The sequence below is a fragment of the Prevotella sp. E13-27 genome (assembly GCF_023217965.1).
Taxonomy (GTDB): domain Bacteria; phylum Bacteroidota; class Bacteroidia; order Bacteroidales; family Bacteroidaceae; genus Prevotella.
Genome location: NZ_JALPSC010000001.1, coordinates 1,903,162 through 2,228,937 on the forward strand (window position 1 = coordinate 1,903,162; position 325,776 = coordinate 2,228,937).

248 protein-coding genes, 1 tRNA gene and 2 pseudogenes (1 of these 251 only partly in view) are annotated in these 325,776 nt (G+C 46.0%); 162 read left to right on the forward strand and 89 right to left on the reverse strand.

Going from position 1 to position 325,776, the window contains the following annotated elements:
* The 4 genes in view from M1L52_RS07490 to M1L52_RS07505 are tightly spaced (at most 30 nt apart) and all read right to left on the reverse strand, a layout consistent with a single transcriptional unit that may run on beyond the window.
* On the reverse strand, positions 1-602 hold the beginning of the coding sequence (locus tag M1L52_RS07490; RefSeq protein WP_248614309.1) for a phosphoethanolamine transferase. The gene continues 1,114 nt to the left of window position 1, outside the view; the window shows 602 of its 1,716 coding nt (coding positions 1-602); the start codon lies at positions 600-602; its stop codon lies beyond the left edge, outside the window.
* 5 nt (positions 603-607) lie between these two features.
* Entirely contained in the window at positions 608-1,018 is a 411-nt protein-coding gene (locus M1L52_RS07495; protein WP_248614310.1) for a hypothetical protein, read from the reverse strand.
* Between the two features lie 25 nt (positions 1,019-1,043).
* Entirely contained in the window at positions 1,044-1,790 is a 747-nt protein-coding gene (locus M1L52_RS07500; RefSeq protein WP_248614311.1) for a porin family protein, read from the reverse strand.
* 30 nt (positions 1,791-1,820) lie between these two features.
* Positions 1,821-2,792 carry a hypothetical protein gene (locus tag M1L52_RS07505; RefSeq protein WP_248614312.1) on the reverse strand — a complete coding sequence of 324 codons (972 nt, stop codon included), beginning with the start codon at positions 2,790-2,792 and terminating at the stop codon, positions 1,821-1,823.
* Positions 2,793-3,513: 721 nt separating this feature from the next.
* On the opposite strand from M1L52_RS07505, the gene M1L52_RS07510 reads away from it, so the two are divergent.
* Positions 3,514-4,194: a four helix bundle suffix domain-containing protein gene (locus tag M1L52_RS07510; RefSeq protein ID WP_317231477.1), complete on the forward strand. Its 681-nt coding sequence runs from the start codon at positions 3,514-3,516 to the stop codon at positions 4,192-4,194.
* Between the two features lie 50 nt (positions 4,195-4,244).
* A complete protein-coding gene (locus M1L52_RS07515; RefSeq protein WP_248614313.1) occupies positions 4,245-6,464 on the forward strand; it encodes a S8 family serine peptidase in 2,220 nt (739 codons plus the stop codon).
* A gap of 63 nt (positions 6,465-6,527) precedes the next feature.
* Here M1L52_RS07515 and M1L52_RS07520 read toward each other — a convergent pair whose 3' ends face one another.
* Positions 6,528-7,565 carry a YqiA/YcfP family alpha/beta fold hydrolase gene (locus M1L52_RS07520; RefSeq protein ID WP_248614314.1) on the reverse strand — a complete coding sequence of 346 codons (1,038 nt, stop codon included), beginning with the start codon at positions 7,563-7,565 and terminating at the stop codon, positions 6,528-6,530.
* A 191-nt stretch (positions 7,566-7,756) separates the two neighbouring features.
* Here M1L52_RS07520 and M1L52_RS07525 point away from each other — a divergent pair, with 191 nt between their 5' ends.
* From M1L52_RS07525 to M1L52_RS07545, 5 genes are all read left to right on the forward strand, one after another.
* Entirely contained in the window at positions 7,757-8,611 is an 855-nt protein-coding gene (locus tag M1L52_RS07525) for a flagellar motor protein MotB (protein ID WP_248614315.1), read from the forward strand.
* 48 nt (positions 8,612-8,659) lie between these two features.
* Entirely contained in the window at positions 8,660-9,712 is a 1,053-nt protein-coding gene (locus M1L52_RS07530) for a glycoside hydrolase family 43 protein (RefSeq protein ID WP_248614316.1), read from the forward strand.
* A complete protein-coding gene (locus tag M1L52_RS07535; protein ID WP_248614317.1) occupies positions 9,693-11,612 on the forward strand; it encodes a DUF6057 family protein in 1,920 nt (639 codons plus the stop codon). The genes M1L52_RS07530 and M1L52_RS07535 overlap by 20 nt, the downstream gene beginning before the upstream one ends.
* An 88-nt stretch (positions 11,613-11,700) precedes the next feature.
* The gene (locus M1L52_RS07540) at positions 11,701-13,206 is read left to right on the forward strand and encodes a TolB family protein (RefSeq protein WP_248614318.1); all 1,506 of its coding nucleotides are present in this window, start codon (positions 11,701-11,703) and stop codon (positions 13,204-13,206) included.
* Positions 13,207-13,483: 277 nt separating this feature from the next.
* Positions 13,484-17,053 (forward strand): alpha-L-fucosidase, encoded by a 3,570-nt coding sequence (locus M1L52_RS07545; protein ID WP_248614319.1) that lies wholly within the window; start codon positions 13,484-13,486, stop codon positions 17,051-17,053.
* A gap of 40 nt (positions 17,054-17,093) precedes the next feature.
* Here the strand turns inward: M1L52_RS07545 and M1L52_RS07550 are convergent, their stop codons facing one another.
* Positions 17,094-18,755: a nucleoside kinase gene (locus M1L52_RS07550; protein ID WP_248614320.1), complete on the reverse strand. Its 1,662-nt coding sequence runs from the start codon at positions 18,753-18,755 to the stop codon at positions 17,094-17,096.
* Positions 18,756-18,923: 168 nt separating this feature from the next.
* Between M1L52_RS07550 and pyrH the strand changes: the two genes are divergently transcribed.
* Positions 18,924-19,631: a UMP kinase gene (pyrH, locus tag M1L52_RS07555; protein WP_248614321.1), complete on the forward strand. Its 708-nt coding sequence runs from the start codon at positions 18,924-18,926 to the stop codon at positions 19,629-19,631.
* Between the two features lie 120 nt (positions 19,632-19,751).
* Here the strand turns inward: pyrH and M1L52_RS07560 are convergent, their stop codons facing one another.
* Genes M1L52_RS07560 through M1L52_RS07575 form a run of 4 tightly spaced genes read right to left on the reverse strand, consistent with a single transcriptional unit; the run spans position 19,752 to position 23,184 of the window.
* The gene (locus tag M1L52_RS07560) at positions 19,752-21,338 is read right to left on the reverse strand and encodes a hypothetical protein (protein ID WP_248614322.1); all 1,587 of its coding nucleotides are present in this window, start codon (positions 21,336-21,338) and stop codon (positions 19,752-19,754) included.
* Between the two features lie 32 nt (positions 21,339-21,370).
* Complete coding sequence (locus M1L52_RS07565; RefSeq protein WP_248614323.1) at positions 21,371-21,793, reverse strand: DUF4834 family protein; 423 nt, start codon at positions 21,791-21,793, stop codon at positions 21,371-21,373.
* A gap of 21 nt (positions 21,794-21,814) precedes the next feature.
* Entirely contained in the window at positions 21,815-22,501 is a 687-nt protein-coding gene (gene pssA / locus M1L52_RS07570; RefSeq protein ID WP_248614324.1) for a CDP-diacylglycerol--serine O-phosphatidyltransferase, read from the reverse strand.
* On the reverse strand, positions 22,498-23,184 hold the full coding sequence (locus tag M1L52_RS07575; RefSeq protein WP_248614325.1) for a phosphatidylserine decarboxylase family protein: 687 nt from the start codon (positions 23,182-23,184) through the stop codon (positions 22,498-22,500). Before M1L52_RS07575 ends, pssA begins: the two co-directional genes overlap by 4 nt.
* A 355-nt stretch (positions 23,185-23,539) precedes the next feature.
* Between M1L52_RS07575 and M1L52_RS07580 the strand changes: the two genes are divergently transcribed.
* The gene (locus M1L52_RS07580) at positions 23,540-23,845 is read left to right on the forward strand and encodes a Dabb family protein (protein ID WP_248614326.1); all 306 of its coding nucleotides are present in this window, start codon (positions 23,540-23,542) and stop codon (positions 23,843-23,845) included.
* 199 nt (positions 23,846-24,044) lie between these two features.
* Here the strand turns inward: M1L52_RS07580 and M1L52_RS07585 are convergent, their stop codons facing one another.
* The 8 genes from M1L52_RS07585 to M1L52_RS07620 form a co-directional block, all read right to left on the reverse strand.
* Complete coding sequence (locus tag M1L52_RS07585) at positions 24,045-24,770, reverse strand: energy transducer TonB (RefSeq protein WP_248614327.1); 726 nt, start codon at positions 24,768-24,770, stop codon at positions 24,045-24,047.
* A gap of 136 nt (positions 24,771-24,906) precedes the next feature.
* Positions 24,907-26,307 carry a tetratricopeptide repeat protein gene (locus tag M1L52_RS07590; protein ID WP_248614328.1) on the reverse strand — a complete coding sequence of 467 codons (1,401 nt, stop codon included), beginning with the start codon at positions 26,305-26,307 and terminating at the stop codon, positions 24,907-24,909.
* Between the two features lie 16 nt (positions 26,308-26,323).
* Entirely contained in the window at positions 26,324-27,649 is a 1,326-nt protein-coding gene (locus M1L52_RS07595) for a dihydrolipoyl dehydrogenase family protein (RefSeq protein ID WP_248614329.1), read from the reverse strand.
* Positions 27,650-27,661: 12 nt separating this feature from the next.
* Positions 27,662-29,068 carry an aminomethyl-transferring glycine dehydrogenase subunit GcvPB gene (gene gcvPB / locus M1L52_RS07600; RefSeq protein ID WP_248614330.1) on the reverse strand — a complete coding sequence of 469 codons (1,407 nt, stop codon included), beginning with the start codon at positions 29,066-29,068 and terminating at the stop codon, positions 27,662-27,664.
* A 17-nt stretch (positions 29,069-29,085) separates the two neighbouring features.
* A complete protein-coding gene (gcvPA, locus tag M1L52_RS07605; RefSeq protein WP_248614331.1) occupies positions 29,086-30,420 on the reverse strand; it encodes an aminomethyl-transferring glycine dehydrogenase subunit GcvPA in 1,335 nt (444 codons plus the stop codon).
* A gap of 19 nt (positions 30,421-30,439) precedes the next feature.
* Positions 30,440-30,820 (reverse strand): glycine cleavage system protein GcvH, encoded by a 381-nt coding sequence (gene gcvH, locus M1L52_RS07610; protein ID WP_248614332.1) that lies wholly within the window; start codon positions 30,818-30,820, stop codon positions 30,440-30,442.
* Positions 30,821-30,880: 60 nt separating this feature from the next.
* Complete coding sequence (gene gcvT, locus M1L52_RS07615) at positions 30,881-31,996, reverse strand: glycine cleavage system aminomethyltransferase GcvT (RefSeq protein ID WP_248614333.1); 1,116 nt, start codon at positions 31,994-31,996, stop codon at positions 30,881-30,883.
* Between the two features lie 19 nt (positions 31,997-32,015).
* On the reverse strand, positions 32,016-32,726 hold the full coding sequence (locus M1L52_RS07620) for a biotin/lipoate A/B protein ligase family protein (protein ID WP_248614334.1): 711 nt from the start codon (positions 32,724-32,726) through the stop codon (positions 32,016-32,018).
* A 159-nt stretch (positions 32,727-32,885) separates the two neighbouring features.
* On the opposite strand from M1L52_RS07620, the gene M1L52_RS07625 reads away from it, so the two are divergent.
* Positions 32,886-33,509 (forward strand): outer membrane beta-barrel protein, encoded by a 624-nt coding sequence (locus tag M1L52_RS07625; RefSeq protein WP_248614335.1) that lies wholly within the window; start codon positions 32,886-32,888, stop codon positions 33,507-33,509.
* 153 nt (positions 33,510-33,662) lie between these two features.
* Here M1L52_RS07625 and nadB read toward each other — a convergent pair whose 3' ends face one another.
* The 5 genes from nadB to M1L52_RS07650 form a co-directional block, all read right to left on the reverse strand.
* Positions 33,663-35,246: an L-aspartate oxidase gene (nadB, locus tag M1L52_RS07630; protein ID WP_248614336.1), complete on the reverse strand. Its 1,584-nt coding sequence runs from the start codon at positions 35,244-35,246 to the stop codon at positions 33,663-33,665.
* 132 nt (positions 35,247-35,378) lie between these two features.
* Entirely contained in the window at positions 35,379-36,839 is a 1,461-nt protein-coding gene (locus tag M1L52_RS07635; protein ID WP_248614337.1) for a hypothetical protein, read from the reverse strand.
* A gap of 215 nt (positions 36,840-37,054) precedes the next feature.
* Complete coding sequence (locus tag M1L52_RS07640) at positions 37,055-38,047, reverse strand: beta-ketoacyl-ACP synthase III (protein ID WP_248614338.1); 993 nt, start codon at positions 38,045-38,047, stop codon at positions 37,055-37,057.
* Between the two features lie 11 nt (positions 38,048-38,058).
* Positions 38,059-38,250, reverse strand: coding sequence for a 50S ribosomal protein L32 (rpmF, locus tag M1L52_RS07645; protein WP_081778395.1), 192 nt, complete (start codon positions 38,248-38,250; stop codon positions 38,059-38,061).
* Positions 38,251-38,281: 31 nt separating this feature from the next.
* The gene (locus M1L52_RS07650) at positions 38,282-38,812 is read right to left on the reverse strand and encodes a YceD family protein (protein ID WP_248614339.1); all 531 of its coding nucleotides are present in this window, start codon (positions 38,810-38,812) and stop codon (positions 38,282-38,284) included.
* Positions 38,813-39,322: 510 nt separating this feature from the next.
* Here M1L52_RS07650 and M1L52_RS07655 point away from each other — a divergent pair.
* The 6 genes from M1L52_RS07655 to M1L52_RS07680 all read left to right on the forward strand — a co-directional run bounded on the left by M1L52_RS07655 (position 39,323) and on the right by M1L52_RS07680 (position 49,110).
* Entirely contained in the window at positions 39,323-40,972 is a 1,650-nt protein-coding gene (locus tag M1L52_RS07655) for a fumarate hydratase (protein ID WP_248614340.1), read from the forward strand.
* The gene (locus M1L52_RS07660; RefSeq protein WP_248614341.1) at positions 40,960-42,543 is read left to right on the forward strand and encodes a M6 family metalloprotease domain-containing protein; all 1,584 of its coding nucleotides are present in this window, start codon (positions 40,960-40,962) and stop codon (positions 42,541-42,543) included. Before M1L52_RS07655 ends, M1L52_RS07660 begins: the two co-directional genes overlap by 13 nt.
* Positions 42,544-42,593: 50 nt before the next feature.
* Positions 42,594-43,388 carry a glucosamine-6-phosphate deaminase gene (gene nagB, locus M1L52_RS07665; RefSeq protein WP_248614342.1) on the forward strand — a complete coding sequence of 265 codons (795 nt, stop codon included), beginning with the start codon at positions 42,594-42,596 and terminating at the stop codon, positions 43,386-43,388.
* Positions 43,389-43,546: 158 nt separating this feature from the next.
* Positions 43,547-44,857, forward strand: a complete 1,311-nt coding sequence (locus tag M1L52_RS07670; protein ID WP_248614343.1) for a phenylacetate--CoA ligase family protein — start codon at positions 43,547-43,549, stop codon at positions 44,855-44,857.
* A gap of 236 nt (positions 44,858-45,093) precedes the next feature.
* A complete protein-coding gene (locus M1L52_RS07675; protein ID WP_248614344.1) occupies positions 45,094-48,903 on the forward strand; it encodes an Ig domain-containing protein in 3,810 nt (1,269 codons plus the stop codon).
* Between the two features lie 33 nt (positions 48,904-48,936).
* On the forward strand, positions 48,937-49,110 hold the full coding sequence (locus tag M1L52_RS07680; RefSeq protein ID WP_248614345.1) for a hypothetical protein: 174 nt from the start codon (positions 48,937-48,939) through the stop codon (positions 49,108-49,110).
* A 232-nt stretch (positions 49,111-49,342) separates the two neighbouring features.
* Here M1L52_RS07680 and tnpC read toward each other — a convergent pair whose 3' ends face one another.
* The 3 genes from tnpC to tnpA all read right to left on the reverse strand — a co-directional run bounded on the left by tnpC (position 49,343) and on the right by tnpA (position 51,730).
* Positions 49,343-50,944, reverse strand: a complete 1,602-nt coding sequence (tnpC, locus tag M1L52_RS07685) for an IS66 family transposase (RefSeq protein ID WP_248614203.1) — start codon at positions 50,942-50,944, stop codon at positions 49,343-49,345.
* Between the two features lie 110 nt (positions 50,945-51,054).
* Positions 51,055-51,402 (reverse strand): IS66 family insertion sequence element accessory protein TnpB, encoded by a 348-nt coding sequence (gene tnpB / locus M1L52_RS07690; protein ID WP_248614202.1) that lies wholly within the window; start codon positions 51,400-51,402, stop codon positions 51,055-51,057.
* Positions 51,403-51,409: 7 nt separating this feature from the next.
* Entirely contained in the window at positions 51,410-51,730 is a 321-nt protein-coding gene (gene tnpA, locus M1L52_RS07695) for an IS66 family insertion sequence element accessory protein TnpA (RefSeq protein ID WP_248614201.1), read from the reverse strand.
* Positions 51,731-52,504: 774 nt separating this feature from the next.
* Here tnpA and M1L52_RS07700 point away from each other — a divergent pair.
* Positions 52,505-53,545: an IS110 family transposase gene (locus tag M1L52_RS07700; protein ID WP_248613034.1), complete on the forward strand. Its 1,041-nt coding sequence runs from the start codon at positions 52,505-52,507 to the stop codon at positions 53,543-53,545.
* 1,192 nt (positions 53,546-54,737) lie between these two features.
* Here the strand turns inward: M1L52_RS07700 and M1L52_RS07705 are convergent.
* From M1L52_RS07705 to M1L52_RS07735, 7 genes are all read right to left on the reverse strand, one after another.
* A complete protein-coding gene (locus tag M1L52_RS07705) occupies positions 54,738-54,923 on the reverse strand; it encodes a hypothetical protein (RefSeq protein WP_248614346.1) in 186 nt (61 codons plus the stop codon).
* A 31-nt stretch (positions 54,924-54,954) separates the two neighbouring features.
* Positions 54,955-59,241: a hypothetical protein gene (locus M1L52_RS07710; RefSeq protein WP_248614347.1), complete on the reverse strand. Its 4,287-nt coding sequence runs from the start codon at positions 59,239-59,241 to the stop codon at positions 54,955-54,957.
* Between the two features lie 303 nt (positions 59,242-59,544).
* Positions 59,545-60,159: a polysaccharide deacetylase family protein gene (locus M1L52_RS07715; RefSeq protein WP_248614348.1), complete on the reverse strand. Its 615-nt coding sequence runs from the start codon at positions 60,157-60,159 to the stop codon at positions 59,545-59,547.
* Positions 60,160-60,171: 12 nt separating this feature from the next.
* Positions 60,172-63,591: a DUF2723 domain-containing protein gene (locus tag M1L52_RS07720; RefSeq protein ID WP_248614349.1), complete on the reverse strand. Its 3,420-nt coding sequence runs from the start codon at positions 63,589-63,591 to the stop codon at positions 60,172-60,174.
* Between the two features lie 79 nt (positions 63,592-63,670).
* A complete protein-coding gene (locus tag M1L52_RS07725; protein WP_248614350.1) occupies positions 63,671-64,285 on the reverse strand; it encodes a DedA family protein in 615 nt (204 codons plus the stop codon).
* Positions 64,282-65,700 (reverse strand): tetratricopeptide repeat protein, encoded by a 1,419-nt coding sequence (locus tag M1L52_RS07730; protein ID WP_248614351.1) that lies wholly within the window; start codon positions 65,698-65,700, stop codon positions 64,282-64,284. The genes M1L52_RS07725 and M1L52_RS07730 overlap by 4 nt, the downstream gene beginning before the upstream one ends.
* A gap of 42 nt (positions 65,701-65,742) precedes the next feature.
* Complete coding sequence (locus M1L52_RS07735) at positions 65,743-67,533, reverse strand: glutamine--tRNA ligase/YqeY domain fusion protein (protein WP_248614352.1); 1,791 nt, start codon at positions 67,531-67,533, stop codon at positions 65,743-65,745.
* Between the two features lie 195 nt (positions 67,534-67,728).
* Between M1L52_RS07735 and M1L52_RS07740 the strand changes: the two genes are divergently transcribed.
* From M1L52_RS07740 to M1L52_RS07755, 4 genes are all read left to right on the forward strand, one after another.
* Positions 67,729-70,926 carry a glycoside hydrolase family 98 domain-containing protein gene (locus tag M1L52_RS07740; protein ID WP_248614353.1) on the forward strand — a complete coding sequence of 1,066 codons (3,198 nt, stop codon included), beginning with the start codon at positions 67,729-67,731 and terminating at the stop codon, positions 70,924-70,926.
* Positions 70,927-71,732: 806 nt separating this feature from the next.
* On the forward strand, positions 71,733-73,652 hold the full coding sequence (locus M1L52_RS07745) for a site-specific DNA-methyltransferase (protein ID WP_248614354.1): 1,920 nt from the start codon (positions 71,733-71,735) through the stop codon (positions 73,650-73,652).
* Positions 73,653-73,682: 30 nt separating this feature from the next.
* On the forward strand, positions 73,683-76,613 hold the full coding sequence (locus M1L52_RS07750; protein ID WP_248614355.1) for a DEAD/DEAH box helicase family protein: 2,931 nt from the start codon (positions 73,683-73,685) through the stop codon (positions 76,611-76,613).
* 340 nt (positions 76,614-76,953) lie between these two features.
* A complete protein-coding gene (locus M1L52_RS07755) occupies positions 76,954-77,697 on the forward strand; it encodes a four helix bundle suffix domain-containing protein (protein WP_248614356.1) in 744 nt (247 codons plus the stop codon).
* Between the two features lie 180 nt (positions 77,698-77,877).
* Here the strand turns inward: M1L52_RS07755 and M1L52_RS07760 are convergent, their stop codons facing one another.
* From M1L52_RS07760 to M1L52_RS07775, 4 genes are all read right to left on the reverse strand, one after another.
* On the reverse strand, positions 77,878-79,044 hold the full coding sequence (locus tag M1L52_RS07760) for an ABC transporter permease (RefSeq protein ID WP_248614591.1): 1,167 nt from the start codon (positions 79,042-79,044) through the stop codon (positions 77,878-77,880).
* Between the two features lie 156 nt (positions 79,045-79,200).
* Positions 79,201-79,950 (reverse strand): ABC transporter ATP-binding protein, encoded by a 750-nt coding sequence (locus M1L52_RS07765; RefSeq protein ID WP_248614357.1) that lies wholly within the window; start codon positions 79,948-79,950, stop codon positions 79,201-79,203.
* A 7-nt stretch (positions 79,951-79,957) separates the two neighbouring features.
* Positions 79,958-81,115 carry an efflux RND transporter periplasmic adaptor subunit gene (locus M1L52_RS07770; RefSeq protein WP_248614358.1) on the reverse strand — a complete coding sequence of 386 codons (1,158 nt, stop codon included), beginning with the start codon at positions 81,113-81,115 and terminating at the stop codon, positions 79,958-79,960.
* Positions 81,116-81,159: 44 nt separating this feature from the next.
* A complete protein-coding gene (locus M1L52_RS07775; RefSeq protein ID WP_248614359.1) occupies positions 81,160-82,503 on the reverse strand; it encodes a TolC family protein in 1,344 nt (447 codons plus the stop codon).
* 696 nt (positions 82,504-83,199) lie between these two features.
* Here M1L52_RS07775 and M1L52_RS07780 point away from each other — a divergent pair.
* The 12 genes from M1L52_RS07780 to M1L52_RS07840 all read left to right on the forward strand — a co-directional run bounded on the left by M1L52_RS07780 (position 83,200) and on the right by M1L52_RS07840 (position 93,689).
* Positions 83,200-84,480, forward strand: a complete 1,281-nt coding sequence (locus M1L52_RS07780) for a hypothetical protein (protein WP_248614360.1) — start codon at positions 83,200-83,202, stop codon at positions 84,478-84,480.
* Between the two features lie 12 nt (positions 84,481-84,492).
* Positions 84,493-84,675 carry a hypothetical protein gene (locus M1L52_RS07785; RefSeq protein ID WP_248614361.1) on the forward strand — a complete coding sequence of 61 codons (183 nt, stop codon included), beginning with the start codon at positions 84,493-84,495 and terminating at the stop codon, positions 84,673-84,675.
* 21 nt (positions 84,676-84,696) lie between these two features.
* Positions 84,697-84,969: a tetratricopeptide repeat protein gene (locus M1L52_RS07790; RefSeq protein ID WP_248614362.1), complete on the forward strand. Its 273-nt coding sequence runs from the start codon at positions 84,697-84,699 to the stop codon at positions 84,967-84,969.
* A gap of 262 nt (positions 84,970-85,231) precedes the next feature.
* Entirely contained in the window at positions 85,232-86,395 is a 1,164-nt protein-coding gene (locus M1L52_RS07795) for a pyridoxal phosphate-dependent aminotransferase (protein ID WP_248614363.1), read from the forward strand.
* A 22-nt stretch (positions 86,396-86,417) separates the two neighbouring features.
* Complete coding sequence (locus tag M1L52_RS07800; protein ID WP_248614364.1) at positions 86,418-87,482, forward strand: bifunctional 3-deoxy-7-phosphoheptulonate synthase/chorismate mutase type II; 1,065 nt, start codon at positions 86,418-86,420, stop codon at positions 87,480-87,482.
* 46 nt (positions 87,483-87,528) lie between these two features.
* Positions 87,529-88,323, forward strand: coding sequence for a prephenate dehydrogenase (locus M1L52_RS07805; protein ID WP_248614365.1), 795 nt, complete (start codon positions 87,529-87,531; stop codon positions 88,321-88,323).
* A 24-nt stretch (positions 88,324-88,347) separates the two neighbouring features.
* Complete coding sequence (locus M1L52_RS07810) at positions 88,348-89,271, forward strand: DMT family transporter (RefSeq protein WP_248614366.1); 924 nt, start codon at positions 88,348-88,350, stop codon at positions 89,269-89,271.
* Positions 89,272-89,330: 59 nt separating this feature from the next.
* On the forward strand, positions 89,331-90,098 hold the full coding sequence (locus M1L52_RS07815) for a DnaJ domain-containing protein (RefSeq protein ID WP_248614367.1): 768 nt from the start codon (positions 89,331-89,333) through the stop codon (positions 90,096-90,098).
* Positions 90,058-91,161 carry a 5-formyltetrahydrofolate cyclo-ligase gene (locus M1L52_RS16540; RefSeq protein ID WP_410896770.1) on the forward strand — a complete coding sequence of 368 codons (1,104 nt, stop codon included), beginning with the start codon at positions 90,058-90,060 and terminating at the stop codon, positions 91,159-91,161. The genes M1L52_RS07815 and M1L52_RS16540 overlap by 41 nt, the downstream gene beginning before the upstream one ends.
* Positions 91,162-91,247: 86 nt before the next feature.
* On the forward strand, positions 91,248-92,588 hold the full coding sequence (ffh, locus tag M1L52_RS07830; protein ID WP_248614368.1) for a signal recognition particle protein: 1,341 nt from the start codon (positions 91,248-91,250) through the stop codon (positions 92,586-92,588).
* Positions 92,589-92,596: 8 nt separating this feature from the next.
* The gene (folD, locus tag M1L52_RS07835) at positions 92,597-93,475 is read left to right on the forward strand and encodes a bifunctional methylenetetrahydrofolate dehydrogenase/methenyltetrahydrofolate cyclohydrolase FolD (protein ID WP_248614369.1); all 879 of its coding nucleotides are present in this window, start codon (positions 92,597-92,599) and stop codon (positions 93,473-93,475) included.
* Positions 93,476-93,509: 34 nt separating this feature from the next.
* Positions 93,510-93,689 carry a tetratricopeptide repeat protein gene (locus M1L52_RS07840; protein WP_248614370.1) on the forward strand — a complete coding sequence of 60 codons (180 nt, stop codon included), beginning with the start codon at positions 93,510-93,512 and terminating at the stop codon, positions 93,687-93,689.
* Positions 93,690-93,748: 59 nt separating this feature from the next.
* Here M1L52_RS07840 and M1L52_RS07845 read toward each other — a convergent pair whose 3' ends face one another.
* Entirely contained in the window at positions 93,749-95,470 is a 1,722-nt protein-coding gene (locus M1L52_RS07845; RefSeq protein WP_248614371.1) for an AMP-binding protein, read from the reverse strand.
* Between the two features lie 54 nt (positions 95,471-95,524).
* Positions 95,525-96,106, reverse strand: coding sequence for a helix-turn-helix domain-containing protein (locus M1L52_RS07850; RefSeq protein ID WP_248614372.1), 582 nt, complete (start codon positions 96,104-96,106; stop codon positions 95,525-95,527).
* 248 nt (positions 96,107-96,354) lie between these two features.
* Between M1L52_RS07850 and M1L52_RS07855 the strand changes: the two genes are divergently transcribed.
* The 11 genes from M1L52_RS07855 (at position 96,355) to M1L52_RS07905 (ending at position 112,810) form a co-directional block, all read left to right on the forward strand.
* Complete coding sequence (locus tag M1L52_RS07855; RefSeq protein ID WP_248614373.1) at positions 96,355-96,582, forward strand: ferredoxin family protein; 228 nt, start codon at positions 96,355-96,357, stop codon at positions 96,580-96,582.
* 1 nt (position 96,583) lies between these two features.
* Positions 96,584-97,699: a 3-methyl-2-oxobutanoate dehydrogenase subunit VorB gene (locus tag M1L52_RS07860; protein WP_248614374.1), complete on the forward strand. Its 1,116-nt coding sequence runs from the start codon at positions 96,584-96,586 to the stop codon at positions 97,697-97,699.
* A gap of 42 nt (positions 97,700-97,741) precedes the next feature.
* Complete coding sequence (locus M1L52_RS07865) at positions 97,742-98,512, forward strand: thiamine pyrophosphate-dependent enzyme (protein ID WP_248614375.1); 771 nt, start codon at positions 97,742-97,744, stop codon at positions 98,510-98,512.
* A gap of 32 nt (positions 98,513-98,544) precedes the next feature.
* Positions 98,545-99,090: a 2-oxoacid:acceptor oxidoreductase family protein gene (locus tag M1L52_RS07870; RefSeq protein WP_248614376.1), complete on the forward strand. Its 546-nt coding sequence runs from the start codon at positions 98,545-98,547 to the stop codon at positions 99,088-99,090.
* Positions 99,091-99,126: 36 nt separating this feature from the next.
* On the forward strand, positions 99,127-102,069 hold the full coding sequence (locus M1L52_RS07875; RefSeq protein ID WP_248614377.1) for a two-component regulator propeller domain-containing protein: 2,943 nt from the start codon (positions 99,127-99,129) through the stop codon (positions 102,067-102,069).
* A gap of 305 nt (positions 102,070-102,374) precedes the next feature.
* Positions 102,375-102,992, forward strand: coding sequence for a riboflavin synthase (locus M1L52_RS07880; protein ID WP_248614378.1), 618 nt, complete (start codon positions 102,375-102,377; stop codon positions 102,990-102,992).
* Positions 102,993-103,003: 11 nt separating this feature from the next.
* A complete protein-coding gene (gene mfd, locus M1L52_RS07885; RefSeq protein ID WP_248614379.1) occupies positions 103,004-106,483 on the forward strand; it encodes a transcription-repair coupling factor in 3,480 nt (1,159 codons plus the stop codon).
* A gap of 204 nt (positions 106,484-106,687) precedes the next feature.
* Positions 106,688-107,116 (forward strand): Hsp20/alpha crystallin family protein, encoded by a 429-nt coding sequence (locus M1L52_RS07890; RefSeq protein ID WP_248614593.1) that lies wholly within the window; start codon positions 106,688-106,690, stop codon positions 107,114-107,116.
* Between the two features lie 237 nt (positions 107,117-107,353).
* Positions 107,354-108,667: a UDP-glucose dehydrogenase family protein gene (locus M1L52_RS07895; RefSeq protein ID WP_248614381.1), complete on the forward strand. Its 1,314-nt coding sequence runs from the start codon at positions 107,354-107,356 to the stop codon at positions 108,665-108,667.
* A gap of 34 nt (positions 108,668-108,701) precedes the next feature.
* Positions 108,702-109,742, forward strand: a complete 1,041-nt coding sequence (locus M1L52_RS07900) for a type I phosphomannose isomerase catalytic subunit (RefSeq protein ID WP_248614383.1) — start codon at positions 108,702-108,704, stop codon at positions 109,740-109,742.
* A 119-nt stretch (positions 109,743-109,861) separates the two neighbouring features.
* Entirely contained in the window at positions 109,862-112,810 is a 2,949-nt protein-coding gene (locus M1L52_RS07905; protein ID WP_248614385.1) for a DNA methyltransferase, read from the forward strand.
* Between the two features lie 146 nt (positions 112,811-112,956).
* Here the strand turns inward: M1L52_RS07905 and M1L52_RS07910 are convergent, their stop codons facing one another.
* The 4 genes from M1L52_RS07910 to M1L52_RS07925 form a co-directional block, all read right to left on the reverse strand.
* Entirely contained in the window at positions 112,957-113,718 is a 762-nt protein-coding gene (locus M1L52_RS07910; RefSeq protein WP_248614386.1) for a hypothetical protein, read from the reverse strand.
* Positions 113,715-114,767, reverse strand: a complete 1,053-nt coding sequence (locus M1L52_RS07915) for an energy transducer TonB (RefSeq protein WP_248614387.1) — start codon at positions 114,765-114,767, stop codon at positions 113,715-113,717. The genes M1L52_RS07910 and M1L52_RS07915 overlap by 4 nt, the downstream gene beginning before the upstream one ends.
* Positions 114,768-115,021: 254 nt before the next feature.
* Entirely contained in the window at positions 115,022-116,101 is a 1,080-nt protein-coding gene (locus M1L52_RS07920; RefSeq protein ID WP_248614594.1) for a glycoside hydrolase family 43 protein, read from the reverse strand.
* 1,352 nt (positions 116,102-117,453) lie between these two features.
* Positions 117,454-122,595 carry a CotH kinase family protein gene (locus tag M1L52_RS07925; RefSeq protein WP_248614388.1) on the reverse strand — a complete coding sequence of 1,714 codons (5,142 nt, stop codon included), beginning with the start codon at positions 122,593-122,595 and terminating at the stop codon, positions 117,454-117,456.
* A gap of 792 nt (positions 122,596-123,387) precedes the next feature.
* Between M1L52_RS07925 and M1L52_RS07930 the strand changes: the two genes are divergently transcribed.
* The 18 genes from M1L52_RS07930 (at position 123,388) to M1L52_RS08010 (ending at position 141,014) form a co-directional block, all read left to right on the forward strand.
* Entirely contained in the window at positions 123,388-124,056 is a 669-nt protein-coding gene (locus M1L52_RS07930) for a hypothetical protein (protein ID WP_248614389.1), read from the forward strand.
* 47 nt (positions 124,057-124,103) lie between these two features.
* Positions 124,104-126,044 carry an McrB family protein gene (locus M1L52_RS07935; RefSeq protein WP_248614390.1) on the forward strand — a complete coding sequence of 647 codons (1,941 nt, stop codon included), beginning with the start codon at positions 124,104-124,106 and terminating at the stop codon, positions 126,042-126,044.
* Positions 126,037-127,341, forward strand: coding sequence for an McrC family protein (locus M1L52_RS07940; protein ID WP_248614391.1), 1,305 nt, complete (start codon positions 126,037-126,039; stop codon positions 127,339-127,341). The genes M1L52_RS07935 and M1L52_RS07940 overlap by 8 nt, the downstream gene beginning before the upstream one ends.
* A 180-nt stretch (positions 127,342-127,521) precedes the next feature.
* Positions 127,522-129,015 (forward strand): RNA-binding domain-containing protein, encoded by a 1,494-nt coding sequence (locus M1L52_RS07945; RefSeq protein WP_248614393.1) that lies wholly within the window; start codon positions 127,522-127,524, stop codon positions 129,013-129,015.
* Positions 129,012-129,257 carry a winged helix-turn-helix domain-containing protein gene (locus tag M1L52_RS16545; RefSeq protein WP_410896778.1) on the forward strand — a complete coding sequence of 82 codons (246 nt, stop codon included), beginning with the start codon at positions 129,012-129,014 and terminating at the stop codon, positions 129,255-129,257. Before M1L52_RS07945 ends, M1L52_RS16545 begins: the two co-directional genes overlap by 4 nt.
* 423 nt (positions 129,258-129,680) lie before the next feature.
* A complete protein-coding gene (locus M1L52_RS07950) occupies positions 129,681-130,745 on the forward strand; it encodes an IS110 family transposase (RefSeq protein WP_248613919.1) in 1,065 nt (354 codons plus the stop codon).
* A gap of 111 nt (positions 130,746-130,856) precedes the next feature.
* Positions 130,857-130,955 (forward strand): DUF4062 domain-containing protein, encoded by a 99-nt coding sequence (locus tag M1L52_RS07955; RefSeq protein ID WP_248614394.1) that lies wholly within the window; start codon positions 130,857-130,859, stop codon positions 130,953-130,955.
* A gap of 139 nt (positions 130,956-131,094) precedes the next feature.
* Positions 131,095-131,763 (forward strand): DUF1016 N-terminal domain-containing protein, encoded by a 669-nt coding sequence (locus M1L52_RS07960; protein WP_248614395.1) that lies wholly within the window; start codon positions 131,095-131,097, stop codon positions 131,761-131,763.
* A gap of 12 nt (positions 131,764-131,775) precedes the next feature.
* On the forward strand, positions 131,776-132,144 hold the full coding sequence (locus M1L52_RS07965; protein WP_262917985.1) for a DUF1016 domain-containing protein: 369 nt from the start codon (positions 131,776-131,778) through the stop codon (positions 132,142-132,144).
* A 517-nt stretch (positions 132,145-132,661) separates the two neighbouring features.
* Positions 132,662-133,954 (forward strand): DNA/RNA non-specific endonuclease, encoded by a 1,293-nt coding sequence (locus M1L52_RS07970; protein WP_248614397.1) that lies wholly within the window; start codon positions 132,662-132,664, stop codon positions 133,952-133,954.
* 122 nt (positions 133,955-134,076) lie between these two features.
* On the forward strand, positions 134,077-134,331 hold the full coding sequence (locus M1L52_RS07975) for a type B 50S ribosomal protein L31 (protein WP_248506248.1): 255 nt from the start codon (positions 134,077-134,079) through the stop codon (positions 134,329-134,331).
* Between the two features lie 98 nt (positions 134,332-134,429).
* Positions 134,430-135,350, forward strand: a complete 921-nt coding sequence (locus M1L52_RS07980; RefSeq protein ID WP_248614398.1) for a DNA/RNA non-specific endonuclease — start codon at positions 134,430-134,432, stop codon at positions 135,348-135,350.
* 110 nt (positions 135,351-135,460) lie between these two features.
* Positions 135,461-136,012 (forward strand): glutathione peroxidase, encoded by a 552-nt coding sequence (locus M1L52_RS07985; protein ID WP_248614400.1) that lies wholly within the window; start codon positions 135,461-135,463, stop codon positions 136,010-136,012.
* Positions 136,012-136,950 (forward strand): thioredoxin-disulfide reductase, encoded by a 939-nt coding sequence (gene trxB, locus M1L52_RS07990; RefSeq protein ID WP_248614401.1) that lies wholly within the window; start codon positions 136,012-136,014, stop codon positions 136,948-136,950. Before M1L52_RS07985 ends, trxB begins: the two co-directional genes overlap by 1 nt.
* A gap of 5 nt (positions 136,951-136,955) precedes the next feature.
* Positions 136,956-138,167, forward strand: a complete 1,212-nt coding sequence (locus tag M1L52_RS07995) for an MFS transporter (RefSeq protein WP_248614403.1) — start codon at positions 136,956-136,958, stop codon at positions 138,165-138,167.
* 18 nt (positions 138,168-138,185) lie between these two features.
* Positions 138,186-139,070 carry a GTPase Era gene (era, locus tag M1L52_RS08000; protein WP_248614404.1) on the forward strand — a complete coding sequence of 295 codons (885 nt, stop codon included), beginning with the start codon at positions 138,186-138,188 and terminating at the stop codon, positions 139,068-139,070.
* Positions 139,071-139,284: 214 nt separating this feature from the next.
* The gene (der, locus tag M1L52_RS08005; RefSeq protein WP_248614405.1) at positions 139,285-140,598 is read left to right on the forward strand and encodes a ribosome biogenesis GTPase Der; all 1,314 of its coding nucleotides are present in this window, start codon (positions 139,285-139,287) and stop codon (positions 140,596-140,598) included.
* The gene (locus tag M1L52_RS08010; RefSeq protein WP_248614406.1) at positions 140,595-141,014 is read left to right on the forward strand and encodes a hypothetical protein; all 420 of its coding nucleotides are present in this window, start codon (positions 140,595-140,597) and stop codon (positions 141,012-141,014) included. Before der ends, M1L52_RS08010 begins: the two co-directional genes overlap by 4 nt.
* A gap of 18 nt (positions 141,015-141,032) precedes the next feature.
* Here the strand turns inward: M1L52_RS08010 and M1L52_RS08015 are convergent, their stop codons facing one another.
* Complete coding sequence (locus tag M1L52_RS08015) at positions 141,033-141,797, reverse strand: ABC transporter ATP-binding protein (RefSeq protein WP_248614407.1); 765 nt, start codon at positions 141,795-141,797, stop codon at positions 141,033-141,035.
* Positions 141,794-142,540 carry an MlaE family ABC transporter permease gene (locus M1L52_RS08020; protein ID WP_248614408.1) on the reverse strand — a complete coding sequence of 249 codons (747 nt, stop codon included), beginning with the start codon at positions 142,538-142,540 and terminating at the stop codon, positions 141,794-141,796. The genes M1L52_RS08015 and M1L52_RS08020 overlap by 4 nt, the downstream gene beginning before the upstream one ends.
* Positions 142,541-142,683: 143 nt before the next feature.
* Between M1L52_RS08020 and lptB the strand changes: the two genes are divergently transcribed.
* The 52 genes and pseudogenes from lptB to M1L52_RS08285 all read left to right on the forward strand — a co-directional run bounded on the left by lptB (position 142,684) and on the right by M1L52_RS08285 (position 191,346).
* Positions 142,684-143,478, forward strand: coding sequence for an LPS export ABC transporter ATP-binding protein (gene lptB / locus M1L52_RS08025; protein WP_248614409.1), 795 nt, complete (start codon positions 142,684-142,686; stop codon positions 143,476-143,478).
* A 678-nt stretch (positions 143,479-144,156) separates the two neighbouring features.
* Positions 144,157-144,921, forward strand: coding sequence for a hypothetical protein (locus tag M1L52_RS08030; RefSeq protein WP_248614410.1), 765 nt, complete (start codon positions 144,157-144,159; stop codon positions 144,919-144,921).
* Positions 144,922-145,122: 201 nt separating this feature from the next.
* A complete protein-coding gene (locus M1L52_RS08035) occupies positions 145,123-145,617 on the forward strand; it encodes a hypothetical protein (protein ID WP_248614412.1) in 495 nt (164 codons plus the stop codon).
* Entirely contained in the window at positions 145,614-146,120 is a 507-nt protein-coding gene (locus tag M1L52_RS08040) for a hypothetical protein (RefSeq protein ID WP_248614413.1), read from the forward strand. The genes M1L52_RS08035 and M1L52_RS08040 overlap by 4 nt, the downstream gene beginning before the upstream one ends.
* Positions 146,121-146,863: 743 nt before the next feature.
* Positions 146,864-147,205 (forward strand): hypothetical protein, encoded by a 342-nt coding sequence (locus M1L52_RS08045; protein ID WP_248614415.1) that lies wholly within the window; start codon positions 146,864-146,866, stop codon positions 147,203-147,205.
* Positions 147,206-147,257: 52 nt separating this feature from the next.
* On the forward strand, positions 147,258-148,478 hold the full coding sequence (locus M1L52_RS08050; RefSeq protein ID WP_248614416.1) for a UDP-N-acetyl glucosamine 2-epimerase: 1,221 nt from the start codon (positions 147,258-147,260) through the stop codon (positions 148,476-148,478).
* Positions 148,463-149,668: an NAD-dependent epimerase/dehydratase family protein gene (locus M1L52_RS08055; protein ID WP_248614418.1), complete on the forward strand. Its 1,206-nt coding sequence runs from the start codon at positions 148,463-148,465 to the stop codon at positions 149,666-149,668. The genes M1L52_RS08050 and M1L52_RS08055 overlap by 16 nt, the downstream gene beginning before the upstream one ends.
* A gap of 104 nt (positions 149,669-149,772) precedes the next feature.
* The gene (locus tag M1L52_RS08060) at positions 149,773-150,870 is read left to right on the forward strand and encodes a polysaccharide biosynthesis protein (RefSeq protein WP_248614419.1); all 1,098 of its coding nucleotides are present in this window, start codon (positions 149,773-149,775) and stop codon (positions 150,868-150,870) included.
* 2 nt (positions 150,871-150,872) lie between these two features.
* Entirely contained in the window at positions 150,873-152,111 is a 1,239-nt protein-coding gene (locus tag M1L52_RS08065; protein ID WP_248614421.1) for a polysaccharide biosynthesis protein, read from the forward strand.
* Between the two features lie 20 nt (positions 152,112-152,131).
* Positions 152,132-153,271 (forward strand): DegT/DnrJ/EryC1/StrS family aminotransferase, encoded by a 1,140-nt coding sequence (locus tag M1L52_RS08070; protein ID WP_248614422.1) that lies wholly within the window; start codon positions 152,132-152,134, stop codon positions 153,269-153,271.
* A gap of 54 nt (positions 153,272-153,325) precedes the next feature.
* On the forward strand, positions 153,326-153,748 hold the full coding sequence (locus M1L52_RS08075) for a GxxExxY protein (protein WP_248614423.1): 423 nt from the start codon (positions 153,326-153,328) through the stop codon (positions 153,746-153,748).
* 112 nt (positions 153,749-153,860) lie between these two features.
* Entirely contained in the window at positions 153,861-155,048 is a 1,188-nt protein-coding gene (locus tag M1L52_RS08080; protein ID WP_248614424.1) for an ATP-grasp domain-containing protein, read from the forward strand.
* Positions 155,049-155,058: 10 nt separating this feature from the next.
* Positions 155,059-156,093 carry an acetyl-CoA carboxylase biotin carboxylase subunit family protein gene (locus M1L52_RS08085; protein WP_248614425.1) on the forward strand — a complete coding sequence of 345 codons (1,035 nt, stop codon included), beginning with the start codon at positions 155,059-155,061 and terminating at the stop codon, positions 156,091-156,093.
* Entirely contained in the window at positions 156,086-156,337 is a 252-nt protein-coding gene (locus tag M1L52_RS08090; protein ID WP_248614426.1) for a hypothetical protein, read from the forward strand. The genes M1L52_RS08085 and M1L52_RS08090 overlap by 8 nt, the downstream gene beginning before the upstream one ends.
* A 2-nt stretch (positions 156,338-156,339) precedes the next feature.
* Complete coding sequence (locus M1L52_RS08095; RefSeq protein ID WP_248614428.1) at positions 156,340-157,830, forward strand: BCCT family transporter; 1,491 nt, start codon at positions 156,340-156,342, stop codon at positions 157,828-157,830.
* Positions 157,831-157,862: 32 nt separating this feature from the next.
* On the forward strand, positions 157,863-158,513 hold the full coding sequence (locus M1L52_RS08100) for a hypothetical protein (protein ID WP_248614429.1): 651 nt from the start codon (positions 157,863-157,865) through the stop codon (positions 158,511-158,513).
* Between the two features lie 74 nt (positions 158,514-158,587).
* Positions 158,588-159,586: a nucleotidyltransferase family protein gene (locus M1L52_RS08105; protein ID WP_248614430.1), complete on the forward strand. Its 999-nt coding sequence runs from the start codon at positions 158,588-158,590 to the stop codon at positions 159,584-159,586.
* A gap of 39 nt (positions 159,587-159,625) precedes the next feature.
* The gene (locus M1L52_RS08110) at positions 159,626-160,390 is read left to right on the forward strand and encodes a hypothetical protein (RefSeq protein ID WP_248614431.1); all 765 of its coding nucleotides are present in this window, start codon (positions 159,626-159,628) and stop codon (positions 160,388-160,390) included.
* A 17-nt stretch (positions 160,391-160,407) separates the two neighbouring features.
* The gene (gene rfbA / locus M1L52_RS08115) at positions 160,408-161,343 is read left to right on the forward strand and encodes a glucose-1-phosphate thymidylyltransferase RfbA (protein ID WP_248614432.1); all 936 of its coding nucleotides are present in this window, start codon (positions 160,408-160,410) and stop codon (positions 161,341-161,343) included.
* A 111-nt stretch (positions 161,344-161,454) separates the two neighbouring features.
* Entirely contained in the window at positions 161,455-162,507 is a 1,053-nt protein-coding gene (locus M1L52_RS08120; protein WP_262917955.1) for an acyltransferase, read from the forward strand.
* Positions 162,508-162,513: 6 nt separating this feature from the next.
* Entirely contained in the window at positions 162,514-163,614 is a 1,101-nt protein-coding gene (locus tag M1L52_RS08125; protein WP_248614434.1) for a DegT/DnrJ/EryC1/StrS family aminotransferase, read from the forward strand.
* A gap of 15 nt (positions 163,615-163,629) precedes the next feature.
* Entirely contained in the window at positions 163,630-164,796 is a 1,167-nt protein-coding gene (locus tag M1L52_RS08130; RefSeq protein WP_248614435.1) for a hypothetical protein, read from the forward strand.
* A complete protein-coding gene (locus M1L52_RS08135; RefSeq protein WP_248614436.1) occupies positions 164,784-165,317 on the forward strand; it encodes a hypothetical protein in 534 nt (177 codons plus the stop codon). Before M1L52_RS08130 ends, M1L52_RS08135 begins: the two co-directional genes overlap by 13 nt.
* Positions 165,318-165,479: 162 nt before the next feature.
* Complete coding sequence (locus M1L52_RS08140; protein WP_248614437.1) at positions 165,480-166,499, forward strand: hypothetical protein; 1,020 nt, start codon at positions 165,480-165,482, stop codon at positions 166,497-166,499.
* A gap of 16 nt (positions 166,500-166,515) precedes the next feature.
* Positions 166,516-167,499 (forward strand): hypothetical protein, encoded by a 984-nt coding sequence (locus tag M1L52_RS08145; RefSeq protein ID WP_248614438.1) that lies wholly within the window; start codon positions 166,516-166,518, stop codon positions 167,497-167,499.
* Positions 167,500-167,506: 7 nt separating this feature from the next.
* Positions 167,507-169,021, forward strand: a complete 1,515-nt coding sequence (locus M1L52_RS08150; RefSeq protein ID WP_248614439.1) for an oligosaccharide flippase family protein — start codon at positions 167,507-167,509, stop codon at positions 169,019-169,021.
* 234 nt (positions 169,022-169,255) lie between these two features.
* Positions 169,256-169,579, forward strand: a complete 324-nt coding sequence (locus M1L52_RS08155; RefSeq protein ID WP_248614440.1) for a DapH/DapD/GlmU-related protein — start codon at positions 169,256-169,258, stop codon at positions 169,577-169,579.
* A gap of 1 nt (position 169,580) precedes the next feature.
* The gene (locus M1L52_RS08160; RefSeq protein ID WP_248614441.1) at positions 169,581-170,495 is read left to right on the forward strand and encodes a hypothetical protein; all 915 of its coding nucleotides are present in this window, start codon (positions 169,581-169,583) and stop codon (positions 170,493-170,495) included.
* A gap of 52 nt (positions 170,496-170,547) precedes the next feature.
* Complete coding sequence (locus M1L52_RS08165; protein ID WP_248614442.1) at positions 170,548-170,778, forward strand: acyl carrier protein; 231 nt, start codon at positions 170,548-170,550, stop codon at positions 170,776-170,778.
* Positions 170,775-171,521 carry an SDR family NAD(P)-dependent oxidoreductase gene (locus M1L52_RS08170; protein WP_248614443.1) on the forward strand — a complete coding sequence of 249 codons (747 nt, stop codon included), beginning with the start codon at positions 170,775-170,777 and terminating at the stop codon, positions 171,519-171,521. Before M1L52_RS08165 ends, M1L52_RS08170 begins: the two co-directional genes overlap by 4 nt.
* A 7-nt stretch (positions 171,522-171,528) precedes the next feature.
* Positions 171,529-172,530 carry a 3-oxoacyl-ACP synthase III family protein gene (locus M1L52_RS08175; RefSeq protein WP_248614444.1) on the forward strand — a complete coding sequence of 334 codons (1,002 nt, stop codon included), beginning with the start codon at positions 171,529-171,531 and terminating at the stop codon, positions 172,528-172,530.
* Positions 172,531-172,600: 70 nt separating this feature from the next.
* Positions 172,601-173,905, forward strand: coding sequence for a glycosyltransferase family 4 protein (locus M1L52_RS08180; protein WP_248614445.1), 1,305 nt, complete (start codon positions 172,601-172,603; stop codon positions 173,903-173,905).
* Between the two features lie 31 nt (positions 173,906-173,936).
* Positions 173,937-175,046 carry an EpsG family protein gene (locus tag M1L52_RS08185; RefSeq protein ID WP_248614446.1) on the forward strand — a complete coding sequence of 370 codons (1,110 nt, stop codon included), beginning with the start codon at positions 173,937-173,939 and terminating at the stop codon, positions 175,044-175,046.
* A complete protein-coding gene (locus M1L52_RS08190) occupies positions 175,043-176,323 on the forward strand; it encodes a hypothetical protein (protein WP_248614447.1) in 1,281 nt (426 codons plus the stop codon). The genes M1L52_RS08185 and M1L52_RS08190 overlap by 4 nt, the downstream gene beginning before the upstream one ends.
* Positions 176,320-177,390, forward strand: coding sequence for a glycosyltransferase (locus M1L52_RS08195; protein WP_248614448.1), 1,071 nt, complete (start codon positions 176,320-176,322; stop codon positions 177,388-177,390). The genes M1L52_RS08190 and M1L52_RS08195 overlap by 4 nt, the downstream gene beginning before the upstream one ends.
* 34 nt (positions 177,391-177,424) lie before the next feature.
* Positions 177,425-179,260: an acyltransferase family protein gene (locus tag M1L52_RS08200; RefSeq protein ID WP_248614449.1), complete on the forward strand. Its 1,836-nt coding sequence runs from the start codon at positions 177,425-177,427 to the stop codon at positions 179,258-179,260.
* Positions 179,261-179,286: 26 nt separating this feature from the next.
* The gene (locus M1L52_RS16470) at positions 179,287-179,856 is read left to right on the forward strand and encodes an acyltransferase (RefSeq protein ID WP_317231478.1); all 570 of its coding nucleotides are present in this window, start codon (positions 179,287-179,289) and stop codon (positions 179,854-179,856) included.
* A gap of 5 nt (positions 179,857-179,861) precedes the next feature.
* Positions 179,862-181,022, forward strand: coding sequence for a glycosyltransferase family 4 protein (locus M1L52_RS08215; RefSeq protein WP_248614450.1), 1,161 nt, complete (start codon positions 179,862-179,864; stop codon positions 181,020-181,022).
* A gap of 2 nt (positions 181,023-181,024) precedes the next feature.
* Complete coding sequence (locus M1L52_RS08220; RefSeq protein WP_248614451.1) at positions 181,025-181,609, forward strand: sugar transferase; 585 nt, start codon at positions 181,025-181,027, stop codon at positions 181,607-181,609.
* A gap of 4 nt (positions 181,610-181,613) precedes the next feature.
* Entirely contained in the window at positions 181,614-182,759 is a 1,146-nt protein-coding gene (locus M1L52_RS08225; RefSeq protein WP_248614452.1) for a biotin carboxylase, read from the forward strand.
* 1 nt (position 182,760) lies between these two features.
* Positions 182,761-183,660, forward strand: coding sequence for an NAD-dependent epimerase/dehydratase family protein (locus M1L52_RS08230; RefSeq protein WP_248614453.1), 900 nt, complete (start codon positions 182,761-182,763; stop codon positions 183,658-183,660).
* A 16-nt stretch (positions 183,661-183,676) separates the two neighbouring features.
* A complete protein-coding gene (locus M1L52_RS08235; RefSeq protein WP_248614454.1) occupies positions 183,677-184,813 on the forward strand; it encodes a nucleotidyltransferase family protein in 1,137 nt (378 codons plus the stop codon).
* A gap of 26 nt (positions 184,814-184,839) precedes the next feature.
* On the forward strand, positions 184,840-184,992 hold the full coding sequence (locus M1L52_RS08240; RefSeq protein WP_248614455.1) for a hypothetical protein: 153 nt from the start codon (positions 184,840-184,842) through the stop codon (positions 184,990-184,992).
* A gap of 338 nt (positions 184,993-185,330) precedes the next feature.
* Entirely contained in the window at positions 185,331-186,566 is a 1,236-nt protein-coding gene (locus M1L52_RS08245) for a pyridoxal phosphate-dependent aminotransferase (RefSeq protein ID WP_248614456.1), read from the forward strand.
* A 98-nt stretch (positions 186,567-186,664) separates the two neighbouring features.
* Positions 186,665-186,793 (forward strand): annotated as a pseudogene (locus tag M1L52_RS08250) (GDP-L-fucose synthase); the annotation flags it as partial.
* Positions 186,794-186,983: 190 nt separating this feature from the next.
* Positions 186,984-187,268: a hypothetical protein gene (locus M1L52_RS08255; protein WP_248614457.1), complete on the forward strand. Its 285-nt coding sequence runs from the start codon at positions 186,984-186,986 to the stop codon at positions 187,266-187,268.
* Position 187,269: 1 nt separating this feature from the next.
* A complete protein-coding gene (locus M1L52_RS08260; protein WP_248614458.1) occupies positions 187,270-187,509 on the forward strand; it encodes a PIN domain-containing protein in 240 nt (79 codons plus the stop codon).
* 227 nt (positions 187,510-187,736) lie between these two features.
* Positions 187,737-187,904, forward strand: a complete 168-nt coding sequence (locus M1L52_RS08265; RefSeq protein WP_248614459.1) for a hypothetical protein — start codon at positions 187,737-187,739, stop codon at positions 187,902-187,904.
* Positions 187,892-188,476: an N-acetyltransferase gene (locus M1L52_RS08270; RefSeq protein WP_248614460.1), complete on the forward strand. Its 585-nt coding sequence runs from the start codon at positions 187,892-187,894 to the stop codon at positions 188,474-188,476. Before M1L52_RS08265 ends, M1L52_RS08270 begins: the two co-directional genes overlap by 13 nt.
* A gap of 369 nt (positions 188,477-188,845) precedes the next feature.
* On the forward strand, positions 188,846-189,973 hold the full coding sequence (locus M1L52_RS08275) for an AAA family ATPase (RefSeq protein ID WP_248614461.1): 1,128 nt from the start codon (positions 188,846-188,848) through the stop codon (positions 189,971-189,973).
* A complete protein-coding gene (locus M1L52_RS08280) occupies positions 189,963-190,565 on the forward strand; it encodes a hypothetical protein (RefSeq protein WP_248614462.1) in 603 nt (200 codons plus the stop codon). Before M1L52_RS08275 ends, M1L52_RS08280 begins: the two co-directional genes overlap by 11 nt.
* A gap of 286 nt (positions 190,566-190,851) precedes the next feature.
* Complete coding sequence (locus M1L52_RS08285) at positions 190,852-191,346, forward strand: Panacea domain-containing protein (RefSeq protein WP_248614463.1); 495 nt, start codon at positions 190,852-190,854, stop codon at positions 191,344-191,346.
* 164 nt (positions 191,347-191,510) lie between these two features.
* On the opposite strand, the gene M1L52_RS08290 is transcribed toward M1L52_RS08285, so the two are convergent.
* The 6 genes from M1L52_RS08290 to M1L52_RS08315 all read right to left on the reverse strand — a co-directional run bounded on the left by M1L52_RS08290 (position 191,511) and on the right by M1L52_RS08315 (position 196,002).
* On the reverse strand, positions 191,511-191,951 hold the full coding sequence (locus tag M1L52_RS08290) for an N-acetylmuramoyl-L-alanine amidase (RefSeq protein ID WP_248614464.1): 441 nt from the start codon (positions 191,949-191,951) through the stop codon (positions 191,511-191,513).
* 159 nt (positions 191,952-192,110) lie between these two features.
* A complete protein-coding gene (locus M1L52_RS08295) occupies positions 192,111-192,224 on the reverse strand; it encodes a DUF6486 family protein (RefSeq protein WP_248614465.1) in 114 nt (37 codons plus the stop codon).
* A gap of 285 nt (positions 192,225-192,509) precedes the next feature.
* Positions 192,510-193,112: a hypothetical protein gene (locus M1L52_RS08300; protein WP_248614466.1), complete on the reverse strand. Its 603-nt coding sequence runs from the start codon at positions 193,110-193,112 to the stop codon at positions 192,510-192,512.
* 180 nt (positions 193,113-193,292) lie between these two features.
* On the reverse strand, positions 193,293-193,478 hold the full coding sequence (locus M1L52_RS08305; protein ID WP_248614467.1) for a hypothetical protein: 186 nt from the start codon (positions 193,476-193,478) through the stop codon (positions 193,293-193,295).
* 136 nt (positions 193,479-193,614) lie between these two features.
* On the reverse strand, positions 193,615-194,685 hold the full coding sequence (locus tag M1L52_RS08310; RefSeq protein ID WP_248614468.1) for a DUF6371 domain-containing protein: 1,071 nt from the start codon (positions 194,683-194,685) through the stop codon (positions 193,615-193,617).
* A gap of 105 nt (positions 194,686-194,790) precedes the next feature.
* Positions 194,791-196,002: an AAA family ATPase gene (locus M1L52_RS08315; protein ID WP_248614469.1), complete on the reverse strand. Its 1,212-nt coding sequence runs from the start codon at positions 196,000-196,002 to the stop codon at positions 194,791-194,793.
* Positions 196,003-196,670: 668 nt separating this feature from the next.
* Here M1L52_RS08315 and M1L52_RS08320 point away from each other — a divergent pair.
* From M1L52_RS08320 to M1L52_RS08330, 3 genes are all read left to right on the forward strand, one after another.
* Positions 196,671-197,348, forward strand: a complete 678-nt coding sequence (locus M1L52_RS08320; protein ID WP_248614470.1) for a PIG-L deacetylase family protein — start codon at positions 196,671-196,673, stop codon at positions 197,346-197,348.
* Positions 197,349-197,359: 11 nt separating this feature from the next.
* A complete protein-coding gene (locus M1L52_RS08325; RefSeq protein WP_262917956.1) occupies positions 197,360-197,755 on the forward strand; it encodes a WbuC family cupin fold metalloprotein in 396 nt (131 codons plus the stop codon).
* A gap of 223 nt (positions 197,756-197,978) precedes the next feature.
* A complete protein-coding gene (locus M1L52_RS08330; RefSeq protein WP_248614471.1) occupies positions 197,979-198,797 on the forward strand; it encodes a transposase in 819 nt (272 codons plus the stop codon).
* 110 nt (positions 198,798-198,907) lie between these two features.
* Here M1L52_RS08330 and M1L52_RS08335 read toward each other — a convergent pair whose 3' ends face one another.
* Positions 198,908-200,119, reverse strand: coding sequence for an ATP-binding protein (locus M1L52_RS08335; RefSeq protein WP_248614472.1), 1,212 nt, complete (start codon positions 200,117-200,119; stop codon positions 198,908-198,910).
* A 366-nt stretch (positions 200,120-200,485) separates the two neighbouring features.
* On the opposite strand from M1L52_RS08335, the gene M1L52_RS08340 reads away from it, so the two are divergent.
* The 5 genes from M1L52_RS08340 (at position 200,486) to M1L52_RS08360 (ending at position 212,947) form a co-directional block, all read left to right on the forward strand.
* Positions 200,486-201,346, forward strand: coding sequence for a Bro-N domain-containing protein (locus M1L52_RS08340; protein ID WP_248614473.1), 861 nt, complete (start codon positions 200,486-200,488; stop codon positions 201,344-201,346).
* A gap of 261 nt (positions 201,347-201,607) precedes the next feature.
* Positions 201,608-206,674: a pectinesterase family protein gene (locus tag M1L52_RS08345; protein WP_248614474.1), complete on the forward strand. Its 5,067-nt coding sequence runs from the start codon at positions 201,608-201,610 to the stop codon at positions 206,672-206,674.
* Positions 206,675-206,718: 44 nt separating this feature from the next.
* The gene (locus tag M1L52_RS08350) at positions 206,719-207,690 is read left to right on the forward strand and encodes a family 43 glycosylhydrolase (protein WP_248614596.1); all 972 of its coding nucleotides are present in this window, start codon (positions 206,719-206,721) and stop codon (positions 207,688-207,690) included.
* Positions 207,691-208,012: 322 nt separating this feature from the next.
* Positions 208,013-211,042: a leucine-rich repeat domain-containing protein gene (locus tag M1L52_RS08355; RefSeq protein ID WP_248614475.1), complete on the forward strand. Its 3,030-nt coding sequence runs from the start codon at positions 208,013-208,015 to the stop codon at positions 211,040-211,042.
* 15 nt (positions 211,043-211,057) lie between these two features.
* A complete protein-coding gene (locus tag M1L52_RS08360) occupies positions 211,058-212,947 on the forward strand; it encodes an InlB B-repeat-containing protein (protein WP_248614476.1) in 1,890 nt (629 codons plus the stop codon).
* 107 nt (positions 212,948-213,054) lie between these two features.
* On the opposite strand, the gene M1L52_RS08365 is transcribed toward M1L52_RS08360, so the two are convergent.
* The 6 genes from M1L52_RS08365 to M1L52_RS08390 form a co-directional block, all read right to left on the reverse strand.
* A complete protein-coding gene (locus M1L52_RS08365) occupies positions 213,055-213,894 on the reverse strand; it encodes an AAA family ATPase (protein ID WP_410896771.1) in 840 nt (279 codons plus the stop codon).
* 996 nt (positions 213,895-214,890) lie between these two features.
* Complete coding sequence (gene recA, locus M1L52_RS08370; protein WP_248614478.1) at positions 214,891-215,922, reverse strand: recombinase RecA; 1,032 nt, start codon at positions 215,920-215,922, stop codon at positions 214,891-214,893.
* A gap of 145 nt (positions 215,923-216,067) precedes the next feature.
* Positions 216,068-217,654: a L,D-transpeptidase family protein gene (locus M1L52_RS08375; protein WP_248614479.1), complete on the reverse strand. Its 1,587-nt coding sequence runs from the start codon at positions 217,652-217,654 to the stop codon at positions 216,068-216,070.
* Positions 217,655-217,697: 43 nt separating this feature from the next.
* Positions 217,698-218,951: a saccharopine dehydrogenase family protein gene (locus tag M1L52_RS08380; RefSeq protein ID WP_248614480.1), complete on the reverse strand. Its 1,254-nt coding sequence runs from the start codon at positions 218,949-218,951 to the stop codon at positions 217,698-217,700.
* A gap of 9 nt (positions 218,952-218,960) precedes the next feature.
* Entirely contained in the window at positions 218,961-221,081 is a 2,121-nt protein-coding gene (locus M1L52_RS08385) for a hypothetical protein (protein WP_248614481.1), read from the reverse strand.
* A 74-nt stretch (positions 221,082-221,155) separates the two neighbouring features.
* Positions 221,156-222,463 (reverse strand): histidine-type phosphatase, encoded by a 1,308-nt coding sequence (locus tag M1L52_RS08390; RefSeq protein ID WP_248614482.1) that lies wholly within the window; start codon positions 222,461-222,463, stop codon positions 221,156-221,158.
* Positions 222,464-222,607: 144 nt separating this feature from the next.
* Between M1L52_RS08390 and thrS the strand changes: the two genes are divergently transcribed.
* From thrS to rplT, 6 genes are all read left to right on the forward strand, one after another.
* The gene (gene thrS / locus M1L52_RS08395) at positions 222,608-224,551 is read left to right on the forward strand and encodes a threonine--tRNA ligase (RefSeq protein ID WP_248614483.1); all 1,944 of its coding nucleotides are present in this window, start codon (positions 222,608-222,610) and stop codon (positions 224,549-224,551) included.
* Positions 224,552-224,912: 361 nt separating this feature from the next.
* Positions 224,913-226,817: a sensor histidine kinase gene (locus tag M1L52_RS08400; protein ID WP_248614484.1), complete on the forward strand. Its 1,905-nt coding sequence runs from the start codon at positions 224,913-224,915 to the stop codon at positions 226,815-226,817.
* A 5-nt stretch (positions 226,818-226,822) separates the two neighbouring features.
* Positions 226,823-227,398 carry a manganese efflux pump MntP family protein gene (locus tag M1L52_RS08405; RefSeq protein WP_248614597.1) on the forward strand — a complete coding sequence of 192 codons (576 nt, stop codon included), beginning with the start codon at positions 226,823-226,825 and terminating at the stop codon, positions 227,396-227,398.
* A gap of 123 nt (positions 227,399-227,521) precedes the next feature.
* Positions 227,522-228,229 carry a translation initiation factor IF-3 gene (gene infC / locus M1L52_RS08410; protein WP_248614485.1) on the forward strand — a complete coding sequence of 236 codons (708 nt, stop codon included), beginning with the start codon at positions 227,522-227,524 and terminating at the stop codon, positions 228,227-228,229.
* A 113-nt stretch (positions 228,230-228,342) separates the two neighbouring features.
* Entirely contained in the window at positions 228,343-228,540 is a 198-nt protein-coding gene (gene rpmI / locus M1L52_RS08415; protein ID WP_248614486.1) for a 50S ribosomal protein L35, read from the forward strand.
* 35 nt (positions 228,541-228,575) lie between these two features.
* Entirely contained in the window at positions 228,576-228,920 is a 345-nt protein-coding gene (rplT, locus tag M1L52_RS08420; RefSeq protein WP_248614487.1) for a 50S ribosomal protein L20, read from the forward strand.
* A 57-nt stretch (positions 228,921-228,977) separates the two neighbouring features.
* Here rplT and M1L52_RS08425 read toward each other — a convergent pair whose 3' ends face one another.
* From M1L52_RS08425 to rfbA (M1L52_RS08435), 3 genes are all read right to left on the reverse strand, one after another.
* Positions 228,978-229,418: a BT0820 family HAD-type phosphatase gene (locus tag M1L52_RS08425; protein WP_248614488.1), complete on the reverse strand. Its 441-nt coding sequence runs from the start codon at positions 229,416-229,418 to the stop codon at positions 228,978-228,980.
* An 84-nt stretch (positions 229,419-229,502) separates the two neighbouring features.
* Positions 229,503-232,019, reverse strand: coding sequence for a GumC family protein (locus tag M1L52_RS08430; protein WP_248614489.1), 2,517 nt, complete (start codon positions 232,017-232,019; stop codon positions 229,503-229,505).
* Between the two features lie 36 nt (positions 232,020-232,055).
* The gene (gene rfbA / locus M1L52_RS08435) at positions 232,056-232,934 is read right to left on the reverse strand and encodes a glucose-1-phosphate thymidylyltransferase RfbA (protein ID WP_248614490.1); all 879 of its coding nucleotides are present in this window, start codon (positions 232,932-232,934) and stop codon (positions 232,056-232,058) included.
* Positions 232,935-233,061: 127 nt separating this feature from the next.
* Between rfbA (M1L52_RS08435) and M1L52_RS08440 the strand changes: the two genes are divergently transcribed.
* The 4 genes from M1L52_RS08440 (at position 233,062) to rny (ending at position 236,016) form a co-directional block, all read left to right on the forward strand.
* Complete coding sequence (locus M1L52_RS08440; RefSeq protein WP_248614491.1) at positions 233,062-233,691, forward strand: hypothetical protein; 630 nt, start codon at positions 233,062-233,064, stop codon at positions 233,689-233,691.
* Between the two features lie 145 nt (positions 233,692-233,836).
* A complete protein-coding gene (locus tag M1L52_RS08445; protein ID WP_248614492.1) occupies positions 233,837-234,133 on the forward strand; it encodes a hypothetical protein in 297 nt (98 codons plus the stop codon).
* A 10-nt stretch (positions 234,134-234,143) separates the two neighbouring features.
* Positions 234,144-234,449 (forward strand): cell division protein ZapA, encoded by a 306-nt coding sequence (locus tag M1L52_RS08450; RefSeq protein WP_248614493.1) that lies wholly within the window; start codon positions 234,144-234,146, stop codon positions 234,447-234,449.
* 25 nt (positions 234,450-234,474) lie between these two features.
* Complete coding sequence (gene rny / locus M1L52_RS08455) at positions 234,475-236,016, forward strand: ribonuclease Y (RefSeq protein ID WP_248614494.1); 1,542 nt, start codon at positions 234,475-234,477, stop codon at positions 236,014-236,016.
* A gap of 108 nt (positions 236,017-236,124) precedes the next feature.
* On the opposite strand, the gene M1L52_RS08460 is transcribed toward rny, so the two are convergent.
* Positions 236,125-238,458 (reverse strand): pectate lyase, encoded by a 2,334-nt coding sequence (locus M1L52_RS08460; protein WP_248614495.1) that lies wholly within the window; start codon positions 238,456-238,458, stop codon positions 236,125-236,127.
* A 45-nt stretch (positions 238,459-238,503) separates the two neighbouring features.
* Positions 238,504-243,393: a glycoside hydrolase family 88 protein gene (locus M1L52_RS16475; RefSeq protein ID WP_317231479.1), complete on the reverse strand. Its 4,890-nt coding sequence runs from the start codon at positions 243,391-243,393 to the stop codon at positions 238,504-238,506.
* Between the two features lie 600 nt (positions 243,394-243,993).
* Between M1L52_RS16475 and M1L52_RS08470 the strand changes: the two genes are divergently transcribed.
* The gene (locus M1L52_RS08470; protein ID WP_248614496.1) at positions 243,994-244,701 is read left to right on the forward strand and encodes a YjjG family noncanonical pyrimidine nucleotidase; all 708 of its coding nucleotides are present in this window, start codon (positions 243,994-243,996) and stop codon (positions 244,699-244,701) included.
* A gap of 12 nt (positions 244,702-244,713) precedes the next feature.
* Here the strand turns inward: M1L52_RS08470 and M1L52_RS08475 are convergent, their stop codons facing one another.
* Positions 244,714-245,085, reverse strand: coding sequence for a hypothetical protein (locus tag M1L52_RS08475; RefSeq protein WP_248614497.1), 372 nt, complete (start codon positions 245,083-245,085; stop codon positions 244,714-244,716).
* A gap of 176 nt (positions 245,086-245,261) precedes the next feature.
* Here M1L52_RS08475 and M1L52_RS08480 point away from each other — a divergent pair, with 176 nt between their 5' ends.
* On the forward strand, positions 245,262-247,988 hold the full coding sequence (locus M1L52_RS08480) for a LamG-like jellyroll fold domain-containing protein (protein ID WP_248614498.1): 2,727 nt from the start codon (positions 245,262-245,264) through the stop codon (positions 247,986-247,988).
* Here the strand turns inward: M1L52_RS08480 and M1L52_RS08485 are convergent.
* Positions 247,960-252,510 (reverse strand): autotransporter-associated beta strand repeat-containing protein, encoded by a 4,551-nt coding sequence (locus tag M1L52_RS08485; protein ID WP_248614499.1) that lies wholly within the window; start codon positions 252,508-252,510, stop codon positions 247,960-247,962. The two genes, M1L52_RS08480 and M1L52_RS08485, sit on opposite strands and share 29 nt — an antisense overlap.
* A 181-nt stretch (positions 252,511-252,691) precedes the next feature.
* Between M1L52_RS08485 and M1L52_RS08490 the strand changes: the two genes are divergently transcribed.
* Positions 252,692-253,567 carry a hypothetical protein gene (locus M1L52_RS08490; RefSeq protein WP_248614500.1) on the forward strand — a complete coding sequence of 292 codons (876 nt, stop codon included), beginning with the start codon at positions 252,692-252,694 and terminating at the stop codon, positions 253,565-253,567.
* A 9-nt stretch (positions 253,568-253,576) separates the two neighbouring features.
* Here M1L52_RS08490 and M1L52_RS08495 read toward each other — a convergent pair whose 3' ends face one another.
* From M1L52_RS08495 to M1L52_RS08515, 5 genes are read right to left on the reverse strand one after another with little or no spacing between them, the layout of a single operon-like run.
* A complete protein-coding gene (locus M1L52_RS08495) occupies positions 253,577-254,029 on the reverse strand; it encodes a YqaA family protein (protein WP_248614501.1) in 453 nt (150 codons plus the stop codon).
* Entirely contained in the window at positions 254,005-254,949 is a 945-nt protein-coding gene (locus tag M1L52_RS08500; RefSeq protein WP_248614502.1) for a hypothetical protein, read from the reverse strand. The genes M1L52_RS08495 and M1L52_RS08500 overlap by 25 nt, the downstream gene beginning before the upstream one ends.
* A gap of 32 nt (positions 254,950-254,981) precedes the next feature.
* Positions 254,982-256,250 (reverse strand): phosphoribosylamine--glycine ligase, encoded by a 1,269-nt coding sequence (purD, locus tag M1L52_RS08505; RefSeq protein WP_248614503.1) that lies wholly within the window; start codon positions 256,248-256,250, stop codon positions 254,982-254,984.
* A gap of 60 nt (positions 256,251-256,310) precedes the next feature.
* Positions 256,311-258,464: a S9 family peptidase gene (locus M1L52_RS08510; protein ID WP_248614598.1), complete on the reverse strand. Its 2,154-nt coding sequence runs from the start codon at positions 258,462-258,464 to the stop codon at positions 256,311-256,313.
* 19 nt (positions 258,465-258,483) lie between these two features.
* Positions 258,484-260,007, reverse strand: a complete 1,524-nt coding sequence (locus tag M1L52_RS08515; RefSeq protein ID WP_248614504.1) for a class I SAM-dependent RNA methyltransferase — start codon at positions 260,005-260,007, stop codon at positions 258,484-258,486.
* Between the two features lie 259 nt (positions 260,008-260,266).
* Here M1L52_RS08515 and M1L52_RS08520 point away from each other — a divergent pair, with 259 nt between their 5' ends.
* Positions 260,267-261,553 carry a sensor histidine kinase gene (locus M1L52_RS08520; RefSeq protein WP_248614505.1) on the forward strand — a complete coding sequence of 429 codons (1,287 nt, stop codon included), beginning with the start codon at positions 260,267-260,269 and terminating at the stop codon, positions 261,551-261,553.
* Between the two features lie 57 nt (positions 261,554-261,610).
* Positions 261,611-264,886 carry a choice-of-anchor J domain-containing protein gene (locus tag M1L52_RS08525; RefSeq protein ID WP_248614506.1) on the forward strand — a complete coding sequence of 1,092 codons (3,276 nt, stop codon included), beginning with the start codon at positions 261,611-261,613 and terminating at the stop codon, positions 264,884-264,886.
* A 155-nt stretch (positions 264,887-265,041) separates the two neighbouring features.
* On the opposite strand, the gene clpB is transcribed toward M1L52_RS08525, so the two are convergent.
* Positions 265,042-267,549, reverse strand: a complete 2,508-nt coding sequence (gene clpB / locus M1L52_RS08530; protein ID WP_248614507.1) for an ATP-dependent chaperone ClpB — start codon at positions 267,547-267,549, stop codon at positions 265,042-265,044.
* Positions 267,550-268,627: 1,078 nt separating this feature from the next.
* Here clpB and M1L52_RS08535 point away from each other — a divergent pair.
* Positions 268,628-269,503 carry an AraC family transcriptional regulator gene (locus tag M1L52_RS08535; RefSeq protein WP_248614508.1) on the forward strand — a complete coding sequence of 292 codons (876 nt, stop codon included), beginning with the start codon at positions 268,628-268,630 and terminating at the stop codon, positions 269,501-269,503.
* On the opposite strand, the gene M1L52_RS08540 is transcribed toward M1L52_RS08535, so the two are convergent.
* Positions 269,487-272,873: a DUF5107 domain-containing protein gene (locus M1L52_RS08540; RefSeq protein ID WP_248614509.1), complete on the reverse strand. Its 3,387-nt coding sequence runs from the start codon at positions 272,871-272,873 to the stop codon at positions 269,487-269,489. The two genes, M1L52_RS08535 and M1L52_RS08540, sit on opposite strands and share 17 nt — an antisense overlap.
* A gap of 58 nt (positions 272,874-272,931) precedes the next feature.
* Positions 272,932-274,254 (reverse strand): sugar porter family MFS transporter, encoded by a 1,323-nt coding sequence (locus M1L52_RS08545; RefSeq protein ID WP_248614510.1) that lies wholly within the window; start codon positions 274,252-274,254, stop codon positions 272,932-272,934.
* A 226-nt stretch (positions 274,255-274,480) separates the two neighbouring features.
* Here M1L52_RS08545 and M1L52_RS08550 point away from each other — a divergent pair, with 226 nt between their 5' ends.
* From M1L52_RS08550 to M1L52_RS08575, 6 genes are all read left to right on the forward strand, one after another.
* Positions 274,481-275,458 carry a D-2-hydroxyacid dehydrogenase gene (locus M1L52_RS08550; protein ID WP_248614511.1) on the forward strand — a complete coding sequence of 326 codons (978 nt, stop codon included), beginning with the start codon at positions 274,481-274,483 and terminating at the stop codon, positions 275,456-275,458.
* Positions 275,459-275,565: 107 nt separating this feature from the next.
* Positions 275,566-276,435 carry a hypothetical protein gene (locus M1L52_RS08555; RefSeq protein ID WP_248614512.1) on the forward strand — a complete coding sequence of 290 codons (870 nt, stop codon included), beginning with the start codon at positions 275,566-275,568 and terminating at the stop codon, positions 276,433-276,435.
* Between the two features lie 34 nt (positions 276,436-276,469).
* Complete coding sequence (locus M1L52_RS08560) at positions 276,470-277,993, forward strand: TolC family protein (RefSeq protein WP_248614513.1); 1,524 nt, start codon at positions 276,470-276,472, stop codon at positions 277,991-277,993.
* A gap of 67 nt (positions 277,994-278,060) precedes the next feature.
* Entirely contained in the window at positions 278,061-279,044 is a 984-nt protein-coding gene (locus M1L52_RS08565; RefSeq protein WP_248614514.1) for an HlyD family secretion protein, read from the forward strand.
* A gap of 16 nt (positions 279,045-279,060) precedes the next feature.
* Positions 279,061-280,230: an ABC transporter permease gene (locus M1L52_RS08570; protein WP_248614599.1), complete on the forward strand. Its 1,170-nt coding sequence runs from the start codon at positions 279,061-279,063 to the stop codon at positions 280,228-280,230.
* Between the two features lie 46 nt (positions 280,231-280,276).
* Entirely contained in the window at positions 280,277-281,437 is a 1,161-nt protein-coding gene (locus M1L52_RS08575; protein WP_248614515.1) for an ABC transporter permease, read from the forward strand.
* Positions 281,438-281,514: 77 nt separating this feature from the next.
* Here the strand turns inward: M1L52_RS08575 and M1L52_RS08580 are convergent, their stop codons facing one another.
* Together M1L52_RS08580 and M1L52_RS08585 are read right to left on the reverse strand one after the other, a co-directional pair.
* Positions 281,515-282,657: an Mrp/NBP35 family ATP-binding protein gene (locus tag M1L52_RS08580; protein WP_248614516.1), complete on the reverse strand. Its 1,143-nt coding sequence runs from the start codon at positions 282,655-282,657 to the stop codon at positions 281,515-281,517.
* A 16-nt stretch (positions 282,658-282,673) separates the two neighbouring features.
* Positions 282,674-283,030, reverse strand: coding sequence for a response regulator (locus tag M1L52_RS08585; RefSeq protein ID WP_248614517.1), 357 nt, complete (start codon positions 283,028-283,030; stop codon positions 282,674-282,676).
* 145 nt (positions 283,031-283,175) lie between these two features.
* Here M1L52_RS08585 and M1L52_RS08590 point away from each other — a divergent pair, with 145 nt between their 5' ends.
* From M1L52_RS08590 to M1L52_RS08610, 5 genes are all read left to right on the forward strand, one after another.
* The gene (locus tag M1L52_RS08590) at positions 283,176-285,218 is read left to right on the forward strand and encodes an alpha-L-arabinofuranosidase C-terminal domain-containing protein (RefSeq protein WP_248614518.1); all 2,043 of its coding nucleotides are present in this window, start codon (positions 283,176-283,178) and stop codon (positions 285,216-285,218) included.
* Positions 285,219-285,359: 141 nt separating this feature from the next.
* The gene (locus M1L52_RS08595; RefSeq protein WP_248614519.1) at positions 285,360-286,319 is read left to right on the forward strand and encodes a methylenetetrahydrofolate reductase; all 960 of its coding nucleotides are present in this window, start codon (positions 285,360-285,362) and stop codon (positions 286,317-286,319) included.
* Positions 286,319-287,470, forward strand: coding sequence for an ATP-binding protein (locus M1L52_RS08600; RefSeq protein WP_248614520.1), 1,152 nt, complete (start codon positions 286,319-286,321; stop codon positions 287,468-287,470). The genes M1L52_RS08595 and M1L52_RS08600 overlap by 1 nt, the downstream gene beginning before the upstream one ends.
* A gap of 27 nt (positions 287,471-287,497) precedes the next feature.
* Positions 287,498-288,754: a stage 0 sporulation family protein gene (locus M1L52_RS08605; RefSeq protein ID WP_248614521.1), complete on the forward strand. Its 1,257-nt coding sequence runs from the start codon at positions 287,498-287,500 to the stop codon at positions 288,752-288,754.
* A 37-nt stretch (positions 288,755-288,791) separates the two neighbouring features.
* On the forward strand, positions 288,792-289,232 hold the full coding sequence (locus tag M1L52_RS08610; protein ID WP_248614522.1) for a gliding motility lipoprotein GldH: 441 nt from the start codon (positions 288,792-288,794) through the stop codon (positions 289,230-289,232).
* Positions 289,233-289,260: 28 nt separating this feature from the next.
* Here M1L52_RS08610 and rodA read toward each other — a convergent pair whose 3' ends face one another.
* From rodA to M1L52_RS08640, 6 genes are read right to left on the reverse strand one after another with little or no spacing between them, the layout of a single operon-like run.
* Positions 289,261-290,727: a rod shape-determining protein RodA gene (gene rodA, locus M1L52_RS08615; RefSeq protein ID WP_248614523.1), complete on the reverse strand. Its 1,467-nt coding sequence runs from the start codon at positions 290,725-290,727 to the stop codon at positions 289,261-289,263.
* Positions 290,708-292,555, reverse strand: a complete 1,848-nt coding sequence (gene mrdA, locus M1L52_RS08620; protein WP_248614524.1) for a penicillin-binding protein 2 — start codon at positions 292,553-292,555, stop codon at positions 290,708-290,710. Before mrdA ends, rodA begins: the two co-directional genes overlap by 20 nt.
* Before the next feature lie 39 nt (positions 292,556-292,594).
* Positions 292,595-293,092: a rod shape-determining protein MreD gene (mreD, locus tag M1L52_RS08625; protein WP_248614525.1), complete on the reverse strand. Its 498-nt coding sequence runs from the start codon at positions 293,090-293,092 to the stop codon at positions 292,595-292,597.
* Positions 293,093-293,099: 7 nt separating this feature from the next.
* Positions 293,100-293,969: a rod shape-determining protein MreC gene (gene mreC / locus M1L52_RS08630; protein ID WP_248614526.1), complete on the reverse strand. Its 870-nt coding sequence runs from the start codon at positions 293,967-293,969 to the stop codon at positions 293,100-293,102.
* Between the two features lie 50 nt (positions 293,970-294,019).
* The gene (locus M1L52_RS08635) at positions 294,020-295,042 is read right to left on the reverse strand and encodes a rod shape-determining protein (RefSeq protein ID WP_248614527.1); all 1,023 of its coding nucleotides are present in this window, start codon (positions 295,040-295,042) and stop codon (positions 294,020-294,022) included.
* Between the two features lie 12 nt (positions 295,043-295,054).
* Positions 295,055-295,648, reverse strand: a complete 594-nt coding sequence (locus M1L52_RS08640; protein WP_248614528.1) for an IMP cyclohydrolase — start codon at positions 295,646-295,648, stop codon at positions 295,055-295,057.
* Between the two features lie 240 nt (positions 295,649-295,888).
* On the opposite strand from M1L52_RS08640, the gene mnmA reads away from it, so the two are divergent.
* Positions 295,889-296,980: a tRNA 2-thiouridine(34) synthase MnmA gene (mnmA, locus tag M1L52_RS08645; RefSeq protein WP_248614529.1), complete on the forward strand. Its 1,092-nt coding sequence runs from the start codon at positions 295,889-295,891 to the stop codon at positions 296,978-296,980.
* On the opposite strand, the gene M1L52_RS08650 is transcribed toward mnmA, so the two are convergent.
* A complete protein-coding gene (locus tag M1L52_RS08650; RefSeq protein WP_248614530.1) occupies positions 296,981-297,793 on the reverse strand; it encodes a glycoside hydrolase family 25 protein in 813 nt (270 codons plus the stop codon).
* Between the two features lie 228 nt (positions 297,794-298,021).
* Between M1L52_RS08650 and M1L52_RS08655 the strand changes: the two are divergent.
* From M1L52_RS08655 to gluQRS, 8 genes and pseudogenes are all read left to right on the forward strand, one after another.
* Positions 298,022-299,365 (forward strand): annotated as a pseudogene (locus tag M1L52_RS08655) (glycoside hydrolase family 43 protein); the annotation flags it as partial.
* Positions 299,366-299,395: 30 nt separating this feature from the next.
* Positions 299,396-300,763, forward strand: coding sequence for a family 43 glycosylhydrolase (locus tag M1L52_RS08660; protein ID WP_248614600.1), 1,368 nt, complete (start codon positions 299,396-299,398; stop codon positions 300,761-300,763).
* A gap of 44 nt (positions 300,764-300,807) precedes the next feature.
* A complete protein-coding gene (locus M1L52_RS16480; RefSeq protein ID WP_317231480.1) occupies positions 300,808-303,825 on the forward strand; it encodes an endo-1,4-beta-xylanase in 3,018 nt (1,005 codons plus the stop codon).
* Positions 303,826-303,880: 55 nt separating this feature from the next.
* A complete protein-coding gene (locus M1L52_RS08670) occupies positions 303,881-305,623 on the forward strand; it encodes an alpha/beta hydrolase (RefSeq protein ID WP_248614531.1) in 1,743 nt (580 codons plus the stop codon).
* A 27-nt stretch (positions 305,624-305,650) separates the two neighbouring features.
* On the forward strand, positions 305,651-307,999 hold the full coding sequence (locus tag M1L52_RS08675; RefSeq protein WP_248614532.1) for a TIM-barrel domain-containing protein: 2,349 nt from the start codon (positions 305,651-305,653) through the stop codon (positions 307,997-307,999).
* Positions 308,000-308,209: 210 nt separating this feature from the next.
* Positions 308,210-309,301 carry a porin gene (locus tag M1L52_RS08680; RefSeq protein ID WP_248614533.1) on the forward strand — a complete coding sequence of 364 codons (1,092 nt, stop codon included), beginning with the start codon at positions 308,210-308,212 and terminating at the stop codon, positions 309,299-309,301.
* A 34-nt stretch (positions 309,302-309,335) separates the two neighbouring features.
* Positions 309,336-310,859: a sodium:solute symporter family transporter gene (locus M1L52_RS08685; protein ID WP_248614534.1), complete on the forward strand. Its 1,524-nt coding sequence runs from the start codon at positions 309,336-309,338 to the stop codon at positions 310,857-310,859.
* Complete coding sequence (gene gluQRS, locus M1L52_RS08690; RefSeq protein WP_248614535.1) at positions 310,852-311,760, forward strand: tRNA glutamyl-Q(34) synthetase GluQRS; 909 nt, start codon at positions 310,852-310,854, stop codon at positions 311,758-311,760. Before M1L52_RS08685 ends, gluQRS begins: the two co-directional genes overlap by 8 nt.
* Positions 311,761-311,781: 21 nt before the next feature.
* Here gluQRS and M1L52_RS08695 read toward each other — a convergent pair whose 3' ends face one another.
* From M1L52_RS08695 to trmB, 5 genes are all read right to left on the reverse strand, one after another.
* Positions 311,782-312,351: a tetratricopeptide repeat protein gene (locus M1L52_RS08695; protein WP_248614536.1), complete on the reverse strand. Its 570-nt coding sequence runs from the start codon at positions 312,349-312,351 to the stop codon at positions 311,782-311,784.
* A 19-nt stretch (positions 312,352-312,370) separates the two neighbouring features.
* On the reverse strand, positions 312,371-313,519 hold the full coding sequence (locus M1L52_RS08700) for a cytochrome d ubiquinol oxidase subunit II (RefSeq protein WP_248614537.1): 1,149 nt from the start codon (positions 313,517-313,519) through the stop codon (positions 312,371-312,373).
* A 47-nt stretch (positions 313,520-313,566) separates the two neighbouring features.
* Positions 313,567-315,216 carry a cytochrome ubiquinol oxidase subunit I gene (locus tag M1L52_RS08705; RefSeq protein ID WP_248614538.1) on the reverse strand — a complete coding sequence of 550 codons (1,650 nt, stop codon included), beginning with the start codon at positions 315,214-315,216 and terminating at the stop codon, positions 313,567-313,569.
* Between the two features lie 52 nt (positions 315,217-315,268).
* The gene (locus M1L52_RS08710; protein ID WP_248614539.1) at positions 315,269-315,496 is read right to left on the reverse strand and encodes a DUF4492 domain-containing protein; all 228 of its coding nucleotides are present in this window, start codon (positions 315,494-315,496) and stop codon (positions 315,269-315,271) included.
* 152 nt (positions 315,497-315,648) lie between these two features.
* Positions 315,649-316,419, reverse strand: coding sequence for a tRNA (guanosine(46)-N7)-methyltransferase TrmB (trmB, locus tag M1L52_RS08715; RefSeq protein ID WP_248614540.1), 771 nt, complete (start codon positions 316,417-316,419; stop codon positions 315,649-315,651).
* A gap of 252 nt (positions 316,420-316,671) precedes the next feature.
* On the opposite strand from trmB, the gene M1L52_RS08720 reads away from it, so the two are divergent.
* Positions 316,672-316,756, forward strand: a tRNA-Ser gene (locus M1L52_RS08720).
* Positions 316,757-316,899: 143 nt separating this feature from the next.
* Here the strand turns inward: M1L52_RS08720 and M1L52_RS08725 are convergent.
* Positions 316,900-318,582, reverse strand: a complete 1,683-nt coding sequence (locus tag M1L52_RS08725; protein WP_248612794.1) for a hypothetical protein — start codon at positions 318,580-318,582, stop codon at positions 316,900-316,902.
* Between the two features lie 315 nt (positions 318,583-318,897).
* On the opposite strand from M1L52_RS08725, the gene M1L52_RS08730 reads away from it, so the two are divergent.
* The 3 genes from M1L52_RS08730 to M1L52_RS08740 are packed head-to-tail and all read left to right on the forward strand — an operon-like array spanning position 318,898 to position 324,711.
* Positions 318,898-321,711: a DEAD/DEAH box helicase family protein gene (locus tag M1L52_RS08730; RefSeq protein ID WP_248612793.1), complete on the forward strand. Its 2,814-nt coding sequence runs from the start codon at positions 318,898-318,900 to the stop codon at positions 321,709-321,711.
* 7 nt (positions 321,712-321,718) lie between these two features.
* The gene (locus M1L52_RS08735; protein ID WP_248612792.1) at positions 321,719-323,251 is read left to right on the forward strand and encodes a class I SAM-dependent DNA methyltransferase; all 1,533 of its coding nucleotides are present in this window, start codon (positions 321,719-321,721) and stop codon (positions 323,249-323,251) included.
* Positions 323,251-324,711, forward strand: coding sequence for a restriction endonuclease subunit S (locus M1L52_RS08740; RefSeq protein ID WP_248612791.1), 1,461 nt, complete (start codon positions 323,251-323,253; stop codon positions 324,709-324,711). The genes M1L52_RS08735 and M1L52_RS08740 overlap by 1 nt, the downstream gene beginning before the upstream one ends.
* 25 nt (positions 324,712-324,736) lie before the next feature.
* On the opposite strand, the gene M1L52_RS08745 is transcribed toward M1L52_RS08740, so the two are convergent.
* Entirely contained in the window at positions 324,737-325,540 is an 804-nt protein-coding gene (locus M1L52_RS08745) for a tyrosine-type recombinase/integrase (protein ID WP_248612790.1), read from the reverse strand.
* Between the last annotated feature and the right edge of the window lie 236 nt (positions 325,541-325,776).

The window sequence follows — 325,776 nt, forward strand, 5'->3', positions numbered from 1 at the left end:
GCAAATGCAAATCGGTGCAATGGTGTGGGTATCTTTTCATGGTAGTGGCGGAAAATAAGACCTTCCATGCTTTTCAAGTCGCCTCTTTGCCAGAAGAGTTGTAGGAACCTGTAGGAAGATGGAAGTTCGTAGATGAAGCATAAAGATGTTATTACAATTACCGCATATCTACTCATTCTACTCCATTTGACAGTTATTCTTCTGTTGATAAATGATAAATATGATAATGGCAGGAGAATAACCAATGATAGTTCAGCTGTAATACGCCAGCTTGATAACAAATGCGAGCCAATGAATGTAGAAAGAAATTCCCGTGTCTCACGTGAATCGCTCAGAAGAACATTAGAAAGAATCTGAGGCGTGACTTGGGTCATAAACATATCTTGACAATAGCAATCGACAAGACAGATTGTTACAATAACTTCACCAATAAAAAATCCTGTTACTTTCCTATAATTGCCAGTGAGAAAAGAAACAGCGTAGCTCAAAACAAAAGCAGTAAATGTAGGGGCTGTTAATAAATGAAACGACAGCCCGCTTGTTGTGTTAACACACAGCAAACAGGCTGCCAAAACTGTAAAAAAAAGATTTAATGAATTCAAAATAGTTATTCTTTGCTCAACACATATGCTAAAGCGTCCCCATAGCCTTTCTCGTATAAATACATATTTTTACCATTAATCTCGAAATATATGTGCTCAGTATCGTATCCAGAATAGCTGTCATACTCTTTAATGGTAATCACTCCTTTTGATTGTCCATCCATTTTATATGTGAAACTTCCTTTTTCAGTTTCCATTCCTGAATAAGAATCATAATAGCGACTAGACCAATTGCCAGAGCCATTGCTATTAAAAGTAAGGGTAATATACTCTCTCCCTTCTTGTCCCGACCAAGTACCGACTACTCCGTTACTAGAGTCATCATCATCGTCACTACTACAAGCAACAAATCCAATACTCAGCATTACTACCATAATAATGGCGAGCATGCTCCAAAGAATACCTTTCTGTTTCATAATAGTTATTGGTTATTAGATGCCATTAAAATGTATATCCGAGGGCAATGCTTATTGTCTGGAATTTTGCTTTTTTTGTAATCTCTGAGAAGTCGTTCCCATATGAAATACCAGCCATGTATTTTTGGCTAAAGCGAGCTTTTACGCCAATCTGCCAACCAAACTGGAGACGCTCCCAACAAACTTCACCCATATCTTTCTTGTCAAAAAGGTCTGCATCTTTATTACCAGCTTTAATTGTTCCGGAAACATTATAGCGTAGGGTGGCTCCGACAAACGGTGCAAGGCTGATGTTGCTGTTGGGAATTGCGTAATTGTAGAGAAGGTTTACAGGAACTTTGACTGACCACAAAGTAATGTCGCCGAATGAAGATCCATAACCGTCTTCATAATCTTCGTAATCGTCCTCGTCATAATCCCCATAACCTCTAGTCTCATAATAACCACTATCATCATCGTTATTTGAATTAGATTTTGAAGCAGAATATTTCGCATATTGTAAGCCAATTCCTGCTTCCAAGAAGACAGGCATACCTTGGGAAAGACTAAAAGCCTTACTAAATCCTGCTGAGAATCCTGTCATAGACTCATCCTTTGCACCAGATACGTCATACTTCATTTTAATTGGATTGTACTCAACCCAAACCGTGTTCCATCCATCAGAATTTGAACTTGATGATGAAGAGCTCATTGTGGTGTTGGTAAACTGTGCATAGGCACCAGAACTGATAGCCAATAAAGCGCCTAAAGCAAGAAATTTGATTCTTTTCATAAATAATAATGTTAAAAGTTAAACAAAAAATTAGTATACAAAATCCATACGCCAGACATTAGCTGTACCTGTAGAAGAACCTCTTTGAGAAACAAAATAGATAGACTTTCCATCCCTGCTCCAAACTGGGCTTAAATCATCGGCTGCATGATGGGTCAGCTGTACCATTTGTGTTCCATCCACATGACAAGCGAAGAGATCTGTGTTGAAATATTTTAGATTGCCGTTCGTTATTGCATTGCTGCCTACAAATAGAATCCATTCTCCGTTTGGTGAAATACTTGGTGTCGTAAAACTGCGTGAAGGGTCACTGACTATACATTCTTCTATGCCTGTTTGATAATTCACTCGCCATATTTCACCGCGCCCTTCGGTATTAATCCTACAGCATAATACACTGCTTTCCCCTTTGATAGGACATGGGTTCAATCCTTTCGTATAGCTTGAAAGAAAGTTGCTACCAATATCATGACTCCAAATACTTGAGCCATTCTTTTCTACTCGTGAGAAAAATATATTCTTCATATCTGGAGAATATACTGGTGAGTAATCTTTGTTTCCACTAGTTATTTGACGGCAAACATATCCACTTGTGGCACTCGTTTGATATATTTGGCTCATTTTGCCGTTTGCTTCAGAAAAACAAATATTCTTGCCGTCTGGCGAATAAGTGAAATCTATTACGGTTTGCCTATTAGTCCTTTGAACGGATGCTCCTTGTTTGCCAATCTCTTTGATGAAAATGTTTGTTGTATTGCTGCGAAACGACAGATATGCCAACTGAGTTCCATCAATAGAAATATCAAGAATGCGGTTGGAAAGCCAATTGATGTTTCTACCTGTGCGTTTCACTTCTGGCATACAGACGTAGTCATTGTCTGTTGTGATTTGAGTAAAGTTTATGCCAGATTCTTCGTTCACCTGAACTACGGAATAATCCACCTGTGCATATAATCCACCTGGGATTAATGCAAACAGAAGTAATAAGTACTTGCTCTTCATTTTGCTTACTATTATTTGTTATGTTATCAAATATCGTAATGCAAAGGTCAGGGCATAAAGAATGGCGTGGCCATTCTTATGCACTTGACCTGAGGGGCGAGCTTAGGAAATTGGAACCCCTACGTAACAAATAAGAATGCTACCACGCCAATGGCGTGTGCATAGCTATGCGTTACGTGGGGAGTGCCATTGTCGTGGCTTCTTCCCTCTGCTTTTTAAATCGAACTATTCCAAATTAGGTTCCTAAGCTTCTTCAGTCAAGTGCGAAATAATAAGCTAATGCATCATTGAAAACGGATTTCTCCCCGATTTCGCTGCAAATGTATGTGTTTTTTTTGAATTCGCCAAACAAAAATGAAAAAAAGTTTATATTTTATTGATTGTTGTTTGTAAATATGAGCTGAGCAATCTTTAACTTCTTTGAAAGAGAAGTTTAACTTTGCTCGAAGAGATGTTTAACTTATCTCTGAGAAAAGTGTAACTTTGTCTAGGCAGAACTAAACTAAAAGGCAGCTGACGAATTATGATGTGGATAATTGGGGTTGATGGGCATGATGGGTCTAATGGGTTTAACGGGGATGATGGGTTTAACGGGGTTGATGGGTTTAATGGGGGTGTTTAATGGGCATTTTATAGTGTGTTGATGCTTCAGTGGGGGTGGTACGTTCAAAAAAGTGCGAATAAGTTTGGAGTTTTGAGTGCTTAACCGTACCTTTGCGTCATGAAGAATGAAAATAAAGAGTTCCTGAGGCAAGATAATAACTACCGGACGTTGAAGGCATTCCAGAAAGCGGAATGTATCTACGACGTTACATTCTATTTTGCCAATACGTTCTTAAAGGTGGGTGACCGCACTATCGACCAGATAATACAGGCTGCACGTTCGGGTAAGCAGAACTTAGCTGAAGGTAATATCGATGGTATCACCTCACGAGAAATGGAACTGAAGTTGACGAACGTAAACAGGGCTTCTTTACATGAACTGTTGCTTGACTACGAGGATTATCTGCGGGTGAGGGGTCTGGAACAATGGAGGTATGATGATCCACGATGCGTGCAGACACGTACGTTCTGTAAGACTCATCTCGACTCTGCCATTTTCAGAGAGAAAATTAAGGATCGTTCCGACGAGACTATAGCTAACATCGCCATCACGCTGATTCATCAGTGCGACATTCTTATACGTGGACTCATTGAGTGGAAAAAACACGATTTCCTTGAAAAGGGTGGTATCAAGGAGGAATTATATCAGGCACGGAAGGATTGGCAGAAGAGGAATGGGGCCTATGGGAAGATTCCGTATGAAGGAAGTGGGTTTAATGGGTCTAATGGGTTTAATGGGTTTAATGGGTCTAATGGGGCTGATGGGCCTAATGGGCATTTTGTTAAGCGACCCAAGTAGCCTAATAAGCCTATAAAGCCCAGTTCTTCCGATAAAACAATAGAATGATAATGAAACAATTGCTGATGACAGGTGTAATCTTTCTGATGCTCCTTTCTGGCGCTCCTTTACAGGCGCAGCAGAGGGGGATGGGGAAGATGTCGCCTTGGCTTAGGCATATAGCAAGGCTGGAAACGAGCTGGGCAAGGCAGGATGCAAACCAAGCAAACAGGGTGTCTGCTTACGGAGAGACAACGGACAGAAGGCAGGTGTGCGCTTTAGCTGATGTTGCCACGGCGGAGGTGCTGCCGCTTTATGGCAGTAGGTCGCTGGCTGAAGTGGGAGGTGTGCATATTGTCAGCATACCCATTGGACAGCTCCGTTCCTTGGCTGCAGACCCAAGGGTGAGAAGAATAGAAGCACACCCTTTAGGAACAGCGCTCAATGATTCGATGGCAATACACCTGAATGCCTTGCCTGCATATGCTGGAACAGACCTTCCGCAACCTTTTACAGGAAAGGGCGTGGTAGTGGGAATCATGGATATAGGCTTTGACCTGACGCAACCCAATTTTTACAGCCGTGATACTACGCAATATCGCATAAAGCGCCTATGGGACATGTTGTCAACGGACACTCTGGGAAGTGAATTTTATGTGGGACGCGACTACACGACGCGCGACGAGCTGTTGAAGCTGCAACATTCGCGCGATGGACGCGATCTTACACATGGCACATATACACTGGGTATTGCTGCAGGCAGCGGATATACCTCAAACTATCGCGGCATGGCACCAGAGAGTGATATTTGCCTGGTGGCGAATGCCGTGTCAAATAACGCGGCTTATATCGATTCGGTCAATTACTATAAATATACTTATGCCACTGATGCCCTTGGATTCAAATATATCTATGACTATGCCGCGAGTGTCAACAAGCCGTGCGTGATATCACTGAGTGAGGGCAGCTCACAGGATTTCCGTGGTGATGACCTGCTCTATTACAAGATGATAAAAAGCCTGGTGGGACCTGGACGTATCCTTGTGTCGGCAGCCGGTAACAGGGGATGGATGAAGGACTGGATTCACAAGGGGAGATGTGAGCAGTCGAAGGGCGCTTTTCTTTATGCTGAAAACAAGACAATGATAGTAACCACGAAGTCGAGGGATGACTTCTCCTTGCGAGTGGTGGCATACAGGGAGAAGAATGATACGCTGACAATAAACACTAGAGAGGTGATGAGCGCACAGGACTCAACGCTGAATACCGTTTTAGACGCAGGCGGAGCAAAGCTGAGTGTTCAGGTTGAGGCTTATCCGTCGTGCTACGATGAGAGCGACATGTGCTACGACCTGACGATAAACGGAGAGTCGTATATAGGATTTAACTTTCCCATATCGTTTGAAGTGGTGGGTGCAGATTCCGATGTTGAGGTGTTTAGGGTAAACGGCGCTTTCGGCGGTTCAGACAAGAACCGTCAATTGGAAGCTGGAGAGCGCACACATAACATACTGTCTCCCAGCAGTAGTCCTGACGTGATCTGCGTAGGAGCAACGGCATATCGTTTGGGCGTTATTAATCATGAAGGGAAATATGTGGAATTCGATGATGGCAAGGACGGAGAACGTGCAGGCATGTCGTCGGTAGGCCCTACGTTCGACGGACGTATAAAGCCCGATGTTATGGCGCCTGGCATTAATGTCATATCGTCATACAACAGCTTCTACATAGAAGAGCATCCTAATGCCTCCGATGCTTCTGGAAATATGTTCTATTATGATTTCAACGGGAGAACCTACACGTGGAACTGTAATAGTGGCACTTCCGGCTCATCGCCAGCTGTGGCAGGCGTAATAGCGCTATGGCTGGAAGCATGTCCCACATTGTCGCCTGAGGACGTGATGGATGTCATAGCCCATACGAGCAGACATAACGACCCAACGCTGTCGTATCCAAATAACCTATACGGATGGGGCGAGATAGATGCCTATGGCGGACTGCTGTATCTGCTGGGTGCAGACAAGATAGACGGTGTTACGAGAGACCCCTCTAAGGTTCGGGTGAGCGTGACAGGTGAAGGCGCTGTAAGGCTGGTATTGCCGGAACCAGCGCAGTCGGCTGTGAAAGTAACTGTCTATGAGCTGTCTGGCAAAGTAAAATATCGCCAGCGGCTTGTGCCTGGCGAAAGCGAGTACCTTTTGCCATCGTTGCGACTGGCGAGAGGTCAGGTTTATGTAGTTCAGATTGATGGTGACGCAGCAGTGAAAGGCTCCCTGATAATAAAAGGATAGCTAACCTCTTACTTCTCACCTCTTACCTCTCACCTCTTACCTCTAACCTCTAACCTCTCACCTCTATTGTCCACCAAGGCGCGAGAAGTATTCGATGATGTCTTCCCAGGTTTTGAACGTGTCAGAGCCAAACTCTATGAGCGATGCCATGGCATCGGCCTCTTTCTCGCGACTAATGAGGTAGTCGCCATAGAGCAGGCTGCGTTGGTTGGTGAAGATGGTGTGACCCCATGCAGGCACGTTGATATATTCTTCCAGCCATGCTGTCACATCGGAGTAGAATGATGGCTGCGATGTGGGAGCTGGAGCCACGAAATAAACCTGATAGCGTTCTATCAGCTGACGCACAGCTTTCTGCGAAGATGATAGTGGCTTTGCCTCAAGTCCCAAAGAGGGTAGGGCGCTGAGAGAAGATTCGGATACTGGCGGAACGAGACTCTCAATACCGATATATATAATTGGGCGCTCGCGACCTTCCTGACGATCGTCAATCCAACGGATGACAGGCATCACGGAGTGCATGAACGAACGGTCATCCATACGGTGCTCGCCGTGGAAATGAGCAGCGTTAGGATAGTGCTCGATGAACATGCCGAAGGTATCGACAACGTCATCTCTATCGCCAAAGAGACCATAGACACGCTTCTGCTCCTCCCTTGAACAGCCGCTGAAACGCTGTTCTGAGACCTGACGATATTCCTTCACCAAGGCTTTGTCAACATAGAACTGTTGTACGCCGTCGAGGCGTGGGTTCTGGAATGTTTGTGTGCCTGTCATGCCATGGGCCTGCATGGTGTCGGCAAGGCAGAGGGCTGGGTTCAGACAGATACGGTCGAAGCCGTAGAGCTGTTCTGTGTACATGCCGCCCATTGACGTGCCTATTATGAGGTCGGGCTTCTCTGTGTCGCATATCTGCTTCAGCAGAGCCTGTGCCTCCTCTGGATGAACGGGCAGGTCGGGTGCGATGACTTTGGCATTGGGCATGACCACGCGGAGGCGTGACACTGTGCCAGACTGGCCGCTTGAACCGAAGCCATGAACGTATAGAACTGTCTTTCCTGACATTATCTCAGGAAACTGCTTTACATACTGATTTTCCATAATTGGCGCAAAATTAGCGTTTCGATTCTATAATAATGGGGCTTGTGAGGTTAAAATATTCTAATTCGCAGAAACTTTCGGCTGTTTTGACCGTCATATCAGTAATTTTGCATCTAAAATTTGCTTTTGGGCCAAAAGCCCAGGTAAAAAAGAATGTAGAATAATAAAAACTTAAAAATAGAAAAACGATTATGAAGAAGAACATTCTGTTTATTGCTCTTGCAGCCACAGTGCTGATGAGCAGCTGCGCCAGCAAGAAGGATCTTGTGGCATGTCAAACTGAGAATAAGTCGCTGACCGCTTCACTGCAGAGCGCGCGTGAGGATCTTGCAGCAAAGAATGCACGTGTGCAGAGCCTTGAGGAACAGCTCGCTGCACAGAAATATGCCATGGCTGAGCAGAAGAAGCTCGTGACAAACCTACAGAACTCGCTGGACAAGAGCCTTAACAACGCATCGCAGAACAACGTGTCAATAGAGAAGCTCGTTGACCAGATTAACGAGTCAAACCTCTATATCCGTCATCTGGTAGAGGTGAAGTCGAAGAGCGACTCACTTAACATGGTGCTGACAAACAACCTCACACGCTCACTTTCTAAGGAAGAGATGAAGGAGGTTGACGTACAGGTGCTGAAGGGCGTGGTATATATCTCGCTGGCAGATAACATGCTCTACAAGAGCGGCTCTTACGAGATTAACGAGCGCGGCGCACAGACACTGTCGAAGATTGCAAAGATTATCACAGACTATAGTAACTATGACGTGCTGATAGAGGGTAACACTGACGATGTGCCCATCTCGAAGACAAACATCCGCAACAACTGGGACCTCTCATGTCTGCGTGCCTCTTCTGTAGCACAGGTGCTCCAGACAAAGTATGGCGTTGATCCAAAGCGTCTTACTGCAGGTGGACGTGGCGAGTACAACCCAATTGAGAGCAATGATACAGAGGCTGGTAAGCAGCGCAACCGCCGTACACAGATTATCATCACTCCGAAACTCGACGAGTTCATGGATCTCATTGGCAAGGCTCCTGAGTCAAAGTAATCGGCTGAAACTGTCTTTTACCAATAACTAATTACTATTACTATGACTATGAACAAACTTATTCTTTCGGCTGCTTTTGCCATCAGTTCGCTGGCTGTCTCTGCACAGAACATTCAGAAAGGTGACTACGGCTATCTGTACTGCCACATGAGCGACCATGGAGAGTTCACAGCCTACGCCCTGAGCCGTGACGGATACAACTATGAGGATATCATAGGCGGACGTGCCGTCATAGATCCAAAAGAACATGCTCGCATAGAGGGTGGACAGCGCGATGCCTTCATCACGCGTTCATGGGACGGCAAGGGATTTGTCATGGTGACAACAGATATGTGTGTAGCAAAGTCACGTAAATGGGATAACTACGGCATAGACCTGCTGAAGAGCGATGACCTCATAAACTGGACAAGCGTCACCTTCGACTATCGCAAAGGCACGAGCATCTTCATGAACCCTGATGCAGAGAGCGTGTATAAGGACTGGTCAACCATCAACCGCGTGTGGGCACCACAGATATTCTGGGATCCTAACTACACATGGGAGAATGGAGAGAAGGGCGGATACATGATATACTACTCAATGCTCAATCGTCCTGAGGAGAAGTACGACCGCATGTACTATTCTTACGCTGACAAGTCGTTTACGAAGCTAACCCAGCCTAGACTGCTGTTTGACTGGGGCTATGCCACCATCGATGCCGACATCAACCTGCTTGACGACGGACTATATCACATGCTGATAAAGAAAGAGGGCGGCAAGCCTGGCATATACACCGCCACATCGAAGAACCTCACAAGCGGCTGGGGTGAACCCGTTGCCGATGACTATGTGAGCTTCGAGGGCAGAAAGAACTGCGAGGGTTCGAGCGCGTTCCAGCTCATTGGCGACAAGACATGGCGCGTGGCTTACATACAGTATCATGACAACCCGAAGCACTATCGCATATGTGAGGCCGACGAGCATCTGCGCAACTTCAAGAATCCTGTTGACATAAAGGGAGTGACAGCTCCTCAGCATGGTTCGTTCATGAGACTGACAAAGAAAGAGTATAAACGACTGAAGAAGTGGTCGGACAAGCAAAATGAAAAAACAGGTAAGTAAGAATACTGCAGACACAAAGACAGGGGAACCGAAAAACTCGGCTCCCCTGTATCTGCGCTATACGGGTATAGCAGTCAGCGTGCTGGTTCTCGTTGCAGCCTTTGGTGCCATCGTTGCTAACGAGGATGACTATCTCTATCGTGTACAGGAACTGAACTTGTTCCTCTATACACCGCTGTTCTTCAAGCAGCAGCTGGTAGTGGCAGGAGGCATGCTTACGTGGCTTGGCACTTATTTCACACAGTTTTTCTATCACACATGGTTGGGCACGCTGATGCTCATCGGCTGGCTGGCACTCTTCATGTGGCTCGTGAAGCAGACGTTCAAGTTGCCGGCATCGTGGATGCCGCTGCTTCTCATCCCTGCCGGTCTGATGCTGATAACCGACTTTAACCTCGGCTATTGGGTATATATCCTCAAGCTGCGCGGACATTTCTTCATTGGCGTCATGGGCATGTCAATGGCTGTGGCGTTGGTATGGCTATACAGGGTGGTGGCAGCGAAGGCTTTCGCAAAAGACAGCAGTCTCGCAACGGCACTTCTCGTAGTGTTCCAAATTGTCGTGGGATTCCTGGCATATATTGTGGGAGGCTTCTACGGACTGCTGGCGCTGCTGCTCATGGCCGTGGTGAGCGTTAAGCTAAAGTCTGTGCTGACAGCGAAGATAATAGCCATAGCAACATCACTGTTGCTGATTGTTGTCGTCCCGCTCATAAGCTATCGACTCATTTACTATCAGACGAACAGTGACTATGTGTGGTGGCAGATGTTGCCAGTCTATCATGATGAAAGCGGACTGGGCATCTACTATCCCTATATCATCACATCGCTCTTCCTCGTAGTGCTGGCAGCACTTTATGGCATCCGTTATTCAGCATGTGTGCTGCGTCGCAGTTGGCTCCATATTGCCATGCAGCTTGTATTTGCCGTGGCTACAGTCTTTGGCTGCTGGCAGCTGTGGTATAAGGACGTGAGCTTTTACGAAGAGCTCCACATGAGCAGAAACGTGGAGAGCGGCGACTGGGAGGAGGTACTGCGCACTGTGCGCAACCATCAGGGCGAGCCAACGCGAATGATGGTGACATACAAGAACCTTGCGCTCTTCAAGGTGGGACGTGCCGGCGACGAGATGTATAACTATCCTGATGGCTCGAAGGAGTTTAACTGTCCCTTCGCGATACGCATGGCGCAGTTTGGTGGTAAGAACCTGTACTTGCACTATGGACTTCCAAACTACTGCTATCGCTGGTGTCTGGAGGAAGGTGTGGAGAACGGCTTCCGTGCGGAATATCTGAAACTGCTCACACAGTGTGCACTTCTTAACGAAGAGTGGCAGGTGGCAAAGAAATACATAGAACTGCTGAAGCAGACACGTTATCATGGAGAGTGGGCAGAGCAATATGAGGCGCTTGCTACACCCGATGGCGTGAAGAAGTTGAGTGAGCACCCCACGCTGGGGCCAATAAGCCAGCTGATGAAAGGCATCGACGTTCTGGGCACAGACCAGTCGATAATAGAGTTGTTCCTGCTGAACATTCAGGCTTATCGCCGTACTACAGACCTGAAGACTGCTGAACTTGTGCTGCTGTCTGCCTTGCAGCTGAAGGATATCAACACCTTCTGGCGCGCATTCTTCCAGTATGCTACGCTGAAGAAAGACGGTCGCATACCTCGTCACTTCCAGGAGGCTGCCTACCTCTATGGCAATCTCGAACATACGGTTGACATCAGTCACATGCCGTTTGACAGCACCGTCGTTGAAAGTTGTAAGGCGTTCATGAACGCTGTGCGCCAGTATAAAGGTGCGAGTGAGGAGCAGCTGAAAAACTCGCTGTACTATAGTTTCGGCAACACGTTCTACTATAACTACTTCCTCATGCGAAACCTGAAGACGTATTGAGAGGTTAGAGGTTAGAAGTTAGAGGTTAGAAGTGAGAGGTTAGAAGTGAGAGGTTAGAGGTTAGACCGCTTAAAACATAAAAAAGAAGATGAAGAATATTTGCAGTTATTTCTTTTTGACAATAGTGCTGGCGCTTGCTGCATGCCAGCAGGCAAAGGTGCCTGCCGATTATGCGCTGCTTAATGAGAAACCAGCCATCTATCCGGACTATATCGATGTGACTGTGCCGGTAAACATTGCCCCGTTGCATTTCCTGTTGCAGAATAGCTATGATGAGGTGGTTACACGCTTCAAGGCTGGCGACACAGAGGTTGTGCTCGGCGGACAGAAAGTTATGATAGACCAGGATGACTGGCAGGAACTGAAGGAGAAGGCTTGCGCAGCAGGCTCACCCATAAGCGTGGAGATGTACACCCGCATGGGCGAGAAATGGCAGCGCTACCAGCCGTTTGACATCACAGTGTCAAAGGACAGCATAGACCCATGGCTCACATACCGACTCATATCGCCCAGCTATGTGGCCTACGAGGAGCTGACCATCAACCAGCGCTGTCTTGAGAACTATGACGAACAGGTTATCTATGACAACATGCTATGCTCAACAGAACAGAGCGGACAGTGCATAAACTGCCATTACAGTCAGGGAGGCAATCCACAGCGCACCGTCTTCCACGCTCGTCAGAATCTTGGCGGCACAATGCTTAACATTGACGGTAAGCTGAAGAAGATAAACTTGAAGACCGACAGCACCATCTCGGCTGGCGTTTATCCTGCATGGCATCCGAAGCAGAACGTGATAGCCTTCTCTACAAATAATACCATGCAGAGCTTCCATACGCGCGATATAGACAAGGTGGAGGTGCTCGACGATAAGAGTGACCTTATTCTATATAATGCTGCTACCGACGAGGTGAGCATCATCGAGAACGACTCCACGGAGTTTGAGACCTTCCCCTGCTGGAGTCCTGACGGACGCTGGCTCTACTACTGCTCTGCCCACTTCGAGTATGATGACTCGGCATCGACTACGGCTGCCGACTGCATTAAGCGTTACAAGGAGATAAAATATAATGTATATCGTAAGGCGTTTGACAGCGAGAAGCTTACCTTCGGACCTCGTGAGATGGTGTTCTGTGCCGACTCTATGGGGCTTAGCGCCACTTTGCCGCGTATCTCTCCCGATGGACGCTATCTGCTGATGACAGTAGGAGAGTGGGGTACGTTCCATATCTGGCATCGTGATGCCGACCTGTGGCTGATGGACTTGAATACGGGCGAGGCAGCACCTCTTGAGGGGGCAAACAGCAAGAGTGTGGAATCGTTCCACAACTGGAGCAGCAACGGCCGTTGGATAGTGGTGAGCAGTCGCCGCGATGATGGCAACTTCACACGTCCGTTCTTTGCTCATGTTGATGCCGATGGCCATGCGTCGAAAGCCTTCGAGCTGCCTACCGATGATCCAAACTTCCACCGTGAGTTCATGAAGTGCTACAATGTTCCTGAGTTCATGCGTGGGCGTGTAGAGATTTCTCCCCAGCAGTATGCTGACGCGTTGAAGAAACCTGCCGAAAAGGCAAAGTTCGTAAGGAGATAATTAACTAGAGTACTTGTCAAAACACAAGATTTATTTAAAAACAACGGATTTCGCGGATTTCACGGATTTAAGCCCTACTGATAATCAGTAACTTAGATAATTCGTTTAATCCGTGAAATCCGTTGTGGTTAATTATGACATGTCCTATAGTTTGTTATTATGGTTCGGAAAATGAAAAAGATTATTTTGTGCTATTGTCTGTCATTATTTTGAAGTGATAATACATCATTTTGTGCGTACCTTTGCAGCGGAATTAGAAACCATAAAAAATCAACTAATGAAAAAGATCTTCTTATTACTACTACTGACAGCCATCACTATGACGGTCAGCGCACAGAATGATGACGTGCCAGTGAAGACTGGCTCGTTTGAAGGTAACTGGGAATCGCTTAGCGCATGGGAGTGCCCAGAGTGGTTCAAGGATGCAAAGTTCGGAATATGGGCTCACTGGGGACCACAGTGTCAGGCTGAGGATGGTGACTGGTATGCTCGTTTTATGTACTATTCTAATAGCGGACAGTATAGCTATCATGTCAACAATTTCGGCAATCCAAGTGTTTTCGGACTGAAGGACCTCTGCAATGCATGGAAGGCAGACCAGTGGGATCCACAGGAGCTGGTGAGCCTCTACAAGAGCGTAGGTGCCCGCTATTTCATGGCATTGGGTAATCACCATGACAACTTCGATTTGTGGAACTCGCCTTATCAGGAGTGGAACTCTGTGAACGTGGGTCCGAAGAAAGACCTGCTAAAGGGATGGAGCGACGCCTGCAAAGCCGAGGGACTACCACTTGGCGTTTCTATCCACGCTTCACACGCATGGACATGGCTGGAGCCATCGCAGAATTATGACGGCAACCTGAAGAAGGCAGACGGCGTAGGCAAATGGTGGGAAGGAATGGATCCTCAGGAGCTGTACGCTCAGGACCATGCTCACTCTACTGGTTGGGAGAGTTCAGGCACTATTCACAGCCAGTGGGATTGGGGCAATGGCGCAAGCCTGCCTTCACAGGCATACAAGACGAAGTTCCAGAACCGTGTGCTGCAGGTCATCAACGACTATAACCCCGACATGGTCTATTTCGATGATACTGCCATGCCTTTCTATGGTTGTGATGACAATGTGGGCAAGAACATTCTTCAGCATTACTATAACCATAGTGCAGCACTGCATGAAGGCAAGCCAGAGGTGGTGGTGACAGGTAAGCAGCTCACCACTGAACAGAAAGACTACATGATGTGGGACGTGGAACGCGGAATTCCTGACCGTCCACAGGATGCCTACTGGCAGACTTGTACCTGCATTGGCGACTGGCACTATAATAAAGATGTATATAACGGCAATCGTTATAAGAGTGGTGCAACAGTCATACGCATGCTTATAGATGTGGTGTCTAAGAACGGTAACCTGCTGCTCAGCATCCCTGTCAAGGGCAATGGTACTATCGATGACAAAGAGCGCAAGGTTCTTGCTGACATAAAGGCATGGATGGACATAAACAGCGAAAGTATCTACGGCACACGTACGTGGAAGACCTTTGGCGAAGGCCCTCTTGCTGAAGCTGCCAACCCAATGACTGCTCAGGGCTTCAATGAGGGACAGGCATACTCGGCACAAGATGTGCGTTATGTAGAGAAGAACGGTGTTGTCTATGCCACTGTAATGGCATGGCCCACAGCAGGCGACTTCTGCTTCAAGGCATTCTCTGTCATTGAGCCTACCTATAGTGGCGAGGTGGAATCTGTGCAGCTCCTCGGAAGTGGCGATGTTGAGTTCGTTCAGGACATGAACGGTCTGACTGTTAAAGTACCAACAACAAAACCAAATGATATTGCACCCGTGTTCCGCATCACCTTCAAGGCTGATGACCGTTCAGCCTATGAGGTGCTGCAGTCACTGGTCTCTGACATGGAGTCAATGATGGAGACTCTGGCAGCACAGACACACCCTTATAACACAGGTAAGCTTAATGGTGCCAAGATGGCAACGCTCCAGGCAGCCATTGCTACTGCAAAGAGCATACCTTCGACCGTGTCTGACGATGAGGCTGTGACTGCACGTGAGGCACTGGCAGCAGCCTACCGCTCGTTCCTCAATGATGGTATGAACCGTGGTGGTGCTTTCAGCGGTGTTGTTGAGGATAACCTTACGACAAAGTATTTTGTTGAGGCATCGAGCTTCACTCGTTCAGCAGGTGGCACAGCACGTTTCGGAAAACCTAAAAACTGGACTGTCGAGAATTTCAATATCCCCAATGGAAACTCTGGCACTAAACAGGGACTTGACAACTATTCCGGCAACGAGGCTCTGATGCTGGGCGTGTGGAACGATGCTTCTGCCAACACTGGTGGTGACCTGAGCAACGCACGCATCTATCGTAAGGTGAAGATGGCTGCTGGCAAGTATTTCTTCGGCGCAGCCTATAACACAACCTATAGCATGAGTCAGCAGTCTTACATGTTCGTGAGTAAGACTCTCTGCAATACTGCCGATATTCCCACGCAGTCAATAGCATATTATAACATCAACAATTGTACTGGCGACATGAAGCTGCAGGGCCTGTACTTCCAGCTCGATGAAGAGACCGAAGTATATATTGGCTTCCAAGCAAACCTGCTCAATGGCTCTGCCACACAGGAGTTCCGTGCTGAGCGTGTAGCACTCTATAGTCCAAAAGAGGTGGGCGAGCGTCATGCAGAGGCTAACGGATGGCAGAAGATTGAGGCTCTGCCAAGCGACGCGAGCCAGTATTTCTATGCATTCTATGACCATGGCACTGACAATGCACTTGTCCTTGCCAAGGGCGACAAGCAGGGCACGTCATACATGACCATGTGGTATCAGGAGGATGTCTATCCCGAAGGAAACAAGGATGCCCTTTGGACTGTCGATGCTTTCAACTCTAACAACTACTCTGGGGCAAAGGATGAGGCTGTGAAGTGGCTCGTCATTACCAATGCAGGCAATCCAGACATCTGCATGCAGTCTAATGATAGCCCTAACAACTGGAACTATCGCACTGAGAACAACGGTGAGGGATGGACAGACCGTTGCTATGTAAGTGCAGCATATATGCCTGAGGCAGGCTGGACTCTGACAAACAACAAGGGTGGCAACATGGGTCGCTATGAGGACACCGACGAGATAAGTGGAAATGCTACTGATACCAATATTGGCCATTATGATATCTATACAATCCTGCGCGGTAACTATGTAGCTGCAGCAGAGAATGTTGACAAGGCATCAGAAGATAATCCTATCGACATCTCCTACGTCATCACTAATGCTGATGGTACACGCTATAACAACTTCCATGCTAAGCAGCCTGTAGGATGGACACTCTCTCAGGACGATGCCTTCGAAATAGAGTATTCAAGCTATTTGCCTACTAAGGTTGGCAACAGCTATTTCAACAAGTGGCAGGGTTCAGGCACACTGACAAACCGCGAAATCAGTCAGGAGATTACAGGTCTGCCAAATGGCACCTATCGCCTGTCAGTACGCACTGCAGCCAGCACCATTCATGCAGGAGCGTGGGCGTTTGCCAATAACGATAAGGTTGACATGACACAGCTGGTGGATAACAATGCTGTGGTTACTACAAAGGTTACAGACGGCAAGCTGACAATTGGTGTGAAGTTGGAGAACTATACCAGCAACAACTGTAAGTTCGACCACTTCGTGCTGGAATATCTTGGCGACGAGAACAATACCGTTCCTGTGAGTGGCACACACATGCAGACAACCGATGCACGCCAGCTGATCTACGACATCAGCGGACGACAGCGGGCAAAGATGCAGAAAGGTCTGAATATTGTTGGCAAGAAGAAAGTCGTTGTAAGATGATACACAAAAAAAATGAGTCCATCCGGACTCATTTTTTTGTTTAGTATGTGAACGATGATCCACCGAGGAACTCGCGTAGCAGCGATGTCGGTGGTATCTGCGTCTCTGGTATCGGACTAATATAACGCAGGAACTTGCGCAGGCGGTAAGCCTCGGCATGCTCAGGACAGTTCTCAGGCACCTGCTCAAGAAGCGGCTCTGCCTGACTCTTTATCACGGCAAGTTCGAAGAGCATGGCGGTATTAAACATTACATCGGCATTCTCCTGATAAGGGAATATCCACTTGTTCTCACCTTTGCGCACGGAAGCCCAGCGGCGTATGGTCTCGCGGGCATCTACACCACGGTATTTGTGGTCGCGAATGATGCGGCGTAGCAGACGGTTGTCTGTCGTCGGGATATAGTTGTGATTGTCAAGGAGCAGGGTGGTAAGTGCCGATGCATACACACGGAACTTCTTGTCGTTAGATATCTGGGCAGTAAGTTCAGGATTCAGTGCGTGAATGCCTTCCACGACGAGTATCTCGTCTTCCTTCAAACGCAGCTTCTTGCCGCTCCACTCGCTCCTGCCTTCCTGGAAATTGTAGCGTGGCAGCTCTATCTCCTCACCATTGAAGAGGGCTTCAAGCTGCTCATTAAGAAGAGGAATGTTTAGTGCATGTATGCTCTCGAAGTCATAGTCGCCTGTCTCGTCACGTGGCGTCTTGTCACGATCAAGGAAATAATCGTCCAGTGAGATGGGCACAGGCTTGATGCCGTTTACTGCCAGCTGTACTGAGAGACGCTTGCACGTGGTTGTCTTGCCACTTGACGACGGACCGGCAATGAGCACCATGCGTATGCCTCTCCTGTTGGCTATCTCGTCGGCAATCATTGAGATCTTCTTCTCCTGCAGGGCTTCGCTGATTTGTATGAGCTGTGAGCTGAACCCTTGGCTGATGGCCTCGTTAAGGTCTCCTATGGTGCGCAGACCGAGAATCTGCTGCCACTTGTGCTGCTCTTTGAAGATGCTGAACATCTTGTCCTGCATCACCATCTCGCCAAGTTCATCGGGGTTCTCGCGAGAGGGCAGGCGCAGCAGCAGGCCATCGTAGTATTTCTCCAGCCCAAAGAGGTAGAGCTGCTTGGTATTGGTAAGCAGCGAGCCGTAGTAATAGTCGTAGTAGTTGTCAATGTCGTAGAACGTGGTGAACAGCGAACCAGTGCTTTTGAGCAACTTTACCTTTGAGAATGTATGGAGAATGGTGAACATCTTGATAGCCTCCTCTGTTGTTGATTCGTGGCGGTGGATGGGGTAGGCTGCATCTATTATCTCCTGCATGCGCTTGCGAATCTTTCCCGCATCTTCGAGTGTCACAGGATGCCCAATGTCAAGGTCAACATAGTAACCGTTTGACACGGGTATATCTATAGTTACCTTGCATTTCTCATAAAGGTCGTGTACGGCCTTGCAGAGCACAAAGAACACTGTGCGCGTATAGGCACGCAGTCCCGATGGCGTCGTTATGCCAAGGAACTCAATGTTCTTTGCCTTATAGATGCGGTAGTGCATGCCTTCTACCTTGTTGTTCACATGGGCACTGATGGGGCCATGAGGAATGTCAAGTCCTGTCTGTTGATACAGCTCTTCGAGGGTGCTGCCTATTGCCACCTCATATTGTTTTGAGTCGTTAAGGCAGAATACTGTTGTTGTCTTTTCCATAGAGAATAGTTGTGTTGTTTCTTTCGTTTTAGGATACTATGCGACAAATTTACGTATTTTTTTTGTTTTTCCAAGCATAGGCAATAAAAAAATAGAAAAGATTGTTTATCTTTGTGGCAGTTTAATCGATTTATACATTTTTATAGTAATAAATAACAACGTGGTACTATGAGATTCAAGAGAATTCTTCTAAAGCTGTCGGGCGAGAGTCTGATGGGAAAGCAGGGCTTCGGCATAGACCCTGAGCGCTTGAGCGACTATGCTCAGCAGATTAAGGAGGTGAGTGAGATGGGCGTGCAGATTGGCATTGTCATTGGCGGTGGTAACATCTTCCGTGGACTGAGCGGAAGTCAGAAGGGCTTCGACCGCGTAAAGGGTGACCAGATGGGCATGTGTGCAACAGTCATCAACTCGCTGGCATTGTCATCGGCTCTTGGTGCCATTGGCGTGAAGAACAAGGTGCTCACTGCCATCCGCATGGAGCCTATTGGTGAGTTCTATACGAAGTGGAAGGCTATTGAGGCTATGGAGCAGGGACAGGTATGCATCTTCTCTGCAGGAACAGGCTCTCCTTATTTCACCACTGACACTGGTTCGTCACTGCGTGGCATAGAGATTGAGGCTGACGTAATGCTGAAGGGCACGCGTGTTGACGGCATCTACACTGCCGACCCAGAGAAAGACCCTACAGCAACAAAGTTCTCTGACATTACATATAAAGAGGTGCTGGCTCGTGGCTTGAAGGTCATGGATCTCACTGCTATCTGCATGTGTCAGGACAACAACCTGCCCATCTATGTGTTCAACATGGACATCGTTGGCAACCTGAAGAAAGTTATGGAGGGCGAGGACATCGGCACGCTTGTCCATAACTGATGACAAAGTAAATATCTTTTTAAACAACGGATTACACGGATTTTACGGATTTATGCCTGTTGATAGCAGGAACTTTGAGTGAAATCCGTGTAATCCGTTGTGGTTATTTTTATTTTATATTTAACTTTCCGTATGAACGGTTGTGGTTCCTGAACTCAAGTATTCGCGTTGTAGTTCTTCTTTCGTGAAGTCATGGACGGCTTCACGGTGTCCGCAGCTATGGCACTTGTAAACATCGTCATACGGATGATAACGATAGAGCACGTTGTAGTTGTGTACAGCGTATGTAGAATCAGTGGTGTGGATGGTGCGATGGTTGGTGTCATAGGATGAACCGTCGCTACGTGTCACGTGAGTCCACTCCCTGCGTGAGCCATGCTCCTCGTGAAGCAGATCGCCTGTTTCGCTCACAACTTCCCACTTCTCATATTCCTGTCCCCATACACGCTCGTCAAAATCCATGGTGTAGAGACGACGGCACTTCGGACAGCGGTTATGAGGAATAGTGTTCAGGTCGGCTGAAGCTATGGCATAAGCTGCGAATGCCGCCATAAACACCATCGGTATGGAAATAATCCAGAACGAGCCCCATGCCAGTGTGAGCACAAGCCACAGATAGGCGGAGACTATGGTGACTGCTGCAAAGAGAATTTGCAGTACGCTGTCGCCTAATGGATAGAATACGTAGCGGCAGTGGAGCAGAGCCTCGCAGATAAGCACCGGTATGGCAAGCGCTGCGAAAAGCCATACGAGGCCTAACAATATGTAGAAGGCCATGCCTACCCAGTGGTACCACTTGGCATCGCCGTCTATGCAAGATTTGTAGCTGCCGAAGGTGCTGGGTTGGTAGAACGACTCCTGGATATGTGTCATGAACAGGTCGCAGTCGATAATCTCGCTAACAAATGGCAATAGCTTCATCAGCCAATCGCTGCGGTCGCGTGGAAAGACGAGCTTGTAGTCAGTGGCAATGAGAGAGTCGTTGAACGTCACTATGGGACGATAGAAGCGACCATCACTCTTCTTGAACACCAAGATGGTGTTGAACATGGCTGTCAGCTGCTTGTCAACGGTATTTACTGAAATTGCCGGACGGAAGAGACTGTCACACTTTCCGAAAGTGTTGTCAAGATACAAGCGGCGGAACTTCTTCTCCGACATGGTGTAGTAGCCTTTGAAGTCTATCAAGTAGTCGTGCATGTCGTCGTTGAACTCTGGCACAACATCATCGAGCCGCAACTCTTCCTCGCGACCTTCCTCTGTCCTTACCAGAAAGTTGAACCTGTCCTTGCTTCTGCCAAGGATGGTTATCTTCTCACGCGTCTTATTATTAATAAGAGGTAGATTGAATTCGTCGATGTCAACGAAACCGCGACGGCCGTCTGCCGTCTGAACCCACAACTGCATAGGTTCGCGGTTGCTTACCTCTGCCTCGTCGAAACCCAGATAGAGTACGCTGTCGCCAATGGCGAGCTGCTGCTTCACCGTGTCTTTCTCAAAGATGCACTTCAGCGTTGCCTTCTTCTCAATGGGAATCATGATGGCCTTCTCAGGACGCTCATTGTTCATCGTGAAGTAGTTGAACGCCATGATTATCAGGAAGAAAATAAGCAGGAATGGGGTATGCTTCCAGAACAGTTCTGAGAAGTTTATGTCAGAATAGCCTGATCTGTTACTGTGGTTAAAAAAGTCTTTGATTTTGAACATAGTCTTAAGGTTTTAGTCTTTGTATTATGGTGTTATTTCTCTTCGGTGAAGTCAACATATTCGCCCTCGTCCTGAGTGAAGATCTTGCGACGCTCTTCAGTTGAACGCTCGTCTATGATTGTCACGCCTTCGCTGGTCTGTGTCGTGCGGCGCTGGCTCTGCTGGGCTTTCTGCTGCTCTCTCTGCTGCTTCCATTTGTGCTGGGCGCTACCATCGTTGCCTTGGGTGGTGCCGGCTCCTTTGAAATAGTCTCTTTCAAACTGCTGTCCAGGTCCGGTGTAGTCTCGGTAATGCTTGTCAGCCATCTTCTTGAAGGTCTCGTCGTCATAGTCACCTGTCAGATGCTGTCTTATGCGCAAGAAGAACTTACGCAGGAAAAGAAATCCTATCAGCAGTAGGATAAATGCAAAGACGAGAAGGAATATGATAACACCTCCAAAGAGTTTAGCAACCATAAGAAAGTATAGATTTAAGGATTATTTGTTAGTCAAGGCTGAGAGCAACACGTACCACGCTATCACGGCAGAGATGCCGATGACACCGTAGCCAAGTACAAGAGGGCATACGATGAGCAACACCGCGCTGATTACGAAGCCATATTTCACCTCATTGCCTTTCCAGCCCCAGTGCTTGAACTTCAGAGCGAAGAGTGGCAGCTCTGCTATAAGCAGATAGCTACTGAAAGGTATCATTGCCAGTACGATGTACATATACAGTGGCTCGTTCAGCTGATGCTCTGTCATCCATACTATGAGTGCTCCCCAGAAAAGGGCGTTGGCAGGCGTTGGCAGACCTATGAACGATGTTGTCTGACGCTCGTCAAGGTTAAACTTTGCCAGGCGCAATCCTGAGAAGGCTGCCACAATGAATGCCAGGAATGGCACAAACAGCAGATGCTGATGGAAGCCACAAAGGTAATTGAATATTATTGCTGATGGCGCTACACCGAATGTCACTACGTCGGCCAGTGAGTCAAGCTCCTTGCCAATAGGCGAACTTACGCCCAACAGACGTGCCGACATGCCGTCAAAGAAGTCGAACACAGCTCCCGTTATAATCCAAAGCAATGCCAGCGTTGGATTGCCATAGATGGCTTCCACCGTTGCTATGCAACCTGAAACGAGGTTGCAGCATGTTATGGTATTGGGGATATGTTTCTTCATAGCGTAGCGATAACGGTTAGGTCACCGGTTGTTGACTGTCCCATCTTGACTTGTGGCTTATAACCCAGTGGCAGGAACACGTCAACGCGCGAGCCAAGCTTGATGAAACCCAGATGCTCGTCAATATAGCATTCCTCTTGCTCCTTTGCGTAGGTCACGATGCGTCGTGCCAATGCACCGGCTATCTGGCGCACCAGCACCTGCTGGCCGCTAGGAGTCTCAATCATGGTGTCGGCATGCTCGTTCTCCTCGCTTGCCTTTGGCAACCATGCCTTGTGGTAGTTTCCGTTGAAATGCTTCACAAACAGCACCTTACCGTCAACGGGGAACCAGTTGGCGTGAACATTCAGTGGGCTCATGAAGATGCTTATCATTAGTCGCTTCTCATGGAAATAGGTGTTCTCCATCACTTCCTCGATTACAACAATCCTACCATCGGCAGGAGCCACAACGGTGTTCTCCGTGTCTCCTGGGAAATATCGCTTCGGACAACGGTAGAAGTTCAGCATCATCAGCCATGCTGAGCCAAAGATACATGTGAATATTGCAAAAGGTATTGGAGTGTCAAATGCTTTCCATAGAATCACGTCGATGGCAATGATTGTGAATAGAGTATAGAGCAATTCTTTTGTGCCCTCGTGATGGATTCTAGTATTTTTTAGTTTTCTGAGTCTTTCTCCCATGGTAAAGTTTTGTACAAAATCAATGCAAAGGTAATGTATTTTTGTTAAATAGCAAACTTTTCGGGACAATCTTTGCGTTTTTAGTCACTTTTAGCAGCTTTTTAAGTGGTTTCCTTGTTTTTACAATTGCAGTGTCATGTTTCTTTTGTACTTTTGCAACGAAAAGTCAGTAACTCAACTTCCGTAAGCCATGCTTACTTAGTTTAGAGGTAAGTGGTTAGAGGTTAGAGGTTAGAGAATAGTTGGATAAAAGCAGAAAAGTCTGTGCAATAAGAAAACGGTAGAGCTAATCTCTCACCTCTTACCACTCACCTCCAAAAAGTTGAAATTGTGAAACTTGTAAAATTTTTTCATTATGGTAAAGCACATTATTCTTTGGACTCTTAACCCTGAACTGTCAGAGGAAGAGAAGCAGCAGGTTAAACAAGGTATCAAGGCTGGTCTTGAAGGACTCGTTGGAAAGGTACCGGGACTTCTTGATGTAAAGGTAAACATTGACGGTCGTCTGTCGTCATCCAATGCTGACGTCATGCTTGACTCTACCCTTGAGTCAGAAGTGGCATTGCGTGGCTACGCACAGCATCCTGAGCATCTTGCTGTGGCAAACACAAAGGTTCGTCCTTTCACCGTAAGCCGTTCCTGCCTCGACTTTGAGATTTAGCAAATCGTTATTTTGAAAAATATTCTAAAGTGATATGTTTTATGCAAAAAGCGAGACGATTATAATGTTCTTCTTTTTGCTAATTAACTAAAGAGTCCACACTTGCCGATGCCAGTGTGGACTCTTTGTTGATCCCCCCTTGTGGATAGGATACTGTTTTTGATAACTAATAACTGTTTTGCAGATTTAGAAAAGCGTTTTAGCCTTGCAGCATGAAAGTGACGGGAAGTACATACTTCACTGCTGTTGGCTTGCCACCGTCCTCACCAGGAGTCCACTTAGGCATAGCCTTGACAAGACGAAGTGCTTCAGCATCGAGAAGAGGATGAGCTGACTTCAGAATGAAAGGATCTACGATGGCGCCCTTCTCGTCAACAGTAAACTTAACAAGTACACGGCCGCTGATGCCATTCTCCTCGCACTCAGCAGGGTATTTCATATTCTTTTTGAAGAACTCAGCGTAGCCAGGCAAACCACCAGGGAACTCAGGCTGCTTCTCAATGTCTTCGCGTGTACCGTCAAGAAGGAATACTACAGGTATGGTGAATTTTACGCGAACAGCTTCACCATTGTCGTTCTGACCTGCTTTCCATGTTGGCATAGAGCTTATAACACGTACTGCTTCAGTATCGAGAAGAGAGTCGGCAGACTCTGCTACTTCAACATTGCTTATGCTACCATCCTTTTCAATAATGAAATTAACGAGTACACGTCCTTCGAGACCAACTTCTTCGGCCTTCTCAGGATACTTGACATTATCTGCGATGTACTTAACGAGAGCTTCCTGACCGCCTTCAAACTCTGCCATTACTGCGCATGAATCGACTGGTTCGTCCTCAACTGCAGCGGTCTGCTTGTTCTGTGAACACATGCTCAGCCCCATCACTGTGATGGCTGCTAATACGATAATCTTAATCTTTTTCATTTTAATAAAATAATGTGTTGTTTTTAGGTTTGAAATAATTTGCTGCAAATATATCGCATTTGCGGTAATATGTTACAAAAAACGAGTGTGCAAAATAGTGTGCATTTTGCAACATCTTGATTATTAAGGAGTTCTGTTATAAGGTTTTTATTACTTCATCCCAGTCGGATGGGCTGCCATTACTTCCGAAAGCGCGTTGATAGAGACGGCGACGAGTGGATGATATGGCTTCGTCGCTGCGTATGGTGAGGCGTGCAATGTCACTTGGTTTCATGCCAGTCTTCAGAAGCAGACATATGTGATAGTCATGAGTGGACAGTCGGCAGAGGTCATATAGGCGCTGACGGAAATGTGGGTAGTCTTTAATTATGGACTGTTCAAGTGAATCCCAGTCGGAGTCTGTCATTGGTTTGTTGTCACCGCCATTGAGCTTTAGCTTCAGTAACTTGAAGATGTCGCTTTGCTGCGTGGCTTTGCTTTTATCGTTGTTTCTGTCATCACCTCTGGTAAGATATTCTTCACGCCACTGGCGCATTTTATCAATTCTGAACTTTAGGATGAGCTGGCGCTGGCGGTGTATGTGAAGCAGCAGAATTAGAAAGACAATGGTGAGTAGGGTAAGTGTCGTGACTATTACGATAATACGGATAAGATGTTCGTTATGTTGTGACAATTTGCTTATCTCTCGCTGGGCACGACGGTCCTGATAGTTGGCGTGATGCTGCAACAGCTGTTTGGTGATTTTCTCTCCCTTGCGAATCATGCCGTTGCTCTCCTCATATTCGTTGAGACTCTCACATGCCTCTTCCTTCTTACCGAGAGACATAAGAATACGGGCTGTATGGAGCTGACCGAAGGCACGGACATAATAAGAGTATTTCTTTGAGAGTTTTCTGTAACATCTAATGGCTCTTTCATAATCACCGTTTCGTTCAGCTATCCACCCTTCATAGATATACTCCAGCTCAGTGCTTTTAGGCGTGAGATGGTCTATATTCTCAATATGGGCATCGGCTATTTCGTCTGTCATGGTCTGCATCTCGTTGTAGCGAGTGTAGTAGTCACTGTATATGTGACCATAGTTGGGAGAGTAGTTGTCTGGCATCTCCTCTATTACTCTGCGTAGGGACTCGCGTGCAGAAGAGTATAGTCCCATACTCTCATAGGCAAGGGCTATGCTGCGCAATGTCTTTTGCCATGATATGGTGTCACATAGTACGGAGTCAAGGCGTGCTGCTTCTTTCAGTTCAACAATACTCTCGTCGGGCAGGGCATTACGGAAGAAGAGCAGTCCCATGCGGAAATGAGTCTCGCGGAGTAAGGTGGTGTCGGGACAATGACCAAGAATGTCGAGCGCTTCCTCATAGATGTCGAGCGCTGCAACAGCATCGCTGTCCTCAGTCGCTATGGCTGTGCTTAGCATGCGGTTTACGTGGTCAGCACAGCTGCCTTCTGGTTTGCAAGAAAAGACAGCGAAACAGGTAGCCATGTAGAAAACGGTGGCTACGAGCTTCGCTGTTATGTGTAAACGCATCATCTTTTGTCTTATTACGCTACTGCTCGGCAGCTGTAAGCAGAATCTCGCCGAGTGTTGGGTGAATATGTACTATGTCGCGGAGCTGCTCAACGGTGGCACCGAGACACATCAGGGCGCTGACCTCCTGAACAATGTCGGCAGAGTGGGCACCATAGGCATGACAGCCAAGGATGCGACCTCCACCTTGCCCCTCCGAAGGCGGGGTGCTGAAGAGCTTCAGCATTCCTTCCGTCTCGTTCATTGCCAGTGCCTTGCCATTGGCACGCCAGAATGCCTTGCGACATTCATAGGGGGTGCCATCAGTCTTCAACTGGTCTTCGCTCTTGCCAACGCACGCAGCTTCGGGAGTGGTGAAGATTGCTGCAGGCATGATGCCAAAACGAATGTTGTCTTGATGGCCGAGAATCTGATTTACTACGTGAATGCCTTGCATCTCAGCAGCGTGGGCCAGCATCTGACGACCATTGACATCGCCGATGGCGAAGAGAGACCCACCCCCAACCCCTCCCGAGGGGAGGGGAGTTGAGATGCGGAAGTCGTTGTCAACGGGGATGCAGCCATTAGGCGCGAGGGTAATGCCGGTAGCTTCGAGGTTTAGCCCTTCGGTGTGTGGTTTGCGTCCTGTTGCCATGAGGATGACATCGGCATCTATCGACTCCGTCTTTCCTTTTCGTTCGAACACAACTGCACCACCTTCAACAGCCTTCACGGCACACTGCATGTTGAACGTCACACCCATTTTCTCCATAGTCTTGCGCAGACGCTTGGCTATGTCGCTGTCGAGCGTAGGCAGACATTCCTTTAGATATTCAATGACGGTCACCTCCGTTCCGAATCTGTTGAATACGGAGGCAAACTCCATGCCTATGACACCGGCACCGATGATAGCTAAACGCTTGGGCTGCTGCTTCAACTGTAGCAGTCCTGTAGAGTCAACGAGATGCGGATCAGTAAGGTCGGGTAGCGGTAGCCACTTAGTCTGAGAGCCTGTAGCAATGATGATGTTCGGGGCGACGAAGCGGTCACCGCTCGTACATCCCTCCACGGTATGCTCATCAGCGAAGCGTCCCTTCTCACGTACAAGTGTGATGTTGGGGTGGGAGAGAAGTGTCTCCACACCGCTGCGTAACTGTTCTACTACTTGCGGCTGACGCTCTACAGCCTCTTCAAACGACGCTGCATGTACGTAGGTCTTTGTCGGTATGCAGCCCACGTTGAGACACGTGCCTCCCACATGCTCTCCTTCGAAGATTACTACCTTCAGACCATTCTTCGCGGCATATTCAGCGGTGCGGTAACCACCAGGGCCAGCACCAATGATTATCAGATCACAACTATTCATAATTCCATATTCTCAACTCTCAATTCTCAACTGACTCCACGTTACCACAGGATGCTTGGCTGCAAGGACATCATCAACACGCCCGATGGGAGTGTTGTGGGGTGCCGACTTTACTAGCTCTGGGTCTGTCTTTGCTTCCTCGGCAATCTTGCGCATCACAGCGATGAAACTGTCAATGGTCTCTTTCGACTCGTTCTCCGTTGGCTCAATCATGAGACTCTCATGGAACAGCAGAGGGAAGTAGATTGTAGGAGCGTGGTAGCCATAGTCGAGAAGACGCTTTGCCACATCCATTGTGGTAACGCCTGTGGACTTGTCCTTCAGACCGTCGAATACGAACTCGTGTTTGCACAACCCCTCTATAGGTAGTTCATAAACATCCTTCAACGACTCTTTTATATAGTTCGCGTTGAGCGTTGCCAATGGTCCCACTTCCTTTATGTGCTCGCGACCGAGCGAGAGGATATAGGCGTAGGCACGTATGACTACTGCGAAGTTTCCATGATAGGGCGATACGGTGGGGAAGAACTGCTCCAGTCCTTTGCGCACGCCAACAGGACCCGCACCAGGACCGCCACCACCATGAGGCGTGGAGAACGTCTTGTGGAGGTTGATGTGCATCACATCGAAGCCCATGTCACCAGGACGTGCTGCTCCGAGCATAGGGTTGAGGTTGGCACCATCGTAGTACATCAGACCGCCAGCCTCATGGACAAGTTTCTCTATCACAGGTATTTGGCGCTCGAAGAGTCCGAGAGTGTTAGGATTTGTCATCATCATAGCAGCAATCTCAGAGCTGTGTTGAGTCAACAGCTCTTTAAGTGCTTCTACATCGACGGTGCCATCGGCAAGCGACTTCACCTCGATAATGTCCATGCCACAGACGGCGGCAGAGGCAGGGTTAGTGCCATGGGCAGAGTCGGGCACGATGACCAGACGGCGAGCCATGTCGCCACGGCTCTCGTGATACTTTTTTATAACCATCAGTCCCGTAAGCTCACCATGAGCGCCTGCGAAGGGCTTGAGAGTGAATGCGTGGAGCCCCGTCAGCGCACAAAGCGATTTGGATAGCAGTGTGCATACAGCCTCAGCACCGCGAGTGGTGTCGGCAGGCTGAAGGGGGTGCAAGTTGACGAACTGTGGCAGAGAAGCCATCTCTTCGTTTATCTTCGGGTTGTATTTCATTGTGCAGCTGCCCAGAGGGTAGAAACCGTTGTCAACACCGAAGTTGTTTGCCGACAGGTTCGTATAGTGTCTAACGACAGTCATCTCGTCGCATTCAGGAAGAGCAGCGTCGCTCTTGCGTCTCATGGAATCAGGTACCTCGTAATCACCGAAGCGGTTCTTCGGCAGAGAGTAGCCGCGACGGCCAGGCTGTGACAATTCGAAAATAAGATTTCCGTATAATTTGTTATTCATGACGATTCCAGAATGAGTTAGTTTACACCTTGATAAAAGTTTGTCATCTCAACCATACGGTCTATCTCTTCTTTAGTACGCTTCTCTGTGACAGCAAACATTATCTGGTCCTCAGCCACCATGACACCTCCAAAGATGTCGTTCTTTAGAAGGAACTGACGCAGAATGTTTGCATCGCCGTCGAAACGAACCACGAACTCATTGAAGAACGGCTTGTCATAGACGAGCGTGAAATGACCAGTGGCAAGAAGCTTGTTGCATAGATAGTGTGCGCCTGAGTATGACAGCTCTGCCGCTTCGCGCAGTCCCTGCTTACCCATTAATGAACAGTAAACGGTTACCCACAGCGCCATGAGACTCTGATTGGAACAGATATTCGATGTGGCTTTTTGGCGACGGATGTGTTGCTCGCGAGCCTGAAGGGTGAGCACAAAAGCACGTTGTCCGCGGTTGTCAACGGTGCGTCCTACTATTCTGCCAGGCATCTTGCGGATGAGCTTCTCTGTGCAGCACATATAGCCTACATAAGGTCCGCCCCATTGCATGGGAATGCCAAGCGACTGCGCATCGCCTACAGCAATGTCTGCTCCCCATTCGGCAGGTGTCTTCAGCACTGCGAGGTCGGCAATGATGCTGTTCATAATGAAGAGCGCTTTCTTCTCGTGTATGGAGTCGGCAAAGCCTGTGTAGTCTTCAACAATGCCAAAATAGTTTGGCTGTTGCACTATGACACCTGCCACGTCGTCGATAGTCGAGAGCAGAGAGTTGAGCGTTGAGAGGTCGGTGACACCTTCCTTTTCAGGAATCATCTCGATGTTGATGCCCTGAAAGTGGGCGTAGGTCTTAACTACCTCAATCGTCTTAGGGTCAACTGTCTTAGAGATGAGCACTGTCTTCTGCTTCTTTCCTGCAGCAACAGCCATCATCATTGCCTCGGCAGTGGCTGTGGTGCCGTCGTACATAGAGGCATTGGAGATGTCCATGCCCGTCAGTTCTGTCATCATTGACTGATACTCGAAGATGTAGTGCAGTGTGCCTTGTGATATCTCTGCCTGATATGGGGTATAGCTTGTCAAGAACTCTGAACGCGACAGCAGGTTTGGAATGATGGAGGGCGTGTAGTGATCATAGACGCCGGCTCCGGCGAAACAGGTGAGCTGTTTGTTTTGTGAGCCAAGGCTCTCAAATAGCTGACGTACCTCTATCTCGCTCAACTCTGAAGGCAAGTCGTAATCCCCATGGAAACGGATATCCTCGGGAATCTCGGCATAGAGCTCATCGAGACTCTTAACACCCACCTTCTGTAGCATCTCCTGCAGGTCGGATGGGGTATGCGGAAAATATTTGTACATTTCAGAATTGCGTAATTATTTATTCTTTGCAGAACTCTGCGTAGCTGTTTGCATCCATGAGGCTGTCGAGCTCGGTCTTATCGGTAAGCTCTACCTTGATAATCCAGTTCTCCCATGGGTCCTGATTTATGAGCTCGGGCTGATCTTCCAGTGCCTCGTTTACCTCAATGACAGTGCCGCTGACAGGAGCAATAAGGTCGCTGGCAGCTTTCACACTTTCCACTGCGCCAAACTCTTCGCCTGCCTCAACTTCATCGTCAACCTCGGGCATGTCAACATATACCACATTGCCCAACGCGTGCTGTGCATAATCAGAAATGCCGATGTAGCCAAAATCGCCTTCTACTCTTACGTATTCGTGTGACTCACTGTAGTAGAGTCCTTCTTTTACTGTTGCCATATTTCTGTTAGTTTTAAATTGTTAGTTATTATTAAATGGTTATTGTTTACAGTCTTGCGTTTATTGTTTGTAATGTTTGTCGTAGAAACGCTTCTTCACTACGATGCCAGGGAATACCTTCTTGCGGATCTGTACTGCTACTTCTGTTCCAAGCTTCGCATACTCGCTGTCAATGAGTGCCATACAGACGCTCTTATCGCTGGATAGAGTATGGTAGCCAGTGGTGACCTCACCGATGATGTTGCCACTGCTGTTTAGTACGGCATATCCATGACGTGGTATGGCTTTGTCCTGCAACTCTATTCCTACAAGTTTCTTCGCTGTGCCCTCTGTCTTCTGTCTCAGAAGAGCTTCGCGCCCTATGAACTCAGGCTTGTCGAACTTGACAAACATTGTAAGTCCTGCCATGACAGGTGAGATGTCGGCTGACAGCTCGTCGCCATAGAGAGGCAGACCCACTTCGAAACGCAGGGTGTCGCGGCATCCCAGTCCGCATGCCTGTACACCGGCAGCAACAAGCTTGTCCCAGCATTCGTTGATGTACGCATGAGAAGCATAGATCTCAAACCCATCCTCACCGGTATAGCCGGTGCGTGAAATGATAATGTCCTGAGGTGCTACCATCTTGCAAGTGTAGAATGTCATTTCGCTGCATGGCAGTCCTAATACGCGTTCTACTATATCTTCGCTTTGTGGTCCCTGTATTGCCAGTTGTCCATAGTGCTCCGACATGTTACGCAGCTCAATGTCAAAGACCGTCTTCTCAGCTTGTTGCTGCATCCATGCCCAGTCTTTTTCGATGTTGGCTGCGTTGATGACGAGGAAGAAGTCGTTCTCTCCCATCTTATACACCAACAAGTCATCTACTGTGCCGCCGTTCTCATAGCACATCATTCCATAGAACACTTTGCCTACAGGCGCGCCTGCAACATCGTTGGTGAAGATGTGCTGTACATAAGCCTCGGCGTCCTTGCCGCGTACTGTTACCTCACCCATGTGAGAAACATCGAACATACCTACGCGCTCGCGAACAGCCTGATGCTCAGGGGCGATGCCTACATATTGTAACGGCATCTCGAAGCCACCGAACGATACCATCATCGCTTTTTGAGCTACGTGTTTTTCGTAGAGACACGTGCGTTTGTCCTTTCTTTCTGGTTCTGTTTGTACTCCCATTTTGTTTTCTGTATTATTTTTAAGGTATTAAGTTTATGAATTCTTCTTTCAGATAGGATTCTTCAAGTTTCTCGATAGCAGCCACATCATCGGCACTCAGTAGCAGCTCTCCATTGCAAAGGGTGCTTCTTATGTGTGACTGCAGTTCATCGAAACTCATCGAGGTGTGATCCTTCAAAAGAGTTATGCGCTGGCGCACGCTTTTTATTCCTTTCTGCTCCAGTTTCTCTTTGCTTGGCGTTATGGCGTTGAGCATGTGTTCCATGTTGGTGTCGTAGAGCATGGTGCTGTGAACAACGCTCTTCCCTGGCAGGTGATAGCATGCTGTGCCGCATACCTTCTTGTCAGCGATGAGCACGTCGTTATGACTTGTGCCTACAGCTTCAATGCCGATGCGGCGCAACACAAGGATAATCATCCCGATGAAGGTGTTGAAGGCAAAGTTTACATTCTCTTCAGAACTGACGTATGACAGCATCAGGTTGTCTTTATCAGCATAAACACAGCCGCCACCGCTTTTCCTACGGTAGATCTTGATGTCATGCTCGCGGCAATAGTCAACGTTAACCTCGGCTTCAAGTGCTTGGTTGCGACCGAAGATGACGCTTGGCTCTACATGCCACAGGAAGAAAAGGTCGGCTTCGTCAAACTGACGAGCCACATATTCCTCCATAGCGAGATAGAACGATAACCGCCGAATGCCACGCTCTGGTAAGACAACGTATTTCATACGTATTAAACAATCAAATCTTTGAAGGTTAGCAATTTATTTCTGCAAATGTATGAAGTTTTTATTGAAGTGCCAAATGATTCAATCACTATTTTTTGAAAAAAGAGTGCCGTCTTCACAAGAAATTATTATCTTTGCATCGTAAAAACCAAAATAGTAATGAAAAAGCTTCTAATTTCTCTTCTTGCAGTGCTTTTTGCGGCACCGTCTTTCGCACAGTATAACAGTGGCGAAGTGTCAATCAGTGAGAGTACATTGTACTATGGAATACGTCTTGGTGTTGACTTCGCAAATATTTCCGGTGATGGTACGGGAGGATTCAAGAGTAGGACTGGTATGACCCTTGGCTTTGCTCTCGGTTTGCATGTAAGTGAGCAGACACCTATCTGCCTTGAGTCAGGAATTTATTATACTGAGAGAGGCGCTAAGCAGAATATTGCTGGTGGTGAGGTGACTACAAGCCTCTGTTATCTTGAACTTCCTATCCTGATAAAGTATGGTTTCGAGGTAAGTGATGACTGGGCTGTGCTTCCGTTTGTGGGCCCTTATTTTGCACTCGGTGCAGGTGGTAGTATTATCAATAAGGTCAGTGATACCAGCGTGAGCTCATACAAGGACGTTTACAGTCGTCCCGACATGGGCTTTAAGATAGGTTGTGGTGCCGAGTATAACCATCTGTATATAGAGGCAGGCTATCAGTTCGGTGTTGCCAATATAGCAAAGGATGACGTTCATGCCCGTCATGGAAACGCCTTGTTTCTGAATGTAGGCGTTAATCTTTGATGAGACATATTTAAAAAACAATATTTCTTTTAAAAACAACGGATTACACGGATTTTGCGGATTTAAGCCCTACTGAAAACCAGTAACTTATGGAATCCGCGAAATCCGTGTAATCCGTTGTGATTAATTAAGATATACCTCTAACTTCTCACCTCATTTATCATATGCGTGAACAGGATAGTCAACGGTGTAGTGCAGTCCGCGGCTTTCCTTGCGCTCAAGGGCAAAGCGCGTGATGAGGTATCCCACATTAATCATGTTGCGGAGTTCGCAGATGTCGCGTGATGCCTTAACACGTTTGAAGAGATTCTCTGTTTCTTCATAGAGCATGTCAAGACGGTCCCATGCGCGGTGCAGGCGCAGGTCGCTGCGCACAATGCCTACATAGTTTGACATGATCTGATTGACTTCCTTTACTGACTGCGTTATCAGAATCTTCTCCTCGTTAGTCATCGTGCCCTCATCGTTCCATTCAGGCACCTTTTCGTTGAAGTCATAGAGGTCAATATGCTCCAGTGAGTGCTTTGCAGCTGCGTCGGCATATACAACAGCCTCGATGAGTGAGTTTGATGCAAGACGATTGCCACCGTGCAGTCCTGTGCATGAACATTCGCCGATGGCGTAGAGACGTTCAATGCTCGACTGACCGTTGAGGTCCACCTTTATGCCACCGCACATGTAGTGGGCGGCAGGTCGTACAGGTATATAGTCGGTGGTGATGTCTATGCCCATGGACAAGCACTTCTGGTAAATGTTGGGGAAGTGCTTCCTTGTCTCAGCAGGGTCTTTGTGGGTAACGTCAAGACACACATGGTCCAGACCGTGAATCTTCATTTCTTTGTCTATGGCACGGGCTACTATGTCGCGAGGTGCCAGTGACAGGCGCTCGTCATATTTCTCCATGAACGACTCTCCATTGGGTAGTCGCAGTATGCCGCCGTAGCCGCGCATTGCCTCGGTGATGAGGAACGCCGGATGAGTCTCGCCAGGAGAGTAGAGCGCTGTGGGGTGGAACTGTACAAACTCCATGTCCTGCACCGTTCCCTTTGCGCGATAAACCATTGCCTCGCCGTCGCCTGTCGCAATGACAGGATTTGTGGTGGCCTGATAAACAGCTCCGCAGCCACCGGTACACATAAGTGTTACCTTGGCTAGGTAGGTGTCAACAGTCTCTTGTGGATTAAGGACATAAGCGCCGTAGCAGTAGATATATGGCGTGCGACGCGTTACTTTAGCACCAAGATGGTGCTGTGTTATAATCTCTACGGCGAAATGGTTCTCCTTGATAGTAATGTTTGGACAAGCCCTTACAGCAGCCATCAGTCCGCGCTGTATTTCTGCACCTGTGTCGTCGGCATGATGTAGGATGCGGAACTCTGAATGACCGCCCTCACGGTGAAGGTCGAAGTTGCCGTCTTCCTTGCGGTCGAAGTTCACTCCCCATTCTACCAGCTCTTTTATCTGCTCAGGTGCATTCCTTACTACCTGCTCTACAGCCTTCGGGTCGGAGATGTAGTCACCCGCAATCATCGTATCCTCTATATGCTTCTCGAAATTATCGACAGCAAGGTTCGTTACGGAAGCGACACCTCCCTGTGCAAACGAAGTGTTTGCCTCGTCAAGCGATGTCTTACAGATGATACATACTGAACCTTTTTGTGCTCTTGCCACTTTAAGCGCATAGCTCATACCAGCTACGCCTGCTCCTATGATAAGAAAATCGTATTTATAAACCATTTGTATCGTTTTTCTTTTCTTCGTCAGGTTTTTCTCGGCAAAGGTACTACTATGCGCTTAAAATGCCAAATTTTTTATCTTACTTTTGTATTTGTTGCCTAATTATGGCACAAATCATATTGTGATACTCGGTTATTTGTATATCACGTAGTTTCGTAGCCAGTTAACCAGTGACCATACGAAGAGGAAGATGACAAGAATAACCATGACTATGATGGCTATCGCCCATGCTACGAGGTGCTGGGTGTGGTCATCGTCGGTTGTCGTTGTACCGTCACTCCACTTCGTTACGGTGCGAACAGTCTGTGCTCCCAATATCATGCCGAACACGCCGCCAAGCAGCCAGTTCAGTGCGCCGCGACCTGAGCTGCCCTTGAATGTGCGGTGGTCAATCATGAAGACAGGCTTCAAGCTTGCCATATAGTATAGACCAAGGCTGAAGAAGAAGAACAGTGATGACTGGAAACCTGAGGCATACCACATGATTCCTGCGAAGATGATAGTGATCCATACCATGACCTTCGAACCATCGAACAGTCGCTTGCTTGAAGACTCAACACAATCAACAAGCTCGTTGATTCTTGCTACTACATCAGGATCGGTGACGTGTGCATCAAGAGCTTCTCTGATGGCAGCTCTTGACTCGTCCATCTGTTTCTTTGTAGTGATAATCCATTGGTCGGTCTCTCCTGGCACAGGAGTCCATGTGTCGAATACTTGGTTAAGCTTGTCAACGTACATATTTGTCTCTGAATCAGGCATTGTCTCTGGCAGTCCTTCCTCACGGCGAAGAGCCATCTGCTCGTCAACAGTAGTCTTCCATATCACTGATGGATGCTTCTTCTTGTAGATCATCTCAAAGACGCGAGGCCAGAACAGCACATAGAGCATGTGGAAGAACATGAATAGTATTGCAAGCAACAGAAGTATGCCGAGAATGGTTTCCTCTAACGACTGGCTTGAACCGCTGCTTCTACTGCTTGAACTGCTTGAGCTGCTGCTCTCGCTTGAATAATTGTCGTTCTCGCTTGAATAGCTGCTGCTTTCACTTGTTAAATTGCCGCTCTCGTCGTTCTCCATAAAGCCATCAGCGCGCAAGTCATTCTCGCGTGCCTCCTTAACTGCATTCTGCAGCTCTTCTTCTGTCATCACGTCGAATGTTGGGTCGTATGCGCTGCCGTTGCCTACGATAAGTATCATCTCGTCGCCGATGCCTGGCATGTTCTTCAGACCGTCGCTTACCTCAGTCAACTGTACGTGTATTGTACCGTCTGTGCGGTATTTCTTCACCTGAATGGTCTCAGTAGCGCCATTTACCTTAACTTCGAAGATGTAATTGTTGTCGGCTGCTGATCCTTTGTACTTCAGTGGTGAGTTGATGTTGCCTTCGCCGCCTTCATAACTGAACGTACCGCAGTTGCCATCTGAATTGGCTGTGCGGCTGATCTCGAGCATAACGATGCCACTCTCGTAGTCTGTTGTCTGCCATGAACCAGCAGGGTAGGCTGCTTCTTTTGTCTGAGCCCATGTCGCGATTGCCATCATCAAGAATACGATGCTGGCAAAGATTCTCATAGAAACATTCTTTTTCATAGTTTGAATATTAGGTAAGTATTAAATAAATGATTTGAAGTTATTGTTGTTTTGCTATTAGATTTTGCAAAGATATGTTATTTTTTTATAAAGTCCAAGGAAATTCGACATTTATTTGATAATTCTGCGAAAAAACTGTTCATAATGGAAAAAAACAGCCTTGCTCGGCATTGTACCGGCAAGGCTGTCTTTGTATTGATTGATTATAAAATCCTTTAATATGCCCACTTCAGGTAGAGTGCTCCGTGAACGAAGCCTGCGCCAAAAGCAGTGAGGATGAGGTTGTCGCCCTTCTTCAGCTGCTTTTCATACTCCCAGATAGCGAGAGGTATCGTAGCTGCTGAGGTGTTTCCGTAGCGCTCAATGTTGACCATGACCTTATCCATGGGCAGTTCCAGACGCTTTGCAACAGCCTCAATGATTCGCAAGTTTGCCTGGTGAGGCACCACAAAGGCAATGTTGTCCTTGTTCAGACCGTTGCGCTCGGCTATCAGTGCACAGTCATCGCTCATGTTGGTAACAGCATAGCGGAACACGGTGCGTCCTTCCTGATAGATGTAGTGCAGACGGTGATCCACGGTGAAGTGGTTTGGAGGACAAACAGAACCGCCGGCCTTCATGTGAAGGAATGGAAGTCCCTTGCCGTCTGTACGCAGATATGAGTCTATGACTCCTATGCCTTCTTCTTCAGTAGCTTCAAGAAGCACTGCGCCTGCACCGTCGCCGAAGAGCGGACATGTGGAACGGTCTTTGTAGTCGGTCACCGACGACATCTTGTCGGCACCTATGACGATGATTTTCTTGTAGCGGCCCGACTCAATCATTGTCGCTGCCACGTCAAGCGTGTAGAGGAATCCGCAACATGCAGCCCAGAAGTCGAATGCCATAGCATTCTTCAGTCCGAGTTTGCCCAGAACGATTGAGGCCGTTGATGGGAACTTGTAGTCGGCTGTCGATGTAGTAACTATCAGTGCATCAATGGTATCTGGGTCAACGCCCGTCTTCTGAATCAGTTGCTTGGCAGCCTTACGTGCCATATAAGAAGTGCCGAGACCCTCTTCTGTGAGGATTCGGCGCTCCTTGATTCCGACACGCGTCATAATCCACTCGTCATTGGTGTCAACCATGCGCGACAGCTCCTCGTTGGTAAGGATGTAGTCGGGCACGTAGCCGCCTATGCCGGTGATGATCGCGTTAATCTTACCCATTTGCCTGATGTTTATTCAGCTACTTCTTCGTCCATCTTGATAGCAACCTTACCACGGTAGTATCCGCATGTTGGGCATACAGTGTGGTAAACATAGTAAGCACCACAGTTAGGGCAAACTGCCAGTGTAGGAGCTACTGCCTTGTCATGAGTACGACGCTTCGCTGTACGAGTGTTTGATTGTCTTCTTTTAGGATGTGCCATAATTTATTAATTTATTTTTTGAATGTTTGAATTAAAATTTTAAATCTTTCAGCGCGCTCCATCGCGGGTCTATCTCCTTGTTGTTGGCGTCCGCATCGCTGCTTCGGGCAGCCGAATGTTCAGTGAGCACTCGCATCATTGCATCGTTACAATCGCCAGGTTGATGAACGTGCTGGATGGGTACCGCCAGGGCTATAGCCTCGTAGATGAGCCACGATATGTCGAGAACGCCCTCGTTCTCGCTTACCATGATGATGTCATCCTGCTCGGAGCTGTCCTCGTTCTCTTTCAGCTTCGCAGTGAAGTGTGACTCTGTCTCAATGGGCTGTGCCATCATTTCGAGACAACGGTCGCAGGGAATCTGGACTGTGCCGCTGATACATAGTTGGAACTCGTAAAAGCCAGTTGTCTTGCGTATAGACCCTGACACATGCAATGAGCCTTCCTGTATCTCAGCGTCGTCTAAAGCTGCGAAAAACTGGTTGTCCAGCTCGTACTGAAATGGTGTCTCGCCATCAGTAACTGCCTTTAAATCAATCTTAAACTGCTCTAAACTACACATTTAATCGCTTTTTGGGATGCAAAGTTACAAACTTTTTTTTATAAACGATTCATTTTTTCGATGTTTTTTTTATTCTTGCACACATGTAAGTGCGGTGTGCATGATTATTGGCCCGTTTTGCTGTCCGGCCCTTTCCGTTTATTTGTTCTTACCTTTCTGCATTCTTGTTCTTACTAAATGGTAATAGCGTTCTTACTAAACGGTAATGGCGTTCTTACTAAACGGAAAACCAAACTCGTCGACTTTGGTGACCAAACTCGTCGACTTTGGTTACCAAACTCGACGAGTTTGTAATTTTGTTCTTACAAAACTGCATTGCGTTTTTGTCTGCCTAACATCACTATAGTGTCTAAATTGCATGCTAACTGCGCAAAAAACGGAAATGTTCTTTGTAGGTTTCGTTTTTTTGTTGTACTTTTGCTGCCGCTATATATATAAATATGGTGTAAGTTGAATCTGAAATTATAAACTAACAAATACTTTATAAAACGAAGAAAACGATTTAAGACTATGGCAACACCTGTAGAATTCAAGTATGCCCCTATGTTTCAGTTGGGCGAAGACAAGACCGAGTACAGACTCTTGACGAAGGAAGGCGTAAGCGTCAGCCAGTTTGAAGGTAAAGAAATAGTTAAGGTAACGAAAGAGGCACTCACCCTGTTGGCACAGCAGGCTTTCCACGATGTGGAGTTCATGCTCCGTCGTGAACACAACCTGCAGGTGGCAGCAATCCTCAATGACCCTGAGGCATCTGAGAACGACAAGTATGTCGCTCTGCAGTTCCTTCGTAATGCCGACGTAGCAGCTAAGGGCATTCTTCCTTTCTGTCAGGATACTGGTACAGCCATCATCCATGGTGAAAAGGGTCAGCAGGTGTGGACTGGCTTCGAGGACGAAGAGGCTCTGAGCCGTGGCGTCTATAATACCTTCACGCAGGATAACCTGCGCTACTCACAGAATGCTCCTCTTAACATGTATGACGAGGTGAACACCCGCTGCAACCTGCCTGCACAGATAGACATTGAGGCAACGGAGGGTGCGGAGTATCGCTTCGTCATGGTGGCAAAGGGCGGTGGCTCAGCCAACAAGACTTATTTCTACCCAATGACAAAGGCCACGATTCAGAATGAGGGCACGTTGCTGCCATTCCTCGTAGAGAAGATGAAGTCACTGGGCACTGCAGCTTGTCCTCCATACCACATCGCATTTGTCATCGGTGGTACATCGGCAGAGAAGAACCTGCTCACTGTGAAGCTCGCTTCTATCAAGTACTATGACTCGCTGCCAACGACTGGCGACGAGACTGGACGTGCTTTCCGCGATGTTGAATTGGAGAAGAAACTTCTGGAAGAGGCTCATAAGATTGGACTCGGCGCTCAGTTCGGTGGTAAGGCACTGGCTCACGACATCCGTGTCGTACGTCTGCCCCGCCATGGTGCATCTTGTCCTATCGGCATGGGTGTCAGCTGTTCGGCAGACCGTAATATCAAGGCGAAGATCAACCGCGATGGCATCTGGCTCGAGAAGATGGATTCTAACCCTTGCGAGCTGATTCCTGCTGAATATGCAAAGCCTGGCGAGGGTGCTAAGGGTATTGAAATCAACCTTAACGAAGGCATCGATGCTGTACGCAAGGAACTGTCTAAGTATCCAGTTTCAACACGTGTGAACCTGAAGGGTACCATCATCGTGGCTCGTGATATTGCTCATGCCAAGCTGAAGGCTCGTCTCGATGCTGGCGAGGGCATGCCTGAGTACTTCAAGAAGTATCCTGTGCTCTATGCAGGACCTGCCAAGACTCCAGAGGGCTATCCTTGTGGCTCTATGGGTCCAACCACGGCAAACCGCATGGATCCATATGTTGACGAGTTCCAGGACAATGGTGCTTCACTCGTGATGATTGCTAAGGGCAACCGTAGCGATGTGGTAACTGAGGCATGTAAGAAGCATGGCGGTTTCTATCTTGGAACGATAGGCGGTGTTGCTGCTGTACTTTCACAGTCGAGCATCAAGTCTATTGAGTGTGTGGAATATCCAGAGTTGGGCATGGAGGCCATCTGGAAGATTGACGTTGAAGACTTCCCTGCCTTCATACTTGTTGATGATAAGGGTAATGACTTCTTTAAGCAGCTGAAGCCATGGACACCATGCGCAAAATAAAACTCATATCATCTTTCCTGACTTTGTTGTCCTTGAGTCTGTCGGCTCAGGACTTCAAGGTCGTGAGAGATAACTGCATGCCTGCGCCTGAGGGCGGCGACGATGTTGTAGAGACACGTCTTACTGGTATGCGTAAGGCGCTGCCTCAGATTAATCGCGATTGGAATCCTGAAAAAACGTATCACCAGCTTGTGATACTCATGTCTTTCTCTGATACGGACTTTAACATCGAGAATCCTGTAGCCGAATATGACAAGATTCTTAATCAGTCGGGCTACAATAAACGTCAGGGCCCTGGATGTATGGCCGACTATTTCCGCGACCAGTCAGGCGGAATGCTTAATCTTGAGTTTGATGTCTATGGCCCTTACAAGGTGAGCGGAAAAGCTCAGCCTTACAGCAGTCCCAGCTCTGGCACTCGTAACTATGGCCGCACCGACATGATTGAGGCTACAAACCTTTTCTTAGCCGACCATCAGGAGATAGACTTCTCACAGTATGACTGGAACGGTGACGGAAACGTGGAACAGGTTATTTATGTCTATGCAGGTCTGCCTGGTAATATCAGCTCTGCCGACTGCTATGGACACATATGGCCAAACACGAGCACTTTCACTACTATTACAACTCATGATGGGAAGAAAATCTCCAACTATACATGTAGTGGCGAGCACTGGCCCATGACGAATAAGGCATCGTGCGGCTTTGGAACTATCAGTCATGAGTTTACCCACAGCCTCGGACTGCCTGACATCTACCCGACAGCAGGCGAAGGCTTCTCTGTTGTTGACGAATGGGACCTGATGGATGGCGGAAACTTTACAAACTACGGATGGTGCCCGCCTGAATATACTGCTATGGAAAAGTGGCTCATGGGATGGATCTCGTTCAAAGAACTTGACGAGCCAACTACCGTAGTGGGCTTGAAGCCTGTGTCTGAAGGTGGCGATGTCTATCGCATAAAGCACTCAGACTCAGAGTGGCTGCTCCTTGAGAACCGACAGCAGAGAGGATGGGATGCTGGCGCACCTGGCAGCGGACTTGTCATTTATCATGTTTTTTACGATGGTTCTGTATGGCAGGGTAATAAAGTCAATACTGACAAAAACAAACGCCGTTTCCATCTTTTCAATGCCGATAACAGGGACTATGATGCATGGGATGACTATCTGAACGAAAAAGGCTTGGGAACCTATGCTAATACGGGTCACATGAACAGCCGCTATCTGAGCACGTCGCCATATCCATGGACTAACGAAACAACGTTGGCTGTGAACAACGAACTGACAGACTCGTCTGTTCCTGCAGCCAAGATGAACTATCCTAATGCTAAGGAAGAGCTGATGCTGTCAAAGCCCATCACCAATATTAGTGTCGATGACGACGGACTGGTGTCGTTTGACTTCATGGGGGGTGGGGTAGTAGGCCTGGCAGAGTCCGTTAAGGAGAACGCCTCTCGTGGCATAACAGCTACTTACGACATAAACGGACGTATCGCACAGCCTAAGGCCAGTGGCTTCTACATAGTCAGACAGGCCGACGGCACAGTGAGAAAACTCTTTATCAGATAAACACCTATTTATATTTAAATAAACTTTATATTTATTTTAATCAAAGTATTATGAGACTTATTATTGAACCTAATTATGATTTGATGTCACAGTGGGCAGCAAATTATGTGGTAGAACGTATCAACGCAGCCAAGCCAACAAAGGAGAAGCCTTTTGTACTGGGCCTGCCTACCGGCTCATCTCCAATCGGCATGTACCGTGCGTTGGTGAAAGCTTATCAGGAAGGTAAGGTATCGTTTAAGAACGTGCTTACTTTTAACATGGACGAGTATGTAGGACTGCCTGAGGAGCATCCTGAGAGCTATCACTCATTCATGTTCTCAAACCTGTTTAACCACATTGACTGCCCCAAAGAGAATATACATATCCTCAATGGTAATGCTAAAGACCTCGCTGCAGAATGCGCTCACTATGAGCAGATGATTGCAGAGGCAGGTGGCATAGACCTGTTCCTTGGCGGTATTGGTCCTGACGGACACATCGCTTTCAACGAACCAGGCTCATCACTTAGCAGCCGTACACGTCAGAAGACTCTGACCACTGACACCATCATCGCTAACTCACGTTTCTTCGACAACGACATCAACAAGGTGCCAAAGACTGCTCTTACCGTTGGCGTAGGCACCGTAATGGCAGCCAAGGAAGTGATGATCCTCGTTAATGGTCATGCTAAGTGCCGTGCTCTGCAGGCAGCTGTTGAAGGAAGCGTTAACCACATGTGGACAATCTCTGCCCTCCAGATGCATCAGCATGGCATCATCGTTGCCGACGATGCTGCATGTGAAGAGCTTAAGGTTGGCACATACCGCTACTTCAAGGATATCGAGCGTAACAACCTTCTGTAATAAGTGGAAAGTTTAGAGTGTAGAGTTTAGAGTTTGCTACCGCCCTTGATAAAGTCCTGCAGCGTTATCATGCTCTATCTCCCCGGCAGTAGCAAACTCTACACTCTACACTTTAATCTCTCAACTCTAATCTCTCAACTCTAAACTCTAAACTAAACATGTATTCACCTTATTTCGAACCGGAACTAGAAACAATGTCGCGCGACCAGCTGGAAGCACTCCAACTGTCGCGCCTACAGTCCACCGTGCGCCACTGCATGAACTCAGAGTTCTATCGTGAGCGCTTTAAGGAACTGGGCATAACTCCTGAGGACATTCGCACACTCGACGATGTGAAGCGACTGCCGTTTACAACAAAAGATGATCTGCGTGAGCACTATCCCTTCGGACTGGCATCAGTGCCTTTGAAGGATTGCGTGCGTCTGCACTCGTCAAGTGGTACCACTGGCAACCCCACCGTGGTGTTGCACACTCAGCGCGATCTCGATGAGTGGGCAAAGGCTGTCGCCCGTTGTCTGTGGATGGTCGGTTCGCGTCCTGACGACGTGTTCCAGAACTCGGCAGGCTATGGCATGTTCACTGCAGGACTTGGTTTCCAGTATGGTGCCGAAAGGGTGGGTATGCTCACTGTGCCGGCAGCAGCAGGTAACACTCTGCGCCAGATAAAGTTCATCCGTGACTTCGGTACTACCGTTCTCCACGCCATCCCCTCATACGCTTCGCGTGTGTTTGAGGTGATGAGAGAGCAGGGCGTTGACCCACGTCGCGACACTAAGCTGCGTGTGCTGTGTATCGGTGCAGAACCTCACAGCGAGGAACAGCGTCAGCGTATAGAGCAGCAGCTGGGTGTGAAGGCATATAACTCCTATGGTATCTCAGAGATGATGGGCCCTGGCGTGGCCTTCGAGTGTCCTGAGCAGAACGGACTCCACATCTGGGAAGACTACTTCATCGTTGAGATTATAGACCCTGTCACCCTTGAGCCTGTGCCCGACGGACAGCTTGGTGAGTTGGTCCTCACCACTATTAATCGTGAGGGCATGCCACTGCTTCGCTATCGTACACGTGACCTCACGCGCATCCTTCCTGGTGAGTGTCCATGCGGACGCCATCACAAGCGTCTGGCCCGTCTGCAGGGACGCAGCGACGATATGATGATTCTCAAAGGTGTGAACATCTTCCCAATACAGATTGAGAAGATTCTCCTTGGCTTCAAAGAGCTTGGTACTGACTATCTCATCACCCTTGAGACCACTGAGGCCGGTGATATTATGACCATCGATGTAGAGCTCGCTCGTCTTGAAACTGACGACTATACCGAACTACAGGGTCTGACACGTGAGATAACACGTCAGCTGAAGGATGAGATTCTTATCACTCCTAAGGTACGCCTTGTTCAGAAAGGTTCTCTTGGCGCAAGCGACGAGAAGAAGGCTGTGCGTGTGAAAGACTTGAGAAAGCTGTTCTAATAGCTCTTTCTTACAGGAATATTTAGGCGGGGCTGCATAGATTATACAGCTCCGCTTTGGTTTTTAATATAATCAAACATATTAAGAAAATTGGCACGCATTCTATTTTGTATTAGATAGTTAGACAATTACTTGGTAATTCCGATTTTTTGTTTTATCTTTGCACCGTGTTATTCTTTTTCAGATAATAATGTGAATAATTGAACAATTTATTAATTTTTTAAATAATAGCTATTATGAAGAAAACACTGTTACTTAAAACAATGCTCCTGCTATGGGCCCTGATAGTGGGAAGTTTGAGCGTGTGGGCGGACGAGGTTACGCTTTGGTCAGAAGATTTTTCTTCTTATTCTGCCAATGCCATACCCTCTGGTGGTACATATAATTATAGCTGCGGAGGTGCTAATACAAAGATTTATGATGAATATTTGGCTGGTGGTGCTGCACCTGAATTGTTGCTTCAGAAAAGTTCTAATGGAACTTTTACTGCTACAATACCATTAGAAAATATTGAAGGTGACCTTACCCTTACATTCAAAACTAATAATCAGAAAATTAAGGTAGAGACTACAACTGAGGGATTAACTGGCAGTCTTGAAGAAAAGGCTAGCGGTACACATACTGCAACTTTCAAAGGTGTAACAACAAGCACCACTTCTATAACTATAAAGTTTACATGCTCAGGTTCATCAAACGTTCGTTTGGATGATATTGAATTAAAGGGAACTCAGGTTTCTAGCGGCGATACACCCACCCTTAAGGACTGTGACCTTGCTTTGACTGACGCTCCTATAGCTCTCAACTTTGATCTTTACAACAACTCTTCTGCTCAGGTCATTAACTATACGACTTCAAGCACAGGTGCTGTGGCGATTGCTGAAAGTGATTATGCTACCTTTAGCATTAACGAGAGCAGTAAGACTATCACCGTTACTCCGAAAGCTGTAACTCCCAGCGCTCAGACAATTACTGTCAACCAGGCTGCTGATGATAATTACGAAGCTGGCTCTACTACATTTACACTAAATATTACTGATAGTACTCCTATTCCCACGTATACAGCCACATTCTCTGTAAATGGTGATACCACCTCACAGAACTATGAAGAAGGTGCAGCTATCGCATTCCCTGATGATCCTGCTGACATTAATGGCAAGACTTTTGTGGGATGGACGACCACAGCTATCGATGGAACAACTAACGATGCTCCAGACTTTGTGACCTCAGCCAATATGGGTAACAGTGACATTACATTCTATGCCGTATTTGCTAGTGAAAGTGGTTCTTCAAGTGTTGTTGATGAGTTAGATTATGATTGGGCAGGTGTGTCTGGCACAAGCTATACGGATTGGTCTGGCAAGAATGCTACATCCTCTGCTGTCTATGCAGGTAATACCGCGGGAGGCAATAAATCTATTCAGTTAAGGAGCAGTGGTAGTAATAGCGGTATCGTATCCACCACTTCTGGTGGTAAGGTTGCCAAGGTTGTCGTGGAGTGGAACTCAAACACAGCAGCTGGTCGTAAGATTGATATCTATGGTAAGAACACGCCCTATTCCAAAGCAGATTCACTCTATAATGTGAAATATCAAGGCACAAAATTGGGAAGTATAACTACGTCACAAACCGAATTAATAGTCGAAGGTGACTATGCTTATGTTGGCATTCGTTCGTATAATAGTGCTCTCTATTTGGATAAGCTGTACATTACTTGGTCAACTTGTGGTGTAAGTTATAGCGACTACTGTACGACGGTTGCTGCCGCTGTTGCTGTGACTGGCGTTAGCGTGGATGCAACAGCATCTGTGAATGTTGGTGAGACCACGACACTCACGGCTACCGTATCTCCTGACGATGCTACGAACAAGAACGTTACTTGGACTTCAAGCGATGAGGCTATTGCCACCGTTGATGCAAATGGTGTGGTAACAGGCGTTGCCGCTGGTGAAGCCACCATTACTGTGACCTCTGTTGCTGACAACAATAAGAAAGCAACTTGCATAGTTACCGTTACAACCGTTGCTGTGACAGGGGTTAGCGTGGATGCAACAGCATCTGTAAATGTTGGTGAGACCACGATTCTCACAGCTACCGTATCTCCTGCAAATGCTACGAACAAGAATGTTACTTGGACTTCAAGCGATGAGGCAATTGCTACCGTTGATGCAAATGGTGTGGTAACAGGCGTTGCCGCTGGTGAAGTCACCATTACTGTGACTTCTGTTGAAGATAACACTAAGACAGCCACTTGCACAGTAACCGTTTCCGTTGCTCCTGGCACAGAGAACAATCCGTACACTGTAGCACAGGCTATCGAAGCAACGCCATCTAGTGGTACATCATCGAATGTTTATATTCACGGTTTTGTATCAGCTTTCTATGCTAAGGATATTATGAGCGATGGCAGCAACTATCGTTATTATATCTCTGACGATGGTACAACAGACAATCAGCTTTTGGTATATAGAGGCAAAGGTCTGAATAATGTTACCTTCAACAGTGCCGATGACCTGCAGATAGGTGACGAAGTGGTTATCATTGGCGGTTTGACCACTTATTATGGCACTGAGGAAGTCGCTTCTGGCAACTATATCGTCAGCCTTGATCGTCCTGTAAGCACTGAGCCTTCCGTTGATGTTAGCACAAACTCGATTGAGGCTACCGCTGCTGGTGCAAACGGCTCTATAGAAGTAACATATAATAACATCACAGATGTTGTATCAGAGGTGTTCTTCTGTGACGCAGAAGGTAATGCTGCTGACTACGACTGGGTTGTTGCAGAAATTAATAAAAGCCACAATCTTGATTACGTTATTTCAGAAAACACAACAGAATCTGCTCGTACAGCATACCTAAAGGTTCATGCCCTTGACGATGAGGCTAACGACGTATATTCAGAGCTTATCACTATTTCTCAGGCAAAGCCTGTTGTCATGAATACATATACGTTGGCAACGTCAGTTGTTCCTGGTAGGCATTACCTCATTGTAGGTAATTACCAAAGTTATAAAAAAGCCCTGGCTTCACAGAATACAAACAATCGCGGAACGGTTGATATAACGTTAAATGACGCAACTGCAAGTGTTGAGAGTGAAGCCGGTGCTCGTGAAATTCTTATTAGTGTAGATGAAAATACAGGCTACTTTACTCTTTATGACGAAGTGGAAGAAGGTTATCTGTATGCTGCATGTGGAACAGGAACTGGTAACTATCTCAAAACAGAGAAAAAACTTGACGATGTTGGCTATGGTTTGTGGACAATTAGCATTGATAATGATGGTATAGCAACAATAAAGGCTACTAATGGCGATAGGAACTGGTTGCGTTATAATAATGGAAGCGAAGTTTTCTCTTGCTATGCTTCGGGTCAAAAAGATGTTTACCTTTATGAACGTGATGGTGATACAGGTTCGCAGACTGTCGATGTAAATATAGCTTCTGCATGCACAGATAATGAAGGTTATTATTATGGAACTTTCAGCGCTCCGTATTCTTTCATTGCTCCAGCTGATATAACTGTATCAGAGATTGGTATTGATGAAGCAGGAAAACTGGATGTTCAAGCTTATGGTATTGAGGATGTCGTTCCTGCCAATACTGGTGTGATGATTTCCTCGACCACTTCTGGCAGTCATACACTGACAGTCGTTGCAGGTAATGGCACTTCTGTGATGCGTGACGGCAACCGTCTGCGCGCTACAGGCAACGAGGGCATTACAGCAACAGCAATGAATGAAGCAGATCCTGACTGTGTGTTCTATCGTCTGACAATGCATAACAAGACAGATCTCGGCTTCTACTGGGGAGCAGCTGAAGGCGCAGCTTTCGACGTTGTAGCAAATAAGGCATATCTGGCTGTTCCAAAGAGTGCAGGCGCACGTATTCAGGGCTTCAGCTTCGAAGATGGCGTAATCACTGGCATCAGAAACATCACCCCAGCCCTCTCCGAAGGCGAGGGAGCCATTTTCGATCTACAGGGACGTCGCGTTGCTAAACCAGTTAATGGCTTGTATATAGTCAACGGCAAAAAGATCGTGATTAAGTAGTAAATTTCTCAAATTCTCTAATTCTAGATAATTATGAAAAAGATATATATTGAACCCAAGATAGAACCAGCAGCTATTGACATGCTTCAGGCTATGCTTGTAAGTAGCGTGAAAACTGGCGATTCTGTACACGAGGAATATAATCAAGATGATGTAACATACTCTCGCGAAAGCTTATGGACTTCCGATGATGCAGAAGAGGAATAACAGATCATTCAAATAATATGCAAGAGGATGAGTTCAAAATGAAACGAGCTCATCCTCTTTTTTGTGATATATTAGATGGATGTTTAACTTTACTCGTAGAGAAGTTTAACTTTGCTAGCAGAGAAGTTTGTAAGCATTCGATAAACTACAGGTAGTAGTACCTATATATTACAGTAACAGCAGCTACATCATTTTCGATTTGTAACTGCTGTTGCTATTTGTTAGTGTCTGTTCATGCTTTCTTTGTCATAATGGCTTCTGGATGCTTCATTTTCCACTTATGCGGCAGTAATTCTATCAGTTCCTCTGGTTTTGCCTTCGCACAATATGGCATCTGGCTGATAATGTCATTGAGGTAATCCCTCGGATTGACATCATGGTTCCTGCATGTTGCCAGTAGTGAGCAGACGACAGCCATATTCTGTGCAGCCTCGTGATTTCCACAGAAGAGATAGTTCTTCCTGCCCAGCGTGATGGGACGTATCTCATTCTCCGCAAGATTGTTGTCAAGCAGGAGTCTTCCGTCCTCCAGATAGCGCATCATATTGTCCCAGCGGGTATAGGCATAGGTGATGGCCTTGCCTATCAGTGAACTCTCGCTGTACTTCACCCCCTCGGTCTCCATCCACAGTTTCATGGCTTCCATAATGGGACGGGCGAGTTCCTGACGCTTGGCCTTGCGCTCATCGGGTGACAGTCCTGCACCATCGCACATGTTTTCTATTTTGTAGAGATGTTGTATCTCCGTAAGGGCATGTTCTGCCATCGGGCGGTTCTCATCGAGTGCCTGCTCAAAATGGCGACGGATATGTACCATGCAGTTAACCAGCCACACGTCAGGATTTGTCTTGAAGGCCGTCTCATAGCCCACAAAACCGTCACATTGTAGATATCCCTTAAAATCGTATTTGTTTGCCAGTGCTTCTATCACTGCTCCTGCCCTGGAGCCCTGGTCGTAATGGAAGAGCACCAGCCGCTGGATTACAGCCCTCACCATCCAGAGATATTCCTTCGCTGCCCTGTGGGTATCCTTGTTCATCACTGGCGTGGTGGTCTCATCTGCCTGTACATAGTCGGCTTTCATCACCTCTGCCTTGAGCACTTCATAAAGTGGCCTGAGCAATTCCATCGTCTGCTTGAACCAACCGTCCATAGTACTTTCCGTAAGACCCTTCATGCCAAGATGACTGTACTGTTTAATCTGACGGTAGTAAGGCATGTGGTACTCATATTTCTGAAGCAGGATCTCTGCCAGCAGGCTGGCACCGGCTATGCCCTTGTAGATAGGCAGAAGGGGCATTGGGGCTATCAGCACTCCACTCATTCCTTTTGGCGCAGTAGCGGTATTATCCTTCAGACCCCACTTCTCGCGGATGATCTCCTTGATATACAGCTGGCCAGGTTTGTGCTCCACGATACGTGTCACCTCCTGGCCAATCTTCTTATAGAGATTCGTGTCGAGATTATCCGGTGTGAGTATTACCTGTTCCAGTACAGGAAGATCCTCCATCATGATACGGTTCTTCCTGTCCTGACGGCGCTCCTCCTTGGTCTTCGTGATCTTCTCCACAGCCTCGTCATGGGCATCTGCTATCTGCTGTGCATTTTCAGGCAGCATACTAGCAAAGAGGTCCGGGTAGTTGGGATCGATGATGGGGAGCTTTTCGGACTTGCGCCCGAAGAGCTGGCGGTTAAGCCATGCCACTTGGGCTGTCAGTTCCTTGATGCGCTCGTTAAGGGAATCCACCTCCTTCTTATGGTTCTCGGACAATGTGGCGATAGAGGCGTTGAGCGTCTCTATCGTTTTCATATACATCTCTTCTCTTTCTTCCATTGTCCGTACCTTTTAAATATAGTGCAAAGGTACAAAAAATATCTGAGAAAGAAGAATATTTTGTACTATAAATAACTAATAATCAGTAATATATGTGTAATAAATTTTGTCTATACCACATACTCCCTCCGTTGTGCGCGAAGGCGCCTGAGTCGCTGGTCAGGAGACTCCTGTATGCCCTCCACCATTACTACAAGATCGCGCCACTCCATCTGATAACTCCGAGTATTCTCATCATACTCAGGCAGCTTGAAGCGCCCTGCCTCCAAACGCTTGACGTACATTACCATACCGCCATCCTCTGCATGGAGCAACTTCATCAGCTTACGACTTGAGCCGATGAAGATGAATACGTCACCATTACGCACGTCACTTCTCATCTTCTCATGCACAACACCGCAGAGAGAGCTGATGCCTTTACGCATATCAGTTCTTCCCGGGCACAGATAGTAGCGCATTGTATCGTTAAGGCAGAACATGGTTCACAAGGCTTTTGTCCAACAGATCGCGTAGCACATCCTCCGTGCCACTGCCGAAGTGGGCACGAAGACCATTGGGAAACAAGAGAGTGGCACCAGTGGGCACAGAACCGGAAAATACAGGGTCGGCATGTTGGGAGAAACTGATAGGAGCTATTGGTAGCTGCGGCTTCTTCTCTGAATCAGCTTTCCTGCGCCAGTAGGTATAGGTAGAGTAATTGATACCAGACTCTTTCAAGTAACTCATCAGTGGCTTACCACTCTGCTGTAGGTCTAACTGCAGCACTTCAAATTCTTCCTTAGTCATAAAAATAACAGTTGTAGTTCGGTGCACTATTGCGACTGCAAAGGTACTATCAAACTACAACTGCTACAACGTGTATTTCAACGAATGCTTACAGAAGTTTAACTTTGCTCGTAAAGAAGTTTAACTTTGCTCGTAAAGAACTTTAATTCAAGTTTCGGATGTAAACAACTTGTTGTCTGTCAGTAATTTATTTCTATCAAGAATTAGAGAATTGGAGAATTTTTCTCAATATGCAATACGCTGTCTTATGAATTGATGAGAATAAATAGAATGTCTTTTGCTTTGCAAAAGCTAGAAAATTCTCTAATTCTCTAATTCTTGATCAATAAAAAACACATCCGAAAGTTCAGTCAGATAAGTTTTCCACTAATTCCGTTACCCTTTCAGGGATCTAATCTCTTTAATGGCAAAAACATAAAAAATAATCTTAACGATAACAGTTTCAGGTTTTTGTCAAACAATAAACACTGGGAGGGATTACTATCTGAGGACGTGTCATTATTAACCACAACGGATTTCACTCTAAGTTTGCAGCGTCTAAGAAAAATATTGTATAAATCTTGCTTAGTAAGGTCAGGTTCCCTACCTTTGTTGTAAGAAGGAGGAACCGGCCTGCTGGAGAGGGAAACTCTGGATTTCACAGGGACAAGCCCATGATCTGTATCAGTCCTCCCAGCCACGTTGCAAGCTCTGATAGAATGATAACGGCTTCGAGCCTATTTAGAGTGTAGAGTCAATGCAACTATGCCGATTCCTATAAAACGATACAAAGGTATGAAAAAAATCTTTATCGGCATCGATTTCTCCAAAGAAAAGTTTGATGCAACGGTCATAAAGGCCGAGGGAGTCGAGGAACGTGCAGAGAGACAGCACGAGGTGTTTGACAATAAGGTGAGTGGTTTCCGTCGCCTGCTTAGATGGGTGAAGTCCGTTGTGGACGAGCAGGACACTGGACTCTGGCTGTTCTGCGGAGAGAACACTGGCGGTTACAGCAGGGCACTATGCAACTATCTCTACGGAAGTGGTTATGACATGTGGTTGGAAAATGCCCTGAGCATCAAGCGCAGCTCTGCCCTGCAGCGTACGAAAAGCGACAAGGCCGATGCAGGCATTATTGCAGAGTATGCCATGCGCAACTACGACCAGATGCGCCTGTACAAGCCTCTGGACAAGAATCTGGAGCGTCTTCGTGAAGTATTTCTCTATAGGCATAATCTGGTCAAACTAAAGGCGAGTATGACAGTGCGCAAGGGTGAGAAGAAACAGACACAGGAGAAGTCCGACATCAGCCGTTTCATGGCTATGAGCAGCAAACATCTCATCAGTGAGTTTAACAAGAAAATAGCAGAATGCGATATGAGAATAGAAAAGATTATAAGTGAGGATGAGGAGCTGCGCAGGAACTTCGAGATCATCACTTCTGTTCCTGGAGTAGGCACACAGAACGCCGTTTGCCTGATGGTCTATACAGACAACTTCAGCCGCTTTGACTTCGATTCTCGAAAGATAGCCTGCTACTACGGAGTAGCACCCTTTGGCCGACAGTCTGGCACAAGTGTAAACACGCCGCCACATGTAAGCCCATTTGCAAACAAGCTCATCAAGGCACTGCTCACACAGGCTGCATTGGCATCCATCCACTTTTGTCCTCAGATGGCCATATACTACCATAGGCTTGTCGAAGTTGGCAAGAAGAAGCCCGTTGCCGTGAATAACGTAAAAAACAAACTATTACATGTCATTACGGCTATGGTAAGGAATGGAGAAAAATACAACCCAGATTATGACTATCATGCAGCGCTTGAGGCTGCATGAAGTCGGGAGTGTTAAAAATATAGTTAAAACAGAAAAAATATTAGGAATTTAACATAGAATGCGGATTAAACGGATTTTCTAAGTTACTGATTATCAGTAGGGCTTAAATCCGTAAAATCCGTGAAATCCGTTGTTTTTAATTAAATCTTGTGTTTTGACACACCCTCCTATTAGACTGAATTGTAACATAGTGGAAACAAAGTTGCGATGTGGTTTTGACTGTACTATCTTACAAAGTCGACGACTTTGGTGACCAAACTCGTCGACTTTGGTCACCAAACTCGACGAGTTTGGTTTTCAGCTTACTCAGAACTGGATTACAAAACTTCCAATAGCGGATTACAAGATAGGCAGAACTACTCAGCTTCGGAAGTTGAAATTATTAATTCAAGTTTCTCAAATTGTTTTTTAACCACGAATTACACGAAGGTTTAGCTCGACGGCCGAAGGGAAAGTCAATTGAACGAATTTATTGCTGCACACAATAACCGAATTTATAACAAATCACACGAATAGGAATCGCTGGCGATTCCTTGCTGAGCCAGCCAATTCGTTTAATTCGTTGCATCTACGATGCATAGTTTTCAAGTCGTTCTGCATAGAAATATTGGCTCACCTGTAAAACTCTGTGTTTAGTTTTTAACAAAAATCAGAAAAATCCTCACTTCAGTATGTGTCGGACTTTCAGTCCTTACAAGATGAGAGGCATATATTTTTTCCTTGTGTGCAAGCACCCAGATAAAAATATCTACCTCCCATCTTGGTCTCTTACAGAGACATCACATACTGAAGTGAGCAAAAACACCGATTGTTATCACAATCTAAAAAACAGAAATTAGTACATGTTCTAGTTTGAAATAAATGTTTAAGTCTATTAATGTGCAACGGTTTTTTAGGCTTGAAAAGCCGATGTTTTTTCTTTTTGATGTTTGTAATAACGAAGTTATGTGCTAAGTGCTATGACTTTGGCGTAAGAGCTTGCCTCTTAAAGAAAAAGTCATAGAACTTAGCACAGGAGCTCTGCAGGAGCCACAAACATCGAAAAGTGTTGTTTCAGTTTTTTTCATCAGTAAGCAAACACAGGATTTTACTTTTGAGCCGAAGAACTCTTTCAAAGAAGAAAAATCGGGCCCGGCATCATTGCGATGTCGGGCCCGGTCTATAGTGGACTTTTCAGTTCAGAGAATAACTGTTATTCCAACTCATCGTCACCCCAGATTCTTTCACTACGAGAATCGGCAGAGCCGCCTACGAATTCATCGTCTGAAACCGTAATGTCGACTCCATCAACAGTTTTTATTGAGCTTCTCAACAGAGATAACATGTCTACACCCATCTCTTCTATTGTTGGTTTGATGTATCTTTTCATATCTTTCATTTTTTTAATCATAAATATTAATACATCGCGATTATTTCAACACGACCTTCTTGCCGTTCGAGATGTACAGTCCTTTGTTAGCCTTCTCTACGCGCTGACCGTTCAGGTTGTAGATAACACCGTTAAGGCTCTTTTCTGCTTTCAAGCCTTCAATGTCAGTGGTCTGCTGACCATTGATGAAGAACTTGAGACGAGCCTCTTCACCAGGCTGATCTACCTGGAAGTAAGCACGATAAGGATTGATAGTAGCTGCATTATCGCCTACGCGATAAATTGTATTATCCTTCAGTACGAAATTCTTGACATTTTCGCCTCGGCCAACTTCGGTTTCTTTATATACACCTATAAATGAGAGCACGTCTTTGACATCGTTGTCGGCTACGGCTGCAGCCACAACTACATTCTTCAGTACAATCTCATCTATTGTATCGTGAGACCTCATAAGGAATGGCTTGTTATCCACACTGTTGTCGGCAGGCTCGAAGCGTACTTCATCATCGTCCACAAAATAATCATCGAGTACTACTATATCTACATCCTCATCGCTCAATGCAAACGGATAGATAGCTGTGGCCCACTTGTCGCCAGTCAGTGTGCGAGAAATCTTTACTGTAGGATATGTGCCAGGAGCATAGGTGGGAACTGAACCGTCGGCAAATTCAAGCACCTGAGAAGCTGCCTTCTTGATTTCGAAATCTGTCAGCACCATATTGTTTCCGCTCTGTACATGGAAGACATAGTTTCCTGCTGCACCTGTAACGAAGAGCACCTCATACGATGTCATACCTGCAGTATTCCATGTCTGAGCAGCCTTGATGTCACGGTCTGGAGTTCCAAGATTTTGAGCTGCCATACCGTCTTCAGTATTCAGAACAGAAACGGTAATGCCACTACGAGTCTCATCGTTCCAACCTGCAGCTTTAAATGTCAGTTTGTAAATGGTATTTGCTTTCAATGGCATGGTGTATCCAGTTGTCTCACCATAGGTGATGCCACCGCTCCATGACATCATTGCTGATTTTGCAGAAGCATCAACAAGTCCAGGATAGGTTTCAGTGTTCTTCAACATTACACGCATATTTCCACTTGGAGTCCAGCCTGCAGGAGTATAATCAAGAGGAGATGTGTTGTCTTCGGCACACTCGCTGAAGTCACCATCATAGAAGGCATTCAGCTCTTCTGTGTTGACTGTCCAAGTGGCATCGTTCAGTGCAGTTGTAGCTGCTTGTACATCTTTCTGAACATTTTCTACGTTTTGGTTAATGGCCTTTGCGGCAGCAAGCAGAGCAATTGCAGCGGTGTTGTTATAAGGAGCATATTCATTAACTTCAAAGCCCAATGTTTTACCTTCAGCATTGTTTATAGCTAAGTTCAGGGCAGCATAGTCTTCGTCAGTAGCTATAATTAATGCCTCCTCAGGAGTCAAGTCGCGAACTTTGGTGTACTTGATGTTCTTGATGCTGAGCCAGCTGATATTTGCATCGGAGATATTGAAGTTAAGTGTCAACTTACCACGATTTACAATACCTTGTGCGGTGAATGTTCCGATAGTGAACTGGGTCGTGCCAATCTGAGCGCCTTCTGTTACGTCAACGGCTGCATAATCACCTTCGCCACCACCATTTACATCCATGGTGATACCTGTTGCGTCGGTAGCTGCGGTTTCATTCTTAGCACGTACGCGCACCCAAGCAGAGATTGTGTATAGACCGTTAGGTATATCGTTGAGCGTACCAGTCCATGTATTGTTGCTAAGGCTGTTGGCATCAGAAGTCCAATATTCATAGAAAGGTACTACGAAATTTGAGCCATCGCCAGCACCTTCAATAGACCATGTGTTGATATAGAGGGCTTTGTCGAAATTGCCCAAAGAGAAGCCATCACGCATATATACTGCTGCGGGGCTGTCGTTACCAGCGTGCCATCCGGTAACAGTAAGACCGAGGGTGGCAAGTGCAGCAATGGCTTGATCGTTGGTAAGTGTACACTCGTCGTAGCCAGCCTGTATGGCAGCGATAGCCTCGGCGAATGTCGTTGTAGCAGCGGCAGACGCAAAATTGTGAGCTTCCTTCAAAGCATTAGCTGATTCAATGGCTGACAAAGCTCTTGTGTAGGCTTCAATAGAAGTCTGAGCGTTGGCGATAGCTGCTTGAGCAGCATTGTAGTTGGCGATGGTCTTGTTGTTGTTATAGGTGTTGATGGCTTCAGTCTGAGCAGAAGCTACATCAGCATTCATCTTTCCTTCAACTGCGACAACATCAGGCAGACCGGCACTAACAAGTGTCATATGGAAGTTGTCCACGCACAGCCAACTGTTACCAGCACCTGTACCCACACCTTCGAAACCTAATTCAACCTCAGCATTATTGTCACAGGCGAATTGCACGTTATAGGTGTTTTCAGTATCTGAAACAGTGATAGATGTCTCAATGCCGTTAGCAAAAATCTTTGCAGAGGTCACACCACGAGCCTTAGATTTTGCACTGATGGAATATACGCCAGCAGGTAGGGTAATGGTCTGCTTTACGCTCTTTGTCCCGTTGGGTTGCCATGCCTCACAATAATATGATCCATCCTTGCCAAAGGATGTGTTGTTCTGTAGCGCCATGCCGTTATTAGTCCAACCAGTGAAATTATTTTCAAAGCTGGGATTAATAATGAGTGCTGTCCAGTCACTTCCCTCAGTGGTCTGAGCCTTCACTGCAGCTGTAAAAGCGGCAGCGAGGTCGCTCTCGGCTTCAGAAAGCGTAGCGTATGTTCCATTGTTATATTTTGACTGAATGGCAGAAGCATCGTATGCTGCCTGACCAGAAGCGTCCAAAGCATTAGCCTTGGTTGCATAGTTGCTGATGGCAGAATTGATGGCAGAATAAACAGCAATTGAAGCCTCTGCGTTATCATTAGCTACATTCAAAGCATCTAATACTGTGTTAAGAGCTTCCTCTGACGAGTTTGATGTAACTCCATTAGCAGCGCTTATAGCTGCTTGCAAATTTGACAATACGGTTGCGTTCATTGGAGATGATACCATTCCCTCTGCTTCAGCTTTGGCAGCAACAACTTTCTTGTATAAAGCAACATTCAGTGCACCATTGTAAATGATTTCAAAGCCATAGAAGTTAAGCCACTGACTGCCATCAGTCATTGTCATGTTAATAGCGAGGCTATTACCCGTAACGCGCACATTATTCAAATATGCACGAGCTCCTTCGTATGTCAGAGCCTGGCTACATGTGAGCATATCGTTAGGAATGCCAGGTGAAACCCAACCACCATTAGAGCATCCCCAAGCAGAAGCCAAATCTTTCATATTAGGCACATTAGCAGAAACAGCCGATGCACCCGTTGCTGTCAATGTAGGTGCTGGTCCTGAACCATCCTGACGATATAATCCACGGAAAATAATGTCATAAAGTCCGTTGGGGACATCATCCTTTGACTGGTTCACACTATAGTTAGCAGAATGGAATTTTTCCAAATCGGCATCACGCTTTGTCGGTGCAGATGAAACATTCCATCCGTCCGTTGTCCAGTTGCCCACCATATTGGCATTTGTGAACAGCGAAGAAGCAGGAACCGGATTCTCAATGCCATCGGCCACGGCAATCAGAAGGGCACGTGTGGCGGCACGTAAATCGGCAACTGTTGCAGATGCATTGGCATAGACTGCGTTGGCTGTCTCAAGAGCAGATGCGTATGTAGAAGTCTTGCTTGTTGAAGCCAACTCCTGATAGATGGCGTACATGTCCTTTTTCTCTTTGTACTTGGCATAGCTGCCATCGGTTACTGAAGTTTCGGGAATGAAAGCCCATTCAGTATTTCCTGCACCATTGGCAAAAGTCAGATGACCGCCATATAAGTATGAGACGTCAAGTTTAAGACCCTCATGGGCAGAATTGTAAAGCTCATAGACATTTGTCGATGATGTTTCCGCAATAGTCCACAGGTTGTTATAAGTGTTGTCTGTCCAAACATCGTTAGTCTCGCCTCCTCCGCAGAAAATACTTTTGTCTGATTTATCTGACAAAACAAGCTTGTATTTACCATCAGCGGCAACCAAAGTTGCACGATGTCTGCTAGAGGCTGTCTGGTCACCTGATAACAGACCAGAAGCAATGGCGTTTGTTGCCCAGTTCATACCGTAGTTCACGAAAGCGTCTGCTTTCACATTGTAGATGTAGAGCACTGTAGAGTTCGATGCCAGTGTGGCAGGGTCTCCACCCGGCACTACAGGAGCTGTCCATGTGCCTTGTGCACTTGCACTTCCCACGCCCAACATGAGCGCGGCAGCTGCGAATAATAGTTTTAGTCTTCTCATAAAACCAAAAATTTAGTTAGTAAAGAATGTTATATATTGAATTTTAATAATTACTCCCAAATTGGGCTTTGATTGCATATTTTGTACACATGCGCACGTAACAGGTTGTAAAGATATGAAGAAAAGGGGAAAAAGTAATAAAAGCAAATAGGTGTTTTAGGTTAATTTTCTTAAATTAAATATTATTAACCTGTAATTAATGAGAATTTAACTGAAATATCATCTTGATATGCACATTATCAAAGGAAGAAGATTCTTAAAAAAACAGTTCAAAATCTTCAAGAAACAGACAAAAAACCGTTTCTACTTGAAGATTTTGAACTGGTAGCCTTGCTCCTTGAGCCACTTAATACTTTCGGGTAAGGCTGTCTTAAGTTTCTCGATGGACTTCAGCGAGTCGTGGAACGTTATGATTGAACCATTGCGGGCATAGCGCTTCACATTGTTGACCACATCCTCTGCGGTTATCCATTTTGAATAGTCGCGAGTGACGAGATCCCACATCACCATCTTGTATCTCTTACGTGTCAGCAGCGCATACTGCACAGGACGAATCCATCCGTGAGGCGGACGGAACAGGTGGCTGTGGATGTAGGCGTTGGCTTTCTCCACGTTGTAGCTGTACTCATGAAGCGAGTGGCGGAATCCGCTGATGTGGTTGTGAGTGTGGTTGCCCACCTGATGACCTTCCTTGACAATCCGCTCATACAACTCAGGATATTTCCTTACGTTGTCGCCCACCATGAAGAATGTTGCCTTGATGCCAAACTCTAGCAGCGTGTCAAGGATGAATGGTGTCGATTCGGGTATAGGCCCATCGTCGAATGTCAGATAGACCGAGTGGTCGTTTCTGTCCATTCGCCAATAGGCCTTCGGATATATCCATCTCAAGTAGATGGCGGGTTGTTCAATTATCATATGGGCTAAATACTATTGGAAATTACCGCCTCTTCCTCTGTATATGCTCTCAAACTCAAGGAGCTGCTTGTCGTAATCCTCACCAAGCTTCTTGTCTATAGCGGCAGCCTGCTCAGAGAGGGTGCTCATGAGGTACAGGTGATAGACGCAGTCGCGCTGTGAGGCAACGAACTGTGCCGGAGCCTGTGAACAGTAGTATTTGAAGTACTGTTCCGACTTCTTCCAAAGAATGCCAATCAGCTCTTTCGCTTTGTCGTTGTTGCCAACGGCTATGAGTGAACGGACGATATCCATTGAGCCGCTCTGGTAGTCGTGAGGAACGTTTGCCTGTGGGAACTCTTTTTCGACTCTCTCGAGCACGAGAGAAGCCTTCTTCATCTTCTCTGCAGCAATAGAGTCGTTGCCTATCATTCGCTCATATTGTGCCTCCTGTGTGAGGCGAAGCGCGAGCTGTGACATCAGGCGACGGTGAGTGTAACACATTCGCATCACTGTCTCGTCGAAGTAGATGCCAGGTGTATTGGCTCCACCGAACTTGAAACGGTTCATCACGTTGTCATAGGTCTTGTCGGTATCGAAGTTTGTCATACCTGGAACTATGCGTCCGTCGCGATTAGTGGTGAATGGCGTTATGCGGTTGGCAAGACCCTCCTGTACGAAGTTCTCGCCAAGGTTCATATAGTTCTCAGCGCCTACTGTTGTTGCCACATAGATAGGACGCTCCCAGTTTGCGTTAGCAATCATCTCAAGCATCATCAGGTCGCCCTTGTAGAGAGCGCTCTTGCCCTTGAGTGAGATGACCATGCGGTCGGGGATAGAGTCACCCTGCAGCTTCATGCCGCTACGGCGTACAGCTTCCTTGTCTATTGTAACATAAACTGTGTCTGTTGGGATGAAGTGGTTGTCTGAGTTGAATGGACGTACCCAGTACTTAAGGATGTTCTTCAGTTCAAACGGCTCGTCACCATAAAGCTTCTTTGCCTGCTCAGGATACTTGGCGTAGGCTTCAAGCAGTTGCTGTTTCATCTCTGGCTCAACGGGCACATACTCGTTGGTACCTGAGCAGTACTCCAGACGCTTCCATGTGATAGGCAACGAAGGAGAGTCGTAGGCAGGACGCACCATCTGGTCAATGTACCAGTCGGTCTGCAAGTAACTGAGGTTACAAACGCGTGCGTCAGTGCGTACTCCCTCTGTATCCTGGTTATACCACAATGGGAAGGTGTCGTTGTCACCATTTGTGAAGATGATTGGGTAGCTGGGCTTGCCATCAGGATTGGTCTGCTGTAGCGTCATCAGGTAGTTCTGTCCAAAGTCACGGCAGGTGTAACGGCCTGAACGATCGTGATCGTCCCATGTCTGTGATGCCATCTGAATAGGCACTATGAGACAGATAAGTGATACTATTGCAGCAGTGATTGCTGATGGTTTCTTGAAGAGCTTGTCGAACAGGGCAATGAGAGCCGCAACGCCCATGCCGCACCAGATGGCGAAGGCATAGAACGAACCTGCATAGGCATAGTCGCGCTCACGAGGCTGCATAGGAGTCTGGTTCAGGTAGATGACGATGGCCAGACCTGTCATGAAGAACAGGAAGAATACTACCCAGAACTGCTTTGCGCCTTTCTGTCCGCGACGTGTTGCCTGCCAGAACAGACCTATAAGGCCAAGGATAAGCGGCATGCAGTAGAACACGTTGTGTCCCTTGTTCTCCTTTAGCTCGTCGGGCAGCATATCCTGATTGCCCAGACGCATGTTGTCAAAGGCAGAAATACCTGTTATCCAGTTGCCGTGTTCGGCTTCACCATGTCCCTGGATGTCGTTCTGACGACCGGCAAAGTTCCAGAGGAAGTAGCGCCAGTACATCCAGTTGCACTGGTATGAGATGAAGAACTTCATGTTCTCTATCTGGTTTGGTACTTTCACCATTATGGTTTCGCCGCAACGGTCGTAAGGCTGTTCAGAACCATTGATGCTTCCGCCCATCCAGCTCTCATAGTACTGTTTGTGCGAAGAGCTCCAAATACGTGGGAAGAACATGTTCTGAGCATATACATACTCGTCCTTCGTGCGCAGCAGGAAGTATGAGTCCTTCTCGTTTTCTGACGCCTTCTCCTTGCGCTGCCATACTGGCTTGCCCTTTGACATTACCGGCTTGCAGTAGCCGCCTTCCTTTTCGAGGGCCACCTGTGATGTGTATGCCTGACCGTAGAGCAGCGGACGCTGACCATACTGGTCACGACCGAGATAGTCGCCAAGTGTGAAGATGTCCTCAGGTGAGTTCTGGTCCATTGGCGGGTTGGCCGATGAACGTATCACGATGACTGCATACGTGGAATAGCCAATCATCAGCATTAGCATGCAGAGCAGGGTGGTGTTCTTGAAACGTGTGCTCACCAGTGGAGCCTTCTGGTATATTCTTGTAAGTACGAACCACAGAAGTGCCAGTACAATAACTCCTATGATTACTGCAGACCATCCGTAGCCATAGAACGGAATGCCGAGCATACCTACTGAAAGCATGTATGCAATGTTCTGACGCAACCAGTTGGCGGGTATGCCATTGTCGTTTGTGGGCACATCTCTCTGAGTCTCATAGACAGCCCAGATAACAGCACTTACAAGCAGCAGTATGTAGATGTATTCGCCAGTGTTGAACGGCATGCCGAGAGTGTTTACGAAGAACAGCTCGAACCATCCGCCTACAGTGATGATGCCAGGCACAACACCGTAGAGCACGAGAGCCACGAGGGCGAACGAAATCAGCAGCGCGATGCATGAGCCCTTCCAGTTTGCGTTGGGGAAGCGCTTGTAATAATATACGAGCACTATGGCCGGCAGACAGAGCAGGTTAAGCAAGTGTACGCCTATGGACAGGCCTGTCATATACATGATGAGCACCAGCCAACGGTCGCTGTGGGGCTCGTCGGCGTGGTCTTCCCATTTCAGTATAAGCCAGAATACAACTGCTGTGAATGCTGATGAGTATGCATATACCTCACCCTCAACAGCCGAGAACCAGAAGGTGTCACTGAAGGTATAGATGAGCGCTCCCACGAGTCCGCTGGCTTCTATGGCAATGGTCTTCGCTATTGTTAGTTCTTCCCAACGGTCTATGAGCAGACGGCGTGTCAGGTGCGTGATAGTCCAGAACAGGAACAGAATACACGTAGCTGACAGCAGCGCACTCATTGTGTTTACCCAATAAGCCACCTGTGTAGCATCGCTTGCAAATTGTGAGAAGAGGTTTGCCGTAAGCATGAAGAATGGTGCGCCGGGTGGGTGACCAACTTCGAGTCTATAGCCTGTTGTGATAAACTCCGGACAGTCCCAGAATGATGCTGTCGGTTCGATGGTGGAACAATAGACGAAGGCTGCAACAAAGAATGTCAGCCATCCGACCACGTTGTCCACGAGACGATACTGTTTCATTTAAGAATTGAGCTTTTAACGTTAAAACAGATGCAAAAGTAAGAAAATATGCCGAAGTGACAAATTATTTTATGGTAGATTAACGCATTTTGTGCTTTACGACCACCCATGCAATGCCGATGGCGACTATTCCAAGTATTGCGCCGACTATGTAGTGGTTATATTGTGTAATGGTCTGCTCGAGCTGGTCTTCAGGCACTATTGAGTGCAGATACCATCCCATGGCAGCGAGAATGGCGTGCCAGCATCCGGCGCCTATTGTGGTATATAGCAGGAACTTCCAGTAGTTCATGCGTGCCAGTCCTGCAGGCAGTGAGATGAGGTGACGTATTCCTGGTATCAGTCGGCCTGTCAGCGTTGCCACGATACCGTGGTCGTCGAAGTAGCGTTCACTCTTCTCCACCTTCTCCTGGTTGAGCAGGCACATCTTTCCCCATCGGCTGTTAGCGAATTTGTAAATCACCGGTCGTCCAACGTAGAGTGCTACGAAATAGTTTATTGAAGCGCCGAGGTCTGCACCTATGGTGGCAAAGAGCACCACTAAGAATACGTTGAGGTTGCCGCTTGCTGCGTGATAGGCGGCAGGAGCAACGACGAGTTCTGAAGGAACAGGTATTACAGTGCTCTCCAATAGCATCAATAGGAGTATTGTTCCGTAGTTCAGGTTCCCTAAAAGGGTTGATATCCAGTTCATTTCTTCATTTCTGTTTTTAGATAATTATAATAATCTTCGGGCTTGACATCCTCTGGAAATAGGTGTGCTAGCACCATGCGGCATTCAGCAGTGTTCTTCTCACATGCCATCTTCAGATAACGCATGAATTCCTCGTCTCGTTTCAAGTCGTGACAGCATAATGCCATGTAGGCATAGCCTTCATTGTTTTTCTCATCGACTATTGAGAAAAACTTCTGCAGCATGTGATATGCTCCTTCAATGTATTTATTGTCGTAAAGTGAAACGATTATGCGCAGTAGGATAGGGGTGGAGCCGTTGCTTTCCAGAACAGCTTTACGAAACATCTTCTGTGCCTCTTCCAGACGGTCGCCAGCGAGCAGGACGTGCCCTTTGATAACCTTTATCTGGACATGGTCGCAGTCGAGCACGTCGGTCTTGTTCAGATAGTCGAGAGCCAGGTCGGTCTCTCCTCTGTCGCTATAGACAAATGCCAGTTCTTGGTATATGTCTGTAAGATAAGGTGAGTCTTCGCCAGCAGTCTCCAGTGCATGGAGAAGTGTTTCTATAGCCTTCTCGTCATTACTGAGACTCAGGTAGCAAGAACTTTTGTTTAACATGACATAAATGTCATCTGGAACTCGCTCGAGGTATCGGTCATAGTATTCAATAGCTTTCTCGTAGTTGTTCAGCCTGAACAGTCCGTGCGCTTTTGCTATGATTCCATCGGGATCTTCGGGGTCAATGGCAATGGCATATTCGCTGCTTTCTATTGCGCTGGAGTAGTCTTCGTTCATGAACTGTGCCGAAGCCAAAGCGTTCCAATAGCGTTTCTGAAATGGGTCGGTGTCTATGAGTTCGTTGAAAAGCTTCTCCGATGCCTTGTATTTGCCCAGTCCGAAGAGCGTGCGAGCCATCAGCTCCTTGAAGTCAGGACTTTCCTCTTGCTTTGCAAGCGTCATCCATTCCATGGCCTTGTCGCTGAAGTTGTAGTCTGAGTAGATGCTGGCAACGTCGATGACATAGTCCTGATACTCTTCCTGAGGAACATTTTTCAGCTCTTCGCGGAAGTAGCTGTCGGCCTCGTCTATGCGCCCTTCGACAATCATTATCTCCCCTCGGTCGTAGATGTAATCGGGTTCGTCGGTCTCAATAATCTGTCCGAGGTAGTCCCATGCAGCCTTGGTGTCACCGTTATATAATGCTTCGTGGATGCGGTAGGTGAGGGGAGCTATTGCTCCTGGAGCCAGACTGAGAGCCAGTTGGATAGTTTTCTCTGCTTCTTCCAGATGTCCCTGCATCTGGTAGTAGTCGGCAATCTCGGCCAATTCTTCAGCATCCATGAACACGGGTTGCCCCGCATTCACGGCTTTCTCGTAAGTCTCAAGCAGCTCTTGAAACTCCTTGCTGTCAAAATAGTCGTCGCCAGTCTTCATTCTAACCTCTTACCTCTCACTTCTTACCTCTCACCTCTTGAATTACTTCTTCCACGTATCCTTCAGTCCTACGGTCTTGTTGAATACAGGGCATTCAGCTGTTGAGTCAGGGTCAACGTTGAAGTATCCTATACGCTGGAACTGCAGGTATGACAGTGCTGGCATTGTTGCTGCGTATGGCTCTATGTAGCAGTTGCTCAGAATGTGCAGTGAGTCAGGGTTAATGATCTGCTTCATGGCAGTTACGGCATCGCAGTTCTGCTCTTCGCGTATAGCCGCCATGTCGTCGCGAGGATTCTCTACCTTCCACAGACGGTCGTAGAGGCGCACCTCAGCCTTTACAGCATGTGCGCAGCTCACCCAGTGAAGTGTCTTTCCCTTGATCTTACGGTCTGCTCCAGGCAGTCCGCTGCGTGTCTCTGGGTCGTATGTGCAGTAGATAGTCGTTACGTTGCCCTCTGCATCCTTGTCGCAGGGGTGCTCTTCGTCGCATTTAATAATGTATGCGTTCTTTAATCTTACTTCCTTTCCAGGAGCCAGACGCATGAACTTCTTCTCTGCCACCTCCATGAAGTCGTCGCGCTCAATCCATATCTCGCGTGAGAACTCAACTGTGTGTGTGCCGTCGGCCTCGTTCTCTGGGTTGTTAATGGCTGTGAGCTGCTCTACCTGTCCCTCAGGATAGTTGGTTATGACCACCTTCACAGGGTCAAGCACGGCCGATACTCTGATGGCGCGTGAGTTAAGATCGTCGCGTACAACGCTTTCCAGCAGAGCCATGTCGTTAAGCGCGTCGAGCTTGGTATAGCCAATCTTGTCTATGAACTTAACGATGCTTTCTGGTGAATAGCCGCGACGGCGGAAGCCGCAGATAGTCGGCATTCGTGGGTCGTCCCATCCGTTAACCAGTTTCTCGTTGACAAGTGCCAACAGGTTACGCTTCGACATAAGCGTATAGTTCAGGTTCAGCTTATTGAACTCTGTCTGTCGAGGACGATTGTCTTCAATATTGTCTGTTTCGCCCTTCCATTCCTTCATCCAGGTAACGAAGAGGTCGTACAGGGGACGGTGTTCTACGAATTCCAATGTGCACCAAGAGTGTGTTACCCCCTCCAGGTAGTCGCACTGTCCGTGGGTGAAGTCATACATGGGGTATGCATTCCATTTTGTGCCGGTCTTTACGTGTGGAATGTTCAGCACACGATAGATCAGCGGGTCGCGGAACAGCATGTTGGGGTGAGCCATGTCAATCTTTGCACGAAGCACCAGTGTGCCTGGCTCGCACTGTCCGCTGTTCATGAACTCGAACAGACGGAGGTTCTCCTCTACCGGACGGTCACGGAACGGCGAGTTAGTGCCTGGCGATGTGGTGGTACCCTTCTGCTGGGCAATAACCTCTGCGCTCTGCTCGTCAACATAGGCGCGTCCCTGCTTAATGAGCCATACGGCGAAGTCCCACAGCTGCTGGAAATAGTCGCTGGCATAATAGACGTGAGCCCACTCAAATCCGAGCCACTTGATGTCGTTCTCTATATTCTCTATGTATTCCGTGTCCTCCTTCACGGGGTTTGTATCATCGAAACGGAGGTTACACTCGCCGCCATACTTCTTGGCAAGGCCGAAGTCTATGGCTATGGCCTTTGCATGGCCAATGTGCAGATAGCCGTTGGGCTCTGGTGGAAAACGTGTCTGAAGCCTTCCGCCGTTCTTACCTGCAGCAAGATCGTCTATGACAATCTGCTCAACGAAACTCACCGATTTCTTTTCTTCGCTTTTTCCTCCTTCGAGCGCTCCGTTTGCGTTCAGGCGCTCTGCTGTTCCATTTTCTGCCATGTTGTGTTAGTTGTTTTGTTCTTTGGGGTGCAAAGGTATATAAAATAATTGTAAAATGGCGCAAAACTATTGCATATATTTGCGACAGAACCGGTTGTGACGTATTTTAAAACGTTTGAAACATGGAAAAAAGGTGTTTTTATAAATAATGTATTACCTTTGCACGCAGATTAAACTTAAAACATGAATATTTTTATGATTAGAAAGATTTACTTTAGTTTGCTCGCTGCCCTGCTCATGTTCTCTGTGCAGACAGCGTCAGCCCAGCAGCGTCGTCCCATTGACAGTCAGCATCCTTTGTGGATGATACACATCGACGTGTGGAACAGCGCAGACCCACAGAAGATCATTGACTTGATTCCTGCAAACGTAAGACCCTATGTCTGTATGAACCTGTCGCTGTCGTGCCAGTTTGATGCTTGGAAGGACGAGAAAGACCACTCCAAAGGCCCAGGCACTCAGATGTACAGAATGCCTCGTAATGCTGTGCGCACCTACAAGTCATGGGCAACAGTGTGTCAGCAGAACAATATGTGGTTCTCATGCCAGCCGGCTTCTGGCGGACATACCCATATTCAGGATACTGACATGGAGACCTTCGAGTATTTCTTCAAGACCTTCCCTAACTTCCTTGGTTGGAACTATGCCGAGCAGTTCTGGGCTTTCGGCGATGCCGGCGACATGAGCTCTATGACTGCAGCCAGCCGTTGGGCGCTATTCGCAAGGCTCGTTGAGATGTCTCACAAGTATGGTGGCTTCCTAACAGTAAGCTGGTGTGGTGGCGACTGGCACATGAGCACCAACCCCATGGGCGAGCTGAAGGCCGACAAGAACTTCCTTGAGGCATGTAAGAAATATCCTGAGGCAATACTGTTCCTCTACAAGTACACTCACGCCAGCAGCTTCTATAACAATGAGAGCATCTGCTGGGGACCATTCATCTCTGGCCTGACCACTAACTATGGTGTACGCTATGACAACTGCGGATGGAACGACACCACATCTAAGCTCGTTGGCGAGAACCAGTGCAAGTATCCTGGCAGCGCCGGCATTGGTACCGTAATGGAGCAGACCTGCGTAAACGGCGGTGCTGTTTGGGACGGTCCTGAGCTCATTTGGACAGAGGACTTCAAGAACATGAACAACTCTACTGTTGACGGCTATACACGCCGCAACTGGGGCTTATTTGATAACTTCAAAGGCATTTGGATTAACATGTGGCAGAGAATCATCAATGGTCAGATGTACATCCCTACTCGTGAAGAGGTGCTTGAGAAGACAAAGATTGTTGTTATCAACGACCTTAAGAGTGGCTATGAGTCCTATACCTCTTGGGACGACCTCTACAATGGTGTCTATCTGCAGACCGACCCCTTCAACCAGAAGAAAGAGTCTCGTCATAACTACGGACAGTGGTACAACAACCTCTGCTACTTCAAGTCAACAGGCCGCTATGGTGCTATCCCAGTGGTTATAGACCTTTATGACGATGCCGCCAAGGCAATTCCTGTACAGGTGAAGCGCTCAAACTATACCTCTCGTTGGGGCACACAGTCAAAGAAACAGGCTGACTTCAACGAGCAGTATCCTGAGGTTTCAACGGGTGACCTCTATGTCAACCGCTATCGCAACCAGCTTGTTACCTACACTCCTTATTCTTATTTGAACGTTAAGAAGTCGGCTGAGGCAACTATTCCCCTGAAATACAATACCTGCGAATCGCTGAAACTACACTATGCGAAGCTTTCAAGTGGTATTATCCGCGAGTATGATGATCACATCAACGTCTATCTGAACAACTATCGTAGCGACTCTACTGCTGCTCAGACCGATACCATCTTGATTACTGGCGTTACATCAACACCTAAGAACGAAGTGTCTAAATACTCAACAGGTGCCCAGGGACAGACTTCCACAGTCACAGCCAACTATGATGCTGATAATCAGACATACAAGCTCGCAGTAAAGCACATGGGTCCTGTCTATATCAAGATTACCTGTAGTGGTGCTGCCACTGACCGTCTGACCGACCTGTTGCCAGACAGCAAGCTTGAGACTCCCAAACAGCCAGAGCCCTATCGTGGTCCTATCATCATCGAGGCTGAGAACATGGACTATAAGAGCGTGGATGTAAAGCTTACGCACTCAGGCTGGTGGGCACAGGAGTATAAGGACTTCGCCGCTATGGGCTTTGTCGAGATGCCTGCTAACACTAACGCTGCCCTGCGCCATCAGCTGAAGTTGGAAGAGGCTGGTGACTACAACATCATCGTGCGCTACTGCAACAGCAGCAAGAAAGCAAACCTGAAGGCTATCGTCAATGGCACTTCTCAGGCCTTGCCTATTGAGAAGGTCAGCATCAACCAATGGAGCGATGCTGTGATACCTGTAACACTGAAGGCTGGAACTAACGATTTCGTTATCCAGAACCCCAATTCTATCAAGCTTACCATAGACCAGATCATCTATATGCCCGCTGATACTCCAAAGGAGAAGTTTAAGGTAACTGTGCGTGAGGCCGACTTCGGCAATGTTGTTGCCGACTGCGATTCAGCTATTGTAGGACAGACCGTACATCTCACCATCACTCCTGATCCTCTATATGACATCAAGGCGCTGCGTGTAGTCAACTCGGTATATTTCACCCAAGGTAAGTACATCCCTGTGACAGCAGGTTCAAAGGAAGTATCGTTTGTCATGCCCGATGAGAACGTGACCATCCAGCCAATATTCTATGACATCTCTGCTGTCTATGAGCTCGACTTCACTGAGGTTCAGGGCGGTGAGCTGCCTATAGGATGGCGTACCACCGATGGAAATGATGTGCGTAACTATCCTACGTCAAACGGTAGTGGTCCTCGCACCTTTGCTGATCTTACAGGTTACCAGGGCAAGGCACTCTATTGGCGTAATACCAGTGCCGAGTATGGCCGTCTGACAGATTATAAGCTCTATCTTGAGCCAGGCCAGTATCAGCTCACCTATGTCATGGCTGCATGGAAGGGAACGCCAACCTATCAGGTGAGAATTATTAACAGCAACAACAGTACTATCAAGGGTTCAGCATCAACGACAGCAACACCAAACATAAACGGTAACTTTGCAGGTAACATATCGTCGGCAGCGCGCAAGACGTTGGATTTCAACGTGACTGCAGCAGGCAACTACGTCATACAGTTCAAGACCATGAATAGTGGCAGTGGCGAGTTCCTCCTCGCTGAGTGTCGCCTGAGAAACATGACTATTGTCAACGGTATCACCACACACCATGCTGACAGCCCATTGCAGAAGGGCATCTATGCTCCTTCAGGCGTTCGTCGCGAGACACTGCAGCCTGGCTTGAACATCGTTGTTGGCGATGATGGAAAGACAAAGAAGGTATTTGTAAGATAGGATTTAGAGATATTTTTAGAGGAGAACAAAGTTACATTAATTAGCCTATGTAACGTGAGAGGATGTGCAGCGGCACATCCTCTTTTGTTGTCTATGTATATAATGCCGTGGCTCAAAAGACAAAATGGGGCGTCACACCAACCACATCGTGTAACGATTATTTAGCGACGTAAATACGAGTTATTTCAGTCAGACAAAATGAGTAATAATGACATATAAAGACAAAAGGACTAGCTGATATTCTTAAATCTGCGACACAGATTAATAAATCCATGACGTGGTTTTACTAATCTGTGACGCAAATTATTAAATCTGTGTCGCAGATTTAGTTATTCCCATCAGTTTAATCTCTTTTGCGCGACAGTTTAAAATTCTATATATGTAAGACTAATAACAGATTCTGTATTAAACGGGAAATCAGCAATAAATTTCGTATTTTCTTCGTTTTGTTCAAAATAATCACTATCTTTGCATTCAAGTATCGGCAAATTGCCTCAGCGGAGGTGCTGGTATGATTTTTGAGGGTAAACATTAGCGTTGGCTATTATTCAAAACGTTCAGAAACTTGCAGGTGAAAGAACACGTTTACAGATAATGGTTGCGCTCACTGGTATCAGTGGGCGTTTTCCTGTCTTGTGAGCGTAGGTTTCCTGCAAGTACCTTGAACGTTGGACAGTGAGAGCGTCCACGTTTTCGTGTCCAAGGTCGCGGACTAGAGTCCGCAACGTGAGTAAGCAATAGCTTGCTCGGGTACTTGTGGGAACATTTGTTTATTGGCTCGACGCATTATAAAACTATAATGCTACATGGCTAAATCGTTAATAGAGGAACTGCCCCGAATTGTGAGCGAGGGCAGACGTGAGGCTGCACAGATACTGGAGCGGCTAAGTAGTGGTACGCAGATTGGTTTGCAGACCAATGAACTGGTGTTACCAAGTAAGGATGTGAGCGGACTGTTCAAAGGCAGTACGCCACAGATTCCCAATGCCTTTAATATGGCTGGAGGCAATGGTGAATGGATGAACCGCCTCATCTATGGCGATAATCTTTTGGCTATGCAGGCGCTTCTTGCAGGTGATGCCCAGACAGGACTCCCCTCGCTTCGTGGTAAGGTTGACCTTATTTATATTGACCCACCTTTTGATTCCAAGGCAGATTATCGAACAAGTATAACTCTACCGAATGGGACAGTACAGCAAAAGCCAACTGTTTTAGAACAATTTGGATATGTAGATTTGTGGGAAGAGGGAACTATAAGTTATCTGAAATACATTTATCCCAGATTGTCATTAATGAAAGAATTGCTCTCAGATAGAGGCTCTATATACATCCATATTGATTGGCATGTTTCTCATTACGTTAAAATCTTATTAGATGACATATTTGGCAAAGAGAATTTCAGAAACGAAATAATCTGGTATTATTCTACGCTAGGTCGTCCAAAAGATCGTTTCGCATTAAAGCACGATAACATTTTTTATTATGGCAAGAGTGTCAATACTTTCTTCAATGAAAAGGATGCAAGGATTCCTTATTCTCAGCAATATATTGATTCCCACTTTAGGGATAGGGATGAGCAAGGGAAACAATGTCGTAGGCGTTTTGATGCGGGAAAGTGGCGAGTCTATTATCCTGATGAAGGAATGATACCTAATGACGTATGGGAAATCCCTTATGAAAACTCTATGTCTAAAGAGAGAGTTAACTATGCAACACAAAAACCTATTGCCTTACTGGAAAGGATTATAAAATCATCCTCAAAAGAGGGCGACCTGATTTGCGACTTCTTTGGTGGTAGCGGCACAACGGCTTCTGTTGCTGAACGACTTAATAGAAGATGGGTAACTGGTGACATTGGTAAGCCTGCTTCATTAGTGATGCGCAAGCGCTTTATTGATCAGGAAGTGAAGCCATTCTTATATCAGAGTATTGGTGACTATCAGAAGGAAGCATTCAAGAATAACAAACGCTATAAGCATGTGGGCGACTTGAGTCAAGTGGTGTTGGGACTATATGGCGCTCTTCCCTTTACTCCTGAGCAGACGAACGACAGGAACTTCGGATATATAAAAGGTACGCGAACATTAGTAATGGTAGATTCGCCTAATCGTTTGACGACAGCGGCAACTATCCGCAAAGCAGTAGAAGCGAAGGCAAGTCTGCTTGGTGGTGATTGGGAAAAGGTGGTAGTGCTTGGATGGAACTTCGCCTTTGATATTTCACAAGCTATTCAGAAGTATGAGAACTCGAAGGTGGAGGTATTGGTGATTCCACCAGACTTATTGGATAAGTTAGCAAAGAAAGGCTATAAGAAACTTGTTGACGATAGGTCTGTGCGCTTCTCGTCACTTCAATATTTGGTAGCAAAACCTGTAAATGTAACTTCGCAGGGAGAGAATGATGAACTTGATATAGAGTTGGAGAATTACGTGTTGCTTTCACCTGATAATATTCCATTGGATGATAAGGACAAGGAGAAGCTGCAACAGGTGTTGGAGCAAGATCCATTGTCGTTGATAGAATACTGGAGCATTGACCCAGACTATGATGGTGTGACATTCCGTTCTACATGGCAGGACTACAGGGAGAATATGGAGAATGACAACGACCCACTTCATTGTGTCTATAAGACTCGTCTGAGAGTTCCGCACAAGGATAGTAGACAAGTTTGTATCAAGGCAGTAGATGTATTTGGTTTTGAGAGTCAAGTGGTTGAAAGCGTATGACTACCACGAATTACACGAATTATACGAATTATGACTACTAATAATGTGAATAGTTCGCTTGAGTTGGCAAAGCGACTGAGCGAAACGGTAAATGATGCATGGGAGAGTGGCGAATTGTTAGAACAAGTAACGCCCACTACCCAGGAACTGCTGAAGTGGTGGTTTTCAGAGGAGTATTGCTCTCTTAGAAGCCGAAACTTTCATGCAGGACAGCGTCAGGCTATTCTGAATATCGTGTATCTGCACGAAGTGTTGAAAGCCAAGAACGTGCTTGACTTTTATGAGCAAATCATGCCAGATATGATGGCATTGTCTGACTTGGCAACGCTGAACCAACAGAAATACCAGATGCCTAAATATGCTGTTAAGATGGCAACTGGTACAGGTAAGACTTGGGTGATGCATGCCTTATTGATATGGCAGATGCTGAATGCTAGACACAGCCTCACCCCCAACCCCTCTCCAAAGGGCGAGGGGAGTAATTGCCCTGATAAACGGTTTACGAAGAACTTCTTGCTTGTAGCTCCTGGCCTTATCGTTTATGACCGACTGCTGGATGCTTTCTGTGGACGTTTGAAAGAAGGAACAGAAGAGCGCGATATAGAGTCCAATGATTTCTATATGAATCAGGAAGTCTTTATACCTGTACATTATCGTCAAGAAGTGTTCTCATTCATTCAGAACAATGTTGTTACCAAAGAAGACGGTATTGGACGCAAGACAACTGGCGATGGACTGATAGCCTTAACCAACTGGCATCTGTTTGAGAATCAGATGGAGGATGAGGAGGAAGATGAAGAGAATGATGTGCCAGCCATCATCAACAAGTTGCTACCTATACGTCCAGGTAAGGCGGCTGGTAACGATTTGGGAATGTTGGACAGAAGATACCTGAGAGGTTCTGAACTGGAGTATCTTGCCAGTCTTGATGATATCATGGTGATTAACGATGAGGCCCATCACATCCATGAATTGAAACGTAATGGTGAGATAGAAGAGGTGGAATGGCAGAAAGGCTTGAACGTTATCGCAGAGAACAAAGGAGAAAGATTCTTCCAAATAGACTTTTCTGCTACACCATACGATCAGCGAGGTTCTGGTAAGAAGGTGCAGAAAGCTTACTTTCCCCATATTGTTGTTGATTTCGACTTGGCCACAGCTATGCGTAAGGGTTTAGTGAAAACTCTATTGTTAGATCGACGTCAGGAATTGACAGAACTGGAGCACTTAGACTATAAGGCCATTCGTGACGAAAGGAACAAAGTGTGCGACCTTAGTGATGGTCAGCGATTGATGCTTAGAGCAGGATTGGCAAAATTGAAGAAACTGGAGGATGAGTTTACTGCTGTTGACGAAAAGAAGAATCCCAAAATGCTCGTTATTTGTGAGGATACTTCTGTTGCTCCCTTTGTAAATCAACTCATGTTGGAAGATGGATTGTCGCAAGACGAAGTCGTAACCATAGACAGTAATGCCAAGGGCGAAGTATCGGAAGAAGAATGGAAGCAGACCAAGGAAAAGCTGTTTAATATCGATAAGTACAAGAAGCCCAAGGTGATTATCTCCGTACTGATGCTGAGAGAGGGCTTTGATGTGAACAATATCTGTGTGATAGTACCTTTGCGTTCTTCAGAAGCCCCGATTCTATTAGAGCAGATTATTGGTCGTGGACTACGCTTGATGTGGAGAGAACCTGAATATGACAGTATTAAAGCAGAAGACCGTCAGCGAGTACTGAGATTGCATACTCCTCCTAAAACTTATATCGATATGCTTAGCATTATCGAGCACCCTGCCTTTATTCAATTCTATGAAGAACTGCTCAATGCAGGATTGGCCATTGAAGATACAGGAGAAACAGGTACAGGTGGTTCTACTGGTGACTTGATAAGAGTAGGACTACGTGATGGCTATGAACAGTTTGACTTCCAGTGGCCTATGATAGTAAGAGAGGCAGAGGAAGAATTAGAGGATGTAGAAATAGATATCAATAGCTTGCAGCCATTCACCGCATTCCCTTTGGGTAAACTGCGTCAGTTCTTAGCGCAAGACGGAGAGACGTTTATCTCGCAAGAAGCAATCTCAAAGACGCAGTTTGGCAGATATAAAGTTACTGCAAATCTATTTACAGCTACGAGCTACAATGAATATCTGCAGAAACTGCTAAGAACTATTACGTTGCGTTTTGATAGAGTAACCTCCCATCGTGAGATGCCTGTTCCTAATCTTCAAATTAATGAGGCCAATACTATAGCGGTTGTTGATAGGTATATTCGGACACGTTTGTTTGGTCAACCATTCAATCCCTTTAATGGCAGTGATTGGAAGATATTGTTGTCGAAAGATGCTATCGTCACAAAGCATATCATTGAGGAAATGGCTCGTGCAATCTTCAATATGCAACAGAACATCATGACTACAGACGCTCAAGTAGTTCACACGCTTTTTTCTTCTGTCACAGAGATTAAGATGCGTGAGTCGTATTCAATAGAGACACATAAAACTATTTATGAGCGTCAAGGCTATCCATCTTCTCGTGGAGGTTTAGAAAGAGCTTTTATTGACTTCCTTGATACTGATGGTGAGGTTGAGCGTTTCTTGAAGATTAGTGAGAATATGCATCCTTTTGCAGTAATTTATTACATGCGAAAGGATGGTCTAATGGCTACTTACCATCCCGACTTTATTGTTGCTACTCGGAAAAAGATATATCTTATTGAAACTAAAGGTAACGATAAACTATTTGACAAAAATGTGCGCCAAAAGCAGACTGCTGCTGTTGAGTGGACTCGGAAGATAAATGAACTTCCGATGGAAGATAGAATGAATAAGGAGTGGGAATATGTCTTAATAAGTGAAGACAATTTCTATGGTTTGTCACGAAATGGTGCAACTATCACAGACATTTGTGATAGATGCAAAGTGTCGCTTTCTGCCGCGATGGGAGAACTATTTGTATAATGTATTAGCGGAATCCTAAGACACAAGACTTCAGATTAAACTAAGATTAGCCAGATTATTGGTGCCAACTCAGGGTGATATGACAATAAAATGAGGGATTCGACGTTAAAAGAATAATCGGGTAAACGAGGAATCGAAAAATCGATTAAACGATTCGATTAAGCGGATAAACGATTAAACGGTTAAACGAAGAAACGATTAAACGGTTAAACGAAGAAACGATTAAGCGGATAAACGAGGAAACGGTTAAACGAGGAAACGATTAAACGGTTAAACGAAGAAACGATTAAACGGAAAACGCTTGAATGACAATAATTATTAACCCTCAAAAATCATACTTATGAAAATATCACGCTTTGGCTATTTCTGGCTCGACACATGGGTGATGGCTAACATCATACAGCTGGCTACACAGGATTTCTGTACTCGCTTCTTGAGTCACAGCAACGATCCGGGAGGCCGCCAGTACGACCAGATGACACAAGCTGCACGGTCGGCTCCCGCCAACATAGCCGAGGGCAACTCGCGTCACACCACATCAAGAGAGACTGAGATGAAACTTACCGATGTGGCTCGCGCAACCCTGGCCGAATTGACAAACGATTACTTCAACTGGCTATTACGACACGAGCAACTGCCGTGGTCTGTCCATTCAGCGGAGTATAAACAAGTCATATCCATTCAACTTGACAAGCCTACTTACGATGATGACCTACAGTATCAAAGCAGCATTCACATACTGCGACAGAAGCAGCGCTTCGATACCTGGCTCAAGGACAGCGACTCCTTCCAGATGGCCCGTTGTATGATCGTGCTCTGCAACCGTCTGGCAGCCATGCTCAGCAAGCAGATAGAGCAACAACTTGCCACGTTTAGCGAGGAAGGCGGATTCACAGAGGCTCTGACGGCAGAGCGGTTGGCCAGACGTACCCAACAGAACATTGAAACAGGTGCGCCGCTATGTCCGCTCTGTGGTAAACCCATGATACGGCGAATGGCAAAGAAAGGTGTCAACTCCGGTAATGAGTTCTGGAGCTGTTCGGCATATCCCGACTGTCATGGGACAAGGAAAATTGAGAAATGATGATGAGGCGTTAAATCGATTAAACGGAAAATCGATTAAACGGTTGAATCGATTAAACGGTTAAACGGTTAAACGAGGAAACGGTTAAACGAAGAAACGATTAAACGATTAAACGACACAAAAATCCGAGGGTAATCGCTGAATGCTTGTACCCTCGGATTGTGAAACTTTTCCAGTGGATTACTCGTGGCGGATGGCTTCTATCGGGTCCATGCGTGCTGCCTTGAGAGCAGGGATGTATCCGAAGGCTATGCCTATGACCACGCATACTAAGAATGAGACGAAGATAGACCATGCAGGAACGCTTGAGGGCATGCCGAGCATTGGGACGACGAACTCGCTCACTGTACAACCGAATAAGATGCCGATAAGTCCGCCAGTGATACTTATAAGCACGGACTCTATGAGGAACTGGAAGGAGATGATGGAGCCTGTGGCACCAACAGCCATTCGCAGACCTATCTCTTTTGTGCGCTCTGTTACGCTAACCAGCATGATGTTCATGATGCCTATGCCTGCTACGAGCAGTGAGAAGGCTGCGGCAACAACTAAGATGAGGGTTACGGTGTCCATGGTGCTTGACATCGTTTCCATGAACTCTGCCTGTGAGCGAATGGTGAAGTCGTCAGCGGCTTCTCCCTTGAGTTTGTGGTTGTCGCGCAGGATCTGCGTCAGTTCCTCGATGGCAGCGTCGGACAGCTCCTCTGTCACGGCTGAGCAGTTGATGGAAGAGAACCATGTCTGTGCTGCTATGCGCTTCATAACGGTGGTGTAGGGGGCTATGATGACATTGTCCTGGTCCATGCCCCAGTTGTTGTAGCCCTTCGATTTGAGCACTCCGACGATGGTCATCGGTATTGACTTGAAGCGTATGGTCTTGCCTATAGGATCGGTGTGTCCTCCGAAGAGCTCTTTGACTATTGTTGCTCCTACCACGACTTTCTTGGAAGCTTTCTTCACATCTTCCTCTGTGAAGCACATGCCTTCCTCAATGTCCCATAGCTTTATTTCGAGATATTCGGTACTCTCACCATAGACGGTAGTGTTGGTGTTATTGTTGCCATAGATGACCTGTCCGCTGGCTGTTACCTCCGGAGACACCTTCGTAACGAATTTCTTCTCTCTGAGTATTCGCTCATAGTCTGCCATCTTCAGCGTCTGCATGGATGAGGGATCTTGTCTGACACCACCTCTCATATCAGCACCTGGACGTATGGTGAGAAGGTTTGTTCCCATGGTTGACAGCTCCTGTCTGATGCTTTCTTTCGAGCCTTGGCCGATGGACATCATTATGATTACGGCAGAGACGCCTATAATGATGCCAAGCATTGACAGAAACGAGCGCATCTTATTGTTTGCAACAGCCTTTATGCTGACCTTGAACAGGTTGGCTGTGGTGTTGCTGCCCACTTTACGTAGCAGAGCGACCACAAGCAATATCAGTATGGCTAAGCAGATGATACCAATTATATTCATTGTATATTAACTTTTTTCGTTCTTCTATTAGTCGTCCTGAGGAATAGGTAGTGCTGCGAGGGCTTCTGCTGCAGACTTGATGTTGGTGTTGATGGTGTCTTCACGAATCTTTCCGTCGCGCAGGTTGATGTTGCGGCTGGAATATTCGGCTATCTCAGGATTGTGGGTCACGAAGATGATGGTATGTCCCTGACGGTGGAGCTCCTGGAACAGCACGAGCATCTCGAACGATGTGCGTGTGTCGAGGTTACCTGTTGCCTCGTCGGCAAGGAGTACGGCAGGGTCGTTGACGAGTGCACGAGCTATTGCCACACGCTGCATCTGTCCGCCGGACATCTGGTTGCTCTTGTGCTCCAGACGGTCGCCAAGTCCTACTGCCTGCAGCGCCTTGATGGCTGCTTCGCGGCGCTGTTTCGCGTTATACTTCGAGTTGTACATCAACGGAAGCTCCACGTTCTCAACAGCTGTCGTCTTTGCCAGCAGGTTGTAGTTCTGGAACACGAAGCCGATCTTCTGGTTGCGCAGGTGGGCACGCTGTGACCTTGACATAGTGCGTACGGATATGCCGTCGAGGAAATATTCGCCGCTTGTGGGCGTGTCGAGGCAGCCAAGCTGGTTCAGAAGTGTTGACTTGCCTGAACCTGATGTGCCCTGAATGGTCACGAACTCACCCTCGTATATCTTGAACGACACTCCGCGTAGTGCCTTCACAGTCTCGCTGCCTACCTGAAAGTAGCGCTTCACGTTCTGAAGTTCGATAACGACTTTCCTATCCATAGTCAACTTACTTCTTCTTATTGTTGTTTCTTGGCTTAGGCATGAATGGGTTGCTTGTCTGCTGTTCCTCAGCAGGCTCACCATTGCTTATGCGGAAGTCGGTAAGCACTTCTGTGCCTTCGCTAATGCCACTGACGATTTCTGTGCTGATGCCGTTGGTAACACCTGTCTCTACCTTGTGGGCCTTGAATGTGTTGCCTTCCAGCGTCCACACTTTCTGTGGGGCCTCTATATCCTCAATGGTCTGACCTTCTGAGATGAGAGCCTCGTTAGGAATGAAGCGCAATGCCTTTGACGGCGCTACGAGAACATCGTTTTTCTCCAAAGTATAGATGGTGACGTTGGCTGTCAGACCAGGCTTCAGCTTCAGATCGTTGTTAGGCGCTGAGATGACTACCTCGTAGGTAACAACGTTGCTCTCTGTAGTGGGCTGCTGACGCACCTGTGTAATCTTGCCCTCGAAATGGTCTTCTGGGTAGGCATCTACAGTGAAGCTTACTCGCTGTCCCTCTTTCACTCCACCAATGTCAGCCTCGTCGATGTCGGCAATCACGCGCATGTCGGTGAGGTCCTGTGCAATGGTGAAGAGCTCAGGAGTGTTGAACGATGCAGCCACAGTCTGTCCTTCCTCTACTGCCTTTGAGAGTACCACACCGTCGATGGGTGATGTGATGGTGGCATAACCGAGGTTGGTCTCTGCCTTCTGCAGGCTCTGCGTAGCTGTTACTACCTGATCTTTTGTCTTGAGGTAGGTGAGGCGTGCGCTCTCATATTCGTCGGCACTTACGAGTCCTTTGTCGTAGAGCGTCTTGTAGCGGTTGTAATTAGCCTGCTCGTAGGTCAATGAGCTTTGTGCACTGTTCAGGTTGGCTTTTGCTGAGTTAAGCTCGCTGATGAGGTTGGTCTTGTCGAGCTCTGCTATCACCTGGCCGCGCTTTACTACAGAGTTATAGTCCACGTAGAGCTTGCTTACTATGCCGCTCACCTGTGTACCAACGGTGACGCTTGTCACAGGCTCAATGGCTCCTGTGGCTGTGATGGTGGTCTGTATGTTGCCTTTTTCCACCTTTGCTGTTGTGAACTCGGTCTGCTGTTTGTCTGAGCAGCTCGCCATCAATGCTACTGCTGTAAGGGCTAAAAGTCCTGTTTTAATAAGTCCTCTCATATATCAGTATTTTTTGTTTTCGATTATTGATGTTTACTTTTTTCTTATAGCTCCCCTTTCCTCTGGTAGAACTTCAGCATCTTCAGTGCCATTATTGCAAGGTATTTGCTCTCCAGTCGGTCTTGCTGCGCTTTGAGCAAACGGTCTTTTCCTGTCATGAGTTCTACGATGTTCTTCAGTCCGAGTTGGAACTGCTCTTGCAACAGGTTGAAGCTCTCCTGTTCGCTGTCAACAGAGACCTGCGCAGCACGGAGCTTCTCCTGGTTAAGTGTAGCGTCGAGCCAGTAGCCTTCGATAGTGGCGTATAGCTGGTCTTCAGCGTCTTCCAGCTCTACTTGTGCCAGCTCCTGCTGTATGCGTGCCTTTCTGATGGCAGTCTTTGTCTGTCGGCGGTCATAGATGGGAATGCTAAGGGTTAGACCTGCTGACATGTCGAAGTCTGTCTTCATCTGTGAGCCCCAGGTATCGTCAGACCTTGAGTTTGTGCTTGTGCCGAAGCCTGCTGTCATACCCAGTGTTGGCAGATAGCCTGCTTTCGCCATTTTTACGCTGAGCTCGCTGCTCTCTATCTGAAGTTTAGCCTCTGCGAGCTCTGGTCTTACAGCCAGCGCGTTCTCATAGACAGCTTGCAGTGCAGGAACCTCTTCCATAGCCTGCTCGTCAGTAGTGGCGGGTACAACGATGTCAATCTCTGTGGGACCAACCATCTCCAGGAGTTCTTTCAGTTGCAGCTTGTATTTGCGGATGTTGGTCTGTGACTGAACGATGCTAAATTCGTCAGTGGCTCTTTGTGCAGTGAGCTGGGCAACGTCGGCCTTCGACATCTTGCCTACTTCCAGCATCTGCTTGCCACGCTCTTCGTTTTTCTTACTTGTCTCCAAGCTCTGCTGGCTTACCTTTACGGCTTCTTCGAGGTAGAGTATCTGTATATAAAGCTGTGTGATCTGTTCCTCTATAGAGTTAGCGGTCACCTCTACTTCAAGATCCTTCTGTTTTGCAGTCAGCTTGTTCTGCTTTATGGTGTTGCGGTTCTTGTTGCCGTCCCAAAGTGTCCAGTTGGCATTTATGCCGTATGTGCCGTTGTAGTACCATTTGACTTCTTTGTCATCGACAATGCCGTTTGTAACGGTGATGGTATTCTCCTGCCAAGGTCTATAACCTAAGCTTTGGTTTGTCGATGCCGATACCGATGGTAGTAGTGCAGCTTTTGCACCCTTTACGTCTTCCTCTGCCGACTGTGCGTTTAGCTTTGCTCTCTTCAGCGTCATGTTATGCTCTTTGGCATAGCTGATGCAATCTTCGAGGGAAAGTGTCACTTTCTCCTGAGCAGTAGCGTTTAGCATTATTGATAGGCAGACGGAAGCAATTAGAATAAATCTTTTATACATATTTGTTCCGTATTTGATTACATATTTATATTAAAACCAATGCAAAAGTAGTGATTTGTTCGAAAAAGAGGGGAAACGATATAAAATTATTTTGATTTTTTTTGTCTTATTGTTTTTTGTTGTAATTTTGCAATAAATATAGCATTGAAAAACAAAACACTAATGAAAACATGCACTTTTAAATTATTGCTTCTCTTGCTGCTGATGATGGTGGGAGGAACAGAAGTAAATGCTGAAAAGACATATAAGTTGATGAAGGTGAACACTGTGGAATATGGTCACTATTATGTCTTTGAACAGAGTGGAAGGGTGATGAACAATGAAGTTAGTTCTGGAGAACTAGCGACTACTAATTCATATAATAGTACAGGGTTGACAGGTAGTGAGAGCTACGTGTGGAAAGTTGTGAAGTTTGAAGGGTATAGCAATTTGTATTTGCGGAATGTGAGTGAAAATAAGTATTTGTGTAATACGAGTGGTTATAACTTGGGACTTAGAAGTGATGACATGTCTGCTGTTTCTTTTACTTTTACTAACGGAATTGCTAATATAAAATGTAACAGCAAATATTTGGCTTATACTTCACAGTCATCATATGTTTATAAATTATACGCTAGCCCCACTTCAAATTACCCCCATTCTATTAATGTGTATCGGCTTTATGCTTATCCAAATATTTCGTTTTCTTCTTCATCTGTGACAATAAACAGTGACGAGGAAGATGGATTGGTGCCTACATTCGTAAACCCTGAAGGTGTTGACGGTATAACGTTTAAGTCCAGCTACAACGAGGTGGCATCTATTAATAGTGAAGGCGTTATAACTCTTGGAGGCAGTTCAGGTACAGCTGTCATAACGGCTACATACCCTGGAAGTGCAGAGTATCTTGCTGATGAGGCTAAATGTGTTATTACCGTTAATAAGTTGGCACAGGAAAATGAACCTGAAGCAGGAGGTTATTATAGTCGAGTGACTTCTGTAGGCGATATTACAAATGGTCAGTATCTAATTGTCTGTGAAACTCAGAATACTGCATTTAATGGTGGACTTGGAACTCTTGATAAAAACAACAATAATATTGATGTTGTTATATCCGATAATAAGATTTCAAAGACATCAGCAACTGAGGCCGCTGAGTTTACTGTAACATCTGTGACAGGCGGATATACCATAAGAAGCAAATCAGGTAAGTATATTGGTCATAAAATCTATGATGATGGATTGTCGGAATCAGAAAGCATACCTTACGTAAACTCTATTAGTATGGAAAATAGTGTGATGTCTATACGTATGCTTAGTGGCTTTTCTTTAAGATATAACAGCTCTGATAAAAGATTCCGCTATTATAATAGCCAAACTCAGACTCGCTTATACAAATATATAGCTCCTGCAGGACTATCTACAGTAGATGTTGTGGTCAGTCAAGCAGGACTTGCTACTTATGCCAGCAATTTCGACCTTGATTTCAGTGACGTGGAAGGATTGAGCGCCTATAGGGCTGTGGAGTCTGAAGGGAGCGTGGAACTGCACAAGGTAGTTGTAGTACCTAATGGCGAAGGCGTGCTTCTGCGTTCCACAAATGGTGGAACAAACTTCTCTGTTCCTGTAACTGACAGTGCAACCCCTTGGGTGGATGGGTATAATGATTTCAAGCGTGGAACGGGCGCAGCTGTTGCTTCTGAAACAGACGGGAAGCATAACTATATACTGAATGTTGTGGACAATAAACTCGGATTCTACAAGGCAGCAGGCAACACCGTTGCCACAAATCGTGCCTATCTGCAAACCTCAGCCGCTCTGTCTCGCAACTCTATAGTCTTCGATGATGAGGAAGAAAACCAGACGACTACCGTGACTGATATAGTAAACTCTTCGACATGTGACGGATTCCTGTACAACCTGAATGGGCAGCGAGTGAAAAGCCCTTCGTCGGGATTATATATAAGTGGTGGAAAACTTGTGTTTAAAAAGAAATAGAATGATTGGAATATGAAAAAACGATATATCATACCTGCAACTTCTAAGGTTGTAATAAGAAACAGCCAGTTCTTGTGTCTCTCAAGAGGTGATCAGCAGTTTGATGAAAGTGGGGATCAAGGAAGTGTTGAAACACAAGACGATGATGCCATCCACTCGGCAATGGGGCGCTCTGGTAATTGGCTTGATGAATAAATATACAAATACGGATATAATATGAATAATGTTAATAATGTAGAGGCTTCACAAAGCTGTTATGAACAGGGTAGGGCTGCTTTAGAGCATGGTGATATTGTGAATGCTTTGGCTCAGCTTACTAAGGCTGTGGCAATAGATGAGGACAATGCAGAAGCACGCGTGCTTCGTGGTAACCTGTTGATGCGAATGGGCGACAAAAAGGGCGCGAGCGAAGATGCAAAATGGCTGTTGGAACACCACCCAGAGTTGATGTCTGATATGAATGGTGAGTTCAAAATGGGCAAAATGTAAGCAAAAAGGTGAAAAAACTTTCAATTTATTTGTTTGGTTCGCAGAAAAGTACTACTTTTGCTCCCGAAAACAATAATAGAGAGACAACCATGTTGAATATTAATGCATTTTATTACGGCTATTATTATTACTTTACAAGCAATTGTGAAGCGGTAGGTCGTGCATAATAATTCATATGTGGATTAGCTAAATGATAAAACCCCGCTTCACGAGATGAAGAGGGGTTTTTTAATGAAGTTATGACATCTAAGAATTAAAAGATATGATACAAGGAGCTGACAGATTAAACTTAGTAAGCGAATATTACTTCAGTAGGAAGCTGAAGGAGGTGGCACAGATGAATGCTGAGGGTAAGAATGTTATCAGTCTTGCCATTGGAAGTCCTGACATGCCGCCATCAGAGAGTACTATTGAGAAACTGTGTGAGGTTGCTCGTGACCCTTCGGCTCACGGATATCAGCCAACAATGGGTACGGCTGAACTGCGCGAGGCGATGACAGGCTTCTATAAGCGTTGGTATGATGTTGACCTTGATGCCAAGACTGAGGTGCTGCCTCTGATAGGTTCGAAGGAGGGTATCCTGCATATTACGCTTGCTTTTGTTAATCCTGGTGACGCGGTGTTGGTGCCAAACCCTGGCTATCCTACCTATACGTCGCTCTCGAAAATATTAGGTGCAAAGATTGTGAATTACAATCTGCGCGAGGACAACGGATGGCAGCCAGACTTTGACGAACTGGAGAATATGGACCTCACAGGAGTGAAGCTCATGTGGACAAACTATCCCAATATGCCGACGGGTGGGCGAGCACAGCGTGAGACCTACGAGCGTCTGGTGAAGTTCGCTATGGATCATGACATAGTTGTGGTCAACGATAACCCTTATAGTTTTATTCTTAGTGAAGAACATCTGAGTATCCTTCAAGTGCCTGGGGCAAAGGAGTGCTGTATTGAGCTGAACTCTATGTCTAAGAGCCATAACATGCCAGGCTGGAGAGTGGGACTGTGTGCCACTAACGCTCAGTTCATACAGTGGATTCTGAAAGTGCAGTCAAACATTGAGAGCGGCACATTCCGCGGCATCCAGCTTGCTGCTGCTGAGGCTTACAGAAATGATGAGGCATGGCATCGCGAGTTTAATATTAATACATATGCTCGTCGCCGTAAGTGGGCTGAGAAGATTATGGATGTGCTGGGATGCACGTACGACAAGAGCCAAGTTGGAATGTTCCTCTGGGGAAAGATACCCGAGAGCGTGGCTAACGTGGAAGATCTGACTGAGAATGTGCTTCACGAGGCTCGAGTATTTATCACACCTGGCTTCATCTTCGGCTCAAATGGTGAACGCTACATCCGCATTTCGCTCTGTGCAAAGGAGGAAAAAATAGAAGAAGCACTTCATAGAATTCAAAAATTAACGAAATAACGAACGAAAACACAATATTATTATGGAACTGGAACTTCAACCACTGAATCTACCAAGTGACAACGAACGTCCTTTCGTAATTGCAGGCCCTTGCTCTGCAGAGACTGAAGAACAGGTTATGAAAACTGCCCAGCAGCTTGCTATGCGCGGATGCCATAATTTCCGTGCTGGAGTGTGGAAGCCACGTACCAAGCCAGGCGGCTTTGAGGGTAATGGCGAGATGGCACTCCCATGGATGCAGCGCGTGAAGAAGGAGACTGGCATGCTCGTATCTACCGAAGTTGCTACTCCAGAACATGTGGAGCTGGCTCTGAAGTATGGTATTGATATTCTTTGGATTGGTGCACGTACCTCGGCAAACCCATTTGCTATGCAGGCTATTGCCGACTCGTTGAAGGGCGTTGACGTGCCAGTGTTCGTGAAGAACCCTGTTAATCCAGACCTTGAGCTGTGGATAGGCGCTTTGGAGCGCATCAATCAGGCTGGTGTAAAGCGACTGGGTGCCATTCATCGCGGCTTCTCTTCATATGATAAGAAGATATACCGTAACATGCCTATGTGGCAGATTCCCATTGAGCTCCGCCGTCGTATTCCTGAGCTTCCAATAATCTGTGACCCCTCACATATAGGAGGACGTCGTGAGCTTATAGCTCCTCTCTGTCAGCAGGCTATGGACCTTGGCTTCGACGGCTTGATAGTGGAGAGCCACTGCGACCCAGACAAGGCTTGGAGCGATGCTTCGCAGCAGGTTACACCCGATGTGCTTGACTACATACTGTCGCTGCTTGTTATACGTGACGAGCATACAACAACTGAGGGCATACAGACTCTGCGTAAGCAGATTGACGAGTTGGATAATCAGATTATGGACCTGTTGTCGAAGCGCATGCGTGTGTGCCGTGAGATAGGTCAATACAAGAAGGAACATAACATGACGGTGCTGCAGGCAAATCGCTACAACGAGATATTGTCGAAGCGTGGTGTTCAGGGTTCTCTTCTTGGCATGGGACAGGAGTTCGTGGCTCGTGTGTTTGAGAGCATCCACGAGGAGAGTGTGCGTCAGCAAATCGAAATTATTAATAAGTAAAAGAAATAACCCCACACTTACAGTGAGGTGATGGGGAAGATAGTATATGAGAATATTAGTTATGGGCGCAGGCAAGATGGGAAGCTTTTTCATCGACCTGCTTAGCTTTGACCATGAGGTTGCCGTGTTTGAGAAGGATGCGAAGCGTATGCGCTTCACATATAACTGTCAGCGTTTTACCAGTTACGAAGAAATAAAGGCTTTTGCACCCGATCTGCTCATCAATGCTGTGACGCTGAAGTACACGATAAGTGTGTTTAAGGAGGTGATTCCTTATCTGCCGAAAGATTGCATCATCAGCGATATTGCCAGTGTAAAGACTGACCTGAAGGAATTCTATGAGTCAACAGGAATGCGCTATGTTTCTACGCACCCTATGTTCGGCCCTACTTTCGCTAATCTCAACCAGCTGTCAGAGGAGAACGCAATCATTATCAGCGAGGGCGACTACATGGGACGTATCTTCTTCAAGGACCTATACCAGAAGCTTGGATTGAATATCTACGAGTATTCGTTTGAGGAACACGATAAGACTGTGGCATATTCTCTTAGTATCCCGTTCGTATCGACATTCGTGTTTGCTGCCGTGATGAAACATCAGGATGCTCCAGGTACGACCTTCAAGCGCCACATGAGAATAGCCAAGGGCGTTCTCAATGAGGATGACTACCTGCTTCAAGAGATACTCTTCAACCCTTATACGCATGATCAGGTGAGCCAGATACGTAGTGAGCTGAAAGAACTACTTGAGATTATCGACAAGAAAGATGCCGATGGCATGAAGGGCTATCTTACGAAAATACGCAATAATGTGCGTAGGGATATTGAGATTAAGAAGTAAGAAGTAAGAGGTAAGAGGTTAGAAGTGAGAGGCTTTTTTTATCATATAGTTGCATTCCTGACTGTTGCAGTGTGGGGTAGCACTTTTGTGTTTACTAAGCTGCTGTTGCTCAGCGGTTTGACGCCTGCGCAGATATTCACGCTACGCTTTTTTATAGCCTATTTGTTGCTGACGGCCTTTGAGATGGCTTTCCGTAGGAAGAAACGTCGCACAAAGCCTCGTTCGTGGACTGATGGACTGATTCTCTTGGGACTTGGCATTACAGGTGGCTCACTCTATTTCCTTTCTGAGAATGAAGCGCTGAAATATACCACTACGACAAACGTATCGTTGATAGTGTGTAGCTGTCCTTTGGCTGCGGCACTGCTCATAGGGCTGTTCTATAAGTCGCAGCGAATGAATCTTAGACAGGTGGCTGGCATGCTGATGGCTGTCTGTGGAGTGACGGCAGTCATACTAAATGGACATTTCGTGCTACATCTGTCGCCACTTGGTGATGCGTTGGCATTGGTGGCAAACCTGTGTTGGGCCGTGTATTCGCTGTTGCTTATACCTGCCAACAAACACTATGATGCATTGTTCGTAACACGTAAGGTGTTCTTCTATGGCCTCTTAACCATGTTGCCATATTTCTGGTGGAGGCCAGACGAACTGCCTACGTTCATGGGCGGCACTTTCGATATGAGTATTCTCATTCAGCCTAATGTGTTGACAAATCTGCTGTTCTTGGGTGTGGTAGCATCGTGCGTGTGCTATCTTGTGTGGACGTGGGTTATGGATAAGCTCGGAGCTGTTGTTGCGACTAACTATGTGTATGTTAATCCGCTCTCTACAATCGTCGTTGCATGGCTTGTACTGAGTGAGCAGATAACGCTTTATTTCATCCTCGGAGCCATACTTATTCTTGTAGGCATGTACCTGGCGGATAAAAAAATGAAGAAAAGATAGCAGTAAATGCCTAAAATGTTGTAACTTTGGCGCAGAATAACTGAAACAGCATTGGAAATATGAAATCTTCTACATGGATTGGTGGCTTCCTTGGTTGGATCCTTCTTGGTCCCTTTGGAGGGCTTATTGGAGCCTTGATTGGTTCGTCATTAGGCAGTGACGATGATGAGCGCAGCTCTTCGCGCCTGTTCTCTGGCGAGAGCGGACATACGGCTGAAGGTAATCGCAATAGTTTCCTTATGTCAATGTTGCTCCTCGCCTCCTATATAATAAAGGCCGACGGACGTATCATGCATTCTGAAATGGAACTGGTGCGTCAGTGGCTACGAGTGAATTTCGGTGATGTGGCAGCCCAACAAGGTGATAATATCCTGCGTCGCTTGTTTGAGACTTCGAGTCAGCGTGGTGAGGAACAGTATCGCAAGAATATTCAGGACGCTTGTCTGCAGATTGCTATGAACATGGAGTATAGCGAGCGTCTTCAACTGCTGAACTTCCTTGTTGCTATTGCTCAGGCCGACGGCTTCGTTGATCAGACGGAGGTCTATGCCTTAAAGGAAATGGCAGGATGGATGCAGCTTCAAGATTCTGAGGTTGACATGATGCTTAACCTTGAGAAAGACGACCTCGAGTCGGCATATAAGGTGCTCGGCCTTACTCCAGATGCTACTGACGACGAGCTACGTCGCGCCTATCGTCGTCTTGCGCTGGAACATCATCCTGACCGTGTGGCTGCCTTGGGAGATGACGTGCGTCGTGCAGCAGAAAAGAAATTCCAGGAAATAAATGCAGCAAAAGAACGTATTTGGAAAGCCAGAGGATTGTAATGAGGTGCTCCTCCACGCTTGCTGTGCACCTTGTTCCTCAGCCATCGTAGAGTGGCTGCTGGCTAACGGCGTGCGCCCAACTATCTTCTATTACAATCCAAATATCTTCCCTCGTGAGGAATACGATATCCGTAAGTACGAGAGTAAACGCTATGCCATGTCGTTGGGAATCCGCTGGATTGACGGTGACTATGACCATAAGCAGTGGCTTGATTGTGTCTGTGGATTGGAAGGCGAACCTGAGCGTGGACAGCGCTGTGAACAGTGCTTTACGTTACGACTTACTGAGGCAGCACGTAAAGCGAAAGAGTTGGGGATAAAATGGTTCGCAACCACACTTGCTTCGTCACGTTGGAAGAGCTTGGATCAGATAGAACGTGCAGGCCGTGTGGCTGAACGGGCCGTTCCTGACACATCGTTTTGGGCCCAGAACTGGAGAAAAGGAGGACTTCAGGAACGGCGCAATCAGTTGCTTCGCGAAAACAATTTCTATAATCAGCAATACTGCGGATGTGAGTTCTCTGCTCGTAATGCTGCTCCTACAAAACCACTTCTTCGTGAACAGATGCGACAGGCTAAGCGTCAGCATCAGACACAGTTGGCTGCATTCTCTGAAGATGTGGTAAACAAACTTCAACAGCATGTTAAGGACTGTCGTACAGTGATGGCATATTGGCCTCTTCCTGATGAAGTGGACATAAAGCCGCTTATCAATTATTTCATTGCTGAAGGTCGTACCGTTTTGTTGCCGAAAGTCATCGATAATGAAAACATGGAACTACGCCGTTACAGCTCACCGGCCGATTTGACTGAAGGCGCTTTCCATATTCAAGAGCCTGTAGGCGAGGCCTTTACGGATAATGATAAGATAGATGTTGCCCTTGTTCCTGGAATGGCTTTCGATGCAGCTGGTCACCGATTAGGAAGAGGTCGCGGATACTACGACCGTTTCCTTTCGGCACATCCAAGTATTCATAAAATTGGCGTTTGTTTCCCATTCCAGCGCGTTGCAGAGGTGCCTATTGAGGAACACGATGTGTGTATGGACGAAGTCATTGGTTGAAAACTCTATTATTTTATCAAATACTTTGCTTTTTCATAGTTTTTCATTACCTTTGCACCCAATTTATAAAAATATAAGAGGTAAATATGTTCGAAAATTTATCAGAAAGACTTGAACGGTCGTTCAAGATACTGAAAGGTGAGGGTAAAATTACCGAGATTAACGTTGCTGAAACACTGAAAGACGTTCGTCGTGCGCTGCTTGATGCCGACGTGAACTATAAGGTTGCCAAGAACTTTACTGACACTGTGAAGCAGAAGGCCATGGGTATGAACGTACTCACGGCAATCAAGCCAAGTCAGCTGATGGTGAAGATTGTTCACGATGAGTTGACAGAGCTTATGGGCGGCAAGGCTACCGAGCTTAAACTTGAGGAGCGCCCGTCAATAATTCTTATGTCTGGTCTGCAAGGTTCTGGTAAGACAACCTTCACTGGTAAGCTGGCAAAATTGCTTAAGGATCGTCAGCACAAGAATCCTTTGCTTGTGGCATGTGACGTTTATCGTCCTGCTGCTATAGAGCAGTTGAAAGTCGTTGCCCAGACCGTAGGCGTTGATGTATATACTGAGGAAGGCAACAAGAATGTTGTCGAGATAGCACAGAACGCTATACGCAAGGCAAAACAGGAAGGTTATAATGTGGTCATTGTCGATACTGCAGGTCGTTTGGCAGTTGATGAACAGATGATGCAGGAGATTGAGACGCTGAAGAAAGCTATCAATCCTGAGGAGACGCTCTTCGTTGTCGACTCGATGACTGGTCAGGATGCTGTTAACACGGCTAAGGAGTTCAATGACCGTTTGGACTTCGATGGCGTGGTACTTACCAAGCTCGATGGTGATACTCGTGGTGGTGCAGCCCTCTCAATACGTACTGTCGTTACGAAGCCAATCATGTTTGTCGGTACTGGCGAGAAGATGGAGGCAATTGACGTGTTCCATCCCGAACGTATGGCAGACCGAATTCTTGGCATGGGCGACGTTGTGTCTCTCGTAGAGCGCGCGCAGATGCAGTTCGATGAGGAAGAAGCTAAGCGCCTGGAGAAGAAAATCCGCAAGAATAAGTTCGACTTCGATGACTTTATGAACCAGATCCAGCAGATAAAGAAGATGGGCAACATCAAGGAATTGGCTGGTATGATTCCCGGTGTAGGCAAGGCTATCAAAGATATTGACATTGATGACAATGCCTTCAAGTCAATCGAGGCTATCATCCAGTCAATGACTCCAAAGGAGCGCGCCAATCCAGACATTATCAATCAGAGTCGTCGCGTGCGCATTGCAAAAGGCTCGGGCACGAAGCTTGATGATGTGAACCGCCTGATGAAGCAGTTCGATCAGACTCGTAAGATGATGAAGATGGTCACTGGCATGGATAAGGGCAAGATGATGCAGATGGCTGCCGCAATGAAGAACATGAGAAAATAGATAATAATATGCAACTGATTGACGGAAAAGCAACGGCAGCTGCTATAAAAGCAGAGATAGCCGAAGAGGTGAAAAAGATTGTGGCAGAAGGAGGAAAACAACCTCATCTGGCAGCAGTTCTCGTGGGACACGATGGCGGTAGCGAAACCTATGTGAAGAATAAAGTGCTCGCTTGTGAAGCATGCGGCTTCAAGTCAACACTGATTCGCTATGAAGACGATGTGACGGAAGAAGAACTCCTGTCCTGTGTGTCGCGATTGAATCGCGATGATGACGTTGACGGCTTTATAGTGCAGTTGCCACTTCCGAAGCATATCAACGAACAGAAGATAATTGAGGCTATTGACTATCACAAAGATGTAGATGGCTTCCATCCCATTAACGTAGGACGCATGGCTATAGGTTTGCCTTGTTTCATCTCTGCAACACCTCTTGGCATAGTAACGCTGCTGAAACGTTATGGCATTGAGACTTCCGGAAAGAAGTGTGTAGTACTTGGACGCTCAAATATCGTAGGTAAGCCCATGGCACAGCTCATGATGCAGAAGCAGTATGGCGATGCCACGGTAACCGTTTGCCACTCTCATTCAAAGACACTGAAAGAGGAATGCCGACAGGCAGACATCATAATAGCTGCAATCGGTAGTCCGGAATTTGTTACTGCCGACATGGTGAAGGATGGTGCAGTGTTAGTTGATGTTGGCACTACACGCGTTCCTGACTCTACTCGCAAGAGCGGTTTCCGCCTCTGTGGTGACGTGAAGTTCGATGAGGTTGCACCTAAGTGCTCGTTTATCACTCCTGTACCTGGTGGGGTAGGACCTATGACTATCTGCTCACTGATGCTCAATACTCTTGCTGCTGGTAAGAAAGAGTATTATAAGTAGTTTAAACTTTATATCTTTGGCTTTGTAAAACAAGATGACAGCTCAGGAGTGGTACCAGAAAGGAAATGAATACCGCAAACAGGGTAATTTCGCAGAGGCAATCAATTGCTATGCTGAAGCATCACGAATTGACCCCGATAGTCCAGCTGCAGAAGCCAAGAAAATGCTTGACGAAATAATGGCGTTCTATTGCAAGGATATGTATAACCCTTGAATAGAACGCCATTGTTCTTTTTATTGCTTTATTGTGGTGCTGCCACTTGGACAGCAGATTTATACCACTTCAATCCCCTGTTCTTCGCAAAGCTTCAGACTCATCTCCTTTAGCTTGAACTTCTGAATCTTTCCTGAGCCGGTCAGCGGGAATTCCTTTATGAAGAACACATACTTTGGAATCTTGTAGCGAGCAATCTTGCCGCGGCAGAAGAGCTGAACGTCTTCGGCTGTCATCGATGCTCCCTCTTCAAGTATGATGAAGGCACCAACGGCCTCGCCATATTTCTTCGATGGCACAGCTGCTACCTGTACGTCGCGTATGCCTGGCATGTGGTAAAGGAACTCCTCAATCTCACGAGGATAGATGTTCTCACCACCGCGGATAATCATATCCTTGATACGACCAGTAATCTTGTAGAAACCCTGCTCATCTTTCACACCTAAGTCGCCAGAGTGCAGATAGCCGTTCTTGTCAATGACTTCAGCTGTAGCCTGAGGATTCTTATAGTAGCCTTTCATAACGTTGAAGCCTTTGCAGCACATCTCACCCTGAACACCGACAGGACACTCCTCGCCTGTCTCTGGATCGAGCACTTTTACATCAACAAATGGGAAGTCGCGCCCTACTGTGGTGCAACGCTGCTCGAAAGTATCGTTAAGACATGTCTGTGTCATGCCAGGCGATGATTCGGTGAGTCCATAAACGCTGGTGATGGTCATGTACATCTTCTCTGACACCTGTCTCATCAGTTCAACAGGGCAGAGACTTCCTGCCATGATGCCTGTTCGCAGACAGCTGAGGTCGAACATGTCGAACATTGGGTGGTTGAGCTCGGCTATGAACATAGTTGGCACACCATATACTGCCGTACACCTTTCTTTATGTATGGAGGCTAGCACTACCAGTGGGTCGAACTTCTCAACCATCACCTCGGTACAGCCATGAGTAAGGCAGTTCATTGTTGCAAGCACCACACCGAAACAGTGGAACAATGGTACGCAGACACAGAGCTTGTCGTCGGCTGTGAAGCCCATGTTCTCTCCTGTAAAGTAACCATCGTTGGCAATGCCGTAATGGGTAAGCATGACGCCCTTGGGGAATCCTGTGGTGCCACTGGTGTACTGCATGTTACATACATCATGGCAGTTGACGTTACGCTTCATCTCGTTCAGAGTGTCATCTTCGATGTTCTGTCCTAAGAGTAGCAGTTCGGCTGTGTTATACATGCCGCGGTACTTCTCCATGCCGATATATACAACGTTCTTCAGGTATGGGAAACGCTCGCTGTTAAGATGGCCGCGTTCGCAGGTTTTCAGCTCTGGCAGCATGGTATAGGTCATGTCAACATAGTTGCAGTCCCATGTGCCATCGGTAATGCAGAGCACTTCCATGTCGGAGTCCTTGCAGAGATACTCCAACTCGTTCTGTTTGTAGTTGGTGTTTACTGTTACAAGTACTGCGCCGATCTTTGCGGTGGCATAGAGGAAAGTGAGCCAGTCTGGCACGTTGGTTGCCCAGATGCCTACATTTGAACCTTTCTTAACACCTATGGATATAAGTCCCTTTGCAAGGTTATCTACGCGCTCGTTGAACTTTGACCATGTAAAACGTAGGTCTCGGTCAGAATAAACTATATACTCTTTGTCGGGAGTAGTCTCAGCCCAATACTCCAGCCACTGACCAAGCGTGCGTTCTGAAAGTGTGTAGCCTGCACTGCCTGTTTCAGCGGGATATGTTCTGTCTGGCAGTGGTCTGCCTGCCATGTCAAGTCTTGCCATTCTTTCTTCTTTTTCGTGATAACGTTATAACGTGATGACGTAATAACAGTGGTGTTAAAATGGAATATAAACGACTGCAAGAATCTTTGCACTCTTGCCTGGTGCGCCATGAACGTGATGATTCACGATGGAATCGTAGAAGATGGAGTCGCCTTCTTTCAGATTGTAGGTGTCCTTGCCATATACAATCTCTACTTCGCCCTGCATGACATAGATGAACTCCTCGCCTTCGTGAGCAGACAGTTGAAACTCAGGACTATCTTCGGGGTTGATGTCAATAACAAATGGTTCCATATGTCTGCCTGCTTTCTGTTGTGCCAATGGGTGGTATTCCATGTGCTTGCGGGCATCGTTGGCTCCATTGCTGAAGCTTATGCTGCTGTCTTTTTCGCGGTCAGCAGCTCTGCACACCACGGGACCAAGTTCGTCGCTGTCGTCAAGGAAAGTGCCTAGCCGTACGCCTAAAGCTCTTGCAACTTTGATTAACGGTCCTAACGAAGGTAGGTTCTCGTCGTTCTCAATAGAGTTGATTTGTTCGACTGACAATCCGCTGCGCTCTGCAATTTCCTCAATTGAGAGACCCTTTGATTCTCTGAATCCCTTGATCTTGTGTCCTACGATTGTGTTGTTGTGCATACAAGTAAAATTTAATGAAAAGTTTCCTGATTAAAAAACGATGGCAAAAGTACTAAATTGTGAAGAATAAACGGTGAGTTTTTTGAAAATTAACAAAAAAAGAGTGTAAAAACTGACATATTGATAGTTTGTTGTTCTTACAAGTGTACTGAATAGAGCATTTTTTCCATTAATTCCTTTGGCGTTTCGAATTAAATTACTACTTTTGCCTTGCTTTTTTAAAAGACATTCCTTTAATTAAATATATTATGGCAAAATTAAAAGGCGCTATTGTTATTGATACCGCTCGCTGTAAAGGCTGTGTTCTTTGCGTCAAGGCATGTCCTCAGGACGTTATAGCTCTTTCAGGGAAGGTAAATGTTCATGGTTATCCTTATGTTGAGGCTGTGAATCAAGAGAGTTGTGTCGGTTGCGCGTCATGCGGCATTGTGTGCCCAGACGGGTGTATAACAGTTTATCGTAAGAAGATTGAGTAATATGGCAGAACAAAAGATTTCCGACAACAAGGAGAAACAAGAGGTTGTGTTAATGAAGGGTAACGAGGCAATAGCCCGAGCTGCTATTCGTTGTGGTGTGGATGGCTATTTCGGCTATCCCATTACCCCTCAGAGTGAAGTGATTGAGACGTTGGCTGAGTTGAAGCCCTGGGAGACGACTGGTATGCAGGTCGTTCAGGCTGAGAGTGAGCTGGCATCTATATATATGGTATATGGCGCTGCTGGTGCTGGCAAGAAGGCTATGACGTCTTCGTCAAGCCCTGGCGTGGCTCTGATGCAGGAGGGTATTACCTATATGGCAGGAGCTGAACTGCCTGGCGTGTTTGTTAATGTTCAGCGTGGCGGCCCTGGCTTGGGCACTATCCAGCCTTCACAGGGTGACTATTTCCAGGCAACACGTGGCGGTGGTAATGGTGACTATAATGTCATTGTGTTGGCACCAGCTTCTGTTCAGGAAATGGCCGATTTCGTTGACTTGGCTTTTGAGCTTGCATTCAAATATCGTAACCCGGCAATGATTCTTTCTGATGGCGTTATCGGCCAGATGATGGAGAAAGTCGTTCTTCCTCCGTTTAAGCCACGTCGTACCGACGAAGAAGTTATTGAGCAGTGCCCATGGGCTTCTACTGGTAAGAAGAAAGGCCAGACAAGACGTGTCATTACCTCTCTTGAACTGAAGCCAGAAGAGATGGAGAAACGTAACTTGGCATTGCAGGAGAAATATCGCAAGATTAAGGATAATGAAGTGCGCTTTGAAACACAGCAGTGTGACGATGCCGAATATCTGATTGTTGCTTTCGGCTCTGCTGCACGTATTGCTGAGAAAGCTATCGAGATTGCTCGTGAAGAAGGTCTGAAGGTAGGCCTCTTCCGTCCTATTACATTGTGGCCTTTCCCTGAAAAGGAGATAGCAGCTATGGCAAAAGGAAAGAAAGGCGTGCTCGTTGCAGAGATTAATGCAGGCCAGATGGTTCAGGATGTGCGCTTGGCAATCAACGGCGCTGTTCCTGTAGAACAGTTCGGACGTTTAGGCGGAATAGTCCCAGAGCCTGAGGAGATCGTTGGTGCACTGCGTTCAAAGTTAATGAATAAGTAATGTAATTATAATTACTAATTCCACATTATTAATTATAAGATTATGGAAGCAAAAGATATTATTTCACAGGAAAACTTGGTGTATAAAAAGCCAACGCTCCTTAACGATACAAATATGCACTATTGTCCTGGCTGCTCTCATGGCGTGGTGCATAAGCTTGTAGCTGAAGTTATAGAGGAAATGGGCATGGAGGAGAAGGCTATAGGCGTTAGTCCTGTAGGTTGCGCCGTCTTCGCGTACAATTATATAGATATAGACTGGCAGGAGGCTGCCCATGGTCGTGCTCCCGCTATTGCAACTGGCATTAAGCGCTGCTGGCCTGACCGTCTGGTGTTTACTTATCAGGGCGATGGCGACCTTGCTTGTATAGGTACTTGTGAGACTATTCATGCTCTGAACCGTGGTGAAAACATCGTTATCATCTTTGTTAACAATGCAATCTACGGCATGACTGGTGGACAGATGGCACCAACTACTCTGATTGGTCAGAAGACATCAACATGTCCTTATGGTCGCGACCCACAGATTCATGGTTATCCACTGAAGATGGCTGATATTGCAGCACAGCTTGAAGGTACATGCTTTGTTACACGTCAGTCGGTAGAGTCTGTTGCATCTATAAACAAGGCAAAGAAAGCACTGAAGAAAGCTTTTCAGGCTTCAATGGAGGGCAAAGGCTCTTCGTTGGTTGAGTTCGTTTCAACATGTAACAGCGGTTGGAAACTGACACCTGTACAGGCAAACGAGTGGATGAAAGAAAACATGTTCCCCTTCTATCCTAAAGGTGACCTTAAAGACACTACGGGACTTTAAAGAGAAATGTGAATAGCGAAAACTGAATAGTTATGAAAAAAGAAATAATCATCGCAGGATTTGGAGGTCAGGGCGTGCTCTCAATGGGTAAGATTCTCGCCTACTCAGGACTGATGGAAGATAAGGAAGTGACATGGATGCCTGCCTATGGACCTGAGCAGCGCGGAGGTACAGCCAATGTGACTGTCATTGTGAGTGACCAGCGCATTTCATCGCCTATACTCAGTAAATATGATATAGCCATTGTGCTTAATCAGCCATCATTGGAGAAATTCGAGCCGAAGCTGAAACCTGGTGGAATACTCATCTATGACAGCTATGGCATAATTAATCCACCCACGCGCAGTGACATTACAATCTATAAGATTGATGCCATGGACAAGGCAGCGGAGATGAAGAACGGAAAGGTCTTCAACATGATTGTGCTGGGCGGACTATTGAAGGTTGCTCCGGTGGTGGGATTTGGCGGCGTGGAAAAAGCATTGTATAAGACATTGCCTGAGCGTCACCATGCTATGATTCCTCTGAACATGCAGGCTTTGGAGGAAGGTGGAAAGATTATAGAACAAGTGAAGTAATATGATATGAAGGCTCTGATAGCCGTTATATTGTTAATGATTTTAAGCCCGAAAACTGCTGAAGCTCAGCAGTTTCAGGCTTCTTTGTCACATTACTCCACAGATGAGGGCCTGGCATCCAATGCTATATCAAAGATAAAGCAGGATGACTATGGTTTCATTTGGCTTTCAACATGGAATGGTCTTTCGCGATTCGATGGTTATAACTTCTATAACTATCAGACCGGTGCTGGAAGCAGAATACCCAAACTTCATAACCGTATTCTTGATATGGTCATTGACACTCAGCAGAACGTCTGGATGCGCATGTATGATGGGCGCGTTTTCGTCGTAAAGCGTTCTACTGACATGATTGTCAATGCTTTTGAGAATATAATGACCAGCGAGGAGGCTTTTACCAGTCATCCGCTGATGGTTACAAGTTCTGGTGATGTTTTGGTAAATGTTGATGGGGTGGGGCTGTATAAGTTGCGCATGGAGCAGAATGGAATACAGTCACAGCTTATCACTACGGGTAATCTTGTGGTGACATCGATGGCAGAAGGCTATCAGAACGATATATGGCTCGGAACCGACAAAGGTGTTCATCGAATGGACATGTCAAACCTTACCATTGAGCGTAAGGGCTTGTTCCTTGATGAAGAGATTTGTATTCTTTACTCAAACGGATATAACATATACGTTGGTACGGAATCGGGTAAGATAATGTCATTCTCCTATGGCCAGGATACCAAAGTCCTTCATATCGGAGACCAGCGTATAACAGGACTGTTCGTCGATAGTCACGGAGTCGTTTGGTATTCAGATAATCGTGAGGGCGTGCATCGTATTTTGCCGGATACGTCAGATGAGAAAACATTCACTCAGCGTGTGACAGTTCCAGACTATGATGGTCAGGGTGGCGAGTTCGATGAGGTTAATGGCGTGGTATGGATTCGCTTGAACAAAGGCGGATACGGCTATTACAATAGGGAAAAAGACGAAGTTGAATATTTTCATAACGACCCGAGTAACCCTTGGAATCTGTCGAACACCGTCAATGCACGGCTGGAACTTAGTGAGGGTGTCATATGGGAGTCTACTAGCCGTAGAGGATTGGAAAAACTCGAGATCCAGAAAAACACTATTGAGCGCTTGCAGATAAACCCCAATGAAGAAGCGTCTCTGACAAATGAGATACGAGCCATGGCTTTTGACTCACATCGTCAGAACCTTCTCATCGCAAACAAGGCAGGTGAGTTGTATATTAAGCGTGCCAATGGCGAGACAATCATGGTTAACAAAAATTCCGACGGTAGTCCACTCGGGCGTATCTATGGAATCTATGTTGACAGTAAAGACAATTACTGGCTTTGCTCTAAGGGTAACGGACTCTATAAGTTTACTCCAAATGCACAATGTGACCATTTCACTATTGAGAACTATAGACACGGAAGCAATGAGTATTCCATTGCTAATGATAATATATATAATTGTGTCGAGGATGGTGAAGGTAATATGTGGATTGCTTCATACGGTGGCGGTGTAAATATCATGACGCGTGGAAAGGATGGTAAAACACGTTTTATCCATAGCGGAAACGTTATGCACAGGTATCCTTTCAACTCTCACAAAAAGGTTCGTTGTGTGGCAAAGGGACCTGACGGCAATATTTGGGTAGGTACTACCGACGGCATACTTATAATGTCTTACAAGAACAATAAGATATCTATTGAACAGGTAAAGCCATCAGAAGAAGAGCCGTCTAAGATATTGATGTCAAACGACATTGTATGTCTTGCACTCGATCGCCAGGGTGATATGTGGGTAGGAACTAATGGTGGCGGTATAGCTCATACATTGGGAAAGGATAGTAAGGGCTACTGGCTTTTTGAAAACTTTGGCTCTGCTGATGGACTTCCTAATGAAGAGATACGTGGAATGACTTTTGATGACAGAGGTAACGTGTGGTTCTCAACAGATCATGTGCTCTGCTCTTTCGATACCAGCAAGCGCATATTTACAACTTTCTCCAGTCTTGATGGCGTTGATGAGACGGTCTGTTCTGAGGGTGCTGCCGTGTGCATGCCAAGTGGCAATGTGCTATTTGGTACTGTGAATGGCTACTATGTCGTTGACCGTTCAAAGCTGGTGGCAAGTACGGGAAACGTTCTGAAGCTGCGTATAACAGATTTCTACGTTAATGATGAGCTACAGAGTCCACGACTGACAGATTTGTTTGACTATTACGTGCCAGAAAGCAAGAAGGTTGTCTTGCCAAATCATAGTTCATTCTTTGCCTTCCGTTTTGCGTCGCTAAACTATCAACTTCAGCATCGCGTACACTACCAGTATATGCTTGACGGATATGACAAGGAATGGCAGAATGCCGACCGTAATCGTATAGCTTCTTATGGCGACCTGCCTACTGGATGCTATCGCTTTAAGGTGAAAGCATTCTTGTTGGAGTCACCCGATAAGTTTGACATGCGCGAGATAGAAGTGGAAGTGCCTCCTTACTTCCTCCTTTCAACCAGTGCTATATGGCTTTACATGGCAGCGTTCATGGCGTTTGGCATATGGTTACTATTCTGGCGTCAGAAGATTCTTGAAGAAGAAGAGAAAATGCGAGTACTACGTGAGGGACCACGTCGTCAGCGCCAGCTGGATGAGACAGACGATTTCCTTATTTTCCTTAACGACTATCTTAATCTGCACTTCTCTGATCCCATGCTGTCTGTGGATGATATGGTCGTTGCTGCAGATATGCCTGAAGATAAGTTCGTGCTGCAACTTCGTCGCAGTTCGGGCATGTCTCCTAAGGAATATGTGTCTGAGTACAGAATCAAAAAGGCGATGACTATGCTTGAGACAACAGCTGACGAGATTGCCATCGTCGCTTATGGCTGTGGCTATTTAGATGTGGCAGCTTTCAACCGTCAGTTTAAGGCACGCACAGGTGTTATGCCTTCAAGGTATAGAGACATGCATAAGGCATAATAGCCCGAAAAAAGAAACTACTCGCGTTCGAAAAAAAAAGAAAGAATTCTTGTTTTTGTGCTCACTAAATCGTACCTTTGCAGTCAAATTCATAGGGGACGTATCGGTTAGATTGGGATACTCATCAATTAACGCTTGAAAACCGGGCAGTCTTCTCTTGTCAATGGCGGGCCATGCGCCGAATAAGCGTAGCATTTTCATGCCGATGGATTACAAAGACGGAGAGCACCCACAACCTGTGATAAAGGAGTTTTCATCACATCACCTGTGCGTCCCCGTTTTTTTCTTTTCAAAATATTTTTGTTATGTTTTCTGGTATTATTGAAGAGTTCGCAACTGTCTTGGCTATTGATAAAGATAGGGAAAATATTGATTTCACTCTCACTTGTTCGTTTGTCGATGAACTTTCTATCGATCAGAGCGTGGCACATAATGGCGTATGCCTCACCGTGGTAAGCACTTCTCCTGCAACAGCTGAAAAGCCTGCTTCCTATGTTGTTACTGCCATGAAAGAGACACTCGACCGTTCGAATCTTGGACTTCTTAAAGTAGGCGACAAGGTCAATGTTGAGCGTTCTATGCTTATGAATGGCCGTCTTGACGGACACATCGTCCAGGGACATGTGGATCAGACAGCCACATGTGTTGACATGCAGGATGCTGATGGCTCAACTTATTTTACGTTTAAGTATGCTTTCGATGCTGAAATGGCCCGTCATGGCTATTTTACTGTTGATAAAGGTTCTGTCACAGTCAATGGCGTTTCACTCACTGTTTGCCGTCCTACGCGTGACACATTCCAGGTTGCAATCATTCCCTATACTTTTGAGCATACCAATTTCTGTGATATAAAGGTTGGCACAGTCGTTAATATTGAGTTCGATATTATCGGTAAGTATATTGCACGCATGCAACAATTGTAGTACCGCGGTTAATGGATATTAAGGAGTTATTGACGCTCTATGCCAGCAAGCCTCAGGCAAAGGCATTTCTAAAGCAGCTTCAAAAGAACCAGCAGCAACTGGCTCTTGATGGTTTGCATGCTTCTTCGAAGGCACTCTTCTTTGCAAGCATAGCCCAGCAGAACACTCGTACAATGGTGTTTGTGCTGAATGATGTGGAGGATGCCGGCTATTTCTATCATGACCTCACTCAGTTGATTGGCGATGAGAGAGCACTCTTCTTTCCCTCGTCCTATCGCCGTGCAATAAAATATGCCCAGAAGGATGCCCCAAGTGAGATTCTCCGTACTGAGGTTTTGACAAAACTCCGTTCCAAACAGCCGCTTTTCATTGTTACTCATCCTGAGGCTTTGGCTGAGATGGTCATCAATAAGAAGCAGCTTGATGACCGCATGCTCAATCTTCAGCAAGGTCAGACCGTTAGCGTGGATGCTCTTGTACGCCAGTTGCGTGAATTTGGATTCATAGAGGTTGACTATGTCTATGAGCCTGGCCAGTTCTCATTGCGTGGTAGCATACTCGACGTGTTCTCTTTCAGTCACGAATATCCATTCCGTATAGATTTCTTTGGCGATGATATAGATTCTATCCGCACCTTCGAGGTGGAAGACCAACTCTCACGTGAGCGTTGCCAGCAGGTGAGCATCGTTCCTGAGCTATCGACTGTCGAGGAGAAAGAGTCGCTCCTTCGCTTCTTGCCATCCGATGCAGTGATGGTATATAATAATTATATGTTCGCGCGCGATGTCATAGAGCGTACCTATCGTGAAGGCTTCTCTACGCAGGCATTAACAGAGCGTATGGAAGGTGCTACCGAGATGGAACGCAAGGAGATAGAGCGCGAGATGCAGCGTGACTCTCAGATTCTCACTGCTTCTCAGTTTGAGCGTGATGCCCAGCCGTTTACATCAGTTCATCTTTCTTCGGATGGTAATGTGCGACGTGCTGTCATAACGTTCCGCACACAGCCTCAGCCACTCTTCCACAAGAATTTCGAGCTGTTGGCAAAGACCATAGAAGACTATCATCTGCAAGGCTATAAGATATTTGTTTTGGCCGACAGTCAGAAGCAGATAGAACGCCTACACTCCATATTGGAAGAGGACAAGGAACTTAGAGTGTCTTCCTCTGTTATTGATGGCGTAAACAAAACTCTTCACGAAGGCTTTGTCGATGAAGACCTTCGAGTCTGTTGCTTCACCGACCATCAGATATTCGACCGCTTCCACAAGTATAATCTAAAGAGCGATAAAGCGCGTGGCGGTAAGGTTGCGCTGACGCTGAAAGAGATACAGCAGTTCGAGATTGGCGACTATGTGGTACATGTGGACCACGGCATAGGCAAGTTCATGGGTCTTGTCCGCATGCCAATTACTCAGAATAATCCTAGTGCTCAGAATAGTCAGAATGCTCCTGGCTTCCAGGAGATGATAAAGATTCAGTATCAGCATGGCGACTCTATCTACGTGTCCATCCATTCGCTTTATAAAGTGTCGAAGTATAAGGCTCAGGATACAGGACAGCCTCCACGAATGTCGTTCCTTGGTACAGGTCAGTGGGAGCGTCTTAAGGAGCGCACGAAGAAGCACATCAAAGATATTGCACGTGACCTCATACGCCTATACTCAAAGCGTCGCACACAGCGCGGCTTCGCATTCAGCCATGACACATATCTACAGCACGAGCTTGAGGCATCGTTCCTCTATGAAGACACTCCCGACCAGCTGAAGGCAACCCAGGAGGTTAAGGCCGATATGGAAATGGCGCGTCCCATGGATCGTCTGGTCTGTGGCGATGTGGGTTTTGGCAAGACTGAGGTAGCTGTTCGTGCGGCATTCAAGGCCGCTGTCGATGGCAAACAGGTGGCAGTCCTCGTTCCTACGACGGTGCTTGCTTACCAGCATTTCCGTACGTTCAGTAGCCGACTCAAGGACATGCCTGTGCGAGTGGATTATATCACTCGGGCTCGTACGGCTAAGCAGACCACGGCCTTGCTTAAGGAACTTGAAGAAGGAAAGATTGATATACTCATTGGAACTCAGAAACTTGTAGGCAAGAATGTTAAGTTCAAGGATTTAGGTTTGCTCATCATCGATGAAGAGCAGAAGTTCGGTGTCTCTGCCAAAGAGAAACTTCGTCATATGAAGACCAATGTTGACACACTCACGATGTCAGCAACGCCAATACCTCGAACACTCCAGTTCTCACTGATGGGTGCACGCGACATGAGCGTCATACAGACACCGCCCCCAAACCGTTATCCCATTCAGACGGAGATACACACATTCTCTCCAGAGATTATCGTCGATGCCATCAACTTCGAGATGTCACGCAATGGACAGGTCTATTTCGTTAACAATCGCATCAGCGACCTAACTAATCTTGCTGAGGTCATACATAAATATATACCCGACTGCCGTGTGGCGATAGGTCATGGACAGATGAAGCCCGATGAGCTTGAGCGTATAGTGCTCGACTTCTCCAACTATGACTATGATGTGCTGCTCTCCACAACAATCGTTGAGAACGGTATTGATATTCCAAATGCCAACACCATAATTATTAATGGTGCTCATAACTTCGGACTCTCTGACCTCCATCAGATGCGAGGTCGTGTGGGACGTGGCAACCGTAAGGCGTTCTGCTATCTTCTGGCTCCACCGTTGTCGGCCCTTCCTCAAGACTCGCGTTGTCGCCTTGAGGCGCTTGAGAGCTTCAGTGGCTTGGGCTCAGGAATAAACATTGCCATGCAGGATCTTGATATCCGTGGTGCAGGAAATCTTCTTGGCGCTGAACAAAGTGGCTTCATCTCCGACCTTGGTTACGAGACCTATCAGAAAATTCTCAATGAGGCTATGGCGGAGTTGAGAAATGAGACCTCTCCCGACCTCCCCGAAGGGAAGGAGGGGCTAGCGCACGCTGGTGTCTCAGGAGAAAAAACACAAACAGGTTCTGCATGGGACTCCTCCCCTTTGGGGAGGCTGGGAGAGGTCTTGTTTGTCTCCGACTGTACCCTTGAGTCTGACCTTGAGATGTATTTCCCTGACCAGTATGTGCCGAGCGACTCCGAACGAATGCTTCTATATCGCGAACTCGATAACATGCGCGACGACAAGGAACTCGATGCCTATCGCGAAAGACTGAAGGACCGTTTTGGCCCCATCCCTCATGTGGCAGAAGAACTATTGCAGGTGGTTCGTCTTCGTCGTATGGGCATGAAGCTTGGCTGCGAGAAGATCATGCTTAAGCAGGGACGCATGTTCATGTTCTTTGTTAGCAATGACCGCAGTCCGTTCTATCAGAGTGAGGCCTTCGGACGCGTGCTTGACTTTATCGGGCGCAATGTGCGTCGTTGTAACCTTCGCGACCAGCAGGGTAAGCGCTCTATGATAGTTACCGAAGTGCCAACTGTTGAAGAGGCTGTTAAGGTTCTTCAGGGCATTTTGGGATAAGTGTTTTGTTTGCCTTCCTTGTGGTCTGATAGTGCCTTTTTTATCGTCTTTCTGTCATTTTGTCTGTATTGTCTGTCAATTTGTCTGCCTTTTTTACATTGGCATCGATGTTGCATAATTGTTAGTGAGCGACGATAAGAAGCTCACAAACGAAACGACAAGTTAAACCAATAAAAAAATAAACATTAGGAGGACAAAATTATGATGACACCAATGATGAGACGTAACGCAGCTTGGCTGCCCAGTGTATTCAACGATTTGTTTGACACTGATTTCATGCCGAAGGCAAATGCCACAGCACCTGCTATTAACGTTAAGGAGACTGATAAGGCCTATACCGTAGAACTGGCAGCACCAGGAATGACGAAGGAAGACTTCAACGTTCATATCAACGACGAGGGTAACCTCATCATCAAGATGGAGAAGAAGCAGGAACAGAAAGAGGAAGACAAGAGCTCTCGCTACCTGCGCCGTGAATTCTCTTACACTAAGTTCGAACAGACGCTTATCTTGCCTGACGACGTAAAGAAGGAAGATATTGCTGCTCGTGTTGAGAATGGCGTGCTGACTGTAGAACTGCCTAAGATCGTAGAAGAGAAGGCGAAGGTGAGCCGTCAGATTGAGATTGGATAACCACAAATAGATGATGAAAGGAGACTCTGCCTTTCGTTGGCAGAGAGTAGAGATGCCGACCCGCAAACCGTGGGTTGGCATTTTTTTGTTCATTTTATTTTGCAGAGTTCGTTTTTCTTTTTACCTTTGCGCTTTACTAGTTTAGTAAGAACAACAAAAGTGTTTAGTAAGAACGCTCTGAGTGTTTGGTAAGAACGCTTCGAGCATTTAGTAAGAAAAGAAAAAAACTCTAATAATATGAATATCGCAATTGTAGGAACAGGTTATGTAGGATTGGTCAGCGGAACATGTTTCGCTGAGATGGGTGCTCATGTCACTTGTGTTGATGTCGATGCACAGAAGATTGAAAAGCTGAAAAACGGCATCATGCCAATCTATGAGCCGGGACTGGAAGAGCTTGTCAAGCGTAATGTTGAGTTCGAACGCCTCAGCTTCACTACCGACCTGACTGAAGTTCTTAATGATGTAGAGGTCGTCTTCTCAGCAGTAGGCACGCCTCCAGATGAGGATGGTAGCGCAGACCTCAAATATGTGCTGGCAGTAGCTCGCCAGTTTGGTCAGAACATAAATAAATATACCATACTTGTCACTAAGTCAACCGTTCCTGTGGGAACAGCCAAGAAGGTTAAGGCTGTCATTCAGGAAGAACTGAAGAAGCGTGGCGTAGATGTTCCTTTCGATGTTGCCAGCAACCCAGAGTTTCTCAAGGAAGGTGCTGCTATCAAGGACTTTATGTCGCCAGACCGTGTTGTCGTGGGTACAGAGTCTGAGAAGGCAAAAGAGGTGATGACCCGCCTCTACAAGCCGTTCCTTATCAATAATTTCCGTGTTATCTTCATGGACATTCCTTCAGCCGAGATGACTAAGTATGCTGCCAATGCTATGCTTGCCACTCGTATCTCGTTCATGAACGACATTGCCAACCTCTGTGAGCGCGTAGGTGCCAATGTTGACAGCGTGCGCAAAGGCATAGGCACGGATAGTCGCATTGGCTCTAAGTTCCTCTATGCAGGCTGTGGCTATGGTGGCAGCTGCTTCCCTAAGGATGTCAAGGCACTCATGCATACTGGCATCGATGCCGGCTATCACATGGAAGTCATCGAGGCTGTAGAGCGTGTCAACGAGAAACAGAAGTCTGTCGTCTATGACAAGATAATAAAGGTTGCTGGCTCTGTGAAAGGCAAGACTGTTGCCATAATCGGACTTAGCTTTAAGCCTGAGACTGACGATATGCGCGAGGCTCCGGCCCTTGTCGTTATTGACCGTCTGCTCAAGGATGGTGCAACAATCCGTGTCTTTGACCCAGTAGCTATGGACGAGTGTAAGCGTCGCATTGGCGATAGTGTCACCTATTGCAAGAATATGTATGATGCTGCAGATGGTGCCGATGTCTTTGCCCTTATGACAGAGTGGCGCCAGTTCCGCATGCCGTCATGGAACGTCATTCAGAAAGTCATGAACGGAAACATCGTTGTCGATGGACGTAACATCTACGATCGAGCCGAACTCGAAGATTACGGCTTCGTATATACTAGAATAGGCGAGAAATAGTTCATTTATCAATTCTCAATTCTCAACTCTCCACATGCCACTCTATCCGTTACTTTTCGAACCAAATCTCCACACCGTTGTGTGGGGCGGCAATCAGTTACGCCCCTATAAAGGATTAACTCCCACTGAAGAGCCCATTGGCGAAAGTTGGGAGGTTAGTGCCGTGCCATCGAGCACAAGCATCGTGAGCAATGGCTTCTGGAAGGGTAGGAATCTCGTTTCAGTCATCAGCGAGATGCCTGTTGAAATCCTTGGCGAAGCTGTGGCAAGACAGTATGACAACCAGCTGCCACTATTGGTGAAGTTCATCGATGCCAAGCGCGACCTCAGCATACAGGTCCATCCCAACGACGAGATGGCACACCGCGTTCATGGCAAGATGGGCAAGTCAGAGATGTGGTATGTCATCAAGGCCGAGCCAGGCAGCTATCTCTATGCCGGCTTCAAAGACCAGATAACTCCTGATGAGTATCAGCGCCGAGTGTCCGATGGCACCATTACTGATGTGCTCGCCCGTCATGAGGTGAAGTCTGGCGATGTCTTTTATATTCCAGCCGGACGTGTTCATGCCATCTGTGGCGGCATAATGCTTGCCGAGGTTCAGCAGTCGTCCGATGTCACCTATCGCATCTTCGACTATAACCGTCCTGGCATGGACGGCAAGCCTCGCGAGCTCCACACCGAGCTGGCTGCTCAGGCGTTAGACTATCATGTGGAGCGTGAATATCGCACAGTCTATCAGGATGAGGCCGACCGTGCCGTTCAGATTATTGATTCACCTTATTTCGACGTGCGTGTGACAGAGATGACAGCCCCGTTCCATCGTAACCTGAAGAAGTACGACAGCTTCATTATCATGATGTGTATCGAGGGCGACTGTAAACTCCGAATCCGTGAAACTGGCTGTGAGGTATTAATAAAAGCAGGTAACAGTTGCCTGATACCTGCTTCCATTGCCGACTACGACGTCTTTCCTCTGAACTCTCGTTCCATTGTCCTCGACGCATTCATCGACAACATGGATCGCTCTCTCTCCAGCCTTGTCACTCGCTTCCTGCACATCACTAATAAATAAAGGAGCAGTAGAATAATATAACCGTTCTCGTTTTTCCTAATAATGTGTAAAAGTTCAAGCAAGATGTTTGTTATTTACAAATCCTTCGTATCTTTGCAAATATATATTGATAATTGAAAATGGCTAAACCTAAGCAATCAGAGATAAAGAAGGCCGCACAGAAGTTTGTTGCGGAATGGAAGAACCGAGGCAAGGAAGACAAGGACTACACAGAGTTCTGGGAAGACCTACTTGAAGATGTATTTGGCGTACCCAAAGCGCGCAAGGAGATTGAACCCCAATCGAAAGTAAAATTTGAGGGTACCACAAAACGCATTGATATACGTGTTAAAACATCAAAGGTTGTCATTGAGCAGAAAAGTAATGACGTTAATCTTGATGCGAAACAGAAACAGAGTGGTAAGGATGCAAATGGTAATCCTTTGGAACTTACTCCGATGGATCAGGCAATTCGCTATTATAATAATTTGGACACGCCAGACCAAGGTCGTTACGTAATTGCCTGTAACTTTAAAGAGTTCCGCATTTGGGACAGCTATCATAAAAATGCACCTCAGCGTAGGATTCTTCTTGAGGAGTTGCCGTTACGCTGGCGCGAATTGAAATTCTTGATTGAACCATACCGTCCAGAAGGTTTTGTAGACGAAAAGCGTGAAGAGCGTGTTTCGAGTACTGCCAGTGAATTCATTCGTAATCTTTATGATACCATTTATGCAAGCAAGAAAGAGTGGACTAAGAACGAACTACAATCATTGAATATGTTCTGTGTCCGCATTGTATTCTGCTTGTTTGCAGAAGATGCTGGTATCTTCGATGACGGTCAGTTCCGTACATTCTTAGATAAGTTTAATGCCAAAGACCTTAGCAAGAAATTCGATGCGCTGTTCTTTTGGCTCGACATGACCGACCCTAAACGCCGTGAGTATTACAAACTTGCTGATGTGGAAGTTCAGCAGTTCCCATATGTGGATGGTGGCCTCTTCAACAATGCTGATCTATACGAAACACCTGCCATCAACAAAGCAGCTTTCGATATATTAAAAAGTGCTTGGGACTTGAAGTTGAAGGACACTGATGAGACTTTTGACTGGAGTGAGATTTCACCCACCAACTTCGGCTGCATCTTTGAAAGTACTGTAGACAGCGAGGTGCGTGAATCAGGCGGTATGCACTACACAACCCCTTCAAACATCCATCGGGTAATAGACCCGCTGTTTATGGATGACTTGAAGGAAGAACTTGAGCACATTATTGCCTTACCAATCGATACCAAAGGCCAGAAGGATGTAAAGTACGCTAAGCTTGAGGCTTTCCGAGACCGATTGTCTTCTATGCGATTCCTCGATCCTGCTTGCGGAAGTGGCAACTTCTTGACCGAAACCTACAAATCTCTGCACACTCTTGAATTGTTAGCCATAGAAAGTGAGCTTGAGTTCCGCCACGATGCCATTATGGAGAATCAAGACCCTTGCAAGGTTCGCATGGGTCAATTCTTCGGTATTGAGATTGACCATTTTGCAGCCTCAGTTGCTCGTGCTTCGCTGTGGATTGCCGAATGTCAATTGATACAGGAGACTAAAAAGGTGTTGCATTGCAACATAGACCCACTGCCATTGGAAAAGAATACCAATGTGATTCAGGCAGATGCGTTGATCGTAGATTGGAACGAAGTGCTGAAGCGCAAGTCAACTACAGAGACCTATATTATAGGTAATCCACCATTCCAAGGTGCAAAGAAGATGAACGATGAGCAGAAAGTAAGTCTTCGACATGCTATGCCAAGCCGTCTTCCTGATGGAAATAAACTATGGGATAAACAGGGCAAACTTGACTTCGTTTGTGCATGGTATGCAAAAGCTGCAGAATACATGGAAGGCAAGAAGAATACCACTGCGGCTTTCGTTTCTACTAATAGTATTGTTCAGGGAGATTTGGAAGCCCCCTTATGGTATCCGCTAATGTCTCATTATAATCTTCAAATACTATTTGCGTGGCGATCGTTCAAATGGTACAATGAAGCAGACAAAATGGCTCAGGTTTTCTGTGTCATTGTGGGATTCTACTTAAACAAACGCAAAAGGACGGTTTCTCACAGGATTTTTGAAGAAGGTAAAGATGTTATTGTTGCAGACAATATAAATGGCTATCTGCTCAATGCTGAGAATCTGTTTGTTTGGGATAGGACAAAAGCATTAAGCAATATTCCAGAGATGGTTTCAGGTAACAAACCAATCGATGATGGAAACTATCTATTTAGGGAGGATGATATGCGGGATTTCGTAAAGAACGAACCTGCCTCTGAAAAATACTTTCATCCTTGGTATGGCTCGGAGGAATTCATAAATCGTCGCCCTCGCTATTGTCTATGGCTTGGCGACTGTTCGCCCAATGAATTGGCAGATATGCCACTCTCCAGAAAACGCGTTGAAGCGGTACAGGAATATAGGAAGAAACAAGGTTATGATGAGACAACACAATTGTATCAGAAACCACGTCGCTTCCATGTAGAAGTCATGCCTAAAAGCGATTATATCGTTATACCTTCCGTTTCATCAAAGAATAGACAGTATGTACCAATGGGTTATCTTGCGCCCAATGATATGGCAAGCAATTTGGTTTTAGTGATACCTGATGGCTCACTTTTTACATTAGGGGTGCTAATGTCACGTATTCACATGGCATGGATGAGGATAGTTTGTGGAAGGATGAAAGAAGACTATCGATACACCAAAGGAATTGTATATAATAATTTCCCATGGCCGTCAGTCACTGAAGAACAGAAATATGTTATAACTCAGGCAACTCAGCGCATACTTGATGTCAGGAATAAGTATGCCAACTCAACCTTTGAGCAACTATATAACTCAAGTCTAATGCCTGACGACTTGATAGATGCTCATGAAGAGAATAATCGTGCCGTAGCAGCCATCTATGCTCAATATGGCATCAATCTTAATATGACGGACGAAGAGATTGCAATCATTCTTATGCGTGTTTGTACAAAACTTGCAGCTCCTAAGCCTAAGAAGAGAAAAAAGCTCGGGAGTAAGAAAATAGCGAAGAAATAACCTATGTGAAATAACCAATCAAGACAAAATCGTACTTACAAGAAAATCTCTTATACATACCCACTAATGATAGTGGTTTGATTGATATACTTCTAAATAATGTGGGCTCGATGATTATTTGTTATTCTCATCGAACCCACATTGTTCTATAGTTTGTTTGATGCGATTCTTGTGATAATTTTTTCTCCAGTATTGCTATTGGTAAGGACCCATACAAAGTCTTTGTTTAGAGCTTTCAACGCAATGTGTATCTCACTCATTGGTATATCACTAATTACGTAGTATGCGTTTTTGTTAGCTAAGTCCGTGTCATTTTTAATCATTTCAAAGATTTCATCATTATTGGTCTGCATCTCATGAATATAGCCGTCATCATTTAGTGACACACTTTTGAGCACAATCTCTGCATCTTCATTTTGTGCATTCTTTATGTCGATATTTATGAGGTCAATGCGTGTCTCAAGCAATAGCTTACTTTTGATGCTTGAGTCGTCTTTCAATAGTTCTGACAGCCTCTGCGCAGAAATGGTGTTTGTAACGTCACCATTGATATTCTCACCACGCATTACAACCTGCAGATTGATGCCTTCCTTGCTAAGCTCATCAAGAAGAGATTTCGGTAAGGAATAGCCTTGAATGACAAGAAGCTGAGCAACATTCGATGAATTGAACTTATTAGAGGACAATTTTTCCACGCTCTCTTCCACATTGTCTTTTAACATAAATGTGGCAGTAGCTTGTTTGTCTTTAATGTCGAAACCAGTTAGTATTGCCTTGTTGGGCAAGGTCTTTGGGATAGATGACTTGACAGAATCTATCAAAGCTTTGAGATTGTTTTGCGCATGAGCTGTACAGGCAATCGTAATTAGCACTGTGGCTAACAGGCTTTTTATAATAATGCTTTTCATCTTCTTATTATTTTTTTGGGGGTATTGTCTACAATTAATCGGAATGTTACAGGGACAGTGTATTTCACTCTGACAGGCGCACCGTTCTGCCTTCCAGGGCTCCATTTTGGCATTAGTTTAAGTACTCGGATAGCCTCTTTGTCAAGAGACGGATCTACTGAACGTGCAACCTGTATATCGGTAATAGATCCGTCACGTTCTACAACGAACGTGCATACCACGCGTCCCTGAATGCCATTTTCCTCAGCAATAGAAGGATATCTGATATTACGGCTCAACCAACTCATCATGGCTGCTGCACCTCCTGGGAACTCTGGCATCTGCTCTACAACATCGAAAACCTTAATTCCTGTTATTACTTGCCATTGATTAGTGTTATGGAATTTCTCACTTTGTTTAACTATGCGGTTTGCTCCAAGTACCTGTTGACTGATATACTGTTGCTGTTTGTTGCGCATAACCTTCTCCCATTCAACAAGCTGTTTGAACTCTGGAGTAAAAGCATTTACATGTGATACGTAGTCGAGTTCCATTTCATTCATCTTGCCATTCACTTTATATCCGATGACGATACTCTTGTCATCAATATTAATTTGTGGCCACTTGTCACCTATGATGGCTTTTATTTCATTGACCTTTGCGGGCACAAAGATATCTGTAAGCTCCAACACCTTTGCTCGCTTGATGTCATAGACAAAGTTTCGAGTCTTTGTGTTCCTAACAACTTTTTGCCCTACAGAAACCATTCTGTTCGAAATAGCGAAATAACAGAGATAGCGTCCTTCAACCCCATTCAAGAATGCTAATTCGTAGATGTTTGTCAATGATGTTTTGCTATTGGCAGGCTCAATAATCTTGTCAAAAGTATCCAGGTTTCTCTGCATCGCTTCTTCAAGGGTAGTACAATCAGAGTTGAAGAGCATCTTCACACATGCTTTCTCAAGTTCTGGATACTGGTTGTGGTAATTAAATTTATATATTACTTTGTAATAGTCTTTTCTTAACTTGGCATTTTTCTCAATGTAGATTGACTTTAGTTCCTTCTTCAATTGCTCTTGTGCTATGCATTTGTTACTGAAAACAATAGTACTAAAGAGCAGGAAGAAAACCATAATTAGTCTGTTTATTCTCTTGTTATTCATTTTCCTTAATATTATGTTATTATTTCCTATCGCAAAAGTATAAAACTTTTTTATTATATCCAAATTATGTTGTAAAATGTTTTGTTAAGACCTAGATTTGTCAAAAAATAGGCTACGGTCAAAATGCCGTAGCCCAAGCAGTCTTTGTGTTGACTGTTTTTTTAGAACGTAACTTCATCGCGCCAGCGGATAACAGGTTTGTTGTCTTCAAACTCTATGGGAATCCAAATATAACGGGCGTCACGTGGATGACGAGGACGCCAGATGTCGGCCATGAAGATATGACGGCCATCCTCAAGGGTGAGCACAAAGGTACTCTGACCATTGAAGGTCTTCTCGGCCTTTGGTCCGCGGCAGGGGTTGGGATGCTGTGTCCAAGGGCCCCATATGCTGGGCGCAGAGAACATGCGGGCCTCGTTTGGCTCCCAACCTGTGCAGCCAGAGGTAATCATCCAGTAGGTGCCGTCATGTTTGAAGATGGCTGGTGCCTCGTTCTGTCCGCCAGATGCCACACGAGTGTAGCGGCCTGTGTGATGCAGATAGTCGGCTGTCAGTTCCGCAATATGGAGCGTCACGTTGTCTTCCGAGGCGAATATATGATAGGCTTTGCCATCATCATCGATATAGAGGGTCATGTCACGCGACATCTGACCAGCAGCAAAATCACGCTTCACGAATAGCCCCTTGTCAATGGCCTTGCGCCATGACGGTGTCCACCATTTCTTGTAATTGTCCATGTTAAGCGTATCGGCTATAGCGCAGGCTTTCTTGTCAAACTCTATGGGCCATGTGCCGGCATTAGCCCTTGAGGAATACAGGAACTTATACGGTCCTTCCGGACGGTCGGCTACAGCCACACCATAGCGGGCTGCGTTGTATCCCCTTCCTTTCAGTTCGAGATGGAACCACATGCAGAACTTCCCTGTCACCTTATTATATATAACCTTCGGACGCTCCAGTATGCAGCCGCGCTCTATGTCGTGGCCACGCTCATCGGTGACGCTCAGCGCCACACCACAGTTGCGCCAGTTCATCAGGTCTTTCGAGGCATAGCACATCACGCCCACCATAGCATTGCTGGTATGGTCGTCCTTATGCTCGCCAAACCAATAGTAGGTGTCGCCATATTTCATGATGCCACCACCATGTGCGTTGATGTGCCGACCACTCTCGTCGCGCCACAATCCGCCATTGCGAAGAGTGTGCGGTTTTTGTTGTTGCTTGTTCCAATAGTTTTCCAATCGCTTGGCTTCAGCCTTTGTGATATGAATCACCGAACCATGTTTTGGTGATACCACGCCTTTTATCTTCATCACACCCTCATTGAATCTGCCAAGTGGTTTGAATGTCTTGAAGTCGGTGGTCTCCACGAAGCCGAAGTTATGAGGATGAACACTATAGACATCGTACATCACCACCCATTTCTTCTCTCCGATGCGTTTCCACACATTGGGAGCCTCGCAGTCACTTCGCTCATCGTCAATCTGCTCTGCATGATAGTCGTCAAAGTGGTTGATGCGGTCACTTATCATATACTTTATGCCGCCAGGGTTTTCTTGCGAAACATAGGTCATGAAGTAGCGGCCGTCGGGCATGGGACAAATATCAGCATCGAGCACTTGTATCTTGTTGTCGGGATACTCAAAGAGCAACTGTGGCTCGGTCTCCAGTGTGGTGAAGGCTTCATCGGCATAGCTGTAGTACATCTTCGTACGTTCTCCAGCCTTCTCACGGATGGTGAAATAGACCATGGGCTTTCCCACTGCAGGATCCCAGATGGTCTGGGGTGCCCATGCACAACCAATCTCTCCGAACTTCTCTGGGAAGAGCTTGTCAATGCGTGCCACGTGGTGGGTCCAGTGGATAAGGTCGTCGGAAGCCATCAGCACCAGTCCTCGGTTGTTGCCCCAACCGTATCTGTCGGGACGTTCCCACTGTGTGGTGCGTAGTCCTTTCTGCTTGCCAAAGACATGCAGGTCGGTCATGGCAATATAGAACTTCCCATTGGGTGCACGGTAGATGTGCGGATCGCGTATGCCGTTTTGCTCTGCTATGCTGTCACCGGCAATGATGGGCTCGCCATTATTCACTGGTGTGAAGTTGTAGCCGTCATAGCTGATGGCCATGAACAGCGAGTGGGTAGGGTCTGTGAAATAAGTGAAGAGATAGGCGCCCATGTCCTTCTCGGTGAGCGCACACTTCTGCTTAGCCATCGTCGGCATAGCGGACACAAGCACGATGCTACAAAGAAGTGATAGTAATAATCGTTTTAGTTTCATGCAACAAAGATAAGCATTATTTCCGATATTCGGATAGTGAATACTCTCCTTTCCTTTAACATTGGCAGAAAATGATAAAAACATTCGACAAAATAAACAGATGAGGTTGATGAATACTCAAAAAGAACCGTACATTTTGTGTAAAACTGACAGAAATAATTAAATCTGCGTCGCAGATTAAGTAATCCGTGACGCAGATTAATAAATCTATGACGCAGTTTATTAAATCTGTGTCGCAGATTTAGTTGTTCCAGTTTGTTTTATCGGCTTTTTGCGACAGTCTCTTTTTCTTTGTCTGTTGGAATGACCTCTTATTACTTCATGAACTTGCATCCTACACGGTTACCTTCAGCATCGGTGGCACGTGCCACGTAGAAGCCTTGAGGCAGATGAGCCACACTGACGAGGGCTGAACCGCCCTTGACCATTGTAGCGGTATGCTCTACTAGACGGCCGTCGGTGGTGTAGATGTCAATGGTGGCAATGCCGTCGTCCTCATTCTTAACAAGCAACTGCTGTGCTCCGTAGCGTATGCGGAAGCCGTTGGCAGCAGCGATGAAGGTGTGCTCAACAGAGGTAGCCTTCTTCAGCTCTTCCTGATTGGTGAGCTCTGCATAGCTGCTCATGATGTTTGGCTTGGCAATGGTTGTTACGTTCATTGAATAGATGTCGGCAGCACCGTCAGGATAGCGACCTACGGTGGTGTTTGCATCGTGTGCTCCATAATAGAGCACGTCGGTCCACTGTTTGTTGGCTGCCTTTAGTGCAAGTACGCCTCCGTCGCCAGAAATCTTAAACGATGCGTGGAGAGCCTGGTCGGTGGTAGGCTGCTTGTCACACCAGATGATGAGGTGACCGTGAGCAGGAATAATAGTTTTTGCGTTGGTGTTGCCTTTGCTTAGCTTGCACTTCTCCGGATTTGACAAGTCGTCGGTGAGGTACATGCCTTCTATGTCAACAGCCTCGTCGGTGGTGTTGTATAGCTCTACCCAGTCGCTCTTCTTCTGATATTCATTGATGTAACTGTCGTTAGAGCCGCTCACCTCGTTGATGCGTACCGCGTTGATGCCCTGCTTTGCACGCTCGCTCTTCGAGAGGTTGCGATAAGAAGCGGTTAGGACGATATTTTCCCCTTCGGGCAGTGCTATCTCGGCATCGGTAGAGTAGTAGTCTTGCGCCGAAGTGGCTGTCATGCGGATGGATGCTTCCCAAAGGATGTCTGACGAACGGAGTGACTCGTTGTGAACCTCCACGGCGATGGTGTTGCTGCCCTTATGGAAGAGGCTTGCGTCAAGAGATAATGTTCCCTCATCGGGATTGCCGTGAGCATAGTGGTTGGCGAAGGTGTCGTATGACGGTGTGCCGTCAGGCATGTTGTAGCGTCCTGCCTCTGTGCCGTTGACATAGACCACAAAGCCGTCGTCGGCATAGTAATCGAGTGAGAATGTTGCATCAGCAGCAGGGGCCTGAGTGAGGTTCACCTTAGTGCGGAAATAGAACACAGCCTTCTGAGTTTCGTAGTCCACCTGTGTAGCAGCTGTGATGTTCGGATTGTTGTAGCCTAATGGCGCATTGCCGCTCTTCCATCCGCTCTCGCCGTATGATGGTGACTGCCAGTTTACCCCGTCGAGTGAGCCCTTGTCATAGTAGCTCCACTGGCTGCCGTTGCTTAATATTGTCTGAGTGTTTAAAGATGGTGACAGCCATCCCTTGAACTCATAGCCGGCAGGAGCGATGGCTTTCAGCTTAGCAGGCGCAACAAGGTAGCCGTTGAAAGAGTTAGTCGGAATAATAGCATCGTTTACCTGTATAAAAGCACCTTCAACGTCACTGCTCATGTTAACGCGTCGCATGTCGTTATCGCTGAGTCCGAATGTCCAGTAGTTCTTCAGCGCATTTGTTGCTTTGGTGAGACGTGCCTTGAGGTTGTTGCGAATACCATCTGCGGTTGAGTTCAGCGCGCTGCCAACACCATCAGCGTTCATGGCAGACTGTACGCGCTCCTGCAACTGGTTGATAACACTTATTGCACGCTCTGCCTCAAACACACTACCACCCATGATGCTGTAAGCATCGATAAAGCGACGGCGGAAGTCGCTGTTCTGCAGTAGGTTCTTGAACAGGGTCACGAAGCGTATCTGAGCGCTGATGCGTCCGAGTGAGGTGGGGTAGAGCTTGTCAAATGTGTATTGCTCTTTACCCATGAAAAGATTGATAGGGTCGTCTGAGTTGAAAGAACCGTCGAGGTCGAACATCACGAAGCGGAACTTGCCGCCATCACGATGACGGAATGCCTTGACGTTGTTCTGTGGCCAGTCCCAGTTGCCGAGATAGAGCTGTGCAGCCATGTAGTTTGCATATTCGTCGATGTCAACCATGCTGCAGATCTCTTTATAGGTCTCGCTATTGGCAGCGTCGGGCGAGAGAATATCTACCAGCTGGTTGTAAACGTCGGGTGTGCCGCATTTCTGTACATAGCCAGAGTCGGGCGACATCTCGAACTGGTCTATCTCATCGTCACCCCAGCCGTAGTTCGCATAGACATAGTGCTTGTTGTTTGGCTCGCGCACATTCAGAACACCTATGTATCTGCCATTTATGAATTCATGTACTGGCTGGTAGCTCTGATAATCAATGTCTATGCCTGATGTGTGCACAATCTGCTGCAGGGCTGGGTCGCGGAAACGAGCCTGTGTGTCGTTACCTCCGTTACGAATCTGAAGTGTGCGGTTACGAATGTAAGGCTTCTCTTCAAAGAAAGAGTAAGGCAGGTTCTTGTTGCCACCCAGCTCCTTGCTGCCTTTCAGCTTGAATGCGTGAGGAGACCAAGCACGGCTCCATCCGCCACACATCTCAAGGTCAACATCCTGGTTGAGCACCATCTCGCCGTTAGCATCAATATAAGAGAAGTTCACAGGACGCTCCCAGTCCATGTTCCAGTTGCATGCCTGTGACTGTCCGTTGCCGGGACGGCCGTTGCCGCTACCCTGAACGAGCACGCCCATCTCCTGACCGTAGAGGTCTCTGTCTTGTCCTACTACCGACACGATTGGCAGGTAGTAGTCTTTGTCGCGGAAGATATAAGAGCGCGTGACCACTGGCGATGGTAGCTTGCCCTCGGCAAAAAGACGGAAACGGTAGACTGTAGTAGTACTACATCCAAACTGTCCCTTATTGACGACAGGACCTTCCATCGTTGGTACTGAGCCATCGGTAGTAAATGCTAGCCAGCAACCGTCGGGCACCGTGACGTTGATGCTCAGCGGCGATGTGAACAGCTGAGAAGGCTGGTCAACGACAGGTGCCGAAAGCTGTGTTGTGGCAAAGGTGCTTGTAGCGTTTGTCGCACCAGGCGTGGCCTTGAATGCGTTGCCCCATTCACCAGTGCCGTCTGTCTTGCGTGCATAGCTGATGCGCTCCATTGATGCAGGGTAGGTCTGACTGGCAAGAAGCGTTCCGTCGCTGTTGCTTATGTAGATGGTGCCTCCATCGGTGTCGAGCTTGAATGGAGCGTTCTTCACAGCTATGTTATTGCTGTCGAACCAGATGGTCTTAAAGCCATGGGCACTTACTGAACCGGCCTCTACTGGCATCTGCCACTTTCTGAGGTTCGTGGCATCATCGCTGACGAACAGACCTACAAGTGAGATGCTCTTTGCTGATGTGTTATATATCTCAATCCATCCGTCGTAGTTGTAGGCAGGACTAACGAACTCATCGATGTTTGACGCCATAATCTCGTTGATGGCGAGATCACCCACGGCAATGGTTGATGAGACGGCAGTAATGGTTATGCTCTTGGTGATATTTGAGCCGTCGGTGGTAGTGGCGCTGATGGTAGCTTTTCCTGCTCCGCAAGCTGTGACAAGCCCCGTCTGGTCAACTGTTGCCACCTGAGGATTGCTTGATGTCCAGTTGAGTACCTTGTTCTTCGCGTTGGTCGGGCGTATCGTTGCTGTAATCTGGGTTGTCTCGCCAACGGTGAGAGTTGTCTTGCTTGTATTGAGCGTGAGCTGTGTTACGGCTACATAGACGCTGTTGTAATAGTCTTTGGCATCTTTGCCGTTGCCGTAGTATGTGAGGCTGAAGTCATCGAAGATTGACCAGTCGCTGTCGTTGGTGTAGTCCTTGCGTACACCGATGATCAGCTCTCCGCTATCGTCAACAGGTATAAGTACTGTGTTGTCATAGAAACCTAAGCTGTGCATGTAATGCTCGGCTGCAATCATGTCGTTAGGACAGTAGAATGTCTTTTTGAGACTATTGTCATAGTACTGTGACTCACTGCCGACATAGGCTCTGTTTTCATTCTCTGGCGACCACGATGACATGATGGACTCTTCATTGTTGGTGTTGCCACTTGAGGCATATAGCTTTGCATAACGTGACTCGTTATTAGCAGCACGATAGTTAGTATATGCGTTGTTTGCGTCGCCTGCGCGGTAGAACGCCTTCACGCCTACAGCATAGATACCTGCGGGCAGGTCGCTTATAACCTGATAGGTGTCGTAGGTCTTGTTGTAGTGCTCGGCATTCTCCCTTGGTGATGCATAACCAAAAGCTGTACCCAGCCATCCTGTCAAGATGTTGTTGCCCTCGAAGTTCGGGTTCTCAATCTTGAAGGTCATGTCATAGGGGTTTGCAAGCGTGGCATTGGCCGACTGGTTGTTCTTCCAATCAATAATCTTCGCATTCACTGAGTCGGTAGCATAATAGATGTCATTATAGCTGGCGTTCTCGTTGAGATAGACGTTCTTTTCTGAAGATACGTCAAGCCCATAGCCCTCAGCCTCTTCTATCAATGCTCTCAGGTGCTCGGCAAAGTAGTATATTTCGAGTTTATTATTGAAGGCATCGTAGTCATCAGGATTTACCAATCCCCATTCAATATAGCTCTGGTTTGACGGGTCAAGGAAGGGATATACAACGGTGTTCTGTGCATTAGCGTCGATGCCTACATAATGTCCACCCTCCTGTACATAGTTTCCTCCTGTCTGCCAGTTTCTCCACCCGGGATTGCCGTTAGGCGATGCGAAGATGCGGAACGACTTGTTACCAGTCTTCTCTATGCCAAAGCGATAGTTCGCCTGATTGTTGTAGTCAACATACATGGTAGTGGTGTTTTCGATGAATGTCATTCTCCACCAGCCTTGGTAGTTGTCGTACCAACGATATGTGTCGCTGTAGTCGCCATCGGCAATGAAAATGACGCCAAGTCCGTAATTGCTGCTCACGCTTGACTGCGTGTTGTAATCATTGCCATTGCAATAGAATGCTTTTGCGTTGATGTTGTAAAGATAATAGAAATCATCAGTGTTATCGCTTACTGTGAATCCTTTCAAAGTAGTGGTATCAAACTCCGGCATCTGTCTTATTCCATTTACGATAATAGCATAGCTATTAGCAGTGCAGAGCAGAGTAAATATACCGATAAGGAGTAGCTTTAGATGTCTCATGTTGTGTTATGGTTTTTATATTGATAATATTAGTTAGCGCAAAATCGGGGCAAAGTTACAAAAAAATCGAGTGCAGAACAAAAGATTTTAATCTTTTTTATGCTGAGATGCAGTAAGTTCGCCATCTTAGATGGCAAAGTTACACAAAAACGAGAGAAGAGCGAAAGAAAAGTTTATTTTTCTTTCCTATTCCGAGTGCTAAGTAACTTCGACGGAGTCAAAGTCACACAAAAAGCTTGTAAAAGCGAAGCTATTTTGGAAGATTAACGCAATTCAGCCTGAAATAGAGTCAAGACGGGGATTTAGAACCCCTTGATAAGGGGCGGCTATAATGCAGGGATATGCAAATTGGGGAGGATTGGAGAAAGAGTTAGGTTGCCAAATCGTAACCCCAAATTAGGGTTCTGATGTAGGTTAATCGACTAAGCAAATCGGGGCAGAATGGCGTACCTTTCACCCTCCGTTCACTTCCAGTTTCTTATTCCGCAAACTGCTACATTTCGCATAGCGATGAATGCCAAAAGAAATAGTGGTTTTGCAGCCTGATTTGAAAAACAAGTAAATTTCTTCCTTTTTATTTGTATTTAAACTGATTTGTAAGAAAACATTTGTTCCCTTGCAATCAATTTATTATATTTGCACACGAAACGCCTAAAAAAATAGATTTCTACTAATAAGGAATAAACGCATCAATATATATGAAAAAAGAAGTGTTTCGTACTAATGTGAGGCAAGATAGGGGAACGTCCCTTGATTCGAGTATGTAGTTGATGCAGAAAAAAATAGTTAATTATGAAAATATTGTCATATAATATAAATCGTTCTACGCAGGAAAAGATAGACAAAATCATGCAGTTCAATGCAGATGTCTTTATTCTTCCAGAAGTGGCTTGTCCTTCTCAAGTAAAGGTTCCAGAAGGGTATAGAATGGAATGGATGGGTAATTATGACTTCAAAGGGCTTGGCGTTATTTGGAAATCGGGAATGAAAGCTGAAATCCCACAATGGTATAACCCCTGTCATCAGCATTTCCTTCCTATCATCATTGAGAATAAGTTAATCATGGCTGCATGGCCTACAAGAACTGATGATAATGCTCCGAAAGATTATCCACAGATTGCAATGGAAACATTGCAGGAATATGCTCCATACTTGAAAGAGTGCCCTACTGTTATCTCTGGCGACATGAACTGTTATAAAGGACAGGCTGGCGAGACAAAGCAATATAGCATTGAGACTATATTCAGCTTTCTGGAAGGTATGGGCTATGTTAGTGCTTATCACCAAAAAACAGGAGAGCTGTTAGGTAAGGAAAGCAAGACAACTTATTATCATAGGTTTAATGAGAATTCGCCTTTCTTTCTTGACTATACTTTCTCAAATTTGGCCTTCAAGTCGTATGCACTCTGCGAGTGGAACAAAGAAATAAGTGACCATGTTGCTCAAATGATGGAATTGTAATTTGGTTATCTAAAAAGTTTTGTTTGGAATCTGTAAATCGATAAAGTATGAATATGAGTTTATTGGAGATTTGTCAACAATTGCCTGATATAGATGTTAGTGAATTCCATAGGTTTACCTCAAAGTGGATAAACTATGTGAAATCCAATACAACCAGTGACAATATTCCAGAATCAGACTGGAACCAACTTTTCACCCGTTCTAATCCTGTTGCAGGCATAGATCGGGGTGAAATGCAAGACAGAATTAAGCAAAGAAACGGAGAGAGAGAAACTAATGAAAGGCGTTCTTTTGTCTCTAACTGGAATAAGATATTTCTTCCAATTCTAAAGGGTATTATTAATCCTGATTCTGGAAATAGGATTGAAAAGATAAAGGATGTAAGGGACACGATGAGAAATGTTATTATTCAAGGTGGTGGTAGAAACACAAAAGCTGCCATCAATAGAATGCTCATTACTTTTTGTCCTGATATTCTTATTCGAATTCCCAATGAGGATAACACGAAAGAGTTTATGGAATTACTTAGACCTTTCTCTAATCCAGATGAGCCTCTGACTGCAAATGAGGATTGGGTAGATAATAGTACTAATATCATGGAGTTTCTGAAAAGGCAACTTGGAGAGACCATACAGAAAAGAACAATCTGGGATGTTTATATTAGCTTGAAGAATTCTGACAAAAGATATAGCATGGCAACAAATAATGAAAGAGAAACAAGTATGTTAGACAAATACACTTCTTTGTTGAAGACGAATAAAAATCTGATCTTAACAGGAGCACCAGGAACGGGAAAAACTTTTTTAGCTAAGGATATAGCTGCACAGATGATTTTAAACAAATCGTATGAAGAAGTAATGGATGATGAGGAAGACAAGGATTTGTTTTCACATTATTCGGATTTCGTGCAGTTCCATCCATCATATGATTATACAGATTTTGTGGAAGGTTTACGTACCAAGAATGACACAAATGGAAATGTTGGTTTTGAACGTAAGGATGGGGTCTTCAAGAGATTTTGCAAGAGGCTTTTTACAAATGATTTGTTAATGAGACAAGAAGATGTCTTTGAACCAATTTATCAATCTGTGTATGATGCAATAGAGAAAGGCAGACTTAAACATCTTAAAACACCGTATGGATCATTTGAAGTCGGAGTAGAGAAAGGAAGAATTGTATATGGGAGTGATAGGCGAACTGAGAGTAAAGATAATCTAAAATTATTATACGACCATTTCTTTCTTAAAAACAAATTCGATTTGTCTGATTTGCATAAAGATGATTATTGGAATCTAATTGCAAAACTAACAGAAGGGAAAACCAAAACTTGCGACTATGTGTATTATAGTGGAATTTTGCAGAAGATGCTTGATATAGCAGACAAAAAATATGAAGAAGATAATACCCCATATATTTTCATTATCGACGAAATCAATCGTGGTGAAATCTCAAAGATATTCGGCGAACTATTCTTCTCTATCGATCCAGGTTACAGAGGTGAGAAAGGCAAGGTAAACACGCAGTATCAGAACATGGTTGCAGAGGGCGATGTGTTTAAAAATGGCTTCTATGTCCCAGAGAATGTCTATATCATCGGAACTATGAACGACATTGACCGCTCTGTGGAGAGTATGGACTTTGCTATGCGTCGCCGTTTTGCTTGGCAGGAAGTAACTGCGGAGGAGAGTTATACGAACATGATAGAGCAAGATCCTGAGTTTGCGCTCGCCAAAGATGAAATCAAGGCGAGAATGTTCAATTTGAATAAAGCTATCGTAGAGACAGAGGGATTGGATGAGGCTTATCAAATAGGTGCTGCTTACTTCAGAAAGTATCTTGACTATCAAGATAAAACCAATCCTTTCGATTGCCTATGGGAGAACCATCTGAAAGGCTTGCTCTTTGAGTATCTACGTGGCAATCGTAGGGCGAAAGAATTGTTAGAGAAGTTACACGACGCATATAACAAGAAGAGTCTAAATGAGTAGCCTGCCCATACAGACAAAGGACAACTCTGAATGGCGTTTGACAGAGAAGGAACTTTGCCATCTTGACACACTCAAGAAGTTGACAGAGCCAACCATTGCTGACCTATGCCGGAAGGAGCATCCCAATTTGTTGATATTCCCACAAGACTTGGATGTCTATGGGGATAAGATTGGCGATGCTCATATCTTTGAGGTGAAGGATGAAAAGATTGTTACTGGCAACATCATGGGCTTTATCGGCTGTGGCGATACAAAGGTTAGCATCAGTTCTCGCTTTGCTCAGGATAGCAATGACTACTTCCTGCACTACATGCTCAGAAAGGTATTTGCCATCAATCTGTTTGATTTGCAATTCAACTCTGACGAAGAGAGTATTTTTGACTTCCTTATTTACCTGTTCCCGACGTTCTTGAAACGGGCGATGCAACAAGGGATGTATAGGGAGTATCAGACGCGAAGGTATAATGATGCCAATGTAAAAGGAAGGATAGATATATCTCGTCATATCAGGCAGGACATTCCCTTTGCAGGCAAGATTGCCTATACCACTCGTGAATATGCTCAGGACAATCATCTGACACAGTTGATCCGGCATACTATCGAATACATTTCCCATCATCAGTATTCAGGGAACATCCTCCACAATGACGATAATATGTCAGATTGCGTAAAAGCTATTTGCCAGGCAACTGCATCTTATAATCGAAATGAACGGCAGAAAGTGATAAATCAGAATCTTCGTCCCATTAGCCACCCTTATTATGGTGAGTATCGGCCGTTGCAACAGCTTTGCTTGCAGATACTTCGTCAGGAAGAAATGAAATATGGGCGAGACGATGATGAAATCTACGGAGTTCTGTTTGATGGCGCTTGGCTATGGGAAGAATATCTAAACACATTCCTCGCAGACATAGGCTTTGAACATCCCAGAAACAAAGAGGCAAAAGGACGTAAGAGTCTGTTTACGGACGGCTCAGGCTGGTGCTATCCCGATTTCTTGAGTCCAGAAATGGTGCTTGACGCAAAATACAAATCGTACGACGATTGGAGCAAAGTACAAACGAAAGACCTGTATCAGGTGATTTCGTATATGCATGTTTTGAATAGGAAGAAGGGTGGGTATGTTGTTCCTGTAGATTGGACTTCATCAAAACTTCCATCCAAAACTCTAAAAGGACAGGGTGGCATTATGTCCATCTATGGTATGGATGTTGCTTTCAAAGCTGAATCGTTTGAAAATTATTATTCTAACATGGCCCTCTCTGAACAAGAGATAATAAACAACTTGGAAACCTAATGACACTAGGGATAGGTACCCTGTCATGCATAAAAATCCAAACCGTGTCTGTAAATCACGGGTAAATCACTGGGACGGTTCTGGTGATCTACAGCAATTCCTAGAGACAAGTACTTGGTTTCAAATATATGAAGTGTAGAATTCCAAAATAATTTGTAACTTAGCAAACGAAATATGAAGATGGACGAAAAAACAATAAGAGAGACATTGCTAAAAGGCGAACGAGTGACGCTGGAATGCAAGAAAGCGAAGGCTGAGGTGCCAAAGTCGGTTTGGCAGACGTATTCGGCTTTTGCCAATACTATTGGTGGACTGATTCTGCTTGGCGTGGATGAAGACTTGCAGGAGAAGGATGTTAGTAAGCGATTCCAGATAATTGGTGTGTATGAACCACGTAAGATTATCACAGATTTCTGGAATACTCTCAACAGCGACAAGGTTAATGAGAATATTCTCGTTGACAGCGATGTGGAGGTGGTGAATATGGATGGGGCACAGATTGTCTGCATCCATGTTCCTCAGGCAGACTGGAGAGCAAAGCCAATATATCTGAATGGCAATGTATATAAAGGTACGTATAGGCGTAACAACGAAGGGGACTATCATTGCACAGAGGCACAAGTGAAAGCAATGATACGTGACTCCAATGCAGATGGAAACGATAGTATCCTTATTGAATACTATGGTATGGACGACATTGATCCTGATTCTTTGCGCCAATATCGTACCGAGTTTAGGCAAGAAAATAGTACCCATGTCTGGAATAGGGTTGATGACAAGACTTTCCTGAGAAATCTTGGCGGATATACCGAGGACAGGCAGACTGGCAAGGAGGGACTGACATTGGCGGGTCTGATGATGTTTGGTAAGGGGCTTGCCATAAGAGACCGTTTTGCAAACTTCCGCATGGACTATTTAGACATGAGCCATCTGGTGGGTGATGAGCGGTATCATGACCGACTGACATACGATGGACTATGGGAAAACAACCTTTATCAGTTCTTCCGTATCGTGTCACCAAAGGTTCAGTTCGACCTTCCGAGACCGTTCAAATTGGAGAAAGGCGGCAAGAGAAATGACGACACACCTCAACATGAGGCTGTTCGTGAAGCCTTTACCAATGCTATTATCCACTGCGATCTGATGATGGATGCTGGCATTCTAAGAATAGAGAAGCATGATGACCGTCTTTGCTTCCGCAATCCAGGATTGTTGAAGTTGCCAGTAGAGACTATCTATCGTGGTGGTAACTCCAAGGCTCGTAATCCAAAGATTCAGAATATGCTGCGTATGATTGGCTTTGGTGAGAATGTCGGTTCCGGATTCCCAAAGATAATCGCTGCATGGAAAGAAACCAATTGGGGCGAACCACAACTGCTGAACAAACTGGATGTTGACGAAGTTGAACTGATACTACCTGTGCCTTCACCTAAGTCAAATAGTACTGGGGTGTCCGAAGGGGTGTCTAATAGGGTGCCTAATGGGGTGTCTGATACTGCGAAGGCTATATATTCTCATATTCAAGCAGATCCTAATATCAGCAGAAACGAGTTGGTTAACCTTACAGGAATTTCGCTCAAAAACGTTCAGAAGCATATAAATAGGCTCAAAGAGTTAGGGTTAATACGGCGAATCGGTTCAACAAGGTTTGGCTATTGGGAGATAATAGAGTGAACTGTAGGTTGCTTGAAGGGTTGTCTATAAGGTTATTTAAAGGGTTGTCTAAAGGGTTATCTGAAACTGCCGCTAATATATATAAGATATATGCAGATAATTATATCACAAGAAGTGATATTGCGAATAGAATCGGAATATCTTTAACAGCAGTCCAAAAGCATATCAATAAACTCAAATCATTGAGATTCATTGACCGTGACGGATCTACAGGCCACGGTAATTGGATAGTAATAGAGTGAGATAATCGACATGTCATTACGGTAGAAGGACGTAGCCTAATACGCACCTTCATGGCAAGTGCCACAAAAGATGCCACAATCAGTTCAAGAGCGTTGAGCAAGCTCTGATGAAAAAGATATGAATAGATTTTGTTTTTTCAGAAAAAAATCACGGGGACTCTAATTTTGCGCTCTGATAGAATATATCAGTGAAGAATTTGCTTTATCACGGCCAAATCCTTACCTTTGTTGTCAGAAGGAGGAAGAGGCCGACAGGAAAGGGAAACTATCCGTGGGACAACAGTCCTTTAGAGTCTATGAACCGTCTTAGTCCTTCCTGCTTAGTTGCGAAGTCCAGATAGAATGCCAGCGGCATAATAGCCTATTTAGAGTCCAAGACCAGACAACTATTGGCCAATTCCTTCATTTTAACGGTACAAAGGTATGAAAAAAATCTTTATTGGCATCGATTTCTCGAAAGAAAAGTTTGATGCGACCCTCATTCAGGCAGAGGGACTGAAGGAATGTGCCCCTAGCGTGCACGAAGTGTTTGACAACAAAACATCAGGCTATCGTCGTCTGGCGAAGTGGGTGAAGGCTCATGCAGAGGGCTTTGCGGCAGATTCCTGGCTCTTCTGTGGGGAGAATACCGGTGGGTATAGTATCGGGCTTAGCAACTATCTTTATGCCTCGGGCTATGACATGTGGCTGGAGTGTGCCTACAAGATCAAGCACTCTGCAGGTATCCAACGTGTAAAGAACGACAAGGCTGACTCACGGGCCATCGCAGAGTATGCTATGCGTAACTACGACAAGATGATACTGCACAAGCCTCAGAGTGCCTCGCTAACTTGTTTGAGAGAGATATTCCTTTATCGTCACAGCCTTGTCAGGCAGAAGGTAGCACTGACGGTCAGAAGAGACGAGAAACGTCTCACACAGGAGAAGTCGGATGCCAGAGCTTTTATGTCTTTTACCAGCAAACACCTTATTACAGAGGTAAACAAAGCCATCGCGAAATGTGACCAGAAGATTAAGGAAATCATTGCCTCTGATGACGAACTCAGGGAGATCTTTGGCATCATCACCTCCATGCCAGGCATTGGAGTGCAGAATGCGACGTGCCTGATGGTCTATACGGACAACTTCCAGAAATTTGACCTAGACTCAAGGAAGATAGCCTGCTATTATGGTATTGCTCCATTCGGACGACAATCGGGCACTAGCGTCAACAGCAGGCCTCAGGTCAGTCCTTTTGCCAACAGGAGGATTAAGTCCTTACTCTCGCAAGCGGCACTGGCGGCAATTAAGTTTGACATAAACGTACACAGCTATTATCAGCGGCTCATAGAACGAGGCAAGCATCCGTTGCTGATACATAATAACATCAAGAACAAGATGCTGCACATCCTCGTGGCAATGGTCAGAGATCGGGTAAAATACAATCCCGATAACGTGTATAGAACGAGTAACGAGGTAAGCCTAGCTCCTCAAGTGTTAAATATATAGTTAAATATCAATCAATGTTTGGAATTTAGCATAGAATGCGGTTCTCCTGATTCATTTACGTAAACAATAGAATAAGGAACTAAAACGTTTTAATTACAAAAGCCATAAGATATGTATCAAGAAAGGAACCATATAAAGGTGTTCGTATCATCAACGGTGTATGACTTTGAGTCACAGTTGGACATGGTGTACTCTACACTGGACGGCTAAGGGTACGACGTGATGATGTCGCACAAGGGAACGATTCCACTCGACAGTAAGTTGAGCAATCTGGAGAACTGCCTAAAGGGAGTTGAGGGCTGTAACGATATACGGAATAAAAGCATTAACTTTGCAAACGAAATGAGATATGGCAAACGAAATAGTAGAAACGAAAGCAATTGAGCAGGTAAGTGATAGCCTATATAAGGGAGTATCCGACATTATTGACAATGCACGGCAAGAGGTTGTTGTGTATGTGAACAAGCATTCTGACTTGATGTTCTGGCATATAGGCCATTATATTAATGAGGATATGGGCTACAAGCAGTATTCTGCCTATGGCAGCAAAATTCTTGCGACACTGTCGCAAAGATTGACTGCACGTTATGGCAAAGGATATACCTATACTGCTGTCACAAGGATGATGAAAGTCGCTCGATTTTATAGCGACGAAGAAATGTTTGCGACACTGTCGCAAACATTAACGTGGAGTCATTTTTTGGAACTCGTTACCATAGAAGATAATAACAAGCGATTGTTCTATCAACAGATGGGCATTGCTGAGCATTGGAGTGTCAGGCAGTTACGAGATAAACAGGATGAGATGGCGTACGAACGTTCTCTGATAGCTGTAAAACCTGAAGATGAGATAGTGAAGACTCTTGAGAAGGTGACTCCAACCCACATGGAGCCAGATGTAGTGCTACGCAATTCATACGTGCTGGATTTCCTGGGACTGAACGGCTACTATTCTGAAGAAGAACTGGAAGATGCTATCGCCAAACAGCTAGAAGCTTTTATCCTTGAGCTTGAATAAGGTTTCGCATTTCTGGAGCGTCAGAAACGTTTTACAATTGATGGCACAGACTATTATCTTGATTTGCTTTTCTATCATCGAAAGCTGAAGTGCCTGATAGCTATTGACCTCAAACTTGGAAAATTCAAGCCTCAATATAAAGGGCAGATGGAATTATATCTCAAATACCTGCAGAAATATGATATGCAACCAGATGAGAATCCACCTATCGGTCTTCTGCTATGCAGCGAAGGTAATACAGAACATATTGAGCTGATGATGCTGAACGAGGATCACATCAAAGTGGCTCAATACCTTACCTGCTTACCAGATAAACAGTGGTTTATTGACAAACTCAATCGTTCAATACTCATTGCTAAGGAATATAATGACAATCGCTAAGGAATATCCGCACTGTCGGTGAGTAAGAGGACGTAGCCTAATACGCACTTTTCAAGCAAGTGCCACACAAAATGCCGCAATATGCTTGGTGAGCGAAGAGCAAGCTCAGAACAAAAAGAAGTGAATAGATTTGGTTCATTCAAAAAGAATGATTACCTTTGCACCCGATGATGAGTCATAGTACGGTTGCTGGCTCAGCATCGGGTGTTCTTTGATGCAGTTTATAGCAGAATGTGGAATTGAGTACGGTTGCCAATTCGTAACCCAGATTTTCATCAATCCCCCAGACTGCCTTTATACAAAGAAAAGCTGAGAATTCTAACAAAGTTACGAAAAAACGAGAGAAGAGCGAAAGAAAAGTTTATTTTTCTTTCCTATTCCGAGTGCTAAGTAACTTCGACGGAGTCAAAGTTACACAAAAACGAGAGAAATACAAAAGGAAAGTGGCTTTTCTTTTGCATTTTTCTAGACTTTTCGTATCTTTGCCAACGAAAAACAATGATTAAATGCCGATATTATGTCAATGAAGTATGCTCTGCTGCCTGTTTTTGCTATGTTTGCAATGTATGCACAGGCACAATCGTTTATCAACATACAATATAAGAACGGAACTGTCACATCGATAAATGTCGATGACGTCCAGGAGATAACCTTCACAAAGGCTGAGAAGGGAACTGCCGACAATCCTTATACTGTGGCAGAACTGCTCGTTGCCTGTCAAGGGCTGGAGACTGACGCACTGTTGAAAGACGGTGCGGAAGTTTATGCTCGTGGCATCATCACCAAGGTGAAGGAGATGTCCACACAATATGGTAATGCCACGTATTATATCGCCGACAGTCAAGTGGGTTATGAACAGTTCACTGTGTATAGAGGGTCGCTTGTGAACAGGGCGCCAGTGACGGTGGGCGATGAGCTTGCCGTAGGTGATACTGTGGTGGTTTGTGGACAGGTGAAAAACTATCGTGGTACAACGCTCGAATTTATTCAGGGCAACTATCTGGTCAGCCTTAAGAAATATAATTCTGAGGAAACTCTGAGGTCTGTGTTGAAACGTCTTGAATTTCCTATGAGACAGGGAGGTGACAACAACCTCATTGTTGTTCACACAGCGAAACTCAATGATGAGACTGGTGAAGAGGGCGTGAACTATTCCGTAGAGTGGGATACCAACAAGCATGCTCAGCGCTGGAGCTGCTATCAGATGTACGAGAGCGTGATGGCCAGATTGGTATCTCGTTACCAGGGTGGCTATCCTAACGATGTATTCCTCCCATTGGCTTATCATCTCGATCCAGACCCATACGTCAGGTCTGGCTATGATCACGGACATATACTGCCTTCTGCAGACAGAATGGCATCGGCACAGTCTAACGAACAGACGTTCTATATGACAAACATGCATCCACAGGTTCATGCTTTCAACGCTGGATTATGGGAGAAGATGGAAGATCAGGTGCGTACATGGGCCGAACGTTTCGACACACTCTATGTATGTAAGGGCGGAACCATAGATAAGGAAGAAAATATCATAGGATATCTGGGCGCTGATGCGAACATGATTCCTGTGCCGAAATATTTCTTCATGGCACTTCTTGGCAAGAGCTCTACTGGTTACACAGCCGTAGGTCTGTGGGTGGAACATCGCGACGACTACCCATCTAACGCCTCTGTAAGCAACTATTTGGTAAATATCCGTGATTTGGAACAGAAGACTGGCCTTGACTTCTTCCATAATCTGCCAGATACAGTGGAAGAACAGGTGGAAACACTTCCTGTCTCTAATTTGAAGAATGTCTGGGGGATGTAGGGCAAAATAGAATGAAATTGGGATTATAATATAGTTTTTTTGCAAAAATATTTGTGGGGAAGGAAAAAAGTTAGTAACTTTGCAGCCCGAAATTAGTATAAACCCAATTTTAAGACAAAGAAATGAAAAAAGGTATTCATCCAGAAAACTATCGCCCCGTCGTGTTCAAGGACATGTCTAACGGCGATATGTTCCTTACGAAGTCTACTGCAAAGACAAACGATACTGTAGAGTTCGAAGGCGAAACTTACCCAGTGGTAAAAGTTGAAATCTCAAGTAGCTCACACCCATTCTACACAGGTAAGAGCAAGCTCGTTGACACCGCAGGTCGTGTTGATAAGTTCATGAGCCGTTACGGTAAGGCTTCGAAGAAATAAGAGATAGATACAGCGATTATAAAAATAAGGTGCGTTCAGGGTAGTTGCATATGCCTCGAATGCACCTTTTTTATTACAAACACTTTATTCTTAAGACGATGAAAATGAACCGTAACCTTTTCGTGAGTGTGTGCATGCTGCTAGCAGCAGCGCTGTGTGTGGTGTCATGCTCAAAGGATGATGATGAAGACGGCGGCTCTTCTGAGGCTAATGTGAACCGCAACGACGTAAGTCATGAGCCATTGCTCGGTAGACTGGAGTTCCCGAGTGTGAAAAAAGGTACGTCTATGGTTATTATCCATAAGACATCGGATGCTTATTCTAAAGGTGTGAACTATGCCGTAGAATGGGACTCGGAAAAGAAATCATCACGTTGGACCTGCTATCAGATGATATATAAGGACAATATGAAATTCACAGGTGGTGCAGGGCGTGCTAACGAATTCAAGGAAGATCCAGACCTGCCTCAGTCGCTGCGTCTGGCTGATACTAATGCGGCATATAAAGGCTCAGGTTTTACTCGTGGCCATATCTGTCCGTCTGCTGACCGTCAGTATTCTGTTGCTGCAAATGCACAGACATATTACTTCACTAACATTCAGCCACAGTATTATAATTTCAATGCTGGTGACAATTATACCAGTGCGTGGGTAAGACTCGAGAATAAGGTGCGTGACTGGGCTAAGGTTTCAACAACAGACACTCTCTATGTTGTTAAGGGTGGTACTATCGAGGACAGTCAGCTGTTGATGAAGGTGAAGGACGAACTGCGTGTGCCGAAATATTTCTTTGTCGCGCTGTTGGCGAAAAACAAGCAAGGGTATAAGGCAATAGGCTTCTGGATGGAACATAAGTCAACTGCATACACCGGTCAGGAGTCGCTTGGCGGCTATGCTGTTAATATTCATTCTCTTGAGGCACGCACAGGAATAGACTTCTTCTGTAATCTGCCTGATAAAACAGAGAAAGAAGTAGAGGAACTACCTGTAGAGAATTGCCGAAAGGCATGGGGAATTTGATGCGAAATGTTTAATTTTCTGTAATTAGTTTGGCAAAACAAAAGTTTATGTGTATTTTTGCAGAAACTAAAAACAGTTAGATTACATTTATTTTATCATATAAAAGACCGATGAGAACAATTTATGATTTCTCTGTCAAGGACAGAAAAGGTAAGGAGGTTTCGCTCCGTGAGTATGCTAATGAAGTAGTGCTTATCGTAAATACGGCTACAAAGTGCGGATTCACGCCACAGTATGAAGAGCTTGAGAAACTCTACGAGAAATATCGTTCACAGGATTTTGTCATTCTTGACTTCCCATGTAATCAGTTCGGTCAGCAGGCTCCTGGCACTGACGAGTCTATTCACGAGTTCTGTAAGCTGAACTTCGGCACAGAGTTCCCACGCTTCAAGAAGGTGAAGGTAAATGGTGACGATGCTGAGCCTCTGTTCAAGTATCTGCAGGAGATGAAGGGCTTCGCTGGTTGGGACATGGAGCATCCTATCGCCCATATCCTCGATGATATGCTCTCCAAGGAAGACCCCAACTACAAGGAGAAACCAGATATCAAGTGGAACTTCACAAAGTTCCTCATTGACAAGAATGGTATGGTAGTGGCACGTTTCGAGCCAACTGAGAAAATCGAGAATATTGCAGCAAAGATTGAAGAACTGCTGAAATAATGGAAAGAGTAAAGTGTCTAATCATAGGTAGCGGTCCTGCCGGATATACCGCTGCCATCTACGCTTCAAGAGCAAACCTCTCGCCAGTGGAGTATTGCGGTCTGCAACCAGGCGGTCAGCTCACCCAGACCACTGAGGTGGAGAACTTCCCTGGCTATCCTCAGGGTGTCGATGGCAATCAGATGATGATGGATTTGCGCGAGCAGGCAGCACGCTTCGGCACAGACATACGCGATGGTGAGATAGTACGAGTGGATTTCTCGGCTCGTCCTTATAAGGCATGGGATGACAATGACCGTGAGCTGTCATGTGACACGGTAATCATTGCCACAGGTGCCTCAGCAAAATATCTCGGACTCGACGATGAGCGTAAGTATAACGGCATGGGCGTGTCTGCATGTGCTACCTGCGACGGCTTCTTCTATCGTAAGAAAACTGTGGCAGTGGTAGGCGGCGGCGATACAGCATGCGAGGACGCACTCTACCTTAGCGGACTCTGCAAGAAGGTCTATCTCATTGTTCGCAAGCCTTTCCTGCGTGCATCTAAGGTGATGCAGCAGCGAGTGATGGAGCACGAGAACATTGAGATCCTCTTTGAGCACAACACCGTTGGACTGTTTGGAGAGGATGGCGTAGAGGGTGCTCATCTCGTGAAGCGTAAGGGCGAAGCCGACGAGCAGATGGTTGACATTGCTATCGACGGATTCTTCCTCGCCATAGGCCATAAGCCTAACACCGACATCTTCAAGGAGTGGCTCGATACCGATGAAGTGGGCTATCTGAAGAAGATTGACGGCACTCCACGCACAAAGCTGGCAGGCGTGTTCGTTGCAGGCGACTGTGCCGACCCTGTCTATCGTCAGGCTATCTCAGCTGCTGGCACAGGTTGCCAGGCAGCCATTGAGGCCGAGAGGTTCCTGTTGGAAACCGAGAAATAGAAGGAATGAATAGTGAAGAGCGGTTGTGGAACCGTAACTACTGTAAGGTGATGGCAGCGAATTTTTCGCTGTTCTTCGCCTTTTATGTTCTTACTCCGCTTCTGCCGCTCTATCTCAGTGAACATTTCGGCGCAACGAAGGATGTTATAGGACTGGTGCTCTCGGGCTATACCATAACAGCGCTGCTGCTGCGTCCGTTCAGCGGATATTTCGTTGACTCCTTCCCTCGAAAGACAGTGTTGATGGTGTGCTTCGGAGCTTTCGCAATATTCTTTGCAGGCTATCTGGCGGCATCAACCCTGCTGCTGTTCACCATTGTCAGAACACTTCATGGCGGACCTTTTGGGGCGCTGACAGTTGCCAACTCAACGGTAGCCATCGACGTGCTGCCGTCCAGCAGGAGAACAGAGGGTATAGGCTTCTATGGACTTAGCAACAACCTCGCTATGGCAATAGCCCCAACGATAGGCATCTTCATCTATAGCATCACCAACAGTTTCGACCTGCTGTTCTGGATAGCCCTTGCAGTGGCATGTATAGGGTGGGGGATAGACGCCACGGTGACACTTTCTGGCAAGGAGGTGGTGAAAAACAAGTCTAAGCTGTCACTCGACCGCTTCTTTCTCACTCGCGGATGGCTGTTAGGACTGAATATGGTGGCTTTTGGCTTCTGCTTCGGAGTGCTGAGCAACTATCTCGCCATCTATGGTAAGGAGACACTCGGCATATCCGGTGGCACGGGCACATACTTCATGCTCTGCTCGATAGGACTCATGCTCAGCCGGATACAGGGAGGCAAAGCATTGCGTGCCGGAAGGCTCACATATAATGCTGCCAGTGGTATGGTAATCTCCTTAGTGGGATACACCTTGTTTATATTATTGCCCACCTTGGACTCATCCTTAACTTTCGTAGGCTACTATGGTTCGGCAATACTAATAGGTTTGGGCAACGGTCACATGTGGCCCGCCTTCCAGAATATGACCATCTGTGTGGCACAAAACAACCAGCGTGGCACGGCAAATTCAACAATACTTATATCGTGGGACATAGGCATGGGACTGGGCATACTCCTCGGAGGTATCATCGCAGAGCTTCTTGGCTATGACATGGCATTCTGGACAGTAGCATTCGTCAATGCTGTAGGTGTGGCAACCTTCTTCATGGCGACCAGGACTTTCTTCTTGAGCAGAAACCTCAACCCAACAGTAAGATAAACAAATAAACATAAGAAAATGAAGCACAAAGCAGGATTCGTAAACATCGTAGGAAACCCCAACGTGGGAAAGTCAACACTCATGAACCAGTTGGTTGGTGAGCGTATCTCCATTGCAACATTCAAGGCACAGACAACGCGCCATCGTATCATGGGCATTGTAAATACCGATGACATGCAGATAGTCTTCAGCGATACTCCAGGAGTGCTGAAGCCTAACTATAAGTTGCAGGAGTCAATGCTTGCCTTCTCAGAGTCAGCCCTTGCTGATGCCGATGTGCTGCTTTATGTCACTGACGTGGTGGAGAATCCAGAGAAGAACATGGATTTCCTCGAGAAGGTTCAGAAGATGACCATACCTGTCCTGCTGCTCATTAACAAGATTGACGAGAGCGACCAGAAACAGCTTGGCGACATAGTGGAGAAATGGCACTCGCTGCTGCCTAATGCAGAGATACTCCCTATCTCGGCAAAGAATAAGTTCGGCGTTGACATTCTTATGAAACGCATAAAGGAGCTGCTCCCTGAGAGTCCTGCTTTCTTCGACAAGGACCAGCTCACCGACAAGCCTGCCCGCTTCTTCGTCTCTGAGATTATTCGCGAGAAGATTCTTCTTTATTATGACAAGGAGGTGCCCTATTCCGTTGAGGTTGTAGTGGAGCGTTTCAAGGAAGACGATCGCCAGATTCACATCAATGCTGTCATCTATGTTGAGCGCGATTCGCAGAAAGGCATCATCATTGGCCATCAGGGCACAGCTCTGAAGAAAGTCTCTACCGAAGCCCGTAGGACACTCGAGAAATTCTTCGACAAGCACATCTACCTCGAGATTTTCGTAAAGGTAGATAAAGACTGGCGCTCATCGAAGAAAGAACTCGATAACTTCGGCTATAATCCGGATTAAGCCTGATCAGCTGTTGATAGCGTCCCGCGTGCCGTCTGGGCTGATGCTGCAGTTAGTAGTGCAGTAAAGACGAGGCTCGAAAAAATCTCTTCAGCATGTCGTTTTATGGTTAAAGCGTTTTATGGTGCAAAAATACTTTTTTTTTATAAAAACGCACGATAAGGCAGATTTATCAGTAAAAAAGTCGTAACTTTGCACCCAAATAATACGTATTATGGGAAATTTAGTTGCTATTGTAGGCCGTCCTAACGTGGGTAAGTCTACATTATTTAATCGTTTGACAAACAGCCGCCAGGCTATCGTCAGTGACGAAGCCGGTACGACTCGCGACCGCCAGTACGGTAAGTGCGAATGGAGCGGACGTGAGTTCTCTGTCGTTGATACAGGCGGATGGGTTGTCAACAGTGATGACATCTTTGAAGAAGAAATACGCAAGCAGGTAATCATTGCCACTGAAGAGGCCGACTTGGTGCTCTTCGTTTGTGATATTAAGAATGGAGTTACTGACTGGGACATGGATGTAGCTCAGATTCTGCGTCGTGCAAAACTGCCAACAATCCTTGTGGCAAACAAGGCCGATGACGCAAAAGACCTCTATGGACAGTACGATTTCTTCAAGCTCGGACTTGGAGATCCATATCCTGTCAGTGCTGCCACTGGCAGTGGTACTGGCGACCTTCTTGACAAGGTTCTTGAGGTGCTGCCTGAGAAGTCTGGCGACAACCTTGAAGAGGGCATACCCCGTTTTGCTGTCGTAGGTCGTCCAAACGCAGGTAAGTCAAGTCTCATCAATGCATTCATTGGCGAAGACCGTCACATCGTGACTGATATTGCAGGCACCACGCGCGACTCCATCTATACTCGCTACGATAAGTTCGGTTTCGACTTCTATCTTGTTGATACTGCTGGTATCCGCCGTAAGAACAAGGTGACTGAGGATTTGGAGTTCTATTCTGTTATGCGTTCAATTCGTGCCATTGAAAACTCTGATGTGTGCATCCTGATGATTGATGCTACACGTGGCATAGAGGCTCAGGACATGAATATCTTCCAGCTCATACAGAAGAATAATAAGAGTCTTGTTGTAGTGGTAAACAAATGGGATCTCGTGGAGGAGAAGTCTCAGATTGTCATTGATACCTTCGAGAATGCTATCCGCAAGCGCATGGCTCCATTTGTTGACTTCCCCATCATCTTTGCTTCAGCGCTCACCAAACAGCGCATCTTCAAGGTGCTGGAGACTGCAAAGGAAGTCTATCTGAACCGCAAGGTGAAGATTGGCACATCCAAGCTTAACGAGGTGATGCTCCCCATCGTTGAGGCTACACCACCGCCATCAATCAAGGGCAAGTATATCAAGATAAAGTATGTGAGTCAGGTGCCTGACACGCAGATTCCTACTTTCATATTCTATGCAAACCTGCCACAGTATATAAAAGAGCCATACAAGCGTTTCCTTGAAAACAAGATTCGCGAGAACTGGAATCTCACAGGTTCGCCAATAAATGTATTTGTTCGTCAGAAATGAGAAACTTCAAAATCTTTCATAAAGGAGCGCTAAGTTGTCAGTTGGCGCTCCTCCTTTTGGCGCTTCTCGTGGCATGCTCAAAGGAACTGACACCAACAGAGCAGGCTATGGAGGCTGTAAAGGAGAACTATACCAATCTGTTTGATGGACGTTATGAGGCGTTCTTAAAGGGTAGGGTAGGCATTGATAGCATTCCTGATAGCTATAGGGAGGAACTGCTCACATCCTACAAGCAATTCGTCATCCAGCAGAAGCAGGCACATGGCGGCATAAACTCGTTTGTCGTGACAAATGCCAAGGCCGACTCTACATTGAACATCATGCAGGTGTTCCTCACCATAAACTATGCCGACTCCATGAAGGAAGAGATTGTTGTTCCAATGGTGGAACACAATGGTGAATGGAAGATGAAATAACCTCTTACCTCTTACCTCTCACCTCTTGACTCGTATCGCTTCTCTCATCTCTTTCAGCAGATCGCTGGCGAAGATGAAGTCAGTGAGACGTTTGTTTGTTGAGCCCATGATGTCGGCCGACACTCCCTGCCACTCCTTGTGTCCCTCGTAGATGAAGACAATGTTCTCACCAATGCCCATCACTGAGTTCATGTCGTGGGTGTTTATGATGGTCGTCATGTTGAACTCGTGAGTGATGCTGTGCAACAGCTCATCTATTACCAGCGATGTCTTAGGGTCAAGACCAGAGTTCGGTTCGTCGCAGAAGAGATACTTTGGGTTCAGGGCTATGGCACGTGCTATGGCAACGCGCTTCTGCATACCACCCGATATCTCACCAGGATATTTCTGCTCGGCTCCAACGAGGTTCACACGTGCCAGACAGTCCATTGCTCGCTTAGTACGGTCGCGTAGCGTCATGTCTGAGAACATGTCGAGTGGGAACATCACGTTTTCAAGTACGGTCATCGAGTCAAAGAGAGCAGCACTCTGGAATATCATGCCCATCTCGCGGCGCATGAGCACCTTCTCTTTCTTTGTCATCTGTACGAAGTCGCGTCCGTCGTAGAGTATCTGTCCGCTCGTTGGGTCAAACAGTCCCACGAGGTTCTTCATCAAAACAGTCTTTCCACTGCCGCTCTGTCCAATGATGAGGTTGGTCTTTCCGTCTTCAAAGACTGTGGAGATGCCTTTGAGAACCTCTTTCTCCTCAAACGATTTATGTAGGTCTTTTACTTCAATCATGATAGCAGTTGTGTTAAGAATACATCACTGAACAGGATGAGTGCGCTCGATGACACGACAGCATCTGTCGATGCCTTACCCACGTTTACTGAGCCACCTTCAACAGTATATCCGAAATATGATGGTACACTGGATATGATGAATGCAAAGAACAGGCTCTTTATTATTGACATCCACACAAACCATGCCTGGAAGTCGTGCTGCAGTCCTGCCGTGAGGTCGTCGGGCGGCATGATATGACCTATGTAGGCTGTGCCGTAAGCTCCTATGATGCCCATCACCGATGAGAAGATAACAAGGAACGGCATTATTGTCAGCATGCCCATTATCTTTGGCAGAATGAGATAGCAGGCTGAGTTCACACCCATGATGTCGAGCGCGTCAATCTGCTGTGTCACACGCATCGTGCCTATCTCAGAGGCAATGTTCGAGCCTACCTTTCCTGCCAGGATAAGACACATTATTGAACTTGAGAACTCAAGGAGCATAATCTCTCGAGTGGTGTAGCCTGCCACCCAGCGAGGCATCCAAGGACTCTCAATGTTCAGCTTCATCTGAATACAAATCACGGCACCTATGAAGAACGAGATGAGCAGCACTATGCCTATCGAGTTGACGCCAAGCTGTGCCATCTCCTTGATATATTGCTTCCAGAACATGCGGAAACGCTCAGGCACGGAAAATGTCCTGCCCATAAGAATCAGATAGCGTCCGAAGGCTGTAAGCCATTTGTAAATCATCATAATAATAACCTTTTGTCTTTTTTCTTATGCGTTGCAAAGGTAGTGCTTTTGAAGGCAAAACTATCGTCTTTAACTCCCTTTAACTCCTTAAACTCCGTTGACTATCTAAAAATATATTACCTTTGCATACAAAAATCTACGATATGGCAGAAGAATCAATAGTACTTCGTGCTGAAGGCTTGGTAAAACGATATGGCAAGCGCACAGTCGTCAACGATGTGAGCTTCACTGTTAAGCAGGGCGAGATTGTCGGACTGCTGGGACCTAACGGTGCAGGAAAGACCACATCTTTCTATATGACCACAGGCTTGGTCATTCCTAATGCAGGACATATCTATCTTGGCGACGAGGAGGTGACCAGCTATCCTGTCTATAAGCGTGCCCGTGCAGGCATTGGCTATCTTGCTCAGGAGGCCTCTGTGTTCCGTAAGATGAGTGTTGAGGACAACATCCTTTCCGTTCTTGAGATGACAGGCAAGCCCCGCGATTATCAGCTTGAGAAACTGGAGAGCCTGATAAAGGAGTTCCGACTGGGCAAGGTCCGCAAGAACAAGGGTGACCAGCTGTCGGGCGGTGAGCGTCGCCGCTGTGAGATAGCACGCTGTCTGGCCATTGAGCCAAAGTTCATCATGCTTGATGAGCCCTTTGCTGGCGTTGACCCTATCGCCGTTGAGGATATCCAGTTCATCGTCTGGAAACTGAAAGACCGAAATATCGGCATCCTCATCACTGACCATAACGTCGAGGACACGCTTTGTATCACCAACCGTGCTTATCTGCTGTTCGAGGGACGCATACTCTTTCATGGCACTCCCGAAGAGCTGGCTGCCAACGAGGTGGTGCGCAAGAACTATCTCACCGATTCGTTTGTCCTTCGACAAAAGGACTTCCAACTGCTCGAAGAGGAACGACGCAAAAAAGAAGAGGACTTGTTCTAAGTCCTCTTCTTTTTTGCTTATGTTTTAGAAAGGTTTTTATTGTTTTGCCATTAAAGAGATTGAATCCCCAAAGGGGTAACGGGATTAGTGGAAAACTTCTCTGAGAGCTTGCTCTTAAGGAAGTTTGGCGCTGATACCGTTAGTACTCTGACAAGAGTACAATCTCTTTAATGGCGTTTTTGGGGTTTTTGTTAAGATAATAATACAATGTGAACCTATTTTTTCTATTATATTATAATGTATATGTAAGAAAAAATATGTATCTTTGCACCCAATATCACGCCGTACTTGCCATTTTGGCAGTGAAGGTGTGGGCGTAATTCTTATTGGTACAGCGTCTTACAACGCGTGTTTTTCGGTTTCTTTGAACCTGAGAAATTCAAATAAATTGCTATCGAGAACATGGCTGAGTGGATGCTTAGGACGTGGTTATATAACGCCCCGTCAGTGCGTCGTGAGGCTCATTCGGGCCTCCGCGCACTCAACGGGTGTGAGCATATATAATCCAACGGCGTGAGCATGAATTCTGTCAGTTTATAGCAAGGGTTTTCTCAGGACCTAAAGAGACGGACGGGCAGAGTGAGGTTCACGCTCTTTTTGTATTCTTAGGTCATCTCCGACCAAGTTTCCATTTAGAGCTTCGCTGATTCCAAGACGCACTGGCGTAACAGCCTGATTATGAGTATGCAAGAAGACTCTAATGCGTTGGTCATTGGTAATGGGGCTCAAAGTGAAAACGGGGGGCCTGCGGCGGAGCCGTGCCAAAAGAGGAACAAAAATTATCGTCGGTTGCGCAGCCTGACCACCAACCGAATCCTCCATCAGGAGAAGGAAAAATCCGTTGTCAAGAAAGTTTTTGACCCTACAGCATGGTATATATATGGCGTGAAGAGAAACAAGGAGATTTATGTTTGCTCTTTTCTCAATGATTCCAAGAACATACCATTCCAGATAGAAGCATACGCTGCTGTCCAGCAAAAGATAGTCAGGTCATGTAAGAAAGGCCAGAAGTCAGACGGTTCCAAGAAACTTGTTGAAAAAGTTGTCATTCATGGCAAGGTCTTCATAAGAGTCGATGAGTCTCATCGTGTGGAAACCCTCAAACAATGTAACTTGCTGACTCATTGCATTATAGATCCTTCCCTTTCAAGAACCGAAGGCGGCTATCGTGACTTCGCCCGAGTTCCTGATTCTCAGATTAATGCTCTTAAAGCGGTGCTTGAACTGGCTGATGGTGCTGTCGAGTATTTTGATGAGCCTCTACAGGTCAATGAGACAGTCACTCTTAATGATGGCTTCTTATCAGAGTCCGAGGCTTTGAAAGGACTTAAGGGAAGCGTAGAGATGGTAAATGGAAAGAAAAGAGCTACTGTCATCCTCGACAACATCGGCTGTTTCAAGTTCACATTATCCGTCGAAGACTTAAAACGCTCCGTCAAATAACCCTCGCCATCTGTGATGGCCCATTATATTTTGAATAATTTTGGTTTAATTTGAGAGATTTCTCGCCTTTAGGCGACTCCAAAAAATACCCCTCACCATCTGTGAGAAATACTAATTTTCTCCTGCAAAACCGACCAACTTTTCAATAATCGTGAAAACGCTTGGCTAGTCCAAGAACTTTTCGTATCTTTGCCCCAAAATATGAAAATTATGGAGGACAATGTTTCAACAATGGCATCCGAGCCAGTAGCAGCATGTTCCACGACATCCTACATGGATGCCATGGCGATGATTCATACCATGCACCTGACCAGGGAGGACAAGGAGCGTGTTGGACGGCGTCTTGTTGTTGAGACTACAGAGGCAAACCTCTCTAAAGCATTTGAGCGTATAGACCATCTTGGTCAGCTAAAGGATGATTGGGACGGCTATGGAGCTAAGAAGATTTCGTATAATGTTCTCCGTAACCTGCGTGACGTATTGCTCATCTCTGACAATGACGATTGGGAGAACTGGATGATTTCCCCTGCTCCCGACGGCACCATAGGACTGCAGTCAAAGCTTCACACATCATCTATCAGCGTAGGTGACAGGGAGTTCTCCTATTACAGTGCGAAAGGCGATATGGAGGACTGGGCTGACAATGTGACCTTCACTCCCTATTCTTTCCTTGAAGTAATGCGCAAGATAGTATGATTACAACATCACCTATTGACAATAACGAGACAGTTGTCCGCATTCTCCATAAAGAGTGGGTCGTAGATGGCCAGCTTCAGATTACAGCCTTTGCTCTCCGTCAGGGCGAAAGCTATGTCTCTGTAAATAGACCCGCAGTAGACACCTTTTTAAGCGATGTCTCTGATTTCGTTTCCAAGCACGCAGACTATAAAATCAGCGATGAAGGTTCATTAGCATACCGCCAAGCAAGCCTTGGCGTATCTGCCGTACGGAATATCAAAGTTGAATTAGGTCAACTGTCTGCAGATGTTTCTGTTGAGGTAGAGCCGCGCGATGCACATTACAAATCCCATGCAGGCATCTTCACCAGATACGACGAGAAGAATATCAAGGGAGGGCAGGAAACCATCCAGGATCAGAACGATTGCCTAATGCCTGTTAGAGCAATTCTTCAGAAAGTACAACATCAACTTCTGGCCCTGTCCACCCTAGAAGAACATGAGATAAGTATCTCTAAATAACGCGCATTTAAAGAGAATCCCTCTTTGGTCACTCCTCACGGAGTTGACCCTTTTTTGTTTACCCACCATCCTACCATCTATGATGGTTGAATAATGTTTTTTAGCGAAGCGATGTTTTTGCTTTCATTATTTCCTTGGTTCCTTAATTCCTTAGACCAAAAAACTCTGCGGGACATAAATAAATCTGTGGGACCATTGATAAATTTTGAATTAAATTTTGTTCAATTTCTCGCCTTTAGGCGACCCATATAATACCCCTGCCATCTATGATGGCTCAATTTCTGTCATTTCTGCTCTTTCTGCGGGACAAAACATACTCTACCCATACTCTAGCCATACTCTATGCATACTCTACCCATACTCTAGCCATACTCTAAGCATACTCTAGGCATACTCCTTGAGTATAGGTAGAGTAAGCTTAAAGCGAAGCAAAGGTGAGGCAAACATGAGGCAAAACAGAAACATCTTACCTCTTACATCATACATCTAACATCTTTCGTATGGCACGAGTATAGCTGAAGCGAGAGTGGAGGCTTGGAAATGTGTTGTTGACAAAAGTGGTGCACCTGACAAGACGGCAGTGTTGCAACGTGTATCATGAAACACAACGGGATTTGGATGTTGCCATTGCCTCTTTTTTAAAGACTAAGACAGATTGAGTTAAAGATATATGGTCCAACTCAATCTACGGATACGAAGCGATATTTAATCCCGCCTACATTGACCTTTAATTATTAGACAATATGTTCATACCAAATATAACAGCGGAAGGCATTGCGCGAGAGATTGTCAGTAGGGCGATAGGGGAGAAAGCTGCAGCTGCTAATGACTTATATAATGCTATAAAGGATTTCCCTGCATTACAGCATCTAGTGGATTTGCTCCTAAAGCATACTCATAGGCAAACCATTACAGGTGATGAATTGAACACGGCCATGAGTGAGTTGCTAACCTTCTACAATAGGAATACTGACAACAAATCATACTTGACACCAGACCAGAAAAATGTTGAGAAGATGATGAACTATACTTTTGTAAGTATGGTAAATGATGTAATACGTTCTTACTTGGTAAGGATATATTGACTATGGAGAGGCTAGAGATAAGAACTACAAAGAAATAAAATTATACACTATAATGGCAAAATTTAAAGAGAATGGGAAGCTGAAGCTTCTGATAATTGTTGGAACACGCCCGGAGATTATCCGCTTGGCGGCAGTGATTAACAAGTGTCGTCAGTACTTTGACTGTCTGCTGGCACATACTGGGCAGAACTATGACTATAACCTCAATGGGGTATTCTTCAAGGATTTGAAGCTCGCAGATCCAGACATCTATATGGAAGCTGTAGGTGATGACCTCGGTTCTACGATGGGTAACATCATCGACAAATCATATAAGGTGATGGTTGAGACCAAGCCAGATGCAGTGCTAGTACTTGGTGATACAAATAGTTGCTTGTCAGTGATTGGTGCCAAGCGCCTGCACATTCCTATCTTCCATATGGAAGCAGGTAACCGCTGCAAGGATGAGTGCCTGCCAGAGGAAACCAACCGCCGCATTGTTGATATCATCAGCGATGTGAATATGGCTTACAGCGAGCATGCACGTCGTTATCTGGCTGATTGCGGCCTGCCCAAGGAGCGTACATACGTTACTGGTAGCCCAATGGCTGAGGTGCTGCACAACAACCTTGCAGAGATTGAAGCCAGCGATATCTTCGATAAATTGAACGCTAAACTTGACACTATTAACTTACCACTGTCTCTCAACTCTAAACTCTCAACTCTACACTTAGAGCCTAAGAAGTATATCCTGCTCTCTGCTCACCGTGAAGAGAATATCGATACTGAGAAGAACTTTATGAGTCTCTTCACTGCTATCAATAAGATGGCGGAGAAATACGATATGCCAATCCTTTATAGCTGTCATCCTCGTAGCCGTAAACGTTTGGAGCAGTCTGGCTTTAAACTGGACAGTCGTGTCATTCAGCATGAGCCTCTTGGCTTCCACGACTACAACTGTCTTCAGATGAATGCTTTTGCTGTTGTATCTGATAGCGGTACTCTGCCAGAAGAAAGCAGTTTCTTTACAAGTGTTGGTCATCCTTTCCCTGCTATCTGCATTCGTACCTCTACAGAGCGTCCTGAAGCAATCGATAAAGCTTGCTTCATCATCGCAGGAATTGACGAAAAATCATTGCTCCAAGCTGTAGATACGGCAGTGACATTGAACCAGAATGGTGACTACGGCATTCCTGTTCCTGACTACATCGAGGAGAATGTCTCTACCAAGGTCGTAAAGATTATCCAGAGCTATGTGGGTATTGTAAATAAGATGGTATGGCGAAAATTCTAGTGACAGGCGCAAAGGGGTTCGTTGGTAAGAATCTGTGCGCACAGCTGAATAACATTAAGGATGGTAAGGCACGTTGCTATGGCGACGTGACAGTTGAGGCCGTGTATGAATATGACTTGGACTCAACTCCCGAGCAGTTGGACGAATACTGCAAGAATGCAGACTTCGTGTTTAACCTCGCAGGTGTGAACCGTCCGCAGAATCAGGAAGAGTTTATGCAGGGCAACTTTGGTTTTGCATCGACTTTGCTTGAAACGTTGAAGAAGCACGGCAATACCTGCCCTGTGATGCTTTCAAGCTCACAGCAAGCCTCTCTTACTGGTCGCTTTGGTAACAGCGAGTATGGCCGCAGTAAGAAGGCAGGTGAAGATCTGTTCTTGGAGTACGGCAAAGAGACTGGCGCAAGAATGTTGATTTACCGCTTCCCGAACCTCTTTGGCAAGTGGTGCCGTCCTAACTATAATAGTGCTGTGGCAACATTCTGCAATGCTTTTGCTAACGACCTGCCATATACAGTGAATGACCCAAGCGTTGAACTGGAATTGTTGTATATTGATGACCTCGTTGATGAAATGATTGCTTGCCTGAAAGGTGAAGAGCATCATTGTGAATTTGACGGGCTTGATGTACTGCCGTCAGCAGAGGGACGTTACTGCTATTGCCCCATTACCCATCACGTAACGCTGGGCGAGATTGTAGAACTCTTGAAGGGTTTCGCTGAGCAGCCCAAGACATTGATGATACCAGAGATACCAGAGAATAGCTTTGCAAAGAAGTTGTATAGCACATATCTGAGCTACTTGCCCAAGGAAAAAGTTGCTTTCCCTTTGAAGATGAATGTGGATGATCGTGGCTCGTTTACAGAGTTGGTGCATACCCTCAATGCAGGTCAAGTGAGCATCAATATCTCAAAGCCAGGCATCACAAAGGGACAGCACTGGCATAATACCAAGTGGGAGTTCTTCATTGTTGTAGCCGGTCATGGTTTGATTCAGGAACGCAAATTGGGTACTGATGATATAATCGAGTTTGAGGTGAGTGGTGACAATATCCAGTGCATCCATATGTTGCCTGGTTATACCCATAACATCATCAACCTCAGTGACACAGAAAACCTCGTCACAGTAATGTACTGCAACGAGATATTCAATCCCAACAAACCGGACACCTACTTCGAACCGGTAAAATAATAGTGATTATAATTTAAACAAGATATAGCAATGAGCTTATTTAAGGACATTTAGAGTCCCTTGATAAGGGACGGCTATAATGCAGGGATAAAATTATTAATGTTATGAGTACATTTAAGGATAAAGTTTTATTAATAACCGGTGGAACCGGTTCTTTCGGTAACGCAGTACTTAACCGGTTCTTGAAGACAGACATTGGTGAGATTCGTATCTTCTCCCGCGACGAGAAGAAACAAGACGATATGCGCCATGATTTCCAGGCACGTATGCCGGAGGTGGCTAACAAGATTAAGTTCTATATTGGTGACGTGCGCAACAAGAGCACACTGAAGTATGCCATGAAGGGCGTAGATTACGTGTTCCATGCAGCAGCCCTGAAGCAGGTGCCCAGCTGTGAGTTCTTCCCCATGGAGGCCGTGAAGACCAACGTGATTGGTACAGACAATACCCTTGATGCCGCCATTGATGCAGGAGTAAAGTGTGTGATCTGCCTATCTACCGATAAGGCTGCTTATCCTATCAACGCGATGGGTATCACCAAGGCCATTGAGGAGAAGATTGCTGTGGCTAAGAGCCGCCTGAGTGGTGACACAAAGATCTGCTGCACACGTTATGGTAATGTGATGTGCAGCCGTGGTTCGGTTATTCCTTTGTGGATTGACCAGATTCGCAAAGGTAATCCCATCACTATTACCGAACCTTCTATGACGCGTTTCATTATGTCGCTGGAAGAGGCCGTTGACCTCGTGCTCTTCGCCTTCGAGAATGGTAAGAATGGTGACATCCTTGTTCAGAAAGCTCCAGCTTGCACAATTGAGACACAGGCAAAAGCTGTAGTGGAGCTCTTTAAGCACCAGTATGGTGAAGCCTTAAACTCCTTAAACTCTGAAACTCTTAAACCCTCAGGCTCGCCTGAGATTCGTGTGATTGGTATCCGTCATGGAGAGAAGATGTACGAGACATTGCTGACTAAGGAGGAGGCTGCCAAGGCTATTGATATGGGCAACTTCTATGCAGTACCTGCTGATAATCGCGACCTCAACTATGATAAGTATTTCAAGGAGGGGGATACCAAGCGCGCACTAATAGATGAGTTTAACTCGAACAACACGAGAATTTTGAATCTGGAGGAAACGAAAGAGAAGATTGCTTCTTTGCAGTATATCCAGAATGAACTCAATGGCATCCCTAATCTCGTATAAGTATGTTCAATTTAGACAAGTTTATTGCTGACAGCGTGACGTTCCGTCCCGTCAGCATGTTTGCCCCAGATATTGAGGCAAACAAGGAGAAACTGACGGCAGAGATAAAGGGTAAGAAAGTATGTGTGATTGGTGGTGCTGGCTCTATCGGTTCCAGCTTCATCAAGGCGGTGCTGCGCTTCGAACCTGCATCGGTGGTGGTGGTTGACCTGAACGAGAACGGGTTGGCAGAGCTGGTGCGCGATGTTCGCTCAACGAACGGGCTGTATGTGCCCGATGAGTTCCGCTGCTACACGCTGAACTTTGCAGACCCTATCTTTGAGCGTATCTTCCGTGAGGAGAAGGGTTTTGACATTGTAGCGAACTTCAGTGCGCACAAGCATGTGCGCTCGGAGAAAGACCGCTACAGCGTGCAGGCGCTGATAGAGAACAACGACATCAAGGCGAAGAAGTTGATGGATCTGCTGACGGTATATCCTCCGAAGCACTTCTTCTGTGTCTCTACGGATAAAGCTGCTAATCCTGTGAACATCATGGGCGCCTCGAAGCGCATCATGGAGGACTTGGTGATGGCGTATAATAAATATTTTAAGGTGACGACGGCCCGCTTTGCGAATGTGGCATTCAGCAACGGTTCGCTGCCTGATGGTTGGATTCACCGCTTGCAGAAGAAACAGCCGCTGGCTGCACCAAGCGATGTGAAGCGTTACTTTGTAAGTCCTGAAGAATCTGGTCAGATTTGTATGCTGGCTTGCATCCTTGGCAATGGTGGTGAAGTGTTCTTCCCTAAACTGGGCGAAGACCAGATGCTCACGTTCTCTGAAATCTGTGATGGCTTCGTGAAAGCCAACGGCTTCGAGAAAGACCCCTGCACTTCTGATAAAGAAGCAATACTCAAAGCTTCTCAACTTGATTTAACTGACACTCAACTCTCAACTCTCAACTCTCAACTCCCGAAGTACCCAACGGTGTACTTCAAGAGTGATACCACGGGCGAGAAGGCTTACGAAGAGTTCTATGTGCCAGGAGAGAAGATTGATATGCAGAGATTCCAAGCTCTTGGTGTAGTTGAACAGACCACTCGCCATGAAATGGCTGAGGTGAACGGTTTCTTTGAGAAGCTGGAAGATATTTTTGCCAAGGATGACTTCACCAAGGCTCAGGTGGTAGAGGCGATTAAAGAGTTCATACCGAACTTTGAGCATGAGGAGAAAGGAAAGAATTTGGATCAAAAGATGTAAGAAATAAATTATTGAATATTATGGCATACAAAATTCCTCTTTTTAATCTGAACTTCGACGAGCGCGAGGCTCAGGCTGCGTATGATACTATTAAGTCGGGTTGGATCTCTACAGGCCCGAAGAATGCTGAGTTAGAGCAGATGTTTATTGATATGTGGAAGGTGAAGTATGCAGTGAGCATGTCGAACTGCACCGATGCCCTTCATGTATGCTGCATGGTTTGTGGCTTTGGCCCTGGCGATGAGGTGATTTGTCCTTCATTGACCTTTGCGGCATCTTGCAACTGCATTCGCTATGTGGGTGCAACACCGGTCTTTGCAGATATTGTTGGTCCTGACCATATCAATATTGATCCTGCTGACATTGAGCGTAAGATTACTCCCAAGACTAAGGGTATTGTAGTGGTTCACATGGCTGGCTTCCCTGCAAAGATGGACGAAATTATGGCTATTGCCAAGAAGCATAACCTGAAAGTGGTTGAAGATGCTTGCCACGGTCCTCTTTCAGAGTACAAAGGTCATAAGTTGGGTACCATTGGTGACTGTGCTGCATTCAGCTTTTTCTCAAATAAGAACATCTCTACAGGTGAGGGCGGTATGTTCATCACCAACAATGAGGAGATGGAGAAGAAAGCCCGTCTTATCCGCTCTCACGGTATGAGTACCATGAGTTATCAGCGTGCCAGCGGTCATGCTACCGAGTATGACATCACCTGCCTTGGCTACAACTTCCGTATGGACGACATTCGTGCTGCCATCGCCATTGAGCAGCTGAAGAAACTTCCTGGCGATTTGGAAACTCGTTTGAAGGTACGCAAGCAGTATGTTGACCGCCTTAGCAAGATTGAAGGTGTTGTCGTACCTTTTGCAGACAATACTGAGTTTGTGAGCAACTATATCTTGCCAACAGTTTTGTTAAACTCAACAAAAGAACGTCGCAACAAGATTCGCGAGTATATTCACGAAGCAGGGGTTCAGACTTCTGTTCATTATCCTGCAGCACATCGGTTCTCTACATACAAAGAACTTGGTGCTGTATTGCCACAGACAGAGTATGTGACAGATAATGAGATTACTCTCCCGATGTATGCAGCATTGACAGAGGAGCAGGTCGATTTTATCTGCGATACTTTTGAGCGTGCGCTCAAAGAGGTTAAATAAAGGTCGCTTCGCTCAAAATCATTCTAAAATCAAGTAGAAAATCATTCAAACTGCATGAACCTCATAGAAGAGCATAATAAAAAATATCAGTTCTTCAGTGATATTACAGGTGTGGCGATGAAAGTACACAGTAAGTATCGTGCAGGTTTGTTGGAATCAGCATACGAAGCAGCCTTCAAATACCTTTTGGAACAGCAAGGTTACAAGGTAGAAAGACAGGTTGAACTGCCTATCTACTGGGAAGATGTAAAACTTGACCAGAAATACAGAATGGATCTCGTGGTCAATGACAACATCATCCTAGAGCTGAAAGCTGTCAACTTTGTGGATAAGGAACATCGAAGACAGCTTTTCAACTACTTGAACCTTACTCACATGACTTATGGTATGCTGATAAACTTTGGTCCGAAAGGACTTTTCTCTGAGTGGTATGAGCGGTATTCAGACGGTGAGATAGAGAAGATTAAACTGTTCTAACGGTTGCGATGCTCAAAATCTTAGAAAAATTGACTCAAAAATAATTGAATGATTTTAAAATTGATTTTCTTGAGATTTTGAGGAACGAAGTGACGACCAGAAAGAATATACAATGGAAGAAAAAAAGAAAGTATTAATATTTGGTGTAGGCGAGCTACAACGCTCAATCATTGACCGAGCCAAGAAGATGGGACTCTATACCGTGGGCATAGATCCTTGTGCAGATGCAACCTGCAAGGATTGTGTTGATGCTTTTGAGGTGGTGCCAGGTCAGGACTATGAGGCACATTGTGCTGTTGTGGAGAAGTATGGTATTGATGCCATTGTAACAGCGGCAACAGATAAACCTCTGGTCATGATGGCTCGCATTGCTGAGAAGTATGGATTCCCATTCTATTCTGTTGAAACTGCTCAATGGAGTACCGACAAGTTTCAGATGAAGGAACGTTTCATGGATGGCGGTGTTCCATGTGCTAAAGGACGTTTGGTGAAGTCTGTGAGTGAGGTTGAGGATTTTGAGTTCCCTGTCATTATCAAGCCAAGAGATAATTCTGGTAGTCGCGGCGTTAAACTCTGTCGCAGCAAAGAAGAACTAGAGGCATCCATGAGCGAAGCCCTTGAGGTATCTAAGTTGGATACGGTGCTTGTTGAGGAATTCATCGAAGGTCCCGAGTACAGCATTGAGGGACTTCATCACGACGGAAAGTCAGAGGTTATCCAATTCACGGAGAAGAAAACGACAGAGTTCCCTTACAATGTGGAGTTAGGCCATATCCAGCCTGCTAACATTTCTGATGAGAATAAGCAGAAGATTCGTGAGATAATAGCAAAGATCGGCAAAGCACTGAACTTCGAGAACTGCCCTTCACATACTGAGTTGAAGATAAACGAGCGTGGAATCTTTGTCATTGAAACAAGCCCCCGTTTAGGCGGTGACTATATCACATCTACATTGACTCCGCTCTCAACTGGAGTTAATCTTGAAGATGAACTGCTGAAAATTGCCTTGGATGGAACCATCAATCCTCAGCCGGAAGCCGTGCAGTATTCTGGCGTTCGCTTCTTTGATTTTGACGAAGGTAGCGTTATCAAGCACGTGCCTGACGAGAATTTTGTTAAGGCATGGCCGCATGTTGTGGACTTCTCGTTCAATCTTGCAGAGGGAGAAAAGGTGAATCGCATTACCTCCAGTTTGAATCGATACGGACATTTGACGCTGATTGCAGGTAACAGAGAGTCCATCGAAGATGCCTTTGAAAAATATGAGAAAGCAATAAAAGAACAAACATTTCAGAACTGAAAGGAATCACATGAAGAAGTTACTCATCCTTAATTCCAACATTTCAAGCAAAGAGATTATTGAATATGCCAAATCTCAGGGCGTATATACAATTGTTGCTGACCGTAAAGATATCAATGACTTCTCCGCCAAGCGCTATTCAGACGAGGCATGGAAGATAGATCTGCTAGATATGGATGCTCTTGAAAAGAAATGTCGTGAAGCATCTATTGATGGCATAATCTGCGGTGTGTCAGAATTTACATTGGATATTCTTTCTGAATTATGCCAACGTCTTAAAAAGCCATGTTATTTTACACCTGAAGCCATGCACTATTCCCGTGACAAGGCAGACTTTAAAAAGGCATGGAGAAAAATGGGCGTACCTTTGGCTGATGATTATTTCATCTCTCCCGAATTGAAGGATGAAGAACTTGAAAACATTAAGTACCCTGTTGTTGTTAAGCCTGTAGATTGTTGTGCCAACACCGGCATCTCTTTCTGTTATAATAAAGAAGAACTTAAAAAGGGATACAAGTATGCACTTTCGGTATCGAATAGCACCAAGATTGTTGTTGAGAGGATGCTCAAAGGTAAAGAGTGGTATGCTTTCTATGCTATGGCTGGTGGTGAGTGTACACTATTGGCTCTTAATGCCATGTATTCCCAACCTGGATATCCTACCAACTGCTATGTTATTACTACTACGGTTTCGAACAATGTGGATCGTTTTATAAAAGAGGCTAATCCTTCTATTATGGAAGCCCTGAAGAGCATTGGTTGCAGAGAAGGTATTGCGTGGGTGCAGTTGATGCTTGATGAAGACAATCATTTCTATGTGCTTGAGATGGGATATAGGGGTGATTCAGAAATGTTGTTCCTGCCATACAAAGAACTGCTTGGCTTCGATTCAGTAAAACTTTGGGTTGACTATGCACTTGGCATTCAGAGTGATCCCAAAATCTTGCCCCCCCCCACAAGCTCACGCCTTTACCAAGACAGCAACCAGCTACATGCTATGGGCTACGCAAGATGCTGTTATCAAGAAAATAGTCGGTATGGATGAGATAGCTTCTATGAAGAATGTCTATATAGGCCAATGGAAAGGCGTAGGCGATGAAGTCCATCAACACACCAGTATGGCAACCATCTGTTTCTCTAACGAAAACATTGAGGAAACGTGCGAAATGATAGAGAAAATCAATAGAACAGTCAAGTTCCTCAATGAAAATGGCGAAGATATAATCATTAAATATACTGAGTTTGATTATTTGAAGCAAATGTATCAAAACGGTATAGAAGGGAGATAACGATGATAAATTGGTACAAAGCGAATAGCGTCTTTTTCTGGACGCTGGTCATTGCAATTTGCGTGATAGTATTTGGCGCTGTATATAGCAGTACGCTTGGTGACATTGCCGGAAAATTTATGAGTTGGGTGAGCCATTATTTCGGATGGCTCTACATCCTTTCCATTGTGGCCTTCATTGGATTCTGTGTATGGATTGCAATGAGTAAATATGGTAAGATTAAGCTCGGTAAAAACGATGATAAGCCGGAGTTCAGTACCTTTAGCTGGTATGCCATGCTTTTCTGTGGCAGCACTGGCATTGGGCTAGTGTTCTGGAGTATTGCTGAGCCGCTTTCTCATTATGCTGCTCCACCTGTAGGCATAGAGCCTGGAACGATGGACGCAATAGATTTCTCTATCCGTACCTGCTATCTGCACTGGGGTATCACTCAGTGGGTTTGCTTTGCTGTGGTTGGATTGGGTATAGCATATTTTCAGTTCCGCAAAGGAAAGAATGCTCAACTGAGTAATCTGCTAACTCCTCTTGTTGGTGAAAAGAGAACCAACGGCTGGTTTGGAAGGTTCATTGACGGATTCTCTGTAGTTGTATCATTTGCTGGTGTTGCTACTTCACTAGGACTTGGCGTTAGCCAGATTTGTGGTGGTTTGGAGCATTTGTTTGGAATTCCCAAGACACAAGAGACAATACTCTGGATTATTATCTTTATCACTCTTGTGTTTATCATCAGTGCCATCACTGGTGTTTACAAAGGCATCAAGATTCTGTCCAATTTCAACACCTATTTAGCTTTAGCGCTTTTGGCTGTAGCATTTATAGTAGGTCCAAAAGTTACCATTCTGAATAACTTGACAAATAGTGTTGGTCAGCACATTCAGTATTTCTTCAAAGATCTGTTTATGACCAATGCCTTTGGTGATAATGAGTGGGTAATGAACTGGCGCGTTTTCTACTATGCCTGGTTTGTGGCATGGGTACCGTTTGTTGGTATGTTTGTGGCCAGAATCTCCAAAGGGCGCACCATCCGTGAGTTTATAATGGGTGTGGTGCTGGTCCCTTCATTATTTACTATCTTATGGTTATCGGTGTTCAGCGCCATAGCGCTCAGTACTGTGCAGGGATGGAGTTTGGAAAACGTACAACAGTTGATTGCTTCGCCTGAGACAGCAGTATTCATTGTGTTCCAGAACTATCCACTGAGCAAAATCATTTCTATGATGATAGTCGTGCTGCTTGGCGTGTTCTTTATTACTTCTGCAGATAGCGCAACCTATTCTCTTAGTGTAATGACATCTAACGGAAGTATTACACCGCCTACCTATAAAAAGGTTATTTGGGGTATAGTTGTAGCCGCCATTGCATATATTTTGCTCTCTGCCGGTAGTTTGAAACCGTTGCAGACCATTTCAATTGCTGCCACACTGCCGTTCTTGATAATTATGATAGCTATGATGCCTGCATTGGTGAAAGAGTTGAAAAAAGATAAAGAGTAACAATTGTTTTCTTAATACATCCTTGAAACAAAATGAAAAGAATTCTTTTGTCATTGGTGATAGTTGTTTCATCATTAGAGGCATTTGCACAGGTTCCTTATTTTGCAGGAACCGTGGGTGATGGAAAATTGTATGGATATACCTCTCTGAAGGTGCGTCCGGGTATAAATGCACAGGAAACCTATACTTGTTTTCAGTATGGAATAGGCGATCATTTTGCCGCAGGTACTGATATCTATACAGGAGTCAATTCTGCTTATTGGGGATTTCTGGTACGCTATGGTTTAAAGATTAACCCTTGGTTTGGTATAGGAGCACAAGTGACACCATCCTTTGATTTGAAAAACAGCTTTAAATATAGCTATACCACGGGAGCAATTTATATGAATGGCCAGATTACCAAGGATGGAAAGTTGTTCTGGTGTTCAAATACTTGGTTTGGCCTTAACAAGGATGCTGACAATACCTATACTAACTGGGAGTATTTGGGATATACTTTCAAGGTAGGAAAGAATAGTATAACGCCGATGATTGGAGCCATTCACTCTTGGAAGTTTGACCAAGATGTTGATTTGGCTGTTGGCGCATATTATAGTATTGGAAAGTTTAATATTTATCTGTGGGGGAATGACTTCTTTAAGAAAAATCCCCGTATGGTACTGGGTGTTGATTTCGCATTATAAGTTGTATTTGTCATATGAACAAAGAGTTGGTTAAAAGAAGAACAATTACACCCTCCACTACATTGCTGGATGCAATGAAAAAGATGGATGAGGTGAAGGTGAAGAATCTTTTTGTTTTTCTGGAGGAAAAATTCTGTGGGTTGGTGACCATTGGTGATATTCAACGCGCCATTATTAAGAGCATACCTCTTACCGAGCAAGTTGGAAAGATACTCAATACTACCAAAATCTATGCATCTGTAGATGATTCTATCAATGAAATCAAAGAAAAGATGCATCAGATTTGGGCAGATTGTATGCCTGTTCTTGATAAAAAAGGGAATCTGAAGGATATTGTATTCTGGAAAGACGTGTCGGGCAATGATGTGCAGTCTGAGCGCCAACCCATCCATCTTCCTGTTGTTATTATGGCAGGCGGTAAGGGTACGCGCCTAAAACCCATCACCAATGTTATTCCGAAGCCCTTGGTCCCCATTGGCGATAAGACTATTTTGGAAACGATTCTTAACCAGTTCGAAGGCATTGGCTGCCATAAGTTCTATATGTCGGTCAACTACAAGGCTGACATGATGAAATACTATCTCAGTCAGCTTGACCACAAATATGACATCGAATTCTTCCAGGAGGACAAACCACTGGGTACCATAGGTAGTGTTTCTCTTCTGAAAGGTAAAATAACCACTCCGTTCTTTGTGAGCAACTGTGATAGCATCAACGAGCAGGACTATCGTGATGTTTATGACTACCACGTAGAGAACCATAACGACCTTACCATTGTCACGATGGTAAAGACATTCAAGATTCCCTACGGTGTAATCGAGACAGGCGAGGACGGCCTGATGACCTCATTGAGTGAAAAACCTGAGTTGACTTACCAGGTAAATACTGGAGTTTATATACTCAATCCCAGCTGCATTGATGAGATACCAGAAGGCGAATTCTTCCATATTACTCATTTGATGGAGAAGATTAAAGCCCGTGGTGGTAGAGTTGGTTGTTTCCCAGTCAGCGAACACGCGTGGAAGGATATGGGTGAATGGCCGGAGTACCTTAAGATGATAAATGTACTTTAGCTTTTGGCCGTTGGCTATTGGCTGTAAATAAAAAATAATATGACAAACCGAGAAAAATACCATTTCGATGACTTTACGCTTGACAATTATAAGCGTCTTATTGAACTGGCGAAGGAGAAAGGCTATCAGTTCATTTTGCACAAGGATGAGTTTGTGCCAGAGCGGAAGGATATTATCTGGCGACACGATGTGGAGTTTGAACCGGATATCGCCTTAAAAATGGCTCAAATTGAGAATGATCTTGGCGTTCAAGCCACATATTTCTTCCAGTTGCATAGCGAATGTTATAACCTGTTTGATGACCACTATAGAGGAATTTTCCATCAAATCAAGGATTTGGGACATCATGTGGGTTTGCACTTCGATTGCTATTATTGGAGAATTAACGACGAGAAACAGCTCGATGAGTTCATCACGATTGATCGACAGTATTTCGAGAAGAACCTTGGTGTTGAAATAGACACCTTCTCTTTCCACAACACCACTCCTTTTACACAAAGTTGTCTGGAGTATCGCTATGGTAACCTCATCAATGTGTATTCTTCTTATTTCAAGGAACATTACAACTATTGTGGTGACAGCCTTGGCTACTGGCGTTTCGACCGTTTGGAAGAAGTGTTGAATGACGATACGGTACAACATCTTCAAGTTTTAACCCATGATGCAAATTGGGCTGACGAAGTGTTGTCTCCAAGAAAACGCTACATACGTGCCATGTATAATCGTGCTGACCGTTTGATAGAAGAGCAGATAGAGTCTGTGCATGTTCTTGGTATGTTCTGTCCTGATGATGATATAGATTGAAACAAGACTCATAAAATATGAAAGGAATAGTACTTGCTGGAGGTTCCGGCACCAGACTTTACCCTATTACAAAGGGTGTTAGCAAACAATTGCTACCTATTTATGATAAACCGATGGTTTATTATCCAATCAGTGCTTTGATGCTAGCAGGTATCAGGGATATTCTTATTATCTCCACGCCATACGACCTTCCTGGCTTTAAGCGTTTGCTGGGGGATGGCTCAGATTATGGAGTACATTTTGAATATGCAGAACAGCCCAGTCCCGATGGCCTCGCTCAGGCTTTCATCATTGGCGAAAAGTTCATTAGTGATGACAGTGCCTGCCTTGTTTTGGGTGATAATATCTTCTACGGCAGTGGCTTTACCGCTTTGCTCCGTAACGCAGTGAAAGATGCTGAGGAGAACAAGAAAGCCACCGTCTTCGGTTACTGGGTCAGCGATCCAGAGCGTTATGGTGTGGCAGAATTTGATAAGAACGGCAATTGCCTCAGCATTGAAGAGAAGCCTAAAGAGCCGAAGAGCAATTATGCTGTGGTGGGGCTTTACTTCTACCCCAACAAGGTGGTGAACGTTGCCAAGACCATCAAGCCCTCTGCACGTGGTGAATTGGAAATAACTACTGTTAATCAGGAGTTCTTAAAGGATGGAGAACTGAAAGTTCAGGTCTTTGGCCGTGGCTTCGCATGGTTAGATACAGGTACTCATGATAGCCTTGCAGAGGCATCCACCTTCGTAGAGGTCATTGAGAAACGCCAGGGTCTGAAGGTGGCCTGCTTGGAGGGTATTGCTTACCGCAATGGATGGATTTCTGAAGAAAAGATGCGTGAGTTGGCAAAGCCTATGCTCAAGAATCAATACGGTCAGTATCTTCTCAAAGTCATCGACGAAATGAAAGAAGAGATTAACTCGCTTAGTTTCACTCACCCTAATATGTTGGGACCAAAAGAATAACAAGAGAAACCCTCATTAAACAGCAACAAATTGTAGTAATGAAAAGCACCCCCCCCCACCTGTCAATTAGAAAAACAAGTATTTAAGAAACAACGTAGCAGTAATCTAGAGTTGTATCGAATTGTCTGTATGCTGATGATTGTTGCCCACCATTTTATCCTATCTGGTTTTGTTGCGGACAACGGTCCCTTAGTTAACAAACCTCTATCAGCAAATAGTGTTTTTCTTTGGATATTCGGGGCATGGGGTAAGACAGGTATCAATTGCTTTATGATGATTACTGGGTACTTTATGTGTACCAGTAAAATCACATTACGGAAGCTCTTAAAACTCTTGGCTCAGGTTTACTTTTACAGATTAATCTTTTTTGCGCTTTTTTTGAGCATAGGATATGAAACGTTGAGTACAATGAGGTTGGTGAAGATACTGATGCCTTTCTGGGGGGTGGAGTATGGTTTTACACCGTGTTTTATAGTGTTTTTCCTCACAATACCTTTTTGGACAATTCTTGTTCAGAACATGACAAAACGGCAACATGAATTGCTTTTGATACTTATGCTTGGTTGTTATACACTATTAGGGTCTGTACCAACTTTCACGGTTTCTTTTAATTATGTAACCTGGTTTGGTATTATATTCTTAATTGCTTCATATATTCGTCTATACCCAACAAGAATATTTGAGCGTAAAGCACTTTGGGGATGGTTGACACTGACTCTGATTATCGTGTCTATGCTGAGTGTTGTAATACTACAAAAGTATTTAGGGGCCAATTATTTCTTCATGTCGGACACCAATAAGGTTTTAGCTGTAGCAGTGGCTGTAAGCTCATTCCTGTGGTTCAAAAATATAGACATCAAGTATAGTAGAGTCATTAATGCCTTTGGCGCAGGAACATTTGGCGTGTTGTTAATCCACGCTAATTCTGATGCAATGAGAACTTGGCTATGGAAGGATACGATTAATGCGGTTGGTCATTATTCACTGGATTTTGGGCATTTAGTGCTATTCAGTGTTGGAGTAGTCTTGGCTGTTTTTATTATTTGCAATTTAATAGATCAATTACGTATTGCCACTGTAGAAAAATGGTTCTTTAACTGGTATGATAATAAGGTTTCAATGAAAGCTGAAGCCCTTGTTAATAAGATAATAATGAAACAATAGTATAGTATGGATAAAATTACCGTCACCTCGCCGTTGCTGCCCAGCCTCGACGAGTTTAATGAAATGCTTAAAGAAATCTGGGCAAGTAAGTGGGTAACAAACAACGGTCAGTTCCATAGACAGTTGGAACAGGAGCTCGCTGAATATCTGAAAGTACCATATATAAGCCTGTTCACGAACGGCACTTTGCCGCTATTGACGGCTTTACAGGCTCTTCGCATAACAGGTGAGGTGATAACCACTCCTTACAGTTTTGTAGCAACCACTCATAGCATTTGGTGGAATGGTTGTCGCCCTGTATTCGTGGATATTGAGGAAGAAACCTGTGGTATTGACCCCGATAAGATAGAAGCGGCCATAACGCCCAAGACCACGGCTATAATGCCCGTGCATTGCTATGGCAAGCCGGTAAACATGAAGGCAATTCAGGCAATTGCAGATAAATATGGTTTGAAGGTGATCTACGATGCCGCACACGCCTTTGGTGTTGAGGTAGATGGTGAGAGCGTACTTAATGCAGGTGATATGAGTACGCTTAGTTTCCATGCCACAAAGGTTTATAATACCCTTGAAGGTGGTGCTTTGGTAATGCACGACGAAGTGACAAAGAAGCGTATAGACTATCTAAAGAACTTTGGTTTTGCTGGAGAAACAGAGGTAGTTGCTCCCGGTATCAACAGCAAGGTTGATGAGGTAAGAGCGGCATACGGATTACTTAATCTAAAGCAAGTAGATGAAGCCATAGAGAAACGTCATCAGGTAGCCATCAAGTACCGTAAAGCATTACGCAATGTGCCAGGAATCCGTTTCTTTGACGATATGTCTGGAGTGCGTCATAATTACAGTTATTTTCCCATCTTTATCAATGCAAAGGAATATGGTAAGACTCGCGACCAACTCTACTTTGAGATGAAAGAGAAAAATGTGCTTGGACGCCGGTATTTCTATCCACTTATTAGTACATTCAGTACCTATCGTGGTCTTCCGAGTGCTGCACCTGCGAACCTACCAGTAGCGACACGTTTGGCAGAGGAGGTGATATGCCTGCCTATGCATCATGAACTAAGCGAAGAAGATATTACAAGAGTTTTGAATTTGATAATGTAATAAAATATAATTAACATGACTAAAACAATATTGTCAGTTGGGGCAGGCTATCCCCAGGAAGAATTTGCAGATGCAATTAAGGCCAGAGGCTATAACCTTATTTCGATTGGAAAAGGGAAAAACTCTGAGCATGTTATTTCTGTAAGCGATGTGTTTGCAGAAGTTGATACACACTCTTTCGAAGAGGTAGATAAATGGATAAGTGAAAACAATATTCATTTTGATGCGGCAGGTTCCTTTGCTGGAGGTGGCGCAATTATCACTCTTCAGAGGATAAATAAGAAGTATGGAATGCCAACACAAGTGCCTGATGACTTGATGGTAGGTATGGATAAGTTTTCTCAGGCGGACTTGTATGAGAAATACAACTTAACATCAATAAAATCATGGACTGTGTCAGAACTGAAGGAAGTGCCAGAAGATATTGACGAGTTTGTAGTTAAGCCTGCAGTGGGCCGAGGAAGCGTTGGTGTTGAGTTCGTAAGTAGAGATGAACTTATTACAAAACTATCTCAACACAGTATTCCTGATGATTACATCATTCAAGTATTCAGGAGGGGTGTTGAGTTCAGAATGTTGCTGATTGTTCAGCGTGGACAAATAAAGCTTTTGGCGCCCGTCAAAAGACGTTCTTTCAGAGATACTTCATTCCTCGGACGTTTGAGTTGTTCAACGGAAGAACTTCCTCGAATTGAAAAATACTGCGAGAAGATGATTAGTGATATGAATATCGAAAACGGTATTATTAAGTTTGATATTCTTGTCAGCAATCTTCATATAGACATGATTGAAATGGATATTTCCGTTGGAGGCGGAATCTATTTCAAACGATACATAGAGAAGCTCTTTGAATGGGATATTATCAATAAGTATATTGATTTGATTTTGGATGAACCATTGGATGAGGCTCATATAGCAAATCCGAACCTCGTGATGGATTATGTGTATAATGAGACGGGTAAGCCATTCGTGATGGATGCAAATAAGCTAGAGGCTACTCTTAAATCTTACATTAAAGGTGACATTAAAGTTGTTTATAATAAGTTTGAACCATGGAAGACAGGGAAAATGGGCTCAAATGCCGACTTTATTTGTACCATTATTCATGATGATGCAAATGTTACAAATGAGGCTCTTAATGATTTGTTGAACCAACAGTTGTTTGAGAAATGGGCAAAATAGTTAGTGTCTCGGAAACGGAAAGGAAGTACTTGGTAAAATCGTTTACCAAGGATTCTTTGTGGGATAGAGAGTTTATTATCTACCAATGGTATGATAAAAAAGAGAAAGAGAAGAAAACGAAGTTGATTATAGACATCCCAAATCTTACGACCAAGTGGGTAAGAGTTACTAAAAAAAGATTGTCAAATGCTGAATCACAAAAAACGGTTGAATACTTGAATTCAAAGGATATAGATTTGAAAAAATTGTTGGGTGAACCGTTTGTTTGTAAGAGGCGTTTCCTAAAAGGGAAGATTAGCATTGACTATTTTATTCGTTCAAATGGTGCTTGTGATTACCTTCTAGAAGACGAGGGGGATGAAGCAATGCTTAAGGCATTTGTCTCTTCCTGTAACGCATCTCTTACAGATGTTACTGATGATATCTCATATAGGAACACAAATATGACGACGCCATTTTCGGAAGAGGACAAAAAACAGTTGGAGTTTCTGCTTAATACGCTTTACTGCCAACAGAAATAGAGGAAAAACTAATCGTAATAATATTAATCAATAGAATTGTATAAAAAAATAATTAGGTATCACTAAATGAGGAATACTCCTATCATTTTTTCCGGCTGGAATGTCCGGGCTGTTCTTGCCTTTAGCCGTTTTTGTTCAAAGAGAAATATCCACCTTGGCATAGTGGCAAAAGGAGATGATGACCCGATATTATTGACTGACTACAAAAGTAATGTTATTCTTAAGAGAAGCAGATCTGCTATTGATTTAGAATTATTTACTGAACTATATAATATATGTCAGTCAAAGGGATATGACAACCCCGTAATAATCCCGTCAACAGAATATCTAAACAGACTTCTGTTAGAGAAAAGGGATGATATTGAGCATATTGGATTCCAAATACCTCTATGTGAGGAGTCTTTATACAGCAAACTTTCGGATAAAAAGTTGTTTGAAGACACTTGCCGGCAGTATGGCATTTCAGTACCTGAAGTTTATGATAGCATTACTCCGGATAGAATACCGTTTGTAATAAAGCCAAAATCATATTTTTCTCAGGGAAGGTTTATAACAGAAAAGCCTAAGCCCATACTTAGTATAGAAGATTACGAACGTGTTAAAGGTTTAGATTTTTCGAACAGCTATGTTCAAGAGTTCATAGGAGGTGATTCTTACTATTTGTTATGCTACTTCTCTAAAGATGGAAGTTATAGCGTTTATTCACAAGAAAACCTTATCCAGCAACACGATGGACTTTCTATAGTTGGTGCGAGGTCTTCTAATATACACTTGGATAAACGTGTAAATAAGTATATTGAAATGCTTAAAGACCTCCATTACCATGGTCTTATTATGATTGAAATACGCGATTACAAGGGAGAATTCTACATGATAGAGGCAAATCCAAGATTATGGGGGCCTTCTCAGTTGATTCTGGATTCCAATATGGATTTGTTTGACAGATTTGCGTGTGATAATGGCTTTCAAGATGACCATATGACTGATCCATATAAAGTTAATACAGAATATTTCTGGTTTGGCGGGATTGTTGAAACCCAGTGGAAACAACGCGACTTGGCCTTCCATAATGGATATACATACGAGCTCATGGGAAAAGACCTAGGTACGTGGCTTAAGAATGATATCTATAAAAGGAAAGATAGCTATTTGGCATTCATTGGAGAGATAACTAACGATTGATAAATACATACTAAATATGAGTGAAGTACAGAAGTATGCACCGGTATATATTCCAACACTCAACAGATTTGAGCACTTCAAACGCTGCTTGGAGTCGTTAGAACGTTGCACAGATGCGGATAAGACAGACGTATATGTCGGACTTGACTATCCTCCTTCAGAAAAGTATGTTGAAGGATGGAAAAAGATAGATAAGTATCTTTCTGAGAAGGAGAAGAAACATGGCTTCAAGAACCTATATGTCCGCAGAAGAGACCATAATTGTGGCGTAGGAACTGTCAACAGTAACAGCATGCTACTTCTTCAGGAGATACGGCAATCCTATGATCGTTATATTATAACAGAGGATGATAATGAGTTCTCCCCGAATTTCTTGTCATATTGCAATTGGGGCTTGGAGTATTCAAAAAATGATGATAGAATACTTGCTGTATGTGGTTTCAATATAGTTGAAACACCCAATATAAAGAATAATGTATATACATATAACAAGGCTTATTGTGCATGGGGGGCAGCTTTTTGGGTTGAGCGAAGGGATAGAATGCAAGAATTATATGATTTTGACAAGATAAAAAAGATAGTTGATTCTTATCCTCTTTCTACTGTTTTTAGTGAAAGCATAGTACTAGCCTCTTCATTACTTTATATGTTGAAAAAGAGGCACATTCTAGGAGATACTATTTTGCAAGCCATCCCAGAAGACAAAAGGTGGTGCGTTTTCCCAAAAGTTTCAATGGTTCGTAACTGGGGGCATGACGGCAGTGGCCAGCACGGTAAAAACTTGGATTCTTATCAGCGTCTTATAAATCTTCCTATTGACGAATCGTTGGTGTTTGAACCTCATATTGAAAACGATCTTTATACACAAGAGATAGAGTTAGCATATAAAGAAAAAAATGCTATTCCTCTAAAAGAAAGGGTTCGTTCGGTTTTAAGATTCCTTATATATAAGTTAACAGGTAAAATTGTAGTTTTAGAAAGACCCAAATACTTGAAATAACGAAAGTATGGCAAAAAGTAGTATCGCAAAAGGAGCTATAATTTCCTATATATCAATATTCCTCAATATCGTTATCTCCTTGGTATATACACCTTGGATGATAAACCAGGTTGGTGTGTCAGATTATGGTTTATATAGTTTGGTTACTGCATTTTTGTCATATTTTCTGCTGGATTTCGGTCTTTCTGGTACTATCACTCGTTTTATTGCCAAATATAGGGCCGAGGGTGATGAGGAAAAGGTTGCTAATATGCTTGGTATAACAGCAAAGGTATATCTGATATTTGATACCATCATATTTGTTGTCCTATTTGTACTGTTTTTCTTCCTTGCCAATATATTCGGAGGGTTAACGCCAGAAGAGATAGAAAGACTTAAAGTCTTGTACTGCATTGCTGGAACTTTTAGCGTACTTTCTTTCTTGTTCAAACCAGTTAGTGGTGCCATGATGGCATACGAGTTCTTTGTGGAGAACAAGTTGCTGGATTTGGTAGTCCGGGTAGGTACAGTAATATTGATAGTTATAGCGTTGCTTCTTGATGGGAACGTTTATCATATTGTATTCATTACAGGAGCGGTTGGATTCGGGACCGCTGTTCTTAGATACTTAATCTTCACAAAGAAGTCAAAAATCAGAATTAACTGGAAGTATTTTGAGAAAGCAGAACTTATTGCACTTTTCTCTTTCTCTGCATGGATATTACTTGTTCAGTTGGCTCAGATGTTCAGGCTAAGTTTAGTCCCAACCATTCTCGGGATATTCTCTGACACGACTGAAATATCAATTTTTTCAGTGGGGCGTAACCTTGAAGGAATGGTATATACTATTTCTGCCGCGTTAAATGGCCTTTTCCTGCCAGTAGTATCTAGATTGTCGCATTCTGGTGACAGGAAAAGTATTATGGATTTGATGATAAGAGTTGGGAGAATACAGTTATATGTCATTTTTCTGATATTTGCAGGTTTCTGTGCTTTTGGTGAGCGTTTTATTCATTTGTGGGTTGGAGAGACGTTCCATGCATCATACTTTGTGTTCATATTCTTAGTATTTGTGAATGTCATTTCATTAACAATGCAAATTGCAATGGACATGGTATATGCAGAGAATAAAATAAAACATACAGCAACTCGAGTTTTGATAAGTTCTGTGATTGGTATTATTCTCTCTATCATCGTCGCTCCAAAATATGGTGCTCTGGGTTGTGCTGCCGCTACGGGTGTGGCATTGATACTAACACAAATACTCTATGTGGATTTCTATCAAAGAAAAATGGGGCTGGATATGAAGCATTTTTTCAAAAACTGTCATCTGAGAATCCTGCCCCCACTGACGGTTTATACCGTTGCCGCTTATTTCATACAACGTTATTTACCCTTTGAAGGATGGATGGCTTTGATTATTTCCATGGGAATCTATGCTATAGGGTATTGTGTTATAATATGGTTGTTCTTGGCGAACAAATACGAGAAGAATCTCGTTTTAAGTTTCATGTCCAAGAAACGTATTAATGAATCAGAGTAATATATGGACAAGCTTTCATTCAAGGAATTCAAACGATTAGTAAAGACGGATTTGCGGTGTTATATGAAGCCTTTCTGGTACTGCGTTCTAATGGTGCCTGGGTTTAAATATACCTTCAATCACAGACTATGCTATTATCTCTCAAAGCATAAGCTATTATTCCCTCTGTATATTTTACAGTATTTTAGGTTGAGACATCTGACCTTCAAATTAGGAATAGAAGTGGTAAGAGACATGAGCCTTCCAGAGGCTTTCTGTATAGCCCATTTTGGCGGCATTACGTTTTATCCGAAGTCTTGCGGAAAAAATGTATTGCTGCGGCCAGGTGTCGTTGTCGGAACGGCTGGTAGTTTCGATTATAGTAAGAATCCAATTATTGGAAACAATGTGAAATTTGGAGCCCATTCCTGCGTTCTGGGGGGGGTGGAAATTGGTGATAACGTGGTTATAGCTGCAAATGCTGTGGTTGTTAAAGATGTGCCTTCTAACTGCGTAGTTGCAGGTGTTCCTGCAAGAATTGTTAGATATTTAACTGAAAACAATAATCAAAAAGAATAAAATGAAGAAGATAGTTAAACTTAGTGAGATCAAAGATACACTAGGCGATTTGTTGATAACCACTTATGGCCCGACCGAAGATGTGTATATTGATAACTTGGCTGATGTGCAGCATGTCAATGAAACCACTCTGGATTGGGTAGGCAATAATAAGAAAAACCAGCAGGTTATCGCTGAACAGTCCCCGGCCAAAGTAATCCTTGTCAGTGAGAAGGTGGCCTATACGGAAGAGTTGAAGGAACAAAAGAGGACCCTCTTGGTGGTTAGTAACCCCAGACAAGCTTTGGCAGTCATCGGGAATGCTTTCTTTCTGGAGATGGGAACACATGAAATCCATCCTACGGCAATCGTTGATCCTGAAGCAAAAATAGGTAAAGATGTATATATTGGACCATACGCTGTAATTGGTAAAGCTGAGGTAGGCGATAATTGCAGTATCAGTGCCTTTGTTAAAATTTACGACAATGTCAAGATAGGCCATCATTGCTTCTTCAAAGAGGGTGCTGTCATTGGAGGTGCCGGATTCGGATTCGAGAAGGATGCCGATGGTAACCGTTTCCGTTTTCCTCAGCTTGGAAAGGTGGTGATTGGAAATTATGTTGAGGTGGGTGCAAATTCCACCATAGACAGAGGCGCTCTTTCGGATACCGTTATTGGCGATTATACTAAAATGGATAATCTTTGTCACATAGCCCATAACAATGTGGTTGGTAAGAACTGTATCTTTACTGCTGGCAGTATTGTGTCTGGCTCGTGTGAGATTGGTGATAATACCTGGGTAGGCCCTAATTCGACCATCAACAACTGGATAAAAGTGGGGGCCGATTCATTGATTGGTATTGGTTCAACTGTAGTAATGAAAGTTAAGGACGGGACGAAAGTATTTGGAGTCCCGGCAGAAAAAGTGGAATTCTAAAGTTTATAAGTGATTATTTTAGAGATTATTAACAATTAAAATGAATACTATTATGGAATTAGACGAATTTGTAAAGAACTTTGCTGAGCAGTTTGAGGATACTGATACTTCTGAAATCACAGCCTCTACACAATATCACGATCTTGATGAGTGGAGTTCACTCATTGGTATGAGTGTGATTGCTATGGTCAAAGAGGTCTATGGTAAGAAGGTGACAGGAAAGCAGATTAAAGAGTGCAAGACAGTAGAAGCATTGTTTAACGTAATAGCTGCCGCAGAATGATAGACTACAATCCGTTCACACTTGAAGGTAAAACCATTTTGGTGACAGGCGCCTCCTCGGGCATTGGAAAAGGTATTGCTATTACTTGCTCCAGGATGGGGGCAACGGTCATCATCAACGGTAGAAATACTGAGAGGTTGCATGAAACACTCTCCCAGATGAGTGGAGAAGGACATACTGTGGCTGCGGTTGATTTAACAGATGCCGGTGCTTTGGCTTCTATGGTGAACCAATTGCCCAAGTTGGACGGGTTGGTACAGTGTGCTGGTTTGGGGCAAAGGGTGGCCTGTAAGGATTTGCATTCAGAAGATGTCAATCAGGTGATGGATGTGAACTTCAAGGCTCCCGTTATGCTCCAGGCTGAATTGCTGCGGCAAAAGAAGATAAACAAAGGGGCATCCATTGTGTTTGTAGCATCCATAGCATCGTGGTCTCCCAGTTTGGGCAATTCTATCTATAGTGCCTCCAAAGGTGCTATTATCTCTTACGCTAATTGCCTGTCGCTGGAGTTGGCTCCAAGGAAGATTCGCGTGAATTGCATCAGCCCCGCGATGGTATGGACTGATTTGATTCTCAATGAGAGTATTGATGTGGAATTGCTCAAGGAAGACGAAGCGACTTACCCTCTCAAGCGCTACGGTCAACCTGAGGATATAGCCAATCTTGCAGTCTATATGCTGTCCGACGCTTCCACATGGATGACAGGGAGTAATGTAAATATAACAGGAGGGGGCATTTTATAGTAAGATAATGAAAGCATTTATTAAAGCGTTATCGTATTACCTGCCTGAAAGGGTGGTTACGAATGAGGAACTAGTACAAGAGTTCCCTGAGTGGAGTGTGGACAAAGTAGCTCAGAAGGTTGGTGTTGATTCTCGCCATTTGGCAGCTGAAAATGAAACGGCAGGCGACATGGCTGAAAAAGCAGCCCGCAAACTGTTTGAAGAGTATAGCATCAGTCCGTCGGAGATTGACTTCGTGATGCTATGTACACAGAGTCCAGACTATTTCCTGCCATCAACCGCTTGTCTCCTTCAAGACCGGCTGGGAATTCCGACTTCCGCCGGAGCTTTTGACTATAATCTTGGATGCTCAGGCTGTATCTATGGTATGGCTATGGCCAAAGGGTTGATAGCTGCAGGAATTGCGAAGAGTGTATTGCTGCTTACGGCTGAAACCTACAATAAGTATCTTCATCTTTCTGACAAGAGTAATCGTAGTATCTTTGGTGATGGAGCTGCAGCCTGCTTGGTATCAACTGAAGGCTTTGCTGAAATAGGTGAGTTTGTGCTGGGTACCGACGGATCAGGTGCAAACAATCTGATAGTCAAGACAGGTGCTGCAAGGTGCAAACAGACGACAGGTGGAAGCTCAGAAGATGAAGAAGGTCATATATGGTATGATGACTACCTTTATATGAATGGTGGCGAAATATTCAACTTTACATTAGATGCAGTGCCGGCAATGATAAAAAGCGTTCTGATGAAAAATGGACTTGAAAAAGACCAGATTGACTACTTTGTCTTTCATCAAGCCAATAAGTTTATGCTGAGCACTATTCGTAAAGTTTGTGTGTTGCCCAAAGACAAGTTTTATATCAACCTCGCCACAACTGGTAATACAGTGTCATCCACTGTCCTAATAGGACTAAAGGATTGTTTGGAGAATAACGTAATTAAGAAAGGCGACAAGGTGATGATTACCGGTTTTGGAGTAGGTTTGAGTTGGGGTGGTACAATACTGCAGTTTTGATGCCAAAAACAGAGATTAAATAAGTTTGATTAATACACGTATATAAACGCAAGGTTAATAATAAGATAGTATGCCGACTTATAAACTGATACGAGTTGCCTTTGTGTGTCATTTTAGCAATGCCAAAGTACGTGAGCATTTGCCCCTTGATAGCCGAAAGGTATATTCTTTTATCCGAACATTATTCCGACTTCCAGCCAAAGATACTACATACGGTGATGTGGCTGCTTGGGATTCATATATGATTGAGTTGTTGCGTAAACAGGACAACATTGACTTATATGTTATCTCCGCTCATCCAGGTTTGAAGAAAAGGATGTGCTCTTTTGTAATGGAGGGGGTTCATTATTACTTCATGCCTTGTGATGTGGCTACTATGCTAAAACATGTCATACATAATCCTGCACTATGGCATAAGCTTAATCCTTTACGGCCCAAAGTTCGTCGTATTATTAATGAGATAAAGCCAGATATTATTGCTTTGATTGGCGCGGAGAACCCTCATATAGCGGGAACTGTCGTTGGTTTAGACGGCATTCCTCTAATTGTAAAGTGTCAAACAATTTACAATAGTTCTATCTATACGAGTAGAAGTAACTATGATAAGATTAATGCATATGTGGAAAGAAAAATTTTCGAAAAACTCCAATATGTTTCGGTAGATACAGACATGCATTTCCGTATGTTTAGAGAACTAAATAAGACAGCATACAATTTCAATTGGGAATTTGGCAACCTGTTGCCTGAAGTGAAGCTCCAAAACAAGGAATATGATTTCGTTAATTTTGCGATGGCTATGTGCGATGTAAAGGGTTATCCTGATGCCATAGAGGCTGTTGCTATAGTTAAGAAAAAGTATCCTGAGGTCAAACTCAATCTTATTGGAGGCGGTCTAGAAGATTATAAGAATATGCTAAAAGAAAAAGCCTCTTCTTTGGGCTTGGATGACAATGTCGTTTTTTCGTCATTCTTCGAGAAGCAGGAAGATCTCTTCCAGCATATTCAGAAATCCCGATTCGCGTTGTTGCCCTGTAAGTTGGATTATATTTCAAGTACGCAACGGCAAGCGATGCATTATCAGATACCTGTTGTATGTTACAAGACAGAAGGAACGGAGACTCTTAATGCTGAAAAAGAATGTGTTTTACTGGCAGAAAACAGTAATGTGAAAGATTTGGCAGCTCAAATGCTGTATATGTTAGATAATAAAGAAAAAGTGGAGGAACTGAGACGTAATGCTAAAGAATACTCTGCTCGCTGGAGTAACGATGATAAAAATGCGAAACAGATGGTAGAAAATTTCATGGCAGTTATTGATAACTTCCGAAATGGAACGCCCATCCCAGACCATTTGCTTTATCAGGTTACCGAGTAGTTATACTATTCCTTCCTTTTTTAGAAAAACTATGCATATTAATTTTTTTTTAATTCCTTTTGTTATTGTTTTGGGAATACTGTTCTCAAATAATGATACAAAAAAGAATAGGCTATGGTATATTATACTATGTAGCATTGTACTTGTTTTTGTGGCTGCTATGCGTAGCCCGGAATGGATGAGTACTACATATAATTTGGACACTGATGTCTATAAGGATCTATTCAAGGTGTCGATTGATATGAAATGGGGAGAACTTTGGTCAATGGTCCTCCTTAAGTATTCAGGCGTTTCTGATGAAGGTGATATAGGCTTTCTTGTATTAAACAAATTTCTTGGTTGGTTAACAAAGGATTTTTATATCTTTTCGATATTAATTGATTTGTTGTTCTTTGTTCCTTTCGGAATCCTTCTTTATCGGTATTCCACAAGAATTAGCCAACTTGTTTTTGCCTACATTTTTTATATTGCTCTTTTGCAGGTGTTTTTAATTGGCGGTGGCAGACAGATCAGTGCTATTGGTTTTGATATGATGGCTTTAATATCCTTAATGGATAAAAAGACGATTAGGGCTATAATTTTATTTTTGTTAGGTGTAACTATGCATCTTTCATCCTTCCTATTTGCCTTGCCATTGTTGATGATTTGGTATCAAACCAAACCTGCTACCCTAAAAAAAATGCACTTAGTAAGTTTCCTTTTATTCCCCATCGTATTGATGTTCCCTAACCAAATTATTGTGTTCATGGGAGAATCTGTTGGTATGGAGAGGTATGCAAGGTATGGGGAAGGTGGTATTCAGGGGGGTATAGGCACCTTTATAATTTTGATAGAATTACTCTCATTATTCTGTTTGATAGCTATTAAGAAAAAAGACTTGCAGAGTTCTTATATGGACTGTGTTTTTTATGTCATGGCACCTCTGCTTACTTTTTTTGCACCATTAATTCGGGCAAATGGTTCGATGATTAGAATATCATTATACTATCATATCTACCTTATATTCCTCGTGCCTTTTGCAATAGATTGTATGTTCAAAAAGGAGAATAGAAGTACGGTTTATGTTGTTGCTATAGCAACTTTATCATTATTAACTGTGATGGGTGGTGGTATGGTTTATTATTTTCACTGGCAATTATGAAAATCCTCGTTATATCCAAAGTTGCATGGCGCGACGACCTCAACGGCGGCAACGTCTTAACCAATGTGTTTAAGGACTTTGACGCAGAATTCGCCATGATTTCTTGCTCCAGTGCGGAGCCAAACAACCCGATCTGCAAGCACTACTACCAGCTAATGGATAAGATGATGGTATCGAATGTGCTACACCGTACTAAGGTGGGCCAAATACTGGACTATGACGAGCCGCCTACAGCTGTCAGCACAGATGAAGCATACGCAGGAGCAAAAGGATTTATCCCTGGTGAATGGTTACGACTATTTCGTGAGATAACATGGAAATTGGCGAAATGGGATAAAAGCGAATTGTTCAAGTTCGTGGATGACTTTAAACCTGATGTTATCTATGCGCCCTGCCAAGGGTATAACTATATGATTCGTCTGGTAAAGATGGTGGCAGATCATACTAAAGTGCCTGTCATCTCTTATATATCCGACGACTTCTATACCAACAACCAGTACTCGTTCTCCCCGTTGTTCTGGATCAATCACTTTGTGTTGCGCAAGCATGTACGTGAGATATTCAAAGTGTATTCCCTGTGCTATACGATGACCGACGAACAGAAGGAACAGTGCGAGAAGGACTTCGGAGCCAATATGAAAATACTCCGAAAGAGCGGCAATTTTGAGGCATCGAGGGAGAAACAATCAGTAGGGAAACCGATAAGAATGGTGTATGGTGGAAGCTTAAGCTATAACAGGTACAAAACGTTGGAGGCTCTGGTGGCAGCCATGAAACGAATCAATGGCGATGAGATTAAAATGACGCTGGACACCTACTCGGGTTCGACTCTGAAAGAAAAGGATATGCAGATGCTGAACGACGGTGTGGTGTCGAGATTCCATGGAACGATCTATCCGGACGAGTTACAGAAGGTATATGACCAAAGCGACATTGCCCTACATGTGGAGAGTTTTGACCGCAAGAACCGTCATGTGGTGAGAATGTCGTTCTCAACGAAGATTATAGACTGCATGGACAGCGGATGTGCTGTGATGGCAATATGCGATGAAAAACAGGCTGGTGGCGCTTATCTAAGACGCAATGATTGTGCAATCTGCATTAACCAGCCCAATGATATTTACCCCACTTTACAACGCATTATAGAGAACCCCCAGTTACTGATTGACTACCAGCATAAGGCATTTGAAGTGGGGAGAAGGAATCACTTGAATAACAATATCTCACAGGCTTTCTATCAGGATTTCTGTGACGTAATAAAAAATAAAATAAGATGACGAAACTGTTGGTTTCCTGCGGCAACTATGCTTCGGGAGGTGCGGAAAGGGTGCTTTCTGTACTTTCGAAGGGTTTTGCCGATAGTTTTTCTGAAGTGGTATACCTCTCATGGTTGGATACCCCCGACTTTTACCAATTTGACACACGCATTACAAGGGTTTGTGTTGAGCATGAGTGCAAAAGCCAAAACCCGCTGAAGATGGGATTGTGGTTTCGCAAATATGTCAAGCGGGAGGGATTTAACTTGATACTCTCTTTCCTGGAACCCTGGAATGTGCTTGTCTGCGGCAGCCTTAAAGGTTTTACCATGCCAATTGTGGTTGCTGACAGAAACGACCCACGGGCGGTATGGAATAAGGGTTTCCAGCTTCTATTGAGGAGATGGGCGTATAGCAAGGCTAAAGGCATCGTATGCCAGACAGAGAACAATAGGGGTTACTATACGGGAAAGTATTTAGAGAAAGCACATGTTATCTATAATCCAGTATTCCTTCCTCTGGAGTTGATAGGAAAAGCTCTGACTGTAGAAAAGAAGAACAGGATAGTGGCTGCTGCAAGGTTGGCACCCCAGAAGAATCTCGGAATGATGTTGAAAGCATTTGCGACATTCCAACAAAACCATCCGGACTATACCCTTACGATTTATGGTGAAGGGCCGTCACGTGGAGAAATAGAAAAACAGATTAAGGATATGGGTTTGGAAAACTGTGTGGAGTTGCCAGGAGCCGTAAAGAACCTTTGGGACTTGATAATGGATGCTCGTTGCTTTGCACTTTCCAGTTGGAATGAGGGTATGCCTAATGCGCTTATTGAGGCACTGTGCCTTGGTATTCCATGCGTTGCCACCAAGGTTTCCGGTGCTGTTGATTTAATCAAGTCAGGCGAAAACGGTTTGCTTATGGACCTTGATGATGACAAGGCAATGGCTGAATGCTTTGAGAAACTGGCTAATGACAGCGAATTAGCTGACTCCTTAGGAGTTAATGCAACAAAAATTTATGAGCTGTTGCGTCAGGATGTCATCGGAAAGCAATGGGTGGATTATCTGAAGTCGTTCCTTTTATAATAATAAACACCCACAATACACAGAAAGGTTAAAGATGGGAAAACAGTTTGTTTATAGAAAAGATATAGATTTTTTGAAAGCATTAGCCATTATAGCAGTGGTGCTATATCACATGGGGCTATGTGAAAGTGGCTATTTAGGGGTTGATGTTTTCTTTGTAATAAGTGGATTCTTGATAACCCCAGGAATTGTTAGATCCATTCAAGAAGGAGAATTCAAGTACTTCAACTATCTAGAAAAGAGGATATTCCGTTTACTGCCATTGCTGTTGTTAGTGATGCTTGTTTCAATGGTTGCAGGAATCATTATTATGCTTCCTGATGACTTGGAAAATCTGTCATCGTCAGTTATTGCATCAAGTCTTTTCTCAAACAATATTCTCTCCTCAATTACAACAAATAATTACTGGGCACTTTTCATGGAGTACAAGCCCCTGATGCATACATGGTATCTGGGTATATTGTTTGAGTTTTATTTACTTCTGCCTCTTATCTTATTGGTGTTTTTTAGACTCAAGAAGGAAAGGAATGATTTTAGGGTAACGGCTTTATGGACGCTATCTGGTTTTTCTCTCATTTCACTTATACTTTACTTCCTGCCAAGCATCAATGATGGTAGTCGTTTTTACATGTTACCCTGTCGGTTCTTTGAACTCGGGTTGGGGGGGGCATTTTCTTTGATTAGTGAGAGAGTAAATCTTAAAGGAATCGCTAATGGCAAATTCTATTTATTAGGAGTAATTCTATTGGGCATTATAGTTTTCTTTGGTTGTTTAGGAGGAAAAAGTGTTGGCGAACCAAATCTTGTTCATCTACCTAACCATACCAACGGCTTAATACCTAGGTGGCTATTATTGTTATCCACGGTCTTCCTTACAATTTTACTTTTAATAAACGCGCAAATTGGCAATAGTATTTTCAATAAGAAGCTTTGGAATCCATTGTGTGTGGTAGGGGCGATGAGTTATAGTATCTTCCTTTGGCATCAACCGATAATTGCTTTTTACCGATATGTGAATTATCCTGAAATACCGTGGACAAAATGGATGCTTATATTCCTTATTGTAATAGTAATATCGTATTTATCGTATAGAGTTGTTGAGAAGCGTTTGAAATTGAACAAAATGTCGCGTTGGGGAACCATAATTTGCTTTGTGTTGGTTAATGGATTTGCGGTTGTTGTCTATGCCAAAGGGGGCATCATTCGAGATGTGCCCGAACTCAATATTGCTTATGGTGATACTGAGCCAGATGCGTATACAAGATACAATGACAGGATAAGGACGATGGCTGTTGATTTCCCAGACAATGGACGTATTAACGTGATGGTTATTGGGAATAGTTTCGCACGAGACATGGCCAATGTTATTCTTGAATCCAAAATGAAGGAAAAGGTTAACATCTCTTATTCTGAAACCACGAACAGTGAAGCTGATATCATTAAGAGACTACATGAGAGTGATATTGTGTTTTTCTTCGGGTGGAAGCATAACGTACCTCAATCATTGTGGGATATTTTGCAAGAAAAGACGCAAGTTTGGGGAATTGGTACCAAAAATTACGGACTTCATAATGGTGTAATCTACAAAAACAGGAGGAAAAAGGATTATTATTCTCAAACTATGAAAATAGATGCGCGCTATTTTGAATGGAATGACATGTTGAAAGAGGAGTGGGGTGAACGCTATGTTGATTTCTTGAAAATGTCAGTTGTCGGAAGTTCTAACAATGTATTGGTATTCTCTGATAAGAAGACTTTTATAAGTCCAGATTGTCGTCATTTATCAAAAGATGGTGCACGTTACTATGCGGATAGAATTGATTGGAAGAAGATTTTTTGTACAGATGCATTAAAAGACAGAATCAAATAGTGTTTTTTTAGACCTGATAAGCAAATATGAAACTAAAAGAAATACTTAACATTTTTATGTATGGTGATATTCCTACTTCATACTTCACTAAGCGAGGTATGAAGATTGGAAAGAACTTCAACCGCCAGTCGGGAACAAGAATGGATCCGTCACACTGTTGGCTTATCACCATCGGAGATGACGTGACGCTTGCAAACAAGGTGCAGATTCTTGCTCACGACGACAGCCCCCGTATCTATACCGGCTATGGCAGGATAGGGCGCGTGGTTATTGGCAACCGAGTGTTCGTGGGGGCCAATAGTACCATACTGATGAATACCAAGATAGGCGATGACGTTATCATTGCAGCTGGCAGTGTGGTGACAAGGGACATTCCCGACGGGTGCATTGCCGCCGGAGTTCCCGCCAAGGTAATAGGGAAGACAAAAGATTACATAGAACGCGAAAAATCACAAATAGGTGTGGCACCTACATTCGATTCTTCGTATTCGTATGACCATGCCAAAGTGAGCAAGCAACAAAAAGAGGAGTTAAGAAAAACCTTCGAGAAAAACCCGCAAGTGGGGTATCTCGAACTGAGCTATTACGAAGACTGAACAAAATGAAGAAAATACTATCCGTTATCACATCAGATGTAACCGCTGAATCTTATATTGGCGACCAACTCCAGTATTTTCAGGAGAGGGGCGGTTATGAGTGTCATTTAATTAGTTCTCCGGGGCCGTATTTGGAGGCGTATGCCAAGAAACAAGGCATCAAATATACGGAGATACAGATAGACCGGCAGCTGAGGCCTCGTTCCATCAAGACATTCTGGGCTATTTACAAATATATGCGTAAACAGAAGTTCGATGTGGTGATTGCGCACAGCGGCCCGTCTGCCTGCCTAATTTCAATGACAGCAGCAAAACTGGCCGGAATACCTCATCGCATTGAGTTGGCACATGGGGCACTGCAAGAGGGTTTGAAAGGTATCTTGAGGCGTTTTGTGATTATGAGCGAGAGCTTCAATTCGCATAATGCCGAGAAAGTGGTGATTGTTAGTCCTTCGGTGGCAAAGATTCGCCAGAATGATGGGATTGACAAGCCGGAAAAACAGGTGCTGCTATCGAAGGGCACTTGTAATGGTGTAGATACTATAGAACGGTTTAATCCCGATAAGGTTTCAGATGAAGTGGTGGCTGGCCTGAAACAACAATATGGGATTGAGGAAGGCGATTTTGTTGTTGGCTATATTGGCCGCTTGGTACGTGACAAAGGCATCGTGGAACTGGTGGAGGGATTTAAACGGTTGCGCGAGTTGCATCCAGAGAAGGTGGTAAAGCTCTTGATTGTGGGTTCGCCTGAGAAGCGGGATGCCCTTCCGCAAGAAACACTGGATTTCCTATCTTCCGACAAAAGTATTATCTATACAGGTTTTGTGCCCTACAACGAGATAGCCCGTTACTATTCCCTGATGGATACCTTTATCCTGCCTTCTTATAGAGAAGGTTTCCCCACTGTGGTTTTAGAGGCGTCATCAATGGGATTACCCGTGGTGACAACGAGAAAAACAGGATGTATCGATTCCATTGTGGAAAACGAGACGGGCTTGTTTGCTGACCTGAATGGTGAATCGATTGCAAAGGCTCTTGAGGCGATGATGGATAAGGACTTTGCCCGCAGGTTAGGAAAGAATGGACGAAAGTGGGTTACTGAAAACTACGAGCATTCGATAGTAAGGGAAGCCATGCTTCAATTGATAGACAGTTTAACAAGGTAACTATGTATAGACATTTCTTCAAGGCATTTATAGACATTACGCTATCAGTGTTGGGGCTGATTATTCTTGCTATCCCGATGCTGATCATCGCGCTTGTCATCAAGTGTGACAGTAAAGGACCTGCGCTCTTCAAGCAGAAGCGTTTGGGCAAGGGTCAGAAAGAGTTCACTGTGTATAAGTTCAGGACTATGTGCGATCATGCCTTTGAGAAAGGTGGGGTAGCCTCTTCTGAACATGATATGCGAATCACTAAAGTGGGAAAGATACTGCGGAAAACCAGTCTTGACGAACTGCCCCAGATGCTGAATATCATCAAAGGCGAAATGGCTATTATCGGGCCTCGACCCATTCTTGCATTTGAGTTTGACGAGTATAAGGACAACGCACGTTATGCCCATCGCTATGATGCAAAACCAGGGATGTTCTGTACCGTGGATATTGACCTGCGTGCAACAGCTACGAGGGAACAGCAGTTTGAGATGGATGCGGAGTATGTAGATAAGATGAGCTTCGGGCTGGATTTCAAAGTGTTCTTTGGAATCATCAAGACCGTGGTGTTAGGAAAGAATGTATATAAAGAGCAATAACAATATGAACAACAGTTATAACGGGCACCTCTGTATAGTCTTTGCCCTCGAACATTACAATCCGTTGAATATGATTCGTGCCTTTGGCGAGAATGGTATCAACCCTGTGTATATATCCGTGAAGCGTCGCTATGAGGTGGCTACACGCAGTAAGTATATCTCCAAGCTCCACCGAGTGGACTCTGTGGAAGATGGCTACCAGTTGCTGATGAACGAGTATGGCAACATTGCCGCTGAAACAGGCAAGAAGCCATACATTGTGTTCTCGGATGACAAGTCAGTAGGCTTCTTTGACCTGCACTATGAGGAATGGAAGGACAAGTTCATTACCTACAATGCCGGTCGCAACGGACGCATCAACGAGTTTATGGACAAGTACCAGATACAGCAGCTGGCCAAGAAACACGGCTTTAACGTACTTGACAGCTATGTGATTGGTAAGAACGACCCGCTGCCTGAAAACCTGTGGTACCCCATCATTACCAAGGACATTTCTCCCAACTCGGGTAGTTGGAAGTTTGACGTGTATATTTGCCAGAACGAACAGGAACTGAAAGAGGCCATTGAGAAGATAGAGAGTCCGCTGATTATGATTCAGCACTTTGTGGACAAGAAGAACGAGATGGCTCTGGAAGGTTACACCATCAATCACGGCAAAGAGATGCAGATTATCACCCAGATGACGTGGAAGTACCTCATTCAAGGTTACTACAGCCCGTATCACGATGTCTGTATGTTTACCGACAAAGAGATGGAGAAGAAACTCCAGGCTATGTTTGAGGAGATTGGCTTTGAGGGCGTGTTTGAAGTAGAGTTCCTGATTGACAAAGACGGTACGTTCTACTTTATGGAAACCAACTTCCGAGCTTCCGCTTGGAACCCCACCTGCAAGTTTGCCGGAATGCCGCTGGATTACCTTTGGGTAAAGGGGATGGAGAACGGATATATCGATCCTGCTGACCGCAAAGAGTTTGAACCGTTCACTTCGATGAGTGAGGTGATTGACTATGGCAAGCGTGTTGAGGGCGGTATGGTATCCATTGCAGAATGGCTCCGTGACTTCAAGGATGCCAAGTGCGTTTATATCTATGATAAAGAAGACCGTGGCCCTTGGGATGCGGTGATAGAAAACTGGGATAGCTTTAAGTAATATGGAAAAACTATTGTTTACCGGTGGTACGGGTTTTCTTGGTGCCAATGTGAAACCTTTACTGGATAAGGATTATGAAGTAACCACCATAGGCATTACCGACAGGGATATGATTCCTGCGAATCTAGCCAAAGAAGTGCCAGAGCTACCTTGCAAGTATGACATCGTACTTCATGCAGCGGGTAAAGCCCATGTCTATCCAAAGACACCTAAAGAGCGTCAGGCGTTTTATGACATCAACCTGATGGGAACCATCAACCTTTGCAAAGCCTTGGATAAGGTTGGCGTTCCGCACTCTTTTATTTTTATTTCCACGATGAGTGTCTATGGGTCGGAACCAGGGAAGAACGATACTGAGGAAACCAGAACACTGATTGGTGACACACCTTACGCTGATAGCAAAATTAAGGCTGAGGAGTTCCTGTTGGATTGGAGCAAGAAGAATGGCGTGATTCTGACTATTCTGCGTCCTGCGTTGTTGGCAGGCAAGGGAGCGCCAGGGAATCTGGGCGCGATGGTAAATGGTATCAAAACAGGCAAGTATCTCAGCATAGCTGGCGGGAAGGCACAAAAAAGTATGCTGATGGCAGAAGACATTGCCCGACTGGTGCCGCTGGTGGCTGATAAGGGCGGTATTTACAATGTGTGTGATAAGCATCATCCCACCTTTGGAGAATTAGAGGCTTCAATTGCTAAACAGTTAGGCAAGAAGGCTCCTATCTCAATTCCGTATTGGCTGGCCAAGTGTGCGGCACTAGTTGGTGATGTGGTAGGGGACAGATTCCCGCTCAACTCTGCAAGACTGAAGAAGATGACAGCCTCCAGCACCTTTAGCAGTGAGAAAGCCAGAAAAGAACTTAGGTGGGAGCCGTTGGATGTACTGGCATCGTTCAAGATTTAATAGCGATTACGATTTCGTGAGCAAAGAGAATAAGAACCAAGCAGCGTTCATTGCGCTGGTAAGAGCTGGATTGTGGGAGAACTCTCAAAAGCTTAGAGTTGAGAGTTTAGAGTTTAGAGATTCTGTTGATTGGGAAGAGGTGTATCGTCTGGCAAGCGAACTGGCGGTATTAGGACTTGTGCTAACAGGAATAGAGAATTTGCCTCTTGACCAAAGACCACCAAAGGAAATGTTGTTACAGTGGATCGGAGAAATCCAGATGTTGGAGCAGCAGAACCAGTCAATGAACCACTTCATCGGTGAGCTGGTGGATAAGATGCGCAAGGAAGGAATCTACGCACTGTTGGTCAAGGGGCAAGGTGTGGCGCAATGCTACGAGAAACCTTTCTGGCGGTCGTGTGGTGATGTGGATTTCCTGTTGAGTGCTGACAATTACGATAAGGCAAAAGAGTTTCTGGCACCCTTGGCAGCACATGTAGATAAAGAGGATACATTCAGAAAGCATCTGGGAATGACTATTGATCCATGGATTGTGGAACTGCACGGAACGATGAATACCGAATTATCCAAGCGAGTTAATCGTGGGATAGAAGAGGTGCAAAACGATTTGTTCTATGGCGGGAACGTCAGGTCGTGGATGAATGAAGGTACGCAGGTATTCCTTCCCAGTGCGGATAACGATATCATCATTATCTTTACGCACTTTATCCAGCACTTCTATGTTGGGGGCGTTGGCTTACGGCAGGTGTGCGACTGGTGCAGACTGTTGTGGACCTATCGAGATAAGATAGACTACAAAAAGCTAGAAAGAAAGTTGAAGGATATGGGGCTGATGGAAGAGTGGCGGTCGTTTGGTGTGTTTGCCGTAGAGCAGCTTGGGATGCCTGAGGAGGCGATGCCTTTCTATAAGACATCGGGCAGACAGAAACGAAATGCCAACCGTATCTACAAACTGATATTACGTTCCGGCAGTTTCGGGTTCAACCAAGACCAAAGCTACCGAAGCAAGTACCCTGGAGTGGTTGCAAAGACCATTACGCTTTGGCTTCGCATCGGAGAATTCATGCGGCTGACGGCCATCTTCCCGATGAATGCCCCCAAGTTCTTCATACACTATTTCTGCCGCAGGTTTGGAGCGTATTTAACAAGATAAAGATAATATTCAAGACAACGATATATATGTTCAACTTAGACATGATTATTTCGGACAGTGTAACGTTCCGTCCGACAAGCATGTTTGAGCCTGAAATCAAGGCTAATGCGGAAACGCTTACTTGTGAGATAAAAGGAAAGAAGGAGTGTGTGATAGATGGGGCTGTAAGTCTCCGATAAACCACGTCTATTAGGACTGCTAGGTAGAGGCTATCTTTGCATCAAAGACTATAAGCTATGATGTCAAAGGGAGAAGTTGCGGAGGTCGTTGCCTACTGAGATAAAAACAAATCGTCTTTAATCGTACGCTTACGGTGGACTGTCGCGTTGGAAGATATCGAAACGGCTCTTGCCACTGTAAAGGAATCGTTATGACCCAGGATGAGAGATGGCATTGAATGTACCGGCTGGTCAGTGGATACAGTGAAAGCCTTGGACCCAGGTCTCGTTATCCTGAAATGTTAGGATGTAGCATACGAGCCACAAAATCCAGAAGATATTTTGAGTAATTAGAAACAATGAAACAACTATTACAGATCTCTCAACGAGGAGTTGAGATGCCCGCTTCTCCTATCAGAAAGTTAGCACCTTTAGCATACGCAGCGGAAGATAGAGGCGTGAAGATATACAGGTTGAACATTGGTCAGCCGGACTTGCCCACGCCTCAAAAGGCATTAGATGTACTTAAGCATATCAACAGAAAGACGCTTGAATATAGCCCATCACAGGGTTATCGCTCATTGCGAAAAGCTTTGGTAAACTACTATGAGCGTTACCAGATAAAACTGGATGCAGATGAGATTATCATTACCAGTGGTGGCAGTGAGGCCGTGTTGTTTGCTTTCATGAGTTGTTTGAACCCTGGTGATGAGATTATTGTGCCGGAACCCGCATACGCCAATTACATGTCGTTTGCAGTTTCTGCGGGTGCGGTCATCAGAACGGTGGTCACTACTATTGAGGAAGGTTTCTGCCTGCCTAAGGTTGAGAAGTTTGAGGAGCTTATCAATGAGCGGACAAAAGCCATTCTGATATGCAATCCCAACAACCCCACGGGGTATCTCTATACGCAAAAGGAAATGAACCAGATTCGGGATCTAGTGAAGAGGTATAACTTGTACTTGTTCTCGGACGAGGTATATCGTGAGTTTATCTATACGGGTTCACCTTATATTTCCGCTATGCATTTAGAAGGCATAGAGCAGAATGTGGTTTTGATTGACTCTGTATCAAAACGTTATTCTGAATGTGGCATTCGTATTGGGGCTTTGATAACTAAAAATGAGCAGGTAAGGAAGACTGTGATGAAGTTTTGTCAGGCTCGTTTGTCACCTCCTTTGATTGGTCAAATAGTAGCAGAAGCTTCGATTGAGGGTACCGAGCAGTATTCTCGTGAGATGTATGATGAATATGTAGAGCGCAGGAAATGCTTGATTGATGGCGTGAATCGTATTCCAGGCTGTTATACCCCCGTTCCTATGGGCGCATTCTACACAGTCGCTCAGTTGCCTGTAGATGATACGGAGAAATTCTGCGCTTGGTGTTTGAGTGAATTTTGTTGGAAAGATGATAAGACTCCTGACGGGAAGGTTGGAGAAACTATTATGATGGCACCGGCTGCAGGTTTCTATTCTACTCCTGGTATGGGAATGAATCAGGTTCGCCTGGCTTACGTTCTGAATAAGAAAGATATACAGAGGGCTTTGTTCTTGTTGGGGAAGGCTCTGGAACGGTATAAGGTGGTAGAAAAGTGATAGGGGTGACAGTGGGACAGGTTCCTCGTCACGGGGGTACAAGTACCCTAAATACGTTGAATTAGACCGCGGCCTAAACCAGTCAGTCGCTGAAGTTGCCTGATGGAACAATGCGTAAACTCATTGATGTAAGTAAGCTGCACTCTCTTGGCTGGACGCACAAAGTCGAGATTGAGGATGGTGTGGCTAAACTCTTCGAGTGGTATAGGCAGAGCTTGGAAGCATAATCTGCGCCATCTGCGAGAGATTAGCCCCCAGCCATCTGTGATGGCTCAATTTCTGTTATTTCCTTCATTTCTTCGACCTTAAGGTACGAAGTGTGGCGTTGCAATCTGCGGGACAAAAGAATTTTTCCCTGCAAAATCGCCCAACTTTCCAAAACTTTTCGTATCTTTGCACAGTCAAAACAATACGATTATGGTAACAACAACATATCCAAAAGCAGAAGTGTCGCCTGTTGATGCGCTTTGGACATTGATACAAGGACAAACTAAGGCCGTCAGGGCTGCACTCACCAAAAGACTGGTAGAGCAGGCTCGAGTAGAGCTCAAGGCTACTGATGCTAAACTGTTCACGCAGAAGATTAAGGTCCTTGAGAACGACTCTGAGGGGTTCTTCAAGTTGGGTGGCTTTATGGCCGACTCCAGCAGCAGTGCTGATGACCTTCTCGAAGAGGCGTTAACCGATAAATACGGCATTTGATATGAAGGTATTTATCGACACCAATGTCATCCTGGAGTACTTCATGCACCGCGAGAAGTTTGAAGTGGCCGAAAAGTTGTTGAAAGAACTCCGCAACGAGCATGCGCAGATGTTCATGTCGGTGGGAGCCTTCTATACCATACATTTCATCATCCTGAAGTACCTGCATAAAGAGCATGTGACAGTGGGACAGGTTCATCGTCACTTCGTGAGCAAAAACATCGATTTCTTCGAAATCTAAAAAACAGATATTACCATGATTGAGCAGTGATGTAATGGTACATGAATTATGGTTAATGAATTACGGTTAATGATTCATGGTTAACGGTTCACGGTTAAATCGAAAATGCGAAGATAAGTGCACAAAATTAAGAGAAAGTGCAAAAATGAATAAAATTGGGCATCAAAATTGCAAAAGATTAAAATAAAAGCTGTATTTTTGCAGCGAAAATCAAATTTAGTATAGCAATGTATAAGAGTAGAGCAGTACCAACATTGAGTGGCGATAATGCTGAGTATTTCCGTGAAATACAGGAAAAAATGGAGCATGCAGAAAGCCAAACAGATTGGCAGTCTGTAGGTGAGGGCGTTATTGCTATGATGAAGAAAGCTGGTAGCGAGGCATGGGGTATCTGAGCGAAAATTGTAGCTTTGCACTACTTACAGAAGAACTCCATGGAGCGTTGACAGGGTTTGACTGTCAGCGGGAGCCTGCTATACAGGCTTTTTTCAGGGATGAAGCTATACTGAATGCTCAGGAACTGATGAGCAAGTCGTACTGTTTCTATAAGAAGGACACGATGGAAGCTGTGGCTGCCTTTTGTGTGATAAACACGGATATTTCGGTTGACCTGATTCCAAAGAGTACGAGGAACAAGCTGAACAGGAAAATTCCTTATGCCAAGCAGAGGGATCATTATCCTGCTGTGTTGATAGGTCAGATTGCTGTGTTTGACGGCTTTTTGAAGTATCACCTTGGCGATGAGCTGATGGCCACTATCAAGTGGTGGCTAAGGAATGTGGCAAACATGGTACCAGCAAGATATGTTGTGGTTGATGCAGTGAACCATCCTAAGGTTTTGGATTTTTATGCCCGCAACCAGTTTTGGCCTGTGTTCAAAACTGAGGAGGATGAACGCGAGGCGAATGAACTGGAGGAAGGTGAACCATTGATGACTAGGTTCATGATTGCTGACTTGAAGGTATAGTATAAGACATTTGGTTTTAAAATGTAGGTCACATCGGTTGATGTGACCCTAAATAGTTTTGATGTGACAGTGGGACACGTGTGACATGGGACAGGTTCATCGTCACTTCGTGAGCAAAAACATCGATTGTTATCACAATCTAAAAAACAGATATTACCATGATTGAGCAGTGATGTAATGGTACATTATTAAACCAAAATAGAAAGGGAAGTGCACAAAAATGAAGTAAAAGTGCAGAAAAAAGGAGGAAAATGTTGCTGATTGTGATAAAAAACGCCAAAAAGTAGCGATTTTATGTTTAAATGAGAGTGGAAAAATGTAATTTTGCAGTCGCAAAATGAAGAAATAGCTACATTTTAATGGCAAATTATGTGTAAACTCACGATAAAAAATATAGGTCCAATCAAGGAAATTAAGATGGACGTTAACAAGATTACTTTCTTGTTGGGGCCTCAGAGCAGTGGTAAAAGTACTATTGCTAAAGTATTGTGTCATTGCCAGTGGATAGAGAAACGTTGTTATAACAATTTTGAAGAAGAGCGGGAGAAGTTCATTTTGGGTACTTCATTCGTTGATGGCTTCAATGAATACTACCGTTTCAATGGCTATTTCCGTGATGATAGCTATATCCTTTACGAAGGGAATTATATAACCTTGGAATACAAGAACAAAAAACTGGGAATCTCAAAAAATCCAGATGAGAATTATGAGTATCCCAAACTGTGCTATGTGCCTGCGGAGAGAAATCTTGTTGCAGCAATACCCAATCTTCGAAAATACAATGATACGAACGACTTGATATTGTATTTCTTGTATGACTGGTTTGAGGCTCGCGAATATCTGAAGGAGATGAACCTGGATGATATTATAGAAAGGCGTGTGAAGTATGTATTTGAGAAATCGAACAATAGCGATATCATCTATGATGGAGATGATGCCAAATTGGACTTGAAGAATGCTTCGAGCGGTCTTCAGTCTGTAGTCCCATTGCTGACGGTCTCAACTTACATTTTAGAAGGAGTATTCAAACGATACAAGCCTCTCTCTTCAGAGCAGAAGATGTATTTGGAAAAAGCAAATCTTCCGGAAGATGCATTCTTCTATAAGCGTTCGGATATTTATATAGAGGAGCCTGAGCAAAATCTGTTTCCAGATGCTCAGCAGAAGTTCGTATATTGGCTCATGCGAGAAATGAGAGAGTCGCCTCGCCAGCATAGTGCGTTGATAACAACGCATAGTCCTTTTGTGCTATTCTCTCTGAACAACTGCCTAATTGGGGCTTTGGCAGAGAAAAAGCTTCCTGAACAGGTGAAGAAGGACAGTCCATCAAAAGAGTCTTGGATTGACCCGAAGTTAGTGACTGTGTATGAAATCCATGATGGTAAGTTGAAAACCATTCAGGAGGAGTCTGGCCTGCTGATGCATAATTATCTGAACCAGGCTTATCGGAAGATTAATGCCGAATATCTCGCAATGCTGGACTACTATGAGGATTAAGAATCTGATTCGAAGGTGGCTTGGCCATTCTGTCATAGTCGTAGAGTCTAGTCCAGATATCTATGTGGCTGACATGACTAATCGCAGCCAGAATACAAGAGGGATTGAAATAACTGACCATCAGCAACCATCGCCAGATGGGAATGGCATGATGGATAGTTTGGTGTTTCATAACCCAAACATCTTGTCTGTAGATTTCTGCATCTTCGATGACCATGATTTCAAACATCCATATGAACTTAGGGATGATAAGCATTGTGAAGGCTGTATGTACCCAACGTTGCATGACCCCGCCAGTTGGATGGTGTTTGTCGAGATTAAGGATTGTAAACCTCAATATATAAAAGAGTATAAGAAGGAGGCAAAGCGACAGATATTCAATGCTGTGAAAGCATTTTGCCATCGGAAGATAATTCTCAAAGAGCGTATATATGGCATCATTTCCTGTCCGAGGCAGCATGTGGCTTTTAACGACTCTATATTTACAGATGTTTATGAGGTAACTCGTTTGAAGCATTTCACAGGAATAAGATACTATGCCACAAACGAAGCTCTTATTATTGATGATCTGCGGGTTCGTCCTGAAATATAAAAGCCTCAGCGCGTTTCACAACGAGTGACAGTGGGACAGGTTCACTTCAGTTCATCGTCACTTCGTGAGCAAAAACATCGATTTCTTCGAAATCTAAAAAACAGATATTACCATGATTGAGCAGTGATGTAATGGTACATGATTAAACCAAAATAGAAAGGGAAGTGCACAAAAATGAAGCAAAAGTGCAGAAATAAGGAAAAAATGGCATAAAGATTGCAATGGATTGAAAATAAATTCTTAACTTTACAGTTGGAAAGACTACGAAGTCAGGCTAAGAGAAAAAATGGGTAATATGTTTTTTGAATATAATAATCAGAAGATAAAGGAGGTTGTGCTTTATATCCTGAGTAAGGCTGGAGATACTGGCTATTTCCGTCTGATGAAGACTATGTTTTGTGCAGACAGACAGAATCTACTTAGATGGGGCGACCAGATAACAAATCTTGATTATTACGCCAGAAAGCATGGACCTGTTCCCACAAGTGTTCATGATGGACTATTGTCTGTTTATCGGGGTGCTCCAAGCGAATTCTCGGATATTCTTACAGTGAAGGGCAACTTTATGATGGTTCACCCTACACGAGAACCCAATTTAGAATATCTGTCCGAGACAGATAAAGAATCAATAGACAGAGCAATCAGTGAACTGAAAGGAAAGAACCGTAACGAGATAGAAACATATTTGCATGAGAGCGTGTACCATCGGATATTGAATTCTGAGCAGAAGAAGTATTCTCATGTTGATATTGTCATGTCGGCTGGGGCTACCGAGAGCTAAAGTTAGGCATGAGGATCAAATTCTTAGTGCGCTGTTATGAGTCCTACGGGGGATATTGAAATCGGGAACATCTATAAAATTGCAGCAAAATACAAAAGGGATGACTAATCTGTCATCCCTAGGTTTGTGCAGCGGTGGGTGGATGTACTTCATATAGATTTAGTTTACTGCTCCAGTTTAAGGGGCTTGAGATTTAAATATTCAGCACGGGCGTCGAAGCAAGGACAGTCCTTCTTGACCCGGGGAAGGTCACGGTGGCCAAGAATCTGGGCATCGGGGTAATCGGCCTTCAGAGCACGAAGTAGGGCGATGAGGGCGTGCTTCTGGGCTTCGGTGCGGGTATCTTCGGCTTCGCCTTTCTCGTTGAGACCTCCCTCGTAGACGATACCAAGGGAGCACCAGTTGTAGCCTTTGACATGGATGCCTTGGACGCTCTCAGAGAGCAGGGGGATGATGTCGCCATTGCGACGGACGTACCAGTGATAGGATACTTGGCCCCACTTCTGCTTGCCTGTGTTTATCAGGGACTCCACGCTGAAAGGACGGTCGCAACGGTTAGCAGCGCAGTGCACGACGAGATACTTCACAACTTTTAGAGGTTTCATTTCACACAGATTTAGATGTCACACAGATAGCTGGTTTTTTCTTAAGTCCCGCAGATTTTGAGTCCCTTGATAAGGGACGGCTATAAAGCAGGGTTATGCCTTTGGGCTTACGCCGCTTCCCGATTAACGGGAACGCTCAAATCTGCGGGACAAAAAACATTAGAACCAATGGGGAGCGCAACTCTGGACGGCGAGAGTACCAGCGATGGTGGTGATGATTGTGGCAAGGAACTTCAGAACCTTGGCCACGTTATTCCAATTAACTTTGATCATATTCAAGAATTGAATTAAAAATTTAAAGTTTTTATTCAAAGATGAAAGAGGGGATGCAAGTGCGCAAGCTGCGTTCACGAGAGTATTGTCAAGAATTGAAGAATTCGAGAATTGAAGTGTCTTCACTGGGTTCTCGTCGCTTTGCCCCGGACACATCTCACATCATCCCTCTAACATCTTACATCAGATATGAACTAGTTGACCTTCAGCTTAATTGACCTTCGGTCGATTGATGTCACGACTCGACAGTGATTAAGCGAGCTTATCACTGCTCTCGCTGCTCCGTCAATTCAGGCCTCCATCACCACCGCCTGTGGCACCACCGTTGCTGTTTCCGTTATTGTCACCAGAATTAGGGGTCAGGGTTCCTGTGTTGCCACCATTAGAGCCGCCATTGCTGTCGCCTCCAGTTCCAGAAGTTCCAGAGTTCGAGCCATTACCTGATTCCGAAGATCCAGATGACTTCTTAGAAGTCTCGATGAGGTCCTTGATATTCATGAAGGCGGCTTTCTTTTTCAGCATCTTCGATGAGAGGTTGTTCACATCGGTGCGGCTGGGGGCAAAGCAGAGGTACAGACCCTGGATGTTGGCGCCGAGGTTGAAGTCGGACTCCTTCAGGGTGCCGGTGCTCTTGACAGAGAGGTAGAAGGTGCCGAGTTCGCCGAACTGCACTTTCTTACCCTCGAGAAGCTGCTCGAGCATACAGTTCTGCAGTTTGTTGGCAACGCCGAGGCAGACATCTTCGCCATAGACTGAGTTGTGCTCAGACATGTGCTTGCAGAGCTCCTGGTAGCTCATGGTCTTGGTAGAGACCACGCGGCCATACCATTTGCCGAAGGCTGCTGTCTTCTCGTTGTTGTTTCGAGTTACTTTTACTAGTACGGGCATTGTTGTAAAGTTGAGAGTTGAGAGATGAGAGTTGAGAGTTGGGGCTGCGCGCAAGGCCTTGGTCTTCACTCAGAAGGGATTTTCCCTTTTCGCTTACAAAGATACGACATTCAGAGAGGGGGATTTCCGGTATATGCCGATTCTTGCCGATACTAGTAGATGGATGCGGATTCTTGCGGATTAGGGACTGGTATCGATGCAATAGCGGTCGACAATCCATTTGACTACATTGGGAGGCAAGGCTCCCTTGCCCTTGGGCATGCCCAGGCGCCAGAGGTACTTCTGGTGGGGCTTTATCCAGTTGCGCAGGGTTCTTACATCTACCCCTGCATAAGCAGCTAACTGCTGACGTGTCATTGCTTTCATAAAGGTTACTGAATTAGGATAGATTGAACGCGGAATTCGAGGCGAATTTAGCGTGAATTCGACGCGAATGTAGGCTATATAAGAAAGGGAAACGAATTAGCATAATTACTTTTAATTTCTATCAAGAATTAGAGAATTACCCTTGTGTCTCATACAAGAAGTCGACGAGGTCGATCTTGCGCTGTTTCTGGTCGTAGGAAGCTTGGGATTCCAAGAGGGGAGAGACGCGGAGGGGATAGCGGAAGTTGTAGAGGCGCTGGGCTTCGAGGGCGACCTGAGTCCACATGCGGAAGGCTTCGCCTTGCGGGTCGGTATCGGGGAAGATGATGACTTTGTGATTCACCAGCGGCTCCAGGAGCTGGGGCTTGAAGGACTGGAGGCCACCGCAGGAGAGCCAGAGGAAATCCGGGAATTTCTCGGAGAGGATTACCGCGGATTTCTCGGACTCCACGATAGCAATTTTCTGTGGTCCCGCAGAAATAGCGGAAATATCAGAAATCAAGTGCAGGCCGAAGAGGCAGTGCTGGAGTTCGTAGTTGGCGGGGAGCTTATCTTTCATTAGGTGGTGTACCCACGTGGGTTTGTGCTCCTTGTCGCGGTGACAGTCGGAGAGGTAGTACATGATCTTGCCGGTATGGACGCGCTGCTGGTCGTCGATCTCCCAGAAGATAACGCCGCCTTCCTTGGAGCAGCCGAGACGGTAGCGGTTAGCAGCAGATGACAGCTGGGTCTGAGAGAGGTAGCCCGCAGAGACAGCGGATTTACAGAACTGGGAATCCAAGGACAAGGACCTTGTAACGAGGTCAGGGGATAAAGGAACCACGGATTGCTTAGGTCCCGCAGAAATCGCAGAAACCGCAGAAATTTCTTTTTTCTCGACCACGGATTTAGCGGATTGAACGGATGGCTTATCCTCTATCAGGACGACTTGGAACTCGTTGACGAGCCAGTCGCAGGCTTCGATGAAGGATTTGTTGTCGTAGTCCTGCACCAGCTTGATGACATCGCCACCTTTGCCACAGACAAAGCACTTATAGATGTTCTTCGTCTTGTTGACGTGCATCGAGGGATGCTTATCGTCGTGGTACCAGCATGTGGCGCGCTTCGTGAACTTGCCCATGCCATAGAGCGAGATGCCTAGCTTGGAGCAGACATCGAAGATGGGTACCTCGCGGATTCTTTTAAGATTTAAATCATCGTACTTCATAACTTTGAAATTTTTTCCTGCGGTGAAGGCTCTGGGGGCCCCCACATACTACATTCTCTCTCGTAGAGAGAATTACGTATGGGGTCATACGCTTCACCTACGGAGTTAAAAGGGGAGGTCTTGCTCCACGGGATCCTGGGGCTCGGGAAGGGGGAGTATGTACTCCTTTTTGCCGAAGGGATTGGTGGTGCAGAGGAGGATCTTGTCGGCGACGGCCTTCTGCAGCATCTCGTCGTGGAGCTTGGGCTTGATGGCATTGGTGGCATCGTAGATCTGAGTCTTCAGCATGTCCTCCTGATAGGGCTGACCGGGGGTCATGATATCGGTGAAGAGGTGCTTGACATCGAACACGTATTTGCGGCCCTCCTTGTGGGCGTAGCGCGGATTCATGTCGGGCAACTTGTTGGTGCCCTGCTGCATCTTGGCGGCCATCTTCTGCTGAGAGCGGAACTGTGCCTCGACCAACTCCTCGTGGGTACACAGATAGGGCAACCCCTGATCGTTGACAGCGAACTGGAGCGGCGTGGGGATATCGTACTTACGGGTATCGGTCTGAGCCCAGGTGAAGATGCGCTCAGAGCTCTTGGCACACTCATAGACCTCAAAAGCCTTGTTTTTGAGTTCGGTGCCTATCCAGCCACGGAGGTTGCGATCTTCCTGCGACTTGTTCTGGTGGAGCACGCACACGATGGCACAATGGTTGTCGGAAGCCAAGCGCATGAGTCGCTCGATGGTGTCTTGCGCCACCACGCCATCGTTGATATCGGCCACGAGGTCGCGAATACCGTCGAGCACCACCAGGTCGGGTTGGTAGCGCAGCACAAAGAGTTCCAGAATGCCTATGCGGTCGGCCATGGCTTCGCCACGAACATTGAACACATCCATCAGATCATTAGGAAACTGATCCTCGGCTATGCCTGTGAGGGGAATGATACGATTGCGCAGGATGTCTTGCGTCGACTCCTCGCTCTGCTCGGTATCATACCACAGCACGTGCAACCGCTTAGGCTCGATCCGTTCGACGGAGAGCAACTGGTTGCGAAAGCACAGGGCCATGAGGATACTGCTGACAAATGTCTTGCCGCTCTTGGCTTTGCCCGACAGACCGGTGAGCTCGCCCCGCGCAAAACAGGGCTTGCCGGCCAGGCGGAACAGAAACTCCATGGGAGGGAGCTTGGTTTGGGGCGTGATGCGCCTTCGGGCCTCCAACTGGCGCAGGCGCTGCTCCTGCTCGCAGGAGATGCCGGCAAGGCAGAGCTCCGAGCGAATCAGGCGCACAGCACTGGAATTCCAGGAGGATAATGATTCATGGTTCATGATTCAAGTTAATCATCTGTTATTAAAATATTCGTAATTCGGTGGTAGCGGCGCCTATACAGACGCCTAATACAGGGTGGTCGCTGCTTCCGCTTGCTTGCCTGGTGGTCAATTTGGTCGGCGTAGGTCGGAAGGATGTGATTGTACGTGTAGTCAATCAGCGTGTCGACCCGCTGTTTGAACTCATCGCGATCGAGGTGATACATGGTGTGAAGTGTGATGCGCAGTAAGCGCTTTGATGGGATGTTGCGGGGCTCGTCGGGCTTAAGCCATTTGGCATTTACGCCCGCAATTTGTACGAGAGCTCTAGTGAGCCCCTTAATGCGTTTCGTTCCTAAGAGGATACGCGCCATAAGCTCTCGTTCTGAGCCTGCCTCAATGAGAGGAATTGCCCTTGATTTGAAATTAATCATAGTTTACGTAAATTTAAAGTTATGATTGATTAATGTTGGCGGCACTTCGACCGCCTGTCGTGTACAAAGATACGGAGATTCCGTGAGATGGCGTAGACGGCTATAGGCGTCTACATCCTTAAAAAGTTTAACCTTTCAGGTCTGATTTTAACTATTGTAAATACGAAAATCGATAATTATTAGATAAAAGGGTCGCGCTGAGGGCGCAACGATAAAGTTGGTAAAAAAACAGAAAATATTAAATAACAAAGCAATATGAAGTACTTAATAGTAGTGGCGCACCCAGATGATGAGGTGTTGGGATGTGGCGCATCCATTTATAAGTGGACTCGCAATGGTGATACTGTGGATGTATGCATAATGAGCGCAGAGGCGAAGGCAAGGGCTTTCCGTCCGGAAGATAATGAACTGGAGGATGATACGCACAAGGCTCTGGCATACATCGGCGTGAACAAGGAGTATGAGGGTACGTTCCCGAATATCGAGATGAATACGGTATCGCACCTGAAACTGGTGCAGCACATCGAGGCGGCCATCAAAGAGAGTGAGCCGGACATTATCATCACACATCATCCTGCAGACACGAACAACGACCACCTGCAGACCTCGATGGCCTGTCAGGAGGCTATCCGCTTGTTCCAGCGCAGGCCGGAGGTGAAGCGATTGAAGGAGTTCTGGTATATGGAGGTTCCATCATGTACGGAGTGGAAAATAAACAATGCGATGCAGGACTTTGTGCCTAACTGTTATGTGGAAGTTGGTAAGGATGGCGTAGATGCGAAGATTAAGGCTCTGTCGATGTATAGAGGCGTAATGCGTCCCTATCCTCATCCACGGTCTGCTGAATACATCTCTGGCTTGGCTGCAGTGAGAGGAAGCCAATGGGGCGTAAACTATGCTGAGGCATTTGAGGTGGTATTGAGAAATTATTAAAAAGGTGCGAAATGAAGATCACGCAAGCTGTATTAGATAAGTTAACAGAGCAGGCGAAAGCTTCGCCAAGGCTCAGGATGAACCAGGATCTGAGGGATTCTGAGAATGACGGGTCGCAGAGGATGCTGAACGCTATTGAGCCTGGCTCTCCTCTGCCTATACACAGGCATAGGCATACCAGCGAGACAGTGGTATGTCTGCGGGGCAGGTTAGTGGAGGAGTTCTATGATGAGTTAGAACGGACTTGCACAGAGGCGATAGAACTATCACCGAATGGCCCTGTGGTGGCGCTGAACATTCCTGCGGGGCAGTGGCATACTGTCCGTGCGTTGGAGAGTGGTACCGTGATTCTGGAGATGAAGAACGGAAAGTATGAACCCATTCAGGACTGCGATGTCCTCCGATAAAGTTTAGAGTTAGTATGCAAATGGAAAATATAACAGACAGACTTCGAGAGTTTATTGAGGATGAGGCTCGGTCGGGCTCCATGGATTTTGGATGTATAACACCTCTTTATGTCTATAGGATGTGGGGAGGCAGCGTTTCGATAGAGGAGATCGAAGCGGGGCTTCAGGAACTACGAAAACAAGGACTGCTGCCGTGATGAAAACAAAAATATAATAAGAAGATATGTCAATCATAAGACGTGAGAAATCGAGAATCGGCATGTATCATGTGTTGGTGCAGGGTGCCGGTAACAACGAGCTGTTCCACGACGATGAGGATTATCAGGTGTTCGTGGAGTATCTGGCAAAGCTGATGAAAGAGGCATGGGCGGAGGATGACGAGCCGGACAGGCCGTATTTCCATACGTATGCCTACTGTCTGACACCGAAGCAGTTCCGACTCATCGTGAAGGAGGAGAAGTACCAGGTGAGCGCAATCATGCAGAGTATATCACAGTTGTACTCGCGATATTATTCTGGTAAGTATAATAGCTATGGGCCTTTGTACCGCAGACGCTACTATAGTGAACCAATCAACGATGATGAGCGGCTGGAGGTGGTGATGCGGTATGTGCATCAGGAACCGCTGAGACTGAGACCACAGATTTCACGAAATGGTGGAATGACGGAGGCACTGGATGAATGGGCTTGGAGCAGTTGGCATGAGTATGTGGGACTGGGAAGTGACTTGCCAATCGTATGCGAGAAGCCTGACGCTTGTCATGGTTTGACGGCAGAACAGTGGCGAGATTTATTGAGTAAGCCGCTTCCTGAGGGCACGAAGTGTTTGGAACCGAAGGAATATCGCTCACCGAAGCCAACGGAGACACAGGTGCTGAGCATGGTGCGACTGATGACGACAGCCACGAACTGGGCGGAGTTTAATGCCTTCCCGAAAGACGAGCGCCTGAAAACCATTAAGCAGCTGCTGCAGAACGGGGCCTCCATCCGCCAGATGGAGAAACTGACGGGAATAGGAAGAGGAGTGATACAGAACCTATAGAAAGTGAAGAATGAAGAATCGGCTACCGCTATCAAGAGTGTAGTCTAGAGATAATGAGAGCCGAGGATGCGATGTGCATTCTCGGCTCTTTGCGTATGTTCGATGGTTGGTTATCCTATTATCGCCTCCATATTGCTATTCAGAAAATTCTCCAGACTCACGCCACCGGTTCCAACCACAAACGAACGTTTAGGGTGGAAGGCCTCTACAAACTCGGGCAAGCCGGAATTCATCCCCCTGCGGCCACTCTTCACCTCAATGGCTGTCGCCTCACCATCGCGCACAATCACAAAGTCCACCTCCAAGTCGCCTAGAGAAGCATTTCTCGACGGCTCACGCCAGTAGTACACCTTATAGTCCAGCTCGTCGGCCATACTCATCAGGTGCGCTCCTACGGCACTCTCCACCCAGCGGCCCCATGTCTTTGTATCCGTTCTGTCTGTCACAAAACCACGCCCCTTGTAGGCCGTCAGCAAGGCATTGTTATACACCTGATACTTGGGGATGGAGCCCCTCTTGCGCGCCTCGTCGTTGGCATATTTTTGCAAGCCCGTCAACAGGGCGCACTGGTCTAAAATCTCCAGATAGCCGGCCAGTGTGGTCACATTGCCCGCATCCTGCAACTGCCCCATCATCTTGGTGAGCGACAGGATTTCTGCCGAATAGCTGCACCCCAGCTCGAACAGCTGTTTCATCAAGGCTGGCTTATAGATGTTCGACGTCATGATCACGTCCTTCTCGATGGCCGGAGCCACCAGCGAGTCCTTGATGTATTTCCGCCACCTGCGCTCGTCCTTTATCATGTGCGCAGGCCCGGGATAGCCGCCAAAGTAGATATACTCGTCCAGCGATATTCCAAAGGCATCCCGCATCTCTTGCAGGCTCCAGTGTGGCATCCTGATCAGTTCGAACCTGCCCGCCAGCGATTCCGTCAGTCCCTTCTTCAGCAGCAGACGGCTACTCCCCAGCAGCACCACCTTCAGGTTCACGTGATTGCGCGAGTCGGCATCCCATTCCCGTTTTACCATCTCGCTCCAGTTCTCAATCTTCTGTATCTCGTCTATCACCAGCAGGTACTCATCCAACTTTCTGAGCATCATCGTGGTGCGGGCAGACTCCCAAACGCGATGTATCCAGTCGCTATCCTTCGGGTCAACCGCATCCGCCACCTCAATGGTATGGGGAATGGTCACCTGTGCCAGCACCTGATTCACCAGGGTGGACTTCCCTACCTGTCGTGGACCGGCCAGCACCTGCATAAATTTTCTGGGTTCCAGAACCCGTTCCTTTAGTGTATAGAACTGTTTACGAATATATTCCATTGCTCAAATCGATATAATATTTTACTCAATTCTCTTTATGCTTTTACTCAAATTACGCTGCAAATTTACTCAATTCTTTCGACATATCAAAATATTTTCATAATAAATAGTGAAAGTTCGTTCATGGATGGGAATAGGAAGAGAACCTATAGAAAGTGAAGAATGAAGAATCGGCTTCGCCGGTGAAGAGTGCGCTCGGCGACGATAGGAGACGCTTGTTCCGAAGGTTTAGGCAAAACTCCATATTTATTATAAAAACACTCTTCGCGTGGAAATTGTACAGAATTTGATTCAAAATTTAACAGGAACTTTGGTGATTCTTAATTAAATGCTTACTTTTGTACGGTATTACGATAGTACAACAACATGACAAAGAAGCATATAATACAGATATTTGAAGATAAAAAGGTTCGTACAGTATGGGATGACGAACAGCAAAAGTGGTTTTTCTCCATTGTAGATGTATGTGAAGTACTTGCAGAAAGTAAAGATCCTGCTGCATATTGGCGCAAGCTAAAACAGAGACTCAAAGCAGAGGGCAATGAAACCGTGACAAATTGTCACGCTTTGAAGATGCTTGCACCCGATGGTAAAAATCGCTTGACAGATGTTGCTGACATGTCACAGTTGTTCCGACTTATTCAGTCGATCCCATCGAAGAAAGCAGAGCCATTCAAAAACTGGATGGCAGAAGTCGCTGCAAAGCGTATCGATCAGATGCAAGATCCAGAGTTGAACTATGAACAAGGGTATGAAGACTATCGTAGATTGGGCTACTCTGACCGATGGATTAACCAGCGTCTTAAAAGTATCGAGGTCCGTAAGGAATTGACAGATGAATGGGATAGAGCCGGAGTGAAGGATGGACAGCAGTATGCTTCGCTGACAGATATTATTACTCGTGGCTGGAGTGGTAAAACTACTAGGCAGTATAAACAATACAAAGGTCTTAAGAAAGAAAGCCTGCGTGATAATATGACTAATATTGAATTGGCTTTAAATACGCTGGCTGAGGCTTCTGCAGCAGAAATTAGCAAAGCTCAAAACCCCAAAGGGTACAAGCAGAGCGTTGTAGTTGCAAGAAAAGGAGGAGAGATAGCTGGTGATGCCCGTAAGAAGTTGGAAAAACAGATTGGACGCTCTGTTGTGACAAAAGAAAAGGCTTCTGATTACTTGCCACCTACTGATAGATGGGAGGCACTTCCAGAAGATACTGATGAAGATTAATATTTCCCCAATGCTCGGCGACGATAGGAGACGCTTGTTCCGAAGGTCTCAAGAAGAATGAAGAATCGGCTACCGCTATCAAGAGTGTAGTTTAGAGATAAAGAGGGCCGAGAATGCGGATGTGCATTCTCGGCTCTTTGCGTATAGTAACTAAACCATTCATGTTTTATTTTAATCGGTGAAACTTTAGTGTGTTTCACCAATTATTTGTATCTTTGCACACGCAAACTGAAAACTAATTACTAACAATACAAAAAGTCAATGAAATCAAAATTTTATGCTTTGATGACACTACTGCTCATGTTGTGTGCTGTAGCAGGTAGTGCTAAGAAGGTACATACGTTGGGCGACTCAACGATGGCACCTTATGATGAGTCAGCCACCAATACGCGCGGTTGGGGTATGTATTTCGGAAACTTCCTCACTAATGGATGGACATCGGTTAACTATGCCAAGGGCGGTCGTGACTCGCGTGGCGGCTACAACGAATTGTGGCAGAACGCTAAGAACAATGTGCAGGAAGGCGACTACGTGCTCATACAGTTTGCCCATAACGATGGTAAATATAATGGTGTGGATAATCTGGAACTTCAGAAATACTACACTGATAAGGGTGATGCTACGAACGCTGCTGCCGTGAAGAGCGACGGACGAGGCACTACACCATCAACCACCTATAAAGACTGCTTGAAGCAGATAGTTGATGCAGTGAAGGAGAAAGGTGCAACACCTATCCTCGTTTCTGCTGTGTGCCGTTGCTATTTTGGCAGCGACAACAAGATTACACGTCCAGGTCGTCATGACTTGGGCGATAAGTATGATGCCATCGTCAACGGCGAACTGAAGACTGGACAGAAGATTGCCGCTACTGACCATACGATGGACTACAGTTACCAGATGCAGCAGTTGGCTACTGAACTCAACGTAGCCTTCATAGATATGACCACGGCGACAAAGAATCTTTATGAGAGCTATGGAACCTATGATAAATGTTATGCAGCCCTCTTTGATAAAGGCGGTGAGAAGGACAATACCCACTATAACCTGACAGGTGCCCTGACAGCAGCCCGCCTGTGTGCACAGCTGATGAAGGAGAAAGGCATCCTTGCTGATGATATCGTTATTCCTACAGAACTCTCCATTACTCCAGCTACCGTAGATTTAGGCGAGGGCTATCTTGGCAAGACAGCCATGAAAGAACTTACTCTTAGTGGTTTGGGACTGGAGCCGGCAAGTGGCACAGTAACCATTTCGACTACTGAAGGCATGGCGCTTTCTACTGATAAACAGAACTGGAGCACATCGCTCACTATTGACTACCAGAACGGTTCACTCATCAAGACCTTTTATGCTAAGGTTAATCTGACTACTGTTGGTCAGTATAATGGAACGGTGACCGCAACACAGGGTGACAAGAACATCAGTGTGCCCGTAACTATTAAGGTTGTTGAACTGGGCGGTGGCGATCCCTTCACTGTCGCTTGGACCATGAATAATACTGACAAGGAGAAGGCTACCGTAACAGGTGGTGCCACTGCCGCTGACGTGAAATATGAAGGTCTTGAGACATACGGATATGTAAACGGCTATGGTGCGCTGATTGCTCCCACTGGCAGCACAGGTGCATGGCCTTCGGCTGGCATTGACGACTCGCCAAACCAGTATGTGCAGTTTGCTGTGACTGCTCCTGAGGGCAAGAAACTCGACATCAATAGTATCGCCATGAAGATCAAGGCACAGGGTGGGGGTGCCTTACAGTGCCACACTTACTATTCTACTGATGGATTCGTAACACGCAAGACAATATTCTCTTCGGCTGTACTTACCAGCACATGGAACGAGATACTCTCTGAGGATGTTGTAAAGGTAGAAGAAGGTGAGCAACTGCTCATACGCGTCTATCCCTGGTCTGGACAGGTGGATAACGGTCGCTGGATATGTATCTCTGATGTGGCTGTTAGTGGACAGTCGAAGAATGCTGCTGGTGTGAACATCACGGGTTCTGTTATCTATCAGTTGGACAAGGGCGGACTGAACCAGGGCGACGACGTGACGTTCGACCCCGAGACGCTGAGCGCCGGTTTTGCCGGCAAGAAGTGGTCGGCAGGCTCGACGCTGACCGTCGAGGGCACCATCCAGTATGTAGGCAAGAACGACGAGAAAACGAATCAGACGAAGATTTATAATGGTACTACGGGCAGTCTTAACAGCAGTCGTGTTGACGACAATGCACTCAAGCTGACCCTCACTCCTGAGGACGGTTTTACGTTTGTTCCCTCAAAGGTGAGTTTCAAGGCAGCCCGCTATGGCACCGACGGCGGTAACATCGGTGCTGCCATCAAGGCTGGCACTGACGAGGTGGTGCTGGTAGATAACAAGGGTGTGAACCGTGGTAGTAAGAATCTTGATATTGCCGCGTTCAGCGAGGCTGTCGACGGCATCACCGCCACTGCCGACAAACCGCTGGAGCTGAGTTTCTATTTCCTCGGCTTGGGCAAAACCAAGTCGATGGGACTCTCGGATGTCGTCATCGAGGGACAGCTCGTGGGTGCCGCCGCGCAGGTGACGAAATATGTGCTGAACACCCTTGTGGAACCTGCTGAAGCAGGTACTATCACTCGTGAACCCGAGCTGGAACAGTATAAGGAAGGAACTCAGGTTACATTGAAGGCCATAAAGAACTTTGGATATAAGTTCAAGGAGTGGCAGGATGCTACAGGAGCTCAGGTGAGCACAAATGCCGAGACTACTGTCACAATGGATTCCGAGAAGACCATGAAAGCCGTCTTCGAGTCTGTTCCTGTCTATAAGGTCACAACGAAAGTAACCAACGATGCTGAGCGTCAGTTGGGTAGCATCACCTTGTCGCCCAACGACCATGAAGGCCAGTATGAGGCAGGAACAAAGATAAAGGCAACAGCCAACGAGTCGAAAATCCTGAAGTTCCTATCTTGGACTGATGGTAACGAGAATGCCAATGCTCTAAAGGAACGCGAGATTACGGTGAATAGCGATATGGAACTGGTAGCCAACTACGAGGTGCAGGACTTCATTGCTGTGTTTGATGCCAGCAATACTGCGGCCTACGACTACGAAGGCAAGCCATTTGCTGCCGATGAGGTGTGGGATAATAATCGTAACGCCAAGTCGTGCATCGTTAAGCAGAGTGATGGCACTTTGGTCTATACCAAGGACGGTGGCACTCCTGTAGTACGCAATCGCCAGAGTGTGGTTCTCTCAAGCATCAATGGTCTTTATCAGAACGGATATAATACTGCAGAAATCTCATGGCAGTATCAGTTCTCTACTGTAGGCTTTACATCCGCTACCTTCACTGCTGATATGGCTGCCAAGAATGCTGCTACTAAGAACTGGAAGGCCCAATACTCTGTCGATGGCACTACATATAACGCCCTTGGCGAGGCTTGGCAGATGACAGCCAACGTTGTTACTCCCTTGTCGTTCTCGCTGCCTGCCGATGCTATTGGCAAGGAAACAGTATATGTTCGCATCATGGGTACAGGCACTGAGCTGCTTAGCGACAAATACGCTTTCACTGCCGGTGAGTTCTGTGGACTGAAATATGCAACCAACTCGGAATCAGGAGTGGGCAACGTATATGTGCTTGGCGAGGCTATCGTGACAGACGATGATCAGGCTCCTGCGGTAACGGCTACCATTCCTGCTAATAATGCTACAGGCATTAGCGCTACGGGCAAGATAACAATTTCGTTCGACGAGCGTATCAAGGAGACAGGCATCAAGGCACAGGCTACGTTGGCTGAAGCCGGTGGCAAGACTTTGGCTCTGAATCCCACATGGAACAGTCGTTCGGTATCGTTCAACTATAGCAGTTTGAGCTATGGCACACAGTACACCTTTACCATGCCGGCAAACTATGTGCAGGATTGCTCTGGCAATAAGCTCGCAGAGCCTGTAAGCATCATTTTCACCACGATGCAGCGTCCTACTGTTGAGAAGGCACTCTACGACTTTATCGTGCCCGACAATGGTACTATCACCGAGGCGCTCAATGCTGCCAATAACCGTGCCGACAAGACCACTCGTTATCGTGTGTTCATTAAGAACGGCAACTATGTCTTCGACACCAACGGCAAGACCACGGGTGGTGACAATAAGGAATATGACGACCCACGCTCTTATCTGAAGGCTGCCAATACCAGTTTCATCGGTGAGTCTATGGACGGTGTGGTCATCACCAATAAGACACCTGCTGCTACATGGAACAACGGCTACGGAGACGCTTGTCCGTTGGAAGGCATTGGCAAGGGTGATGTGCTCATTATTGAGGGCTCAGCAACCAATAGCTATTTCCAGAACCTGACACTGAAATCGTCTATGGGTGATGCCCATGGTCGTGACATCGTGCTCCACGATTATTCTACTCATACCATCTTCAAGGATGCCTGCATTTGGGCTTATCAGGATACATACGTTTCAAATAAACAAGATGGTGCATACTATTTCGAGGGAGGTGTTATCCGCGGACGTACCGACTTTATCTGTGGATCGGGTGATGTATTCTTCAATAAGGTGAACATCATCATGTGTGAGAAAGGTGGTTATATCGTGGCTCCACAGGGCAACAGCAAATATGGCTATGTGTTCAAGGACTGCACTATTGAGGGCGGCAAAAGCGATGTCGATGGTAGTTACTATCTTGGACGAGCATGGACGTCAGCAGCAGAGACCTACTTCATCAATACGACTATGAAGGCTAAGCCTGCCAAGGCGGGATGGCATGAGTGGAACAACGGTCCCACGCGTTTTGCTGAGTACAACTCGATGAATGCCAACGGTGCCGCCATCGATTTGAGCTCTCGTGCTACCACCATCAATGGTACGCCCAACAAACCTGTACTCACCGATATGGAGGCAGATGTGATTGGCGATATGAATAATACCTTTGGCGACTGGCAGCCCACACTGCTTACCGAGCAGGCTCCTGTTCCGGCAGCCATTTCTGTGCAGGGTGTCACTCTTACTTGGGACAACAGTGATTACACAATGTTGTGGGCTGTATGCAAAAACGACAGCGTTGTGGCCTTCACCACCAAGCCAACGTTTACTGCTACGGAGAGTGGTACATACACTGTGCGCGCAGCTAATGAGATGGGTGGCTTGAGTGCTGCATCAAAGAGTATCGTAATCACCGATGAAATGATTTCCGGAATCAGCGCTACGCTAAATGATGAAGGCAAGATAAGAAATGATAATGCCATCTATGACCTGCAGGGCCGCAGAGTGAGTGTTAATGCGAAGAAGGGATTTTATATCATCAACGGACGTAAGGCATTTGTAAAATAAATAACGGTATGAAAAAGTTTTTTGCAGTATTTATAGGCCTCATGATGGGCGTTATCCTGAAGGCTGAAAACTACCCCTACAAGAGCGATTACCTGTGGGTGACAGTGCACGACCCAGTGATGGCTAAAGAGGGCGATACTTACTATCTCTACTCCACAGGCATGGGCATACAGCGCATGACTTCAAAGGACCGCAAGTCATGGACCATAGAGCGTCAGCCTGTGATGACCGTTATCCCCGGCTGGACCACCGACTCCGTGCCAGGATTCCGTAATCATGTATGGGCGCCCGATGTGATTAAGTGGCATGACCGTTGGTGGATGGCTTATAGCTGTTCCACCTTCGGCAAGAACGGCTCTGCCATCGGTCTGCTAAGCAGCCGTTCGCTCGCTTCTAACCGTTGGAAGGATGAGGGATGCATAGTGACTTCTCGTGAGAAACGTGACAACTGGAACGCCATTGACCCTAACTTCATTATTGACGATGCCACCGACACTCCTTGGATGGTCTGGGGCTCGTTCTGGGATGGAATACAGATAGCTCGTCTTGACTCAACGATGCACATCGCCAAGGGTCAGCAGCCGCGCACCATTGCCCGTCGCTACGATCCAAACTACAAGCCAACAGAGCCAAATCCCACGTCGAAATATGCGGGAACAAACGCCATTGAAGCGCCATTCATCTTCAAGCATGGCGGATACTATTATCTCTTTGTGTCGTGGGACTACTGTTGTCGCGGAGCGAAGAGTAACTATCGTGTGGCAGTGGGGCGAAGCAAGACCGTCGATGGTCCCTATCTCGACCGTGATGGCAAAGATATGGCCCAAGGTGGCGGTACGCTCTTCATTGAAGGCGACAAAAAACAATGGGAGGCAGCAGGCCACTGTGCCGCCTATAACTTCGATGGCGAAGACATCTTCATCTGTCACGGCTATAGCACCGCTCACAATGGAGCAGCTCTACTCATCCAGCGCCCCATTACCTGGACAGCTGATGGGTGGCCGATGCTGAAATAGACTTGAAAACATCGAGATTGTTCTGCCAATCTACATTGTTCAATCACATAATCCCCCAATAATATAAAGTCACCTTTGCAGGGTGACTTTTTCGTATATTCAAACATTTTCTTCCCATAATTTTGATTGTTGGAAAATAATTCTTATTTTTGCAGCCAGCAATGATAACCTGTAAAGGGCGAGTGTAGCCTATTAATATTGAAATAACTAACCATTATACTGAATAATAATACTTAACCATATAAACTGCAAAGTTATGATAAAAAATGTATGCTTTTTGATAACGAGCAAAGAATTGATAGCGAAAAAAATATTTGCTATCATGCTAATGATGGTAATACCTATGCTATCGTGGGCAGCTCCCTATACTTTTGACCATGAAGGCTTTACCTATTACGGCGTAATAGGACGTGATGTGTCGATAGTGGCATGTTCCCAGGATGTAGAGCATATAGATGTTCCAGCCAGTATTATTCATGATGAGATTGTGTATAATGTAACAGGAATAAGTGCAAACGTGTTCAAAGACAAGACAACTTTGAAATCCATATCCTTTCCTGACGGTTTAACCTACATTGGAACTTCGGCCTTTGAAGGTTGTACGAATCTTACAACGATAACTCTACCTCCTACAACGTTGGTGGAAATAGGATCATCTGCTTTTAAGGGATGTACTAAGTTAAAGTCCATCAATCTACCCAGTAGCTTAACAACTATAGGTGATGGCACTTTTGAAGGAGCAGGCCTGACTTCTATTAATATACCAGACAATGTGACATCCATCGGTTCTGAGGCTTTTAAAGATTGTGTAGGCTTGACTTCAATCTCTATTCCAAGTGGTATAGAGACGATTTCAAATGGTTTGTTCTCTGGCTGTACAAGTTTGAAAAACATCGTTATACCCAATGGCGTAAAAAGGATAGAAGCCGGATTCTGTGATGGTTGTACTGGTCTTGTTTCCTTATCCATTCCTATGAGCGTGACATATATTGAATCTTCTGCTTTCAGGGGCTGTACGGGTAAAGTCACTATAAATTGTTCCATCCCTAATCCCACGTTCTACGATCACGGCACGTTCAGGGATTCCCAAATAACAGAAGTGGTAATGGGCGATAGCGTGAAGAGCATAGGTCGCTATGCATTCGGCGGATGTACTACGCTAACTACTGTTACTATCGGACAGAATGTTACCAACATTGGTGATTATGCTTTTGACGGCTGTACTGGCCTCACCTCCATCATCATTCCTGATGCCTTGACATCTATAGGTGGCGCAGCGTTCCGTGGTTGCACAAGCCTTACTTCTGCCACACTGGGTAACGGAATGCAGACAATTGGCTCATCAGCTTTTGCTGAATGTAGCAATTTGCAGTCCGTAGCGATACCCACAGGAGCAATTGGCAATAATGCCTTTGCGAATTGCAGCAAGTTGGAAAACCTTACCTTGGGTAATGGCGTGACCAGCATTGGCGATGTTGACGGAGGAGCTGTTTTCGAATATTGTTCCAGCCTGAAAGTCGTGAGTATCCCTAGTAGTGTGATCATCATCGGACGAACTGCTTTCTACGGTTGTACTGGCTTGCAGTCGATTACCATACCGTCGACAGTAACCACTATCGGACAATATGCGTTTGGAGGTGGGTGTACAGGTAAGGCTACAATCAACTGTAGTATACCTGATAATACTGAAGCCTTCAGTTATGATTGCAGGTTTTCCGAAATTATCATTGGCGAGGGAGTTACTCGCATTGGCAGTAATGCATTCAGAGGAAACCCCAGTCTGCTTTCGCTCACGTTGCCAAGAGGCTTGCAGTCCATTGGAAGCAATGCTTTCTATGATTGCCAAAACCTGGCCTCTGTTTATATCCCTGCAAGTGTAACGAGCATTGAGGATAGAGCCTTTCTGATTTGTAGGAAACTGACCCTCGCGCCTGGTTCTGTGCTCTCTTGCGAGATTGGAAATAGTGCATTCGATGGTTGTATCAGCCTCACATCGGTTACTTTTGGCAACGGGGTTGGCAACATTGGTGAATATGCCTTCCGTAGCTGTACTGAACTGGCTACTGTTACTGTACCTGAAGGTGTGACCAAGATGAAGTATATTGGCCAGTATGCTTTCAGTGAATGTGGCAAGATGACTAGTTTTGATTTCCCAAGTAGTCTGGACAGTCTTGGCTATAGTGCTTTTGAGAAATGCAGCAGTCTCAATGCTATTCATCTGAAAGAGGGCGTAAGGGTGCTTGAAGGCTCAACCTTCTTTGGATGTTCAGGCGTTACTTCTGTGTCGCTTCCATCTACACTCCAGAAGATTGGAGGTAATGACTTCAATGGCTGTCAGGGTACGCTCCGTCTGAATGGCAATCTTCCAGATATCCCGAATGTATTCTCTTCTCCCTTTAGTACGGCTAAGTTCAATCATGTTGTACTTGGCGAAGGGGTTACAAAACTTGACGATGGTACTTTCTATGGATGTTGGACATTGATGAATGTAACGGTAGAACGTCCCAATCCCATCTCCATATATAGTAATGTGTTCCCAAATCGTAGTTACAACACTCTTTACTGTCCGAAAGATGGAAAGAACAAATATATGGCAGCAGAATTCTGGAAGGAATTTCAAAATATCAAAGGGTTCCCCGATCCAGATGTGAACCAGGACGGATTTGTGGATGTTGTGGACGTGGTGGACATAGCACGTTTCGTGGTTGGTACGCCCAGCGAATCGTTTGACAAGATATTGGCCGACTTGAACGGTAGCGGTGAGGTGAATGTGGGCGATGCTGTGGTGCTGGTCAACGAGATTGCTGGTGATGTAAACTGGGCAAGACCCTTGCATGCACCAGCAGTGAGCGATGGAATACTGACTTTGACAAGGAATTCCGACCAAAGTCTATCATTCTCATTAAAAAACAACAGCGCATACACAGCCTTCCAATTTGATTTATATATTCCAGAGGAAACGGATGTAGAAAAGATGATGCTGAATACGCTGCGTAAACATAAGCATCAGCTGCTTTATAATAAGATAGAAGATGGTCATTATCGTGTGGCTGCTTTGTCAACTAGCAACAAGGTGTTTAATGGTAATGCAGGCGAACTACTGAATATAGCAGTAAGCGGAATAAGCGGAAATGATATGGGTATCCGCGACATCCACTTCTTCGATGTAGAGGGCAACGACTTTAGGTTTGCAGATATCGCCCTAAGCGAAACGACAGGTATAGAAAAACTCACTTCATCACTTTCTAACGGCGAGAAAGATGTCTATGACTTTCAAGGTCGTAAGATGAAAGCTGGTTCGCTGACGAAAGGACTGTATATCGTTGGTGGTAAGAAGATGATGGTAAAATAATAAAAACATGGTGTTATGAAGAAGTTTATTTTTCTCTTTATGGCAATAGTGCTCAGTCTTATGAGTGCCAATGCCCAAACCATAAGTATTGCTGATGCGACACTGAATCCTGGCGAAACGAAGGTAATAAGCATTGATCTGAACAATACGCAAACGAATATCGTCTCTTTCCAAATGGATCTGTCGCTACCTGATGGTATAACGATTAACAAAGCTGGATGTTCATTAGGTAATAGAATTACAGACGAAGATCAAGAACTTGTAATTGGCAAACAACCTGATGGAAGTATCCGGTTGACTAGCACGTCCTTTGCGTTAACTCCTATCACAGAAACAAGTGGTGAGATTCTTAAGTTGTCACTTTCTGCAGCTAATGCTGCTAAAGGTGGAACTGCATCGTTGAAGAATGTCATTTTAGCTACGAGTAGCTCTCAGAAATTATATCCTTCTGATATCTCTTTCAGAGTGAATGTTCCTTATACTTTGACCTACAAGGTTGATGGCAAGGTTTACAAGACAGCAAGCATTAATTATGGTACAGCAATCATTCCTGAGGCCGCACCAACTAAGGAAGGCTATACCTTCTCAGGTTGGAGTGAGATTCCAGCTACGATGCCTGCGAATGATGTTGTGGTAACAGGTATGTTCAGCATCAACCAGTATACTATGACTTTTGTACTTGATAATAGTCAGGAGAACGTGGTGAAGAAGCAGGACTATGCAAGTGAACTGACGGCTCCTGAGAATCCTGTGAAGACTGGGTTTACCTTCAAGGGCTGGAATCCTGCCGTTCCTGCAAAGGTTCCCGCAACAGACATGACGTTCACTGCCCAGTGGGATCGCAACAAGTACATAATAACTTGGATCGTGGACGGTAAGAGCACTGAGAACGAAGTGGAATATGAGGCTACGGTTGTGAAACCTTCCGATCCTGTGAAGGAAGGCTATACGTTCACAGGCTGGGACAAGGAGATTCCTGCATCGATGCCTGCCAACGACCTGACGTTTACTGCACAGTTCTCTGTCAATAGCTATACTTTGACTTATAAGGTTGATGGTGAGGTGTACAAGACATCAAGCATTGCTTATGGTACAGCAATCACTCCTGAGGCTGCTCCAACTAAGGAAGGACATACCTTCAGCGGATGGAGTGAGATTCCTGCAACGATGCCTGCGAATGATGTAGTGATTACAGGTTCATTCTCTGTCAATAGCTATACTTTAACCTATAAGGTTGATGGTGAGGTGTACAAGACCTCAACTGTTGCCTATGGTACAGCGATAACTCCTGAGGCTGCTCCTACGAAGGAAGGACATACCTTCAGCGGATGGAGTGAGATTCCAGCTACGATGCCTGCGAACGATGTTGTGATTACAGGTTCATTCTCTGTCAATAGCTATACTTTAACCTATAAGGTTGATGGTGAGGTGTACAAGACATCAAGCATTGCTTATGGTACAGCAATCACTCCTGAGGCTGCACCCACGAAGGAAGGTCATACCTTCAGCGGATGGAGTGAGATTCCTGCAACTATGCCTGCGAATGATGTAGTGATTACAGGAACGTTTACTGTCAACAAGTACAAGGTACGCTACTATGTTGGTCAACAACTTTGGGCCGAGGACGAGGTGGAATATGGTGCGAAACTGACGCTGCGTGATTACACGCCTGAGAATACCAGCCGTTATGCGTTCGCTGGTTGGGACGGTGAGAAGTACGAGACAATGCCAGCAAAGGATATCGAGTACCATGCAATGATTATTACAGGAATTGGCAGCCTCAATGCAGATACCGATGGCATCAAAGCCATATTCGACAGCACAGGCCGTAAGTTATCGAAGATGAAGCGAGGCATGAATGTGCTGAAAATGAAGGATGGTACTACACGGAAGGTGTTCCGATAAAGACGGAGCCATATTCTAAAGAGTTTAACTACAAAACAATCGGTTTGAGTCAACTCAAACCGATTGTTGCGTTGTATCGTAAGTGATTATATGTCAAGCGATATATTTCAACTGAACCTTCTTCTGAACCAAAGGGAGAATACTGGGTCGGTGATGTAAAGCTGCTTCATCTCGGAATAGATCAGGTCAGCATGAATGAGAGCATCGCGTAGACGGACAAAGTTCGAGGGGGAGCCAAGATCAAAAGACTTACGTACCTTTTTCTCATTGAAACCTATGTGTATGCCTGAAACAATGGCACGAAGAAGATTCATCTGGTATGCTGATAGCGGCTCGACCTGCTGCATATAAAGCATCTCGTTAGTGCTAATCAGTTGACTGATAGCTGGGGCAATCATGTCTTCTGTGACCGTGTTGCCTTCAGCGGTCATATTGTAAATAATGGAAGCAAGATGCTGAACATAAGACGGGTAGCATTCAACTTCTTCGCAGATGCGTGTGGCAAGGTCATTGCTGATGCAGCGATTGCCATGCTTGAAATGGCTGATGATATAGGGCAGCCAGTCGCTGACAGGTATCTTCTGAAGCCAGATGAGATCGCCAAACTGATAGAAAGGCATGCTCCGATTCAGAAAAATTGCACTCATCATGTGCTGTTTACTACCAAAGAGACAGTAACTGGCATGCTGGTGATGCTGCCAAGCAGCACGCATGCGAGCCTGAATGCTGCGGCTGTCAGTCCATTCGCCCACCTGCTGAAACTCATCGATACAGATTGTGATGTATTTCCCCTTACGTATGGCAATCTCTTCGGCCATATTCAACACTTGATCTGGTGTATGAGTCTCAGGTGTGATGCCCAGCGATACGCTAAATTCTGAGGATGGATCAGGAGAAAGGGATAGCTTTGGTGTCAAGCGCAACAGGAAGTCGCGTGCTTCTTCCATCCACAGTTGTGTTTTTGAAGCAGTTTGCTGGAGCAGGGCAGAAACAAAGGCATTGTAGAACTCGTATTCTGTTTTACAGCCAAAAATGTCTAAGTAGACGGTTATTATTCTTTCATTATTTTGTAATTGTCGGCATACATGTTTTACCAAGGAGGTTTTTCCCCACCGACGTGGTGAGATGAGGATGCTATTCAATCCACCTTCGAAGTCCTTTCGCAAACGTTGACTTTCTTCCGTTCTTCCCGTAAAATTAAAGTCATTTACGGCCACTCCATAAACAAAACTTTTTTCCATAACACGTTGATTTTAAATGCAAAACTACATAAAACAAACAAATTACACAAGTTTGTGAATCACAAACTTGTGTAATTTAGTAATTATTAGGATTTCTCAGTCCCCTATACATCCGAATCAGCGTGGAACCGATGGAGATTTCGGTTTTTCTAAAAGAATACTAAAGGTAATACGCTTTTCTTTTTCTGGGCCATTTCACTTTTCATTCGTTCTATAGCCGACTTAAAGAAGAACGAAATAAGTTATTTTTCATTCACTCATTTCTGAAAAGCGAGTCTGGAGTAGTAGTGAATAGTGACTGAAAATAGTTGTAAGTTAGATTGAAATAGTTGAATCTGTGACACGGATTATTAAATCTGCGTCGCAGATTTAATAATCTACGTCATGGTTTAAATAATCTGTGTCGCAGATTTAAGAATTGCAGTCTGTCTTGGTGAGAATACCTGACTATATCATAATCAATAACTGCCAGAACCTGAAAATATTTGCGATTATGTGAAACTGCAATAATAGAAAGAGAGTGTGTCAAAACACAGGATTCCTTTTAAAAACAACGGATTACACGGATTTTACGGAGGTAAGCCCTGCTGAATCAGCAACTTAGTGAATCCGTTAAATCCGTGTAATCCGTTGTAGTAATTACGATACGCCCTATTATTTGTGATTTGAGCTTGTTTGCTCTGAGCGTTTGGCTTAAACGCTTTACGCGTTCTGTTCGTTGATTTTCTCCATGATCTTTGCTTCGAGCTCTTCGCACAGCTCGGGATTGTCCTTAAGCAGCGCCTTTGTAGCGTCGCGTCCCTGGCCCAGCTTCGATTCACCATAGCTGAACCATGAGCCGCTCTTCTTGATGATCTCAAGGTCAACACCAAGATCAACAATCTCGCCAACGCGTGAGATGCCCTCGCCAAAGGTTATCTCGAACTCTGCCTTTCGGAATGGAGGAGCCACCTTGTTCTTTACTACCTTGACACGCACCTGATTGCCAATGACGTTGTCACCATCCTTGATGGCTGTCACCTTGCGTATGTCGAGACGCACGGAAGCATAGAACTTCAGGGCGTTACCGCCAGTGGTTGTCTCTGGATTGCCGAACATAACGCCAATCTTCTCGCGTAGCTGGTTGATGAATATGCAGGTGGTGTTGGTCTTTGATATGGTAGAGGTGACCTTGCGCAGAGCCTGGCTCATCAGTCGTGCATGCAGACCTACAGCCGAGTCGCCCATGTCGCCCTCAATCTCTTTCTTCGGAGTCAGCGCAGCTACAGAGTCAATGACGATGATGTCGATGGCTGCCGAGCGGATGAGCTGGTCGGCAATCTCAAGTGCCTGCTCACCATTGTCGGGCTGAGAGATATAGAGGTTGTTAACATCGACACCCAGCTTCTGTGCGTAGAAGCGGTCGAAGGCATGCTCAGCATCGATGAATGCTGCAATGCCGCCAGCCTTCTGGCACTCTGCAATGGCATGGATGGCCAACGTGGTCTTACCACTTGACTCAGGACCGTATATCTCGATGATGCGTCCCTTGGGGTAGCCGCCAACGCCAAGTGCAGCGTTAAGTGCTATTGAACCGGTAGGGATGACATCAACTTGTTCTATCTTCTCATCGCCCATGCGCATGATGCTTCCTTTGCCGAAGTCCTTCTCAATCTTCGACATGGCAGCCTGCAAGGCTTTCAGTTTCTCCTGCTGAGGGGTCAATGCTTCGCCCTCTGTCTCTTTCTTTGCCATAAATTATTTTGTTTCTTAGTTGTAATGTTTCGTAGAAATAGGATATGCTGATGTGTGTATCAAGACACATCTTGCAATTTGACTACAAAAATAGGCATATTTTTTCTTCTTTCCAAACAAAACCGCCACAAATGCTGTTTTTTTGCTATTTTGACCTTTTTTCAACATTTTGCTGGGAAAGATGCTCGCAGAATGGTTTTATCTCTCTATAGATTACTTCATCATAGCCATATAGGTCGGGAAGAAGTTCCACTTTACCAGTTTCGGGGTTGGGGTAGGCTGTATAATAAATAATGTATAGAGGAAGGTGGGGTGATACCTGTTGATAGGTGAGCAGACGGAACGGACGTTTTTCATCGTCCTTATGTTCCTTTAAGAATTTCTTGCCTTTGTCGCCCACTGGTGGAATGTCCATTGATATGCGCAGACGGTCAAGCAGCCATTCGTCGGCTTCGGGAAGCATGAAGCATGCGAGCTCGAAAGGTTTCTCTACGCGTATGCAGCCGTGGGATAGTGTGCGCTTCTCTCGGGTGAAAGCACGGCGGTTGTTTGTGTCGTGCAGATAGATGCCGAAGTCATTGGCGAAGCGAAACACTATACGTCCAAGGGAGTTGTCTGCACCACCAAGCTGTCCTACACGCAGATGACCTTCCTCAAGCTCTTCAGCAGTGACATCGGCTACGCGGAGCGTGTCGCCGGAACTCTTCTCTAAGATGTAGTAGTTGTTACGTGCAAAATAGGCGGAGTCGCCGGCATGGCGCAGAAAGTCGGTCTTGACGATGGTTTGTGGCACTATCCAGTCGGGGTTAACCTGCATGTGGCTAATCTCGCTGCACAGCAGAGGCGTTTTGTTGGTTACTGCGCCACAGCATATACGCATGTTTAGTACAGAGTCGGAACAGACTGCCCACAGCTGCTGTGCAGGGATGTTGACTATGATGTGCTTGCCTGACGTGTCAGAAGGACGCTTCATTCTCCAACGGCAACGCTCCATGTTGACAGCGAGTTTCTGGCGCACCTTCGGATCTTTTGTCTTTGCCATCTGTTGGCGTAGCGCCTTGCTTACTGCGTCTTGTGGCAGAGATGTTATGAGATGGTTGAGACGATTGTCAGACGACAGCATCTCAACGCTCTCCGTATATTCAGGCGTCTCAACGTCATAGGCGAACAGTTGTGCAAATACTTTTTTCTCGGTGTTCGGCTTATACTCCAGTTTGTTGAACACCTGTTGAGGGCGCATGAAACCATAGCGCTGTCCGGCGCAATAGCGCACATAGGCTTTCGACAGATAATAGTCGAGATGTGGAAGAACGTCGTTGATGTCTATGTGGAGGGAGTCGAAAGCAAGCTGATGAATGATGCTTAGGTCAGAAGCTATCTGAGGGACAAAGAATGCTGTGCTGTCAAGTCCGGCAAGGGGCAGCTCACGTCTCAACGTGGCAAGCAGCGAGTCTGCACCTGCCGACATGCCCATGGCGGTGAACCACAGAGGACTGCTGCCGAAGTCGGTCATCTCCTCATAGCGCTTTCTTACAGCCTTGTCGGCTTTCCATTGTGTTGTGTCATCTTTCACCAATTGCTGAATGCGCTTTTGCATGAGGGCGGCATCGAGCGAATCAACAAAGATGCCGAAGGCTGATTGCTCAGCCTCCGGCAGTTCGCCTGACCCGCCACACGATGAGACGAGTCCCATCGTTGCAATCATCGTGAGTGTGAGATACAGCCACTTCATGCACTAAAAGATGACGGTTAATGGTTTGTGATTTTTTTGTCTCTTACAGCTCAAGGTCGCCGTCGTGGATCTCATGCCAAGGCAGACCCTGCTTGTTCAGCTGCTCCATGAATGGATCGGGATCGAACTCCTCAACGTTGAACACGCCTGGCTTCTTCCACAGACCCTTGCAGAACATCATGGCACCAATCATGGCAGGAACGCCTGTGGTGTAGCTCACACCCTGCATGCCAGTCTCCTTGTAGGCATCCTGGTGCTTGCAGTTGTTATATACATAATAGGTGTGCTCCTTGCCGTCGTTGCCGATACCACGGATGCGGCAGCCGATAGATGTCTCGCCCTCATAGTTCTCGCCGAGATCCTGTGGGTTGGGCAGCACGGCCTTGAGGAACTGCAGAGGTACAATCTTTACTTTTGCCACGCCTGAGCCGTCGGCCAGAGGTGCCTCGTAAACCACCTCGTCGATGCGGCTCATGCCGATGTTCTGAATAACATCGAGATGCTTAAGATACTGCTGGCCGAAGGTCATCCAGAAACGTGCACGCTTGATGGTGGGGTAGTTGATGACAAGCGACTCTATCTCCTCGTGGTGGAGCAGGTAGCTGTCGCGTGGACCAATGTTAGGATAGTTCAGATCCTTGTGAATCTCCAGTGGCTCTGTCTCAACCCACTTGCCATTCTCCCAATAGAGACCTTTCTGAGTAATCTCACGGATGTTTATCTCAGGGTTGAAGTTTGTTGCGAAGGCCTTGTGGTGGTCGCCAGCGTTGCAGTCAACGATGTCGAGATACTGAATCTCCTTGAAGTGATGCTTTGCTGCATAGGCAGTGTAGATGCTTGTCACGCCCGGGTCGAATCCGCAGCCGAGGATGGCTGTCAGACCTGCCTCGCGGAAGCGGTCGCGATAGGCCCACTGCCAAGAGTACTCGAAGTGTGCCTCGTCCTTTGGCTCATAGTTGGCTGTGTCGAGATAGTTGCAGCCGCATGCCAGGCAGGCATCCATGATGGTGAGGTCCTGATAGGGGAGGGCAAGGTTTATAACCAACTCGGGTTTGAAGTCGTTGAAGAGCGCCTTCAGCTGCTCCACATCGTCAGCATCGACCTGTGCTGTCTTGATCTTTAGTGGTGAGTGGTTAGAGAGAAGACCTTTAGCCTCTATTGCTTTTACAATCGCGTCACATTTCTCTTTGCGGCGTGAGGCAATCATGAATTCTGTAAACACGTCAGCATTCTGCGCAATCTTGAATGCTGCTACTGTTGCGACGCCACCGGCGCCAATCATTAATACTCTGCTCATATTCTTTTTTTAATAGTTTACTTTTTTAGTATATTCTTTGCCGTTCACGGCGAAGGTCAATGTTACCTGTGGATTGCTTACGCCGCTCATCTGCTTTGGCAGGTTGAATGTCATTGATAATCCCGCCTTGAGCTTGATGGTTGACGTCTCGTTCTCCTTGTCGCTAACGTCGAGCGCTCCTACGCCATCAACATAAAGGCTTTGTAGCGTAATGGTCTTAGAATAATTGTTGGTGACAGTCACAGGACAGTCTGACGTAACCTTGTTGTCTGTTTTTTCATAGTTACCACCACCGCGTTTTATGCCTACCTTGTCGGCAGGAATGAAGACGGTCACCTCGCAATAGTCGAAATAGTCGGCCACTCCGTCATATTGGCCGATGGATGCCTTAACGGTTATCTTTGCAGGATTGTCGTTGACGTTTCTGATTCGTGTTCCTCTGTTCACACTCTTTACCAATCCGTTAGTTGACACGCGTAGTATTTCGCTATTGCTGCTTGACCAGCTGATGCTCTTTTCCAGATTGGTCTTGGCATCGAGCTTGAACGAGTCGCCTTCCTCCAACTCGTGCTTCGCCTCGGTAAGATAGATATATTTATGCTGCTTTATGGGGAAACGCACTGTGTCGCCGAAGGTGGTGATGACTATAGTGTCAAGACGCTCGAAGGCATCGCCTGCAAAATATGGCACGCTGACCTTGTAGTAATACTGGTCTATGCCTTCCGTGGTCTTGTTTGACAGCGATATCCACGAAGCCTTCTTCGTAATTTTGAAGTCGGGAGTGAGAGTCTTTATGGGCAGGTTGAACTCGCCACCTGACTTCTGGAAGCTCATCTCCTTGCGCTGGTCGGCAAAGTTGATTACAATCTTAGGATTGGTCTTCTGCAGGATGTGAATCTTTGCAGTCTCCTGACCTGAGAACAGCAGTCGCATATCACCTTCACGCTTCTGGTTGGTGATGTTCTCACTGAAATTCAGCGTAAGCGTATCGTTGTATTCATCAGCTGGCTTGAGAATGCATTTAACCCAGTCGCCAGGCATTTCAATCTGGTACTTGGCATTACTCTTGACATGTAGGTCGATGCTCTTTGCAGTATGGTCTGTCTCAATCTTCTTGTCTTCAGAAATTATCAGAGACTGGTATTCCTGAGTAACTTTGAAGGTTGTCTTGACGGCGCTCTTTTCAATACTGCCATCAAGCAAGTAGAGAGTTACGGTCGCATTGCGACTTTCTAGGGCCTTGTTCATGCTGATATCATAGAATATCAGTTCCTTACCAACTAGTTTCGCCTTAATCCATCGGGCAACTTGCGTGGTCTGGTCATCAATAATCTGGCAGCTGATGTCTTTCAGGTCATGTTCAAAGCGCACCGTGTCTGTTTTCTGATCGTACCCCACAACGCGGTCTTCTATGGTAAGAGAATCAAATACCTCGTTGTGATGCTGTGTGATGAGTATTGCCTTGTGTGCAATAAGGCTGTCGGCAACTTCAGAAGTGCTTGCTGTAGGTATCATGCGGACAAGCGCCTGACGCAGTTCGTTGCCTTTGTACATGTCAGTATGTATCTTCAGGAACTGACCGCTTGAAAGTGATGCTTTGCACCATGATGCGTTTTCTTCGCCAACGCCCTTAATCTCAATCTTTGCCTTACTAAGCTCGTAGCCAAGGTTTATGAGAGTGTCGCATGCAGAATAGGGAATGCTTATTTCAGACATGTCAAGGCCATCGAACATCTTGTTCCTGGACTGGATGATCTTAAAATAAACCTTTACGTTCTCTTCGTAATTGTTTGCATTCTGCTCTGGAGTGAACAAAACGATCTGGGCACATCGATTGTTTATGGTAACGTTCTCCTCCACTTGTATTTCTATCTTGCCATTTGACAGCTTGATGTCTTTAAGCCATGTGGGCTTGTCGTTAGTGGCAGAGTCAGTAGCTTCCCATGACACCTGGCCGCCAAAGACGGCTTTGACTTCTATAGTGCGACTCTTCTCGTCGGCATCCATATAGACGTCATCAATCTTTAGTCCTTTAAGTGGTGAAGGAAACTTGTCTTTCTCCGTGCAGGAGAAGAGTAAAATGACAGTAAGGAGGCTTATGAAAAACTTGTAATAATGTTTCATCATCATTGTAATTGTTCTCTTTTAAGCTACAAAGGTAATGCTTTTTGTTGATATAGATGGCTTTTTGTCGTCAAAAAGTCCTATTTTCGCGTTTCAAACTGTTTGATTTTATCAATATAGTAGCTACGCAGGTCGCTCCAGCTATAATATGGCCATTGTTTCGTGGCGATGGGCAGCGATGCCTCGCGCTCGTTTAACAGGGCTTTCATGAGCACGTCGCCATCCTTGTTTTTCTTCGGACGATAGAACACCAGCTGAATGTTGCATGCCATGGGGAAGATATTGTAGTTGCGCCAATAGCGGTCGAGACTGTCGGGGTTCTCAACACTGATACCACATGAGTCGAGCTCAAGCAGACATGCAAGTGGCATGACGCATACCTCATGACCGAAACGGAGGGTGGCTTGTACGTTGGCCTTTGCTACAGAGCTGCCAAGGACGGTGTCGGCAGTCTCAATGATGTTCTTCAGAAGGTTCGTCTGGCTGAACGGCATCAAGCCACCTGTCTGTGGAGCAGCACCGTAGTCAAGATACCAGCCCCAGTTTCGTATGCACCACTGACTGTACATCTCGTCGGCAGTATAGAGTTTCAGAAGGTCAATGTCGGTGTCGTGGCTTTGCATGTTTGCTGCCACCTCGAAGAGATCGTACATGAGATTAACGGCATTGATGCTGTCCTTTACCCATCTCTGGTCGTTGAAGAGCACTTTCATTAGGCGCTCGGGTTTGGTGACGCGCTCCTGATAGGCGCGCTTCTCTTCCCATTTTACGCGTTTGCCATATTCCTTCAACTGTTCACTTCTTGGCTGGTTAAGGTAGTATTGTAGAGATTCACTCACATCGTTGTGTATGCGTGCCGTGGGGTTGGCTGCGGTAAACTCCTCGCATTCAGCTATCATGGAAAGAATGCAGCGTGGAACAACTGTTGAGCGTGCGTCTATGGCTACGTTCTTCTTCTTGAATATCTCAGGGAAGTGTTGAGTCATGCGCTTGCCTATGCCGTGATGCTGGCGCTCGCCAACTGTGGTGAGGTCGCCAAAACGCTTTATAGTACATGGGATGAACTTGTCAATAAGTGACAGTGTCTCTTTGCCTTCGGTGGTCAGCTTGCCCTGTTTGTCAGCCTTGCGCAACAAGTCTGCCACACGGGTGTAGTCCTTCTTGCCAATGAGCCAGCGAGAACCGTGACGACCATAGTGACTGAAGTAGAATGGTTCGTAGCCTTTGGGTGATGGCGTAAGGGGTTTTGTTGCAGGATAACGGTCATAGTCGAGGTAGTTACTGCCGCTAAGGTAGCGGTTCTCGGCTATCTCTTCGCGTGCACTCTTCTGAGCTTGGGCGCTAATAGAGATTATGGATATGGCTAAAAGAAGTAATGTCGTTCTCATGTCTTATATATTAATAATGTGGAATGCAAAAGTACAATATTTTATACAAACTGCCAAATTTGTGAAGAAAAGATGGTTTTCTTTTTGCGATTCCGCTGCTTATTAGTACCTTTGCACCGCTAAATTTAAACATATATTGTAAATATGATCAACATTACTTTTCCAGACGGATCTGTTCGCTCGTATGAACAGGGCGTAACTGGTCTTCAGATTGCCGAAAGCATTTCGCCTGCTTTGGCACGCAGCGTTCTTAGCTGTGGAGTGAATGGCGAGACTGTGGAGTTGAACCGCCCAATCATGGAGGATGCCAATATTGAACTCTACAAGTGGGAAGACGAGCAAGGTAAACATACCTTCTGGCACACTAGTGCCCACCTGCTGGCAGAGGCACTTCAGGAGTTGTATCCTGGTATTCAGTTCGGTTTCGGTCCTGCCATCGAGAACGGCTTCTTCTATGACGTGCTGCTGCCTAACGGCGAGAGCATCAAGGAGAGCGACTTCGCAAAGATAGAACAGAAGATGAAGGAACTGTCTTCAAAGAAAGAACCTGTTGTCCGTAAGGAGGTTGCCAAGGCCGATGCTCTTAAGGAGTTTGCTGCCGACGGTCAGACTTACAAGTGCGAGCACATTGAGCAGGACTTGGAAGATGGTACCATCACCACCTATACACAGGGCGCATTTACTGACCTCTGCCGTGGTCCGCACCTTGTTGATACAGGCGAAATCAAGGCAATCAAGCTTACTTCAGTGGCTGGCGCCTTCTGGCGTGGCGATGCTACACGTGAGCAGATGCAGCGTCTCTATGGCATCTCGTTCCCAAAGAAGAAGATGCTCGATGAGTATCTCGTGATGCTTGAAGAGGCAAAGAAGCGCGACCACCGTAAGATAGGTAAGGAGATGGAGCTGTTCATGTTCTCTGACAAGGTAGGTAAGGGACTTCCCATCTGGCTACCAAAGGGAACAGAGCTTCGCATCCGCCTGCAGGATCACCTGCGCAAGATTCAGAAGCGTTTCGGCTATCAGGAGGTTATCACTCCGCACATTGGCTCAAAGAACCTTTATATCACCTCTGGTCACTGGGATCACTATGGCAAGGACTCGTTCCAGCCTATCACCACACCTGAGGAGGGAGAGGTTTACATGCTGAAGCCAATGAACTGCCCTCATCACTGTGAGATCTTCGCATGGAAGCCACGTTCTTACCGTGACCTGCCACTGCGTATAGCAGAGTTCGGCACCGTTTACCGTTATGAGCAGTCGGGTGAGCTCCACGGATTCACTCGTGTGCGCTCGTTCACTCAGGACGATGCTCATATCTTCTGCCGTCCTGACCAGGTGAAGCAGGAGTTCCTCAACGTTATGGATATCATCAACATCGTGCTGAAGGCATTCGGCTTTGAGTTCGAGGCACAGATTTCCCTCCGTGACCCTAACGATCACGACAAGTATGTTGGTACCGATGAAGACTGGGCATTGGCTGAAAAGGCAATCCAGGAGGCTTGTCAGGAGAAGGGACTGCCAGCAAAGGTAGAATATGGCGAGGCAGCTTTCTATGGTCCTAAGCTCGACTTCATGATTAAGGATGCTATTGGTCGCCGTTGGCAGTTGGGTACTATTCAGGTTGACTATAACCTTCCTAAGCGTTTCCAACTGGAATATACCGATGAGGACAACCAGAAGAAGACTCCTGTTATGATTCACCGTGCACCATTCGGTTCATTGGAGCGCTTTACTGCAGTGCTTATTGAGCATACCAGTGGTCACTTCCCATTGTGGCTTACTCCCGACCAGGTGGCAATTCTTCCTTTGTCGGAGAAGTATAACGACTATGCACGCAAGGTTGCCAAGGAATTCGACCTGCAGGGTGTTCGTGCTACTATCGATGACCGTAACGAGAAGCTGGGTCGTAAGATCCGCGATAACGAGTTGAAGCGTATTCCTTACATGGTCATCGTCGGTGAGAAGGAAGAGGCTGAGGGAATGGTTTCTATGCGTCAGCAGGGTGGTGGCGAACAGGCTACCATGACCATTCAGCAGTTCATTGACAAGGTAAATGCCGAGGTTAAGGAACAAACAAAAGAATTCTAATTCTTTTTAATTGATAAGATAAGCCCTTTATCGTCAGAGTGTTCTACGATGAAGGGCTTTTCGTTGAATGTGTTTAGTAAGAACGCTCTTAGTGTTTTTCCTGATCTTTTGCTGTTTATTAGAAAAAAAGTGATAATCTGACCTATTTCTTGCTATAATGAACAATTTTGTTTAATTTTGCATCCCAGAAATATTTTAAATAGTGAAACAGACAAATACTTTTTTAAATCTAACTAAGACAATCGTTGTTGGGATGGCGATTCTTTTGTTTGCTGGCTGTATCAGGAGTGGCAATAAAGCAACTTCCGATGAGGCTTTACAATTAATAGAACAATCGTCTGCCGCAAAGGATTATAAAAGAATGCTTTTTCTTGCTGACAGTCTTGAAAAGGCGGGAGCAATAAGTGAAGGCGAAGGCTATTATTGGCAAGGTTTTGCAAGCTATAGAATGTCTCAGCGCCGTACAGCCGAGTTCTATTGGAAAGAATCAATGAATGCTACGGAGAATGCGACTGATAATGAAGAACTTGCAGTATATGCACGTTCGGCGAGTTATCTTGCAGGCTCCTACATTAGATATATGAATTTCCAAAGTGCTATGAAAGTGGTTAAGATTGCTTTGGAAAAACTTGACAAGTATAATCTTGATACATCCGACTATACAAATTTGCTTATCTTTGCCGGTTGTTGTCAGGCACATTTCAATGTTCAGGATACTAAGGTCAACGAACTTTTTGAACGTGCTTATGACCGTCACATGAAGAATATCGAATCTAACCAATCTATGGAGTCCTATCGCGATGCAGTGGTTGGCTTTATAAATATTGCATACGGCTGGCTTAGTGTAAAAAAATATGCACAAGGACTTGAGTGGACCAATAGGTTTGGTGAACTGATAGAGAATTATAAGATTATTTATCCCGATGATTCGTTGTATATAGATAAGCAATGGGCTCGATATAAGATATTCTCGGCAATCGGACTTGAAGGCCTTGGGCGCATGAGTGAGGCAACAAAAGCGTTTGATAACTATCAGCAAACAAAGTTCTCTCATACCTTTGAAGGACAGCTCGATGCCAGCGATTATCTCATGATGGCTGGTCATTGGGAAAAAGCAGCTAAGAACTTAAGTAATCTTGAGTTTCTTTTCCTGTCGGAACAAGCTGGCTCGTCGTTGGAAGACATTCAGAAGAATATGCTGAAGAAGTATAATGCCAACCTTAAGGCTGGCTATGCGGATTCTGCCAATGTTGTTGCAAACCAGATATGTCAGCGCCTTGACTCCGCTATTGTTAAATCGCAATATGAAGACTCGGAAGAACAGGAGTATATACGCCAAAAAGAGGAACAGATTCTACATCAACAGGAGCGTCTCTCGCGAGCACGTGTCTTGGGACTTGTCACAGCTATCATTTCACTTAGCGTATTCTTCGCTGTCTATACCGTTATACGTCATAAGGCGCAACGCCGACTGTCTAAGGCAAATGCTGAATTGGAAAAGAAAAACGAGCAGCTGCTTATAGCGAATGCACGTGCAGAAGAATCGGCAAGAATGAAGACAAACTTTATTCAGCAGATATCACATGAGATACGCACTCCGCTCAATATCCTTTCTGGTTTTACTCAAATTGTTACCACGCCAGGTATGGAGCTCGATGATGATACAAAGAGTGATATAAATAGGCAGATAACAGAAAACACTAATCGTATTACCGGATTGGTGAATAAGATGTTGGAGCTTTCCGATGTGAACAGCAAAACTGTTATTGACCGTGCGGACAACATTCCTGCTGTTCAGATAGCAGCGCAAGCTGTCGATGCGTCGGACATCGGTAATGCCGATCATCTTACTTTTAGTCTTGAGGTGATGCCCGATGTGGAGAACGTAATGATTCAAACCAATATCGACGCTGCTACACGAGCTCTTACCCTGGTGCTCGATAACGCTAAGAAGTTTACCCATCCGGCAGAAGCAAAACTTGGCATAGAGCATACTGAAAAGAAAGCTAAGGCTTCGCTCCTCGTGAGAAAAGATGGCGATAATATTCTCTTTGTCGTGGAAGATACGGGTATAGGTATTCCTCCTGAAGAGGCAGAACATATCTTTGAAGAGTTCGTTCAGTTAGATGAGTATTATGACGGAACAGGCATCGGACTTACCGTTGCACGCTCCTTGTGTCGTAGAATAGGTGGAGACGTGTTCCTTGATACACATTATGATAAAGGTGCTCGCTTTGTGATGAGCCTTCCGTATATACAAGAATAGCAATGATGAGCGTTGTAGATATATTGCTTCTTTCCGTGGCACTCGCAATGGATTGCTTCACAGTGTCAATCGTGGGAGGTGTCATTATGCAACGAAGAGTATGGCAAGTCATTTTAAGGACTGCCGTACTCTTCGGCTTTTTTCAGGCTGCCATGCCGTTAGCAGGATGGCTGGCAACGAGCAGCTTCGCACACTATATTGAGTCTTTCGACCATTGGATAGCCTTCACTCTGCTGGCTTATCTTGGAGTTGGCATGATACGCAACGCTTTCCAGCCTGAGGATGCTCCTCATTTTAATCCTGCCAGTCTCAAGACTCAGCTCGTGCAGTCTGTAGCTACAAGCATCGACGCGTTGGCGGTTGGCATATCAATGGCAATGACGGGCTATGAACGGGTGGCACAACTGACTATGCCACTTGTCATCATTGGTTTAGGCTCTTTTGGGTTTAGCATAGCTGGTTTCCTGTTTGGCGCACGTTTTGGTAATAGCATCCGCAGGAAAATCAAACCTGAACTTTTCGGCGGCCTAATCCTTTTGTTCATAGGAGCCAAGATACTTATCACGCATCTTTGTGAGTAAAAATGTTCATGATGAGGAATTGAAAAACATAAATAATCGTAAATAATGTAAAAAATGATAGTCGGATGCTTTGCTGATTATATAAAATATTGTAACTTTGCAGCCGATTTTTTAAAATAGTTAATGAAACCCGACAAAAAACAGAATCAGTATCGCGTAAATGAACAGATACGCGTGCGCGAAGTCCGCATCGTAGGTGAGAGCGGATCATCGGTGATGCCTACAAAACAAGCTTTGGATATGGCTCGTGATCAGGGCGTAGATCTTGTAGAGATTTCTCCTAATGCCAATCCTCCTGTATGCCGACTCATTGACTATTCAAAGTTCCTCTATCAGCAAAAGAAACGTGCGAAGGAAATGAAAGCCAAGCAGGTTAAGGTAGAGGTGAAAGAAATCCGTTTCGGACCTCAGACCGATGAGCATGACTATCAGTTCAAGCTCAAGCACGCCAAGGAGTTCCTTGAAGAGGGTAATAAAGTGCGTGCTTATGTATTCTTCCGCGGACGAAGCATTCTGTTCAAGGAACAGGGAGAAGTCCTGTTGCTTCGTTTTGCAAATGACTTGGAAGAAGTGGGCAAGGTAGAGTCAATGCCATCGCTCGAAGGAAAGAAGATGTTCATCTATATCGCACCTAAGAAGGCCGGTGTGGCTAAGAAGAGCCAGCAGGCTCGTGACCGCGAAGCTAGCGAGGCTGAGATGAAAGAGAACGCCAAACAGCAGAAGAGCGTTGAGGCAGACATGGAGACTCCGGCAAATGGAGGCCTTTTCGCAAATGCGAAGATTAGTGCTGACGCTTTGAAGAAGCTTACTGAGACTGAGGAAGAGGCGTAATAAAGTAATGTCGCGATGACACGATAGCGACAACAGAAAAGAAAGAAACAAGGTGCGCTGCGCCCGGTATATGCGTTGCCACCGCTATTAATAACAATTTAAAGTACAAAAAAATGCCAAAAGTAAAGACAAACTCTGGTGCAAAGAAGAGATTCGCTTTCACTGGAACAGGTAAGGTTAAGAGACATCACGCTTACCACAGCCACATTCTGACAAAGAAGACCAAGAAGCAGAAGCGTAACTTGGTTGGCTACACAATCGTAGACAACTCAAACATGAAGCAGGTTCGTGACCTGTTGTGTCTCCGTTAATTAACCTATTGTCTAACATTTAAAGTAAAGAAATTATGCCAAGATCAGTAAATCACGTTGCATCTAGAGCAAAACGTAAGAGAATTCTTAAGCTTACTCGCGGTTACTTTGGTGCCCGCAAGAATGTTTGGACAGTAGCCAAGAACACATGGGAGAAGGGTCTGACCTACGCCTATCGTGATCGCCGCAATAAGAAGCGCAACTTCCGCGCTCTGTGGATTCAGCGTATCAACGCTGCTGCTCGCCTCGAGGGTATGAGCTACAGCAAGTTGATGGGCGCTCTGAGCAAGGCCGGCATCGAGATCAACCGTAAGGTTCTCGCTGACCTCGCAATGAACAATCCTGAGGCTTTCAAGGCTATCGTTGCTAAGGTTAAGTAAATCTGAGCAAAGAAGCAAGATCAAAAAAGGCTGCGCATCGCGCAGCCTTTTTGTATTTTAAAACTTCCACCATGGCTTCTTCTTCGGGTGTATTCTCTCGTATGGTGTGAGTGTGGCACTTTGAACTTCTTCTATGATAAGGTCGTGCCAAGACTTGCGGCGTGTTACCATGCGGTATATGGTGCCCCAGTCGGGCAGGCCGCCAAGGTTACGGTCGTCAATCCACAGGTCAGCTTTCAGTTTGCGACTGAAGTACTGGTTGTTGTCTGTCGTCTCTTCAGGGTAGTCGCGGTTGACGGCGTAAAACTCTACGCCTCGGTCGCGGCACCATTTAACAGCGTCTTCCAGGTATTTGCCTTCGCGAACCGTCCATAGTATTATGCGGTGATGCTCTTTTATCAGCATCTTCAGTGTGTCTGTTGCGAATGGTATCTCTTCGCCAATGTCTGGGTACCTGTCTTCGACAATGGTACCGTCAAAATCAACTCCGATAATCATTTCCTTTTGTTTTCTTGAGTTTTTCATATAAGAAGGCATAGAGGGAGTTAGCGCCACTATGCCTTCAAAGGTGTGTTATGTGTGTTATTTCTTTATCGAATCGTCGCTCTTGTTGCCATAGTGGCTGTCAGCGTAGTTGCCGTATGCACCGAGGTTGCCATAGCTTCCGTAACCATATCGTCCATAGCCATAACGACCATATCCGTAGCCATATCCATAGCGTCCGTACTTGCCGTATTTGCCATAGCCGTAATAGTAACCGTACTTCTTCTTAGACATGTCAACGCCGTTGAGGACAATACACATATTCTTCAGCTTCTGCTCGCTGGCAAGTGTGTTAATGAGGGCAAAGCTTGTCTTCGGAGTGTAGTCGGCACGACAGACGAATGCAGTGACATCGGCATATTTGCCAATCTGCAGCGTGTCAGAAACAAGTCCTACAGGCGCTGTGTCGAGGATGATATAGTCGTACTTCTGATAAAGCAAATCTATAATTTCCTTCAGGCTTTCGCGTGCCAGCAACTCTGTTGGGTTTGGAGGTGTAGGACCGGCCAGCAACAGGTCGAGGTTATTGTTTATGCCAGATTCTACGATCTGATTAGCCAAATCGCTCATGGTGATATTGTCTTTCACTAGCAGCGATGTAATACCTTTGCTGCGGTCGGCGATGTTGAACAGTCTTCCAAGGGCAGGCTTACGTATGTCAAGACCCACGAGTATGGTCTTCTTGCCAAGCAGTGCAAAGCTGACTGCGAGGTTTGAAGCGTTGAACGTCTTACCCTCACCTGACGTTGATGATGTGAAGAGAATTACTTTCTGTCCTTCCGTCATCATGAACTGTATGTTCGTACGCATTGAACGGAATATCTCATCGGTCTGGTTGTTCTTGTTCTCGTGTACCACAATACCCGCTGCTGTCTTAGCACTCTCGTTTGCCACTGCCACATCGGCCACGATAGGCAGCGTGGTTAGACGTGCCACATCTTCGTGACCTTCAATCTTATAGCGCAGGAACTGAAGGAGGTAGAAGATGAGCAAAGGCAGCGCGAATCCGAGTACCAATGAGGCAAGCAGGATGATATTGTTCTTTGGGCTTACCTTACCGCCAAACGATGGCTCGTCAATGACACGGCCCTTGTCGGCTGTAGCAGCGAGCGAGATGGAGTTCTCCTCACGTTTCTGCAGCAACATAAGGTAAAGTCCTGACTTTACTTCCTGCTGACGTCCAATCTGAGTAAGTATGCGTTCCTGTTCAGGAGTGTTTGCCACCTTCTCCTGGTAGATGTTGTACTGATCCTCTATGCCCTGACGCTGGATATCGGCAGCTTTGCGAGCCTGCATGAGGGCGTCGTTGATACTGGCCTGCAGACGATCGAGCGTGTTAGTTATTGTCAATACCTGTGGAGAGTTGAGTGATACACCCTCGAGCATGCGGTTACGGTCCTGGACATTTTGGTTATAAGCGGCGATGAGTGATGATGACACTCCGTCGGTAAGGCCAATGTTTGAAGGAATAATCTGGTACTTGTTCTGAGGTTCAGTAACATATTCTCTCAGATAGTCGAGAAGCTGAAGCTGAGTATTTGCTTTGGCCAACTCCTCGGTATAGCGGTTTGACTGGGTCAGCACCTGTGTAGCATCAATGCGGAGCTGTGTAATGTTGTTACGCTTCTTGTAGCTCTCAAGTTCTCCTTCAGTGAGTCCGAGTTCGGCATTAATCTTCTCCAGACGGCTGTTGATGAATGTCTCAGTCTTGTAGGCTATCTCGTTTTTGTCTGCATTAGCCTGGCGGTTGTAGCAGATGGCCAACTGCTTCAGATAGTCAGCGGCACGCTCAGGATCTTGGTCAGTGATGACCAGCTGTGCTATAGATGTCATCTTCGATGTTGGAGCGACACTTAGCGTTGCGGCATATTGCGCAGCCTTGAACTTAGGTTGCGTTATCTTGACGTACATGGTTTGACCATTCGCCATGCCTTGCAGATTGTAGGGGTTGACGGTGATAGTGAAGCTGCCATAATTGGTCTTAACCGTAGCAGGCAAAGATTTGAACGTGGCTTCGAACGGTACCGGCATATCACGGTCAGATAGATAGTAGGTGTCGTCCTTGCGCTCAATCTTAAGTAGAATGGGGATTCTGAGGCTGTCAAGACTTGCTGGGTCAAGATCTACATCCACATACTGTGTCTTATACATGAGCTGTTCCGTGACACGTCCTTTGGTGGAATATTCATTGTAGAGTTTCAAGTCTTTGACGGCATCAAGAGCGAGACGCTTTGATGTCAGGATCTCCATCTCGTTCTCTATACCAGCCGAGTTGGTGATGAAGCCCAAGTCCTGCATGTTAGCAAGACTGTTGGCTCCTCTACGATTGCTCTGCTCTTCCTTGATGAGCATCTTTAATGACATCTGATATGTGGGGGTGGCATATCTCAGATAGATTAGCGCTCCAGATACGAAAATAATCATTGAGAGGAGAAACCATTGCCAGTTGAGCACAATGATTGCGAAAATGGTACGGATGTCGAAAGAAGAAGACTCTTCTTCTCTTGAAATCAACTCTTTCTCATCGATTTGAGCGTTGTTACGTATTTCTTCCATTTCTATTTTTTATGGGGTTTGTTATTATTTTTGTTTTTACTTTTCTTTGACTAATTGTAACAGATACTGTCCGTAGCTGTTCTTTATCATCGGTTTTGCCAACTCTTCAAGTTGGTCTTTGGTAATCCATCCTTTCTTAAATGCAATTTCTTCCAAACACGCTACCTTAAGACCTTGGCGCTTTTCTATTACCTCAATGAATGTACTTGCCTCTGCCAGAGAGTCGTGGGTGCCAGTGTCGAGCCATGCGAAGCCGCGCTGAAGTGTCTGCACCTTAAGCGACTTTTCTTCAAGGTATTTCTGATTGACAGTTGTTATCTCCAGCTCTCCACGTGCACTTGGCTTGATGGTCTTGGCTATCTCTACGACGCTGTTAGGATAGAAATAGAGTCCAACCACGGCATAGTTTGACTTTGGATGCTCTGGCTTCTCCTCAATACTCAGACAGTTGCCCTGCTCGTCGAACTCTGCCACTCCGTAGCGCTCAGGATCGTTGACATAGTATCCAAACACGGAAGCCTGATTGTTTTTCTCTGCGTTTTCAACACTCTGGCGCAGCAGGCCCGTAAAGCCTGAACCATAGAAGATGTTGTCGCCAAGTACGAGGCATGCGCAGTCATTTCCGATGAACTTCTCGCCAATGATGAATGCTTGGGCAAGACCATCGGGCGAGGGCTGTTCTGCATATTCAAAATGAACGCCAAGCTCACTGCCGTCGCCAAGCAGACGCTTGAATCCTGGCAAGTCGAATGGCGTCGATATTATAAGTATCTCACGTATTCCAGCAAGCATCAATACCGAGATGGGATAGTAAATCATCGGTTTGTCGAAAATAGGTATGAGCTGTTTGCTGATTCCTTTCGTGATGGGGTAGAGACGTGTGCCGCTGCCACCTGCTAGTACAATACCTTTCATATTATTTCAAATAACGTTATTTTTGTGTGCAAAGATACGAAAAAAAATGTTGTTATGCGTGTTTTTAATTAAAAAATGCCCGAATATGCAGAAAAAAGACTAACTTTGCACAAAATTTTAAGCAATTATGAACTTTTTTTCAAAATTATTCGGCAAAAAGACTGCCGACGATACAAAATCGAAAACAGGTGGCATTGAGGATTTCATGACACTCATCAGAGTTTACTTCCAGGCTGTTCTGGCTTCAGAACTCAATATTTCCAACCTTGCCTCTCTGCCCGACCTTCGCGTGTTCAAAACTACGCTTCGTGTGCCTACCCAGGGTAAGCTCGGAATAGCTGAGCGTACTCGTTGTAAGAGCATGCTGAAGGAAATGTATGAGATGGATGACCAGTTCTTTAAGGAGATTGACCAAAGTATCCGTCGCCGCTGTAAGAAACTTCAGGATGTGCAGCCATATATGTATCAGTTCCAAGGTTATGTGCAGGGCATAATGATGCTTACAGGAAATCTTATGAGCTACAAGATGCGTCTTCCTGGATTCATGAAGAAAATGCTTTACCAAATCACGGAAAAGACTGTCAATGACATATTTAATAAAAATGACTTCACTGATGCAAGTGTCATCAAGACCGTTGTTGAGGTAAGGGAAATGAACAAACGCCTTGGATTCTCTCAGCAGTGGACTACCGACTTTGTGTATCGTGTTGTTATGCTGTCTAAGAAGGAAAAACAACCACAGAATACAAACGACTAGAAGGTATTGTTCAATATTGCAAGTTAATAATTGTGAATTATAGGTTTGTAAGATTAAAACCTGTTAACGGGGTGCAAAGTATTTTTCCGTAATTCCAATTATTTGACTTAAAATATTACCTTTGTAACACTAAAACATAATAGTCATGACCGAAAGCGAGAAAGCTTTAGCTACGTTTCAGACCCGTGTGCGGCAGTTGCTCCTCCGTTTTCAAGAATTGAAAAAGGAGAACAGTGACTTGTATGCCATGGTCGAAAAGAACGAACAGGACATAAAAAGCCTGCAGGCAAAGATTCAGCAAGACGAGCGTGACTATCAGTCGCTGAAAATGGCTAAGATGATCGAGATTACCGATAGCGACCTTCAGGGTGCCAAGGACCGGTTGGCAAAGCTTATTCGCGACGTTAATAAATGCATTGCTATCCTCAGCAACGAAGAGTAGGTAAAAAGCGATGGCAGAAGAAAAAAATAAGGAGACACTAAATATCAGGTTGCATGTCTATGACGAAGACATCTTGACCGTGCTTCACAATCGTGAAGACGAAGAGTACTATCGTGCTGCAGCCAAGCTCATCTCTGAGCGATATGGCGCTTATGCCCAGGTTTATAAGGGACGTAAGAGCGACCATACTATTGCCTTGATGACGCTTATTGAGATAGCCCTGCGCTATGAGCGCGAGCTTGCCAAGAATGATACGTCTCCCTATGAAAATATTCTCTCGCAGCTTACTTCTGAGATTGAGGAAGTGCTGAAATAGAGAATATTAACATTATATATATATTATGGATCTAATTTTTGTGTTATTGATTGCCGCAGGCGCTCTCGCTTTGGGAGGAGTCTGTGGATACCTTGTTTTTCGCTATGTCCTGAAAGGCAAATACAAGGAAATGGTTGACGCAGCCGAGAAAGAGGCTGAAGTCATAAAGGAAAAGAAACTGCTTGAGGTTAAGGAGAAGTTCATTAATAAAAAGGCTGAACTTGAGAAAGAGGTGCAGCAGCGCAACCAGCACATCCAACAGAATGAGAACCGTCTGAAGCAGCGCGAGATTTCTCTTAATCAGCGTCAGGAAGAACTCGGACGTCGCAAGAACGATCTTGACAATCAGCAGCAGCGCATAGACAATGAGAAGAAAACCCTTGCACTGAAGCAGGAAGAACTTGGCAAGATGCAGCAAAAGGAGCGTGAGAAGCTCGAAGAACTCTCAGGCCTTAGCGCTGAAGAGGCTCGCAATCGCCTTGTAGAATCACTCAAGGATGAGGCTAAGACTCAGGCTGCAAGCTATATCAACGAGATAATGGACGAGGCAAAACTCAATGCCAATGCTCAGGCCAAGAAGATTGTCATTCAGACCATACAGCGCGTAGCTACTGAGACTGCTGTCGAGAACTCAGTCAGCGTGTTCCATATTGACAATGACGAGGTTAAGGGACGCATCATCGGACGTGAAGGACGTAATATACGTGCACTTGAAGCAGCTTGTGGCGTTGAGATTGTTGTCGATGACACTCCAGAGGCTATTGTCATCTCTGCGTTCGATCCCGTTCGCCGCGAGGTGTGCCGTTTGGCTCTGCATCAGCTTGTCAGCGATGGTCGCATACACCCGGCACGTATCGAAGAAGTTGTTACAAAGGTTAAGAAGCAGCTCGAGAACGAGATTATCGAGACAGGTAAGCGCACAACCATAGACCTCGGTATCCATGGACTCCATCCAGAGCTCGTACGCATCGTTGGTAAGATGAAATATCGTAGCAGCTATGGTCAGAACCTGTTGCAGCATGCTCGTGAGACCGCCAATCTCTGTGCTGTTATGGCTTCAGAGCTTGGCTTGAATCCCAAGAAAGCAAAGCGTGCCGGACTGCTCCACGATATTGGTAAGGTGCCCGATGAGGAGAGCGAGTTGCCACACGCACTCTATGGCGCAAAGATTGCAGAGAAATATAAGGAGAAACCTGATATCTGCAATGCCATTGGTGCTCACCACGATGAGATGGAGATGCAGACTCTGCTGGCTCCTATCGTGCAGGTCTGCGATGCCATAAGTGGTGCCCGTCCAGGTGCACGCCGTGAGATCGTTGAGGCTTACATCAAGCGTCTTAACGACCTCGAGGCAATAGCTATGAGCTATCCTGGTGTGACAAAGACTTATGCTATTCAGGCTGGTCGTGAGCTGCGTGTTATCGTTGGTGCTGACAAGATGGATGATGCTGAGACTGAGGCACTCAGCGGTGAGATTGCAACTAAGATTCAGAACGAGATGACCTATCCTGGTCAGGTGAAGATCACTGTTATCCGTGAGACTCGTTCAGTAGCATACGCTAAATAGTTCTATAATTTCTCTAAGAAAAGATATACATCTTTATTTTTATTATAAAGTGAACCCCAGAAGCCTTGAAAACTTCTGGGGTTCATTGTTTATTGATGTAGGATGCTATTATTTCAGCATCACCTTGCTGCTTTTCATCTGTCCGTTGGGAAGACGGTCTATGCGGATGAATACTCCTTGCTTGGGACTGCTGATATGCATGCCCTGTAGGGTGTAGTAAGTGGTTGATACAGTGGTGTTGTCAAGGCTTTTGATGCCTGTCGATGAAGAGCCTGCCTTGCCCGAAATTACCACATTAGCTAGTCCCATGGTCTTCGTGTTGGTGTTATAGGGAATGTCGTAGAGGTGAATGACGAGCGAACTCGTAGCCGTAGTGGCTTTGCCTTGAAAAGTATTGTTTATTGTAGTATATTTTGGAGTGGCGTTGTCACGGTTTGCCAGTTGGTCTTCGGCAATCTCTACACGGGTTCCGTCGCTGTAGAGCCAATAGGCCTGAAACTTTCCGTGGTCGGTGCCGAAACGAGTGGCATTGAACGATACACCAGTGGGCTGAAAACGGTAGCCGCTTTTGGGGGTGATGCTGAATGTTACGGCATTTCCATCAGTAGCATTCGCGTCTGAACTCTCGTCGGTGATGGTGAAGGCGGTCATGTCGAAGCCTACGTTTTTCTTGCCGTTTACCTGCAGGTGCGAACCTACAGTCATGACAGGCGTCTCCAGATAGTCACCAATGGCTGAAGAGAAAGCATAGGCTGGCTGGTTGGTGCCTTCTGAGAGAGGCCAGCTGATATCTCCTTCTTGGCCTACCACGGGTGTGTCATCATCGGAACTGGGGCCGTTGATAGCGTCAACCTTGGTGCCGTCTTCTTTAGTATAGGCAGGATAGTATTCTTCAACGTCATCGGTAGCATCAGCATTGCCACCGAGCATGATGTCCTGCACAAGCGAGTTGGCATAGACCTCGATATTGGTGTAGTACTTCTTTGCGTCGAGGGTGTAGAGCTGAGCATCGGCAGCACTGTTGGGGTCCAAGCCGTTGGCTGTTTCCCATGCATCGGGGATACCGTCGTTATCTGTATCAAAGCCTGTTTCACGGCTGCCAGTGCCAAAATTCGCCTCAGTGTAACCATTCACATCGCTCACCTTGTCTATGCGGCCTTTCTTGCCCGTTACAGAGCCTGTATAGGTGGCTGTGCCGTTCTTGGCCTCGGTCATGTAGCGCGAGTCTACATCATCGCGATTCAGCGATGCACCTGCGTAAGCCAGTACCTTGTTGAAAGCCTGGTTTGCTGTATGTGTGGTTACTATTCCGGCGTCAATAGGATTGTCGAGCTTAATTTTCACGCAGTCGGTGCCTGAACCGTTCTTTACATAGGTGACATTTGAACCATAGTAATGGTTGGGGTCCTGCGTATAGCGCTCGCCATTGATGGTCTGCACGCCCGAGTCATAGGCAATGTTCGACCAGTCATAGCTTTCACTGTTGTTCACACGGTTGCCCTTGATATAGTAACGGCTAGTCATGTCCCAGTATTTCTCATAGCCTGAAGCCGAGGTGCTGTTAGCTATTGAGATCTGAGTAACGCGCGAAGTGCTGCCTGCAGGTCCCGTCTTGTAATAGTTGTTAATCATGTTCACGTAGCCGCCACCAGGACCACCGTAGCATCCGTTGGCGCAGTTGTAAATGACACAGTTGCGGAAGTCAACATTCTCGGCCTGAACAGCATTCTCCCAGTTATATTGGCTGTAGAGCTTGTTGCCGGTATAGCCCGTCCAGTCATAGCGCGCACCGTTGAAACGTGGTGAACGGTTGTTCACATGACAGATTAGGTTGTGGTGGAATGATGCCAGTTTGCCGCCCCAGATGCCGCCATAGCCATGAGCACCTTTGCCGTGACCGGCTTCGTTGAGGCTCTCACCTATGGTGCACCATTGCAGGGTGAAGTTGTTGTTGTCATAGAAAGAAGCAACCTCGTCGATACTCCACGAGAAAGAACAATGGTCGAGCATCATCCCAGTATAGTGGCGTGCTGTTGAGGCATCGGCACCGTCGTTTACGTCTTTCTCCTGTCCGCGACGGATGCGGATGAAGCGCATAACGATATTATTGCCGTTAGGGTTAACGGTATAGTAGCGCAGGGTAATGCCGGGAGCAGGAGCCGTCTGTCCCAGAATGGTGGTGTTGGCACCAATGTTAACATCACTCTCCAAGGCAATGACACCAGCAACATCGAAGACTACAATCTTCTTGTCGGTGCCTTTCACGGCTTGACGGAACGAGCCTGTGCCAGAGTCGTTAAGGTTTGTTACATGTACAATCTTTCCGCCACGTCCGCCAGCGGTGTAGCGTCCGTGACCTTCTGCACCAGGGAATGCCGGTGCCTGTGCCTGTGCGGTAAGGGCAATTGCCGCAATAGCGATGGTTGTAAGTAGTTTCTTCATATTCTTTTTGTTTGGGTAGGTGCAACAAAATTGCACCACACATTTTTATTGCATTTGTTTTAGACCTTCCCATTTAACGTTCCATGAGCCGTCCTTTGGAAAGCCTGGGTTATTGCCGTATTGGCAACCGTCCCAGCCTGCACACATCATGGCGATGGCAGTGAGCAGTGCTCCGTTGCCTGGCAGATAGATGCGCAGTCGGTCTGCGGTCTGGAAATTATGTCCGTTTTTAAGGTAAGTGTTCTTTTGCGTGTCAATGAGCAGGGCTTTCAGAGCTGTTTCTGGCTGACCAAGACGGGCGGCTGCCATAGCAGTCATGCCGTAGTCCCAACCCCATGTGGTGGCCCAGTTCCAATTTTGCATCACCCAGTTGAGGGTAGCGGTCATGTTTTCCTTGGAGTAAAGGCAGGAAAAGCTATCTCGACTGGTTTTACTAAGCATGCCAGTTTGGTAGGGCAGCATACTGCACGCTCCGAGCACAGCAGGATGGTCGTTGCGGCATTTCTCATCGAAGGTCTCTGTTGAGACAACAGGCTTGGCACCACTGGCTACTGCATCGAAGGGATCGAAGCTTTTCAGATCTGTGGTCTTGCCTTTGGGCAGACCAGCCGTGTAGATGTCTTTCTTCTTCGGCAGAGGAGACAGGTGGCTAATGATGTTGTCCCATTCGGCAATTCGCTCCTTACCCTGACGCTCGCGCCATTGTTGGGCTACGCTAAGGCCATACTGCCAGTAAGCCAGCTCGAAAGGATGGTTATAGGAGAAGTCTTTCGACATGCTTTCTTGCATTGCTGTGGCACCCTGAAGGAAGTATTCCTTACTTTTCGCGTTATAACTGACGAAGTCTGCCATGAACTCAGCAGTCTCTTCCACCTGACGGCCATATCTTTCGAGGGTCTCCTTTGTGGGGTCGGCTCTATAGAGCTCTTCAGCCATATATATATAATGTGGCTGCTGCCAAATGAGGAACGATCCTGTGTTCGATGGCGCCTCGCCAGCCCATGGGTCGGTCATCTTCATCCAGCGGATGCCCTTGAATCCCTGGCGCTCAGCTATCTGCTTCGCCACGGGATAGGCCACTTTGTTATACCAGTCGAGCACTTGGGCAACTACCTGCGGACGGTTCCATAGGGCAAAGTCAATCATGTGCCACCATGTCATCTCAAGGTGCGGACGTCCGAACCATGAGTTATAGGTGAGTCCTGTCTCCTGTGGAGGACAGCTGTTGGCACAGTTTATCTGTGTGAGATATTGTGACAGTACTACACGACGCTCAAGCTCTTTGGCTCGTGGGTCGGTACACTGGCTGAAGTCAACGATAGCGCCTTCGTTCCACCACTGGTTCCATGACTTCAGTACGGCACGCAGTTTCTGGTCGAAGACGAAAGCAGCGCCTTGTTCAGAGGGAGCCGCTTGTGAATAGTTTGCCTCGAAGGCTAAGATATCGCTGGTTGTAGATAGTATGAACTGGTGGTTGCCGCACTCTTTTATTGTTGCGTCGCCCTGCCAGCTGAGTGTGAGGAAATAGCGGGTTGAGTCAACGACATGTTCTATGACGGCAGCGTGGTCATTGGCTTTGACTATGCGTGATGTGTGACGGTCAGCTTTCGACCAGTCGGAAGCAGCGTCGGCATGTTTGCCTGTGGGGTAGGGGAAGCGTACGGCAACGGTGGCGCGTCCATCTTTCAATAGCTCACTCTTTATGCGATAGATCGTGGCACTACGGTCTTGCAGCGCAGCTGTGATGACATCGACGGGTGTTCCGTCGGCAGTGAAGTGCGACTCAATGACACCGTCGAAGAGCTTCAGCTCCTGACGGATGTCCTTGAGATCACTTAAGTTAATCGCCTTTCCGTCGCTGGTCTTCATGTTGAGGCCTATGGCACCAAGGTTAAGGCGATGGGGGTTGACGCGGAAATACTGGGTGGAAGCCACTCTCTTTGCCTCGGAGGAGTTTTCTGCCTTCTTGTATTCCACTGCGTATATTTCCTTATGTCCGTGACCGAGGTCAAATGTCTTCTCAGTCATAGACGGCGTGAGGGCGCCGGTGTTTTCGAACTTATGCCATCCCCAGTCGGACATGGCTGTCAGAGGCACACCTGCCTCATAATCAAAAGGGAACGACTGAAGACCTGTAACGTCAACTGTTGTTGCGAAATGTCCATTGCCAACGGTGAGAGAGGCTAAAGGATCTGCCTTGGTGACGATGGGATTGTTTCGTGAGGTAACACTCTTGCGGTCAATCTTCTTCATTACGTCGTCAGTGGTGAATCCCATCTGCTCCATTTCGAGTGAAGCCCAAATGAACGGACCAATGCCCTTGGCGTCGTTGTCGCGGATGGGCTCTGAGAGATAGTACTTATATGAACCATCGCGACGGAGGTTCTCCTTTACCTTAGCCTTGGGGTTTATCTTCTTCATAGCTTCCTCAACCTGTGTGCTCAGTCCTGGGCCAAGGCCTGCAACAGCACAGCCCTTGGTAAGTGAAATCGTCTTGTCGGCATTGACGCGGATGAAGTTCTTAACGATGCCACGGTATGCCTTGATGCCAGCTTCACGATATTTCGTGCCAACATAGCCCTTGCGATATGCCTTCAACAGAGCATAGGCAAACATTGACGAACAGGTGCTCTCCAGGTAATTGCCTTCGCGTTCAGGTGAGTCCATGACCTGATACCATACGCCAGACTTCTTGTCCTGCCACTTGATAACAGCATCGAGGTCTTTCTTCAGCAAATCAATGAGCTCGCCACGACGTGCATAATCCTCTGGCAGGGCGTCAAGCACCTCGATGAGTGCCATGGTGAACCATCCCTGAGCACGTCCCCAGCAATGCTGCGACAGTCCTGTGTTCTTGTCTGCCCAGAACATGTTTCTGTTCTCGTCATAAGCATGACGGTTCAGTCCCGTCTTGGGGTCGAGTGTACGCTGATAGGTGATGAGAAGCTGGTTCACAGCATCGTCGTAGATGAGCTGAGAATTATTATTAGATTTTGTCTTGTTCCTTTTCGATTTTTTGTTGTCTTTGACTGCTTGGTCCATGATTGGGGCAGTCAGACAGCGAAAAGGCAGACCCATGAATATTCCGTCGAGCCACACCTGGTAGGCATAGATGGCTTTGTGCCAATATACCTTGTCTGCCACGGTGCGAGGCTGGTCCTGCAACTGCTTCATGAGTGTTTTCATTGCCTCAAGGTTCTTTGCCTCGGGCAGTTGCTGATACATGCGAGTAACGAAATGGCCCGTGCGACAGTTGTCGAGGTTGTAGTCGAGTATGTTGTAGCCGCGTATCTCGCCCTTGGCATTAATCATGGTGTCAGTATAGAGCTTGCAGTAATCCAGAATCTTCTGGTCACCATAGCGCAGATATGTGTCAAGCATGCCTTCAAGTTCAATGCCCATGACATAGCTCCACTTCGGACGGTTAGAGAAATCGAGCATGTATGATTGCGGCGTGCGCTGCATCTCAGAGTATGTCATCCATTGAGCATAGCTTTTGTATGGCTTCTCTTGAAGAGATAGACTTCCATTGATATAGAGGTTGTCGAAACGTATGTCGCGTGTCTTTCCACTCATGAAGTTATCGTCAGTCACACCGTTGAAATGGCAGTTCTTCACGTTGATGTCATAGACGTAAGTATCTTCGTCGAGACCAATTATCTGAACGCCGTATTTCGACTTCTCACTGGTTATGTTTTCAATGTTCACGTTGCGCACTATTGGGTAGTAGCCACGGCAGCAAACCTCGTTGTGCTCATAGTCAAGGTTTATCTTCAGTACAGACTCCTTGCACACGCCTACCTTAATATTACGCGCGTTGATATTCTCAATGATACCGCCTCGGCATGAGTTCGTCTTTATGCGTACCACGCGCTCAAGTTCTGGAGAGTCCATCACACAGTCGTGGGCAAACACGTTCTGACATCCGCCTGAGATCTCAGAACCGATGACCACGCCACCATGGCCGTTCTTCATCTCGCAACGGCGAATGATGATGTTCTTCGATGGCATGTTGCGCTCTCGGCCGTCGCGATTGCGTCCGCTCTTGATGGCTATGCAGTCATCGCCAGTGTTGAAGAAACAGTCCTCTATGAGCACACGGTCGCAGCACTCAGGGTCGCAGCCGTCGCCGTTAGGTCCGTCGTTAATCATCTTCACGCGGCGCACGGTGATGTCGGTAGAGTGGAGTGGGTGGATGACCCAGAATGGCGAGCGCAGAAGGGTTATATCCTCAAGGAGTATGCGCTGGCACTTGTTGAAGTTTACAAGCTGTGGGCGCAAACCGTCCTTCGGACCAAAGACGCGCTCTGGCGTGCGTTGTCCTTTCTCGTTATACATGGGAATGCCGTCCTCACCGTTCTTCAGCAGACGTGGACGCGCCTCAATCTTCTGGCTTATCATGCCCTCCTTCCATCCGAACTTGGGAGCACCGCACCATGGCCACCATGTATCTTTGGAGCCACCGCCATCCACAGTACCCTTGCCTGTAAGAGCTATGTCGGTCTCGTTGAATGCATAGATACATGGAGACAGGTTGAAACACTCCAGACCTTCCCACGATGTCTCAACGATGGGATAGAGCTCAGGCTGGAACACAAACTCGAGCACAGCACCTTCCTCAACGTGCAGGTTGACATGGCTTTTCAGGACTATGGCACCTGTCTTGAAGGTCATGCCGGCAGGCACTATAACACGTCCGCCGCCTTTCTTCGAGCATTTGTCAATAGCCTTCTGAATGGCTTTCTGGTTCTTCTCTGCCGAGTTTGTCGGCTTTGCACCATATTTCATGATGCTTACGTCACCTTCTGGAATAGACGGTGCCTTGATGCTCTGCTCAATCTGTCTGTAGAGCGCTTCGTCCCATTCACGGGCTTGGCTCTCTAATGCAGGAAACAGAAGGACCAAGAGCAAAAGTCTTAAGATTTTTGTAGTCATAAAAGTTTGTATAAAATAATTTTAGTAGATGCGTTAATTGGTTTATTGTGTGCAAAGTTACGAAAAGTCGAGTGAAGAACAAAAGAAATGCCAGTTTTTCTTTTATATTAGTGGTTTATGACAGATTACAGATGACAGTAAGAAAAACATGGGGGTGTTCATTACCCTTGGCTTGATGATGGACTCTATACCTTATTTTTTTTCTATAGATAATAGTATATAAAAAATAATAAAGAGAATTTTTCTAATATATATATTTATATAGAGAGATAATTCTTATCATCTTAACAGTCCCTTAATGTGGGGTGATGTTGGTGGATACCACGCATTTTTCTTACTGTCATTTGTAATTTGTCATAAACGACAGCAAACGATAAACTACAGCGACTACTACCTTAGCTGTCTCTGCCAGAAGCGTTAGGCCTAAACGCTCGGAGCGTTCTTACCAAACGCTTCGGGCGTTCTTACTAAACTCCTGTGATGTAATAAAGGAAAATAGTATCGAAATATTTGGCATATAACAAATAAAGTCTTATCTTTGCAACGTTTCCGTATGTTTAATAACAGAGCCCCTTTAATGTGATTTGTGAGCGAAATGTTATGCGCTATAAAGATTTGTTTATCGACTTCGACGACACCCTGTATGATACACATGGCAATGCCGTCATAGCCTTGAAGGAAACGTTCGAGGTGTTTCATTTGGAACGTTATTTCGAAGACCCGAATGTGTTCTATGATGCCTATTGGGCTGCAAATATAGACCTGTGGTCACGCTATTCGAAAGGAGAGATTGATCGCCCATATCTCATCGTTGAGCGTTTTCGCCGTCCTTTGTCCTTGGGCGTAGGACTTGAAGTTACAGAACCTCTTTGTCTGGAGATGAGCGACGTGTTTCTCGATTTCTGTTCCTCGAAGCCTGGCGTAATAGATGGTGCCCATGAACTGATGGACTATCTTCGTAGCCGAGGTTATAGGATGCACATGACGAGCAATGGTTTCCACGAAGTGCAGTATAAGAAACTGGCAGCATGTGGACTGAGGGACTATTTTGACACCATTATCCTAAGTGAAGATGCAGGAGTAAATAAGCCTTCACCACAGTATTTTGACTATGCGTTAAAAGTTTCTGGTGCGGATAGGCAGACCACGCTGATGATTGGCGATAACTTAAATACCGATGTTATCGGAGCCTTGAATGCTGGTATCAACGCTATGCTTGTGAATCGTTGGGACGTGAAAAAAGAAGATATCCCACAAAACGTTACATTCGTTGTCAATGGCCTGCGCGATATAGCTTTAATACTATAAGATTACCAATAGTTATTCAAAGATGAGGAAGTCTGTGCACTCTTCGTAGCGCTTACGAAGTTCCTCGTCTTCAGATTCGTGTTTATGGATGACTTTTGCAAATTTGACTGCCTTGCGCAGGTCTGGTACAATTGTCTTTCTGAGATTGCGAATCATCGTGGGTGACTCTGTTCCGTCGAGGACTACTGCATCGAGCTTATAGTTCACCACACGAGTGATAATGTTCTGTGCCATTTCATCGGCAAAGAATCCCATGCGAGACAGAGCCGACAGTTCTTGACTATCAGCAACAATGTCGGGTATTATGCCTGCATGGGTTGACACCATTTTAGGTGATTGCGCGGCACCCTTGCGAAAATCAAACTTTGTCCAGTTATTATCCATAATGCTTTGTTCTATAACGTATTTGGATATGTTATTATTGTCTGTATTTGTGGAATATATGTCTCTAAAAAAGTTAATGTTATAAAAAAAATGGTGTTTCTCTACTTATTTTACTATTTTTGCAGCAAATAGGAAACTATGTTTTTTTACAAGCCATAACAAGAAAACCCGAAAATATGATGAAGAACCTTAGAATTTCATTAGCAGTGGCAGCTCTCTCAGTAGCTTCCATGGCATTTTCGCAAGAGGAACGCTCGTCATCGAGCATGTATTTACAGCCTACGGTAAAGACCGATGTGTTCCTGCCGTTCTCTGTCAGTGCTGAGGGCAAACGCTTTGATCCTGAATGGGGTCTCGACCTGGCATGGATGAACGAACGCAACCTCATGAGCGGTATGAACCACATGGGGCGAGCGAATGTGTCATTCGGACGTTCGTCCTATCGTGTATGCGCTCCGTTAACGAATGATGTCAGTTTGGTCAAGGAGCAGTGGCAAGGAATGTACCAGCGTAACCAGCTCTTCAATAAGATCAGCGAGACGTTGCCTGTTATCCTTAACTGCGACAATGGCTATTCGCCTTCGACGACAACTGGCACAAACATTGATGCATACTACACAACAAACAAACGTGCAAACATTGACCACTGGGCAGCTATGCTCAATGCTCATGTGGCATGGATGAAACGAAATGCTTCAAAACATCAAGTCATAGGTGTGTCGATAATGAACGAGCCTGACTTTAATGGAAATGAAAATGAGCTTATCCAGGGAACAGCCGCTGATATACGTGACATTGCTAAGAAGCTTCGCGAAGACTATGCCGACACTTTCGATGGAATAGTGATTACTGGTCCAAATACGCTTAACGATGATAAGGCGATGTCGTGGTATAACACATGTAAGAACTATGTTGACTGGGGCAATACGCACCAGCTTGCCGGTTCGTTCGACAATTATGTCGGCTTCCATGAGCAGTTGCAACAAGATGGCAAGGTGGGCTTTAATGACGAGATGCACAATGTGGCCGAGGCATTCATCGGTCTTGAGTATGGCTTGACGAAAGGCATATGGTGGGGCTTTGACAGCCGTGCTCGTGGTGAGTTCTGTAACATCAGCCGCAATGGTCCGCGTCTGGCCTATGCAGAGAACCGTTCGAAGTGGACGGCAGGATGTGTCTATCGTAATGACAAGACAAAGCAGGTTAAGGCCTTTATAGGCGGTTCTGAGCGTCAGGCAAACACTACAACGTTCCGTTTCCTCGCTCTTGATGAGCCTGTCTATTTTGATGGACATGGACCTATGCGTGAGTTTGTTATTGAACTTCCGAGTGGCGATCCTAACACCTATGGAACTGAGAAACACACGAATGGTGAGCGCGTCATCGACATAACCCAGGATGAGGATGTGGCTCCAAGTGTTATCAACGGCGACTATATCATTGTGAACAAATATAGCAGCAAAGTTGTTACAAGTGGCAGCCAAGGCACCAATATACAAATGACCACCTACTCAAAACAGGCAAACCAGCAATGGAGCATAACCCCAGTGAGTAGTAGGGTAGGCGGTGATTTCAGTTTCTTTGACTTCGTTTCAAAGAGTGGCTCCATGCGTCTCAATCTGCTTAACCACTCAACCTCATCAGGTACTAATATCATCAGCTATGATGCCAATGGTGATGCGAACGAGCAATGGTATCTTGAGTATGCAGGTAAGGGCTACTACTATATCCGCAACCGTCTGTCGGCCCTCTATTTAGCTACAGAGAAGAACACTTTTGATAATAACATAAACGTCGTTCAGTCAACACTTATCACAGGTACAGACAAAGACCGCATTCTGTGGCATATCATTCCTGTTGATGCTGCTTGTGAGAACTCTGCACCAAAGGCACCTACAGGACTCGTTGCTACACCACAGACGGCATCGGTACTGCTGTATTGGGATAAGAATACTGAATCAGACCTTGACGGCTATATGATTGCCCGTAAGGATAAGGCTACTGGCAAGTGGAGCACCATTGCCCGTAAACTGAAGACTACCTATTTTGTTGACAACACTTGCACACAGGGTAGGGAGTATATTTATAAGGTAAGAGCTATTGACCGTAGCGACAACCTCTCGACGTTCTCTTCAGAGGTAGAGAGTGCTACAACGGGCGAGAAGGGTCTTGTGGCTCGTTGGCATTTTGATGATAATCTCATTGATGCAACAACGAACATGATGGATGCTGTTGCCGGAGGTACTATCTATTACAATGCAACACATAAGTCGGGTAGCAAATCTGTTTCGCTTAGTAACGGCGGTTTTATTCAGCTGCCTTATTCTGTTGCAAATAGCGAAGAGCTGACTTTCGCTGCATGGGTTTATTGGAACAACAGCGGCACCCAGACATGGCAACGCATCTTTGACTTCGGTAACGACACAGACCACTATATGTTCCTCACTCCAAACTCTGGCAGTGCAATGCGCTTTGCCATAAAGAACGGAGGTAACGAGCAGACGCTTGACTGCAATTCAAAGCTCAATGGTTATTCATGGAAGTATGTAGCTGTCACCATCGGTAAGGACAAAGTGTCAATATATATCGATGGTCAGCTGGCAGCATCAACAGAGAGCATCACCATACGTCCGAGCGACATTTGTCCTGTGCTTAACTACTTAGGCCGTAGCCAGTTCACTTCTGATCCTATGCTTACTGCCTATTTAGACGATGTGCGCATCTATAACTACGCTCTCTCTGCCGAGGAGATAGCTCAGGCTATGGACAACACTGTTAACGCAATACCACAAATGAAAACCGCCGAGGCCTCTGCTGCTTCAGCAGCCTATGGTCTCGACGGTCGTCTGTCAACCTCTAAGCGAGGTGTAAAGATTATCGATGGGAAGAAGATTCTGAAATAACGAACTTCTTTCCACCCTTGACATAGATGCCTGCGGGCAGTCCGTCCAAGCTACGTGCCGAACGACGCACCAATCGACCACGAATGTCGTAGATGTTGTCTTCGGCACTTTCTTTTGTGCCTATCTGTTTAACGCCCAGTGACACGGCTTTCACCGTGAGGATACCCTCACTTAGTTGGCTGTCGTCCCACTCAATGCCATCAGCAAACTCCAGTGTTGGAGTACCAGCAAACGTTGTTGCCGTGAAGATACGAATCTTGTCACCAACCTTCAGCGTATTTGCTGGGTTCGGATTTACAATAATCTTACCGTTGATGGTAAGACGGTTTATGCCGCCAATAGCTGTGCAGCCGTTGTTAATGCTTGTAGCGTTCTGTGTAGCACTGATTACCAACGCTCCAGTAGTGCCGATGGTAACATTCTTGTCGTTGAAGAAGATTGTACCAGTCTTGGCAGTCTCTAAGAGACCTGGGCGCAAGGTGCCGTTGATGGTGAACGATGAGTTTTTCAATGGCTTTGAGCTTATATTTGTTCCGCCAAGCGTTGCACCTTCCTCTACAGTCAGTACACCTGTTCCGAGAACAGAAGAAGATTGTATTGCCAGCTCGCCTTCGCGTATGGAGGTGTAGCCAGTATTGGTGTTTGCACCGCTCCATATTACCTTTCCACTGCCCATCTTCTCAAAGTTGGCATTAGAGACAACTGTTGCAGTGGTGCTAAAGCTCTCATCGTTACCAACTCTCCATGTGTTCGCTCCGACAGAGCCGCCGTTGCTAAATGCGCAGCTTCCGCCAAGAGAACCTTTGCCAGCCAACTTGCCTATGTGATAGACGCGGCCGTTATTCTGCACTTCTACACCCTCAGGAATGTTCATAGTTCCCTTTGGCATGGCACCGCTCATGTTCATGGTAAAGCGACGTGGTGAGTCGTCGAGGCTTGATTCTGGAATGATGGTACCCTCGAAGTCGCTGAAGTTACACTCGACAGGTGTGCGCGTCGCATAGTAGTTAGTGCCTTTCTCTGTAGTGCAGTATATGGTCAGCGTTCCCTCACCGGTAATCTTGTTTGTGTAGCCGGCACGGTTTGCCATATACCAACTTCCTGTCTTGCCCTTTGGCACATTAATGGCATAGCTGGTACCTGCGTTCTCACGTAACACACCGCCAGCATATTCAATGGTCTTGGCAGGAACACTGGCGTTGATACATTGAACGGTACCACTGGCAATGACCATTTTTTCCAGTGATGGGTTGCTGGTGTTCAGCTTCATCCATCCATTGCCACGTTTCACCAATCTAGTACCATAGATGGCCTTATCGACAATGAAGTCTGCTGAGTTATTGATGGCACCGCCGATTTCACCCTCCATTCTTATTGGTGAACCGTTAGTGACAGCTGCAGTTGTGCGCAGTTCGCCGCCGTTCTCGAATAAAAAGTATGTTGCTGCAGCCCTTACTCCACCAAGATTACCGTTTGCCTTGTTGTCATTGGCAAGTGAGCTTATCTCTACGGCACCACCAGATATTCTTATATTGCCGGTGAAGGTGTGTTCATTGTTAATGGTAAGCAAACCAGTACCTTGTTTGACGAGGGCAGTCTTGCCAATAATCTTACCTGTTCCGCCGAAGGTGTAGTTCTTTGTGTTGTCCACAAGGATAGTGTCAGCCTCAAGCTCACCCTTCATGTTCACTGTGAAAGAACTTGCAGTATCATCGAATCTAACCTTGTCGCCTGTCACGAAGATGTCGCTGCCACCATGAACGTCGTTTGCATTGATGAAGTTCTCCGTCTCACCAAGGTCCCAGTTATTATTCTTGTCACCATTCCAAACAATCTCGCTTGCATCACGCATGCCAGAGATATCCAAATAGAGCTCGCCATTTTCCACCGTGAGCATTGATTTCTTCTTATTGTCAATGCCCTCAATACGGATATTGCTGATGTCATCATCCATCTTCTCTATCTTGCCAAGGTGGTAGCGCCCGAGTGCTATCTCCTCGCCAGTGTTTAGATGAGTCTTGAACTCGAACACGGGAGTCTTATAAGCTGGGCCATACTTCCATGACTTTGTCTCTATGGTAAGCACCTTTGTTATAATCTGGTCGGCAGAGAGGTCGTTGTAGATGTCAAACACAACGCGTGAGCCAAAGCCAAGCTTCAACGTGTCAACAGTCAGCGTGCCTTTGTTGTCGGCACGTCCAGGACGCAGCTTCGCATCGTATTCCATCTTGATGCTAAGGAATTCGCCACCGTCAGAGTTCAGCTCTGCGAAACGGTTAAGCCATACAGGAGAGTTAGGCAACTTGCCGTCGAAGTTCACTGTGCCGGCCCAGATGTTTGTCTCGCCAGTATATGTGTTATTTGTGTTAGGCAGGTTCAGCGTGCCATCGCCCTGTTTCACCAGTCTCATGGAACCTGTGAAGGCAGCGCCACTTACATCACACTTATAGTATTTGCGGTTTATTGTACCTGTGCCGTCGGTCTTCGTGCTGTTCGTTCCCTGCACCCATGATGGCACGTTGAAGGTCACCATGTAGGGCTTTGCACCTTCAGCAACGTTGATCTTCGTGTCGTTAGTCTCGCATACTATCACGTGCTGGTCATCGTTTGCAGAGCCGATGGTTCCATTATTTGCGACCTCGTTACGTCCGGTCATAGTGAGTGGGGGAGGAGCAATGGTAATGCCTTCCAACTCGCCGAGGAAGTAACTGGCATGAGGAGGCTGGTTGTAACCCATAGACTCCCATACCATTCCCTGACGGTACTGATGGTCGTGCCATAGTGTGTAGTTGCGCCACTGCGTTGGTATGTTTGTCGTATATATTCTGACATAATTGTTGTCTGACGTGCGGACAATGATTTCTTCGCGCCAGTCGCCAAGCACATCGCCTGTTGCCGATGGAGTGTTCTTCGTCCAGTTACAGTTTGCTGTACCGTCGGCAGTGAACACTATCGAGCCGTCAGCCTTGAACACACGGGCAGCACCCTCACGTGAGTTTGCACCGTCAAGACCTTCTTCAAGCAGGTCACCGTCCCAATAAATGCGGAAATTGTTTGTGAAGCCACCAGGGCCGCCAGATATCACCTTGTCGGCAACACAAGAAATAGTGCCCGACTGACTTGAATGACCCATGGCTCCGGGATAGTCGTTGGAGAAATTGCCGCAGAGAGCACGCCCGTCGTCGCCCGTCGATTGCAGACGATAGTATATCTTTCCCGTCGTGGCGTTGCGGTAGTTCATTGCCGGCTCATCCTCGTTGCAGGCGAAGATTTCCTGACCGTGGCGATAGGGGTCGAAGTCGCTGCAATGCTGGGCATCGCCGTGGCCCAACCCCGTGGTATGCAGGCCCTTTCCGTTGTCATCGATGACCATCGAGCCGAAGCAGATCTCATCGCGTCCGTCCCAGTCTACATCGGCGATGCCGAAGTTATGATATCCGTTGCCATACCAGGGATCACCCCAACCGCCATTGTTCGACCACTCCCAGTACAGGGTCAGCTTGTGGGTGGTGGGATTCACCGAGAATGCCTTCATGTGGTGCTTGGTGTAGCAGCCGCGACCCAGGAAGATGTAGGGCTTGCGGCCGTCAAGGAAGGGCGCGCCGAAATAGTGCTTGGTGGAACGGTGACCATAGCCGTCGCCCCAGTCATTGGCATCGCCGCGAGGCAGGGGGTAGGCTATCCACAATGGGGTGGTTCCGCTGCCGATAGAGTAGGGCTTGCCCGTAGCACCTTCGAGATAAAGCAGGTATTCGGCTCCCTGATTGGTGTAGGCCATGTTGCCATCCTGCAGCACCGAGCCGCGAGTGTTCACCTTCATGTCGCCGATGTTGGTGGTCGTGCCGTCGGCATGGTGGATAATCATGTTGTCGGCACCGCGCATCAGCACTTCGGCCTTGCCGTCGCCGTCCCAGTCGTAGCCCACGGCATCGTACTGTTCATCGGGACCTGAGACCATGTTCGGACCGAGGTCTATCCACCACAGGCGCTCGCCATTGAGCTTGTAGCAGTCCAGACAGTTGTAGGCCGAGTCGTTGGCCGGCGACATCTTGTCGGGTGTGTAGTTACGCTTGAGGATGAACTCCGACACGCCGTCGCCGTCAACGTCGGCAAGTGCAATGTCATTGATATTATAGTCACTGGTGATGTTTGTTCCGCGGCGCGAGTACAGGGATTTTACAGCAAACTGCTTGTATTGAACTGAACTCCGGCTTACGGCATTGCACTTGGCCTGTTCAACGCCACGCACAACAGCAGCTACCTGATACTGCGACGAGGCTTTTCCTCCTGCATCGGTGAAGTTTGATACATGTAGTGGCTTGTCGTTAATCTTTACTCCGTCACGATAGAGGTTATACTCCGTGTCGTAGTATTCCTCTCCGAAAATACGCCAACTGACGAATGTTCCACCTCCTGATGGTACTGCCACAAGTCCGCGATCCAGCTTGTCCATAGTGCGTTGAGCGTTAGCATCTGTAGCAAGTGTCAGCAGCATAGTTGCTAATAATAAGATTTTCTTCATATCGATATGTGTTGCGTTATAGTTTTAATGGTAAAACTTAGTTAGTCGTGATCAGTCGGTGCAAAGTTAAGTATTTTTTTGTGTTTCACCATTTTCTTTTTTAAAAAGTTTGGTTATAAGTGTAAAAAGTACTACTTTTGTCTCGTTTTTATATAATTTTGTACTATTAATTATTAACACTATGAACTTTAAACAGACATTTGCCGGCATGTTGATGTTTGCTGGTTTCTCATTAAGTGCTACTGCAGAGGCAGTTAATGACACGCTATTGATCGAAGGACCACGTAGCGTGAAGATTGAGACTAACGACACAATGCAGAGCATTGAAGTAAAGGGTATGAAGGGTAACTACGATTTCATCTACACGCAGAAAGTAGCTGTTGAAAACGGGAATGCCATTTGGAAGAAGATTAAGAATCTGGATGATGCGAAGAAGATTAAAGTAATAGATGGTGACACAAAACATAAGAAGTTTGATTCTGATGCTTATGGATTTGTTGGCTTAGGAACAATGATTGGCGCTCCTAATGGTTATAACTTTAAACTGTGGCCTTCATTTGAATTAGGATTAGGCATTTGTTATGAGTATCGTCCGTTTGGTAAGCTTAACGTGTGGAGTCTTGGCTTCGGCATTAACTGTAGATACTACCGCATGTCAAGTGATAAATATTGGGTTAAGGATTCACAGGGAGTGATGTCTTTGGCTGACTATAGCTCAAAGCAGAGTGACAGAAAAACGTCTATGGAGTTCTTTAGTTTGCAGTTCCCGTTTACTTACACTCACTATTTTGGTAAGGAAAAAGGGTGGGGCATTACACTTGGCGCTCTCTTCAACATCAATACCGGTGCTCACACGAACAAAGACTATACTGAGGATGAACTCGAATATGAGGTTAAGACCTATAAGATAGGACAGCGTCCAATAACTGTTGACTTCATGGGAGCCATTAATATACCAGGTTTCTCAAGCATCTACTGTAAATATTCGCCAATGAAGGTCTTCAAGAACAATCGTGGTCCAAAGATGCAGCAGTTGAGCTTCGGCTTCTGGTTCTAAAAAAATATTCTAAAAGAAAAGTCCTGCGCCGTACATAACCAGCAGGTAACGCAATAGCTTACCTATGGCTATGCTGAAGAAGCAGATAAAGATATTGGCTCTCATGAGCCCAAGGACAATGGTTATGGCTGTACCCAGAAGTGGTACAAAGGCAAAGAATCCCATCCATGCACCACGACCTGCCATGAATCGCTCGGCTCTGTCGAGCGATTCTTGTTTTACATGTAGGTAGCGTTCTATCCACTCGGTTTTTCCCATGTGTCCTACGCCATAATTAAAGTAACTGCCTAAGGTGTTGCCTATGGTGCCATAGACCATTAGCTGAACGGGGTCGAGACCTGTTGCTATGAGGCCCACCATTACAGCTTCGCTGGAAAATGGGAAGAAACTACCTGCAATAAAGGCCGCAATGAGCATGCCTATATAGCCGTAACCTGTCAAAAAGTCGATAATCCACTCCATGTGACAAGATTATAGATGATGGCGATGACTACTGCAACACTTCCTGCATAGAACACTATCTGTGTCATGCGGGTGCGTGACAGCGAGAAATAGTGGGCTATGAAAGTGCTCATGGAAAGTGTGATGATGCGTATAAGCGGATCAAAAAGCTGTGGCTGCAAGAAAATCAGGAATATGGAATAGATGGCTGTCCATGCGAAAAAACCATATAACTGTCGTGTGCGTATGCGGTCTTCGTAGTTGAATCGCCAAAAGTTTATTGCTGCTATGATGCCTAAAACCATGACTAATGATAGCGTTATCCATTGGCTTACATTTATCATGGTCGTATCGAAAACGTGTTCTTTTGGGAACAATTTTGAAAAATGTGTGGCAACAAGTCCTGGTTCTTGGTTAATGAATAACCATGGAATCAGAAGCCAATAAGGCGTGAGGATTCCTAGGATAGAGGCTATCCATGTTCGGAAAGTGAGTGACTGAATGTTTGTCAGAGCAAGAATCCAGAACAGGGGCATGAATAGAAGTATCTCCGTATGACAGAGACTGGCTATGCCAATGAGAAAACTGGCGTAATAGTGCAGACGTACAGCTCTCTTATCTTGATAGCTGCTGAAAAGCAGAAAGAAGCTGAGCGTGAGACACAGCATCACGAAAGTGTTCTGCAGTGAATAGTGTAATGGGAGACAGAGCGATGATAAGACGAGGAATGTTGATGATACCATGCGGCTGCGCACACGTATGAGAGCATTGGCGTTGCTTAGCTCGACAATGATATATACCGTTGCAGCCGTGAGGGCGAGATTAAGCCACCAGTATTCGCGTATGCCTGCAAATAGCCATACGAGCAGATATACTGCCGATGCTGAGGGCAGCAGAAGGCTGCTCTCAGCAATTCGGGTATGTAGGCGTTTTAATTCCATTAAATCTTAATCCATGACCATTCGTCTCACATTCAAAGGTCTTTGCCAATATCGCGGCGGAAGTATCGGTCTGTGAATGATATCTTTTGTGCCTCAGTGAATGACTTGCGTAGTGCCTCGTCCTTGTCTTTGCCATAAGAAGAGACTGCAATGACGCGTCCACCGTTGGTAACCACCTGTCCGTCTTTCATGGCAGTGCCGGCATGGAAAACAATGCTGCCTTCCACCTCGTCAATACCTGTGATGGGGTAGCCCTTCTTGTAGGCTTCGGGATATCCTCCTGATACAAGCATGACGCATACAGCGGCACGCTCGTCAAACTCAATAGCGTGCTGGTCGAGATTGCCATCGGCAACGCCTTGGAACAGGTCAACAATATCGGTCTTAAGACGCAGCATGACGCTCTCTGTCTCTGGGTCGCCCATGCGGCAGTTGTATTCTATGACCATTGGCTCACCCTCTACATTGATGAGTCCGAAGAAGATGAATCCTTTATAACTGATGCCTTCCTTTTTCAGTCCCTCAACCGTAGGACGGATGATACGGTCTTCCACCTTCTTCATCCATTCCTTTGTTGCGAATGGAACAGGCGATACGCTACCCATGCCGCCAGTGTTCAGACCTGTGTCACCCTCGCCAATACGCTTGTAGTCCTTTGCCTCTGGCAGAATCTTATAGTGCTCGCCGTCTGTGAGAACAAATACTGAGCACTCTATTCCGCTGAGGAACTCTTCAATTACTACGCGTGATGAGGCGTTGCCAAACATGCCGCCTAACATCTCTTTCAGTTCTTTCTTTGCTTCGTCAAGAGTTGGAAGAATGAGCACACCCTTACCAGCGCAGAGACCATCGGCCTTCAGAACGTAGGGCGCTTTAAGCGTTTCGAGGAATGCCAATCCCTCCTGCAGGTGCTCACCATCGAAAGTCTGATAGCGTGCTGTGGGGATGTTATGGCGCTGCATGAATGCCTTTGCGAAGTCTTTTGAGCCTTCGAGCACAGCACCAGCCTTCGACGGACCGATGACGGGAACGTCCTTCGTACGCTCGTCGTTCTTCATATCGTCGTAGATTCCTTTCACCAATGGGTCTTCAGGACCTACCACCACCATATCTATTTCTTCAGCAACAACAAACTCCTTTATGACTTCGAAGTCATCGGCCTTCATGGGAATGTTGATGCCGCAGTTAGCTGTGCCGGCATTGCCTGGCGCAATATACAGTTTCTCTACTTGCTCGCTCTGAGCGATTTTCCATGCTAAGGCGTGTTCGCGTCCGCCGCTGCCTAAAAGAAGAATTTTCATTGTTGTTTTATGGGGTTAATGGGGTTAATGGGCTAAATTGGGTTAATGGGAGGATGGGTACTATTTTAGATAATCTTCGAAATATTGAGTTATACGCTCATGGAGATGCACGCTGTTGTGGCCCATCATGTTATGACCTTCGCCAGGGTAGGCAAAGAAGTCGGGCTGTGTGCCAGCCTCTGCACAAGCCTTAAGGAATGACAGGGCATGTTGTGGCACTACTGTTGGGTCGTTGTAGCCAATGATTACCTGTAGCTTTCCTTTCAGGTTGCCGGCCTTGTCAATGAGTGACGTCTTGGCATAGCCATCAGGATTCTGCTGTGGGGTGTCCATATATCGCTCGCCATACATCACCTCGTACCACTGCCAGTCAATGACAGGTCCGCCAGCCACGCCAACCTTGAACACATCGGGGTGGTTGAGCATTAGCGAGATAGTCATGAAACCACCGAACGACCATCCGTGAACGCCAAGGCGCGACATATCGACATAGGGTAGGGTGCGCAGATAGTCAACGCCCTTCATCTGGTCTGCCATCTCCACCTGTCCAAGCTGACGGAAGGTGGCTTGCTCGAAGTCCCTGCCACGATTCTCTGAGCCTCGGTTGTCGAGAATGAACACTATGTAGCCTTTCTGGGCCATGTATGTCTCCCATGAGCGCGATGCCCAGTGCCATGATGCTTCCACATTGTGGGCGTGAGGTCCGCCATAGACATAGACTACTGTGGGGTATTTCTTCTGTGGGTCGAAGTCGGCAGGCTTAACCATACGATAGTAAAGGTCGGTAATACCGTCGGCAGCCTTTATGCTTCCATTCTCGTACATAGGAACAACGAAGTCTTTCCATGGGTTGTCGGCTCGTAGCAGCTCTTTTGCACTCTTACGCGCAGCCCCTTGTTTGCCGCTTGTCGTATAGCGTTCTATCACACGTGGCTCTGTTGGTGTTGAGTAGTAGTCTGCCACCTGACTTCCTGTTGCTGATAGCATACCGTGGTGTACACCCTCGCTGTTGCTAAGACACTGGCGCTTGCCTGTCTTGATGCTGACGCTGAATATGTTGCGTTGCAATGGGTTTAGCTCGTTTGAAGAATAGATGACGGATTTCTCTGCCTTGTTGAATCCGAGAACGTTGAGAACCACCCACTTTCCTGATGTGAGCTGTGAGAGCTGTTTGCCTGACGTGTCAAAAAGATACAGATGGTTATATCCGTCTTTCTGGCTCTGCATTATGAACTTCTGCGAGTCCCACGGCAGGAATGTCACTGGATTCAGGGGCTCCACATATTTTTCGCTTGTCTCGCGATAGAGCTCTTCCAGTCGTTCGCCTGTCGTTGCATCGTAAGTCACAAGACGACAATCGTTCTGATCGCGGTTTAGTTCGAAGAGGTAAACCGTCTTTCCATCAGGCGAGAACGTGACGTTTGTAAGATAGATGAAATCTTCGAGACAGTCGGCGTCGGTCGATGCTTCTGGAGTATGCAGATAGACAGTCTTTTGCGTCTGAAGGTTATATACACCTATAGTAACATGATGTGCGCTCATGCCTGCCATTGGGTATTTGTCAGGCTCTTCTTCTGCCACACGTGGGTCTATATTCACCTGTGGGTAATCGGTCACCATGCTCTGATCCATGCGGTAGAATGCCAGACGCTGTCCGTCGGCACTCCAGAAAAGTCCGCTGTTTATGCCGAATTCGTTGCGGTGAACGGCTTCGCCATATACTATCTCTCGAGAGCCATCGGTGCTGAGCTGATGCTCCACGTTGTCGGCAGTACGCACATAGAGCTGATGATCGCGAGTGTAAGCCACTGCGCGTGACTCGCTGTTCCACGCAGCATTGCTCTCGCCACTACAGGTCTGTCGCCACTCTACTTTCTTCTGTTTGAAGTCGTAAAGCACACGCTCTTTGCTGTTCTTTACGAGTGCCAATGGCTTGTCAGCGTATGGGTATCTGACCCACATCAGCGAGTGGAAGTCGTTGCCAAGGTCGCTGAGTGTGAATACTGCTGTCTCCTTGCCGCTTTTGCTGTCGAGTCGGTAGGCAGTCTCTGCATCCTGTCGCATCAGCTCATCGCCCCACCAGGTGAGAAACAGATTCTTCGGACGGAGGTTGTGGAAGTTCGTTCCTCCGAAGTTCAAGTCTTCGAGGGTGAATAGTCGCTGCTGGGCTGTCATAGATATTGGGAGACACGTAAGAAAAAAGCAAAGGACCATGATGGTCCCCATGCTTATGTTAGTCTTCGTCATTGTTGAAACGCTTGAATTTCTTGAATGGTTTCTTGCCACCGCTACGGTCAAAGCTCTCGTGTCCGCCGCGGTTCTCGCTCTTGAAGGGCTTGCGGCCATCCTTAGAGCCCCTAAAGCCTTTCTTCTCCTTGAAGTCGCTGTCGTCGCGACTGAATTTCTTCCGACTGCCACCTTCGCTGCGGCGCTCGTCCTTTGAGCCCCATGCTGATGGCTTGTTTGAGTGGAATGTGAATGAGCGAATGTCGCTACTCTCATTGTCTTCCTGCTCGTCGAGACGCTTCTTGAACTCACGCTCCTTCTTGAAGCGGTGTTTCTCGCTCATCTGACGCTTCTCTTCTTCGGTCTTTACGATGCCACCTTCGCTTCTGAATTCCTTCAGCTTGCCATCGAACATCTGGTATTTGCGGAACTCGCACTCCAGAGAACCGTTGAATACGGGAATCTTTATGCTTGGCTTCAGTCCAATCTGCTCGAAGCATTCCTCACGATAGCTCAGAATCCAAGCCTCGCCACCAACGAACTGGTGCTTCAATCGCTCACCAATCATGCGGTATGTGCCGAGAAGGTCTGGCGTAGAGATGCGCTCGCCATAAGGCGGGTTCGATACGAGTATGCTCTTCTCCTTTGGCTGAGTGAAATTCTTGAAGTCCTGCTGCTCTACGGTGATGTCGGCAGTAAGTCCAGCTGCCTTCACGTTCATGCGGGCTGTATTGACTGCCTTCATGTCGATGTCGTAGCCATAGATATGGTGAGTGAACTCGCGTTCTTGAGAATCGTCATTGTAAATCTTGTCGAAGAGGTCAGCATCGAAGTCGGGCCACTTCTCGAAGGCATATTCCTTGCGGAACAGTCCTGGTGCCATGTTGCGTGCTATGAGTGCTGCCTCTACGAGCAGCGTGCCGCTTCCACACATCGGGTCTATGAAGTCGGTGTCGCCCTTCCATCCTGTCATGAGAATCATACCAGCAGCAAGAACCTCGTTCAGAGGCGCTTCCACGCTCTCCTGACGATAGCCGCGACGGTGCAGACTCTCACCGCTTGAGTCCAAACACAGGGTGCAGTCGGCCTCGGCTATGTGGATGTGCAGCCTGAGGTCTGGATTAGCAACAGAAATATTTGGACGGCTGCCAGTGTTCTCGCGGAACTGGTCAACGATGGCATCCTTGACCTTATAGCTCACGAACTTTGAGTGTCGGAACTCTTCTGAGAACACTACTGCATCGACAGCGAACGTGTGGTCGTTGTCCAGATACTTAGTCCAGTCTATCTTCTTGATTTCGTTGTAAACATCATCGGCGCTTTGGGCTTTGAAGCGAGCAATGGGCTTCAAAATCTTTATTGCTGTATGTAGCGAGAAGTTTGCTCGATACATCATTTCCTTGTCACCCGTAAACGACACCATTCGTCTACCAATCTGTACATTGTTTGCCCCAAGTTGGGTCAGTTCTTTCGCCAGCACAGGTTCCAGTCCCATGAACGTCTTGGCGATCAGTTCAAATTCTTGTTCCATTGAATATATTAGAGAAATATTCTGTTTAGGCAGAACGCTGCGAGTGTTTAGGCAGAACACTAAGTCTGTTTAGGCAGAACGCTGCGACTGTTTAGGCAGAATGAAAAATCGGTGCAAAGTTACGCTAAAAGATACGAAACTCAAAATAATTCTCATTAATATTTGTTTTTTATAAAAAAAACGTTGCGCACGCACATGTAATTCGCAATTTATTTCGTACTTTTGCACACGAAAATAACTAAAATCGATTTTTAGACGAATGACAAACCTGCTTTTGTTTTCGTATCAGGATACGCAGTTTACCAATGTGCTTCTATGGATAGCGCTATTGTTGTCACTGGTCATCTCCATAGTACTCGTCTTTTATCAGCGTAAGAAAGGGCGCGAGTTGTCCTACGACTTGTCATTGCTTGACCAGGTGAAGAAAAGCAATATCGAGTCGGAGTTCGTGCTTAAGGCTATGAGGCTATCTACATGGCATATCGATCCCAAGACTTTTGTTGTTACATTCGACAATGACTTCCGTGGTCAGGGTAACGAGTGGAAACCTGAGGAGGATGGTAGCGATGTTCAAGGCAGTACCAATATGCTTGACGAGCGCGATGCGGCACGAGTGTACAAGTCGATTGAAGAAATCTGTCAGGGACGCACAGATACCTATCATGAAGAGTATCGTGTTAAGATAACAGGCACTAACACCACTTATTGGGAAGAGAGCTTCGCTACAGTTGCTGAGCGCGATATTGACGGCAACCCTGTAAGCATCGTTGGTACGTCAATGCGTATCGATGAGCGCAAGGCTATGGAGGCTGCACTCATTGAGGCAAAATACAAGGCTGAGGAGAGCGACCGTCTGAAGACAGCCTTCCTTGCGAATATAAGCCACGAGATTCGTACTCCGCTGAATGCTATCGTTGGCTTTACCAGCTTGCTGCCCGATTTGCAGAATGCTGAAGAACGACAGTCCATCCTCGATCTTATTCAGGAGAACACCCAGAAGTTGCTGCGCATCGTCGATGATGTGGTAAGCATATCTAAGGTTGAGGCAGGCAAGGAGGAGCTGATGCTCACTACCTTTGATCTTCCTATCATGCTTAAAGCTGTTGTTGATCAGTACATGCCTCAGCTGAATAAGGGCGTTACGATGACAACATCGTTCCCACAGTCATCTCTGAGTATTACCTCTGACAGGAACCGCATGCAGGAAACCATGCGCCACTTAGTGTCAAACGCCGTGAAGTTCACGGATAGGGGAGAGGTGACCGTAGGTTTCGACACTCCTGTAAAGGGAAAGATAAAGCTATGGGTGCGCGATACTGGCAAGGGCATAGCGCCTGAGTATCACGAGCGTATCTTCGAACGCTTCTTCAAGGTCGATGAGTTCATCCCAGGCGCAGGCTTGGGCCTCACCACTTGTCGTACTATGGCATACAGCATGGGTGGTAACGTGAAAGTCGACTCGCAGCTTGGCCAGGGCGCAACGTTCACCTTCGAAGTGCCATTTGCCGACGTAGATGCAATACCTGGTAAAAACGAATATGAGTAACACACAGAAAATAGTTTTGAGTAACACACATAAACACATATATTATAAACTTTAACTATGAAAAAAACTGGTATTTCCATTTTGGGAATCATGGCACTCTTCGTGGTGTCGCTGTCGGCTAATGCCGCAAACTATGTTCCAAAGATTATTACGGGTGTGGTGAAAGCCGATTCGTGGACGATGGGTAACAACAAGGAAGGCATCTATCAGCTTGAGGTCAAGGAAGACGGACAGCTGACTATGCTTGTTGACAAAGCTGACCCCTACATGGCGCCCCTCGGTGGTGCCGTCTATCAGGACGGAACCATGCACGGCATCCACTTCAAGGCCGAATGGGACCCCTATGAGCAGGCTCAGACCTACACCATCTACAATGTTGCTTACGACATGCAGACCTGGAATCGTACAAAGGGACTGGCGCTAAGTAACATGTATGGTAACCTCATCTCGTCGTCAGGCATTACCCACGACCCTGTGACAGGTCTTAACTATGGCATCTTCTATAACTTCAATATGAACTATGAGGTCATCAACCTCAAGCTCGCTACCATCGACTTCATCAATACTGAGGCCTCTGGTGCTCCTAAGAAGAATATCATAGGCATCGTGGATACTCCTTTTGCTGCTATCGCAGCTGCTGAGAACGGCTTTCTCTATGGCGTTGGTCGCGATGGCTATCTCTATATTATAGATAAGGTGTTGACTGATGAGGCCATTGAACTCGGCTCTACTACCGTGAACGTATTACCCATTGGCGACCTCGGCATTGAGGATATCTCTACCAACCCAAGCTCAATGACCTTCGACCCACGCACCAAAAAGCTCTATTGGAGCTATGTGTCAACGAACAACAAGAGCTATCTCTATGAGATAAATTATAACATTGGTCAGGTGAAGGCTACCAAGCTAATGCAGATTCCTGACAATGCTTACCTTGTTAACATGTATATTGCTCCTATGGAGGCTGCCGACGATGCTCCTGCTGCAGTCAGCGACTTGCAGCTCTCTTTCGAAGGCGAGCAGACCACTGGCATCGTTGCGTTCACTATGCCTACAAAAACTTATTCTGGTGACGACCTCTCTGGCGAGCTGACATACTCTATCTATGTCGATGATTCCGTTCTCGTGGCTACCAGCACAGCACAGGCTGGCGCACAGGTGGCAAAGGTTGTAAGCGTGCCTTCTGAAGGTCGCATCGTTGAGGTGAAGGTGGTGGCAAAGAATGCTGCCGGCGAAGGCGCTGCCAAGACGGCAAAGCTCTATATCGGTCGCGACACACCGCTTGCTGTCACCAACCTGAAGCTGAACTATAACATGGACACTGAGTTCATGCGTCTCTCATGGGATGCTCCTGTAGAGGGCATCAATGGCAAGCCTCTTACACAGGCAAATCTCTCTTATGATGTCATACGCTACCCTGACAGCGTCGTCGTTGCACATGACCTGAAGCTCATCGGCTTCTCTGAGAAGATAGAGAAGACAGCCGATCTGAAGAGCTATTTCTATGGTGTCGTTGCTGTCAATGGCAAGCATGTTGGCGATACTGCCGTATCTAACAAGGTTGTCGTTGGCCAGGCTCTTGTACCTCCATTCGACGAAGACTTCACGACACAGCAGGGCTTCGACCGCTTCACAGTTATCGATTCTGATAACGACGGCGTTAAGCCTAAGTACTCAGACTGGCAGAACATCTGGGTTCGCTATCACAAGGTATATACCTATACCGGCACTGTCGCTGATCATGCCATGATCTATTCCAAGAACGCCAGCAACGACTATCTGCTCACACCTCCCCTCCAGCTTGAGAAAGGTGGCAGCTACGAGCTGAAGTTCACTGCCAGAAAGGGCTATAGTGGCGCGAAGTATGACCAGCGCATGCGTGTGCTCGTTGGTCTTGCAGGCGAAGATCTCGCTGACTATGAGGTAGTGAAGGATTCTTTCGATATCACCGATGTGAACCTTGAGGAGTTCATGGCCGACATCAATATCAAGGCCGACGGCATCTATCAGATTGCTTTCCACGCCATCAGTAAGGCTGAGTCTGGCGAGCTCTATCTCGATGAGATTCACCTCGCATCATCACTTTCAAGTTCTGCTCCAAAGGTAGTAACAGACATCGTTGCAACTGCTGATGCTCAGGGCTATCTGAAGGCAACGGTTAAGTTCACTGCTCCTACTGAGACCCTACATGGTGATCCTCTTACAGCCATTAGCCGCATCGTTGTCATCGATACAGACGACATCGTTTGTGGTCGTATAGACAATCCTACTCCTGGTCAGGAGTGCACCATCTTAGCGGAGAACATGAAGAACGGCATAAACACATATTATGTTGTGGCTTACGCGGGCGACGATGCAGGTGCAAAGGCTCCGTTCTCTCTCTTCATTGGTCAGGACTACCCCACAGAGCCTACTGAGGTGGCTCTCACCGACAATGGTACAGAGGCTGTGCTCACATGGAAGGCGCCTGAAAAGGGCTACAATGGTTTGGTACTCAATCCTGAGCTCCTCACCTATAACCTCTACACCATCTCTGCCGATGGCTATCCTACACTGGTGAAGAAGAATATCAAGTCACCTTATAACACTGGCGTGAAGACAGCTGAGGGAGACCAGCAACTGCTCTACTATGCTATCGACGCACAGAACACAGCTGGCCTTAGCGAGCTTGTTCCTACTAACAGCCTCGTTATTGGTGAACCTTACACCTTGCCTTATGTTGACCACTTCGACAAGACCAACCAGAAGTTCGTATGGCTTGAGGGCGACTATCCCGACTGGAACATGGGCTTGGCAAAGCTCTCCGACGATGACTTCAGTCAGGATTATGCTATGGCCTTTGAGCCTAACCGTGCCGACTATGGCTTCTATAACCTTGGTAAGATGACTCTCGCAGGTGTTGAGAAACCTGTCCTCGCTTTCCGTTACCTGGCTCAGAAAGCCAATGACATAGCTACTCTCGGCGTTGCTGTAGAGAGCAATCAGGACAGCAAGGCAAAGGTTGTTGCTCAGATTGATTTCCAGAACGAGACTTCTACCACTTGGAAGAAAGTGAAGGTCGATCTCAGTGAGTTCAAGTCTTCCGACTATATCATCGTGAAGTTTGCCATGGTCAGCAAGATGGATGCTGCTGAGAAGTTCGTCATCTGTTTCGATGACCTGTACATCTGCGAGGAAGAGATGCTTCTCGGCATCGACGACACCTTCGCATCAAGTGTCCAGAATGCTCGTCAGCGTGGTGTATATCGTCTCGATGGTACTCGTGTCGATGATACTCAGAAGCTCCAGAAGGGCATCTACATCATCGATGGTCGCAAGACTGTGGTGAAGTAAGAAGTTAGAGGTAAGAGGTAAGAAGTAAGAGGTGAGAGGTAAGAGGTAAGAGGTGAGAGAAATGCTGGTAAATCCAGAAATCTCTCAAAGAAAGATAGCATGCAAACTATCCTCTCACCTCTTACTTCTTACCTCTCACCTCTTACCTCTATTATTTAGTTTCTGAACACTAGTCCGTCGCCAAATTCATCTATGATAATCGGTTTGTCGCGGTCTATCTGTCCGGCAAGCAGTTTCTTTGACAGGTCGTTGAGCACATACTGCTGTATGGCGCGTTTCACAGGACGAGCACCGAACTCTGGGTCGTAGCCTTCCTTCGCCAGCCATTTAACGGCATGCTCCGTAGCCTCCAGACGGAAGCCCTGTGGCTCAAGCATCTGCTTTACTCTGTTAAGCTGCAGGTTCACCACCTGTGCTATCTCCTCCTGTGACAGCTGCTGGAAGGTGATAATCTCGTCTATGCGGTTCAAGAACTCAGGGCGCATTGTCATACGTAGTTGTTCACGAGTGGCGTTCGACGTCATAATGATTATCGTGTTCTTAAAGTCTGCCGTGCGTCCCTTGTTGTCCGTCAGTCGGCCATCGTCAAGCACCTGCAGCAATATGTTGAACACATCGGCATGCGCCTTCTCTATCTCGTCGAAGAGTATCACAGAGTATGGCTTGCGTCTCACCGCCTCTGTCAGCTGTCCGCCTTCGTCGTAGCCCACATATCCCGGAGGTGCACCTATCAGTCGGCTCACGGTATGTTTCTCCTGATACTCCGACATGTCTATGCGGGTCATCATCGTCTCGTCGTTGAACAGATATTCTGCCAGTGCCTTCGCCAGCTCAGTCTTACCCACACCTGTCGTGCCGAGGAAGATAAATGATGCTATTGGTCGCTTCGGGTCTTGCAGTCCGGCACGTGAACGGCGTACTGCATCGCTGACAGCTGTTATCGCTTCGTTCTGACCTATAACTCTCTTGTGGAGCTCGTCCTCCAGATGGAGCAGTTTCTCGCGTTCGCTCTGCATCATTCGTGTTACAGGTATTCCAGTCCAGCGGCTCACCACCTCGGCAATATCGTCGGCAGTCACCTCCTCGCGCACCAACGAGTTGCCTCCCTGTGCTGATGCGAGCTGAGCCTGAATGTGTCTGATGTTGTCCTCCAGTGTCTTCAGTTTCGAGTAGCGTATCTCGGCCACCTTACCATAGTCGCCCTCGCGCTCGGCACGTTCTGCCTCGAACTTCAACTGCTCCATCTGCTGCTTGTCCTGCTGAATCTGATTCACCAGTTGTCGCTCTCCTTCCCACTTTGCACGGAACTGCGTCTCCTGCTCCTTCAGTTCAGCGATGTCCTTGTCGAGTTGGGCAATCTTCGGCTCGTCGCCTTCGCGCTTGATGGCCTCCCTCTCAATCTCAAGCTGAGCCAGTCGGCGCGTAATCTCATCAAGTTCTTCTGGTACCGAGTCGCGCTCCATGCGAAGTTTTGCTGCAGCCTCGTCCATCAAGTCTATGGCTTTGTCAGGTAGGAATCGCTCTGAGATATATCGCTCTGACAGTTGTACGGCAGCTATGCAGGCATCATCCTGGATGCGCACCTTATGGTGGTTCTCGTAGCGCTCTTTCAGTCCGCGGAGTATTGAGATGGCACTCAGCTCGTCGGGCTCATCAACCATCACTGTCTGGAAGCGGCGCTCCAGAGCCTTGTCCTTCTCGAAATACTTCTGATACTCGTTGAGCGTCGTTGCACCTATGGCTCTCAGCTCACCACGTGCCAGTGCAGGCTTCAAGATGTTTGCTGCGTCCATGGCGCCCTCTCCGCCGCCAGCACCCACTAGAGTGTGTATCTCATCAATGAAGAGGATTATGCGCCCATCAGCTTGTGTTACCTCGTTGATGACACTCTTCAGACGCTCCTCGAACTCGCCCTTGTACTTCGCGCCAGCCACCAGCGCACCCATGTCGAGTGAGTAGAGCTGTTTGTCTTTCAGGTTCTCTGGCACGTCGCCGCGCACTATTCGTCCTGCCAGACCTTCTACTATGGCTGTCTTACCTGTACCTGGCTCACCTATAAGTATTGGATTGTTCTTCGTGCGTCGGCTCAGTATCTGCAACACGCGGCGTATCTCGTCATCGCGTCCTATGACAGGGTCGAGCTTTCCCTGACGAGCAAGGTCAACGAGGTTCTTTGCATATTTCTCCAACGACTGATAGTTGTCATCGGCACTCTGCGACTGCACCTTCTGTCCGCGACGCAGCTCCAGTATAGCCTGACGCATGTCCTTCTCTGTGGCACCGGCATCTTTCAGTATGCGGCTTACGGTGCTGTTTACCATGAGAAGAGCCAACATAATAGGCTCACACGATACGTACTCGTCGTTCATCTCCTTTGCCGTGTCCTCTGCCTTCTGCAGCACCTTGTTAGCATCGTTGCTCAGGTAGGGCTGTCCGCCCTCCACGCGAGCCAGATGCATCATCTCCTGTTGGCAGAGCATCTCTATCTGCTGCGTGTTCATGCCAAGCTTCTGGAAGATGAATGTCGTTACGTCCTTTGCTTTGTCCATGAGGCCCACCAACAGGTGTACAGGCTCTATTGTCTGTTGCCCGTTGCGCTGTGCCGTCTGCACTGCAGCCTGCACCGCCTCTTGTGCTTTGATTGTAAATTTCTCGAGTGTCATAATAGTCTCCTTTCTTTTATTTTCATTTCTGCCTATCATCACTCAAATAGCGTGCCCATCTCTTCTCTGCTGACAAAATGGCGCTGCTTGCCGACAAAATGGCATTTTTGCTTCGGCATAAAAAGAGTGGCGACCGTTCCTCACGGAGCAGTCGCCACATATAATAATTCTTTTTTATTGTGGCCTGCAGTCCTCACGGATTCATGGCCACAACCTACTAAATAAATAATACTGATTTCTTAGTCTTTAGTGCTAGGAAAGCCCCCAAATGTTCAAACATAAAAAGAGCGTAAGACTGCGTATGTCCTACATCTTTTGACTGCGGTCCTAGGAAAACCGATGAAGGAAAGATATAGTGATACAACAACCCCACGCTATCGCGTAGGATAAGTACACTATGTTCATCTTGTCCTTCGATTGAAATTTCCTAGGTTTCAGTCAACAAGAACGAGCATAACGCTTATCGTCTTTTTTCCAGCGAAAATTTTGGAGTCCCTGTGCATTACTGCAAGTCCCTCGTTTGGGCGCTTTTATGAAAACTCCGCTGCAAATGTACACAATATAATTGTATTCTCCTAAATTTTAGCCAAAAAATGAAGTAGAATAATTATTTTTTTGCAATTTAGGGTATGTTGAGCAAATGAGATACTTGCATTGAATTATATTGTTGTCCGCTGCAAAATGTAGTTCTGTCTATCTTGTAATCCATTACTGGCAGTACTGCAATCCAATTTTGACTAAGCTGAAAACCAAACTCGTCGAGTTTGGTGACCAAAGTCGACGAGTTTGGTCACCAAAGTCGTCGACTTTGTAAAACAGTACAGTCAGAACTACATTGCAACTTAGTTTTCGCTATGTTACAATTCAGTCTGGCTTATATTGCAATTGCGCCAGAACTGAAGCAAGGTTTTGTCGGAGTGTTGTGTTTGAAGATAGTTGTGCTTGATGGCTTCTCTGACGTGTAATTTGTTGTATGGACTATACAATGTGGATTAATGGATAATTTTGCGATAAATTCTTGTGGATATTAATACAAAACAGTATTTTTGTATCCTAAAACAAAAAATGGGTATATGGCATGATTAAGAAGAGGGACGGATTCCAAGGCGAACGGATGGTGGTACTGCCACCGGCGCAGATTGAGGTTGAGCAACACGACGAGCTCTGCCAAAGCCTGTATATCACCGATATAGGCTATTACCCCAAAGCCGAACACCACCAGCGCACACGCCAAAAAGCGATTGATGAGTATGTGCTGATATACTGCGTAGAAGGCGATGGCTGGTATGAGGTTGACGGAAAGAAGCATCAGGTAACTAAGAACCAGTACTTTATTCTGCCTGCCCATAAACCGCACGCTTACGGCACCCAACACAGCTGGACTATTTACTGGGTACACTTCGGAGGCTCGGCAGCTTATGTATATGCCGAAGGTGCTGCCACACCGCAAAGCATCAATGTTACCATCAACTCGCGCATTGGCGACCGGTTGAACATCTTCGAAGAGATACTTACCACGCTGCATGCCGGCAAGGAGCTTGAGGATATGCGCTACGCTAGCAGCCTGCTGCACCACTTCCTGGCCTCCATGCGCTACCTTGGCCAGTTCCGCCGCGCCAAGGCCGAAGCGCCAACCGACATCGTAGATCAGGCCATACACTACATGCGCGAGAATATCGAGAACCGCATGATGATGGACGATGTGCTGCGCTACGTGGGCTACTCGCAAAGCCACTTCAACACCCTCTTTAAGAAGAAAGCGGGCATGAGCCCTATCACCTATTTCAACCGCCTTAAAATAGAACATGCCTGTAGGCTGTTACGCACTACAGACATGAAAATAAATATGATTTGCTATAAAGTAGGCATCGAAGATCCGCTCTATTTTTCGCGCCTGTTCTCCAAACTCATGGGCATGAGCCCTACCGACTACCGCCTTAAAGAGAGGCAGTAATCAGCGTTCGGAACTGACGGGCGCCGAGGTGATTGTTGTCCATAGCCTCGACCTCTTCAAGGTACTTCATGGCCTTTTCTTTGTCGCCAATGCCGTAATAGCCCAGGGCGAGCATGTACAGGCAGTGGATGCGGTTAAGCTCGTCGAGGTTGCCCTCCCATACCAGCAAGTCGGGCAGCGACACGGCAAAGTAGTCCATCACCACATGGTCGAAGATGTGCTGCTTGCCGTAGTTGATGAGCTTATTGAACAGTGAGCGGGCCTTATCTTCCTGACCGAGCTTGCGGTAGCACAGGGCGGCATAGAAGATTTTATCGGGCTTGGCATCGTTGTAGTACATAGCGGCTGCGGGCTCGGTTGGGCCTACGGTGCCTTTCAAGAAATACTCATTTGCCTTCTCTTTCTCGCCCAGCATCTCGTGGGCAATGCCCAAGAAGTAGTAGAAATCATTATCCTGCGAACCATATAGTTTTCCCTCGCCAAGATGATGTGGGAATACAAGACACTCCTCAAGTAAGCTAGTGGCAGTCTTAATACTCCCCTCGCCCTTTGGAGAGGGGCTGGGGGTGAGGTTCCTCTTCGCAATCTCCAAACGACACATCTGATATTGACCGCTCACCTTGCCTTCGCCACCTTCCCAAGGATGGAAGATGCGGTTATCGATGAGCTGCTTAGCCTCTTCGTAGCGACCCAGCATGTTTAGCAGGGTGGCATGTTCGAGTACGAGGTCGTCGCGGCGCTCTATCAGCTCGGCATGCTGCTCGTAGAAGGCCAGGCGCTGGGCATGCGGACGGTGCAGGCGCTTGTAAAGCTGGTCGAGCTCCATGAATATGCGCTCATCGTTCTCATCCAGGTGGAAGGCGCGCTCCATGTATTCGAGTGCCTGCTCATGATTACCCTGTTTGTTAAAACGAGCGAGAGCCAGGTTGCGCCATACGGTTGGGAAGTTAGGATCAATCTTGGCAGAGATTTCCCAATTCTCGATGGCTAAATCGTACTGGCGCTTATCGTAGTACAAGCAGCCCAGATAATAAGGTGCCTTGGATATCTTTAGTTTAGAGTTTAGAGCGTAGAGCGTAGAGTTTGCTACCGCCTTAGAGAGGGCTATGACATCCTCTAGGCGGTTGGGGAAACAATAGGCTGAATCGACAGCCTCGGCCTTGGTTACTAACTCCTGTGCATCTTCGATACCTGTAATATTTGCCAGATAATAATAGGTGAGTGGCGACTCCTCCACCCCACGATTGATGGCGGTTTGCAGCACCAGCGCAGCCTCGCTGTTCAAACCGGCCTGCGTATAATCGAGGGCTGTTTCGTGGTAGTTATAGATGTTGCCGTGCATGAGTTCTACCATACGATCGAGTGGCGCGTTATCGCCCGTGAGCAGGTGCTCCTCGACCATGCACACATAGTTGAATGGATCGATGGTGTACGACTCTTGAATCCAAGCCAAAGCCTCGTCCTTTCTACCCATTTTGCGCAGCACGGCAGCCTTCATGGCACGTGCCTTATGGTTGTGACTGTTGCTGATGAGGGCGCGTTCGAGTTCGTCGAGCGCATCCTCCCATTTCTCAGCAGCGATGCTGATGCAGGCAGCCTCGAAATAGCCGGCATCGGCCCAACCCTTGTTCCAGGTAGATTTCCAGAAGTAATTGTAGGCCACACCATACTGCCCCAGCAGCTTATTAACCACACCCAGATAAAACAGCGCCTCGCCATCGTAGGGGTTGGGATTGCGTTTTTTCTGAACCTTTACAGCTGTTTCGAGATAGCCCTTAGCCTTATCGAAACGGGCACGGCGCAGGTACCACAGGCCCATCTGCATGTTGCAGCGGTAATCCAGCGGATCGCGGCGCAGGGCCTCCTCGTAATAATCGAGTGCGCTCCAGGTGGCGTGACGGTACTGCTCGAGGTGCAAACCTGTGAGGTAAAGCTGATCGATGGTCTTGGTATCCTGTGGAGAGAGCGCAGCCTCGGCAGCATCGGGAATAGGACGGATTTCGTCAGCCTCGGCATGCCACTCCAACAGCGGATACATACGGGGATTCTCAGGACGATCGATAGTCAAGAACATATCGCTAAACTGCGCATCCTGGGTATCCACCGTCTCTATGAGCACCTCCTCGGGCGAGAGGGTTACCACCTGATTATAATACTCATGACCATATTTATCCTCAAGCACTATCCTTACCTCTTTCTTCGAAGTGGCCAGAATCTTAAAGGTGGTATGGGTAGCGTCGGGCTGCTCGATGTTCATCACGAAATCCTTCGAGGCCTGCTTAACGATGCCCACCTCGCGATAAGGCATAAAATACTGCACAAACTGTTTTTCCTCGTATGGCATCAGCCAGGTAAAGTCGGGCTGGTTCTCGGTATAAACACCTGCCATCAGCTCGATGTAAGGACGGAAGCCCTCGCGATCGATATGCCACTGAGCCATCTCCTCGGGTGTAGCCTCGTCGGTGAGGTTGCGGTCCCAGGCGCGACCAAAGTCGCCGTTACCCCATGTCCATTGCTTTTTACCTGGCGAGTAGTGGTGACTGGCCACATGCAGCATGCCTGCCTGGGTATCGTTCTCGTAACCACCCTCGAAATCAAAGCGTGAGTTGACGCCCATATAGCTGGTAGGCACAAAGATATTCTTATAGTTCGAGATATCTACACCAGCCGAATAGTCCATCTTATAATAGGTTCCTGTGGCTATAGGAAAACTGCTAACGGCACGCTTACCATGATCGAACACGGCATTGATATCGGGTGGAAACACACTCTGGTAGGCATCGTTAACCTCAACGGCTGGGTTGGCCCACCACAGGAAGGTCTGAGGCAGATTGGTGCGATTGCTTACACGACCCTGAATCTCAAGATAAGCACAGCCAGGGCGCAGGGTAAAGCCTGCCATACCCTTTTGGTGGAACATACGCTCCATCTCGTTTACCCATACGGTGATAGAGCCATCCTCGTTCTCGACAATGGTGCTATCAACAGGCATGTAGGTGGATGGACGATGGTGCTGGGGCCAGTTAAACTCGATACCGCCACTAATCCAAGGACCAGCCAAGCCTACCAATGCGGGCTTAATAACATGGTTGTAATACACAAAGTGGCGCTGCTTAATCTTATCGTAAGCCATCTGCACACGTCCGCCCAGTTCGGGCAGTATCATCACCTTGATATACTCGTTCTCGATATAAACGGCCTTGTACTCTTTATCCACTTTCTCGTCGCTCATTGACTCGATAACGGGATAAGGATATACCACGCCACTAGAACCCTGATAAACACGTTTTTCCAGGAACATCGGGTTCTTTTCGGGCTTTCCTACTTCGTAGGTAGGAATAGTCACGATTTCTCTCCAAGCTTTTACCATATTTTTGTTTTTTCGTTTTTTCGATATCTCGTTATTTCGATATTTCGAAATATTATAATCACGATTTTACTAATTCTTTCTCAAGTTCCTCCAGACTCTTGCCTTTGGTTTCGGGGCAGTTACGCAGCAGGTAGATAAAGGCACACACGCAGATGCCGCTATAAATCCAGAACGTACCGCTACTACCTAAGGCCGCATTCATGGATGGGAACGAGAAGGTAAGCGTGCAACAGCCCACCCAAAGGGCAAAAGTACACGTAGCCATGGCGATGCCACGCACACGGTGTGGAAATATCTCGGCCAGCAGCGTCCACGTAACAGGGCCTAACGTCATGGCATACACAGAGATAGCTGCCACTACCAGGGCCACCATCAGCATGCCGGTCATACCCATAAAGTAGCAGGTGCCAAGCGTAAGGTAAATCAGTCCCAGTCCGCCGGCACCAATCAGGATGAGCGTGCGGCGGCCCCACTTCTCGATGGTATAGAGTGCCACAAACGTAAACACCACATTGGCGATACCTGTAATCACAATATTGATAAACATACCATCCACATCGAAGCCTGCACCCACAAAAATCTCCTGAGCGTAGTTAAAAATCACGTTGGTACCGCACCACTGCTGGAATACGGCTATAACCAAACCCAACAGCAAAACCTTGCGGTATTTTTTAGAGGTGAGAAGTGAGAGGTGAGAGGTGAGAGAATACTTTTGTGGCTGAGGGTAATCTCTTGCCTCTAACCTCTTACCTCTAACCTCTGACAAATACACAGGACTTTCAGGAATGAAAAAACTCATCAGCAGGAACAATGCTGCAGGAGCTGTTTCGGCCCAGAACATCCAGCGCCAGCCCCACTCCACATTCCACGCCTGACTCTCGGCTACAGCCGTATCGCGCGCCAAAAGCATATTTACAATTTGCGCACCAAGTATGCCAAGCACAATGGTCATCTGGTTCAGACTCACCATGCGACCGCGAATCTCAGCCGGACTCACCTCGGCTATATACATTGGTGCCAAGGCCGAAGCCACACCAATGCCGATACCACCCACAAAACGGGCTATATTAAATAAGGTGAAATCATTGAACAAGCCCGTTGCAACAGCTGATACCGTAAACAGTACTGCCGATGTCATCAACAGCGGTTTGCGACCGTACTTATCGGCAGCAGCACCAGCCACCATCGCACCTACCAGACAACCAATCAAGGCCGTAGTCATAGCTACACCTTGCATTAAAGGCGAATGGCTAATGGCAAAATACAACTCATAAAACGGTTTGGCACCGCCTATCACCACCCAGTCGTAACCAAAAAGCAGTCCGCCCATGGCCGACACGGCGCAGATAAAATACAGAAAACCTTTGCTATAGCTTTGCATATCTTTAAAAGTTTTTAGTTTTGTGGTGCAAAGGTACAATGTTTTTTTAATCAGAGATATGGAGAAAATATGGCAAGTATATGGACTATTTTACACAATAAGTAATTGTGATTTGTTCATTTTGTATGGAATTATTATACTTTTTGTGACAAATAATTGGAATTCTTCTTTCTTTTATTATCTTTGCAGAATGATAATGATGTTACTAATTTTTTTTAGCAAATCAATGATGAATACGAAGATTGTTGTGCTTGATGGTTTCACTGCCGTAGGAAAACCTGCCGAGGAAAGTAATGACGCTTGGCAAGAGCTGATGTCGATGGGCGATTTGACGGTTTATGACCGCACGAACAAGGAACAGACGGTGGATAGAGCAGCCGAGGCAGACATATTGCTAACTAACAAGGTCGTAATAGGCAGAAGGGAAATGGAGCAGTTGCCGCGTCTGAAATATATAGGTGTGCTTGCCACGGGATATAACGTGGTGGATATAAAGGCTGCTCGTGAGCATGGCATTGTTGTGACAAACGTTCCAGCATACAGTACAGAGAGTGTGGCGCAGATGGTGTTTGCTCATCTGCTTACTGTTACAAACCGTACAGAGCATTATGCTAAGCAGAATAGGGGAGGACGATGGAGCGCCAGCCAGGATTTCTGCTACTGGGACACAAACCTAATGGAACTGGCAGGCAAAACCTTTGGCATCGTGGGGCTGGGAAACATTGGCATGCGTGTGGCGCAGATAGCCCTTGCCTTCGGCATGAAGGTTAAGGCGCTGACAAGCAAGAAAAACAGCGAGTTGCCTGTAGGCGTAGAGAGTGTGGATGTCCATGAGCTGTTCGAAACATCCGATGTGCTGTCGTTGCACTGTCCCCTGACAGACAAGACTCGACACATGGTTAACGCAGAGACACTCGCGCTGATGAAGCCTACTGCAATAGTGATAAACACCGGTCGAGGACCGTTGGTTGACGATGACGCCGTGGCTGAGGCTTTATCGGAGAGCAGAATTGCCGCCTATTGTGCCGATGTGCTCACTGAGGAGCCGCCAAAGGCTAATAATCAGTTGCTAAGTCAGCAGAACGCTTTCATCACACCTCATGTGGCATGGGCAACAGTGGAGGCTCGTGCACGACTGCTGAGCATTGCCATGGATAATGTGAGTGCTTTCATAAGTGGCGACCCGAAAAACGTCGTTTCGTAGGCTTTTGGTATTTATTATAGGTGTTTTTGTTTTTTTTTGTAAAAAATAATTGTTCGTTTTTTCTAAAAGGACTATCTTTGCACACGATTTTTATCGATAAAAGAAAAATGAAAAAACAATGGATAGCATTAATAGTGGCAATTGTCGCTATATTTGTAGCTTTAGTAGCATGGCTGTTCTATAATCTGGAAGAACAGAAGATTGTAAATAAGGAGATGGCCGAGCTTGCCGAACTTGACAAGCAGGAAATGGAGAACGAATATGAGCGCTTCACGCTTCAGTATAGCGAGATGATGACTCAGATTAACAATGACTCACTCGTGGCACAGCTTACTCAGGAACAGATGCGCACACAACAGCTGCTTGAGGAGCTGAAAAACGTTAAAGCAACAAACGCAAGGGAGATTACCCGACTGAAGAAAGAACTGGCAACGGTACGTGAGGTGCTTCGTTCATATATACGTCAGGTGGACTCTCTGAATCAGGTGAACGAGACTCTGCGTAACGAGAACTCACAGATACGTAATGAGTTGGCTGCCAGCAACCGTGAGATTGAAGGACTTGCCACAGAGAAGGCTAGCCTGAGCGAGAAGGTCGCCATTGCCGCACAGCTTGACGCGACAGGCATTACAATGACTCCGCTGAACAAACGCAACAAGGCAGCGAAGAAGATGAAGGACTGCAAGCAGATACAGGTGAGCTTCACTATAGCAAAAAATGTTACTGCCTCTAATGGCAACCGCACTCTTTATGTGAGAATACAGACGCCTAATGGTGACGTGCTCAACGGCGGAGTGTTTGACTATGAGAACCGCCAGATAGAATATTCTATGAAGAAGACAATAGAATATGGTGGTGAGGAGACTACTGTAACAACATACTGGAATGTTAACGAGTTCCTCGGTGCAGGCGAATATCGCGTTAGCATCTTTGCCGATGGTAATATGATTGGCTCAAGGACATTCACTTTTAAATAAAAAAGAAGACGAAGATTTATAATAATATAATCTAATGAGAAAGTATTTAAGTGTTTTGCTCGTGGCATTAGCACTGCCTTCCAGCGCCCAGCAGGTGCTGACGCTTGACAGCTGTCGTGCCATGGCTCTGCGCAACAACAAGCAGATGGATGTGTCACGTCTGAAACAGGATGTGGCGAAAAACGTCCGCAAGTCTATGCGCACTAAATATCTGCCTCACATCTCAGCACTTGGAACATATCAGTACACAAGTGAAGAGGTGTCCATTCTGAACAACGACCAGAAAACATCGCTGCAGAACCTGGGCACTGGCGTAGTAGGCGGAGTGAAGAGTGGTATAAGCGGAAGCTTGACTTCAGGACTCTCGCAGGCAAACTCGTTGTTGGCATCGCTCGGCATACCTGCTGCTGCCATCGCCAAGTTGAATACCGACTTCATGGCGACAATGAACAAGGATATGGGTACGGCAGAGAGTTATCTGAATGCTGAAGGACAGAAGATTGTTGATGCCTTCCGCACCGACACACGTCATGTGTGGGCTGGCTCGATAATGGCCTTGCAGCCAATATTCATGGGCGGTAGCATCATTGCCATGAATAAGATGGCTACGATTGCTGAGCGTATGACGGAGAACACCGCAAGCGCACAGCGACAGTCCGTAATCTATTCTGTAGATGTGGCTTATTGGCAGGTTGTTTCGCTGAAGCACAAGAAGAAATTGGCAGAGAGCTTCCTCGACGTAGTGAAAAAACTGGACAGCGATGTGCAGAAGATGATAGCCGAGGGAGTGGCAACACGTAGCGACGGACTGAGTGTAAGCGTGAAGGTCAACGAGGCTGAGATGGCTGTGCAGAAGGTTAATGACGGACTGGTGCTGTCGAAGATGCTTCTCTGTCAGATGACAGGAATGCCAATGGATGGCAACATCATTCTTGCTGACGAGGACGCTGAGGATCTGACAATCCTTACGTCAACACCAACACTCACCGTTGAGCAGGCTATGGAGAACCGTCCGGAGCTGAAACTGCTTGACAATGCAGTAGATATGGCACGTCAGAGCACAAATCTCATGAAGGCAGGATACATGCCACAGGTGCTACTGATGGGTGGATATGCTGTGAGCAACCCTAACGTGCTGAACGGCTTTGAGAAGAAGTGGGGCGGTTTCTGGAACGTGGGCGTACTGATGCGTGTGCCTCTTTGGAACTGGGGCGACACTTACTATAAGGTACGCGCAACAAAAAGCGCTGCTGCAATAGCAAGATTGGAGCTGGCTGAGGTTCAGGAGAAGGTGGAACTTCAGGTGAACCAAGTAAAGTTCAAGGCAGAAGAGGCAAATAAACGACTGGTCATGGCGCTGACAAGCGTGGAAAAGGCTAACGAGAATCTACGCTCAGTAAACCTTGCTTTCCGCGAAGGCGTGGCAACACCAACACTGGTGATGGAAGCTCAGACAGCATGGCTGCAGGCACAGTCACAGAAAATTGATGCACAGATTGACGTACGTCTCACTCAGATTGACCTTAAGAAGGTTGGAGGTACGCTCGATGTGGAATAGTTGGAATTGAGATTTGAAAATTGACTACCGCTTAAAGTGAATAATTAAAAAACAAACATATAATATTATGTCAGCAACAACTCAACATAAAAACATTCTGTATGCAATACTCGGTTTTGCATGCGTTGTGATATTAGTAGCTCTAATAGGCTTCTTTGCCTTGGGACGTGACCCTGAAATGATACAGGGTCAAGTGGAAGTGTCGGAGTATCGTGTGTCAAGTAAGGTGCCGGGACGTATCTTGGAGATTAGAGTTCAGGAGGGCGATTTTGTGAAGGCTGGTGATACTCTCGCCATCATTGATGCACCTGAGGTGCGTGCCAAAATGCAGCAGGCAGAGGGTGCACAGGCTGGAGCTGCTGCTATGGAGCAGATGGCTCGCAACGGCGCACGACAGGAACAGGTGCAGGGCGCATTCCAACTCCTGGAGAAGGCAAAGGCGGGTCTAGAAATTGCAGAAAAGTCATACAACCGTGTACAGCGTCTTTATGACGAAGGTGTGATGAGTGCTCAGAAACGTGACGAGGCTTATGCAAACTATAAGGCTATGCAGGCAACGGTAAAGGCTGCACAGAGCCAGTACGATATGGCTGTCAATGGCGCCCGTCAGGAAGAGAAGATGGCTGCACAGGGTCAGCTCGAGCGTGCCAAGGGCGCAGTGCAGGAGGTGACAAGCTACATTGGCGAGACGGTACAGGTGGCTCAGATGGACGGCGAGGTGAGCAGCATCTATCCTAAGGTGGGTGAGCTCGTTGGTACCGGCAGTCCTATAATGACCATTTCAATGATGAACGATGTGTGGGGCGCATTCAATGTTCGTGAGGATCAGCTTGCAGGAATGCAGGTTGGCACAGAGTTCAATGCGTATGTTCCTGCTTTTGACAAGGAAATGAAGATGAAGGTCTTCTATATGAAAGACCAAGGCTCATATGCTGTGTGGAAGGCTACAAAAGCCAACGGACAGTATGACCTGAAGACTTTTGAAGTGAAGGCTCGTCCTGTTGAGACTATCGAGGGTCTTCGTCCAGGCATGTCGCTCATTATAAAATAAACTGAGAAGCTCATAAATAAAGGTCGTGAAGAGATTTTTTGACATAGTGTTGCGTGAGCTGCTGATTCTTCGAGGGAATCACATCTATCTCTTCTGTATGTTTGTCTTTCCAATACTGGTGATAGTATTTTTCACCTCTATGATGGACGACGGACTGCCCACGAGTATGCCCGTAGGTGTGGTTGATTCGGACAATACCTCCACAACTCGAGCACTGACACGCCGTCTTGATGCTTTCCAGATGTCACATGTCGTGGCTCGCTATCCTAGCGTCATGGATGCACGAAAGGCTATTCAGAGGAACGAGATTTATGCATTCCTCTATATACCGAAAGGAACGACAGACAACCTGTTGTCAAGCAGACAGCCGAAGATTTCGTTCTATTACTCCATGACATCGCTTGCTTCAGGTGCTCTACTGATGAAAGACCTGAAGACAATATCAACACTTGGATCTGCCGCCGTGGGCCAGGCAACACTGCAAGCAAAAGGTGCTACTGATCTGCAGATACAGACACTGCTACAGCCTATAAAGGTGGATCTGCACCAGATAGCAAATCCATGGACGAGCTATAATGTCTATCTGTCAACTGTTTTCGTCCCAGGTCTGATAATGCTGTTCATATTCCTTATCTCAGCCTACTCGCTGGGTACGGAACTGAAGTTTGATACAGGTAAAGAGTGGTTGGAGATGGCTAATGGCAACATCCTTGTAGCTATATTAGGCAAGTTCCTGCCTCATACACTTATCTTCCTTGCCATAGTCTATGGCTATGAATGGTATGTGTTCATGCATCTTGGCTTCCCACACAATGGAAGTGCATGGATGTTGGCGCTGATTGGACTGATGCAGGTATTAGCGTCTCAGGGCTTCGGCATTTTTGCTTTCGGACTGATGCCTTCACTGCGTATGTCGATGAGTGTCTGTTCGCTATGGGCGGTGCTAAGCTTCTCAATGGCAGGTAACGCTTTCCCAGTGATGGGTATGGATGGTCCACTTCAGTCGTTGTCGTGGCTGTTCCCTCTGCGTCACTATTATATGATGTATCAGATAACCGTGTTCAACGGATTCCCGCTGATTGAGGCATGGTTCCACTTTGCTGCACTGGTGGCATTCATGCTGCTGCCATGGTTCGTGGTGAAGAAAATAAAGAATGCAATGCTTACCTATGTCTATATTCCATAACATATACGAGGTGATACAAGATGCCTGTTATGTCTGGCGACAGGAGATGAGACAGGTTCTTAAGGATGAAGGTGTTATAATTTTCTTCCTTTTGGTTCCATTGGTTTATCCGCTGCTCTATTCGTGGATATACAATAATGAGACTATTCATGAAGTTCCCGTGGTTGTAGTGGATAACTGCCACACGTCGCTCTCACGAAAATTCATACGTATGTGTGATGCTTCGCCCGATGTGCGTGTGGCATATTATGCTCAGGACATGGAGGAGGCAAAGTCGTTAGTCAGCCGACAGTTGGTCAAGGGTATCTACTACATACCAAGTGACTTCGACCTTAATGTCAATCGCATGGAGCAGGCCACCGTGGAGGTGTATTGCGACATGAGTTTAATGCTAACATATAAGGACATTTTCCAGACGGCTCAGTTCGTGACTATGCAGATGGGTGCGGAACTGAAGACGAAACTTGCGGGTAAATATACTTCCAACGAAGAAGCTATAGCAGCCAAGCCTCTCGACTTTGCCGAGGTAGCTATTTTCAACCCATCGGGTGGTTACGGCTCATTCGTGCTTCCTGCAGTGCTGGTATTGATTCTGCAGCAGACACTGGTGCTTGGTATAGGTCTATCGGCAGGTACAGCGCGAGAGGAAAATCGCTACGGCATGCTTATACCTATTGATAGACGTTATCATACTGTATCGCGTGTCATCCTTGGTAAGTTTATGTGCTATTTCATGATTTTCGCTGTCATGGGAGCATGGCTTGTTGCAGGAGTGCCACGGCTATTCCATTTCCCACAGCTGGCATCATGGCAGAACTTGGTTGTCATCATGCTGCCTTATCTGCTTGCATGCATATTCTTTGGCATGTCTGTATCATGTATCGTGAAATATCGCGAGAACGTGATGCTTATCATGGTGTTCGTCTCAGTGCCATTGCTGTTCCTCACTGGTGTGAGCTGGCCACAGTCTAATATCCCAGGGGCATGGCAAGGAGTAAGCTGGCTGTTCCCCTCGACATTTGGTGTTAGGGCTTATGTCCGTTTGAATTCAATGGGCGCATCGCTTAGTGACGTCATTAGCGAGTATCGTATACTGTGGATACAGGCAGGAGCATACTTCCTTTTTGCTTGCGCTGTTTATCGCTTCCAGCTTCATAAGGCGCATCAGGAGGTACGCAAGCGTCTTTCAGAGAAGAAAGAAAACTAACATAATAATATGTACGATAATAAAAGAAGCCTGTCACACAATCGCGACAGGCTTCTTTTATGGCGCTTAGATATGAACTAAGAGTTCGTGTTTACACCAACTATCTGGGTCTTTGGCAGTTCTTTGTTGCGGCGGTTAACAACAGTGACGACAGCCTGGGCAAGATTGATGAATGCCTGACCTGTCATGGTGTCAACTTTTGTCGCAGCAGGCTCACCGCTGTCACCGCTCTCACAGATGCCTTGTACTAGAGGAATCTGTGCAAGAAGAGGTACGCTCATCTCCTCGGCGAGCTTCTTGCATCCCTCCTTACCGAAGATATAGTAACGGTTCTCTGGCAGTTCTGCAGGAGTGAACCATGCCATGTTCTCTATGAGACCGAGAATGGGTACATTGACCTTCTCGTTGCGATACATGTCGATACCCTTACGCGCATCGGCCAGTGCCACCTGCTGAGGTGTTGACACGATAACGGCTCCTGTGATGGCAAGCGTCTGGAGTAGGGTGAGGTGGATGTCGCTGGTACCGGGAGGAGTGTCAAGTATGAAATAGTCCAGCTCGCCCCAGTCAGCATCGGCAATGAGTTGCTTCAAGGCACTTGTGGCCATACCTCCTCGCCAAAGTGTTGCCGTGGAGGGAGAAACAAAAAATCCGATAGAAAGAAGTTTTACTCCGTATTTCTCTATAGGACAGATAAGGTCACGGCCATCGACCTTCACGGCGTAGGGACGTTCGTCTTCAACCTGGAACATCTTTGGCATTGACGGGCCGAAGATGTCACAATCGAGAAGTCCTACCTTATAGCCTAAGCGAGCCAGTGCTATGGCGAGGTTGGCTGAGACAGTGCTCTTACCCACGCCACCTTTGCCAGAACTGACTGCAATGATGTTCTTTACCTGTGGCAGGAGCTTGTCGAGCTCAGGACGTGGCTTTGACTTGAACTCAGTGACAATCTCAACTTCTATGTTTTCAGCCTCTTCTGATACTCCTTCTTCTGCAGCAATCTTCTTGCAGTGATACTTGATGGCTGCCTCAGCAGCTTTAACCGTGGATTTCAGAAAAGGGTCGGTGTCGCGTGGGAACTCCAGTACAACAGTTACCTTATTGCCATTGATGGCAGGTTGATCTGCCACCATTTCGCTTTCTACCAAGTTTTTCTTCGTGCCGGCATAGGTTACAGTTGCCAGCGCGTCCATGATAAGTTTTGGATATAGTGTCATGTGCGAAACTCCAGTGCTATTTACCTATGAATTTTGCAATAGTACTCAGACATTTCTCACTATTTACAGGCTTTGACAGAAAATCATCGCATCCAGCTTTGATGGCAAGCTGGCGGTCGCTGTCGAAAGCATTTGCCGTCAGGGCTATAATGGGAAGGTCGGGATGGGCTTCTTTTATTTTTGTAGTAGCTTCCAAACCATCCATGAGAGGCATCTTGATATCCATGAGAACTAAGTCGAAATTACCTGTGTTTGCCAATTCTACGGCTTCTACACCGTTCTGTGCACGCTGGAACTGATAGTCACGCTTCAAGATGTAAGTCATGAGAATGTAGTTGCTGTCGTTGTCTTCTGCTACAAGAATAGTTTTCATAAGTTTCCTTTCTTTAATCAGTTGTATTAGTTAATTTGTTACAAAAGTAATGCTTTTCTTCAGAAATCATTTGTTATTCTATTACTTTTTAACTAATTTTGCATGAGTAGATAATTATCAATTAACTAACTAATAATACTAACACATGAATTTAAAACTTATTTCATGCTCATTTGTATTCGTGACGGCTATGGCTGTTCAGGCTCAGCATGTCATGGATGTACAGACTAAGAAAGTAGGGGCAGAGGTGTCTCCGACAATGTATGGTCTGTTCTTTGAGGACATAAACTACGCCGCTGATGGTGGCCTTTATGCTGAGTTGGTGAAGAACCGTTCGTTTGAGTTTCCTAATCCCTTTACCGGATGGGACATTTCCGGTAAGGTGACACTGAAAAATGATGGTCCTTTCGAGAAGAATCCTCACTATGTGCGTATGGCTCCTTCGGGACACAGTGACAAGCATACCATGATTGAGAACCACGGATTCTTTGGCATGGGTATTAAGGCTGGTGAGGAGTATCGTTTCTCTGTATGGGCACGTGTACCTGATGGTGGCAAGTCAAAACTGTGGATTGACCTCGTTGACAATGCTACAATGCGCGATGACCAGAAGCTAGGAAATACTAGTGTTGAGGTTAGCGGTAAGGAGTGGAAGAAGTATACTGCTATTATTAAGCCGAACAGAACATTTGCAAAGGCTCATCTCCGTGTATGGGGTGATAGTAAGGTGACAACAGATGTTGAGCACGTGAGTCTCTTCCCGGTAAAGACTTTCAAGGGACGTGAGAATGGCATGCGCGAGGATCTTGCTCAGGCGTTGGCCGATGTGCATCCAGGTGTGTTCCGCTTCCCTGGCGGATGTATCGTTGAAGGTACTGATCTCGCTACACGTTATCAGTGGAAGAATACTGTAGGACCAGTAGAAAACCGTCCTCTTAACGAGAACCGTTGGCACTATACTTTCACTAATCGCTATTTTCCTGACTATTTCCAGACCTATGGCTTAGGATTCTTCGAGTTCTTCCAGCTCTGTGAAGATATAAAGGCAGAGCCTCTGCCAGTGCTTAGCGTAGGCTTGTCATGCCAGTTCCAGAACCGCAGGGAGAGCGACCATGTCGCAATGGATGCGTTGCAGCCATATATCGATGACTGTCTCGACCTAATAGAGTTCGCTAATGGTCCTGTTGACTCTAAGTGGGGTAAGCTGCGTGCAGACATGGGACATCCTGAGCCATTCAATATGAAGTATATTGGCATAGGTAACGAACAGTGGGATACTCCTTATTTCGAGCGTTTGAAGCCGTTCGTGACAGCTGTGCGTGCGAAGTATCCTAACATAAAGATTGTTGGTACTAGCGGTCCTGACTCAGAAGGTAAGATGTTTGAGAAAGGATGGGAGGCTATGAAGGCTCAGAAGGCAGACCTGGTTGACGAACACTTCTATCGTCCAGAGAACTTCTTCCTCGGTACTGCCGATGGTAAGAAGCGTTATGGCAACTGTGGCGCACTGCGCTATGATAGCTATGACCGTAAGGGACCGAAGGTGTTTGCTGGTGAGTATGCTTGCCACGGAGCAGGAAAGAAATGGAACCACTACGAGACTTCTCTCTACGAGGCTGCTTTCATGACAGGTATCGAGCGCAATGCCGACATCGTTGAGATGGCAACTTACGCACCACTGTTTGCACATGTTGAGGGATGGCAGTGGCGTCCTGATATGATATGGTACGACAATATGCGTATGTTCAAGTCTGTCTCATACTATGTTCAGCAGATGTATGCCATGTATAAGGGTACTAATGTGCTGAAGCTCACAACCAAGGATCCTGCCGATGCAAAGGGTAAGAAACAGATTCCTGTAGCTGGTCAGGACGGTATGGACGGCCTGTTCGCATCGTCAGTATTCGACAAGACCACAGGTGAGGTTATCATTAAAATCGTGAACACGTCTAAAAAGGCACAAGCCGTTTGCGTGAACCTCCTTGATATGAAGGGTGAGCGAACAGCCGAGACCATTACCCTCCAGCATAAAGGTTCTATGGATGATGAGAACACTCTTGACCAGCCTTTGAAGATCCGTCCTGTTGACGGAACTGTGCAGTGTGGCGTAACAGGAAAGAAACAGCAGACTGTACTTAATGACGTGGTTCCAGCCATGTCGTTCCGCCTCTATCGTATAAAGAAGTAATAATTCGCTTTTTTTCAATAGAATGCTCACCGCCACCGTTGTAGCAGCAACAGTGGCGGTGATTATAATTATGTGTTCGCTAGCATTTAGCGGTAAAAAATTTGGCATTTCTCTCGTTTTTTCGTAACTTCGCACCCAATTATGGCTGTAGCAAACCTTATAAACCAAAGTAAAGACGAGCGACAGTTCTCATTTGAGGTACTTCCGCCGCTGAAAGGAACGGGCACAGAACGCCTGTTCGCAGATATAGCTAAACTCTGTGAGCTGAATCCAGCTTTCATTAATATCACAACTCATCATAGTGAGTATGTATATAATGAGATGCCTGACGGGCGCTATGAACGTCAGAGCGTGCGCCGTCGTCCAGGGACGATAGCAGTGGCTGCTGCAATACAGCAGCGATTTAGGGTTCCAGTACAACCGCATGTCATCTGTAGCGGTGCTACGATAGAGGACATTGAATATGAACTGCTTGACCTACAGTTCCTTGGAATAACAGACCTGTTGCTGCTTCGTGGCGATAAGGCAAAGGATGACGCGGTGTTTCGTCCTACACCTGGGGGACATGCACATACAACAGACTTGATACGTCAGGTGCAGCGCTTTAACGATGGTTTCTTTGCCGATGGCACTCCTATAAAGTGTCCTGGTCAGCGTTTCGATATTGGCGTGGCATGCTATCCAGAGAAACATGAGGAGGCACCAAATCTTCAGCGTGACATGGAGTATCTGTTACAGAAACAGCAGCTTGGTGCACAATATGCTGTGACACAGTTGTTCTATGGCAATGAAAAGTATTTCTCTTTTGTAGAGAAGGCGCGTGAAATGGGCATCACCATTCCCATCATTCCTGGTATTAAGCCATTTGGAAAACTAAGCCAGTTGACAGTGGTTCCAAGGACGTTCCATTGTGATATTCCTGAGCCACTTGCAAAGGAGATAGATAAGTGCAAGAGTGATGATGATGCACGCAGACTTGGTATAGAGTGGACTACGGAACAATGTCGAGAACTTTATAATCACGGAATAAACGATATCCATTTCTACACAATGGGAGCTGTCGGCTCTGTGGTTGAGATTGTGAAGAAGCTAAAAGCTTAATGAGGTTCAGTGAAGTAATAGGACAGGAAGAGGTGCGTGAGCGCTTGTTGCAGATGGTCAGGGAAGAACGTCTGCCACATGCCATCATGCTTTGCGGACCGCAGGGCGTGGGTAAGAAGGCTCTTGCCATTGCTTTCGCATGCCATCTGCTCACAAAGAAAGCCGATGATGCGATGGGCTTGGGCTTCGGTGAAGAACTGGAGCCTGCTGAGAGTCCGATGCTTCAGAAACTGGAACATCCAGACCTGCACTTCACCTTTCCAACAATAAAGCTCCCTTCCATGAGCACAGAGCACATGCCAATAAGTGATGACTTCATTAGAGAGTGGCGTGAGCTGGTCTTGCAGAGTCCTTATTTCGGTATGGACGAGTGGATGACTGCCATGGGTGCAGAAAACCAACAGGCAATAATCACTGCAGGAGAGAGCGATGAACTTGTAAGAAAGCTGTCACTGAAGTCAAGCCAAGGTGGATATAAGGTTTCAGTTGTATGGTTGCCGGAGCGAATGAACATAGCATGCGCAAATAAGCTGCTGAAGCTCATAGAGGAGCCTCCCCAGCAGACCGTTTTCATCATGGTGTGTGAAGAGCCTGACAAGTTGCTCGAGACAATTCGTAGCCGTGTGCAGCGAATAGACGTTAAGAGGGTAGAGACGGAAAAAATAAGGAAGGCTCTCGTGGAACGGCGTGGCATAAGCGATGATGCAGCAAAGCGCATAAGCCGTCTTGCTAATGGCTCGTGGCTGAAGGCAATGGAAGAACTGCAAGTAGGAACAGAGAACGAACAGTTCCTTGACCTATTCATAATGCTCATGCGACTGGCTTATCAACGCAAGGTGAAGGACTTGCGTAAGTGGAGCGAGACAATGGCAGGCTTCGGCCGAGAAAAGCAGAAGCGTTTCCTTGAATATTTCCTTAGACTAGTGCGTGAGAACTTCATGTATAACTTCCATAAGGAGGAACTGACATACATGACTCAGGCTGAGGAGAATTTCGCACGTAACTTTGCACGATTCGTCAACGAGGCAAACGTGCTGCAGATATATGACTTGGCAAACAAGTCTATACGTGATATCGGACAGAATGCCAATGCGAAGATAGTGTTCTTCGACTTTGCTCTGCAGATGATTGTATTGCTTATTCAGAAATAGGGCAGATGCTCTATAATAATATATTGTATGGAAAAGAAACAAAGAGAGTTAGAAATACGTACAGGATGTGACAGAGGACTATGTCATGCAGCTGTCGGTCGTCAGGATCGTCAGCTGAATACCTATGACTGGTTGGCAGATGTACCGGGTAACGCTGAGACAACCGACCTGGTAGAGGTGCAGTTCAAACATACGCGTAAAGGCTATTATCATAATGTGAACAATCTGCCACTGAAGAAAGGTGACATCGTCGCTGTAGAGGCAAACCCAGGTCATGATATTGGTGTGGTGACGCTTACAGGCCGGCTGGTAGAGCTACAGGTGAAGAAAGCTAATCTGAAGTCGAGCGATGATATCAAGCGCATCTATCGTCTGGCACGTCAGATGGATATGGACAAGTACCGTGAGGCAAAGGCGCGTGAGCATGAGACTATGATCGAGAGTCGTGAGATAGCTAAGCGACTGGGACTGCAGATGAAGATTGGTGACGTGGAGTATCAGGGTGACGGACAGAAAGCAATATTCTATTATATTGCCGACGAGCGCGTTGACTTCCGTCAGCTCATTAAAGATCTCGCCGCAGCTTTCCATGTGCGTATAGAGATGAAGCAGATAGGTGCACGACAAGAGGCAGGACGCATAGGCGGTACAGGCCCTTGCGGACGCGAGCTCTGCTGCGCTACATGGATGAAGAATTTCGTGTCAGTATCGACAAGTGCTGCACGTTTCCAGGATATCTCACTCAATCCACAGAAGTTGGCCGGCATGTGTGCAAAGTTGAAGTGTTGTCTTAACTACGAGGTTGATGATTATGTGGAAGCTGGTCATCGTCTGCCAAATAGTGACATTGTGTTACAGACGCTCGATTCTGATTATTTCCTCTTCAAGCGCGACATACTCGCAGGACAGCTTACTTATAGCACTGACAAACGCATGGCTGCAAACCTGGAAACCATCAGTGCTGAACGTGCGAAGGAGATAATAGAGATGAACAAACGTGGTGAGAAACCGGAGTCGCTGCATACAGAGGAACATGTCAGGGAACAGCGTGAGAAGGCTCCTGTTGACCTGCTGGCAGGTGACAGCATCACTCGTTTTGATAAGTCGAAGAAGAAAAAGAAGAAAAAACAACAGTCAGCTGAAGGTAGTCGTCAGAGTGAAGATGCTTTACAGCAGAATCAGGAAGAGCAGCATTCAAGAAATAACGAGGAACGTCCAAGAAATAACGAGGAACGTCATCATAGGCATAAAAGAAACAGACCAAGAAATGAGGAAAACAACTAATAGTTTTACTCTTTTTCTATTAATAATTACGGTTGCAATGGCAATGAGCGGTTGCAACCGTAAAGCTATTTACAGCCATTATGAGTCTATGACTGTCGATGGTTGGGGATGGGGAAAGACTGATACTCTTTTCTACTATCTTGAATCAATAGCTGATAGTTGTGACTATACTGAAGAAATAGGGTTGCGCACAACCTCAGCATATCCATTCACTAACTTTTCAATGATTGTCATTCAGAGGGTTAAGCCGTCAGGATGGGAACGTGTTGATACTATGGATTTTGAAATCGTTTCTAACGATGGTCATCGAAACGGACAGGGCATGAAATTTCAGAATCAGACAAAAGTACTTCGTGACATTACGCTCGCTAAAGGCGACTCTTTAACAGTTTGTGTTATACACAATATGCGTGATGATGGTATCAAAGGCGTTGCTGCAGTAGGTGTGACTATCCGTAAGAAAGATACTGCTAAATAACAACAAAGGTAATAGAAGCGTATGACAGCTATCTATTCATATTTCTGCCAGCATCTATACGGAGAAAAATGAATAGCAATAGTGTGAAGCCCCAAAGTGATGAGCCGCCATAGGAGAAGAACGGTAATGGTATTCCGATGACAGGCGTCAGTCCGAGAACCATTCCCACATTAATGAATACATGGAACAGGAATATGGACAGGACACAATAACCATATACTCGTCCGAATGTATGTACTTGTCGCTCTGCCAGATGTATCAGTCGCAGGATTAGTGCAAGGAACAATAGCAAGACACCAGCTGCTCCAACAAATCCCTCTTCTTCTCCTACGGTACAGAAGATAAAGTCTGTATCTTGTTCTGGCACATATTTGAGCTTTGTCTGTGTACCATTAAGGAAACCTTTTCCCTCAAGTCCACCTGAGCCAATGGCAATTTCACTTTGGTGAACATTGTATCCAGCACCCTTGAGGTCTTGCTCCAAACCAAGAAGCACGTTAATACGTGTGCGCTGGTGAGGTTCAAGTATGTTGTTTAGTGCATAGTCTGCCATGTTAAAGAACAACAGCGAACCTAAGGTGAAAGACGCTATCCACAGATAGTTGTTGATGCGCGAGCCAAGGGCTTGCCATACAAGATAGCCCAAGAGAACTACTGTTATGGCTACCTGCATCCAGAACATGTTAAATGGTATGACATATACTGAAAAGACAAGACCGAGTAGTGTCAGTACCAGACATGCCGTGATAAGACGAACGGCTTCTTCCCGTTGTCTGCAGAATATCCATACCATTGACGATGAGAATATCTGAATGAGCAGCAGAACAGTGAATTTGCCTATTGAGGTAGGCGTGCCAAACATGTTGACATCGGCAAAGCGTATGCCAACAACGAAGTAAAGCACCATGGCTACTCCGGTGAATAGCACGCTTCCAGTCATCCCTTCACGGTATAGTACTAGGAACAGACTTATATATACGAGGGCAGAACCAGTTTCACGTTGCATCACAATGAACAGCATCGGCGTAAGAATAATGGCTAACGTAGTGAGAAAGTCTTTCCATGTGTGTATGTTGTAGCCATATTTGCCCATGAATTTTGCCAGTGCTAGCGCAGTGGCGAACTTAGCAAACTCAGCTGGTTGCAGGCGTAGAGGGCCTAAAACGAGCCAGGAACGCGAACCTTTGATGCTGTGAGGATTGAATATGGTGGCGAAAAGCAGTAGTAAAAGCACGGCAAAGAGCACGTAGGCGAAGGTGTCGTAGAGACGATCGTCAAGTAATAACAGCATTAGACCTAAGAACAATGAGGTGCCAATCCATATAATTTGCATACCCGAACGGCTGGAAAGTGACAGAAGGTCTGTATCGCCATAGGTATAGCTTGCGCCGCACACGCTTACCCATCCGAAGGTGAGCAGTACAACATAAATAGTGATTGTCCACCAGTCCAAGGAGCGAAGCACTCCTTTCTCATTAGCGTTCCTCGTTACCATAGCTTATGTGTTTCTCTTGAATGGATTGTGCCCTCTGTTCGGAGGCTTCTGACAGCTGACCGTGCAGATATTGCTCCATGATAAGTCCACCGATGGGCACACCATAGGTGGCTCCCCAACCTCCGTTCTCAACATAGACGGCGATGGCAATCTTTGGGTTGTTCATAGGAGCGAATCCCATGAATACAGAGTGGTCATGACCGCGGTTCTGAGCTGTACCTGTCTTGCCGCAAGCTTCGAAGTCATATTTCGCCAGCTCATGGCATGTGCCGCCGAGAGCAGAGGCACGCATACCCTGAACAACATAGTCATAACTCTCTTTTGTGGCTTTCGTATAGTGACGCGTGGTATAGGTTGTGTCAAGTTTCTCACCTTGCACTTTCTTAACCACGTGGGGAGTGATGTAATAGCCTCGGTTGGCAATGGTTGCACCGAGGTTTGCTATTTGTAGAGGTGTCAGCAGCACCTCGCCCTGACCGATAGAGATGGATATGATGGTGAGTCCGTTCCATGATCCTTTATATGCCTTGTCATAGAACTTTGCATTAGGAATAAGTCCTCGTTTCTCACCAGGCAGGTCTATACCGAGCTTGTAGCCGAAGCCCATTGACACCATGTAGTCACGCCAAGTATCCATGGCTTTCTGCACAGAGCCGTACTTACGGTTTCCAATCATATAATAGAGACCCCAGCAGAAATAGCCGTTACACGACGTGGAAAGGGCAGGTACAAGGGTGAGGGGAGCGCCATGACTATGGCAGCCAACACGTAGCCCTTTATAGACGAAACCATGTGAGCAGGGATATTGGGTTTGTGCAGTGATGATACCTTCCGACATGAACGTCAATCCTTGAGAGGTCTTGAATGTAGAGCCGGGAGGGTAGAGACCCATGATGGAACGGTTAAGCAGTGGCTTCCATACGTCGCGGCTTAGCTCACGATGGCTTTTTGAACGCTTACGACCAACCATCATACGTGGGTCGTATGTGGGGGAGCTGACCATACACAGTACTTCACCGGTTTTCGGCTCTATGGCTACTATAGCTCCAATCTTTCCTTCGAGAAGTCGTTCACCAAGTGCCTGCAACTTATAGTCTATGCCAAGAGTAAGGTCCTTGCCTGGTACGGGACGACGGTCGAGTTCACCATTCTTATAGTTACCTTTTATGCGTCCGTGGGCATCGCGCAACAGAATCTGTATGCCTTTCTCTCCACGCAAGTATTTCTCATAGCTGCGCTCTACGCCAAGCTTGCCGATATAGTCACCTGGTTGATAGTAATCGTCGTCTTCGATGTCTGACGGTGATACCTCGGCAATATCGCCTAGGACATGGGCTGCATACGGGTATTGATATTGACGGATGGTGCGGCGCTGGATATAAAACCCAGGAAAACGGTACATCTTTTCTTGGAAGACAGAGAAATCTTTGTCGCTGAGCTGGCTCATGAACATCTGTTGTGTAAAGCGCGAATAGCCAGGGTTCTTTGAACGGTCTTTAATGGTTGCCATGCGCTGCTCGAAATTCTCGCGAGTGATGCCTAATGTCTGGCAGAACTCTAAAGTGTCAAGATGGTCTTTAGCTTCGTTCATCACAACCATCACGTCATAGGCAGGCTGGTTAAATACAAGCAATTGACCGTTACGGTCGCGTATGATTCCACGAGAAGGAAACTCCACTTTCTTTAAGAATGCGTTTGAATCGGCATTCTTCTTGTAGTCATCGCTCATCAACTGAAGTGTGAAAAGACGGATGATATAGACTGTTACAATAAGTGCAGCTATACCACCTATGACAAATTTTCTATTGTCAAGTTCGTTGTCTTTCATTTTTCAGGATGAGAAATGTGAAATTACGTGCCTGTACTGCTATTTCTTTATCGTTTCAAAACTAGCAATAAGGATTATTGTGAGTAGTGTCGTTCCAAGAACGCATTGCAGCCAGTAGAAGAAGTTATAGAAATTAAATGCTTCGAGTGAAAAATATGTTAGGCAGAAGATGATTACCAATAGTGACGAATAGGTGAGGAATGTGCCCCATCTAAGCGTTTTGACTGAAGGTATAAGTGCTTCATCGGCATCTCGAGGTATGAATAGCTCCAACCAATAAGGTTGAATGGCAGCAATAAGCGTCATTGACGCACTTGCCACGCCAGGCATGTTGGTGAACATGTCAATAACCAGTCCCATAGAGAAACTCCAAAGCAGGATGCTCCACTTCGACATGTTACGAGGAAAAATTATGACGAAATAAATATAGATCAGTGGGGTAGCCACGCGGAACAAGTGGATGTTGTTGAATATCAACACCTGTGCCAAGCATATTAATATGAATGTGCCGATGCGTTTTAGCGTGTCTATTGTCATATTTCCTTTATTCTTTCTTCTGAATGAGCATGAGTGAGTCAATGGCTGCTTCTTTAACCCTCATGCGTTCTGCCATACTCTTATCGTTGATGATACAGACATCACGAAGACTGGAGAAATCGGTTGATAGCTTCACCTGCAAACGGTATGACAATCCGTCGGCAGAGTTGAAGATCTTCTCGATCTGTCCCACGGTGACACCATGAGGAAATATCGAAGAGTAGCCGCTCGTTTCTATCCAGTCACCTTTCTTGAAGCGTGCATGACGTGGAATGTCTTCTACTGAGGCACGTGTAGGGTCGCCTCCCTTCCATTCGAGATATCCAAAATATTCTTGTCCGCGAATGGAACAGCTGATGCGTGAACGGTTGTTGAGCACAGGTATTACCACTGAATAGTTCTTGCTGGTCAGATAGACAACACCCACAACTCCGTTGCCACTTACCACGCCCATATCTGCCATTACTCCATCATCACTGCCTTTGTCAATAGTGATGAGATTGTCGGCATTGTTTATTGAGTTTGAAACAACCTTTGCAGGTATCAGTTCAAACTGTTTCAGGTTCTCTAACTCTATTCGTTGGGCATAGGATGTGTCGCTAGTGAGGTCGCATACATGTTGACGTAGCTTGTCAATTTGTTGCTCTAACTCAGTATTCCTTAGGGTAAGCTGCTCGTTCCGCTCAGAGAGTGAAAAGAAATGGGTGACGTTGGCTTTCCATTCATAAATCTTACCCGTGACAAGGTTTGCCGACGATATCCACACGCTGGCCTGATAGCTGTTATAGCTAAATAGCATGACAATACTGACTGCCTCCAAAATCATGAAGAGCAGCCAGTGAAAATGTCGTGTGATGAATGTCCAAAGATTTTGCACTTTTCTATGGTCTCGTCAGTTAGAGAGTCAATGAGAGACTCCCTTTCTGTTTATCTCATAAGGAATGAGAAACGGTCAACGTTCTTCAGTGCTACACCTGTTCCCTTAGCAACTGAATGAAGTGGGTCTTCGGGAACGTGGAACGGAATGTTAATCTTCGCCTCAAGACGTTTGTCCAGACCGCGAAGCAGTGCACCACCACCAGTAAGGTATATGCCGTTCTTTACGATGTCGGCATAGAGCTCGGGTAGGGTATTCTCAAGAGCTGAGAGGACTGCGTTCTCAATCTTAGCAATGGTCTTGTCAAGACAGTGAGCAATCTCCTGATAGCAAACAGGAACCTCCATTGGGAGTGCTGTTATACGGTTAGGACCATGAACGATATAATCTTCAGGTGCTTCGTCGCCAAGATCTGTAAGGGCAGAACCTACGTGAATCTTAATGCGCTCGGCCATACGCTCAGAAACCTTTACGTTGTGCTGACGTGACATGTACTCCTGAATGTCGGCTGTCAGGTCGTCTCCAGCGGTACGGATAGAGTTGTTGCTTACGATACCACCAAGAGAAATAACAGCAATCTCAGTAGAACCGCCACCGATGTCAACAATCATGTTGCCTTCAGGCGCTTCAACATCAATGCCGATACCTATTGCAGCTGCCATAGGCTCGAAGATTAGATATACATCGCGGCCATCAGCGTGTTCTGCTGAGTCGCGAACGGCGCGCAATTCCACCTCGGTAGAACCTGAGGGAACGCCAATCACCATGCGCAGTGATGGCGAGAAGAGGTGTCGTCCTGAATGCACCATCTTAATAAGTCCGCGCATCATCTGCTCGCAGGCAGAGAAGTCGGCGATTACGCCATCGCGAAGCGGACGGATTGTACGAATATCGTTGTGGGTCTTTTCGTACATCATCTTTGCCTTCTCGCCAACGGCAATCATCTTGTCCGTGCGGCGATCAAGAGCCACTACCGATGGCTCATCGACAACAATCTTGTCATCGCAGATGATAATAGTATTAGCTGTGCCAAGGTCCATGGCAAGCTCTTGTCTGAAACTAAAAAATCCCATGTATATACTTAATTATTTAGAAAACCATGTGTGAATGGCTGTGTCATAATGACTGCTGACACCGAAAGCGCGTGTGGCAAACATGCGACGATCCTCAATGTCGGTCTGAGCACCTTTCTTGTTCAGAATGTCGAGCAATACACCATATTCTGCTTTTGAAGGCACGATGACAACATCTTTAAAATTCTTTGCTCCTGCACGGATGAGAGATATTCCACCGATGTCGATTTTCTCAATGATGTCGGCTTCTGGTGCTCCGCTTGCTACGGTCTGCTCAAATGGGTAAAGGTCAACAATGACGAGGTCTATCTCAGGAATCTCGTATTTCGCCATCTGTTCGCGGTCACCCTCATTGTCACGACGACCAAGGATTCCGCCAAATACTTTGGGGTGCAGCGTCTTAACACGTCCACCGAGGATTGAAGGGTATGTCGTAACATCTTCTACCTTCTGGCATTCATAACCAAGAGACTCAATGAAAGTCTGTGTACCACCTGTGGAGAGGAACTTTACACCCTCTTCATTCAGTTTCTTCAGTAATTCGTCTAATCCGTCCTTGTGGAATACGGAAATAAGAGCAGTCTTAATTTTCTTTGCTTCTGCCATTTTTTTACTTTATAAAGAACCTTATAACGTTATAAATATAGTTCGCGTGTAATTTATGGCTGCAAAGGTAATAATAAATGGTGAACGAACAAAAGAAAAAACAAACTTTAAATTGATGATAATTGATTAATTGATTTCTGTCGTTACTACTTAAATCCTAATAATTCTCAAAACTTGTTGATATTATGCATATAATTCTGTAATAGTTGCTAATTTTGCAACCTGTTTTGTCTTTTATTTATGATGGAAGAGTCATTGAACGATAAGCGTATAGCCGTATTACTCTCTGGTGGAGTGGACAGTGCCGTAGTGGTACATGAGTTGGTTGAAAAAGGACTTAAGCCCGATTGTTTCTACATTAAGATTGGTCCTGAGGAAACCGAAGAATGGGATTGTAGTAGTGAGGAAGATATGGAGATGGCAACGGCAGTGGCACATAAGTATGGATGCCGCTTGGAAGTTGTTGACTGTCACCGCGAATATTGGGATAATGTGACACGTTACACCATGGAAAAAGTGAAGGCGGGAATGACTCCTAATCCAGACGTGATGTGCAACCGACTGATAAAGTTCGGCGCATTCCATGAAAAGCGCGGTCATGATTATGACCTTATTGCCACAGGACACTATGCACAAACAGAGATTGATGATTATGGGCGCAAGTGGTTGGTGACGAGTCCTGACCCTGTGAAAGACCAGACCGATTTCCTTGCGCAGATATATGATTGGCAATTGAAAAAAGCTCTATTCCCTATAGGCCACTATATGAAAGATGAAGTGCGCCAAATAGCTGAGCGTGAGCATCTTGTGAATGCGAAGCGTAAGGACTCTCAGGGCATTTGCTTTTTGGGAAAGATTAATTATAATGAATATATCCGTCGCTATCTTGGGGAGAAACCTGGTGATGTGATTGAACTTGAGACCGGGAGACTGATAGGACAACACCGTGGACTATGGTTCCACACGATAGGGCAGCGAAAAGGTATGGGCTTTGGAGGCGGTCCTTGGTTCGTGGTAAAAAAGGATGTGGAGAAGAATGTTCTGTATGTAAGCCATGGCTATGACCCTGCAACAGCATATAAGCAGGATTTTCCTGTCATAGACTTTCATTATCTTACACCTCTTTTCGAAAGTGAGTCGCTACCAAACCGCATAACATTTAAGATACGCCACACTGCTGACTATTTACCTGCTTCATTGGAAAAGGTGTCAGACGGAACGTTTGTCGTACATGCTGATGCTCCAATTCATGGCGTGGCACCAGGGCAGTTCTGTGTGATTTACGATGAACAGCATCATCGCTGTCTCGGCTCAGGAGAGATAAGTATATAATTATCTTATAAACTTCAAGTCGTCAAGGGTGTGATTCCCCATGAAGCGGCTCTTGTCGATATGACCTCTGACTCCGCGAACCGTGCCACGCCCCGTGTATTGCCATAAACAGATGTCGCGCTCGTCGGCAAGTATAGGCTCTTCATCAGTATACATGGCTATCATCAGATGATAGTCGTTGAGCTTACCAATAAGATATTTGTTGTAGAAGTTGCGTCCTGTATATATCAATGGCTTCTGGTGATAAGCGTCTTCCATATATTTCAGGAATTTCAACAGCGAGTCACAGAACTCTTCGCGTCCCATGCCCCCCGTGCTTTCAACGTCCAGCATTGGTATGAGGTCTTGTTCTGCTGCCAGACATTGAGTTCGGAAGTTGTCAAGTTGTAGCGACAGGTCGGTCTTTGGGCGGAAAAAATGATAAGAGCCAACCTTTATTCCTCGTTGATGAGCCATGAAAATGTTCTGTTCGTAGCGCGAGTCAATACGGTCGCTGCCCTCAGTAGCTTTAAGATAAACGTAGGATATGCCTGAGTGATGACCTATTGCATCCCAAAAGACCTCGCCCTGATAGTGGCTCATGTCAATGCCGTGGATGTGACTGCATGTGTCCTCGCACAAACGGTATGGATTCTCGTGTATTGTGGGGGGCTTTGGCTTTACCCTTTTTATTCTTCCTGCTTTCTTTGACTTTCGGTGTTTTATTACTCGGTGTACCCTTGCTTTTGCCTTGCGTCTCGAGCGTTGCGCGTCAACGCTCGAAGTAATGAAAAGTGCAAACAGTAATGTAAAAAATATTGTAAGTTTCCTCATGCTTTTTCCAATTTTTGTGCAAAGATATACAATTCTGGGCAAATAGGGAAACATTTACTATAGTTTCTGATACATTAATAGCATAAAATACAATAAAAAATGTGTATCTTTGCACGGATTATTATAAATAATAAAAACTGAAACGTAAAATAACCGATTTTTTACTACCAAAACTATTTCATGATGAGAATGAGAATTATAAGCACCGTAGCGTGTGCTATGGCAACAATGGCAGTCACTGCCCAGAATCCGTTTGTTCAGACCTGGTTTACAAGTGACCCAGCACCTATGGTCCATGGTGACCGTATGTATGTTTACACTGGACATGATGAAGATGATGCAGATTTCTTCTGGATGCAGGATTGGCGTATTTATTCTTCAAACGACATGGTGAACTGGCAGGACCACGGCTCGCCCCTGGCATTGGAGAGCTTCTCATGGGCTGATGATCGCGCATGGGCTTCGCAGTGTATCGAACGTGACGGAAAATTTTTCTGGTACATATGCGCTCACTCTCGTCTTTCTAAGGGAATGGCTATTGGCGTAGCTGTGGCTGACTCTCCAACAGGTCCTTTCCGTGATGCCATTGGAAAACCCCTGTTCGAGAATGGCTCATGGGATCATATAGACCCTACAGTGCTCATTGATGATGACGGACAGGCATGGTTAATGTGGGGTAATCCTCAATGCTATTATCTGAAGTTGAATCGCGATATGATTTCCTATTCAGGAGAACTGGGTAGGCTCGACATGACAGAAGAGGCTTTTGGCGGTCCTATCATGAACAAGCGTGAGAAAGGAAAAAAATACAAGGACTCATACGTTGAGGGACCATGGCTCTCGAAACGTAACGGAAAATATCAGCTTCTCTATGCTGCAGGTGGAGTGCCTGAGCATATTTCTTACAGCACTGCTGATAAGCCTGAAGGACCATGGAAATATGCAGGTGAGATAATGCCACTGTCTGATACGAAATCGTTCACTAACCATTGTGGCGTAGCTGACTTCCGCGGTCACTCTTACTTCTTCTATCACACAGGAAAGCTGCCTAAGGGTGGCGGCTTCGGTCGTAGTGTGGCTGTTGAGGAGTTTAAGTATAATGCTGACGGTAGTTTTCCAACCATCCTTCCTACAGATGAGGGCGTGAAGCCCATCGCAACGTTTAATCCCTTCCAGCGTGTTGAGGCTGAGACTATGGCTTTCTCAAAAGGAGTGAAGACAGAACAGTGGCAACTGAATGGCGAAGAACGAAAGAATGGCAACGGACTAGGTGTCTATGTGTCCGATATTCATAATGGCGACTTCATTAAGCTGCAGAATGTTGAATTTGGTCAGCGCATTCCTCGTACGTTCAATGCACGTGTGGCAAGCGGACTCCGTGGCGGACAGATAGAGATACGTATTGACAGTATTGGTGGTAAGATGCTTGGACAGGTAAATGTCCCTGGCACTGGCGGATGGCTTAACTGGCAAAATATCACTATAGACCTCACAGCCTATGCCACAGGTATCCATGACCTCTACTTTGTATTCAAAGGTCGTAAGGGACCTAAACTCTTTAATTTCGACTGGTGGCAGATGGAAGGCCTGGAACAGGTGAATATGCCTCTTTTCCAGACAAAGTTCACTGCCGACCCTTCACCACTTGTTGTAGGCGACACGCTGTTCCTCTATACATCTCACGATGCATCACCAGAAGATATTCCTGATCCCAATGAAAGAAATTCTGCAGGTTTCTATATGTACGACTGGCTGTTGTGGAGTACAACAGACATGGTTAACTGGACAGAGCATGGCGCCGTGGCATCATTGAAGGATTTCTCTTGGAGAAGTCGTGACAATGGCGCATGGGCCATTCAGACTGTTGAGCACAATGGCAAGTACTATCTCTATGCTCCTCTTCATGGCCATGGTATCGGAGTCCTTGTTAGTGACTCACCTTACGGACCTTTCAAGGATCCTCTTGGAGAACCTCTTGTATGGCAGAAGGAGCACTGGAACGATATTGACCCTACAGTGTTTACTGATGATGATGGCAAAACATACATGTATTGGGGCAACCCACATACTTATTGGTGTGAGCTTAACGACGACATGGTTTCAGTGAAGAAGGACAAGCCATCGGCAGCAAGCCTTTCTAACGGTATAACAAAACTTCCGCATATTGATCGCTATCAGGAAGGCCCATGGCTCTATAAGAAGAATGGCTGGTATTATCTGGCATACGCTTCTACTTGCTGTCCTGAAGCTCTCGGCTATGCAATGAGCAAGAATCCTACAGGTCCATGGGAGACAAAGGGATATATCATGCGCCCTACCCAGCGAGACCGTGGTAATCATCCAGGCATCTGCGACTATAAGGGACACAGCTATGTGTTCGGCCAGAACTATGACTTGATGCATCTCGAAACCTTTGAGCATCACGAGCGTCGTTCGGTGACTGCTACTGAGATCACATATAACGAAGACGGTACAATAAAGGAAGTGCCTTACTGGCTTGATCAGAAGCCTATGCAGCAGCTCCAATGGCTGAATCCTTATCGTCGTGTTGAGGCAGAGACAATGGCTTGGGGCTTCGGATTGAAGTCATCAAAGATGAACATAACCAACACTGGAGTCATTGCTGATATGCCAGCATCTACTGGTAAGCGTAATATGTATATCTACGACATAAATGACGGCGAGTATATCCGTCTGCGTGGTGTTGACTTCTCTGCAGGAAAGTCTGATAAGGGCGCAAAGTCGTTCAGTATTACCGCATCTGCTGAGGGAACAGCAGTAATAACACTTCGTCTTGACAGCGTTGACGGACCTGTCATAGGCACTGTTACTGTTAAGAACACGGGCTCAGTGAACAAGTATCGTGCATTTTCTTCAAAGGTAAAGAATGCTGTTGGCGTTCACGATCTTTACATTTGTTTCAGCAATACAAACGGTGATGTTCGTCTTGACTGGTGGCAGTTTAAATAAGTGTTTCTAAAAAGAAATATCCTGATATTCAATAACTTAATAATATGAGAAGCTTTTTTATAACAATAGCTTTGTTTTGTTTTGGAGGCATGCTCGGTATTCATGCCGAATCTGACGTGTTAGGCTTCCGTTTCTCTTCTGTATCTCAGCTCATGGGTGATAGGTTTGCTATCGTAAACGAACAGGATGGCAAGGCACTCTTTGGTTCTACTGAGCAAAATCTGAATTATGATGTCTATAACAAGGCTTTTGTCAATACTAATACTGGTTATATGTTCAAGCTGGAAGAGAGTAGCGTCTCTGGAAGCTATCTGTTAAGGCTCGTTCAGCCCGACGGTTCTGACTACAGCATATGGGGCAGTCCTGGCTATCTTAACACACAGCCAGCTGATAAGGATTGCTGTTTTATCCTTGGACTGAAGGAGCAGAACGGACAGGACATTGAGAATGGAGCAGTCTGGACTATCCAATATGAAGAGGGTAAGGGCTTCTCATTGAAGAATGTAGGCACAGGTAAGTATCTGAAGGATGCTTCTCCTGCCAAGTATGACGAGCCTACCTATTTCAGCTTCTGTAGCCTTTCTCCTGCGGGCGAGCGTACTATCGACTTCAGTGGTAACAATACTTCAAGTAATTATATTACATACAATACGGCGTTCTCCATCTCTGCAGGTGATACCGTCAATGTGAAAATGGCACGCTACTGCTATTTCAGCAGTACCATCACTGGTACAGGCCGTATGAATCTTTATGCAGGTGGTGAGCGTAGTTACTTAGGTACTTCAAAAGGTGCAGCATGGCCTAACTGGAGTGGATATACAGGTGATATCCATATTTATCCATTTAAGGCGAATGCTACTAATGCAGGCTTCTGGGGAGTTGTACTGGCTCACGGAGGCAAATCGTTCTCGCCTGAGAACATCGAGGATGCCATAAAGTCTGGTAAGGTGAATAGTTCAATGGCCAACAACCATGTGACGCTCCATAACGGTGCCACTATCTGTTGCGAGGCAAACACAGCAGGTGCAGGATTCCGCATAGGTGAGCTGCAGACGGAGGAAGGCTCTACGCTTCAGGGCTATATGAAAAACCAACGTGCTGCTTATTATCTCTTGGGCTGTCTGAACACCGATGCAACGCTTGCCGGTTTAATCCGTCCTTCCGATTATCGCGACGACACCCCTCTGGGTATCATCAAGGAAGGTACAGGAACGCTTCGCATAACGGGTAACCAGAACTACCTAAACGGTGCTCTCAGAGTACTTAATGGTCGTGTGCTTGTCAATAACAATGTTAGTGAGGCTGCTACGAAGAACTACCGTGGTGCCTTGGGAGCAAAGAATAGTGATACTGAGGCTATTGCCTATGTGTTCAGTAATGGTGTCTTAGGTGGTACAGGTAATATTGCTGGTCATGTGGATAATTACGGCACGATAGAACCTGGCAATGACGGTGTGGGTACTCTTACCCTCAAAAACTATGCTGCATCGCGTTCTACTCATCTGTTCGTACATCCTTCTTCGGTGTTACGCTTTAAGATTTCCAGTAAAGAGAACCACGATTTGCTGGATATTAACGGAAACGTAAAATACTTCAATACCTGTGAAGACTTCTCTACCAGTGAAAAGATGCCAGAGATTCAGCTTGTCCTCGACGAACAGTTTACTGCTTCCGTAGGTGATGAGTTTGTGCTGCTTACGGCTAAGTCTATGGTCTCTGCTGCTGGCGCATGGCACTTCAATCTTCGTCAGCCAGGCCGATATACTTGGGAACTTGAGGAAGTAGTAAACGATGGAACCTGTATGTTGAAAGCTCGCGTAGTGTCGCTAAAGGATGCTGATGATTCAGATGATCCTGACAATCCAGATAATCCTGACGTTTCTACAATGGGTCCTTACTACGATGACGGTATCGACGATGCCAAGGATACCCATACTCTTCGTTACTATGCTCAGAAGTGTGGCAAGCTGATTGGTGCTGCGTTCTGCACATATAAGGGACTTGACAGCGACCTTGAAGAAGGTGGTCGTCAGTTCAATTTGATGGTAGCTGAGAACGAGATGAAGATGGATGCCCTACAGCCTAATCGTGGCGAGTACAATTGGTGGGCAGCCGATAATCTCGTTAGCCTTGCCAATAACAATAACATGAAGGTTCGTGGCCACTGTCTTGTTTGGCACATGCAACAGCCTCAGTGGTTGAGCAGTGACGGAAAGAAAAACGACAAGAACTGGAGTCGCAGCGAGGCTCTGGCTATCATGAAGGATCATATCACCACAGTGATGAACCATTTCAAGGGAAGCATTAAAGAGTGGGATGTTGTCAACGAGTGTTTGGACGATGACCAGAGCATCATCCGTTCTAATCCAGAGGGCTATACCTTGCGTCAAACCGTGTGGCAGCGAGCTATCGGTGATGATTATATAGACTCTGCCTTCGTATATGCTCGCCGTGTTGATCCAAACATATTGCTCTATCTCAATGACTATGATGTGGAACATCAAGGCAAGGCTAAGTCTGTGGCTTTCGCAAACCTTGTGAAGCATCTGCAGAATAGAAATATTCCTATCGATGGTGTCGGTCTTCAGTGTCATTTCTCTGTTGATGAGGTCGATTCTGCTAAGTTCGATGCGACTTTCAAGCGTTTCGCCGAGATGAATCTGAAGTGTGTCATCACTGAGCTCGATATGGGCGTGAAGAATACCTCTTCAGCCGACTTTGAGGAACAGGCTCGTTTATATCGTGTTGTTACCGACATTATGCTCCACAACGATAACTGTCCTTACATGGTTATCTGGGGACTGAAAGACAATGATAGCTGGCGCAGCGCTTCCAGTCCGTTGCTTTACGATTCTGGCATGACGCGTAAACCAGCTTGGCGTGCCGTACGTTCGGCCCTTCGTCACCAGAATATCATGACAAGCATTGATACTCCAATGCGTGATAAACCTGTCAATGACTGTTCAGAAGCGATATACACCCTCGATGGCCGTAGAGTCATGTCAACTCTTCAATCCCCTAATATATATATAATAGGTGGAAAAAAGGTGATGGTAAGATAAAGAATTCGAGACTTCAACCAATATTATAAAACCATTTAATTACGATTTAGCGAAAATGAAGAAACTACTTCTTTTCTGTGTTATGTGCGTTATGACACTTATTGGTAACGCACAGGCTCCTGCAGGCTTTAAGATGCCTGCCAACAATGCTACTTTCAAGGATATAAACTATGCCGGTGACCGTATGGAAGCCCATCGTCTCGACATCTACCTGCCTGAGAAGAAGCAGGACAAGTACAAGGTAGTGGTCATCATCTATGGCAGTGCGTGGTTCTCAAACAATGCCAAGCAGATGGCATACATGTCTATTGGCAAACCACTTAATGATGCCGGCTTTGCTGTGGTGAGCATCAACCACCGTTCAAGTGGCGATGCAAAGTTCCCTGCTCAGATTCATGATGTAAAAGCGGCTATTCGCTTCATACGTGCCCATGCTGCCGAGTATAAGCTCGATACCTCGTTCATTGGCATCACTGGCTTCAGCAGTGGTGGTCATCTGTCATCGCTTGCAGGTGTTACTAATGGACTGAAGAAATATACCGTTGGCTCTACTACCGTAGATATTGAGGGTAGGGTAGGCGGAAACCTCGACTATTCGAGCTGTGTTGATGCTGTTGTTGACTGGTTCGGTCCTGTCGATATGGCTCACATGGAGAACTGTAATACTGTGAAGGACGAGAAGAGTCCTGAGGCAGCACTGATGGGCTGCGCTCCCAAGGACAATCCCGAACTGGTGGCTCTCATCAGCCCCATCACCTATGTATGCAACCATAATCCGAAGTTCCTCGTCATTCACGGCGATGCCGACAATGTGGTGCCCCACTGCCAGAGTGAGTATTTCTCTGCTGCACTAAAGAAGGCTGGTTGTCTTGAGAACTTCATCACAGTGCCAAAGGGTCAGCATGGTCCTGTGACATTCAACGAGAAGACCTTTAAGCAGATGACCGACTTCTTCCTGAAGGAGTCTGCCCAGCAGAAAGTAGTGGAACAGGGAGGTACTGGCGCTTTCAAGGCTATAATGAAAGAAGAGCCTTCGCTGCCTGCCCACACAGTATTTGTGCCACAAGACCTTTCTCAGTTCAATGAGACCAATCCTCTCCCTGTACTTGTATGGGGTAACGGTGCCTGCACCAACTCACCATGGGAGCACTTCAAGTTCCTCAACGAGATTGCCTCTCATGGCTACCTCGTTGTGGCTACTGGCTTCATCCCAATGGAGGAGATCCCCTACAATGGTCCTATGTCTTCTGCTCAGCAGCAGATAGAAAGCATCGACTGGGTCATCGCGCAGAATAGCGATCCTAACTCACCTTATTATCAGAAGATTGACGTAAAGCACATCTGTGCTTCTGGCATGTCGTGCGGTGGCTTGCAGACCCTCTATAACTGTGCTGATCCTCGCATCTCTACAATGATGATCTGTAACAGCGGCCTGTTCAAGCAGTCCAACGCTCATCAGGCTATGGGTGGCATGCCAATGCCTGAGAAAGCGAAGCTGAAGGAAATCCATACACCTATCATTTATATTATGGGTGGTAAGGAAGACATTGCCTATGAGAATGGCATGGATGACTACCGTCTCATCAAGCACGTGCCTGCATGTATTGCAAACTTCCCTGTAGGTCATGGTGGCACTTATCGTCAGCCCCACGGTGGCGAGTTCAGCATCGTAGCTCTCGCATGGCTCGACTGGCAGTTGAAGGGTGACAAAGAGGCTGCAAAGATGTTCACTGGCAAGAAGCCTGGTATTGCAAGTCGCAAGGACTGGACCTTTGAGAAGAATAAGAAATTGAAATAATCATCAGTTTTACCTAACTAAACTAACATGAAAAAGAAACTATTAACAGCTTTCGCCCTGCTGGTGAGTATTGTCTGCGGGGCTCAGGAGACGAAGATTGAGTTCTTCACTCCCTCAATCGTTCACGTTGTCAAGGGCGATGCAACAAAGAGTCTTGTTGTCATTGCGAAGCCCGATGACGTAAAGGTAACCAAGAAGGGTAACACTTGGAAGACCAGTGAACTGACAGTTAAGCTCGAACCTCAGACACAGACCCTTGTTTTCATGACGAATAAGGGTAAGGTGCTTTTGAAGGAAAAGGGCATGAGTCTTATACGCAAGAACACAGGAGAGTTTGAGGTCAGTCAGTCTTTCTTCCTTGATAAGGATGAGGCCATCTACGGTCTGGGCACTATTCAGAATGGTAAGATGAACCGTAGAGGTGAGAAGAAACGCATGGAGCAGACAAACCTCGAGGACTTCCAGAATGTGCTGCAGTCTATCAAGGGTTGGGGCCTCTACTGGGAGAACTACTCACCAACGGTGTTCGAGGACAATGCTGAAGGTATGTCGTTTACCTCTGAGGCAGGTCAAGGCGTGGACTATTACTTTATGTACGGAGGCAGTGCCGATGGCGTTATTGCACAGATGCGCCACCTCAGCGGTGATGTGCCCATGTTCCCCCTGTGGACCTACGGCTTCTGGCAGTCTAAGGAGCGCTATAAGAGTGCAAAGGAGACAGAAAGTATTGTTGACCAGTATCGTGCCCATAATGTGCCCCTCGACGGAATCATTCAGGACTGGCAGTACTGGGGCTCTAACTACCTGTGGAACGCTATGGACTTCCTTGCTGAGGACTTCAGTAATGGTAAGCAGATGATTCAGAATGTTCATAAAAAGCATGCCCATTTCATGATTTCCATCTGGGCGAGCTTCGGACCTATGACACTGCAGTTCCGCGAGCTTGAAAAGAAAGGCTTGCTGTTGCCCATTGAGACATGGCCCCAGAGCGGCATCTCCCATGTGTGGCCTCCCATCATGAAGTTTCCTTCAGGTGTTCGTGTCTATGATGCTTTCCATCCTGAGGCACGTGCCATCTACTGGAAGTACCTGAAGACCCTCTTCGACTACGGCACTGATGCTTGGTGGATGGACTCTACCGATCCCGACTTCTTCAATCCGAAGGAGAGTGACTATAATCATAAGGTCTATGGCGGTACTTGGCGCTCACAGCGAAACGCATTCCCTCTGGCCACTGTTCGCGGCATTTATCAGTCACAGCGCAAGGAAGCAGAGAAGAAACGTGTGTTCATCATGACCCGTTCATCGTTTGCCGGACAGCAACACTATGGCTCAAATATGTGGAGTGGCGACGTGAACTCTTCTTGGGATATGCTGCGCAAGCAGGTGCCTGCCGGACTTAGCTTTACACTGACAGGTAACCCCAACTTCAATACTGATATCGGTGGTTTCTTCTGTGGCTCCTATAACACTCGCGGTAAGGAGTCGGCACCAAAGAACCCACAGTTCCAGGAGCTCTACGTGCGCTGGATGCAGTATGGACTGTTCTGCCCTGTTTTCCGTAGTCACGGTACTGAGGCTCCTCGCGAGATATGGCAGTTTGGTAAGAAGGGCGAACCAATATATGACGCCATTGAGAAGCAGATTCGTCTGCGCTATCGTTTGCTTCCTTACCTGTATAGCATCGCTTGGCAGGTGACCAATAACAACGACAGTTACATGCGTCCTCTTTTTGCCGACTTCGCAGCCGACAAGCAGGTTTGGAACATGGCCGACGAATTCATGTTTGGACGCAGCATTCTTGCTGCACCTATCCTAAAGGCGCAATATACTGAGGAGAAGATTATCCGCACTGATGCGATGACAGGTTGGAATAGCAAGACTGCCACCGATGGAACCTCTGCTGGAGCTATAGACTTTACAGCCAATAAAACAGCCGTGAAGTATCTGCCAAAGGGCGCTCAGTGGTATGACTTCTGGACAGGTAAGCAGTACAAAGGCGGACAGAACGTGACTCTCGAGACATCCATCGACCGTGTGCCTATGTTCGTACGTGCCGGCAGCATTTTGCCTCTTGGCCCTGAGATGCAGTATGTAGGTGAGAAATCTTGGGATAACCTCGAGCTGCGCATATATCCTGGTGCCAATGGCGAGTTCGTTCTCTACGAAGACGAGGGCGATAACTACAACTACGAGAAGGGCGTCTTCTCTACCATTACGTTCCAGTGGAATGACCGTAGCCACACTCTGACCATTGGTGATCGTAAGGGTGAGTATCCTGGTATGCTTGCTTCGCGTAACTTTACTATCGTACTTCCCAACGGTACTAAGCAGACTGTAAGCTATAATGGCTCGAAGACCGAGGTGAAATTGTAATTGCTTGTTTCGCTTCGTTTGAAGCAATATAACCTATAATTTGAGCAGCGTGTTGCATAAAAATTAAATAAAGCAACATGCTGCTTTGTTTTTTGCAATTTTCTTTGCTACTCTTGCATATTATTGCGAAAATGTTTGTATATTCGCAGCCGAAATGAATAGAAAACCAATTCTTTGGCAACAATAACTGATATATATTCATATTTTAAAATGAGAAAAGGACTATTAAAACATTTGGCGACAGTCGTGCTGCTGTCTGTATGTACAAGCCAGAGTGTCAGCGCTCAGCAGGGCAATGACGTTGATTGGACAAAAGATTTTACGAGTCGCATAACATTTAATTGTTATGCACAGGCAGGATGGTCATATCAGGATCCTAATGGCACGAAGACAAACTCCTATAATCTGAAACGAACCCTTCTTTGGGCAAAGGCACGTATAACTGACCGATGGTCGTTTCTCTTTATGCATGACTTCAACAGTGTGCCTCAGGAATTCTATACTGACTATCGTGTCACCAACGATAAGTCGTTGACTGTACGTTTCGGACAGTTTAAGCACTCTTTCTCTATGGAGAACCCTCTGTCGCCAACTCAGTTAGAGCTGATTGATGTCTATTCTCAGGCAGTCCTCTATCTGGCTGGTGAGGGTCCCGACCCATTGAACGGTGTGAACTATGGTCGTGATCAAGGTCTCATGGTATATGGTGACCTGTTTAAGGACTTCGTCCATTATGAGCTGGCACTCATGAGCGGACAAGGCATCAATCGCAAAGACCTGAACAATCAGAAGGATTTCATTGCCAAACTTGAGCTGCGTCCTTTTGATGGCTTCCGTGTCGTTGGCTCTGGCTATCTTGGAACAGGCTGTGCTGTTAATGATAAGACTGTTGCTTGGAACCCCACTATCAAGGCTGGCGATAACTATAAGCGAAATCGCTATTCTGCTGGCTTGGAGTATAAGACAAAAGCCTATACTGGCAGCAAATACAAGGATGCGCGTCCTGCCAGTCTTCGTACTGAATGGCTTGGTGGTAAAGATGGGAATGTGAAGAGCCGTGGTGGTTATATGACTCTGTGCGTGCCTGTTGTCGATGCTCTTGATGTTGTGGCCTCTGGCGAATATTTCGATCGCAATGTTGACATTGACGGATGGGACCAGACTAATTTTACGTTGGGTCTTCAGTACTGGTATTACAAGAAGTGTCGTCTTCAGTTGCAGTACACCCGCTGTCTCTGTGGCCAGCATATAAGTTCAAAGGATTATAACTGGCTGCAGGCACAGGTGCAGGTGGCCTTTTAATCGAGGAAAAATAAAAAACTAAAAAACAAAAACGATGATAATAAAAGTTCTCCTAACAGTTGTTTTTCTGATTATTATGGTTGGCGTGGGATTATACTCACGCAAACAGGCCAGTAGTGTTGATGGCTTTGTGCTTGGTGGACGTTCCGTTGGTCCTTGGCTTACGGCTTTCGCTTTTGGCACGAGCTATTTCTCAGCAGTAGTCTTCGTAGGCTATGCAGGACAGTTCGGATGGAAATACGGATTGTCCTCCACTTGGATAGGCGTTGGTAACGCAGTCATTGGTTCGCTACTTGCCTGGCTCCTTTTGGGACGCCGCACTAAGCTGATGACCCAACACATAGAGAGCCGCACCATGCCAGACTTCTTCGGCACACGTTTCGATAGTCAGGGACTGCGTGTTGTTGCTTCAGTCATTGCCTTCGTGTTTCTCATCCCCTATACAGCAGGTGTTTATAAAGGCATCTCCACACTGTTTGAGATGGGCTTCAACATCCCATATGAATACTGCGTAGTTATCATGGCAATGCTAACTGCTGTCTATGTTATTATCGGTGGCTACAAGGCCACGGCTATGAATGATTTCATACAAGGCATCATAATGCTCTTCGGTATTGTTGCTGTTATAGTTGCAGTGCTCAATGCTCAGGGTGGACTCGTGGCAGCAGTAGAGAAACTGTCTGTTCTTCCTTCTGATGCTGATGCTACTGTCAATGGTGGCTTCGCCTCTTGGTTCGGACCCGATCCATGGGGACTGTTGGGTGTTGTCGTATTGACATCTCTTGGAACCATGGGATTGCCTCAGATGGTAGGCAAGTTCTATAGCATAACTGACGAGAGTGCCATAAAGCGTGGAACCATCATTTCTACCGCCTTCGCATTCGTTGTGGCAGGTGGTTGCTATTTCCTTGGTGGCTTCGGACGCCTCTATGACCCAGTCATTGCTGCAAATGGCAAGATAGCTTTCGACTCCATTGTACCTGCAATGTTGGTACAGCTGTCTCCAGCTCTTATAGCTCTTGTTGTGTTGTTGGTGTTGTCTGCCTCTATGTCAACATTGGCATCGCTCGTGCTTACGTCAAGTTCAACAATGACACTTGACCTCATCTATCGTGACAAGAAGTCACTGCCTGGTGAGGTGCAGGATGGTGAAATTAATGCTGAGGTGTCAGAGAAGGTTGAGCATCGCAAGGTGGTCGTCATGCGCGTGCTGATAGTATTCTTCATTGTCATCTCGCTTATGATAGCCCTCAACCCGCCAACGTTCATTGCACAGCTCATGGGCATCTCCTGGGGCGCTTTGGCTGGAGCCTTCCTTGCTCCGTTTATGTTGGGACTCTATTGGCGTGGCGTTACAACAGTTTCTGTGTGGGCCTGCTTCATCTGGGGCGTAGGCCTTACGGTGGTTAACATGTTGGCAGGCAATCCTATTAACCCAATAGACTGTGGCGCTATAGCAATGCTTGGCGGCTTCCCTGTCGTATGGATTGTGAGCCTGTTGTCTCCGAAGATGAACAGAAACATTGTTGATAAAATCTTCGAGTGCTATAATGACTGATAATACTTCCATCCTGCGTGGAAGGTTTGCACCTTCTCCTACAGGAAGGATGCATCTTGGCAATGTCTTCAGCGCTCTCCTCTCTTATCTCTCCGTGAAGAGTAAGGGTGGAGAGTGGCTGTTGCGTATTGAGGATATTGACCCTCAGCGTTCACGCCGTGAGTATGCGGAGATGCTGATGGACGACCTCTGTTGGCTCGGACTGGAGTGGGACGGTGAGCCGGTCTATCAGAGTGATCGTTCTGAAATCTACGAGCGCTACTTTGAAGAGCTGGCAGAGAAAGGCATGACCTATCCGTGTTACTGCACTCGTGCCGATCTGTTGGCTACTCAGGCTCCTCATGAGACCGATGGCCGTGTGGTCTATCGTGGCACATGTCGTAACCTGCCACCACAGCCAGGTAAGGCTGCTGCCACAAGGCTTATAGTGCCCGATGAGGATATTCCCTTTACCGATGGTCACTATGGATGTTTTAGCGTTAATCTCACAGAACAGGTTGGTGACTTTATCATACGTCGTAAGGATGGCGCCTGGGCTTACCAACTGGCTGTCGTTGTTGATGATGCATTGATGGGTGTTACTGAAGTAGTGCGTGGCCGTGACCTTCTTCTCTCTTCACCTCAGCAGATGTATTTGGCACGTCTGTTAGGTTTCGCCTCTCCCCAGTTCATACACCTGCCACTGCTGTGTAACTCCGATTGTCAGAGACTATCAAAACGCGACCGCAGTCTTGACATTGGGTCACTGCGGTCGCGCTATCAATCTTCGGAACTATTAGGCCTCTTAGCCTTTCTTGCAGGTCTTCAGCCAAAGCCAGACCCCGTCAGCGCTAAGGAACTTGTGGCTCAGTTCTCATGGGATAAAGTGCCTACAAAGGATATTATTACCCACTTTGAGTAAATTGTCCTTGTCGTAGGGTGTTCATTTGCCTATCAGCGTTAGGATGGCTTTGGCATCCTCATCACCCTCCGAAGCCTCTTTTCGAAGCTCTGCAAGAATATCCTTTCCACCTTTCTCGTTGCTCACTGCACGCTTCAGCCATTTCTTTGCCTGAGCCTTGTCTGCTGCTACACCTTTTCCTTTAAGGTATGCCTTGCCAACAGCATATTCAGCGTCGGCATTCTCTTGTTCAGCAGCTTTCTTGAACAGGGCAAAGGCTTTCTTGCGGTCTTTCTCTACACCGTCGCCGTCTTTGTAGCACTTGCCTAACTGATACTGAGCCTTTGCATAGCCCTGATTGGCTGCTTTCTCATACCATTGTGCTGCCAGCTGCTCATTCTTTGTTGTGCCGTAGCCTTTGTCGTAGCAGCGTCCCAGCCTGTACTGCGCTTTCTTGTGTCCTTTCTCTGCTGCAGTCTTCAGTTTGGGGAATGCCGCAGTGTAGTTTTTCGCATCATAGGCTTTCTTGCCTTCTTCGTAGAGCTTGTCTGCGCTTTGTGCGCTGACACTTAGGCTGACGAGCGTCAGTAGCAGCCATAATAGTCTTTTCATTTTCTTTCCTTGATATTATTTAATATGCATGATCGTTCTTTATCTCATCCTTATCCAGTTTCTTCGCGTCAATCTTTCTCCAGCAATAAATGATATATGCAAGTACGAACGGAACGAGGAATGATACATAGAACATTGTTCGTAGTGTGAATTCGCTCGAACATGAGTTTGTCAGCGTGAGCGATGACTGCAGGTCTGCTGTTGAGGGATAGTAAGCGGTGTTGTTCCATGCTGAGCAGAGCAACAAGGCAAGTACTGTAAGCACTGTGCCTATGCCTGCAGGCCATATGCCACCTATATAACTCTTTGAGAATACTGTCTTTCCTATGCCGAAGAGTACGAGCACCACGCCAACAAGGAATATCACGAGCAGATACCACATATCTATGAAGTTGTGCAGATATTTATATGGTTCCATGTATATGGCGCCTGTCGTTGGGTCAACGGCAAATCCATCCTTCAGCAGCAGATGCACAACATATGCTACGAAGAGAATAAGGAATGGAATGGCCGAACCTAAGAGACGCACACTGCCTCGTGAGCGTATGTCTTCGTCTGCCACATTGTTCATAACGTAGAGAATACCAAGCACACGTGCGAGGAACATCACAGCCAGTCCAAATACCAGTACCCAGGGATTGAGCAGGGCATCAAGACCGTTTGAGGCATTTGCCCAATGGCTTATGACAGGTGTTATGCCGTCACCTCCTAAAAGGTTGTCTTTCTCAATGATGAAGTTCGAACCCTCGTAAAATGTTGCTACAGCACCGCCAAGGAGCAGTGGGCCGAGAATACCATTGAGCGTAAGGAAGAACTGGAATGTCTTCGGACCGAGGAAGTTGCCCAGCTTGTTCTGGAACTCATAGCTCACCGCTTGAAGAACAAAGGTGAAGAGAATGAGCATCCACAGCCAGTAGGCGCCACCAAACGATGTGCTGTAGAACAGCGGGAACGATGCGAAGAACGCTCCGCCGAAGGTGACGAGTGTGGTGAACGTGAACTCCCATTTGCGTCCTGTAGAGTTATATACTAAGCGAGTGCCCTCGTCTGTATATCCCAGTGAGCGTGCCACAGAGTTTGCTCCCTGCACGAAAAGTAGAAAGACCAATATGGCACCCAATAGTGATACTATGAAACACCAGTAGTGTTGTAAGAAATCGTATGTCATAGCAGTATCTTTTTTATATTAATGTGTTCCTGTCTAAAAAAATCTCATTATTCGTTAGCATTGCTGTGGTCGGGACCTTTCTTTATCTGCTTCAGCAGTATGCTTATCTCTACGGCAAGCATTGTGGTGAACAGAATGAGGAAGAGGAAGAAAGTAATCATGACACTTCCTGAGTTGAGGTCGCTCACGGCTGCCCATGTGGGAAGCATGTCCTGAATGGTCCATGGCTGACGACCGAACTCTGCTACGAGCCATCCGCTCTCACTTGCTATATAGGCCAGTGGCACGAGTACAATGGCTGTCCAGTAGTGCCAGGCGGGTAGGGCAGTGACATTGTTTGAGTCAGCCTCTGTCTCTGGTATTATGTTGAAAGCAGCAAACAGCCGGCGTGTTATGACAGACAGCAGCGGAATGCGGAACAACATGATTATCATGATGGCAAAGTAAAGAATGAACACACATCCCAGTCCCACCATGATGCGGAACGACCAGAAGTTCACAGGTATGAACGGCACAGCATCGTGTTTGTCGCGCAGGTAGCCGTAGCCAAAGTACTGCAGGTTGCCATAGAGCGTTCCTAAATGTTCGCGTAGCACCTCTTCCGGAAGTCCCATCTTCACACCTTCACGATAGGTGGCCAGTGCAATGATGGCGTCCTGTCCTCGCCTGATCTTCTCGTCTATTGATGGCTCCTTTGTGCCGTCTGGCTTGGTATATCCGTTAAGTATGTCGTTTATGCCTGGCACAAAACCATGTATGTCGTTTGTAGCCATGAACGACAGAGCGTAAGGCATCTCCACCTTCAGTGGTGCCTCTTCCTCGTTCTCATAGTCAGGCTGACAGAACGGGTTAACCCATGCCACTGCTGTCAGTCCCTGATCAGTACCTCCGTTATACAGTGCCTCCATGGCAGCCAGCTTCATGGGCTGCACCTCACCTACGCTTTGTGCTGACTTGTGGCCTGTGGCAGCAGCGCCTACAGAAGCTATGAAGCCTACAATGGCTGCTATCTTCATGCTCTCAACAGCCAGCTTCTGCTCACGTTTCTTCAGCAGGAACCAGCATGACACAGCCATCACGAACACGGCTCCTACAATCCATGCCGAGATTACCGTATGGAAGAACTTGTCTATAGCGAAAGGCGACAGCGCCACAGCGAAGAAATCCACCATCTCATGGCGCATGGTGATTGGGTTGAACTGACATCCCACGGGATATTGCATCCATGCGTTTGCCACAAGAATCCACCATGCTGATATCGTTGCGCCAAGTCCTGTGAGCCATGTAGAAGCCAGATGGAATCCTGGCGACACCTTCTTCCATCCGAAGAACATCACGGCAACAAATGTTGACTCCATGAAGAAAGCCAGTATTCCCTCAATGGCAAGCGGCGCACCGAATATGTCACCCACGAACCATGAGTAGTTCGACCAGTTTGTGCCAAATTCAAATTCGAGTATTATGCCTGTTGCAACACCCATGGCGAAGTTAACTCCGAAAAGCTTCTGCCAGAATTTCGATACATCCTTCCAGAAGCGTTTCTTCGTGCGATAGTAGCACGTCTCGGTTATGCCCATGATGACTGCAAGGCCGAGTGTCAGTGGAACGAATAGCCAATGGTATATGGCTGTTAGTGCAAATTGCGCGCGCGACCAGTCTATCGCGCCTGCATCAATGGTCAGTAGTACGTTTTGCATAGTGTTATTGGTTTTAAGTTTCTTCTTTCTTTGAAAAATTTATTTGTGCTATTTATGGATTATCAGCTCTATTTATCAGTTCCGAAGCCACAAACGCACCTTCTTCGCCCTCTTCGGCATGTTGGCTGATGTAGTTTGGAAAGAAAAACAATTTCAGTACTGCAAAGATGATAATCAGCTTCACAATAATGATTAGCCAAAGCGTTTTCCCCAGCGTCATGCTGCGGAACCCATCGTAGTATAGGTCGAAAGCTCTATATATGAAGTTCGTCTTTCGCATGGTTTCTACTATTCGTCTTTCAGACTGATGTTTTTCTTTTTAGGTTTTCTAAGTGGCAAAGATAAATCATTTATTTGAACCTACCAAATAGTTTTCAATAAAAATGAAGCGTCCCCCATAGTTTGACAAGAAACTGTTGGAGGACACTGTGTTTATTTGCTTGTTTCGAGACTGCTTCTCTTCGATCGGTGATATGAGCGGTAATCGTCGAGTTCTATCTCAACGTTGGGCTCTTCGAGCTCCTTGTCACGGGGCAGCAGCCACTTCATGTACTTTATGTTAAGCCCACGGGCAATCCACATCGACTCGTAGTATGTCTGGATAGACAGTATCTTGCGTGTACCGTCGTCTATTCGCTCATCATGATAGAGGTCTTCTGTGCGGAAAAGCACAGGCAGCTCATTGTGCTGCACCATATAAGTGGTATATGTAAACAGGAAGTTTGAGTCGGTCTTCAGATGTATTATGCCTCCATCTACGAGGAAACGACGGTATCGTTCCATGAAATATGTGCTTGTAAGGCGCTTGCGTGGATTCTTCATCTGTGGGTCGCTGAACGTCAGCCATATCTCGCAAACCTCGTCTTCTGCGAAGAAACGGTCTATTATCTCAATGCTTGTGCGCAGGAAAGCCACATTCTTCAATCCCTCGTTCAGAGCCTGCGTAGCACCTGTCCACATGCGTGCTCCCTTGATGTCCACACCAATAAAGTTCATCTGCGGATAGAGCTTTGCCAACTCTACTGTGTATTCACCCTTGCCACATCCCAGTTCAAGTACTATCGGGTTATTGTTCTTAAAATACTGTTCGTTCCAGTGCCCTCGCATCTCGAATGGCACGTCGCTGATGACTGAGAACGGATATTGAAAAACGTTCTCATATCTATCCATATCAGCAAATTTTGCCAGCTTCCCTTTTCCCATATCTATTAGTTTTGTGTGCAAAGGTACGATTAAGCGAGCGAAATGCAAAAGGAAAACTCGTTTTTCTTTTCATTTCCGAGCGAAAGTACCTTCGGTGAAGCCAAAGGTACGATTATAATTTGGTAAAACAAGGCTTTAAAACGTGCCTTTCTTGTTAAAAAATATTAACTCTTTGCTGTTTTGTTGTAAATGTTGCTATGGTTTTAAAACTTTTCCTTACCTTTGCACTCGCTTTTGAGCAATCGGGCATTTGGAGAGATGGTAGAGTGGTCGATTACAGCGGTCTTGAAAACCGCCGTGCTGAGAGGCACCGGGGGTTCGAATCCCTCTCTCTCCGCTTAATTAAATTGAAACCCGCTGATTTTCAGCGGGTTTTGTTTTTCTCATCTTTAGAGGTTCCGTTTGAGGTTCCGTTTTTCTTTTATGAAAGTTTAACGTGGAATCTTGGTGAAAGCACGATTTTTGACCGTTCAAGAGTGATTATCTCCGCTTTGTGGTGTATTCTACGTTGATAAATCCACAACGGCGAAGAAGCTCTACTGCTTCCACAAAATTAGGATCCAGATTGTTCCTTTCTTTTTCGTAGTTGTTCACAGAAACGTACCTGGCTGTGGCTGGATTTATAGGCTTTCCAGTCTTCGACTCAAAGAACTCTGCTGCTATGCCCATGTCCTCTGGAGTGTTTCTTGCATCTGACAACAGGCATCGTATAATATGACCTAACAGAACATTCTTTCCTCTCCAGTTTATTTTGGAAGAAGGTGGATAAGGTTCTCCTTGTCCGCTGAAACGATATACAAAAAGAGACTTGGAGGAAGTCGTATCTATAAGTCCCTCTTTCGTCAGTTCGTCATATAGCAGAGACAGACATTTGGGTAGTTCTCTATCCTTCTCTTCGCTATTGCTTCCTTTAAGTTTTGAGTTAAGAACCGTGACATACCTTTTCTCCCTTAAGAATATGCTATCGTTACCATCAAAAGTTTGATCTTCGTGCCTGGTGTCTTGATGCTCTTCCACTATAATTGTCTGTTGCTCATCATCAGTGTATAATGACACAATCCAGTTCAGTAAATCCTTGTCTTCGTCACTGAGCAATCCATCGACCATATGATAGACGGATTTCATTTGATGAAGGGATAAGGTTATGAAGTCCAGAAAGTCTTGGCATTCCAATTCCACATAATCCCAATCTCCATTCTCCCATTTTTGCTCGATAGCAGCAGCGAATGATTTGCCTCCAGCATTTCCGAATCGCTGGCTTATCTCATTTTTGTGGCTCCTTAATGCAGACAGGAGGATTTTGTAAGTCTGAATTTTGCAGTTGTATGTAATGGATGAAAGGGATATTGATATGGTTCCTTCTTTCTCGGACTCTAACAAGAACTGCTTCCAAGGCTTTCTCTTACTATCAGTATAATGGGTATATGGTCTTGTCTCAGCAATTGTATCACAGTTGTATTGTTGCCTACCTATCCGATGTCTGCGTGCAAAGCTCTTTGTGTCGAATCCGCAAAGAAGTTTTATCCTTTCTACGGCGAACTGTTCTTCTTCCTCTTTCGGGATATTTCTGAAAAATGGTGCTAACCCAGTATCTGTCAGCCAGAGATTTTCCAACTGAATCTTTTTGCCACGTTTGATTATCCTAACGTCCTTTTCACTCTTGATTCCAAACAGTAGATAGCGCATCGTCCACAATATTCCCATTAGATCTTGGCAGTCTGTTTCTTTTAATGCTGCTATAAATGCAGTCTTGTCCTGGGCCTGAATAGAGTTTATGACACTTGTGTAAACATTTGATGGAAGTCTGTTGTAGTGGTCAATGATATTACGGGTGTCGGTATGTCCTAATGTGCATAAGAAGTCAAAGGCTTCATCGTGCGTCAAAAAAGATTCTGGCTCTTTGCCGTTGTCTCTCAGATATACATAGAGACTATAAATGTGTTTCTTAAGATTCGCATGAAGAACCTGAAAGAACGGAATGACCACTCCTTCACTGAAAGCAATGTATTCAAAGAGGCATGGCAGATAAGGAGCAAGAGCAGAAGGTTCATGCTCTTCTGACCAACACAAGAGTTTTCTGATTCTCCCAATCCCCAAGTCTACATTTGGAAGGATGGTCAGATGCTCTTGATCCGTTTTTATGTTGCCTGTTTCTGTTAACATAAAGCCATGCAGATGAAATCCAGATGCAAAGGTACTCTATTTTTATGAATTATAGCCCATTTCATTCAATAAAATGCAAAAAAGGCATCATTGAAGGGGTAACTTTATATAGTATGACGTTAGTAGACACATAAAACGCTCTTTTAGACTTCATAATTGTGGCAAAAGTAGAAATTTTCGTTAAATTATGGCGCATTAAAACTTAAACTAAGGGGAATTTGGGTAAAAATGTGTACCTTTGCACTAACTTGGGATAATATGCACTTATCGGAAGTATGAAACCAAGGCCATGTGTAACATCTAAACGCTATCAATATGGCACCAGAAGAAAAGGCAAGGCAGATAATAGACAAGAAACTTGAAGATGCTGGTTGGGTAATCCAGGATCGTCAGGAGTTCAACCCTATTGCGTCTCTTGGAGTCGCAGTCCGTGAATACCTCACAAGTGACAATGAAGAGGTTGATTATGCCCTTTTCATTGAAGGTACTCCTGTAGGTGTAATTGAAGCCAAGCCCGATGAAGAGGGCGTTCACCTTGTGACAGCAGCACATGAGCAGAATGAAGGATATGTAAGTTCTGGTTTGAAATGGGCCAATTATTCCAAGAAGGACATGCGCTTCATCTACGAGGCGACAGGTGTATTGACACACTTCACAGACTTGCTTGACCCGAAGCCCAGAGTGCGTAAGCTGTTCTCATTTCACAGGCCAGAGCAGTTACTGTATTGGATAAAAGATTATAAGTTCAATGGAAAGAAAACGCTGCGAGGTCGATTGCAAGAGTTCCCTGAACTGCCAGAAGAAGGATTCCGTGAATGTCAGATAAAGGCTATATTAAACCTTGAAAAGTCTTTCGGTAACAACAAACCACGTTCATTGGTTCAGATGGCAACTGGTGCAGGAAAAACCTATACCGCCATCACCAACACATATCGGCTGTTGAAGTTCGCAAAAGCCAAGCGAATACTATTTCTTGTTGACACGAAGAACCTTGGAATGCAAGCCGAAACGGAATACAAGAACTACCAGCCTTACGATAGCACAGAGAAACTGAATGCCCTATATAACATTCAGCGCATTCAGACATCGAACATTCCTCAAAGCACCCAAATCTGCATAAGTACGATTCAGCGTGTATATTCTATGCTGACAGGAAACCTATCTTCCATGCCAGATGACGTGGACGATGAACCAGGTACAACAACAGGAACAGAGCGAGAGGTGAAATACAATTCAGAATATCCACCAGAGTTCTTCGATTTTATCATTATAGACGAGTGCCACCGTTCCATTTACAACCAATGGAGGCAAGTGCTGGAGTATTTCGATGCTTTCCTTATTGGACTGACCGCTACTCCGAACCAACATACATACGCCTTCTTTGACGAGAATGTTGTAAGTGAATACACCCATGAGGAAGCTGTTTCAGATGGTGTGAACGTGGGCGCACTTGGTACTTTCAGCATAGAAACGGAAAAGACCAAACAGGGCGGCATCGTTGCAAAGATTAACCAGCAGATAGAGATTCGTGACAAACGGACAAGGAAACAGCGTTGGGAGTCAACAGATGAAGATATAGCTTACGATGGGAAAGACCTTGACAACTCCGTAGTCAATAAATCGCAAATCAGGGTAATCCTAAAGACTTTCAAGGATAACTGGAAGAAATGGGAATACTACAAGGACAGGAAGGAATTGCCAAAGACGCTCATATTTGCCAAGAACGACAGTCATGCAGACGATATTGTTGCTTTGGTGAAAGAGGTGTTCAATGAAGGTAACGACTTCTGCAAGAAGATAACTTTCAAGTCCGAAGAAAACGAAACCTCACTACTCTATGCTTTCCGCAATGAATTCTATCCTCGTGTGGCTGTAACAGTGAACAAGATAGCAACAGGTACTGATGTAAAAGCCATTGAGATACTTCTGTTTATGCGTGACATCCGCAGTGAGAACTACTATGAGCAGATGCTGGGAAGGGCAAGGAGGACAATGGACTTGGAAAGTCTGAAACAGGCTTCGCCGTCAGCAAGTACCCCCAAATTAGGGTATGTGATTGTAGATGCTGTGGGCGTAACCAAATCTGACAAATGTGCTGCCAAGAAGAAATGTGGTGGTGATGTGAAACCAACCGTCTCATTCAAGTCACTGCTTGATGCGGTGGTGACTGGAGACATATCGGAAGAAACCTTCAGCACCCTTGGTACACGACTTGAACATATTGACAGGGTACTTACCGACAAGGAGCGTGAGGAATTCAAGAAGGTATCTGGAGGAACGTCACTTCGACAGCTGTCTACTAATATTAAGAACGTACATGATGTTGATAGGATAGAAGATACGATAAAGACTGAACATCCCGAATATCCTACCCTTTCGCCCGTAGATAAGGAAGAAGTAAGAAAGGATGTTATCAAGAAACGTTGCCTTGAAGCAGCAAAACCCATCTATGAGCCGAAAGTCCGTGATTTCCTGATGAACGTCCGTAACTCTAACGACCAGACCATTGATCCAGCATTGGATCATCTGACATACGCAGGTTTTGAAACCGACGTGGCGGAGACCAAAGCTAAGGTTCGTGAGACCCTGAAAGAGTTTATTGAGACCAATAAAGACGAGATAACAGCTCTCAACATCATATATCATCAGGACTATCGAAACCGCCACATTACCGAAGCAATGATACATGAGCTTTACGACAAGATGCAACGTTACAACAATATGCTCAATGGTAGTTTGATATTCTCGGCATACTCAGATATGACCCGCAAGAAAACTGTTCTTAAGGAACTGGTTGACATCATTCAGATTATCAAGTATGAGTGGGGACAGATACCAGAGATATACCCCTTTGCAGATATGGTGAAAAAACGCTACAAGGAATGGATCTTCGAGCGTAATGCCAACAAGGGAGGTGTCCGTGGTGCAGGAACAGCCCCGTTTACAGAAGAACAGATGAAGTGGCTGGAAATGATACGCGACTATATTGCCATCAATGCCAGTTTCCACGTTGATGCTCTAAAGAGCGGTGAGTTTAACAAGCTCGGAGGAACGGCAAAATACTACAGCCTCTTTGGTAGTCAGTGGAAAGACATCATCATTGAGTTAAACCAGAAATTAGTAGCATAAGACCCAAATGGCAGATTCTACAATAAGCAACAAAGTATGGAATATCGCTGGCATTCTGTTTGATGGCGGCGTTTCAAATAGTGACTACTTGGAGCAGATAACCTATCTTCTTTTCCTCAAAATGGTTGACGAGGACATGAAGATGCCCGAAGAACTCCGGTGGAACAACTGGCGCAATCTGGAACTTCCTACCGATTGTGACTGGTCACTGCTCATGTCGAAGTCAGGCGAGGAACTGAAGGAACACTATGGAAAGATTCTCTCCCTTCTCTCTAAGAAAACAGGTATGATTGGCGAGATTTACCGTGGCGCACAGAATAAGATACAAACTCCAGAACATCTGCGTAAGGTTATCCAGATGATTGACGGCACACAATGGAACTCCCTGAGTGAAGACGTGAAAGGCGACATCTATGAAAGCCTGTTGGAACGTATTGCTCAGGACACTAAGTCTGGTGCAGGGCAGTATTTCACCCCTCGTGCCCTGATTAAGACCATTGTAAAATGCGTCAATCCCGAACTTGGAAAGGTCATCGTAGACCCATGCTGCGGTTCTGGAGGTTTCTTACTTGCTGCTAAAGATTTTTTGCAAGGAAAATACACAACGATGACAGGCAAGCAGACCGATGACTTGAAACTGCATACTTTTTATGGAACCGAGATTGTTCCTAACACCTATCGACTCTGTCTGATGAACTTGCTGTTGCATGGTATCGGTGAGTTTGGCGGTGTGCCTCCCATCAAGTGTGCAGATTCGCTTGCTTCTGCTCCTGGTGACAATGATCTTTGTGAATATGTGATGACCAATCCTCCTTTCGGAAAGAAGTCATCAACGACGATTGAGGTACAGGAAGAGGATAAGGAAACTGGTGAAATGGTCACAAAGCTCAAAAAAGCACAAGACAATTATGTAAGGGCAGACTTTATAGCTACCACGTCCAATAAACAATTGAACTTCTTACAACACATCAAATCGCTGCTGAAAGTTGGTGGAACAGCTGCCGTCGTGCTTCCTGATAACGTACTGTTTGAAGGTGGTGCAGGTGAAACTATCCGCAAGAACCTGTTAAAGACTTGCGACCTGCATACAATTCTCCGTCTGCCTACAGGATTGTTCTATGCCCAGGGTGTAAAGGCTAATGTGCTATTCTTTGAGAAGAAACCCACCTCAGAGAATGCCCAGACTAAAGAGGTCTGGATTTACGACTATCGTACCAATGTCAAGCATACGCTGAAACAAAATCCTTTGCGCGAGACTGACCTTCAGGATTTTGTGGATTGCTATCGTCCCGATGACCGTCACCATCGTCAGGAAACCTATCATGCAGAGAGCAATCCAGATGGTCGTTGGCGTAAGTTCACATACGACGAGGTGCTGGGACGTGACAAGACCAGTCTTGATATTACTTGGATAAAACAAGGTGAAGAGAGCGAAGATCTCTCGTTGCCAGAGCTTATCAGTATCATCAAAGAGAAAAGCAACAACATCACTGAGGCTGTTGCAGAACTGGAGAAACTTCTTGAAAATCTTGAAAGCTAATGGACACAAAGAAACTTCGCCAAAAGATACTCGACCTTGCCATTCGTGGTAAGTTGGTTCCACAAGACCCTAATGACGAGCCTGCATCTGTACTATTGGAACGAATCAAGGCAGAAAAAGAACGCTTAATCAAGGAAGGGAAGATTAAGCGTTCCAAGAAGTCTGCTTCCGATACGTCCCATTATGAGAACCTGCCTTTCGAGATTCCTGAAAGTTGGGTATGGACTACAATAGAAGAAGTCACTCCATCTTTGCAATACGGAACATCAGAGAAATCAAAGTCTTCTGGAGATATTGCTGTTCTAAGAATGGGCAATATTACAAGAAAAGGGACTATTGACTATTCTGATTTGGTTTACACTTCTAATAAGGCAGATATTGAAAAACTCCGATTAAAGGCAGGAGATATACTGTTTAATCGGACTAATAGTAGCGAATGGGTTGGAAAAACTGCGATCTATAGAGGCGAAGTACCATCTATTTATGCTGGTTACATTATTCGTATGACTCCTATTTTCTTGGATTGTGAATATGTGAATATGGTGATGAATAGTCAATATGAGAGGGACTGGTGCAACTTTGTTAAAACAGATGGAGTAAACCAGTCAAACATAAACTCTCAAAAACTTGGTCAGTTTTATATTCCCATTCCTCCCATTGAAGAACAAAAGCGTATCGTTGAAACCGGAAACTATTGGCTTCATTTAGTTGAAAGTATTGAATCCAACAAGAAGGATATTATCAATACCATTACAAAAGCCAAACAAGAAGTGTTGAGGATGGCTATTTGTGGAGAATTGGTATCACAAGATCCAACCGATGAACCAGCCATTGAGTTACTTAAACGTATCAACTCGAATATCGAAATTCCTTGTGATAACCCCCATTATCCCTTTGATATTCCTCAAAGTTGGTGCTGGATTAAGCTTGGAGCGCTTTGTTCTTTCCTGTCACGAGGTAAATCGCCCAAATATTCAGAAGAGCGGAAATATCCTGTTTTCGCTCAAAAGTGCAATTTGTATAATGGAGATATTTCCCTTGAACAGGCTCGCTTTTTGGATCCCAGCACATTATCAAAATGGGATGATATATATAAGTTGCGAGAAGGTGACGTGCTTATGAACTCAACAGGCACTGGAACTGTAGGCAGGACAAGAGTGTTTCACAGCGACTGTCTCGGAACATACCCTTTCGCCGTTCCTGATTCGCACGTGTCGGTTATAAGGACATTTGACAGCATAGAATCAAAATACATTCATGCTTATTTATCATCTAAAGGAACTCAGCGTTATCTTGAAGACAACTTGGCTGGGTCAACAAACCAAAAAGAACTATATATAGGTGTTTTGGATAATTTGTTAATTCCTCTCCCTCCCCAAAATGAACAAAAACGTATCGTAGAAGAAATTGATAGATATTTCAATACTCTTGATAAAATCAAAGAATCCCTAACAGCTTAGATGTTGTCGGGGACTCTTTGTTGATTTACCAATTTACAATTCGGTCTACTATCTTCTGTTGTTCACTTGCAGTTTTTCGAAGGTAGATTCTTGTGGTTTCAATACTTTCATGCCCCATGAGGTCAGCAAGGAGGGCAATATCATTGTAACGGTCAAGGAAGTTCTTAGCAAAACGGTGACGGAAGGAATGAGGATAGACTACTTTTTTGTCAAGTCCATATTTCTGAGCAAAATGTTTAAGTTGCTGTGATATTCCGCGAGTTGTTATCCGTTCTCCATATTTATTGAGGAACAGATAACCAGATTTGATGTTTCTACTCTCTATCCATGTTTTCGCTTCCACACAAAGAGACTTCGGGATATACAAACGACGCAACTTGCCACCTTTGCTATAGATGTCGAGATACCCCATTTCCACATGCTCTGCTTTTATCTGCAACAATTCGCTTACCCTTGCACCAGTCGCTGCCATAAACCATACCACGAAGTACCATTCAGTATGGCCATCCTCCTTCAGCTTCCTTTTCAGGAATTTGTAGTCAGCGTTGCTAATGACGTTCTCCAGAAAGTTCTTTTGCTGCACCTTGACAAACTTCACTTTCAATTTGTCTTGCTTGCAGAACTCCAGGAACTTGTTAATACCTTGCAGACGAAGATTGACAGTCTGCGGTTTGAAATGCTCTACCAAATAGCCTTTGTAGGCTAAGAGGTTTTTCTTGTTCACCTCTCCGTATGTGGAAAGGTAATAATTGACCGTCCAAACATAAGAATTGACGGTGTTCCTAGCCAAGTCCGACTTGCTAAGGAATGTTTTGAACTTTGTTACCATATCATCATTTATTTAAATGAGTACAGTAACAATATAATAATGTACGGCTAACCCCCATTATCAGAAGTTACCTAATGGGTGGGCTATGACATCAATGCAAAACATCTGTCAACTTCGAGACGGAGAGAAGCGAAATGACAATCCAAGGATTAACCTTGATGTTAAATACTTGCGTGGTAAAAGCGAAGGAGAAATGGTAACAAGCGGAAAATATGTACCATCTGGTTCAACCATGA

What these genes read in the sequence shown, in the direction of transcription:
- M1L52_RS07495 (WP_248614310.1), bottom strand. Translation starts at nt 1,018, where the DNA reads ATGAAACAGAAAGGTATTCTTTGGAGCATGCTCGCCATTATTATGGTA.
- M1L52_RS07500 (WP_248614311.1), bottom strand. Translation starts at nt 1,790, where the DNA reads ATGAAAAGAATCAAATTTCTTGCTTTAGGCGCTTTATTGGCTATCAGT.
- M1L52_RS07505 (WP_248614312.1), bottom strand. Translation starts at nt 2,792, where the DNA reads ATGAAGAGCAAGTACTTATTACTTCTGTTTGCATTAATCCCAGGTGGA.
- M1L52_RS07510 (WP_317231477.1), top strand. Translation starts at nt 3,514, where the DNA reads ATGAAGAATGAAAATAAAGAGTTCCTGAGGCAAGATAATAACTACCGG.
- M1L52_RS07515 (WP_248614313.1), top strand. Translation starts at nt 4,245, where the DNA reads ATGAAACAATTGCTGATGACAGGTGTAATCTTTCTGATGCTCCTTTCT.
- M1L52_RS07520 (WP_248614314.1), bottom strand. Translation starts at nt 7,565, where the DNA reads ATGGAAAATCAGTATGTAAAGCAGTTTCCTGAGATAATGTCAGGAAAG.
- M1L52_RS07525 (WP_248614315.1), top strand. Translation starts at nt 7,757, where the DNA reads ATGAAGAAGAACATTCTGTTTATTGCTCTTGCAGCCACAGTGCTGATG.
- M1L52_RS07530 (WP_248614316.1), top strand. Translation starts at nt 8,660, where the DNA reads ATGAACAAACTTATTCTTTCGGCTGCTTTTGCCATCAGTTCGCTGGCT.
- M1L52_RS07535 (WP_248614317.1), top strand. Translation starts at nt 9,693, where the DNA reads ATGAAAAAACAGGTAAGTAAGAATACTGCAGACACAAAGACAGGGGAA.
- M1L52_RS07540 (WP_248614318.1), top strand. Translation starts at nt 11,701, where the DNA reads ATGAAGAATATTTGCAGTTATTTCTTTTTGACAATAGTGCTGGCGCTT.
- M1L52_RS07545 (WP_248614319.1), top strand. Translation starts at nt 13,484, where the DNA reads ATGAAAAAGATCTTCTTATTACTACTACTGACAGCCATCACTATGACG.
- M1L52_RS07550 (WP_248614320.1), bottom strand. Translation starts at nt 18,755, where the DNA reads ATGGAAAAGACAACAACAGTATTCTGCCTTAACGACTCAAAACAATAT.
- pyrH (WP_248614321.1), top strand. Translation starts at nt 18,924, where the DNA reads ATGAGATTCAAGAGAATTCTTCTAAAGCTGTCGGGCGAGAGTCTGATG.
- M1L52_RS07560 (WP_248614322.1), bottom strand. Translation starts at nt 21,338, where the DNA reads ATGTTCAAAATCAAAGACTTTTTTAACCACAGTAACAGATCAGGCTAT.
- M1L52_RS07565 (WP_248614323.1), bottom strand. Translation starts at nt 21,793, where the DNA reads ATGGTTGCTAAACTCTTTGGAGGTGTTATCATATTCCTTCTCGTCTTT.
- pssA (WP_248614324.1), bottom strand. Translation starts at nt 22,501, where the DNA reads ATGAAGAAACATATCCCCAATACCATAACATGCTGCAACCTCGTTTCA.
- M1L52_RS07575 (WP_248614325.1), bottom strand. Translation starts at nt 23,184, where the DNA reads ATGGGAGAAAGACTCAGAAAACTAAAAAATACTAGAATCCATCACGAG.
- M1L52_RS07580 (WP_248614326.1), top strand. Translation starts at nt 23,540, where the DNA reads ATGGTAAAGCACATTATTCTTTGGACTCTTAACCCTGAACTGTCAGAG.
- M1L52_RS07585 (WP_248614327.1), bottom strand. Translation starts at nt 24,770, where the DNA reads ATGAAAAAGATTAAGATTATCGTATTAGCAGCCATCACAGTGATGGGG.
- M1L52_RS07590 (WP_248614328.1), bottom strand. Translation starts at nt 26,307, where the DNA reads ATGATGCGTTTACACATAACAGCGAAGCTCGTAGCCACCGTTTTCTAC.
- M1L52_RS07595 (WP_248614329.1), bottom strand. Translation starts at nt 27,649, where the DNA reads ATGAATAGTTGTGATCTGATAATCATTGGTGCTGGCCCTGGTGGTTAC.
- gcvPB (WP_248614330.1), bottom strand. Translation starts at nt 29,068, where the DNA reads ATGAATAACAAATTATACGGAAATCTTATTTTCGAATTGTCACAGCCT.
- gcvPA (WP_248614331.1), bottom strand. Translation starts at nt 30,420, where the DNA reads ATGTACAAATATTTTCCGCATACCCCATCCGACCTGCAGGAGATGCTA.
- gcvH (WP_248614332.1), bottom strand. Translation starts at nt 30,820, where the DNA reads ATGGCAACAGTAAAAGAAGGACTCTACTACAGTGAGTCACACGAATAC.
- gcvT (WP_248614333.1), bottom strand. Translation starts at nt 31,996, where the DNA reads ATGGGAGTACAAACAGAACCAGAAAGAAAGGACAAACGCACGTGTCTC.
- M1L52_RS07620 (WP_248614334.1), bottom strand. Translation starts at nt 32,726, where the DNA reads ATGAAATACGTTGTCTTACCAGAGCGTGGCATTCGGCGGTTATCGTTC.
- M1L52_RS07625 (WP_248614335.1), top strand. Translation starts at nt 32,886, where the DNA reads ATGAAAAAGCTTCTAATTTCTCTTCTTGCAGTGCTTTTTGCGGCACCG.
- nadB (WP_248614336.1), bottom strand. Translation starts at nt 35,246, where the DNA reads ATGGTTTATAAATACGATTTTCTTATCATAGGAGCAGGCGTAGCTGGT.
- M1L52_RS07635 (WP_248614337.1), bottom strand. Translation starts at nt 36,839, where the DNA reads ATGAAAAAGAATGTTTCTATGAGAATCTTTGCCAGCATCGTATTCTTG.
- M1L52_RS07640 (WP_248614338.1), bottom strand. Translation starts at nt 38,047, where the DNA reads ATGGGTAAGATTAACGCGATCATCACCGGCATAGGCGGCTACGTGCCC.
- rpmF (WP_081778395.1), bottom strand. Translation starts at nt 38,250, where the DNA reads ATGGCACATCCTAAAAGAAGACAATCAAACACTCGTACAGCGAAGCGT.
- M1L52_RS07650 (WP_248614339.1), bottom strand. Translation starts at nt 38,812, where the DNA reads ATGTGTAGTTTAGAGCAGTTTAAGATTGATTTAAAGGCAGTTACTGAT.
- M1L52_RS07655 (WP_248614340.1), top strand. Translation starts at nt 39,323, where the DNA reads ATGGCAACACCTGTAGAATTCAAGTATGCCCCTATGTTTCAGTTGGGC.
- M1L52_RS07660 (WP_248614341.1), top strand. Translation starts at nt 40,960, where the DNA reads ATGCGCAAAATAAAACTCATATCATCTTTCCTGACTTTGTTGTCCTTG.
- nagB (WP_248614342.1), top strand. Translation starts at nt 42,594, where the DNA reads ATGAGACTTATTATTGAACCTAATTATGATTTGATGTCACAGTGGGCA.
- M1L52_RS07670 (WP_248614343.1), top strand. Translation starts at nt 43,547, where the DNA reads ATGTATTCACCTTATTTCGAACCGGAACTAGAAACAATGTCGCGCGAC.
- M1L52_RS07675 (WP_248614344.1), top strand. Translation starts at nt 45,094, where the DNA reads ATGAAGAAAACACTGTTACTTAAAACAATGCTCCTGCTATGGGCCCTG.
- M1L52_RS07680 (WP_248614345.1), top strand. Translation starts at nt 48,937, where the DNA reads ATGAAAAAGATATATATTGAACCCAAGATAGAACCAGCAGCTATTGAC.
- tnpC (WP_248614203.1), bottom strand. Translation starts at nt 50,944, where the DNA reads ATGGAAGAAAGAGAAGAGATGTATATGAAAACGATAGAGACGCTCAAC.
- tnpB (WP_248614202.1), bottom strand. Translation starts at nt 51,402, where the DNA reads ATGCGCTACTATCTGTGCCCGGGAAGAACTGATATGCGTAAAGGCATC.
- tnpA (WP_248614201.1), bottom strand. Translation starts at nt 51,730, where the DNA reads ATGACTAAGGAAGAATTTGAAGTGCTGCAGTTAGACCTACAGCAGAGT.
- M1L52_RS07700 (WP_248613034.1), top strand. Translation starts at nt 52,505, where the DNA reads ATGAAAAAAATCTTTATCGGCATCGATTTCTCCAAAGAAAAGTTTGAT.
- M1L52_RS07705 (WP_248614346.1), bottom strand. Translation starts at nt 54,923, where the DNA reads ATGAAAGATATGAAAAGATACATCAAACCAACAATAGAAGAGATGGGT.
- M1L52_RS07710 (WP_248614347.1), bottom strand. Translation starts at nt 59,241, where the DNA reads ATGAGAAGACTAAAACTATTATTCGCAGCTGCCGCGCTCATGTTGGGC.
- M1L52_RS07715 (WP_248614348.1), bottom strand. Translation starts at nt 60,159, where the DNA reads ATGATAATTGAACAACCCGCCATCTACTTGAGATGGATATATCCGAAG.
- M1L52_RS07720 (WP_248614349.1), bottom strand. Translation starts at nt 63,591, where the DNA reads ATGAAACAGTATCGTCTCGTGGACAACGTGGTCGGATGGCTGACATTC.
- M1L52_RS07725 (WP_248614350.1), bottom strand. Translation starts at nt 64,285, where the DNA reads ATGAACTGGATATCAACCCTTTTAGGGAACCTGAACTACGGAACAATA.
- M1L52_RS07730 (WP_248614351.1), bottom strand. Translation starts at nt 65,700, where the DNA reads ATGAAGACTGGCGACGACTATTTTGACAGCAAGGAGTTTCAAGAGCTG.
- M1L52_RS07735 (WP_248614352.1), bottom strand. Translation starts at nt 67,533, where the DNA reads ATGGCAGAAAATGGAACAGCAGAGCGCCTGAACGCAAACGGAGCGCTC.
- M1L52_RS07740 (WP_248614353.1), top strand. Translation starts at nt 67,729, where the DNA reads ATGATTAGAAAGATTTACTTTAGTTTGCTCGCTGCCCTGCTCATGTTC.
- M1L52_RS07745 (WP_248614354.1), top strand. Translation starts at nt 71,733, where the DNA reads ATGGCTAAATCGTTAATAGAGGAACTGCCCCGAATTGTGAGCGAGGGC.
- M1L52_RS07750 (WP_248614355.1), top strand. Translation starts at nt 73,683, where the DNA reads ATGACTACTAATAATGTGAATAGTTCGCTTGAGTTGGCAAAGCGACTG.
- M1L52_RS07755 (WP_248614356.1), top strand. Translation starts at nt 76,954, where the DNA reads ATGAAAATATCACGCTTTGGCTATTTCTGGCTCGACACATGGGTGATG.
- M1L52_RS07760 (WP_248614591.1), bottom strand. Translation starts at nt 79,044, where the DNA reads ATGCGCTCGTTTCTGTCAATGCTTGGCATCATTATAGGCGTCTCTGCC.
- M1L52_RS07765 (WP_248614357.1), bottom strand. Translation starts at nt 79,950, where the DNA reads ATGGATAGGAAAGTCGTTATCGAACTTCAGAACGTGAAGCGCTACTTT.
- M1L52_RS07770 (WP_248614358.1), bottom strand. Translation starts at nt 81,115, where the DNA reads ATGAGAGGACTTATTAAAACAGGACTTTTAGCCCTTACAGCAGTAGCA.
- M1L52_RS07775 (WP_248614359.1), bottom strand. Translation starts at nt 82,503, where the DNA reads ATGTATAAAAGATTTATTCTAATTGCTTCCGTCTGCCTATCAATAATG.
- M1L52_RS07785 (WP_248614361.1), top strand. Translation starts at nt 84,493, where the DNA reads ATGAAAAAACGATATATCATACCTGCAACTTCTAAGGTTGTAATAAGA.
- M1L52_RS07790 (WP_248614362.1), top strand. Translation starts at nt 84,697, where the DNA reads ATGAATAATGTTAATAATGTAGAGGCTTCACAAAGCTGTTATGAACAG.
- M1L52_RS07795 (WP_248614363.1), top strand. Translation starts at nt 85,232, where the DNA reads ATGATACAAGGAGCTGACAGATTAAACTTAGTAAGCGAATATTACTTC.
- M1L52_RS07800 (WP_248614364.1), top strand. Translation starts at nt 86,418, where the DNA reads ATGGAACTGGAACTTCAACCACTGAATCTACCAAGTGACAACGAACGT.
- M1L52_RS07805 (WP_248614365.1), top strand. Translation starts at nt 87,529, where the DNA reads ATGAGAATATTAGTTATGGGCGCAGGCAAGATGGGAAGCTTTTTCATC.
- M1L52_RS07815 (WP_248614367.1), top strand. Translation starts at nt 89,331, where the DNA reads ATGAAATCTTCTACATGGATTGGTGGCTTCCTTGGTTGGATCCTTCTT.
- M1L52_RS16540 (WP_410896770.1), top strand. Translation starts at nt 90,058, where the DNA reads ATGCAGCAAAAGAACGTATTTGGAAAGCCAGAGGATTGTAATGAGGTG.
- ffh (WP_248614368.1), top strand. Translation starts at nt 91,248, where the DNA reads ATGTTCGAAAATTTATCAGAAAGACTTGAACGGTCGTTCAAGATACTG.
- folD (WP_248614369.1), top strand. Translation starts at nt 92,597, where the DNA reads ATGCAACTGATTGACGGAAAAGCAACGGCAGCTGCTATAAAAGCAGAG.
- M1L52_RS07840 (WP_248614370.1), top strand. Translation starts at nt 93,510, where the DNA reads ATGACAGCTCAGGAGTGGTACCAGAAAGGAAATGAATACCGCAAACAG.
- M1L52_RS07845 (WP_248614371.1), bottom strand. Translation starts at nt 95,470, where the DNA reads ATGGCAAGACTTGACATGGCAGGCAGACCACTGCCAGACAGAACATAT.
- M1L52_RS07850 (WP_248614372.1), bottom strand. Translation starts at nt 96,106, where the DNA reads ATGCACAACAACACAATCGTAGGACACAAGATCAAGGGATTCAGAGAA.
- M1L52_RS07855 (WP_248614373.1), top strand. Translation starts at nt 96,355, where the DNA reads ATGGCAAAATTAAAAGGCGCTATTGTTATTGATACCGCTCGCTGTAAA.
- M1L52_RS07860 (WP_248614374.1), top strand. Translation starts at nt 96,584, where the DNA reads ATGGCAGAACAAAAGATTTCCGACAACAAGGAGAAACAAGAGGTTGTG.
- M1L52_RS07865 (WP_248614375.1), top strand. Translation starts at nt 97,742, where the DNA reads ATGGAAGCAAAAGATATTATTTCACAGGAAAACTTGGTGTATAAAAAG.
- M1L52_RS07870 (WP_248614376.1), top strand. Translation starts at nt 98,545, where the DNA reads ATGAAAAAAGAAATAATCATCGCAGGATTTGGAGGTCAGGGCGTGCTC.
- M1L52_RS07875 (WP_248614377.1), top strand. Translation starts at nt 99,127, where the DNA reads ATGATTTTAAGCCCGAAAACTGCTGAAGCTCAGCAGTTTCAGGCTTCT.
- M1L52_RS07880 (WP_248614378.1), top strand. Translation starts at nt 102,375, where the DNA reads ATGTTTTCTGGTATTATTGAAGAGTTCGCAACTGTCTTGGCTATTGAT.
- mfd (WP_248614379.1), top strand. Translation starts at nt 103,004, where the DNA reads ATGGATATTAAGGAGTTATTGACGCTCTATGCCAGCAAGCCTCAGGCA.
- M1L52_RS07890 (WP_248614593.1), top strand. Translation starts at nt 106,688, where the DNA reads ATGACACCAATGATGAGACGTAACGCAGCTTGGCTGCCCAGTGTATTC.
- M1L52_RS07895 (WP_248614381.1), top strand. Translation starts at nt 107,354, where the DNA reads ATGAATATCGCAATTGTAGGAACAGGTTATGTAGGATTGGTCAGCGGA.
- M1L52_RS07900 (WP_248614383.1), top strand. Translation starts at nt 108,702, where the DNA reads ATGCCACTCTATCCGTTACTTTTCGAACCAAATCTCCACACCGTTGTG.
- M1L52_RS07905 (WP_248614385.1), top strand. Translation starts at nt 109,862, where the DNA reads ATGGCTAAACCTAAGCAATCAGAGATAAAGAAGGCCGCACAGAAGTTT.
- M1L52_RS07910 (WP_248614386.1), bottom strand. Translation starts at nt 113,718, where the DNA reads ATGAAAAGCATTATTATAAAAAGCCTGTTAGCCACAGTGCTAATTACG.
- M1L52_RS07925 (WP_248614388.1), bottom strand. Translation starts at nt 122,595, where the DNA reads ATGAGACATCTAAAGCTACTCCTTATCGGTATATTTACTCTGCTCTGC.
- M1L52_RS07930 (WP_248614389.1), top strand. Translation starts at nt 123,388, where the DNA reads ATGAAAATATTGTCATATAATATAAATCGTTCTACGCAGGAAAAGATA.
- M1L52_RS07935 (WP_248614390.1), top strand. Translation starts at nt 124,104, where the DNA reads ATGAATATGAGTTTATTGGAGATTTGTCAACAATTGCCTGATATAGAT.
- M1L52_RS07940 (WP_248614391.1), top strand. Translation starts at nt 126,037, where the DNA reads ATGAGTAGCCTGCCCATACAGACAAAGGACAACTCTGAATGGCGTTTG.
- M1L52_RS07945 (WP_248614393.1), top strand. Translation starts at nt 127,522, where the DNA reads ATGGACGAAAAAACAATAAGAGAGACATTGCTAAAAGGCGAACGAGTG.
- M1L52_RS07950 (WP_248613919.1), top strand. Translation starts at nt 129,681, where the DNA reads ATGAAAAAAATCTTTATTGGCATCGATTTCTCGAAAGAAAAGTTTGAT.
- M1L52_RS07955 (WP_248614394.1), top strand. Translation starts at nt 130,857, where the DNA reads ATGTATCAAGAAAGGAACCATATAAAGGTGTTCGTATCATCAACGGTG.
- M1L52_RS07960 (WP_248614395.1), top strand. Translation starts at nt 131,095, where the DNA reads ATGGCAAACGAAATAGTAGAAACGAAAGCAATTGAGCAGGTAAGTGAT.
- M1L52_RS07970 (WP_248614397.1), top strand. Translation starts at nt 132,662, where the DNA reads ATGTCAATGAAGTATGCTCTGCTGCCTGTTTTTGCTATGTTTGCAATG.
- M1L52_RS07975 (WP_248506248.1), top strand. Translation starts at nt 134,077, where the DNA reads ATGAAAAAAGGTATTCATCCAGAAAACTATCGCCCCGTCGTGTTCAAG.
- M1L52_RS07980 (WP_248614398.1), top strand. Translation starts at nt 134,430, where the DNA reads ATGAAAATGAACCGTAACCTTTTCGTGAGTGTGTGCATGCTGCTAGCA.
- M1L52_RS07985 (WP_248614400.1), top strand. Translation starts at nt 135,461, where the DNA reads ATGAGAACAATTTATGATTTCTCTGTCAAGGACAGAAAAGGTAAGGAG.
- trxB (WP_248614401.1), top strand. Translation starts at nt 136,012, where the DNA reads ATGGAAAGAGTAAAGTGTCTAATCATAGGTAGCGGTCCTGCCGGATAT.
- M1L52_RS07995 (WP_248614403.1), top strand. Translation starts at nt 136,956, where the DNA reads ATGAATAGTGAAGAGCGGTTGTGGAACCGTAACTACTGTAAGGTGATG.
- era (WP_248614404.1), top strand. Translation starts at nt 138,186, where the DNA reads ATGAAGCACAAAGCAGGATTCGTAAACATCGTAGGAAACCCCAACGTG.
- der (WP_248614405.1), top strand. Translation starts at nt 139,285, where the DNA reads ATGGGAAATTTAGTTGCTATTGTAGGCCGTCCTAACGTGGGTAAGTCT.
- M1L52_RS08010 (WP_248614406.1), top strand. Translation starts at nt 140,595, where the DNA reads ATGAGAAACTTCAAAATCTTTCATAAAGGAGCGCTAAGTTGTCAGTTG.
- M1L52_RS08015 (WP_248614407.1), bottom strand. Translation starts at nt 141,797, where the DNA reads ATGATTGAAGTAAAAGACCTACATAAATCGTTTGAGGAGAAAGAGGTT.
- M1L52_RS08020 (WP_248614408.1), bottom strand. Translation starts at nt 142,540, where the DNA reads ATGATGATTTACAAATGGCTTACAGCCTTCGGACGCTATCTGATTCTT.
- lptB (WP_248614409.1), top strand. Translation starts at nt 142,684, where the DNA reads ATGGCAGAAGAATCAATAGTACTTCGTGCTGAAGGCTTGGTAAAACGA.
- M1L52_RS08030 (WP_248614410.1), top strand. Translation starts at nt 144,157, where the DNA reads ATGAGTATGCAAGAAGACTCTAATGCGTTGGTCATTGGTAATGGGGCT.
- M1L52_RS08035 (WP_248614412.1), top strand. Translation starts at nt 145,123, where the DNA reads ATGAAAATTATGGAGGACAATGTTTCAACAATGGCATCCGAGCCAGTA.
- M1L52_RS08040 (WP_248614413.1), top strand. Translation starts at nt 145,614, where the DNA reads ATGATTACAACATCACCTATTGACAATAACGAGACAGTTGTCCGCATT.
- M1L52_RS08045 (WP_248614415.1), top strand. Translation starts at nt 146,864, where the DNA reads ATGTTCATACCAAATATAACAGCGGAAGGCATTGCGCGAGAGATTGTC.
- M1L52_RS08050 (WP_248614416.1), top strand. Translation starts at nt 147,258, where the DNA reads ATGGCAAAATTTAAAGAGAATGGGAAGCTGAAGCTTCTGATAATTGTT.
- M1L52_RS08055 (WP_248614418.1), top strand. Translation starts at nt 148,463, where the DNA reads ATGGCGAAAATTCTAGTGACAGGCGCAAAGGGGTTCGTTGGTAAGAAT.
- M1L52_RS08060 (WP_248614419.1), top strand. Translation starts at nt 149,773, where the DNA reads ATGAGTACATTTAAGGATAAAGTTTTATTAATAACCGGTGGAACCGGT.
- M1L52_RS08065 (WP_248614421.1), top strand. Translation starts at nt 150,873, where the DNA reads ATGTTCAATTTAGACAAGTTTATTGCTGACAGCGTGACGTTCCGTCCC.
- M1L52_RS08070 (WP_248614422.1), top strand. Translation starts at nt 152,132, where the DNA reads ATGGCATACAAAATTCCTCTTTTTAATCTGAACTTCGACGAGCGCGAG.
- M1L52_RS08075 (WP_248614423.1), top strand. Translation starts at nt 153,326, where the DNA reads ATGAACCTCATAGAAGAGCATAATAAAAAATATCAGTTCTTCAGTGAT.
- M1L52_RS08080 (WP_248614424.1), top strand. Translation starts at nt 153,861, where the DNA reads ATGGAAGAAAAAAAGAAAGTATTAATATTTGGTGTAGGCGAGCTACAA.
- M1L52_RS08085 (WP_248614425.1), top strand. Translation starts at nt 155,059, where the DNA reads ATGAAGAAGTTACTCATCCTTAATTCCAACATTTCAAGCAAAGAGATT.
- M1L52_RS08090 (WP_248614426.1), top strand. Translation starts at nt 156,086, where the DNA reads ATGGATGAGATAGCTTCTATGAAGAATGTCTATATAGGCCAATGGAAA.
- M1L52_RS08095 (WP_248614428.1), top strand. Translation starts at nt 156,340, where the DNA reads ATGATAAATTGGTACAAAGCGAATAGCGTCTTTTTCTGGACGCTGGTC.
- M1L52_RS08100 (WP_248614429.1), top strand. Translation starts at nt 157,863, where the DNA reads ATGAAAAGAATTCTTTTGTCATTGGTGATAGTTGTTTCATCATTAGAG.
- M1L52_RS08105 (WP_248614430.1), top strand. Translation starts at nt 158,588, where the DNA reads ATGAAAAAGATGGATGAGGTGAAGGTGAAGAATCTTTTTGTTTTTCTG.
- M1L52_RS08110 (WP_248614431.1), top strand. Translation starts at nt 159,626, where the DNA reads ATGACAAACCGAGAAAAATACCATTTCGATGACTTTACGCTTGACAAT.
- rfbA (WP_248614432.1), top strand. Translation starts at nt 160,408, where the DNA reads ATGAAAGGAATAGTACTTGCTGGAGGTTCCGGCACCAGACTTTACCCT.
- M1L52_RS08125 (WP_248614434.1), top strand. Translation starts at nt 162,514, where the DNA reads ATGGATAAAATTACCGTCACCTCGCCGTTGCTGCCCAGCCTCGACGAG.
- M1L52_RS08130 (WP_248614435.1), top strand. Translation starts at nt 163,630, where the DNA reads ATGACTAAAACAATATTGTCAGTTGGGGCAGGCTATCCCCAGGAAGAA.
- M1L52_RS08135 (WP_248614436.1), top strand. Translation starts at nt 164,784, where the DNA reads ATGGGCAAAATAGTTAGTGTCTCGGAAACGGAAAGGAAGTACTTGGTA.
- M1L52_RS08145 (WP_248614438.1), top strand. Translation starts at nt 166,516, where the DNA reads ATGAGTGAAGTACAGAAGTATGCACCGGTATATATTCCAACACTCAAC.
- M1L52_RS08150 (WP_248614439.1), top strand. Translation starts at nt 167,507, where the DNA reads ATGGCAAAAAGTAGTATCGCAAAAGGAGCTATAATTTCCTATATATCA.
- M1L52_RS08155 (WP_248614440.1), top strand. Translation starts at nt 169,256, where the DNA reads ATGAGCCTTCCAGAGGCTTTCTGTATAGCCCATTTTGGCGGCATTACG.
- M1L52_RS08160 (WP_248614441.1), top strand. Translation starts at nt 169,581, where the DNA reads ATGAAGAAGATAGTTAAACTTAGTGAGATCAAAGATACACTAGGCGAT.
- M1L52_RS08165 (WP_248614442.1), top strand. Translation starts at nt 170,548, where the DNA reads ATGGAATTAGACGAATTTGTAAAGAACTTTGCTGAGCAGTTTGAGGAT.
- M1L52_RS08170 (WP_248614443.1), top strand. Translation starts at nt 170,775, where the DNA reads ATGATAGACTACAATCCGTTCACACTTGAAGGTAAAACCATTTTGGTG.
- M1L52_RS08175 (WP_248614444.1), top strand. Translation starts at nt 171,529, where the DNA reads ATGAAAGCATTTATTAAAGCGTTATCGTATTACCTGCCTGAAAGGGTG.
- M1L52_RS08180 (WP_248614445.1), top strand. Translation starts at nt 172,601, where the DNA reads ATGCCGACTTATAAACTGATACGAGTTGCCTTTGTGTGTCATTTTAGC.
- M1L52_RS08185 (WP_248614446.1), top strand. Translation starts at nt 173,937, where the DNA reads ATGCATATTAATTTTTTTTTAATTCCTTTTGTTATTGTTTTGGGAATA.
- M1L52_RS08190 (WP_248614447.1), top strand. Translation starts at nt 175,043, where the DNA reads ATGAAAATCCTCGTTATATCCAAAGTTGCATGGCGCGACGACCTCAAC.
- M1L52_RS08195 (WP_248614448.1), top strand. Translation starts at nt 176,320, where the DNA reads ATGACGAAACTGTTGGTTTCCTGCGGCAACTATGCTTCGGGAGGTGCG.
- M1L52_RS08200 (WP_248614449.1), top strand. Translation starts at nt 177,425, where the DNA reads ATGGGAAAACAGTTTGTTTATAGAAAAGATATAGATTTTTTGAAAGCA.
- M1L52_RS16470 (WP_317231478.1), top strand. Translation starts at nt 179,287, where the DNA reads ATGAAACTAAAAGAAATACTTAACATTTTTATGTATGGTGATATTCCT.
- M1L52_RS08215 (WP_248614450.1), top strand. Translation starts at nt 179,862, where the DNA reads ATGAAGAAAATACTATCCGTTATCACATCAGATGTAACCGCTGAATCT.
- M1L52_RS08220 (WP_248614451.1), top strand. Translation starts at nt 181,025, where the DNA reads ATGTATAGACATTTCTTCAAGGCATTTATAGACATTACGCTATCAGTG.
- M1L52_RS08225 (WP_248614452.1), top strand. Translation starts at nt 181,614, where the DNA reads ATGAACAACAGTTATAACGGGCACCTCTGTATAGTCTTTGCCCTCGAA.
- M1L52_RS08230 (WP_248614453.1), top strand. Translation starts at nt 182,761, where the DNA reads ATGGAAAAACTATTGTTTACCGGTGGTACGGGTTTTCTTGGTGCCAAT.
- M1L52_RS08240 (WP_248614455.1), top strand. Translation starts at nt 184,840, where the DNA reads ATGTTCAACTTAGACATGATTATTTCGGACAGTGTAACGTTCCGTCCG.
- M1L52_RS08245 (WP_248614456.1), top strand. Translation starts at nt 185,331, where the DNA reads ATGAAACAACTATTACAGATCTCTCAACGAGGAGTTGAGATGCCCGCT.
- M1L52_RS08255 (WP_248614457.1), top strand. Translation starts at nt 186,984, where the DNA reads ATGGTAACAACAACATATCCAAAAGCAGAAGTGTCGCCTGTTGATGCG.
- M1L52_RS08260 (WP_248614458.1), top strand. Translation starts at nt 187,270, where the DNA reads ATGAAGGTATTTATCGACACCAATGTCATCCTGGAGTACTTCATGCAC.
- M1L52_RS08265 (WP_248614459.1), top strand. Translation starts at nt 187,737, where the DNA reads ATGTATAAGAGTAGAGCAGTACCAACATTGAGTGGCGATAATGCTGAG.
- M1L52_RS08270 (WP_248614460.1), top strand. Translation starts at nt 187,892, where the DNA reads ATGGGGTATCTGAGCGAAAATTGTAGCTTTGCACTACTTACAGAAGAA.
- M1L52_RS08275 (WP_248614461.1), top strand. Translation starts at nt 188,846, where the DNA reads ATGTGTAAACTCACGATAAAAAATATAGGTCCAATCAAGGAAATTAAG.
- M1L52_RS08280 (WP_248614462.1), top strand. Translation starts at nt 189,963, where the DNA reads ATGAGGATTAAGAATCTGATTCGAAGGTGGCTTGGCCATTCTGTCATA.
- M1L52_RS08285 (WP_248614463.1), top strand. Translation starts at nt 190,852, where the DNA reads ATGGGTAATATGTTTTTTGAATATAATAATCAGAAGATAAAGGAGGTT.
- M1L52_RS08290 (WP_248614464.1), bottom strand. Translation starts at nt 191,951, where the DNA reads ATGAAACCTCTAAAAGTTGTGAAGTATCTCGTCGTGCACTGCGCTGCT.
- M1L52_RS08295 (WP_248614465.1), bottom strand. Translation starts at nt 192,224, where the DNA reads ATGATCAAAGTTAATTGGAATAACGTGGCCAAGGTTCTGAAGTTCCTT.
- M1L52_RS08300 (WP_248614466.1), bottom strand. Translation starts at nt 193,112, where the DNA reads ATGCCCGTACTAGTAAAAGTAACTCGAAACAACAACGAGAAGACAGCA.
- M1L52_RS08305 (WP_248614467.1), bottom strand. Translation starts at nt 193,478, where the DNA reads ATGAAAGCAATGACACGTCAGCAGTTAGCTGCTTATGCAGGGGTAGAT.
- M1L52_RS08310 (WP_248614468.1), bottom strand. Translation starts at nt 194,685, where the DNA reads ATGAAGTACGATGATTTAAATCTTAAAAGAATCCGCGAGGTACCCATC.
- M1L52_RS08315 (WP_248614469.1), bottom strand. Translation starts at nt 196,002, where the DNA reads ATGAACCATGAATCATTATCCTCCTGGAATTCCAGTGCTGTGCGCCTG.
- M1L52_RS08320 (WP_248614470.1), top strand. Translation starts at nt 196,671, where the DNA reads ATGAAGTACTTAATAGTAGTGGCGCACCCAGATGATGAGGTGTTGGGA.
- M1L52_RS08325 (WP_262917956.1), top strand. Translation starts at nt 197,360, where the DNA reads ATGAAGATCACGCAAGCTGTATTAGATAAGTTAACAGAGCAGGCGAAA.
- M1L52_RS08330 (WP_248614471.1), top strand. Translation starts at nt 197,979, where the DNA reads ATGTCAATCATAAGACGTGAGAAATCGAGAATCGGCATGTATCATGTG.
- M1L52_RS08335 (WP_248614472.1), bottom strand. Translation starts at nt 200,119, where the DNA reads ATGGAATATATTCGTAAACAGTTCTATACACTAAAGGAACGGGTTCTG.
- M1L52_RS08340 (WP_248614473.1), top strand. Translation starts at nt 200,486, where the DNA reads ATGACAAAGAAGCATATAATACAGATATTTGAAGATAAAAAGGTTCGT.
- M1L52_RS08345 (WP_248614474.1), top strand. Translation starts at nt 201,608, where the DNA reads ATGAAATCAAAATTTTATGCTTTGATGACACTACTGCTCATGTTGTGT.
- M1L52_RS08350 (WP_248614596.1), top strand. Translation starts at nt 206,719, where the DNA reads ATGGGCGTTATCCTGAAGGCTGAAAACTACCCCTACAAGAGCGATTAC.
- M1L52_RS08355 (WP_248614475.1), top strand. Translation starts at nt 208,013, where the DNA reads ATGCTAATGATGGTAATACCTATGCTATCGTGGGCAGCTCCCTATACT.
- M1L52_RS08360 (WP_248614476.1), top strand. Translation starts at nt 211,058, where the DNA reads ATGAAGAAGTTTATTTTTCTCTTTATGGCAATAGTGCTCAGTCTTATG.
- M1L52_RS08365 (WP_410896771.1), bottom strand. Translation starts at nt 213,894, where the DNA reads ATGGAAGAAGCACGCGACTTCCTGTTGCGCTTGACACCAAAGCTATCC.
- recA (WP_248614478.1), bottom strand. Translation starts at nt 215,922, where the DNA reads ATGGCAAAGAAAGAGACAGAGGGCGAAGCATTGACCCCTCAGCAGGAG.
- M1L52_RS08375 (WP_248614479.1), bottom strand. Translation starts at nt 217,654, where the DNA reads ATGAAGTGGCTGTATCTCACACTCACGATGATTGCAACGATGGGACTC.
- M1L52_RS08380 (WP_248614480.1), bottom strand. Translation starts at nt 218,951, where the DNA reads ATGAGCAGAGTATTAATGATTGGCGCCGGTGGCGTCGCAACAGTAGCA.
- M1L52_RS08385 (WP_248614481.1), bottom strand. Translation starts at nt 221,081, where the DNA reads ATGATGATGAAACATTATTACAAGTTTTTCATAAGCCTCCTTACTGTC.
- M1L52_RS08390 (WP_248614482.1), bottom strand. Translation starts at nt 222,463, where the DNA reads ATGAGAACGACATTACTTCTTTTAGCCATATCCATAATCTCTATTAGC.
- thrS (WP_248614483.1), top strand. Translation starts at nt 222,608, where the DNA reads ATGATCAACATTACTTTTCCAGACGGATCTGTTCGCTCGTATGAACAG.
- M1L52_RS08400 (WP_248614484.1), top strand. Translation starts at nt 224,913, where the DNA reads ATGCTTTTTCTTGCTGACAGTCTTGAAAAGGCGGGAGCAATAAGTGAA.
- M1L52_RS08405 (WP_248614597.1), top strand. Translation starts at nt 226,823, where the DNA reads ATGAGCGTTGTAGATATATTGCTTCTTTCCGTGGCACTCGCAATGGAT.
- infC (WP_248614485.1), top strand. Translation starts at nt 227,522, where the DNA reads ATGAAACCCGACAAAAAACAGAATCAGTATCGCGTAAATGAACAGATA.
- rpmI (WP_248614486.1), top strand. Translation starts at nt 228,343, where the DNA reads ATGCCAAAAGTAAAGACAAACTCTGGTGCAAAGAAGAGATTCGCTTTC.
- rplT (WP_248614487.1), top strand. Translation starts at nt 228,576, where the DNA reads ATGCCAAGATCAGTAAATCACGTTGCATCTAGAGCAAAACGTAAGAGA.
- M1L52_RS08425 (WP_248614488.1), bottom strand. Translation starts at nt 229,418, where the DNA reads ATGATTATCGGAGTTGATTTTGACGGTACCATTGTCGAAGACAGGTAC.
- M1L52_RS08430 (WP_248614489.1), bottom strand. Translation starts at nt 232,019, where the DNA reads ATGGAAGAAATACGTAACAACGCTCAAATCGATGAGAAAGAGTTGATT.
- rfbA (WP_248614490.1), bottom strand. Translation starts at nt 232,934, where the DNA reads ATGAAAGGTATTGTACTAGCAGGTGGCAGCGGCACACGTCTCTACCCC.
- M1L52_RS08440 (WP_248614491.1), top strand. Translation starts at nt 233,062, where the DNA reads ATGAACTTTTTTTCAAAATTATTCGGCAAAAAGACTGCCGACGATACA.
- M1L52_RS08445 (WP_248614492.1), top strand. Translation starts at nt 233,837, where the DNA reads ATGACCGAAAGCGAGAAAGCTTTAGCTACGTTTCAGACCCGTGTGCGG.
- M1L52_RS08450 (WP_248614493.1), top strand. Translation starts at nt 234,144, where the DNA reads ATGGCAGAAGAAAAAAATAAGGAGACACTAAATATCAGGTTGCATGTC.
- rny (WP_248614494.1), top strand. Translation starts at nt 234,475, where the DNA reads ATGGATCTAATTTTTGTGTTATTGATTGCCGCAGGCGCTCTCGCTTTG.
- M1L52_RS08460 (WP_248614495.1), bottom strand. Translation starts at nt 238,458, where the DNA reads ATGAAGAAACTACTTACAACCATCGCTATTGCGGCAATTGCCCTTACC.
- M1L52_RS16475 (WP_317231479.1), bottom strand. Translation starts at nt 243,393, where the DNA reads ATGACTACAAAAATCTTAAGACTTTTGCTCTTGGTCCTTCTGTTTCCT.
- M1L52_RS08470 (WP_248614496.1), top strand. Translation starts at nt 243,994, where the DNA reads ATGCGCTATAAAGATTTGTTTATCGACTTCGACGACACCCTGTATGAT.
- M1L52_RS08475 (WP_248614497.1), bottom strand. Translation starts at nt 245,085, where the DNA reads ATGGATAATAACTGGACAAAGTTTGATTTTCGCAAGGGTGCCGCGCAA.
- M1L52_RS08480 (WP_248614498.1), top strand. Translation starts at nt 245,262, where the DNA reads ATGATGAAGAACCTTAGAATTTCATTAGCAGTGGCAGCTCTCTCAGTA.
- M1L52_RS08485 (WP_248614499.1), bottom strand. Translation starts at nt 252,510, where the DNA reads ATGAAGAAAATCTTATTATTAGCAACTATGCTGCTGACACTTGCTACA.
- M1L52_RS08490 (WP_248614500.1), top strand. Translation starts at nt 252,692, where the DNA reads ATGAACTTTAAACAGACATTTGCCGGCATGTTGATGTTTGCTGGTTTC.
- M1L52_RS08495 (WP_248614501.1), bottom strand. Translation starts at nt 254,029, where the DNA reads ATGGAGTGGATTATCGACTTTTTGACAGGTTACGGCTATATAGGCATG.
- M1L52_RS08500 (WP_248614502.1), bottom strand. Translation starts at nt 254,949, where the DNA reads ATGGAATTAAAACGCCTACATACCCGAATTGCTGAGAGCAGCCTTCTG.
- purD (WP_248614503.1), bottom strand. Translation starts at nt 256,250, where the DNA reads ATGAAAATTCTTCTTTTAGGCAGCGGCGGACGCGAACACGCCTTAGCA.
- M1L52_RS08510 (WP_248614598.1), bottom strand. Translation starts at nt 258,464, where the DNA reads ATGGTCCTTTGCTTTTTTCTTACGTGTCTCCCAATATCTATGACAGCC.
- M1L52_RS08515 (WP_248614504.1), bottom strand. Translation starts at nt 260,007, where the DNA reads ATGGAACAAGAATTTGAACTGATCGCCAAGACGTTCATGGGACTGGAA.
- M1L52_RS08520 (WP_248614505.1), top strand. Translation starts at nt 260,267, where the DNA reads ATGACAAACCTGCTTTTGTTTTCGTATCAGGATACGCAGTTTACCAAT.
- M1L52_RS08525 (WP_248614506.1), top strand. Translation starts at nt 261,611, where the DNA reads ATGAAAAAAACTGGTATTTCCATTTTGGGAATCATGGCACTCTTCGTG.
- clpB (WP_248614507.1), bottom strand. Translation starts at nt 267,549, where the DNA reads ATGACACTCGAGAAATTTACAATCAAAGCACAAGAGGCGGTGCAGGCT.
- M1L52_RS08535 (WP_248614508.1), top strand. Translation starts at nt 268,628, where the DNA reads ATGATTAAGAAGAGGGACGGATTCCAAGGCGAACGGATGGTGGTACTG.
- M1L52_RS08540 (WP_248614509.1), bottom strand. Translation starts at nt 272,873, where the DNA reads ATGGTAAAAGCTTGGAGAGAAATCGTGACTATTCCTACCTACGAAGTA.
- M1L52_RS08545 (WP_248614510.1), bottom strand. Translation starts at nt 274,254, where the DNA reads ATGCAAAGCTATAGCAAAGGTTTTCTGTATTTTATCTGCGCCGTGTCG.
- M1L52_RS08550 (WP_248614511.1), top strand. Translation starts at nt 274,481, where the DNA reads ATGATGAATACGAAGATTGTTGTGCTTGATGGTTTCACTGCCGTAGGA.
- M1L52_RS08555 (WP_248614512.1), top strand. Translation starts at nt 275,566, where the DNA reads ATGAAAAAACAATGGATAGCATTAATAGTGGCAATTGTCGCTATATTT.
- M1L52_RS08560 (WP_248614513.1), top strand. Translation starts at nt 276,470, where the DNA reads ATGAGAAAGTATTTAAGTGTTTTGCTCGTGGCATTAGCACTGCCTTCC.
- M1L52_RS08565 (WP_248614514.1), top strand. Translation starts at nt 278,061, where the DNA reads ATGTCAGCAACAACTCAACATAAAAACATTCTGTATGCAATACTCGGT.
- M1L52_RS08575 (WP_248614515.1), top strand. Translation starts at nt 280,277, where the DNA reads ATGAGACAGGTTCTTAAGGATGAAGGTGTTATAATTTTCTTCCTTTTG.
- M1L52_RS08580 (WP_248614516.1), bottom strand. Translation starts at nt 282,657, where the DNA reads ATGACACTATATCCAAAACTTATCATGGACGCGCTGGCAACTGTAACC.
- M1L52_RS08585 (WP_248614517.1), bottom strand. Translation starts at nt 283,030, where the DNA reads ATGAAAACTATTCTTGTAGCAGAAGACAACGACAGCAACTACATTCTC.
- M1L52_RS08590 (WP_248614518.1), top strand. Translation starts at nt 283,176, where the DNA reads ATGAATTTAAAACTTATTTCATGCTCATTTGTATTCGTGACGGCTATG.
- M1L52_RS08595 (WP_248614519.1), top strand. Translation starts at nt 285,360, where the DNA reads ATGGCTGTAGCAAACCTTATAAACCAAAGTAAAGACGAGCGACAGTTC.
- M1L52_RS08600 (WP_248614520.1), top strand. Translation starts at nt 286,319, where the DNA reads ATGAGGTTCAGTGAAGTAATAGGACAGGAAGAGGTGCGTGAGCGCTTG.
- M1L52_RS08605 (WP_248614521.1), top strand. Translation starts at nt 287,498, where the DNA reads ATGGAAAAGAAACAAAGAGAGTTAGAAATACGTACAGGATGTGACAGA.
- M1L52_RS08610 (WP_248614522.1), top strand. Translation starts at nt 288,792, where the DNA reads ATGGCAATGAGCGGTTGCAACCGTAAAGCTATTTACAGCCATTATGAG.
- rodA (WP_248614523.1), bottom strand. Translation starts at nt 290,727, where the DNA reads ATGGTAACGAGGAACGCTAATGAGAAAGGAGTGCTTCGCTCCTTGGAC.
- mrdA (WP_248614524.1), bottom strand. Translation starts at nt 292,555, where the DNA reads ATGAAAGACAACGAACTTGACAATAGAAAATTTGTCATAGGTGGTATA.
- mreD (WP_248614525.1), bottom strand. Translation starts at nt 293,092, where the DNA reads ATGACAATAGACACGCTAAAACGCATCGGCACATTCATATTAATATGC.
- M1L52_RS08635 (WP_248614527.1), bottom strand. Translation starts at nt 295,042, where the DNA reads ATGGGATTTTTTAGTTTCAGACAAGAGCTTGCCATGGACCTTGGCACA.
- M1L52_RS08640 (WP_248614528.1), bottom strand. Translation starts at nt 295,648, where the DNA reads ATGGCAGAAGCAAAGAAAATTAAGACTGCTCTTATTTCCGTATTCCAC.
- mnmA (WP_248614529.1), top strand. Translation starts at nt 295,889, where the DNA reads ATGATGGAAGAGTCATTGAACGATAAGCGTATAGCCGTATTACTCTCT.
- M1L52_RS08650 (WP_248614530.1), bottom strand. Translation starts at nt 297,793, where the DNA reads ATGAGGAAACTTACAATATTTTTTACATTACTGTTTGCACTTTTCATT.
- M1L52_RS08660 (WP_248614600.1), top strand. Translation starts at nt 299,396, where the DNA reads ATGCCTCTTTTCCAGACAAAGTTCACTGCCGACCCTTCACCACTTGTT.
- M1L52_RS16480 (WP_317231480.1), top strand. Translation starts at nt 300,808, where the DNA reads ATGAGAAGCTTTTTTATAACAATAGCTTTGTTTTGTTTTGGAGGCATG.
- M1L52_RS08670 (WP_248614531.1), top strand. Translation starts at nt 303,881, where the DNA reads ATGAAGAAACTACTTCTTTTCTGTGTTATGTGCGTTATGACACTTATT.
- M1L52_RS08675 (WP_248614532.1), top strand. Translation starts at nt 305,651, where the DNA reads ATGAAAAAGAAACTATTAACAGCTTTCGCCCTGCTGGTGAGTATTGTC.
- M1L52_RS08680 (WP_248614533.1), top strand. Translation starts at nt 308,210, where the DNA reads ATGAGAAAAGGACTATTAAAACATTTGGCGACAGTCGTGCTGCTGTCT.
- M1L52_RS08685 (WP_248614534.1), top strand. Translation starts at nt 309,336, where the DNA reads ATGATAATAAAAGTTCTCCTAACAGTTGTTTTTCTGATTATTATGGTT.
- gluQRS (WP_248614535.1), top strand. Translation starts at nt 310,852, where the DNA reads ATGACTGATAATACTTCCATCCTGCGTGGAAGGTTTGCACCTTCTCCT.
- M1L52_RS08695 (WP_248614536.1), bottom strand. Translation starts at nt 312,351, where the DNA reads ATGAAAAGACTATTATGGCTGCTACTGACGCTCGTCAGCCTAAGTGTC.
- M1L52_RS08700 (WP_248614537.1), bottom strand. Translation starts at nt 313,519, where the DNA reads ATGACATACGATTTCTTACAACACTACTGGTGTTTCATAGTATCACTA.
- M1L52_RS08705 (WP_248614538.1), bottom strand. Translation starts at nt 315,216, where the DNA reads ATGCAAAACGTACTACTGACCATTGATGCAGGCGCGATAGACTGGTCG.
- M1L52_RS08710 (WP_248614539.1), bottom strand. Translation starts at nt 315,496, where the DNA reads ATGCGAAAGACGAACTTCATATATAGAGCTTTCGACCTATACTACGAT.
- trmB (WP_248614540.1), bottom strand. Translation starts at nt 316,419, where the DNA reads ATGGGAAAAGGGAAGCTGGCAAAATTTGCTGATATGGATAGATATGAG.
- M1L52_RS08725 (WP_248612794.1), bottom strand. Translation starts at nt 318,582, where the DNA reads ATGTTAACAGAAACAGGCAACATAAAAACGGATCAAGAGCATCTGACC.
- M1L52_RS08730 (WP_248612793.1), top strand. Translation starts at nt 318,898, where the DNA reads ATGGCACCAGAAGAAAAGGCAAGGCAGATAATAGACAAGAAACTTGAA.
- M1L52_RS08735 (WP_248612792.1), top strand. Translation starts at nt 321,719, where the DNA reads ATGGCAGATTCTACAATAAGCAACAAAGTATGGAATATCGCTGGCATT.
- M1L52_RS08740 (WP_248612791.1), top strand. Translation starts at nt 323,251, where the DNA reads ATGGACACAAAGAAACTTCGCCAAAAGATACTCGACCTTGCCATTCGT.
- M1L52_RS08745 (WP_248612790.1), bottom strand. Translation starts at nt 325,540, where the DNA reads ATGGTAACAAAGTTCAAAACATTCCTTAGCAAGTCGGACTTGGCTAGG.